This is a genomic window from Paenibacillus sp. GQ49 (assembly GCF_059759055.1).
The window spans coordinates 115,343-576,715 of sequence record NZ_JCAXEL010000001.1; the positions used below are offsets into that span (position 1 = coordinate 115,343).

The following is a 461,373-nucleotide window of genomic DNA, read 5'->3' on the forward strand; positions in this document are numbered from 1 at the left end:
GTTTACTCTTATATTGGGTGATCAGAACATAACCCATCATTTGATTGTTTTCAAGAATTACATAAGTTTTATACCGCGTATCCTTGTTCATCACAGAGGATTTAATCTGATCAAGATCTAATTCCTCCGTATGAAACGAAATCGTTGTATTCATTACATAATAGTTATAAATCTCTCTAATTTCAGGGAGGTGCTGTTCGGTTACCTCTTCAAAAGTCACAGTCGTCAAGTACGATCCATCCTCTTCAGTTCATTTTCTTCAAAATAATTTCGATGATTTCACTGGTCTCCAGATGATCGGTAATAATGCGAGTTTGAAATTGTTCATCCTTGAAAGCTTCAACACACTTTGGTGCTTGTTGATATTGCCAGCCTCCATATTCATCTCCGCGTTTAGCCAAACGATGATAAATTGTCTCTTCTTTAGCCGTAAGGCAAAAATGATAAATGTCCTGATCGATCTCTTTTAACCCGTTGTAAATGTAATGAAAGTTTTCCTCTTTATAGATGGTCATGGGGATAATTAAGTGTTTGTTGTATTTCTGCTTTACTTCTTTAGCCGTCTTTACGGTTAGGATTTTCCATAGATCGATATCTTGAAAATCATCCGTACGTTCCCTTTCCTCTCTACAATTCTCCGGAAGAAGTTTTCTGAGCATATAACCTATTTCTTCAGGATCGTAGATCATACTGTTTGCAATCAAAGGTTGAAGTGCTTCTGCTGCAGAAGTTTTTCCCGAACCAAACGCTCCATTAATCATGATGATCATTTGATGATTTCACTCCCATTCAATGAAATTTTTCAATAGAAACAATTCTTCTCATATACAATTTCATCCATTATAAATGTTTTCCTTCCACTTTTGTGTTACAAAATGGCCAAAAACATAATGAAATCCCATCGGGTCAACCCAACGGGATTTCATTATAGTGCATTATTTTTCAATCAACCTAAGCTTGTTAATGTATTTCCAAGTAATCGATATATATATCCCATGTCCCGTCATCGGCTGTTACAACCAACTCAATGACCTGATTTCCCGTCCCATGGCTGATATTATTCAGGGTATAAACCGCTGGAGCGCTTCCGCCAAAGTAAAAGGTTCCCTTCGTCTGTCCACCAATCTTCAAATCAACTCTAGCCATGTTGGCATTGTTTGAAGCTCCACGAAGTGAGAAATTATGAGTGCTCGTTGCAAAATTCTGAGTGTATTTAACCAAATCATTGTTGGCATAAAGGACCACACCATTGAAAGGAGAACTGATATTGCCGGTGTATTGTCCACCTTTGGTCATGTTCTCAGCTTCCACTTTTGTTCCGTTACTCGGGGGATTGGTAGTGCTATTATCGGGTGCGACTGCCCGACCGGTAGTTGATGAGATCATACCGGAGCAAAGGCCACGATTCTTCAAATTTTGTGCAATCTGCGGAATGGCCTGAAGTGTCGTCTGGTACTGATCATGCATTAAAATGACGTCACCACTTTTCATCGTGTTCACAGATGCTACAATCTGGGCTACGCTGGCACCATTCCAGTCTTGGGAATCTACGTTCCACAGTACTTCCTTCAGACCGTTTTGGCTCACAACGGATTTCAAGGTCGCATTTGTCGCACCATAAGGAGGTCTGAACAGTTTAGGTGAACTTCCGGTAATAGACTGGATCGTCTGTTGTGTCCGAGTAATCTCTGACGACATCTGAGAACTGTTCAATGTAGTCATGTTTGGATGTGTATAGGAATGATTGCCAATCCACATACCAGCTGCTACTTGTGCAGAAACCAGAGATTTATTATTTTGTGCATTTTGTCCAACATTGAACATCGTTGCCCGTAAGCCAGCCTGCTTCAACGCGTTAAGCATGTTTGTTGTATTTCCAGATGGGCCATCATCAAACGTCAGACCTACATAACCATTCGGACAACTTGCATCTGCAGCACGTGCATCGGGCACCGCCGGAATAGAAAACAAGGTACCGAAAAGTGCGAGAGATATTACCGCCTTTGCTAGCTTAACTTTGAACATAAAATTACCTCCTCATATTATATTCACAGCATACTACCTTCTACACTCCCTCTCTTTATCAAACTCTCCCCCCTCGAAAAAAAGCGCTTTCAAAAGTATGTAATCCGCTACGTCCTTTCTCATAGAGAAGAGCTTTTAGTTCAAGGTGAGTTCAGTATAAACGATAAGTTTATTTAAAGTAAATTGAATTTTATCCAAAATGTTCTATTTTTTCACGAATTCTAGAATCGCCTGTTGTACATCTCCCGTCTAGCACTCTCCTGTGTAAAAATGTCCTCCGGGGGCACCATGCGCTTCGGGAGTGTACGCCCTGCAATAATTTCTTTTGTAGCCTGCATAAGCTGGGGACCAAGCAGCGGGTTACATTCCACCACAGCGTTGATTTGCCCACTCGCCAGAATTTCAAGTGCTTTGCGGGAGCCGTCCACCGAGACAATGATAATGTCTTCTCCCGGCTTCAGCCCAACTTCTTCTATCGCTTGTATGGCGCCAAAAGCCATTTCATCATTATGGGCAAAAAGAACCTGCGGCCGTTTATCTTCCGGGACCTGAAGGAATTCTTTCATCACTTGTTTCCCATTGTCCTCCGTAAAATCGGCAGGAGCACTTTGTGAGACGATGATATCTGCTCTGGTTTCGAAAATGCTTCTAAAGCCCTCTCCACGCTGGATAGAGGGTGTAGAACCACTCGTGCCTTGCAGTTCGGCAATCCGTATCAAACCCGGATGATTTCGCATCCGATCCTGAATGTACTTTCCGGCTTTCACACCTTCCTCATAAAAGTCCGATCCAATCGTTGTCACAAAAAGTGAAGTGTCTTTGACATCAACTGACCGGTCTACGATGATCACGGGTATACCTGCATCCCTGGCCTCCTGAAGAATACCATCCCAGCCCGATTCCACGACCGGTGCAATGGCAATGACATCCACCTTTTGCCTGATGAACGACCGAACAGCCTCGAACTGTTTCGTCTGAGACTGCTCTGCATTTTTTATGACAAGGGAGATTCCCGATTCAGCCGCAGCATTCCGAATAGACGTGGAGTTTGCCAGACGCCAGGCACTCTCTCTGCCCAGTTGTGAAAAACCCAAGACAATCGGTTTCGTAGAGGTATCCCTTGCTACCGCTGATTCCATCCATTCCTCAACGGAGGGAAGAGTTTCTAAGTTGTTAGACGAGATGGGAGGAGGAACAGATTTAGACTCAGGGGTTGTGCAGCCAACAAGCAGCAGTAGAATGAACAAACACAACCCGTTCACATGTCTTCTCACTCACGCATCCCCCATCTCCATATTTCATTTAATTCGATCAACTTAATGCAATGATTTTGAGGATACTCGCCGCCCGCTAAGAAGTCGCTGGAACAAAATAAAAACAAACAGCATCAGGCCAATCACAATCTTGGTCCACCATGAGCTGAGCGTACCTTCGAAGCTAATTATAGTTTGGATAGCCCCCTGGATCAATACACCAATAAAGGTTCCCGCCACATATCCTACACCACCTGTTAACAAGGTGCCTCCTATTACAACAGCGGCAATGGTATCGAGTTCAAGACCCATGGCGTGTAATCCATAACCGGATAACATATAGAAGGTAAAGACAACACCGGCAAGCGCGGAACACAAACCGCTGAACGTGTACACCAGGATTTTGGTACGTGCAACCGGCAGTCCCATGAGCAACGCGGATTGCTCGCTTCCGCCGATGGCGTAAACGTTGCGCCCAAACCGGGTGTAATGTGCCAGGTAGATCGCGAGTAGTACAATGACCAGAGCAATAATCACATTAATGGAGACAAAGCTGCCCCCTGGCAGGGAAATCTTCGCCTGCGCAACCTGTGTGTAAAATGGATTCGTAATGGTAATGGTGTCGAGACTGATGACATAACACAGCCCCCGCGCCAAAAACATGCCTGCCAGTGTCACGATGAAAGGCTGAATTTTAAAATAGTGGATGATCGCCCCCATGACTGTGCCAAACAACGCACCCATGACAAGCACCATAGGTATGACGATCGCAGGCGACCATCCTTGCTTCTCGACCAGACTTGCGCTAATGATGGTCGTCAGCGCAATGACAGATCCTACCGACAGGTCGATTCCTCCCGATACAATCACAAAAGTCATGCCAATTGCCGTGATAATCAGAAATGCGTTATCAATGAGAAGATTAAGCAGTACCTGTGTGGAAAAGAACCCCGTATACCGGAAAGAGCCTATGGCAAACATCACGGCCAGCAAACCGAAGGTGACAAAGACCGGGAGATACTTACGATTAAGAAACATGGCGGTTAACCCCCTGTTCGGCTGGAAACTTCCGTTTTTTCCAACGGATCACCATGGAATTGCGGAATGAATCGGATTGAATCAAACAAACGGCCAGTACAACAAAGGCTTTGACAACCAGTGTAACTTCTGGCGGGACTCCAATCATATAGATCGTCGTTGTTAAGGTTTGGATAATGAGTGCTCCAACGACGGTACCCATTAGATAGAAACGACCACCATTGAGCGAAGTACCCCCGATGACTACAGCAAGAATGGCATCAAGTTCATACCACAGACCTGCGTTATTGCCATCCGCACTGGATACATTCGAGCTGAGAATAAGCCCGGCAATGCCGGCACACAGACCACAGAAGACATATACCGTGAGAATAACCGTTTTTGAACGAATACCTGCCAGTTGGCTCGCGTTTGCGTTACTTCCAACCGATTCGATAAACAGTCCCAGTGCCGTTTTTCTCGTCAACAATGAGGCAACTAGCAGCACAGTTAATACGATGAAGATGGAAAAAGGCAATGCTGCAAGCGAACCTGCACCGATATAGGCGTAGTTCGCGTTGGATACAGTAATAATCTGTCCACTCGTAATCAATTGCGCAATCCCACGTCCGGCTACCATCAGTATAAGCGTTGCAATAATGGGCTGGATTCGGGCAACCGAAACCAGCGCCCCGTTCCATATGCCCAAGATCAGTGAGAGACCTATAGATAATCCAAGTGCACCCAACACAAGCCAGAGCGAACTCTGATCCACTCCTCTGCTGATGCTCATACAAGCCACGGCACCGGAGATCGCTACAATAGAGCCCACGGACAAATCGATACCTCCGGTTGCAATCACCAGTGTCATGCCGATCGATACCAGAATTAAGGGCGCTCCAAAATTGAGAATATCAATCAAGCTGCCATACAGATTCCCTTCACGCATGACGAGGGAGAAGAAATCCGGAGAGTACAGCAAATTAAAGATTAAAAGTAAACCAAGCATACATAACGGCCAAAACAAATGATGTTTACGCATCTTGCCCGCCATCTCTTTAACCTCCTGCCATTGCTTTCATGATTTGCTGTTGATGGATCTGATGCCCGCTAAGTTCTTGCACTTTTTTGCGGTCCCGGATTACGGCAATCCGGTGGCTGACACGAATCACTTCTTCCAGCTCGGACGAAATGAACAGCACGGCCATGCCCTGCTTCGACAGAGAGAGCACCAGCTTCTGTATTTCAGTCTTGGCACCGATATCAATTCCACGCGTAGGTTCATCGAGAATCAACAGATCGGGGTTCATCAGCAACCACCGTGCAAGCAACACCTTTTGCTGATTACCGCCGCTCAGATTTTTAATTAAATGCTCCGGGTTTTTCGGATGGATATTTAACAGGTTGATGTACTTTTCGGCGATCTCATCCTGTTTCTTGCGTGAGATGGGTTTGGACCAGCCTCGTGTCGCTTGTAAAGCCAGAATAATGTTCTCCCGAATGGTCAAATCATCGATTATGCCTTCGGTTTTACGGTTCTCGGAGCAAAAAGCAATATTCTGATCAATTGCATGACGCGGCGACTTGACCGTACTTCCTGTATCTACAACGAGCAGCTTGCCTACATCTGAACGATCTGCACCAAAGAAAAGGCGAGCGATCTCGGTACGACCAGACCCCAATAACCCAGCCAAGCCCACGACTTCTCCTTTGCGAATGTCCAGATCAAATGGCTCAATTGCTCCTTTGCGTCCAAGTGCCTTAGCGGTAATTAACAGCTCTCCCGACTCCGCCTGGGCAGCATCCGCTTCCTTCGGAAGCTCCTCAAGCACCTCGAGTTCCTTGCCGATCATCTTGAGAACCAGTTCCATGCGTGGAAGTTCTGCGGCTATGTACTCTCCTTCCAATTCCCCGTTACGGAGCACCGTTAGACGATCCGACATTTCGTATACCTGATCAAGAAAATGAGTAACAAAAAGAATCGCGAGACCTTCACTCTTTAATTTGTGCATAATACGAAACAGTTGCTGAACCTCGTTTTTGTCCAGACTGGATGTGGGTTCATCCAATATGAGCACTTTTGCCGAGATGCTGAGTGCTCTTGCAATTGCAATCAGTTGTTGAATTGCGACCGAGTAGGTCTGTAAAGGAGCCTTAACGTCGATGGACAGATGTAATCTGTCTCGCAGAAGGTTCTCCGCATCTTTGTTCATTTGCTTCCAATTGATTTTGCCAAATCGCATCGGCTCACGCCCGATGAAAATATTCTCAGCAACCGTTAAGTTTGGACAGAGATTGACCTCTTGGTAAACGGTACTGATTCCCGCCTTTTGCGCTTCAAGCGGACCGGAGATCGAAAGATCCCGGTTATCCATCGTTACCGTTCCTTCGTCAATGGAATAAACGCCGGTCAGAACTTTAATAAGCGTGGACTTCCCTGCTCCGTTCTCACCCATCAAGGCATGAATCTCGCCCGGAAACAAGCGAAAGCTGACGCTGGATAGCGCTTTAACCCCGGGAAATTGTTTGGTGATGCCTGTCATTTGCAAAATGGGGGCTTGCTCGGCCATATAACCCTCTCCTTTGTTATGGAAAAAAGTCATTTAGCGACAGCCTGGTCGAAAAATGACTTTTCGGTGTTATACGAATCTGCTTTTAATATTCACGTGTTGGCAATGCTTCTTTGGCTTGCTCCGATGTGAAGGTCGTCTCATCCGTAACGATTCGGGGTTCGATGTCTTTCCCGTCCACTACCGATTGAACCGCTTCCATTAATTGAGGTCCTAACAACGGATTACATTCAACGATAAAGTTGATTTTGCCATCAGCAGCAGCCTGCATACCATCCTTCACGGCATCCACAGAGATAATGGTAATATCTACGCCTGGTTTCAGTCCTGCCGCTTCAATGGCCTGAATTGCACCAAGTGCCATATCGTCATTATGTGCATAGAGAACATCTATTTTTTTATGTGCTTTGAGGAAAGCTTGCATGACTTCTTTGCCTTTGGCACGTGTAAAGTCACCCGATTGTGAAGCAATCACTTTAAGCTTCGAATTGGAAGCAATCAATTCCATAAAGCCCTCTTGACGGTCATTCGCTGGTGCGGAGCCTGTTGTACCCTGCAGCTCAACGATATTGATTTCGTCTTGTGTGTCTTTGTATTGGTCACTAAGCCACTGACCTGCTTTGCGTCCTTCTTCTACAAAGTCGGAGCCAATAAAGGTTTTGTAGAGGGTTTTATCCGGGGAATCCACAGCACGGTCCGTCAAAATCACGGGAATGCCTGCATCCTTCGCTTCCTTCAATACGGTATCCCAACCGGATTCTACAACAGGGGAAAAAGCAATCACCGTCACCTTCTGTTGTATGAAGGATCGCAAAGCTTTAATTTGATTTTCCTGCTTCTGCTGCGCATCCGAAAATTTCAAATCATAACCCGCTTCTTTGGCTGAATCCTGAATCGACTTGGTATTCGCCGAGCGCCAGCCACTCTCCGCACCAACCTGCGAAAAACCAAGCGTAATTGTTTTGGCGCTGGCAGGTGTACTGCCATTCCCACTCGTTGAAGTTTCATTATCGGAGCCTGCTCCTCCATTGGTACTGCTACATGCCGTGCTGACCAGCATCACCATAGCCAATGTTATGGCAAGTCCCCACTTTTTTTTGGTTCGCATGTTGTGATCCTCCCTTTTTTCGTTTCACCTTGTGGTGTGATCACATTATAAAACGCTTTCATTTTAAGCTTATATGGAGTCTCATGCTTTTTTGATGTAATAATTTAGCAATTTCGAAAAACGAGATCTAAAAAGTGTAGTTTCTTTGTTTAATTGTGTAGTATTTAGCGAATCTCTTATATATTAGAAAATCATGTTATACTAATGGTACATTTTTGATCCCTTCAGATGGAGTGGAATACGTTGAAACTCATTCAGTGGATTGCTTCAAGCCTCAGGCTTAAATTACTCAGCATGTTTATCATCCTCAGTTCAGTACCACTGATCGTAGTTGGATTGATTTCTTACCACAAATCCTATACGGTCGTATCCAATCATAACAAGGCATCGACACAACTGGTTGCCGACCAGCTTGCCAGGAACATTGACATCTTGTTTGAGGATACGGAACGACTGCTCGAACTCGGCAAGAACCCGCAGGTGCTTCAATACTTATATTCTCAATCGGAGTCCTATCCGGAAGCCAAAGCCATCCTTCAGACATACAATCTTTACCGGGAAACCTACAAGTATGATAAGGTACTTAATATCTCGTTTGTGAATTTCTATGGAAAAGGCATAAGTGAACGAAAAGGCGTGTTCAAGCTGGAACGAAATCCGCTGCGTAACCCGTACTTCAAGTATCTGATACAGTATCCGGATGCCATTCTGCGCATCCCTCATTCTGCAGCCTATGCCGAATATAACAGGCTAGATGGGTTTGCTTACCCTAAACAGAATGCGCTTTCAATTATAACTACGGTCAAAGAGCGGATTACACATGAGGTCATCGGGTTCATAGTAATTGATTTAAATGATTCATTCATTGATGATTTTTTGACGAATACCCCCATTAAGGATTCCGGTTTTTTCTATATTAGTGATCAATACGGAAATACACTCTTCAGGCCGGATGCCACCCCGGCATCCATAACCATGATGGATCAGATCCGATCGGTCCCTTTACATCTACAGCACGACAGCTTTATCCTGTCTGCAGGATCCAAGCCCCAGTTTGTTGTATATAGCACCTCAAAACAGACCGGATGGAAAATGATCGGGGTAGCTCCTTATCAGGAAATCATTGCAGAGGCCAATAGCATTCGCCAATTGATCATCATTACGGTTTTGTTAAGTGCTTTCTTTGCGATATCGTTATATTTTTTCCTGAATAACCGACTGATTCTTCCCATCCGGATTCTGATGAACAAGATGCGTAAAGCTGCAAACGGTTACTTGGAAGCCAAAGTCACACCAAACGGCTCGGACGAAATTGCTGATCTGGGCAAAAGTTTCAATGTGATGCTAAATAAACTCAAAATGTTAATCGAAAAGAGCATTCGAGAGAATGAACAGGTGAAAATAGCTGAACTACGTACGCTGCAAGCTCAGATCAACCCTCATTTCCTGTATAACACGTTGGAGTCTATTTTATGGATGGCTGAAGCAGAGAAAAAAGAAAATGTAATCAAACTTGTGCAGGCCCTCTCGAAGTTCTTTCGTTTGAGTCTGAATAAAGGATTCGACTGGGTATCCATTCAAACCGAGCTTGAACATGCGCGGAGTTACTTGGTTATTCAACAGATGAGGTACCACGATATTCTCACCTACGAGATCAGCGTTGATCGTGAGCTTCAGGATTATCCCATTTTGAAAATGACGCTGCAGCCCTTGATTGAAAACGCGCTCTACCATGGGATCAAGAACAAACGCGGTCAAGGGCTAATATCCATACACGGATATGTAGAGGACAATAGCATCATTCTGACCGTACAGGATAACGGAATTGGCATGTCTGCGGATCGATTGGCACAATTACGTGAAGAGCTGGAGAAGCCGGCCGGTTCCCGTTCACCCCAAGATGACGAGCAGGAAGGCGGATTTGGTCTGCTCAATGTACATCACCGGATTCGGCTCTATTTCGGACCAGCTTATGGTGTTGAAATGGAAAGTACGTATATGGAAGGCAGCACATTTATGATTCGTATCCCCAAAAGCAAGGAGGTTAACCGTTGAAAAAGGTGATGATCGTGGATGACGAAATTGGAATTCGGGAGAATATAAGGAGTTGCATCGATTGGGAAAAGGAAGGTTTTCACTATTGCGGGGATGCACCCGACGGTGAGCTTGCGTTACCTTTAATTCACGAATGGGCTCCAGATATTCTGATTACGGATATCAAAATGCCATTTATGAACGGATTGGAACTGACCTCCATCGTTCGCACGCAACAACCTGACATCAAAATCATTATCATGAGCGGTCATGATGAATTCAGCTATGCCCAGGAGGCCATCCGACTTGGTGTGACCGAGTACTGTCTAAAGCCCATTAGCGCAGCAGAACTAATCCAAATGCTTCATAAGGTCAGCAAACAAATGGATGAAGAACATCAACGCATGACAAACCGGACGATCACCAAAGAAAAACTGCTGGCCGATCTGTGCGGAGGACTCATCGGTACAACCGATGCGATCGAATCAGCCAAACAACTCTCACTTCCTCTCTCGGCCAGGTATTATACAATTGTCATTATCGACATTCGATTAACAGATGAATCCCGGGACCCGGAATCACTGATGAAGAAGCTGTTTCCCATACTGGAGGAAACTCGTGATCCCCACGTCGAACTTCTTCCTTATATTCGAAGCCGGACCGAGTTAGTACTTCTGCTCAAGTATCACTCCGAAGATACCATATCCATATATCTGGAGCAGCTTCGCGGGCGGGTTCGTATGGAACTTGAGCATACATTCAAATGTAATATTATTCTGGGCATTGGCAGTCAACAGGAGCGGCTGCAAGGAATTCATGTCTCGTATCTGGAAGCGGAGGAGGATAAGTATATTACCCGGCTCACTCTTCAGAACAGAGCTTCTCTACGTGAAAATAACCTGGATGAGCAAACAACTCTTTTTCTCGACAGGAATTCGTTTCTTGAATTCCTCAAAATCGGCAGCCCCAATCAGCTTGACCATTTTGTGCAGGAGTTTGCCGCTCCATTACAGTCCTTCGACTGGAAGTCCTCCTCGTATGGCTTCTATCTGTTGAATGACCTTACGCTGGAGTCGTTCCGGCTCGCGAATCAGTTGTTCCGCATGAGTGACCATTCGGATGAGAACATTACTTCCCTGCAACAGACGATTCGGAAGATTACGTGCTGGGAGGATTGTACCCAATATCTGTGTTCCCTGCTTAACCTGTTATGGCAGAGAAGAGCAGCGTGCTCTGGAAAATACAGTGATGTCATTGATCAGGTGAAAGCCTATGTATCCCGTGAATACAATAACGAACAGGTCTCGTTGAAGATGATTTCTGCACACGTCAGAATCAGTCCAAGTCATCTAAGCAAGATTTTCAGTCAGGAAACTGGTCAAACGATAACGGAGTATTTAACCCAGATTCGAATCGGCAAAGCCAAGGAGCTGCTGAAAACAACCAACAACAAAACCTTTGAGATTGCTTACAAAGTTGGTTACAATGACTCTCACTATTTTTCTAATATATTCAAGAAAACAACAGGTTTTACGCCAAGAGAATACCGAACTCAAGGAACCGAGGAATCGCAGGCCAGACCATCAGATATGAGAAAAGAGCCAATGTATGAATAAAGCCAGATTTGCACTTTTACTTACACTAATCCTTCTGCTCCCGATGATCATTTCATCCGGTTCGGTACACATTCGCCCACAGCAGATGGCTGCAACACTTCCTGCGACTTCACCTGTAGAGAAATTTGCAGCGAGCAAAACTTTTGGTATTATCTATCCAATGACGTATCCAACCTATGAGATGATCACGAAGGATGCAACGGAGTATGCAGGGAAACACAATATTACATTAATTGTAAACGCACCTGATGAAGCCAATACCGAACAACAGATCCGTATCATGGAGAATATGATCAAACAGCATGTGGACGGGATAGCTATATCTCCCGTGGATGCTGCTGCACTTACACCCGTTATTGATGCAGCCCAAGCTGCAGGTATTCCTGTCATTACATTTGAGTCAGATGTCCCATCCAGTCATCGAATCGCTTATGTGGGCGCCGATAACTATCGCACTGGCCAGCAGTTCGCGATGACGACTACAAGACTTCTGCATAATCAAGGCATGATTCTTGTCGAGAATGGCTTGGAAGAGATGCAAGGTTTGCAGCAGCGGCTTAATGGATTCATTGATTATATCCGTAGTGAAACAGACATCGAAATCTTGGAAGTTCGTTATCATCAAGGGAATGAAGATCAAGCCATGTCCGATATGGAAAACATGATTCAAGCTCACCCTCACTTCAATGCGATTATCGGGCTCGATTTTGTTTCTGTCTCTGCCTCTACCCTGATCTGGAAAGCAAAAGGCCTTAACCGGCATTTAATCGCGTTCGGTGATAGCCCGACCAGTGAAAACGGGTTGCTTAACGGTCAATTGTCTGCCGTTATTTCACAGAATGAAGGAGTCTGGGGTGCCAAAATGATGGAGACCCTGTTACTTGCAAGCGACGGTGTGCCTGTGAAGGAATTTATTGATACGGGGATCATTGAAATAAACCAGGAAGGTAGTAATTAAGGGAGGTCCTACCGTCATTCTGATGACAGTAAGACCTCCCCTTTAAAATTTTCGTACACGTAGTTATTTCATCCGTTCATCGAAGTGTTTCTCAAGAAAGATGACTCTCAAGTATGATGATCCCTTTTGAGAAGTCATTTTTTCCATTCGTTTTCTAATATGCTCATTTCGATAAGATTCCAGAATGTATCTTCATATCTTCTCGCATCACGAATAAGCCCTTCTTGTACAAAGCCCGCTTTTTCATAACATCGGATGGCTGAGACATTAAAATCAAATACGCCCAGACTGATCCGGTGTAACTTCTCCTCTTCAAATCCAATTCGAAGTGCCTCATCGATCATTTGCTTCCCATAGCCTTTACCCTGATATGACTTGCCAAGAAGCACCTTACCGATACGCCCTGAACGATTATATCGATCGATACCGCCAAGAGCAATATGACCCACAATCTCCTGAGTCGATTCATCCATCACTTTATAAATAAACTTATTTGAAGTGTTCTTATCATTGGCACCATGCAAATAATCCGATAGCTGCTCTCTGGAAAGTGGATAGTGGAACTGAGGGCCGGCCCACTGGAGCAGAAATGCTTCATCCCCGCTCCATTCGATCAGTTGATCAAAATCTTCCGGTTCAAAGTATTGGAATGTAATCATGTGTATCCGCCCCTTCTTTTTTTATGTCATATCATAACCTATTTCAGTTCTCTTGTGTCGTCATAATTATGAGTTTCATCAAACGCTTTGTTTCTTATATTCAATTCACGAATGGAGTTCTGAACCCAATTCATTCTAGCTAATAAACAGATAACTCCACCTAAAATGCATATCGCGCCTATCCAATAATTCAGTACAAAATCTACTTGATAAGCACTAGAATCATAACTGCCAGCTGCTGCTGACTGGAATGCTGCATACCCCAGCTTGGGAATCACCTCTTCAATCATTTTCGAGATCGTAATAATCACAATTCCTAACATGATAAAGAGTAATGAGAAAATAATGTGTACATGCTTCAAAGACAAGCTACCTCCTTTACAATCCAAATCACGTGTGATTTTAGCACTACTTGCATCTTAGAAGCCGAACGACTTCGCCATCAATCAGCCCTTCACTTACTCTCTGAAAACCAAGGGATTCATACAGATTTCCGGCGATACCATTTTCCAGCCTGTGTCCAATCATGATGCGCTTGCAATTCACCGATTCTTTCATTAGATCAATCAACTTCCTAAGCGCTTCTCTTCCATAACCTCTGCCCTGATATTTTGTATCTACCATTAGAGCAAGAAGCCAATAGTTATCCTCATGATCCGCCTTATCCGAGTACACAGCAAAACCAACCAGAACCGAATCAAAATAGATGGCCATAGGTTGAAAGTCTTCCACTACTTTGGATTCAGCAATCCAATATATAACCGGAGCGGAAAAACTTTTTTTCTGTTCTTCAGTTACATCCAGTTGGGTGCATGCATACCAATTATCCACCGACACACTTTTTAATTGAATCATAAATTGAAACTCCTCCTAGTGAAAATTACACAGAGAAATCCCACGGAACCCTTCCTGGGTCCTCTGCGCTAGACAAAAACACCTCTGGCAACTTTATTTCTACTTTTCAGATTCGTATTGTTTCTCATATCACATCACTCCTTTCACGTTGTTGTGCAAACCTCTGGCAACTCCAATCACCTCATGCTAACCTTTGATCTCTAATAGTTCAGCAGTATGTTTCACAAGGTCCGCTATTTCATAAGATGCATTATCTGCTAATGCATCTTTAACTGCCTCAGTCCCTCTTGTCTTCCAGATCGAATATATCCATTTGGAAAAGCCATATGCATTCATGTGGTGACCACGTTCCTGTATCTGCATAAACAATCTCACACTTTCCTCATGCCTTTCGATATCCGTCAAAATACAGGCCAAATTGTTTAACGCAATGTTGATATCTCTCTGCGAATTTCTGGAGACATTAATATCCTCCCAGCTGCCGACCACTTCATCTTTTCTTGAAATCCGTAGTGCTCCATCATTCATTTCATCAATCCAGTCCATCGTTTCGTTTACAAGAGCTTCGACTCCCGCAAAATCCGCGGCATGATACAGATAGGCCAGACGCTGTTTGTTGTATGTAATCCGGGCAAAAAGAATATTGGACCATGTCTCATCTTCTTGTATGAGCTGGTTCATATTTTCAAGCACACTGTCCATTTCACTGTATCTTTCCAAAACCCAAAGCGAACCACCCAAAGCCCGATGGCTTTCGAATCGAGCACCTCGGTTGGTATCCAACTTCGGGGCATGGTCACAAGCATATTGGTACCAATCCATCCAATGATCAAAGTAGTTCCCCAGAGATAATGATAACGCTTGTGTCGAATCCGAAACGATCCAGTGTAACTGCTCCGGGGCGAGATTTTCTTTTCCCCATTCGAAGAATTCCCGGTGATTGGCATAAAGCGGTTCCGGCTCTCTTAACAAGGCATAACCATCGGAAACATTCCAGTAGACCCAGCCCTGTTCATTAACAGATAATGGTCTGGATTGTTCGTAGTTTTTCAGTAACTCAATCATACCCTGATGATCCCCTCGAACTACTAATTCCTGAAAAGAATGAACGATATTCATCCCCATCCTCCGTCCTTAATTAGTTTCGACCCAGCTATGTCAATGGCTTCGTGCCGCAAGCTGTAATGAAATTCATCATGGCATAGGCTTCCGGCGAATGATTTATCGCTTCAGAAGCTTGTTGCAGCTGAGCAAATTCCTCCGAACTGATCACACCTTTTTCAGCAAAATGTACAAAACGATTAAGATTAAACTGGTGCTTAAACCCTTCTATGCCTAACAGATCACTATGTTGAAGGACAGAATCAATGTCAACATCGATGTACCCGCTCTCAGTAAGGAGACGCGGCAGACTTCTACCAATTAAACGATTACCGCCGTGTTGTGCCACATAGTCCGAAATTTTCATTAATACCGTATGCAAAGCAGGAACATCAGGATTCACCGCTCCAAAAACGCCGTCATCCACATCAATAATGGCAAGACGGCCGCCAGGCTTCAGTACACGATATATCTCTTGTGCAGCTTCGTCAGGATTGTTCAAATGAAGAAAGATAAGTCTTGCCACGACAAAATCAAAAGAATCATAAGGCAGATCCATCTGGTAAATGGAAGACTCTACAAATTGTAATCGCTTGGAAGGAATATCTTTCAGCCGTTCTTTGGCTTTTGCTTGCAGTGAACGATCAATTTCAAGCGAGGTAAGCTCGCTGTCCGGCAGACTGTTCAATAGTTGCTCTGTAATGTAACCTGGTCCGCTTCCGACCTCCAATACACGCATTCCATTTTTCAAACCATACCACTCTAGATTTCGGAATTCTTTGGACCACCCCATGACCGCCTGCATCTTTAACCTCTCTAATTCCACTTGTAAACTTAACACTGCCGTTTCGATATTATATGTTGAACGCGGATCACTCATATATTCTCTCCTCTTTTTAAGTAGATTAATAAAAACATATATTCTTAGACCTTTTTCTTCCCTAGAAAAAAGCATCCTTATGATTCAATTGTTCCCCTGCTTGAGCTTCTGTAGAAACGGCTTCACAAACATGCAATTTTGTCATAGATAACTCGTCTCCTTATGGTTTGGATCATGACGTAATTGATCTATTTATAGCTCAAATTTTATATAACTCTTCTGGATTAACGAAAATTCCCCTATCTTTCTATTCTTGATTTTAGCATGAACAACCTTCTATATCTCAGAAGCAATAAGGATATATCGGATATATTGACAGCATACTGTCAATGAATTAAGATAAAAATATGAAATACAACCAAAATATAGAAGATCCACTAAGCAAGTTTTCCCTTCACATCTTTCACATTCATGGATTATTGATGCGTTCGGGGGATATCGTTACACGTTCACTCCATCAGAGCAGTGCCCGATGGCAGGTATTGGGTCGAATTGGACATGGTACACCGACAGTAGCCAAAATCGCCCGTGATATGGGGCTAGCCCGCCAAAGTGTACAGCGCATTGCAGATGTATTAACCGATGAAGGGCTCACTATGTACAAAGACCATCCGACAGACCGACGAACCAAGTTACTTGAATTAACGGCGAAAGGAGAAGAAGTGCTGGAAGCGATCTATACACAGTACGATGAATGGAACCAGTATATTATGGCTCACCTTGATCCGAAGCAATTATTAGATATAACGAATGCTCTCGGCCAAGTCGGGCAAATTTTAGAAAAGGAAATTACACAGTTTAGCGATAAGGTGAATGAGTAGAGAAGCTTAATCTAATCCAAAACAATGATTGGGGTGTTCTTATGAAAAGTATCTTCATTAAAACGCATGCTGTGGAAATCGTAGAGCGTATTGATAGACTCAGTGCAAATTCCAAGCCTGAATGGGGAAACATGCAGGTCCCTCAAATGCTGGCTCACTGCTCGGCATTTCAAGACATTCCCATGGGGAATGCTTTTCCACCTAGAGGATTGCTAGGAAGGCTCGTTGGAAGGTTCGCCAAACCGATGTTTTATAACGAAAAGCCATTACCGCATAATATGTCGACCATCCCAACAATTATTATAAAAGACAACAGAGAGTTTATCGTAGAGAAAGAGAAACTGAAACAAAAGATTACAACTTTCCAAAGTCTTGGTCCAAGAAAATGCTCCTCTCACCCCCATCCTTTTTTCGGAAGATTAACACCTGAGCAATGGGGTATAGGCATCTATAAACATTTAGATCATCATCTAAAGCAATTTGGAGTGTGATTCGTAAACGAACATTTTTTTTGGAAATTATGGATTATACTTGTTATTCATTGATGAACTTCCTTAGCAATGACTCAACTTCATTAACCCAGTCTCCTTCTTCGTCAGCCAGTAAAGTCTTCCAACCAAGTAGCTTAGCCGAATGTAAGTTTTTCTCTTGATCATCTATAAATAGAACCTCTTCTCCATCTGCCAGGAAGGTTTTGACCCGTTGGTATATTTCAATCTCAGGTTTGCATAAACCTACTTGATTAGAGATGGTTACACTTTTGGTAAATGAGCTTAAACAGCTCAGATTCGGCTCAATCCATTCCTTACAGTGATTGCTGAGTAGATGGATATCTGCGAACTCACTCCATCGCTCAAGGTATTGAGCGGCTGGTAAGGGAACAATTGAATTGTATAAGATGTCCTTCGCTCGGCTTATTGATAATTCGGGATACATCTCCTTCAACGATTGCCAGAACTCTTCTTCCCTCATCATTCCTGTCCAGAGCTTTCGTTTGATTCCTGCAAAATGTACTTTCAAAGATTCTGCCGATAGGTTGGTTTCCTCACTCATATCTTTCCAACACGTTAACGACATATTACTTAACAAAACCCCTGCGATATCTAAAACGATCTGTGGTCTGCCTTTCATTTTATCGACCCCCGAGTTCAACTAATACGACGTATAACAGGCCTTAAGTTACTTAAAAGCATCATGCGGAAGGACAGCATGCACACCCTTAACGCCATTCACAATTTAGGTGATACGCAGGTCAATTACCGCGCTTCCAAGTGCAATCGCTTCCACTCGATCTAGTCCGTACAACTCACCCATCTGCTTAATCCTTTACGCTTCAAGGTTGGCAAAATATTTCTTCAACGGTTCCATATGATGCTGGTCATGCCATATAAAATCTTTAAGGTATTGGGGAATATAAAATACGTTACCCTCTGCGTCCAAATACGTCTGATGAAGCTGTTCTTCCGCTAACCCTCGAATGTCATTCATAATTTTATGGCGGTACGTGATAGCCTTGTTTACGATTTCGGACGTCTCTGTGCGGTTACCAAATTCAATAGCTTTGCGATTAAACTCTTCAAAATTCATATGTTTCAACGTAACTGGCTGCTTCAGAGCAATCTTCTCAATCGCTTCCTTGTAAAAATATCGGTCCCATAACATGATATGAGTGACGATGGATTTTATCGTCCATTTCCCTTCTTCCATGCTGGAATTCCAGGTCTTCTCTTCAAGATGATTCATCGTCTTGACAAACAACGCCCATTCTTCAAAAGTTTGAAGCAAATGTTCAATCTCTTTAGTCATGATTACATTTCCCCCTTCTATCTTTTTTGAAATGATTCACTGCTCGATATGTTCTCTTCGGTTACGATTCATCCATCCCAAAGCATAATCAACCATCTCTCTTTGGGGTATCAGATAACTCACAGATTCCCCTACCATTCCTTCGGTAACAGCGTTAGTCTGGATCTTAAACTCATTAAAAATCAATTCAAAATCATCTGATTCATTGTTAATATCATTGTATGTAGTCCATTGCTCAAGTCCATCCACCAGCATTTTTACTCCCCAGACTTTTGGCTTAACAAATGAATTCTGCTGTTTATATTCCGCCAGGTGCAAGGAAGTGTTACTATTTGTAGGCGCACCAAGTAACAGAATGTATCCACTCAAATCATAGATTTTTCCTAACGGAGATTTCTCATTTAATGCATAATGCAAGTTGTGATCTTCCATTATCCGTTTGGCCTCTTTCCCCCAGGCAGCAAAAGACATGTGCGGATGTGAGCTTCGAAACACACCATCTTGCCTCCGAAACACCTCAGGAATGATGCCCATATACGAGGTTGGGGTTAGATCAGGATAATAAATAGGCATATTGTCTTTGATGAACTCAATTTCCGCTGAAGACAGGTTCGCGTCATGCTCTGAAGGTTCACAAAGATGTTCTGTTTGAGTGGGCATGACAATGGTTCCAATGGTTCCATTGATTCCAACGGCTTCTTCCAGAGCTAAAATAACACTTACCGGTCCACCTATGACCTTACCTATTGCTTTGAAGGAGGAATGAACGATTATCGTCATGCCCTCCCTTATCCCCATTGCCTTTAAATCATTAACTATACTTTTTCTTGTTTGTAACTCCATTGAATTCCTCATTTAATCCTCCAGACCAAAGCAGACAAAGTTGTTACTAGATATCGATTCCACTACAGCTTCGTAATATAATCTTTACATATTTTTCAATGGTTCATGATTGGTCTTGAACAGCGCTGCAATAATCTTCTCCGCACATTCTTCCGGTTTGTTCATACTTGTATCAATGGAATAGCTATAGTTGATGTGTTTAGCCATGATTTGATGCTGCTCATCCGATTGCTCTTCTCTTCGATCCCCACGTTCAATGTTCCGCTGACGACAGATATCAAGAGGACAATGCAGTTCCACAATATCCAGTGGATACCCTTCAAAAATCTGTTTGACTTGTTCATAATGCGGCGCGAGCTCCGGTCTTTCCACAAGAATGCCATCGATCAGAACATGCTTGCCATGTTCTGAAAATACTTTTGCCGTATGATACATCATTACAATCGCTTCACTCAGATACTTCCAGTAATCCGTCTGAAGATGTTTATCACCGATCGTATTTTCAAATAAATCATTAGCCACAACATAGAAAAACGGATCATCGTATGATTGCATCGCCTCTACAATTGAAGTTTTACCAGAGCTGGTTACACCGTTCAAAAATATAATTTTGCCTTTTTCCATGATAGTCATCTTCCTTGCTTAAGTATAATTTTATAAACGTAATACAGCATGTACTACGTGTGTTTCATTGATTTTTTGAGCAGCATGATCTGGCCAATATGATAGGCATTATGAATACATAGGTTTGATACAACTCCCCACCATGGCGCGTTGAAATAAGAAGGGATTTCACGGGTCAATTTATGTTCTTCACTATCTTCGAGTGCCCTGTTCCAATCACTAAAGACGGTTTTCAGTCTATGTAATGTCTTGCTCCACTCCACATCATTCAAGTTAGACGGATCTATGTCGAATGTATCCTCATTATTCACTGAATTCTGCCCGTCGACCTTTTCGGCAACATATCTCGCAAGCCACCTCTCATTCCAGAAGATAAGATGATTGACGAGCGCCCAAATGGAATGCTCTCCCTCATTCTTTACATAAGCGGCCTCCGCCGCATTGAGGTCTGTCAAAATATCATGAAGCGGTATAAACCAGCTCTTGTCATGATAACAGGCATTTAATTGGTCTATGAGAATAGTTTTGTAACTCATCGTTGCACCTCACTCAGATTAATATCATCATTTATCCGTTCATTGACTTCGCAATCTTTATCACAAGATCTTCTGACATATTTCCGCCAATGATCTCGTATTGTAGCGCCTTCCCATGCACATCCTCTTCGATCCATATCAATTGGGAAGTTTCGTTATTGAAAATATAAAATGCTTGTACACCACGTACGGCTGCTTGTTTAACCTTAGTACCATCATGATTAGGCAATGCGATCCGGCTCTTTGTTGTCCCGAAAATATTAAGTTTATAACCACCGTATTCTTTATACGTGATGCTGATGCCCACAACCTTCTTATTGGGCTTCAATTCTCGTATCACTACATTTCTGCCTGACCTGTTACTTTCTTCAATCATTTCATCGATTTCTTGCGAAGTTAAATTATCAAATCCATAAAATACATGAATGGCATCTATATCAGAATCAATCGGAAATTTCGGCTGCCATGGAGAGTAATGCCGTTGCAATAGCTCCAGACCATCTTCCCATGGAATGGCTGCATAATTGGTCTGTTGCGTGAATTGATTCTCTATAACATCTGCGGTGTATATCGCCTTCCCGTCACCAGGCTTTAAGTCAATGACTATCCGGTCAATCGCATTATCATTGCGTAAGGATTCAATTTGAATCTTTCCAAGCACATCTCCGCTTTTGTTTTTGATATCCATTGGTCTTTCACTCCTTTGTTTTCAAAAATACCTTTCTGATCTTCATACAATAGAAAGCTACGCCTAATTCGGTAAATGATAGCAGCTGACCAAGGCTTCTCATTAGAAATTCATTTCACAATCATGGTGTTCCCACACATCAAATAAGTTACCGTCCAGATCTTCTAACACAAAAAACTTCCCATACTGTCCCTCATCACTAACAGCCCCTACTTTCACATTCTCTGATGTTAAGTAGTCATGTAAAGAACCAAAGTCATCAGTGAAAAATGTAATGACCCATCTCTTTTTCTGATGCACTTCAAATGTCGCTCGTGTTTCATTGTCGCTTTGAATCAAGTCCAAAATTGGGCGATCACCCCGAAATAAACTCAAATATCCTTCGCGTTGGTGGCGAATGTTAAATCCAAAATGCTTTACAAACCAGGCAGCTGACACTTCCAAATCTTTCACTGGAATTACATTATATGCTATGCCTAGAATCCTTCCTTTCCCCATTATGTTACTTCCACACTTGAAATGTATAAAACCCTACCACCTCTGCGATGTTATACAAGATTTAATTTGAGCAATATGATGCTGCCCGTACCATACAAATCTTTGAATCGCGATATCCAATGAAATTGTACCTAACACTTCTGTTTGAATTGTTCGTCTAAATTGATCGGGATGTAAACCATGTAGCAACGTGAGAAATCGCTTGTGCAGTATCTCCATCAGCAAAATTGAATCTTCGATGGGCGTATTCCTGTAATCATGTAATGATGCCCATAAATCTTCTCGATATGAGCTTGCCACCGGTTCATCTTCAGTTAATGCTCTCTTAAATCTGATATAAGCGTTCATGTCATTATCCGCAAGGTGGTGCACAATCTGTGTGATTGTCCAACCGCCATCACGATAAGGAGTACAAAGTTGATCATCATTGAGATGTTCTGTAACCTCTCTTATGGTCTTTGTAATTCCGGGAATTTGATCAATGATGTGGATTCTGTCCTCATTAGAGAGTTTAAGATTTGGTTCAAAGTGTCCTATCGGAAAGCGTATTTTTTCATCCAAAGTGGCCACCTCTCCATTTCTCTACTATAGAACCAAATCATATCCAATATAACCCACAATGTTCCATTTGCGAAGTGTAAAAGCAAAAAAAGAAGCAACCTTTGTTCTCCGGCTGCTCCTTATATTAAACTACTCTCATATCTTTATTTTGATTAGAAAACTAGCGTAATTAAACCTGAGTTACGAAGGTACAATCATATAAAAAGCGTCCCTATCTTGGGTAGAATGGTGGTTTTCTAGAACATCACCAACCAAGAGAGGAGCAACTTTAAGGTACAATCTACCATAATGAATGACCTTATTCTGAAAATTCAATCAAAAAAGGATGGCTTTGCTCATCTAATGCATTATGAATTCTGTCATAGAAATTTCCCCATGTTATCATCTGCCCAGCTTCTTCTAAAGTAAAGTAGCCCACCTCTTCACTTTCATCACTGGTAGTTAAAGCTCCACCAATCGGTTTTCCAGTAAATATATTGTTGCATACGCCTCGCGTTATGTTCTGATACAATCCACAAAATTTAATTAATTCAATGTCAATCCCTGTTTCCTCTTTCACTTCTCGAACTGCTGCCTGCCTAATAGTCTCTCCTTCTTCAACACAACCTTGAGGCATTTCCCAACCTCTTCGACCTTTCATGAGTAAAATCTCATTATGTTCATTGAGAACGATTACACTTGCAGAAACGATAAATTTCATTCTAATTCCCCCTGTTAAATTTATTTTTTCAAAATATATCTTATCTTAGATAGTTCCTATCTTAGGTCCGCTTCAATCGTTCCTTCCAGACTAATAATATAATTAACTGCTTCTTCGAAATCACTTGCAATAAAATCCGCTTCTGTGTTTAACCATTTATGTCTGTATTTATTTAAAGCTTCATTCCCTGCTCCAGTCAAAACTAATATCTTTTTGCATCCAGCATGATGACCTGCTAAAATATCAGACCATCGATCCCCAATTACAATACATTTACTTAAATCTAAATTGTTTTTCTTAGCAGCGTCAAGTAACATTCCTGGGTTCGGTTTACGGCACTCACATCTCTCAGTATGTTGATGAGGACATATAAAAACATTATCAAAGCCAAATTCTATCATTTCTCTTACAAATTCTTCTTTTGTAGCTTCACCTCTTGAAATACCGGGCTGATTCGTAAATCCGTACAGTTTAATTCCAAGTATTTTTAACTTTTCCAGAGAATTTTTGGTGTATGGAAACAATTCAAATTCCCCCGGGTAAAGGACTTCATCTGAACCACCGATCGTTCCATCACGATCGATAAAAACTGCTTCTACATTGAACGCTCTCATAATTAACCTCCAATTATCGGATTTTGAATTAAGATTATCTCTTGGAAAACATCTAAGAATTGATTCTAAATCTAGCTAAAGTTTATCTTCGACTCACCGTTATTCCTCCCTGCTTCTAACATTAGCGATAATTTCACAAAACGTTCCCGTACTCACGACGTTCAGCGTTTTTAAATATGTATGCTGAAACGCTTCCATAAAATACACTTCCAGCAGACTATGGCTCCGTTAAGAGCCATAGCATGAATATAATGTTATACGGCGGAATCGATTCTCTGATTGACTAACTTATTATTTTCTTTTTTAACTTGGTTTCGGATCTTCTATATGCTCCAATAGATCTCCGGGCTGACATCCTAATGCCGTACATAATTTATCGATTACTTCTAACGATACATACTCATTCGTATTAAGTTTTGCCATCGTTGCCGATGAAATCCCCGTCATTTTCAATAAATCCTGCTTCTTAATTTCCCTGTCAATCAATAATTTTTGAAATGGTTTATAACTTATCATCTGGTATCCCTTCATATCCGAATTGAAGCTTTATATAGCGACCTTTTCAAAAACAAATCCATCTATAATCAATTCTCATCTGATCGGAATCTTTACTTCAATGCTATACCATATCTGAAATAAACATGGCTTTTGTGCCTTCTTCTGGCTTAAATCCAAATAATCCATAGAATTTTTCTGCACTATCATAGGATATAAGCACTTTTGTTTTGATATTAGAATATCGACTAAGCATTTGTTCCATCATTCTCTTTCCAATTCCTAATGATTGATATTCTTTGTGTACTAACATGTAATGAAAATATACTGTCATCACGCCGTCAGACAATGCATTTATTAAACCAACTAATTTGTTATCATCCCATGCAGTAATAACTGTATGCGAGTTGTTTATTGCTTGTCTAAGATCTTCTGGGAAATCTCCTGATTTCCAGTCCACCGAATGAAACAGTTCTTGAATTGCCTGTGTATCAATGTCTTTTATTTCTTTGAACATGATTGTCATAATATTGCTCCTATGGTTGTTGTTTTGATTGGAAGTATTGGACAACGTAGCTATATTCATAAACCCCACAGGGGATGTTTGCTGAAACTCTTCTCGAAATCCATCCGCAGTCCCAGGCTCCGAAGGAGCAATGCATGAATATTATGTTATAGGACGGAATCGTTTCTCAAATCGACCTTCACTATTTATTTTGCTCCTGGTACGTATTCAATCAAATCAGATAATTTACAATTAAATGTATCGCATAGCTTGAATAAGGTTTCCAGCTTTGTTGTTTCTATATTTGTTTCCCTATAGAGTTTATTGATCGAATTCCGGCTTAAGCCCGATTTAGCCATCAATTCTGTTATATCATCTATTCGATGTTCTGCCATGAGTTCTCGTATATTACATTTGATTATGTTCATCTTTTTCCCTCCATAATTCTATCTTCTGGAGTGTCATAGGGAGTACACTCAGCTTTCTGTGGAGACAGATGAATATTTTAAAACACTTCGTGATGCTTTGCCCGATAAACTTCAACATACAGTTTTTCTTTACGAAGACGCACAAATCTCACTCCAATCCATCCTAGAAAGAAGTATCTACATACAAGGTTTCAAAGATGCCCTACAACTATTTAGTGAATTGCAGAATTCTAGTATATAGAGGGTTATATGACCCTCTTTTTCTATTGTTTTTGATTCTGTTGTATAACGTCCTGCACGTTCACGAAAATACCCAGCCTTAGATAGCTCTTATCTTAGGCTGAGTCGTGTTTTCTGAGTGTTCTTCCATGATTATACATCTTACAACCAAAGGGTGGTATCCTTACAGCTTGAATACATTGTTATGTGCCGTTACTGCTTCGAAGCATCACCTAAAAACCTTTAATCCAGATTCCAACTCTATTTTTTACTTTGGTATAAAAACTTAATTTCACCATCTAACAAATATCGATACTCAAATAATTGCATTGTTCTTCCCCTAATTCTCTCCCGTATAACCATGCCTAGGCTTACCGATCCTTGTGTTCCAAGGTAACCATTATTGATAAATGTCTTCTCTACAAATTTTGATTCCCTTAAGTGATACTGTAACCATTCTTTCTGCGATTCAATTAGTGCTTTTCTTGGTTCTCTATCCAACTTAGAAAGCAGCTTTTTATATATTTGATTCATCTCTTTATCCCAAATCTCTGTATATTTGCTTTCCAACGCTCCCCATCCCAATGTTGTAATAATCTCTTTCGAATTTTGAAGTTTATTAAATTCCACTCCATAATCATGATCTATAGGATTTCGAAGCATTTCATCATAAAATTCTCCTTTCAATTCATAGTTCCCAATGCTCATGGATAACACTTCATTGTTAGAAGCATCTGATTGACCTTCAGTTATTTCTTTCGATTCTGTTCCATCACCTTTACTCACTACATCAGGAGGCAGTTCAGAATTCATTATTGATTTAGTTTCGTTGTTCAAGGTAGTCAATTGACTACTATTTTGGCAATATGAAAACACTATTGTAATAAAAACTAATAAGAGTATCTTACCTTTCATAAATTATCTCCTTTAATGGCACATAACGTTACTGTATCCACGATCCTCCCACCAACTTAAGAGACCAATAGGAGCTGTCAAGCTCCGAAGCGTGAATATAATGTTAGATGAAATCAGTTGCTTCTAGCGTTAACTCAAACCTTCTCTTACAATTTGCAATAGTTCTTCTTTGTGGTCTGGGTGACATGCAATTAAATAAGGTTCTTCTTTCATTCCATTAAACTTATTTCCTTCAAAATCTATAACAAGCCCCCCTGCTTCCTTAACCATTAAGATACCTGAATACAAGTCATCACCTTCAGAATTGTACAGAATAATTCCATCAATATCTCCTTTGGCCAACATACACCATTGAATCGTTGGAGCCCATAATCTTAACATTCGTTTAAATCTAATATCAATGTGTTGTCTTAGTTTTACTGCTTGTGGGTCGTTTTGTACTCTGTGACCTTGAATCCAACCTATATTTCCTTTGAAAATATTCGGGTTACTCTTAATTTGTATTTGTCGATTATTGTAGCTTGTCCCTTCACCAATAACAGATACAAATAAACGTTCTGTTAGAGGTTCATAGACCACTCCAAGCACAGGCTCTCTTTTGTACATTAAGGTAATTGATATCGCAAAAACAGGTAAACCAATCGTAAAATTATTAGTTCCATCTAAAGGATCAATTAACCATAACCAATCGTGCTTAGTTCCGATAAGCCCTGCCTCTTCACTGTGTATCTGATGATTTGGAAATACGTCTTGTATTTGTTTGATGATGATTTCTTCACAGATATGATCTACTTCAGTAACCACATCCCCAAATTCATCTTTAGATCTCAGTTCAACAAAGTTATCAAACTTCTGTTTAGAGATTAGACCTGCTTCGCGAATAATTCTTATTGCAATCTCTTTTGCGGTTTGAATAATCTTACGATCCATTACGCACCTCATATTGATATTGATTTTAACTGATTTCAGATAACGTTTTGTATTGGCGATGTCCCGACGGGATTTGGGGCTGGATGTGGTCACTCGCTTCTCAAGGTGATTACGTTCGTTAATATATTGTTAGCCAAATGAATTTCTGGAAGCAGCCATTGTATTTAAAGCGTTCTCAAAATAGCGATATACTTCATCTGCATTTCTCAAAAACTCTTCAACAAGTACATTGCTACTATCCAAGTAACAAGCATATAGATACTCAACTAAAGCGGAGTTAATCTCACAATAGTTTAATATGGCATTCTTCATCTTAATGATTTCATCTTCCCATACCCCTGTATCTTCTAAAACCAAAGAGTATAATGCACGAATTAATCTCTTAGAGTAACCTTTAATATATCTAGTTTTCATTGAGTGATCACTAACATTAGAAAGTGAACGATGTACACGATCTACTTCCTCCTTGGTATCTGTATTTAAGTCTAAAATGAATTCTGGAGAAATTATGATCGGGGGTACTTTTTCACCAATGTCCTCCCCATGTATACAAACACAAACGATCTTAATCCAAAAACCCCAATCATTCGGTCTACTTAATACATCATCAATCGAGCAAATGATCGTATCCATCTTAGTGACGAATGGATATTCTTCCAAAAGCCTGTCTTTAATCATTGACAATCTTTCGTAATCAATATCTTCGGGATTTGCACATACAATAGTAAAGTCTGCATCTGACTTAAAAGGTTGAGCTGTTCCTTTTGGAATCGAGCCACACATATAAATGCTATGAATCTTACCTTTAAATTCGTTAAGTATATGATCTATATACTTATCAACCAAATCCTTATATTCACTTTGTATTGTAATTCTATTTATAACTTTTTCTAATATCATATAGACTCCTCCTAAAATAAGAACTTCTTTCGGCTAACGTTGTTGTATTCCTGACGTTCAAGCAGCTTACCGTAGGGAACGAGTCAATAGACTTAGCTGATTGAATGTGTCGCCTTAATCAACTTCTCCGATATCCTTCTTGGCGACCGAGGAGCAAGTGCGACGGTGTATGAATGTACTGTTAGATAAAGTAACCTTGAGTTACCCACAAAATCTTTCTAGACTTACAGCAACACCGTTTTCATCATTATTAACGGTTATTTCATCAGCAATTTCCTTTAATTCCCTAATCGCATTCCCCATAGCAATAGAATATCCAGCCTTCTTAAAGAGGCCTACATCATTATGATCATCACCAAATACAATAACGGAATCCAATTCTACATTATATAATTCACAGAGTTTAGTAATTGCCATTTCCTTAGATGCCAGAAGAGGCATGATTTGTACTAATTTATTATTATCCGTAATTAGTATATTCACTCTACCCTCGAATTTTTCAAACAATCCAGAATTGTGATTATTGCCAGTCAGAAGTATCTTCGTGGCATCATATTGCTTTAATTCTTTTAAGGGTTTTACTATGGGGTTTGATTGTGTGTCCATTGAGCTAATATAATCAAGCTCTCTTAAACTAAACCACTCATCCTTCACTTCCATAGTTAGCTCAACTTGAGGGTCACACTTCAAACAGTAATCAAGAATTTCTGTAGTTACATTAGTAGGGATTGATTCATTAATTTCTATCTTGGTTTCCTTACATATCACTTGAGCTCCGTTGTAATATACAAAAGCCCCGATATCTACTAATCCTTGTGGAAGCAAACAATTAACCGCCCTGGGCGGTCGAGCTGTTGCAAATATTATTCTCATTCCTTTCTGATAACAAGATAAGACCGCATCTACGTTTCTCTTAGATACTTCTTTTTTTGAATTTAATAATGTTCCGTCCAAGTCAAGAACTACAGTTGAATACTTCAATGAATCAACTCCCAATATAAACTTCTTCGTTATTTTATCTACCGTTGTTGTATTCACGAACCCGAGAGACTTAATGGAGCGACTGGGTCGAAGACTTAGCCTCACAGGAGTTGTCTACTGGATACTACTTCCTCGAAACCCCACTGACAGACCAAGGGGCTTAGCCCCGCAGTGTGAATACGGTGTTGGCAAGATTTCAGGGCTTCTTCGAGCTACTTTCAATGAATTTACGACTTCCAATGTGCTTGGTTCATTAAGATTGAGATATATTCTTCATCTTTAAGCCTTGTCACCTTACAGTTCTCATTGCATTCAAATTCTACTATTCTCTCTTCAATTGTTTTACTAGTACTATCTTTAAATATGTCCTCTCGATCATAGTGAGGAAAAATAAGCTTGTCGGTTACACCTAATGCCTTAAAATCCGTTAAATCCATTGTATTCATCTGTGGAGTAAAGAAATCGACAATGTCAATATTTGGCCCCAGTAATAACGTTCCTGCACTTACTCCAACTATAATTACATTCTGTGCGGCCAGTGATTTAATAACTTCATCAGCACCACTTTTCTTCGCGTAATACAATAATGTAAATGGATTTCCACCATTTATATAAATAACATCTCTATGTAAGAGAATTTGCGGGTCATCAAATTCAATATCTACAAAATTGATATGCTGAAATCCCATGTCCTTAAACTCTTGCATTGCTCTTTGTGCATATCTATTAGTTTCTTTTCTAGGGGATGCAGTTGTAATAATTGAGACTTTTAATTGAGAAATATCTCCATCAATAAACTTCAGAAATTGATTTTTAATATCTTCAGTATAAAAACCACAAGAGGTTAGTAACAAGCTACTCATTGAAATCCCCGTCCTTAACTAATAGTTTATCTAATCTTTATAATTTAATTAATCATTCCCCTGATTTCTGCTAACGTTCCTTTATTCATGAACCTCAAAGGGGTTGTCTGCCGAAATTGCCTCATCGGAACCCTTCCAGCAGACCAAGGCTCCAACGGAGCCACAGCTTGAATATTTTGTTAAGTGAAGTTTCCTCTTCTCGAAAAACTATCAATTTCTTTACAATCGATTTTCTAAGTCATTTATTGTATTTAACCATATTGGGTATTCTTCTGATTCTTCCCATAGCTCTTTTAGTTCTGAATCTTTCTTAATTTTCTTAACTGCTCGTTTAGCTTTTGAAATGAGTTTTTTTCCTTTACCTTTATGTCTATTGATCCAGTCATATAGATCCTCTGTATTACTTTGATTATTCAAAATTTCTTTCCCAGGATTACCTTGTAATGCTACAAGGATCTCAATTGCGCCTAAAGCATTGGAAGCTAAATCTGACTCAATATAATCTTCTTCTAATACTTCTTCAATCGTCTCTTCAATTAAATCGATGTCATCAGAATCAAGTAAATCTGCCTTCCAATCTAATACATCATCGTTCTCGAAAATTCCAGTTCCCCATGCTCCCATCAATTAACCTCCAAAAAGTGTCATTATGTTTTAAAGCTCTTAGGGACATAACGTTCCTGTATTCATGAACCCCGAAGGGGGTGTCTGCTTAAATTCCTCTCCGAAATCCTTGCAGACCAAGGCTCCGTGAGGAGCCGCTACTTGAATATGATGATGTTATAGGATGTCAGCGTCTTCTTCGAAAATACTTACACAAATATTCCACTTCCCATGATGTTAAATATATTTTTTCAATTCAAGTAAATCATCAATAATATAATCTGCATGTTTAAGCTCCCATTCTTGGGCAAAGTCAAATCGACAACCAAAAGCCTTCAATCCATTGTTTTTTGCTGCATTGATATCAGAGATCCTGTCGCCAACTACAGCAGCATTGTTGATGTGATATTTCATAAGGATAGATCTGACTAAGTCATCCTTATTCTGAGTCTCTATTTGTTGGATGCTAAAGGTTTCTGTCACCCAATTATTTAACTTGTAACAGTTAACGATAGCATTGAGGTACTCGATTAGTCCATTACTTGCAATAAAAATTAAGCAACCTTCCTGTTTTAAAAAATCAAAAACTTCTTTGACATACGGATAAAGCGCACCTTTGCCATAATTAATATTTGCAATTAACTTCTCCAAGAAGATTTCGTCTACAATTCGTCTGATTTCATTTGAATGGTTCGGCAATAACGTTTCCCAAACTACTGGTAGAGGAACTCCCATAATTTCACGATATTTTTGAGTTGGAGTTTCACTCGACCATTCATTACGAGACCTCAAGACAGAAAACGTTTCTTCTAACGATAACTCTAAGATTTTGTTTGTTTGAAATAGTGTACCATCCATATCGAAAATAACCGCTTCCAGCATGATTTCACTCCTATTCAGAGTTTGAATAATTTATTTTGTATTTTTATACGCTGATTTACTATAACGTTACTGTATCCACGACACCCCACCGACTTAAGTCACGTTAGGGGCGAACGCGATGCGGTTAGTCGGTGCGGATGTGTCCGCCCGCCTGATTCCACTTTCCTGCCAATTCCCTCTGGGCTGACCCTGGGAGCGTCAGGCCCCAAAGCTTGGATATAATGTTATCTGACGTAAACCTCTACTGTGAATTAGCTATAATCTTCTTCGTTAAGTTAAACTCATGGCGGCATTCATAGTAATAACTTTTGTATTTATATCCCCCTGCTTTAAATACAGGCTTATGTTGATACCACACTACAATTAGCGTTCCTTCAAAAAGGATTCTACGAAGGATATAAACTATTCTGTTAAAGAGAACGTTTCTATTTTGAGCAAATTTATGAAGTGTTTCAGATTGAAACTGAACATGTTTCTCCTCATCACTTAAAATCTGATTACATAAATCGATTAATACTTCTGACTTTGTAGATTTTTGCAAAGCTTTATAGTACAACTTAGCAATGATCTCAGCGGTTAATAGAACAATGACTGATTGTTCTAAACTCGCATATCGACGTAATCTTCTAAATACATTGTCCACCCAATGTCTACGAAGGAGTGGGATTCCCTGTACCTTCATAAATCTGCCCAGATCTCTAGCGTGCCTTTGTTCTTCTTTAATGAACTCTATAAGCGCTTCATAGTAATCCTGATCTTGTGTCTGATGTACATATTCTTGTGCACGTTTAATTAGATATTTACCTTCAGAGTTTTCTCCTAATTGAAACTGTTGAAGTGACTTAATGATTATTTCTCTTTCATTAGTTGTTAATTTATAGTTGTCGTCCCAATGAATATATTTGAGATTTTGATTATTTCTTCGATAATATTGAACCCATTTCGAGAAAGTGATATTCATTATTTACTCCTAAAATGTAATAGTTTTATGTCAAATAACGTTGCGCATTTCTGACGTCCAAACGGCTTAAGGACCGGAGGTCCGGGTGGCTTTGCCACTTAGCCGGTTGGATGTGTCGCCTGATTCCACTTCTCCAAAATCCCTCTTGAAGACCGAGGAGCGTCAGCGACGAAGCAAAAATGCATTGTTATACGCTGCCCCTTCTTCTTCGATTCCACACCCTTATATGTCTTGTGTGTTTTATGTATTTAATATGTCTTTACGTGTTTTATCTTTTGATTCTATCTTTTGCTCCTATCAAATCCGTTTCCGCATAGGAAAGATCCCCTCATTTACTCTCGTACGCCTTCAACAGTATCAACCTTGGTATGTGTAGTAACTTCATCCAATGAACGCTAGCCTTATAAGAGGCTCGTGCTCCTCGGACCGGAGATTTGCCGATGGCTTTATTCAGATTCCTGCTCACGTTGGACACCCCTGCCTTAAGCTATGGCTTACTTCTACCCTCACCATTCGGGACTTAATCCTTGATATAGATTACATGTTGAACGCACAATCAAAATTTAAGAGAATTGTTGTCCTCCCTTTAATTCGCAATAGACAAATATGTATTAATGACATGCACAATACCAAAAAGTACTGTTGGTATAATAGCCAGATAATTTTGAAGCCAAATCTCAGCTAATATAAAATATACTACCGGGAGAACGGCCATCCCCAAAAAAATAATCGAGTTTGCGTTGCCTGTAAAATACAATATCCATAGCACATAATAAAAAATCAACATTATTGCCATACCAATTATATACGGACATCGCATTTCAGATGCTTGTTTTCTTACAACAAATATCAGAAGAAAGAAAAATATTGCCCTGACTTCCGTGCTCCAAAACATCTAAAATCAAATGGCTATTTGCATTGTTTCCTGATATATCTGACGCAGGAATTAAAAAATAAAATATATTTGGTATCATTGGCAATAAAAAGATTATCAGACCCTTCCATGAAAAACCAAAATGATAATTCATTTAATCCTCTCTTTCGCATAATAGAAATATTCTTTAGTTTGCACTTTATTATGAATCCGCTTCTCTGGTATTCCTCTTGATGACCAAGGAGCATAACTAACGAGTGGAAATTTATTGTTATATGGTACACCTTCTAATATTCCGTTCATCTGGTTTTCAACTGCTACGTTGTAAATGTATTCTTTCACCTATATTTATTATTTGTTATTAATTGGTTGCATGATTTAACATTCTTAAGGGGTTGCGTATAACGTTCCTGTATTCACGACCCAACGAATGTTGGGTGTCTGGCGAATGCCTGACCAAGGGCGTATGCCCGCAGCGTGAATATTATGTTATCAGATGTTGTAGACTTCATTGATGTACTTAATATGGTATTTGTATTTTCAATCCTTAATAATTTTTATTTTTCCGTCTTCTATTAGTCGTTTATAAGATCCGCTACTTTTGAATCCTTCTGGATTCTTTTTTACTTTATCAAGTATTTTATTAATTTGATTTTCATTCATTGCATTGAACATTTCTTTTCTTTGATTTTCCAAATAATGAATTTCACCGAAAACAGAACTATTGGTCATTTGAGGTAACTTTATCTTTCCCGGTTCAACTTTGACAAATGTATTCTTCCATCGTTCTTTAGGATGCTTCCTAAGAACCGTTACAATAATTATCCCAGTTAAATTCGAAAACACTGATATCGCCTGTGATTGATGATCTAATAAAGTGTAACCGAAAGCTGAACCGTGTATTAGAGAATACGGATTACTACTCGCTGTTTTATCATCAGCAGATTCAATTTTGTCGTAAAAGAAAATGTGGTTTTCTATTTGACCAATATCACGCTGTTTGCCTAGCAAGTAAGATCTCATTATCTCCTCTGATTTTTTCAAAACACTTAATTGTTTAGTATCTATTTTATTTTCATCATCCTCAGCTTTTTCAAATTCAATTATGTCGAGATATAAGCTTCTCCAATTAACAGACGTAATAAAATAATGAAGCCAGCCTTCATATGTTAATCCATTAAAGCCATTGTGCTTGAATGGATAGTAAACTTTATTAGCAAAATGTGTTTCATTTCTGCTAAATAGATCTTCGCATTCACCACATAATAATGGCTGTTTATCGCCATCTTGCTGTGGAACATTCGGATTCGAAAAAACTCTTAGTTTACCAGTAAAAGAGTCTTTTTTAAGATGTCTGAAAACAAATTTGGGAATAATATGACTTTCCTCAAGTTTGGATTTTTTACCACATAGAGCGCAATTATCTTCTCTTATTTCTTCAAACAATCCCATTAAGCACACCCCTCATCCTCGAAAGATCAATAACAAAAAGCTTTAATTTTTCCGACTTACAATTTCTGATAACGTTTCTGTATTCACGAACCCCGAAGGGGTTGTCTGCTGAATTCCCTCCTCGAAATGCATCCAGCAGACCAAGGCTCCGAAGGAGACGGCTTGAATATTATGTTATGTGACGTTGCAATCTTCTTAGGATTACTAAAAACAAATTGATTTGTCTTTCATGATCCGCCCAATTTCAAAAATGGCTGCAAATTCTATATTTATTACTGGTGATATGATTTGATGGTCTGAGCTCCTATAATAATTCATACCATCTGTATAGATATGATTAAAAATATTGCTAATATCCACAATACTTGTTGGTTGAATAGTACCGCTCCCTTGTATAATTCCAGCACTTATTGAATGGTTTCCACCACGCACCCATGCGATACCCATGGGTAACCAAAGTTCTACCAAATGGTTGTTATCTTGTCTCCATTCCTCTGCTATTCTTCCATGCCCAATATTCGTAATCGAATTTATAAGTCTGTCCCTTTGCCATGGCCATGGGAGAATCAAGTCCCTAGCTAATGTTATCTCTTTCTTCATATCCAATGTTGTAACTATCTCTCTAAAGGATTTACCTTCTTTTGTTATTGGATTTCTTGTATCAAATAAAACAGTTGTATAATCTAGCTTCTCTAGAGATGATTCTTCGTCACAATATAATAAGTTCATTAAATACTCTGTTTGGACCTTCCTACCTAATAATCTAATTACATCAATGATTGGGTGAGTCTCAGCAATAAAACGTTTATTCTTATACATAGTTGACTTATCTTCATATGAATTTATAACATCCTTAGCAAACTTGATTATTCTTTCAAAATCAGCCTTAGTATTTAGTACTTGATCTCCACTAGCATTTTCGTTAAATAGAAATTTAAATATAGATTTAATGATTCTTCACCTCACTATTGCAATGTCACATAACGTTCCTGTATTTATGAACCCGAAGGGGTTGTCTGCCGAAATGCCCCTCGGAAATCCATCCCGCAGACCCAGGCTCCGAAGGAGCCGCCGCATGAATATTGTGTTATACGACGGAGTCACTTCTTGAATCTGCCTTCACTATAGTTTTTAATCAGAAGCATACTTAATTAAATCAGTTTACAATTTCAATTGAATTCATTCATTCTTCCATAATAATAATTTTCTTATTTCTATGATCGACTTCAATTCTACATTGAGCATCCATATTTAAAACATGACCTTGCGAATCTTTAATAATAGATAAATATTTCCCCCAACGAAAGCTCACTATTTCTTGTACGTTTCCATTTGATAAATTTATGATTTTTCTCTCAATCAATGATTTCTCAGGAAAATTTATTTGATATTCTTCGAGGGGGTAAGGAAATTTAGAAGCCCTTACTGATCCACTGTAATCAACTTCATAATACGCTATAGCGCCATCTTCAAAAATATATTCTACATAGGCCAATTCTTTCGTTAGCATGTAGTTAATCGATGCTCCACTTTCAATTAGTATTTTATATTTTTTCCCGAATTCGAAGGATTCAGAATTTATACCTGTAACTATGTTTGGTTCAACTTTCTTTTCTTTTGTAGAAGCGTGATTATTTGCAACCATTCCAGTAATTAGTTTTTCTAAAAAAGATATTTTTTCTTTAAGTTCTACATGATTTCTTTCCGAGTCAGTTATGTGTTTTTTTTCACTCAATATTTTATCCAGCTTCCAATTCTTCTTTATTTCCAGTTGCAACATATCAATAAATTTTCTAACTCCTATAAGAAGTTCTGCTCTATCAATTCCTATTCCATTTAAAACAAAATCTTCTTCTCGAAGTTCCTTAGACCCGTAGAAGATACTTTGAATCAACAGCTCCCAGTTGTTCTCAACAGACAAAAAACTGCTCTCTTTAGTCCCATAGTCTTCAACGTATTTATCAAAAAAGTCAGCCGATGCCGTGTTAATAGCAATTATAAATAGTTGAATCACTTCTTCTTCTTCATGTTTAAAATATTTTTTTATTAACTTCTCCAAAAAATTATAAGCTCCATTTCCTAAAACACCAGTTAATATTCCTTCGATCATGTTATCTTCTCCTTCTTGTTTAAACAGCTTGAAGTGCTTAGCACCGGGTAATCAGACTTAATCATTTGGACGTGTCTTCTGTTCCACTTTTACTCCCCTTGACTATCAAGAGGCGAAAGCAACGAAGCAAGAATGTTTTGTTATACCAAAGACTGTGCTAAATTTAAATATCTAACTTTTTATTGCATTATAAACAATTACTCCTAGGCTACTAATAAAAGCTTCTTTTTTAAAGTCATCTGATGTGCTAATCCAAGTTAATCCTTTCATACCAACAAACCCAAATGATTTTAATCTTTCAATAGATGCTAAAAGCATATATTTATCAACTGAAGGAACAGCTATATTCTCAATTTCATCCGACTTTATAGTGAACAAATAATCAAGAACATCTAAATCAATAAGTTGCATCGAATCTAAACATTCTGAAAAATAGCAGAACGTTTCCCAATTGTATCTTTCTTGTATATGACCTATAAATAGCTTAGCAAACAAAACAGATCTTTGTTCAGTACGTAATCTATCAACTATTAATATAATTTGTTCTGTAACCTTGTAATTAAACTTATGATCAGTAGTAAGCTTATGTTTGAATTTTAAAAATTCATCTGTTGAATCTCTGGAATGAAATTCTCTCAAAAAGCATAGTACTTTCTTGGTGAAATGAAGTTGTTTTATAGAAATTCCTAACCTTCCCAAGGATACTATGCTCTTTACTATTGGGATTTCATTGGCAATACTATCACCTACTATTGAATCCAGGGCTATCTCACTGTAGTCAATAGTTAAATCCAAACTAGTATTTATCAATTCTTTAGAAATTGCTTCATTTAAAGATGCACCTTGTAATTCATTTTCAATCATTTTGAATTCTCCTTTCACAGTCTTTCGTATAATGTTTCTGTATTTTCGAACCTCACTAGAGGTTGCCTAATGAAATACTTCCTCGGAACCTTTCCGGCAGATTAAGGCCCCAGTGGAGACGCTGCTTAGATAGTATATTATACGACAGGATCTCTTCTCGATTCTAACATCACAAATTAGTTTTCTTTAGGTACATACTCAATCAAATCCGATAATTTGCAGTTAAATGTATCGCATAGCTTGAATAAAGTTTCCAACTTTGTTGTTTCTATATTCGTTTCCCTATATAACTTGTTAATTGAGTTCCGACTTAAGCCCGATCTCACCATCAATTCTGTTATATCATCTATTCGATGTTCTGCCATGAGTTCTCGTATATTACACTTAATTACGTTCATTTTTTCCCCTCCATAGTTCTATCTTATCGTTCACATTAGTAATCATCAACGAAAAGCGAAGTTTTAACTCTATAAAGTCAAATATTCACCTTGTAATTAACTTTTAGAGGTTATATAATAACTCTATAGAGTTAATTAAGGGAGGAATATTATATGGTTAATACATTAGAATCGCTTACAGAACCACTCATAAGAGTACGTCTAGAATTACTCTATACTGAACTTCTTGAATGTCATCCGGAATACAATCAGCTCTCTTCGGAGACAGATCAATACTTTAAAACACTTCGTGATGCTTTACCCGATCAACTTCAACACACGGTTTTTCTTTACGAAGACGCTCAAATTTCTCTTCAATCCATCTTAGAAAGAAGTATCTACATACAAGGCTTCAAAGACGCTCTACAACTCTATAGTGAATTGCAAAACTCTAGCATTTAGAGGATCATATGATCCTCTTTTCTATTCTTTTTGATTCTGTCGTATAACGTTCCTGTATTCATGAACCCCGAAGGGGTTGTCTGCTGAAATGCCTCTTCGAAATCCACCTCGCAGACCAAGGCTCCATAAGGAGCCACAGCGTGAATATTATGTTATATGTAGTAGGCCGCTTCTTCGAATACTCCTACAAATACTTCTTCTTAATTCCTGATTAAATAGTTTTGGCTTATTTGTTTCCATAGCTTTTAATAGTTCTTCTCCAAAAATACAAATTGATTTCTCCCATGGGTGACCTAAATACCCCCATGAAAAGTCCTTCTTAATAAAAAAGTAGTAGTCCCCATTGGGATATAAAGGGATAGGCCATTCATTCAGCTCATTCCTGGGGCTATCAAGCCGTGGGTTAAACCAATATGATTCATGTTGCCAATCGAGTACATACAAATATTCATCTTCATCAGAGCACTTAATCATAGCCTTTGTTATACATGTCTCTAAATCACTATATAACTTCTCGAAATTTGGTCCATATAGATGAGCAATATTATAAACAATAAAGGGACTAGGCGGAGTAAAACTTGGCCATTCTTCCTTATAAATACTGGGTTTGAAATTAAAGTTTTTACATACTCTCTCCCATAATTGATAGTTAAGAGAAGAATCGATCTTCATCCAGTTTTTCATAGAATCACCCTCATATATTATTGTTTTCCGGCCTATTGCATATAACGTTTCTGTATTCACGAACCCAAAAGGTTGTCTGTTGTAACGCCTCTTCGAAATCCAACCAACAGACCAAGACTCCGCAAGGAGGCGCAGCTTGAATATGTTGTTATCTGAGGTCAAGGCCATCTAAGAATTTTCCTACTAAATACTACTAACGCCTTAACTTTTCACATTAATTCACAATCAGTCAAAAGCAAGAAGTAACTCTCTAAGCCCTCTATTATAATCTTCTCTGAAATCAGCATATTTTTTTGTTTTTAACAATTCAGGTATGTTGCAATCCTCAATTAATATAGGAAGTATTTTAACTTTCCTTTCAGTAATCTCATCCCAATATTTTGTGTACCATTCTTGTTCAACCCATGCAGATTTGATTGAGTTCTTCGAGAGTAAGACAAGGACATAATCACATACTTGTAGAGCTTGAGAAATACTACCTGGAATTGATTCACCAATTTTTATGTGCCATTCATCTAGCCATGGACTATGCCCTGCTTCAGCTAAGTCCGTTGCTAATAATCTAGCAAGCGGCTTATCCATTGAAGAATGAGAAATAAACAAGGTCTTACCACTCTTATTATGTAAGAGTCTCGCATTGAAATATTTATCAGAAAATAAGGTTTCTATATAAATAAATTCCGTCAGTAAGTCTACCTTTATTTTTTCGTGGTTGGCTCTCCTCTTTGAGTAATTTATTTTCATCAATTCATTTTGAATGTCTCCCTGACGTTTATATAAATCTTCTGTATTAATTTCTCTGAGATATGATATTGGCATCTTGTATTCACTTGAATAAAGAGGATTTCCGAAACTAACAAACCCAATCGGCAAGCCATTTTCATCTAATTCAACATCATCAAAATACCCAATTCGTCCCTTAAATGTGCCTTCTGTTATGAACACAGGACAACCATAATAAAGCTCCATATTGTCGCTCCTTTTTTATTCGCCTTGATTTCAGATAACATCATATCTACGAACTTCGTAAACACCTCTCTTTTTAACGAATATCCGAACTACATATAATATAACCCATATTAATCCATCTGCGAAGTCACGAACGTACTCAAAAAAGCAGCCCCAATGTGAACTGCTCCATTCGTTAGAAATAACTAACATGTTGGATGCAAATTAACACTTGGGCTGCTCTTTTCCTCACTCAACAATAGAAGAATTACAGATAACCTATTGTGATCTTCCCTTGCTTTCTTCCCTTCACCTAAAACATTTACTTCGCTCCGCTACTCCACATCACGCGCTCGCTCATCGCTTTATGTTGTGCAATCAGACAAAGTTCTGCCGCTTTGAATGCATGTTCCTGTGTCATGGCGGTCTCAGTCCGGTCCAGACAATCGCGAATGAGTTGACCAAAGAACGGGTAACCGACCTTGCCTTTTACATTGTAACGGTACTCCCCTTCATGATTGACCAGGTACACCTGATCCCCCTGAGGTTCTCTTGCGATATCGATATACTTCCGCAGCTCGATATAACCGTCCGTTCCCAGAATAACTGTACGCCCATCGCCCCATGTGCCCAAACCATCCGGTGTAAACCAATCCACTCGGAAGTAACCGGAGGCTCCATTATCACCAATCAGAGAAGCTTCACCGAAGTCTTCCAGTTCCGGGAACTGTGGATGATTGAAGTTATGCACACGACTGAACCCTACCTCAGCGTCCGTACATGATGCAAACGTCAAAAATTGTTCGATCTGGTGACTCCCGATATCACAGAGAATACCGCCATACTGCTCATGCTTGAAGAACCAGTCGGGTCTTCCTCCAGCATTCAGGCGATGCGGGCCTGTACCCATAACTTGCACTACTTTGCCGATTGCCCCTTGTTCAATGAGCTGCCCCGCATAGATCGCACTTTCTACATGCAGTCGTTCACTGTAATACACCATGTACTTCTTGCCTGTTCGCTTCACTTCTTCTCGTGCAAGCTTTAATTGCTCCAGCGTGGTAAATGGGGCTTTGTCTGTAAAATAATCCTTGCCTGCGGCCAGAACTCTCATACCAAGCGGTGCACGATCTGAAGTGATCGCTGCACTTGCCACCAATAACACCTCATCGTCTGCAAGCACTTCTGCTTCCGATCCAGCAACTTGAGCCTGTGGGAACTGCTTCTGAAATGCCGCTACCTTCGCCGGGTCCGGATCATACACCCACTTGAGGGTAGCACCAGCCTCCAACAATGCCCCAACCATGCCGTAGATGTGCCCATGATCCAGCGCAACAGCAGCAATGGTGAATTCACCCGGACCACATACGACCTCTTTTGTAACACTTTTTGGTGCATAAAACATTCCGTCTTTAGCCATGTCATCCCATCCTTATTATAAAATGTTGATTACAATGAACTCGTCTTATATAACAAATCGTCTTCATTTAAACGTCTGACTCAAATCAGCAGGTTGACTGCCACTGAATGCCTTGTCTTTCTTTGTCGTTGAACCAGCAATGCGTTCCTGCAGATGCTCGTAGAACAGATCCTCATCGATCGGCAGATCGACCCAGTTATCCGTCCAGGTAGACAGCAGCATAGCGTTGGATAACGTCAATCCGTGTATACCATCCTCACCGGGAGCAATAAGTGGTGCACCTGTGCGAATCGCATCAACCCAGTTACGAATCAGACCCGGGTGACCCGTTTCCACACCTGTAATCGGGATTTCACATTTCCAGCATTCTGGCTGTCCAAAACCTCCGGTAAACCGCTGATTGAATTCAGGCTCAGATTCCCGAAGTCGCCAGAACGTAAGTTTTCCATCTTCGATAACGATTTTACCTCGGTCTCCGTTGACCTCGAATCGATTGGTACCCGGTGCTTCTCCAGTAGTCGTTACGAAGACACCCGTTGCTCCATTTTCATACTCCACATAAGCCGTTACATCATCTTCCACTTCAATGTTCCGATACTTGCCAAACGAACAGAAAGCACGCATTCGTACCGGCATCATGCCGATGGTCCACTGCCACAGATCCAGTTGATGCGGGTCCTGGTTAATCAGTACACCGCCACCTTCCCCTGCCCAAGTTGCCCGCCAGCCGCCGGAATCATAATAACTCTGGGATCGATACCAGTTCGTAATAATCCAGTTAGTACGCCGTACCTCGCCCAGTTCCCCTGAAGCAATCAAGTCTCTCAGCTTAATGTATAGTGGATTGGTCCGCTGGTTGTACATCATGGAAAAGACTTTGCCACTGGCTGCGGCCGCTTCATTCATCTTGCGTACCTGTTTCGTATATACACCGGCCGGCTTCTCGATCATGACATGCAAGCCATGCTGGAAAGCCTGAATGGCCTGTTCCGGATGATCATAGTGCGGCGTTGCAATAATGACCGCATCAATCGTACCCGAAGCCATCATCTGCTCTGCATCCTGCCAATAGGTGACCGTTGCCGGAAGGTGACTGGATACCCAGCTCTCCATCTCTCTTCTTACATCACATACGGCGACCAGCTCTGCACCGGGTACTTCTCCAGCCACCAACGTTCTGGCATGTGCTGCTCCCATGTTTCCTATACCAATCACCGCTACTCGTACGATACTCATGACTGCTCCCCCTCGTCCACACGACGCTCAATTTCGGCGAAAACGTCTGCAAAATGCTGTAACATCGCCTTGGATTCCAAGGCACCACTAAAGTCCTCAATTCCGTAGTATCCGTCATACCCAACGGCACGAAGATCCCGCACCATCTGTACCCAATCGACCATGCCTTCAGTCAGCGGCGTCCAGTGACATTTCCAGGCTGTATTCAGAGCCACTCCGTTGCTCTTCTCAGTCACATTAGCCTTTTGCGAATCTTTCCCTTCTGCTTCAAACCACCCGGCATTTTTTACATGTACATGAGCCAGATAAGGGCCCAGCAACTCAAGTCCCATTCGATGATTCTCATATCCTTCATGCACCATATTGCCTGGATCGTACAATACACCCACATGCTGCGGGTCGAGTGATTGCACAAGCCGATAGGCCAGCGATGCCGTCGGTGCAATCGTCTGGTGATGTGTCTCTACAATCGCCTTGATGTTGTACTGTTTGGCCAGATCTTGAACTTCACTCAGGTAATCAACGGCTTTACGATACAACTCAGGATAACTGGTCTTGCGATCATATCCAGGGACACCCACACGCATCATAGATGCTCCTAAACCAGCCGCAGCCTGAAACGCTTGCTTGGTGGCAGACAGATCTTCACAGTTCAGATACGGTACAAGTGCGATGGATTTTCTACCTTGCCCTAACGCTGCTTCACGAAAAACAGGAACCTGTTCCTCCCAGCGGCTCGGATCTACCGAGCATCGATTATTTCTCCAGTAAGAAGGCTCTTCAGACATAGCATCTTCAGGAATTCCACGGAATCTCCACTCAATTCCATCAATTCCCGCTGCTGCCGCAGCCGATGCCAGTTCTTCTGCATTCAGATCAGGGGTAGCCACCGTGAATACAGACAGTTTCATCATGATCCATCTCCTTATGTAAACGTATTCATTTTATGTCGTAAAGGCATTGTATCACTCCACTGAACGTCACCATAGGGGAAAACGCCAACAGATGAATGACAGATAACGAACAGAGCACATTCCCCATTCAGAGATAACTTCTCAAGAGAATGATGAGATCAGAAATCAAAAAAGACATCTCTGGAACAGATTTGAATTCTGCTCAAAGATGCCTTGTACAATAATCATATATATAAGATGAAATTTAAGGAGAAGGTTCCCTATCAGTTATCAAGTCGCCACTTCAGTAGCTGGTTCTGGTTCTTGTACTCGTCCAACTTGCAACCAGCGCTTATCTCTCTAATCCCGATCAAAGAACACATGTTCAGCCTGTATTTTCCCCTGATCTATTGTCATGATGCCAAATGAGTATTGTTTCTGAAAACGTCGATCCGTAGGCGACCCCGGATTAAATACCAGTGTGTTGTCCACGGTATGCATCACCGGGATGTGTGAGTGTCCGTAGATCACAGCATCCACATGCTGGCCTGTAAAGGTATGAATTGCATTCTGCTCCGTACCCTTTGATCCCAGATGACCGTGCACTAGCCCCAGACGAAGCCCTTCCACTTCAACAATACGGGAATATCCCAGTTTTTCAGCGATTTCGGACGGGTCTGTATTACCCGCTACCCCTTCAACTGGTGCATACTCACTAAGCAATGGGTACACACTCCAATCCGACCAGTCACCGGCATGAAGAATGAGATCGGCACTCGGCAATACATCCAGGAGCCTAGTCGGTAACTTCCGTGATTTACGTGAACAATGCGTGTCAGAAATGACTACAATTTTCATATAACAACCCACCTTTCCTTTAAGAGGTTGTTCAAAAAGTCCGCTTTTGATTACGAAGGATGCCTAACGGCATCGCAACATCGAATATGGAATTCAGCCGAAATAAGCATATGCTTACGAAGGTTGTTTCCTTAGGAAACATTGTAGTTGCTCACGTAGTTTCCTACGCTCCGCTACTCCATTTCTAACTTCATCCCATCTTCTCGGTACTGAAAACCACCCTTTTTGAACATGCACTTTAAGTCTTGTTGCAATCTATTCTGTCTGTGATGGAACAGCTTGCATCTGAGTACAGGAACGTTCCATATCTTCGAGTGTAATGGATGCAAAGAACTGCTCCACCTTCGCCTCGGCAACCTGATACAGATTGGTCAGCAAGCTGTCTATATGCAAGCCCACTTCACAATCCGGGTTACAATTGCCGTGAATCGGGAACAATGGACCTTCGTCCTTGGCAGCCTGATAGATCATGGCTAATGTGATTTCACTTGATGGCTTCGCTAAGTAAAAACCTCTTGTTCCAGGAGAGGAGTTCACCAAGCCCACCTTTTTCAGCCCGCCCAGAATACGTCTGACGACGACAGGGTTGGTATTCACGCTACCTGCAATGTGTGCAGACGTGATTCGTTCAGGCGCGCTGAGTGACAATAACAACAAACAATGCACACTGACCGAAAAATGAGTACTCATGATTAACCACCTTTATTTAATATAATCCAGGACATGCCGACCTTATTCAGAGAACAGATCCTTTTCGGGACGTGCTCTGATCTTGAGCTGTCGCACACTGTATTCCAGTTGTTTCACAATATCATCCAGTTGTTTGCGATCAATCTTGGTTGGATCTTCCACCGGTTTCGCGGACGACTTGAGATCACGGATCGTTAACTGCTGTTCTTGCCATTTGTCCATCAGATCTGCAATATTGGCATAGAAACGTTCGTAATCTTTGATGACTAGGTCAAGATAAGCATCTACCTCATCCGGATCATAACCACGAAGTTTATAATTAAATTGTTTTTCATGAATCGATAACGCATCTAGCTGCACACCCAATTGTTTGAACAATTGTCTCTGTTTATCCAATCTTCGTTTCATATGTTCATCCATATTGACAACCTCCATTATAAGCCAAGCCGTTGTTCTATTTCCTGGGAAGAACACACGGCAATTTCTCTCTCTATTTTTTATAACACATAATCCGTCAGATATAAAACGATACAGCCCTATTCCTCACGAAAATGATTGCTTTTCATCCAATTCGGGTAAAGACTCACTACACCCACAACGGGAAAGGAGCATGTCCTTATGAGTACATTAACTAAAGATCAACATCAAATACTGAAAAACGCCCTTTTGGAGCAACGTGAAAACTTGCAGCGTCATTTTGAATCCAGCATGGAAGACGGTGCTCCAGTCGAGTCGCTGAAAGATTCAACCGGTGAGCTGTCCTCCTACGATAATCATCCGGCAGATGCCGGTACGGAAACATTTGAACGCAGCCGTGATCTGGCGATTGACGATACATTAACAGACGAATTCAATCAAGTGAACGACGCATTGGAACGTATGGAGCAAGGTACATATGGAACCTGTGTAACGTGCGGCGAAGATATTCCCTTCGAACGACTTGAAGCTATCCCCTATACGGCTTACTGTATTGACGACACACCTAACCGGGAGATCAGCAACGATCGGCCCGTTGAAGAAGAAGTAATGACCATGCCTCCGAGTGGTGCTGGAGAAGGAAGACAGCAGCGGGCCGGCAAATTCGACAACGCAGATGCCTGGGAAGCGGTCGAAGAATATGGTACATCCAACTCCCCCGCAACCGCAGCCAAACGTGATGTGAAGAGCTACGATGAGAACATGTAACTTTGTTATGAACTGAAACGTTAAGCGTCAAAATTGATTGATTCCATAGACTGCTCCACCATTAGCCTTCCTTATCACGCATTAAAAAGCCGCCATTGGGCGGCTTTTTCTAGTTTTCTCCATAACAGTCTCTCACGTTTGCGGTTACTTGCTTCCATCAATAAGGCTGAACCCATGTATTCCATCCATTTATTCTTCCGACTCACTACCAGATGATGCAGATTCCTGCCGCTTAGACACAGATCGAGACGTTTTCGGAGTTGCTTTACCCTTATCAGACGTAGCTTTCTTTTTCTCTTTTGCATCTGTCTTAGAAGCAGGTATTTTCACTATAGGTTTAGAGAGAGCAGAGAATAACTGAAAGACCTCATGTTCCCCTTGTCGATTCTCTTTTGTAGTATAGGGTTCACAGAGTTTTATGATGTTTTTATACAGCTGCTCTACTTCCTCACGGGTTGCATACAGCGTGATGTCCGAGAGAAACATCCGATCTTCGTTTTCCGCCTGATGCATGAATCGCTGACGACTCTGTTCGAACATTTCATTTAATAATTTGAGCGTCTCGGACCGAAACACCTGTTTCAATGGAGAGTTTTCCTTGTCTTCATCTTCGTGACGGAGATGGATCTCTCCGGTGAATGGTTCATAATATTTGGCGATAATCCCATTAATCTCACGTGTAGAAACGATGGTCAGCAGACCAATTTTCTCCAGCTTTTTTACATGATAGTGCACTTTGGCTGGCACCTCACCCATCTGGTCGGCGATCTCTTTGACAGTGGATGGTCTGCCCTGCTTGTTAAACATATTCATAATCTGAATCCGATACGGATCGGAGTAGATTTTAATTTCTTCAATTGTTGAAAGAACCTTGTGCTCCATCCCTGTATCCTCATTTCCGGGGTACCTGTTGTCCATCGATATCTCTATTATAACGTTGCGTCAGGACTTCGGTCAAAACGAGCGAGAAATGACTTGATACAGAAAATTGGCTAATGATCACTTCTGAATATCTTCACAGAGCACTTCGAAAACTTTTGCTAAATAACAACATACCTGCTGACATGGCAAGCATAATACCGAAGACTATAAACAGAACAGGCATGGTCATCCAATCCGCAAGTGCTCCCGAAACCAGACTCCCAAGGGGTGCAACACTCAAGACGAGCATACTCTGAAGGGCATACACTCTACCCAGCATCTCCGAAGGGGTAACTTCCATAAGATAGGTGGCCAGCGGTGTTGTAGCCAGCGGAATCCCCATACCCATCAGTAGACAAAAGGCCGCTGCAACCGGCAGTTGGAAGGAAGTCATGTAAGCGGGTAGTGCCGTCATCGCATAACTGAGACCCAACATGACAATACCGCTGATGACCAGCACACTTTTACGATAATTTGCTCCCCTTTGTGTCAACCATACACCACTGAGCAACATACCTCCCACCATCAGCCCACTAAGCAGACTTAATCCCCCAGCGCCAGCATGTAGCGTTTCAATGACATAGGGTGTACGAAGAACATTAAACGGCATCAGGCAGAAATTAACGAAGGCAAACAGGATGGAGACAATTAACAATAAGGCATGTTTACGGAGAAAATGAAAAGCTTCCGCCATTTCGGAGAATATACTACTTTTGTCGGATGAAAGAGAATTCATTTCAGTTAATGTTTTATCTTCATTGTTAGCAGCTGTTAAGGCTTCAGGGTAGCCTACTCGGCTCATAATTAAAGCACTTAGCGCAAACAACCCCGCATCAATCAGGATCGTCCAGGCAATGCCTATTGTAGCAATAAGGGCACCCGCCACTGCAAGTCCTGCGAGTTCCGCCACTCTGGTTGCGGAAGAGGACATCGCATTACCCGAAAGCAGCATTGATTGGGGAAGCAATCGGGGGACACTGGACACTTCCGCAGGACTAGTGAAGCATTCCAGCAAAGAATTCAGAATTGTCATGACAAACAGATGCCAGACTTCAAGTTGGCCCAATCCAAACAGCAGAGCTGTAATACCCACCAACAACCCGCGACCGGTATTCGTAATCACAATCACTTTTTTGGGAGACATGCGATCAACCAAAGCCCCGGCGAACAGACCCAGAAGGATATTGGGCAAAAAATTCACCGCCAGCAACGTACCCATCAACACTTTCGAACCGGTTAGAATGTACACCATCCAACTGTAGGCAATCGAGTCAATCGAATCACCAAATCTGGATACAACTTTACTAAGCATAAATTGCATGTACGGTCTTACTCGTATTAACTCACCCATACCTTGCTTGCCAACTGCTGTGTTATCGCTCATCCCTTTTCACTCCTCAACGTTAAAATATTTTTCATGTTAATTTTATTTTAACGTAAGTTATGCAGAAATCAATACCTCCGTGAAAATAATTTTAACGACAAGTAAGCAAAGTAAAATCTCGCTCTATAACACAAAAAAACAGACCACAAGTGGTCTGCTCGGCTGGACGGATTGTATTTGAACTGGCCTTTATTTGCTGACTACTTCTCAACACGCAATTGAAATCCAGACTGTTCAGCCTGTACCTCCAACATCAAATCACGTAACCGGACTGCTTCATTCCCTAGTCGTTCTTCGCTGATTAGGTAGTTGGTCCATTTTAGCTCTAGTGGAAGTTCAATTGTACCCGTCAGGCAATCCCACAGAGCGTCGAGATTACCGCCATAAAAATCCGGCAGTTTCAGCTTATCCTTTAATTGTTGATGAAGTTCAGCGCTACTCGCAAAGTCTTCTCCATCCAGAATCACGGTATTCATGGCTGCTCCTTCCTCTATTTCAAACGTGTAAATGATGCATAGTGATCTGTCGTTTTGTAGATGAGTCCATCATTGGAGTACACAATCCGATCCGAATTCCGGAAGCCGGAAGTATAGTTGATATCCGCTTCGCGCCATGTACGTCCGCTGGCCGAAGGCAGAAGCCCCTCCCGATTGCCAAATGTGTCCCCACCGATGCTTTTCCCAGGAGCAACTACAGCCAAGTTTCCTTTTGACGCTACCCAGCCGAGTCCTGTTGCCTGTGATTTGGTAATAAAGTTACATGGCAACGTTCCGTTTGCACTCAAATAGTTTGCTACACCCGTAAACGTATTGATGACGGTACATGTTGCGGCAGATGCCTTTTGCTGTGCGACTGGAGTGAACTGTGAACCTGTGAGGAAACAAACGTTAACAACAATGCCAGTAATGCGGTGGATATCAACTTTTTCATCAATCCGGCCTCCCAATCCTTCAAAGTAGATGAACGTTGTCACGATATGCGTTCTGTAAGCTGTAACGGTCTAGTTGTATGTTCTGCTAGATTATAGTAAACAAGTCATCTCATGACTATTTATATCACATCATTTTGGTAGAAATATCAAATGAAGACGTTTACATTGTAAAATATTATAATAGTAACATTTTAAGACAGAAAAAAAGACTCTCATCCCTGAAGATGGAGTCTACTTTTCTAGTATGTTTAAACTGACCTAATCTAATCGATCAATTGCACACGTTGACGAGTTCGAGCCGATTCCAGGCACGCATCAATAACGCGCATGTTTTGAATGGTATTTTCCGGACTGAAAGGTAAGGCCTCTCCTTCAAGCACAGCCGTTGCAAACGTCTCCACCTGAAGCACATAGGAATTCGACACGGATACACGTTCCTCACGGCTGACCGAATCCGTGTGTACAATAATCTGAGGTGGAATATCACTGTTCTCCCAGCCAAACACTTTTGGCAGTTCAATCCGCCCTTCCGTCCCGAGAATCTCCATCTCCGCTCGACCTGAAGCCCACATACCACAGTCAAAAGTTAAAGCTACCGAATTCGGAAATTCTACCAGTCCCGACGCCATCATATCCACGCCATCATGCTCGTCCGAGAATAGAGCGTGAACTGTCACCGCTTCCGGTTCCTGTCCCAGATACATCCGGGCCGCCGAGATCGGATACACGCCAAGATCGAATAATGATCCGCCGCCCATCTCTCTTTTGAACCTTACATTTTCCTTGTCATCAGCGGTATTACAGGTAAAGTTACCATGGATGGCTCTGACAATGCCAATCTCTCCACTAGCTATAATCTCTTTCACACGTCTGTGCTTGGGATGATATCGATACATAATTGCTTCTGCAAAAAGAACACCATGCTGATGACATACCTCGATCATTTCTGCTGATTCATCTGCATTCAAGGCAGCTGGTTTCTCACACAACACGTGTTTGCCAGCCTGTGCAGCTTTAATGGTCCATTCTTTGTGCATATGGTTAGGTAAAGGAATGTAGACGGCTTCGATGTCCGGATCAGCGATGAGTTCTTCGTAACTGCCATAGGATCTGGCAATGCCGAGTTCTTCGGCAAGGGCTTCCGCTTTTTCCTTGCTGCGGCTGGCAATTGCCAAGACTTCACCACGTTCGGACTGCTGGATCGCCGGAATGACTGCATTTTTGGCAATGGTTGACGTACCGAGTACACCCCACTGTAACTGTTTATCCATGCTTATCTTCCTTTCGTACCGTAATTGTCCTCATCTGCCTTGTGTAACATGCCGAGACAACGATCCAGATCCGTTTTGACCTGTTTCTTGTATAACTCAGCTTTTTCCGCACCATCATCCGTGAAATGATATAAAACGATTTCCTGAAAATCGACCTTTGGATCATTGCCCTTCAGCTTCTTCGTGCGATAAAAAACACCTTGCTGTACCAATTCATGTAGTGCCCGATATACCTCGCTCTGGGGTGGTACATAACCGTAGTCTTTGAATTCCTGCTTCATCGCCTCCAGCATCTCGTAACCATACCCCCGGTGCTGTTCAACCATCGTAATCAGATACAGCTTAATAAATGCCCGCTGTGCAATCATAAAAGCCACGTTCATTCCCCTCCTGTCAGAACCTATATATCTAGTATTATAAAACTTATGTTCGTGTTCTGCCATCTTTCTCCGCTTTGCCTCCCTTTTATCTATCTTCAAGGAGGGCGAGCAAGAAATCGGGTGAATACGCGTTAATCTGAGGGAAGCACGGAAAAAGGTTTACTTTTGTGAATTTTTCATGTAATGAAATTTTAATTTTATTCAAAAGAATTAATTTCATAATACCTTTAGCTGCTTCAATCAAGGCTGGATATAGATCGAAACGGTTCAATTTGTCTATAACCAGTTACAGAAATTCATTTTTAGTGAGTTATGAAATTGATTCAAAAGTTTGTTTATTTCAGGGCTCAGGGAGTCGTGAGATCGAATTTTAATAATAAGAAAGACTGTGCACAAGCTGTAAAAGCTGTAAAAGCTGTAAAAGCTGTAATACCTGTGCTCCTGTATCTGTATCTTGTGTCCGTATACTCTACTCCCTTATACTCCTGTACAGCTGTGATTATCTATTACGAATTTTTCATATGTTGATGTTTTCATTTATTGCGGACAGATTTCGGTACGGCTCCCACAATCCATTTGCCCCAGCTTACACGCGAGATAAGCCATGTCACTACACAGGATAATGTAAGAGCCAACAACCAGGTGATGATCATTCGGACGACAGGGTTCCAACCCATAGCAACGTAAAACAACTCATCCGGAATGTAGCTATACCGCAGCATCAACATATGCATCAGATAACCGCCATACGATACACCACCAATCCATCCCAGCAATCGTGTAGCCCTGAGGTTGTGAAGTTTTCCGGCCAGCTGGTACATGACCATAATGGAAGCGATCAGAAAGAGTGCCATATCAGGGCGGATCAAGCTGACCGTGTAGAACGTAATTTTGATTCCCTCCGGCTTTTGAAACTCCAGCATTAATAAATAAGTAAACCGCAGACCCAGAACAATAAACACTGTCCAGTATATCCAGCGCAATCGATGAATCCATTCATTCCAGTGCTGGACGGATAACCCCGCTGCTGCACCAAGTACAAAATAAATAAAGAAATAAAGGAAATTACGGTCTGCATACGTTGTAAAAGCATCTGTCAGCACCGGGATATTCACCCGTTCCATGAACTTGGCGATGTTTCTTAATTGATCCGCAAGTACAAGATACACCACACCAGAAATCAATAATGCGATCAAGCGCCCCTTGGCCACATATCGGTTATATACATAACGAATGGCTCGCAAAAAGAGCGGAAATAACAGATAAAACTGAATCAACATAATGATGTACCAAAAGTGTGAAGTCGTTTTGCCCGTAAGCAACTTCAGGCCTAGGTCTGGGATGTCATTCCATCCAAATCCGGTCCAGCCCCGCGGTGCAAGTGTAAAATAAATGAGTGACCAGATCAGATAAGGCACAATGACGTCGGTTACTCTTTTTCTCATAAACTTGCCGTAATGCAGCTTGTCTCCCGTGTTATAAAACAGCACCATACCTGTTATGAATATGAATAAAGGAACTGCAAATTTGGAGAGCATCAGCAGTATGGCCAGTAACACGCCATCCTCCAGTCTCGTTTCCGGAACCAATGAGTAATGTGCGATGGAATGCTGGAGAACCACCGCTCCAAAGGCAATTCCCCTTAAGCTCTCTATTTCTGTAATTCGTTCTTTGCGAGGCATACATTCAGCCATCCTTTCTTGGTTTTACGATAAGAGATATAATGAAAATGAAGCCGTATATTTATTGAACGGAGTTGATTCACATTTCTTTAACAGACAAAGACGTAACCACTACCGATTCCAAATATGTCCAACAACATCTGGCTAACGAGCGAACTTTTCTGGCCTGGGTACGCACCGGTATTGCCATGGCGGGCATCGGCTTTCTTGCTGCCGGATTTGGTTTCAATTCGTCGGCGTATGATCAACTTGCACATATTGCGGCGATTATTACCGGTATCACTTCTCTGATTGGCGGTATATCCATCATTGTGTATTCTGCAGCAGCGTATCATCGGAAGCGTACACAAATCAATGAACAGACGTTTCAGGCATCAACCGGATTAATCCGGTTTCTTACCATGATGCTACTGGTGATTGGACTCGCTTTGGCTGTACTGTTATATGTATTGTTATTCCCTGCTTGACTGGGTAAAAACACCATCCGACATTATTGACACCGACCCATATGCAACACAGGGACAAAAGCCGGCTTCCCTTAAGGAAACCGGCTAATGACCATCTGGTGGATCATATATGTCATTCCATTTTGCAGATATTAAGTCATTGGGTTCTATTTCATATCAATCGAATTCGCGGCAAGATTACAGGAATGTATTGTTACCCAACCGCGCTGCCTTGGTTTGGGCTTCCAATCTGCGTTCTTCCACATCCAGATCCGGACGTTCGGCTGGCACATCTCCGCGATGAGCTCCTTCGGCTCTGTCTCGGTTAAGCTGGCTATTGCCACTGAACACATCATATACCTCGGAGTCCCGATCCGTAGAATCTACGAGCAGCAGGATTTTACCATTCTGTACATACTCCTCATACTGTTTAGCGTCCTCTTCCGGAATACCAAGACCCACAAGTCCACCCACCAATCCGCCAGCTCCTGCACCCACAGCTGCACCGGTAAATGCTGCTGCGATAGGCCCTGCGGCCAGAATCGGTCCTATACCGGGTATGGCTAGTGCACCGATACCTGCGAGCAGACCGGCCACGCCACCAAGTACACCACCTGTTGCTGCACCCGCAGCCACACCCTCAGGGGCTTTTGTACCTGTCTCTTCCCGAATTGCCTTCAGTTCATCCCGATCCTGTGTAACAACGGAGATTTCGTCTGAAGTAAATCCTTGTGCTTTCAGACCCTCGATAGCCTGTGATGCTTCACGTTCTGTATTAAACACACCTACGATTTTCTTCTGCATAGTGAATCCCTCCTCATATTATTGAGTGGTTCGCTATGTTATTACCCGCCTAAGTTTCTTTTAAACGTTTGCAAGTCAATATACTATGTGTTGATAGTAAAAAATTGCTGAAGTTCATTCCTTTTTATTCCTCGTCAAGGTGTGCCTTCAAACTCAGGTATGTGATACGTTGTCAGGCATGCTCTACGTTGAAGGACGTCGGCGTCCAAAACATCTTGAATTCTAGGCTGGCTGATCCTGGCGGATTGTCCCAGGCAATTTTCTAAGGAACCGAGGACGTCTTATTTAGCCTTCGGGTCTTCAGTTTATTGTGTAAGGAACATGAGACACGTTATTTACCAAAATCATCTGACAAACCCGCTGTAAACAGCTGGTTATTCAGATATAGCGTGTTTCAGATTCCTTAGATTACTGTGGGCGCTTCAAATCGCTGAATAAGACGTCACAAGTTCGTTAGCGCTCCGCTCCATGGTTCTGCTCCAGACACGTGTCGTTGATATCTGCCAAAACGAAATAATTCATCTATTTCCCCCGTGGTTTAGCCCGATTTGTGGCGTCCGCTTCAAGTGGATTTTCCGGCCAGTAATGCTTCGGATAACGACCTTTCAGATCTTTTTTGACGTCAAAGTACGTCTCTCGCCAGAAATTTGCCAAGTCTCGTGTAACCTGTACAGGTCGCTGAGCTGGCGATAACAAGTGGATGGTCAACGGGACTCGCCCACCCGCTATACGCGGTGTCTCCTGTTGTCCAAACATCTCCTGTAATCTTACCGCCAGAGCAGGGGCCTCTGGACGACTGTAGTCCACAGGAATACGTGAACCACTAGGCACCTGTATATGCGTCGGCGCTTCATCGTCCAGTTGTTGTCGTTGCGTCCAGCTCAGGCCACCAAGTAACACATCTTGCATCGACAATCTCTTGAGGTCTGCTGCCGAACGCATGCCTGTCAGATAAGGTGTCAGATGTTCTGCCAACTCTTCGGTCAGATCATCTTCGATCAGGTCAGGCCACTCAGGTAGATGGAGATGCAGGAACCGCAGCCTGTCCGCAAGTTGTCTGGATGTTTTGGTCCAGGGCAGACAATCCAGCCCTTCCATCCGTATCCCGTTTAACAGTGCTTCCAGCACCTGATCTTCAGGCGGCTGTGCAATACTGCTTTCTTTAATCACAAGGGCTCCAATCCGAAGTCTCTTATGTGCGCGCACGCTGCGGGTATTGGAATCCCAGGCCACTTGCACTTCATTGCGCAGCAAGTGCTGACCTGCCTGCAACAATGTCTGCTCCTGCAACGGCGCAGCCAGCAGGATGCGCGCATCTGCGCCCTGGTCGTCTGCCTCAGCTGCGACCAGATACGCTGAACGGCTCAGCGATTCTGTCGCTGCGAGCCGTACGCCGCGGCCGCTGCTCAGCAGATAGCGGCCGTCCTCCCGGCGTTGCCCGATCCGGTCCGGATAGGCGAAGGACAGCAGCAATCCGCAGCTGTCCTCATCCGGCCGCACCGGATCGGCCGCCGGGCCGAGCGCCGAGCGCAGCTGGCGGCTCTCCTGGAGCATGCGCCGCACGGCCGCGCCGTCTGCGACAGCCGCTGCCGCTTGCGGCATGCCGCTGCTGTCCGCGGTCAGCAGCGCCTCTACGCGCGGGCGGAGGTCCGTGCCCGCGCCTGCACTGCCACTGCTGCGAAGGCCGGCAGGCTCCTGCAGCAGTGCCGCCAGCATGCTGGCGTAGCTGGCCAGCCCAAGCTCCGCTGCGCGGAGCAACATGCTGGCCAGTCGCGGATGCACGCCAAGCGTGTTCATCCGCCGCCCGAAGGGCGTGATGCGGCCTGCGTCGTCCAGGCCGCCCAGCTGGCGCAGCAGCGCCTGTGCCTGGCCGTAGGCGGCGTCAGGCGGGGTGTCCAGCCATTGCAGCTCTGCTGGGGACTGGACACCCCAGACGGCAAGCTCCAGCGCCAGCGGCGCAAGATCCGCGGAGGTGATCTCCGGGCGTGCTGCCTCAGGCAGTCCCCCGTGAACCTCTTCGCTCCATAGCCGGTAACATACCCCCGGGGCAATTCGCCCTGCACGACCCCGCCGTTGATCGGCTGACGCCTTGGACACCGGCAGGGTGACAAGTCGGCTCATGCCCGTGCGCGGCGAAAATGCCGATGCTCGGCTCAGCCCCGCATCCACCACAATCTTGACTCCAGTTAGTGTAAGGCTGGATTCCGCAATCGAGGTGGACAACACAACTTTGCGCGAGCCCTCAGCCGCCGGGCGTATGGCCTCATCCTGTTGTTCCACCGGCATACTGCCATACAGGGAATGAACTTTCACATGTCCAGGAAGAGATCCACTTGATAACTCCCGCTCTGTACGGTGTATCTCTCTTGCCCCTGGAAGGAAAACAAGCACGTCCCCCTCCTGTTCGGCTAATGCCTTGGTCACCGTCTGAGCCGTAAATTGTTCCAGTGGCATAGCTGCCGGTCTTGGCACATATCGTGTTTCCACCGGAAACGTACGTCCCGGACAGTGAATTGATTTTGTACCTTCACCAAGCAACCCACAGACGGGAACAGGATCTAGGGTAGCCGACATGACCAGCAATTTCAGATCTGGACGTAACATCGCTCGGGATTCCAAGGCCAGAGCCAGACCTAAATCCCCATGTAGATGCCGCTCATGGAATTCATCAAATATAATCATTGCCGTGTCCTCAAGACCCTGATCCTGCTGCAACATCCGGGTCAATACCCCTTCCGTCACAACTTCAATGCGTGTCGCCTGACTCACCCGGGTATCCATGCGTACACGATATCCTACAGTCTGCCCCGCTTTTTCTCCAAGCGTAGCCGCCAGTCTCGATGCAGCTGAACGCGCGGCCAGCCTTCGGGGTTCCAGCATAATGATTTTCCGTCCCGCAACCCACGGCTCCTCCAGCAAAGCCAGCGGTACAACCGTCGTTTTTCCCGCTCCTGGCTCTGCAATTAACACACCTGTATCTTGATCCCGAAATAACTGTCTTAACTCAGGAATAACCTCTTGTATCGGTAACTCTATATGCATATAATCGCTCCTAATGAATGTACCCTACTGCTCTTCAGTATCTCTATTCGAATGTTAGCATTATAACAAAAAAAGCCGTTCCAGAGGAACGACTATCGCAGACACACCCTAAGACACGCCTTAGCAAAAATGAAATTTATCCAGAATACTCACTTAGCTGAGCAATGATTCGGCACCATCAATGACGATCTCTGCTCCAGTAATATGTCTGGATTCGGACGATGCGAGGAAGCTCACCAGATCGGCAACATGTTCCGGCTGACCCGGCCCATCCGCAAGCGGCTGTTGTCCTTCCGGGAACTCCATCGGAATGATGATCTGCTGTAGATCATCCGTTTTGACCGTACTTTGATCGATATTTGTCGCAATCGCTCCTGGGCAGATCACGTTCACACGTATCTTGAACTTCGCCAGCTCAAGCGCAGCCATCTTGGCAAAAGCAACCTGTCCTGCCTTGGACGTGCTGTATGCCGACATGCCAAAGCTTGAGAAGCGTTGATTGCCATTAATCGAACTCGTGATGATAATACTGCCGCCACCCCGTTTTTTCACGTGAGGCAATGCATATTTAATCGTGAAAAACGTACCATTCAGGTTGGTTGTAATAATCTGTTGCCAATCTTCAACCTGAATTTCCTCAATCGGTGCCGATACACCGTTAATGCCCGCATTGGCAAAAACAATATCCAAACCGCCGAATAACTCAACAGTTTCCAGTACCGCCTTTTCCACACGTGCCGGATCGGAAATGTCTACATCAAATGCTCTTGCCGCACCGGGGTGCAGCGCATTAATCTCTGCTTCCGTTTCCGAGATCCGATCATTCACCAGATCAAACAATGCAACATGTGCACCCTCTTTAGCCAGCTTGACCGCAGTGGCCTTCCCAATTCCGGAGCCTGCTCCGGTAATAATCGCAACCTTACCTTGGAACCGTGACTTGCCGTTATGTTGTGTCATTATCCATCCCACTCCTTCATTTTAGCAATTATGTAAGAATGTACGTTCAAGCTCAAAATCAATTCTTCACAAGATTACCCAAAAAGAGTGTCTTTTAAATCAACACCAACAAGTTTTTTCACCGTTGATCTACACCAACGTCACAGCAACTTCAGGATCGGTCCACAACTTTATAACTGGCACTCACCATTCCAGCTCAATGAAAGCGGCATCATCTTCAAGTCCACCCGTATGTGTAGCATCCAGCAGTACCTGAATGTGTTCATCCGGGACATAGGCTTGAATGGCATCCAGGTCGTTCAGTCCATCCGTATATAACTGGAGCCGCAGCGAATCACCTGCTGAACCTTTTGTCTCATAGATGTGCGGTTTACCTCCAACGGGGCCTTCGAGTGTAGACCAACGCTCATTTGTCTTGCAGTGAGTCTGAAATAATTCAGACTGTTCCTGGCCATTACGCCACAGACGAATGCGGGAATCTCCTTGCCACGCAAGCCACACCCGACTTTTGCGTCCGCCTCCGGTGAGCTCGATCCGCCCACACACATACATGGCCTGACTGCCCCGACTTCGCTTTTCCATCAACACTTCACGCAGCAACAAAGGGGAACTTTCCAGTGGCTGTAATTTCTCCAATTGCTCCGATGCGGGAAGGGTAAGATCATGGAGAAGACGCTCAACACCTTCTACCGTTGTGTGTTGCGTTGTTTCCAACCAATCCAGCAAAGCATTCCCTAGAAAACGCGCTGCAAAATCGCCCAGGTAACTCATACCTACGCCATCACACAAAACAAAATTGCAGATATTCCCTTTCATACGTACCGCAGCAAAGTCCTGTCCGGTATCTCCCTGATGTACGGTCTCGGCAGCTCTGCCATAACCATATCTGCACTTAAATGTGCCCTGATAGCGAGTTAGCGGCTGTTCCCCGGTCTGTACACTCACATAGCGAAAGTTGCCATGCCGTTGCTCGGCATGGCCCCCCTTATCTCCAGCAGACAATGTTGCCAAACGCATCGCTCTCATGATTCCCCTCCTATCTCACAGGCGTAGCAGCGGACATCTGGAACCCGATTGATACCAATTCTGCACATGTACCTGGCAGCATCATGAGTGCACCGGGTGCAAGCAAATAATCAGCTTCAACAAGCATTTCCCGATAACTTTCGGGCAGAACGGATGACATATTCCGCAGCTTCTCTCCATGCTCATCCTGTAGATTCGTTTCCGAAGAGATTCCCTTCCATCTTCTAGGCTCAGCAATTGGCCCTTCCAGCAGATGATCCGATATAAAAATGTTCTCCACCAGTACATTGCCGTCAGGTACACTCATACCCATAATTCTTTTTGCAATAGGCTCGGGATCTTCACCTGTGGCTACCCCATCCGTCATGTGGCATACAAGTGGCGCAGGACAATCCTGCATGTTTGGAATTTCTGCCTGTAGAATCTTTTCCGCCTGCAGGAAAGCCTTCGCAGAATCTGAAAACCGTCTCGGAGTCAGGTCAGGCAAAGAACCAACTGCAGCAATTTCGTCAATCCCTTTGATACCGTTCAACAAGTCATATACATCATCGCTGTAAGCCAATATCGCTATACGATAGCGAGGCGTCAGACGATTTCCCTTGGTAGACCGAAATACCATTTGGCGGATCGCGAGAGATAAGGCATCATAGACGACATCAATCCGTCGACGATTTTCCAGAACCATGTTCATGGAGGCGCTAATATCAATTAAATATATAATAAGTGCAGGTGTACGCTGTGATGCTTGAATCGTGTAGTTCATCTAGGGTGAGTCACCTCCATCGTTACGTTATTTATAAGTTGGGCAACGTGTAGCTATTATTGCTCAGGAATTTGTTAATGGCACTCATTCGAGCAGCCACTTTGCCGACACCTTTGAAATAGGAAGCATCGGTATTGTAGAGATTTTTGAAATCACGGGCATACGCTTCCGCATTTTCAATTTTTCTGCCTTTTTGCGCGTTATACGTCTTATTGTAATGAGCAATCAGCGTGACCACATTCTGGGCACGTTTTTTCTTCAGAGCTGCTTTCTGAGCAATCTCCTGTTGACGTTTAACTTCAGCTGCCGCTTTACGCTCCGCTTCCTGTTTTGCAAGCTTGGCATCATTCTCTTTTTTCCAGACCAGATAAGCTTCATATTTTGCCTGTTTATCGTACTTCTCCTGCTGCGCTCTCTTAGCGGCTTCTTTCTTCTGCTGCTCCTGCTTCACCAGATAGGCCTCATATTTCGCCTGTTTGTCGTACTTGGCCTGTAACGCCTTACGTTCTTCTTCTTTTTTCTTTGCTTCAGCTTCCTTCTGCTTGGCTTCAGCGAGCTTTTTCTTTTCCTCTGCGTCCAGTTTTGCAGCATCTGCGGCCTTTTGCTTCTCTTGTTCTTCCTGCTGTTTGAGCGCAGCTGCCTTTGCTGCTTCAGCCTCTTCTGCAGCTTTGATATCTGCCAGTCGTGTGGCTTCCTGCTGTTCTTTCTGTTTCACCTCTGCCTGATCGGCGAGTATTTTGACCGTTGGCACGCCACCTGCCAGCAATACAATAAGCACAGCGGAGGAAATCATGAACTTTTTGGATCTGTAGAATGGCACAGGTACAGGCTTGTCTGTGTCTTCTTTTGGATTAAGCTTTGCATCCAGTTCCTTGATTGCAGCCTCCACTTCCATCTGCATCGCGCTGTTATGAGGAATAAAATGATAAAGCGAGCGGTACACTTCCAGTGCTGCAGCCGGTTTATCTTCATCCTCCAGGGATCTTGCTTGCAGGAACAGACGGTTCACAACCGCTTCCTGATCTGGAGAGTGCGACGTTTGAGGACGATTACCGTCTTGCGTATTCACCGGTTCACTTAATGGTTCTGAGCTCTTTTTCAGATTCACATCAGCTTCGGACGGATTGGCAGCTTCTTCTTCCGAAGTCGCAGCAGCCGCCGCATTGGCCTGATCCACGTCTACCGCAGCCAATGCAACATACCACTCACCAAACGTCGGACAGCTGCTCAGATCGTGACTTTCCCAAGCTCGAATGAACAGATCTGACAGTTTGGAACCCCAACGCTTCTCAAGGGACTCCCGCATCGCATAATACCGTTCACTCACCGTTTGCATTTCATGCTGGTCAAAATAACTTTCGCCCCACGCCTTCTCTACAATCAGAGGGTCCGACCAACTTAACATTTCAGCAATGATAACAGCTCCGGCAAATCGGTCAGCATATGAACTCCACAAACCGCTGTGCACTGTTCGATGGGCTGCATAACCGGGTGACCCGGCAAGCAGGGCATCCGGACGATCCATTTTGGAACCGTACATCTGCTCGACATCCACAAGTTCTACCGCAGACGTCTTCCCCAGGTTCTCCACTTCGGAAAAAAACGGAATCATTACATTGGGAGCGGACATATCGCAATGAGCCAGTCCACGTTGTTCCATAGCCGAACCTGTTCCAGCAAGCGCTCTAGCCAGCTTCAGGCTCTCCTCAGCCGTCAACTGTCTCTGATCACTGATCACATCGAACCAGGTCTGACCTTGCACCCATGGCATCAACACCGCATATAACAGATCGGGATGTTTTCCAATGAGCGCTCCGTTTCTTTCCGGAGTGAGCACATCACGCTTGCATACCTGCAAACCTGGCAGTTCACTATAAGACTCCATATGTTCAGACTGATATACCATAGCCGGAATACGGAATTTAGGAAAAAATACTTTTAGTGCTTTAGCCCCATGAATGGAACCATTACGGGGTATCAACTGATAAACAATCCCCTGCCTTCCGGCTTGGGCATAAGCCAGACCCGGCGCTGCCGGATGTTGCCCAATCGTATAGGCAATGTCGTTAATCACCACTTCATCCCCGGGATTTGGTTGAAAAGACATGCTTATCCCTCTCTCTGTCCTAGTGTCATAGTTGCAACAAAAACCGGGTGTTGTGAAAACGCCCGGTTTTTGCTGTAGTTGTACATCTTCAGCTTGCTATCCACCTATAATTCAGGACGAATTCAGACTTCACATCGGCCTGATCTATGTAAAGCAGATTAACGAGCTTGGTCAGCTGTACGGAATTTGTTAGCAATAGCTGTAAGTTCAGCGCTGATGCTGTTCAGCGTTTGAACGAATGATTGCATTTGTTTGCTAGCTTCCTGGAACTCCTGGAAGAAGCGTTGCTTTGTCATACCTTCCCATTGTCCTTCCATGCTTGTGATGGATTGAGTCAATGTAGATACGATTTGCTGACTTTGCTCACCGCTTTGTTTAAATTGGTTGGAAACCTGATCAAGCTGCTCTGGGGTAACTAAAATACGTCCTGCCATTTGTAAATTCCTCCTTGGTTTGTGCAATTAAATTTTTAGCTTGTTCAAATTGTACTATACCAGGATCGATCGGACAAAAGCCGAAGGACCTAATCCTATTTACCCCATTTTCAGCACTTGAAACTTCTCCTAACAGCCTATTTACAAAAAAATTCACTTTCTGCTGTTACTTTCATTTACCCTGTTCAGGAAACAACAGGCTCGGTCCCTCTTCTTCCCCGAAAGGAAGGATCTGTGAATCTCCATGCTACAGGCTCAGGCTGCATAGCCTGCACCAGTGTAGCCGGGGAGCCATCAGGCGGAGCGGCATCCTGTACACGATATACGGCCGCCATTGCGGAAAGGGGATCGGATACTACAGCTACAGTTGCAGAATGTGCAGGCATGATTTCTCCTGTACGATTGTTCTGAAGAACATTCAGCATATTGACCGCATTACCATAGGCTGTGTTCACATGACTCAGCACGGAACGATACTCCATGTCTGCCTGCTGGAATAACAACGCTTTGCGTCCCAGCTGTACGCTTAAGTCCATTAATCGACGCAGCGCATCCTCGCCCAGTCGTTTACTGTGATTCCATTCATTCATCACCGCTGCGCGGGATTCAACCTCCCACTCCAGCGAATGAATCGCCTGATCCAACACTGTCATCTTTTGCTGTATTTGCTCCGCTGCATACTGAATCTGCTTGCTCAGTGCCCGAAGCACATCCGGTTCCACACGAATGCGCATTTACCATCACCTTTCCTCTTCCCCTGCAGGCTGTTTAAGCCAGTCCAGCAGCATCTCGTGAAACTGTTCTCTAGTCGTCAGTGCTGCAACAAGCCAATCATCTGAAGCCGCAGTGCTCATTCGGAACAACCAGTTGGAGACCGCACTTGCAGCAAATGCTGCTGACTGCGACTTCCACCCGTCTTCATTCCATACAAGCAACCTGAGCTCCCCGTCTGACTCCTTACCCACCAGACAGCGTGCCAGTGCAAGTGAGCCCTCAGGATCACTTGTCTCCTGTTCGAGTTCCGCTGCTACGGTCTGTACTCCGCTGTTTTCGAGCTCATTCATGACATCATAAAATTTTTTCTTGGAGCACATTAGGGCCGGTTTCTCCGCAGGAGAATGGCCGCTCCATTTCATCCGCTCTATCAGAACATCAATGGCTTCACGAACACTTCCCAGATCGCCGAGCCGGAACGAGTCCGGTACGTCGTCAACACGGGAAACTTCAACGACCCGCTCATCCGTGCAATGGATATAACTCTCATACGACTTTCCGTTGATCGTGTAGCGAATCCAACAAGCTCTATCGGACAATCCGGCAATGGCTACCCTGGAGAAAACGGTCGGTGTCATGATCAGCTCATCGGTATCCTGATCCCGAATCAGATATCCTTTGTCCAGCAGGGAGGTTTTGACACGCTCCCACTCCATCGCGATATCCTCCGCCATATAGCCGCGAAACGGATCTTCCACACCAAGCAGTCGGTCTGAACCGAGAATACCAGCCAGGAAAAAAAGTTCCTTTGTTTGCAACGTGACTACCTTTTGCTTAGAATCATGAACCGTCAACATTATGAGCCACCTCCCCTCAAACTACAACATGCCATCGGTCACGAATTTCAGAAATCCAATCAGTCATTTTCCAGCTGTCATCACATGGAACTGCACCTTTAACCCTGGAATATTTACGTTTTACATAATAACCTTGACCCGGAGGCAGTACCTTCAGCCCACCTGTACTACCTCCAGATTCGGAATAAGGTATACGGAAGAACGAGAGATCATTAGGGTCTAAAGTCCCGAACAGCATTCCGCTCTGGGAAGCCTTCACATCCGTTACCCAGTCAGAACCAAAGGTTGGGAAGTCTGCCGGAACCCCGGACAGAATCACGTGTACACCGCGATCCCTTCCTTGACGAACAATCGCTCCCAATTGATCTTTTACATTAAAATCGTTTAACTGCTTGGACAAGGTGTCCGCATCGTCGATGACAAGCACAAGTTCCGGTCCACCGGAAATCTCGCCTCTTTTCAGAACTTCATCGTACAACTGTTGAATCACAGGTGCAAGCTGTTCTTCTCGCGACACATGTCCACGGACATGGGGCAAACTGCTGATTTCCCCCAACCCACCTGAGCCATAACGCATATCTACTGTGTATATTTGCACATCTTCCGGAGAAGCATGATAAGCCAGTGATAACATCCATGTCAATAAAAAAGTCGTTTTGCCGCCTTCCATCGGACTCGTTACCATGAAATGCGGACCTTCACGCAGATTAAGCTCGAATGGTTCCAGATCATCCGTAAGCAGTCCCACAGGGACAGTTACAGACGATGTATCCCAAGCCTGACCATATGATCCTGTCCGAATGAGCAGATCTTTCAGTTTGATCTCTTCCGGAAGTGGAGCAATCTGCGGCGCTTCTTCCCCTGTCCAGCCTTGGCGAATCTCAGCAATCGTACGGCGCAGTGCAGATGAACGCTTGCCCTCATCTGCCCCGGAAGAAGGTAATGCCGCCTGGAACATTAATGGAGGAACTTGCCCTTTGACCAGACCTCTTCCTGGCGGGAGTTGGCTTGGTGCCTTGGAAGGTCTCCCCACGGCATAATAATAATCGCTTGGATCGGATAACTCAAATGAAACCGCATTGGGAATATTACTTCTGAATTTTTCAAATACATCTGTTACCCGATTCGCAGTAAGCACAAAGGTGATACCCAGACTTCCGCCTTCACGCAGGATCGTTTCCAGAAGTTCATTTTCTTCCGGATAGGCATTGCGGAATGAAAGATAACCATCGATAACGACCACAACCTGCGGGACTGCCGCGTGAGCTGAACGGCGGTACGCCGAAATCGTTTTAACACCCGCCTCCGAGATGATATCTTTGCGTTGTGCTGACAGCTTAAGAATATAGCGGAATAACCGCTTGATCCGGTCTTCCTCTTCAGCCATCATCACGCCACCGATCTGAGGTAGTGCTGCAAAGTCTTTCATCATACGGCCCATATCAATAATGTAACCATGCCAAGGTTCAGTTCTATGGGAACGGGCCAGAGACATAAGCAAGGTCTGAACAAATGTTGTTTTGCCCAGTCCTGGCATGCCGTACACGACCAGATGCCCTTGATCCACAGGCAATGCGAGCGGTTGTTGGCGCTGATTCGGGAGATCATCCAGCAAACCAACCAGTGGTTTCAGACCACTCGCTCCGCCATCAAGCAGCAAATCGCGATTCTCTTCTTCCTGCCAGTCCTGAAGACCTTCCCATTCCAGTGTATCTGGTAAAGGTGGCAACCATGGACCTGGCAAACGACGGATACCCGCATCCGCTGCAGACTGCGCAACATAATCAATAAATACCTGAAGCTGTTTCGGAACATCTTCCCCTTTGAGAACGGCTCTGCGCTCACCAGTTAACAGAGGTTCCCGCTTACCGTTCAGGCGCACTTCCATAACGGGCAATACCGTCGTTGAATCCTCCTGCTGGTTATAAGGTGCACCACTCCAGGCGAATTGCATTTCTTCAAACACTTCATCACTACCAACCTGGAAATATCCACGACCAGGCTTTGTAATCCAGGCAGCATTTGGAATCTTGATCATGTCCCTGCTATCTCCCTCACTCTGTACGCGAAGGCAGATCCGGAAGCGCGAATTACTCCATATTTTATCGTCCACAACACCAGCTGGCTTTTGGGTTGCCAGAATTAGATGAACCCCTAGTGTCCGGCCAATGGCCGCGATACTGATCAATTCATCCATGAACTCCGGCTGGTCCCGTTTCAATTGAGCAAACTCGTCAATGATAATAACCAGATGTGGCAGTGGCTGTTCATGCCTGGAACGCAGAATTTTGTAATATTCATCAATATGCTGGAGATTTCCCGCATCATTTAATATCTTTTGCCTTCTGACCAGTTCGGCACGAAGTGAGATATTCGCCCGCTCGATCAGATTCCCATCCAGATTGGTGATCGTCCCTACCACATGAGGCAGATCAACAAATGTGTTGGACATCCCGCCACCTTTATAGTCAATCAACATAAACGCCAGATCATGGGGATGGAATTCAGCAGCCAGTGAAGCTACGATGGACTGGATAACTTCACTTTTACCTGAACCAGTTGTACCTGCAATCAGACCATGGGGACCATGACCCTGACGTTCAATTTTGTCATGCAGGTTTATCGCTATTTTTTTGCCGCCAGCGCGTACACCCATTGGTACAGGCAGCGTATCAGGATATCTCGTCTGTCCCCACCTGGACACCACATCCAGATCTTCCACGCGTGATGTACTCAGCATATCGAATAACGGAAGCACTTGCGGGATATCCGAAGCAGATGACCGCTTCAACCGGATCGGTGACATATAACGGGAAAGCGCCTCTGCCATCTCTTTCGAGATCACATCAGGCTTGTACGTTTGTTGAATAACATCCGCATCTTCCGTTTTTTTGATATACACCCCTTTGCCTTTGGAGGCATCCATAATCAACTGACAATGCATCGGTAGAGACTCCTTGCGATTAGCCAGTATGATGGTGCATACATCAATGTCATGAGCCGACTCCAGCAGCAGCGGAAGCAACGGTTCTTCTTCAATCAATTGCGTATCGGAGAGAATCACAACGTAACACGGCGTTTGTACGCTTTTCTTGTAGCGGTCTTCCTTATTGTTACGGCGCCGGTTCAACACGGAAAACAAGCTGTCCGCCAATTGATGCGCACCGCTGTGCCTGTCGGCCATATAGCGTTGTCCCTGGTCTTCATCCCAGATATGGGGCATCCAGCGAAGCCAGTCCCATTCCTTGCTGTCCTTTTCTTCATAGAAAGCAGCAAGCTTCAGTTCATCCGGGGAATGGCGTACCGTCAGTTGTGAGATGATGACTCGCAGGGAAGCAAGCACTTCCTCCCGATCACCGACAAGTCCCATAACCTTCGATTGGAACAAAGGCAATGTAATGGAAGCATCCGGTACCGTCTGGAATTCAGCCGCAAGTTCATGGGCCGCTTCAATCAGCTCATCCTTCTCATAACCATCAATACGCGGAACCTGAAGTTTGATGCGGAATGGAATCTCTCCCGTACCAATGCGCACCTGAAGGAAATCATCATCCTCTGGTGAACGCTCCCACAAGGAACTGTTCCGGTTCTTCACCACTTGAAGACACACACCCGGATCACCATGAATTTCGTACAGACTCTTCACTTGCTCCGCCTGAGCTTCTTTCAGTTCTTCCCGGTGTTTGTCCAGTTGGGCAAGATACATTATTTTTCGTTCTTCCAATTTTTTGCGATATGATTTCTTGTTGCTCAGATACACGAAGAATGGAATGGTGTAAGAAGTAAGCATCATCATGACCGTCATCATCTGAAACATCATATAATTGCTGTTATTCATTTTGCCGGTCATATTGATATATACGTAGAAACCAATGCTGACCATGGTCATCATGATCGGCACAATAATGGATATCATGGAAAACGTGGGTTTGCTCGGTTCTGTTGGAGGCCTGAGTATTTCGAGTCTCTCTTCCTTGAGAACCGGTGTCATTCTTGGAGAACGCTGATATAACACATTCACGAAGAGAAGACCTCCTTTAGTTCGTTCAATAATGAATGTATACGTTCAAAAGCCCTATTCGTTGCTGTCCTGCTGAAACAATGAACGTCTTCCATATACAGGCGCTTCTTCCGAAGTTGTTGAAAAAGCCCGCTGGACACGTACGCAACTGCCTTGTCGCAGCCCTGTTTCCATTAACTGCTGTGCGTTCTGCGGAGAGAACCACAGACCTTCCGGAAACTTGGCTTCTAGGATGTACTGAATGCCGTCACCCGGTGCCTGTCCAAAAATGCGAACGCCGAGTAATGTCTTCAAATGTTCAATGGTACATTCGTCCGGAACATCGATGTCGAACCATTCTCCTTCCTCGCGGCCGGAATACACGGTTAGAATCATCCGAATCCCTCCCATGGTCTCATATGTAAATTGTCCTAATGTCAGATTAAATCAAAAAAAAGAGAATGAATCGTTATATCAACCCTATTTTCTTACATAAACACCCTGTTTGCAATGTACCACCTGTAATTTTGTTACATATGACCCACGTATATATTAAAATATCGTACATTTGACTCAGAACTTTCGTGGCAGTTATGCAATTAAATATTGCGAGGATACGAAAATCATCGTTTTTCGTTCCATTTAAATGGTAATTAAGTTACGATTTTCAGGACTTTTATTCCTTCGCTCACAATTGAATTGTGAACACTTTTCAAACATTACCCACCTTTATGTTTTCATAAGCTGATTTTAAGGTAATTTTAAGCATTGGAATTTAATATTAGCTGTATGAAATAACAACCGTGAGGTGATTTCAAGTGAGAACCCTAATAACCTTTCAAAACAAATCAATCCCTGTATATTTTAATCAAGAAAACAAACAACCTATGCAGAAGACATTAAGATTGCTTAGCAGTGCTCTTGAGCATAAAATTAGCAACGGTAAACGCGCCATTCAAAAATGTCTGCATTCTTTAATTAGTATTGAGATTGTTAATGGAGAAGCCATTCTCCACAGTCGAAGTGAAAACGACTCCCTTGCTTTATCGTTATATTAAAGGGAGTCAACCAAGACACATTCATTACAAGACATGAAAAAGGAAGCTGTCGTTATAGACAAGCTTCCTTTTTTTGAGTTGTATACACGTTAACAGCGGATCGCAATTATTATCAGCCATCACTCAGTGCATTTTGCTCAGGACATAGGCGGCATCATGTTCTTCCGCAATCTCGGCTTTACGAATACGAATGACAAACAGCCGAACCAAATTGGCACGTGTATGTTCTTCCTGACAGGTATTCAGTTTCCTCAGAATAAAGCGGTCAATGGACATGAATTTAAGCCCCTTTGCCATTGGATTTACGGATCGATTCTTCCGTGTATCCATAAATAACCAGATAGCGTCAGCCCCAAACAGCTTTTCCGCTCTTATATTAAGCCGTATTTTGCTGAGGTGTAAAATTGTACAAAAAGCCCGTCCCACCAAGCTGGAGACGGACTTTCGCATGATTTGTCGATCTTTTTGTAACCCACTCTAATCATTCATAAATGCCCCTGCTAATTTACTCTTTTTCGACTTATTTCACTCCCGGATATTCCCGATATTGGTGCTGAATGCTGATCCAACGCGTACGTGTAAACTTCTCAATGGCCCAATCCCCACCGAAACGTCCAATCCCTGAAGCTTTTTCACCGCCAAACATCACATGCGCTTCATCGTTCACAGACTGATCATTTACATGCACCATACCCGATTCAATGCGCTGGGCAACCTGATATCCTCGATTCAGATCTTTGGTGAATACGGAACCACTAAGTCCATAAGGAGTATCATTCGCCAAACGTACAGCTTCCTGCTCATCTTGAGCCTTCATAATCACTGCCACTGGGCCAAATAATTCCTGCTGCACGATATCTTGTTCAGGTTTAACATCGGCAAGTACAGTAGGAGACAGCACACTGCCTTTACTGGTCCCCCCGAGCAATAACCTTGCGCCTTCGGCCTTGGCTTTGTTCACAAGCTCCAGCAATCGTGTTACCTCTTTTTCCCGAATGAGAGGACCCACGAGTGTTTTGGCATCCGCCGGATCACCTGCCTGGACATTTTTCGTTTTGGCAACAAATGATTCGACAAATTGGTCGTAAATATCGGCATGCACAATGATACGATTCAGAGCCATGCAGATTTGTCCCTGATGCAGAAACTTGCCAAAGACCGCCGCTTCGGCAGCACGTTCAATGTCCGCATCTTCCAGCACAACCATGGCGTTGTTGCCGCCAAGTTCCAATGCCGTTTCTTTTAAATGTTCACCCGCCAGTTTACCGATCCCTTGTCCAACTTCTGTGGAACCCGTAAATGAAATTACTTTGGGAACCGGATGAGCGACAAAGTAATCCCCGATCTCGCTGCCACTTCCGGCAACGACATTTAGCACGCCCTCAGGCAGACCGGCCTGTTCGAACAAATCGGCAATAAGCCAGCCTGCCGTAATCGGAGTGTCCGATGCTGGTTTAATCACCATACCATTACCAAGAGCAATCGCTGGAGCTACAGATCGAAGGCATAGATGCAAAGGGAAGTTCCATGGCCCGATAACACCAATCACTCCCTTCGGCTCACGAACCACACGATTCTCTTTGCCAGGTGTGTTGGACGGGATGATCTCACCCTTCATGCGATAAGGAAAAGATGCTGCTTCATCCACAATCCGTTTAGCCGCTGCAAACTCCGCCTCCGATTTGATTCGGGTACTCCCGGATTCCGTGATCAACAGTTGTATGATTTCCTCTTTTCGCTCTGTCATCAGGGATGAAACTTTACGCAATACCTCTTCTTTCGCAGCAGGTAATGACTTCGCCCATTCAATCGAATTTTTCTGAGCTGACTCATAAGCCTTATCTATGTCTTTCTTATTGGAAGAGCGCCATGTGGCAATAACTTCTCCCGTATAAGGATTGATATTCTCCATTGTTTTCTCGCCGGAACCATCTACCCATTGGCCATTAATATATTGTTTCGTCCATGTTGTATGTTCGGTTTCCATTAAAGTCATCTGAATACGCCTCCTGATCAAGATTAAATGTCACACCTGCAAAACAGTGTAATACATCATTAACCTTGTTCAGAATTACGCAAACGTGCAGACCTGAATTAACTTTTCCATTCAAGCTTAAGGGAAACAATACATTCCACACTATTCTCTCACCATCTGCACGTCTTTCAACAGTCAGGCAGGCTCTCCTCTCCAAAGAGGCTCAAGTCTTCCCATCCGTAGCCAACTTCGATCAGATCTTGACCACCAATGCGGAGGGACTGTGTTTGGACTGGAGTGCCTCCCATCTTTTCATAGAAGCGGCAAGCTGAATTACGCTCCAAAGCCCATATGATCAAACGTTTCATATTATGGGTCTGCAGATGATGAACGACATGTGTCACCAGTTGTTGACCTATCCCCGTTTGTTGTACTTCCTTCAGCAAATATATAGCGTACAACTCTCCATCATAAGGTAATTTGCCTTCACGCTCCTTACCCCCACAAGCAAATCCGACAATGTTCCCATGATCCTGTTCAGCTACCACCAGGATCTGATCCTTTTCGCCAGAACGAATGGTCTTCTCCCACTGAGACAATCTTGATTCTATAGTCAAATGATCCAAAAAATCGTCAGGCACAATTCCCCGATATGTTGTTTTCCAACTCTCCGTATGTACATGGGCTATCCCCTGCGCATCCCCTTCACGCGCCCGCCTGATCAGCATAGCTATCACTCGCTTTCTCTCGTAACTGCCGTAGCTTTACCATATTATACGTTCTTCTTTCTATAATTCCAAATTGATCCATTTAAGCACCTCTTATAAAGTAAAATCCGGCCCTACGGCCGGATCGTTACCCTCGTGCCTACAGATACCTTGGAAGACAGATCCAGTACATCCGAGTTGTACATGCGTATACAACCATGGGAGACGGATTTGCCAATAGACCAAGGCTCATTGGTACCGTGTATGCCATAGTGGGGAGCAGACAGTCCCATCCAGAACACGCCAAATGGCCCACCTGGATTCGATTGTTTGTTAATAATAGTGAACTCTCCGCTTGGAGTCTGCGTGAGCATCTTGCCGGTGGCTACGGGATAGCCCTTAATCACCTGATTGCCATCCAGAAGATATAACATGTGGTCAGACAGATCTACAATAATCCTGTAATCTGGCATAATGACATCCCTCCTGACCTATCTTATGCAAGATACCGGATGATGCCCGCCTGATTTCAGGCTTCCTCCCACTCTTTCACACTACGGGAGTGCTTGGATTTGCGACTATTGGCCGGTTTGCTGGAAGCGGTACGCCTTCTGGATGCCACTTCTTCCTTGCGCTGCTGATATTGCAATTCCTTCTGCATTTTCAGATAATTATTCAGCCTTTTTTCATCCAATGAACCGTCCTGTATGGCCTCTTTCACTGCACATCCAGCTTCCCGTGTATGACTGCAATCCAGAAATCTGCACGTGGCGGCAAGTTCTTCAATTTCTCCAAACGCATGTGACAGCCCGTCATGGCCCTCATCCCAGAGATTAAGCTCGCGCATTCCTGGAGTATCGATCAATACGGCTCCCTGTGGAAGTACAAACATCTCCCGGTGTGTTGTCGTATGTCTCCCACGGCTGTCTCCCTCGCGGACGGATTGCGTAAGCTGCACATCCTCACCCATCATCCAGTTCACCAGCGTAGACTTGCCACTGCCAGAAGATCCTGTGAGCGCAACAGTCAGCCCTGGCTGCAAATATCGTTCCAGTAAGGATTTACCTTGACCCTCCACTGCAGATATCGCAAGCACTTCAACGCCTGGAGCAATTCCTTCTACACATCGGATCTGTTCTTCCACATTGCTGCACAGATCACTTTTGCTCAAGACAATGACCGGCCTTACGCCACCATTCCAAGCCATCATCACGTACCTTTCGAGTCGTCTAAGATTGAAATCATGATTAAGTGCAGCCACGATTAATAGTGTATCTACGTTTGCGGCGATTAATTGTTCCTTGGTCACCGGACCTGCCGCCTGTCTCGATACCCTGCTCCGACGGGGCACCAGATTGTGAATAATTGCTTCTTCACCTGCCTGACCTGTAATGGCCACCCAATCTCCAACCGCTGGTACCAAGCTGGTCTCCAGACTATCATGACGCATTCGGCCCGAAATTCTTCCCCAGCATTCGCCCTCTTCTGTAATCAAACGTTGCAGATGTCCATGGTCTGCGATAATTCTGGCTGGCTTTTTCTCCTGCTCTTCCATCCCTGTCTCTTGCCACAGTTCCTGCCACTTTGCAGACCAGCCGTACTTCTTAATATGGTTATCTAAAATAAAAATTCCTCCCAAAATAAGTTGTTTACTTCGTTCAAGCCGAGTGAACAATCATCTCCGGTTCAGATCAAAACAAAAAACCACGAGTAGAAATACACCCGTGGCAATAAGTAGTTAGCCGAATCAAAGATCATCCCTTCTTGTAGATCTACCGGATAAAATACTTAACCCTTCGATATAAACAATTCAGGAACACCCTTTTATCGGCAAACAAAAAAGCCACGGGTGCGTCACCCGTGGCTTCATCTGAGCATGCAATACTTCACGTTACAATGGATACTGCTATCCAGCCAACGCAAAATTACATGCTTTGATCCGTTCCGGAGACGCTGTTCATATTCAAATTAACGTATACTGCATTTAAGTTTGTCATAAACATTCGCCTCCCTTGTAGAATTATCCATTATGTTACACACTGAGCTTTACAGTTGTCAAGCCCAAACTATTTTTACCACCAGCCTACTCTATTTGACCTGATCCCAGCGTGTCCACATTTCCTTCGGATTCAATTCATAGATTTCCTCTTCCCGATACATGAACTGATGCATGATAAATTCCCGCCGAATCGTGGCAAAGTCTTCATGGTATTGCTTTATAAATGTATTGATTTCTTTCTCCGTATACTTCCGACCAAATTCAAGCTGCTCGACCAGATGACCAAGTACAATCAGTTTTTTCTTGTATTGAGCCGGAATCTGACGCAGTCGTCCATCTTTGGAGAAAAAATTTCTCATGACCGACGCTTTCAATGTTTCGTTCACATCACTCATATCTGCCACCTCCTCTCGCTCAAAGATAAAGTCAACCGAAGCCTGTGCATTCTCGCGGATAAACGAAGGATTGAGTGTGAAATACACTGTATTTTTCTCCCGTCGTTCCTTAATCAGCGCCGCCTCTCTCAGCTTGGATGCATGATGTGTCACGGTTGGCTGTGACAGATTCAGCCGCTCGGCCAGTGCCTGTCCGTGCAGTTCACCCTGTGCCAACAACAGTAGCATGCGAAGCCGGGTCGGGTCAGCCAACGCTTTATGATAAGCCACAATTTTCTCCAGCTGCATCATCGTTCATCTCGCTTTCGTTTAGATATATATCTAATTTGATATTAGTCTTTTCTTCTTTGCACGTCAACTCCTTTAGATTCAAGTAAGCTTGTCTAATTAAACTCCACGCTTGAACTGGCATTGGCTCGTTATTTACGGTAGGATTATATTGCTTGAAATAAGGAGGATTAAGAACATGGAAGATGTCATTATTATCGGCGGAGGCCCATGCGGTCTGTCTGCTGCCATTGAATGTGAGCGGCTGGGACTGTCCGCTGTGATCGTTGAGAAATACAATATCGTTCAATCTATTTATCTGTATCCAACCCATATGCAGTTTTTCAGCACAGCCCCGCTGCTTGAGATCGGAAACGTTCCGTTCAGCACACCTAATGATAAACCGTTTCGTTATGAAGCACTTGCCTATTATCGCAGGGTAGCCGAACATTTTGGTCTGCGTGTTCATAACTATGAGGAAGCCCGTGAAATTAAACGCAAGGATGATGGTACGTTTGAGGTACATACGCTCAATCGCCGCGGGGAAGCCATCGTACATGTTGGACGCAATGTAGTTGTAGCTACCGGTTATTTTGACCATCCTAACTATCTGGGCATCCCTGGAGAAGATAAAGATAAGGTAACCCACTACTTCCGGGAAGCCCACCCTTATACCCGTACACGTGTCGCCATTATTGGCGGAAGCAACTCAGCCGTGGATGCGGCCATGGAACTGGTTCGGGTCGGAGCACATATTGATATGGTTTATCGCGGCAGTGGTCTGTCCCAGCATATTAAACCATGGGTACGCCCGCTATTCGAGAGCATGGTGACAAAAGGTCATATCACACTCCACCTGGAATCACGCGTGAATGAAATACTCGATGATTCGATTCGTCTGATACACACGGATGGCTCCACTCGGGAACTGGATAATGACTTCGTACTGGCAATGACCGGTTTCCGTCCAGATCGTCAACTACTCACGTCGGTAGGTGTGGAGATGTCTGATGATATGGATAAACCTCTATATGATGCACAAACGATGGAAAGCAGCGTACCTGGTGTATATGTAGGTGGAGTCATCGCTTCGGGTCGTAATGCCAATGAAGTCTTTATTGAATCCGGGCGCTGGCATGGACGTTACATTGCGGAACATATCGTTAGCAAACAACGTGGACAGACTGAAGGGAAATGAAAACAATGGATATGACTTCCCTGCTGTTGCTCGTATTTGCAGCTCTCGGGATTATCAGCAGTAACACACCTGTGACCGTAGCGATGGTATTTCTGTTGTTGCTACGAGTCCTGAACCTGAACCAGGCATTTCCATGGCTTGAAAAATACGGACTTACACTGGGCATTATCATTCTGACCATTGGCGTGATGGCACCTCTTGCCAGTGGCAAGATGAGTCTGCAGACGATCGGCGAGTCTTTCCTGCACTGGAAATCACTGCTCGCCATTGGCGTAGGATTACTGGTGGCATATCTCGGAGGACGTGGCGCTACGTTGATGGGTACACAGCCAACTGTCGTTGCAGGGCTGTTAATCGGAACGGTACTTGGGGTTGCCCTATTCAAGGGTGTACCTGTGGGTCCATTGATTGCGGCGGGAATTTTATCATTGCTGCTGGGCAAATCCTGATTCAAGTTGTGAAGGTTGTGACCTGACATGCTATGCAGATTGGCTGTATTTCCCACCGTTGTGTGATATACTTCTATTCATGCAAATTATGTACACGAGTCTACAGCAGAATAATCCATATTGTGGTTATGCTGTTGCATAAACGTATAGATTCACTTTGCAACTATTAATGGCGCAGGAGGATTCAGGAACCATGTCACGTCAGTTTATTACAGAAGCCGTGATGGTGGCCATTTACGGTCAATTGTTAGCGCCGCCCGCGCCTGTTGAATATATTGTTCCTTATACCACCATCCTTGAGCTATATGAATTCCAGACCAGTCCTGATCCCATGATGGATAACCCGGCAGATGATCAGCATGTGAAATCCAAAATCAATGAAATGATTTCTTATTTTGAGGAACCGCTGAATAAGAAAAAAATAGAGCGTGCGTTACTTGTTCCATGGGCCAAAAGCCCCTCCATTTTATTTGGTGACCAAGTATCCATTGCCATTATCAATGCAATAGATACGGCACAGTACGGGGAGTATTTCGATCCCATTGAGACCGAACTGCTGCTGACATCTCAGCGCCTGAGTATCCCAATTCTCACCGATCAGGTTGAACTGATTGCACGCATCATTGAGTCTGAATCACCTGTACAGGTATTTGATATTGATGATTTTGATTTTGCGATGGATGATGAACCACTGGATCAGGTGTAATTCATGCTCTGAGCACGTGAATCGGATTTTTAAGAAAAATGACCTTGGCATCCACTTTATCGTGCATGCCAAGGTCATTTTTTTTGCGTCAACACTTATTTTATTCTGCATTATCCCGCGCTAACAGGATTCGGCTAATCTGATTCAGAGGTGGTAACGACTCCAAAGCAAAAAACTTCAGACCTGCATCACTATTTACACGCGACTCCACAAGGTCATCCTGAATGATCACTGTCCGGAACAGGGCAATGACATAATACTCTTCATCTCCGCTTGAATGCAAATACCGAAGGTCAGGCCCCGAATAGAGACCTTCCAGTGTCATGGTATCAGCAGTCCAACCTGTCTCTTCCCATAACTCCCGATGTGCAGCATCTTCAATAGCCTCACCCGGGCGCATCTCACCTGATGGCAACCGCCAGTGACCATGTTCAGCATGCTGAATCAGCAGTAATTCACCTTGTTCGTTCTCAGCCCGCACCGCCGCTTTTACAACAATATGAGAGCGTTTTGCGATATACTGGGCCAAATCTCGTGGTGGCAGATTCACTGCTTATCCCCTCCTCCTACTCGGAAGCCGGTGGCGACCTGTAATCCATCTATTGCTTAGCAGAATACTTCAAGTATTAGACTTCGGTATAACGGTATTCGATATCTTGACCTTCATCAACGATATCCACATGCAGTTGGTGCCCTTTCAGATACCAATAATCGTGATCTTCCATAAAGAATTGAATCCCCGACACTTCGGTTTGATCCGCAGGATGTCTTGGTTTCTCCACAGCGATACCTAACGAAAATCCAGGGTGAAGACCTCCACCAGAGCTATAACGGGCAAAAAAACGGATGCTGTCTCCCTCGTTCAAATTCAGTTCTTCCTTGTACCAGCGAGCAGCTTGATCGGATACATGTATGGTACTCATTTGGTGTCAGCTCCTTCTGTATATATATGTTCCATCATATCTCGACAGGGACTTGAATACAAACCCGAGAGAGCATATAAAGACAAATTAAGTTGTGAAAAATGTTTGACAGATTGTAAAAGCCGGTGTTAAGATGCAAACATACGAGGTCTACATTGTATTTATTTCCAAAAAAAGAAAGGGTGATTACGGTGTTTAACAAACATATGATTGGTCAATTGAGCACACAACTAAATACCGGAGCACACCCGAAATCATTATTCCGTTCATAAGTCGGCATGACAGGCGATCTTTCATTAGAACCTCTGTGATGTATACTCACAATCGAACTTATATATGGTGACGGCTCTGTTCTCTGAGCCATGCTGCCGTATGATTATATGAAGACATACCGCCTGCGTGCGGTATGTCTTTTTTTGTGGGTACATTTCGGCATTCATGAACGGAATTTGCATTTCTCGGACATCGAAAGGAAGGGATAACACTTGTTCTCTGTACTTAAAAACCTGGCCTGGTTCTTCCGGCTGGAACGCAAACGATACCTAACCGGTGTCATCTTGCTTATTCTGGTGGGCATTGCCGAACTGCTGCCTCCCCGTCTTCTTGGTAATGCCATCGACGAGATTGTGCGCGGTTCCATTACCGGCACCTCACTTACGCGTTATATTTTGCTTATTCTAGGAACGGTCATCATTATCTATCTGGTTACATACGTTTGGATGCACAAACTGTTTGGTGGTGCCAATCTGGTGGAACGGCTGCTTCGTTCACGCTTTATGGACCACTTGTTACGGATGACTCCTCCCTTTTTTGAGAAAAACAGAACAGGAGATCTGATGGCTCGGGCCACCAATGATCTTCGTTCCATTGCCACTACAGCAGGCTTCGGCATGCTGACCTTAACAGACTCTACAGCCTTTCTGGCCACCGTATTGTTCGCGATGGGTTTCCTGGTCAGTTGGAAACTGACCCTGGCGGCAATCCTGCCATTACCTTTTATCGCCATTGCCATGATGATCTATGGTAAAGCTGTACATCAACGTTACACCCTGGCACAGGATGCATTCGGAGATATGAACGACCAGGTGCTGGAATCCATCGCCGGGATTCGTGTCGTGCGTGCTTATGTGCAGGAACGTCTGGACGAGAAACGGTTCGCCGACGTGACCGAGGATGTGTATCGCAAAAATCTGGCTGTTGCCAGAATGGATGCCCTATTTGAACCCACCATCCGCCTCTTCGTTGGACTCAGTTATGTGATTGCACTTGCCTACGGCATATATCTTGTATTCCATAATGAAATTACCCTGGGGGATCTCGTATCGTTTAACATGTACCTGGGGATGATGATCTGGCCCATGTTTGCCATCGGTGAATTAATTAACCTGATGCAACGTGGTAGCGCTTCGCTTGATCGGGTCAACGAGACTTTATCGGTAGAACCTGCCGTACAAGATGTGGAGCAACCTGCTCACGTTACGAATCCGGAAGAAATTGCGATGCAGGATGTTACATTCCGTTACCCAAGTTCCACTGTCGACAATCTCAGTCATATCAGCTTTTCGCTGCGACGGGGTCAAACATTAGGTGTTGTGGGTCGTACGGGTAGCGGTAAGTCTACTTTGCTCAAACAACTGCTTCATGAATACCCTGCCGGTTCGGGCACATTAAGCATCTCGGGTCATCCAATTCAGGATATCGCCAAAGATGACTTGCACAGCTGGATTGGGTACGTACCACAGGAACAAGTTCTGTTCTCCAAATCAGTTCGTCAAAACATTCAATTTGGTCAACCTGGGGCCAGTGATGAAGTCATCATGGAAGCCATTCGTACCGCCGCTTTTGACGGGGATCTGGGAACCTTGTCCGATGGACTGGATACACTCGTTGGTGAAAAAGGAATCTCTCTGTCCGGTGGACAGAAACAGCGGGTATCGCTGGCGCGTGCCTTTATTGCCAATCCTGATATTCTGATCCTGGATGATGCCTTATCTGCTGTCGATGCACGTACTGAAGCCAAAATCATTGAAAATATACGCAACAAACGCTCGGGCAAAACCACGCTGATCTCGACTCATCGCCTGTCTGCTATTGAACATGCTGACCGAATCATCGTACTGGAGCACGGGAAAATTACGGAAGAAGGCACTCACCAGGAATTGTTAGCCATGAACGGCTGGTACCGTGAACAGTATGAACGGCAACAGGTCGAGTCCAATCTGTCCACGTAGGAGGTCAATTCATTGAAGTCTAATACAGGCAAAAGGCTGCTTGATTACGCCTTGAAAGCCAAAGGAACATTTATCGCTGCATTAATTATGCTTACTATTGGTGTTGCGGCCGAGCTTGCCGGGCCGTTCATCGCCAAATCCATGATCGACAATCACTTGCTCGCGATTGAGCAGCCTTTCTATGAGACGACAGCTTCAGATGAAGCCGCAGTCTACAACGGTAAGAACTACAAACGCGAAGGCTTGTTCGAACCGGATGAAAACAAAGGTTCCGAAGTGCGGGTATTACAAGCCGGCAGAAGTTTTTATTTTGTAAACGAACCGGTCAATGCACCTGATGGGGACCGCACATATGCGGATGGAACCCTCACAGTTACACGCGCAGGTGAAGTGACAGGCCAATATGCGGCAGTACCCCTGTCCGCTGGTGAACTGTTTGCTTTTTACAAACCAGAGATGCCCAGCATCTATCAATTAATTGTGTATTACATGATCTTCCTCGTGATCTCGGTCATTATGGAGTTTGGTAAAACATTCTGGCTGCAGTCCTCGGCCAACAAGGTCATTCAAAGACTGCGTAACGATGTGTACGCTCATATTCAGCGACTGCCAGTGCACTTTTTTGATAACCTGCCCGCAGGTAAAGTTGTATCTCGGGTCACAAACGACACAGAAGCCGTCAAGGATCTGTTCGTTGCTGTTCTTTCGAACTTTTTCTCAGGAATCATCACGATTACAGGTGTGTATGTCGCACTCTTCCTGCTTGATGTTCGCCTGGGTCTAATCTCATTATTCGTTGTGCCGATGCTCATTACATGGATTGTGCTCTATCGCAAATTCGCTACTCGCTACAACACGATCATTCGATCCCGACTGAGTGAAATCAATGCAATCATTAACGAATCCATTCAGGGGATGTCCATTATCCGCGTATTCCGCCATCAGAAACAAACCAAACAGGAATTCGAAAATCTGAATGATGACTATATGAAACACCAGAACAAAATGCTGAACCTGAATGCCTTCACCTCACACAACCTGGTTAACGTATTACGGAATATTGCCTTTGCGGTGGTCCTGTGGTACTTCGGTTCCAGTGTGCTGGATGGCACAAGTATTATCTCACTGGGTGTTCTATATGCCTTCGTTGATGTTCTGGGGCGCTTGTTCCAGCCAATCACCGGCATGGTGAATCAGCTCGCCAACTTGGACTCCTCCCTCGTATCTGCTGGTCGCGTCTTTGAGCTGATGGATGAAAAGGGAGAAGCTGTAACGGATGGCTCCATGCCAAGATACAAAGGGAATGTTGTCTTCGACGATGTATCCTTTGCCTATAAAAAGGATTATGTGCTTAACAATATCTCATTCAAAGCATCCCAAGGTCAGACGGTTGCTCTGGTCGGTCATACCGGTTCGGGTAAAAGCTCAATTATCAACCTGCTATTCCGGTTCTATGACCCGCAAAAAGGCAAGATCACGATTGACGGTCAGAATGTCAAAGATCTGCCTAAACAGTGGATTCGCGAACATATGGGGATTGTATTGCAGGACCCGTATCTGTTCACAGGCACCATTGCTTCCAACGTCAGTCTCGGCGATGAGAAGATCTCCCGTGAACGAATTGAACAGGCGCTGCGTGATGTAGGCGCTGAACGTATCCTGGCTCATCTGCCTCAAGGCTTTGACGAACCTGTCATCGAAAAAGGAAGCACATTGTCTGCTGGACAGCGTCAGTTGATCTCCTTTGCTCGTGCACTGGCGTTTGATCCTGCCATCCTCATTTTGGATGAAGCGACAGCCAATATTGATACGGAAACGGAAGCATTGATTCAGAACGCACTCGAAGTCCTCAAAAAAGGACGTACCACCTTCATCATTGCTCACCGTCTCTCCACCATTCGTTCAGCAGATCAGATTCTGGTTCTGCATCGTGGGCGTATCGTTGAGCAAGGTGCACATGATGAACTGATGGAGCTTAAAGGCCGCTATTATAAGATGTATCAGCTTCAGCAAGGTGCGCAAGCAGCGGGTGCAACCAGCGAGAATCCGTCGGGTGAGATCATTCCAACCTCAACCTCCTTTGCCGGAGGCAATGCATAACAGAGTAAAACAGAAAGCTCTTTAAGTAACCAATCAAAATGATGTACTCGACGGCAAAACAAAAACCGATCTACACAGCTACCTCAGGGTTTGCGGTGTAGATCGGTTTTTTATATTTTCATCGGGATTCAGGTTCTTATACTGTTTATTTCGTCCAGACAAAAAAACAATCCGCGTGCAACCTCATGGCTGCTGCGGATTGTCTATCCATCCTTTGATCGTATATCCCATGTACATCACGGTCTCTCTTGCGAGAAAAGGAAACTTGCTGCGCCAGGTTCGATACGCCGTTGTTCGTGTCGGAGAAGGTACGGCATCCATACCCAGTCCGGCAGCCAGCTTCATGGCCCGTTTCATATGTAACGGATCACTCACAATTGTATAGGTTTGATAACCGGCCTGTTCACCAATTGGAATTGAATTGACCAGATTCTCCTCGGTAATTCTGGATTTGGTCTCTATGCGAATATCCGAAGGATCTACTCCATGTGCGATGGCATACTTCTGACCCACTTCAGCTTCCGTATGTTCTCCATCACCACTTGATCCACCTGTGAAAAGCAGATTACGAACGGTACCCTGACGGTATAATTCAATCCCGTGTTCAATACGTTCGCGAAATACAGGTGAAGGGTTATCCCCCGCCACGGCTGCGCCCAGAATGATTGCAGCATCCGATATCCTGGATGAATCCTCATCCGTATATGCAGATATACGGATTGCAGTAACCACAGTCCACAAGATTCCAACCAATACTACAGCCAGAACCGTCTTTAATATCCAGCGTTTCGTTATCCGTTTGCTTGTCATTCATTCTCTTCCAAAGCCCTTGCCTGCATACTCTCGGTATGCATCCGCTCCAGCGTTTGCAGAGCTGCTGCGGATTCGGCATCCAGACCAAGCTCTGCAATCCATGCACCCGTATACTGCTGAAGACGGATCTCCAACTCCTGTGCACGGTCTTTGAAATCCTCCAATTCCTTAATCATACGTGATCGTCCTTCCGGACTGAATGTCTCGTGAATTCGTTCCTTGAAATAATGATGTACAATACGGTTACGTTGTTGCCATAACTCATTCAACTGGCGAGTCTCTTCCTCAGAGAATGTAAAATGATGGCGCACTTCGTGAATGAGCTGCCCCAGTGAACTGCTCATCTTTCGTTCGTACAGATCTTCCAGATCCTCTTCAGACACGGCTTTGCCCTGAGACATTTTCATTAATAAAATCAGATTGACCAGCTGCTGTTCAAGCGCCTGCCCGTAGTACACTGCCAATCCGTAATAGGCAAACAATTCCCTGGAGTGTTCGCTGTCCAGCATGTCACCATTCTGGATATCTGTATTTTGCATATGCGAGCGCCCCCTTCAACCGTACAATGTTAACCATTCCATGTCCCTCTATCCTAACCAAACCAAGAGCAACATTCAAGTTATCGGGAAGCGCGTCTTCTAACTCCGCAGATCTCTTCTTCCGGACAGCCACACATGGATGATTAGTAACCCTAATGCATAGAGCACAGTCCACATCGTAACCGAAACAAAAGAATCCATCTTCGATTCATCAAATAACATCATCTCACGAACCAGATAAAAGGCTGGTGGAAGAATGCGGCCAAGCCATTCTAACGATTCAGGCAAACGTTCACTTAAGGAACCTTGGATAAACGATAGTAATAATACAATAATGAGGGCAGGCATACTTCGACTAAGCAAGGGAATGTACGATTTTTGAAAAAATACACTAATGCCTAATCCCAGCAGTGATAACCCCAGATGTCCTAACCAAGTCATCATCCACTCCTCACCTGTGGGTTGTCTCTCGAACATTCCCGCGAACACGGGATACAGCACAGTGATTGCGGTGAGCATAAATTGCATTATCCAGGCACAGATGAGTTGACTTGTTACAACCTTACGCCTGCTTCCTGCATGAAGGACAAGTAATTGATACTGCTTTGCAGGTTCGGTATTCATCACCATTACTCCGAGCCAAGCAGCTGCCAGAAATAACAGCATAGCCGTGACACTGTAACTGTCCGCAATAGGGTTGGGTTTGTAGGAATAGATCAGCAGCATGGCGATGATATAAAAGATAACCGGTGCAAAATATTTCTGTGAGCGAATGTGATGCCTTAACAAATAGCAAGTCAGATAGATCATTCGGCTTCTCCCCCCGCATCATCCATGGAAGAGCTTAAGTCCACAGGATCTGTAACACATCCACGACTCGTATGTACAGCTGGATGTTGTCCTTCCAGCAGACTTTCCATATGTAATTGACTTTCTTCCTGTTGCACAGACACAACCGAACCTCCGGATGCCAGGATCATTCTGAGGACATCATCTGTTGATTGTTGAACCACTTTCCAATCCCACAACCAAGAATTGGATATCCCTGAGCTCGTATTACGAACTAAAGACAGTACTTCCGGTTGTTGTACAATAGATAGATCGTTAGCCAGATCCTCTCCAGCTTTCGTCAGACTTTGAATACGTACAACGGGTTCGCCAGCTTGAAGTATATCTTCACGACTCCAGTAGCGGAGCACGCCGCCTTTCTTCAACACAATCACCTTGTCTGCCAAACGTTCAATAAGCAACGGTTCATGACATGCTGTAACGATGGATGTCCCTTCATCCTTCCATTGCCCCAATAAGGATACAATGCCCTCTTGAGCTGGAATATCCAAGCCTGATAACGGTTCATCCAGCAGCAAAAGTCCACCCGGTCCAGGTAACAGGGCCTGAATCAAATTTACTTTTTGCAATGTGCCCTTGGATAATAAGGGTAACTTCTGATCTATCGCGGTATCGAGATATAAAAGTTCACTAAGTTCTCTAATCCGCCCACGCAGTACTTCGGGGCGAATGCCCCGAATCCGTCCCATGTCCCACAAGTACTCTCCTGAGGTAAATGGTAAACGTGGCAGGCCATCTACTGCATACCCATCAGAACCCTTCATTGTGCGCTGGATCGATCCTGTATCGGGTAACAAAATACCTGCCAACATACGTAGCAACGTGCTTTTGCCCGAACCGTTTCTTCCAACAAGTACAGCACATTCGCCCTGTTTCACTTCCAGAGTAATTTGATTCAGTACCTGAGTACTGCCTAATCGCTTGCTCACTTGTTGAAGCAACATACCTCGACCTAATGAGTCTGGTAAATCTTGATCGACTTTTTTGAAAAGTCCACGTGTACTCCATATCACCTGGGATCACATCCGCTCTGGAGCTTGCACACCTAGCAAATGTAAACTGTACGCGAGGCGTTCGGCAGTCCGTTTGGTCAATGCCACCCGGAAGGATCTTACATCAGATGACGCATCCGCAATCCGTTCGGCGTGATAGAAACGGTTGAATGCTTGAGCGACATCTATTGTATATTTGGCAATGACCGAAGGCTCATTCCGATGAATTGCTTTTTCCAAATACTCGGGATATTCACCAAGCAGTTTCAGCAATGCCCATGAGGTATCTCCGATAAGGGATGGAGTGGTTACTGTGTTATTCTCACCATCCGCAAGGTTGGGTTTAGTCAAAGGGTTTTCATTTTCCATACGGGTCGCCTCTTCTGCCTTGGCAAGCACACTTTGAATCCGAGCATGGGTGTATTGCACATAAGGTCCAGTCTCCCCTTCAAAACTCACCGCATCTTCCAGTGAGAAGTCCACATCGTTTAACCGATTATTACGCAGATCACCGAAGACAATGGCACCTACACCAACAGCCTCAGCCACCTTCTGAGGGTTCTCCAGATTCGGGTTTTTCTCCTGAATAATCTGCAAAGCACGAGCAACTGCCTCATCCAATACTTCCTGTAAGAAGACGACTTTACCACGACGGGTAGACATTTTCCGTCCCTCAAAACGCATTAAGCCAAACGGGATATGTTCACACTTCGCAAACCATTCATGACCCATCCGGGATAGGACCGCAAATACCTGCCGAAAATGTAACTTCTGCTCGCCTCCGACCACGTATAACAACCGATCTGCCTTCATCACCTCATGACGATAGACTGCCGTAGCTAAATCCCGAGTAGGATAGATTGTTGTTCCATCTTTTTTAATAATCAGGCACGGGGGCATGTTCTCGTCCTCCAAACGTACCACGAGTGCTCCATCACTCTCTTCAAGTAAACCTTTTGTCTTGAGTTCTTCAACCACCGCGCCCATCTTGTCATTGTAAAAGCTCTCCCCCAGCGTATGGTCGAACTGTACATTCAGGCGTTCATACATCCGGTTGAATTCCTTCATGCTCACTTCCACAAAGAACGCCCATAACCGCTGTGCTTCATCATCTCCCTGCTCCAGCTTGCGGAACCAATCCCGTGCCTCAATCTCCAGAGAAGGATCATTCTCCGCCTGATCGTGGAAACGCACATACAGCTCAAGAGACGTACGGATAGGGTCTGCCTGCAACGCTTCATCATTGCCCCACCGTTTATACGCTGCGATCTGCTTGCCAAACTGGGTTCCCCAGTCTCCCAGATGATTCACACTTACAGAGGTATAACCCGCTTCGTTATACAACCGATACAGTGCCGCACCGATTACAGTAGAACGCAAATGTCCAATTCCGAAGGGTTTTGCGATGTTAGGGGAAGACATATCAATCACAACACGTGAGCCTTCGCCAATCTGAAGCTTACCAAATGTGGCATCCCCCAGTTCTTTCAGCAGATTCGGCGCGAGCTTCTCCCGATTAAAACGGATATTTACATACGGCCCGGCGGGAGTCGCTTCAAGTCCTGCTGCCTGCAATCCCGTTGAGAGCTCGGTCGCAATGACTGCCGGTGCTTTCTTTAATGACTTCGCTAATACAAAACAAGGGAATGCTGCATCACCCATCTCCGCCTGTGGTGGGACTTCCAGTAATCTCAGAACCTCTTCTTCATTCAATCCCGTTAAAGGGGCAATATCGGCCGCAGCCTGCTTCATCAACATGTCAAACACTCCTTATCCATTCATTATTGGCTGAAAATAAACACAAAAAAGCTCTCGTCTCTAAATAAGAGACGAGAGCTGAATTAACAGTTCCCGCGGTACCACTCTAGGTGAACAGCTACTCTTAGTATACATCAACATGCATACCAACAGAACTCGTTCCGCTCGATGCGTATAACGGTCGCAATCCGGGTTACCCTCAGACAGATATGGCCTATCCCCAATCGGGATACGTACATCTTTTCGGATAACCATCTCACGGGTGCGTTTCACTCAGGTCATGTCATACCGGCTTCCACCTCTCCCGGCTCGCTGTCATGTATGGATCTGGCTACTCTCCCGATCATTGATATTCTTCGTTTCAATTCATTGCCATCATTATACATACCACGATCAGACTTGGCAACCTGCATTAAAAATCCCCTACTGAAAGGCAACACATAGGCACATCGTCTCAGATGCCTGTGTTCACTGCCTTCCCTTAGGGGACAACGGTCATTATCGGTTTTAATTATATATTCCAGTGAAATAATATTTACGCCACTGCTGCCATCAACCGGCAAGCTTCTGCACATCTGCGGCAAGCCTCTGCACATGCTTGGCAGTGATCATGGTGGTGTTTGCCACACTCTGCGGCGCAAGCTTCACAAGCTTTCACACACAATTCACATATTTCAGCAATGAAATCACTTCCACGTGTCATCGCTTGTGCAGCAAAACTGCAGATCTCCGCACATTCCCGATTCAAACGAATGCAATCACGCAACATCACCAGATCATATTCTTTCAGACTCGATATGTAACATACGTTGCAAGCATTCATGCACTCCAGGCAAGCATCGATACATTGTTGATATTGTTGTTGTGTCATTTAAAGTTACCTCCCAGGCAAAGTTTGCTAAGCTTCTTAATACCCAGTTCGGAGGAATCTTGAATCATCTAACCTACTTTATCGCTTCCAATTCCAGTAATTGGTCACGAATGACAGTTTGGTCAAAATGTTCACCTATAAACACAGCAACATTAGGGACATCTCCCTGAGGTGTAATCTTCATGTAATCCGATTCACGGTAAGCATACTGGAACCAGAAACGGCTCGCCGTGTCACTAAACGATAAAATGCCTTTTGCTCGATACACGTCCCGTGGCAAAGCAGATACAAATTGTTCAAATGATTCGCTGTTCACCGGATGACTGAAATAATGCGTATACACCATGACATGTTCGTGTGATGCATGAGGAGCGGAATGTTCGTGAGCGTGGGCATGGACATGGCTATGAGATGCGTCATTATTCGTATCATCGCCTTGGACTGTATGATCTGTATGTTCATGACCATGACTGCATCCATGTGTACCACAGGTTTCCGTATGCACATGATGCTCTTGGTGAGCCGGCTTGTCTGCTTCAGAAGCTGAATCACTCACGTGTACGTCTGCCCCGCTGCGAAGCAACAGATCCATCTCTACCTCACATTTGACCGTAGGAATTACAGGTGCGAAACCATTCCATTTTGCCAGGAGCTGTTCCAAGTCCTTCAGTTCCTGTGCACTCACCCGATCCGTTTTGTTCAAGAGAAGCACAGACGCACAACGAATCTGCTCCTGCATTAGTTTGAAGGTCTGCCCCTTCTGCTCCTGATACAGGCCAGACAGATGTGCTGCATCCACAACAGTAATGAGACTTTTCAGTTCCAGTCGCATGTAAAGTGAAGTCTCCGTTACCGCATCCAGAATCTCCATTGGATTTGCCGCACCAGTTGCTTCAATGATGATCACATCCGGGGATTCCTCTTGAACGAGGTCAGCAAGTTGCAATCCCAAGTCACCACGTACGGTACAACAGATGCATCCACCTAACATCTCTGTCATCGGAACGGTGGAATCCACAATCTGACCATCCAGATTGACTTCGCCTAACTCATTCATAACCACTGCGGGACGCAAACCCTGCTGTTGCCAATGTTCGATCAACTGAACAAGCAGTGTTGTTTTGCCACTCCCCAAAAAACCTGACAATATATATACAGGTATGGATTGTTCTTTTAAAATCGTTTCATTCATGCGTATACACCTCTCTATTGTCCTTCTTGTAACCTGATCTATCTATATCTAGCGAGTGTACACCATCCCGCATTCGTTGTGCAATAATGTTCAACTCTTTCCCAGTACATTGCCTGATTCTTACGGATGGTCTATGCTATGAGGACATGTTGATTGAAGGAGGAAGTTTCATGACTAATTCAGTGGAACAACATCGCCAGGAAGCCCCTGACACGGTATCGTGCATGATTGTTACGGTGTCGGACACACGCACTAAAGACACTGACACCAGTGGCCAGCTCATGCAACAGCTTCTGCATGAAGCGGGTTATCAGATCGTTGAATACATCATCACACCAGATGAAACGGAGAACATTCGAAGTATCCTGCAAGATGCAGCTGTTCGTGATGATATCGAAGCCGTGTTGCTTAGCGGCGGAACAGGGATTGCACCCCGAGATACAACCTACGAAGCGGTGTCTTCACTTCTCGACAAAGAACTTCCGGGCTTTGGTGAGATCTTCCGTTTTCTCAGTTACACCGAAGATATTGGTTCCGCTGCCATCCTGAGCAGAGCCGTCGCTGGAACGATTGGACGCACAGCAGTATTCTCCATGCCGGGTTCCAAAGGAGCCGTCAAATTGGCCATGGAAAAACTCATTCTGCCCGAGCTGCGGCATGTGATGCGTGAAATATATAAACCCGTCTGAAAGATCAGACGGGTTTTTCGGGTTTATTTTCAGCTGTAGGGTAACGTACGAAGGATATCTCGCTCTACTTACTTTAGTTGCCCCAGCACATGTTGGAACACCTGCAACACATCCTGTTCATACTTGTCCTTTTCCCCACCGGAAGCTGTATAAACGAGTGAGACGTATCCTTTGCTCCGAATGGTTGTCCGTCCAAGTGCATTCTCCAAGACAGCCTCATCACGATCCTCAGTATACATTTGTTCCATGCTGGCAGCCCGGGTTGTCGCATCACTGAAAATATGGACTTTCACGATGTGTCTGCCACTTCCATTCAACAAATACATATAAGAGATCCCACCATGGCCATCATCTTCAAACATATTATTCATCAGTTGAATGCCTTTTGCTTCAAAACTCTTACTGATCTCACTCACCAAATCACCGTTTAATCCGTGTCCTTGACTCTGTGCTCTCATATTTCCTTCATCTGTCGCTTCGCGGGTGTAGACCTTCCGCTCCTGCTCAATGGATGATGCCGAACAAGCCACCAGGGACCAGACACTTGTGATCAACACTCCACTTACAAGTACCGACTTCATTGTTCTTCGAACTATATTTCGCCCTTTTCTACCAAACCACATGCCAATCCTTCCTTTCCAGCCACGTGTACTGTGACCCAATCAGGTAGAATTAGCATGTCTAAGGACTTAGAATCTTATGCGGATGGCAGATCTGATATTGTATTGACCACCGTACGACCTACTGCACCACCTTGGAGTATCGTCTCCAGTGTATGAGGTAATTGGTCTAGAGAAATCTCCCGGATTCCCAGTTCCAGCGCACGCTCCGGTTTCCATTCTCCGCCGAGCAGTTTCCACAATCGTTCCCGACGTTCCATCGGACAATATACAGAGTCTATACCCATAAGCTGGATGCCACGCAAAATAAACGGAAGTACCGTGGATTCAAAAGCTGTGCCTCCGGTTAACCCGGATACCGCTACCGCACCTCCGTATTGAATCTGTTTCAATCGCTCCGCAAGAGCTGGTCCTCCTGTTGGATCAACAACTCCCGCCCATAGCTGTTTCCCCATGGCTCCTTTAGCTGGAGCATCAGCTTCTTCACGAGTAATAACCTCTGAGGCACCCAAGTTTCGGAGCAATGACTCCTCCTGATCTTTCTTGCCTGTACTGGCTGTTACTTCGAAGCCCAGTTTCGCCAGAATGGCAACTGCCATACTGCCAACGCCACCCGTTGCACCCGTAACCAGAACCTTGCCCATCTCCGGTGTCACTCCAGCCTGTAACAGCGCATCAACCGAAAGTGCAGCCGTAAATCCTGCAGTTCCAATTGCCATGGCTTCTTTCTCGCTGAGACCCGGTGGCAGAGGCACCAGCCATTCACTACGCAAACGAGCATACTCGCTGTACCCTCCGTAATGGGATACACCAGGTTCAAATCCTGTACTGATCACCCGATCTCCTGGTGCAAAACGTCCACTGACCGACTCCTCTACCGTTCCGGCCAGATCAATCCCCGGTACCATGGGGTATTCACGAACGACACCACCCTTCTCAAGGGTAGCGAGACCGTCTTTATAATTGACACTGGAATACTGCACCTGTACCGTTACATCTCCATTTGGCAGATCTTCCTTCTTCAATTGCTCTATAGCAGCTTTCACTCCGCCCTGTTCTTCTTTACGAACAACATATGCGTTAAAATGGTTTTTCATCGATAGCCACTCCTCTTTTAGAATTTTATATATTTTTCCATTAAGCACATGAATTGTTCGCATTCAGGCTTAACGGCTCCGTTTACCTAAGGAATTCTTCAAATATTGATGATCAAACTCTGTCTCTCCTGAGCGTCAACAGATAGATTAGTGGACCCACAATAGGGATGATGCCTGCCGCGCTCCAAGCTGCTGAACGTCGACTCACTTCATTATCCCTGTATATCGCAATCATGGAAAGTAAGGTCAGAAGTACAAAATCAATCGTCATGATATGTACAAAGGCAGATTGCTTGAAGGCTTCCATATATACATCCGGACGCCCCTGCGTCACAGCATAAAATGCTGTCCCCAGCGTCAACAGCAGAAGGACTACATGCGTCAGCTTGTTGGCAGCTACCCGTCCAATTCCCGACTCACGCTGACGACCAAAATGTAAGCTTCCGTAACCCGAAGCTCTATTTGCGGATGATGACCATGCATAATAGGGAAGCAGGGCAAAAGCCCCCAGTCCGAAAGAAAGGATAACAAAAGGCCAAGCCGGCACACGGCCACCGCGTTCTTTCGCAGATGTTCTTAACAGCATACAGGCATAAACTGCCGGGAAAATACCTAACCATGAAAACGCCGTAAGTAACCAAGGTTCTTTGCTTTGCATTGTAATCAGTTCTTTGAATATCGGATCACTTCCAGGTGACTGCCCCGGTGCCAACAACAATGCATAGGCAATAAAAGCGATCCAGACCAGTCCTAATATCCACCTCATGTCTGCACCTCCTCTTACTTTCATCCCCTACAGCTACGGGATTGAAACAATGCGATGCAGAATTTGGCGTCTCCTGCGCTTTCCCGAGAAATAATTACTGCTTTTCCCCTACAACCTCTTGAATTGGGAATGACTATTATCCAGTATAGCCTGCTACCTTGGCAGTCTGTCCATGAGATTTCTTACATCAATGGTCCATCTCATTCGGATCATATCAAAAAGGCATAAGCCAGTATCCCTCACTGGTTATGCCTCTCTGTAATTCTTATGTGTGAACTATTCCTCTGTGGATTTCACATGTTCCGCAATGAGCTTCTGCTTCATATTCCATGCAGCAGGGCTGATGTTCACACGGTAGATCTCCGGGTTGAGCTTCCGTTGGTATTCAGGCCAGAATAGGTTCATCTGTTCCCGGTGGTACGCCCGAATCTCATCCAGATTAGGCAGTTCATACACTTTACGTCCATTCACAAAGATTGGCTCCAACATATTCACCGCTTCGTAGCGGGTAACCGTCTTTTTCAGGTAAGGGTGTAGCGGGTTGAACAGCTTGAGCGGTCCGCCCTGTAGCGGCTGCTCTTCCTCTGGATAGCAGATATAATCTGCAATCGCTTTGCCATGTTTCGGATCAATGATCCGAAACACTTCCTTTTTACCAGGAGTGGACACCTTTTCAGGATTTGCAGATATTTTGATCGTAGGCAGCATGGCACCGTCCACTTCACGCTCCACCAGTTTGTACACTCCACCCAAAGATGGCTGGTCAGAAGCGGTAATCAACTGTGTACCAACACCCCATGTATCAATCCGTGCTCCTTGAGCCTTTAGGTTGAAAATCGTATTTTCATCCAAATCATTGGATGCAACAATTTTCACATAATCTAAGCCAGCCTCATCCAACATCTGACGTGCCTGAATCGACAAGTACGCAAGGTCACCACTGTCGAGACGAATGGCATTCATCTTTTTGCCTTGGCTCTCTAACTTCTTGGCTGTTTTGATGGCGTGAGGTACTCCACTGTTCAACGTGTCAAAGGTATCAACCAACAGTGTAACCTGATCAGGCAACACTTTGGCATACACGTCAAACGCCTCCTGTTCGCTCATAAAGCTCTGTACCCAGGAATGGGCATGAGTACCTGCTGTTGGGATTCCGAAGCGCTCTCCGGCCAGCATATTAGACGTTGCATCGAAACCTGCTACATACGAGGCACGTGCGCCCCAGATGGCAGCATCCGCTTCCTGCGCACGTCGGGTGCCGAATTCGAGCAACGTATCCTGCTGCGCTACCTGTTTGATTCGCGAAGCCTTGGTTGCAATCAACGTCTGATAATTCATGAAGTTAAGTATCGCCGTCTCCACCAATTGAGTCTCCATAATGGAGCCTTCTACCCGAATGAGCGGTTCGTCAGGGAAAACAATTGCACCCTCTTTCATGGAATGAATCGTCCCCTGAAATGAAAACTGGAGCAACTCTTCCAGAAAGACCGGATCGTAATTTTCCTCTTGTTTGGATAAAAATTTGATGTCGTCCATCGTGAACCGAAGCTGGCTGATATAGTTCACAATGCGTTCCAATCCGGCAAATACCGCATATCCGTTGCCAAAAGGAAGCTTACGGAAATAGGCTTCAAATACCGCCTTCCGCTTATGAGTACCATTCACCCAATGGGCGTACATCATATTGATCTGATATTTATCCGTATGTAAAGCCAGGCTAGTTGTCTGCATTTGTCTCATCCTCTCTGACTTCCGCTCGTGTCCCCAGATTTGATCTGTAAACACGGGTTAACATAAGGAGACTTATTCTTCATGATTCTGTTCATCCGTATTAAACAAACAAGTCTCCCGTAAAAAACTCTATACACCATTCACCACATTCATCCGGTTCCTAACAGTCAACCAACATGACTATGGAGTAAATTAAGCCAAGACTGTCTCGCTCGCCTTAACCACCGAAGCACCAAGGCTGGAACGAAAATGTCCAAGTGCCCACTCATGCCCTGCCGGATTAAAGCTGGCAACGGCATCTTCATATACCGTAATATGAAAACCTTTATTGTAAGCATCCACTGCGGTATGCAATATGCAAATATCCGTGCATACCCCAATCAGTGCAATATCCGTAATACCACGTGCACGCAGTCTGAGTTCCAGATCGGTCCCACAGAATGCACTATATCTCGTCTTATCCATCCACTGTATATCTGTTTTCCGTTCTTCCATCACTTGGGCAAGACGACCATATAACTGTCTTCCCTCCGTATTTCTGATGTTATGAGGTGGGAAAAGTACAGTCTCCGGGTGATACGGATCATTTTCTTCGTGCAGATCCACAGCCATGATTACCTCATGTTTGTTCTTACAATAGGCCTCGGTTACAGCTGCAATCGTCTCTTCAATCTCTACTGCCGGCTGACCTACAGGCAAAGAACCTGTTACAAAATCCTTCGTAAAATCAATGACAATCAGTGCTTTCATCGTCAACACTCCCTTAGCCCAGAAATGGTTGATCCTGATTCAATCAGATTGACACATCTACACCTTATTACGTATAGATGGAAAGTCGTGGTACGAGTTCTGTAAAACGATATAGTTGCGCCGGACGCTGCGAGTACTGGTTGGAACTCACCAGGTTCCCCTCTTCATCTCTTACTTCTTCCACAATGCCTTTACGGCTGCGGGTAGACGTAATCTTGCGAATGAAGTTTGGTTCTTCAAAATCCGGTACAACACTTTGAATAACCTGATATAATTCACTTAATGTAAAATCACGTGGCAGGAACTGACGAGCAATCGTCGTTTCCAGCATCTGCTGTTGGATACGTCGATAAGCATCTTCGATGATTGTTCTGTGATCAAAGGCCAGCTCCAGTTCTTGCAGCGCCTCCTGAATCGTGAACAATCCAACATCCTCAGCATCATCTGCTGCTTGGCGTTGATCCAGCATCCAATCTTCCACAAGCGCGAAAAATGCGTGAGAGATAATCCAGCCCCTCGGGTCACGACCCGGCTGACTGTATACATTCAAGTACTCCAGATGTCCACCGTCTACACCTGTCTCTTCCATCAGCTCACGCTTAGCTGCACCATAGATGGATTCATTTTCCTGACAAAATCCACCGGGTAATGCCCATCTGCCTGCAAAAGGCCAGCCTTTGCGCTTGATCAGCATCACTTTCAGTTCCCGAATGGGAAGTGTCTTCGTCACCGTCTTGCGCTCCCGCTTGGTCAAGGTGAACATAACGATATCCGCAGGAACACCATCGGGGGTACGATATTTTTTGGAACTATAAGCACGTGCTGCTTGTTCGTCGCTCTCTGCATTAAAGTGTTCGTAGTTTTCGCTCATGGGCACCACCGACTATTTCATTTTGATAATTTCATTATGACATAATAATATCTTTTGTCAACCGCAGGATTCGTGCGCTACGTTCTAGGGCGTGCTATGCGGAATGTCGCCGTAGCCATACATCCCAACGTGCCCGATGCATCACGAACCTCCGAATGAGTCGTAACACTGCGTCCTGCTTGATGCAGTACCGTAGCTGTCACCGTTAATTCCCCTTGTTTCATTGGTGCGAGAAAATGTACGTTCAGATTCGTTGTCACACAGCCGTCCACTTCCATTGCTGCTGTTGCAACCATACCCATCGCCTGATCCATCAGTGAAGTCAATACACCCCCATGAATAATCCCCATGGAGTTGGTATGATGTTCGCCTGCTGTCAACGCGATCTGTACTTCTTTGCCGTCTCCTTTAATATAACGACATCCGAGAAATCCCCAGAATCGTCCGTCTCCGTCTTCCACCATTTTGTCCAAAATACTCATTATTCATTTCTCCTTTATTCACTGTACGTATCAAGCTCTCTTGATGTCATGTGCCTTTATCATTAAAAATCAGCTGCGCCACACAAAATAACCCCACAGCGTGGAGCTTTGCTTGGAATTATATTCCGAGTACTTGGCGATAGCCACTCCACGTTAACGGTTATCTAATGTCAAAAAAGGCGCGGACAGCGTCCGCACCCTTCCGTCATTTAACCGCAACTGGTCGGAGGTGAATCCGTTCCAGCCTCCACGTTTACTTTTTCAGAAACCGTATCCCGGATTACAGAGATCACTAGTTGAAGCAAATAGTTGATGTCGCTCTGGCTCTGCTGGAATTCCGTAACCAATGGAATACTGTCCAGTTCGCTTTGCAGATCTTCAATTTCCTGTTCAATTTTGCTGACCATCTCCACATTTTTGAAGCTTTCAAAAGCAACGATCTCTTTTTGTTTTTTCTTGATCGTTGCAATCAACTGCTGGATGCGCTCATGATCCCGAATTTTGGTTTCAGCCTGTTGAAACTGTCTAACTTCCTCACTCGTTCCGAGCATATCAGCCAATTCTTTGGCTTTTCCCATAATGTCGTCGCGTATGACCAGATTGCGCGTATCGTAGGTTGGCATTCCATAATGGTTGTACTGCACTTCTTCCTGCGCCACTGAAATCGCTCCATTCTATGAGATGATATAAGATGAATATTCATGTTGCCCTAGCTCAGTTGACTGCTCAGTGACCGCTACGGTGTCGGATCGTTCTTTTGATCGCTGTTGTCTCCGAATTTTTTTCGATTGAACATATTCAAGGTGAAAATTCGGAGGCAAAGGCGAACGCTTCGCTTCTACAGAATCGATTCCGTCACCTTCGCTACGCTCGGCGTAACCCCACTAAGTGCAAAAAATCATTCATCTTATTGGTGTGTGTATTACTATTACTGATTGGCAGCTACCGGCTCAGAGAGCAGGTTGCCCCGAATATAAAAAGTCATCGGATCGGTGATTTCCACTTGTACAAAAGTACCGATCAATTCTTTGGGTCCTTCAAAATGCACCAGCTTGTTGCTGCGCGTACGTCCTGCCAGAACTTCGGAATTCCGTTTGCTCTCGCCTTCAACGAGCACTTCAACGATTTTGCCACGTTGCTGTTCATTGCTTCGGTGGCTGTATTCGTTGATCGTTTCGTTCAAGCGCTTCAAACGTTCCTTCTTCACTTCCATCGGTACGTTGTCTTCCATCACCGCAGCCGGTGTACCTTCCCGTGGGGAATAAATAAAGGTATAGGCAAAATCATACCCTACTTCACGGACAAGGGAAAGTGTATCTTCAAACTGTTCTTCCGTTTCCCCTGGAAAACCAACAATAATATCCGTTGTCAACACAACATCCGGAATGGCCTTTTTAATTTTGTCAGCCAGTTTCAGATAGTGTTCCCGGCTATACTTGCGGCTCATACGTTTGAGTACTTCCGAACTACCAGATTGCACCGGAAGATGAATGTGCTCCACCAGATTTCCGCCCTTGGCCAGCACTTCAATCAAGCGATCATCGAAGTCACGTGGGTGACTGGTTGTAAAACGTACCCGCGGAATATCAATTTGGCGAATGGCATCCATCAAGTCACCAAAACTGTAGTTCATGTCGGTGAAGTCCTTGCCGTACGCATTCACATTTTGACCAAGCAGCGTGATCTCCTTAAAGCCTTGTCGTGCCAAATCACGTACTTCGGCAATGACATCTTCCGGACGACGGCTGCGTTCTTTGCCCCGCGTGAACGGAACGATGCAATATGTACAGAACTTGTCGCAGCCATACATAATGTTCACCCAGCCGCGCATACCCTCACGTTTCTTCGGCAGGTTCTCAATAATGTCGCCTTCCTTGGACCACACCTCAACAACCATTTCTTTGCTGAACAGCGCTTCCTGGATTAGATGTGGCAGTCGATGCACATTATGTGTACCAAAGATCATATCCACAAAGCCATGCTTCTGCATGATTCGGTTGACGACGCCTTCTTCTTGGGACATACACCCGCATACGCCAAGTAACAATCCCGGACGTTCAAGTTTTAGCGTTTTCAGGTGACCCAGCTCACCAAATACTTTATCTTCCGCATTTTCTCGTATGGCACATGTATTGAGCAGAATAATATCAGCTTCTTTGCGATCCTCTGTAGCCTGATATCCCATAGACTCAAGCAGTCCTTTGATGGTCTCCGAGTCATGCTCGTTCATCTGACATCCATACGTATATACAATATAGTGTTTGCCTTTCCCTATGTTTTTCAGTTCATCGGGAACGGCATTTTCGTAAAGCACCTGGACGTCTTCCTTGCCCCGCTGTTTCTCCTGACGATGATTGGGTTCCGATTTGATGTTAATCTCACGGCCCCGAATTCTTATCTTTTTGCTGAATTCATCTTGCGAAATTACTTTGGCATCGGAGAAATCAAAATATTGGGAGTAATCCTTTTTTGAGTCTTTAGCCATTTCCTTCGGTCACTCCTTACAGCCTCTATTAATAAAAAATCGTTCATTCATCCCTGTTCCAGGTGAATTTCTTGCTTGGAACATTAAAAGAGCATTACAGCAAATTATAGCATGAATTGGGCTGTAGTTCCACATCCAAAGCGCATGTCCCTTCGTCTAATCCGAAACATGCCATGCTCAGAAGAACACTCAGAAAACACAAAAACCTGAGCCTTGCCATCAGGGCTGGAATTAACCGGCCCCTGTTGGCTGTGCTCAGGTTTATATGTTATTCAGATCGCCCCAATTGGCGGCTGAAGCTATTACATGTAATTAATCGATGATTTCAGCAGTGTCGCCATTACGAGCGCCAGCAGCGTTAGCTTCATCTGTATCAATATGCATGTCCAGTGCAAAAGAATCGGATACACGAGCCAGTACATTTTCCAGTACAAGACCGCGATCTCCAGCCAGACGAACTTTCAACATTTGTTTGTCCTCGATACCCCATTTAGCAGCATCAGAAGTATGGAAGTGAATGTGACGAGCAGCAACGATAACACCTTTATCAATCGTTACTTCGCCAGCAGGACCTTTAATTGTGATTCCTGGTGTACCTTCAATGCTTCCAGATTCACGTACAGGTGCTTTAACACCAATCGCAAATGAATCTGTCATGGAGATCTCCAGTTGCGTTTCAGGGCGAACAGGTCCAAGGATACGCACTTTATCAAACTGTCCTTTCGAACCAATTACCGCTACAGTTTCGTTAGCAGCGTATTGGCCAGGCTGGGACAGAGGTTTAAATTCAGTCAGTTCATAACCTTTGCCAAACAAAATTTCAACGTGCTCTTGGGATACATGAATGTGACGGGCAGATACGCCCACAGGTACTGTTTTACTCATTGTAAATTCACTCCTTGTTTATCTATGGCCTGTAGTCAGGCTCTTAACAATCCAATGGTATTATACCCCTTTTTGGAGTGAAATGAAAACGAACTGGTGAAAATTCATGAAATACACTTATTTCGCCATCATTCCCGTCCTTTATTTGGAAAACTAGTTTCAATTCAACCCATTCAACGCACACACCAGTTCACTATTTCATGGAATTCCCCTTTATCTGCATCTTCGGATTGCTCTCTGGCAAGTGTTCCCCCAGATAACTCATCGCATTCCCCCACAACCAGCCACGAACCAGATGTTCATCATAATGCTTGAGCAGGATTTCCTTCAGTCTCGGATAATGTCCTGAATGTTCAAGTCTCTGAATATACGTTGAGATCCCATCAAAATCGGACCCCATCATCAGGTGATGTTGCCCGCCCAGAGAGCAGATCTCCTCAATATGAGGCAGCAGATCTTCTATATGTACCTCACCCTCCTGCTTTACAAACCAGGGTACAAACGTCAGTCCAATCCGCCCTTCCCGGGCAATGATAGCCTGAATCTGATCATCTTTCAGATTACGCACATGGGGACATACGCTGTAACTGTTGGAGTGGGAGGCGATAAAAGGACGTTTACTCAAGTCAGCCAGTTCCCAGAACCCTTTCTCTGTCAGATGTGACACGTCAAGCAGCATTCCGATTTCATTACACTGGCGCACCAGTTCCTTCCCCTTCTCGGTCAGACCTGCTCCACGCTTCTCCATGACTCCGTCGGCCGCCCAATTGGCATAATTCCACGTTAGTCCAATAATTCGAACGCCCATCTGATAACATAACTCCAGATAGAACAGGTTGCCCTCCAGGCCATCCACACCCTCCAGTGTGATTAATCCCCACGGACCCTCTGTTTGCCCCACCTGAGCCACCTGTTCACGCCATAACAACGTCTGTGTGCCGGCAGGCCACTCCTGACTTCTCTCCACACGTCTACGATAAATCTCCAACTGCCCCATGACATGTTCAAACTTGCCTCTGCCAAGTACTTCGGGTAAATAGATGGCGAACGCCTGCAACCCTACATTCCCCTCTTTCAAACGTTGCAAGTTCACATCCAGTTGTGGAGCATTTTCAAATGAAAGGGCAGGCTGCATCAAAATTTTGCTCAGTGCATCACAGTGAAAATCAGCTACACGCCAATCAGACATGGACATCTTAAACCCTCCTCAATATGTGATTGCAAAAAAACGCAAAAAAACCTGTCTACATCGTAAACAGGTTCAATGCATACTGCATGTATTATCTGGGCTCCACAATCAGCTTAATGGCCGTTCGGTCCTCGCCGTCGATCACAATGTCTGTAAAAGCTGGAATACAAATCAGGTCAACTCCGCTTGGTGCTACAAATCCCCGGGCTATCGCTACCGCTTTAATGGCTTGGTTCAGTGCTCCCGCTCCAATTGCCTGCAGTTCAGCATTTCCACGTTCACGAAGAACCCCTGCAAGAGCGCCGGCTACAGAATTAGGATTGGACTTTGCTGAAACTTTTAATACATCCATGGTAAGTACCTCCCTGGGAATGTTGAAAGTTTGTTTCCACTTACTAGATGTTATTCGCGGGAGGCAAAAAAATTCCTTCTTTTTAGACGGGTTTCCCTGCAAATTGGGACAATACCCCTATTCCATGCGCCACTCATCCTCCGTCAGACGAATTTTTTCGATGCGTGTTGCCGCACCTGTGGCTTCATCAATTTCAACAAAAACACCATGGAAGTGCCATTTGCCATCATCTACAACGAAACGTACAGGCAGCTGAGTGTAGAACTTACGCAGCACGGCCTCACGCTCCATACCCAATATACCGTCACGAGGCCCTACCATGCCTGCATCCGTCAAGTAAGCTGTTCCTCCAGGCAAAATCCGATCATCATTACTCTGTACATGTGTATGTGTACCTACAACGAGAGACGCACGTCCATCCAGATGCCATCCCATGGCAATCTTTTCTGACGTCGCTTCAGCATGCATATCGACCAAAATACATTTATGGTCTTGGCGCAGCTCATCTACAATTTCATCAGCTACACGGAATGGACAATCCAGAGCAGGCAGGAACGTTCTTCCTTGAAGATTGACAATCGCTAGCTCTTTCCCTTCGCCTTTGACAACCGTGTACCCTCGTCCTGGTGTGCCTGGTGGAAAGTTCGCTGGACGAATCATGCGGGGCTCATCATCTATAAAATCAAAAATATCCTTATTGTCCCAAGTATGATTACCAAGTGTAATACCATGTACACCCCAGTTGAAAAACTCATTTGCGATTGCACCGGTAATGCCACGACCTGCTGCCGCATTTTCACCATTCACAATCACCACATGTGGCTTATACTTCGATTTCAGGTACGGTAAATTTTCCTTTAATGCCTTACGTCCCACGTTACCTACAATGTCACCAATAAACAAAACTTTCATTGATTACTGCCTCCTCAATTCCTGCAAAGTCCTCTTACTTCAAATGTTGAACCTTTGCAGGACTCTATCTCATGCTCCATGATGTGTAGTTGCCTTTTAACAGGCTATCAACAGGAAAAGTGGCCCACTACTGCGGCCACTTTTCCGTAATGCTCTATTTTGCGTATTCAACCGCACGGGTTTCCCGGATGACGGTGACTTTGATGTGACCCGGATAGTCGAGTTCATTCTCAATCATCTTCGTGATGTCACGGGCTAAGCGGAAGGCTTCAGCATCATCGATTTTCTCAGGCTGTACCATAACGCGAACTTCGCGTCCGGCCTGAATGGCGTACGATTTCTCGACACCTTCGAAGGATTCTGAGATTTCTTCCAGCTTCTCCAGTCGTTTGATATACGTTTCCAGCGTTTCGCGGCGTGCGCCTGGTCTTGCTGCGGAGAGCGCATCTGCTGCGCCAACCAACATGGCAATGACCGAAGTCGCTTCGCAATCTCCGTGATGGGACGCGATACTGTTGATTACAACCGGATGTTCTTTGTATTTCTTCGCCAGTTCCACGCCAATTTCGACGTGTGATCCTTCCACTTCGTGATCCAGCGCTTTACCGATGTCATGCAATAGACCTGCACGTCTTGCCAGAGTTACGTCTTCTCCGAGTTCGCCAGCCATCAGTCCAGCCAGATAAGCGACTTCCATCGAATGTTTCAAGACGTTCTGACCGTAACTTGTACGGAACTTCAACCGGCCCAAAATTTTGATCAGATCCGGATGCAGACCATGCACGCCCACTTCAAAGGTAGCTTGCTCACCGTATTCACGGATGCGCTCATCCACTTCTTTACGGGATTTCTCAACCATCTCTTCAATCCGTGCCGGGTGAATACGTCCATCAGCCACCAGTTTCTCCAGGGCAGTACGGGCGATCTCACGGCGAATCGGGTCAAAGCCCGACAGAATAACAGCTTCTGGCGTATCATCGATAATGAGGTCAATCCCTGTAAGGGTTTCAAGCGCACGGATGTTACGTCCTTCACGACCGATAATCCGGCCTTTCATTTCTTCATTTGGCAGGGTAACAACAGATACCGTTGTTTCCGCTACGTGGTCAGCCGCACAACGTTGGATGGCGAGTGTAATAATCTCGCGGGACTTTTTGTCCGCTTCTTCCTTCGCTTGTTGTTCAATGTCCTTGATCATTTGAGCCGTCTCATGACGAACTTCCTGTTCTACGTTGGACAGTATGATACTGCGTGCGTCTTCCATGGTGAGGTTGGATATACGTTCCAACTCTGTCACCTGGTTTTTGTAAATCATTTCGATCTGCTGCTGAGTCTCATCAATTCGTTTCTCTTTGTTAGCCACTTGCTCTTCTTTACGTTCGAGTGATTCCAATTTTTTATCCAGCGACTCTTCTTTTTGCAACAATCGTCTTTCTTGTCGTTGAATTTCATTCCGACGTTCACGAGTGTCTTTTTCAGCTTCAGCGCGAATGCGATGGATTTCATCCTTCGCCTCCAGCACCGTTTCTTTCTTCAGTGCTTCTGCCTCTTTCTTCGCGTTCTCCACGATTTGTACGGCAGCTTGTTCCGCACTAGAGATTTTAGCCTCTGCAAGAGATTTGCGAATAAAATATCCTACTCCGAACCCAATGAATAGCGCGGCTGCAACGAGAGCGATCGTGATTGCAATTTCCATACTGTTCACCTCCTCGTTGGTTCCTCCAAGGCATTCCTTGGGTCAATTTGCAGTTTTCAAACCTTACATATGTTTGGGAATAACGAATACTCACGGCGATCCCCCGCCGATTTTCATTTCACATGTACATGTTTCCACGTACTATTCACTGTTTCCAGCGAACCCATAATTAAGAATGGTATAAATCTTAAGAAACCGAAACCGCTTTTTTGGAAGGAAAAAGGGTTGTCCATTTCTTACAGACTCATGTCCATTTTAGTATTTGACGAAAGAAATTGTCAAGAGAATGCAGTATAGAGACTCTAGTCTGCTAATCCCATAACAACGCTTCGTCATCTTCAGGGTCCCCAGCCTCATCTTCTTCAATTAAACAATTCACGACCCGGCGCACCATATCCATTGAAAAACCACGTCTCATTAGGAAGGGAAGCGTTTTATTTTTCTTCTCTTTGACGTCCCCTTTGACCTGATTCCATTTTTTGCGTCCTGCACTCAAGGCAGTCTCAAATTCCGCATCTGTACTGATCCCTTCTAGTGCCTCAACAATGAGATCATTGGCAATGCCCTTTTGCCGCAGCTCTTGCCTTATCCACAGTTTTCCCTTCCGCTTGCCCTCCATACGCTGTCTTGTCCATTCCTTCGCAAATAGATCGTCATCCACCAGGTTCTCCCGCTCAAGCCGATCCAGCGCCTCTTCAATCAAAGGTGCAGCAAACTCCTTCTGACGAAGTTTCTGACTTAATTCATGGCGTGTGCGCGGTTTATGCTCCAAAAAACGCAGAGACTGTGCATACGTCCGCTGTCGCTCGTCAGCTACAATGATTTCCTCCAGATCCTTCTTCATAAACGTATTACCTTGAGTCATCCTGTATTTAATCATCACATCTTCAAGAACCGTAATGGAGTGGATGCCAAAAGTGATTCGATAACGAGCTTGCCTGCTCTTCGTTCGTTCTACACGTGTAATAATAAGTTCTTCGTTGTCCGGAAATTGGGATAGGCCGTCCTGTTCTGCTTCTTCATATAAATCCTCGTCATGTTGATCCATTCTGGTCTCCCCTTTCATAACATTTTCATTCTGACTACGCCAAGCACACCTTCACATAGACAAAGAACACCAATAACACAAAAGACCGGGAACTCTGCCCGGCCTTTACTCCACAGTTAGCGTGCTAACAGCCCCTGTCCATTGGGACAGGGGCTGTTAGACAGCACGAGTACTCCCACACTACAATCCATTATCCAGATTGATCCAAGCTCAATCAGATAAGTTTACGGAGTCCAGTGGGGAACACCCTCAGGATCCCTCCCTACAAGGAGGTTTCGAGAGATTACTCGTTGATTTCAAACAATTCTTGTTCTTCTGCTGCTTCTTTTTGTTGCTCTTCACTAGTTGGCGCAGGAACTGCAGTAACCAAGTTACTGGCTACACGAATTTTTTGTTCAATGATGTCAGCAATATCTTTATGCTCTTTCATGAACTGCTTTGCGTTCTCACGGCCTTGTCCTAAACGCTCGCCTTCGTAGGAGTACCATGCACCACTTTTATTAACGATGTCCAGCTCTGTACCAATGTCAATGATACTACCTTCTCTCGAGATACCCTCGCCATACATGATATCCACTTCCGCTTGTTTAAACGGAGGTGCCACTTTGTTTTTCACAACTTTAATACGAGTACGATTACCAATCATGTCATTGCCTGATTTGATACTCTCAATACGACGCACATCCAGACGTACTGTAGAATAAAACTTCAGAGCACGACCACCAGGTGTTGTTTCCGGGTTACCAAACATAACGCCGACTTTCTCACGAAGCTGGTTAATGAAGATTGCGATTGTTTTGGATTTGCTGATTGCACCAGACAGTTTACGCAGCGCCTGAGACATCAAACGCGCTTGCAAACCAACGTGTGAATCACCCATTTCGCCTTCAATCTCTGCTTTTGGAACCAATGCGGCTACAGAGTCAATAACGACGATATCTACTGCACCACTGCGAACAAGAGCTTCTGCAATTTCCAGCCCTTGCTCACCCGTATCTGGCTGAGACAGAAGCAATTCATCAATATTAACACCAAGTTTGCTTGCGTATTGTGGGTCAAGAGCATGCTCGGCATCGATAAATGCAGCTTGTCCACCCGCTCTTTGTACTTCAGCGATAGCATGCAATGCTACGGTTGTTTTACCAGAGGATTCAGGTCCATATATTTCAACAATACGGCCTTTAGGCAAGCCGCCTGTTCCTAATGCAATATCCAAAGCCAAGGAACCGCTGGGAATAATTTCCACATTCATATGAGTGGACTCACCCAGTTTCATGATGGATCCTTTACCAAATTGCTTCTCTATTTGACGGAGCGCCATATCAAGCGCGGCACGACGGTCTGACAATAAGCTCACACCCTTTACTGTTTATAAGATAATGATACCTTGTTTTAACACGTTTGCCAAGCTTTTTTTCGAACATACATTCGTTTTTTTTTGTAAAGGCCGAGGCGCCTCTTCCTCAAGGAAACTTTCCATTAAACAGAAAAAAGAACCGTAAACAAGGCTGTAAAGCCTAATTCTACGGTTCTTCCGTCTTCCTTAATTATACTTGCTTGGAACTGTAAATGCAATCGAAGCGATTAACTAATCAATCCATCGCCACAAGTTTTTGCCATAAGCGATAGAGAATCGCTTTGGCTGAACGAATGCGAACCGTCTCGCGATTACCATTAATACGCAGCTCATGAATTTCCGTCTCTTTTCCACGTTCAGCAAGAGCGATGAAGACAAGTCCGGGTGGTTTGCGTTCCGAATATCCCGGTCCAGCTACACCGGTAACAGCCAAGCCAAAATCAGCATCGCCAATCATGCGGATCTGCTCAGCAAGCACTTTTGCAACCTCAGGGCTTACCGCCCCAGGTGCATCTTCACCTTCCAGATAATCATGAGGCACATTCAGCAGCTTTTCTTTAATTTCATTGGAGTAACAAACAATTCCACCTTTGAGCATTGATGCACTTCCGGGTACAGAGGTCAGACTTTGCATGACAAGCCCTCCTGTACAGCTCTCAGCAGCGCTCAGCGTCAGCCCCATGTCAGACATCATGGTTACAATCGTGTACTCTATAGGCACATCCTCGTTCGCGTAGAGATGTTCTGTCAAACGCTCCCGAATCTGAACCTCCATCGCATCCAGCTTCAGCTTCGCCTCTCCCTCACTCGCAGCCTTTGTGGAGACACGTACCGTAACTTCGCCTTCACTCGCGTAAGGAGCAATCGTAGGGTCTGTCTGCGCGTCAATCAGATCCAGAAGTCGATCTTCCAGAGCAGATTCACCAATACCTGCGAATTTCAGCATTCGGGAATAGATCGGCATCTCTTCAGTGAGTACATGCTGGAACAGCCAAGGTTTGACTTCCTGTTCAAACATTGGAATCAACTCTTTAGGTGGTCCAGGCATCACAACATAATATTTGTCATTGTCAGAAATCGCATTTCCAGCCGCAAGGCCTGTTTCGTTGGCCAGAGGTGTTCCGCCATCAATAACGATCGCCTGACGTCGGTTATTCTCTGTCATGTCCACATTACGATCTCTGAAAAAGCTCTCAATTTTGTCCATTGCCATTCGATCTGTATGCAGTTTCCGGTTAAGAACAGCTGCGAGCGCATCCTTGGTCAGATCATCTTGGGTAGGTCCGATGCCACCGGAAAATAAAATAACGTCTGCACGGCTCTGCGCAATGCGAATAGCTTCACTAAGCCGGTTCAGGTTATCCCCAACCACCGTTTGGAAATATACATCGATCCCCATCGCAGCCAATTCACGGGATAGGTATCTGGCATTGGTATTGACGATTTGTCCAAGCAGTAGCTCTGTGCCAACTGCAATGATTTCTGCCTTCATTGAGCATCCTCCTGTACACTTGGTGAGTGATCAAAGGGCAATAGGATAATTTCCTATTGCCCCTGACCCAATGCTTCCTTCATGATTACCCATTTAAGAACAAACCATTATGCTTTTGTAAAATGAAGCAGGTTTTTGTTTTTGATAAAGTAATCGATACCCGACCAGATGGTAATAAGCGCTGCTGCCCATACCGCGATAATATCAACGTGAATACCCGTGTATGAAAACGGGAAATTGTTCAACAGCAACAGCACAATCGCCACAATCTGCACTACAGTCTTCAGCTTGCCCCAAGCACTGGCGGCAACAACCGAACCATCCAGCAATGCAATTTGACGCAAGCCGGTAACTGCAAATTCACGACTAATAATCACAACTGCAATCCAGGAATCCAGCTTGCCCATCTCCACAAGCGAGATCAAAACTGCAGTAACCAGCAGCTTGTCTGCGAGTGGATCGAGCAGTTTCCCCAGATTGGTAACCATGTTATTTTTCCGCGCAAGGTATCCGTCAATTCCATCTGTGCTTGCGGCGATGATAAAAATAACAGCAGCAATCAGTTGATTATACGGAAGCGAAAAGCTTCCAAGCTGCAACGGCTCTGGATAAAATGGAAAATCCACGAGCAGGAACACCATCAAAAAAGGGATTAAGCAAATTCGTGCAAGCGTAATCCGGTTGGGTAAATTCACAAGACGCCCTCCCTCATATCCTCCATTACTCCAAACAATCATCATAATCCCGTTATCATCATCCGGAACATGAAATGTACAAGTTTCAATGTCAATCCATATTAACATGATCCCACTATGTAGAAACGCAAAAAATAAAGTCAACCGCTCAAAAGCAAAACGCTTTAAACGTTCCGGTGACTTCCAGAAGATGTACTGCTTTTCACAAAGTCAGCAAACGATGAGGACTGGACTTGATGCTTGACTGCCAGCAATGCACACTTAGTATAATATACGCCCAATACCGTGTCAAAAAACACTTTTGCTACAAAAAGGCCATATTACTTGAAATTTGTATATTGCAAATCCAGAGGCAGGTTAGCACCATTTAGCAGCTGCATGACAGCTTGCAAATCATTTTTACTCTTACCAGTTACCCGGAGTTGGTCTCCCTGAATCTGACTCTTTACCTTCATCTTGGAATCCCGAATCAGGATATTGATTTTCTTGGCGATGTCCTGATCAATCCCCTGTTTAAAATTCAAACGCTGGCGGACTGTACCAGAAGACGCTGGCTCTACCTTTGCGTAATCGATGTTTTTCAATGGTAGACCACGCTTCGCCATTTTGGATTGCAGCACGTCAATAACAGCCTTGAGTTTGGTCTCATCATCAGATACGATCGTTAACGCATCCTTATCCAGTTTCAGGCTGCTCTTGCTGCCCTTGAAGTCATAACGAGTGCCAATTTCCTTCTCGGTTTGTGTAACGGCATTTGTCAGTTCTTGCAAGTCCATTTTGGACACGATATCAAATGAATTTTCTGAACTCAAACCAGTCACCCTTTCAGTTAATCGTATGTTCTGTAACATTATAGAGGATACCTTAAGCAAAAGTCTAATTTCAAGCTGCTTTACACAAAGAGAAAAAGCATTTTTGGCTTCCACTTGAAGTGGCTGCCAAAAATGCTTTGCTGGTCCATCCTCCAACTAGTAGCGGCTCCGGTTGGGCTGTCTGAACATATCGAGCACACCCAAAAGTACATGTGCAAGTCCAAAACCCAATATTCCGTAACCCCAAGCACTTGGAGTCAAGTAATAACCCAGGAGGCTGACAATGATCCCTAAACCTGTTACGATCCAGCTGACTGTCACAGCCATCCACCTCACTTCACCAAAAGTTAACTGCAAGTTAAGACACGATTATTGTCTCCTGCAGTTGACTGGGTTATTCGCTACCCGTGGTCCCCCCTGTAGCATCCGTTGATCCATTTTCAACACCTGTGGAAGAAGTAGTGCTACTACTGTCTTCACCAAGCTTCAAACGAATCCGATTGGTCGCCTTGCCATCCGTTACAACTTGCCCGCCAACCTCAATCGTGGTCGCTGCAGCGTAACCGGACTTAATATACATACCTGCACTATCCAACTCAAAGGTATAGCTGTCACCTTCGGCTGTGTTACCATACTCCAACTTCTCTCCACTGGAGTTTTCGCCTTTGTACACTTCAAGCCAGCTATTACCTGTTGCTTTGATCGTAACCGTTACAGGTTGCCCTGCACTACCGTTAACTTTAAAGTTCGTAATATTCCCTGATTTCCCATCTTCTGCAACAGTCACATTAGACGGTGAATTGTCAGTTGGTTCTTCCTCAGTTTCATCCGTTTGACCATCAGTTTGGCCATCAGTTTGACCGTCCGTCTGTCCTTCTGTGTCAGTACCGCCACCGTTACCGCCAGCGTCGCCTTCACCAGTACCGTCTGTACCTGAATCTGTCGCAGGCGGATTAGATGCCTGTCCGTTGTCGGCAGGTTGATCCGGTTTATCCTCAGGCTGTTGTTGACTGTCTGTGATTTTGACCTGATCAAGACCCGGATTATCTGATTCATCACCATTGTTATACACCACGTATACATACAACAGTACTACGATCAAAACAGGGAATGTCCACATCAACGCGACAGACATCCACCGATTACTACGCTCAACCGGACGGCTGGAACGCTTCTGAATAACCGGTTCCATCGTTGCTTCCGTCTCTTCTGCGGGTACGTCTTTTTTGTGTCCCTCCAGCAGCTCATCAGGGTTCAGTCCCACGGTCTCCGCATAGGTTTTGATGAAAGCACGCACATAGAAGCTGCCCGGCAGCACTTTGTAGTCTCCTGCTTCTATGGCCTCCAGATACCTCTTGCGAATTTTTGTCATTTCCTGTACATCGTCAAGACTCATCCCTTTTTGCAGCCGGGCCTCCCTTAACTGCTGACCCAGTTCAGACATGCCATCTCCTCCTTATGTTTATCTCTTGAGTTGTTGCTAATCTATTCCATGATTCCGTACGGTTCCTTACAATTCATCGGTGTAGCTAGCCGTAAACGTATCATAAATAATTTCTTCATTCGGATTGTTGCGAAGTTCAATAATAATATCAAAATCATTAAAATCATATTCGGATTCCTGAACAAAAATATCCGGATGTTCAATAACTTTGGTGCTAGGCATGGTCATAATATCCTGCAACAGGTTATAATGCCGCTCACTGGAGCGAATCGTGCTAACAATACCATCGATAATGAACACATTGTTTGGGTTCAATTCGTCCTCGGAGAGTTGGCTCCTTATGGTCTGACGAAGAAGTGTGGAGGAAACAAACGTCCATCGCTTCATTGCACATACGCTGCCCGCAATAATGGACTCCGTTTTGCCAACACGAGGCATTCCGCGCAAACCGATGACCTGATTGCCTTCCCTCTTAAATACTTCACCCAAAAAGTCCACAAGTAACCCAAGTTCATCTCGTGTGAAACGAAATGTCTTGCGATCATCCGAGTCACGGTCAATGTATCTGCCATGACGCACGGCCAGAATATCCACCAATTTAGGTTGACGCAAAGCCGAGACGGTGATGCTGTTTACTTTGCCAAGCATTTCACCAAGCAAACGGATCTTTTCATCATCATCCGATTCAAGCAGCATGCCTCGAGTTTTGCCTTCAACACCGTTAATGGTCAATATATTCACTTCAAGCATCCCCAGCATAGAGGCAATATCGCCTAACAAACCGGGTCTGTTCTTATGTATTTTATATTCCATGTACCATTGTTTAGATTCCATTTCAACACCCCGTAATGCATTATTCCACATTATTCGACATCAACAGAACGTGTCCACTGGACAACAATCTGAGACATCTTCTAAAAATGGGTCACGTTAATGATATATAAAATGAAAATGAATTACAAGAACAGCTCTGTAATCCGTTTGTAATCATTAGAGAAAAGCCCCCTTGCGGGAGCTCTTCATCTGTAATTTTATGCGTTTTGTTTGGCCAATTTGACCATCAGGGTCGCAATCGTACGACGCTCATCTGCATCGCCGACATCCCATAACTCTTTCAATGCCCGGTTGGAATGGTTCGCCGGATCGACTTTCTCATCAAGGAAGTCGCCGATTTCATACGCAAGTTTGTTGATGGTTTCTTCACTCATCCCCATCTTCTCTGCTTGCAGTACGCGGTCACCCAGGAACTTCTTCCATGTGTCAAAACTGGAGAGCACTGTTTTTTCTGTTGACATGATAAATCCTCCTTAGATGACGCATGAGATTTAAAATCAACAGTTGTAATATGTGCTTTCCAGGCATTTTATATACGAGCTTTTGAAAATAATCCGAAAGACGGCAGCTTCTCAGCAATGTTCACCTATTTCGTTCACAGCCAGTCGAGTTTTCTTGCTTTTTACGTTAACCAACCGCCATTTGGACTGATAATCTGCCCATTGATATAACCCGATTCAGGGAGGGCAAGAAAATAAACCAGTGATGAGATTTCATCAGGTTGAGCAAGTCTTCCTGCCGGAATTTCCTCTTCCAGCATCTTCAGTTCACTCTGATCCAGATGGTTCAGCATGGATGTCTGAACGGCGCCAGGAGCAACGGCATTTACGGTTACTCCGGAAGGTGCGAGTTCTTTCGCAAGCGCTTTGGTGAATGCATTCACCCCACCCTTGGTTGTGGAATACAGCACCTCACAAGAAGCACCAGACAGTCCCCAGATCGACGATACATTAATGATTCGGCCATACCTTTGGGAGATCATGTGAGGCATCATTTCCTGTGTACACATAAACGTGCCTTTGAGATTAATCGCCATCACTTCATCCCAAATCTCCTCTGTAACATCAGACAACATCCCATAGTGCGAGATTCCTGCATTGTTCACAAGGATATCTGGCATGAGATTATGCGACTCGAGCTTCTCACGCATGCGCTCAATCTGTTCCCGGCTGCGAAGATCCGCAGACACGGTCATGATTTTTCCACTGCCCTGCTCCATGCACCGTCTGGCGGCTTCATTCGCTGCTTCATGCGATTTCATATAGTGTATAACAACATTCATTCCCACTCTGGCGAAGCGTTCTGCGATAGCAGCTCCAATGCCACCGCTTGCACCAGTTACCAGTACAGTCATTTCCCCGATTGCCTTCAATTGTCCTGTTCCCCTCTCCATATCAAGGACTCACGACTAGCGATACAGCCAGTTGATCCCAGCGAATATGCTCTCTCAGTCTGAGATTTACATCTTCCAGTGTAATCGATTCATAGAGCGGGAGCATATTGAAAAAATCACCGCCACGGAATTGCTGACGTGTAAATTCATGCGCAATGTTCTCCGGAGAATTGAGCATACGCAAATATCCGCCTATTTTCTTTTTGCGTGCACGTTCAAAATCCGTAGAATCAAACCCTTTTTTTACAATGGCATCCACTTCTTCACGTATACGCGCGAGCAGTTGATCAGGGTCTTTTGTATCACCACCAATAGCTGAAAACGCATATTGCGGCGAACTGTTATACTCATGTCCAAAGCTGTCCGAGATCAGATCTTCATCGTAGAGCTTCTGAAATAATCGTGTGCTTGAGCCAAACAAAAGATCCATCATCAGTTGCGTTGTCATATCTCGCCGTAACAATTCTTCCCCGGTAAGTCCAACGTCCGTCTCCTTGAATCCAAACAGACATTTGGGCAGTGAAACAGCCAGTTTTGCTTCCCGTCTGGCTTCTCCTACCTGCTCGGGCTCCGGTTCGAAGAAACGTTGAATGCTCCCCTGTGGCTTATAACCCTTCTGCTCCTGGTTCGATCGAACCATATCAATAACTTCTTGTGGATCTACACCACCCACCACAAACAAGAGCATGTTACTCGGGTGATAGAAGGTGTTATAACACTCATACAACATCTCTTTGGTAATCGTACGGATGGATTCCACCGTTCCTGCTATATCGATATGCACCGGATGTTTCTGATACATGGCTTCGATCAATCCAAAATAAACACGCCAATCCGGATTATCAGCATACATGTCAATTTCCTGTCCGATGATACCTTTTTCCTTTTCCACATTTTGATCCGTGAAGTAAGGATTTTGCACAAAGTCGACTAATGTTTGTATATTTTCATTCACATGTTCGGTCGCTGAAAACAAATAAACCGTCTGATCAAAGCTCGTAAATGCGTTAGCTGAAGCACCATGAGATGCAAACGTCGCAAAAATATCACCCGTTGGTTCTTCGAACATTTTATGCTCCAGGAAATGAGCAATTCCATCCGGAACCTTCACTTCTTCCTGCCCTTTAACCTGAAAATGATTATCCACCGATCCATACTTGGTTGCAAACGTAGCATACGTTTTCTGGAACCCCGGTTTAGGCAAAATATAGACATGCAGTCCGTTATCCATTACTTCGTAATATAGTGTCTCCTGCAAATGCTCATACCGAATGCTCTCCACCGATTATTCCTCCTTCTCATCCCGCAAGAAATAAATCGTATCCAGACGGAATTGTTCTGCCGCCTCACGCACATCTTCCTTGCTAATATGTTCTACCTGAGCCAACAGTTCTTCAGCCGTTCTCTCTTTGCCGGACAACTGTCGATTGAAGTCATAAGCGATCATCTCAAAAGCAGAATCCTGCATTTCCTTAAGCAGGTTACGGATCATTGCTCTGGTCTGGGACATTTCCAGATCACTAATTGTACCGCTTTTCATTTCTTCCAGCTGCTGCTTGATGATGGTGACGGCCTTCTCATAATTAGGGATTTCAATCCCGGATTGAATCGTCGCAATACCCTTATGTCCGTCATATCGCGATGAAGCGTAATAGGCAAGACTTTCTTTTTCACGAACATTAACAAACAGCTTGGAATGAGGATAACCACCGAGAATCCCGTTGTACATTAGTGCTGCGGCATACTGAGGATCTCCATAAGTGATAGATGTACGGAGTCCCATATTGAGTTTTCCCTGACTCACATTCAGTCGCTCAACAACAGTCTCTACTTCCTTATCTCCTCGAACCGCTGCCTGTGTCTGGTAATCAGAGGAGGACGTTCGATCTACATTGAAATGACGCTGAACAAGGTTCTCGACCTCCTCCAGTGTCGTATCCCCTACCACGTACAGATCCATACTCGCCTGCTGCAGCCACTCCTGATAAGACGCAGTCAGTGTGTCAGGCTCAATTCCGGGCAGATCCTTCCGCTCACCCAGCGGGTGAAGACGGTACGGCTCGTTCTTGCACATTTCCTCGATACTGCGTTCAGCGGCATAGCGCATTTTATCATTCACGATGGACTCCAGCTTTTTACGAACAGTCTCTCGCTCCGCTTGTACATAAGACGTCCTGAAATGTCCATTCTCCTGTGCAGGTCGTGTAAGAACCTCTCCAAGGAAGGCAAATGAACGATCCAATAGCTGCTCATCCCCTCCAACAAAGGAATCATTAATGGTATCCATTCGGAACTGTACAATCTGGTAATCCCCGCGTTTATAAACGTCAAAACCAAAACCTGCTCCATACAGATGCTCCAATTGCTCACGAAATTGCGTTGTTTCCGGATAGGACTCCGTGCCGCGTCGCAGAACAAAAGGTGTCAGCGCTACTTTGGTTACTGTATCTTCTCGTAAGGGTACTCCTGCATATAGCGATATAGCAAACGTTTTAAAACGTTTAGTCGGAAGCACATGTATACGAAACTCTCTCTTGTTACCTCGTTCGAATCCTGATGTATTCAAATGTCAAAACCCCTTTACGGCGTCATTTGTCATGTATTCGTATTAAGCTAAACGTAACAACCATTTTAACCCATTCAAAAGGCAAGAAGCAACCGAAGTCACGCCTTCTGGTTGCTTCCAACATCATCACATACAAAAGATATGCTGTCCGATTGTTTTCACTTGTGGGCGGGTCCAGATCCATTTGGATGTTGCTGTCTTCGGGTTAAAATAATAGAGACATCCACCGGACGGATCCCATCCATTCAGGGCCTGCTCAACTGCCTTTTTGGCTTGTGCGTTTGGTTCCAGATAGATCTGTCCGTCCGCTACAGCCGTAAATGCACCTGGTTGAAAAATTACACCAGAAGGCGTACTTGGAAAGCTTGGTGAATTTACGCGATTCAAAATTACTGCTGCGACTGCGACTTGACCTTCAAACGGTTCACCCCGGGCTTCACCATATACAGCGTTAGCCATAATCTTGAGTTCATTCTCTGAGAGACCAAGGGCATTGGCAGATCCCATATTGTCTTGCTCTTTATCTGCCGTATTGTTGCTACCTCCACCCCCACCTGAGGATTCCTTGTGTAGCGGCGGCTCTGTTGGCGACCATTTGGTTGACGCATTGTACAGCTTGAGCTTGGTCTCAGCTCCAACCACACCATCTGCCTTCATGCCAAACTCGGATTGAAACCATTTGACGGATTTCAGCGTGCTGCTGCCAAAATTACTGTCGATTTTACCATTGTAAAATCCCAGGTACTTCAGACGCCCCTGAAGCTCATATACATCCTGACCGTAACTTCCATATTTCACTGTATTGCTGCTAAACGTAGGCAAGGCCTTTTCTTCTACCTGCGGTGTACGCTCGGCTGAACTTTCCGTTGCTGTATTCCCAGGAAGCAAATAACGAATTCCCAATGCGGATATCAGCAAAATAGCAGTGAAAAGCCATAGGTTCATTTTTCGCATCGACTGTGCTCTACCTTTCTCTTGTGGGATTAACAGAATCGCTAAGGTTATTATGACAAGCCTGCTTGTTTCCTATGCACCAAATCATCCGATCTTTGGAGTAGATGGCAAAACTTCAGTCTGCTGAGCAAGCAAAAAGCCCTCAACCAATACGGTTGAGGGCTTAAACGATTCGTTGTATCCATGTTACATGTTACACTACGAGCTTATTTTATTCTGCTGATACTGTTCAAGTGAAACCAGTACTTCCCTTGGTTTGCTGCCCTCGTAAGGACCGATTACACCCCGGGCTTCCATGGAGTCAATTAAACGCGCTGCACGTGTGTAACCAACCCGCATACGACGTTGCAACAAGGAAACTGAAGCTTGTTTTGCCTCCAAAATAATCTGTACAGCTTGCTCATATAACTCATCCTGTACTTCATCTGCTGCCTGAATGGAATCATCCACTTCAGGTACAATGGATTCATCATACTGGGCTTCACCTTGACCACGTACGTAGTTTACAATATTCTCGACTTCTTCATCGCTCATAAAGGCACCTTGTACACGAACCGGTTTTGATGCGCCCATAGGCATGAACAGCATGTCTCCACGGCCTAACAGTTTCTCAGCCCCACCCATGTCCAGAATCGTTCGGGAATCGACTTGGGAGGATACGCCGAAGGCAATCCGCGATGGAATGTTAGCCTTGATTACCCCGGTAATAACGTCAACAGAAGGACGTTGTGTGGCAATAATCAGATGGATTCCGGCTGCACGAGCCATCTGAGCGAGTCGTGCAATGGCATCCTCCACATCACCGGCTGCAACCATCATCAGATCTGCAAGCTCATCCACAATGACAACGATATAAGGCAGAACAGCCGCAGGATTATCCTTCATCAGATTATTGTAACCCTCGACGTTACGCGTGCCTGATTTGGAGAACAGTTCATATCGTTTCTCCATCTCAACCACAATCTTTTTGAGAGCAAGTGACGCTCGTTTAGGATCAGTTACTACTGGGGCCATCAGATGTGGAATTCCGTTATATACGTTCAACTCAACCATCTTGGGATCGACCATCAGGAACTTCACTTCATCCGGCTTGGCTTTGTACAATATGCTGGTAATAATTCCGTTAATACACACCGACTTACCGGAACCAGTAGCACCCGCAACCAGCAAATGGGGCATACGAGCCAAGTTACCAATGATTGTCTGTCCCGAGATATCTCGGCCAAATGCAATGGTCACTTTGGATTCTGCATCTTGGAACGTAGCCGTCTCCATTACCTCACGCATCGTTACAACCGATACCTCGCCATTAGGTACTTCGATACCAATAGCAGACTTTCCGGGAATCGGTGCTTCCATCCGTATATCCTTTGCCGCCAGAGCCAACGCGATATCATCAGTTAGGCTGACAATCCTGCTGACCTTAACACCAATATCAGGCTGAATTTCATACCTTGTAACGGCAGGGCCCCGGACCACTTCAAGCACTTTGGCGCGAACACCGAAGCTCTCCAGTGTAGCTTCCAGCTTGCGTGCTGTCTGCATATAATCCTTCTGGTCACCCGCCTTGCCCCCATTGTTTGGCTTGGCAAGGAGACGGAATGAAGGCAGCTTGTACGGCTTAGGAGGTGGCGGTGGTGATTTCACAGGTTGTGTGTCCTGCCCTTCAGGGGTTGGAGTATCTGTTCCCTGCATTGCATCATGAGGAACTTCTTCTCCACTCTGAATCTCATCCACAGCATTCATCCCGTTTGTACCCGCATCGGATGCAGACCACTCTGTCTCTACCAGTTCATCCGTTATTTTAATGGCATGCTCGCCCTGTTGTACTACGTTTGGATCGGCAAGATCATCCGGGAAAGGATAAGCATCGTCCAGATCATCTTCAATGCTTGCCTCTTCTGCTCTGACGTGCTCGAAAAAGTCTCGAATGATCGGTGCTGAGTTAGGTTTAGCCTGAACAGGAACACGTGATGAAGCTGATTTGTTCACTACGTCTTCAGTTGCATCCTGCCACGCCTCTAGATTGTGATCTTGTTCGGCGCGGTATACAATCTGTTCTGTTTCTGCCGATTCGACCTCATCCATTTCACGTCCTGATGTCGCCTGTTCCCGTTTAGCTCCCCATTTTCCGAAGAGTTGAAAGAATATTGGCGCTTTTCGTTTTGGCAGATGCTGTTCCTCTAATTCATCCTCATACTCGTCTTCGTCATCTTCAACTGGCACAGGCACCACTTTACGAGCGTTACCTTTTTTCCTTCCATCAGATGCTGAAGCAGAACGTGCAGAGGGCCTCGACTCCAGCTTTTTGTACATCGAACTCCCGGCATCCCAGATCTTGGTTCGGAATATTCGAATCAGATCCACATAAGATAGACTTGTAATCAGCATAAAACTGATGATAAACATGACAATCATGATGAGTCTCGCCCCAAGGCTGCCGAACAACCACAGGAAAAGAGCAAATTGCCCAGCTCCGAGATAACCACCGCTGATGTCCTTGTTAAGCATGGAGTCCCTCTCCCCTGGCGCAGCAGGTGTTAGCAACTCGGTTTGCATATCATTATGTACCTGCGTAATCACAGCACCAGGCTCAAGCGCACCAACCGGAATGAGCTTCTGGTGCATTGCAGAGACAGTACTCATCAAGGTTAAGGCAAAGACCAGCAATACCAGTCCTGTTTTGCGTGTGGTCCAGCCACTCGGCCATTTCCGGTGAATCATCACCATGAGACCATAATAAATACCAACAAGTGGAATCGCAAAATAAAACTTACCAAGCATCAGTCCGAACATCTTGGAAAGCGAACGTCCAACGGTGGCTTCACCCGATAATGCTATGACAGCAAGGGTAATAAGCACAATTCCGTAAATTTCATATTTTAAAACGCCGCTAAAACCAGCGCCCTTTTTTTTCCTCTTTTTTCTTCTGGCCAAAATCAGGTCACCCCCAGAAGAATATTATACCATACAAATATAATCCGTACATATGTTCTTTTTCTGCTCAATTTGTCTGAATTCGTCGCGTTATGCTGGTCCCAAGTTACCCGAAAGCGGGATGGTCGAACCGGGCATATTATCAGGATTCAGATAGGCTTCAAGTGGACAATCCAGCAAACGTACAATAACGGCTTCATTGTCATTAACAGGTCTCACCTGCATCAATAAACCATTCATCTTGATCTCCTTTGTATCTTCGCCCTCTTTCCACATTCCCGACCAGAGTTGTTCCGGGGGCATCACGGTATATAATGTCATTGGGTATAACCTCCTGCTTGCAGAGTCTGTCTCTTGTCTCCTATGAGCTGATTTAACTGAGCAATGGCTTGTCCAATTCCGCCTACCGCATCCATCAATCCATATTTCACTGCATCTGCGCTTCCTACAGCTGTACCAATATCCCGATTTAACTCACCGGTCTTAAACATCAGTTCTTTGAACATCTCTTCAGAGATATTCGAATGCGAAGTCACGAACCGAACAACCCTTTCCTGCATTTTCTCCATATACTCAAACGTCTGAGGTACACCAATGACAAGACCGTTCATCCGAATCGGATGGATCGTCATCGTTGCACTTCCGGCAATCAGGGAATATGTTGAAGCTACAGCAATCGGTACTCCAATGCTATGCCCGCCTCCAATGACCACAGTCACCGTAGGTTTGCTTAGAGAAGCAATCATCTCTGCAATGGCCAGACCCGCCTCTACATCTCCACCTACCGTGTTCAAAATGATCAGTATACCTTCAATGCGCTGATTCTGTTCCGCGGCCACCAGCTGTGGAATGATATGCTCATACTTTGTTGTTTTATTTTGTGGCGGCAAAATCAAATGCCCTTCGACCTGTCCAATAATGGTCATACAGAAAATATTCGATTCCCCTGCAGGCGACTGTGTCTGCCCAAATTGCTGAATAGTCTCTGTCACGGGAGAGATGGCCTTTTCCTCCTGTATCGGAATTTCCGGTGCTTCAACTTCCGGTTGATTGGATCTTGATGCCTGCTTGCCATTCATACGTTCATTCATTTCAATAATCCCCTTCTCCAGAAACATTTAATGTATTTCCTTAGTATGGGGATTTTTCCAACCGCCTTATACCCGCTACATCAAATTGCTTCACACATTGACCCTATTGCAGATCTTCCTGAAAACGCAAAAAAAGCCCCTTCTCTACGAGGAACCGTCCAATATTACTCGTAGAGAAGGGGCGACTGTGTGCCTGAATATATGTTTTTGTTTAGCCTATTTTAAACTTCCATAATGATTGGCAAAATCATCGGTCTACGACGAGTTTGCTCATACAGGAAGCGTCCCAATGCATCTTTAACATTCGTTTTGAGTGAAGCCCACTCGTTAACGTTCTCACTCATCAACTTCTGCAATGTGCTGCTAACGATCCGGTTGGCCTCATCCAGTAGTCCTTCCGATTCACGTACATACACAAATCCGCGAGAGATGATGTCAGGACCGGAAACAATTTTTCCATCCTGTTTGCTCAGTGTTACCACAACAACAAGGATACCATCTTGTGACAACAATTTGCGGTCACGAAGTACAATGTTACCCACATCGCCTACACCCAAGCCGTCGATCAACACATTACCTGCAGTAACTTTACCTGCTCTACGTGCTGCTCCACCTTGAATTTCAATCACTTCACCGATATCCGTGATGAAAATGTTCTCAGGTTCTACCCCTACAGATTCAGCAAGAACCGCGTGGCGACGCTGCATACGGAATTCACCGTGAATTGGCAAGAAGAATTTCGGTTTCATCAGGTTGAGCATCAGTTTCAGCTCTTCCTGGCTACCATGACCAGATACGTGGACGCCACTGTTAGCACCGCTGTAATGCACGTTAGCACCCAGACGGAACAGTTCATCAATTGTACGGCCTACATATTTTTCATTACCTGGAACTGGTGTTGCTGCGATAATAACGGTATCACCTGGCAGGATGTCCACTTTACGGTGTGTGGAACGAGCCATACGTGTCAGTGCTGACATTGGCTCTCCTTGACTTCCTGTGCAGAGAATTACGACACGATCAGCTGCCATCTTGCCTACTTCTTCAGGTTCAATGATCATGCCATCCGGAATCTCAAGATAACCCAGTTCTGAAGCAATACCAACCACATTCACCATGCTGCGTCCGATAACTGCAACTTTACGTCCAGTCACTTCTGCTGCATTGATCACCTGTTGGATACGGTGTACGTTGGAAGCAAATGTCGCTACAACAACACGTTGACTCGCTTTACGGAAGATATCTTCGAGAACGATACCCACATTTTTCTCCGATGGTGTGAATCCAGGTTTCTCAGCGTTTGTACTGTCGGACAACAGCGCTAACACGCCATTTGTTCCGATCTGTGCCATACGCTGAAGATCTGCATATTGACCATTGACTGGAGTATGGTCGAATTTGAAGTCACCTGTGTGAACAACTGCACCTTCCGGTGTTTCGACACATACACCAACAGAATCCGGAATACTATGGTTAGTAGCGAAGAACGATGCTTTCAGAACAGATCCAAGTTGGATCTCGGAATCAGCATCAATCAGAATACGTTTGGTTTCACCCAGCAAATTCGCTTCTTTCAACTTGTTTTCTACAAGTCCAAGCGTAAGTCTTGTTCCGTATACAGGAACATTCAGATGTTTGAGAACATATGGCAGACCACCAATGTGATCCTCATGTCCGTGAGTAAGGATAATTCCTCTTACTTTGTCACGGTTCTCAGTCAGGTAAGAAATGTCAGGGATGACAATATCAATACCAAGCATATCTTCTTCCGGGAATTTAAGACCAGCATCTACGACTACAATGTCGTTGGCGTATTGGATGACGTACATGTTTTTACCAATCTCGCCTACGCCGCCCAAAGCAAAAATCATCAGTTTATCGTTATTATTTTTCTTAGACAAATGAATCTAAACCTCCTATGGTAGTTGGACGTCGTACCTTATTATTTATTGTAAGTTAAGAAAAGTAGTCCATACATCACATACCCACCTATCGGGATGAATGCAAAAGAACACCTTTATTCACGATATTTGGAAGAAGTTCTTCGAAGTTATTCCCTTTGACCAACAAGTTGGATTTGAAATTCCCTCTTAGCCGTTCCTTCCTTTTTCACCGCAAAGCTACACCACGAAACGATGTCGCTTTCAATTTCAAAAAAATACCGCACCCAGTCACTTGACATCATTATACATGATTAAAAACAAAAAAAACAAGTCACTCTCTCGTTAACCTGTAGGTTTCCCTTTAGCATTCGAAAAGAAACCTCACATTACTCGTAAAAAAAAGAACCGCAGCCTCGACGAAGAGGAGCGGTTCTTTTGCTGATCTGAAGGATATTCCCATGATTAATAAAATAGTCCATATACAACCAAAATGATTACAAATTAAGCAAACCTTTGATATAAACCTGCTCCTCTTCCGTTGGCGGAATAAGGGGCAATCGTACAGAACCAACGTCTAGACCACGCAATGTCAGCGCATATTTCACCGCTACGGGGTTTGGTAGAGGCTGTGGACACTCAAACAGGCCTTTGAACACTGGGAACAACTGCTGATGAATCTGAGCAGCCTCAAGAGGTGCTCCGCCATAGAAGGCGTCAATCATTTTCTTCATTTCTGCCCCTACGACATGACTGGCCACACTGACAATTCCATGTGCTCCAACCGCAATCGCTGGTAAGCCTGAAGCATCATCACCGGAATAGACTCTGAAATTCTCTGGAGCACTTGCTGCAATCAGCGTAACCTGCTCCATAGACGCACATTCCTTCGTAGCGACGATATTAGGTATCTGTGCAAGACGAAGTGTTGTCGCTGCTGACAGGCTGGTTACAGTACGCCCAGGCACGTTGTAGAGCATAATTGGCAGCTTGGTGGAGCCTGCAATCGCTTCAAAATGTTTGAACAAACCTTCTTGGCTAGGTTTGTTGTAATACGGAACAACCAACAATATGCCATCCACTCCGGCACGTTCAGCTTCCTGTGTCAAATGGATGGAATGTGCCGTGTTATTGCTTCCCGTTCCGGCTATAATTTTGCACCGACCGGCCGCATGTTTCACTGCAAATTCGAATAATTGAACTTTCTCAGTATCACTAAGTGTTGGAGACTCCCCTGTTGTTCCAGAAACCACAAGCGTCTCCGACTTTTGATCTGCAATCAAATAGTCGATTAGACGTGCCGTTTCTTCCCAATGAATCTCTCCTTGTTCATTGAACGGAGTGACCATTGCTGTAATCAATCTTCCAAAGTCCAATTCGATTCCTCCTTCAAAACAGGTTTGGCTCCTCTAACTTCAGTTATTTACAAATGAAGTTCGAATGAGGCGTGAAGTGCCCTCAGGGCCTGAACCATATCTTCTTTTTTTACGAGTACCCAGATCGTTGTATTCGAATCTGCCGATTGCAGGATCTGAATGTCTGCCAGTGTCAAGGACTCCACGATTCGAGCCATAATTCCAGGTACACCATTAATGCCTCCGCCAATGACGGACACTTTGGCACAACCGGACAGGCTTTGTGGCTTGAGACCTATCTCCTGCAATACCTGTATGGCTTTCTCGGAATCACTGTCAAAAACCGTATAGACAACTCCCGAGGGGGTAACATTAATAAAATCAACGCTGATTGAATTCTCAGCCATGGTTTTGAACACTTTTAGTTGCAATCGATCTGCACCACCACCAGGCACATCCACCGTAATTTGCGTTACATTGCTCACGTAGGCGATGCCTGTTACATAACGGTCAACAATGCCTGTCTGCACATCCTGGAATCCTTCCGGATGCGTAACCAGCGTTCCTTCCGTGTCTGCAAAAGTAGATCTTACCCGCACTGGAATCTGGGATTGCATCGCAATCTCAACCGCACGTGGATGGATTACCTTGGCCCCGTGGTGGGCCATGTTACAGATCTCTGCATAACTCACAACAGTCAGTGGACGTGCATCCTCAACAATTCGCGGATCAGCGGTGAGTATCCCGTTCACATCTGTGTAGATATCCACCATTTCAGCACGTAATGCTGCACCGAGAGCTGTAGCAGACGTATCGCTTCCCCCACGACCCAGTGTCGTGAAGTCTCCGTTCTCTGTCTGCCCCTGGAATCCGGTTACAACAACGACACGGCCGAGCTGAAGCTGCTCCAACACACGAACAGGACGGACATCCAATATCCGGGCATTCCCGAAATTGTCGTCCGTCACAAAACCTGCTTGTGCACCGGTCAGCACTGTAGTTGGAATGCCTTCATGTTCGAGTAAACTGCTCAACGTTGTCGCCGATATGATTTCACCACAGCACAGCAGTAAATCCTTTTCGCGTGCGGATAGTGCGTTTCCGTTCTGTGCAGCCCAGTCCAGCAACGTATCGGTCGCATATGGCTCGCCGCGGCGGCCCATTGCAGACACAACGATGACCAGACTCAATCCTGCTTCAAGTTCACGTTTAACATGACGGAGCACATGCTCTCTCGCCTGAACAGTGGAGAGAGACGTGCCTCCGAATTTCTGTACCATGATACGCATCTTTATTCCTCCATTTGTGTACGCAAGAAGACTGGACACGGGTCAAATCAACAAATGGATCACTCTAGGGAGCGTTCTGATGCGATAATTTCAGCATTTTATACGAGGTCATGACGCATACATTCACAATAGACCCCTCCCGCTTGCTTAACCTGTACTGCCCGCAAGCAGGAATGCCTTATATACAGGAACGTGGACATAGTAGCTGTTCAATCCAGCATATCGTCCCCCATGATTTTCTTTGTCTCTCGAACCCCTTCATTTCTCCAAGCGCATAAACGTTGTCACCAAATCATTGTTCCATCAAGCCTGTGAAGAACGCTCCACAATCATCGGCTGCAACTGTTTGCCCTCAAGAGCACTCCAGCAAGCCTCTGGAATCAATTCCATTTTGGCGACTAACGAGTTTGGTTTTTTCATTGGATCGTCCTGCCCAAATGGCACAAAATACAAGTATTTGGCCACGAGCAATTTGGCGATATTCGCAGCATTCAAGCCCAGACCGTCATTCGTGGAAATCGCGAGCACTAGCGGACGCTGATTGCGCATCTGCGCTTTGGCGGCCATTAGCACTGGACTGTCGGTCATCGCATTAGCCAGCTTGCTTGTTGTATTCCCTGTGCATGGAGCAATCACCAGCACATCAAGCAGCTTGGAAGGCCCTAGTGGCTCCGCTTCAACAATTGTAGAAATGATATCATTACCTGTTATATCTTTCAACTGTTTTTGCCAATTTTGCGCCGTACCAAAGCGTGTATCCGTCGTCAGAACCGAATTCGAAATAATCGGAATGACGTTGGCACCTTCAGCTACGAAGCGGCTAATTACCGGCATAACCTCTTCAAACGTACAATGAGAACCCGTAATTGCATAACCTACCGTTTTTCCCTGCCAGTTCATGATTTAACCTCCCGTGCGTTCTGTTCTTCCAAAAGCAAACGGATCAACGCGTCGGCAATAATGCCGCCAGCCGTTTTGGGAGCAACAATGCCGGGGAGGCCAGGCGCAAGTAGCGCTTTGATACCGCGTTTGTCAGCATACCTGAAATCACAGCCGCCAGGAGCGGATGCGAGGTCGATAATGACAGCCTTTTGCGGCATTCTGGACAGGATTTGTGCTGTGATTATCATAGTCGGTATCGTATTAAAAAGCAAGTCAACTTCCCCGGTTTGAGCGGCCAAATCCGTTGTCATGAAAGGCTTCCAGCCCATTATTGTAGCGCGGGCAGCATCCTCTTCCCGCCTGATTCCCACCCGTACATTTGCTCCAAGTCCCTGCAATGTTTTGGCCATTGTGAATCCTGTTCGACCAATGCCCAGCACAATGCATTCCGAACCATGGATTGTGAAGTCCGTCTCCCGAATAGCTATGGCGATGGCTCCCTCAGCTGTTGGAATAGAGTTGTAAAGTGCAATATCATCACGATCAAGTACTTCAACAAGTCGCAGCCCATTTTCAAGACAAAGTTCGCGCAGGAACGGCTTTGCCATCCCTGTGAACACAATACAATGCTCCGGTAATGCTGCAATATGGTCCTTTTTCAAATAGATCGGTGTGTCACTGAATGAAGTACTTACTTTTCCCTGGTCATCGCAACCGACGACAGGCAGTACCAGTACATCTGCAGAAGCAAACACTTCATCCTCCAGTTCCTGGTGCTCGATCCCTGGAATGGAACGCTCTATTTTATCGAAACCCACCACACTTACCGTTGCATCCAGCTCAGCGCACTTTTGAATGACTTCAAGCTGCCGCGCATCTCCGCCCAGGACTACAATCCGGACTCCGGTCAGCATCGGGACGTCACTCCTTTCACCACATGTATGCCTTATCGTATGCAGGGGCCCACAGGGGGGTGAAAACAATAATTGCATTCCACCGTCCGTTTCTCAAATGTAAAAAAGAGCCGCCCCTTTCAGGGACGACTCTAAAGAATAGGTATATTTACGCTGCTTATTTCCCGGTATGACCAAATCCGCCTTCGCCACGTACCGTTTCCGAAAGTTCATTCACTTCCGTCAATTCAACTGCAGGCACGGTCTGGAAGACGATCTGTGCGATGCGCTCTCCCCGTACAATCGTGAACGGTTCCTGACCCAGATTAATCAACAGCACTTTAACTTCTCCGCGATAATCCGCATCAATGGTCCCCGGTGTGTTGAGGCAGGTAATTCCATGTTTGAAAGCCAGTCCGCTCCGAGGACGGATCTGTGCTTCCAATCCAGCTGGCATTGCCATTGCAAGTCCGGTAGGAATCAGCGTACGCTGACCCGGCTGCAATACAACATCTTCCTGAAGTGCAGCTACTACATCAAAGCCGGATGCCAGCTCCGACATTTTTTGAGGCAGTTTAATATCTTCATTGCCCGGCAGTTTCTGTATTTGAACGTAATGCAACAAAATCATCCCTTCTCAATCCAGCGATCGTTTTATCTGAAGCGCCAACCATAGCAAGTGCAAAAGGCTCAGCAAACATCAGATCAAGTACCGCGTTAATATCGTCCATGGTAACTTGCTCAATTTTGGTGATCATCTCATCCAGCGTATGGTGTCTTCCCAGCATGAGTTCGTTTTTACCCAGACGATTCATGCGACTGCCTGTGCTTTCCAAGCTCAGAATCAAGCTGCCCTTCAGCTGTTCTTTTCCTTTACGAAGTTCATCTTCGGACAAGCCGTTAACAGCCAAGTCTCGCAGAACCTCTTTGGTCAGATCGAGCACTTCTTTGGTCTGTTTTGGTGCTGTACCCGCATATATCGTGAAAAGTCCGCTGTCCGCATGAGAGCTATGATAGGAATACACGGAGTATGCAAGACCCCGTTTCTCACGAATTTCCTGGAACAGTCTGGAGCTCATGCCTCCACCAATGGCGTTATTCAGAACAACCATAGCGAATTGCAGCGGATCTCCGATTTTACAGCCCGGGAACGAAATACAGATATGATTCTGTTCCGTTTTCTTTTTATGAAAGAGCTGTCCGCTTTGGAAGGCTGGCATCGTGACTGCTTCCGTTACTCCATTTACATCAAAAGCACCAAAATGCTTCTCCATCAGATCGATTACACTGTCATCAATATTACCCGCGATACTAATGACCGTGTTCTCAATGGTGTAGTGCTCCTTCATATATGCACGCAGATGACTGGAATCCATCGCTTTGAGACGTTCTTCCGTACCCAGGATTGGGTATGCGAGTGGATGCTCACCATAGGCGGCCAAGGCCATCAGATCATGAACCATATCATCCGGCGTATCTTCATACATCGAGATTTCTTCCAGAATGACGTTTTTCTCCTTGATCAATTCACCATCATCCATTTTGGAGCGGAAAAACATATCAGACAATACATCAACCGCAATCGGCAAATGTTCATCCAACACTTTAGCATAATAACACGTGTATTCTTTGGAAGTGAACGCATTCACGTTACCGCCAATCGCATCGAACTGCTCCGCAATCGCCTTTGCATCATAACGATCTGTTCCTTTGAACAACATGTGTTCAATAAAATGTGATACTCCGTTACTTGCAGGTTGCTCATTGCGCGAACCTGTCTTGACCCATATTCCGAAAGACACAGAACGGCAGGTCGGTATCTGTTCCATGACAACTCTGAGGCCATTGCCCAGCTGAATTTTTTTCATGGTTGGCCCTCCTACATCTCTATAATTGCCTTGATCTCAACCTTGAAATTGAAATCGACATTTGGTTCCAACTTTTTGATATTAACAAAAAAACAACGTTCACTCAACCGCAGAGGTATTTACACGTTCCGAAGATAACGTCTCACTTACTGTTCCGAGCACCAGACCTTTGGCCCGTATGGATTGAATCATGCCCTTTAAAGCTCCCGAAGAAGCAGCTGTAGGGTGCATTAGAATTAACGTGCCTGCCTCGGTGTTTTTTGCAATTTTAGTAACAACGGCATCCGGGCTTGGCTTACGCCAATCCACAGTATCTACTGTCCATAACACGGTTTGCAGTCCCATGGATGAAGCAATGTCAACGGTCTTCTGATTAAAGTCACCGGAAGGCGGAGCAAACCAACGATTCTCTACACCCAGTGTTTTATGGAGCAGATCCTGGGTTTTGCTAATTTCCAGCTTGGCCCGTTCTGCGCTCAATCGACTCATATTAGGGTGAGAATACGCATGATTGGACATCTCATGCCCACGCTTCTGAATTTCTTTCGCCAGTTCAACGTTTTTGCTTAACCAACTTCCATCCAGAAAAAAAGTAGCCTTCACTTTCTCGGCATCGAGCGTATCCAGCATCGGTTTAATGTATTCGTTCCCCCAGGCCACATTAATCATAAATGAAACCATCGGTTTGTTTGCATTCCCCCGATAGATCGGATGTGCACCCAAATCCTTAAGCTGGATCTCCGGCTCAATCTGACGGTAGACATACGCTATTTTGGTATTCAACGTTCCACTCAGCGCCTTACGGTATGTCGCTTCCACATCAATCTCCATGCCATTATAACCAGGAATTGCTTTCCATACCCGATCTACTCTGGCATTCACCGGAGCAATTTTCGTTTCAGCCGCTTTATCCCGAATCGCAGACAACAGCGCATCTTCCCCAGTTGCTTCCTTAAACATGTCAAAAGCATTTTGCGTACCTGGCCCATCACGGATCTCCGTAATGTATGTACGTACACTGCCAACTTGTCCGATCAATATGACCGCAGTCACACCCGCCAGAACAGCCGCCAGCTTTTTGGATTGGTTTCCCACAGCTCCATCCTCCCGCCGTCTTTGTCCCCATCATATGAGGACAAGGGCAAAAATATGAATGCTGAGCCATGGTTTCATCCTTGATTTACGTATTTAAACGTTAAAAAAAGAGCCAGAAATTCACATTCTGTCTCTTCATTCAATCTATCCATTTATAACCTGTCGCTTCGGTATCCTAGGATTGAGCCGGGGCTTCAGCAGTCAAAACTGCTTTACGGGACAAGTTGATTCGACCTTGTGGGTCAATTTCCGTTACTTTTACCGTAATGGAATCACCGATAGCTACAACATCTTCCACTTTGGCAACACGTTCAGTTGACAGTTGCGAGATGTGTACCAGACCTTCTTTGTTCGGAAGTACTTCAACAAATGCACCGAATTTCTCTACGCGTTTTACTTTGCCGACATAAATCTCGCCGACCAATACTTCGCGCACAATACCTTCGATGATCGCTTTGGCTTTATCATTCATCTCCTGGTTGGAAGAAGCGATAAAGACACGTCCATCCTGTTCAATATCAATTTTAACACCGGTTTCTTCGATGATTTTATTGATAATTTTACCACCTGCACCGATAACATCACGGATTTTGTCCGGATTGATATGCATCGTTGTAATTTTAGGCGCATATTGTGATAACTGCTCACGTGGAGTTTTCAAAATTTCGTTCATTTTGCCCAAAATGTGCATACGACCTTCTTTGGCTTGCGCCAATGCATCAGACAAAATTTGACGATTAATACCAGCAATTTTAATGTCCATTTGAATTGCAGTTACACCTTCAGGTGTTCCAGCTACTTTAAAGTCCATGTCACCAAGGTGATCTTCCATACCTTGAATATCACTCAGAATGGATACATGATCTCCATCTTTGATCAGACCCATAGCTACACCCGCAACTGGAGCTTTGATTGGTACACCTGCATCCATCATAGCTAAAGTGCTGGCACAGATACTTGCCTGAGATGAGGAGCCGTTGGATTCCAGAACTTCAGATACCAAACGAATCGTGTATGGGAAATCCGTTTCGGAAGGGATCACTTTGGAAAGAGCGCGCTCACCCAGAGCACCATGTCCGATTTCGCGACGGCCTGGAGCACGTAATGGACGCGCTTCACCTACGCTGAATGGTGGGAAGTTATAGTGATGCATGAATCGTTTCGTTTCTTCAAGACTGATTCCGTCCAAAATCTGAACATCACCCAGTGCACCAAGTGTACAAACGCTAAGTGCTTGCGTTTGACCGCGCGTAAACAGTCCTGTACCATGTGCACGTGGAAGCAGAGATGTATCACATTCAATTGGGCGAATTTCAGCAAGTCCACGTCCATCCGGACGAACTTTATCATGCGTGATCAGACGGCGCACTTCTTCTTTGACGATATCGTGCAGAACTTCCTTCACGTCTTTGAACAATTCCGGACTTTCAATATATTTCTCTTCAAAGTGAGCAACGGTTTCGTCATTCACTAGATCGATTGCATCTTGACGAGCATGTTTCTCGGCGATTTTAACCGCTTCGACCAGACGAGCGCTGGCGAATTCACGCACACTGTTGTTAACTTCAGCATTAACGGTACGCAACTTAACAGCCATTTTTTCTTTTCCAGCAACTTGTACAAGTTGTTCGATTACAGCAATAATATTTTGGATCTCATCATGTCCAAACATGATTGCTTCGAGCATCACTTCTTCCGGCACTTCGTTTGCTTCGGCCTCAACCATCATGATGGCATCTTTGGTTCCTGCAACGACCAGTTCAATATCACTGACTTCAAGCTGTGCAATCGTTGGGTTAATGATGAATTCGCCATCAATACGTCCAACTTTCACGCCACCAATCGGTCCGCTGAATGGAACATCCGAAATGCTCAATGCTGCTGATGTACCAATCATTGCAGCGATTTGCGGTTCGCAATCCTGATCCACACTCATAACGATATTCAGAACTTGTACATCATTCCGGAAGCCTTCCGGGAACAATGGACGAATTGGACGGTCTGTCAGACGGCTTGAAAGAATCGCTTTCTCACTTGGTCTGCCTTCACGTTTAATAAATCCTCCCGGGATTTTACCTACGGCGTACAATCTTTCTTCATAGTTCACCGTTAATGGGAAAAAGTCCAGATCTTTCGGTTCACTTGATGCTGTCACGGTACACAATACCACGGTATCCCCGTATGTTACCTTAACGGCAGCATTAGCCTGCTTGGCCAAACGCCCGGTCTCAAGCGTAAGCTTTCTTCCACCAAGCTGCATTTCAACACGCTGTTCCATGAAACCCCTCCTTTTATTCGTTCCTAATTCAATGGATTCTGCATATTCACAGTATTTCCTGCTTGTCCTGCATTCATTAGCTATGTATGGAACTTTCAACATGCTAACCTGCACAACAAAAGCTCCTCACGGAGCCCCATCTACAAATATATGGCAACATGTTCATCTACAAAACAACCCGGCTGTAAGTTCCGCTTGTCCTTTTAGACAAAAGAATGACGGATAACAGCCAGGTTGATTTTGAAAACATGTACGATAATTAACGACGCAATCCGAGTTTTTCGATCAGTGCGCTGTAACGTTTAACATCTTTGTTTTTCACGTAAGCCAAAAGCTTACGACGTTGACCTACCATTTTCAAAAGTCCACGACGTGAGTGGTGGTCTTTCTTATGCGTACGCAAGTGGTTTGTCAAACTTGTGATGTTTTCCGTAAGGATAGCAACTTGCACCTCTGGAGATCCTGTATCGGACTCGTGAGTTTTGTGCTCGTCGATCAGTTGTTGTTTACGTTCTTGAGTCAATGCCATCCTGTTCACCTCCTTCAATATAATCGCCATTAGCCTCGTCACCGCCGGTGAGAGCAAGCAACCAAGCCAAGGTTAATGTTGTCTCATTCGACAACGTAGTACAGTATATCATAATTGCCTAGTTAAAGTAAATGTAAACATGCATTTAATCCTGAACCTTTAAGATAACAGGCGGCCGGCAGTTAATGCATCTTCACGAATCTGGCTAATCAATGCCTCAATGGAGTCAAACTTTCGTTCTGCACGAATATAGTGAACGAGCTCAACCTTTAGTTCCTGGTCATACAAGTGTCCATCAAAATCAAGCAGGTGCACTTCAAACGTAGGTTTCATCCCACTTTCGTGAAACGTAGGTTTCACACCAAGATTCATTACGCCATGCAGTTCCTGTTCGCCATACTGCACACGAACAGCGTAAACACCCTTCGACGGGGTAACGTAATGATCCGTGAGTTCAAGGTTGGCTGTAGGAAATCCAATCGTTCGTCCACGTTTCTCCCCGTGAATGACGGTTCCTCTGATGCTGTAAGGTCGGCCAAGCCAATGACTGGCCTCATCCATATCCCCACGCTTCAACAGGCCACGAATGAGAGAACTGCTCACTTTTTCACCATTTAACAAGAAAGGAGGAACGGTTTCCACCGTCATCTCTCCTTCTCCCAAAGTACGAAGAAGTTGTTCATCCCCGGCACCCTTGTGACCAAAACGGAAGTCAAAACCTACCACCGCTGTTCGTGTCTGAAGAGGAATCAACAGGTCGTGTACGAATTGTTGCGGCGTCAACCGTGAGAAATCTTCATTGAACTCAACCACATAGAGTACATCAACGCCCATTCCTGCCAAGATGTCTTCTTTATCTCTCAAGGGAGTTAAATAACCCTCGTAATCCCCTTTGCGCATAACTTCCTTCGGATGTGGATGAAAGGTCATGACCGCTGCCTGCATGCCCGTTTCCCGCGCAATGCGGACAGCTGATAAAATGACACTTGCATGTCCGAGATGCAGTCCGTCGAATTGACCAATCGCAAGCACTTGGGGCAGTGTGCTCAGCTCTGTCGAATGTAACGTCTGCGGATAGGTTAGCATTACGGTTTTCACAATCATTCACCTGCATTTCACTAGATAGGCCAAGCTTGAGCATCACCACAACTCCAAGCCCGAAACCTCTTTATTCCGGCAAAAAGACTTTAACTGCCCTTACCGTTGGTTTTAGTTCATCCCGTTCAAATATCCCCAGAAACGTACCATCCTGAGCATACAACCGTAATAAACCAGGTTGCTCTACAGGCGGTTCCAGAAGACGCGCAGACAGTTTCTGACCTTGAAGTGCTCCTTTGGCCTGTTCTTCTCCAACCTTGTGGGCCGGAATTGAAGCAATAGCCTCGTCAACAGGAATCAGCGCCTCCGCCAAAGTCCCGTCAGCCATGAGTTGTTCCACTTCTTCAATACGAAGACAACGATCTGCAGAGATACCTGCCGATATCGTACGCTCCAGTTGAACCATGGTTGATGGATATCCGAGTTGCCGACCAATGTCTACACACAATGTCCGAATATAAGTACCTTTTGAACATAAGGCCCGGAAGGATATATCGGTAGTCTCACCCTGAGTCTCAATCCTAGTAAGTTCGAGCTCATAGATTGTGACCTCACGGCTCTTACGCTCTACCGTCTTACCTTCACGAGCAAGCTCATAAAGACGTTTGCCGTCTACCTTTACCGCAGAATACATAGGTGGTACCTGTGAGATCGTGCCCAGAAACTGCTCAAGCACCTGTTGAACCTGTTCCTGTGTTACTTCCACAGTCGTCTCAGCCCGCTCGATGACTTCCCCTGTCATATCCTCTGTGTCAGTAGACAGTCCCAATCTGAGCGTAGCCAGATACTCCTTCGGAAGCTCCTGCATGTACTCCACCACACGTGTCGCCCGTCCAAGACAGAGCGGCAGAACGCCTGTAACTTGTGGGTCAAGTGTGCCCGTATGCCCAATGCGCTTCATTTTGAGAATGCGACGCATTTTGGCTACAACATCATGAGAAGTAAATCCCGCCGGTTTATATACCGGAAGTACACCTTCAAATGGCTTTACCATTGTGAATTCACCTGCTTCAGTACTTTTGCGACAATATCATCAAGTCTGCCTTCCAGACGACATCCGGCTGCGAGCACATGCCCGCCTCCGCCAAAGGTCTGTGCTAGTGCAGCAACATCAATCTTACCAGCTGAACGCAAAGAAACCTTGACTGCATTCTCGTTGATGACTTTGAAAAAGATACCAACCTCCACGCCCTGAATGTTGCGCGGATAGTTCACTACCCCTTCAAGATCTTCATTAGCTGCTCCACAAGCCACCATATCATCTGGTGTTATAACAACCCAGGCTATCTTTCCATCATCTGTCATCTGCAGGCTTGATAGTGCCTGATTCAAAATCCGAACTTGCGGAAGAGTCACCTGCTCCAACAAGGTCTGGGCGAGATAGGGTCCATCCACACCATATTCAAGCAGTCTGGAGGCCGTTGTCATTACATTTGGACTGGTATTGGCATAGCGGAAGCCGCCTGTATCCGTAAGCAATCCTGTATAAACTGCCGTCGCAACATCTTTATCCCATGTTACTTGGAACAGGTTAAGAAAATCGAACAAAATTTCAGCCGTTGCAGCAGCATCTGACTTAATGATGTTGACTGTACCATAAGCGTCATTTGTAGGGTGATGATCAATATTCAAAATAACAGCATCTTCTTCGAAATAATGACGTGTCAAACCTACTCTGGCAAAGTCTGCACAATCCACACAGATAACAGCTTTATATTTTCGCTGCGGTGGTTGTTCGGTCATGTTCACAATGTTGCCTGCTTCCCACAAAAATTGCATGCGCCCGGGGATTTCGCCTTCATTAATCATCGTGAATGTCTTACCCAGACATGACAGCAGCCAGCCCACCGTTACCGTCGAGCTGACTGCGTCACCGTCCGGCTGTACATGCGACACGACCAGGTAATCATCATGCTCCAGCAGAAATTGCTTTCCGGCTTGGAGCGCCTGTTCATAAGTGTGCATTGCCGTCTCCTCTATTCTGTTACTGGGATTCGTTCTTGTCGGAACCAATATCGCCAAGCAGCTTCTCAATTCGGCTGCCATAAGCGATGGATTCGTCAATCTTAAATATCAACTCGGGAACATGCCGGAACCGGATACGTTTGCCCAGCTCGGAACGCAAAAATCCATTTGCTTTTGCCAGAGCTTTGAGCGTGTTATCTTTTTGTTCCTGCTCACCGAAGACACTCAGATAAACTTTGGCTTGCGACAAGTCTCCTGTCACTTCGACTCCCGTTACCGTAATAAAGCCGATACGTGGATCTTTCAGTTCAGACTGGATGAGCAGACTGATTTCTTTCTTAATCTGCTCGCCCACTCTACCTGTACGAATCTTAGCCATCGTTGTTCACCTCATGCTTCCTTGCTTATCGTTGTACTGTCTCCATAATGAAGGCTTCGATAACGTCGCCCTCTTTGAGATCATTATATTTATCCAGTGTGATACCGCACTCGTAACCTTGGGCTACTTCTTTGGCATCATCTTTATAACGTTTCAGGGAATCCAGCTTACCTTCGTAAAGGACAATGCCATCACGAATCAGGCGTGCTTCCGCAGAACGTGTAATTTTACCCGAGGTAACCATACAACCAGCGATGGTACCCACTTTACTGATGGAGAACGTGCTCCGAACTTCAGCATGACCGATAACTTTTTCTTTGTAGATCGGATCAAGCATACCTTTCATCGCTTGTTCAATTTCTTCGATAACACTGTAGATTACGCGATGCAGACGAATGTCTACTTGCTCTTGATCTGCAGTTGCTTTCGCTTGGTTATCAGGACGAACGTTGAAACCAATCACGATGGCATTGGATGCTGCCGCCAAAATGATGTCGGACTCCGTGATTGCACCAGCGCCGCTATGAATGATTTTCACGCGTACACCTTCAACTTCGATCTTCGCAAGGGAACCTTTCAATGCTTCAACCGAACCTTGTACGTCACCTTTGATGATTACGTTCAGATCTTTGATCTCGCCATCTTTGATGTGTTGGAACAGATCATCCAACGTTACGCGAGTATGTGTACCCAGATCGGATTCACGTTGCGTAATCGCACGTTTGTCAGCGATGGAACGCGCTTTGCGCTCATCTTCAAACACCATGAATGGATCTCCCGCACCTGGAACTTCAGTCAAACCTGTGATTTCAACAGGTGTTGAAGGTCCAGCCTCTTTCAGACGACGACCTTTGTCATTGACCATCGCACGGACACGACCGAAGCAGTTACCTGCTACGAAAGCATCGCCGACTTTCAATGTACCGTGCTGTACGAGGATACGTGCAACTGGGCCACGTCCTTTATCCAGCTCGGCTTCAATCACTGTACCACGGGCACGTTTGTCCGGGTTCGCTTTGTATTCGTTCACTTCTGCAACCAGCAGAATCATTTCAAGCAGACCTTCCAGACCCATTCTTTGTTTCGCTGACACGTTAACAAAGATGGTATCTCCGCCCCACTCTTCAGGAACGAGTTCATAGCTAGTTAGTTCTTGTTTCACTTTGTCTGGATCAGCGCCCGGCTTGTCAATTTTATTGACAGCCACGATGATTGGTAGCCCAGCAGCTTTGGCATGGTTAATCGCCTCAATGGTCTGTGGCATAACACCGTCATCCGCAGCTACGACAATAATCGTCATATCCGTAACTTGTGCGCCCCGTGCACGCATCGCTGTAAATGCTTCGTGACCCGGAGTATCCAGGAACGTGATCTTTTTGTGGTTGATTTCAACTTGATATGCACCGATATGTTGCGTGATTCCGCCTGCTTCGCCATCGGATACATTCGTGGAACGAATAGCATCCAGCAAAGTAGTTTTACCATGGTCAACGTGACCCATGATCGTAACTACTGGTGGACGAGCTTGCAAGTCAGCAGCATCATCATTCTCTTCCAGTGTTTCGAAACGGTCATCTTCAAGCACAATCTTCACTTCAACCTCAACACCGAATTCACCTGAAAGCAGAAGGATCGTTTCGATATCAAGCTCTTGGTTGATTGTTGCCATAACGCCCATAGCGATGAGCTTTTTGATAACTTCGGAAGCATCCTTATGGAGCAACTTCGCTGTTTCACCAACAGTCATATCACCACGAACGATGATTTTCTTAGGTGTGTTATCAATTTTTTCACGTTGTTGGTACTGTTGTTGATTTCTGTTGCGGTTGTTCTTGCCACCACGGTTACCACGGAAGTTGCCGCCACGGTTGTCATCATAACGACGTCCACCGCCACCGCTGTTCGAACGGTTACCACTATTGTTGTTGCTGCCAGTAGTGCCACCTGGGCCGCTTCTACGTTGGCCTTGTCCTTGGCTCTGACCTTGGCCACCGCTACGGTTGCCAGCAGTACCTGTATTACCACCGCTGTTAGGTCCTGAAGTTCTTACCTGACCGCCACCGCTGTTATTCGGACGTTGACCCGATCCTTGCGGACGGGATGCAGTACTGCTTTGTCCACCTTGAGCTGGTCTTGGGCGGTTAGTTGATTGTCCTCCTTGGCTTGAGCCTTGGGAAGAGTTCGTTCTGTTGCGGCTGTCTTGGCCGCTGGGTCTTTGGGTGCCATTGTTATTGTTGGAATTTGGTCTATTGTTCATACCTACCTGCTTTTCCTGTTGTATTTTTGTTGGTACGGGACTACCGGATGGGTTACTGCTCTTCGGCGTGTTCACTCCGCCGGCCGGCTTGTTGCTGTCCACTGGTTTGTCACTGCGCACTGCCGAAGTAGCAACTGGTTTTGCATCGTTGCCTTGTTTCGAAGCAGCAGTGGATTTTATATCTTTAAAAAATTGTTCCACCTTACCGACTGAACCATTCTCCATGACACTCATATGATTGTTTACGGGAATTTCCAGTTTTTTAAGAATGGTTATAATTTCTTTACTACTCATATTAAGGGACTTCGCATATTCATAAACTCGCAATTTATCCTTGTTTTCCTGTTTACTCAATATACTCCACCTCCGACATTATACCGACTTGCTTGGAGATCATTTTTGCAAACCCTCGATCCGTTACTGCAAGAACAACACGCGTGTCTTTACCGATACTTGAACCCAGACTATCCCGGTCAAATCCGATTAACAGAGGAACCTTATAAGTTCCGCATTTATCGCGAAATTTCTTTTGTGTATTGGCTGAGGCGTCACCCGCAACAATAACCATTTTAGCTTCGGAAGAACGGATCGCTTTAAGTACAATTTCTTCACCTGTTACAAGTTTACCTGCACGCATAGAGAGTCCCAAATAAGACAGCGTTTTAATATTAGTCATGTTCACGCTCCTGTGCTGCTTTGAATTCATCCTCAACCGCGATGAAGTCAGCTGCTAATTGCTCGTAAATTTCAGGTGAGACTTTGCCTTTCAACGCCCGATCCAAAGCCCGGTTTTTGAGTGCGAGCTTAAAACAGGACTCTTTGCCGCATAAATAGGCACCACGTCCGGATTTTTTGCCAGTCAAATCGATCAGCACTTCATCCTCTGGCGTTTTAACAATGCGAATCAGCTGCTTTTTGGGCATCATTTCTTGGCATGCCACACATTTGCGCAGCGGCACTTTTTTTGGTTTCATACGTCAGCGCCCCCCGTACTTTACTTTAGTCGACGGAGACGGAATCCTGATGCATTTCAGAAGAAGAATCTTTTTCTCTGCCGAATTCCTGTTCCGCCTGGCTCTCGCTCTTAATGTCGATTTTCCAGCCGGTTAATTTGGCTGCCAATCTGGCATTTTGGCCTTTGATACCAATTGCGAGCGACAGTTGATAGTCCGGAACGATAACCCGAGCCATCTTTTCTTCCTCAAATACATGAACTTCCAATACTTTGGAAGGACTCAGTGCATTAGCAACATATTCGTCTACCTGATCGGAGAAACGAACGATGTCGATTTTTTCACCGCGCAGCTCACCCACAATGGTCTGCACGCGCATTCCCTTAGGACCTACACAAGATCCAACTGGATCAACTTCCTCGTTGCGGGAATGAACGGCAATCTTGGAGCGGAACCCTGCTTCGCGAGCGACGGAGCGAATTTCAACTACACCGTCAAAGATCTCAGGCACTTCCAGTTCAAAGAGACGTTTCAAGAGGCCCGGATGGGTACGGGACAAAATGATTTGCGGCCCTTTCGTCGTATTCTCGACCTTGGTGATATACGCCTTAATACGGTCACCATGAACAAACTTCTCGTTCGGCATCAATTCGGTCAGCGGTAAAGCCGCTTCGATTTTGCCCAGATCGATGTAGATATTGCGCAAATCCTGACGCTGCACCACTCCCGTAACGATATCTTCTTCCTTATCTACGAAAGCGTTGTAGATCAGGCCGCGTTCGGCTTCACGAATCCGCTGGGTCACTACCTGTTTGGCAGTTTGTGCCGCGATACGTCCGAAATCACGCGGCGTAACTTCAATCTCCGCAATATCTTCCAGCTGGAAGTGTGGGTTGATTTCTCGTGCAGCAGGCAATGAAATTTCGGTACGTGAATCCAGGACTTCTTCCACGATCAATTTACGGGCATACACTCGAATAACTCCCGTATTACGGTTCATGTCAACACGCACATTCTGGGCCGTGTTGAAATTCCGCTTGTAGCTGGAAATTAGTGCAGCCTCGATCGCTTCAAACAGCACATCCTTGCTGATCCCTTTTTCCCGTTCCAATTCATTCATTGCTTCAATAAAATCCATACTCATGAATGTTGATCCCCCTTTCAAACATGGCATCTCATACGTAAAACGGCGAAAGGCTCTGAACTCATGAGCACCTTGCCGTTATCGTGAGATGTGTCTTTTTCATTAATAAAGTGAACAAGGCACTTAAAACAAAATAGCTAGGCGCGCACTGGCAACCTTATCATAAGAAATGGCATGCTGTTTTTTGCCTGCTTCAATCACGAGTTCCTCGTCATCAAAGGAAAGCAGCTTGCCTTCAAATTCCTTCAATCCGTTCACCGGCTCGTAGGTTGTAACAAAAACATTTTTGCCTACAGCTTTGGTAACGTCCTCAGGTTTTTTCAGTGGACGCTCCGCACCGGGAGAAGACACTTCAAGGAAATAGATGGTTGGAATCGGATCGTTCTCATCCAGCTTGGCGCTCAGCTTTTCGCTGATCAAGACGCAATCGTCGATGTCGATGCCACCCTCTTTGTCGACATACACCCGTAAAAACCAGTTGCTGCCTTCTTTGACGTATTCGATGTCAACCAGCTCGAAGCCTTGTTCGTTCAAGTAGGGTTGGATCATTTCTTCCACGGTAGATTTAATGTTCGTTGTGCTCAAAACCAATAACCTCCAACTTAGGTTACACCAGCAAAAAAGCACTGGCAGATTATTCAATACCCAAGATTCTTGTATACCAAAGACTAAAGAGTGGGTTTCCCCACTCTTTAGAAATTCGTACTATCTCGTTCACTTCAAAAATTATAACATAGTCTGGTAATAGTGACAAGTAAGCGATGGTTCTGGCAGTTTACTTACTAATGAAGGAAAAATTACGTTCCGCCAGCAATCGCTATGTTTAGATCCAAATTCAATCCTAGAAAAGGGAAAGCTGATTGCTCTCTGGCAAGCCACGGAAACATCCCATATTGGACAGGAGTTCAACAATGGTCTTACTTGCTTTCGACTTCTGTTGGAAGTCCTCAACCGATAGAAACTCACCATGATCTCTTGCTGCAGCAATATTGCGAGCAGCATTATCCCCGATTCCTGCCAACGCCGAAAATGGAGGGATTAGTGATTTTCCGTCAACGATGAACTTTGTCGCTTCCGAACGGTATAAGTCAATGGATTTCAGCGAGAATCCGCGTGCTGCCATTTCCAGACCCATTTCCAGGACAGGTAACATGTTTTTCTCTTTTGGAGGTGCCTGGAAACCTAATTGCTCAATTTCCGTAATTTTGCGATAGATCGCGTCATATCCCTGACACATCAGTTCGATATCAATCTCATCCGCCCGAACGGTAAAGTAAGTTGCGTAATATTCAATCGGATGATACAGCTTGAAGAACGCCGTACGTACTGCCGAAATAACATAAGCGGCCGCGTGTGCCTTCGGGAACATGTACTGGATTTTGAGACACGAATCAATGTACCATTGAGGCACTTTACAATTCTTCATCTCGTCAATCCATTCCTGCGGCAGGCCCCGTCCCTTACGAACACTCTCGGTAATCTTAAATGCCAGACTTGCGTCCATTCCCGTTTTATAGATCAGGAATAACATGATATCATCCCGACAACCGATCACCGTTTTAATGTTACACGTTCCGTTCTTAATCAGATCCTGAGCGTTTCCAAGCCATACCCCTGTACCATGAGACAATCCGGAAATCTGCAGTAAATCGGCAAAAGACGTCGGCTGGGATTCGACAAGCATCTGACGTACAAACTTCGTTCCCATCTCTGGCACGCCAAACGTCGCGACTGGCGACCTAATCTGTTCCGGTGTAACACCCAGAGCGTCGGTTGAGTTAAACATGCTCATGACTTTGGGATCATTCATCGGAATGCTCGTTGGATCGACACCTGTCAAATCCTGCAACATCCGCATCATAGTTGGATCATCATGCCCCAGAATATCAAGTTTCAGCAAGTTTTCTTCAAAAGCATGATAATCAAAGTGTGTGGTTTTCCACTCCGCATTAACGTCGTCAGCTGGGAACTGAACAGGTGTAACGTCTTCGACCTCGATATAATCAGGTACCACGACAATACCGCCGGGATGCTGTCCAGTACTCCGTTTCACCCCAGTACATCCCGAAGCCAAACGATTCAATTCAGCTCCGCGCCATTTCTTGTGATGTTCTTCCTCATATTTCTTGGCAAAACCAAATGCTGTTTTCTCAGCCACCGTACCAATGGTCCCCGCACGGAAAACACTCTTCTCACTAAATAGTACTTTCGTATAGTTATGAGCATGAGGCTGATAATCACCAGAGAAGTTCAAGTCAATATCGGGAACTTTATCTCCTTTAAATCCAAGGAAGGTCTCAAACGGAATATCCTGGCCTTCTCCTTTAAGTGTGCCACCACAATCCGGACACTCTTTCTCTGGAAGGTCAAATCCACTCCGAACACTGCCGTCCAGGAACCACTCGCTGTGTTTGCATTCCGAATTCACACAAATATAATGAGCAGGTAGTGGATTAACCTCGGATATACCCAGGAATGTAGCAACAACAGAGGAGCCTACCGATCCCCGTGAACCTACGAGGTAACCATCCTGATTCGATTTTTTAACCAAGCGCTCTGAGATCAGATAGTTGGCAGAAAAACCGTATTTAATAATTGGAATGAGTTCTTTCTCTAATCGTGCCACGATTACTTCCGGTAATTCCTCGCCATAGATGGACTTGGCAGTTTCATAACAGGTATTACGGATTTCTTCGTCTGCACCTTCCAGAATCGGAGTAAACAGTTTGTCCGGGAATAACTTAATTTCCTCAAATCGATCAGACAACTCCACCGTATTTGTAACAACAACTTCGTAAGCTTTATCTTGGCCCAGGAACTGGAACTCTTCCAACATTTCCTCTGTCGTTCTAAAATGTGCATCCGGTTTACGCTGATCTTTCAGTGGACTAAAACCTGTAATTCCGTGAATGGTGATATCCCGATATAACTTGTCACGTGGTTCCAAATAGTGCACGTTACCTGTGGCTATGACCGGTTTATTCAGTTTTGCACCTATATCGATGACTTTACGGATCGCTGTTTTGATTTCTTCGGGTGTAGCCACCAATCCTTTATCCACCAAATGCATATACATGGTAAGTGGTTGGATCTCCAGTATGTCGTAGAACTCAGCGATCTCTTCCGCTTCTTCGAGCGATTTGTTAAGCACCGCTTCGAAAAATTCCCCTTTTTCACAGCCCGATATAATAACAAGGCCTTCACGCAAATTAATCAGTTTTGATTTGGGAATGCACGGTACCCGCTTGAAATGTTCCGTATGAGAGAGAGATACCAGCTTATATAGATTTTTCTTGCCGACATCATTCAATGCATAGATTCCACAATGGAAAGGTCTTGTATTCGACAAGTCGACACCTACATAATCATTCAAGCGATCGAGCCTCGTTAAACCTTTCATCTGAGCAGCATCATTTAATAATCCGATCAGTATACCCGCGAGTGCAACCGTATCATCTATGGCACGGTGATGACTTTCGAGTCCCACCTTATATTTATCCGCCATCGTATTCAGACGGTGGTTCTTATTTTTGGGAAATAACAATCGCGCCAGTTCCAATGTATCAAGGACCGGGTTAGGAAGCTCTGGCAATCCAATATGCTTCAGGGAAGCCTGGATAAAGCCCATGTCAAAACGTGCATTATGCGCAACAAGCACACCATCACCAGCAAACTGCACAAAATCACGGATAACAGGCTCCAGCTCAGGTGCGTCTTTTACCATGTCATCATTAATATTGGTCAACTGCTGAATGTTGTAGGGAATGCGTTCATGCGGATTCACAAATGTTGCAAACCGATCAATTTCCTTACCATCTTGCATCTTCACTGCTGCAATCTCAATGATTTTGTTCTGTGTTACCGACAAACCTGTGGTCTCGATATCAAATACGATGTATGTTGCTGTTTGGAGATCCAATGGCTGAGGAGCCATTACAACGGCAACAGAGTCATTCACGACATTGGCCTCAAGGCCGTAGATCATTTTAATTCCGTTTTTCTTCGCTGCCTTGGAAGCTTCGGGATATACCTGCACCCCACCATGATCACTGACAGCAATCGCCTTATGTCCCCACTCCGCTGCCATTTTCACGTATTTGTCGATTGAAGTTACAGCATCCATCGTACTCATCGTTGAGTGCAAATGGAACTCCACCCGTTTCTCTGGTGCATTATCTTTGCGAGACGGTGGTGCTTTAACTTCAACCAGGTCCGAAGGAATCATGGCGAGCTCAGGAATTTGCATAAACCGGTCATATTCTACACGACCACGCACTTTCACCCATTTACCGTTAGCCAGCAAACTGAGAATTTTCACATCCTCTTTTGTTTTGGCAAACATCTTCATTTGCATGGAATCCGTGAAGTCGGTCAGATAAAAGGTAAACAATGTATTTCCGTTTCGTAATTCTTTACGATCCAGTCCAAACACCGAACCTTGAAGCGTGACTTTCTTCTCTTCATCCTGAATTTCCTGCATGGGCACTGCAGGTTCCTTAATGTCATAACCCATTTGCAAACGCAGATCACCCTGCTCCTCATCCACCGGGATTTCTGTGTCCACTTCACTCATCATCTTCTCGATGACCTCAAGTTCCTCTACACGTTTTTGGGCCTGGAACTGTTCCATGGCCTCTTTATTACTTCCCACTTCACCCACTTGCATCTTGATGCGAAGAGGTAGATGAAAGTACTTATCATAGAATTTTGTAATAGCCTGATCAATCTGTTTCTTACGAGCCAATTCCATTGACGTTGCATCACTCATTGTCAGTTGTAGGAGATCCTCTTCACATTCAAAGGTTGTCCGGTTCATCCAACCATTTACAGATGGAATCTCACGGGTAACCCACTCCAGAAACAGATTCCAATATTCACTGACGATATCACCATTTTGTACTTGATCCGTGTATTTGAAGCCAAATGAAATTTTGGCAATATGGTTCATCTTCTCTTGAATATGCAGGCAAAATGTGCGATAGATTGGAGCGGGTACCAACGTATCCTTCGCAATCAGAATATTCCATTCCCGATTACTTCGATTGGTCTCTACTTGTTCAATCCATCCATCCAAAAAATAGGGCTCTAACAGACCAGCCGGAAGCTCTGCCTGTTTCATCAACAACTCAAACCGTTTTCTTTTCTCCTCGAATCCGCTCATCGTGTTCCTCCTTGTACCCCCTTAAAGCATGAAAAGCCCCTGCATTCAAAAATGTCACCGATCCGAACTCGCACCGACTCATTTTATCCGACAGAAGCTCTCCATTCATTACTCTTACAGTCCGTACGTGCCGTTATATAAATTGAACAAAAAGATATTTACACTTGCCACTCCGATAACAGAACAACCTTCCGATCGCTGTTATCCCCAGATTTTTTGATTCCCTTTTACAAAGGGGAAAATCCGGGGATAAAGGCGAACGCTCCGCTTCTTCAGCTTATTTCTGTTCTCTACGTTCTCATGTAAATGTTTAGTTCAATGTATATCGTCAAGTGATTCTGACTTAATACGCTCTTGCAAACACAACCGTGTGTTCTGCCTGTTCACCGCAAGCCAAGCACGTATGCTTTTCTTCCGCAGGCTGGAACGGAATGTTCCGGCTTGTTGCACCTGTAACTTCTCTTACTTTATCTTCGCAAGCTTCTGAACCGCACCATCCGGCCAGTGTAAACCCGCGTTTATTTTCCATCAGTTCTTTCATCTCATCGAGTGTATCCACGGAGTAGAAGTTATCCGACATAAATGTGCGAGCACGCTCTAACATATCTGCCTGAATCTGTGTCAGCATAGCCTGGATCTCTTCTACCAGGTTCGCTTGTTCTACCACTTTCTTCTCACCTGTGATCCGTGATACGAGTACACAAACGCCATTTTCCATATCACGTGGACCAATCTCCAGACGAATCGGAACACCTCGCATCTCGTATTCATTGAACTTCCAACCTGGGCGAACATCGCTGCGATCATCCATTTTCACACGAACTCCAGCTTTTTTCAACTCAGTGAACAACTCATCTGCACGCCCAACAACAGCATCACGCGTTTTCGGAGGTCCAATTGGAATCATGACCACTTGTGTTGGTGCCACTTTAGGAGGAAGTACGAGACCACGGTCATCTCCGTGAACCATAATTAATGCACCGATCAAACGTGTGCTTACTCCCCATGAAGTAGTGTAAGCCAGCTCCAGCACATTATTGCGGCTAAGATACTGGATTTCAAATGCTTTTGCAAAGTTCGTCCCCATATAGTGAGATGTCCCTGCTTGTACAGCACGTCCATCCTTCATCATGGCTTCGATCGAGTACGTATCCACCGCACCCGCAAACTTCTCGGACTTGGTTTTCTGACCCACAATTACAGGAATAGCTAAGTATTCCTCAACCACTTCACGATAAATCTCAAGCATTTTCATCGTTTCTTCACGTGCTTCTTCTTCTGTCTCATGCGCTGTATGACCTTCCTGCCACAGGAACTCACTTGTGCGAAGGAAAGGCAACGTTCTTTTTTCCCAACGAACTACGTTAGCCCACTGGTTGATCAGTACCGGAAGATCCCGATAAGACTGAATCCACTTGGAATACATGTGACCGATAATCGTTTCGGATGTAGGACGGATTGCCAGACGTTCTTCCAGCTTCTCTCCGCCAGCTTCCGTAACCCATGGTAATTCAGGGTTAAAACCTTCCACGTGCTCTTTTTCCTTTTGAAAGAAGCTCTCAGGAATGAACATCGGGAAGTAGGCATTGCGATGGCCCGTTTCCCGGAAACGACGATCCAACTCATCCTTAATATGTTCCCAGATTTCAAAGCCGTCTGGTTTGAACACAATACAACCGCGTACGGGTGCATAGTCCATGAGATCAGCTTTTTTGATAACATCAATGTACCAGCGTGAGAAATCCTCACCCTGTGGTGTGATTTCAGTCACAAACTGTTTATCATTTTCCTTTGACATAAGACTCCAGCGTCCTCCCATAACGACTATCTCTGAATGTCCAGAGCGTAGTCCAACCGTAATTATCCGTTAATTAAACGTAATATATCATTGTAAGTCACTGCCAGCATCAACACAAACAACATCGCAAACCCGATGAAATGCACCATGCCTTCGCGATTGGGATCAACAGGTCTGCCGCGCAGCGCTTCAATTCCCAAAAATACCAGACGACTGCCGTCCAGTGCAGGTATTGGTAGCAGGTTAAATATCCCAAGATATAGACTCAAAATCGCTGCCCATCTCGTTAACTGCTCAATCCCTTGTTTAGCAATTTGTCCTGTCACTTCAAATGTACGAACTGGACCACCAATATCATCCATGTTGAATTGATTGATCAGATGTTTGAAACCTTCAAATATTATTTTGGTTGTATCAACCATGGCCACGCCTGAGACTTTAAATGTCTCTACAAATCCAACAGATCGGGTTGGTAACGTAGGTACGATTCCCACTTTACCGCCCTCTTGTCCTTCTACAGCACGTGGAGTAATCGTTATATTAAACGTATCCGAACCCCGGCGCAGCGTCCATTCCATCGGCTTGTCTTTGGAATCGGCAATCATCGACACCATTTTTTGTGAATCCGTACCAATTGCAGTACCATTGATGGTTTCGATAATATCGCCCTTCTGCAGGTTCGCCTGATCGGCTGCCCCACCTTCAAGCACTTCACCAATTTGAAGATTTTTTGGATTTTCCACCGGAACTCCTGCCATCTGCGCATATACAGCAAACAGCACAAAGGCCAAGATAAAGTTCATGAGTGGGCCCGCAAAAATAGCTAATGCACGCTGTCCAACGGTTTTGCTGCCGAATTGACGATCTTTCGGTGCAATCTGCGTTTGTTTACCACGACTTACCAACATTGCTTGAGGATGAATACGATACTCCTGAATCTCACCATCTACATCCAGTTGAAGCTTCAGGGCGTTCTCCATATCAATGGAGATGACTTCACCACGTATTACATTTTTACGGTTATCCAACTGATCCAGATAGATCATCTTCACCTGGTCATCCGCTGATCTTACCGCGATGGTCTGTCCTTCCTGGATCTCAACCAGTTCCGGATCTTCCCCTGCCATTCGTGCATATCCACCAAAAGGCAACAAACGCAATGTAAACTGGGTCTCGTTTCTTTTATATGAGAACAATTTGGGACCAAAACCGATCGCAAACTCCCGTACAAGAATACCGGCGCGTTTGGCAAAATAATAATGCCCCCATTCATGAACCGTCACGATGACAAAGAACATGAGCACCGTTAGAAATACCACTTGTATGGTTTCCAATCCCTATCCATCCTCCTTCACGGCACATACCGCAGTCTGTCCCTCTAGATTATCATTATTCTCTGATGCCGCACAAGAGAATCACTTCTTCCAATTTGTTATGAAAAAAGAGATTACAGACTGGCCGCAAGCTTACGGCTCTCCTGATCACAACGCGCGATCTCCTGCAGATCAGGCTCGTCCACATTGTGGTGTGCTTCCAGCACAGAAGCAATAATATCTTCTATTTTAAGGAATGAAATCTCTTTACGCAAGAAACGGGCTACAGCAACCTCGTTGGCTGCATTAAACGCCGTTGTTGCGGTTCCTCCCATTTTACCACACTCATACGCCATTCTTAAACACGGGAACCGTTCCATATCCATCTCACGGAAATGTAATTTCCCAGCCTGAGCAAGAGACAGACGCTGTGCTGGTGATGGCAAGCGGTCAGGGTAAGTCAGTGCATATTGAATGGGAACTCGCATATCCGGATTCCCCAGTTGTGCGATGATGCTTGTGTCATCAAATTCCACATATGAATGAATAACACTCTCTGGGTGAAGCAATACATTAATCTGATCATATCGAAGACCAAATAACCAATGTGCCTCAATGACCTCAAGCCCTTTGTTAACCATCGTTGCCGAGTCTATCGTGATTTTGGAGCCCATTGACCAATTTGGATGTTTAAGTGCATCCTCTATAGTCACGTTCTTCAACTGTTCACGGGTAAGATCACGGAATGATCCGCCTGAAGCGGTGAGCGTGATGCCTGTCAGGCGTTCTCTGTTTTCACCATTCAAGCATTGGAATATCGCAGAGTGCTCACTATCAACGGGCAGTAAAGAGACTCCTTTGGCAGCCGCTCTTGTCGTAACGATATGCCCCGCTGTAACCAATGTCTCCTTGTTGGCCAGTCCGATCTGTTTGCCTGCGTCTATGGCAGCAAGCGTTGACTCCAATCCAACACTGCCCACCACCGCTGTAACAACCGTATGCGCATCGGTTCCTGCCGCAACTTCTACGAGTCCTTCATTGCCATAAAATAGTTGCGTTCCTGCTGGCAAATGTGGAGCTACCTTCTCCGCCAGTTCTTTAGACCCCACCGATACCTTCTTCGGTCGGTAACGTTTGGTTTGTTCGATCAGCAGGTCTGTATTGCCTCCGGCAGCCAGTCCCTCCACTTGAAAGAGTTCTGGATGCATGTCAACTACATCCAGTGTCTGGGTTCCAATGGAACCGGTTGACCCGAGAATCGCAATTTTTTTCATGCTGCACCTCATTTTTAATTATCCAATGCCTACGGCGAACAATGCTTTATCTCAGACACAAGTTCTTCTTTAGTAGGGCAATAGCATTAGTATATGTACGAATGGAAAAACAACAATCCAGCTGTCGCACCGATCAAGAATGCCTCCATGCCCTGGGAGAAGACTGCCTGAATCCTTGATATTATATACACGTTTGTATGCAGACTGGATCAAGTCACCCATCTGACCTACAACTGCACAGGCAATTCCGATCACAATCGCTCTCTGCCACGAAAGCAAACCATCTGATACTAATGCAAAAATAACAGAAGTAACAATTGCAATTACGATGCCACCCAGTGCACCCTCTATAGTCTTGTTTGGACTGATGGAAGGCCACAGTTTGTTTTTACCAATGAGTTTCCCCACAAAATAAGCTCCTGCATCACTGGCCCATATGGAGCCCAGCAACAGGAACGTCCAGAACAATCCATGATGCAGATGTCTGGATTCTGCAATGTAATAGAAACCGATCCCTATATACAACACGCCGAGGAAAAGCATGGCCACTGTATTCACGGGAACCTTATTTTTGGTGACAACCGAAGCTGTCATCAGTACAAGCATCACTATCCAGATGACCTGAAATATGGATAGCGGTCTTGCCTCCCAAAGCATTTCCCAAGGAAACACAATGGCAAAAACACCAGCATATCCAATCAGGGCTACACCTGAAAAAGGCATCACCCCGGTCATTTTAACAAATTCATAATAACCGATGAGAGCCATAAGCAATACCAAACCATGGTACCAGGGTCCGCCCAGCATGCAAAAACCCAAAAACAACACACCTGCTATGATTCCTGTCGTTAATCGCTGTTTCAACGGCTTCATCCTCCATCTATTTCAAACCGCCGTAACGCCTTGTTCTGCGCTGATATTCGGCTACTGCTTCAAGCAAATGCTTTTTGCCAAATTCGGGCCAGTATATATCCGTAAACCATAATTCACTATATGCAAGCTGCCAGAGCATAAAGTTGCTTAATCTCAACTCTCCGCTCGTCCGGATCAGCAGATCCGGATCGGGCATGTCAACCGTCAGCATATGTCTATCAATGAGTTCAGGTGTTATGTCTTCTGCCGATAGTTCCCCCGATTTCACCTGCAGAGCGATCTGTTTAACACAGTCCGTCATTTCACGACGACTTCCATAGTTCATTGCAAAGTTCAAAACGAGACCTGTATTATGTTCCGTAAGACGAATGGCTTCCCGCAAGGCATTAATTGTATGAGAAGGTAAATGTTCCTCTTGACCCATCATGCGAATGCGCACATTTTTTTCTATAAGTTCATCCAGCTCTATGGCTAGAAATTCTTGCGGAAGTCGCATCAGAAAATCCACTTCTTCTTTTGGACGCGTCCAGTTTTCTGTCGAAAAAGCGTACATCGTCAGATATTTGATGCCCAGTTCATCCGCCGCGATGGTCGCACGTTTGACCGCCTTCATGCCATTTTGGTGCCCGGCTATACGCGGGAGTCCCAAACGTTTGGCCCATCGTCCATTGCCGTCCATGATGATGGCGACGTGCTGCGGGATATTGTCCTCGGATATAGTCAGCGTTTCCTGCTTGTCAGCCCCATTCCACCACGACCGAACCCGTTTGATCATTCCTGTTCCTCCAAAATCCCTGAAGTTTCTTTATCTGAAGCTTGGAAAAAGAGACAAAACCCCACCGTATTGGAGGGGCTGCGCTTGTCTTACACTTCCATGATTTCTTTTTCTTTGGCAGCGAGTACCTTATCGACTTCAGCAATAAACTTGTCGGTCGATTTTTGGATATCGTCCTGATGTCTCCGGGATTCATCCTCGGAAATATCTGACTTTTCCATTTTCTTAATGTCATCATTCGCGTCACGGCGAATGTTACGAATCGCTACTTTACCTTCTTCACCGAACTTCTTCGTCAGCTTAACAAGTTCCGCTCTACGTTCTTCCGTCAATGCCGGAATAGACAAACGAATCATGCTACCATCATTGGCTGGAGTAAGACCCAGATCTGATTTCATGATGGCACGCTCGATGTCACCCATGGAGGATTTGTCCCAAGGCTGAATCATCAGTGTACGGGAATCCGGAGTACTGATATTAGCGAGTTGATTCAATGGCGTCATTGCTCCATAATACTCTACCTGGATTCGGTCCAGAAGAGCTGGAGTTGCACGGCCTGCACGCAAAGTAGCCAGGTCACGACGCAATGCTTGAATTGCTTTTTCCATACGCTCTTCGGCATGTTGTTTAACCGCTTGTGGCATTAATCTACACTCCCTTTAACGATTGTTCCGATACGTTCGCCCAGAACAACACGTTTGATGTTACCTTGTTCCGTAATGGCAAATACGATCAACGGGATGTTGTTGTCCTTACAAAGCGAGGATGCCGTCGAATCCATTACACCAAGGTCTTTGTTAAGAATATCCATGTAAGTCAACTGATCAAATTTCACAGCTGTACTGTCCTTAAACGGATCTGCTGAGTATACACCATCAACTTTATTTTTGGCCATCAAGATAACTTCTGCTTCAATCTCCGCTGCGCGCAGTGCTGCTGTTGTATCCGTGGAAAAGAACGGGTTACCTGTACCTGCTGCAAAAATAACGACCCGGCCTTTCTCCAGATGGCGAATAGCTCTACGACGAATATAAGGCTCTGCAATCTGTTGCATTGCAATAGATGTCTGTACACGCGTAGGCACTTCAATCTGTTCCAAAGCATCCTGCAGTGCCAGCGAGTTCATCACTGTCGCCAGCATACCCATATAATCGGCAGTTGCACGATCGATGCCTTTTTCGCTACCGGCAATTCCACGCCAGATGTTTCCGCCGCCACAAACAATAGCAACCTGTACACCAAGTGCAACAACCTCTTTTACCTGTTGGGCAATCGACGAGATCGTATCTGCATCAATACCGTAGCCGTTTTGACCGGAAAGAGACTCTCCGCTGACCTTTAAGACAACACGTTTAAATACTGGCTGTTCCAATTATTCACCCTCCACTTTGAATTGAACACGCTTGGTGTTCAACCAACAAAACTCCTCGCGCATGGCCTCCTGCTTAAAAAGAAAGGAACACAGTTGTGTTCCGCTCTTTTAGGAAAAACGTTTAACCGGTAAGGCACTGTTTTCCTGAGATATAAGGGAGTTTACGCTTCGAAGTTTCATCATTCTTATATCTTCGAAAATCAATTTAGCTCGCCGGTTTATAGAAACCGTCTTATTTGTTTACTTGGGACATTACTTCTTCTACGAAGTTGTCTACTTTTTTCTCAAGACCTTCACCCAGTTCATAACGAACGAAACGACGGATGGAGATGTTTTCCCCAATTTGGCTGATTTTTTCGTTCAGCAATTGAGAGATCGTTTTGTCTGGATCTTTAACAAAAGTTTGTTCCAGCAGGCAGTACTCTTCGTAGTATTTACCGATACGGCCTTCAACCATTTTTTCAATGATTTTCTCTGGTTTGCCTTCGTTAAGAGCTTGAGCTTTCAGAATTTCTTTTTCTTTTTCCAGCTCATCTGCAGGAACTTCTTCGCGTGTAACGAATTTAGGATTAGCTGCAGCGATTTGCATAGCTACATCTTTAACGAAATCCTTAAATTGATCCGTTTTACCAACGAAGTCAGTTTCACAGTTAACTTCAACCAAGACACCAATACGTCCACCAGCGTGAATGTAAGATTCTACAACGCCTTCAGTTGCTGCACGGCCTGCTTTGCTTGCTGCAGCAGAAAGACCTTTCTCACGCAACAATTCAGCTGCTTTTGTTACATCACCGTTTGCTTCTTCCAGTGCTTTTTTGCAATCGAGCATACCAGCGCCCGTTCTTTCGCGAAGTTCTTTTACTGCACTCGCATTAACTGCCATTATAAATTCCCTCCAACATTAAGTATTGTACGTACACTCTAAAAAAAGGGCAGTGAGAGGTTATCCACCTGCCAACCACCCTTTTCATTTAGTTTATAACATATGTTCGAATCTATTAAGCGGAAGTTTCTTCGCCTTGGTTAGCTTCGATTACTGCGTCAGCCATTTTACCTGTCAGCAATTTAACAGCGCGGATCGCGTCGTCATTACCTGGGATAACATAATCGATCTCGTCCGGATCGCAGTTAGTATCAACGATACCTACAATTGGGATACCCAATTTGCGAGCTTCCGCAACAGCGATACGCTCTTTGCGTGGATCGATGATGAACAGGGCGCTTGGCAGGCCTTTCATATTTTTAATACCGCCCAAGAATTTCTCCAGACGATCTTTTTCTTTGCGAAGCAAGATAACTTCTTTTTTAGGCAATACAGCGAATGTACCGTCTTCTTCCCAAGCTTCCAACTGTTTCAAACGATCAATACGTTTTTGAATTGTTTGGAAGTTAGTCAGGGTACCGCCAAGCCAGCGTTGGTTAATGTAGAATTGACCAGCACGTTCAGCTTCTTCTTTAACGGAATCTTGAGCTTGTTTCTTAGTACCCACGAAAAGAATTTTACCATTCTCTCCTGCGATTCCTTTAACGAAGTTGTAAGCCTCTTCGACTTTTTTCACCGTCTTTTGCAAGTCGATGATATAAATTCCGTTTCTTTCAGTGAAGATATAACGATCCATTTTTGGGTTCCAACGACGAGTCTGGTGACCGAAGTGTACCCCAGCTTCGAGAAGCTGCTTCATGGAGATTACTGCCATCTTCACACACCTCCTAATATGGTTTTTATTGTGTCCTCCGCCGGCATCATTTTTCGCCAAGACTCTCCATAAGGAAAGCACCCTCAACAAAATTAGCACATGCGTGTGTTTTAACACCGTTATCTAATATAGCATAACTGACTGTCCGATGCAACAGTTTTTGAAGCTAAAATCTACTTTTCGTTTTTTGCTAGTATCGAATCATTTTAAACTTGATATGTAACTCAGGCGCTAATTATTATCAAGCTTTGAAAATGCACCGTTTAATACGCAAAAACCGTCCAGTCCGAGCATGCTCAGTTTGACGGTTCTTTCGTAATTTTTGCGATAATGGATTTGAAACTTTCGCCTTTTTCAAGCGCATAGGTACCCACTTGGATTTTGGTATTGATTCGCTCAGCCTTGCCAGCCTTGATGAATGCTTGAGCATCATCTACGATTCCCGCGGTTTTCAGGTTTGCTGCAACGATCGCCAGACTATTGCCTGAACGTACTTTGAATGATACTGTTGCGCCTTTCGGATTGCTCGGCGTTACAGGTTCTGTTGTTTTCGGCTCAGTTATCTCTTTTTGCCCTTCAACTTCACTTGTAGCAGGCTCTTGTGGCTTCTCAGGCTCGGTAGGTGTTTCCGTAGAGGTTACTGTCTCAGGTGGTGTTGCTGTTTCCCCTTGCAACTCACTGCTTTCCTGCTTTTTCTTATCTACCCACTCCGCTTCTGTGTACAATTCCTCTTCAGAACCGACCACCTTCATATCCAGGCTTTTTGCGGCTGTTTCAAGTTGTTCTTTGGTTATATTGGCAGTCTGCTCGGAGTCCAGATTACTATCCGACAATGCATTTTGTCCAACTGTGGCCAGTTGAAGCAAAACCGCACCAATAATCATGCCGCTCCCCAGACCAATCCATAAGGATCGCTTGTCCATGACTTAGCTTTCCTCCCGTTCTGCCAGTTGCAGTATTAACTGTACCTCACCTCGCTGAATGCCTGTCTGCTTGGATATGACATCCATCGACTTACCTTCAGCATGTAGATTAAAGAGTTCTGCATATCGATCTTTAATCGATTCACGCCCAGGCAAAGATTCGACTTCACTGGTCTGTTGGTCTGCTTCTAACGCCTGCTGGGCCGCCTCTGCTTGTACACTTTTCACGAGCGCTTGTGCTTGCAAACCTTCGGAAGATTGTACGGATACATTACCAGAGTGTGGAGCAGGTGATGCGACAGGTTCATTCTTTTTGCTCTGTTCCAGCTGATCCAACCGCTGCTGTAATTCCTGAAGTTGCAATTGCATACGTTGATCGGCTGCTGTCGCTTCTCCCTTCATTTCAGCCACACGTTGAATAAGAGCATCATTATCATTTTCGATCTCGGTCATGTAGTGTTCAAGCGTAGATTCCATCTCCTGCACCAGTTGATGCCCAGGCTCTTGCACCTTGTTTTTCCGAGGCATAATACAAGCGTATGCGATGGCGCAGGCCCCTAATATGACAATAATGATCCATGGTGACAAATTGGGTTCTCTCCTTCTGATTCAACCATCGGTGCGCAAGACTCCATGTCCATAACAACCATTTATTATAAAGACAGATCTATGTGTTTTCCCTTGTACGGGTGCTCTGCAGGTTTGACAGTCTCTTGAGCCTGAGCAGACTCCTGTCCATCGGAACCACTCTGCTGATCCCCATCATGGTTATGACCATCACGCACCGAAGTCTGTGAAGTTTCGTCCATTGCTTCACTTCGTTGCCTTGCTTCATTTGCTTCTTTCGACGTTTGCTCTGCCAAAAGATTCTGATCCGTAATCGGTCGCTGCTGGGCTTCACTTTGATAACGTCCCGCTTCACTTGTTCGTGGTACCGCAATCTGCAACTCCACTGCTTTGAAACTCATACGCTCACCTCACGGTTTCGAATGGATTTCTTCCTGTGCCTGAATGCTGTACTTAAACGTATGGAACCATCGTAATATCACCATCGTGATAATAAAATGAAATTCGACTCACCGGATCTTTAATAAATTTCGTGTATCTGCCGATAACTATTTTAGAGCCTCCATAAATCATCTTCAGAATATCAACACGAGCCTTACTTGTATCTTCAAGTGCCTTTTCAATTTCAAAGATACGCATTTTCGTTTCTTCACTTATACGAAGAGCAGATTTCTGCGTAGCATTCAGCTTGATTCGCATCGACATCTTATCTGGAGTGAGTTGTCCAGCGGCAGCTAATTGATCCAGCAATGTCAAAGCTTTCTTCGTTTTATCCAAGGAATCCATCTGCTCTCTGACTTCCTTGCGCAAATCATTGAGTTCGTTACGCAGCTTTGGTAGCACACCAACTTCAATGGAAGTGACCGTGGACATGCTGTTGCCTACAACACGCGCTGAGACGTTCTGACCAGCCTGGATGGAGCCACCAACGATTAGACCTTTGGTGCCCGCACAGATGACACCATGACCAGCACGAATATTGGAATGCATAATACTTTGGGAAACCAGAACATCTTCACCGGCATCTACGTTACCTTCTTGAATGAAAGTACATTTAACATTATGGCCTGCTTGTACCAGTCCTTTGTTATAACCAATAATACCACCGGTAATTTCGATTGAGCCGCCTGCTTCCAGTTCAGCTCCTTCGACACCTCCGACGACACGAATGTCACCTGCTGCTTTGACTTTAAATCCGGTAAGTACATTGCCTCGTATGACAACTGTGCCTACAAAGTCAATATTACCGTTATTGTAGTCAACGTCACCGTTGACTTCATAGACCGGAAACACATTCAGTTTGTTACCGTCCGTTTTGGTAACCAGCCCATCCAGTGCAGCATACATCGCAGAACCATCCGGGTTAATCACAACGTTTTTCCCAACTTTAAACCGAGCTTCTTTTCCCGGACGATAAGGAATTTCCTCACCCGTTACTGCCCTGCCTGGTATGCCATCGCAAGGAGCGATCCGCTCTGCAATGATCTGACCACTACGGACATTGTTTAGCCGGGTCACTTCTTTGTAATCGACAGTTCCATCTTCCGATTCCAGGGGTCGTCGTTCATTCGTATCGTCCATTCCAACCAGAACCTTGATGAAGCCATCTGTTCCTTGAATGGGAGCGACACCTTCTGCAATCTTGTATTTATCTTTCAAATAGGTTTCAGGGTTGCTCACAAAAAGTAATAATGCCTCCCGCGATACACCTTGTTTGACGCCCTTGTTTGCCACAAATTGTTCAAGTTCATCGATCGTGCAGGCAAAGCCTTCTTCCTCTTTGGAAAATTCAAGGTAGGCTGTGCATTTGTCGTCCGATAAAACAATGTTTAAACATTGTTCCAAAGCAGTCCGCTGTGTCACCGCAATTCTTCCCCCTTTTAGACTTTCCACTCCCCAAACTCCAATGATATTACTTCTCTCTATTAATCTTTACGCATCAACAAATCTTTCTGTTTGTCCAACGTGCCGCGTAATCGTAATATTGCCTTGGAATGTAACTGGGATATACGAGACGGAGAAAGAGACATAACCTCAGCAATTTCACTAAGAGAAAGATCTTCGTAATACAAGAGTGAAACAACCGTTCTCTCTTTTACCGTCAACTTGTCAAGCCCTTGCACCAAAGCTTCCTTCAAATAAAACTCATTCACTTTATAATCCGGATTTTTGGCTTTCTCATCCACCATCAAGGACAGACGAGTCTCAGACTCTTCCTCACGAATGGGGTCCTCCAGCGAGCAAAGTGACATGACTGCCACTTCCTGAAGCATATGTTGAAAATCTTTAGTGGACACGTCCAGGTACTCGCTCATTTCCTCATCACTAACAGACCTCAGATAACTTTGTTCCAGCTGTTGGTAGGCGTCTTCAATTCGCTTGGCCTTCTCCCGCACAGAACGCGGAACCCAATCACCTTGACGCAGACCGTCAAGAATGGCTCCGCGGACCCTCCATGATGCATAAGTTTCAAATTGCAGACCACGTTCATAGTCGAACTTCTCCAATGCATCAATTAACCCCATAACGCCATTGCTCTCCAAGTCATCCTTGGGAACATTTTTAGGCAGACCGACAGCCAGTCGACCGGATACATAATTTACAATATGAAGATACTTTTCAATCAACGTTTTCTTGGCTTCAAGATCTCCATGTTCTTTCCACTTTTCCCACAGATCAGAATGGTTCAAATGTGAAGCTTTACGCTCGTTCAATTGCTTTCACCCTCCTTATTTGTCTGTCAGGTGACGAACGGCCTGCGCCAATTCCTCCGGATCCTTGGTCCGGACAAGTTTAGGCGGATCCAAAGGGGCGAATCCCGTTGGAGCTTTCGTCTCAGATGGCGGAAGATCGTCCCCAGATGAAGCGTTCTGTCCACTCTTGAGCAAATCATTCAGCTCTTGTCCATCGTCTTCGATTTTAATGTCCACCTGTGAACCTCTTTGATCTTGAGCATTTGGTGAATCATAACCATACCCATTTCCCTCGATCTGAGGGTTCAGCAGCAATCCCAATCCCCAGCGTAAACCATATGCAAGGACAAACCAGGCTACGAATCCGATCAATCCGCGAATTAAACTGGTCATCAGCACATTGCTGCTGTATGCTACAAAAAAAGTAAGAATAAACCCAACGATGCCTGCTCCAAGATTAATGCGGTAGTTTCCTATCATAGTCTTATAGTTCCTTTACACCCATTTGTACACTTCGAATAGTCAAAAGTCCAGTTTCACAGTCCATCTCAATCGTTCGTCCATAATTCCCACCCGTATCTTCTGCTAGAAGAGGGATATTGAGTTTTTGAAGCCACTCTCGACAAGAATCTGCATTCCTTGGTCCAATGCGCATTGTATCTCCAGCGCCAGCAAAGGCAAACATCTGAGAGCCCCCGGCCATTTTAGACACAATACGTGAGTGAGAAGCGCCTAGTTTTATCATCTTTTCCAAAAGCTCAGGCAACGCCGTATCCGCATATTTCGCAGTGTTCAGTTTCCCTTCACGGGCGATCTCTGAAGTAGGAAGCATGACATGCGCCATTCCAGCCAGCTTCAAATGTGGGTCATACATTGTTAATCCCACACACGAGCCCAAGCCTGTCGTACGGATTACACCAGGAAGATGAGCGATGTTTAAATCCGCCATACCGACTTTAACGACGCTTTTGTCCTCAATCATGGCTCAGTGGCACCCCTAGCGATTCAAATATCTTTGCAAAGGATGGTGGATCCGGAATGAGGAAAAACTGACCCTCAACTTGATCTTCACCTTCAAAGAAAGATGTGTCAATCAACAATGCAGCGTCACCCATCTCGCCAAATTGCAGCAAGCCATAACTTAGAATGGCACCTGCCATGTCGATGGCAAGTCCAGGAACAGTTGGATACATAGACAACTTCGTGAAATCTGCCAAAGAAGAAAGATAAGATCCCGCCAAAATATTTCCAATCTCGGAAAGCGCTGATTGTTCCATATCTGTAAAAGCCAGTCCTTCTTTCAGATCAAACCCGGCAAGTCTATTCAACAACATTTTAGCAGCCTCTGGTGTCATCATAAAGAAAAGATTTCCCGGTGCTTCGCCTTCTACACGAAGAAACACGGTAACCACGATGCGTTCATCTCCGCCCACTTTTTCGGCAACTTCTTCAAAAGGGAGCATTTGTACTGTAGGTACACCCATGTCAATCGGTCTGTTGAGGAGTTGAGACAACGCCGTTGCGGCGTTGCCTGCTCCAATGTTACCGACCTCTTTGAGCACATCCATCTGGAATACCTCAAATCGGTTGAACATCTCCACGGTACTAGCCCTCAACACTTTCCAGCTGTACAATCTCGCTTTTATTTAATACTTCGTTTAGGTTGAGCATAATCAACAAGCGTGAATCCTCCAATTTAGCAACACCTCGCAGGTATCTTGCTTTGACGCCACCAACCACTTCTGGTGGGCTATCGATTGCACTGCTCTTGATATCAATAACATCATTGGCAGAATCTACGATAAAGCCAACTTGCATGTCGTCTACACCTACGATAACAATACGAGTCTGATCCGTGTATTCCGTTTCCGGAAGGGAGAAACGACCGCGTAGATCAATGACCGGAATTACAACACCGCGTAGATTAATAACTCCTTTTACAAAGGAAAGTGTCTTGGGAACACGGGTAATTGGCATCATGCGCTCAATCGTCTGAACCTTATCTACCTCAATACCATACTCTTCGGAACCCAATTTAAAGACGATGACTTTCAACTCTTCTTCCATGTAAAAAACCTCCCTATTAAATGTAAGACTTAGCTCTATGCTTATTTAATAAATGCATTAGGATCAAGAATCAGGGCTACTTGTCCATCTCCGAGAATGGTTGCTCCAGAGATTCCTTCAATAGCAGGAAGATAGGTTCCCATTGATTTGAGAACAATCTCACTTTGTCCAATAAATTCTTCAACAGCTACGGCTGCAAGACGGTCGCCTTTGCGAATCACGACAATTTCTGTTTCCTGCTCATCAGCGTCATTGAAATCCGGTACGGAGAAAACTTCGCTCAAGGACAAATACGGAATCAGTGACTCACGGAACGTGATCATTTTATTGCCGTGAATATTACGAACTTGCTCACGTTGTACAATGGCCGTCTCTACAATGGAGGACAACGGAACAGCGTATTTCTCTGAACCAAGTCGTACAAGCATTGCAGCAATAATGGATAGAGTCAACGGAAGCTGAACAGAGAAGTTTGTGCCTTTGCCTGGAGTTGAATGAATGGTTACATTACCGCCAAGCGAAGTGATCTTCGATTTTACTACATCCAAGCCAACGCCCCGGCCAGAGATATCCGAGATAATATCAGCAGTACTAAAACCAGGTGCGAACAACAGTTGATTTACTTCATCGTCACTCATCTTGGCACCTTGTTCTTCGGTTACAACACCACGTTTGATCGCGGTTTTCAAAAGCTTGTCGCGATAGATACCTTTACCATCATCTTCAATCTCGATAAATACGTGATTTCCACTGTGGAAGGCACGCAGGTTTACTGTACCCATCTCTGGTTTACCTGCAGCTACACGCTCTGCAATGGATTCCACACCATGGTCAACCGCGTTACGCAGTAAATGCACAAGCGGATCACCAATCTCATCAATTACCGTACGATCCAGTTCCGTCTCAGCACCTGTAATCACCAGATCGATTTTTTTATCAAGTGTCTTAGCCAGATCACGGATCATACGCGGGAATCGATTAAATACGGTATCTACCGGAACCATCCGCAATTTCAGTACAATATTTTGCAAATCTGTGCTAACTCGACTTAAATGAGCTACTGTATCGGATAAATCATTGTTGCCTGTTTCACTGGCCAATTGCTCCAGACGTGAACGGTCGATCAACAATTCACTGAACAGGTTCATCAATACGTCAAGACGTTCAATATCCACACGAATGGTACGTGAAGGTGCAGCAGCTTGCTTCGGTGCAGCTGTTTTAGCTGGTGCCGTTGTGGTTTCTTCTTTGGGTACAGAATTCTTATCCGGCGAAGCAACCTCAGCTACAGCTGTTGGTGCGGGTGGCGCTTCAACTGTAGCTGCTACCTGATTGGCCATCTGCTGAAGAGTCTCCTGATCCAGTTGAATGAGCTTTGCACTTTCAATTTCAGAGATACTCATGATGCCTTCTTCCAGTTCGTGCGCCTCTTTAGTTGTTATGTAATACAACGAGAAACTGCGCTCAAACTTCTCCTGCTCAATATCCTGAACGGATGGGTAAGCCTTAACGACTTCACCTGAACGTTCCAGCATATCAAAGACCATATAAGCCCGTACACCTTTTAACTGGCTATGCTCGCTAACAAGCACATCCACGTAGAACACACGATGACCTTCGGCGATCGACTGATCCAGCACTGAATATTGGAATTCATCCAGCTCCACAGCCGAAGAGATTGAAGCGTTAGCCTTCTTGTTTGTTTCTGTAGCAGGTCCGTCTCCGTTTGTCATTTCACCATTTTCAATGGCCTGAAGTGAAGCTACGATTGCCGACACATCTGCTTTACCTTGTCCACCTTCGGTAATATCCTGAACCATGGTTTCCAAAGCGTCCAGACTCTTGAACATAGTATCAAAAATGTAATCCTGCATTTTCAACTTCTCATTACGAACCAGATCCAACACATTTTCCATTTTATGTGTCAGTGATGCCAAATCTTCAAAGCCCATAGTTGCTGCCATACCCTTCAAGGTATGAGCAGAGCGGAATATAACCTGAACTATGCCCAGGTCTTCCGGATTGCCTTCAAGTTGAAGCATGTTTTCGTTAAGCGATTGCAGATGATCATTAGACTCATCAATAAACATGGATAAATATTGGTTCATGTCCATTGTGAGGCACCTCCTCCGTGAGTTACACTCCGTTATTTCACTGCTTGAACAAGTTTAGACGCAATCTCCTGCAATGGCAGAAGATGACGAACGCATTGCAGCTCTACAGCAGAACGCGGCATACCATATACAACACATGTTTCTTCATTCTCGGCAAAGGTTGATGTAACTCCAGCTTCGTATAATCTCTTCATCATACGTGCTCCATCACTTCCCATTCCCGTGAGCAAAACAAGATGCCTTTGTAAAGATGTAAACGGCAGAAGTGACTCAAACATCGTATCCACTGAAGGTCTATGGCCATTCACTGGTTGATCTTCAGTCAACTTCACGATAAACTTCCCGTCTGCTGTTTTGTTAATTTTCACATGGAACCCGCCGGGTGCTATATAAGCGGTTCCTTTTTTCAGAACCATGCCCTCTTCAGCTTCAACCACATGCAGTGGACTGAATGTATTCAATCGTTGAGCCAGAGAACGTGTGAAATTGGGCGGCATATGCTGCACAATAATGACCGGTGCAGGCAAATCAGCAGGCAACTGCTCAAGCAATGTTTTGAGAGCCCTCGGTCCACCCGTAGAACAACCTATTGCCACAAGTTTGTTGAATGGTCCTTCCAGCCCCCCTCCACCTTTGGGGACAGGATTAGGCTTGATTACATCCTTGGCTTTTGCAGAGGCAGAAGTTGCCGCTATTTGATCAGCTGCTACTCTAGCTGCATTAGGTAGTCGAACTTCCTTTGGAGTCTGTACTGGATTAGCTGACCTCACTGCTTGTTCTGCCTTCGTCCCCAAATTACGCTCAGCCTTCGGCAAAGGCTCTGGTTTGTTCTCTACGCGACCTGGTTTTGAAGGTGACAATGGTTCAATTGGTTTCTTTGACTTGGCCTGAAAAGCTTCAGTCCGCTCTCGAAGAGAGCGTTGACTCGTCTGCACAGGTTCGATCGTTTTTTTCACAGGTTCCGCACGATCCCTAGCCGGCAGTTCTTTCTGCACTGGCTGAGTTGGGGGAGCAACTGCTCCTCGCAACATGTCTCTATTTTTCATGGATAACTCACGATCAGCTTTTCTTTTGATCTCATTCATCGCAGCACGCATGCGCTCAACCAAGGCTTTACCGACTTGAGCAATATCCTGGTCATGTGAAATAGATGGTTTGCGAATGAAGTCAAATGCCCCTGCTTCAAGCGCCATAATGGTTTCTTTCATACCTTGTTCATTGATACCAGAGAGCATAATCACAGGAACGAAAGATTCCTTCATAATTGATTTTAAAGCATCCAAACCATTCATTTCGGGCATCTCAACGTCCATTGTAATAATATCGGGTTTCAATTCTAGTGATTTTTGAATCGCTTCTCTACCGTTTGATGCCGTTGCCGTAACCTTGAATTCTGGATCCGCTTGGATCAAATCCGTAACAATCTTACGCATAAAAGCGGAATCATCGACAACCAATACTTGATACGCCGCCATGTTGTGTCACCCCTGTTTCCTTTATTCAGAAATCATGTTGTCCGTTTAAGCCACTTATTCATAAATCCCCTGATTCCTGTCAAGGTTCCGGATCCCGGAGTTGCAGGTACAGCCAGATAACGAAGAGCAAGTTTCTCTATATCTTTGGAGGCTTTGGCATTGGGATAAGCCAGACTATAGGGCATTTGCCTTTTAACCGCCTTGACTACCTGGGCGTCTTCTGAAATATACCCAAGCAGCGGAATATCCGTCTGCAAAAACCGCCTCGCCACTCCAGCTATTTTATCTGCCACCCGTTCCGCTTCTCGTTCGTCTTCCACCCGGTTAACGATCATCCGAAAGGGCGTAGCATTTTCCTGGCCGTGCATAACTTTGACTAAAGCATAAGCATCGGTTATTGAAGTCGGTTCAGGTGTAGTTATAATCAGGCATTCATCAGCAGCACCGATGAACTTCATATTCTCTCTGGAGAGTCCTGCCCCAGTGTCAAAGATGACATAATCCATTTCCTGGGCAATATCCTCGACTTGACTGGCGAAAAACTCCAGATCACGATCAGACAATGAGAACAACTCTTTCATGCCTGATCCCCCAGCAATGTAAGGCAAGCCACTGGCACCCAGTTGTATGATTTCCCTTATGGATTTATGTCGGTACAACAGGTGGTAAAGATTATAGGAAGAAGACGTACCCATAAGAACATCAATATTAGCCATTCCAATATCAGCATCAAATACAAGTACCTTTTGCCCCAAAGCCTGCAATGCCAAGGCAAAGTTCAGTGTAAAATTGGATTTACCAACACCTCCCTTACCACTGGCCACAGTAATGATTTTCGAGGATCGAATATCTCGCTCAATGCCTTCCAATTCCAATGGCGCGGAGACCATACTTCGAAGTGCAGCTGCCTGATCCTTCATTGTGACCATTCTCCCAGCAACTGTTTAGACAACAAATCTGCATCCGGCTTCAACAAATCGTCCGGAACATTTTGTCCATTTGCCACATATGCGAGCTTGAGTGGAAAACGGTGTAACAAGTTAAATAGCGGACCGCAGCTCCCAGTCTCATCCATTTTGGTGAAAATCACCTTATCCAGACCATATTTACTGAAATGTTCCGTGATCTGAACCATATCAGCACTTTTGGAAGTCATACTCATGACCAGAAAGGTTTCGCTATTCTCTACAGGAGCAAGCAAACTTTGCAGTTCCGAAACAAGTAATTCATTTCTGTAGTTTCTACCCGCTGTATCCATAAAGATCAAATCACAATTCTCTAATCGAGAAATGGCACGTTGTGTATCACCGGGCGATTGTACCACCTCAAGTGGAACATTCAGTATAGATGCATATGTTCTAAGCTGTTCTACCGCCGAGATCCGATACGTATCTGATGTAATGAATCCAACTTTACGCTGTTTTTTGAACATTTGTTCAGCAGCCAATTTTGCAATTGTCGTAGTTTTCCCTACACCGGTTGGTCCAGCTACATAGACGATTCGCGTGGTAGGAAGAATGCCTTCTTCAATACGTTGCTCCAAAAAGTGCATAACCTCAAGCTTCACTATTTGTTCTACATCCTGTTCTTTCAATCCATTCTCAGACCATTTTGCTTGAATTGAATCAAACCAGGATTCCCATACTTCAGGCCAAACATCTTGTTCTGTCAAACGTTCTCGGATCGTATGCAGTTCCTCTGGCACAGGGTCCGCAGAAGTACCTTGCTTTGAAAGCCTGGTCACCATCTGTTTAAGATCCTGCAATTCAGTCATCAACTTGTCCTGCTGCAGGTCTGAACCTGTTGGCTTCGGACCAGTTGTTGAACCCGAAAAATCCGCCCCTTGCGGTCGCGGTTTATGATCCATGCTCGAAGAACCAGAGCCGCTGTCTATGTCTGAACCGATATTACGCGATTCAAACACAGACGACGCAGCCGCAGATTGATCCTGTACACTTTGATCAGCTGCACTCATTGTCGCCGACTCATCAGAAGCCGCAACAAACGAACGAGCTGTTTGCCGATAAGCCTCAGGTACAAATGCACGAGGTACAGGTGTGAATTGATTTTGTACTGGCTTTGTTGTTTGCTTGTTTTCTTCCTTATCCACTGCAGCTACAACTTCGATCCGTTTTTTGCGAAACATTCCCATTACACCGCCCACCTTAATCTCTTTGGTGGACAGAATAACGGCATCACTTCCCAGGTCTTTGCGAATTTGAAGCATAGCTTCGGGCATGGTCTCAACAACGTATTGTTTTACTCTCATAAGTTCACCACCCCGATACTTTGAATTTCAACATTCGGCTCCAACTCGCTGTAGGAAAGCACAGGAATGTCCTGCATAGTACGTTCAATAACCTGACGCAGATACATCCGAATGGTTGGAGAAGTTAATACAACAGGTTGCTGACCTGATTGAATCAAACGGTTCACTTGTTCACTGAGCTTCTGATATACACTTTGTGTAGATACAGGGTCCAGCGCAAGATAACTGCCTTGATCCGATTGTTGCACACTTTCAGCAATTTTCTTCTCAAGACCAGGTCCAACCGTGATCACTCGAAGTGTCTCACCTTTTTGAGAGAACTGCTGAGTAATCTGACGTGAGAGGGATTGTCTGACGTATTCAGTCAGTACATCAGGATCCTTCGTATACGTACCATAGTCCGCCAGTGTCTCGAAGATGGTAACCATATCCCGAATAGATATTTTCTCACGCAATAACTTGGCAAGCACTTTCTGTACATCACCAATAGAAAGTAGCGATGGGATCAGTTCATCCACAAGGGCAGAATAGTTCTCTCTGAGATTATCCACAAGTGCTTTTGTCTCTTGTCTTCCAAGTAACTCATGCGCATGTTTCTTAATCAGTTCCGTCAGATGTGTAGCCACAACGGAAGGCGGATCAACGACCGTATATCCTGCAAGTTCCGCTCTGTCTTTGGTGACTTCATCAATCCACAGTGCTGGAAGTCCAAAAGCAGGCTCCGTCGTTTCAATACCTGTCACAGACTCCTCATCATAGCCAGGACTCATAGCAAGGTAATGATTCAACAACAGTTCTCCCCCGCCTACCACATTACCCTTGATTTTGATAACATACTCATTGGGTCTGAGCTGAATATTATCTCGAATCCGTATGACGGGAACGACCAACCCCAGTTCAAGAGCACACTGCCTCCGAATCATAATGATCCGATCCAATAAGTCCCCACCCTGCTGATTATCAGCAAGCGGGATTAAACCATAACCAAATTCAAACTCAATAGGGTCCACCTGAAGTAGGTTAATTACACTTTCAGGACTTCTAACCTCTTCAATCTGCTGTTCTTCTTCCAACTGTTCTTCCGCTACTTGTTTCAAATTCAGATTATTCTGCATACGCCACGCGGCATATGCCAACACACCTGCCAACGGAAGCGTTGTAATAACATGAATGGGTGTGAAGAACCCGAGCATGGCAATAACGAAAGCTACGATATAAATAAGTATTGGATATGTAAACAGTTGCCCCGTAATATCATCTGCCAAGTTTCCTTCGGATGACGCTCTGGTGACGATAAGTCCTGCTGCTGTAGAAATAAGCAGAGCAGGGATTTGGCTTACTAATCCATCTCCAATAGTCAATACAGAGTACGTTGCCATTGCATCTGCAAAAGCCATCCCATGCACAGTCATACCGATAATAAATCCACCAATGAGGTTGATCAAGAGGATGATAATACTTGCAATTGCGTCACCTTTTACGAATTTACTTGCTCCATCCATCGCTCCATAGAAATCGGCTTCACGTTCAATTTTGGAACGACGCTCACGAGCTTGTTGCTCGTTGATCAGACCCGCATTCAGATCCGCATCAATACTCATTTGTTTACCAGGCATCGCATCGAGGGTGAATCGAGCAGCAACTTCAGCTACGCGCTCAGACCCCTTTGTAATAACGATAAACTGAACAACAACGAGGATCAAAAACACGATAAATCCAATCGCAATTTGCCCTCCGGCAATCCAGCTACCAAAGGTAGCAACAACGGCTCCCGCATCCCCGCCACCAAGGATTAGCTTGGTTGTCGAAATGTTCAGTGCAAGTCGGAATAGAGTAGTGATTAGCAGCAAAGCTGGAAAAATAGAAAACTGCAACGCTTCTTTGCTGTTCATGGCAACAAGAAGTATCATCAGAGCAATTGAAATATTCACGACCAGCAACAAGTCCAACAGCCAGGGCGGGATCGGGAGAATCATCATCAACACAATGCCAATGATACCCGCAAGGACAGCTATATCTTTAATCTTCAATGAATGTACGGCCTCCGATCCCCTTTTATTTCGTTCTGCCCTTTAGTTTATATACATAAGCCAGCACTTCGGCTACCGCTTGAAACAAATCGGCCGGTATAGCGTCACCAATCTCGGCTCTCTGGAACAATGCTCGTGCTAACGGCTTGTTTTCCATCGTAATAACACCGTTTTCTTTGGCAATTTCCTTAATACGCAAGGCAACATAATCCTGACCTTTGGCAATAATCTGCGGTGCCTCCATCTCGGAACCTTCATACTTTAGCGCAACCGCGAAGTGGGTCGGGTTCGTGATGATTACATCCGCATTCGGCACTTCCTGCATCATACGCTGCATAGCCATACGACGCTGACGTTCCCGGATTTTACCTTTGATCAGCGGATCACCTTCCATTTTCTTGTACTCATCCTTAATGTCCTGCTTGGACATGCGAATCTTCTTCTCATGGTCATACTTCTGATACATGTAATCAAATATCGCAAGTATCATTAATGCCACTGCAATCTTGATACCAAGACTTAAAGTGATCGACGCAGCGAAATGTAAAATAGCATCCAATGAAAAATGAGAAAGTGAAGCAATATCTGACTGGTAGCCCTTAATTGTACTGTAAACGAGATAACCGATAATCGACATTTTCAAAATGGATTTAGCAAATTCCACTAATGAGCGGAGAGAGAATATATTTTTGAAACCTTTAATCGGGTCCAGTTTCTCAAGTTTTGGCTTCAAACCTTCCCCTACAAGAAGAAAACCAACTTGCATGTAGTTAACGATCAAAGCAACCAGGAACGCACCCAGCAAAATGGGAGCGATCAATAACAAAACTTCAATGCCATAGCGCATCATAAGCGCCATCACATTCTCTCCGGTGATATCCATACTCAATCGATTGATGAAGATATCTGTAAACAGACGAACTATACGTTCTTTATAAAAATTGCTGAATACCATCATGATCAAAAACACGATTAGGAGAATGGAGGCGCCAGATAGTTCAGCGCTTTTTACAACCTGTCCTTTTTTTCGTGTATCCTGTCTCTTTTTCGGGGTAGCTTTCTCCGTCTTCTCCCCTGAAAACAACTGGAGGTCGAGTTGAAGTTTCATCCGTGTCTTTTCCTCCGTTTCACTCAGCCGGGCCTTTGTCCAATGGTTCCAAGCAATTTTTCCATCGATCTGAATATCGCTTCGAACAATTGACTAAATACAAAGGAGAAACTGGGAACCAGCAAAAGCAAAATAGCAAGACCAACGAGTAACTTAAGCGGCAACCCAACTGCAAATACATTAAATTGAGGAGCAGTTTTGGCCAAAAAACCCAATCCAACATCCGTCAAAAACAACGCAACTACAATTGGAGCCGACATCTGAAAAGCCAGCATAAATGATTGACCTAAGGTCTGTATCAAAAATTCAGCAATACTTCCATCTGCCAACCGTAGGAAAAACATATTCGATAATGGTACCCACCGGTAACTGTAAACTATCGCATCCAGCAAATAATGGTGTCCATTCATCGTCAGAAACAGAAGCATTGCAAATGCATACTTCAAGTTACCCGTAAGTGGAGCTGAAGCACCTGTCATTGGATCATATACATTAGCCATACCAAAACCGATCTGTAGATCGATAAAGGTCCCCGCAGTCTGAACAGCCGTCATCAACAGATAAGCCACAAAACCTAAAAGCAGGCCAATTAAAATCTCTCTGATGATCAATAAGACATAGCTCAGGTCTGTGGGCACGGTCTGGTCTATTCCATAGATCAGATAGACAGATAATGTGACAAATGCAGAAATACCAATTTTAACTGAAGCCGGCACATTTCGCGCCGAAAAAACTGGTGCAGTTACAAAAAATGATGTGATTCGACAAAACATAAGCAGAGCGACAGGGAAACTTTGCAACAATGTCTCCATCTGCTAAAGCCTACCCTATGTATCTGTATAGATTATCGAGAATGTTAAACGTAAAATCGACCAAGATATTTAAGATCCAAGGTCCAAACAAAAGTACCGCCAGAAGTACGGCAACAATCTTGGGCACAAAAGCTAATGTTTGTTCCTGAATTTGAGTAGTTGCTTGAAAAATACTGATTGCAAGTCCTACAACCAGAGCTAGTATAAGCATGGGTGCGCTGGCCAGCAATGACGTGTATACCGCTTTCCCGGCCAGACCGATAATAAATTCCGAAGTCATGACCGTCCTCCTTTAACTTTCCGGATCAAGTGTTAAAACTCAGTAACAGTGACTTGACAACCAGGTACCACCCGTCCACAAGGACAAAGAGCAGTATTTTGAAAGGTAATGAGATCATGACCGGCGGAAGCATCATCATCCCCATTGCCATGAGTGTACTCGCGACAACAATGTCTATAACCAGAAACGGAATAAAAATCATAAACCCCATCTGGAATGCTGTCTTCAACTCACTGATAACATATGCCGGCACCATAACAGTAATTGGGATATCCTGATAGGTCTTTGGTTGTTCAGTCTGATTGTACTTCATAAACAGTAACAGATCTTTTTCTCTGGTGTGACTAAACATAAATTTCTTCATGGGATCCGCTGCTTTTTCAAGTGCCTCGGTTTGCGTAAGCTCTCCATGGAGATAGGGCTGAAGCGCTACCTGATTTATGGAAGACAATGTCGGCGACATAATGAAAAGTGTCAGAAATAGCGCCAAACCGACCAGCACCTGATTGGGTGGCATTTGTTGTGTACCCAAAGATGTACGTATAAAACCGAGCACAATCACAATCCGAGTAAAACTGGTCATCAGTACAAGCATCGCTGGAGCAATACTAAGCACCGTAATTAACAGAATGATGGACAGTGAACTCGTGCTTGGTGTCCCTCCATCACCGTTTCCAATCTGAATATCAATATTCGGAATGGGTTCGGCAAAGGCAACCGTTACAGATGCCAGACTGATAAGTCCTAATAAACAACACGCTAACCAAATCTTTTTCTTCATGAATCCCTCGACCGATCTGTAGTATTGTCTTTATCCAGGAGCTTTTCCATCTTCTCTTTACGGTTAGGCATCTGCCGAAGTTTGGATTCAAACATTTCGTGAAAAGAAGTTGTGTCCTCTAGTTCCATTTCCCGCGGCGGTTCTTCTCTACGGAAACGTTTTGTGAGCTTGGCAATGAGAGGTGAGAGATTCCCTTGTTGTGCAGCAGCATCTCTTTCGAAGGAATCAATGATTCTTTGCGCCTCTTCCAGATCTGAAACCTTATCTACCAACTGAATGTCTTCACCTACACCAAGCAGATATACACTTCCACCAATTTCAATAATTTGCAGCGACTTGTTTTGCCCCAGTCCAACCCCGCCCAGGGTACGAATTGTGCCGTGCCGGAACATTTGCTGATTCCGTTTGTTTAAGAACCGGATCAGATAAACAATAAGGGCCAGGATGACGGCCAGGACAACAATCACCCATACAAGCTGTAAATAATAATTGGTTCCCACGCCAGCTCCTCCTGGAATATCACCCTGAGCCATCATCATGTCTCTTAAACGCCCAGTGTCTTGCTGATCGCTTCGATAACCCGGTCAGATTGGAACGGTTTAACGATAAAGTCTTTGGCACCTGCTTGAATAGCGTCGATTACCATCGCTTGTTGACCCATCGCAGAGCACATAATCACTTTTGCGTTAGCATCAATCTTCTTGATTTCTTTCAAAGCTGCAATGCCGTCCATCTCAGGCATCGTGATATCCATTGTGATCAGATCCGGACGAAGCTCTTTAAATTTCTCAATTGCTTGTGAGCCATCCTGTGCCTCACCAACAACCTCATATCCATTTTTGGACAAAATGTCCCGGATCATCATTCTCATAAATGCAGCGTCGTCTACGACTAAAATTCGGTTTGCCATCTTGATTCAAGTCCTCCCTAAATTGTGCTTATTGTAATTTCTGAATTCGGTCCCATTGGCTAACGATATCTATAACACGAACACCAAAGTTTTCGTCAATAACGACAACTTCTCCCTTGGCGATCAGTTTGTTATTCACCAAAATATCGACAGGTTCCCCGGCTAACTTATCCAGTTCGACAATCGAACCCTGTGACAGTTCCAAAATATCTTTAATTTGCTTCTGGGTCCTTCCTAATTCTACGGTGACCTTAAGGGGAATGTCCATCAATAAATTCAAATTGTTTTCGTCTACCTGACCATACGCCCCATTTTGCAAATTGGCGAATTGAACTGGTTGTACGTTAACATTCCTATTTGGCATTCCACCGTAATGTTGAGGTGCACCATAAGGTTGCTGCGGTGGCATGCCATACGGCTGCTGTGGCGGCATTCCTTGAGGCATACCCATCGGGGCCTGTCCATATCCGTTATAGTCCTGAGCAGGCTGTTGTGGAGCCTGTGGAGCCTGTTGATGTTGAACGGGCGGCTGCTCCGCAACCGGTGGTGGCGTTGCTGGTACAGCTGCTGGCGCAGGTTCAGGTGTTGATGCCACTGGTGCGCTGGCAGTTGACTCCTGAGCGCCTCCAATCAGCATGTCTACCATGTTTTTGGCAAAATGCACTGGTAGCAACTGCATCAGATTGGAATCGATCAGATCCCCGATTAACAAGCGAAATGAAACTTGGATAAGGGTCTCATCTGCTGGAAGATTACTTACACCCTCTCCACTCTCCAGATTGAGAATATCGATTCCCGGAGGGGAAATATTCACAAAACGATTAAAAATCGTGGACATTGAGGTTGCAGAGGAACCCATCATCTGGTTCATCGCTTCCTGTACTGCACTAATATGGATTTCATTAAGTTCTTCATCGACCGGATTTCCTTCGCCACCCAGCATCAAATCAGCGATGACTTGAGCATCTCTCTTCTTGATAACAAGTGAGTTAATGCCTTCGAATCCATCCACATAATTCACATGAACGGCAACATGCGGCTTAGGAAAAGCTTCTTCAAACTGCGTTCGACTAATGATAGAAACTTTAGGTGTTGTAATATCTACTTTGAGGCCTAATAGCGTGGATAAGGCTGTTGCCGCGCTACCAAATGTAATGTTACCAATCTCCCCCAAGGCATCCTGCTCCAGCTCGGTCAAAAAATCATCAACCGTCTTTTCAGCGGGTTCCGAGCTGTTTATCGATTCCGATTGCCTGAGCAAAGCATCGATTTCTTCCTGGGATAAATAATCCTTACTCGTCAAATTCTTCAACTCCTTCGGTGACAATCTTGTCTATTTGCACAGCCACACGGTCTTTGATTGTCCCCGGACTGCCCATGTATTTCAGTTTGTCACCCACTTTAATGGAAAGTCCCTCATCAACCGGTTTGTTCAACGTAATGACATCACCAACCGACAGACCCAGAAATTCTGCAATTGAAATTCTCGATTCTCCCAATTCCGCAACGATGGGTAACTTGGCTTTGTTCACACGCTCTTTTAGAGCATCATACTCCTCCGGAGCTCTCGTTTTCTTCTCCGAAACAAACCACTGATGAGTTGACAACCGTGACATAATAGGTTCAAGAACGACATGCGGTATACATAGATTGATCATGCCTGTCGTGTCACCAATTTTGGTACTGAGCGAGATCAGAGCAATGGTCTCATTGGGAGATACAATCTGCATAAATTGCGGATTGGTCTCGAGCGCTTCCATCCTCGGGGTAATATCCAACACGGTCTTCCATGCTTCTTGCAAACTTTCAAACGCACGGCTGAATATTCGTTCCATGATGGTCGTTTCAATCTCCGTCATCGATGCAATCTTTGTTGGAGCACTTCCGGTTCCACCAAGAAGGCGATCCAACATCGCATATCCCACGTTTGGATGGACTTCCATCACCATTCGTCCCTGTAGTGGCTCCGCTTCAAAAATGTTCAATATCGTCATCTTAGGAATAGAACGGATAAACTCATCATAAGGCAACTGTTCGACCTGAACGACATTGATTTGAACGAACGTCCGCAGTTGGGCTGAAAAATAAGTGGTGAGAAAGCGTGCAAAGTTTTCGTGAATACGAGTCAAGCTTCTGATATGGTCTTTGGAAAAACGCACTGCCCGCTTAAAATCGTACGATCTGATTTTCTTCTGAGTTTCTTCCTTCTTCAATTCTTCTGCGTCCATTTCACCAGAAGAAAGGGCTGCTAATAGGGCGTCAATCTCATTTTGTGATAATACATCCACCATGTTCTCACCCCCTTACAGGTCTACAGCGTGTTCTGTTCATTACATTGGTGCTATAACAATGTCTGAAATACTAGTGCTTTTCAATTTCGGCTCAGGCAATGCCTCATTAATTAGTCCTGTCAGTTTCTCATTGAATTGTTTCATACCCTTGGCCGAACTCAGTTCCTCAGCCTTGGTGTCTGCAAGTGCCTGAATAATAATGGGCTTCACCGTAATGCTTTTAATTTTTTCAAAATCTTCTTTGGCTGTTTTGTCAGATAACTTGAAAGAAAAACTAACCATAATAATACGATCCGGATCAGCCAGATTCGTTTTAATCTGTGCAAGCTCTGACGATACCTCTACAATTTCATCCGCAGTCATTTTTTTTTCTTCAGCAGCTGCCGCCGTATGTGTGTCGTCCTTATTCCCGTTCTGTCCTTGCATAAATACAAACACAACCACCACAATGAGTGTTATCGCCAGCAACATTGTTGCAAGCCAGGGCATCATTTTTTTCATCAGGATTCCTCCGTTTGCTGCACTTTAATAGTGGCTGCCTGAACCCCGATTTCACGGTTGTAATCTTTAATCTTGGAAATAACGTCATCGGCTTTTTCAAGCACAATCAGTCTCTTTCCAGTTACCAGAGTAATATACGTGTCCGGTGTCTCTTCCACAATTTCAACCATCAGCGCATTTAACCACATGGGAGAACCATTTAACCGCGTAACCGAAATCATGCTAAGCCCCCTTGATCAGAGTGGGAGGAGCAAGCTCCCCCACGTTTTAAAAATTCATTAATCAGCTATTAACGTTTCAGGTTAACAACTTCCTGAAGTATTTCATCCGACGTTGTAATGATCCGGGAGTTTGCCTGGAATCCACGTTGAGCTACAATCATCTCAGTAAACTCTCCTGTCAGATCCACGTTAGACATCTCGAGCTGTCCAGCAATGATTGCTCCTGTTCCGTCCTCAGCACTGTTCGCTGTTAATGGTTCCAGCGCCCCATCCGGATTCGCGTTTGCTGTCATACGGTACAAGTTGCCCCCAATTTTCTCAAGGCCTTCTGGATTGACAACTTTACCTATTCCAAGCTGTGGACCTGCTTCGATGGTTCCGTCTGCCATGGTTTGGTTAATTGTTCCATCCTGACCTATCGTGAAGGAAACCACATCATCCGGTATCGTAATATTTCCACCACCGTTATCCAGAACAAACAATCCATCCGAAGTCAAAAGGTTACGTGCAGCATCCACATGGAAATCCCCTGCACGAGTCAGGTAAGGTATTTCCTGATCTTCACTCAAACGTACCAAGAAGAATCCATCTCCATTAATCCGAAGATCTGTTGGATTATTCGTTGTCATTGGGCTACCTGCCAGATGCAGCGTATCAATTGAACCTACCGTTACACCAAGACCGATTTGTTTCGCATTGACACCACCACTTGCATCGCCAGGGGCAGTTACCCCTGCCGTTGTTTGGCTCATAATATCTTTGAACATAACCCGGCTGCCTTTGAAGCCAACCGTGTTTACGTTCGCAATATTGTTACCAATTACGTCGAGTTTTGTTTGGAAACCCCGCATCCCGGAAACGCCTGAGTACATTGATTTTATCATTTTAAAAAATCCTCCCAGTCTTCATTTGGTTACCGCATCAGTCGGTCAGCGGCATTCCGGCTCCCGAGAAGGGCCAGCCGGTTAAGAAATGATTACGGCACTATCAATTTGAGTGAACACATTATCCTTCATGCTCTCACTATCCATAGCTGTAACCACAGTACGATTTTTGACATTGACGATAAAAGCCATATCCTGCATTAAAATCAATGACTCTTTGGCTCCTTTAGCAGCAGCTTTGTCCAAAGCAGAACCAATCTGTTCCATTTGCTCGGTCTTGAGTTCAATACCACGCTGTTCCAATCGTTTGGCAGCATGATTGCTCAATTTCAGAAGATTATCTTCCAGCACCTTTGCAAAAGGTTTTTCGGGTATAGCCGAAGCTTCTCCCGTTTTGGGTCTTTGAAGCATATTCGGTGTAATCGGGCCTGCGTATAATTGTCCAACCGTTATGCGATCACTCATATCGTTTTCCCGCTATCTTCCGTATCACCCGTTTCAGCGGATGATTCAACTTCCTGGCTCTCGTTCGTTTCAGGAGTTACATCCTGAACGTTCTGTGCTGGAGTTTGACTCTCTTCTGCCTGTTTTGGATAATTCACCTGAATGATCTCATCCAGCTTAATCTCGTCGTTGCCCACTTTTGCGTATTGAACGCTATCTCTTACAATGATGGAATCTACAATACCCTGACGAAGAGTTCCGTTATCATCTTTATTAGAAGAAAGCCAACTTACCTCCATGCCAATCATACCGGATACAGCACCGAGGGACTGGTTCAATGTTTTAAGCTGGGTAGAAATATTGACCAGTTGTTCCACTGAGCTGAACTGTGCCATTTGAGCGATAAATTCCTTATCCTCCATCGGCTGCATCGGGTCTTGATTTTGCAGCTGGGTAATCAGGATTTTTAGAAACTGATCTTTACCCAATTCTTTTGTTGCAGCACTTGTAGTTGCTTTATTGGCTGCCGAATAGTTCGGCCAGGTATTATTCGTTGAAACAATTTCATTAGCCATTTGCTCACCTCATTTCTGTTTAAGCCTTAGCACTAAACGTATCTCTCTGTAATTCGTTTCCTTCGACTTGCTCGCTACGCCAGTTACGCAATTCTTCTTGAATCCCTGCTGTAGCTATAGCATCATCCGATTGTTCTTCACGCTCACGCGAACGGCGTTGTTGCTGAGAGTTACTTCCCGGCTGACGGCCTCCGTCCTGATACATCTGTGATCCGATTGAACTGTTCTGTGTAACCTCAAGTCGTTCCACTTGAATTCCCTGGGCTTGAAGTGAAGAACGCAGCTGCGTCATTTGTTGTTCAAGCATGTCTTTAGCCATCGTGTGCTCAGTCATAAACCGTGCAACCAACTGCCCGTTCTGCAAGGTAATTTGAACATCCAACTTCCCTAGATGCTCAGGCCGAAGTGAGATAGTCGCCTCGGAAAATCCTTTTTGCTGGACAATATCCAGCTTGTTAACAACAAACTGTGTCATTTCTTTGGCAAACTGTGATGTTTGCATTACAGGTTCAGCCGGTTTTCCTGCTGTTGTACCTGATGAACGCAAGGACAGCTCTCCTGCAGTAATGATGGTTGAGTGTTCCACTTCTCCACCTGCATTTGAAGCAGATGTGGTAACAGCCTCATCTTTCACCTGGGTTCCAGAATTCGCCACTGCCGCAACAAGAACTTGTGGTACAACAGAATCCTGTTTGGATGATTGAAGCGAAGTATTTGGAGCGACTTGTGCAGACTGATCCTTAACTGCAGTCAATGTATCCAGTATGGATTTCAGTTCAGTCCATCCTTTGTTACTCGCGGTATCCACTCCAGCCTCTTGAAGCTGACTCTGCAGAGATTGTAACAAATGTTTGAATTCAGGAGCGTTCTTTGCAACGTTACTCTCTGGATCATTCATTCCTGCCACTAATTGTGTAAGCACATCTTGCAGAACAAAACGTACTGCTGCCGGATGCTGCGACAGTTCAATTGCGGGTACTGTATTTACGTTTTCCGCTCCGTTCGAAGACTCGTCGGAACCTTCTGTGTTAGTACCTGAAGGATTACTTAATTGTGTATACAGCTGTTGAATCAGAGTTTGCAAACCTGCAAGTAGAGATGGGTCATTTTCCAAAGCTTCGTCAAGTGAATCCAAGTCCGTGAACAACGAATTCAGTATAGCCGTGATTGATGCCGCTTCTCCTTCTTCACTTGTAGCAAAGGAAAACACCAACGGATTGGCAGTTAAGCTTCCAGTAGCGCTTGAACTATCACCTTCTGTATTTCCTCCAGATAACGATTGTGCAAGAGTTTGGAGAAATTCACCGCTGGCACCTGCAGCTGAACCTTTAGATTGTGCTCCGGTTGTCTGACCTGCTCCTGTTGCTTTTGCAGTTGCTGTGGATGCCATTTGATATACAATCGACATTTATTTTCACCTCCTCTCGGTTATACAGTGTAATCAGCTCTACTTGTTGCCCATTAATTTGTTCAAAATTTTTGCAGTTTCAACCGAGTCCTCTGAAGACATGTTCTCAAGCAATTGAGAGCGTGTTGCATCATCTACTGAATTCAGGATGGTCAATGTTTTGTCAGGACTTAACTTGTATGTTTCCAATAATAACTTGGCACCACTTGAAGCAGACATCGAAGCAAATGTTTGACTAAGCTGGTTTTTATCCAGGTTTTTGCTTGTGGTTGTGGATGCAGTTGAAGTTACTGCGGTTTCTTTCTTCAATCTGGATTGCAGCGCATCCAGTGCCAGATCCCCGGACGGTTTGGCATCCTTCATCATCATGGTGACATCCGCTGCTGTTTTCGGGTCCATCTTTTCAAGCACCTTGGTCCGAGCAGATGACTGCATGGCATTCAACAACAATACCATTTCCTCATTCGTCATATTTTGCAAAATCGGTGCAGCTTTGCTTGGACTCATGTCCGCATACATTTTAGCCAAATCTTTGATTTGCTTTTGATAATCGGATTCCGTTTCCGGCGTTGCTGCCGTAGCCGTTTCAGCAGCTTTCTCCGCATCATCCAACTTCTTCTGAAGATCTGTTGCTTTCTTCGCTTCAGTTGTTGTCGCTTCCTGTGCTGCCTTAAGCTCTGTTTCTTTTGCCGTAACTTGGGACTTCAGCTTTTCGATTGTCGCTTCAGCACTTTCAACCTGCTGCTCACTTTTCTCCAGCTTCTCTTTCTCAGGGTCCAGCACAGGATCAGGTACCCATTCCTTAACTACCGGGATCTTGTTGGCGAATTCGAACAAATTATTACGAATATCTACATTAAAAAGCGTAAGCAATACGCCCAGCAATACTACGGTGAATACAATCGGGATGGAAATCATGAGAAATTTTTCCCAGCCGCCTCCCGATTCTTTTTCCATGTCGCTATCGTCTTTAACAGCCATCGTTCATTCCTCCTTCACGAGACAACTTCGCGTCCGGCTCACATCAATTCGCGCGTCCGGCTTTGGCAGCGAAGCGTACAGTAGCCATCTCGTCCAGATCGTTCTGTTCCCGGAGGAGCATATCCTGCTGAAATTTGATCTTGGCCTTGTCTCTCGCTCCAAGCCATACTTTTTCATCAACCATCTTACCGTTCAGAAACGTCTGATTCCGCTGCACATTGACCTGAGCATGTTTAACATCATTGTTTTTACGTGAAATGCACTCGTCAAGATGATGTACATATCGCTGCATCTCCTGCAGACTGTTTACAGACGCTGTATTTTCCGTAGCAGATTGGATAATCCCGACCAGATTATTTCTATCGTTCAGAAGTTGTATCAGATGTTCTTCCTCCGTCTGAAGTTTACCGATCGCTGTGGATAACATCCACTCTGCCTGTGTTTTTTCATTACTCTTCAGGTCAACAACTTTCTGGAAATGATATCGAAATTTCATCGCTTAACCATTCATCTCCTTGCAAATTCAAGAATCAAACGTTCCTGCACTTCACTTAAGGTGACTTTCTCGTCGACTTTCTGCTTGGTAAAGTTCCATATACTATCAATCTGGTCTATGGATTCATCTATGGCTGCATTTGATCCCCGCTGGTAAGCTCCAATATTGATCAAATCCTCCGACTCTTTGTACACAGCCATCAAACGTTTCATATTATTAACGGCTTCCAACTGCTCTTCCGGAGCAATATCCTTCATAACACGACTTATGCTGGCTAACACATCGATCGCTGGAAAATGACCTTTATTCGCAATGGATCGGTTTAACACAATGTGGCCATCCAATATACCCCTCACCGCATCGGCGATCGGTTCGTTCATGTCATCCCCATCAACCAGAACGGTGTAAAAGGCTGTAATCGAACCGGTAGGTCCTGTACCCGCCCGTTCAAGAAGTTTGGGCAAACTCGCAAAAACCGATGGCGTATATCCTCTCATTGCCGGAGGTTCACCTACGGCCAGACCAACTTCCCTTTGTGCCATCGCATATCGGGTTACCGAATCCATCATGAGCATCACGTTCATTCCACGATCTCGGAAATACTCTGCAATAGTGGTAGCAATAACTGCTCCCTTAATCCGAATCAGGGCAGGCTGATCTGATGTTGCAACAATGACTACGGAACGTTCCAATCCTTCTGGACCCAGATCCCGTTCAATAAAGTCACGTACCTCACGTCCACGCTCACCTACAAGCGCGATGACATTGACATCCGCCGCTGTATTACGAGCGATCATGCCCATCAAAGTACTCTTACCAACACCAGAACCGGCAAAAATACCCACACGCTGTCCCTTACCTACGGTCAGCAATCCATCGATAGCCCTTACACCAACACCCATCGTTTCAAGTACACGTGGACGATCCATTGGATTGACCGGAGTATTGGAGGTAGAATACATCGGCATTCTGGATGGGAGAAGGGAACCGTCTAGCGGCTGCCCAAGTCCGTCCAGCACTTTACCGAGCAATTCGGAGCCTACCTGAACACCGAGTGGTTTACCCGTACCTACTACATCACAACCAGGACCGATGGATTGAAGTTCACCCAGTGGCATAAGCAGCACTTTGTTATCTCGAAACCCAACAACTTCGGCTTGAAGAGGCTTGGCCGATTTACCAGGATAGATATAACATACGTCACCGATACTTGCATCTGGCCCTTCTGACTCCACCATAAGACCAATGACCTGAGTAACTTTGCCGTTAATACGAACAGGATCGAATTGGCGCAAATGTTCCATATATCGCTGTGAACTAAGAACCTTCATGTTGATTTCTTCGCTCCTCATCCTCAAGTGCTATGCGGACCAGTTCTTTTTTAATCTCAGCAAGCTGTGTATCAATTCTCGCATCTACACTTCCGAACGAAGAACGAATGACACAACCCTTATCTTTGACCGTTGAATCAGGCAAAATCTGCAATTCTGCCTGAGAGTCAATAGACAGAGACAATTCTTCACGAGCTGCCTGTACAAATGTAAACTGATCAGGTGCCACACAGAGTGTGATCAAACCCTGTTCCCGTTTACGTGACAAACTCTGACGAATCAGTTCCAATGTATGATCGGGTTCAATGGTAAGTTGCTTATCAATGACTTTCTCAGCGATCCCGCAAGCAAGCTCCACGAGGAACGGTTCGGCTTCCTGAATGATCTGATCTTTAGCTACATAAGCTTCCTTGAGCACTTCCTGGGCTTCAATCATCATCTTTTCGATCTGCACCTGGAGATCCAGTTCAGCTTGTACTTTGCCTTCTTCAAAACCCTGTTGGAAACCTTGTGAACGTAGTGCTTCGGTCAGATGTTCATCCTGTTGTCGTTGTTCCTGCCACCAGCTGTCGATCTGTTCACGGGCTTCTTGAAGCATGCGCTCTGCCTCTTCTGAAGCTTCACGTACTTGCTTTTCTGCAAACTCCTTGGCATCTTCCAGCATCTCTGCGGTAAGACGTTGTGTTTCTTCGTCCACGCGTGCTTGAAGCGTTTCTGCTTCAGAACCTTCAGCACTATCACCGTATAATTCCGCTTCAGACTCCTCAGCACCACCATAATGATGATGATTTTCAAGTTTTTTGCGGTCATCAACGGGTACATACTGGAAAGACTTAATCAAATTAGACAATGATATCATCTCCTCCACCGCGTGCGATAATGATCTCACCGGCTTCTTCCAATCTGCGTATCGTTCCTACGATACGAGTCTGAGCTTCCTCAACATCACGCAATCGCACAGGTCCCATGAATTCCATCTCTTCTTTGAATGTCTCGGACATCCGTTTCGACATATTCCGGAACACGGCATCCCGAACTTCTTCGCTTGCCACTTTGAGTGCCAGCTGCAAATCTGCGTTATCGATATCCCGAATAATGCGCTGGATCGAACGATCATCCACATTGACGATATCTTCGAATACAAACATGCGTTTTTTGATTTCCTCTGCAAGCTCTGGATCCTGAATCTCGAGCGAGTCCAAAATGGTACGCTCTGTCCCCCGATCGACTCCGTTCAAAATCTGAACGATCGATTCGATACCACCCGCATTCGTGTAATCCTGCGTTACGGTAGAAGATAGTTTCTGTTCCAGAACCCGCTCCACTTGAGAGATAACTTCTGGCGAAGTACTATCCATAACAGCCACTCGGCGAGCGACATCTGCCTGTTTCTCTTGTGGCAAGGATGATAGAATCGCTGCTGCCTGTTCGAATTGCAGGTAAGACAGAACCAGGGCAATCGTTTGCGGGCTTTCATTCTGAATAAAGTTCAAAATTTGATTCGGATCTGCTTTGCGCGCAAAGTCAAATGGTCTAACTTGCAGCGTAGCTGTCAAACGATTAATGACTTCAAGTGCTTTTGATGAACCCAGAGCTTTCTCCAGGATTTCTCTCGCATAGTTGATACCGCCCTGAGAGATATATTCCTGCGCCAGACAGATCTGGTGAAACTCGGCCATGATCATGTCCTTTTCGGAAGAATCAACCTTGCGAACGTTGGCAATCTCCAACGTAAGTTGCTCAATCTCCTCATCACGCAGATGTTTGAAGATCTGAGCCGATACTTCCGGACCTAATGTAATCAACAAAATTGCTGCTTTTTGTCTGCCAGTCAAACCTTGACTGCTTGCCTTCGCCAATGCGTTCACCTCTATTCGTCAGCCAGCCATGTACGCAGCAGATTGACGAATTCGTCTGGCTTTTTCTTGGCCAAACTCTCCAATTGTTTGCGCACCTGACTTTCGTTCGTTACACTGTCCAGCGTAATGGACGGGAACTCTGTTGCTATTGGAAGAGGAATCTCTTCTTCTTCGACTTCGTTTTGTTTGCGGCGACGGCGTACTAACAAAATAACTACCGCTGCGATCAATGCCGCTATGAGTGCGCCTCCACCCCACATCATCGTTGAGGAAAGCTGGAAACCTGTATTGTCTGCAGAGGCAGTCTGGAATCCTTGTGACATGACTGAAACTTTCTTTGTCAGATCGGCGTCACTTATTACAGTGCCTGAGTCTGCCAGTGAAGCACGAACAATGTTAACCAAAATATTCTCAATTGCGTCCTGAACCGGTCCCTGTAATTCTGTTTCTCCATTCGGTGGTTCAACTGCAACGTTAATGGTTAAGTCTTTTACAGTATACGGACTGGAAATAATATCCTTGGCGATTCGATTAACATCGTAGTTTATAGTGCTTGATGATTCTTCGGAGGTAGAGTTACCAGTTGCATCAGATGATGGGTAACCCGGAACTTCCTCTTGTCCTGTGCCAGCAACACCACCTGTTGGATTGCTTGCGCCAGTGTAGCTCTTTTGAATCTCCTGCACACTGATCTCGATGCCTTTCATATTATCTACATCAACAGGTGTGACCAGATTTTCCTTACGTGTTTCTTTGTCAAAATTAAGCTTGGAGGCTACCAAAACATTAACCTTGTCTTCGCCTACAATCTGGGAAAGGAATTGCTTTACGTTATTACGGACATCGTTTTCAAACTTTTTCTGTAATGCCATGTTCTCTTGAACTTCGGAAGACAACCCGCCACTGCCACCTCGGGCAGTTGGAATCAATTCTGCTTCATCTGTGTTCGTAATTGTGATGTTCTCAACAGGCAGATTAGGAATTGCAGTCTTAACCAAGTTAAAGTAGCCATCTACCGCTGCCTGATTTGGGTGATAACCCGGTTTGAATTGGAGAGCTACCGATGCTGATGCTTTGTCTTGTTCCTCTAAACCAGCAAAAATGTTATCTTTCGGCATATTAACGAGTACTTTAGCATCCTGTATCCCTTGCATCCGCTGCAGTAACTGTTCAACTTCTCCGTTTATAGCGTTGTTGTACTTTACATCAAACTCTTTATCCGTCATCCCGATGGGGGATGATGACTCCTCAAATGACTTATACCCTAATGAACCATTCTGAATAATCCCTTGAGATCCAACATTGACCTTTGCGATTGCAACACTTGTACTCGGTACGGATATGGTCTTGCCATCTGAACTTAATTTGTATGGAATGCTAGATGAATCTAGATAACTGATCACGCCCGCTGAATCACTTGCATTCAAATCTGTAAAAGCAACTTCATATTCCGTCTTGGACAACTGCATCGTGAGCACAACTGCAGCCAAAATCAGAAACAGGAAGGTGGATATAAATAATACTTTTTGCTTTTTGCTAAAACTATTCCAATACTGGGATGCCTTATCCCTGTACTGGGCGATTCTCTCATTCACTCTGTCACCCCATCCGAAACTTTGCTTAGTCTGTCCTTACTCAACCCCCGCCGTTCATAGGTTGACGATCAGGAGCAGCATCGCAGCTGCTTTGTTGTAATGATCAGCGCTATTATCGAAGCGCAAGTAGGTAGTTTTATAACTGCGTTCGCATAACTTCCTGGTATGCTTCGACCACTTTGTTTCGGACTTGAGTTGTGAGTTGTAGGCTTAACAAGGCCTGTTCTGAAGCAATCATCACTTGATCCACATTTGCTTTGCCGACCAAAAATTGATTCGACATTTCATGCGATTGAGCCTCCTGTGCTGCAACGGACCCTAATGCATTTTGTAAGTATGTACCGAAGCTCTGAATGGTTTCGGCTGGTGTAGAAGGCTTACTTTCGGTTACACTCTTCATCTGTAGCGGTTGTATCCCCTGTGTGCTAAACATGTTGTTCTGAATCATTAATGTCCCTCCCCTTCATCCCTAGTTTGTATTTTTCTTATTTTCATTTCTAAGCAGATTATCTTCCAATCTCCAAAGCTTTGGAGATCATCGCTTTGGTTGAATTCAGTGCTGTTACGTTTGCTTCATAGGAACGCGAAGCAGAGATCATGTCGACCATTTCTTTCGCAATATCCACATTAGGCATAAATACATATCCTTCTGCATTGGCATCCGGATGAGAAGGGTCATACACAGGCTTCAAAGGTGACTGATCCTCGCGAATCTCCGTTACTCTCACGCCATCTCCTGAACCGCTACCTCTCATCTGATTTTGCAGCATCGTACCAAATGACGTTTTATTCGGCTCAAGCACAACCATTTTACGTTTGTAAGGGACCGCTTCACCATTGGATACGCTCGCGCGCGTCGTCTCTGCGTTGGCAATGTTGGAAGATATAACGTCCATCCGCAACCGCTGGGCTGTCAGAGCTGAGCTACTGATACTAAAACTATTACTAATGTTCAATTTAGGTTATCTCCCTTCCACGCCAACACGCATGATTTTAATTTGTTCGTTCACTTGCTGAATATAAGCGTTATAACGCAACTGATTCTCCGCCAGAAGACTCATTTCTCTGTCTATATCGACATTGTTTTCGTTGTTATTCATGGAGGTTGACTGGTCCATATTAACTACTGGCGTTGGTACGGAAGAGGAAGGACCTATGACAAAATGCCTTGCATCAGTTACTTTCCCCTTAAGAACAGGCATATCTCCATTCATTTGCCCTTGCAACATTTCTTCAAAAGAAACGTTCGAGCGCTTGAAATACGGGGTATCGGCGTTCGCGATGTTGTCAGCAATCGTTCGTTGTCTGATATTGGACGCATCGAGTGCACCTTGCAATCTTTTAAAGCTGATATCGTTTAAAAGATTCACAATCCCCCTCCTCTCTTTAGAAGTAATGGAAAAAGATTGAATCTTTTCCCTTGAAAATTCTTATGTTTTTTTCGACAAAAACATTCGTCTTTACACGGTTTTCTAGGACTTAAGTAGAATTAACTCTGATGTTGTCGTATAACATAAGTTTCTTCGAGTTTGGGATTTATTACAATAAGAAAAAAGCCCTATCTTTTCTGAAAGACAGGGCTTTTTGTGTATTTTCTGCAAATTATGAATTTTTTCGTAAATGTTCGGGCCCAAAACAAAAGTATGTTAATACTCTCCCTTATTGTTCTTAAACATTCTTAAAATAAAAAAAAACTTTCGAGGCTCAACATGAGCTTATAACGCCCGTAATTATGTATATTTCCGAATATTTCATAGTTGATAATGTTAGAAATTTTTGCCGTCATACTAAGGGTTTACGGACAGTATGATAGGTATACATACAAAGCTGTATATTAATCAATTGACAAGTTATCTTTCAAGAATGAAGAAAACTCGTCCTTCCTACACAACACTTTCTTAACAATTAAGTGGAGTCTATATATTTTAATTTTAAGAAAACAATTAGTGACTTCACACTTTTCTACAATTCATCATTTTGCGCATTTACGCAACATTTACCAATCTATCGACTAAACCGATGACCAGACTTGGAATAAGGAAAATCCTTTTAATGGGAATAATTGGGTATGGAAACGAAGAATAACTACCACTCCGATAGGTTTTAACTCTGTATACATGCGGCACAAGTCCTAGGTTTTGTCGATCCATATAACAACCCCACATCTTTTATCGGTTGTAACATCAAAATCCTTTAGATAGAAACAAAAATAAACGATATGCGTCAAGTAAGAGGGCCTTTATGAATCGCTAAAGGATTGCTACCCTTTGTCGATCTCGCAAATGCTCTCTACTCTCGTGCATACCGTTCATTTATAACATCATTTTAACAACTACATTGCTAGTTCCATGTTACAGGATATACTGACTCAAATCACGATCAAGCGCAATATCATTTAATTTCTCCCGGACATACTCTGGCGTGATCACCATACGTTCAAGTGTAAGCTCAGGTGCCTCAAAAGATAAATCCTCCAAAAGCTTTTCAAGAATCGTATGCAATCGACGAGCACCTATATTTTCTGTATTTTGATTGACGGATTCAGCCAATTTGGCAATCTCGCGAATAGACTCATCCGAGAACTCAATCTCAATATTCTCGGTGCGCAACAGATCCACATACTGTTTGGTCAGTGCATTTTGGGGTTCAGTCAGAATGGATACAAACTCCTCCAATGTTAGACTGCTTAGTTCCACACGAATTGGGAAGCGTCCCTGAAGCTCGGGAATCAGATCAGAGGGTTTAGCGACATGGAATGCGCCAGCTGCCATAAACAGAATATAATCCGTTTTGACAGGGCCATATTTCGTCATTACTGTAGAGCCCTCTACGATAGGCAGAATGTCACGTTGCACACCCTCACGGGATACATCGGGTCCACTACCGCGTCCTTGACTGGCAACCTTGTCGATTTCATCGATGAAAATGATACCTGTCTGCTCCGCCCGGCGAATGGACTCCTGGGTAACATCATCCATGTCGATCAATTTCCCTGCTTCTTCCTGAATCAACACTTTACGCGCTTCTTTAATAGCGAGTTTACGTTTTTTCGTACGACGAGGCAACAAGCTACCAAACATCTCCTGCATGTTCATGCCCATCTGATCATTACCTTGACCAGCAAACATGTCCATCATGTTAGGCGCAGTGTCTTCGACATCAATTTCAATGATGTCATCCTCCAACTTGCCAGATAACAGATCAAACTTGATCTTACGGCGGCGTTCGGCAACCCCAGTATCCGGTTCTGGTTCATCCTGTTCCTGAACGTTGTTGCCATTATTCCCAAAGATCATCTCAAAGGGATTACGCTGATTCTTGGACTTAGACTGTGAAGGAGCCAAAATATGTACAATTCGCTCATTGGCCGCTTCTTCAGCTTTGTCCTTCACTTTTTCAGTCCGCTCCAGCTTCACCATCCGCAGTGATGTCTCAATCAGATCACGCACCATCGATTCAACGTCACGTCCAACATAACCTACTTCAGTGAACTTGGTAGCTTCCACTTTCACAAATGGCGCACCTACCAGTTTAGCGAGGCGACGGGCGATCTCCGTTTTACCCACACCGGTAGGTCCAATCATCAAGATATTTTTAGGCACAATGTCGTCCTGGGTGTGCTCAGGCAAAAGGCTACGACGATAACGATTACGAAGGGCTACGGCTACCGATTTCTTAGCTTTCTTTTGACCTACAATATACTTGTCAAGCTCTGCAACAATCTGTCTCGGTGTTAACGCTTGAGTATTCATATTGCTTCCCTCCTACCAGTATGTTGAATTTATTTTACCTAACAAGGACAAAGAATCCCCTAGACGTCCTGGAGCAGATTACAGAATCATGCTCCACTACGGGAGATTTCTTTGGCTTATAACTCTTCTACAATAATATTACTGTTGGTATATACACATAGCTCTGAGGCAATCTGAAGTGATTCACGTGCAATATCCTTTGCTTCCAGGTTTACTGCATGACGTTTCAACGCACGCGCAGCAGATAAGGCAAAGTTTCCACCTGATCCGATAGCGATCACGTCATCATCCGGTTCAATAATCTCCCCGCCGCCTGAAATGAGCAGCATACCTGATTTGTCCATCACAATCAAGAGTGCCTCAAGCTTACGCAAGATCCGATCCTGACGCCAATCCTTGGCAAGCTCTACAGCAGCACGCTGCAAGTTACCATGGTGCTCCTCCAGCTTACCTTCGAATTTCTCAAACAGGGTGATCGCATCCGCCACAGAACCAGCAAAGCCAGCAACAACCTGTCCGCGGTACAAACGTCTTACCTTCTTGGCTGTATTCTTCATCACAACACTTTGGCCCATGGTCACCTGACCATCTCCTGCGATTGCAGCCTTACCATTATGACGAACAGCACAGATCGTTGTAGCATGAAATGACATATCCATGATATCAGCATCCTCCCACGAATAATTTATACGCGTTCCGGAACAGTTAGACCTTCTGCCTCAGCAAAACTCGTGATGCCATCCAGTGCACGCTGTGCAAGAGCTTCATTTTTTTCCTTTTTGTTACGAATCTTCGTTTCAAGCTTCGGCAACAAACCAAAGTTTGCGTTCATTGGTTGGAAGTGCTTGAAGTCAGCAGTTGTAATATACTGAGCCATACTGCCAAGTGTTGTTTCTACGGGCAATACCACCAGTTCCTGACCAAGTGCTGCTTTGGCTGCGTTCATGCCGGCAATAAGCCCTGATGCAGCAGATTCCACATATCCTTCTACACCCGTCATCTGACCTGCAAAGAACAAGTTAGGACGCTCTTTGAACTGATACGTCGGAAGAAGCAGTTTAGGAGAATTAATAAATGTATTACGGTGCATTACGCCATAACGAACGAACTCTGCATTTTCAAGTCCAGGAATAAGGGAAAAGACTCGTTTCTGTTCTCCCCATTTCAGATGCGTTTGGAAGCCAACCAAGTTATACAGGGTTCCAGCTGCATTATCCTGTCTAAGCTGAACAACCGCATGTGGCAACTCTCCTGTATGAGGGTTAACCAGACCTACCGGTTTCATTGGACCAAACAGAGCCGTCTGTTTTCCGCGTTTCATCATCACTTCGATTGGCATACAGCCTTCAAAGTAGATTTCTTTCTCAAACTCTTTTAATTGAGCAACTTCAGCAGTAATGAGAGCTTCATAGAAGACATCAAACTCTTCTTCTGTCATCGGACAGTTCAGATATGCCGCTTCACCCTTATCATAACGGGAAGCCAGATACACTTTATTCATATCAATTGAATCTTTTTCGATGATCGGTGCAGCTGCATCATAGAAGTAGAAATACTCTTCCCCCATTAGTGCCTTGATCTGCTCAGACAATGCCGGTGAAGTCAACGGACCCGTTGCCACAACAACGATGCCATCTTCCGGCAGGGAAGTGAGTTCTTCATTCACTACTTCGATGAGTGGATGCTGGTGCAACGTGGATGTAATCTCACCTGAAAATCCATCCCGGTCCACAGCAAGTGCCCCACCTGCAGGAACTGCATGTTTGTCTGCTGCTGACAATACAAGAGAATTGAGCATTCTCATTTCTTCTTTTAACACACCCACTGCATTGGTCAATCCATTCGCACGCAGCGAGTTGCTACATACCAGCTCTGCAAATTTATCCGTATGATGAGCTGGCGTTTTCACAACAGGTCTCATCTCGTATAATTTTACGCGTACGCCGCGACTTGCAATCTGCCAGGCCGCTTCTGTTCCTGCCAGCCCGGCACCAATAACGGTTACTTGTTGTTCATTTGTCAAAATCATTTACCCCCATAAAGCAATTTCATAATTCACTAAAATTGATTCGCATATATACTAATCCGCTGATTCGTCATCCGGTTCATCCACTGGCTCCTGATGATCACATGAAGTACACTGCAGTCGTGCTCCCTTTTTGTTCCGCTTCTCAATCATTAGCGATCCGCAACTTGGACATGGTTTGGCTGAAGGTCTGTCCCATGAGACAAAATCACATTCAGGATATTTGTCACAACCGTAGAAAATACGTCCTTTTTTGCTACGACGCTCAACAACATGACCTTCCTTACACTTCGGACAAGTCACGCCGATATCCTTGATAATCGGTTTGGTATTCCGGCAATCAGGGAAGCCAGAGCACGCAAGAAACTTGCCAAAACGTCCGAGTTTATAAACCAGCGGTTTGCCGCACTTCTCACAGATCTCATCCGATACTTCGTCTTCAATCTCGATTTCTTTCATTTCTTCTTCTGCAAACTCAAGGCGTTTCTCAAAAGATTCATAGAATTCTGCGAGTACTTTGACCCAATCCTCGGAACCTTCCTCCACATGGTCAAGATCACCTTCCATGTTTGCGGTAAACTCTACATTCAGGATTTCCGGGAAAAACTCTTCCATCTGTTCGATGACCAGTTCACCAAGCTCGGTTGGCATGAATTTCTTTTCCTCTATCGCAACATATCCGCGCTTCTGAATGGTCTCCAGTGTTGGCGCATATGTACTCGGACGCCCTATACCCAATTCCTCAAGCGTCTTAACCAACCTTGCCTCCGTATATCGGGGTGGCGGTTGTGTAAAATGCTGTTTTGGCTCAATCTCCTGCTTATCAAGCACATCTCCACTTTTCAACGGAGGCAGCAGACGATCTTCATCGGTTGTACCATCGTCGTTTCCTTCAACATATACCTTCATGAAACCTTGGAACCGCACCTTCGAACCTGCTGCACGGAAAATGGTGTCCCCCGCAGCAATATCTACAGAGAGTGTATCCAGGATAGCCGAAGACATCTGGCTCGCTACAAAACGTTCCCATACCAGTTTATACAACCGGAACTGATCGCGACTCATGAATGACTTGATTGAGTCAGGGTCACGCAGAATTGAAGTTGGACGAATTGCTTCATGCGCATCCTGAGCATTAGTTGCTTTTTTGGAATAGTTTCGTGGAGTCTCAGGTGCAAATGGCTCACCATACTTACCAACGATATATTCTTTGGCTTCTTCTTGTGCAGATGCTGCAATTCGTGTGGAGTCCGTACGCATATACGTGATGAGACCTACTGTGCCTTCTTTTCCAAGGTCTACACCTTCATATAGTTGTTGGGCGACCGACATCGTCTTGGAAGCTCTGAAATTCAATTTACGCGCTGCTTCCTGTTGCAAAGAACTCGTCGTAAACGGGGCGGAAGGGTTACGGCTCCGTTCTTTCTCTTTAACTTCCTTGATCGTAAAGTCGGCTCCTTCGATCTGTTTCAAGATCGCTTGCACTTCCGCTTCACTGCCCAGCTCTGTTTTGGCCCCGTTCAGTTTATGAAACTTGGCTTCAAACGGATTGCCGTCTGCTGTCAACTTGGCGGTAATGCTCCAGTATTCTTCCGGCTCAAAATCATCAATTTCATTTTCACGATCTAAAATGATTTTAACAGCCACGGACTGAACCCGGCCTGCAGACAAACCTTTTTTCACTTTCTTCCATAATAACGGACTAATTTTATATCCAACGAGTCGATCCAAAATACGTCTTGCCTGCTGCGCGTTAACCAAATCCATATTGATTTTCCGCGGCGTTTTGAACGCATCTTTGACCGCCTGTTTTGTAATTTCATTAAATACAACCCGGCAATCTGCCGTATCGTCCAGTTCAAGGGCATGGGCCAAATGCCATGCGATAGCCTCACCTTCGCGATCCGGGTCAGCTGCGAGATACACTTTTTTCACTTTCTTCCGTGCATCCTTCAGTTCTTTCAAAATTGAACCTTTGCCGCGGATCGTAATATATTTCGGATTAAAATCATTCTCTACCTCAACGCCGATCTGACTCTTTGGCAAATCGCGAACATGCCCCATCGAAGCTTTTACGATGAACTTGCTGCCTAAATATTTGCCTATCGTCTTCGCCTTTGAGGGCGACTCCACGATTACGAGTGCATCCGCCATAGGTCCATCCTCCTCTCAGTCATGAAACTGTTTCTGTAAGCTTATGCATAGTTAATAACTTCTGCTAATTATATATTTCCACGCACCACGTAGGTTGTAGCTTCGTCATACCCTCGCGTATTTAGTGCCTGGTAATTGGCTAATCTGCTTTTTTATGATTAAAGATAACAGAACTGAATGCAAATGTCCAAAATCCCAACCAAGCAGCTCAACCAGTTGATCCAATGATTGTTCTCCCTGTTCCAACAGATAAATCACGCGTTGTTCATCTGGAGAGAGCTTAACCTCAGCGAATATCCCTCGCCAGGAAGGCTCGGTTGTTTCGGTCGAACGTCCTCTATTGTAAGGAAGTTGTTCTGTATTTGGCAAGCCCAATCGATACTCTTCCAATACATCTGCTGCACAAGTGACCAATTTGGCCCCCTGACGGATAAGATTGTGTGCTCCTCGACTTTTCGGCGATGTAATAGGTCCAGGGACTGCAAATACATCTCTGCCTGCTTCAAGCGCAGCATCTGCTGTAATGAGTGAGCCACTTCGAATGTCAGCCTCAACAACCACTGTTCCCAGTGTCAGACCGGCAATGATTCGATTCCGTTCCGGAAATAATCCCTGCCGTGCTCTTGTACCTGGTGGATATTCCGACAAAAGCAGACCCGTCTCCGCGATTCGCTCAGCGAGGCTTGTATTTTCGGGTGGATATATATGATCAATCCCTGTTCCGAATACTGCAATCGTTTTTCCTTTGGCACGTAGTACTGCCTCATGACATACGCTATCTATACCGCGGGCAAGCCCGCTTACAATCGTCAGTCCTGCATTGCATAATTGCTCTGCCAGCTTTTCTCCAACTTTGCGCCCATACACGGTTGGCATACGAGTTCCCACCATGGCAATAGACGAATTGTGTAGCAAACTAACATCCCCTCGAGCATACATTACCCAGGGAGGCTGAACGGTTTCCTTCATTAATATGGGATAATTCTGATCCAGATAAGTAATAACCTCTATCCCCTGATTGTAAACGTGTTCTCTTTTACTCTCAATCCAGTCGATATTAAATTGGCTAGTCAAACGTGCAGCCTGATCTTTGCGCAAGCCTGCTGCGACCCAGTCGCTTTCCCCGTAATTCAATAGATCGGTTAATTCATGTTGTCCCAGAATCAGTTTCGAGATTGTTTTTTTACCAATACCCTCCATCTCATGTAACCCAAACAAGATCCATCGTTCTTCCATACCATAAACCTCCCAAAGCGGGAAGAGATCTTCCCTCATATTGTGTGTTAAGTGACTACGGAATGCAAGCGTTTACGCAGATGAGGGACAATTCCTCCTCCTTTTCCCGTAAAAAAACGCAAAAAAGCAACCCTTCGTCCTGTTTAAGGACAAAAGGTTGCTTACCTTTTCCGTAACCATAATAGTCGGTCTACCAGAAATAAATCATTTCCGAGCCGTTTCTTCTATTATAACGAAAAAGAATTAATGTGTCGTGCACAAATTCAAAATACCGCGTTCCTCAAGTACACTCACCAAAGTCGAACCCATCTCAGCAGGCGTTGGTGCTACTTTGATTCCACATGATTCCAACTTCGCAATTTTCTCTTTGGCTGTACCTTTACCGCCAGAGATAATAGCGCCAGCATGGCCCATCCGTTTGCCTGGAGGCGCCGTTACGCCACCGATAAAGCCAACAACTGGTTTGGTCATGTTTTCACGTACCCAATCTGCAGCATCCTCTTCAGCTGTACCACCAATCTCACCAATCATGATGACCGCATGAGTCTGTGGATCTTCATTGAACCGTTTGAGGATATCAATGAACTCGGAGCCTTTTACAGGGTCTCCCCCGATTCCTACAGCAGAGGATTGTCCAATGCCACGTGTCGTCAGTTGATGAACGGCTTCATAGGTAAGTGTTCCACTACGGGAAACAACGCCTACGTGCCCTGCCATATGGATATAACCAGGCATGATACCGATTTTACATTCTCCTGGTGTAATGACACCTGGACAGTTTGGTCCGATCAGGACGGTATTTTTGCCTTCCATGAAGCGGTCAACCTTGATCATGTCAAGAACCGGAATACCTTCTGTAATACAGATTACGAGGTCCAGCTCAGCATCAACAGCTTCCATAATGGAATCTGCTGCAAATGCAGGAGGAACGTAAATGACGCTCGCTGTTGCGCCTGTAGCTTCCTTCGCTTCCTGCACAGTGTTGAACACCGGCAGACTAGCTACTGTACCGTCTTCCAACGTGATATCCACATTAGTTCCGCCTTTACCCGGTGTAACTCCGCCTACCATCTGGGTTCCGTAGTCCAATGCGCCCTTCGTGTGGAACATTCCCGTTGAACCCGTAATGCCTTGCGTAATGACTTTTGTATTTTTATCGATCAAAATACTCACGTTGCTTCACATCCTTACGGTTATTTTTCAATTCCCGGACAGCTCCGGTACTAAGGAATGAACTTATTTTACGAGGGCAACAATTTTCTGTGCACCATCGGCCATGGAATCAGCAGGAACGATATTCAGGCCAGATTCACCCAGAATACGTTTGCCAAGCTCCACGTTAGTTCCTTCAAGACGAACAACCAGCGGTTTGGTCAGACCAAGTTGCTTCGCGGCTTCAACAACACCATTGGCAATAACATCACAGCGCATGATGCCACCGAAGATGTTAACAAAGATCCCAGCTACTTTGGCATCGGACAAAATGATCTTAAATGCTTCAGTCACCTTCTCCGTTGTTGCACCGCCCCCAACGTCAAGGAAGTTGGCCGGGTCTCCACCGTAGTATTTGATAATGTCCATCGTTGCCATCGCAAGTCCCGCACCATTGACCATACAGCCGATGTTGCCATCAAGTGCTATGTAGCTGAGGTCGTATTTGGAAGCTTCGATTTCTTTTTCATCCTCTTCATCCAGGTCACGCAGTTCCAAAATGTCTTTGTGACGGAACAGGGCGTTGGAGTCAAAGTTTAATTTCGCATCTAGCGCGATAACGTTTCCATCTCCGGTAACAACGAGAGGATTGATCTCGGCAATAGAGCAATCTTTTTCGACAAATGCAGTGTACAGCGCGAGCATGAACTTAACAGCTTTGTTCACCAGTTCATTCGGAATCTTAATGCTGTAAGCCAGTTTACGGGCCTGGAACACTTGCAATCCAATAGCAGGGTCAATAATTTCTTTGAAAATTTTCTCAGGTGTAGCTTCAGCTACTTCTTCAATCTCAGTACCGCCTTCTTCGGAAGCCATCATAACTACACGGCCTGTGGCACGGTCCACAACAACACCCACATAATACTCTTTGCGGATATCGCATCCTTCTTCAATCAAAAGACGTTTCACTTCTTTGCCTTCTGGTCCAGTCTGGTGTGTTACCAATACTTTGCCCAGAATTTCGGAAGCATAGGCACGAACTTCATCCGTACTCTTCGCCACTTTTACGCCGCCGGCTTTACCCCGGCCACCTGCGTGTATTTGCGCTTTAACAACAGTCACCGGACTGCCCAGTGCCTCTGCGGCCGCAACCGCTTCATCGACTGTATAAGCAACCTTTCCATTTGGAACGGTAACTCCATACTGTTTCAGTACTTCTTTTCCTTGATATTCATGGATATTCATTCTCGAATCCTCCTATCAACATGACTGCAACAAGGCGGGTTGGTAGACTAACAAAAGACAAATGTTGACTATTTTCACTTAAACCCAATTCATTGTAACACGTTTTTAAAACGCTTTCCTTAAAAAATTAATGGTTAATAGACAGTATTTTGATATGAGTATGATCCCATATTGTGAATGCTTGGGTATATATGGAAAAAACCTCAGCTAAAAGCTAAGGTTCCCTTGATCTAAAACTACATTTTATTTTTTGGCTGCGTTCGTGTTGGTTTGGTGAACTTTCTCCAGCAACCCTTTGAACTGACCCAGCAAAGCTTCAAACTCTGTACTGTTCAAACACGCATCTCCCTGAATGGATTCAGGGATGGACAATGCCTTGTTCCGCAGCTCACGGCCGGAGTCGGTTAATGTAATTAATACTTTTCGTTCATCCTGAGCAGAGCGTTCGCGATTAATAAGTCCTGCTGACTGCAAACGTTTGAGAAGTGGTGTCAACGTTCCCGAATCGAGATAGAGTGCCTCCCCGATCTCCTTAACCGTACATTCTTCACGTTCCCACAATACCATCAGAACCAGATACTGTGAATACGTTACGCCGAGCACCTCGAGATAAGGCTGGTACATCTTCGTAATTTCACGTGAACAAGCATATATGGCAAAGCATAATTGGTTATCCAGCTTCAAACTGTCAGTCTGCATATGTCTTTCTCACCTGCCTATTGTGCATTCTATTCCTTATAAAAAGGAACTGTAAATCTATCTTATCACAAATTAGAAAAAAAACAGAATAATTGAGCACAAATGATTTTACTATTCAATTTAATTATGATAAATTAGATTGTGTAAAATATAAGAACGAATAGATGACCCGTAAGTACATCTCATAATTCGATAAAAATATTACATAAGGTCCATGGAATACATTCGCGTTTTCTCGGGCCAAATTTGATAATCATAATGAAAGTTTAATACGTAACCATTTTCGCCAAAGCTATTTAATGATTTCCTTCCAAAAATAAAATTCAGGGATCAGGAAAGATGACTACAGCAATGAGAATGACAGGTTGACTCCATGATTCCTTTTATATAAAATGCTTAATAGAAGCTGAGGAAGCACCTTAATTCGTAAACTGGCCCGTATTATGCGGAGTCAAGAATCGAGTGAGGTGTTTCTTTGTCATGTACGGAAAATTGCACAGTGCGTGTTTGTACGGAATTGATGGTGTTCTGATTGAGGTGGAGACCGATTTATCCAATGGTCTGCCGCAGACATCCATCATCGGTTTACCGGATTCAGCCATTCGTGAGGCCGTTGAACGTGTCCGTGCAGCGATTAAAAACTGCGGATATCAGTATCCGTTACAGCGGATTACAATCAATCTGGCCCCCGCTGATCTGCGCAAGGAAGGATCTTCCTTTGATCTAGCCATTGCTATTGGTTTACTCATGACAAGCGGCCAGCTTGTACTTCCTCCCGAGGAACGGACACTAGTGGTTGGCGAACTGGCGTTGGACGGTTCGATCAGGTCCGTGCCCGGCATTTTATCCATGGTGGATCTGGCCAAACGACAAGGCTTTACTTCCGTGCTCCTGCCTTTGGATAACGTAGAGGAAGCTTCACTGATTCGAGGTATCCAGGTGTTTGGCATTCGTCATTTACAGGATATTGCTCCGGAAAACCCAGATCAACCCGCTAGTTCAGTGGGAATACCAAATCATTCGAATGCAGGACCAGTCGTGTTGAAAAATTATGCACACCTCGCTGCTCCTATAACGGATAAGACTCATAAGATGGCGGATAGGAAGCCGAGACAAACACCATTATTTGCAGATGACTATAGCGATGTTCTGGGGCAGCATCATGTAAAACGCGCGCTTATGATTGCTGCAGCAGGCATGCATAATATACTTCTCGTTGGACCGCCAGGCACGGGCAAAACGATGTTAATCAAACGTCTGCCCTCCATCCTTCCGCCTTTGTCAGAAGATGAAGCGTTGGAAGTCACCAAAGTATTAAGTGCTGCAGGCAAATTAAAAGAAGCGCCTCAAGGCCTGATTGCAGATAGACCTTTTCGCTCCCCTCACCACACGATATCCACCTCTGGTCTGATTGGAGGCGGTGGTATCCCAAAACCGGGTGAAGTGAGCCTTGCCCATCGGGGCATATTGTTTCTGGATGAATTACCTGAATTCCAGCGCCAAGTGCTGGAGGTATTAAGGCAGCCGTTAGAGGATCGCACAGTAACAATTAGTCGGGCACGGGCTGCTTTCACCTTTCCGGCCCAGTTTATGCTTGCATGTTCCATGAATCCCTGTCCCTGCGGATATTTGTCCGCTCATTCCGAGGAACAACGCTGCATATGTAGTCCAGCCCGTGTTGCCGCGTACCGAGCCAAAATTTCAGGACCACTGCTGGACCGCATTGATCTTCAGGTTGAGGTTCCTCCACCAGGCGAGTGGCGCAAGTCTGTTGCTTCCCCTTCCTCTGAAGAAATGCAGGCAAAGGTGATCCACGCTCATCAAATTCAGGCTACACGTTATGCTCAAAGTTCGGTCCGTTGGAATAGCCAGCTTTCCGGCACGCTTTTGCGACGTACAATCCAACTCCCCCAAGAGGCAGAGCAGCTGTTAGAGCAAACACTGCAAACGTTAAACCTGAGCATGCGTGCACATGATCGGATTATCAAGATGGCACAGACAATTGCCGATCTGGACCATGAAGGTGAAATTGTAACAGCTCATGTGGCTGAAGCCATTCAGTATCGCCAACTGGATCTTAATTTATTTTGAAGCTATTTTAGAAGCATATGGAGGAAAGAACAGGCCGGTTACCAAAAGGCAGTGAAATGGGCATGAACCTGTAGACAGCAGAGGAAGATCGAGAAGGATTTCTTATGCAGATTCTACAACGCGGATACGCCAACATGACAAAAAACGTACAAGCCCTTCTCTTCTGTGAAGAAAGGTACTTGTACGTAGATTCCCCTGTAAACGTAAAGGGATCTTATATAGCTAAGGTCTACAATAATTTATTATTCAAAAAGAGTGAGTTTGTCCTTAGCTGGTGTGCGTTCTTTGGCAGAAGGAATAACATCAGGATATCCCATATAAATCATGCCTATAATCTTCTCTCCCGCCTCTATGCCAAGCGGTTTGCGGAATTTGGGAGCGTACAAGAATGGCTTGGTCACCCAGAACGTTCCAACGTCTTCACTCCAGGCTGCAAGCATAAAGTTCTGAACCAATGCACTGACCGCAGCAAAGTCTTCGTCCCAGATATTCTGTCTTGGATCTTCTTCCAGCACGACAAGCATAACGGATGGAACTTGCATAATATTGGGTGAAAATTTGTTGTCTTCTCCCATTTCTGCATCAATAGCCTCGGCCAGTTTCTTCCGTCCATTTCCGGTGAACAACAAAAATCTCCAAGGTTCACGCAGTTTATGGTTAGGAGCCCAGACTGCGGTGTCCAGCAATTCTATAATCTGCTGTGTAGGAACAGCTTCTTTTTTAAATTTTTTCACCGTACGACGGTTTTGAATCGCGTTTCTGACTTCATTTGTTGTTTTCGTAGCTTTACTCATCGGCCGTACCTCCTGTTTATAAAATCATTTGCAACCGCAATAGTGATTCGCGGCCTTGTACATTCAATATAATTTCTTTATGACATAATAAAATACCAGTTTACCTTCTTGATTATACACCCATCTTATCACGAGATTCAAAGGGGCGGCAGAGGTCATTATCGTTAAGGTCATTACGAACAGAAAAGACGACTCTGAATCTTGATTCACCGCGAGGGATCTTCAAGTCAGAACCGTCTTTTATTCTCATGTTATTGATTCACATATCATATCAACGAGTAATCAATCGTCGTAACTCGCCCCTTCAAACGCGCCATTCCCTTCAAATGTGCCATTAACAAAATCCATTTTGTTGTACTTCTCCTGGTTACCTGCAACATCAGTACTGTAATACTCTACCACCTTGACATCGGGAGCATAAAACTTGACGGGTCCTTCATACGTATTCCATGCTCCCCCATTGATTCGATATTGCGTTGTTTTTACGCCCGAACCTTTGACTTCGTCCGTTGCCTGAAGTCTAAATGTAAATCCTTTGATGTATATTTTCCCGTTCACAGTATCTGTAATAGGAACTAATCTGTACTTGGTTACTGGAGGTGTAATATCTGCATCTTTCTTAAGTACGATATTAAATGTATTATGATCTCCTTTTACAAGAGTAACGCTCAGGCTCGTTTTTAAATATCCTACTGCTTCTCCCGTTATCGTTCTAGCCCCTGTTGGTACGCGCTTTATTAAATAGTTGCCTTGAGCATCTGTTGTTGCCGAACCTCCAGCATTAACTTTAGCCCCACTTACTGGATTGCCCGACTCATCTACAACTTTTCCCCGCACGTGTGCCGCCTCTGCCAAAACAACATCCATTCTCAAGGTTCCTCCCTCCCGGACACCCAAGCGATCCTGTTCATATAGCATATAATCATCGGCATCTACCCATATTGCAATGTTCGGATTATAGGCGTAATCAATTCCTGTAACCGCATATCGACCTTGCTGATCAGTTTTCACTATACGATCAAAGACACTTGTTACTTTTATACGAGCATCTGGAACAGGTCTGCCTGCCTGATCTTTGACTGTTCCTACAATCGTGGATGGCTCATAAATATGAAAATCAAGCTGTATTTGCTCTCCACCGGACAATCCGTAGGAGCTATAATGTCTGTACGTCACATAACCCTCTGCTTCAACTACAAAAGTAATGTCCGTATTGTCTTCAACGGACTCTATAATACGATAACGTCCATTCCCATCCGTCTTCACACTTTTCTCTGACGTATCCCCACGATAATTAAGCCAATACTTGACAGTAGCGTCCTTGACAGGTAATCCCTGACGATCAATAACTTTACCTGATACACTTGCCTGACTAGACGGATCGGCTGCATAAGAAACTCCGGAATACATGATTCCAAACAAAATGAAACATAAAGATAGTGTACTTAGTCGAATGATCCATTTGATACTTGTCTGCATCTTCTCACTACACCTCACCATTTATTTTATTGATCAAACATTCCTCTTTATCCTCTTAAATTAACTGACCATAAGTTCAAGCTTCCAGAATTCTCCGTCCCAAACATATTGCCAAATCCCCTGTCCACCGTTCATGGTCTCGCTCATATCCAGCACTTCCATCCGAGGGCACTCCCATACTTGTTTTACTGTGTTGTTCGAAGTATTCTGAAGCTCTTTCATACATCCCACCAACCTCTCTTTAAGTTTCAACTTTCTTAGTTTATTATAAATGATACATTTTGTATCTAAAAATTTTCTGAAATACAATGATTTTATTATTAGTGCTCTATCCTCTGTTTTGTGATTTCGTAGTTAAATCAAAAAAAGCCGCAGCTCCTGTATAAAGAGGAACTACGGCTTTAGTATATTAACTAATTTTATAACTAAAACGAATGCAAAGATAAGACATAATTAAACTTGTACTTCGAAATAACTGACCAACTCACATTAAAAAGATACAAATCGTATCAATTAAAGTGGCAATAACTTCGAGTGTAATTCTTAAAAAGCATTAATAATATGATTCACAGAGACAGTCTCTCCTGCTTGGTCAAGCATTACGGCAATTACATCAAAACGAATCTGAAGTTCCGTCTCTCCCGTCATTTGTAAATAAACGGATGCGGTTGAACGTACCTGCTGCATTTTACGCATATCAACCGATTCCTGAGGTGTACCGTACTGAGCGGCTCCACTTCTGCTTCTTACTTCTACAAAGACAATCAGGCCCTCGCAGGAAGCAATGATGTCAATCTCACCGCTACGGCAACGCCAGTTCTGTCTAATGATCCGATAATCGTTCTCTCGCAACCATTGACAGGCAGCCTCTTCACCTAATCGACCCTTCTGCTGTCGTGTAAGCTTCAATCCCGGCTCCTGGCCTGATCTATGTTCTACCATGACTCGTCTTCCTCACGTCCTGAGGCCATTCGATCTGCACGGTAGACATATGTTAGCACCTCTGCGACCAGTTGATACAGTTCAGCTGGAATCTGTTCATCCAGATCCAACTTGGAGAGCACCTCCACAAGTGCTGCATCCTCCTGAACAGCCACGCCGTTTTCTCTGGCTTTATCCAGAATGGCTTCTGCCACTTTGCCACGGCCCTTGGCTACAACAACAGGTGCTTCGCTCTCTCCAGGGACGTATTTTAGGGCAACCACCTTTTTGGAGAGCAGATCGGGTTGTGACGACTCGTCTTTCATACCTTCAAGTCCACCCCTTTGTATCGTTCAGGACTATAGTCCGAGGCCCTCGTTTTTCGTTCCGCTCCCGGTTCCTGGCCAGCAGGCCACGGTTCCGCCTTGAAGGTCAGCAGTTGATAGCCCAGCTTGTCCAATGCCTGATGGATCACCTCTCGTCCGCTCTCCAGAAGCGGTCCCATTCCTTCGCGATCATTTAATACACGCAGACTGACAATGTTATTAACCACATGGACATCTACCAGAGTAGGCCCAAGACTTTTCATGTCCAGATCAAACCATAGACGGCAGTTGGACGCATCCAGCTCTCCACGAGATCCACGACGTGATTGAATCTGAACAGACGCCGTTTCTTCCCCGTCCGGTCCAGTGATCGGAATAAACCAGTGCATCTGTGCAAATGTAGCACTGCGATCTGTCGTCAGCAATAACTGCTGACCTGTCAGATATTGCACGGCCTGTCCGGCGGCATCCTTAAGCGCCGCCGGTGCGCCTTCGCTGCTGGCAAGCTGCAGCAGCAAGCCCTTCAGCGTGTCCGCATTCGCCGGACTCGCCGCATCCCCCACGCGCGGCTGCGCTGCAGCGCCGTGAACAGCCTGCTGCTCGTGCTCCGCACCGAGCAGCTTCAGCACGCGCCCCACCCACGGGTCCCCCTCGTGGGTGACAGGCGCGTGCACTGCCGCAGCTCCCGCAGGTGCTGCGGCACTACCGCCAGCCGGCGTCGCATCAGCGCCGGCTGGCAACGGCTGCGGCACGCCTCCGGCAGCCGCAGCCGCTTGGCCGCCCTGCGATGCAGGGGCGGCCTGTGCTGCCGCACCAGGCTGTGCCGGTGCGGCAGTGGACGCGCTGCGCAGGGCGTCCAGCAGCGCCAGCAGCTTGGGCGCCAGCTGCGCTGCCGTAGGCGCTGCTGGCGCCGCCTGGCCTGCTGCGGACGGCGTCCCCGCAGCTGCAGGCGTTTCAGCGCGGCCGTCAGTCCGCCCGGCCGCGCCTGCTTCAGGCTGGCCTGCACTTGCACGGCCAGCCACAGATTCTGCTGCCGCCCCCGGTGTACCCGGGCGGCTCCCAGCTTGCCCCGCGTCAGCACCGCGCGGGCCCTCGCCAGGTATTCCGGTTCCAGACGGAATACCTGCCCCCCCTTTACCAGCCGTTTCAACGTTGCTGGCAACTGCCTTGGCCCCGGCTTCAGCATTTCCTGCACCTGCGCCGGTCTGCTGGTTTCCTTTCACCGCAGTACCTGCATCCTCTGCCCCGCCATCCGTCATGGATATAGATCCTGCCAATGCCGCTTGTCCTTGTTGCGTTGACAAAGCAGGTGTTCCGGTTACAGTCACCTGACGACCATTACCTGATGCAGCCAATCCTTCTTCCGTCTGTGCTGCATTTGGTACAGCAGGTGCACCAGCCATGACTGCTGGTTTCAACGTAGCAGATTGTTCTCCAGGCAATACCGGTTTACCTGTTGTTTGTGTCAGCATCGTTTCCAACTGATCAGCCAACCCGCTTAACAACTGGTGCAGAGGGGGGCCAAACACCGTCTGGTGTAGTCCTTTTACTGTTTCCGCCGTAACCGGAAGACCACGCTGAAAAGCAATCCCTGTCGCCTGCACCCATTCTTCCACAGGGACCTGTGCAGGTTTGGCAGTCATCATATTTTGAACCATAGCCACATTATCCTTTGTAAGCGGCAAACCGCTACGCTGCATGGCAATTAACAGTTCCCGGTTCCCTTTTGTATCCGGTAGTCCTACATCCTTAAGCAGATTGTTCAGCGAAGCTTGTGGCAGCTCAGCAAGTGTTCCGGACATAGGTTTCATTACCGTTATGCCATTTTCACCTGGAGGTTGCACTTGAAGCAACGTGGTCTCACCCGGACGGAGTGGAGTCTCCAACTTGGCCCGCACCTGCACACCTTGAATCTGCAGAACTGCTTCTCCTCCATCATCGGATACACTAACGACGGAGCCACGAACCACCTGACCTTCCTTTAATTCAAGCGGTTTGGCATTGCCGGGCTTACTGTCTCCCATTAACCCCTTTATCATGGAACCGATATTCAAATCTCTCCCCCTCCTTTCTTCAAACCTGTGTTAAAACAAAGATTGCTGCTCTCCAAGCAGGTTGCCCAGAAAACTGCGCCGATGCATCGGGGTTGCCCCCAATGCCATAATTTGCTCCCGATGAACTTTTGTTGCATATCCTTTATGTATCGACAAACCATATTCCGGATATAACGTATCCCATTCTTCCTTACATAGTCGATCTCGCGTTACCTTGGCAATAATAGATGCCGCTGCGATCGATTGACTATTAGCGTCACCTTTAATGATGGACAGTTGAGGTACATTCACATCCACCTTCTCGGCATCCACTAGCATATAATCAGGAGTTTCTCCCAATGCTTCAACCGCACGTTTCATCGCAAGTCTCGCAGCCTGCTTGATGTTAAGCCGATCAATTGTCTCTGCATCCGCGTACCCGATACCTACCGCCAGCGCTTTTTCCATAATGACGTCATATAATGCATCACGTTTTTTCTCCGTTAATTTCTTGGAGTCATTCACACCTTCCAGGATGAGATCCTTCGGTAAAATAACCGCCGCTGCGACAACATCCCCGAACAAACAGCCCCGTCCTACCTCATCAATACCAGCAATACGTTCAAATCCACTGTCCCAATACTCCCGCTCATAGAGCAGCAGGTCTCGAGGTTCACTGGTTTCTTTTTTCTTCTTTGGTCCCATCGGGGTATCCAGTAGATTCAACCCGATCTCTTCATTATTTTCAACCATAACGCTCATCTCCTCTACCCACGCTTTTTCAGCATACGTATCACTTACAACTTTTTATAATATAGACGTAGATCCTCTGTCTTTTGTTCTGTACAACCTGTCTCTCTCAGCAAAACTCTTCCTTGAGATTTACAATATAAAGATAGTGATGTCTTCATTTATCGGTATTTGATGGTTTAAATTGAATATATCAGACCTCGTCTAATTTAAATTGCGCCACCATTTATCATAGCACGATTTAGATGCACCTGATATATAGGTCAGCCAATTCCATAAAGCGTACTGTTCTTCAATCCTCTTCCATTTTATCGTTTTCGACGTATCTTCCAGCTCTACTTCCGCGTTTGTATACACAAAAAACGACCGCTCCCGGTAATCCGGTAACGGCCGCTTCTTTCGGCACTTGTATATATGAAATGAACAGATAAAGATAATGATCTTCATCGTGTAGAGTCCATTTTTTTAATAAGGAGCTTCCATAGAGAAACGTCCCATTTTACCCGCTCGCAGTTCACGCAGAAATGCTCGTGATGCCTTTTCCAGATCAATGCGTCCACCGCTTACAACACATCCACGGATACGGCCGACTTGTTCCATAATTGCAATAACACTGTCTGAATCATCTGCATCCTTGGAGAACTCCTGAAGTCCGTATCTCTCTTCCAAAGCATCCCAGTAATAACGCATCAGGTAACTGATTCCAAAAAAGGCGATATCCTCTGCATTCAAAATTTCCTCTTTGATCGCACCAGTTACGGCAAGACGATAACCTACATTTTGATCTTCGAACTTAGGCCAAAGAATACCTGGAGTATCCAATAACTCCATTTCTTTTCCTACCTTGATCCACTGTTGCCCCTTCGTCACACCAGGACGATCTCCTGTTAACGCAATACTCCGTCCAGCCAGTCGGTTAATCAGTGTTGATTTACCTACATTGGGAATCCCTACGATCAACCCGCGAACCGCACGAGGATTAATCCCTTTAGCAATTTGACGGTCAATTTTTTCTTTAAGAAGAAGCTTGGCCTGCACGGGAATATCTTTAACATTGGTTCCCGTCGAAGCATCTACAGGGAAAGCGGTAATTCCTTCTTTTTTGAAATATTCAATCCATTCTTGCGTCACTTTTGCATCTGCCAAATCCGATTTGTTCAACAAAATCATCCGGGGTTTATCCAGCAATATTTCGTCAATCATTGGATTACGGCTGGAGACAGGCAGACGGGCATCCAATAGTTCGATGACCACGTCGATGAGCTTTAACTTATCCTGAATCTGGCGTCTGGCTCGAGTCATATGACCTGGAAACCATTGTATCGTCAACTTGTCTTCACCTCATTATTTACTTCAATTTCAGTGGTTGATCCACTTGATCTCACCAATCGGCCAGAAAATCACATCTGCACGACCAATAATATCTTTTAACGAAACATAACCGATCATACGGCTGTCTGTACTATTTGGACGGTTATCTCCCATTACAAACACATGACCTGCCGGCACTTTGCCATCAGGGAACTGTTCATTCGGGAAATCCTTCACGTTATAGGTTCCACCATTTGCTTCAGCTGCATCAATGGCTCCTTGAATATACGTTTCATCAACCTTTTTACCGTTAACCATCACGGTATCGTCTTGAACCTCAACGGTATCACCTTCTACAGCAATAACACGTTTAATGAAATCTCGACCTTCGGATGGTACGTGGAAGACGATAACTTCACCGCGCTTCGGTTCTCTGATATCATATAAGATCTCGTTGACGATCACACGTTCACCCGTTTCAAAGTTCGGCTGCATGGACGGACCGTCCACAACAAACGGTTTGAAGAGCAACCACCGAATCAGAATGACGAGAACTAATGCGATAACAATGGCTTTAAGCCATTCAACAATTTCATTTTTGGCTTTTTTGGATCGGCTGTTTTTCTCTTCGGCAGGATTGCCCCGGTCATGTTGAACTTCTTGTTCCATTCAAGATCTTCCTCTCTTCACAGTACATGTTTATAGCAGTACACACATCCAGCATTCTGTATCGTTCCAATAACTCCATGGATGGATACAAAACATTCACATCAGTTATGTAATCTTTCACCAAGCATTACAGTACATTTAATCCACAATTCAAATGCCTTCAAGAGGTTGTTCAAAAAGTCCGCTTTTGATTACGAAGGATGCCTAGTGGCATCATCAGCTTCGTATATGGAATTCAGCCGAAATGTCCGTTGCTCACGTAGTTACCTACGCTCCGCTACTCCATTTCTAGCTTCATCCCATCTCCTCGGTACTGAAAACCGGTCTTTTTGAACACGCACTTCAATAACTGATTTTACAAGCCTCCCGGACTATTCCCGCATGCGTTGCCATACCATTTTACTCGGAAGTGTACCTCCGGTTCAACTTTTCCCGGACAAAAACGAAAAGGGCTTGTCTCCAAGCCCTTCCCGGTATCCGTTATATTAACGAATTTCTTTAATTCTCGCTGCTTTACCGCGTAGTTCACGAAGATAATAAAGCTTCGCACGACGAACTTTACCACGGCGAGCCACTTCGATTCTATCGATTTTTGGGGAATGAAGCGGGAAAGCTCTTTCCACACCTACACCGTAAGAAATTTTACGAACTGTAAAAGTCTCACTGATTCCACCACCACGGCGTTTAATCACAACACCTTCGAACAATTGGATACGCTCACGAGTTCCCTCGATTACCTTAACGTGCACTTTCAAAGTGTCACCAGGACGAAAACTCGGAATATCCTTACGAAGTTGTTCTTGTGTAATCGCTTGAACGATATTCATCTATGACTCCCTCCTTCCGTACAGGCGTTCATACTTCTTCCAGAGATCACCTTGTCTCCTTCATTATCCATAGAGGACCGCCGTATTCCACATAACAGATTTATTGTATCACGCAGCATATCAAAACACAAGAGAAATTAAACAGATGCCTATTGTTCAATCTACCGCTCTGAAACTCATCCATCACATGTTGACTTCATTTTAAAATACATTCTCTCATATGGTCCTTGAATCAACGCTCTCATCTGCAAGTCAACCTGATACAGGAAAAAATACTGTAACTTCCGGTGTAGAAATATCGTCTATGATATAACTTATTGACCACTTTCAAAGGAGAACCCTGAGACTTATGAAATATTGGAAAAAGATCACACTTGCCCTACTCGCCATGCTCACATGCTCCATTACACTATATGCATATGCCGTAACTCATCCAACGAATGCACTGTCACACAAAGCCTGCACATCCTGGGACATAGTCAAACGCAAAGCATTCGAGCTGTCACACACTGACTTTTCCAGCCCATCTGCGCTGGATCGTTCTACCTTCAGGGTTGAACAAGGTACCGCTACAGAAGTTCCTGTACTGATGTATCATTACATAGAACCCAAACTGAACAATCACGAGACAGGTAATAAATCCATCATTAATCTGGAGGACTTCGAGCAAAATATGAAATACCTGTATGATGAAGGCTACCGCACGATTACACTGGATCAGCTTGAACAATATGTTAGCGGGAAGATTTCCCTGCCACAAAAATCTATTGTGATTACATTTGATGATGGATACCAGAACAATTATACGTTAGCTTACCCTGTGCTTCAAAAATATAATTTTCACGCCTCATTGTTTGTCATTGGCAGCAAAATTCAAGATCAGCCTTCGGAATTTGACCCTGCCAAAAAAAGTTTCATCTCCAGACCAGAGATGCAGGCCGCAACTGACGTATTTGAATTTAACAGCCATACCTATAACTTGCATCACAAGGGATTTATGCGCTGTGGCAACAGCGTACCTGTCGGTCTGGACACCAGTCTTCTGGATGATGATATCCAGCATATGAAGCAAACCGGAATAGACACACCTTATCTGGCCTATCCTTTTGGTTATACCAGTACGCAGATGATCTACAAGTTACAACAACATGGATATCGCATGGCATTTACCGTAAAGTCTGGATTTGTGCATCCAGGAGATCATCCCATGAAGCTGCCTCGCTTGACGGTCACGACAGGTACTGATTTGGCGTCCTTGCTTCAATCCGAATCCAGTCCACAGAACGAATTACCTGCATCGGAGAATGACCAGTGAAACCTAGAGTTTAACTTCACCGCCTGGATACAGAGTCGAGCTATACAGCCTTTTGAGCTGAGGCTTGGCTCTTTTTGCGTCGGTAAGTGATAATGTCATCGGAGAGCTAGAATAAATCACTGCTTCCTCTGCGTCATAGATGATGATCTGTTCTTTCCCCGTCTGAACCAGGTCTGCATGCACCGCATATCCCTCTTTCGGGAATTCAGTAACCGTTTTCATATCTCCATCTACCAAAGAAGGCAACACATCTCCACCTCTGCGATACGCCAAAATATAATCGAGTCCCCCCTCATCCCAGTTACACACAGGCTCTATAATGGTTAACCAGCCCCGAGTCGTGCGGTTTTCTTTCCATATTTCTTTCCCAGCGCTATCCAGCATGAACATTCCATCTTTACCATGCTCATCCCCCCGGACAATCCGGTCCAGACCTGCAATCTGTAAACCTTCCATTCCAGAACAAAAATGGCCTAACGCAATATGCTGTGATTCAATCGAGTCTTCATAACGCCACTTCTCATTACCGTAGCGGTCCATCATGACCGTCACACTGCCACCGATAACAACCTCAACTTCCCCATCACCGTCAACGTCGCCAAACCATATACAGTCAGCATGATCATCGAGATTCTGACAAGACCATAATAACATCCTATCATGATCCAGCATGTCATATCCGGCCATCACTTCATCTTTCCCATCTCCATCGATGTCATATACCCATGGAAAATGTCCTGGATTCCCTTCATGCTTCCATAACAAATTAAAATCATGGTCGAGTGCCCATAACGTCTTATAGCGGTCTTTCAGTATAATGTCCATTCTATGCTGGTTACCCGTCAGGTTGGCGAGAATAATGCAGTCATGTGCTTCATCACCTGGCAGATCACGTGTTTCTTTGATCTCTCCGGTCCGGCCATCCAACACGAGAAATTGTTTGTCCATCACACACAATACTTCATTATTTCCATCTCCATCCCAATCTGCGATCTGAGCAGGATAGTCTGAACCCGGACTACCTGCATCGGGATCGGGAGTTCCGACCTGCCATAGTAATGTTCCTTCCAGATCAAATGCAGTCAAACAGCATACCTGATGCGGAACATACCGATCGTCTATGCCCCCATCTGCCTGTACCAGCAACATTTCAAGTCTACCGTCCCCATTAAGATCTCCCAAAAGCATTTTGCAGCGTTCTCCGGCTTGGCTAATATCTACTCTGGCGATTTCATAAGGCTGATGATTCATAACCTTCCTCCTCAGCTATCTTTATTATTCAATTCCAGCTGAGTTCACCATAAAGAAAACCCCTTTCTTTTACAACCCTATTTAGAATCATGCAAAAAAGTTCAAAGCTGCAAAAAAGTGCCTATGTAATTAAACGATTTAAACGAATGATTTTAAACCCACTCTAAAAACTCAAGGCGATTGCCAAAAGGATCATTTATATAGAAACGTCTTACACCCTCATCTGCTCTTGCTTCGTCATCTACAATATGAATTTGGTTATGAATGAGATGTTCACGCAACTGATCCAAATGTTGTACATGAAATGCCGGATGAGCTTTTGTGGCGGGAATAAAATCTTTTTTGTACTCCAATATGCACTTGGTGTCTGCCACACTCGAACCATACACCACCCCGTTTTCTCAGAATTTCAGGTTTAGGAATTTCCGTCCAGCCCAGTACTTTATTGAAAAAATGACGTGCCACCGCTTCACAACCTTCTGGTGCTGCGAGCTGAATATGATCAAGACCAATAATATTGTACATTCATACACCGCCTTTTGTCTCACTTAATGAAACTAAGTTTCATTAATTATACTTTTATTTTATAAAATATACCAGTAAAAATCCAGTATTCTTTTTAATGTACACAAAAAAAGCCAACCTGTGAGTATCAAGGTCGGCCTTTTGCAACTCTGGAAATTTAATATTTACGTGTTTATACGATTAACCTTACTCTGTGCCATTTTCACGGTTTGAGCGGATGTTTTTCAGCCAAACTCGCTCTTTATCCGTCAAATCGGCCGTTTCCAACATCTCCGGTCTGCGCTCCAGCGTACGAAGCAAAGATTGCTCTCTGCGCCACGCCTCAATGTTCAGATGGTGTCCTGACAACAGCATGTCCGGTACTTTCATCCCCCTAAACTCGGGTGGACGTGTGTAGTGTGGATATTCCAAAAGTCCAGTGCTGAAGGAATCCGTCACGGCACTTGTCTCATTGCCAAGCACACCGGGTATAAGACGCACGATGCTGTCAATCGCAACCATAGCAGGCAACTCCCCACCCGTGAGTACGTAATCACCAATGGATAGTTCATCCGTCACGAGAAATTCGCGGATGCGCTCATCGTAACCTTCATAATGTCCACATATAAAAATAAGATGTTCCTCCTGTACAAGTTCTTCTGCTTTTTTCTGTGTAAACGTCTCACCTTGCGGACACATTAGGATGATACGTGGAGCTTTCATCGATGCCGCAGCTTCTCCGCGTTGCTCCAGCACATCTTCAACAGCAGCAAAGATCGGATCTGGTTTCAGCACCATACCTCCGCCTCCGCCATAAGGGGCATCATCTACTGTATTATGTTTATTGGTCGCATAATTTCGGAAGTTGGTTGCACCAAGGGATACGAGACCCTTCGTTTGAGCTTTGCCCAGAATGCTTGCTCCAAATACACCGTCAAACATCTCCGGGAATAGCGTTAATACATCCACTTTCATGTTACAGCAGCCCTTCCATCAGGTGAATCTTCACTTGCTTCTGTTCGATGTCCACATCAAGTACTACATCATCAATAACGGGAATCAGCACTTCTTTGCCTGCTGGCGTTTTGACAACCCATACATCATTGGCACCCGGAGTCAAAATTTCAGAGATGGTTCCAAGCGTTTCACCCTCTTCAGTGATGACCGAACACCCAACGATTTGATGGAAGTAGTATTCACCTTCGTCCAGCTCAGCCAGGTTCTCTTTTAACACTTTGGCCATGCCGCCTTTAAACTTTTCTACTTCATTAATATTCCCGTACTCTTTCAGACGAAGAATATACATATTTTTATGCAAACGTGAAGACTCCACGTTAACCATGACGGGATGATTATCTGGTGTAAAGAAAAACAACTCTGCATTTTTCGCGAAACGCACTTCCGGGAAATCAGTTAAAGGCATGATTCTTACCTCACCGCGAATTCCATGCGTATTAACGATTTTACCTACATTCATAAATTCTGCCATATTTCCTCCTACGAAATTAAATCAGACTAAACTGCTACTTCGACTCTCGTATGGTCGTTCCGACGACGGTTCGTTCTTTCGATCGCTGTTACCCCCTCATTTTTCGAACTTAATTTAAAAGGTGAAAATGAGGTGATAAAGGCGAACGCTAACGCTTCTCCAGAATCGATCCCGTCCCCTACACTGCTCCGAAGTCACTCATACCCAAAAATATTTTAATTCAATATCTAATCCAACCTATTAAGTTCAGCATGCACGAAAAGGGGCTAGGACATGCATCCTAACCCCCTTTCGTATATCTTTAAGATATGATATCAACGGTAACCCGTTTATCCATCTTAACTGCTGCTGATGTGACGACCGTACGAAGTGATTTCGCGATTCGTCCCTGTTTACCAATTACCTTCCCGACATCGTCAGGATGAACGGTTAACTCATAAACGACAAGCCGGTCTTTCTCAACCGTCCGAACCGTCACATCTTCCGGATGATCGACTAAAGCCTTAGCAATTATGCTTACTAATTCTTCCATAGATGACCCTCCGAATCAGCACTTTATTTAGATAATTTAGACTCGTGGAACTTCTTCATCACGCCCGCTTTGCTAAGCAAGTTGCGGACAGTGTCAGATGCTTGTGCACCGTTTTGAAGCCATGCCAATGCTTTATCTTCATCGATCTTAACAACAGCCGGTTGTTCAACCGGGTTGTAGTAACCGATCTCCTCGATAAAACGACCGTCACGTGGGGAACGGGAATCCGATACCACTACGCGGTAGAAAGGAGCTTTGTGAGCACCCATACGTTTCAGACGAATACGAACTGCCATTTGAAAATTCACCTCCTTCAATGAAATCTGTATATGATCCAGCTTCGTTTAAATCAACGGAAAGGAAACTTCATTCCTTTTCCCATGCCTTTAAGCTGCTTCATCGCTTTATTTTTGCCGCCTTTAGGTCCCATCATATCCGAGAACTGTTTCATCATGCGGCGCATCTCATCAAATTGCTTGATCAGACGATTTACTTCAGCCAGAGATGTTCCGCTTCCGGTAGCAATACGCTTCCGGCGGCTATGGTTGATCATGTCCGGGTTACGTTTCTCTTCGGTCGTCATTGAGTAAACGATCGCTTCGATCCGGCCCATCTGTTTATCATCAACCTTCAGATCCTTAGCTTGTTTCATCTTGCCCATGCCGGGGATCATATCCATGATCTGATCGATTGGTCCCAGCTTTTTGACCTGATCCATCTGCTCCAGGAAATCTTCAAACGTGAATTCTGCATTACGCATCTTCCGTTCCATTTCCTTGGCTTTATCGGTATCAATGTTTAATTGTGCTTTCTCAATCAGAGATAACATATCACCCATACCGAGGATCCGTGAAGCCATACGTTCCGGGTGGAACGGCTCCAAAGCGTCAAGTTTCTCTCCAAGGGAAGCAAACTTGATTGGACAACCCGTAACTGCTTTGACGGAAAGCGCAGCACCACCACGAGTATCTCCATCCAGCTTTGTCAGGACAACCCCGGTCAGATTAAGCTGCTGGTTAAAGTGTTCTGCTACGTTAACCGCATCCTGACCTGTCATGCTGTCTACGACAAGCAGTACTTCATCCGGATTCACTACGCTGTGAATCTGGCGAAGTTCTTCCATCAGTTCTTCATCAACATGCAGACGTCCAGCTGTATCGATAATGACATAGTCATTACCGTTATCTTTGGCATGTTGGAGACCTTGACGTGCGATCTCAACAGGGCTTGTCTGATCTCCCAGTGTGAATACCGGCGCTTTGATCTGCTCGCCAAGTACTTGCAACTGTTTGATCGCTGCCGGACGATATATATCGCCAGCAACAAGCAATGGTCTACTGTTTTGCTTTTGCAGCATTTTAGCCAGTTTACCCGATGTGGTTGTTTTACCAGCACCCTGTAAACCAACCATCATCAGCACCGTAGGCGGTTTGTTCGCTTTAGCCAGTTTCGCTTGGCTTCCACCCATCAAATCCGTTAGTTCCTTGTTAACGATGTCGATGATGACCATTCCTGGCGTGAAGCTCTCCATCACTTCTTTGCCAACAGCCTTCTCTTTCACCTTGGCGATGAATTCCTTGACCACTTTGAAGTTTACATCCGCTTCGAGCAATGCCAGACGTACCTCGCGCATAGCCTCGGCTACATCTTCATCAGACACCTTGCCTTTGCCGCGCAGCTTGCTGAACACATTCTGTAATCGGGTCGTTAATCCTTCAAATGCCATGATCCCACCTCCTTAAGCTTTAATACTGTTTTCAAGACCGATACGTTCCGCTCAGCCAATTTTCATTCACTAAGCTGAGCAACGATATCGTGTATTTGTTTGTTGTTATCAATGGAGACGCCTGCGCGTTCCAATGCATTTTGCAAATCTTCAAGATTGCGATTACGCCGTTCATGCTTTTCCAGCAAGCCCAGCTTGCTTTCGTAATTTTCCAGCACTTGTTCGGCACGCTTGATATGCTCGTATACCGCCTGGCGGCTGATCTCAAACTCGGCTGCAATTTCACCAAGTGAGAAATCGTCATGAAAGTAATACTTTAGAAAAGTCTGCTGTTTCTCGGTAAGTAACAATTCATAAAAAGCAAACAGCAAGTTAATCCGGTTTGTCTTCTCAAGCCGATTTTCTTGACTCACATCGGGGCACTCCCTTCGTCAAGGAAAAACACTTTACACTCTTGCAACGTTCCTAATAATACCTAAAACAAATCAGGTTGTCAAGCAAAAATACTTGTCACAATAAAAACAGCCCTGATGATATGTTATTTCGATGTTTAACGGGTGGTTTATGCCCTTTTTCACAACAAGCAAATCCGATCTATATCTCTGCGATCCACCTCTATGTAAAAGAAAAAACGAATGCGTCTCAGTCCGTGGAGATGCATCCGTTTATGGTGTTCTAACGAAGTGGTGTCAGGTACAGCAGTACCATAAAGAAATGAAGAATACTGCCTGCTAGCACAAAGAGATGCCAAATCGCATGGTGGTAAGGAAATCCACGCCACATATAAAAAAGCGTACCCAGTGTGTACATCAGGCCTCCAGCTACCAGCAGCACAATTCCTCCTGTTGGAATGGCAGCCATAAGTGGTTGCCAGGCAATAACGATAAGCCAGCCCATCGCAATATAGAAAATCGTGGACATGAATAGAAACTTTTTCGTGAAAAACGCCTTAAAGATCACGCCGAATAATGCGACTCCCCAGATTATACCAAACAGGGTCCATCCAAGTGTACCGCGAACAGCAATAAACAAAAGCGGAGTGTACGATCCCGCAATAAACAAATAAATGGAAGAATGGTCGAAAATCTCAAATAAATCTTTCACTTTTCCATCTTTCCATGCATGCACGAGTGTAGAGCTTGTATAGAGCAGCAGCATGGTGATCCCGTAGATCGTGAAACTGACCACATGCCAGGCCGTGCCTTTCATACTTGAAAATACAATCAATATCACCAGTGCAGCTACACTGAGTGCAGCGCCGATTCCATGTGTCACCGCATTGGCGACTTCTTCACGGCGAGAATAGGTATACGTATTGGCCATTTTCAACCGTCCTTTCTAACCCTTTAACATTGCCTTCTTTATTCCTCTATTATACACGTATTTCCAGTGACATTACACGTGACACTTATCACGTATATCACTGGCAATACGGTTAACATTACTAATTCATCCTATTATTAATGATTCTAGGAATTAGCTTCCTCTTCTTCAGCACTTTCCGCTGGCTGTTCCTGAATCAATCCGGCGAACAAAGCATGCACAAATTGCTCCGAATCAAACTGCTGCAGATCATCAATTTTCTCACCCAGTCCTACGAGCTTCACAGGCAAGTCCAGCTCCTGACGGATCGCAACAACGATCCCCCCTTTGGCTGTTCCATCCAGTTTCGTCAGTACGAGGCCAGTTACACCGCTTTTCTCACCGAAAAGTTTGGCTTGGTTCAAAGCATTTTGACCTGTTGTTGCATCCAGTACCATCAGTACTTCATGCGGAGCATCCGGAATTTCACGCTGAATGACACGATAGATCTTGTTAAGCTCGTCCATCAGGTTCGATTTGTTTTGCAAACGACCTGCTGTATCACAGAGCAGAACATCCGCACCCCGTTGTTTCGCTGCCTGTACCGCATCATACATAACCGCTGCTGGATCAGAACCAGATTGCTGTTTGATAACATCGACACCGGCACGTTGTCCCCATACTTCCAGCTGTTCGATGGCTCCGGCACGGAACGTATCTCCAGCTGCCATGATGACTTTTTTACCTTGCTGTTTAAATCGATGTGCCAGCTTGCCAATCGTAGTTGTTTTACCAACACCATTAACACCAACGAACAAAATGACGGTAATGCCATCCGGGTTCATTTTCAGTTCATTATTCTGTTCACCGCGAAGAAGATCCGTCAGTTTCTCGGACAATACAGGCTGCAACTCAGCCGCGTCCTCGATTTTGCGTTTTTTCACCTCAACGCGCAGGTCTTCGATCAGATTCATGACTGTATTCACGCCAACGTCTGCTCCGATCAAAATCTCTTCCAGTTCTTCATAGAACTCTTCATCGATTTTTTTGCGGCGGATTACGAGATCCGACACTTTTTCCACTAACCCTTTACGTGTCTTTTCCAATCCATCCTTGAACTGTTTGGTGACCGACTCCGTTTTACTTGCAATGCTGTCTCTCAGCTTTTTAAAAAAACTCATAAAGCCCCTCCATCGTGTACATAATCTAAGCGCTTTTGCAAAAATGCTCAATCTGAATGATTTTCAATGATTACAATGAGTTCATTTGTCTCGCAGGTTTGGATCAGATCAGGCAATTACTGCTTCCTCATCTTCCAGTTTAACCGAAACAAGCTTGGATACTCCGCCCTCTTCCATTGTAACACCGTACAGCACATCTGCCTCTTCCATCGTACCTTTACGATGGGTAACAACGATGAACTGTGTCTGTTCGGAGAATTCACGCAAGTACTGGGCAAAACGTACGACGTTAGCTTCGTCCAGCGCCGCCTCTACTTCATCCAGCACGCAGAATGGTACAGGTTTGACATGCAGAATGGCAAATAACAAAGCCATCGCCGTCAATGCCCGCTCCCCACCGGATAACAGTTGCAGATTTTGCAGTTTCTTGCCTGGTGGCTGAGCCACGATATCTATTCCCGTTTCAAGCAAGCGCTCCGGGTCCATCAGAACAAGGTCAGCACGTCCCCCGCCAAACAGCTTGGTAAACACGGTACCGAACTCACGGCGGATGGCATCAAACGTGATTTTGAATCGCTTCGCCATCTCGTCTTCCATTTCCCGAATAACCTGATACAACGTTGTTTTGGCTTCCACCAGGTCATTCTTCTGTTCACTCAGGAACTCGTATCGCTCATTGACCCGCTGGAACTCCTCAATCGCTCCCAGGTTCACATCACCCAGGGCGGATATACTGCGCTTCAGCTTCTGTACCTCTGCCTGTGTATGCTCCACATCTTCCGGCACAGGATAACGCTCTTTGGCCAGTTCATAGCCCAGTTCGTATTCATCCGTCAGCTTTCGCAGTATATTTTCCAGCTCAACATCCAATCGGTTCACGGAAATTTCCGTCTGTCGCATCTGCTCTTCCACAGCTTTTAACTGCGTACGTTGTTCCTTTGTTTCGCTCTCGGCAAGCTCAAGCTTTTTCGACAACTCACTTCGGGCAGCTCGTTTGAAGTCCAGCTCCTGGGAAGCTTCCGCTTTTTTCAGCTTGTACTGGTTCAGATCTTCAATCTGCTTGACACTCTCGGTCTGTGTTTTCTTGAGATCTGCTTCCATCGAAGCCAGCAACGTGCGATTCTGACGAAGATCTTTCACCAGCGACTCCACTTCCCGCTCCAGACGTCGTAATTGTTCCCCATTGGAGAATCGCTCCTGATCAAGCTTGCCTTCGCGCACTTTCAATTCGGTGAGTTGGCTCTGCAATTCTTCCTTCGCGGATTCATTGGCTTTCCGAGCAAACTCAGCTGCATGAATGGCACGATGGGTCGCTTTTTCTTCCTCTTCAAGCTGCTCCAGCTTCTTCACAGCGACGATACGAGCCGTATCCAACTCTTTGATCTCTTCGGTGAAGCCACTCTTCTCCTGTCCGGCAACGGCAACCTGTTCAAGCACATGGCGAAGCTCATGCTCTACCTGTTTCATTTCCATCGAAGCCTGCTGTTCTGCATTTCGGGTATCATCACCGGACTGACGAAGTTCATCCAGTTTGTCCTGACACTGCTCCAGTTGAACTTTTACATCATCCACACTACGATGCAGTTTCACGATTTGATTTTCCGTATCCAAAATATCCTGGTCGAGCTGGTCCAGCTGCCGTTTCCGGCTGAGCAGACTCACATTTTTCTTGTGCTGGCTACCACCTGTCATGGAACCACCCGCATTGACCACGTCACCTTCAAGCGTCACAACCCGGAAACGATACTGGCAGCGAGCCGCAATTTTATTGGCAACCTCCAACGTTTCGGCAATAATAACATTACCTAACAGACTGCCAATGATTGAAGCGTACTTGGATTCAAATTGTACAAGATCAGCACCGATCCCCACAAACCCCTCCATACCTTCGATCATGGAACGTTCAGCCGCTCCAATGGCACGAGGACGAATGACATCCAAAGGCAGGAACGTTGCACGCCCCAACTGGCGTTGCTTCAGGAAAGCAATTGCCTGTCTGGAAACTGATTCATTTTCCATGACCACATGCTGCAAGGATGCTCCCATCGCTGTCTCTACGGCAAGTTCGATCTTCTCGGGAACTTTAACAAGTTCAGCTACAGCTCCATGAACACCGCTCAGCGTACCTTTACGCGAAGCCTTGAGAACCTCCTTGACACCCAGCATGAATCCGTCAAAGTCATCCTGCATCTCTTTCATCGTATCGCGGCGGGAAACTTGAGCTTCACGCTTCTGTTCCCATTTACGGACCGTACCCCGACTTTCTTCGAGCAGCTTCTGCAGCGACTGGAGTCGTTCACTTTCCGTAATATATCCACCACGTAGGTCACTGATTTCTTTGCCCAAACGAACAACTTTTTTCTCAATGTCCGCTTTGCGACTTTCCAGTGTCTCTTTCTGATCTTCCCATTTGCCTGATTCTTCAGCCGCGCGATTCATCCTGCGCTCTAGCGTTTCTTTCTGCTGATCCACATAACGAATTTCATTTCGTGTCTGAGCCATCTGATTCATCAGTTCCAGCAAATTGCCTTTGAGGCTTTCCTCTTGCTGTTGACTAATGCCACCTGTAACACCGATGAGTTTGGCTTCTTCCTGAGACAACTGATTTCTCACATCATTCAGTTCATGCTCAAGTTTGCCAAACTTCTCACGCAGTGCAAGCAGCTCGGTTTCCCGTTCGCGATGTCTCTCTTCACTGGCGGCAAGCGTTACTTTGAGCTGCTCCTGATTTGTTTGCAGATGGTGCGAGCGCTCCTTGAGCAATTCCCCGAGCCCTTCACTTTTCTCTGTCGCTTCACTGAATTGCAATAAAGCGGCTTGCAGTTGCTCTGTCTCTGTTTCCAGGATACGCAGCGCATTCCGATCATTTTCCAGCTTGGCATCATGCGTAGAGACAATCGCTGCCAGTCCAACCTCTTCCTGTTTTAGCGATTGCAGGCGCTCATTTGCCTTACTCCAGGACGCATGGATCTGTTCGATCTGGTACACATACATGGAAATTTCCTGTGATTTGAGCTGTGAACGAAGTTCCTTATAGTGGATCGCTTTCTCCGATTGTTCCTTTAGTGGTCCAATCTGATCTTCCAGTTCAGTCACCAGATCATGAATCCGCAGCAAATTCTGCTCTGTCTCATCCAATTTGCGCGTCGCATCCCGCTTGCGGGATTTATATTTAACGATACCCGAAGCTTCTTCAAAGATGCCTCTGCGATCCTCTGAACGGGTACTCAGAATCTCTTCGATTCGCCCCTGTCCAATAATCGAGTAGGCTTCCTTACCGATGCCGGTATCCATAAACAACTCCGTAATATCCTTCAAACGACAAGATTGCTTGTTAATAAAATATTCACTATCTCCGCTGCGATGTACACGACGAGTCACCGTCACTTCACCAAAATCCAATGCAAGTGCGTGATCCTCGTTATCAAGTGTTAGCGACACCTCACCGAAATTAACGGCCTTCCGTGCGTCACTGCCTGCAAAGATGATATCTTCCATCTTGCCACCACGCAACGACTTGGCACTCTGTTCCCCCAGAACCCAACGGATTCCGTCCGATATATTACTCTTGCCACTTCCGTTCGGACCTACAACAGCCGTAATGCCTCGAACGAATTCCATCTCCGTTTTGTCGGCGAATGACTTGAATCCACCCAATTCAATCCGTTTTAAAAACATAGGGTTTCTCGTCACCTCCTCTTGCAAATTTCAAGTATTGCATTCCAGCGCCTAAATAAATTGAACTAAAATAAAGTTCACTTATTTAGTTAACGATCAGGCAAACTCCCCCTGAACCTCTTTACAAAAAAAAGAGCAAAAAGCAGTCCGGCCGATTACTTCCGCCGGGGCGGACCCGCGGGCTGCTCTTTGCTCTTCGTTTGTCTATGCGCTATCGGTTAAGCTCCGGCTTCCGGAAGCTTCAGTCGATCAAGTGCTGCAGATGCAGCCTGTTGTTCCGCTTCCTTTTTGGAACGTCCTGTACCTCTGCCAAGCCGTTCTTGACCCATATGGACCTCCGAGACAAACTCACGTTCATGGGCAGGTCCCCGTTCCTCAACGATACGGTATTCCAAAGCTCCCATATTGTGATGCTGAGTAAGTTCCTGCAGTTCCGTTTTGTAATCACTCATTTGCAGCTTGCTGCCCAATACGATTAATGGGAAGACATGCTGATCAAGAAATGTCCGAACAGGCGCAAGCCCCTGATCCAGATACAATGCACCAATGAAAGATTCAAACACATCTGCCAGCAGAGCCGGCCGTGTCCGTCCTCCAGTTAGTTCCTCACCTTTACCAAGAAGTACATACTGCCCAAAACCCAACGCTTCAGCAAATTTGACGAGGGAAGGCTCACAGACAATGGATGCCCGCAGCTTAGTTAATTCACCTTCCGGACGGTTAGGATACAAATGATACAAGTATTCCGATACAGTCAGTTCCAGCACGGCATCGCCCAGAAACTCCAGACGCTCGTTGTCCTGATGCTGACTGAACCGGTGTTCGTTTACATAAGAAGCATGGGTAAACGCTTGTTTTAAAAGCTGCCTGTTGTCAAATTTGATTTGAAGTTTATGTTGTAACTGCTTCAGATCTTCACTCAAACGAACTAGCCCCTTATGCTTCAAATTTTTTGAGAATAATGGTGGCATTGTGACCGCCGAATCCAAATGAATTGGACATGGCAATATTAACTTTGGTTTGACGTGGAACATTTGGTACATAATCCAGATCACATTCCGGGTCCTGATTTTCCAGGTTAATCGTTGGAGCCAGTGTCTGATGTGTCAGTGACAATCCGCAGATAACCGCTTCTACACCACCAGCAGCGCCAAGCATGTGGCCCGTCATGGATTTAGTGGAACTCACAGCGAGCTTGTACGCATGATCACCAAACGCCTTTTTGATTGCAAGCGTTTCGGATCTGTCGCCTACAGGCGTCGAAGTTCCGTGTGCATTAATGTAGTCCACTTCTTCAGGCTCAATACCCGCATTACGAAGTGCCATCTTCATACAACGTGCTGCTCCGTCCGGATCTGGTTCTGTCATGTGATGTGCATCACCTGTCAGACCGTAACCGATCACTTCACCATAAATGCGTGCACCACGTTTTTGAGCATGCTCCAGGGATTCCAGGATCAGAACACCAGCGCCTTCGCCCATAACAAAACCATCACGTTCTGTATCAAAAGGACGGCTTGACTTAGCAGGATCATCATTACGTGTAGACATTGCGCGCATCGCACAGAACCCTGCAAGACCCGTTGGTCTGATTGTTGCTTCCGCACCACCACAGATCATGGCATCTGCATCACCATTGGCAATCAGCTTGAAGGAATCTCCGATGGAGTGTGTACCTGTTGCACAAGCCGTAACAACGTTAATGTTAGGACCTTTGGCACCAAGGGAAATGGACATTTGGCCTGAAGCCATGTTGGAGATCATCATGGGAATAAAGAATGGGCTTACCCGTTTTGGACCTTTTTGCAACAATGCATTATGTTGGTCCTCCCACGTACCCAATCCACCAATACCTGATCCGATGGATACACCGAAACGCTCTGCATCAATATTCTCGTTAATTTTCAGACCACTGTCTTCAACGGCTTTGAAGCCGGCTGCCACAGCGAACTGTACAAAACGGTCCATTTTGCGAGCATCCTTGCGATCCATATATTCTTCCGGGTTGAAATCCTTGATCTCGGCTGCAATCTGTGTCGTGTATTCACTAACATCAAACGCCTCAATCTGAGAAATTCCGGACTTTCCTGCCATTAAACTGCCCCAGAACGTTTCCAAATCTTTTCCGAGCGATGTCATTACGCCCATTCCGGTAATTACTACTCTTTGTTTCAAACCGAGTCACCTCTATATCGACTGCATTACGCAAGTATTTTGTGGGAATATCCGCAAACAGACATCTACTCAACCAAGATAGGCTTGCTTGAGTAGAGCTGCTTGCGGAATGAGAAAAACCAATGAATGATGAGAAGTCCCGCCTGTTCGAAAACATGTGCGGGACTAAAAATGACTTTAGGTATGAGATTGTATGTAGTTTACAACTTCACCTACGGTCGTGATTTTTTCTGCATCTTCATCAGAGATTTCCAAATCAAATTCATCTTCCAATTCCATGACCAATTCCACTACATCCAAAGAATCAGCACCCAAATCTTCTTTGAAAGATGCTTCAAGTGTAACTTCAGCTTCGTCTGCGCCCAAGCGGTCGACGACGATGCGTTTTACACGCTCCAATACATCGGACATCCGGTTCACCTCCTTCTTTGGTATTATACGAGAATCGCAGGCAAAATGCCATAGAAGACATATGCGGCTCCCGGCCGGGGAACCCGGCCTTTTTCCGGCATTTCGGATCGTCCAGCGCCTGTTCCCCGACTATTGTTCAAGTCCGGGAAGAATTACATGTACATGCCACCATCGACATGCAGCGTCTGCCCTGTCATATAAGATGAAGCCTGTGAAGCCAGGAAAGTGACTACACCGGCGATTTCATCCGGCTGACCCAAACGGGACAACGGAATACCACTTAGCATACCGTCCACCAGCTCCTGGGACAACTCTTTTGTCATATCTGTCTCAATGAAACCTGGTGCAACACAGTTAACTGTGATTCCACGAGAAGCCAGTTCACGAGCAGATGCCTTTGTCAGGCCAATGACTCCCGCTTTGGCAGCAACATAGTTTGCTTGTCCAGCATTACCGAGCACACCTACAACCGAGGAGATATTGATAATTCTTCCCGACCGTTGTTTCATCATTGGACGTGTAACCGCCTTAAGGCAGTTAAACACACCTTTGAGATTGGTTTCAATAACCTGATCGAATTCTTCCTCTTTCATACGCATGATCAGATTATCACGGGTGATACCGGCATTGTTCACCAGAATATCAACGTTTCCCCATGCTTCGAGTGTAGCTTTGACCATTTGTTCAGCTTCATCCATCAGGCCAACATTGGCTTGAAGTGTAATCGCCTTGACTCCTTTGGCACGAATCGCTTCCGCCACTTCCTCAGCTGCCGCTTGACTACCCGCATAATTCACGGCTACGTTCGCTCCAGCTTCTGCAAGTGCCAGTGCAATACTGCGCCCAATGCCCCGGGATGCCCCGGTAACGAGTGCATTTTTACCTTCTAATGGTTTAGACATAATCATTCCTCCTTTCCCCAAATCTATATCAGTTCAACCAAAGAATGTTTACACTTGCCACTCCGATGACAGAATAAACTTCCGATCGCTGTTATCCCCAGATTTTTTTGATTCCCTTTTCTAAAGGGAAAATCCGGTGATAAAGGCGAACGCTCCGCTTCTTCAGTTTTTTTCTGTCCTCTCCGTTCTCGTGTAAAAAGTTTAGTCTAACTCATATAACTCCTTCTAATTCACTTGCCGTTGCTTCGAGCGTTTCAAGACTGTTCACATTGTACAATTTTACGGTTTTATCTGTTTTTTTAATCAAACCGGTCAATACACTGCCAGATCCAATCTCGATGAACGTATCCACGCCTTGCTCAATAAGCCATGTCACACTGTCTTCCCATAATACAGGAGAATAGACCTGAGCTGTCAACAAATCCTGAACCTGTCCATCCTCTGCAGGTCTTGCAGTCACATTAGCGACTACAGGGACCGCTGCCGGTGAGAACGTAACGGTTTTCAGTTTCTCTGCCAGCTTCTCAGCTGCACCCTTCATCAATGAAGAGTGGAACGGACCACTTACTTCCAATGCAATGGCGCGTTTACCGCCTGCTTCCTTCACTCGTTCCGAGACAGCAGCTACGCCTTCTTTCACACCAGAAATGACGATTTGTCCCGGACAATTAATGTTGGCAAGTTCAACCGCATGACCACTTTCAGATACGTCACGGCAAAGCACCCCCAGCGCTTCCCGATCCGCACCGAGCACAGCAGCCATCGCTCCTTGTCCACCCGGTACTGCCTGTTCCATATACTGACCACGTGCCCGCACAGTGCTCACTGCGTCAGCAAACGTAAGAACGCCCGCTGCCACCAGTGCACTGTATTCTCCCAGGCTGTGTCCAGCCGTATAGTCAGGCTGAATTCCTTTTTCTTTGAAAGCTTCAAGCAAGGCAATACTTGCTGTCAACAGAGCCGGTTGTGTATTTGATGTCTGTTTCAACTCGGTCTCCGGTCCTTCAAATACAAGGTTGCTCAGCGAGAAACCCAATGTTTCATCTGCTGTGCGAAAAATTTCGGTTGCCGCAGGCACAGACTCATACGCGTCCTTAGCCATGCCTACAGCCTGTGATCCCTGTCCGGGAAATACAAATGCTATTTTACCCATCTCATTCATCTCCCAGATGTCTATTTTACCAAACGAGTACCGATGCACCCCATGTCAAACCGCCACCGAATCCAACCATCAGGACGGTATCTCCGGCTTTCATGCGACCTTCCTCCGCAGCTTCTACCAGAGCAAGCGGGATGGAAGCAGCCGATGTGTTTGCATACTTATCGACGTTGACTACAACCTTTTCTTCAGGAAGTTCAAGTCGTTGCATCGCAGATTGGATAATCCGAATATTCGCTTGGTGAGGAACAAACAGATCCACATCCGTACGCTCCATACCAGCCTTGCGTAATACCTCAATGGTAGCCGTCCCCATGACACGTACCGCAAACTTGAACACTTCACGACCGTTCATGTAGATGTAATGTTTTTTATTTTCAACGGTCTCTGCGGAAGCAGGCAGACGGGAACCGCCGCCTTCCATCTGAAGAAGACTACCGCCAGAACCTTCGGCACCGAGATCGAATGCTTTGAATCCGCGACCTTCCGGAACTTCACCAACAACTACCGCGCCTGCTCCATCACCAAAGAGGACACATGTGTTACGGTCTGTATAATCCGTAATACGAGACAAGCAGTCTGCACCAATAACAAGTGCATTGTTGTACATACCGCTTTGGATGAAGCTCGTAGCACTAGCCAAACCGTATACAAATCCGGAACAAGCAGCCGACAGATCAAATGCCGCGGCACCTTTTGCACCCAATTTGTCCTGCAAGATGCAGGCTGTCGATGGGAACGAAGAATCCGGGGTAATGGTTGCAACAATAATCAGGTCTAGATCACTTCCTGTCATGCCTGCAGATTCAAGGGCTTTAATAGCCGCTTCGTATGCCAGATCAGAAGTTGCCTGATCGGGTGCAGCGATGTGACGCTCTTTGATTCCTGTACGACTGACGATCCACTCGTCATTGGTATCGACCATTTTCTCCAGATCGCTATTTGTCAAAATTTTCTCAGGCACATATTTCCCTGTACCAATAACCCCTACTGGGCGCAAATTATTCATATCGTCACTCACTTCCCGCTAATTTCCTTAGATATGCTCTCTACCAGCTGATTCTGCACTGCAATCCGAGCCTGGCGCACAGCATTTTTGATGGCATTGCCATCAGCAGATCCATGACTTTTCACAACCAGTCTACTCAAACCAAGGAGTGGCGCTCCGCCATGCTCCGTATAATCCAGCTTTCGTTTCAATCCACGCAGCTCAGGCATCAGTACAGCCGCAGCCAGTTTACTTTTAAGAGAAGATGAAAATTGTTCCTTAAGCAAGGCGAAAATGGCACCTGCTGTGCCTTCAAGCGACTTCAGCAGGATATTCCCTGCAAAACCGTCACATACAAGCACATCGCAAGCACCAGTCAGCACATCACGTGCCTCAACATTACCGACAAACCGAATTGGGAGTTGTTCCAGTAAAGGATATGCATGTTTGGTTAACTCATTTCCCTTGCCTGGCTCTGTTCCTACATTGAGCAAGCCCACTCGTGGGGACTCAATGCCCTGTACTTTTTGCCTATACAAACTGCCCATCAGGCCATATTGTGCAAGGTGCTCCGGTTTGGCATCCATATTCGCTCCCAGATCCAGCGCAAGTACACCTACATCATCAATTGTTGGAATCATAGGCGCAAGCGCCGGACGTTCAATACCTTCCATGCGACCTACAACAAGCAATCCCGCTGTCATCAGCGCTCCGGTATTGCCCGCCGAGATCATCGCGTCCGCTTCGCCCTCTTTCAGCATGCGACCTGCGACCACCATGGAGGCATCCTTCTTGCGACGCACTGCTTTGACGGGTTCATCATCCGAGCCAATCACTTCGGAAGCGTGCCGGACCGTAAGATTGGCAGGTCTCACACCTGACTGACTCAAAAGAGGCTCCAGCTTGGCTTCATCGCCGATCAGGACGATCTGTGTATCCGCCCACTCCGTGGCTGCGGCAATCGCACCTTCTACCGTTGATGCAGGTGCATTGTCGCCTCCCATGGCATCAATGACGATTTTCATTCCAAATGACCTCCTTCTCCGCTGTCTTCTCCACCTGAATGGTAGATTACAAAGTTGCCTTGAAACACCATTTCTTCACCTACATAAGTGAATACTTCCACTTTGGCTTTGCCCTTTTGACCCGGAATCGATCTCACATAAGCCTTTGCAATACATTTCTCTCCCAAATGAACCGAACGGACAAAGCGAATGTCTGCTGATGCAGTCAACGCGATCTCGTCATTAATAATCGCTACAGCCAAGGAGTTGGCCTGTGCAAAGACATAGTGCCCACGTGCAATCCCTGTTCTGGAAAATACGTGTTCTTCCTTAATCTCAAACAGTGAAATCCCGCTTTTATCCAGTTGCAGATCCACAATATCACCGATAATCTCATGCAAGGGCAACGAGCGTACCTGATCATACGAGAGCTCTGCCATCAGTTTCATCCGCTCCCGAAGTTCGGGTATTCCAAGTTCCAGCCTGTCAAGACGAATCGTCTGAATACTCACCTTCAATTGGCGTGTAAGTTCCTGATCCGTCACAAACGGGTTCTCTTCTATCATTTTGGTTAACTGCTGTTGCCTCTGTCTCTTCGGTACACGTTCGATGCCTGACACCCCCCGCTGTATCGTTTACGGAACCGTCCCGTCCGGCCAGTTCAACCATTCTTTCCTGTTGCTTCTATAGTTGCATCCCTGGTCACCAGGGTCGTTCTCAAACGGATTATGGTTCATCTATATGTAACGTCAAATCTTAGAACCTGGTACTAAACTATAGTATATCTCATCCCGTGTCAAAAAGAAAGACTGGCCTAACAAAAACAATACACCCCTGTGAAGCACGGATTTCACGCCTGCCTACTCACTCTATAACTACCTCTAATCCAAAAAAAGTAGCACCTCATCGAAATGAAGTGCTACTTAATGTTCAACTATTATTGAGAGATGATCTCTCTTGCTTTGTACGTTCCGCACACTTTGCACACGTGGTGACTAAGTTTAAGTTCGCCACATTGTTCACATTTCACCATGCCCGGTACAGCCAATTTAAAGTGAGTGCGACGTTTGTCGCGACGCGTCTTGGACGTTCTCCGTTGAGGTACTGCCATTATTCCCACCTCCTTATCAAAATCAACCTTTGCAGGTAGTCTTAAAATGTTCGATTTTCAATCATGCTCATTTAAAAAAATCCTTGAGCCCTGCAAGCCGCGGATCGATAACCTGGTTATCACAACCGCAGTCACCTTCGTTCAGCTCATGGCCACACTTGGGGCATAACCCTTTGCATGTATCGCTGCATAGCGGTATAAACGGAAGATCCAGCAGAAAAGCTTCCTCGGCATAACCCTTCAGATCAACGCTATCTCCATCCACATAGAGCGTATCATCGTCTTCGTGTAAGTCCTCTGGCTGTTTTCCCTGCTTGAATTGCTCATGAAAATCAATATGAAAATGTTCATTGATCGGCTTGAGACAACGGGAGCACAACATGTCCACTCCTATGGTCAGCTTGCCATGAACATCCACAACGTCACCTTCTCTAAATTCTGCAGATAAATCCGCAGTCAGTGGGGTAACGGCTGTGATATCTTGTCGGTTAGAAACCAGTTCCTTGATATCCCACTGTTCGTTAAACTTCAGCGGGCCATCACTGGTAGCCACTTTGCGAAATGGCATTAACATTTCCATCACTCCAAACGAAACCAATTTCATAATTCGTATCAAACGTATCACGACAGTTATACAGGTCAAGCCTTCTTTTGTAAAGCAGCAAATCCTGACTGTATGTATTCTGACGCTTCATCGTTAAAAGTATTATGAAATTGACTTAACAAACAAAAATCATTATACCGATTTTTCAAGACGTTTGTCAACACTTTTAACTTTACACCCTTTTTAAAAACACTGACCACACAGCCATTTACTCCATCTGGTCTATTATAGACTCACTTCAAGATAAACTACAAGTCGTCATTTTAATTGTAGTTCCTTGCAAACACCGGTCACATTTCGTTAACGTTTAGTGTGATCTATATCACACAGACCTATTTGCTCCCTATCTATACTTACTATAAACCGAAGCACGATCAGCTCCATGACCGATTTATTATCCAACTATTTCATATCATATCGGGAGGGAAAATATATGTTAAGTGAGCACACGATTAGAGTCATTAAATCTACAGTCCCCGTACTTGAAGTCCACGGCGAAGCGATCACACGCCACTTCTACGAAACGATGTTCACAGCTCATCCGGAACTGCTGAATATTTTCAATCATGCAAATCAGAAACAGGGACGGCAGCAAGCCGCCCTCGCCAATATGGTGTACACCGCCGCCCTTCATATCGATAATCTGTCCTCCATCCTGCCTGCCGTCCGGCAAGTTGCACATAAACATCGCAGCCTGGGTATCGTTCCCGAGCAATATGCGATTGTCGGCACCTATCTGCTTCAAGCCATCAAAGATGTGCTTGGAGATGCGGCAACGGATGAAATTATCACCGCGTGGGGCGAAGCCTACAATGTCATTGCAAATGCCTTTATCGGGATCGAACAGGATATGTATACGGAAGCAGAAAACCAAACGGGTGGCTGGGAAGGGTTCCGGACATTCAAAGTTGCCAAGAAAGTGCAGGAAAGCGAAGTCATCACGTCCTTTTATCTCGTTCCAGACGATGGTAAGCCTATTGCCAGCTATGAACCAGGACAATACATCAGCATCAAAATTCAGCCAGAGGCACAGTCATTTACTCAGATTCGTCAGTATAGCCTTTCAGATGCCCCAGGTAAACCATACTATCGCATTTCCGTTAAGCGTGAGCGAGGTGTGTTAGAGCGCCCTGACGGAGTTATCTCGACGTATCTACATGATCACATTGAAGAAGGCAGTCAGGTGGAACTATCCGCTCCTGCTGGCGACTTCACGCTAAATGCAGAGGATAAACGTCCTGTTGTGCTGCTTAGTGGTGGTGTTGGCTTAACGCCCATGATCAGTATGTTAAATACGTTGGTTCATTTGAACGAAAACCGTGCAATTACATTTTTGCATGCAAGTCCTAATGGTCAATCTCACGCTTTCCGTGATCATGTGAACAGCCTGGTCGAAGGTAATCAGGGCGTTCAAGCTTATTATTGCTATACACAACCTGAGGATTCTGATCGTACGAACAATCACTTTCATAAGGAAGGTTATATGGATGCGGCCTGGCTTCGTCAAGTGATCGATGAACTGGATTCCATTTATTATCTGTGCGGACCCGTTTCGTTCATGCGGGCAGTGTATACGGAGCTTCTGGCGCTTGGTGTTGCAGCGGACAACATTCATTATGAATTTTTTGGGCCCAAAGCAAGTCTATCTCCCGCACCGGGAAGTGTCTAAACGTTGTGAAATGTGATTAGCCTAACTTCCTAATGTATAAGTGTATAGGTACGTGTCCTATCATGCTGATTTATCAAGGTGAAGAGGTCGTTCGCCGAATATCAAAATGTGTACTATACAATAGATTTGCAGGCACACAGTCTGACATCCGTTGATGTTGGATTTGTGCCTTTTTCTTGTCTTGATTGGTGCATGATTTGATCTAATACATGACATCCCCTATGATGGAATGGATGTTATACATACTCGGTTATCCAATCGAAAGGAGTACGTCTAATCATGAAAGCCGTAGGCGTCATTGTTGAATATAACCCCTTGCACAATGGGCATGTCTATCATTTGCAAGAAGCTCGGCGGCTAAGCGGCGCAGACGCCGTTGTTGCGGTCATGAGCGGCCCTTTTCTCCAGCGTGGCGAACCCGCCATCGTGGGTAAAAGGGCACGCACCGAGATGGCGCTGCACGCAGGCGCGGATCTCGTGCTTGAACTGCCGGTTGCGTACGCAGTCCAACCGGCCGAGTGGTTTGCCTTCGGTGCGGTCTCGCTGCTGCACCGCACCGGCATTGTGGACTCGCTCTGCTTTGGCAGCGAGTCCGGCGACCTGGACAGCCTGCAGCGCATTGCGCGCGTGCTGGCTGTGGAGCCCGCAGGGATGCGCGAGGACATCGCGCGCCGCCTGCGGGAAGGCGCCAGCTACCCCGCCGCGTACGCAGGCGCGGCGGCGGCACTGGCGCCCGGCGGCGTCGATGCTCACGACGCCGCTGCACTGCTGGAGCAGCCCAACAATTCGCTTGGGCTGCACTACCTGATCGCGCTGCAACGACTTGGCAGCGCGATCCAGCCCTTTACGGCGGCGCGTACCGGTGCCGCGTATCATGAGGCGACGCCCGGGCCGGGGGCGATCGCCAGTGCAACAGCCGTCCGCCGCCTCCTGATGGCGGACGGACCCGATGCCGCCGCACCATACGTGCCGGCGGCAACTCTTGCCATTCTGCATCACGAATGGCAGGAAGGGCGCGCTCCCATACACTGGGAGCGCTTTGCACAGCCGCTGTTGCACCTCGCGGCCACCCGCCGTGCCTCCGAGCTGGAACGCATCGCCGAAGTCACGGAAGGCCTGGAACACAGGCTGAGCCGTGCACTCGCTCAGCTCCCGGAGCCTTCAGTCGAAGCACTCCTGAATGCACTAAAGACCAAACGATACACACGCACCAAACTCCAGCGTATGCTCGCCCACCTGCTCCTGAATCACACCAAAGCCGAGTGTTCACCAGAGCAATTAGCTACCGGACCCGGATATCTCCGAGTCCTTGGATTTAATGCTCAAGGACAGAGCCTCCTTAAACAAATGAAGAAGACTGCATCGCTTCCTGTTGTACTGAAACCGTCGACGTTCACACACAATCAACTTGAACTGGATATACAAGCTCAGGTTGCGTATGGGCTCGCTTGCGAGCATAAGGACACACGCAAGATGTTCAGTGACTACTATGAGTCGCCAGTGAGACTGTAATCCGCTTTTGACCATAAGGCTTCATCTCTAACGAGCTTTTTTCCATCATCAAACAGATCATTGATATCCACTATTCGACACTCAACTATTCAATTTAAAAAAAATCCCCTTGCTGCACGCCACTCAGGCACCTCGCAACAAGGGGATTTCCTTATTAACTTCTGTTGATCTTCTCAAACCTCTTGATCACACTTCATTCCACTGTAATCAATTATTCGAATTCATCCGTACTTTATCCATCCCGTTCAACGTTGGCTCGATCTCTTCCCGCCCGATGATAACCTATGATTTCACGGACAAGGTTTTCAAATAAGCCAGCGCATCATCCACCGTGCTCACAGGCACAAGTTTCATTTTGGTGCCGATTTGTTCAGCCTTGGCTGCTGCTTCCTTATAGTTATCCTTAGGTACAAAGAAGATCTCCGCTTCTTTTCGATCAGCGGCTACAATCTTGTGTACTACACCACCAATGGCACCCACCACACCCTCCTTGGTAATGGTACCTGTACCCGCAATTCGATGCCCCTTGGTCAGATCTCCAGGTGTTAACTGGTTATAGATCTCCAACGTAAACATCAAGCCGGCAGACGGACCACCAACCTGAGTATCGGTAAAGGAGATCTGTTTGTCTGGCTCTTCAGCTTTCACCTTCTGAACCGTACCAATCATTACTCCGAGTCCCGGGCGGGTTTCACCTGTTTTATTGTCTTTTACCTGAATCAGTTTCACATCCCGGCTAATGGTCTCTCCACCACGTTCCAGTTGCATTTCAACCGTATCTCCGACCTTTTTATCTTTTAACTCGGCAGAAAGCACCGTATTATCCGGCGTAGCTGTTCCGTTCACTCCCAGAATGATATCTCCCGGAGCAATGTCTCCTTCCGGTTTTGGATTTTCAGACAGTCCAAATACAAAGATATGTTCAGGTACAATAGAGTAAGTCACACCAGCCTGCTCATATGCAGCCTCCATTGCGGAGGATTGTGAGTCACTCATGAACCACACCTGTTCGGCAGAGTATTCCGCTTCGCTTTTGCCGCGCAGTCGGTCTTCCTTTTTATCCACTTGAGCATTTTTATTGAACAGAGAGGTTCCTAGCAAAAACACATTGGCATATGTTGCCGACACGGTTGTCATCATGAACACACCGTGTTCTTCCTGGTCTCCACCCTTAACGGTTACCATTGGTTTTACTTCATCTGCACTGCCAGGCATATATATGATATACGGCGTTGGCATGTACACGGCAACATAGACGACCAGAGCCACCACGATCACAAAGATCGAAGCTCTGAATCCGCCAGATTTCCGAATCCGATTCATCGCATGAGCCTCCGTTCTTTGTATCTCTATATAAGCTGAACTCTACACTAATCAGCAATCGTAATTCCACCTTGTGAATACTTCCATTCGTCGGTTAGATTCACGCTCTTTGTAATGCAGATACTCAGCTCATCTTGTTTAATCATTTTTTTCAAGTCTAACACTCTGGTCCTTGTGCATACAATGGTACAGGCCGGATAGGCCGCTGTATACAATATCCTGTCCGGTCAAGGCCGAACCGCCCTTTGGGCGTCATTCGGCCGTCCATAACGATTCAGATGCCTAATCGAAGTTATCTGATATGAGGTGAAACGATGACATTACAGAGCGAGGTTAGAGATTCTGGCCCGTTGCGAACGATAATCCTAAGTACCGGCGCTTTAATGTTGGTCATTGCGGTAGTTGCTTCCCCCAAAGAAGCATTTGATGCCTCTATTCAAGGTCTGGATATATGGTGGAAAATCATCTTCCCTGCCATGCTCCCGTTCCTCATGTTATCCCAAATGCTCACTGCATTTGGCTTCACCCACGCGATCGGCGCCTTGCTCGGACCGTTAATGCAACGCTGGTTCAGACTTCCAGGCAACGCAGGTCTGGCGATTGCCGTAGGCATGTGCGGCGGATTTCCCGCAGGAGCAGATGCGGTATCCCGTTTATTTCAGGATAGACAAATTACCGCCAAGCAGGCGGTTGTCCTTGCGGCGGCATCTCATTTTGCCAATCCAATGATGATCATTTTGGTCGTCGGTGCTGCTTTTCTCCACCAGCCAGCGGCCGGATATTTTCTACTCGTGGTCCACTGGATCAGCGGCTGGATTGCTGCCATTCTTGCCACGCGTCTCCTGCCTGCACCGGGTAACCAGACAAACATGATTGGCTCAACAGCCGTACAAGCAGATAACAACTCTCTTGATTTTCAGCCTGCAAGTCCTGCAAGTTCCACAAGTCGCTCATCTGCACCCCACCACGCAACGTTCAAACGACGCAGTATATGGTCCGATATGATGATTTCAGCCAGAGAAGCCCATAGTCGTGATGGAAGAGGATTTGGCAAACTGCTCGGTGACACCGTATCCCAAGCTGTGCAGACCTTGATGATGACTGGAGGATACATGATCGGTTTTGCCGTGTTTATCCGGTTGGTCTCCCTTTATCTGACGCCCGGGTCCTCTGCTGCGCTGTGGCCAGCCTTCTTTGAGCTTCATCTGGGCACCTATCATTTGAGCCAGACTTCACTTACACCCATGCTGCTCATGTCTCTACTTGCAGCCGTTCTGGGATGGGGTGGTTTATGTTCCCATCTGCAAGTCTCTGCTGTCCTGAAAACAACTGGTCCGGGCAGCAAATCGATGTTGTACTTTGCTGGAGTTCGTCTGACTCATGGATTAATCGCCTTTTTCATCAGTCTGTTCCTATGGATGCCGTTCAGCCGTTATAGCTCAGAAGTCTGGACCACATTACAGACGAATGCAGAGCAGGACCTCACGACACCATTTGGTTGGCTACTCATACATAGTCCAGGTAACACATACACGATCAACACCATTTGGAGCATCTTCCCTGCTGCATGCATGGGACTTGCGTTACTTCTTGCAGTCATGGTTAGTCTATCAGGTCTTACTTTCTGGTTTAACCGCCGGTTTTCTCGCTGATTTTCTGACGGAGCGCAGCTTCCACTTCAGGTGAGACAAGATCTGTAACATCTCCATGATAATGAGCGATTTCTTTGACGATGCTGGAACTTAAATAGGAATACTTCGGATTTGTCATCATAAATATCGTTTCCGCATCCGGGTTCAACTTGCTATTGGTCGATGCCAATTGCAACTCGTATTCAAAATCAGTTACCGAGCGTATACCACGAACGATGACCTGAGCTTCCTTTTGCCGGACATAATTAGCTGTCAGATCGCGGAAACTATCCACCTCCACATTGGGTAGATGGCGGGTTACTTCCGTAATCAGTTCCTTGCGTTCCTCCACCGTAAACAGCGGATTTTTGCTCATATTGTTCAATACAGCCACAATGACGCGATCAAATTGCTTTGACGCTCTGGCGATAATATCCAGATGCCCCATCGTTACGGGATCAAAACTTCCAGGATATACGGCGATCCGTTCCTGTCGATGTATCATTTCAGTCATGAGGAGCCTCCTCTTCCGGTGTAATGGATTCTCCATCTTCAACTGCTTCAGACGCATAATAATAGATGGATACTGCCGTCTCCCCATACAAAGCCTTGCGCGTTTGTTCAAACGGGCCGAATTGCTCAGGGTAGTCATGTTTGGATTCATATTCAAGCACGATGGTTGCTTCAGGTTCCAAAAGCTCCAGTTCGTGCATGGTCAGCATTAACTCGTGCCCGTTCTTCATGCGATATGGAGGGTCTAGAAACACCAGATCAAAGGTTGTGCCTCGCTTGGCGAGTGCCTTCAATGCCCGACCTGCATCATTACGATATACGGCCGCCTGGTCTTCAAGCTTGGTAGCCTTCAGATTCATGCGGATAACTTCAATACTTTTTGATTCCAAATCAACAAAAACAGCCTTGTCCATGCCGCGGCTCAGCGCCTCAATACCGAGACCTCCACTGCCTGCAAACAGATCCAATGCTGTGCCGCCCTCAAAATAAGGACCAACCATGCTAAATAACGCTTCCTTCACCTTGTCGGTGGTCGGCCGCGTACCCGTGCCAGGAACAGCCTTCAGCGGCCTGCCTTTTGCACTCCCAGATACCACTCTCACTTGACGAGTCACCTTTTCTCTATGTAAGTTTATTGATACGACTATCGTACCACACTCGGGTTCAGTTTGAAAAATATGAGGTCTTCATTTCCCTTGGAAAATTGTTGACGAATTGTTGACGCATATGTATAAAAAGGAACAAATCGGGCGATTCTATAATTATCGACATCACAAGTGTCGTAGACAACCGCGGAGAAGACTTACGTTTCCCCATAAGCTCTTCGTCCGGTTTCTCCTCTCCCATGAAAAAGAAGCTCTCGAAAGAGGGCTTCTTTTTGTTGTTTATGTTTTTCATTTATTTTGTTAGTTATACTTTTCTTCAAATTCACTTATGTCGGCTTGCTCTTTGGTCTGCAACCATCCAATCTCCCTCAGCCACATGCCCATATCTGCTATAAATTGCTTGGCGTTTAGATGTTCAATCTTGTATTTCTGTATCTTTTCACTCAAAAAAGCATAAAACTCATGGCTTAACGCATACCGTTGTTTGCTTTTGCTTAATGTCTTATAACGATCCTCGCTGACCACCAGATCAAAATAGATGACATTCTCCTTCTTCACATGCCTGACCGTCGACTTCCTCTCATATTCTTCAGGAAGACACCTGAAAACAAAGAAGAGTTCAATATCGACTAGCTCATATTTGCTTTCTGCTTGATCAAACACAGACTGCAACTCATCCGAAAGATTGGCAACGTGCGTTAAACCTGAAGTATCCATTGATTTTCCAATAATCATAATTGAACTCCTCTCTGTTCATTTTCATCATTCATAATGCAACTAAAAAAGGTTGACTAGTGATGTAATCTCCGTCAACCTTTCCTATGTTCATCCTCCTTGTGCCTTGCCTCAACTTAGCAAGCTATACTAATTCAGCTCTCGATGTTTCCGATTGGAAAGTCGTAAATTGATCAATGGAATGATGAGTACAACAACCGGCAAGAGAAGATTCATCGAACCCGTCTTAATCATCATGAAGGTAATAAACAACACGGCGAGCCAAGTCATAATCTCCGTCATTTCATATTTGGTTAACGTCAGCTTGAGAGCTTTTCTGGAAATGAAACGAATCAAGAAATAAGCGATTAGACTATAGAACAGGATCATCACCAAGATGGCAACAAGGATTATAAAGTACATATCCACCATAAAAATCTCACCCGACCCTTATATCTTTTTCCTTAATTTTACCATATAAGCAATAGGATGTCATTCCAAATTCCGAAGCAGAGTTCCTTCAAAAGTAGCGATTTACGTTTTACTTCTCTTCAACAACAATCGTTGCATTATAGATCACAACACGTTTCCCATTGAGATCAAATAATACTTTATTGCCGTATTCCGTATCTTCCACGTCAATTTTGCCATCATAGGTCTGAATCAATTCACCGTTATTGCTGTACACTTTAACAACCCTCTCCAGGCCACCCGAGTTATTGGACCTCATCGTTTTGAGTGCACGTTCACCCGAAGCGGTATTGAAATACCATATGAAACATCCAACTATGATACCCAAGAAGACCAACACCGTCACCCATATACCTGTCTTTGCTTTTTTACTCATCTTGAACCCCCCTCTTATGTTTCCTGTCTCGTACATTACGAGGTTGGAGAGAGAACGGTTTCATACAAAGCCTCTCAAGCTGTTCGTTGACATAACAAAACAGAGGCCTCCAACGAGCGAAGACCTCTGTTCTTTATAGAATACATTCTTTATTCTGTACGATTCTTTTACTTACAGTGCTCGAATGACAAATTCAAATGTCAATTCGCCGTCTGAAGGGATCAGGTATTCCGGATGAACCGGAGCACCCCAGCTGTCATCACCGCCAACACCCATTTGTTTACCTGCTACAGTCACGACCGTATAGTGCACAGGTGGCAATTCGTACGCATGTTGTGCGTTCTCCAGCTCAAATGCCGTATATGGTGATACATTCAGCTCGACTGGAGTTCCAGATGCTTCAATTTTGAAGCCACGTCCCGCGTTGTCTGTCAATTTGGCCCAACGTACGCCTGTACGGTTGCCTGATTCCTGTGGTACCAGATATGGAGCCATGGTATCAGCTACCTTGCTGCCGTGGATACCGAGACGCGCGCCAAATGCGCGGTCTGCATAGTTTTCTTCGGGTCCCATCGCGAGCCATTCCACGTTTTCGAAGTCAGGTGATGTTCTGAAGGACAATGCATGAATTGGCAGGTTTGGCAATCCGGCTGTACCTTTGTACGTATTATGCACACGTACGCTTCCATCTGCATGAACGGTATATAACACTTTCACTTGTACATCCTCCGAAATGTTGAGCTTGTACGTGAACTCGATCCGGTATTGATCCGGTTTCTGTTCCGCTTTCCACTCTACAGAACGTGGCATCAGGCTCGCTGCATACCAGGCACCCAGTTCGAAGCCCATCGCCATACCTTTGTCATTATCCGTCATTGCACGCCAGAAGAGTGGTGCAGGTGGTACAGCAATCGTCTCACGACCAGACAATTTCAGGGAAACCAGTGTCCCAAACTGTTTGGAGAACAGCGCATGTGTCTTGCCGGCACGAACACCGATGTTAACATCACCTTCGATAACTTGTACATCACTTACAAGGTTCAAGTCGACTTCAACTGCATCATTCACCTGATCCTGGGTGAAAATAAACTGTCCAAATGCCACTTCTTCGCCTTTGTCAGCCCACAGTGTAGCTTCTTTTAACACAAATGCAGTGTTCACAGCATACTCGCCGCCCGCCAGAGCTTCTGCACCCAGCGGAAGTTTCACTACCGTCTCGCTTTGTGCATCCACGTTCACTTCCAATGTTCCACGCAACACTTCATGTCCCTCGCGCTCCAGGCTGTATACCAGTTCCAGCGCAGATGTATCTGCGAACAGATTACCGTTCACGATTTTAACACCTTCACGATCCGGGAACAGCTTGATGTTCTGGTAAAGGAATTTGACCTCCTGCATTTTCGCAGTTACTTTACGGTCAGCATGGACGATACCGTTGCCACAGAACGAATAGTCTGATGGACGATCACCAAAATCTCCGCCATAAGCGAGGAACTCTTTGCCGTAACGATCTTTTTTATAAATGGATTGGTCGATGTAATCCCAGATGAAACCACCTTGATACATCGGATATTTGTCTTCCAACTCCGTATATTTGTGCATACCACCAATGGAGTTACCCATGGCATGCATGTACTCACAGCTGATATACGGCTTGGTCGGGTTTGCATTCAGGAATTCCTCAATGTCTGCCGGTTTGGCATACATGCGAGACTCCATATCACTGGTCTCATCGAAACGGCGATCATGGAATACACCTTCGTAATGTACCAGACGTGTTGGATCAGCTGATTTGAAGTATTGGGATACTTTGTAGATGACTTCACCACCGTGTGATTCATTACCACAAGACCAGATCAGAATAGACGGATGGTTTTTGTCACGCTCCACCATGGATACAGCGCGGTCCATAACGATATCATGCCATTCCGGTTTGTCACCTGGAATAACCCATGAAGGCTCAACGGCGCCAAGCTTCTGCCAAGATCCGTGTGTCTCCAGATTCATCTCGTCAATAACATAGAGTCCGTATTCATCACACAGCTCATACCAGAGACTTTGGTTTGGATAGTGTGACGTACGTACGGCATTCATATTGTTTTGTTTGATGGTACGAACATCCCACAGCATGTCTTCCTTCGTAACCGCACGTCCACGACGCGGGTTGAACTCATGGCGATTCACACCTTTGAATACGATACGTTTACCGTTGATATGCATTACTTTGTCAATCATTTCGAATGTACGGAAACCAACGGCTTGAGGAACTACCTCAACCAGTGTACCCGCAGCATCATATACACGAATATAGAGACGGTACAAGTATGGAATCTCTGCGCTCCACAGGTTCACTGTACCAATGTCTTCACGAAGACTTACTTGCCCATCGTTAACTTTGGACTCAAACGTTTTAACGGTATTGCCTTCACGATCACGAAGTTCAGCCTCTACACGTGCTCCTGCAACCGCTTTTCCTTCCAGCTTCAGATCCACTTGCAACGTACCGTTGGTATAGGACTTGTCCAGATCTGTGCGCACATGAACATCACGTACGTGTGCAGCCGGGACCGTATACAGATACACATCTCTGAAAATGCCGGAGAAACGCCAGAAATCCTGATCTTCCAGCCAGCTGCCTGTGCTGCGTTGATACACCTCAACTGCGAGTTTGTTCTCTCCATCCTGAAGGAATGGTGTCAGGTCAAAATCAGATGGCGTGAAGCTGTCTTCCCCGTATCCTACGAATTGTCCGTTAAGCCATACATAAAATGCAGACTCTACACCTTGGAAAGAAATATATACCGGATTCGACTCCCAACCTGTCGGCAGGTGGAATGTGCGAATGTAACTTCCAACCGGATTTTTATCCTGTGGCAATGCCGGCGGACGAATGTCGTTCAAGCCATCCCAAGGATATTGTGTATTTACATATTGAATCTGTCCGTATCCTTGTAGCTGGATATGTCCAGGAACTTCAATATCATCCCAGCCTTCACTGGAAAAATCGGATGTATAGAAAAACTCAGAACGGCTGTCTGGACGAATTGCATAGTTGAATTTCCACGTACCATTCAGATCATAACGCATGGACATCGCGCCTGAACCTACAGCCTCGTCCATTGTTTGGTAGTAACGGTGATCGGAATAGGCATGAAGACGGTTCACCTCAAATACACTTACGTCCCCCAACCAGTTGATATCTGCCTTTGTTGCTTTCATCGGCTCTCTCTCCCTTTAAAACGTTATAGTTTGACTTATTCAAGGTTTACGCTGGATTTCCTTTTGCTTTACATAAACAAAAAAGACAGAGGTACGCCATAACAGCGCCCTCTCTTCTTTCCTGCACCCGTCATTTGCACGGATTATGCTGTTTTCATTACTTCACGGAACCTACCATACCTGCAACAAAATGTTTCTGCATGATGAAGAAAACGATTGCTGTAGGCAGTGTTGCAATCACGATTGCTGTCATGATAACTCCGTAATCCGGAGAATAACCAGCACCCAGATTTGAGATCAGCAGTGGAATCGTTTGTTGGTCAGGTGTTTGCAATACAATGAGTGGCCACAGATAGTTGTTCCAGCTACTCATGAATGTAATGATTGCTGCCGCTGCATATGTTGTTTTCATGGTTGGCATATAGATTTTCAGGAAGATCCCGAGTTCACTCAAACCATCAATACGTCCAGCTTCCAGCAAGTCTTTCGGGAACATTTTAGTGTTCTGACGGAAGAAAAAGATCAGGAACGCTGTTGCAATGGTTGGCAAGATCACTGCTGCCATGGTGTTAATACCGATAACCGGTGCAACTCCCGAGATTGTTGCAAACATACGATACAGTGGTACCATAATCGCCGCAAACGGGATCATCATGGATAACAACAGGATATTAAACACAATGTCACGAGACTTCGTGCGATATACCTCGAAGCCATAACCTGCCATGGAACCAATAAACAGTGCCAAGAGAGTGGAGACCACAGAGATAATCGCCGAGTTTCCGAGAGCCTGTACCAGATTCGTCGAATCAATCAGTTTGTTGAAGTTATCAATGAAAGCTGAACCCGGTAACAATCTGCCTTTGGTTACATCGACAGATGCATTCGTTGAACTGACCAGCATCCAGAAAAAAGGGAAAATGGATACAAAGGCGACGATGGATAGGAACACATACGTGAAAATCCGTTTTGCTTTAGCTTTAGCCATTTTTATTATCACCTGCCACTTTAAACTGGATGATGGACAATACAATAATCAAGATTACGATGGAGTACGACACTGTTGCTGCATAACCGAAGTCCGGTGAATATTTGAACGAAAGGTTGTAGATGTATTGTGAAATCGACATGGTCGCATTACCTGGACCACCTTTGGTAATATTCATGATCTCATCGAAGATTTGCAATGTACCAATCGTTGATGTGATGGACGTGAAGAGGATAATCGGTTTAAGCAAAGGTACTGTGATTTTGAAGAATTGTGTAAAAGCATTCGCTCCGTCAATTCTTGCAGCTTCATAGATCGATTGATCGATGTTTTGCAGGGATGACAGATAGAAAATCATGTTATATCCGGTCCAACGCCAAGTAACGGCGATTATGATCGTAATTTTAGCCCAGAACGGGTCTGTGATCCATTGAATTGGATCGCCAATAATGTGCAAGCCCATCAGGAATTGATTCACCATTCCATCTGGTGCGAACAAATATTTGAATACAACAGAGTACGCTACCAATGAAGTTACACAAGGCAAGAAAATCGCTGTACGGAAGAAGCTCCGGAAACGTAGTGTGCTGTCATTCAGCAATACGGAAATAAACAAACCAAGAATAATCATTACAGGCACTTGAATAATCAAGTAGATAAATGTATTCGATAATGCTGTACGGAATGTTGTATCAACTAACAATCTTTTGTAGTTAGAAAGGCCCGAAAATTCAAGATTGGCTCCTACACCAGACTTGAACGATAAGAGCAGCGCTTGAATCATCGGGTAGAAGTAAAATGCAACAATCCCGACAACAGCCAGCAAAACAAAAGCCCATCCAGTCAAATTATTTTTCTTTTGGAGACTGTCTCCTGTATTCATGGCTTTCACAGTATGGCTCCTCTCTCTCCATGGAACATGGGTAGAACCCACGGAGCCTCTCGCCATATCCGGTTCGACTTGCGCCGGACGTGGGAGACGGCTCCGATGTTTCCTAGGGTTCTATAAGTTACCTTGGGTATCTTAGTTTAATTGTGCTTCAGCTTGTTTTTGTGCATCAGCCAGAACGTCATCGATTGATTTACCGTTCAGGAATGCTTGCATTTCTACAACCAGAATATCTTCAATGGCATAAGTGTTGATACCATAGTTTACGCTTGGAATTTCTTTCGTCCAATTCGCAAAGTCTGTGAAGATTTTTTGTCCGCCGAAGTACTCGTCTTCTTTGGCATAAGCATCGCCATCAACTGCTGGTTTGTACGTACCAATTGCGCCGATGTTGTTCAACAGATCTTGATACAATTGTTTGTCAGAACCAAATGTTTTTGCTACAAAATCAGCTGCTTGATCTGCACCAGGAACGTTGTTCATAACATACCAAGAGCTACCACCCAGGTTGGATGCGTGAACAGAGTTTGGTTGACCAGCCATTTTCGGCATTGGAGCTACAGCCCATTTACCGGATTGGGAAGCTTCTTGACGTACAGATGGTGAGAACCAGTTACCTGTAGGAATTGTTGCTACGCTACCGTTATTGGCATTGGCAACGAATTGACTCCAGTCAGAGTGCAATTTAACAATGTTGGCATCCATCATCGCTTTGTATGTGATGAAAGCTTCTTTCAGTGCAGCGTTAGTAGCAATGTCAGGTGTTTTACCATCTTCTGCGGAATACCATTTACCTGCAGTTTGGATCATCATACGAATCAAACCAAGGTCATTCGGGTCAAGAGAAAGAAGCTCTTTACCTGTTTTAGCTTTTACGTCTTTACCAATTTGGATGTAGTCATCCCAAGTGATGTCTTGCAGGTCAGCTGCTTTGTAGCCAGCTTGCTCCAGCAGATCTGTTCTGTAGTACAAACCAGCAACGCCGGAGTCAAATGGTACTCCATATTGTTTGCCATCAAAAGCTGTTGGTCCGAGTTTGTAATCTGCAAAGTCGGAAGCCGTGATGTTGGAAGACAGATCTTTGAACGCATCAGGATATGCATTCAGGAAGCTTTGTGAACGATAGTCTTCAATCAGAACTACGTTTGGAAGACCGCTGGCAGTTCCGGAGTTAAGACCTGTGTTCAGTTTCTGGATGATATCAGCTTGAGCGTATTCAATGATGTTGATTTTCACATCAGGATTTGCTTTTTGATATGCTTCTTTTGCTGTTTCCATTGCAGCTACGTTAAAAGCTTTGTCCCAAGCCCAAACCGTAATTTCATTTGTTTTTTCGTCACCACCACTAGCGGAATTACCTCCGCCACCGGATGAACATGCGGACAACAGCAGTACTGTAACGAGCATCAATACCCACATTTTTTTCAAAACATTCAACTCCCCTTCGACCTCTTTGTGTGTAATTTGTTTGCGTTTTCTGAAAGCGGTTGCTTTCGATGTATTCATCTTATCATTCCCATATCTTCATTCGTTAGTAATAATTTTGTACGGATTTGTCATCTTATTGCCACAATGAAAACCTTTACAGAAACCGTTTGCATTAAATTTGGCTTTTTGTAATTTCTTTTGATTTTGTAATTTCTTGATCTTGAAATAGTACAAATATGTATTTTGCTTTACCTCTGACACGCGAAAATCCCCCGCCTCTGTAGAAAACAGAAGTGAGGGATCTCGATTTTAAGTGTATTTAATGGAATCGGGTTTCGATTCAACTCGTGATTAAAGGCAGTGTAACGGTGACTCTCGTTCCTTCCCCAACCGTACTCATAATGGTGACACCATAAGGTGAACCATATAATAACTCAATACGGTCATGCACGTTGCGAATACCGATACCACTGAATAGTTGACGATTGTTCTTTGGATTGGGTAGCGTTTCTCCCATGACAAGTCCTTCAATTCCATCCCCATTGTCCATAATCTCACAGATGAGTGATTCTCCCGCTCTGGAAACCATGACATGAATCGTACCCGTTTCTTTCTTGATGAATCCATGGAAAAATGCGTTCTCGATAAACGGCTGTATGACCAGCTTCGGTACATGGTAATGTGTACAATCCGGAGCGACGTAGAAAGCTGCTTTAATCCGGCCTCCATATCTGACGTGATTAATGAAGACATAATTTTTCAAATTCTCGACTTCTTGTTCCACTGTAACCGTCTGACTCACATCACTAATTGTATTCTGTAGCAATCCGATCAGCGCATTAATGGTCTCCGCTGCCCTGTCCTTGTTACCTTGTTGCACCAGAACTTTGACAGAAGCAAGTGTGTTGTACAAGAAGTGCGGATTAATCTGACTCTGTAAAGCTGCAAGTTCTGCGTTACGTTGTTCATGCTGGGTCTGCACTAACTGATCCACATAATCATGCAACTCATCAAGCATGTAATTGTAAGCATGACCCAGCTGCCTGCTCTCGTAGCTTCCACTCACTGGAATGTAGTTGTCCAGATCACTTTTCGTAATATTGGACATCTGCTTCACAAGTCTGCGCAGTGACTTGGTAATCTGGCTGGTGATGAGAAATACGAGAATAAGAGCCCCTACAACAATTGCTGCACAGATTAGGGCAACCGTCTTCATGTCGATGAGTTGACCCATCGCCAGATCCTTATCGACGACATTGACAATGTAAAACCGATAGAATGGTAAATACTCCGATAGAACAACGCTATCCTGTTCCATCACACGAGCATTGATGCTCCTCGGAGACGTTTTGTTCATTTCTCGGGCATAGGACAGCAAATCCAGCTGAGTTGTTCCGATCCAGTCTTCACGATTCGATGATACAATCTCACCTTTTTCATTCATAATGACCACATCATTGCCACGACTTGTAAAGCTGCTGTAAAATTGCCGGAATATGTCTTCTCTCATCGTGACATAGAGCGTACCGTATATCCGGCTGCGTGTTCGGTCCGTCAACGCTTTCGTCGCAGAGATCATCTGCTGACTTCCGACCGTTGCATCGTTTTGGTAATCATCAAAGATAAGACGACTCGGTGTCTCAGCGGCTTCCACCGTAATCGGTTCCTCTTTCAATTCATCCACTGACTTCTCAAGGTGAGCACGATTGGTGGAATAACTCCGCCCATTGATCCCGATAATCGTTATCCCTACTTCATACGATTCCGTTATCGATTGAACGCGGTCCATCGTTTCCCGCATATTATAGAAGGATTTGGCCATCGTGAGGGAATCGGCATCTCCTTCGGACAGGAATCCTCGAATCGCTCCACTCTGCGTCACATTATTGGATACGGCAGCAATGGCCTCATTAAAAGATTCAAAATTTGTTTTGATCTGATTAAGCACCTTGGAGTTTGTGATACTGAACGTCTCAGTAAACAGATTGGTTGACATGTGAATGGTCGTCCATAAGATGAGTACAGAAACGAGGACAATACTGACCACCATAACCAGAAACAACTTGGGAAATAATCCGAGACGAGATAATTGGTTCATCCATTTCTTCATGATCTTATCCTTCTGACTTTATGCCCAGAATTTGCGCCGGTATCGGCTTGGTGATAATCCGGTGAATTTTTTGAATACTTTGCAAAAGTAACTATGATCGGAATAACCTACCATACTGCTAATCTCAGAGATCGTTACATCATCGGATCGTAGCAGTTCCTCGGCTTTTTCAATCCGAATTTTATTTAAGTATTCATTAAATCCTTCTTTTTTGTGAGATGAGAAATAACTGGATAAATACGATGGATTAAAATGAAAGTGTTTGGCTACTTCAGCAAGCCCGAGCGGCTGATCAAAGTGCTCATGCATGTAATCCAGCAGCATCTTCATGTTGGGATCACTTCGTTTTCCACCCGCACCAACGGTGCACTCCTGAACTTCCGTCATGAATTGGTCAAGCACAGTCATGACTTCGTCCAGGCTTGAAGCCCCGTCCACATTTTTAAAATACGTATATTTGCTCTCTTCCAGCCCGGCAGACTGGACATCCATATCCGCGAGGGTAATGGTCACGTTAAAGATCAAGTTACCGAGAAATGATTTGATCTCAAACACATCGGCAATATAATCCCGTCCAAGTGTTTTTGCATGATCCTGTAAATACTCCCTTGCCGCTTCGACCCGGTTACGCTTCACATGCTGCAAAAACATATTCACATTAAACTGGTAACCTGCGGGATGCATTGGAGGCAGTTCACCATAGACCAGGATTGGTCGATCCTTATAATAGAAACGATATTCAATCAGCTTAATCAGGCGTTCCCGGTAAACAACACCCATCTGTTCAAATGAAGTAAAGCTTTCACTAAGCACCCAACCAGGACTGCCTTCTCCTGCTGCATTTTCACTGGCCAACTGTCTGATCCGTTCAAGCATCCATTCATCTCTCGCAGGATCGACATTAAGAAGCATCACAGGTAATGTACCCTCTGCGGGAACCATTGCACATTCTACTTCAGGCAGATCACTGCGGAGCTTGGACTCAATCTGCTCCTGATCCATCTTCAGTGGATTCCCTCCAGCACCCACGGGTTTATACACAAGCAAGCGAAAGGATTCATACGGAAAGGTATCTCGAATGATCGGCATTTCACTATCTTCATCCAATGTAAATCCGGACAGCATCTTCTCCATCAGTTGCCCAAGTCTCCAGCCATCATGCGACGGCTCGAACTGTAGCTCCGGAATTTTACCCGCTGTGCGTTGAAGGACTTGCAATAATTCATTTGTATCCAGCTTGGGTTTCAGTATATAATCGGCTGCCCCGTGCTGAAGCGTTGAACGTACATACTCGAATTCACTGAAGCTGCTAAGTACAATAACTTCAATCTGCGGATTACTGGCTTTTAGTGTACGGACAAACGTTTCGCCATCCATGACAGGCATGACAATATCGGTGATCACAATATCCGGTTTTAACAGGTTCACCTGCTGTAATCCTTCTTCACCGTTGGAAGCTTCACCCACAATGAGAAATCCTTCCGCTTCCCAGTTCATATGGTGCTTTATGCCCTGTCTTACCAGAAACTCATCGTCAACAATCAGCACCTTGCATAACCGGTTCATGATCGCGACCCCCTTGTCTAATCTTTCCTCTATATCTGTACAGGCTATACCAACTATTATATATCGGTTATAAACACTTTCCAGTGTTAGCGGTTACATTAATTTTAAATTAATTGTACATCTTTTTATATCCTAAAACGATCCTTTAAGCAATGGTAACTATCTATAGTTTACACTATATTTCGACAAAATAAGAAGCCCCGACTCGCCATTTGATCATCTGGCGAATCAGGACCCCTATTTCAATCCTTTATTTCGTTAAATCACTCACTTATGGTTCAATTCCCCATTGGAGACTTCCCGCGATATAACCGGTGACTTTGGTCCAATCCGTATAGGAAGTCTGACTACCTGCAAAAGAATAATCATCCGTTTGCGTATAGTTGGTCCAATTGTTCTTGGAGATGCGCGTATGGATTTCCGTGCTTTGTCCCGCATTCAGTGTTCCAGCCGAAGCTGTGAATCCAATCTCAAGCACGTGATCAGCACCTGTCCGTACCGGATTGAGTGCACTGAACGTGCCTGTTACATTCGCACTGCCAGCCGTCGCCCAGTCAGCGAAAAAGTTCTGAGGCTGTTCACCGTTTATCGTGTAATAATATCTGATTTTCACATCAGACAGATTCAAGGCTGTAGTACCCGTATTTGTCAGTTTGAATTTGGGACTAATTGAGCTGCCCGTCGCTGAAGTGTCGCTGTTAAACATCTCAATGCGTATGGTTCCAACAGGTGCAGCTGTCGTGTCTTTAATGAGCAGATTCAAGGTCGCAGGAGCACCTGCGCTGAATTGAAAGGTTAGCGTTGCTGCACCATTTGGCAGTGAAGCCAGGTAGTTTTTACTTAATACGACCTCATTGCCTGTCAACGTGTAATCTGTACCTGAAACCAGCGTTGCATTCCCGTTGCGAATGGATGCAAGTGTATTGCCGTTAAGTGTTAACGTGACTGGAATATTAACCTGATTGCCTGCTTTGCGATCAAACTCGGCTGTAACCGGTGTAATCGCAGAGTTGGTCACTGGAGTACCCCCGCCGTCTCCTCCGCCATTGTTACCTCCAACACGGTCAGCATACAAAATTCCGCGGCCATTGGTTCCGAGATATACTCTTCCATACAAACGCGGATCACCCGTAATTGTGGTTACACGAGCATACTGATGCTGATCATCATTGATACGAACCCAATTGGCACCACCGTCATCGGAGCGGAAGAATCCACGTGTTCCATCGATCTGTGCAACCGTGTATAACGCAACAACGTTTTGCCCAGGGGCCGCTTTACCAAATCCGATACTGTCTGCTTCCTCTACATTGGCAAGCTTCGTGAATGTCGCGCCTGAATCCGTGGAATGCCATAATCCGTAAGGACCTTTTTCCTCACTACCACCTGCAAACCAGAGTTCGCCTTCAACACCTGGAACGGCATCCAGATCGGCATTTCCTTCCATCGGAAGTCCAGTCGCAGATGATGCCGTGAAAGTAGCACCACCATTCACACTCACATAGATTTTACCCGCTGCAAATCCATAAAATTTGTTTGGATTGACACGATCCGAAATCACTTTTGCCTGTGCAGGTATGCCCGTACTTGCCGTCCAGGAATTGCCGCCAGTCGAATAATGTACGCCTTTATCTGACGTGCTCCATACGAGTCGGTTACCATTCGCAGAGATGGCTACGGTCCCCCCTCCGGTTGTGCCGGCAGGTTCTGCATTGGCCTTATACCACATAGTGCCTCCGTCACTGGACAAACCAATGGATTTTGCATTGGGATCAGCAGCATAATCTGCTTTACCTACGCGAACCATCGTATTTGGACTTAACTCTGCAAAATCCAGACTTTCTGTGGAAGGATAGTTCGGGCTCGTAAATATGGTAGCTGGAGCCTGGTCCAGATTGTTATGACGGAATCCGGAGACATCTCCCAATCCGCTTATCAAATGTGCACCACTTGGCGGGCTGACCAGATCCAGCACGGCAATCTCCTCAACCCCCTTCGCCATCACTGAAATATTGATTTTTTCATCATCATCCCAGTCTGTCAGGTTCTTCGTTCCATAGATCGTAGCACCCGTTCCATACATCATGCGATCCGAATCAAACGGATCAATCTCCAGATCACCGATCATCCAGCCCAGTTTTGGGGTTGTTTCGGGTGGGGCAGGATTGGTGCCAAATGTGAGCCATGGCGCTGCCGAAATATCCTGTGTATAACGTAACTTCCGATTCGGATATCCTTCAAATTCCCATATGCGTGTCCACGTCGCTCCGCCATCTGTACTGCGGAACAAGGTGGCATCCGGCCACCAGGAATTTAATGTCGCAACCATCAATGTACCGGGATTCTGTGCATCAACAGCCAATCCGCCATATCCAAAATAATTATCCGTGCTGCTGCTTGGAACAGGGCTGATGTTGGTCCAGACACCTGTAGACGTATTCAGTTTCCACACGTCACCTTTTGTCCCATCATAGGGTCCAACACCATCGCTATACGTAATATAGAGGCTTCCGTCTGAATCAAACACACCATGATGCGGAATATAACCTGTAGGTTGACCAGCAACAGCTGACCAGGTCAGGCCGCCATTTGTGCTGCGATATACGCTTTGATCTTTATCCGCAACACCCACATAGATTGTCTGGGTTGCTTGCCCTGCCGAACCTGTTGTTTTGTCAAATGTAATCCATGCCAGACCTACGATGTCACTGGTATATTCATTCGAAGGATCTTGCACATAATTTCCCGGATTCGGGAAGCTTGTGACTTCGTTCCAGGTCACACCGTAATCGGTACTTTTCCATAACCCATGACCACTTCGTGCACCGAAATACAGAATACTGTTATCATTTGGGTCCACGGTCAGGCGTTCTCCCATTGAACGTCCCGGCATGTTGCCGCCCACTTTGAACGGAAGTGTTGTGGTCTGCCATGTATCTCCCCGGTCCGTAGAGCGCAAGATGGAGCCATTATTTTGGTCCCACGAATTCGTATACGTCCCAACTGCCATATACACCCGATCGGGATCCACCGGGTCCGTAGCCAGTGCGTCCACACCATTCTTGTTCCAGTCATCCCAGCCGACAAAATCCGTTAAGGGTATCCACCTCTCGTCAGCCGCATTCCAGCGATAGGCACCCCCGATATCCGTACGGGCGTAGATCAGATCCTTTTCCGACTCGTTGAAAATAATGCCCGGTACAAACCCGCCTCCTGCACCCGTCACCACATTTTTCCACTCATAGGCTTCACTTGGTGCCGCCGCTGTCGTTCCAGCAAGTCCTCCCAGCGAAGCGGTTACTACAGCAACCGTCAGGCTCATCATTCGTAATTTCCCCATAAACGTTCTCATATCAACTTATCCTCCTCTTCTACTTCGTTACTGCATTTCGGTCTATCCCCGCTGTCTCATCGTGCTGATGATGGCGTGCCAGACGAATCAATGCATCCCTTGATACAAGAAGCCTCACCCCCTTCCAGCCATAGTGTTAAGCGCTTACATAATTGTTCTTGATTCGCGGTTATCTGGATAATACTTTCAATAAATAACATTCGCTGGCAATCTCCAAACCCCTCTGTCGAAATTCCGATTTTTGTAAAATATTTTCAGTGTTTAAAATTGTTTATACAACAAAAAAAAGATGCTGTTAGAACAGCACCTTTCGACATTTTATATAAGAGTAAAAAATGGAATCGTTTCTTTCCTGGCAAACCAGGCAGAGGTTCACTAAGGTTCACTACATAATTATTGCTGGCTACCATAAGCGTGAGTCTCCTGCCCTTTAACGCCCGGTCTGATGACAAAAAGCGAGCCCGCATCCGGTGTCTCTTTCAGACGTTCTTCCTTAATCCCTATACGTGCTGTTGTAACGTATAACTCTTCGAGATCCGGTCCACCAAAACAGCAGGATGTTACCTGATCTGCCGGCACCTCGATCTGTTGCAACAGTTCTGATGTATGCGGGTTCCAACGAGTGACTCTTCCTCCGCCCCAGTGCGCAACCCACAGCATGCCCTCACCATCAACCGTCATCCCATCCGGAAAACCGAATTCCTCCGGTATGTGAATGATACTTGTCCGATTTTGTATCGTACCTGCCGTCAGATCAAAATCAAACCGGTCAATAGAACGTGTCGGGGTATCAATGTAATACATGGTCTGCCGATCCGGACTCCAGCCCAGACCGTTGGATGTAGACACACCTTGTACCATTGTGCGAACGGGTTGCCCTTGCTCCAAACAATACAATGATCCGGCTTTGCTCTCATTATTCATGCTCATCGTGCCTGCCCAGAAGCGGCCCTTCGCATCACATTTTCCATCATTAAAACGATTGGTATCCTTATCTTGTTCAGGGTCTTCAATAGCCTGCAGCTCACCCGTAAGCAAGTGATACGTATGGAATCCACTGCGTAAAGCAACCACAACTTCGTCACCACGATAGGGAACAACAGCCCCGACATGTTCACCGACATCATAAGCCTGATCCTGCCCTGTATCTGGATCATACACATGCACCTTGAAGCTTTCAATATCTACCCACAACAATCGATTGTTCTCCGCATCCCAGCTTGGACCTTCCCCCAGTAATGCCGGGGTTTGTACTGCTACAGTTACGTCGCTCATGCCATCACGTCCTTATTCAGATTTGACGCCGCCTGACCATTCGAATCCGATGGCATCCAAGAATGCTTTGGACAGTACCATATGGCCCGTTGCATCCGGATGTACCCGGTCATAAGTCAGCACAGACGTATAGAAATGATCCCAAAATGGAGCAAATGCAGCCTGTGTATCCACATACACCGCATCATACTCACTCGCTACCCTGCGTACCGCTTCTCCGTAGATATCCATCGTTGCCCGCATCGGGTCTTCCGGATTAGCCTCAAGATAATAAGGTGTCATTAGTACCAGACCTTTCAGGTTCGGACGAACCGAAGCCACCAGTTCACGCAATGTGGATTCGTATTCTTCAAGAAACACATGTGAGTCTGTTGACAATGGGTTGTCGAACTGACGCCATACATCATTAATGCCAATCATGATCGTCAGCCAGTCCGGTTTAAGGTCCAGCACATCACGATCCCAGCGCTGTTTCAGATCACGAATCGTATTTCCACCATTACCCACATTTTGGACACGCAACATCAATTCCGGATAGATGGACCGCAAGAGGGCATAGACTTGCGCTACGTAACCATGTCCCAGACCGGAGCTACCTTCGCCTACTGGATGTTCCCGACCACAATCTGTAATCGAATCACCGATAAACAGAAGCTTGTCATTTTTTTGCAATTTCATCGTTATTTTCTCCTTCGCTCCAAGGCGCTAATATAAGAATAATTGATTAATCAGACCGTTAAGTTGTTATCCAATCAGTGATTACCAACCTTGATTCTTGAGCCATGTGAGACACAGATCTGACCATACCCGAACCGCGTGGTTGTCCTCAGCCAATCCAAGTCCATGTGAGCCTTTCTCAAAAACGTGCAAGTCATAGGGAATGCCATGCGCACCCAATGCAAGTGCGTAACGCAAGCTATTCTCTACAGGCACTGCCTGGTCATCGCTGGTATGCCAGATGAACGCTTCAGGAGCATCCGCTCTTACCTGCTGCTCCGCACTGAAAGCCTTGATCTGCTCGGCAGAGGCGTCCGACCCAAGCAAATTCTCACGGGAACCGGCATGTCCATAGAACTCCATCGTAATGACCGGATAACAGAGAATAACTCGGTCCGGGCGTGAACTTTGGCGTTCAATGAGGTCCTCATGATCCGGTTGTCCCTCGTCATACAGCGTTCCCAGTGTTGCTGTGAGATGTCCGCCTGCGGAGAAACCAAGCACTGCAATCTTGGCAGGGTTGATGCCATACTGCTCAGCATGCGCACGAACATAACGTATGGCACGCTGACCATCTGTTATAGGTGCAGGATGCTGGTGAGGCGCCACCCGATATTTCAGGACAAATGCACTTATACCTGCACGGTTCAACAATTCGGCTATTGGAGCACCTTCATGATCAGCCAAAAATCCATAGCCGCCACCTGGACATACAATGACAGCGCTCTCGGAACCGGGCTGAATAAATGGAATCAAATGTGGCATTTCGTCTTCATGGCCCTGGGCTGCATAAGGTGCAGCATGATCCCATAAGGGTATCGTTGTTGTCATCTTCAATCATCCTCTCCAAGTAGAACGGATACATGGGTCCGTTTAAACGTTTTCGAATCTCAGGAATCGATACCATCATAACGGTAATGACCCTAACGCATCAATACCTTCCTGACATCACTTTTTGATCATTTGGGTACATGTTAGTACAAATTACGGAACTGTTCAGGAGTCACCCCCTCAATCCTGCGAAAGGTTGCTACAAAATGGCTTGCATCCCGAAACCCTACCCTAACTGCCGTTTCCCTAATCGTGGGTCTGTCGTCTGCGGTCATGATTTCCTTGGCTTTGCGAATGCGTAGCAAAATGAAATAACTATAGGCTGTCATGCCAAAGGACTGCTTGAACAAGGTGTTCAGATGTCTGGATGAGATCCCCGTGACGTCAGCCATATGTTCGAGACCAATCTCGGGATTCGCATAATGCTGTTCCATGAATGCAATGAGCGGAGCGAGTCTCTCCACGGCATGTGAGATGGAAGAACGATTGCCGGTCATGCCATGTTTTTTGAGCAAAATCAGAAATCGGTATATATCCGCTGACGCCTCGAGTCCCGACAAATCCTGATCACTTCTGATCGAATCCAGCACTTCCTGGCCGTAATCATTGAACGGGCTGCTCTGCTCCCACTGATGGAACGCCGCTTCACCCAGACTAAGTGACTCCAAGATTGTCGGACACTGGGAACCGCCAAATGTAATATAGAATGTCTCCCACTCTCCTTGGGCGCGCACATATTCATGCGGTTCATTCGGTGGCAGCAAAATACCGGAAGCTTCCCCCAGTATGACCGTGGACCCGGCAAACTTGAATTCTCCGGCTCCCTTTACTGTCTGAAGCCAATGGTAACAGGGATACCCCACAGATCTGGACACCTTCTCCTGATTGCCGTTATAACCTAGGCTCTCAATATAAAGGGGTAACGGCTGATCACGTGATGTCATGAAATATCGTTGATGTCGGGGGGAGATAAACATGGGATGCCTCCTTGGGTATAAGCTGAAATAAACTTCCGTATTCTTATATGAGTCATTACTTTTATTATATTTTAAAAGTCATATGTATCATATAGTATAGGATTATTCTTATACAAGAGGTGAACACATTGATTAGTAACAAACTGCCCAAAATGTTCTACGGGGGCGATTACAACCCGGAACAGTGGGATCACGAAACCCACCTTGAAGACCTGCGCATGTTCCAATTGGCAGGCATTGATATTGCCACAATCAACGTATTTTCATGGGCACTGATTCAGCCTGATGAAGTTACATACCGTTTTGAAGAACTCGACCAACTGATTAATCGCTTACATGAAAACGGTGTCTATATATGCCTTGCAACAAGCACTGCTGCCCATCCGGCCTGGATGGCAAAGAAATATCCAGACGTGCTTCGTGTAGATGCCGATGGACGCAAACGCAAATTCGGTGGGCGCCATAATTCCTGTCCCAACAGCCCGACCTATCGCAAATACGCTGAGAAGATTGCGGATAAACTGGCCGAACGATACAAGGATCACCCCGCGGTTCTCGTATGGCACATCTCCAACGAATATGGCGGTGAGTGCTACTGTGACAACTGTGAAAAAGCTTTCCGCGTGTATCTGAAAGAACGCTATCAGACTATGGAACAGGTCAACAAAGCATGGAATACGAATTTCTGGGGGCATACCTTCTACGATTGGGACGAGATTGTATTACCAAGCAACCTGAGCGAACATTGGGGTAACAATAATTCAACGTTCCAGGGAATCTCGCTGGACTACTCTCGCTTCAACTCCGACAGCATGCTGGATTGTTATCTATTGGAATACAATGCGATCAAAAAACATATTCCAGACTCCGTTGTTACTACCAATCTGATGGGATTCTTCAAGCAATTGGACTATTTCAAATGGGCAAAATATTTGGATATCGTCTCCTGGGACAGTTATCCTGGTCTCGCAACACCCGTCAGCTTCACGGCAATGGCTCATGACCTTATGCGCGGACTGAAGGATGGTCAACCGTTCATGCTGATGGAGCAAACACCAAGTCAGCAGAACTGGCAGCCATATAACTCACTGAAACGTCCAGGTGTCATGCGTCTGTGGAGTTATCAATCTGTTGCGCACGGGGCCGATACCATTATGTTCTTCCAGCTTCGCCGCTCCATTGGTGCCTGTGAGAAGTATCACGGTGCAGTTATTGAGCATGCTGGGCATGAGAATACACGTGTATTCCGCGAAGTCGCTGAGCTGGGCAAGGAATTGCAGATCCTTGGAGATACCACGCTGGATGCATCTGTTGAATCCAAAGTAGCGATTGTGTTCGACTGGGATAACTGGTGGGCCATCGAAAAATCAAGCGGACCTACGGTTGCCCTGAACTATGTGGATCAGATCCATAAATACTACGCAGCCTTCTTCCGCCGCAACATACAGGTAGATATCATCAGTGTGGATACGGATATGAGCAAATACGACATTGTCCTTGCCCCTGTTCTTTACATGGTTAAACCAGGGTTTGCCGCCAAACTGGAGAAGTATGTTGAAGCAGGTGGAACATTCCTGACAACCTTCTTCAGCGGCATTGTCAACGAGAACGATCTCGTGACTACAGGTGGATATCCGGGAGAACTTCGTAAACTGCTCGGAATCTGGGTGGAAGAGATTGATGCCCTGCTGCCTGAGCAAAAGAACCGCATTGTCCTCAAAGAAACCTACGGTGATCTTCAAGGAGAGTATGGCTGCGGCATGCTGTGTGACCTGCTGCACAGTGAAGGAGCCGAAGTCATCGCGGAGTATGGAGACGACTTTTATAAAGGCATGCCTGTTGTGACACGTAATACCTTTGGCCAAGGTGAAGCCTGGTACGTTGCATCCGACCCGGATGAGCACTTCCTGGATGGTTTGCTGGGACAGCTTGCAGCAGCCAAGAACGTAGAATCCTTGCTTGAGACACCAGAAGGTGTTGAAGTAAGCGCACGAACCAAAGACGGCAAACCCTACCTGTTTGTCATGAACCATAACGCAACCACACAATCCTATGATCTGGGAACAGCTAAGGCACATGATCTGCTCACCAATCGTGAGCTTTCGGGAAGTGTTGAGATTGAAGCCCGTGGAGTGCAACTGCTCGAAATGAAATAAGCGATTTCGCTTATTTGGAATCATTCGGAATAATATAATGTGATAGAAATACCCGTGATACAAAGTGTCACATATTCATTCCTTTTATACTTGTTATTGTCTTCAGCGAGGATATTGGTATAGATTTCAGACCTTTATCGTCTTCTGTAAGCCAAAAGCTGCTACTTCCCGTATCCGTCTACACCGGATACGGGTTTTTGGCATGATCTGTGGTCTTTTTGATAGAAGGAAATATCAGTATGCAAAGCGAATTGGACGAGAAACACATTTTAACAAAGCCTGCCGGAACATGCTTGTGAATCCTGATGCTGATCCATTATAAAATAATGAACAGTTGAAAAATTGGTGACACTCATGATGTCACTTATTCGTTGTTACAATAGAAATATAACTACGACATCACTTTCCGGCGGCGCAGATCGAAACGGAGTGGCTGACATGAACAGAACAAATCGGCTTGCTGCCATTGTAATGGCATTACAGCATGGTCACGAAACGGCACACTCATTAGGTGAGAAATTTGAAGTTTCCCGTCGCACGATTCTTCGGGATATTCAATCCCTCTCCGAGATGAATGTGCCCATTATTGCCATTTCCGGTCCGGGAGGCGGTTTCAGTCTTATGGAGGGTTACGTATTACCCCCATTACAGCTGGACCCGGTAGAAGCAGCGACTCTCTTATTCGCTCTTGAAGGTCTAAGTCGCTACGCCGACACACCCTTTCATGAGAAACGCTGGACCCTGATGAACAAAGTTAAGGCTATCATTCCGGATGATATTATGTCGCGAATTGATCCCATGCTCAAACAACTGCATCATCATATTCCAGACCGCAATTACATTCTTCCTCATCTGGACGCACTGCTGGCATGTATACCCGAACACGGGTGGCTTAGTGTGCTGTATCGCTCCGCATCACGTCAGCGTTGGTTGCATATCTGTCCCACACGGGTATATGCTTCCTCTGGCTTCTGGTACTGTGAAGCATATTCCCTCGAACATGTTGAACAACGTCTGTTCCGGGTTGACCGAATTATCGAAGTCAAAGCGATCGAACCACAGGATGCACAGATGCTTAATGAACAGGCAGAGCAACTGCAGAGTAAGCCGATCCCTCCAGAACAGCCGCCAACCCTGGTTAAGGCACAACTGAGTTATCGGGGAATGATTGAAGCTGAACAGGACGAGCATATTGGTGAAAAGATGATTGAAATTGCCCCGGATCTCTGGGAATTATCATTCCTTTGTCCACCAGGGGAATGGGACTGGGCCGTACGATTCTTTTACCGATTAGGACGTGAAGCCGAAGTGATTGAACCTCTCCAACTTCGCAGTGAGATTCGTCAGCATGCCGAGGAAGTGAGCCGGAGATACCTTGCTTCAACCAAGTCGTAGCTTGACTACACACAAAAAGGAGCCTACTGATATCATGACATATGAAGCCGTTATAACGTACGAAGAAGCAGTACAGCGTATCCAGTCTATAGGGCTGCTGCCACTGGCACCACTATTTGCCGATTATCCTTCTCTGTCATCGCTAACCCCCAAAGAACATTGGCACAAGGATGATGAATTCGATCCTTGGTTATGGCGTTCACGCCTAGCTGAAGAGGGCATTGCTGCATATGGAAAATTTGTCAAAAAGAAAGCGCTTCTTGTCTCATCTGAATACTTCCCTTGGGTACACCGACTGCTTGCCGACTCCAGAACCATCAAGGAACAGTATGAAGCGGGTCTGCTCTCCCGTGAAGCTTTCAAACTCCATGCATTAGTTGCAGAACAAGAAGGCATCGATGGACGTGCCTTGCGATCACAAGCCGGTTTCGGGGCAAAAGAGGACAAAAAAACATTTGACCGTGGACTTCTGGACCTTCAGGGCTGTGCAGCCATTGTGATCAGTGGCACCAAAGAAAAAGAAGGGCTCGCAGAAGGCAAAGTCGCCTGGAACAGCTCCGCATACGAGACTGCTGGTCACTGGATGGAACGTCACGGCATTAAGCCATATGAAGGCAGCATAGAAGAGGCACGTGAACTATTGATTGTGCAACTACAACAACATGCTTCACCTGCAGCATTATCAAGAATCTCCAAAGCGCTTGGCATCCGTGGAATCTAAATAAAGCCAATCCCGGTTGTAGTGCAAATTTCAACCGGAATTGGCTGTGGTTCACCCTATAATGCAACCCAGACGATCAACAGCCCCCATCGACAATGGATTTAGAGAATTACGCCATCCTTGAATATGGCAATCTCCCGGAATCCATGTTGCTCACTGAGTGTGTGTGACCGTCCTGAAGCAATATCAATCAGCTGGCTGAACAGCTGCACTTTCACCTCATCCATCGTCTGCCCCTCCAACAGCTGGCCTGCGTTGAAGTCAATCCAGTGTTTTTTGCGATTTGCCAGATCGGATTGGGTCGCAATCTTGACTGTAGGTACCGGGCCTCCGAATGGAGTCCCCCGCCCTGTTGTGAAGAGCACAATATGTGCACCCGCCGCAGACAGTGCCGTTACAGATACCAGGTCATTACCCGGTGCTTCTACAATGTTCAGACCGGTTTGAGTTACACGTTTGCCATAACGTAGAACGTCAACTACGGAAGAACGTCCTCCCTTTTGCGTACATCCAAGTGACTTTTCCTCTAGCGTTGTGATGCCACCAGCCTTATTCCCAGGTGAAGGATTCTCATAGATGTTCTGGCCATGGTTCACAAAATATTGCTTGAAGCCGTTCACAAGGTCCACCAAATCGTGAAATACCTGCTCATTGGCAGCCCGGTTCATTAAGATCGTCTCCGCACCAAACATCTCCGGAACTTCCGTCAGAATAGCCGTACCCCCGGCAGCAACCAACATATCAGCAACTGCACCGACCAGCGGATTGGCTGTAATGCCGGATAAACCATCGGAACCGCCACACTTCAAACCAATTTTAAGTTTACTGAGCGGAAGCGGCTGCCGTTGTTCATGTTCAGCGATCTCCACAAGTTCTTCCATCAGTCGAAGCCCTTCCTCAAGCTCGTCATCCGTTTCCTGTGCTTTGAGAAACCGTACTTTACCGCGGTATTCCGGAGCAATACACTCACGGAATTCATCGACCTGATTGTTCTCACAGCCCAGACCGATGACGAGCACGCCTCCTGCATTCGGATGCTCCACCAAGGAGGCCAGCAACTGTTGTGTATACTTCAGATCATCACCAAGCTGTGAACACCCGAATGGATGCGGAAAGTGAAATACACCATCTACCCGGCTTCCAAACTGGGACTGACCCATACGTGCCAAAGCTTCACACACTTTATTGATACATCCAACCGTATTCACAATCCAGATCTCATTACGAATACCTGCGTCACCATTGGGGCGCAAATATCCATCAAAAGAGAGCAGATGTTCCGGAGGCATGTCCGTCTGAACCTGCGCGCCCGGCTGATACTCATATTCAAGTAATCCGTGCAGACCCGTCTTCAGGTTGTGACTATGAATCCAGCTTCCCTGCTCGATCTGCTCTTGGGCAATCCCGATGGAGAAACCATACTTCATCACATCATCACCCGGTGCCAGGGTATGCACAGCAATCTTATGCCCTTTGGGCACGTCATCCAGCAAGGTAAAAGAAACACCGTCTGGCAGGGTAATGCATTCTCCTTTGGCATAATCCCGAAGCGCTATAATGACATCATCCTGTGGTTGAATGGCAATCCAGTCATTGATTGTACTTGTTGTGTTCATTTCCCTTCACCTTCCAACAATCCGATTTCACGAACAAGTGCTGCACGCAGCCCTTCTCTTGCATCCAGATTTTCGCCCCAGATCAAGGTATCCGACAACACAGCCGCTACCCGGTTATCCAGTTGGTTCTGATCTCTGTTAAGCGTGTCATAACCGTCCCAGTGTGCAGCCAAAGTAGCCAGGACATCCGGGTCATCCCGCAGCAGAATGTCCTCTCCATTCAGTCGTTGTGCCTTGTAACCTTCTGGCGTATTTACCGGACGATAGAGACACAATAATCCAGCAAACCCTTGAATTAAACGTTCTGGCCAACTTCCCTGATTTTGCTCGTAAGACAAAAGTGTTGGCAGCACACGCACCTTGAATTTTCCGATCGTATTCAAAGCAATATCTTGCAATTTGTGATCAATATACGGGTTAAGGAACCGTTCGAACACTTCTTCTGCATACTGGTCCAGCTGATGATCGGGCATATCCAGAGCAGGGACGATCTCCTGATGCACAGCTTCCCTGATCCATGTGCCAAAATGTGGATCTTCCATCGTTTCTCTCACATGCTGCTTGCCTTGCAGAATACCTAGTGATGACATTAAGGTATGTGCCCCATTCAAAATACGAACCTTGCGTACCTGAAAAGGCTTCAGATCTTTCACCCAATGTACATTGAGACCTGCCTGCTTGAGAGGAAGTTTTTTGTCCAATGATTCATCACCCTGAATGGCCCAGAAATGATATGGCTCTGCCGTATTAATCAACTGGTCCTCATACCCCCAACGATTTGTCAGGGAATCGGCTTCCTCCTGGGTCGGCGCACCTGTGACAATTCGGTCTACCAGATTGTTCAAGAAGTGATTATGGTTCTCGATCCATGAGCGGAAGCCATCCGAATACCCATAATCCTCACTATGACGGAGGACACAACTGCGCAGCACATCACCATTGCCTTCAAGCAGCTCGCATGGCAGATGAATCAAACCTCTGGATGGATCACCATCAAATTTCAAATATCGCTGATGCAGGAAAACCGTTAATTTCCCCGGAAATGATTGGACGGGTTCACCCTCGATATAGTCCGCATACGTATATTTCAATCCTGATTCGGTTGTATTGGAAATAACGAACTCAAGTGAAGGCAGTTCCGCCAAGTTCAGAAAGGCATCCCATTCCTCATACGGATTGATACACTGTGAGAAAATGGAGATCAACTCTGTCCGCTCAACCGGCTTTCCTTGAGACAGCCCACGCGTAATCATCGTATATAATCCGTCCTGATCACGAATCTGCTCCAGCTTGGCTTTGCCTCCCGGTCGTGGTTGGGTAACAGCTACACTTCCATGGAATTTGCCTTGTCTGGCACTCTCATGAAGCATCCAGTCTGCAAATCCCCGCAAGAAATTACCTTCTCCAATCTGCAAAACCTTCACGGGACGCTCCATAATCTCCTTGCACTTGCGCTGACCATCGCTCCCCAGTAAATTCAGCTTCAACCTTGGCCGTTTTGTGCTTGCCGACATGGACACTCACCTCATCGATTATTTGTACTGTCGGAATGCAGTTCAAAGGCTCTGCACCCTTTTATTGTAAACGCTTTAAATTCATTGTATCATCAATAAAAGGAAATTAAATTGCTTATATTGCGGTAAATATACTCTCTCATGACCAGGTATAACATCTCGTTGAAGACAATCGTCTGGAAAGGAGTCTTTATGGAACGTTCACCTGTTCGTACGACTATTCAAGCAGAATCCGGTATTCCGTTCCGCCTGGTGTACAGCGATACCAAATCCCCTCAGAACGAGTTGCCAGATCACCTTCACGACTGGCATGAAATTATCTATGTATATCGTGGACAGGGAAGCATCTTTATTGATACGGGACTTGAGAATATGCAGGAAGGAGATCTGTTCATTATACCGGGCAGCACGGTTCATCGAGCCTTGCCGGATGCAGGCAATCCTGTCACATCTTCCGCATTGTTCTTCAGCCCGGGATTGCTGGCATCGACCGCCGGAGGTGCTGCTTCTTCCTTGCTAAGCCTGTTTGAACGTTGTCGTAAACAACGCGTGTATAAGAGGCATCTGAACACAGAGGAGCAATCACAGGTGGCCGCCCTCATTGATGATATTCAGGCCGAATTCCAGCTCGGTCATCATCTAAGCGCACATGCGGCCCTGTTAAGGCTGCAATTGTTGCTCATTTTCCTGGAACGTCTGGAAGCTGCAGGACCTGCGAATCCGGGTAAATCCGCTCCGGGTCCCTCATGGCTCTCTTCTACGATCTCTCATATTGACGATAACCTTCGGAATGGCCTTTCCCTCCCTGAACTGGCGCAGTACGCCTCTGTATCCCCTGCCCATTTCAGTCGTGCCTTCAAACGATACACGGGTATGACTCTAACGGATTATGCATTAGCGCGAAGGGTTATTATGGCGAAAGAGCATCTGCTGCAAGGGGATGAGACGATGGCAGCCGTTGCCGATGCTTGCGGGTTCGACAGCCTGCCCCACTTTTACCGTCAATTCAAAAAATTAACCGGTACAACACCCGCAGCATACCGCAGAACCATGAACAGTTCTCGTTAAAATAGAACCAGACTGGAACATAGGTGCCTGGGCCTAATCATATATATCCACATATTCTTCCATATGGAAGATGTGGTATGATAATCTGGATTATTACTTGTCGGAAACATTGCATTCCGTTGTCAGAGGAGCTTAGCATTCCATGTTATACGAATTAGATCGCAGGAATATCGGCATCTTCGCCCATGTGGATGCAGGGAAAACAACCACCACCGAGCATATGTTATACGAGAGTGGTGTCGTCCGCAGTCCGGGACGCGTGGATGACGGAACAACAGCCACAGACTCCTTGGACATTGAGAAAGAACGTGGCATATCCGTTCAGGCAGCCATGACCTCTCTGATCTGGAAGAACACCATCATTGACCTCATTGATACGCCTGGTCACATTGATTTTAGCTCCGAAGTAGAGCGAACGCTACGGGTAATGGATGGCGCTATTCTCATTCTGTCGGCAGTTGAAGGCATTCAGTCCCAGAGTGAAGCCATCTGGCATGCCCTTCGTTCACTCCGCATACCAACCATCATTTATATTAATAAAATGGATCGGATTGGCGCGTCTGCCCCAGCGGTAATGGAGCAGATTCGTTCCACCCTGTCCCCTTTCGCATGCGAAATCCAAGCGTATCAGCTCCATGAAGATTCATTTCATGGCATCGACTCCCTATGGAACCCGAATCAAGATTCTCTGTTAGATGGGACACCTTCCATTCCAGGTCTGGTCGAGATCCTTGCCGAGCTGGACGAAGAGGTGATGGAAGCCTACATCCAGGAAACTCCGTTATCGCAAAGGGATCTGAATGAAGCATTCCTGCGGTATGTGCATCAGGGTGAGATGTTCCCTGTGTGTTATGGCGCTTCCGGCAAAGGAATTGGCGTCACGGCATTGCTGGACGCAGTCCTTGCATTCCTGCCCCCACCTGCACAACCAGTGGATTCTCCCGTATCGGGTGTTGTATTCAAGATTGAACGTGATCGCACGATGGGACGCACGGCTTACGTCCGTATGTATGGTGGCAGCTTACACAATCGGGATACCATCCATAATTCGACGAGGGAGCTTGAAGAGAAAGTGACGCAGATTCGCCGTATGGATGGACGGAAATGGGCGGATACCGGTGCCGTTCACGCGGGGCAGATTGCTGCGCTGTATGGACTGAGTGACACACATGTGGGTGACATTATCGGCAATCCTGAAGGTGTACCTCCTCTGCCACAGTTGGCTGTGCCTTTGCTGACCGTACAAGTACATGGCAAGGACCCGGCACGTTACCCCGATCTTGTCGCAGCATTGCAAGAGTTGACGGATGAAGACCCCTTACTCGACCTGCAATGGTTGCCGGAGGAACGTGAACTGCATCTCAAGGTCATGGGAACCATTCAGCTTGAGATTTTATCCAGCCTGTTGCTAAGTCGTTTCGGATTGAATGTCGTGTTTGATCCACCATCCGTCATCTATAAGGAGACACCACGTACAGCCGGAGAAGGTTACATCGCCTATACGATGCCTAAGCCCTGCTGGGCCATCCTCCGCTTCAAGATTGAACCTTTGCCTCGCGGAAGCGGTCTGATCTATGCCTCAACCGTAAGGACAGATGATCTGCTGTTACGTTATCAGAATGAAGTTGAACGACGAATTCCGGAAGCCTTGTCTCAAGGTATGCTCGGTTGGGAAGTAACCGATCTGCGCATCACGCTGGTGGAAGGGGAACATCATGTCTGGCATACACATCCGCTGGATTTTGTTGTAGCCACGCCTATGGGAATCATGGATGGATTGTCGAGAACAGGTACCACGTTGCTGGAACCCCTTCTTCAGTTCCGGCTGACGGTCCCGGAGGAATACGGCGGTAAGGCCCTTAGCGATCTGGTACATATGCGGGCAACCTTCGAAGCCCCCGTCATTGGTAGTGGACGTTGTATTATTGAAGGAGTTATGCCTCTTGCCACCTCAATGGATTATCCGGTGAAACTGCGTTCCGAGACAAGCGGCCGCGGAGTGCTTACGACTTCGTTTGCCGGATACCAAGATTGTCCTGCGGATGTGAATCATACTCGCAAACGCAGAGGAGTTAACCCGCTGGATCAATCGAAATATATTTTAAGTGTACGAAACGCGATTACATCATAAATGGAGTTGAACCTGTGCTTATTAAATTTCTTATCTTTGGCCTTTTATGGCGGATTGTAGGTAATCCGTTCATTGCCATCCTCATTTTACTCGTTATACTGTATTTCCTGGATCGTCGTTACGTTGGGGTGTTCCCAAGCTTCACGAAACCTCTTAAACGTATGCGTAACATCTCCCGGCTTCGGCAACAGCTTGCCATGAGTCCCAATGAAGTTTCTTCCAAGCTGGAACTGGCTCGCCTGTTAATTGAGCGCAAGCGTTACAGTGAGGCACATGCGTTATTGCTTGAACTGGAGCGCCCATACGAACAATCAGCTGAGTACTGGGAGGCATTAGGGACAACTGAGCTTCATCTGGGTAACATCGAAAAAGGCGAACGTCATATTTTGCAAGCCCTCGAAATCAACCCCAGAGTCAAGTACGGACGCCCGTACCTAACCCTTGCTGGAGCCTTCAAAGATACGCATGAGGACAAAGCGCTGGATTATGTGCATCAGTTTCAGGAGATTCATTCCTCTTCCAGTGAAGCTTATTATCTGCTCGGCTCGGTTCACCGTTCCCTCGGACGCAATGCAGACGCGAAGCAGGCATACGAACAATCGTTGAACGTTTATCGTTCGTTACCCAAATACAAAAAACGTCAGGAGCGCCGCTGGGCTGTCCGCAGTTGGTTCCGCAAACGTGGATTGTAATGTCATCGGCTATACGCTGTAATCTTCATATATCACTTTTCTAACCAATAAAAGTGCACTGATCTCTGCCCTCGTATGAGCAGAAACAGTGCACTTTATTCTTAACAACGATATTTAATACACCAATATCTCATGCAGTCGTTCTTCATGAAGACGCATCCAGTCAATCCGCTGTTTAAGCTTCACAATCTGTTCCACAGCCACTTCCGGCTCATCTGTACCCTCAAACATCCGACTGATGAAATGCATGACCACATCCAGGCTGCGCAGCAAAATCAATCGGGGTATGGCCAGCAACTCTTTCGTTTCCAGGCTGACCTGTTCCCGAAATCCCCTGATCAGTCCCTCCTGTGCCTGCCACATCCAATCTTCACTCTTGTCCATGGTAAGGAGGTCAGACATCGGAACAGCCAGCTCCATTACCCGCAAATCCCATGTCGCAAATTCAAAATCCAAAATGGCACAGATTTCACCATCCTGCGGATCTGCCAATACATTTGAGGCATTTACGTCCCCATGAACCAATTGATGCGGCAACTGTTCCATTCCCTGCAGGGCTTCAAACAGATCTGGCAGCGCATCCCTCAGTTGCTTCAGCTCATGCGCACAGGCGACCAATTGCTCCGGCGGCGATGTGCATAGCTGTAATAATCGTGCTGGTGAACAGAGCGGATATGCATCCTGAATTCGATAGTACGGCGGATACACAGGTTCAAGTGTTATATCCAGCGTTGCCATAACAGAAGACAGGGCCCCCGCCGCTTTACCGAGCCCTATCAATTGATCTGGTATATGCCAGATGGGATTGACGCCTTCCCTATAATGAAACAAAGTCACAATTTTGGTATGACCTGTGAGGGTATCTTTTACAGGAAGGAATGTACCTCCCTCACCAGATAACCGCCTTACAGGTGAAGGTGTATCAAGCTTAAAGTTCGAACATTGAAGGGCTGCCAGCACCTCGTGTTCAAAGGTGATTTTCATCGGATCATTATGTGTTTCATATTGTCTCATGACGTAATTAGTCCCGTCTACATGGAGCATGTAAGTAGAATTATTCATCCCACCCTTTCCACGCTCGCCTTTCCAATCCGATGTGAAACCATATAAAGCCAACACTTCGGATATACGCTGCTGCTCTGAAGGATGGAGGGAACCGTAATCGATGTTTTGCACCAAAAATTAACCCCTTTATCTCACAAAATGGAACTGTCTTCTATTTATCTTAAAGGAAGTCCATCGCTCGGTCTAGTTCTGTTCCAAAGTGATCAAGAGAACGGATAATATCCCGTCCGATTAAGCTGCTCCGCAATGACACGATACCCTCTTGCATTGGGATGCACTCTATCCCAGAACAACAGTTCACGTTCACGACCTTCAAATCTGTCATACACCTGAGCACACGCATAGTTGCCTGATCCCGCTCCATTCAGAAACAAATTATATTGGCGCACCCAGTACGCAGCTTCCGTCGCTTGTGGGTACGGGTTGTACAATCCGATGGATCGGACCATATACTCATGGTTACCCTTTAACTGCCGAATGTGCCGCATGATCTGGGATACATTACTGCGGGTTTCTCCGAGCACCTGTGTCATTTTGCCGGCATTTGGAATGCCATTACTTGCTTTGAACGTACGAATCAGATCATTCCCGCCAATGGATATGGTAATGATATCCGCTTCACGGAGCGATTGCCGCACTCGGGGATGCGAAGAGATCATCTGCAACATTTCCCCCGACGTCAGTCCATTTACGCCCATATTTTCCATGGATACAAACGTACGAACATTCATTTCTGCCATTCGCCGATATAAAGGAACAAAGCCGGTGCCCAGCAACGCTCCTGTACCTACCGTTAATGAATCTCCTATAGCCACATATCGATATACCATCCCGTCGCCCCTCTCTGCTGTGATTTCTCTGAACAATAATGAACTGCTCTATATCTTATGATGAGTGGCAAGACAAGGCGCGGGATGGTGTCCTTAGGCATGCACCTTTCTTTTGCTGCACAAGACCACTGTTCTTCTGTAGAGGTAAAAAAAGAAAAAAGCCCTGCCGCATAACGCGGCAGAGCCAGATTCATTGCAATGATTGCAATGCATTACATGCCTATGGTCCGATCCGAATCAACGGAATCTGATTGTTCCTTGTTCCGGAATGGCCACCAGTTGGCCCGGCCAAACATCTTCACCATCACTGGGACGAAGAATGGCAGGAACAGCAGAGAGTACAAGATCAATCCGCTAAGGACGACTGTGGCAATCTGCATCATCGAGAGAACACCGGATGGATACATGGCAGCAAATGTACCGCTCAGAATGACCGCGGCAGATAGAATAACGGTTCCCATGTTCTTCATCGCGTACAACATGGCATCCTGTACTTTCATGCCTTTGTTCTCATTGAAACGGTCCATCAGGAAGATGCTATAATCCACACCGAGTGCAATCAGCATGACAAATCCGAAAAACGGAGTAACCCAGCTGATACCTGCGAATCCGAGGATATTAACAAAGATCACTTCGGTTAACGCCATCGATGTGAAATAAGCCAGTAATAAGGAAACGATCAGATACAATGGCATAATGACCGAGCGAAGCAGCACGACCAGAATAATGAATGTACCCGCCAGCATCAGCATTACAGTACGTGTATAGTCGTTATTCGAGATCTCCTGCAGATCTGCAAATGTACTCGTAACGCCACCTATGGCGATGTCTGCTTTTTCAAGCGTACTGCCTTGTACCGCACGATGTACTGCCGCCTCAATGTCAGGAACACGATCAATGGCTTCTGTTCCGTATGGATTTTCGGCGAAAATAACATCAATCGTCATTGTTTTTCGATCTTTGGACAGATACGTATCAAATACCTGTTTGAAGTCTTTGCTGTTCAGTGCTTCTTCAGGAACGTACCAGCCTGCCAAATCGGAATCTGGTGAATTTTGCAATTGCGTCAGGTAGTCCTGCGCTGAATCCAGACCCCCGGATACCTGTTTGATACCATCGACACTTTGATTCAATCCATCCGTCAGTTGTGTCAGCTGACCACTCAGATCCGAGAAGCCTTGCTGGATTTTCTCCTGTCCACCTTGAAGCTGACCAAGCCCGTTCTGGATGGAAGGTATCTCCTTAATGACTTTTCCTTGACCATCAGCAGCCTGTTTCAGACCTGTCTCAAGCTGACTGATTCCCGTTATAATCTGGCTTAGACCATCGGCAAGAGCCTTCTGTCCGGCTGCTGCGGAGGCAAAGCCTTCATTGGCCTGATTAATTCCAGCAGCGGCTTCTCCCAGCTTGGTCTTAATCTGACCCAAACCTTGAGCGAGCTGCGCTGTACCTGAACCTGTTTCACCTATCGTACCTTTGATACGCTGGTAGTCCGCATCCTGCTGCAATTCAGGATAACGCTCTTCGAGTGCTGTGAAGGATTCAGACAGACTGGTTAGAGCTGATGAAACCCCGTTCAGCTGTTGTTCCAGTTCGCGGGTTCCATCCCCCAATGCAGCGACCCCTGCTCCCGCCTGACGATAGGCTTCAAGCAACTGATTGTTCGCCTGTGCAAGTTGATCTGCACTTGTTTTGGCTTGCTGGAGCCCTGCTTTCAGATCCCCAGCACCTGCGGAACCATCTCGAATACCTTTTTCAATCTGCCCAAGTCCCTGACTGAGTTGCGTGATACCCGATTGCAACTGGGAGGTTCCTTTGGTAAGTTCACCTGCTCCATCAGCAGCTTCTTTTAACTGTGGTTCATTTTTACTTAGCTGACTGCTGGCTTCACTCAGGCCATCACGGATTTTGTCCAGACCCGTCTTGCCTTCACCCAGTCCATCCGATAATGTTCCCACTTGCTGTGTAACTTCAAAATCTTTAATCTCATCACCCGTAGGTCGTGTCATACTGCGAACACCAGCGACTCCGGCTACTTTCTCTACTTCCCGGCTAATTTTCTCGGCAACGGCCATATATTTCGCATTATCCATCGCTTCATCGTTCTGGATAACGATCTGACCCGGCAGCGATTCACCCGGACCAAAGCTGTCAGAGATAATGTTAAAAGCTTTTACGGAATCATATTTCTCGCCAATCTCATCGAGACTGTTGAACGACAGTTTGCCATCGTAGGTTGCCAGAAGAGGCACACAGACAGCTGCAACGATGAGCAGCGCAGCCCATGGACGTTTAAGTGAAAAGCGACCAGCTGCACCATAGATCTTGCTCTCTGCATGTTCAAGTGAACCCTTCGACGGCCAGAATAACTTCTTGCCCAACACCGCCATGAAGAATGGCACGATGGTCACCAAGGCAAGCATCATCACAGCAATACCTACAGCTACGGCAACCGCAGAGCGGTACAACATAAACTGGGCAAAGCCAATCGCAATGAATCCAACCAGCACAGCTAGTGCTGAGAAGAGTACCGTTTTACCGGCAGTACGGTAGGTCGCAATGATGGCATCCCACGTATTCTCATGATGAGCCAGTTCTTCCTTGAACCGACTGATCAGCAGGATGCAATAATCCGTACCAATCCCAAACATGACGGCGACCATGAAGATCTGTGTAAACGTGGATATCGGGAAGTCGAGCCCATCCACCAGGAATGCAACAATCTGTTGCGATACAATGTAACTGATCCCCACCGTCAGCAGCGGGACAAACGGAGCTACAAACGAACGGAACACCAGGAACAGAATAAGTAAAATAAAGACAACGGTAATATATTCCGATTTCTTAAGCCCCTCTTGTGAACTTTCAATGGTGTCTTCATCAATCAGACCTTTACCGGTTATGTAGTGCTCCACATTGACTGACTTCAATGCTTCATTCAGGTCTTCCCGCATTTCCTTGACCGTACGATCTCCCTGATCAATGGATAGCGATGTTAGAATCGTTTTGCCATCAGCTGAGATCATCTTCTCGGACAATTCAGGCTGAGAGAAAGGTTCCAGAATGGACAGAATGCCCAACTTCTCCTTGTCGGCCTCCAAGTTTTTAACGGCCTTCTCTGCTTCTTGTTTCCCCGTGGTACCCAGACCATCGGGATTATAGAATACAAGAGCAATCTGGCTGCCCTGCTGTTCCCCCTCTTGTGCTGCAGCTTCATTCAAAATCGCTGCTGCCTGTGTGGAAGAGTAACCCTCAGGAACTGAAAACTGTCCCTTTTCCCGAATCAGTTCACTCATGTTAGGGGCAGTAAACATCAATACGGCAGCTACAACTACCCATAACCCCATCAACCACCATCGTGCTTTCAATATCGTTCTCATTCGTTCTCCTGTCCTCCTTCATGCGATAACAAAGCTGCAAGCTTCTCAAAAGATTCAATGAAATTACGAACCTCTTCCGGCGTAAAATGAACCAGATAAGGCTCCAGAATCTGCTGTATTTCCTGTTCTGTCTCCCTGTACACCTGGCTTCCGGTCTCTGTCAGAGTCAAATATACGACCCGGCGGTCGCGTTCATCTCCGGCTCGATGGACCAGATCCCGATCCACCAGCTTGTTGACCAAAGCAGTAATACTGCTCTTGCCTATGCACAGAAGTTCTGCAAGATCAGAGGGCGTACAAGACTGCTTCTCATTAATGAGTCGAAGTGAACAGAACTGATCCATCGTCAAAATCTGCCCTACACGTTCACGTATCTGGGTATCAAACCGTTTGGTTACCAGGAAAGAAGCATCCAAATAGCGGTTAACCAAACTTCCAGCATCCGGTGTGTTCATTCATCATTCTCCTTTCGTAATATAGTTCACTTAACGAACTATTCTCATTTGAAACTATTCTATAATGAAACTATATTGAAAAGCAATACTTTGTTCCTGCTTTTTTTGATGAAAACGACAAAAAAACAGGACGTCCGACTCAGCTCATTGCCAAATCCAACATCCTGTAATGATTATAATCCATATATTCCTTAAAGTAATAAAAGGCCTCCGTGCTACTCTTCGTCTGTATCTTCCTCTTTTTCAAGCACACAACGGAATCGCTCCACACCTGGGAATAATTCACCCAGACTATATACCACGAACCCCGTATTCCGATAAAACTCGACGGCTTCCAGCTCGGTCTCAGCAATCAGTCTATCTGGATTGTATGTTGCCAACAGCTGTGAGATCATACCACGTCCATAATTTTTAAAGCGGTTTTCAGGCAAAACCGAGATATGATGAATGGTAACCTCACTTGTTCCTGTCTTCTCATATCCAATCAGACCGATCAATTGTCCCTCATCTTCGTAACCGCCCATTTGCAATTCGTCTTTCTCTACATATTGTTGCAACGCACGGTTCAAGTGATCCGGATCAGGAAAAACCGAGTAGGACAACAGCTCCTGTACTTCCGGCTCCTGTATGCGTGATTTCAGATTAATTAACACCTTGATTCCTCCTATACCTTGCTTGTTTCCGTTATCGTATTGTAGTCGTTAGCCTCTAAAAGTTCAAGTCGTGTGCCGATTCAACTCCGACAACGATCTCCCTTCAGACCACACATTAAGAGTGCCGGGTCCATGGTCAGGTCCCGGCAGAGAGTTTATTGCTTTTGTACAGCAAAACGAAGCAGTTCACAACGAAATTGTGTCGGTTCATCATACTTTTCCTCTTCAATCGTCTGTGTAACATGTTCCTGAAGCAGAATATTCCAGCCTTTGTAGGCATCCTCCAGTATAGCAATCGCCTCGGCTGTGGGCAGGTTCAGTTCAATTAATGGTTCAATCTCCTTGTCTGTATTGATTTCTTTTTCCTCCACATTGGTACTCATCGTAATACAATGAATGCCCCCTGTACGAGTTCCCTCTTGTAATCGTTCTATCGCTTCCATGAAGGCTTGCTTATTTGAGACATGTTCCAGACAAGAACATGCAGCAATATAATCAAAATAGTTTGGCTCCACAGCATAATGTTCAACATCTGCTTTCACTGCCTGCACGATATGATCAACCTGATATTCTTTCGCATACTTGCGAAGTCCGTCTACGGCCTCATCCAGCAAATCCACACCGATGACTTCACTGTTCGTTTTTGCAAGGCGCTGTGCAATCGGTATCGTATGCCTTCCCACTCCGCATCCCAGATCGAGGACACGCAATTCTTCCTTGTGAGCAAGTAGACGTTCCAGCATATCCATCACCATAGGCATGGGCCTCGACATCCAGGTACCGGAGGCGAATAATTCATTATTCTGATAGAAATTGGAATGATAACCTGCCTCTGCTTTTCGCGCAGCTTCAAATTGTTCGTTTCCCATCAAGATACCCCCATCGTTTAGTAAATGATTTGCATCTTCTACTTAATACCCAGATTGTCACAAAAAAATCAATTAAAAGCAGGCGACAGATTTTTCTTCATAAAGGATTTCAGTGCCGCCTCATATCCGGTGCGATCGACTTGAAACGCTGTGCCATGACCCGCACGGGGGACGGTCAGCAATTCCTTTTCGGTTGGGCAGGCTTCATACAACCTGTACACCATTTCCGTTGGTACAAACGTATCAGCCTCTCCGTGGATGAATAACACGGGAACGTTAACTTTGGCAAGCTGCTTGAGAGCCGAAGCCTCTCTAAAGGAATACCCTGCTTTCCACCGGGAGATCAGACTTGTGACAGGTATAAACGGAAATGCTGGAAGCTTGTATAATTGCTTTAACTGGAACGTTAGTTCTTCTTCCACAGATGTATACGCACAATCAGAGACAATCGCTTTAACCTGAATCGGCAGGACTTCACCACCTGTCATCAGTACGGTTGCTCCTCCCATGGATATGTCGTGCAATATGATTTCCCCTTGTGTACCCACTTTTTCAAGCACCCAGTTCGTCCATTGGACATAATCCTTACGATCTAACCAACCAAAACCGATGATATCACCTTCACTCTGTCCATGACCTCGATCATCTGGCATGAGTACGTTATAACCATGCTTTTCCGCATAAAACCGGGCGAATCCAGCCATTTCTCTGCCTCTCCCCGAATAACCATGTGCCAGAATAACCGTCTGATCCGACCCTTTATTGGAACCGAGCCATGTACCATACAGTTTTAATCCATCATGTGATTGAAGAGATATCTCTTCTGTAGGCTGAGCATCCAGCCACTTCAGGTCAGAAGCACTGCTAATGATTTCATTGTCCGGTTCAGGCATCAGATTTGGATTATCTACCAAAAACGTTTTTGCTGTACGGCGAATGGCCGTTTTGAAAAAATAAAGCCCTCCTGCCCACAGAAGAGCAAGAACGATCAGTACCAGTGCTGCAAGTACGTAGAATAACATGAACAAGCCCTACCCTCTTTCCTTATTAAGATATATTCAATCTTTACTTACTCGTTGCAGTGCTACACATGCTGCTTGATAGGCGGGTAACAAAGCATCCAGCAAAGGTTCTGCTTTCCGTGATTGACCTTCCTTCGCCAACTGCTCTATCCGGGCAAACAAAGTTGATAAATAACGAATCCCCAGGCTCAGACTCCCTGATTTCAGATCATGGGCTACCTCGGTTGCAGCAGCATGGTCACCGGACACAATATGTCTGCGCAGCGCCTCAATTTTGCCAGGTGTATCGGTACGATACATGTCCAACAACATACCAAGGAGTGTACGATCGCCATCGGTGTTTAATTCCGCAATCTCATGTACGATGCTCATATTTAGTACCTCGGTCGGTTCGGAGGATTGCTGCCACTTCTCGATCATCTTGCTCAGAATTTCCAGCGTGAAGGGTTTGCCAATAAAGTCATTCATCCCGGCTTCCTTACACTTGTCTTTCTCTCCCTGCATGACATTACCTGTCATTGCAATGATTGGTGTGGTATGGCGCATTTCATCCATTTCTATCGAGCGGATTTTGCGTGTTGCCTCCAAACCGTCCATCAATGGCATCATATAGTCCATGAGAATCAAACTGTATTTTTTGCTGAGAAAAGCAGCTATTGCCTCTTCCCCATTCACTACAGCGTCCACTTGGGTTATTCCCAGTTTCTTGAGCTGCAACATAACAAGCTGTCGGTTGATGACATTATCATCGGCCAGCAATACAGATACAGAAGGAGCTTCATCATCCATATCCTGCCCCTGTTGCTCTTGAGCGGAAGCAACAGACTGGTTAGCGGACTGGTTACCGTCTTTCTTACCAAGTGTAAGTTCGAACCAGAATGTTGATCCTTCACCCTCCTGACTGTCTACTCCAATCCGACCTTCCATCAGTGTAACGAGCGACCTGCAGATCGATAATCCAAGGCCAGTTCCTCCATACTCACTTGAGCGTCCTCGTTCAGTCTGCATGTAGGGTTGAAATAACTGGTTCTGATCTTCTTCCGAGATACCAATCCCCGTGTCTTCGACTTCAAAGCGGATCATTTGTGTAACTTCATCATCTTCCATAAGGGTGACTCGTATCCGCACCGTACCTTCTGATGTGAATTTGTTCGCATTCTGAATTAGATTGATCAGTATCTGTGTAATCCTCGTTGAATCCCCTTCAAGAAGAGTAGAGATTCTGGGGTCACAGTCTATCGATAACTGATTTCCGTTCTTTCTGACTTGGGGTTCGAGCAAACGAACAATATAGTTTATCGTCTCTTGCAGATCCACTTCTCCCAGTTCAAGTCGCATCTGACCCGCCTCAAGTTTGGACAGATCCAGAAGATCCTGAATCAGCTTAAGCAGCAGTTTGGCAGCATCCTGTATAACGGAAACGGAATTCTCCTGTTCTTCAGACAATGGAGACAGCTTCAGCATCTCAGCCATCCCCAATATGCCATTTAATGGCGTACGAAAATCATGACTGATGCCTGCAATAAATGCGATTTTTGAATCACCTGCATCTATTGCTTGCTGACGTGCAGCTTCAAGACTTTTATTGTTCTTCGCAAGCAGACGCTGGAGTGTCACCAGTTCATTATTCATATCCGAGAATTCCGAGAGTGTCCGTTCCTCTTGCTCTTTACTCCGGATCATCTGATCCGATAACTGCTCAATCGTTCTGCGTAGCCTCTGTATCTCTCCGCTCTCATTAGACATCACATCATCCCTCTCCTAATCCCTAACCATATCAAGATGATTACATGAAGCTGGCTGAGCCAGTAATTGTTCTGCAACCACTACCGCTTCATCGGCTCCTGGAGCATAACCGTCAGCTCCTATCGTTTTCCACAACTCCTGATCAATATTGAAGGGATATCCCCCAACCATAATCTTCACATGTGCCGTTGCCGGATGATGACGGATCAGATGAATCAACTCTTTTGCCAGATGAAGGTGATACGTCATCGTAACTGAAATCGCAACAACCTCGCCCTGATGCAGCTCAATAGCCTCTATTACACTTCCATTGGGAATATTGGCTCCCAGATAATGGGTATCCCAACCTTCCATCTCGAACACATCTGTGAGCATTCGCAGTCCGATCTCATGTTGCTCACTGCCTACACAGGTAGCCACTAGTTTTTTATCCTGACCCGTATGATTCAACCAGCGGGAATAAAGACGTGACATAAATGACTGGGTCGCTGCCGTACAAAAGTGTTCTTGCCCGACACTGATACGATGGCATTGCCACAATCGTCCAATTTCATATTGGGTGGGCTGAAAGATATATCGATAAATATCTCGAATCGTCACCCCAGCTTCTAACTGGGCTTCAATGATCTCGAACGCTTCTTTCCGTTTATTCTCCAGTAAACACTGCAAGTATGATTGCGCGGCATCTCCATATGGCATGGATTCGTTGATGTAACCCGCCTGTGACTCCAGGTGTGTTGTTCTATATATTCCCATCTCCAGATACTCGAGCAGAAGTGCCTTTGACGGATGGTCAAATTCTTCTTCCAATGTCTCTTTGATCAGATTGAGATTAATCGCCAGGTCTTCTGGTGATACCTTATAACCCTCAAGTAAAACTTTCAGCCAGGCAATATAATGAGTAAACAGACCTGGACTCTGTACGAGCGCACTTTCTGCCAAATAGTTCAAGCTATACTCCGAATCCTGTTTGGTTCGCATTTTTCCATTCTCGCCAAATCGCTCAAGTAAATCAGGCTGTCTGAGATACTGTTTCTCCGTTATTTTATCAGCTAAGTTCGCAGATTCTTGGAGCAATCGTTCTCCTACTTCTTGATGACTGATAGATGCACCTCTCCTCTACCCGCATCACATCTCCATCATCATTCATGACTAATCCAGAATAAGATCGATGTTAGTTAACTTGCAATCGGGATAGGTTCTTCTACTTGATCATGAATGTATAGAACAATCTTCCTATATTATGGAGGGCCTTGCAAGTCAGTCAGCCAGTATATGTCTGTACTTTCCGAGATCCACAAAAAAACTGACCTGCGTTATGAACGCAAGTCAGTTTTCCCTTCTGCCGCCAATCCCAGCTTCTTCAACATCTTAATCGCATCCACTTTCTCGGAAGGGTCAAGTCCTTCCAAAGCATCAATGATGACTTGATGGTGTTGAGGAAATATCTGTGTGAACAATTCTCTTCCTTCCTCGGTTAACTCAGCGTAAATGACACGCCGATCTTCCTTGGATGGTCGACGAAACAGCAGATTTTTATTTTGTAACTTATCTACAACATACGTAATATTACCACTGGACATTAACACCTTTTCACCAATCTTTTGCAATGCCTGCGGTCCCTTATGATATAACAAATCAAGCACACCAAATTCTGTCGTATTCAGTCCGTGACTCTGGATGTCCCGATTGGAACGTGAGGTCACAGAATTGTAGGCCCGAACAAGAACCACGAATAATTGTAAAGACAGTTCCCGGTTGTCCTCCGTGTTCAGCATTTCAATAATCCTCCATCAGTTGTTTACATTTCGGCTCGTATGGGGGGCCAGCTTCTGCTCCCACTCCTCACGGAGCATCCCCATACGAATTGAATCATAGTACTGCCCGCGAACGATACGACACTTCCGCATTCGCCCCTCCACCTGTAATCCGGCTTTCACAGCCGCACGCATCATTCGTTCATTACCAGACCAAGTAGTCAATCCAACCCGAACCAAAGGCAGCTGTTCAAACAAATGACTTGACCACATGACAAGTGAGCGTGTGCCAACCCCGCGTCCCCACTGGACAGATCTGTATATTACAATCCCCATTTCCAGCCACATGGATAACTCATCTTCTATGTAATAGCTGATTGTACCCACAATTTGTCTGTCGGATTCAATGATACGGATTGATACGGGTCTGGAATCGTCTGGATCTACGTCCATACGTTTGAGCATACCTTGTTCAAAACTTTCAAAACTTTCGTGTTTAAGTGGGTAATAGGGTGCATCCCATTGCTTCCATTCAGGTACGTCATCACTGTAGATCAATTCGTAGAGTTCTTTCAGATCCTGTTTCTCCACACACCTGAGTACAAGTTCACCATCAACGATTGGCAGTTCTTTCATACGATGAAAAGCACCCTCTTCCTTATTAAGAACGATGAAGCTCTTCGATACTTCCGTCCGCATTGGCAAGAATGACTGTACTAGCCATATCCACAAATAGTCCGTTATCAACAACACCTGGTAACATGTTCAATTGAACATTAAGATCGGCAGCGTGATCAATCGCCTCCAAGTGGCAATCTGCTATCAGGTTTCCGTTGTCTGTCAGATAACGTTGCTGTCCATCCATCCGCCACTGTGGTTGACACCCCAATTTTTCGAGCGCCTGGAAGGTCCACTCAGAAGCAAATGGAACCACCTCAACTGGAAGCGGGAATTTCCCCAACTTTTGCACGGCTTTGCTGCCATCCGCCACAATAATTAATTTGTCACTATTGGCTGCCACGATTTTCTCACGCAAAAGAGCCCCGCCCCCCCCTTTAATCAGGTTAAATTCGGGATCTACTTCATCAGCGCCATCAATGGTCAGATCCAGACGTCCAATCTGGTCAAATGGGACGATGGGAATCCCCCATTCACGGGCAAGTTTGTCCGAAGCCTCTGAAGTGGCAACCGCTTGAATGTTCAATCCATCACGTACCCGCTCACCGATCCGGCAGATGGCATAATAAGCTGTTGAACCTGTACCCAATCCAACCTTCATTCCATCTTCAACATATTCTGCCGCACGCTCTGCTGCTATCTGTTTAAGATTCATCTATAAACCCCCGCTGCTCATAATTTGAGAAATGCATATGTAGTTATTATAGATAAAACCGCTTCCGATGTATATCCGTGCCTTCTGTTGCATCTTTGCCAACATATTTTTGTTTGGTTGAAGGATGTATTTTTACCCACCATGTTATAGAATACAGAATGAAGCTAAAAAATGGGAAATTTAAAAATAAACAGTTCTAAATACCTATAAACCATCTGATATGTCCATAAATACGTAAAATATTAAAAAAAATTTAACGATACTATTCAATTTAACGACATTTTATACGACATATTAATTATAGATGTGTTTTAATAATTAGACACCTATGGTTCATACGGTACATAAGTCTCTACGAAAGCGACTGATAAACCAAGACCATGGTCGCATAAATTTCCTTTGGAGGGGATCACGGAATGATCTAGTTCACTGTACCAATGCAACCCTAAAGTTTCTTAATTTAAAGAAGATCAGGAGTGGAATTTAGTGAAATCATTAAGTTGGAAAAGCATGTCGTTTTTCTCCAAAAATTTGTTACTCTCATTTACTAATATCGTTATCATCGGGGTAGCACTTATCGCAAGCAGTTACTATTTTCAAAAAACAGTTCTTGTTGATCAACTGCATGGACAGGTGGAGCAAATTACCAAGAAGTGGGCTGAAGATATCAATCCTGCCGAGGTACAAGCTGCAATTACAGAAGGTAGCTATGATGGAGCAACACAAACGAAATTACGATCGTATTTCGATGAAATGCAAGAATATTATCCTAACATTGCACAAGCCTACATCTTCGGTGTTGAGCTCGGTGGCGATAACAAGAGATTAACTTCCCTTGTAGCGATGCCGACCAACCTAAGAGAGGCTTTTCAAAGTGAGAACGTAAATATTGGTGACATGTATGAGCAGCCGGTCGTTGTAGCCAATGCACTGAAAGAAATGCTTAATACGGATCGCCCAACATTTACAACATTTTATTCCGATGATTTCGGAACATGGACAACCATTGCATATCCAATCAAAGACAGCAACGGAAAGATTTTCTCATATTTTGCCGTTGATGCAGATGCATCAGCCGTACCTGCGGGACTAAACTCCTTGCTCAAAAACGGAATTATCATCCTTGTGGCCTTCTTGCTGTTATTCCTGATTATCCAATACCTTGTAGTTAAAAACACACTTTCCCCTATCCGTCACTTGATCAAAGGAATTGATGACGTCAGTCGGGGTAATTTGAATGTCAACATTCCGACAGGCAAAGACGATCTGGGACTCGTTAACGAGAAGTTCAACACCATGGTTCGCAAAATCAACGATACTATCGTAAAAGTGCAAATCACATCACAAGAAGTAAATCAGTCTGCCAAAGAGCTATATGAAGTTTCCGAGCGCAACAGTGAGAATGCAGATTCCATTAATAATAATGTGACTCAAATTACTTCCAACATTCGTTCACAGGAACAGGCAACCCGGGATAGTGCACGTGCCATGTCCGAGATGGCTACCGTAATCCAGACGATTGCCAGCAGCTCCGCAAGTGTAGCAGATGAAGCCTATGAAATGGAACGTCGTTCGCAACAAGGTAACAGTGTTGTCCGTCAGGTATCTGAACAGATGAATCTGATTACGGAATCGGTTAAAAATACCGCTTCTGCCATTGAGGTTCTGGAGAGCCGTTCACAGGAAATCGGCGATATTCTCAATATCATCTCGGGAATCTCCAGCCAGACCAACTTGCTTGCTCTTAATGCATCCATTGAAGCAGCTCGTGTTGGTGAAGAAGGAAGAGGATTTGCAGTTGTTGCAGGTGAAGTACGCAAACTTGCCGAGCAGTCTGAACAAGCAACCAGCCAGGTTGGCGTATTGATCCAAGAGATTCAAGCTGGAATTAAACAAGCTGTACGTGCTATGGAACAAGGTACGTCCGAAGTAGATACAGGGCTCAGCGTAGCCGATCAAACAGGACAACTGTTCGAAGATATTTTAGAAGCAGCGAAAAAAGTATCTAATCAGATTCAGGAAGTATCAAGCGCGACGGAAGAAATCTCTGCGGGTACGGAGGAAATGACCGCTACAGCAGACGACTTGTCTTCAAGCGTAAGTAAGACAGCAGACAGCAGTGAACAGATTTCCTCATCTGTTGATGAGCAAAAAGCATCTTTGATTACACTGGTAGACTCCTCCACACGCCTTAACAGCATGTCTGAGGAACTCCAAGAATTGATCTCTCATTTCAATGTAAGCAAACAATAATTCAAATCCACAAACATTCGGTTTGAACCAAGGAGGAATAACTGAAGTGATTGAAAACCAACCATCTTCTTCCCATTCCATGGAATCTAGCTTGCCAGTTCTGCAGATTCCACTGGATTTTGGGCGACGTCAACAATCATTCTCTTATGAGTCTGCTCAAATCACATTACATGCTTCTCTGAGCCGTGAACTTAAACAGAAGTATGGAGAACAGATGGTGTACCCGGTACTCCTCTCAGCTTATGCAGCCTTGTTATTCCGTTTGTCAGCTGAACAGGAACTTGCCATAGGTATACTTTCCCCAGATCAGGCAGCTTCCTATCTTTCATTGCAGATTCAGGGTAAATTGACCTTCAGCCAACTATGTCATCAGGTGTCAGAGCAGCTCAAGATTGAATACACGTTGCAAAACGGTGGATACCCTGAAACGTTTTTTATGCTGAATAGTGTGCAGTTGCCTCAAGCTCCTCAAATATTAAACTGGAACGTTCGAGATGATCAGAACATGCTCATCCTCGATCTGTTCTATGATAGTTCACTGTTGAAAGAGTCTACCGTGCTGAGATATGCAGAATATTATCAGACTCTTCTACTCGCCCTAGTGCGTGACGGTGAAAAAGCAATCGGTACGGTAGATATTCTTTCCGCCTCAGATCGATTGCTTTACCGTGAAATGAACGATACTTCTGTTCTCGAACCAGAGAACCAAACGGTTCATGGCTGGTTCGAAGCAACGGCAGCGGCATATCCGGATTCACCGGCGATAACATCGCCATCCAAAAGTTATACGTACAGGGAATTGAATGAACGAGCTAATCAGGTTGCACGTGTTCTGTTATCCAATGGATTGCAGAAAGGTGAATTTGTCAGTATCTTTATGGATCGAAGTCTGGAGACGATCATCTCTCTGCTTGGTATTCTGAAAGCAGGTGGTGCATATGTTCCGATCGACCCTGAGCATCCACAAGAACGTAACAGTTATATCGTGGAAGATACGGCGTCCTCATTCGTGCTGACAACGGAGGCTTCTTATGCCCAAGCTTCCAGCTTGTTCTCCAGTATAGCTACGGTCCGTCAGGTTCTCGCTGTGGATGGTCGTTTGGCCGGATTTGCAGCAAGTAATCCCAATCTGGATATTCAGCCAGATGATCTTGCGTATATTATCTACACGTCAGGGTCGACCGGTAAACCCAAAGGTGCACTGATTGCCCACCGGGGTGTAACCAATCTTGGAAGTGTGGTTCAGCGTGATTGTGACATTCAACCAGGTGATGTATTAACCCAGTTTGCTACATACAGCTTTGATGCATCCGTGTGGGATACCATTGGCGCCTTGTTCTATGGAGCAGAATTATATCTGTTGTCTGCGGAAGAACGTGTATCCGTTGAAGAATTCGCAAGTGCAATTGAACGGACAGGAACAACCATCATTACGATACTGCCTACGATTTTCTTCAATCAGCTTGCTTCCTACTTATCCGATGAAGGTTTCCACAAGCTGGCCAAAGTCAGAATCATTACTGTAGCCGGAGAAGCATTGTATGGTGAACAGGTTCGTGCCTTCCAGCGCAAATTTGGAAACCAGATTGATATTGTTAATGTGTACGGACCTACCGAATGTACAGTAGCCACAGCTACTCACCGCATCAGTGAGCAGGTTCCCGAACATGTGGTGAACATCCCTATCGGTAAACCGATTCATAACTACAAAGTATACATTGTAAATGAAGAACAACAGCTCTGTCCGGCAGGTGTACCTGGTGAGGTATATATCGCTACCCCTGCACTGGCCAGAGGTTATCTGAATCAGCCAGAACGTACAGAGCAAGCATTCATTGAGAACCCGTTTGCGATAGGTGAGAAAATCTACAAATCTGGCGATATTGCCAAATTGCTGGATACCGGGTTGCTGGAATATGTTGGTCGCAGTGACTCTCAGCTAAAAATTCGTGGTCACCGGATTGAGATTGGGGAGATTGAAGATCACTTTGCACGGCTTGATCAGATCCAGAACGTTGCCGTCATTCCGAAGAAAGAATCCGACGGACAAAATATGCTGGTTGGTTACTTTACATCGAAAGATGGCAGTACCCTCTCTGTTTCGGACATCAAGGCAGAACTGACGGAGAAACTCCCTTCTTATTTTGTACCGAAGTGGATCTGTCAGCTGGATGAAATGCCGATTGCACCGACTGGGAAAATCAATCGCAAAGCGATGGTATCCCTGCCTCATGTGGAAAGACATGAAGATCGTCCTGACCGGGTCATGCCTGAGACGGAGACGGAATCCATTATCCTGGACGCATGGAAAGAAATCCTTCAGCATGATGACTTCGGTGTCGAAGACAGCTTCTTCAATATCGGTGGTGATTCACTCCGGGTCATTCATGTACTGGTCATTCTGAAGCCACATTATCCGCAACTGAAAATTGCCGACTTCTTTGCCGAGAAAACAGTCCGCGCTCTCGCTCGTCGTGTGGAAGTATTGTCTCTCAGTGCAGCAGAAATTACGGATTCAGTGGTGACCGACGGTATGATCACACAATTATCCGAACACCCTGTGGAGCTAACTTCCCAGTTGGGGTATCCGCTCATTCGTGAACCTGAGCATGTGTTACTGACCGGAGCAACAGGTTATCTGGGCTCTCATGTGCTGCAACAGTTAATTATGAATTCCAGTACACGAATTTACACCCTTGTTCGTCGACCATCCAATGGAATAACTGCAATGGAACGTTTGACTAACGTACTGGAAGGTTATTTCGGCAAACAACTGACTGACCAGCTCTCCACTCGCGTGGAGATTATTGAAGGGGATCTCGAACAACCTAATCTAGGTCTTTCCGCTGAACAAACGGCTTATGTTCAGAATCGAATTGACCGTGTTATCCACTGCGCTGCAGACGTACGTCATTTCGGAGATGCCGATCAGTTCGCCAAAACAAACGTGGAAGGAACGGTCGCATTGCTAGACTTGATTCGCAGCAAACCAGGTGCTTCCTTCCACCATGTATCCACGATGGGTATTCCGGAAGATCTGGCACTCAGCGGACAATGGGAATCTTCCCTGCAATATGATCGGTTCCCGGCTGACTTGCATGTGGACAACCTGTATTCGGACAGCAAGCTTGAAGCCGAGAAAGTGCTCATGATTGCCGCTGAGCAAGGAGTACCTGTCAGCATCTATCGTGCAGGTAACCTCACTTGCCACTCCGAAACTGGACGCTTCCAGTCCAATATTGACAGCAACGCCTTCTATCGTATGATCAAAGCGATGTTATTGCTTGGCAAGGCTCCTGCGGCTGACTGGATGGTTGATTTCACACCGATTAACTATGCAAGTGAAGCTATCGTTCATCTGGCCTTACGTCAGGATACCGCCGGTCGTGTATTCCACATCTGTAATCCGGAGCCCATCCGTTATGATGAGCTGATCCGTTCTGTAAATCGGGCTGGTTACGAAGTCGAGACGCTACCATTCGCGGATTACACACGTTGGTTGTTCGATGCGAGCATCAGCAAAGAGCCGGAAGCTCTTCAGTTGGCTATTGCACAGCTTGAAGGCGACGGTGCGAAGGATTCAGCATATGTCTATGCTTGCCCTGTCACAACGGCTTATGTGGAACCTGCCGGAATCTCATGTGCAAAAACAGATGATCGCTTCATCTCCGCCATGTTGGACTACGCCGTTCAGATTGGATATTTCCCGTCTGCAATCCGGCACCATAACGGCACTTCTACAGCAATGGAGTAAGTTCACACTATCACGAAGTAAAGAAGCCATCTATCGTCATTCACTGACGATAGATGGCTTCTTTACTTCGCATTTTTGGGTCATTCTTTTAGACCCATCGGATAATTGCAATAATGGCAAGATGCGCAGGATAGAAATAGCGCCACACCCAACGTGGCCCCTTCATACGGAATCCCGCTTGATAATACTGAGCAATAGCAATGCCGACGGTTGCGAGCACACTATACATTTGCACAGAGCTGTTATGCAGCAGAAGATATAGTGCATTTAACAAGACATGTGCCACGACAAGTACAGGACCCTGGAAATAACGGAATAACAGGACCAATACCAACCCGTACATCCCGTAATCCATTTGGCTAATTTCCATGAACCACCCTGCTCCAATTACAATTGGAATCCCCAATAGGCGGGATGGCAATTTATCAATAACGAATAATACCAACAGGGCTGACCACAATGTCCATACCACGTTCAGAGAATAATGATTAAACGCAGCCATGAACGGCACCTGTGATATGATTGCAATCCAGAAAAGACGCCATATGTATTTTTGTACGTCTCGTGTATGTTTATAACCGATATATACTGCAAATGCATAGATTGGAAAAGCGATACGACCTATGATCCTCAATTCTATAATATGTGGAAAAAAGACAGCTCCTATATGATCAATTAACATCGTGATCATGGCAATCCACTGCATCATGTTGCGACTCCCCTCCCTTTGCTGCCGACGACACGAATGTGCCATTCATTCATATAGTGCGCCTTTTTGAGCATCCTTTTATACATTAAGTTCATAATACATGAATTTGGTATCCTGTGCATATCCTTCGGATTCATATAAAGCTTGCGCTTGCTTGTTACTTAACTCAGTTGAGAGTGATATACGAAGAACCCCTCGCTCAGATGCCAATTGCTTGGCTGCTTGCAAGAGCTTCCTCGCAATGCCTTGCTGACGATAATCCGGATGCACATATAGATCATTAAGCACCCAGACAGGCCCCATCGATACCGAACTGAAACTGGGATACAGCTGAACGAATCCGGTGCAATTCAGGCCATTCGAGAGTGACATAACTTTACTTTTATCTGTCCCATGATCACTTTCCGCATCTGATTCTGCTACCAAAATCACCGATTCATGGCGTTCCATTCGTTCTCTAATATACTGACGTGCTGCCTCAATGTCAGCATTTTGGTTGTAGAACATCCTGTACTCATTGAACAATTGTCCCACTTCGTTACAATCTGGAAGACCCGCTTGTCTGATTCGGTGCTGCATTTCACTCAACTCCTCTGGGATGGAGACCATCGTCTCATCGTTTGTATTTCTTCAATTGTAAAACAGTCCCCCTCCCTTTCCCCATTCATCATCTGTATCAAAGTTTGTAGTATCCTGAGCAGTGAGCTGACATTCGTTCATGCGCGCTTCCAGATTACATCTTGCTTATCTAGTCCATGCCAGTTCTGTACGTTTTGTTATACTGGCTCCGCAATGGTAAAAATAAAAAGGCGACCAGAGCATCCACTGCTCCGTCGCCGTAATTATTCAGTTCGATTCAGCATTCTGCTGTTCCTGACCAGGATCAGCATCGGGGAAAATGACACCTTTCTTCAAAATCAGATTGGCATATTGCGCTCGCTCGCCAGTTGCAACAATCACATAGGCATTCGAAGCACGTTTATAAAAATCAAATCGCTCTTCATGATCAAAAGCATCCGTTATACCTTCATATTCTTCAATTAACCGGCGATAGTCTTCCCATATGATCGGGATCACCTGGTCTCCTTCCACAACCTGCATGACAGCAGCGGGACGCTCAGCATAGGTATCCAGTGGATATAATTGCAGGATGGCATCCAGCAGTTCCACGACTCCCAGTGCATCACAGCGTACCAGTCGCTTGGCATGACTGGCTGCGGGGAAATTGCCATCCGCCAGAACCAACTCGTCTCCATGGCCCATTTCGGACATGATTTTGAGTAACTCTGGAGGTAGTATTGCGGGTATATTCTTTAGCATGCACAGCTCTCCTTGGTCATCTCCAACATTAGTTAGAGCAAATTGGTTTTCTACATTTTTCAAGCAATCTAGACATCGATTCCATAAAAGCGGTTTCATCACTATTCTAACAGTATTTTCAGATCATTGCACAGCGCACCCGTACGTTCAATATGAGAATATTTCATTTTGACAAAAATACTTGTTTAACATATAGTTGTTATAACAAGTAATTGATTGGGACATTTCATTATGGAAGCGAGGTCTAGCAATCACATGGACTATACACTGAAACAATCTGTTGGATTCATGCTGGGTTTCACACATCGTAAAGCTGTAGCTTTACTTGCAACGCGATTCAAACCTTATGATATTACGACAGAGCAATTTTCTGTTCTCTTTAATGTTGACCGCGGAGAAGGTGTGAATCAGAAGGAGCTCGCTGCACGTGTCTTCAAAGACCAACCCACCACTGCGCGGATTATTGATCTGCTTGAGAAAAAAGGCTGGGTAGAACGCCGGACCAGTGAACAGGATCGCAGAGCCTATCTGTTATATCTCACCCCAGAAGGCAAAGCGCTAATCGATATCCTCGTTCCGATTGAAAGAGAAATGAATAAAGAACTTGCTGAAGGTATACCCGAAGACCAGATGGAAGCATTTAAACATACTCTTTCCCTCATTAACCGCAACTTGTAATGAATCACAACTCAGGGGGAATACATCATCATGAAAGAACAATCTACACAAGTTAGACTATGGACCACCGATTTTATTCTGCTGATGCTGTGCAACTTCTTGTTGTTCTTGCAACTGCACATGATCGTCTCTCCGCTTCCGTCCTACGTTCAGGAGCGATTTCACGCCAATGCATTTGAAGTAAGTTTATTCACCTGTCTGTTTGCACTAAGTGCCATTGCAGCCCGTCTCTATTCCGCGAAAGCACTGGAGAAGGGCCTTCGTAACGCCATGATCTATATAGGCCTGTCCGTAGCCCTGCTGGCAACGCTCGGCTATTATTTTGCTGCCGGTATAGCCGTGCTCTTGTTGCTGAGAATGTTGTTTGGTATCGGGTTTGGTATGAGCAGTACCGCTTTTCCAACGATGGCCTCGGACATTGTGCCCGTCAAACGAATGGGTGAAGGTATGGGTTACTTTGGTCTATCGACTAGCCTGGCTATGTCTATGGGGCCAATTATTGGGGTCACTCTGCTACAGGGTGCTGGATTTGTAACCCTCATGTTATGTACTGCGGGTGTCCTCGCTGTGATCTATCCACTGAGTTATTCGCTGACACGCAAAAAAGCAGTCAGAACCGATAACAGTACAACCATCATGCCACAAGCCACAACAAGCGCTTCAGGGTCCAACCCAAAACAGAAGACACCTTTCAACCGTAAGCTGATTCTGCCCAGTGTGCTGAATTGCCTGTTATCCATCACCTATGGTGGACTTGTAGGATTCATCGTTCTGTATGGCAAGGAAGCCAATCTGGCCAATCCTGCGCTGTTCTTTTTGTTCAATGCACTCGCCGTGTTATTGGTTAGACCCTTTGCAGGACGGATCTATGACAATAAGGGTCCAAAAGCCCTGCTCATTCCAGGGGCTATATTTATTGCGGTTGGCCTCATTCTGCTCTCGTATGCAACCTCCATGTCTACCTTGTTCATTGCTGCCTTTATCTACGGGATTGGCTATGGTTCCATGCAGTCGTCTCTGCAGACCTGGATGATTCAAGTTGTATCTCCATCTCAGCGGGGTATGGCTAATGGTATGTTTTTGAACTCGCTGGATCTGGGTATCGCAACCGGTGCCCTTCTTCTTGGCGCCATTGCGGCCATAACCAGTTATACCGATATGTATCGATATTCCGTGATGTTTATGATTCTGTTCTTGCTTATCTATCTGATTCAGGGAAAACGAAGCGGCAGCTTCTCCATTGAACCTCATGCTCTGCTCGCTCATACGCATATACCTGCAACAAATACAGGTCAGCCCAAGGATTCCGAACATAATACGCAAGATCCCAGAAATAAGAAATAAACCCGTCAATGGGAGTGACACGATTACGAGGTTTATTCTTATGATTAAGAAAACGCGTTTACACCGAGGATGTATACTTTCTCAGGCGTAAACGCGTTTTTTATGTGTCCATGGTGTTCAATTAAAGATAAGAATGAATTGTTGGCAATAACATCCATCTAGAGTGGACTTTTCTTGCGCCGTATAGGAGCATAACCTCGACTCGTCTCAATCCGATCGATATGCCGTTCATCCTGTTTATGTCCACTTCCTGAAGTAGGTTGGTCTCCCTTATCGGGTTTGACCGCAAATAAGGTGAGCAATGCCCCTACAGCTCCAGATGCGGCGAGCACACCAAAAAGCCAAAAATGTTGTGTGCCAATCAACAGAGATACAACAGGAGGACCAAGCGATACACCGATGAATCGCATGCTGCTGAACAAACCCGTAATCGTACCACGCTGTTTCTTGTCTACTCCCTCAGTAATAAGGGCATCCAGACACGGTAAAGTTGCTCCTATTCCCGCACTTCCTAATGTGAACAATCCCACCACAACGAAGATATTATCGAAAATTCCAATAACACCCAGCGAAACGGTTACAAGAACAAGTCCTGCGAATCCGAGCCATTTCATGCGAGGCTTACTCTTTCCAATCCACTTTCCTCCGAAAAAGGAAAAAAGACATAAGGCTGCCAACGGAATCGCAAGTACAAGGCCTTTTACGACCCCTTTCATGGCGAACTCGCTCTCCAACGTCTCGGATAGATAATAAAGCACACCAAAAAGAATAAACATGCAAATTCCACCAATTGCAAACAAGGCGTACAACCATCGTCCTTTTTCTTTCAATACATCCCGAATGGAAGCCACAAATTCCGTAAAGGTGGGGGGCTTTTCTTTTTTCTTGGGTGTTTTCACTAGGAAAATAACTAGAATCAACGAAATCACACATAATACAGGAATAGCCACAAATGGTAAAAACCACAGCCAAACAGCTAGTGCTGCACCCAAAATCGGACTTAACACTTTACCAAACGTATTTGAGGTTTCAATGATTCCCAAGCTTTTGCTAACCTGATCTTCATCATTGAACATGTCCCCAACCAATGGAATGACAATAGGGAATGCGCCGGCGGCTCCAACCCCCTGCAATAACCTGCCACCCAAAATAGCCCAGTAAGCTACATTTCCATCCAGAATCCATGCAGCCACACCAGATACAGCACCCCCGACAGCTGCAATGATAAGGCTGGGAATAATGACTGCTTTTCTGCCAAAACGATCAGACAAATACCCTGCGAGTGGAATAAGCAGAATGGCAACTACAGCGTAGACTGTAATAAGCATACTGACCTTGAATGCAGATACCTTCAACTCACGTTCAATCTGTGGCAGGATCGGTATTAGCATGGAGTTACCCAAGGTCATAATTAAAGGGATGGAAGCAAGTGCGACGAGGTCCCACTTTTTATCATTCATACCACAACCACCTTTACAGGTTCTACACACAACAGCATTATTGTGCTTGTTTCGGAGGTTGATTATTCAGGACATGCTACAACTACAACAATCTAAAGTGCCGTAACGCTGCTCCACCTTTGAAAATAATATACAGCTCATTCACCTTATGTGTCGCCTCAAGCGAACAGTGGACTGTTGTCCACTTGATATCTTTCCCATTCACACTGCCTCCAGGTCCAGAAACTTCACATACACCGAGCAGTTCGCCCTCCAGTCCTCCGGAACGAATCTCCAGACTGCCCTCTTCCCCAAAAGCTGCCACTCTGGCTTCAAATCCTTGTACTTCTTGAACAGCATTATGGTTGAAAGCGATCCAGGACGATTGCTCCTCTCGATATAAGGGTTCCTCTGGAGTGATTGCCCGAACTGCCGAACGTCCTTCCAGACATTCATCCAGTAGAACACCTGCACAAGCATCGTAATTCTCGGCAAAGGTAAGCAAATAAAGCGGACGATCCGGAATCGTCTCACCTTCAATTTTAATATCAGCCGACTGACGTATATCTGCGGAAGAACGCCCTGCCAGGATGGCCCAGGTTGCTGTCTCCAGGCAGTATCGATCTCGGGTAACATCCCATAGCGCCAGCTTTTGAACAGGAACCTCGAAACTTATCGTAACACGTGTCCCTGCTTTGACATGAACACGGCGGAAAGCAAGCAGTTGCTTCTGAGCGCGTTTCACTCGCGAGGTATGTGCAGTTCCATAGATCTGTACGACTTCATCACTGTCAAGTTCACCTGTATTGTGTATCTCCACTTCAATCTTCAATTGATCTGTGGTGGTGGATTCCTCTGTAGCACTGCGACTTACACGAATCGCTTCGTATTCGAATTCCGAATACGTCAGGCCATGACCAAATGCATATTGAACCGGTCCTTCATGATACATATAGGTCATGCCATTCTGAATGATGTCATAATCCATCATGTCAGGAAGCTGTGATTCATCTTCATACCATGTCATGTTCAATCTGCCTGCCGGGGCATAATGACCTAACAGCACATCTGCAAGCGCGTTCCCCAATTCCTGACCAGCATGTGTCATATAAACGATTGCGCGGGCAATACCTTTTAACTCCTGCAAGGCAAATGGATAACTGCCCATAATGACAACCACTGTATTGGGATTGGCTTCACACACGGCTTTGACAAGCTCGACCTGACTCGACGGAAGCAGCAAACTTGGGCGGTCAATTTCTTCTTTGCCGTTGATATGTGGGCTGTTTCCAACAACAACGACAGATGCCTGACTGCTACGTGCAGCTTCTACAGCTTGTTGTATTCCGCTTGTCACAATATCAATATTGAATGCAGAAGGTATCTGTGTATTGCCTGGTGATTGACTTGCGTGTCCATAGTCACCAATATCATTCGGATTTGTACCTGTAGCTGTAGTCTGTTCTCCTTGTGGCCGGAGTGGAGATACAGCAGACTGTCCCTGATATTCGCTCAGCCCAACAGGAATACCGTTCCACGTCCGCAAGGTGTTACTTCCATCCGTTAGAGGATCTATGCGAACAACTTCCTTCACGAACCAGCCACCAATCTCCGGTGCATTTGCCTGATAGATACCTTGCTCGGTTAAGCTAACGTATCGATTATTGTTCACACTTCTCAGCGTATGACTTCCCCAACCCCAATCCTGATGTACAAATTCGGCGGCTGTAGGTGCACTGGCTTCCGGTACAGCGACGAGTGTACCTTGCGCACCAAGAGTTACAACTTGTCCGTCTGTTGTCTTCAGCTGAATACGGTCATTCCCATCTGCATACGTTATGTCTGATTGAGGTAGTCGATTACGCAGTCCATCGAGAACGGATACACGATAAGGCAGTGTGCCACTGTACCAATCGGTATAGACAACATCCGCAAGTGGTCCAATCACACTGATTTTCTGCAACACTTCTGGCTGCAACGGAAGTAATCCATCATTTTGGAGCAAAACAATGGATTCAGCAGCGACACGATAACTGAGTTTGGCGTGCTCCGGTGCACATAATACCGACTCGGGAATAGACGCATATGGATTTTGCCCCGACTGATCGAGTTGTCCAAGTCGCATCCGCACACCAAAGATGTTACGAATCGCTCGGTCCAAATCAGTGACCTCCAACAGATTCCGGTCAAGAGCCTCCTCCAGAGCAGATACAACAAGATCAACTTCATCTGTAAGACAATCCACTCCTGCCTTCAACGCACCTGCTGCTGACTCGGCATGGCTGGTATGATAACCATGATAATTCACCGTCTGTGACAGGTCTCCACCATCACATACAATGAAACCTGGCATCGCCCACTCACCCTTAACCACATCATTCACATATGGACTTTCAATGGCAGGTGTACCATTGATGGAATTGTAAGCTGTCATCATGGACAAGGCTCCGCCTTCCACAAATGGCGTTTCAAATGCTTTTAGATAGTATTCCCGCAAATTGCGAGGGTCGATGCTGGATGAACAATTTAGCCGATCTTTCTCATTATTATTGGCAAAAAAGTGTTTCAATGTCGCGACCATTTTAAGATAAAAAGGATCATTTCCCTGCATGCCTTTAACGAGTGCTGCCGACATTTCTCCCGTGAGGACCGGGTCCTCACCATACCCTTCTTCTGTTCTACCCCAACGTGGGTCACGTTCCAAGTCAACCGTTGGTGCCCACAATGTTAACCCGTGAACTTCAGGATCACGGTGATGGTATGCCCTCGCTTCATCGCCAATAACGGAACCAATCTCCTGCATAAGTCTCGTATTCCAGGTACTCGATAGACCGAGAGGTTGCGGAAACACCGTCGCCTCCCCTTTCCATGCAACCCCGTGGGCAGCCTCGCCCCCAACGTTGTAGGCTGGAATGCCCAGTCTTGGTACAGCTGCTTCGCGTGTAGGAATTAGTCTGATCTTCTCCTCCGTTGTCAATCGTGCAATCAGGTCATCCAAACGTTCCTCAAGTGAACGTGACGGGTCCCACATCGGGTATTGATGATACTCCTTCATCCTGCATTCCTCCTACGAGTTAGTTGTATTCCAGTTGCCTCCATTGCTCCAGTAAATCCAGCGTACGCTGGCGATACTTCTGACCATCTTCAGGTTGATTAACCTGATGTTCATGAACATAGGCATTAAAATACGAAGACAGTATTCGGTAGGCAAGCCTGCGTGCCTGTCCTTCAACAGATGAGTCCAGAGGACGATCATATCCTTCATAAAAAGCCGCTGATTCTGACGACAATAGGGCTTCAAACTCCCTGTCGGCAAACATGGAACGATCTCCGTCAATGATTGCCGCAATGTTTAGCTCACCTTGTTTCTCATGAACAAGTACATTCGCTTCCCACAGGTCATTATGAACGAGTACCGGACGGGACACTTGATCAAATAAGTCTTTATTTTTGATGAAAATAGCAGCGATCTCTTCTCCCACACCTGACATATAATTGGCTTGTGCCGCTTTAAGTGCCGTTTCTTCTGCAAAAGAGTGCAGCACCTCGGACCAATGATCCGAGCCTTTAATCGTCCCATCCCCCTGCGGCCAGCCAAACGATGTACCCTCGATCTGATGCATGATGGCGGTATACTCGCCAAGCTGATGATACAATCGCTCTTTGTCTATGTCTGAAATTGATGCGTGGTCCAGCTGCTTACTCGGGATAAACGCCATAAACATGTACGTTCTTGGAATGATGGACCCGCTGTCATCACAGGCGATAATGTTGGGAGCAGGAATGCCTGCCTTGCGGTAATATTCATATACAATCGGTTCAGCCGCCATCATCGTGCGTTCGAACGAAAATAGTGGATCACTCGCAGAACCAGCCGCCATCTCTCCCCGCTCTGGAGCCAATCGTAAAATCACATCCGTATAGGATGTATGTTCAAGGTGAATCCGATAGGTTGTATTAAAAAGTCCACCTTGCAGAAGACCAAACTCCTTCACTTTGGTACCGCTTCCAAAATGAATTTCTACCAGTTGATGCAGCATCTCTGCTGATATCGTACAGTGCAAACCCGAATTCATTGTACTCATTTCATTCAATCTCCTATCATCGTAGACAAACAGACGGCACCTTTCGGCACCGTCCTTTTCTTTTACTATATCATTTTACAGTTGGATTGTAAGCGCGCTTGCGCCTGTTGCTGCTGTAACAACAACACCATTTGCACCAGACACTTGGGAACCACCTTCAACGCTGGATACACTCTCAATGCCGCGAAGCACCAAGCTCCATGGTTTGCCCGCACCTTCAGCACGAACATCCAGCACTGATCCATTACGTGTAACGTTAACTGTCAGCTCCTGTTCAGCCGCTTGGTTCACAACGACAGCTTGAGCCGTTTGACCGTCAGCCAGTTCGAACAAGTGCAAGGACACATCATTCGCAAAGTCATAATCCGGTTTGCTATCCACCGCACCGACAGCGATCAAGCTGTTTGGCTTAACCATCATTGGCAGTGTTTTGAAGTCATGGTTTTCACTGATCCAGCGTCCACCTTGTACTTTCGCTCCTGTCAGATAGTTCGTCCAAGTTCCTTCAGGCAGGTAATAACGAACATCACCCTCCTTATTGAAGATTGGAGCCACCAGAATCGAGTCACCAAACATATATTGCGTATCCAGGCTGTATGTTGTTGGGTCCTCTGGGAAGTCCAGCAGCATAGCGCGCATCATCGGAATCCCTTTTACCGTTGACTCCACCGCAGAATTGTACAGGTACGGCATCAGGCTGATTTTGAGTTTGGTAAAGTCACGAACAACGTCCACGGATTCCTCGTCAAACAACCAAGGCACACGATACGAAGTGCTTCCGTGCAGGCGACTGTGTGAAGATAACAGTCCGAATTGTACCCAGCGTTTGTATACGTCAGGGCTCGCTGTGCTTTCAAAACCACTGATATCATGGCTCCAGAATCCGAAACCGGAAAGTCCCAGTGAGAGGCCACCGCGAAGTGATTCAGCCATGGATTCATACGTGGAAGAGCAGTCACCGCCCCAGTGAACCGGGAACTGTTGACCACCTGCTGTTGCAGAGCGTGCAAACAGGGCAGCTTCGTTTTTGCCAATCTTCTCTTCGAGCAATTCAAATACAGCTTTGTTATAGAGCTGTGTATAATAGTTGTGCATTTTAACCGGATCAGAACCATCGAAGTACACAACATCTGTCGGAATTCTTTCACCGAAGTCGGTCTTGAAGGAATCTACACCTTGATCCAGCAGGACTTCCAGCTTGCTCTTATACCAGTTCACAGCATCCGGATTTGTGAAGTCAACCAGAGCCATACCTGCTTGCCACATATCCCATTGCCATACGCTGCCATCCGCTGTTTTCACCAGATAACCGTTCTCCATACCTTCATCGAACAAGTAGGACTTTTCTGCAATATATGGATTGATCCAAGCACAGATTTTAAGACCCTTCTCTTTCAGACGTGCAAGCATGCCTTCCGGATCCGGGAACATCGCTTCATCCCATACAAAATCAGACCATTGGTATTCCTTCATCCAGAAGCAGTCAAAATGGAATACAGACAGCGGAAGATCACGTTCAGCCATGCCATCTACGAAATGGTTAACCGTTGCTTCGTCATAATCCGTTGTGAATGATGTTGTCAGCCACAGACCAAAAGTCCATGCCGGTGGAAGCGCTGGTTTACCTGTTAATTTCGTATAATTATCAAGTACATCCTTAGGATTTTCACCGCCGATAATGAAGTACTCCAATGTCTCGCCCTCTACGCTGAACTGAACTTTAGATACATTCTCGGATGCAATCTCATACGATACGCGTTCAGGATGGTTTACAAATACGCCATATCCTTTATTGGACAGGTAGAACGGAATGTTCTTATAAGACTGCTCACTGCTTGTACCGCCGTCCTCATTCCAGGTATCTACGATTTGGCCATTCTTAACAAACGGCGTGAAGCGCTCACCGAGTCCGTAAACGTATTCACCAATACCGAGATCAAGCTGCTCGCGGAAGTATGCTTCCTTGCTTGGACCTGTAATATAACCAGCAGCTCTTTGACCGCTACCTGTAATCCGTTTTCCTCCATACAGGAAGCTAATGTCCCAACCATTTGTTTTGTCGATTTGAACTTCCAGATTGCCGCTTTTCAAAACAGCACCTTGTTCATTTTTTGAGATCTCAACGTTGGCTTCTTGTGTGTTAAGCTCAAATATAGGCCCTTTTTTCACGCCACCTTTATGGTGATTCAGAGTTACACGAATAACGTTAGGCATTGGTGAGCTGTACGTTGCTTTCAGCAATGTACCGTTCAACGTGTCGCCTTTGGAACGAATATATTTAGTTGCCGCATATACGGTCACAGAATTGTCTTTTGGCACAATATCACGAATGTCAGTCGGGTTTTGAATCTGGTACCCTTCACGAGTCATCCAGAATCCATCAGTAAATTTCATGTTTTCTTTCCCCCTTTGGTTATATTATAATAATATTGATATTAATCACGGAATTCTTCTCTTATTTTGACCAAATATATCACGATTTTGATAATAAACATCCGATTCTTAAACATCATCACCAATCTATGGAAACGATTACATTAATAATGATACAAAAGGAGAATCTGATATGGAACGTGAACGATTACGGGAAGACCGGATTCACGGCAATGCCATGTATCCCGTCAGTGTGTACCCGGATATTCAACAACTGAACGGGGATAGCATCCTCGATTGCCACTGGCATGATGAGATGGAGTTCACCATGGTGACCCAGGGCTGCGCCGTCTTTCAGATTGATATGAACACCGTTGAGGTACAGGCTGGAGAAGCCATTTTCATCAATCGAGGTGAGATTCATGCGGGGTATCTGAAGGGCGATGTTCCCTGCGTATTCTCTTCCATTGTATTTAATCCCGAGCTACTTGGCAGCCGTAACTTCGATACGGTCCAAGAGAAATTCATCGGTCCACTGGTACGAAAAACGGTGATTCCCCCAAGTCATATCAAGGCAGATGAGGATTGGGGACAAGAAATTCTGGATCTCCTGAAACGTATATTTGCAGATCATGCTAGCCGAACCGAAACGTGTGAAATGTCAACGAAAGCTTACCTTTACCTCATATTTGCCCGAATGTTCGAACATATGAGACCTGCTCCGCTCAAAGGCACCGTAGCTACAGGGAGTCATGACAAGGTAGAGCGCCTGAAATCCGTACTCGGGTATATCCACAAGCGTTATCCTGAACCATTGAAGCTGAAAGAACTGGCCGATGAAGCCAATATGAGTGAAGGACACTTCTGCCGTTTCTTCAAACAAATGGTGCAGAAAACACCTGTTGATTACATTAACTATTACCGTGTTCAACAGGCCTGCGTTCAGCTTGAGAATACGGATCACAAAATTGTTGATATCGCCATGGATGTGGGTTTTGAGCATCTAAGCTACTTCATCACTACATTTAAAAAGCATAAAGCCACCACACCTTCACAGTATCGCAAAATGTTCTATGAGAACGTAGGAATGGAGTCTGCCCTAGTTCAGGTGTAAAAATAAGAAGGTGCTCACAGCTATTCAGCTGCAAACACCTTCTTTATATTCTTTATCAACTTTCCAGCCAACGAGTAAGATAACGCTCTGATCTGAGCCACACTGACTCAGTTAAACTCATCTCATTCGCTCTATCAGTCTTACGCTTTGAAGCTTAACATTGGCCTCACTTTTTCAGTGTCTTCCATGAAGTGTACTCATGTACGGAGAAACCGTTAAAGGACGCATGTACTGAAGCCATTTTTTCGACCAATTTTAATTGTGCTTCCATATAAGCAGATCCCTCTTCATAAAAAGTAATGAAGTCGCCTTCCTTACTTTGCTTTGTTTCCACGGCGATTGAGATCGTCTTGCCAAGCAGAGCTGCTTCTGCAAGTTCATCCTTCGCTACACTATAGATTGCAGCAGCTGTATCGCGGTAAGCCATAATGGTGATGGAATCAAACTTGCGAATCATCCAACTGCTTACGGCCATCGTGGAACCCGGAATTTTGTAGTTATCCAGCCAGAAAGGCAGATCAGCCGCTACCGGCATTTTCATCCGTGATGCTCGCTCAACAATATACTCCACATTGCCTTGCCACTGCGTAATTACACTGGCTTGATTGATTTTCCATTGTGGGTGCACATGTGGCTCAATATCCAGATGAATACCAGCAAATTTCTCATTGGACAACGCCTGCGCCTGATATGCCTCGATCCAGTCCAGGAAAGATGCAATCTGCTCCCGACTTTCCGTCAGCCCCCAGGCTGATCTTCCATCCATGACGTCAACCGCAATGTTCTTGGCTCTCGCCTGGCGGATAAAACTTTTATACTCAGGAATCTTTATATCCCGGTTCATCTGCAGATAGATCGTATTGATCTTGTTCGCTGTAGCGTAATTTAACACCTCTTGAGGATTACTTCGGATCTGGGTGGTATCCCATACCCATGTCGCTCTCACCGGTGCATCAAGTTTTCCATGAATCGTTGCATAACTGTCAACTGAACCATCCGCAATGGCTTTGGAAGAACAGGCTGTACTCGCACACAGGATCAAACAACTCAGTAATACGATAAAACGGTAACCCATTTTGCTTTTCATATTTGTACACTCCCTCTGAAGTTATCAGCTCTGACGTGCAAATCTGGATGAAATTGTGTCGTTTCATATTCATTTAATGGATATTTATTAGGTACGACGAATTTGGATTGCTTCTATATGCAATATCATCTTTAAGACTCACTACGAAAGAATCATATAACTATATTTCGGGAATTCGTAGTTCTGTATGTATAGTTCAAAAGTCGCAATTATTCACTATTTTCTAAATTCACCCTTATTCCAGCATGACTTCAGTCATTATTGCCATATGAACACCAAGCTCCAGAAGACCTAGAAAGCGTTTTCTCTCAAAACACACCAAAAAACCGCCCTAAGGCGGCTTTATATGGAATCCTATTTAATGATGTCTAGTCGACATTTCCGTTCATTCATTACCCGATAGAGTTACCGGTGTACCGTCCACCACTTCATCGAAAAGGGACACCAGTTCTATGCCTTCTGCCGAGATCCGCACAAGACCCTTGTCGGACAAACGTAATTCTGGAATCACAACCAGCGCCAATAACGAAAGCGTCATGAACGCATTATTCAACGTACATCCTGCGGACTGTAAAGCTTCACTGACTGCTTCCGATTGGGCTGCAACGACTTCAAATGGCTCGGTTGACATCAAACCTGCAATCCGCAGCGGGAATTCGGTTACCCCTGCTGCCGTTACCACGGCCACCCCGCCCTGCATACGAATGACGCGATTACCGGCTTCAGCCATTAGCGCATCATCATTACCAATAATCAACAGGTTGTGACTATCATGAGCAACCGTCATCGCAATCGCTGCAGGTGATGTGAAGCCAATGCCTCCAACAAGCGCAACCGCCCGATTCCCGGTTTGTTTGTGACGCTCCAGTACCGCAATTTTGCATACTTCCCCTGAAGTTGAAACCACAACCTTGCCATTCTCTACGGTAACAGGCAGGTGTTTCTCCTTTGTATCTACATGGTTCTCTGTCACATGAATGATTTTGGCACCAATCGTACCCTCTGTAATGGGTGCAGCAAGTTCCAGATCTTCTGGCTGAATATTAGCTTCTAACTTCACCGTGTTCAGCGCTTCTTCCGGGTACGTGAAGCTGTCCCAAACCGCCGTCATTTTCCCGTTCTCGGCCACTACTTGCCCGGCAGCAATCGTCATGCCCACACGTACATCCGCCAATCGGCCGTCCAGTAGAATAATATCGGCTATATTGCCCGGAATCACCGCACCAATGTCGCGCGCAACACCAAAGCGCTCAGCCGTATTAATGGTGGCCATCTGGAAAGCCGTGACCGGCTTCACACCTTGGGAGATTGCGAGACGAACAACAAAGTCCATATGTCCTTCTTTGAGCAGGGATTCGGAGCTTCGGTCATCGGTCACCAGCATCATCCGGCGTGTATCCAGTCCAAGCTCGGTACAAGCTTTGATTGTCTCAGCCACATCATGCCATGCCGAACCTTGGCGCATCTTCGCGTACATCCCGAGTCGCAGACGTTCAACCACATCTTCTTTGGTCACACACTCATGATCCCCTGTAACACCACTCGCTGCATACGCTGGCAGACGCCAGTCATCTGCTGCCCATGTGAAATGACCATCTGCCACTTTACCTGCCCGGAGCGTTGCCTGTATCTCACCAATCATCGTCTCATCCCCATAAACCACCCCAGGGAAGTTCATCACTTCACCAAGGCCAATCATGTCCGGCCCCCAGGAAAGAGCCTCAGCTACCTCTTCAGGCCCGATATAAGCACCTGTGGTCTCCAGTCCTGGATGAGTGGAAGGCACACAGGAAGCCACCTGCATATAAGCAGCCATCGGTGTGGTCCGCGCTTCATCCAGCATCAGTCTCAGACCTTTGAGACCAAGCACGTTAGAGATCTCATGTGGGTCAAAGAAACCTCCGGTCGTGCCTGAAGGCAATACCGCTCTCGCAAACTCGGTTACTTTCATCTGTGTACTTTCAATATGGCAGTGTCCATCCAGCAGACCAGGAGCGATATACTTACCGTTTGCTTCAATAATCCGGGTATGTTCTCCGATGGTGTGGCTTACATCTTTACCGACATAAGCGATTCGAGCTCCCTGTACAGCTATGGACATCTCAGGCAAAATCTCACCCGATATCACGTTGACCAGCGTACCTCCCCGAATGACCAAAGTCGCTGGCAAATCTCCCCGTGCTGTAGCGACCAGATCAGGTACACAATCGGCCATAAGTGGCCGTTCAAATGATGGTTTGTTCATTTTGTTGCCTCCTTTAATAAACGATCCAAAAAAATATATTGTTACGATTATATGAGTCCGGACCTCATGTGTAAAGAAAAATCACATCCTTTGTCCTTAAATACAAATTATCAAGTCATTTTTATCCACGGGACCCAATCCTTACGAATTCACGTTAGGTATTTTTATCAATACGATCACCTATATGGCTGTAACCTCATCACATATAATTCCCTCGCTAAGCTAGCTTCTTCCCGATATATGTATCATATACAGAAAAACTCCCGTTCCATTGAACGGAAGCCTTCTTCATGCATATGATGAAGTGTTATGTCAGTCCACTTGCGCAGCAGACACCTTGCCAAGATCATACCATTCTTCCGACTGGGCGGTAATGAACGGACTCGGTGTGCCCACGCAGTATACGTGCAGTAGATGCATCGCTCGTGTGCAAGCCGTGTAGAACAACTTGCGTTCATGCTCCTGGGCATACTGCTCCGCAGAGCCGTCATAGATCAGGACAGCATCGAACTCCACACCTTTGGCCAGATACGCCGGGATGACATGAACACCCTGCTCAAAGGCCAGCGTCGTTTTCTTGATTAACTTCGGTGCTGTGGGCAGTGCCTTGCTCAATGCAGCATGGACGTCTCTGCTCTCTTCGGCGGTCTTGCAGATGACTGCAACCGATTCGTACCCTTCCTTAATCAAATGCTTCAGGTCTGTCGTGATGACGTTTATATGACGCTCGGAATCAGAAGAAACGATCACTTTAGGTTTCTCACCGCTGCGGTTAAATGGAATAATCTCTTCCCCACCAGGCACCATGCCACGTGTAAACTCCACGATCTCCCGGGTAGATCGATAACTTCTGGTCAGCTCAATGACTTCCGTGTTGTCTGGTCCGTACAGGTTAGTCAAGGGTCCTGTTCCACTAAGTACTGAAGAGTGGGCATAGATTGCCTGATTAAAGTCACCAAGTGCTGTTATTTTCGCCCGTGGGAACAATCTCTTCATAAATGCCAACTGAAACGCAGAATAATCCTGGGCTTCATCAATAATGACATGACGAATATTCGAGTTAATATGGAATCCAAGCATAAGCTCACGCAAGTACAAGTATGGCGTAATATCTTCATATGCCAACTCCTGAAGCTTCAATCTGCGTAAAGTCATCTTACAGATTTCATCCCATTGAGCAGGCAGCGCTTCGTTATCCAGCAATCGCTCCATCTGAGCCTGATCATTGAATAGATGTGCATATAATTGTCTTATATCAACGAATCGTAATGACTTAATCCATTTCCGCAACGGTTTGAGTCGGTCACTGACCACCATACGTGCCAGAATCCCTCTTTCCTGCTCAAAGTCATTAAACGTATGGGTCGTTCCTTTTTGCTTGCGCTTCAACCGTTGATACGCACGTTGCAGATCCTCCGGCTCCATCAGATCAAGCTGCTGATCAACCCAAGGCGCATCCAGTTCACCTTTACCAAAGGCAGACAGTTCTTTCAGCATCCAGTCCCGTAACATCTCCAGTCGACTCACCAGCTTAACGGATGACTCAAAACTGTAGAATTTCTCAGCCATAGCCTCTGACGTGACAATCGCTCGGCCTTGGAAGCGAACCGGCTTGAATTTCATGCCACCTGACAACATGCTTTCCTTATAACGTGTAATGACTTTCAGGAAAGATTCGGATGACTTGAAGCGAATGCTGGACATGCGCACATCGTAATCGGGATCTTCCGTCCCCGTAAGTACATATTCGAGTTGAATAAACGGATCTTCCAGTTGATATTCACGACCCAAACGGCGCTCCAGATACTCCTGGAAGGTCGTTTGCAACATGTTTTCCTCCCCAAGCTCAGGCAGTACCGTGGAGACATAACTGTTGAACATTGGATTCGGTGAAAAAAGAACCATCTGATCCGCTTGCAGATGCTCGCGGTATTTATAGAGAAGATATGCCACACGCTGGAGCGCCGCGGATGTTTTTCCACTGCCGGCTGCGCCTTGCACAATGAGCATGCGTGTCCGGTCATTACGGATAATCCGGTTCTGCTCCTTCTGAATGGTCGCTACAATACTCTTCATCTGTGCATCCGAAGTACGACTGAGCACGGCCTGCAACAGCTCATCACCAATCGTAACCCCCGTGTCAAACATCAAACGGATACGTCCGTCCCGAATGACAAACTGCCGCTTCAACTCTATATCACCGCTGATCTCCCCACTGGGTGTATGATACGTGATTGGACCCGGTGCTCCGTCATAATACAGGTTGGAGATTGGCGCACGCCAGTCGTAGACCAGAAAAGATTCTTCCTTCTCATCCAGCAATGATGCAATGCCGAGATAAATGCGTTCTGCATTTGGATATCCATCTTCCTTAAAATCAATGCGTCCAAAATACGGTGAATGATGCAGTCGTTTCATTTTGTCCAACGCAGCCGCTGTATTGAGATGACTGCGCTCCCGATCGGACAGTACCTGTGACTGCTGCCGCATACTGGTTGAAGTTTCCCCTACATCATCCGCTTCACTAAAGTTCATTGTGACTTCATCCCAGAAGTCTTTTCTCATGCCAACCACTTCGTCACGGAAGGAACCAACTTCATCTTCCAGCGTTGTGATCTTGCGTTCAATCTGATCGGTCACGGTGTTGACCCGTTGTTGTTCCTCATTCCATTGCTGATCTGTACTCATATGTTAATAGCCCCTCTTTCCCCGGATTGTGTCCTCAAAATCCCATTTGACAAGCCCGAAAAGGCAATGGTATAATTATTAGAAAGTAAACATTTTAATTATATGTTAATTAGTTCTAATTTTCTGAAAACCATTTTTTATTGTACCAGTGACAACGTCCCGATGCAAGCGGAGGCGTTTTTTGTTGTTTTCTTCTTCATTATTACCCAATCACCGGGTCCTCATCTGACTTAGCTTCTCCTGCCTACTTTCGTAATTCTTCAATTGTCTCTTTCCAGCGTGTAATTGCTCCAAGTTCATCTTTTAATTGAAAGGTTATTCCTGAAGTGATGTCCGCATATGGCGCGTGATCCACACGAACATGGAGCACTTGTGCTTCAAAACGATCCCTCGGATGAACAGCTCCCTTCATCTCAGGCAGCCGTTCTACTTCTATACGGATATGCAGCAATCGATGTCCTTGAACCGCAATCAAGGTAGCCTTGCCTGTTTTGCTCATGTTCATACTGGTCTGTGTACCTGGCCATAAAGCAAGTCTAAGCTGATGCGGATTTATCGCAATCACTTCCCCCATACTAATCATCGCCTGATGCGGCCACTGATCCTCGGATACGGTCAGCAGTTGCATGGCTTCATGCTGTTTATGCGCCAGATTTGTCCCACTCAACCATTCCATTAGTTCAGCGTCCAATTCCTCTATAATCATGTCTCTATCCCTCAGTTTCGTTAATATTCATTCATGCCCTTCAGCCGTATGTATGACAAAACAACCCGGACACGATTGTCCGGGCAATGTTGTAACTACATTGTATATGATCGCCAAGCAGGAGCGCAATTCGTTATCAAGGCCACTTAAGCCAATTCAAAATTTTGTCCTGTGATTCTTTGTCTTCACTGGCGCTATGCACATGTTCGGCAAGTCGATTCAGACGTTCCAACTGATATCCATAATCATAAATGGCAGCAGCCACGATGGACAATCGTAACATCCCTTCCTTGTCGATATCAAACTGGGTGATCGCCTGCTCCATGAAACGGTCATTATCCAATACAAACTGTGCGGCCTCTTCCCCATTAGGCTTCAGCTTATCCTCGAACTTGAGCAGTGCATGCTCATGGAATTTGATAACCAGTTCAAGATGTGAGTCAAAAAACTGATCCATGTCCGTTGTCCGCGGTGCCTGGAAATAGTGGCGTTCCACCGAATCCAGCACCTCATACCCTTTTTGCAGACTCAGCAGCATTTGTTTGTAGACCACCATCTGACGAGTTTCGCTGAATTTCGAACGTTTCATCTTTTTCTGTTCCTCTTCGAACAAGTTATACTTGTCGGACAAAGACTTAATGGAACCGCCCAGGTTGCTTTTCTCCTCCCGGAATACAACTTCCTTGATCTCGTCCGAGATCGAAGTTCGCAGAAGCAACGACATACCGCTGAATACACTATGGATCTGCTTCACGAACTGAACCTTCGGTTTCGGCGGAAATACCGTAATGTTGATGAGAAACGCCGATACAATACCAACCAGTGTCAACAGAAAACGATTGAGTGCAAAATGCCAGTCACCCGAGGCTTCCATAATGGATACAACCGTGACCAGTGTCAGGCCAACCGTCTCACCCATATTCAATTTAAGACAGATCATGATGACAAGTACAATAATTAATCCAACGGCGATTGGCTCATTGGACAACACCATGCCCCCCACCAGGGCGACAATAGCTCCCAGCGTGGTCGTTTGCAATTGATCCAGGAAGTATTTCCAGGAACGATAGATCGAAGGCTGCATGGCGAATATAGCCGCGATTGCGGCAGGCACGGGAGATTGCGGGTTCAAGAACAGGCTGCTTAGGTACAAGGCAAGCGTGACCGCGATCCCCGTCTTAAGTACACGTGCACCAAACGACATGGTGGTGACCCCTCCTCTTTACCGAACCTGAAATTTTACATTTGATAATCATGTTCATTATTACCCCATATTTCTTTTTTTGCCTGAATTCATTCAGGAGAACGATTTATTGTACCATGTAAGGTCTTCCGTTGCCATGTCATAAGTCAGTGGTAATGTGAAATTGATTTCTTTATGTATGTTAATACACATTATTAACCCAAAAAGAAGCAAATCTTCAAAATGGATTTTCGCCACTTCAAAGATTCGCCTCTGTTACTTATGATACCTCTGTGGAATACTCATGCTTATTATGCCTGCCTAACGGTCCGTGCCCTCCCATTCTCTTTTGAACTGGTCCACGAACTGCACCATATAATCATGACGCTGTTCCGCCAGCTCCCTGCCATAGGAGGTATTCATCAGATCCTTGAGCTTGAACAACTTCTCGTAAAAGTGATTTATCGTTGTGCTGCGCCCATTGCGATATTCCTCACGGGTCATCTGCTCCCGTGGGGGAAGGGACGGATCGTACATCTCGCGCCCCCTGGCTCCTGAAAAGGCAAAGGTTCGCGCAATCCCAATCGCGCCCAATGCATCCAGTCGATCCGCATCCTGTACAACCTGTGCTTCAAGCGAGCTGACCGCAGGACGCTGTCCTCCCGCATATGAGATGGTACTAATAATACCTACAACCTTATTACGTATATCCGGGTCAAGAGGCTGGGTATCCAACCAGTCATTCAGTTTGGCCATCCCGGCTTCCAAGCTCTCATTCAGCTTCTCATCCGGTACATCATGTAATAATGCAGCCAGCTCACAGACAAATGGATCTGCACCCATGCGGTGAGCGAGTTCAACCGCAAGTGCCGTTACCCGTTCAATGTGCGGCCAGTCATGACCATCACTATGCCTGGATGAGTCCCCTTGAACAAAGGATCGCGCGGCGCGCAGCACAGCCTCTCCTGCCGTTATTCCATCTATGTTATGCATGTGCCCTGATTCTTGCAGATTCCCGCCAGGTTGAAGAGGGTTCTCTGACATCTTACGATTCCCCGCCTTCACGGGCCTGTTCACGAGGAATACGCCGAGCTACACCCGTCTTAACAGCTGCTTCAATCACGCGACTGCGCATCGATTTGACCACTTTATCATTGAACACACTCGGAATAATGTAATAACGTGTACGCTCTTCGTCCGTAATGGCCGAAGCAATCGCTTGCGCGGCTGCCAGCTTCATTTCTTCATTAATTTCGGTGGCTCGGCAATCCAGAACTGCCCTGAAGATACCCGGGAAACATAACACGTTGTTGATCTGATTCGGATAATCGGATCGTCCTGTTGCCATTACAGCCACAATGTCTTCCACCAAGGCAGGCATAATCTCAGGCACCGGGTTTGCCATTGCAAACACGATTGGATCTTCTGCCATGGTCTCTACATCTTCGCGAGTTAACAGATTCCCGCGGGATAGGCCAATGAACACATCGGCTCCACGAATGACATCACGCAGCGAGCCAGTCTCCAGTTCGGGATTAGTACGAGCTGCATAATCACTCCAGACTTCATTCTCATAGGTTTGTGTTCGTACAATTGCACCCTCACGATCGACACCTATAAGCCGGCTGGCCCCCGCGGACAATAATATGTTGCTGCATGCTACACCTGCTGCACCGATGCCACAGACCACAATCTTCACATCTTCAATGGACTTGCCCACCAGTTTGAGCGCATTGATCAGACCAGCATATAACACAACCGCTGTGCCATGCTGGTCATCATGAAATACAGGAATGTCCAATTCGTCATTCAGACGACGTTCAATTTCGAAACAACGCGGTGACGAGATATCCTCCAGATTAATGCCGCCAAAACCAGGTGATATCGCTTTCACAGTACGTATGATTTCCTCGGTATCCTGTGTGTCCAGGCAGATTGGGAAAGCATCCACACCTGCAAATTGTTTGAATAACATCGCTTTACCTTCCATGACAGGCATCGCTGCACGAGGCCCAATATTACCAAGCCCAAGCACTGCACTGCCATCAGATATGACGGCCACTGTATTCCGTTTAATTGTCAATGAGAAGGCTTTGCCGGGTTCTTCTGAAATGGCTGAACACACACGAGCCACATCCGGAGTGTACACACGTGACAGATCTTCCCGGTTTTGAATCGGGGTCTTTGGTGTTACTTCGATCTTACCGCCCAGATGAAGCAGGAACGTCCGATCCGATACGTTAATAATGGACACACCTTTGAGCTGGCGCACCCCTTCTATAATTTTACTGTTATCTTGTGCATCTGTAACGGCGACCGTCAAGTCGCGCACGCTTACATCCTGATTGGTGGAAATCACGTCGATGGCAATGATGTCTCCCCCAGCTTCCGAGATGGCCGAAGCCACTTCGCCAAACTTGATATCCTTAGTTGTCATTTCCAGTCGAATAATAATGCTGTTACCATCCAGATTCCTTTGATTCATTTCCATTCCTCCCAGACTGAAAGTCTTGAGTTACATGTTACGTGTTTGTCTTCGCTACGCGGACACGTTTATCCTTTATCTTGTCCAGAAAAAGTCATTCAACAGCCAAATGCATAAAATAAAAAAGATGCCCTGAACACCAATGCAGGCGTTTCAGGGCAATCTCTTCTTAATAATAACTTCATTTATTTAGTAATATATAGAACCTATATTATTTCCGGGCAGCCGGTCTGCGCAGAACACAAATGTCATATGGCTTCAAGCTGAGACTTGCTTCCACAGCATCACCACTGAGCAGATCGGTATAGGACTGTCCATCTAGTTCAACCAGCTTCTCATCTGGTGTGTAGTTCTGTACAAACACATAGTCAGCTGTACCATCTGTACGCGTATGTGCCGTTGTTCCGGCAGGCAGCTCGGTTTCAAGTCCACGCTCAATGTTCAGGTCAGCCATTAGTTTCGCATAGAAATCATCATAGAATGGTGCTTTCAGACGTGTCGCTACGTAAAATGCTTTTCCTGAACCCAACTGGTTAACCGTCAATGCCGGACGTCCGGCATAAAAGTCAGAACGGTACGTAGCCAGGGACTTCGCGCCTTCCAGATGAATCAGATCACACAGTTCAATTGCATCATACGCTGTATTGAGCTGAAGCTCATTGCCCTTCTCCGGAATGATTCCGTTCAGATCACGATCATGCAGTCCGTCAATTTCCTCGGACCAGATGCCAAGTGTCTTACGCAGCGGGCCTGGGAATCCACCCAGGAAACACAGATCGTTTTCGTTAACAATACCAGACCAGTAAGTTGCTACAAACGTACCACCTTGTTCTACAAACTTCTCAATGCGTTCCCCGACACCTTCACGTACCAGATAGAGCATTGGCGCAATCAGCAACTTATACTTGGACAGATCTGCATCCATATCAATAACGTCTACAGCGACTCCCTTTTTCCAAAACGCTTCGTAATGCTCTTCCACGGTCTGCTCATACTTCACACCGATATTACGCGGACCCTGGGAATCATTAACGGCCCAGCGGTTTTCCCAATCAAATATGATTGCAACTTCTGCCGGAACCGCTGTTCCTACAATAGCTTCCATGCCTTCAAGAGCCGTTCCTACGTCGGTGACATCTTGGAACACTCGAGTGTGTTCCGTTCCTACGTGGTCTACCACCGCACCATGAAGTTTCTCACTGGACCCCCGGCTTTTTCTCCACTGGAAGTACTGTACACTATCGGAACCGTGTGCCACAGCCTGGAGAGAAGAGAGCAGATGCATGCCAGGTTTTTTCAGCTTGCTGACATCTTGCCAATTCGTAGAACTTGGAGTACTCTCCATCAGCAAGAACGGCTGACCGCCTTTGATGGAACGAACGATATCATGCATCATTGCGATCCGGGATGCCTGTTTCGCGTCGTCATCTGCATCATGCCAAGTCGGATAACTGTCCCAAGAGAGGAAATCCAGAATATCAGCGAACTTCCAATAGTTCAGACCGCCATAGAATTCCATCAGGTTTGTTGTGACTGGCAGATCAGGATTCTGAGCTTTCAATGGTTTTGTTTCATGCACGATAAAATCAGCTGTCTGATCCGTAACGAAACGGCGCCAATCCAGATTCATTGCGTGTACCTGTGTCTCACCGTGTGGAGCCGGAGATTCCACTTGACTCCAGTCTGTAACCGTATGGCTCCAGAATGTGGTCCACCACGAATGATTCAGTTCATCGAGTGTTTTATACTTCTTCTGAACCCAACCACGGAATGCTTCCTGACAATAATCACAATGACAGTCTCCGCCGAACTCGTTCGAGATATGCCAGCCGATTACAGCCGGATGATCCGAATAACGTTCTGCCAGTTTTGTGTTAATCGCAGTAACCTTCTCACGGTATACCGGGGAAGTATAACAATGGTTGTGACGGAAACCATGCAGATTGCGGACACGCTTCTCGGATACACGGAGCACTTCCGGGTACTTCGCGGACATCCAAGCAGGTCTAGCACCACTTGGTGTAGCGAGGAATGCATAGATGCCATTAGCTGCAAAACGATCCAACACCTGATCCAGCCATTCAAACGTGTATACGCCCTCTTCAGGCTCAAGGGATACCCACGAGAAGATACCAATGGACATCACGTTACACTTGGCAAGCTTCATCAAGCGAATATCTTCTTCCAGAACTTCAGGATAGCGGAGCCATTGCTCCGGGTTATAGTCTGCGCCATGCAACATGTGCGGGGCTTTGGAACTTACAGGTGGAAATTTGTATGTCATAAGGACAACTCCCTTGCATTAATTACTGTTTTTTTTAGTTTATATACGATAACAACGACTTCACAGAACGATACGTATTACGCTAGATTATACGTATGTCACGACATCTGATTCTTCAACAGTAGCAAGTGCTGTAAACGATTCCAACTTGCGACCTTTAAAATCAAACATGGTGAGGTTGCCCCAGTTATTTGGATGACCGACGGACCATTCTTCTTTACTTGGTATCCAGGCAGGTTCCCAATAATAGAATCCGTGCCCCAAACCACCAGGAACTTCGCGAATAATCTGCAATAGATCCTTTAGATATTTGGTCTGTCCCTCTACACTTGCAGGGTATCCTGGTAACAACATATCTTCCTGATTCAAAATCCATTCAATGCCTTCCGGCTGTTCCAGCGTCCATGGATAAGCGGTTTCAACTACATTGATCGGTTTGCCATAACGCTCGGCCAGATCATGCAGATTGTCACGTAACGCATCAAGTGTGCCATGCCACCAAGGATAATACGAGAGACCAATGATATCAAACTCCACACCCAGTGCTTCAAATCGATCGTAAAACTTGCGGCTCTCGGCGTTATCTCCACCACGATCAATATGTATCATAATCTGAATATCCGCGTCAACGGATTTGACCGCAGCAATTCCGTACTTCACAAGGCCTGCAAAACGCTCCCACTGTTCATCCGTATCATGCTCTTCTCCACTAACACGTCCCTCATTCCATAACATGCCTGGTGTAATCTCGTTGCCCACCTGCACCATGTCCGGAAGCGCATCGTGTTCCTTCAACGTTCTCAGAACGTCAGCCGTATACATACATACCGCACGTTGAAGCTCTTCATAGGACAGATTCTCCCATGCTTTCGGCTTCCATTGATTGGCTGGATCAGCCCAGCGATCAGAATAATGGAAATCAAGCAAAAATTTCAATCCCTGTTCCTTGATCCGTTTGGCTACCTCCACCGTCCGTTCCAGATTGCAGAATCCACCAACAGGATCATTCCAGATTCGAAGTCGTATCGCGTTAGCGTCATTAATCTTCAGGATGGACAGCAAGTCTTGTTCCTTGCCATCCACATCACTATAACTCCCGCCATGTTGTTCGATTTCATCCATAAAGGACACATCCATTCCCAGAATGAATGTCTTTTCCGTCAAGTTGCTCACTGTATCAACCTCCATTAATTTGGGGTACAGGCTCAGCCTTTAACTGAGCCCAACGTCATACCTTTAACAAAGAAACGTTGCAGGAAAGGATACACAATCAAGATTGGTGCACTTCCGATGAAGATCTGAGCTGCCCTTACCGTAGTTTGAGAGAGAGCTTCCATTTCTTTTGGATTCATGCTCATGCTACTCATATCACGTCCAATAATGACCGTTTGCATAAATGTAGCAAGTGGATAATCCTTGGCGTTATTCATGTAGAGTAATCCATCAAACCAGGAATTCCAGTGGAACACCATACTGAACAATGCAATTGTTGCAATGGACGGCATCGAAATGGGAAGGAAGATCCTGAACAATGTTCTGAAATGGTTAGCTCCATCCATCAGCGCCGCTTCCTCCAGCTCTTTTGGAATACCGCGGAAGAAGTTCAGCATCAGAATGACAAGGAATGTGTTAACTGCCCCAGGGAGTACCAGTACCCAGAAGGAATCCATCAACCCGATCTTCTGGATAACCATGTAAAACGGCACCAGTCCCCCGTTGAAAATCATACTGAATACAAAAATCCAGGAGTAGATCGTTCTGCCTTTGAATTCACTATTCTCTTTGGACAACGGATACGCTGCCAGGAACGTAATCAGCAAGGTAATAGCTGTACCAATCACTGTACGTAGAAGTGAAATCCAGAGCGAGTTCAAGAAAATTGGATTGTTCATCGTCTTTTTGTATGCCTCAAGTGAAAAACCTACGGGCCAGAGATTGACCAGATTGGCGTCGGCAGCAGCCTTTGTACTAAAGGATACTGCCAGTACATGAATCATTGGTACGATACACATAATGGCGACCAAAATCAGAAAGCAGGTATTGACTATATTAAACACGCGATAAGGCAATGATTTATGATACATCGTGGTCCCTTCTTTCTCTGTTCATTCGTTTAGAATATGCGATATCCAGCGTATTTTTTGGCTAAGCTGTACGATACAAGGATCAAGATCATACTAATAACCGATTTGAACAATCCGATCGCGGTTGCAAAGCCCATCTCACCATTCTGCATTGCGGAACGATATACAAATGTATCAATGATGTCACCCGTTTGATATACGAGCGGGTTATACAAGTTGAATATCTGGTCAAATCCGGCATTCAGTACGTTACCAAGCGCCAGTGTTCCTACAACCATCAGCATCGGCACAAGCGAAGGAATTGTAATGTGCAGTGTCTGTTTCCAGCGTCCTGCTCCGTCAATCTCCGCTGCTTCGTACAATGCTGGATTAATTCCGGCAAGGGCAGCCAGAAAGACAATCATGTTATAGCCAAATTCTTTCCACACATCTGTCAGAATGACCGTAGATCGGAACCAACTGTTGTCTCCCAGGAAGAAATATGGCCCGAGTCCAAAGGTTCCCAGCACCCGGTTAACCAAGCCGCCTGTTGACAACAGATCTATCAAAATCCCGCCCAGAATGACCCAGGACAAGAAGTGAGGTAAATAGACGAGTGTTTGAATCGTTCGCTGTACAGCCATCTTGCGAACCTCATTCAAAAGAATGGCAAAAACAAATGGAACAAATAAATTAAAAATCAGTTTAAGTACAGCAATAATCAATGTGTTCCAGATGACCTGTAAGCTGTCTTCACGTTCAAACAGATATCTAAAGTTGTCCAGCCCAACCCATTCAGAACCGCTAATCCCAAGCCATGGCTTGTAGTTCTGGAACGCCATAATGATTCCGCCCATAGGCACATAACTGAAGATAATCAGAAAGATAATGGCTGGCAACAGCATAACGTGGAATGGCCAAGTGCGTTTCAAAGTTCTCATGATTGCTCCCCCTGTATTTCTTCCTACTCAAGTACTCCCTGAGTGGCTTATAATGCGATTATATCAACCTTTTACGGGGTCCAAACAGCACATAAAAGCAATATAAATGGCACAAATTCAACCACTTTGCCTCAGCTTGAATAAACAAAAAAAAGCACCCAGACGTTAGTCGTCTGGGCGCTGCTTGTAACTATTTTTTCACACTGTCATACCATTCGTTAACCTCTTGTGTAATTTGGTCACCGCCGCCCGATTTCCACGTTTGTACAAAGGTATCAAACGCATCAACCGGATTTTTGCCATAGATAATTTCGTTAAATGCTTGATTCTCGATTTTGTTCAGATAGTCAAGCTTGGATTTCATTGTCTTTGTTGTCGGACCTGTGAACATGTTTTTGAAGGAAATTTCTTCTTGGCTCAGCAAGACTTTCGCTGCTGCTGGAGTTTCTTTACCGTAGTTGACAGCAACATCTTTTTCAAGCTTGGTTTCAGGCTCTTTGCCATTGGCCAAATTCATCAGAGCTTTCATCTGTGCATCTGGAATACGAGCACCGTCACGAACAAGCAAATAACGTACAACGTTCACATATCCGCCTTCGATCTCGTCAATCGGCATTTGTTTTCCATTTGCATCCAGTTGATAATCATAGCCTGCAAACAGACCGTTATCATAAGGGCTACCTGGTGCCGGGTCTGCATAATTGTCGAACAGGTAGTTCTGATACGTAAAGAATGCTTCTGGGTGTGCCATATCTTTTTTGATCAACGTAACACCATTAACGAACTGTGTTCCGTGACGCATCGCTTTTCCTTCAGGACCGGTAGGAATTTCAATCGGTTTCCACACGGCACTCGGTACATTTTTCACTGTATCGAGAAGTGGCCATCCACTCATCCAGTAAGGTCCTGGAATAATACCGGCAGTTCCTGCAACTGCTGGCTCTGCTGTTTTGTTCTCATCCCATAGAGCTGCTTCCTGCGGGATATATCCTTTTTTGAGCCATTCGCTCAATTTGGTCAAACCTTGTTTCATACCCGGATTGATGGAGCCATACTCCAGCTTGCCGTCTTCCCCCAGATTCCACTGGAACGGCAATGTTCCATATGCTCCGAAGATCCAAGATGGGTCTCCCATCCATGTATTCATGGAAGTTTTGAAACCAATGCTGAGCGGAGTGACTTTATCAGGAGCCAAGCCGTCAGGGTTTTTATTTTTAAATGCTTCCATAACAGCTTCCAGTTCGTCGATGGTTTTTGGTGCCTTCATGTTCAGCTTATCCAGCCAATCCTGACGAATCCACAATAGATAATCGTTGTTGTAGGCATAGTCCAGAACAGGGATACCCATTCTTTTGCCATCACGACTATATTGGTTCCATACGTTTGGATCTTGTTCAATTGCTTTTTTCCATGTATCCGAAGCATACTTATCGAACAGTGGCCCTACTTCTTGATACATTCCAGAATCAATCAGATCCTGAGCAAGCAGATTATCACCCACGTTTACAATATCAGGCATTTCCTGTCCTGATGACATCGCAAGACGAAGCTTGGTTGCAAATGCTCCGTTTGTGTCTGTTACTGACCACAACGATTTGATTTCAATACCGAATTGATCTTTGGCCCACTTGGTTGCCACGTTATTTTCCATGGATTCGCCATTTTTGAATTTCAGCTCTGGATCAATTCCCCAAGCTGTTGTAATCGTAACTGGCGGATCGTATTTCTCTTTGTATTCGTTTTCAGTCCCTGTTGTGTTTGAAGCTGCATTATCTCCGCCTCCACTGCCTCCTGAACATCCTGCAAGAACGACAGTCAGACACAGCGTTGTAGCGAGAAGCGACAAGAATCTCTTTTTCGTTGATTGCGCTCTCATGTTGTTCCCCCTTAAATCGTTTTGGTTACCCTTTCATTATAGGCTGACCAGGCCTTTGAGCCTATGATACGAAATCAAGATTTCTGCACCTTTGCCAACCTATATTCTGGAATGTTGTTGTAATTATGCCTGATCCCGAAATTCATTTGGTGTCATACCATAATGTTTTTTGAACATTTTGCTGAAATATTGCGGATTTTGATAACCAAGTTCACTCGTAATCTCGTATATTTTTTTGTTGCTATTCTTAAGCAGATACAGAGCACGTTCCATGCGCATACGAATCATGTAGTCCCCAAGACCTTCCCCTGTCTCTGCCTTGTAAATTTTCGATAGATATACGGGGTGTAAATATACCTTGTCCGCGATCATCTTCACCGACAGATCCTGTCCTGTATCTCTTGTTACCAGCTCCTGAACCTGCTTGATTACATGCCTGCGGCTCTGCACACCTTCCTGATCGGACAACTCTTCCTGAAGCTTCGCCAGCATCTCGGTTGCCCAGCGCCGCAGCTTCTCGGGTGATTGAATCAACTGGTGAGCAAGGAGCAGATCGAATCCCGCATGATCAATCTCATGCACCAGATGCCCCTGTTTATGGGCGATATACATAAATGCATTAGTTACCGACAGGTACATCTCATACACATGTTCTCTGGACAATCGAACCTTTTCTGCCTCGTCAAAGACCGTGTTCAGCTTACGCGCTGCCGCTTCCCATTGCTTGGTCTCAAGCAATTGCGGAAGTACAGGTGGTTTGTACAGCTCTTCGAGCGCCTGCGTCGCATCATTCTCCGGTCTTTTGCTGAGCGCCTGATCCATGTCCATATATATAATCTTGTGTTCTTCCGGTCCTGAAAGGACAAGCGAACCCAGACTTTTCCGATAAGCTGCTGTCAACTCATTAAAGGGAAATGACGGTGTAACTACCATGGACAGATCTCCCTGTAAATATCGAATGACATGCTCACGGAAAGTTTCAGCTGAGATTCTCAACGTCTCCAAGTCCATCTGCGGAGCTTCGATCTGATCTTGATTCTGCAAGAACATAACCAGACACTCATGGGGGCCGCGACCAAACCACACGTTAAATTGCTCTCCAAGTACTTCCTCTGCAATATTACCTACCGCAAAATCCATCAGATCCAGAGACTGCTGGTCCATTGATGAGAAACGTCCTGTAAGGCGAATCAGCATCATCACAGCCGATTGTTCCGGATCAATATGAATCTCATATTGTTGCAGTTGTTCCCGAAGTGCCCGCGCCGTGATCTCACGCCCCAACAGCAGATCATGCATGAGATTCTCCCGTAAAATTTTATAGTCAGACTTCCGACTGTATAAAAGCCGGTGATATTTATCAAATTCATCCCACTCATCGCGAAGAGACGCAATGGCTGCCGACACCGAACCCATAAACTCATCATCGTTTACGGGTTTCAGGATATAATCCGCTGCCTGCAATTGAATGGCTTTTTTAGCATAATCAAAATCACTGTGACCCGTTAGTAAAATACAGCGAATATGAGACCAGCGCTTGCTTACCTCTGCAATGAGATCGAGTCCGGACATGCCAGGCATGCGAATATCCGTAACTACGATGTCTACTGCATTTTCCTCCATAATCTCCAACGCTTCCTTACCGGATGCGGCACGCAGCACGGTCGTTACTCCAAGCTCTCCCCAGGGGATCGTAAGTTCCAGACTTTCTGTTACATATGTCTCATCATCTACCAGTAATATATCAATCAAGTGATTCACTCCCTATTTCGTTCATTCTGCCAATGGATTCCATCGTTCATCATGCGTTACATATTCCAGGTGCTTATCCTTCATTCTCCAGAAGAAACTCCTGCTCGGCAGGCCAAGACAGCGTAACGCGTAATCCACCAAGTTCCGATTCCGTTACATCCAGCCCAGCCTGCTCCCCATATCGAAGCTGGAGTCTCTGATTCACATTCCACAGGCCACAGCCCATCTCCTGATCCATCGTTCCCCTGAGCTTACTCAGAAGCGCCTCACGTGCCTCCTGCGTCATGCCTTGCCCATCATCTTCTACCACAAGAACCATGACACCGTCCTGTTTTTCCCCGGATACTCTTATTTCTCCGGCTTCCGCGTCCGCTTCGATACCGTGAATCACCGCATTCTCCACCAGTGGTTGCACGATGAGTGGAGGAACCTCCTGTCTTAACATCTCATCGGACAGATAAATCTTGTAGTGAATGCGGTCCATACGCATCCGTTGGATCTCCAGATAACAGCTGACAAATTCAATCTCTTCTGTCAACGGTACCACGTCCCGCTCCTGTCTAGTCGTATACCGATAATATCGCGATAGATTATGCGACATCGCTACAACAGCGTCCATACGCTTCAGCTTCGCCATACTTGTAATGAAGGAGAAACAATTATAGAAAAAGTGCGGGTTAATCTGCGATTGCAGCTGCTTCAACCGGGCTTCACGCACATGAATCTGTTCCAGATAAACGTGTTCAAATAACTGCTGGATCTGCTCCACCATCAAGTTGAAACGTTCGGACAGGAAACTGAATTCATTGCGGCCTTTTGGCTTAATCCTCACTGAATAATCTTCCTGCTTCAACCGCTGGAACCCACGAATGAGTTGTTTCACTGGTACCTGTACCTGAACATAGAACAAATACGCCACACCAAAACTCATTAACAACAAACAAATCATGGAAGAATAGAACAGCATATTCGATTGATGAATGGGCTTCAGAATATCTGATAGCGGCATGTAGTCCACCAAATACCAGCCTGTTGTACTGGATTTCACGGTGTTAACCATGTAAGGCTCGTCCCCGATCACTACTGTACGATTATCAACGTCCTGAAGTTTGTGGGCGGACAGTTCTTCCATCAACTGATTCGTTAATGAACGATCTGAAGTCCGATTATAGATAACCCCCGATTCTTCACGGAAATAGAAGGGGTCATGCCTGCCATCGTCCTTGAATTTGTCCAGCATATCCCGAATGTTATCACTATCAAACTCCAGTTTAATAATCGTTTCCGCATTATTAGCTGGGTCCTTAATACCGTATGGAGATACCGTAATCCAGCTAAACATGAACCGATCATCTTCCCCATCCTGAATTTTGCGTACATCCCAGCCGGAAATGATATTTTCCCTTAGCGCTTCTTTATCGTAAGAACGTGCGTCCCTTTCGGAAACCACCCTTCCCAGCGAAGGAGAATACAGATATAACTTTGTAGCCCAATTGGATGAACTTTCCTGAATACTCAGCTTATTCTGAATACGTTTGACCAGGTTGATCGCATCCAGATCAAAGTAGTTACTGTCCGCATAGATTCGCCGGAAGCTGCCGATATCAGGATCATGTATGAGCAGATTCGGCCATGAGGATAACAGTTCGATGTGTGTGTTCACTTGATTTTGGAAAAATTCAAGCTGGTTACTATTTGATCGATTCAACTCATCTCTGAGAACAGCTGTTGTTTTGTGATTGGAGTACCAGTACAAAAGCACTACAGGAATCAGCATAATCAGAATAAGAATGACCATTTTGGAAAACAGGTTTGTCCGATATGACATCTTTTCATCTCACCTTGTCTAAATTTGTCGTGACATTAATTGTAATGATGTAAGCGCTAAAGACAAACTATTTTTTTGAGGCAAACCGATTCATTATCTAGCGTAAGCGTTACCAATTCAAGGGGGAAGGAGATAAAACCAACATTTCTGCACTAATTGCAACTTCCACGCACAAAAAGAGCCAGCGATTAGCCAGCTCTCTCTAATTTCAGTATATGCCTTGATCCTTCTATTCTACTCAAACCTTATTCCACTTCTGTTTATGTAATTATTCTTTTTTACTATAAAAATATCAACTATGGAATATCATAATCAAATACCGTATTCGCTCCATCCACGCCTACATCCAGCACAATATCCATAAGTTTTCCATTGACGAACAGAGGGGATTCCGCTTTCCCGTAAAACTCCAACTTGCCTGTAAACGTTCCATGGGGTTCAATCTCAACATGTACCGGCCTTAACTGGACAGACTGCAAGGCTTCCAACAGTGGATCGTCCTTAAACTTATAACTGCGTGCGAGATCAGGCAATAACACGGCGGATACCGAATCTCTGCCGTAATTTTTGAGTGTAAGGTCACAGGTGGCTCGGGTCTCACCCGTTTTCAGCACGTTAAAGGTACAAGAGCTTGCATTCTGTACATAGGATACCGCATTAATGCCTGTAGCTCCCCACTTGGCTATATACATGAATTTATCCGTCATGTACGAATAACTGAGAATGATAGCGATAACTACGATCCATAACCCTTTTGCAAGACCGGGGAATGATTTCCCGATTTCTTTGCGTGTAAGGTAAAAGCCGCAAGCGAAGATCCCCATCCCCAGGAAAAGTGTGATATGTACACCACTTAAATATGATGTAGTATACGGTGATATACCTATTGCTGACAGCATGGTATCTCCAACAGAAAAACCAAGATGATGGTTAAATGTAAAGATGATAGCAAATAGCAATAAAGCCCCTGAGAACACAAGTCTGATTCTCGACACACGAACACCCCCTAATCAACCACCTTATTGTATCATATTTTTCCTATTTATGATTAACAATCCAAATCCAAAAAACAACAATAAAAAGAACGTCTTCGGCTGTTCACCGAAAACGTCCTCCATTTTCACCGCTGACAAGAGCTTGTAATAACACAGGTCTCTCTGTCATGGCTGACGATCATTTATTGCTTAGACAAGAATGCATCAAGTTGTTCCTGTTTGGCTGCAATAATTTTATCAATTCCCGCTGCTTTCAATTTCTCCAGATATTTCGGAATCATCTCATTTGGATCAACGGCGCCCGATGTCATACCCGGCTTGAACTGTTTGTTCACGTTGTTGACCGCCGCAATTTCATTTTTGACAGATTGGCTGTTGAACGTAAAGCCCAGTGCTGGCGACTTCACACCTTTGGCGTTAAACTCTTTGAACTTCTCCCATTTCTGTGGATCTTCATTATCCCAGAGGAAGTTCAGGAATTGGTTACCCAGTTGCCATTGTGCACCTGGATTGTAGGTACGACTGTTGGCATCTACGCCATCAGGGAGAGCAATGATATTATCCTGTCCGTCTTTTTTCACATAATGTGTACCTTCAATTCCGAAGTTCAGCAAGTTGTTAATTTCCTTGTCGGAATGCAGCAGGTTAATGACCTGCATTGCTTTCTCCGGTTGCTCTGAAGAACGGGAGATCGCGAGCATCGCTCCAGATGCATCACCCGTCGTGATTGTCGGCTGTGTCATCTCAATCTGAGTGAGTGGGAAACCCACATACCCTTCTTCTTCTTTATCCTTGCCTGGCTTCATGCCATCTGTCCAGAGAAACGCTTTTCCAGCCTTCGCCTGGTCTTTCGGGAACACATTGGACGTAGCAGCATCACTGTTGATATATCCCGCTTGATACCACTTGCGAGCGAGTTCAGCCGCTTCTTTGAATTCAGGGGTCTCCACTTCATTCAGCACCGTTGTTCCGCCTGCTGTTTTGGAGATGACTCCAGGTACGGAAGCATCACCGAGATAATCCCAATCCAGATTCTCTAACAGCCCGTTACCATTGGTATTGGACATATAGAATGGTGTGATGGCTGGCTCGTTTTCCTTGATTGTTTTGAGAAGAGGCTCCAGATCAGCCCAAGTTTTTACAGCTGTCAGGTCCAGCTTATACTTGTCAGCCAGATCTTTACGTACCAACACACCACGTGTGGCCGCGAGTTCCTTATTCGTAGGAACGCCGTAATTCACGCCGTCCACCTGGGAACCTTCCAGAAAGGCAGGGTCCAGGTTTTTCTTAATATCCTGACCATGTGCATCAAGCAGATCATTCAAGGGCAAGAATGCGCCTTTAGCTACATTCACCGTGTAGTTCTGCCAAGCTGCTGTGAAGATAATGTCTGATTTTTCACCTGAGGAAATCATGAGATTCAGCTTGTTATCCCACTGTCCCCAGTCAATCGCATTGATCTTAAGCGTGGCTCCGATCTTTGGTTCCATCTTTTTGTTAATCTCGGCTTCTACCAGAGCGACATCCTTCTGTGGTGTCCCTGGGTAGAACAGTGTCACTTCATAGGGTTTGCCCCCACCTTCACTTGCTCCTCCGCCTTCTGCGCCAGGTGTTGTTGTTCCACCCTTGTCTGATGAGCAAGCTGCCAGCACCAGGCTCAGCGCCATAACCGTTGCCATCATGCGTGACCATACCTTTAATGATCTAACCAATTGAACCCCTCCTGTCATGTGTTGAACCATACAACCGAATTCCCCAATTCACAAATAAATCGATAACTACTTCTGTATATGCCCTTTCAGTCCATCTTCATTTACCTTGCCCACTCCGCTAACCGGTTCAGAGTTATCCCTTCACAGCGCCAACCGTAAGACCTTTGATGAAATAACGCTGGAAGAACGGATATGCCAGTACAATTGGACCAATACCGACCACAGCCATCGCCATTTGCAGAGTTTTGTTAGGCAGATTCAGCAATCCACCCTGCGACGAAATCTGTGAAGAGACGTTGGAGTTGGTTGTTAAATATTGAATATCGAGCAGCGTCCGGTACATAAGGTACTGAAGGCTGATCGTCCGGTTATCTGATATAAAAATCATGCTAAGGTACCAGTCATTCCAGTAATTCAATGTACTGAACAACGCGACGGTTGCCATTACGGGAAGAGAGAGCGGAAGCACGATACGTGCAAACGTTCTCAATTCTCCCGCACCATCAATCCGAGCCGATTCCAGAATAGACACCGGAATGGAGTTCGCGAAGAATGTACGCATGACCAGTACAAAGAATGGGGATAGCAGTAGCGGCATAATGAGTGCCAGTAGGGAGTTTTTCAGATCCAATACGTTGACATAGACCAGGTACCAAGGTACCAGACCCCCATTGAACAACATCGTGAAGAAGATGAAAAAGGCAAACCAGCCCCGGTAAGGCAGATCTCTCCGTGAGAGCGGATACGCATACAATGCGGTCAGCGCAACACTTGTAATGGTACCTACAACGGTAACGATAAAGGATATACCATACGAGTGAATGATCTGATCCATATCTCTGAACAGAAACTCATAAGCCGTCAGGCTGAATTTCTCTGGAATAAGCTTATATCCATTGGCAATTACTGTTGTCTCGTCCGAAAATGAGATGGCGAAGACAAGTAGGATCGGCACGATACAGGCAATGGCATAGAATAGAAACATCGCATGAATAACGGATGCGGAACGCTTCGATACGGCTAGTGGATCACGTGATTTCACAGCTGACTTGCCTCCTCTCAAAATAATGCATTATCTTTATCTATTCGCCTTACGATGGTATTGGATACAAGAACCAGCACAAATCCAACGATTGCTTGGTATAGACCGGCTGCTGATGACATCCCGATATCTCCACCGATAAGGAACGTACGATATACGTAGGTATCCAGTACATTCGTTACAGGGAACAGCGCTCCTGATTCCAGTGGAACCTGGTAGAACAGACTGAAGTCTGCATAGAATATACGGCCAATTTGCAATAACGTCATAATGACGATTAATGGGACGAGAAACGGAATGGTAATGAAGCGTATCTGATGCCATTTGGTTGCTCCATCAAGCACAGCTGCTTCATAATATTCTTCATCGATACCCACGACAGCTGCCAGATAGATGACCGCATAATAACCAATATTTTTCCATGTGTTCACCAGTGGCAAAATATACGGCCAATACTTCGGCTCTGAATACCAGTCGATCGGCTGACCGCCGAACATCTGCAGAATCGTTGAGTTCATGAAGCCTGAATCCTTGCCCAGGAAAGCCAGTACCAGATAACTGACCACAATCATGGACAGGAAATACGGTAATAACATAAGTGATTGATATAACTTGGACATTGCCTTGTTTTTCACTTCATTGAGCAGAATAGCAAGCCCGACACCTACAAAGAGATTCAGTGCAATGAACACCGTGTTATACGCGAGTGTATTTCGGGTAATTTCCCATGCATCACTGGTTGAGAACAAATATTTGAAATTGTCCCATCCACTCCATGGGCTACCCCAAATACCATCAGCATAGTTTACATTTTTGAATGCGATCAGAACGCCGAACATCGGCATATAGTTGTTCACCAGCAGAAACAGGACACCTGGCAAGAACATGAGATACAGCACCTTGAATTTGCCAAGATTGTGCCACACCGACTTGCGCTTTCGGACTGTTTCTCCCGGTATTTCCGATATTCGTACTCCCTTACCCGCCTGGGGTTGTGTCTTCATAACTTGTTCTCCCTCACTCCTCTTGAATTCTTCCTCAGGATGAAGCTCCGTTGCGGCTCCTGTGGTTCAAGTATACGGCGGGGCGAATGAGACCTCTATCTGCTGTGGTGACCTGTTGACTTATCAAATTATGACTTTAGTACCAAAAAAAACAAAAGACGCAGCATGCTGCGCCCAGATTTAAACGGTACGTGACTGTTTTCGAAACTCCTGTGGCGTTATACCCGTGCACTTTTTGAACATTTTGGTGAAATGCGAGTAATTATAGTACCCCACCTTGCCAGCGATATCCGTCACCTTCACGGTGGACTGGGACAACAATGTCTTCGCTTTGGCTACTCTGCCCTGCAGGATAAACTCAGATAGGGACATCCCCTTCTCTTTCCGAAACAGACGTGATAGATAAGCGGGATTGAATCCGGCAAAAGCTGCAAGTTCCTCTCGCATAAGTTCTTCACCAATATGAGTTTCAATATAAACGCACAACTGATCCACAATGGTCATGGGGCTATGATCGTCCGGGTACAACACCGGGATAACACGATCAATCAGATCCGACGTCCATTGCTTCAACTGCGGCAACGACCTTGTCACCATACTCTCTTCCGGCTCCCGTTCACCCGGGTAAAGACTGCGTATTGACACGTTTTTCTGATGAAGCAACGGATATACCACATGCAGCATGGCATGATAGTAGAGATGCAGCATTTCAGGAGACAAACCCTCCTGTGCAGCAAGCAACTCAAAAATCTCATCCACACGTTCTCGCAAATCCCCTACTTTACCCGTCTCAAAAAGAATAGATAATTCCGAAAACCATGGAATAGGCAAAAAGCGATCTTCCTGATCTCTTCCCCGCTCATCATAGACAAATACTTCTTCAAGCTCCTTAATATTGCGCCGTTCCATATCCATCAGCTCATTTAACATGCCTTGCAGCTCAGTTACAGCAACCGGGGCACCAACATAACAGGACAACCGACAGTAGAAATACGTACCACATTCCTGAATATACCCCTGACAACGTTGTGCCACTTCGCTCGCACTCGGAATGATGCCATCTTGCTCATAAGCAAGCACAATATTTAATCCACTTTGATCCTGAAACACCTCACCGGGCTTGTCGTCAAGCAGCATCTCTTTGGCTGCATTACGAAGGGCATATTCCAATACCTCTTCGTCACGCAAATCAAAGTCACGCACCCATTCCTCTACCGAGATCACAATGGGTAACACACGAGCCTTCGGATCAATCTCGGCACCATACAGTTCTGCGAGCTCTTGCAACCGTTGTTCGGTTAACGTGATACGCTGAGAGATGGCATCTTTCCAGAAGCGTTCCGTCAGTAGCGGTTTATGGGTTTTCCAGCGTTTGTATACGGTCTCATAAACTTTGTTGGTACGGGTACGCTGCTCCCCATCCTTGATCTTCTCCACCGCCTGGGTTACTACCTTAATCAATTGATCCGCTGAAGCAGGCTTCAACACATAATCAAAGCTGCTTAGCTTAATGGCTGTCTGAGCATAATCGAATAAAGCGTGCCCTGTCAGGAAAATGGTCAGTATGCCTGGATCATGCTTTAACACCCAACTTTGCAGGTCAAGCCCTGTTTCACCAGGCATCTCGATATCACAGATCATGATATCAATAGTATTAGCCTTTAAAATCTTTCTTGCCTCTTCGGCATCACCAGCACTGTATACCTGGTCAATGCCTGCTGCTTGCCAATCGACTCCTTCCACCATTGCTTGTAATGCATACACTTCATCATCCACAATCAACAGGTTCCGCATAGGCTCCCCCTTCTTCCTCTTCAGTCTGAGCGGGTAAATCAATGATGACTTTGGCGCCATGATCCACCTCATTGCCAAACTGCAAACTGGCTTGATCACCATACTTCACTAAAAGCCGATGAGCCACGTTCCATATACCGATATGCTGTCCACTCGGGTCTTCAGCGTATTGTCCATGTTGCAGACGCCCCAACAATTCCTCATCAAATCCGACGCCATTGTCCACAATCATCAGTTGAAGCACCGTCCCATCTACCTGACCGGACGACTTCTGACCGAGGCGCGCCACGATCCGAATGACAAATGCTTGTGTCCGGCGCTGAAATCCATGAATAATGGCATTCTCCACAAAAGGCTGAATGGTTAATGGCGGAATCACATAATGTCCCAGATTCGGTTCGATATCCAGTTCAAAATCGAATCTGCTTGGAAACCTTAGCTTTTGAATTTCCAAGTAATGACGAATGTGCTCCAGCTCTTCATCCAGACGAATAATACGTTTGCCTGCACGCAGACTGAATCGAAAATAATCGGCCAGATGACCCGCCATCTGCTGTACCAACTCATGTTTTTGCAAGGAAGCCAGACTATGAATAATATTGAGTGAATTCAGGTAAAAGTGAGGATTGATCTGCATCTGCAGTTGTTTAAACTCTGCCTCCCGCGTCCGCAACTGTTCCTCATACACATCAATCTTCAGATGCCTGATCTCACTGGTCATTTGATTGAAACTTCGTGTCATAAATTCAAGCTCCGAAGAAGATGGCGGGTCCAGCTTCACATCGAGATCTCCACGGCTGACCCTTCTCATGCCTCGGATTAACGCATTCATCGGGCGGAATAACAGATGCCGCAAAAAGATCAGTGCAGTAACCAGAATTACTGCCGCACCAATGGGAAGCAGACGAATGATCTGCTGGAAAAACGGGAGGTTACGCATCATGTCTTCCTCAGGCAGCAGCACGATATAATTCATCTCGGACATGGCCGAGGCAATACCCAACATCAAATATTGACGTGCTTCTCCCTTGTTCACAACTTCAGAGATCACCTGATACGGATTCTTCAGGCCGGTAAGATGCGCTGCAGCCAGCTGAATCTGTGCAGTATTTAATGTGGAATCCGATAGTGCCCCACCATCTGTTCCAACAATGACTGCGCCTCCCCGATCTCCAGATTCAGTGAATTGTTGTGTATGATTCAGTGCATTCATATCGACAAGTGCACCTGCATAGAACTGCTGGTTGATTCGCACTGTTTTCACCAGTGCATTCCACGTCCCGCCACGCACGATGCTCCATTCCGGCTTCTGGATATCCCCTTCCAATTGTTGCATCTGGACTGGCATACTCTCCTGCACAACCGACTTTTTGACATCATAATTGCCTGAAGTGGCGAGCAGCAGATCATCATTCACGGCATCATATAGAAAAAAAGAATCGATTAGATTATAAAAACCGATATCTGTCATGAATTTGTTCATAATCCGTTGCTTTGCAATGATATAATCGCCGCTGCCGTATTTCAGAAAAAACAGAGAGATAATATCCGGGTCCCGCTCGCCCAGACTATATAAATACCGATTCGTCTCCTGTAAAACACGTTCATTCTGCTCCACACTCTTGGCGAGATGATTCATATTGGTGAGGGATACTTTGTCACGTACAACTTTCATGGCGTAGACGTTGTTGTAATAAAGCAGCATGAATAATGGCAGCATGATCAATGTAAGACCCACTATAAATTTAAAACGAAGTGAACGGATAAAGCTCATGGATTATGGATTCCCGCCCTTTTAGAGGTAGTTCAAAAAGTCCACTGTACTGAAACCAGACTTATTGAACACACACTTTATTTCAACATAGTTTTTTTCTATTTTCTTCCTTATGATGGCATGTTTATTGTAATCACCCCTGCTTGCCACTGTCTATGGGGTCCCGTGACCTTCACATATCAATTCTGGTGACTTCCATCCGCTCCAATTTCAAGAGTAACAAGCTTCATGTAGTAATAAATTCTCCAGTTGTAAAAAAAATCCTTCATTTATAGCTCAGATGCTTCTCCCTAAAAATAAATGCTGCGGCAAGCCCCGGACTCCACGAACGCCCGATCTTGACATGCATACGATATATCACTCCTTGGGTTAGTCACCAGGATGTAGGGAGGCCTGTTCGATGAACATTCAACTCACTGCGTTACACTATGTCTATCTGGCATTTATCGTCTTGATTATTGCGGTAATGATCCGGCGCAGGGATACTACCATCATCTGTGTCGCGGGTATTATGACCATTGGACTTCTGGCAACCGAAACCTTAAGCGGGTCAGTTGCTGGGATCTTCAGCAGTTTTATCTATGCAACAAAAGAATTGTTAAGTACGATCTTTATCATCTCGATTATTGTGGCGATGAGCCGTGTTCTGATCAGAACCGGCATTAATGAGGTCATGGTAACACCTGTCACCCGGTTTATCCGTTCTCCTCAGGTCGCGTATTGGGGTATCGGATTGATCATGATGGTAGTATCGCTATTTTTCTGGCCATCGCCAGCCGTAGCACTCGTTGGTGCAGTACTGCTTCCTGTAGCCGTGCGTGTAGGTCTTCCTCCGATTGGAGCTGCCATTGCCATGAACCTGTTTGGACATGGGATTGCGCTGTCGGGAGATTACATTATTCAGGGGGCTCCCAAACTTACGGCCGATGCAGCCGGTATACCGGTTACTTCCGTCATGACGGCCAGCATACCTCTGGTCATTGTCATGGGCACCGTATCTACACTTACAGCCTTCTGGATGCTGCGCAAAGAGATGAAATCAGGCTCACCTGCTCATTCCCCAAACGTTACATCAGGTACCGCGAGCACGGAACCTTCTTCTTCATCAGAGGCTGTGTCCACCTCCCTACCCACTGATCAGCCTGTTGAACGTCAAGCCATGTCACTCCGTTTACAAAAAGCATTCGCTCTGCTTATCCCTCTGTTATTCGCAGTTGATGTGATTCTGATGTTTGTATTGAAATTGCAAGGCGGCGACGCAACAGCTCTGATTGGCGGAACCGCTGTGGTTATACTGATCGCCGTTACCCTTGCCGCACACCGACATGCGGGACCAGAGGAAACGACCAATTATTTAATAGAAGGATTTCAGTTTGGTTTCAAGGTGTTTGGACCGGTTATTCCCATAGCCGCATTTTTTTATCTGGGAGATGCTGCGATTACGGAGTTGTTCATCAACCCTCTTCCTGAAGGTTCACACGGGATTGTGAATGATCTCGGGGTTGCACTTGCTGGGCTGGTGCCATTAAATGATACGGTGGGCGCCATTACAATGACGGTGACCGGAGCAGTGACCGGAATGGATGGTTCGGGGTTCTCTGGGATATCCCTGGTTGGCTCGATTGCGTCCATGTTTGCAGGATCGGCAGATTCCGCACCTGTGCTGACAGCACTCGGTCAGGTTGCAGCCATATGGGTAGGTGGCGGAACCTTGATTCCATGGGCATTGATTCCTGCTGCTGCAATCTGCGGCGTCAATCCTTTTGAACTTGCAAGACGCAACCTGAAGCCTGTACTGCTGGGACTTACGGTAACAACAATTGTAGCCATCTTTCTAATCTGACCAAAGGTTATTTACACTGACACTACGATGACAGAAGCACCTTCCAATCGCTGTTATTCCCAGATTTTTTTGATCCCCTTTCCCAAGGGGAAATACGGTAATAAGCATATGCTTCCGATGTAGCTTTCTTTCAGAAAGCTCTTAGGCGAACACTTCGCTTTTTCAGGTTTTTTCTGTCCTCTCCGTTATCGTGTAAATAATTAGTTCATCTCAAATAGACATTTTAAAAAGACGTGCGTGAACGTGCCCAGTTCCAGAGATCTTCACGTTTCATCTCTGCCAGATGCAGCATGTCCACATAGGGATCTCCCTGTAATCCAAGTACAGAAGCAAAAGCAGGCTCCGTCTTCCACCCTGCCTGTTTCAGTCTGCGGATCTCACGGTGTCCCGCGTCTCCCCACACTTGCAGCAATCTCCACTCTACGATCATATGTAGGTATGCATTCTGCCTGTAAACTGGCACGGATTGGGCAAAAATCTCCACAGGCCAATGTCCCACTTGCAAATTACAAGTCACATAAGGACGTTGGTCTTGAAGATCCCCACCACGTACACATTGAAACTCAGCAACGGCTCCGATTCGATTGTGTATCTCGGCTTCAAACACATCCAGATCCTCTGCATAACACAGCAGATCCAGATCACTGCCCGGAATATCAATATCAATTGGCACCGTTCCTGCTGGATATGGGTGATAGTCAGCTAATATATCAAGTAATCCACTGCTCTGTAACACATGATAGGCGTCCTGCTGACGTGTATTACCCGATGCCAGATGTGCCATTACTTCTGCGGTAGTACTCATCTCCCCGCCTTGGACCACAGTTAGTTCGAGCCTCCTGTAATGAACTGTTTCACACGTCCCACTTGACCACTCGTTAGTCGTACTTTGATTCCGTGTGGATGTGTAGGTGACTTGGTTAACAGATCCTTCACAATGCCACGTGTCAGCTTACCTGTAGCTTGATCCTGCTTCAGCACAATGTCCACTTCCAGACCTGGCTTAATATTTACACGTTGTTGTCCATTCATTATGTTCACTCTCCTCTATGTCGTAATTCATACCATGTATACTATATAACCCTTAAACTCAAAGCTCCATCTATTGTAGACGTTTTGGTTTCAAAACAAAAGGGACACGGCAATAACCCCCTACGCCTGATTCCATGGTTGATATGAAGACCAAGATAAAGAAACCGCAGGTCTCTTTATCTGAGACCTACGGTTTCTAATTGGATTGGTCATGTTCAGGGCTGCACATGCTTCAAAATAGACGAAGGCGAAGTTCCATCCTTCGTAGCTTCGCGTGCCTTCACAGCAAGCAGCTCAGACACCGTCACGAATCGATATCCCTGCTGCTGTAACTTCGGTAGGATTGTTTTAAGTGCAGCTACCGTATGGGACTTGCCTTCCACCTTATCGTGGAAGAGTACAATATCCCCATTGCGCGCGTTATTCAGTACTTTTTTAACAATGGCCGATACACCTGGAGAAGCCCAGTCCCGTGTATCCTGATGCCAAGACCAGAGTACAATGGTATACCCTTTTTGTTTGGCAGCCTGGATGACCATGTCATTGTAATAGCCGCCCGGTGGTCTGAACAACAGGGGACGCTCCGCGCCAGCTTTAATAATGGAACTTTCCGCTTCGTTCATATCCTTCATGTACTTGTCCGCACTAGTTGATCGAACTGCATACGTGTGCGCATACGTATGGTTGGCGATTTCATGCCCTTCGAGCTGTTCCTGCTTAATCAGTTCAGGAAATTTATCTGCCCATTTGCCAAGTACAAAAAAAGTTCCTTTAGCATGATACTGCTGTAACAAAGCCAGGATCTGCGGAGTCTGAATCGGATCTGGCCCATCATCAAAGGTAAGGGCGATGAGTTTATCCTGTGTGGGAACTTCCCACACAATCTCTCCTCGTTCCTCATAATACTGACGGTTCTTCTGTACAGGCTTTGCATAGGCAGAACTGCTACCTAGCAAAATAATTAGCGTGAACATTCCGATGACTCGGGCTGCCTTCAGGTTCATGTGGTGTCCTCACTTTGTCTTCATACATAAACTCCCTGTTAGCATTTCCCGATTCACCCGAACTCATTAACGAAAGATCTGATCCACGACTGCAATTTCCTCCGCAGTTAATTCTACATTTAATGTTTGCAGATTGTTAATGACCTGCTCCGGTCGCTTAGCACCCGGAATCAATGCATCAATAGAAGGCTGAGTCAGGTACCAGGCCAGAACCAGATGAGCGACCTCAACATCCTTGGATTGTGCTATGCTGCGCAGTTGCTCAACTTTATCCAGATTTTCAATAAAAGCTTCACCTGTGAACAGCGGGTTCTTTGCCCGTCCATCCTGAAAGGTTGTATCACGATTATATTTCCCGCCCAGCAGTCCCGCTGCCAGAGGGAAGTAAGGAACAAAAGAAATGTTATGTTCAGCCGTATACGGCAACAGCTCTTTCTCCGCATCTCTTTTGAACAGATTATATTCAGATTGCAGTACGTCTACATGCCCGTCCTTGTTGGCTTCACGCAACTGATCAATGGAGAAATTAGATACGCCAATGGCACGAATTTTGCCAGCGTCTTTTAATTGTTTTAACGCATCTACCGCTTCATCCTTAGGCGTATGTTCATCCGGAAAGTGGATGTAGAACAGATCAATGTAATCGGTTTGCAGACGTTTCAACGCCTCATCCACGGCTGTTTTCAGAAAAGCAGGTGAGTTATCTATGACAATTTTGCCATCCACTAATTTATGAGCTGCCTTGGTTGCAATGATGGTATTCTGCCGCTGACCGGTTTCCTTCAATACTTCACCGATCAGTCGTTCGGAATGCTCAGGTCCATAGATGTATGCCGTATCCACAAAGTTAATACCTTGTTTCAAAGCTGTACGAACCACTTCCTTACCCGTCTCATCATTCAGCATGTCCGGATAGATATTATGTCCGCCTACTGCATTCGCACCCAGTCCAATGGGATTCACGATCAGATCCGTCTTGCCCAACCGGATTTGTTGTTCTGCCATGTCTCATCTCTCCTTCACTGATCGATATAAGTACATTTCTGTAATGATGCGTGTTTCTTGTTACATATTATATCAAACCATTTAGCATATTTAAAATATCGGGTTTATCGGATTAGGTATTTTTCAGCGCAGTCGCTTCAACGTCGTTAATAAAACGGCGCAGTTTGGCAGCCACATCACGTGTGATTTCGCCGTTTTCATACAGTTGCTGAACCGTATTGCGCTGTTCCTGAATGGCCACCATCTGCAACTCCAGCTTCTCCTGATTAAACGGATCTTCCGTTTTACCCTGGTTCCAGGTGCGCAATTTGGCAATTACACGCTCATACTTGGCAATGACCGACAGTGCGACAACTCGATTCCCATCGTTCATATGGGCACGAATGGCCTTAATGGCTGCTTCAGAGGTACGTAACTTCACCTGACGGAACAGTTCTGCATTTTCAAGCATGAATGGTTGGTTCGGCTTCTCGGACCGGTTGGTGAACAGATGTCCTAACACACGCCCGATCTCGCTGATAGAAGTCATGAACTGAGTATTTGTGCGATTCGCCAGCATCATTTCCTTGCGATCCAGCCAGCTGTCACATTTGAAGGCCGCATCAGAAGCAATTGCATTTTCGTCCAGCATTACTTCAACTTCTTTACGCTCCGCCCGGGTGGCAATCAGGTTAATAGCCGTTTCTTGTTTCTGAATATCTTTGCGTTTATCGGCGGTAAGCTGACCTGCGGCCTGCCTGATGTATTTAGACAGATCTGAGACGACCGCGAGTGCCGCAGCTTTGTTCTCATCGTTCATTTCGGATTTGACAGCTCGTATGGCCGCATTCAGCATAATGTCATGCGCTTTTCGTTCTGACTTCTGCGGTGTTTCTTCTGTGGATTTCCCATCGTCTTTGGCCAGAACTGGAAGAAACACGCTCGCCGCAATCAGAGAGAAGAGGATAACTCCTGCCGCGAGGAAAATAATCAAATCCCGTTCAGGGAAAGGTGATCCATCCTGAAGCACATAAGGAATGGAGAACGCACCCGCCAATGTTACTGCCCCCCGCACCCCAGAGAGGGAAATGATCGTTATATCCTTGAATCTAGGTCTGCCAATTGAAGATTTGGTACGCAGCAATTCATTCCCTTGCCAGAACAGATAGATCCAGAGAAAGCGCAGAACCAGCAGTAACACCGAGATCAAGCCCACGTATCCCAACACCTGCAGATTATTAAACGAAACGTTTTCAAAAATGGTGCTCAGCACATCCGGGACCTGTACACCGAGAATAACAAACACCAGACCATTTAGTATAAATAAAATGACTGACCAAGTGCTCGCAGATACCACCTGCATTTTCAACTGAACCGATTCAGCGCGGTCACGCTCAATGGCGTGGATAATACCGCCTGCCACTACCGCAAGAATACCTGATACCCCAATTTCTTCACTCACCAGATAGATGATAAATGGCGTCAGGATTTGCAGCAACATGTGAATGGTCACATCCTCCATGCCCAGTCTACGGATCCATACCCCGAGCCTGATTAACAAAAAAGATAACAATGCCCCAACAAGAAGTCCGCCAATCGCAATCAGAATAAAACTGAAGGTTGCCTGCGCCAGGGAAAACACACCTGTTACCGTGGCTGCAATCGCGAATTTAAAGGCCACGAGGCCAGATGCATCATTCATTAATGCTTCACCTTCAAGAAGCCTATGTATGCCTTTGGGCAAATGTACCCGCCCTGCCATGGCGCCAACGGCCACAGCGTCTGTCGGAGACAGTATGGCTGCAAGAGCAAAAGCAGCAGGTAACGGAATCGAAGGAATCAGCCAGTGAATGGCATATCCCGCCACGACCACCGTCACGAATACAAGCCCTAGTGCAAGCAGAAGTATCGGTGCACGCAGATTCCATAATTCATTCCTTGGCGTTCGCTTACCATCGTTGTATAACAAAGGTGCGATGAACAGTACAAAGAACAATTCCGGATTCAACGGCAGGTGAACACCTGCGGGAAGCAAAGCTATAGCTACACCAAGCACGATTTGAATGAGCGGAATGGGAATAAAGGGTACAAACCGGTTTAAAATATTGGATAAACCAATCAGTACCAGTAACACAAGTACGGCAATAAATATTTCCATGATGACATTCCCTTTCCGCTATAGAAGTGGTGAAACCTTTGTTGTATAGGTTTATTTTAACATAATCCAGTCTTTGTTATAAAAATGTTGTCATATTCATATGCCCATTTAACTGGTCACAAACTAGTCAATATAATTTGAACTATTCATTTACACGATAACGGAGAGGACAGAAAAAACCTGAAAAAGCAAAGCGTTCGCCTTTATCACCGGATTTTCCCCTTTGGAAAAGGGAATCAAAAAAAATCAGGGGATAACAGCGATTGGAAGGTTATTCTGTCATCGTAGTGTCAGTGTAAATAATCTTTAGTTAACTTATATAGATTGAAGAATTCTGATGGATTCTGTATATAAGATGTTACAATATGCTCAGGACAATACCCGTTTGGAAAGGAACTTACATCTATGGCATTTGGAATTAAACGACAGGAGCTTGCTGCGTGGAAGGAACAAGTGGCTCGTGGTGAAATTGCGTACCTCACTCATTTCTGGATTGACAACCGATTCCCCGGTATCACCAGTGTCACCAAAGTTGGCTGTGCAGATCTGGAACGTCTCGAACGTTGGTGCAACGATCATGGTCTGGACCCGCGATACATTCATCGGCGGCAGCCCTTTCCTCACTTTGACCTGATGGGCAGCAAACAAAAAGAAGTTTTGATCCAGGAAGGCTTAACGGATCATGTGGTTCGCTTTCATTTGTAATCAACTCAAAAACGCCAGTCTTCAAGGTTCATCCCTCCGCAATTAGGGACGAACTCATGAGGACTGACGTCTTCAAGGATCAAGTCATATCTGGACTATCGGTGGATCTGCTCAAACGACTTCATGTTCTCCAGCAGTTTCAGTTCAATTTTCTTCAGCATGCCAAACATCTGCTGTTGCTCCTCTTCGGAAAGTGCTTGCAACAATTCCCACGTCATTCGGCCGCGATTCGCATTAAGTGTCTTGGCAAGCTGCGCGCCTTCATCCGTTAAGGACAGCCACACAATTCTCCGGTCTTCTTCACTGCGCACCCGCTGGATCAACCCTTCCGTCTCCAGTTGATTCAGTACAATGGTGGTTGCGCCGGAAGACAAACTGAGTTGTCTAGCCACATCAACCGCCATGCAGCGTTTTTCACGTAAAATCATGCCCAATATATGACTTTTTGTCGGATTCAGTTTACAGTTGGTTTCGGTCTTCTGCTGCTGATCCAATACTTTGTTTTTATATCTGAAGAAGGCCTCCAACAATTGATCTACGTTTGCCAATTGAGAGTTTCGCTCCGTATCCGGGCTCATAAACGTTCCTCCTGCCTTTCATCATAACCTACCTTATATTGTAACATATTTACACTATGATGTTTGTGAAAAATGCGCTTGTATCCGACACCCTATCGTTGACTGCAAGACTCTTGTTTTATTTTGGGTTTCACCCTATTGCATTATGGCAACGGGTTTGATTATAATAACCTATATCTTTAAAGTTACTTTTAGTTACTTAATGATTTTAATAAATCTGTTGTTATAAAGTAAATAAAGCGTCACCATTATAATGCAAGGGACTTATGCACATGAATCAGAATACACAATCACAACTCAAAACGGACGTTTGCATCGTCGGCGCGGGACCTGGCGGTGCTTTGCTTTCTTATTTACTGAATCAAAAAGGAATCTCCACGATGCTCATTGAGCGGCAGCCCCACCTGCACAAGTCGTTTCGCGGGGAGTTGCTTAATGTGGACGGCGAAGCCATCTTAAATAAACACGGCATCTATTCCCTCATTCAGGAACGCGGAGCGCTGCTCTTGGAGCAGATTCAGTATTGGGAAAATGGGCAGATTATTCATACGGTACTACCGGGTAATGAAGAATCTCATGTCGGGATTCATGTACCCCAAAATCATCTCCTGGAAGCCATCGTATCACACGCTCAGCAGCACAGTTCATATGAACAAGTACTATTCAATACGATTATGACCGGTTTGTTACGAGACAAGAACGGCCAGGTCGTTGGTATTAACATTCGGCAGAAAGGTGTTCCTGCCTCCATTGAAGCATCTGTAATTGTGGGTGCTGATGGCAGATACTCTGCTGTACGCAAACATTCCGGTATGACCCCGGAGATTCGCAAGCATGGGTATGATCTGCTCTGGGCGCGCATACCGGCACCTTTAGGTTGGGAACCCGCTGTTCGAATGGCCAGCATGGATGGTCAACAGCTCGCACTGTTCTCACAGTTCGGCGGTTATGTTCAGATTGGATGGAACATTCCCGAAGGAGCTTACTCCAAGCTGCGAGAGCAGCCGATTTCTCCTTTTGTAGATAAACTTGTATCTGCTTTTCCTTGCCTGTCTGATTCTGTAGCTGCCAACATTCAGAGCTGGAGTGATTTTGTTCTGTTATCTGTCGAAAGCAGCTATTGCCCGTCGTGGGCACAGGACAATGTTGTACTCATCGGTGATGCCGCTCATACCATGACACCAACCGGTGCGTTTGGACTTAATGCCGCGCTCGAAGATGCGGATGTGCTCTCCGAATTACTTGTCCAAATGGCTGCAGATCAATTCAGTTCCACTGCACAACTTCAGGAACTTCAGACGATTCGCGGTGCAAAGGTACAGCAGCAACTTGCACGACAAGTGGAGATGGAATCCTCTTTCCAACAACGTTATGAATCCTTTCTCTAAACCCAGTTAATACGGATTAAATGCCTATATGCCCAAACAGCCGATCATTTCCTCATAGAGAAGAATCGGCTGTTTGGTTTGTTGGTTTATCTTTTTTATGTAATTCCGTATCTTCATTTTCGTTTGCGTGGAGCAAACGTGTCTTCTCTGGGTGCTTCTTGTACAGTATCAACGTCCTGCGGATAGGATGAGATGTTACCTTTTTCATATACTGCTTTCTCCAGATTGCTTAAGCGGCGCAATACTTGTTTGCTTTTACGAACGATATATACAATACCAATAATCAGCAGGATCAACATCAGAATGAATATAACCATCTCCGGGTAAAAGACAAATGACATGAATCCACCTCCTTTGAAAACGATTTCTCTATATCATTCTAACCTTAATGATTCAAGATGTGAACCCGATTGGAAGTTTCGCTTGTGGAATAAGGACTAAACCACCTGACACAACGACGGGAACTCACCCTGCTGCAAAAGTAAAAAAGGTGGCATCCCTGCTCAGGATTACCACCTTGAACCTCGAATAAGATTCGAAGTCTATTATTATTTTATCCTTCCCTGCCGTTCATGGCACTAACTCGAAGTTCTGTCAGTGGCAGAGACGTTTGCTCTGGGTGACGTAGTCTCACTGTTCGGCTCTCACCGGGGAGCAGATCGAAATAATTGTCACTGAATCGGACACGCCCAAGGGGAAGCTCCAGCTTCACCAATCGTGCAATCGCTCCACTGGCCGTAACCGTTACAGACTGCTCCTCTTCGTTCACATGTACGCTCAATTGCGACTCTGGCAACGTCACATCCTTGGGATCACGCAAGAAGTATCGATTGCTCGGTGCCGCAAACCCTTCGGATACCAACTCAACCATTAATTCCTCCGCACGTCTGCCCTTTAACACCTCTACTTCAGTTAATTCAGCAATACACCGTGAGGATTGGGATGTTACCTCAACAGCATGTGAGCTGGAGTAGATCTTCTCTCCATTCAATGCATAGACATTGAGTCGAAGCTCCCCCTTCAAGACGTCACGTGTATCGTTCACAACCCACAACGCAAGCGGCTCCCCCGGCTCATGCTCCAGTGACAACAGGACAGGATGAAAGAATATTTTCCCATAATAAAAGGATGCCTTCGGCAGCAGTTCATAATCAATCATGGACCAACTTGTCCCTGGCCAACTATCATTCAATTGCCACACAAGCGCACCACTGTTACGGTGATTAATACGTCGGAAATGTTCAATTCCATAGCGCAATCCTTCTGCTTGAGTCAGCATGGAATAGTTCATGTATTCCTCTATATTTTGCGGAATCCCTGTATAACCCTCCATTAGCAAAATGCCTTTCTGGTGATTGGTATCCTTGTTACGATAGGCCATCTCCGGACTGCCCCAGTAAAACTGCCCTGCAGGCATATTTTTCTCCAGCGTATAACGGTTGGCCGAGGCATGCATACCAAATTCACTGCTGAACAACGCATGATCGTTTTTGTAATTTTTGAACGTTACACCTTCAATACTGTAGTCCAGCAGCGGCGGCTCTCCATGCCTCCTTGGATAGACCGAACCATGCCATACCTGCCAGTTGTGACGATCCCCCACATCCGGGTCATTCGCATCCTGACCGTTGCTGTCCCCGAACGGCGAAGAAGGCCAGTACGGACGAGACAGATCCAATCGCTCCAGCACTTCAGGGATCAGCTCATGATAGATAAGTTCACCGTAGAACGGGCTGGTAATATCTCCACTCGCCGACTTCATATCATAGAGCCAGTCAATCTCGTTATTCCCACACCAGATGGCAAGCGAGGCATGGTTACGCAGGCGCAAGACATTATTTTCTACCTCTTGCCGCACATTATCCATGAAATCACGATTGAAATCCGGGAACAATGCGTTCGCGAATGCAAAATCCTGCCACACCAGCACCCCTTGCCGATCACACTCATCGTAGAAGACATCCTTCTCATATATACCACCAGCCCAGACACGCAGCATGTTCATATGACATTCCACCGAAAGCTCCACAAGCTCACGATACCGGGAGTTTGGGATGGCACCAATCAGATGATCAGCCGGAATCCAGTTGGCACCCTTGGCGTATACTTTGACTCCGTTCAGAATAAAAGTAAATGCATCCTCACCCTGTTCATTGTGAAGAACCAGCTCAATTGTTCGTAACCCATAAGGCTCGTTATAACGATCCACCTCAACGCCATCTGCGTACAATGTAACCTCCAGTGTGTACAGGTATGGCTCACCCAGATCATGAGTCCACCATAACTGAGGTGACGTAACGTTTAATGTGGTGTCTGCCTTCCCACCTTCTAGAGGTAGTTCAGTGGCACATGCCACTTCGTGTCCGCTCCGATCCAACAGACGAATATTACAGGTCGCAACCAAAGCCTGCTCACGTTTCTGTCTGCTACGGTAAGACAAGACCGACTTCACATCTGCCGTGACATGTAATACAGCAAGCTCTGTACTGACTGATTCCGTTCGGGCATACACACTTTCCAGCTTGGCGATTGTTCGTTTTTCCAGCCGTACAGCGCCCCAGATCCCCACGGTAACCATGCGTGGCCCCCAGTCCCAGCCAAAGTTCATCGCTGCTTTGCGCAACCATGGTCGTTCCTTCGTATACGAGGACCAGTCGAAGGTTTCTTTGTCCCGGTGATGCAGGTGAAGCGGATCAAACTTGACAGCAATCGCATTCCAGCCGCTGCGTACCAGAGACGTCACATTAAACGTATGTGACATAAGCATATTGGCCGTTTTCCCAACTTCATGGCCATTGACATATACCGTTGCAAACGTATCCAATCCTTCGAACACCAATTCAAAGTGCTCCTCGGTCTCTGCATCTTTCACCAGATTGAAGGTTGTGCGGTACCACCATTCCTTTTGCTCAATCCAGCGACTTTTGGCATCATTATGTCCGTAATAGGGCGGATCAATGATACTGCGTTCAACCAGTGCAGCGTGTACATCGCCAGGCACTTCAGCCCCAATCCAGAAACGGTCATCCAGTGCAGCAGCTGCCACATCCATTGCCCGCTTCTCTCCAACTTCAAAATGCTGTATCTTCCATTGTCCCGATAAATCCTGACTTGAACTATGGGTCTTCATCAGTATGCCCTCACTCTCCAATATCTCTGAGTAATACCATATCGAAAACGTTTGCAGAAATGCAAGACATGTTTCCCAATCTCCTCATTTCTAACTTCCCGAAGGCTTAAACGACATTGCCTCCTCGCGATATTCACTCGGGGTTTTGCCCGTATGTTTTTTGAACAGCCTGCTAAAATATTTTACGTCCTCGTAACCGCTGATGGCAGCGACTTCACTGACCTTCGCTGGAGACACCGCGAGCATATCCATCGCTCTTCGTATACGCATATCGGTGACAAAATCTCCGAAGGTCACACCCATTTCTTTTTTAAACAGTTCACTGAGGTGACCCGGATGCAAATGAACATGTCCAGCTACCTGCTGCAGATTAATATCCTGCGCCAATGAAGATTCAATATAACCGATAGCCCTCTGCACATGGGCAGCCTGTCCCTGACCCATTCGGCTATGATAGACATGCATCAGACCATACAGATGATGGAACAGCATATCCCCGAGGTCACCAGCTTCAGCATCCGGTTCCGGCAACCAGGGCTCGAGCCTTGCGGGTTCTTCATGCCCTGTGGCTCGCATTGTGCGAGTCAGCCAGCGATGACCTGCAATGACGGCTGAGTGCAAACAAGCACTGAACGATTCTGGTGTGACCTCCGGTTCCGTAACAAGATTAGCCACAAGTTCCCGCGTCCATGTCGTTAACGTGACTGAATCATTATCCAGCAATATTGTACCAAGTCTGGTCTCCTCTTCGTGCGTAAGTACAGTTTTACCGCCTTGGCGATCCTGAACGTGCTCATAATGCCATACTTTGTAATTTATCAAACCCCGATATCGGAATGCAGCTGAAGCAGTTCTGTAGCTTTCGTGCAGATCTGCATATCCACGCACAGGCAGACCTACGGCTGTGCGCAGGGTGCACTTCAGTAATTGCTCCACCCGACGTAATGCACTCTCCAGCCTGAACGTAGTTTCATGTTCCACAGGCGGCCATGAAACTACACAAATAATTTGCTGTTTCTCTACATGAGCAATGGCACCAGGTAACATATCCTCCAGAGTATTCTGCACCGCAAATCGTAATAGCGCATCCGAGGATCGATCCCAACCCTCCGCTCGAAGAATAATGACTTGTCTGAGAATCTGTTCATCATCAAGGCCACCAACCCCTGCCTCTTTTCCAGCATCAGATCGCAAGAATGAAGGAAAATAGCCCGAAGCGGTGTCACCATCAATGATCCATCCAGCAAATAACCGCTCCCGATTCTCCCGCATAAGCTGGCCCTCTCTGGACTTCTCTGCCCAACGTTCCGTGATTCGCTGTTTGGCCTGTAATACGGTTTTGATGATCTCTTCCGGCTTGCTTGTTTTGAGCAGATAATCTGTAACGCCTTGGCGAATCGCCTGTTGCGCATAAGAAAAGTCATCGTATCCGGACAAAATAATGACCTCCAGCTCAGGTAGCAATTGCAGACCCTCTTCTGCCAGTTCCAGCCCTGATCTGCCTGTCATCCGAATATCCGTCATCAGGATATGTGGACGTTCCTCAGCCATGCGTGTTAACGCCTCCTCTGCCGAGGCAGCAGGTTGAAGAAGTTCAATTCCGAGGTCATGCCAAGCGATAACGCTGGCAAGCCCTGTACGGATAATCACTTCATCATCAACAATTAATAGTCTCATGGCGAACCCTCCAAGATTGGAATGGAAAACGAAATCCGGGTACCTCCCCCAACCCTGCTGTCTACTTCAAGCTGTGCATCCGCTCCATAATGGAGCAGCAGTCTCTCATTTACATTGCAGAGCCCATAACCGCCTTGGTTTAGCTGTTTTTCCGGCTGTTTTCCCTTCCATTCCCTAATACTTATCCTTAATTGCTCCAGTCTGTCCGGCTCCATGCCAACACCATCATCCAGCACCAGCACATTCATCTGTTCATTATCCGGGTCCTTACGAATCATTATGGTGATGGTGCCTACGCCTGCTTTGGGCTGAATGCCATGAATCATGGCGTTCTCAACGAGCGGTTGCAGCAATAGCTTCAGCATCACTCGCTTCTCAAGCGCTGGATCTACGATATAATGCAACACAAATTGATCAGGGAAACGAATCGACTGCACACGCACATAATGGCGAATATGAGCAATCTCCTGTTCCACAGGGCAGTAATCCTGACCATTATTCAAGCTGATACGCAGAAAATCACTCAGGCCCTCAACCATATCCGCGATCCGCTTCTCTTCAGACATCAAGGCAATCCAATGAATTGAAGAGAGCGTGTTATATAGGAAGTGCGGGTTAATCTGTGCCTGAAGCACTCGAAGATCCGCTTCTTTTTTGCGAGCTTCACCTCGAATAACCTCTTCCTTCAATAACTGAATATGTGCACCGAGCAGATTGTAACTCTCCCCAAGCCTGCCAATCTCGTCATCACTTTCAGATCGAAACAAAGGAAGCGGGCGTTCCGGATCAATTCGGGACAGATGCCGGGTAAGCACACGAAGCGGCCTCGTCACACGCCGCACCGTAAACCAGACCAAGCCAGCACTGATCACAGCAGACATGGCAACGGCGCAGCCAGTTAGAATAAGAATGTACCGATTCTCCGACTTGTACTGGTCATAAGGAACCGTTCCAACCAACGTCCACCCCGTCAATTCTTCCGGATAATAGAGCAACGTCCGTTTATCGTCACCACTGCCATACGTGGTGGTTCCGCTACCACCATCCTGAATTAACGTCGAAATCCCTGGTTCGACACCTTCCAGCTTAAGTCCAAGCCGGGATTTGTCCATCGAAGACAGAATCTCTCCAGAACTGCCAATGAGCTCCAGTCTGCCTTGCCCTCTGCCTAATCCCAGAGCGGCCCATCCCTTTGATATGGCCTTCTCATCCAGACTAATGGCTAACCAGCCGATGGGTCGATAATCATGGATACTGCGAATCGGCCGAACCAATGTGATCACATTTTGAATACCCGCGTAATTCTGCACCGGGTATACTCCAGTCCATTGTTTGACTGCTGCTTCACCACTGGGAACAGAGGGATACGAAAGGTTCGATTCATTGGATTCATACCAGGTAGCGGTTGACAATGTAGCATCAAAACGTCCCGGATATATGGCGATGTTGGCGATATATTTCTTGGAAGCAGCCAGATTGGTCATCCTGCCCAGAATATCCACCCGGTCCAGCTCATGATCTTCATTGTGGCTAAGATACTGCTGGATGTCCCGTTCTCCAATCAGGAAAATGGAGAGATTCTCGGCATCCTGCAGCATATAACGAAGATTTGCTTCTACCTGTTTCAGCATATCCATGCCGGACAGCTTTGTTTTTTGCTCTGTGATGCGGGAAGAGATCAGAAAGGCGAACAGGCCCAAGGCCAGCAATGGCACAATCATTGAAGCCGTCACGACGACCGATAGCTTCCTTTGTAACGAAGATGTGAGCCAGCGTGCCAAACGTTTCTCCTCCTCTGGATGCGCTTTCGCTTACCCTTTAACAGCTCCTGCGGTCATGCCTTTCATAACCTGTTCCTGGAATATAAGATACAGAATAATGGTTGGAATGACCGACAGGGTCATGGCAGCAAGCGTTAATCCGTAATCCGTCTGATATCCATCCGCAAAGTTCGCAATGGCCAGCGGTAACGTTTTCAATCCGGTTTTGTTGATGAATACAAGCGCAAATGAAAAGTCATTCCACGCATGCAGGAAACTCAGGATCGTAACCGTAGACAACGCAGGTACGGACATGGGTAACATGATCCGGGTAAACAGCCCCCAAAGTCCTGTTCCATCAATAAAAGCTGCCTCTTCAATATCACGTGGAACACTTGTCAGATAAGCAGTAAGCACAAAAATAGCCGTAGGCAATGCAAAAGCCGTGTAAGGTAATATTAAGGCCCAGTACGTATTCAGCAGGGACATCTGTTTCATTAAAATAAATAAGGGGACAAGTGTACTATGGATCGGAATGAGCATACCAACAACAAAGAAGGTCATGATTAACCCTTTCCAGCGAAACTGGAAACGAGCCAGGATGAATGAAGCCAGCGCTGCAATAAACAGCGTCAGAATAAGTGATCCCACCGATACGATTAGTGAATTGCCAAAAGCGGTCCCCAGCCTGGAGCTTTCCCATGCATTGCTGAAATTGGCAACATTCCAGTTTTCCGGCAGTCCAAAGGGCCGGCTATAGAAATCTTCATTTGTTTTGAATGCACTAATCACGAGCCAGTAGAACGGATACAATGTTAAAATACCATAGACCGTTAGCAGCGTCCAAACAATTCCGCTACGTAGGCGACGAATCGGATGACCCGAGCTGCTTCGTGGTGATGGCATGGATACAGGTGTCACGCGCATGATAGCCCCTCCTCTCTATTGATTCTCTTTTCGTTTGCGACTGGTTAGCCACTGGCTTGTTCCGATCAGCAGCAGGGAGATCAGTACGATGGTTGTTGAGATCGCACTACCAAAACCATATCGATATGTTGTAAAGGTTGAATTGTACATATACGTTGCAAGCAGTTCCGTCGCATGTGCCGGACCCCCTTTGGTCATGATGTAGACCAGATCGAATGATTTCAGACTACCCGAAATACATAGAATGATTGCAACCTGAACCGTACCCCAGATTATGGGCAAAGAGACCGATACCAGCTTCCGGATTCCTGAAGCACCGTCTATTTTGGCAGCATCATGAATCTCGCCTGGAATATTCTGCAACGCCGAGATGAAGATAATTAGATACAACCCAACAAAGCTCCAGAGCAGCGGTGGTACCAATGAGAAAATGGCAATCTTGTCATCGGAAAGCCATTGCAGCTTCCAACTTTCCAGCCCCAGAGCGTCCAGCAGAAAGTTCAATATCCCGATCTGCGGATGATAGATATACTGCCAGATCATACCGATAACGACAGTGGATAACACCATCGGCAGAAATACGGCTGAGCGCAGAAACCGCTGTAATGGATTACTTTTGTGTAAGATGACCGCCAACATCAGCGCTAACGGAATTTGTCCAAAGACCGATGCCAACACAAAGATAACGTTATTTTTCAGTGCCCGCCAAAATACAGGATCATGCCAGATCTCTACGTAATTATCCATACCAATATATTTGGATGCGCCGATGCCGGACCAGTTGAAGAAACCGTAGTATGCCGACCATACGACCGGTACAAATACAAACAATGCATAAATGATGACTGCCGGGGCCAGCCCCAGCATAATAAAACGCCGACTTCGCAGTGCGTTCATCTGTTCGCTTCCTCTCCTTGAATGAATGCCTTTCTCAACTTGCAACTGACTATCTCGTCCAGACTCAAAACCCCTCCCCTGCCGGGAAGGGGTTCTAACGAATGATTACTGACTAACTGCATTGGCTTGAGCCGCCTGAATTTTGGCTGCGATGTCTTCCGCCTTGCCGCCCATAAGCAACTCTTGCAACGCATTATTAATAACCTCAACCGTTGCCGATCCCAGCTTGGAATCGTATACTGGCGTGATCTTCACTTCCTGCATTAGATCATATAATTCTACGAACAATGGATGTGCTTTGGTTTTGTCCAGATCAATCTTGTAACTCACCAATGTGCTGCTATCCAATGTGGCCTTCTGACCATCAGGTCCTGCCAGCGCGTAGAACAGCTCCATCGCTGCCTCTTTTTGTGCGCCGCTCAGCTTTTTACTTACACCCAACCCGGTTCCCACAACACCGGATGTTGTTCTTGGTTCACCCTGACCTCCGTCCACTGGAGGAAGAATCGTAATATGGGTGTTGTTCAACACCTCTTCAGGTGCATTGTTCACCAGATTTGCCAAGGCCCATCCGCCGTTCATGACCATCGCTGCCTTACCTTGGAAATAAAGCTGCATCATCTGTGTCTCATCGATACTGTTGAATCCATCCTGGAATGCCTGGGTGTTGCCAAGCTCCTGCATCTTGTTCAAGGCTTCAATAAATTGCGGATCGGTAAAACTTGCACCATCTTGTGCTGCCGCTTTCAGGAACCAGTCTGTACCGGTAATCCGATCAGCCAGTGTACTGAATATCGTTGATTGAGCTACCCAGTTGGCCTTGTTGCCAAGTGCCATGGGGATAACTTTATTTTGATTAAAAGTAGCAATCGCTTGTTCCAGTTCCGCCCAGGTCTCAGGCACTTTTACGTTGTACTGCTTGAAAAGAGCTTCATTGTAATAGATGAATGAACTTGGCGCCAGATTCATCGGCACGGAGTAGATATTCCCGTCCACAGTGTATCCGTCCAGTGCATTCGGGATAAAGTTATCTTTCCACTCCGGCTTTGCGTCCAGCTCTGCATTAATGGGCTGTAACAGATCCCCTTTGACAAATTCCTTAGTCATGGCATCCGGCCACATCACGAACAGGTCTGGCATCTCGTTGGCAGCGGCCACCGTACGAAGCCGGGTTTTGAGACCATCTGTTGGCAGGCCTTCATCCACAACTTCAATATCTGGATGCGCCGCGCGAAAATCTTCAATAATTTTGCGCATCGCAACTGCCTTTGCATCCTGTCCGGTCCAGTTGTGCCAGAGTGTGACGGTTACTTTGTCATTGCCGCTGCCTCCTTCTGAAGTGTCCCCGCCAGCACAGCCAGCCAGAATAATGGAGAACAATGTTATTGCCAGGAAACCTGAAAGCCATTTTTTCAACATCTCTATAATCCCCCTCGGCGATTTGAATACACTTATTGTAAATGGTAACGCTATCATACCGTAAGGTGACGATCCACGGATGCAGGGGTGAAAAATATCGGTTCCCCTGTTTGGAATTTACTTTGCTGACTTATTGTTCATAACATATAAAAAGAGCCCTCACAATGAGAGCTCTTTCTTGTTGCAGCCGTCGGCTGCTTCACCCCAGGCTATATATAATGAATGAGTGCTAAATCGTATTAAATATGGATTGCGTATTATTGGATACTGTTTTTCACCAGTTCTGCAAAAGCTTCGGACCCTTGCGTAGTGAGATGTACGCCATCTTTTTCAAAATATTCGTCATGTCCCTCACTTGCACTGTTCCAGTCAATCAACGAGACATTGCTGTATTTGGATGCTGCCTCATTCAACGCCCTGTTCACCGTTCGTTCCCATGGACGAGGTACGCGCACAGTAACCAGATATACCCGATCCTCATCCTTCAGATAATCAAGCACAGCATTCAAGTTTTTGGAGTTAAAGGAACCATTCGTCCCGAGCTCCAGCACCACTTTGCTGCCCATTTGGTTGTTTTGCTTCAGACCTTCCAATACATCGCCTGCCTGCCACATCTGACGACCAACATGTCCGTCCACATACACTCCCGATATACTTTGCTCCAGATACGGTTTTGCATCCAAAATCACCGAATCTCCAATAACGGTATAATGAACCTTTCCATCCTCGGCAGGAGGAGCCGTTTCTTCATTGTCCTGAGATGAATCAGGTGCATCATCCGCATGATCCGTATTATCGGATTGATTCGCTCCAGCGTCATCTGGTGTATCATTCTCGTTAGTCACGGAGTCATCAGTCGGCTTATCTTCAGACTGACCGTCCTTGCCAGCATTCACTGAATTGTCTTGTTCGTCAGGTTTTGAATCTGGAGCAGACTCTCCTGTTGGCTTCTCATTTTTCCCCGGATCATCTTTCGTTCCTGCTTCCGGTTTATGGGTATGAGCATCGTTCTTTTGGCCAGAGCCTGACGTTCCTGTAATAGCCGGCAACACATCCTGTCCCTGTTCCTCCGCTACGGAATTCTCTCCATTTAATGTGTTGGACATCGATACCGAATGGGAATCGGAGTTCGCTGCATGGGAGACCATCATCTGAGATACCGTATAGGACAACAGCAGAATCGTCATCAACAGACCTGCCCTCTTCCACCATACGTTACGTATACCGATTGATGACCGCCCTCTTCCCCATAATCGGGACCAAGAATCACGGAATCCATTGTACCGAATCGGATTTTCAATATATTTAAGGGACAATGAGGCCAGTACAACCGTTGCAGCAACCTGTAAAATGATGCGTACAGGATGTGCTCCTCCCGTATCCACCGCGGGATTGGTTAAAATAATGACTGGATAATGCCACAGATATAATCCGTAGGATCGCTCTCCGATCCAGCGTAATGGCTTCGCACCAATGATACGTGCCAGGAAAGACGATGGGTGAGCCAACACCGCTACCAGCAACGTTGTTGCGATAGCCTGAAGCACCATGCCCCCTTGATACAGAAACGGATCATATTCACTGCTGTTCAGCATCATGTAGATTAACAAAGCAAGCGCAGCAAGTCCCGACACATCGAGCACAAGCCGGTTCATGCCAGACAGAGAGTTCGATAGCTTGCGACTAGGCCACACCACGGCAAGAGCAGCACCAGCAAGCAGTGCAAATGCCCGCGTGTCTGTTCCATAATATACACGGCTCGGGTCCAAATCCGGATTATACATGATGGCCATTGCGCCAGCAGATAATTCCGCTGCGACGACAATGAAAACGACCAGCCATCCCTTTCTTTTGAACACTACAATTGCTGCGATCAGTAGAAGAGGCCATATAAGATAAAATTGCTCTTCCACAGCCAGCGACCAGAAATGTCCAAACGGTGATGGAGGGCCAAAACTTTCGAAATAGGAAACGTTGTGAAAGATATACCACCAATTGCTTATGTATAATACACCCGAAACGATATCACCACGAAGTGCAGCAAGCCGGGATGGGTCTGTACAGGCCAACCAGATCATCACCACAGCTGTCATGGTCAGCATGCCTGGAAGCAAACGCCTTACCCGTCTTACCCAGAAATCACCGAGTGAAATGCGTCCATGTTCCTGCCACTGTGACACGAGAATATCTGTAATCAAATATCCCGAGAGAACAAAGAATATACCTACACCGAGCAGTCCGCCCGGAATAAAATCCAAATTCAGATGATACGCGATTACCGCAAGTACAGCGATGGCTCGCAAGCCGTCAAGTCCGTTCATATGTCTCTTACGATTTAACGATTGTGACATGCATGCCCCTCCTTGTTACTGTGAGTCAACAACATCGGTGTTGGGGGCATAAAGGAACTCCTGATCGTTCTGGTTGTCATTAACATACGTATTGCACCTTCCATCTTTCATTTACAGCATAAGAAAAGCTTCTGTTCGAAGCACTATCCGATGATGCGACATTCTGTGTGAATTCTATAATCTTAAAGAAGACGAGTTGCCTGTCCATTAAGTTTAATTATTAAAATATTCTTTATATTCATTCGTGAGTTCACGTTTAGCATTATACGCCCGAAATAAGCCTCATACTTTACAGGAATAGTTACAAACGATTAAACCGATGTAACCTTTCCTGCCAGCTCATATAGCTGTAAAATCATACTCTAATTTTGTCGTTAAATATAGTACTTTTCATCGAGTGGCTAAAATTACCTGTCTCACTTGCGCAAACCAGCATACCCACGCACACATCGATTGAAACAATTGAATTCATAACAAAAGGCTGCCGACTTGCTCAGCAGCCAATATCCATTATAAACCTATGTCAGACCGGATTGAAAGTTTTGCTCATAATTGCTTCTTCTTGCCTAGGACCCTAGAGGTGGAACGGGTGAATCTTTTCTTCTGTCCTCGCATCCATGATCCGGTATGCTGAACGCCCTGTGTACATTGGGATTTGCAACTTCTCCAGATCAACCATTCCATTCTCCAGAAAGTACTTCTGATCCTGATATCGCTGCAACACTTCGCCTGCAATCCATTCATGGTCACCATATGTCGTAATATCCATAACCTTGCATTCATAAGCAAAATAAGCGTCTGTCAACATGGGTACACTTACCTTGATTCCTTCCTCATACGGAATGCCGAATCTTGTGAATTTATCCGTATCTCTCCCACTGAACGTTCCTGCAGCTTGAATCCACTCTGATCGATGACCTGGCAGGAAATGAACACCGAATACGCCACTCTTCTCAATGAGTTCATAGGAGTATGTTTCCTTACGAAGCGAGATGCCATATACGCCTGGTGATGATCCGATGTATGTATGCCATCCGGACGCCATCATATTCTGGACTCCCTCATGACGTGAAGTCACCACCGCTACCATTCCAGGATAAGAATAAAATATGGGTTCTTCTATCGGCTGACGCATCTAATCCCCTCTCTTCTTCGTTATAAAGACAACTTTAATTATAATGGAATGAAACAGGTTGAAACAGCGTTTTGCAGACAATTTCGCTATAAGCGTCACATTCAGTATCATGTTATACTGAGATGGATCAATTTCTAAAAATACGATACTGGGAATGTGATAGGATATGGTCAAATCAGTCAAATATACCTCCTAAATAAAAGACAATATTCAAATTTAGGAGGTTATAACTTATGTTTAATTCAATCGTGTTAGATCAGTGGGATCGAAAGCCATACTTTGACCACTACTTGAATCAGGTCAGATGTACCTACAGCATAACTGCTAATCTGGATATCACTCTATTGATCAACGAACTGAAGCTTAAAGGATTGAAGTTCTATCCGGCTCTTATTCATATGATCTCTACGGTCGTCAATGCACACAGGGAATTTCGAACTTGTTTTGACGCCGAGGGGAGATTGGGCTATTGGGACGAAATGTCTCCGAGTTATACGATTTTTCATGAGGACAACAAAAGTTTCTCAACGATCTGGACGGCATTCCATGAAGATTTCGAGACGTTCCACATTCGTTATCTGGAAGATATGAAGAATTACAAAGATCACAAACAATTTGTTGCCAAACCCAATGAACCGCCAAATACTTTTCCCGTTTCCAGTATTCCTTGGGTGAACTTTACGGGATTTAATCTGAATATTTACAATGAGGGAACCTACTTGTTGCCTATTTTCACGATGGGGAAATATGTACAACAGAACGATAAAGTATATCTTCCCTTATCCGTTCAGTTACATCACGCCGTGTGCGACGGCTACCATGCTGGTGTTGTATTTAATGAATTGCAGTCACTTGCAGATCGATGCCAGGATTGGTGTTAGTTAGCTAAATGACAAAAAGGCACTCCTGACTTCATGATGGAGTCAGGAATGCCTTTCTTTTGCTCTTTTTTTCAAAAGATATTTAATTGCACTTACTGTACCCGCAGTTGCTGCATGTTTTGCATCCTTCCACATTCATCAGGGATGCCGAGCCGCATGAAGGACATAAATCTCTCGATTCGGTAAAGGTTTTCTGATCCTCCACTTTTGGATACGTGCTCTCCACTTGACTCTGTTCTTGTAATGCTCCAGTTTTGTTCTCCTGCACATCGCTCTGTACATGACTTTCCAATGCTTTGGCGACTGCATCAGCAATCGATTCAACCCTATTGGCTCCGAAACCAATCGCTCCCGAACCACCGATTCCCTTGAGATGTTTGATCAACAGTTCCACCTTGTGCCCATGATCTCCGTATCGAAGGAACAGAGAGCATACTCGACCGAGTGCCTCAGCCATGGCAAACACATCCGATCCCGCTTTGCCCACGTTCAGGAAGATCTCACCCGGGGTTCCCTCCAGATCATTGATCGTAATGTAAGCCATACCAAATGGCGTATTGATTTTGTATGTCGCACCGCGCAGTACTTGAGGACGGCTTCTGTATTGTTTATCCAGTACTGTAGAAGAGGACGGGGCTTGATCAGAAGAATGCGTTCTAACACCAACCTGGCTATTGGAAGTTCCATCACTTGCCTGTACTTCAGCATTATTCGGGTTTTCTATAGCAGATACGACTGTCTTCTCTTCAGCTTCCGCCGTGTTCTGATCTTCACCTTGAGTCTCTTCCTTCTTCGACGTGGACAACACCTGCACATCCCTGCTGCCATCACGGTATATCGTTACTCCCTTGCAGCCAAGATCGAAGGCTAGTTCATATAATTCTGCTGTATCTTCCACTGTGAAATCAGCCGGACAGTTAGCCGTCTTGGAGATTGAACTATCCACCCATTGCTGAATCGTTGCCTGCACCCGTATGTGATTCTCAGCCGACAAATCCATCGCCGTCACATAATAGTCTGGTAAAGCTTCACCCGGATGTTCATCCAGCCAGTCTTGTGCAATCGGTACGAACTGTTCATCATAACCTAGACGGCTTTGACGGAAATACTTGAAGGCGAAATACGGCTCAATACCTGTTGATGTGCCCACCATCGTACCTGTACTTCCCGTTGGCGCTTGTGTGATCAGTGTGACATTTCGAATGCCCTGTTTACGGATGGCCTCTCCCACTTCAGGGTACGTCGCAACCATGTTTTTCATGAATCCACTCTGTAAATACGGTTCAGCTTCGAAAGCTGGAAAAGCTCCCTTCTCTGCTGCAATCTCTGCCGATGCCAGATAGGCCTCCTTCGCCATGAATCCATACAGTTTATCCAGAAAAACAAGAGATTCAGGACTGCCGTATCGAATACGCAGCTTAATCATCAGCTCTGCCAGTCCCATTGTGCCAAGCCCAACCCGGCGTTCACGCTGCTGATTCAGTCTATTTTCCTCAAAATGATATGGTGTTGCATCGATAACATTGTCCAAAAATCTAGTCGAGATGCGAGTGGTTTCCGCCAGTTCATCCCATGCCACATCATGATTTGTTTCATTGTAGAATTTGGACAGATTAATGGCAGACAGATTACATACACCCCAGCCAGGCAGGCCTTGTTCCCCGCACGGATTAGTACAGATAATCGGATTGAAGTACCAGCTGTTGGACATCTGGTTATAGTACTCCATGAATACCACACCAGGCTCTGCCGATTTCCAGGCTGATTCAATAATGGTATGCCAGATTTCGCGAGCCTTCAGTGTACGATAGTGCACCACCGAATGACCTGCGGCTTTCCACTGCTGCATATCCCCGTTCCACTCGGTATCATAGTCTGGATCGTTTGTATCGGGGAAAACCAAGTCCCAATCACCGTCCTGCTTGACAGCCTCCATAAATGCGTTGCTCACACATACAGACAGATTGGCATTGGTCACCTGCCCCATCGTTTGTTTCACGGTAATAAAATCAAGCACATCCGGATGCCAGTCATTCATCATCAGCATGAGCGCACCCCGGCGGCTCCCACCCTGTTCAATCAGTCCAGTCGTATAACTGAACAATCCTCCCCACGATACGGAACCGCTGGATGATCCGTTGACACCTTTCACCACCGCTCGGCGAGGACGCAAAGAGGACAAATTAATGCCAACACCTCCCCCACGTGCCATAATCTCCGTCATCTCGGTCAAAGTCTTCATGATGCCACCCCGACTGTCTTGCGGAGACGGAATGACATAACAATTGAAAAGTGTTAACTCATCGCTTGCCCCCGCACCGGCAGCAATGCGGCCTCCGGGTACTAACTTCCAATCTTCCAGCACAGAGCGGAACTTGGATTCCCACGTTGCCCGCTGCTCGGCTGTGGATTCGACAGAAGCCATCGCTTTGGCAAGACGGTCCCACATCTCTTCCGGTGTTTTTTCTATGTTGAGTGTCAATTTCTCCACGTTTGTCTCGATGATCTCTCCGCTTCGAGTCCTTACCTGTACAAGCTGACCCTGACGTTCTATGATTTCGCCCACTTCCTTGGTTGGGAACTTCGGATCATCCTTCGTTAATACCAATACCACATCTCCAACCTTGGCATGATTCGAATCAGCGTCCTTCCAGGCGTATCGGTCCAGAAATATTTTTTCGCTAAGTCCTTCTAATTGGTACGATCGTTGGTTCGATTTCATCGCTACATTCAACCTCCCCGGTATAAAGCTCCATTTTCACTATAAGAGTAAATTATGACGATACACCACATATAGTGATATAAATCCAGTATAATACACCATATATTGATTTTCCATATGACTTTTATCACAGACCTTATTTTATAGACTCCCCTGCTCGGACAATCTTCTTCACACACCCTCATACGCATGAATACGATATCTGTGAATTTTTTTGGGACAGAAAAAAAATGTGCCTTTACTAAATTTCTGGGTTCAATATAAGTTAAACTAATCATTTGCACGTCAACGGAGAGGACAGAAAAAACCTGAAAAAGCGAAGCGTTCGCCTTTATCCCCGGGTTTTCCCCCTTTGGACAAGGGAATCAAAAAAATCTGGGGATAACAGCGATTGGAAGGTTATTCTGTCATCGGAGTGACAAGTGTAAATATTCCTTATTTGAACCCACATAGTTATGAACTGACTCTCATTCGTCCATACTATTACCTACGAATAAAACGTCATCACGTATGGCAGGGGAGGAAACACCATGAACCGGAAAAACCCGCACCACACGAATCAACCTGTAGCCGAGCTGCCCGTTCCGTTGGAATTTGATCGAAGCTGGATTAATCAATTGGAATCACGACTGGATAAAGGAGGTCCTTGGGGGGATTATCGACTCTTCCAACTCGGCATTCAAGCCGAAGAGACCAACCTGATTCCCAATTTTGACGAGATCCAATGTCTCAAGCATCTACAAGGTCTCACTCCACTCCCTCACCAGATGGACACTGCACGCAGAGTATTATTTGAAATGTCAGGCCGGGCCATTCTCGCCGATGAGGTGGGTCTGGGCAAAACCATTGAAGCCGGTCTCATTCTGAAAGAATATATGGTTCGAGGTCTTGTATCCAAGGTACTCATTCTCGTGCCAGCCTCTCTTGTGTTGCAATGGGTACGGGAGTTGAATTCAAAATTTGGCATCCCTGCTATTGCCCAGAAAAAGGCCTATTCCTGGCAGAATGAAGTGGTTGTTGCTTCCATGGATACAGCCAAACGTGACCCGCATAAAGATATGCTGCTGAATACTGATTACGACATGATTATTATTGACGAGGCTCATAAACTCAAAAACAAGAAAACAACCAACTATCAATTCATGCTGAAATTGCGCAAAAAGTATTGCCTGCTGCTCACAGCTACACCTGTGCAGAACGATATGAGTGAATTGTTCAATCTGATCAACCTACTGAAGCCCGGTCAACTAGGTCGTCAGGGTGACTTTGCGGCCAACTTTGTTGTAGACAAACGGGTTCCGAAAAATCAGGAACAGCTTAAAAACGAGTTATCCAAAGTCATGATTCGTAACCGTCGCGGCGAAGGCCCTGTTCAATTTACCAAACGGAACGTCTCCAACGTGAATCTGCAACTATCGCCCGAAGAACAAGCGCTTTATGATGGCGTGACTTCCTTTGTCAAAGACCAGTACCAGGAAGCTGGCGGCAATCTGAGCAGCATGCTCTCCCTTGTTACATTGCAGCGTGAAGTGTGCAGCAGTCGGGATGCTGTATTTGTGACGCTGGTTAATCTGTCGAAGAAACTTCCGCTAGACTCTCCCCTTCGGGACAAGATTTGGGAACTCGTTGCCCATATTAAAGCGATCAAGGAAAATACCAAAGCCGAGAAAACAATGGAACTGATTCGGAACATGAATGAAAAAGTAATTATCTTCACCGAATACCGGGCCACGCAGGAGTATCTGCTAAACTATTTCCGCAACAATGGGCTTACGGCTGTACCCTATCGGGGTGGTATGAATCGTGGCAAAAAGGACTGGATGATGGATCTCTTCCGCGGGCGTGTGCAGGCCATGATTGCAACCGAAGCGGGTGGTGAGGGCATTAATCTGCAATTTTGCCATCATATGATCAACTTTGATCTGCCTTGGAACCCTATGCGGGTAGAGCAGCGGATCGGCCGGGTACACCGGCTTGGGCAGCAAAATGACGTGAACATCTTCAATTTATCTACGACTGGAACCATTGAGGAACATATTCTGAGTCTGCTGCATGAGAAGATCAATATGTTTGAAATGGTGATCGGCGGGCTGGATGTCATTCTCGAACGGCTGGAGAAAAAGGAGTCTATTGAGAAAAGTTTGTACAAAATCATATTGGAATCACAAACTGATGAAGATATTCGCCGTAAAATGGACTCACTTGGACAATCGCTGAACTCCATTCAACGTGAGGTTGCCGATGAAGGCCCTGCCGTATCCGGGTTGTTAGATCTTCGCAAAGGAGGTAGCTAACTCATGACCATGTCTCCCCATGAAGTGCAGGCTTATGTTCTCACCTATCTGGAAGCACTCGATTGTCAGATTATGGAGCGTTCCCCTGCCCATGTTACAGTCAAACTCTCACCTGAGGCGGACAAAGCGTTGACCAATCGCCCCTATTATTGGGGGTTCGTGGAACGAACCGGAGCACCCGCTGAGACGATGTCCTTTACATTTATATTTGATCCTGACAGGTATCAGCAGGCCATTGAAGCAGCAGAAGCCAAAGCTGCGCAAGCATCACCTCCTGTTGTGCCTAACCCTGCTGGAACGAATGGCTTAACCAACGGCAGTCCTCAAGACGAGCCAGCAAAAGAAACTATTCTAGGCCGTTACTTCGGTATTACGCCATCCCTGCCACAGCTGGGGCCAGGACGAATATTACGTGAAGAAGTGGTGTACGGCAGTCGCAGACTCCAGCAGATTTTCGGCGCTGCCCGTGAAGGCGGTGCCTTCGTGAACCTGTTCGAACAGGCTGCCAAACGGCAATTGCGGGCTACAGCGCCAGCCGTATATGAGCCTTGGCTTGGTGTGTGTTTCAAGGTGGAATTCGCCTGTGATTTGAAACGGGAGGAATTACACTTTCTCGGCATCTCCCTTCGCTCGGGTGAAATTATAGAAAAATTCGGCACCAAGCTAAACCGACGTGATCTTAGTCCGAGACTTGCGGAGAACATGCATGTACAGACAGCTAAAGTTTCGTTATTTGATGCCGGAGCTGCTTTGGAATCTCATTTGACGAACCGCTTGCTGGAACTCGATTATAGCTGGGCCGAGAAAGCCCAAGAGCGGCTTGATCTGGAGCTGGACGTGTTGGACACCTACTATGAAGCGGTACTCCGAGAAGATACGCCTGAGGTAGAATCATCAGGTAAGATAACCTCGGAGAAGGAAAATGTCCATTCTAACCGCACGCCACCTGTACCACTGAAAAAAGTTCTGGATATCACTAACGCTAAACCCATTGGAGCAGATGTAGAACTGGCGGCAGAAGCCGCAGTACCGATCGACTCCGAGACAGATGCCGAAGAAGAGAAAGCAAAACAGGCAGTAATAGATCGTGAAGCTATGAAATTGCAGTATGAGACACGCCGTACCGAGATGATCTGGCAATATGAACCCAAAGTGAAAGTGACTGCCATTAGCAGCGGCATGTTTCACTTAAGATAGACGAAGACACTACTTTTCCTGCAAATGCTGGCAAAAGTAGTGTTTATTCATGATCGGCTGCCCGACAGGTTGCGGCAACCTTTGCATAGCCTGTCCCCTAGAATGAAACTAGGACCCGCTCAGGTAACGGATAAATGAAAAGTAGGTGTAAATTTGAAACGATTCTTTCATACGTGTTGGAACAACGCTCGGAAAACAACCTGTATAACCTTGGGCTTGCTCAGTTGTCTTGCCCTATTCTCTTTTTGGTCGATAGCCAATGCAGAGGAACAAGAAACGTCTTCACTAGCTCCCGCTGCTGTACAACGGTTTGCAGAGCAACAAGCTGTTGCACTTGGCTCAGTTGATACCGAAGCGCATTGGAAGAACGCTGACCTGGACTTTTACCCTCTGGGTCCGGGTACACATAGCTGGCTCGTGCAAGCTGAGTTTGAAGGAAAACCTATCGGATATATGATTATTACGGCCACAGAGCAGGGTCAGATGATGCTTAGTGAATATGGTCATGGAGAAGAGTCACCATACAACAATGAACTTCTTGGACAAGCCTTGGATCGGCAACATGTTAACCTTGAGGCATTACTTGCTGGCGGAGGAGAGCTTCATCTTGGTTATACTCTTCCCCTGCTGGCTTATTGGAAAGTGGAACAACCTAACCATCCTGCACTTTATATTGATGCTACGAACGGAGATGTACTGCCCTCAGAGTTCCTGAACCTGCTGGAGGCTGATTCCAAACAGACCTCTGTCAGCATAACTGATTTATCCACAACGCCATCTTTATCAGTCGACCCACTTCATCTCCGACCCGTCTTCAATCCGACTGACAATCTGTTGTGGATTACCTCCAAGCCTGTTGATGCCGACCGGGCAAAAGATGTGATACAACACGGGGAGAAGCAAAAGATTGTTTTCTCAGCTGGTGATCGTAACGTTGTATACGGCGGTCCTCTACCTGTTAGCGGTTATCAGCTGTGGCATACAGATCAGGTAGCAGAGTCTATTCTATATGTAGCGCTAGGTGGAAAATCATCCATTCAACGCTTTGTCCCTTTGAGCACATTGCAGCAAGATGGCCATTTTTACATCTTGAAGCCCTGACCATCAGCTAACTCTACAGATCATTCAGATAACGTTAAAACTATAAACATCCACAACAAATAAGACGCCTTCCCATGAATTAAAGGGATTGCGTCTTTTGGTTTTACATTAGGGCGTGTCTTCAAACTCGCTGAGTCAAGTTGGTAAGCGATCGTTACCCTTTGCCCGAAGAACTTCGTTTATGAGACTGTGTATCGAATTCTTTTTCCTTTTTCCCCACCCACAGGGATACAGCGAAAGGGATCATACCAAACCACTTCATCGCCCACGGCTCTTTCCTTTTGGTGCGACCTTTCCGCTCATCCTTCGGCGTATCGATATAATGAACAACACGCTGCGTAATGTATTTTACCAACTCATCACTTTTGGCCATAATTCTGCCTCCTTCGCTCCTGCACATTTGCGGAGCTTACGATATCTATTGTGTGCAGGATGTGGACTGGTTAAACATTTTTTTATTGAAAGAAGTATGAAAACCCTCAGAATGCACAGTCTAATGCCAAAGGTATCCATCGAGTCATTAATCTGCATTCGATACCTATTTCATGAAGGAGTGTGTATTCCCATGTATAAGCTGCTGACCGCTTCGGTAGCCTTGCTAATCAGCTTCCATTGCCTTCTCATGCTGCCCCATGTGGCTTATGGAAAAGCAGCCCCGTCCCAGAACAGTCCATCCATGCTGCCAGTGACCGATGGAGATGCTTATCGCTCAAGTCATCATGCCTTTGCAGCACCGGTTATCCTGCTCGATGTAGGCCATGGCGGTATTGACGGTGGTACGTCAGCCCAAGGTGTGCTGGAAAAAGATATCAACCTGGCCATTAGCCAAAAGGTCTATCTGCTGCTTCGCAGCAAAGGTTATGCCGTTATCATCAATCGACTTGGTGATTATGCACTTAGTGATGAGAACCGCTGGCTGAACAGCCGCTCCCGTCATACCAGAGATCTTGCCCAACGTAAAAGCCTTAGCGAAGAAGTAAGTACAGATATCGTGGTCAGCATTCATGCGAACTGGAGTCCCCGATCGAATGTACACGGCCCGGTGGTACTACACCAGAAAGAAGGAAGGAGTTATTTGCTGGCCCAATCCATTCAGGATGCCATGAACAAGTTGTACGGAACAGAGCACGGGGTCGTATGGGGCAAGCCCTTTTATTTATTGAATTACGTGAAACAACCTGCCGTTATCGTCGAAACCGGATTTTTGAGCAATGCGACAGATCGAGCCAGAATGAATGATCCCGCTGAGCAAAAACGAATCGCCCAGTCCATTGCCAATGGCATTATTTATTACCTGTCGGTAGTGTAGGAGCAGAATGCCATTGCCACACATCTCGAACCAGATCACCAATTCCTACAAATTGAACCTGATTTTGCAGACGGGAGACGGATTCCCGAATTACTGCGGATGTGTTCATCCCCGAATGACCGACATGACCAATGACAACACAGATATCCTTATCGATCGCACGCTGAGCAGCCAGATCCATTTGCTTGCGAATATGTTGCTTGGAGTTTTGATCATCCAGAAAAATGTCATTACCTACAGGTGGCATATTTTTGGATACGGCCAGTTCCCCCACCACGGAGCGAAAGTTCGTACGGCTGTCTACAAAGAAGAGGCCCCGCTCCTTGCATACATCGAGCACAATGGACATGATGCGTTTATCGGAAGTGATTTTGGAACCCATATGATTGTTCATGCCAATGGCGTGGGGCACATCATCAATTGCTTTCTCCACACGTGAGCGGACTTCTTCATCTGTTAGATTGGATGTGATTGCACCCGGGCCCAGCCACTCGGGTTTCCCCTTCTTGGGCTCCATCGGCATGTGTACAATGACGTCCATGCCTTTCTCATGTGCAGCTATCGCATCTTTCTTCGTTGTTGTCAAAAAAGGCATGACCGCTACCGTTAGTTTAACTGGCATCGCCAGGATCTCTGCCGTACCCTTCATGTCATTACCAACATCATCAATGATAATCGCTAACCGTTTGTGATTCGATGTGGACTCTGAAGCTGCGGCTGTTGGCCCTCCTACTGATATGCCCGCGTAAATCACAATCAAAAATGCCATGATACCTGCAATGAATCGATGAATCTTTCTCTTTACCTTCATCATGATTCCCTCCCCGTAACTTCTGTGATCTCATTGTTTGATAATGAAGGGAGGAATATGTAAGCCAAAGCCTTCCTTAATAACAACATCCCCGCCATTGGAGACCTCTATCTCAAGCGAAGATCTCCATCATTCCCGTTTTCTCCTTAAGCATTCAGACAAGAACTGTCATTGAACAGTTAGAAAATAGAGATTAATTAGAAAAAATACTGTAATTTGTCAGGTTTTCAGTTTAGGAATTATTTAGTAGAATCAACAAATGTAAGAGGTTATGTGCTTCATTTCATTCCTATGATTTATGGAAGGAGGTTTTGAAAGGGTTTACATAAAATAAATGCCAGACAATCCGCTATTCTTGTTTGTTATCCCTGGTCGCGGTTTCTCTATGTAACATTTACTATTATCGAGGAGGATGAAAGTAGTGAAATTCAAACTAAAAAAGACGATTAATGTTCTTTTGGCCTGTTTAACAGCCCTGCCTTTGATGTTAACCCCGACAAATGTGTCAGCAGCCAGCGATGCCAACATTAATTTGTCCTCAGAAAAACAGCTGATCAAAGGCTTTGGGGGCATTAACCTTCCTGCCTGGATTGGTGATCTGACTCCCGCTCAACGTGAAACTGCTTTTGGTAATGATCAGAATCAGTTAGGCTTCTCAATTCTCAGGATCTACGTTGATCCAGATTCTAATAACTGGTACCGTGAAGTTGCCACAGCCAAACGAGCTATCGAAAAGGGTGCTATTGTATTCGCATCCCCATGGAATCCTCCAAGCAGCATGGTTGAAACGTTTAACCGCAATGGGGACACCAATGCCAAACGTCTGAAATATGACAAATATGCCGCCTATGCGCAACATCTGAACGACTTTGTAACCTACATGAAAAATAACGGCGTAGATCTGTATGCCATTTCTGTGCAAAATGAACCCGATTATGCTCATGACTGGACCTGGTGGACTCCACAAGAGATCCTTCGATTCATGAAAGAAAATGCCGGGTCCATTCAAGGTACCAAAGTCATGGCGCCTGAATCCTTCCAATACTTAAAGAACATATCCGACCCAATTCTGAATGATCCGCAGGCACTTGCCAACATGGACATTCTGGGAGCACATACGTATGGAACCCAGATTTCGAATTTTGCCTACCCTCTCTTTAAGCAAAAAGGAGCCGGTAAAGAACTGTGGATGACTGAGGTGTATGTTCCAAACAGTGATAACAATTCAGCAGACCGCTGGCCTGAAGCATTAGACGTTTCCTATCACATGCACAATGCCATGGTAGAAGGTGATTTCCAGGCCTATGTGTGGTGGTACATCCGCAGACAGTATGGTCCGATGAAAGAGGATGGTACCATAAGCAAACGCGGGTATAATATGGCTCATTTCTCTAAATTCGTGCGTCCAGGCTATCTGCGAGTCGATGCAACGAAAAATCCGGATACGAATACCTTTGTCTCTGCCTACAAAGGTGATAACAAAGTCGTCGTCGTGGCGATTAACCGTGGAACTTCGGCTACAAGCCAAAAATTCGTTCTACAGAACGGTAATGCCTCCACAGTATCCTCATGGATCACGGACAGCAGTCGAAACCTGGCAAGCGGATCCCCGCTTACCGTATCCAATGGAGCCTTCACGGCACAGCTCCCGCCTCAGAGCGTAACAACGTTTGTTGCCAACGTTACTGGCGGAAACAGCGGCGGGAATACAGGCAGTGGTACTACGTATGAAGCCGAGACCGGAACGTCACTTACGGAAGCTGCCATTGAAACAATCTACCCCGGTTACACTGGCTCCGGGTATGTTAACTTCAATGCGATGACTGGTTCAGCCATTCAATGGAACGGCATTAATAACACTATAACAGGTACCAAAAACGTAAAGTTTCGTTATGCGCTGGAAAGCGGCACTCGGAACCTCGACATTTTTGTTAACGGAACCAAAGTCATTAGCAACGAGCCTTTTCCGGCTACGGGAAGCTGGTCCACTTGGGTTGAAAAAACAATACAGGTCCCCATGAACACGGGGACCAATACATTGAAAGTGGTTACCACCGGATCGGAAGGACCGAATATTGACAGCGTTAATGTTACCGCAGCACAATAAACGTTCCGTATGGCTGATGGAAGACCCTTTGCTGTACGTGCAGCTAAGCACTAACCTCATCGATACTCGAGTCTAAAGTTAGTGTTATATCAAAAAATGCAAAAAAAAGACTCCTTGAGCGTTAGCTTATGGAGTCTTTTTTTAGATGCGGTCGAGAGGACTCGAACCTCCACGGGGGGTTAGCCCACACGGACCTGAACCGTGCGCGTCTGCCAATTCCGCCACGACCGCATATTGTATCTCCGAGATCAATATCGGCGACAAGAAATAATATATCATGCGGAATCTATCATGTCAACACTGAAAATAATAACAATAAAGCCCGAAACAGACGTCCATGTCGATTCGGGCTTTACCTTTAACTACAAATTACAGCTTGGAAGGCCAGTTGCCATACCATGCATAACCGCCTCTTCTTTCTTTATCAATATCACTTAATTTGTATTTAACTACCCCATCACGACCAATAAAGATTGGTTTATCCGTTCCGATCTCATAGAAGCGTGCCCAAATTGGTGCAGCTTTGGAATCAGCGATAATTTTACTGTCTCCATTAGCTCTTTCATACTTGTAACCCGTAATTTTCACTTTGTTAAACCAAGCCTCCGCTCCTTTAATGGATGCGGTAATTTTAGCGTTAGCAGGTCTGGTTTTCAGAAATTTAACAATCGTTACACTCTCTCCAGCTGTCAGCGATGGCACTTCGTAGATTCTTGCGCTCGCTGGTTTAAGAGAGCTGGAATCATGTTGTTGTCCCCATGCTGTCAGCTTACCACCTGAAACGACCTGTGTATTCAGAATCGCCTCCACACCTTTGGCAACTGAATTTTTACTGCGGTTAGCAAGTGTGCTGTCGATAAACGAGAAATCACCTTTGCGTGCTGCTACTTCATCCAGCATGATCATTACATTAATCATGGCATCATCATTGTAGGTAATGTGCTTGTGATATCCGGAGCTTTGGTAGACTTGTGGCCATCCGCCGTTTGAATACTGCATGTTGATCAAAAAGTTAATGCCTTTGATTGCAGCTGTGGAGTAACGCGGATCATTCGTCTTTTTAAATTCCTTCGCCAATCTTCTAATTTCTGAGTATGTAGCCTTGTTGTCAATCGTTGACTTCGCCCATTCTCCACTGGTTTGTTTATAATCTTTTCTCCAACCTCCATCTGGCAGCTGGTTCTTCAAAACATCGGAAATACTTGCTGTTGTACCTGATGCATCGGCAGCAGATACGGTTGCTACAGGGAGAACTGCCATTCCAACGGCTGAGAATACCATGGTAAATGCTAGAACAAAAGTAACTATTTTTTTTGCTTTCAAAGATAACACTCTCCTATGTTTGTTTTAATAAATCTTCTACTTCTACTTTACCTATGATACGTGTCCCTAAACCTCCTTTTTTTGTATTTATCGCATAATAAAATCAATTTTAATCCAATATGTGGATTGGATAATCAGATAATATGCAAAAAATCGATTTTTGTCAATATATGCAACTTAATGAATATAATATCTTAAATTCTACATAACGGAATAGTTCTTTTAACTCATGACAAACCTATTCATTTATCCAAAATCACCTTCAACGAATCAATAATGACGTTTTTGTCATGAATGATACCCAAACTTGATGCCCTCTTTCATATAAAAACCGTAATTCCGATAACATTGGGGTACTACGAAGGGTTTTAAATGGGTTTGACAATTACGCATTTATGCAATATAGTTTCAAATAGTTACAAAAACTTAATTATTCATTGCCGAGTTTCATGTTTGAAAACGGGGGAACCATTTTGGGTGAATTATTCTTATACATAGGAAATATAGGGAACCTTCTACCGAACCCTTAGCTAACTCCGTAGGCATCGAAGGGAGAACATTGATTTTGAAAAAACTGATTATCTCCATTTTTGGAGCAGCTGTATTATTTACATCCGGGGCAACAAGCACAGAGGCAAGCAGTATCAACTCCGTAGTGAACAACATGACAGGTATTCCTTACAAATGGGGTGGCACAACTGTAGCCGGCTTCGACTGTTCTGGTTTTATGAGATATCTTTTCAACAAATACAGCATTGAACTGCCACGTACTTCTCAGCAGCAAGCCAAAGCAGGTACTCCGGTATCCAAGAGCAATGTTCGGACAGGTGATCTGGTGTTCTTTAATACAACAGGCAAAGGCATTTCACATACAGGTGTATATATCGGCGGCGGACAATTCGCTCATGCCTCCAGCAGTAAAGGTGTAAGCATCACGAAGTTATCGAATCCATACTTCAATGACCGCTATGTAACAGCACGTCGGGTAACTGGACAGTTTATGTATAATAAAATGTTGGGTAAAATGTAATTCACATGCAAAAAGGCATCGGTTATTAACCGGATGCCTTTTTTGTGCTTATAAATGTATGTTGCATTGCTTACTAATGAAGCGCCTTCTGCACTCGCATCGCACCCTGAGACAGGGCATGTCCTCCTCCAACAGCTCCGGCCACGGCTACAGTCTCCATAATCTCCTGATCTGTTGCTCCCTTGGCACGGGCTTCTTCTACATGGTAGAAGGTACATACCTCATTGTTTGCAAACAATCCAATCCCAAGGGCAATTAACTGTTTTGTCTTCGCATCAATCACGCCAGGTTGGAAACATTCTCCGGTAAACTCATGATACGACTTCACCACACCTGGCAGTACATCGCTTAATGCTCCAATCTGATCCTTGTAGGCATGAACTTTATCATTCATCAATGTCATGGCTTGTAGCACACCCTCTCGGCTATAGTTACAGATCTTCCTCACTGTACCTATCTTCTCTCCCGAGTGAGCCAATTATGCCAAGAAATCATGGTAATTCCAAACATTTAACGCTCATGGCTCTGCCATAATTATGAGCTGTTACTCACTAAGTGGACTCTGGCGCGGCTCGCTGAACAGCTGATATCTGTAACTGCGATCCAGCTTAACGACACGTCGATTCTGACGACGGATAAGCACCTGCTCGCCATCCCAGGCAACAACAATCCCGGTTACATCGTTAGATTCCAGCTCGTCCCGTACGACTCTTACTTTCTCACCTGACAGACGCAGAGCGTCCAGTTCTGTATCACTGATCATCTTCATGGCTCCTATATTCCAAATTTATTTACAAAAAGAGACCTAAATGAAATGTCATTTAGGTCTCACGTGACTGTATTGGACTGTCATGTCATTCGAAATTATGTCCCGACTGAAAGTTACCGCTGCGCGTGCTCTTTGCTGTCGTTCTTCTCGAACCAAAAATCAAGCACTTTGGCGGACATCACACGTTCTTCAAGGTACTCCACTTGATGCGGTGTAAATTGTTCTTTCCAAGAGAAGGACAACTCCTCGCACAAGCCTACAATCGTCAGTAATTCTGACCAGGCAACATAGCGTTTGTACCAGAAAAATTGAGGATGTTCAATCATATAGGGATAAAGGTCATCGAATTCCGTATGTTTACAATCCAGGGCACGTTCAAAATGAACTTTCGATTCCGCCAGCTTATCATTAAAAAATTGTTCTGTTGCCGGTTGGTTCCCCATGGTGTTGCCTCCTCTCCCTAACATAACCCCATTATAAATGAAATCGGCGGTCATGCAAAGGCATAGTTCAAAAAATAGGCCCTATTCCTTTAAAATGTCACATTTCGTTATCGTCAAATTGTACCGTACCATCATTCAGGGAACGAATGCGTACCAAGGCTTCCACCGGAATACCCTGTTCACGAATCGTGCGTGCCCCTGCCTGAAAACTTTTCTCGACCACAACGCCGAATCCGACGAGTTCCGCACCGGAACGCTCGATAATTTTGATGACGCCACGAGCGGCATCTCCATTGGCAATGATATCATCAATGAACAAAATACGGTCATTCTCATGAATGAACTCGCGGGATACCATAATGTCAGTTACAATTCCTTTGGTAAAGGACGGTACACGTTCACAGTAAGCATCAGGATCAGCCAGAAGTGTTTTTTTGCGACGGGCGAATACAAGGGGCACCCCAAGTTCATAGGCTGCGGCAAACGCAACCGGAATCCCTGAGGATTCTACCGTGATTACTCGAGTTACTCCACTTTCACGAAAACGGGCAGCAAACTCACGTCCCATCTCCATCGTTAATGCAGGATCAATCTGGTGGTTCAACAGACCATCCAGCTTTAATACTTGATCCGAGATAACCACACCTTCTTGTAATATTCGTTGTTTCAATAATTCCATGATTTGACCTCCCAAGCCTATCCTATGAGGTAAAAGTATCATATATCTATCCATAAGTTCAAGCGAAATTGCCTGCGTGCTGTCCTTGGGATGCATTTCAAGCCTAAGCTCATTATCGATTGTCATGACTTTCGTGGGTCAAGCATACCTTGTACCATGGTACCCGCATGTCCAAACTATACAGGGGCCTGAGAGGGGAAACACATGAAACAGGCATTTCGGGTGCTGCAGATCGCATTTACATACATCGGAACGGTTGTCGGAGCCGGCTTCGCTACAGGGCAGGAAATTTTGCAGTTTTTTACCCAGTATGGCAAATGGGCCACCATCACCATAGGCTTATCAACCATGCTCTTTGTCTGGTTAGGTACCAAAATGATGCTGATCGCTCACGATACCGGGTCCCGTTCTTATGAGGATCTGAACAAACATTTATTCGGCCACAAGGCGGGCAAATGGATTACCTGGGTGACCCTTCTCATTCTCATTGGCGTGAACAGTGTCATGCTTGCCGGAGCAGGTTCCGTTTTTGTCGAACATCTGGGTTTGCATTATCAGACAGGTCTGATCGTCACACTTGTAGGGTCATATCTGCTTCTGGGTCGAGGCATTCAGGCCATCCTACAAATGAATAGCATTGTCGTGCCCATGATGCTCCTGTTGTCTCTGCTCATGATCACCAGTACCATCCATCATCCAGGTGCTTCCCGATTCATCACACTGACGACAGATTCAAACCCTATTCAAGTGTGGCTGTCTCCACTGTTGTATACTTCATTCAATCTGGTGTTGGCTCAAGCTGTTCTTGTGCCTGTAGGTAACCAGATTCGTAGTCGGAATGTGCTGAAGTGGGGTGGAGTATTGGGTGGAATTGGCGTAGGTTTCATGCTGATGGCAGCTCATTTTGCCATGTCAGCCCAGATGCCCGGCATCATTCAATTCGAAATCCCGATGGGCAGCATTGCCTTTCAACTTGGATGGGCAGTGCAATCTGTATATGTATCCCTTATTTTCATGGAAATATTCAGTACCTTTGTAGCCGATATCTATGGAATGACCTTGCAACTGAGACAACATATACGTGTCCATCCCCGTTTCATTACATTAACCATTATGCTGTTGTGTTACTCACTCAGCCAGTTTGGATTCAGTTCCCTGCTATCCATCCTTTACCCCATCTTTGGAAGTATGGCATTAATCTGGGCTGCCAAATTGGTACTGAACCGCTGGGGCGCCTTTCGTAGACGCAACAATATATAAATCTCACGGTCCATGTACTTCATGAATATGAGCATCCATTTGTCTCATAACCACAAGTCACCGCGGGTACCTTCCCTTAAACATGACAAAAAGCCGCTGTTTATCACAGCGGCTCGCACTTTTTGCTCTACGTTTTAGGCTTTGCCAGGAAACTGTAGATACATCTTTTTTAACTCATTGACCGATCTGCCAAGCGAGTAATGTGTTTTGGCTTTTTCACACGCCGAACGGGCAAGTTCATAACGATAAGCCGGGTCCAGCATCACCTTTTCAAGCGCTTCAGCCAATGCAGAAGGATCTTCTGCCGGTACAAGCAACCCATTGCTACCGTTCTCGATCTGTTCAGGTATACCCCCTACATCCGTACCCACAAGGGCAAGACAACTCAGCGCCGCTTCAGCGAAGACGGAACCAAATGCTTCTGCCCGTGAGGGAAGTACAAAAATATCAAAGAATGGCATGAATTCCTCAGGGTGCAGTGTATAACCATAGAAAATGGTCTCATTATAAATCCCCAGTCGCTGCGCCAATTCTTCCAGATCAGGACGAATCGGTCCATCTCCAATAATATGTAACACATAATCATGACCTCGGCCCTTCAGTTCCGCACAAGCTTTGAAAAGAATATCCAACCCTTTTGCTGGAACAAGCCGACATACCGTAACCAGCTGTGGTATCGCATTATCATGAGGAATCGGCTTAAACCGCTTCTCATCAAATCCATTGGGAATCACACCGATGACATCAGGTTCCTTCACGTAGGGAGCCAGATAACGACGGAACGAATCCGACACCGTCAAGAGGCGCTCTGCCTGGTGTTCGAGCTCACCATATATCGCAAGCAGGAATCGATGCTCCGGTCCATCCGTTTCAATGCGTCCATTAAGGATTAGTTCTCGTTCATAACTGGAGTGTATCGTCTGAATGAGGGGTGTATCCGGGAAAACCGTTTTCATCGCAAGTCCTGCAATTGGGTGGTGGGCATGGATCAGATCATAGGGCTTCTGAATACGCAGTTTGGTCCACCATAGATAATCACGATATGTTTGAATATATTTTTGGACAACAGGACTATCCTGATACTCCGTCCAATCAAACGTTTCGAACTGAACTTCCTCTCTGCCCTTGTTACGAATTCGCTTTGGCAACGAGAACAGATCCATTTCCCACCTCGGGGTTGTAAATCTCTCTTGCATATACGGAATCATAGAGGATACACCTCCGGGCTGCTCCGGAGGAAAGAAAAGCGCCTGCAGCAATCTCACCGTTAGTTTCCCCCTTTCTAACTTACGTACTGCTCTACTATCCATTATGACATAGGGAAGCCGGAACATCTATATTACGATAACTCGTATATACAACATATTCATGAAACGTTCCCCTCAGAAGTAAAAGCTTTAATCCAGCAGTCCATCGCTTGCGTTGTCGTCAACATATTCAATGGATAACCAGAATTTCAGCTCCATAGCTCCACGGGTTTCTCATATGTACTGTAACCATCGGTCTCTCCCAAAAAAGTATACCCGTTCCGCGCGTAAAAGGCGTTCAACGTAGCATTGCTCGCTCCGCAATCTAACCGAACAGTATGTTTGCCTTCAAAATGTATGCCGCTGCTGGACCATTGCAAAATGGACCGTCCCAGACCGCTCTGAGCATATTTTCTTCGAATCGCTAGCCGATGCAGATAAATTGCACCATCCTCGGCATGAGCTTTTGAACCCCAAAGATGAATATCCCAAGGGCTTGGCTGAACCAAAAGGATGACCATCCCCGCTACGTCCGCTCCTTTTTTAAATACAAACACATCCCCACGCCGAATCGCACCTGCCGTATCATGTGAATCTTCACCTTTAAGCAAAGCGTTCCATTGGGAAGAACCTTGGCTCTGTAACCATTCGGCAGTCTCCACCAGCAGCGACATCACATCCTCCGTATCTTCCGGCTTCGCCTGAACCGCTTGAAAACCATCGTTAATATATTCGCTACTGATCCTGAATGAGTGCATCATTGTTCTCCTCCGCTTCCTGATCTCTGTTAAACTAATGGTACTATACCGGGAAATGGATTTTTCGTCAAAATGAGCATAAAAAAAGGTAAAAGGCGGTTGCCCTTTACCCATCTATTTTGGCTTCATCAATAATCTGATTTCGATACAACATCGTCAGGTGCAAGGTGTCAAACTCCATTTCCTTGTCCAACTCCTGCATCAACACTTCAACCAGGCTCTTTCGCTGCATGCTGGTACCAGGAACCTCGTAATCAATGTATCCCGTCAGATCGGAATGAGAAGTGTCTATTGTTGCTGTTCCCACAGGCAATCCACCTCGTTCCTGAAGAAAAAGTTCGTATACCCGGAACTCCCGATCCTTACGCTTCAGCATGACATAACATGTTTCTTCAGCAGCTTCCAGCTCATCCAGATCCGATTCATCGGTATCCTCAAAATCCTCGGAGAAATCGCGATGTACCCACTCTAACGTCTCGAGTTCGTTGCCCTGATGCCACATGCGGATCGTAATCGTATCGATGATATCTTCATCCAGCTCTCTGACCAGCAACTCTGATGCAGCTTCCAATTGATTCTCTTCCGGCTCGTCATACCAGTGTATTTCCCCTTGTACATCAGCGCCATATTGTTTTAAGGAAGCTTCTGCAAGTTCCTGCCCTTCGACATCATTGAATATATACGTCGATATGCTGCGTCCTGCGCTTACCATTTCCATCTCCAGAACCTGATCCCGATCTTCATATGTAAACGATTCGGCTTGTGAAACAGGAATTACCTTATTTCCACTGCTGCCTATATCGTCATAGCTGCCTTCGTCATGATTCATATCATCAGACGGCCACACGGTCTCTGACTCAGGCTTATGCAGAACCGAATGTAATGAGCCACAACTAACCAGCACTTCATAATATGCAGCTTCCAACGCATCTGCAAGAGATCGGACATAGGCATGCACTTTTTCCACGATACGTTGCTCTGTGTCATCTGGCAGAGACTCCTGTTCGATCTGAAGACTACCTGATAAACGATCTCCTTCTCTGTACACAAGGAAAAGTGAGCCTGCAAATTGTCCATTGACCATCACGTCCTGTACTTCTCCACCTGATGTCCGCAGGTCTGCAACCAATTCCACATCATAATTCATCACGCGTCCTCCTCCATTCCTAACGTTATTCTCTTAGGATGCCCCTAAAGACGGTAGATTATGAGGGAAGCGTGCATTTCAAAAATAAGATGTAGGTTAGGATGTAGGTTAGATGGATAACACATATTTTTGGATTGCGTGTGCCACACCCTGCTCGTTATTGGAGAGTGTAACCTCGTCCGCAGCAGCTTTCACCTCGTCCGGTGAGTTATCCATGGCAATGCCTTTGCCCGCAAAGGTCAGCATCGTAATATCATTGAAGTAGTTGCCAATCGCCATGATCTCCGAGGGCATGATTCCCTTCGATTCGGCAAGTCTTTTAAGCGCAGCGCCTTTGGACGCTTCGGGATGCATCAGATCAATAAAAAAGTCACCACTCCGTGTCATATAATAAGGCAGATTCCAGGTAGACCATTCCTGAAGTACTGCATCCATCTGTTCAATCGGACCAAATGCAGTGAATTTCGCCAGCGGTTCTGTCATGTCAACCCACCTCGGTAACTTCAGTGGCTCTGCCATAAAGTTGTAATACATCTCACGCACCTGCAAACCCAAACCTTCCGGTTGATCCACATACAGACCAAATGCTGTATTGATGTCAAAATGCACTCCATTGGTTCGGCAGTAGGATATGATTGGCTCCAGCCCTTGTCCATCTAATGCAAAATGATGAACCACCTCACGGGTATCGACTTGCGCGGTAACGGCGCCGTTATGCGTAATCACATATCCATCCAGTCCCATCTGCTCCATAAAAGGAATCGTGTTGGCAGGACCTCTACCTGAACACAGGACAATCTCTGCTCCCTGACGGGAAGCTTGGATCAAGGTCTCCTGAGTCCATTCGGTAAGTTCATGATGATCATTCAGCAGTGTTCCATCTACATCAAGTGCAATTAATTTATAGGTCATTCTGGCTTCATCCTCATCTGTTAGTAGTCGCACCCACCCAAACCCTCCCTTCCGAGGGAGGGCCCCAGAGGGCTCTGCCCTCTGGACTCCCGTCTTGCTCACCGCTGGTAGGTCGGGGTCTTGCTATGTCACGGTTGTCGTAGGAACGCTTGTTACTGGGCACACCGCTGTCAGCGGCGGTCCCGCCCAAGCTTAACCGGGACCATTACGGGCAGGGTTTCGCTTTCTGCCCGGCTCCCTGCTTCACTTCGTGAAGGACGGGAGCTTTCTCGCCTTCGGCGGTTTGTATCGGGGCTACGCTTCCCTCCACAACTCCCTGCTCCGCTTCGCGAAGGACGGGAGCTTTACTTCCGCAGAAGGCTCAACTCATCTGCGGTTAGTTCACGATAGCTTCCGATCGCAAGATCGGAAGCTAGTTCCAGCTCACCCATGGCCACGCGTTTCAGATAGACCACACGCTTGCCTACCGCCTGAAACATACGTTTCACCTGGTGAAACTTCCCTTCGTGAATAATAAGCGAGATCGACGAGATTGTGCCTTCTTCCGTTTCTTCCTGACCAAGTATAGTCAATTCGGCCGGCAGCGTCTCGTACCCGTCATCCAATTGAACGCCCTCTTTGAAACGTTGCACATCTGCTTCATCCACGTTACCCAGTACACAGGCTTCATAGGTTTTGGGCACATGCTTGCGTGGAGATAACAGATCATGGGCAAGTGGACCGTCATTCGTGAGAATGAGCAGTCCCTCCGTATCCTTATCCAGTCGTCCCACAGGAAAAGGATTGAACACCCGATCCTCTTTGCGCAGCAGATCCAGTACCGTCTTATCTCTGTTATCCTCGGTAGCAGACACGACACCCGGAGGTTTATGCAACATCAGATAGATCATCTCCCGATACACAATCCGCTCCCCATCAGCTTCAATGACGTTGACCTCGGGATTCACCTGTACACCACTGTCTTTCACCGCTTTGCCGTCCACATGGATTCTGCCTTGTTTCACCATCTTTTTGAGTTCACTTCGTGTCCCCACACCCATATGGCTTAATATTTTGTCCAGACGCAGCGTTTGTTTGCCTTTTCCACTCATACCGATGTCCACCTCCAGCCTGCCGGATATTCATTCTTCAGTACACCATCCAGCCATTTCCCCCAGCCAGCGGCATAACCATCTACACATACAAGAACGTACCCTTTGGCAAACGTATCCGCCTTGAGCACCACTCGTTCTTCTTCAATATTTAACGTTTCACCCTTGAGGTATCTCACGGCTTCGCCATCAGCGGATGACAGATTTACGCTACGCCTTGCTTCAGATGCATTCAGAGCACACGCAAGCGGGTGGGACGGAACAAATCGCCCATTCTTGATCTTGCCCATAAACCAGCCTGGACGAATGACTTTCAGTCCCTCCAACCGAGCGGCACCAACCGATGATTGATACACACGATCTCCGTAACATACCGTCTCTCCAGTTAACTCAATCTCCAATTGTTCTTTCATAAACTGACTGTAGATCGCAACCGGATCAATACTTGCCGAATCAGCTCCGCGTCCATGACCCCGTTCCGATTTACGTCCACCGTGATCTTTACCTTTTTTGCCCTGTTTACCCGAATTCTTGCCGCCACCAGCCTGTCTGTCATGGGACTCTCGGGATTCGATTCGCAATAAACGTTCCTTTTTACGATCAGCCTTGGTTATAGCAATTGAAGAAGCAGCAATAGAGTGATCCTTGTTCCCCTCTACTTCAATCCTGGACACATCCACGACCTGCCCATACTCCATTGCTCCTTCTTTAACTACTCCAGGTTGATCTGTTTCTACTTCTTGCCCTGCACGATGCTGCAACACAGCGACATAATGTCCTTCCCCTTCCAAAAGGTGAGGCCACAATCTTGCGGTGCCACGCGTTTGATCCAGTACAGCTTCCGTCTCTTCCGCCTTCTCCGGCATCATCTGACGTACCCATTCCGGACGTCCTGGAGCAAATCCTGTCTCTTCAGGAATGTTCATGACTACGAAATCCCGGTTTACATTCAGGAACTCCGCAATCATCGCTTCGTTTTCCTCCGGCGCAAAGGTACAAGTCGAGTACACGATGGTTCCTCCCGGGGCCAGCAATCGTGCCGCAGTCTCCAAGATATCCCGCTGCATGAGCACACATTTTTCCACCGAATGATGTTCCCACGATTTCACCATGTCTTCATCCTTGCGGAACATACCTTCACCTGAACAAGGCGCATCGATTAATACTTTGTCAAAATAATGAGGAAATGCATTCGCGATCCGCTCGGGCGACTCATTCAAAACAACGGCGTTCCGCACCCCGTACAACTCCACGTTTTTGGCCAGCGCTTTTGTGCGTTCAGCATGGATATCGTTCGTGACAAGCACACCCTTGCCTTGCAGCTTTGCAGCAATCTGAGTCGTTTTCCCTCCCGGAGCAGCACACAGATCAAGCACACGATCGCCAGGCTCCACCTGCAATAATTCAACGGGTGCCATAGCACTTGGTTCCTGTATATAATACAGGCCTGCATGATAATAAGAATGCAGCCCCGGTTTAACACCGTGAGGTACATAGAATCCTGTCTCACACCACGGAATAGGTCTTAGATCAAACGGAGCAATCTCATCGAATTGTTCCATCGATATTTTTAGCGTATTCACTCTCAGCCCCGCATGTGGAGACTGTTCATAAGATTTCATAAATTGTTCAAACTCATCGCCCAGCAAACTTTTCATTCGCTCAGCAAATATAAAAGGTAACTTTACACCCATATTCCCACTCATCCTGTCTTGGTAAGATTGCAATATCGTTTTATTTTATCATATCCAAGCTTTGCTTTCCTATCATATCGTATCTATTCCACTACAGCGTGTAATGTAGTATAATGGCAAGTAGATTGATTCCTGAGCAAAAATTCGGGTGTTTATGTATATTATTCCAACCTTTATTTTTGCCCAAACTAAATTTCGATATGATCGATGGGGGATGTCCAATGAAATCCAAGAAGAAAAAGAAAAGTGCTGCGATCCTTATATTCCTGGGTATTTTAATCATTATGATTGCAGCACTGGTTGTCGTAGACCAGCAATCCAAGAAACAGATGGATTCAGTGGAAAATGCTTATGGCATCGCTGCATCCAAGCTTAATCCAGCTACACGGGAGCTACTTAGTGATCCCAACTATCAACAAATTATTGTTCCCACTGATCTCAAAGCCAAAATCGATAACAAAGACAGCTTTTTTGTTTATTTCTTTGCTTCCGACTGCTCGCATTGCCGCGCCACAACACCTCAGTTGATGCCACTGGTTGACAGTGAAGGTATTGAGCTTCCGCAGTTCAATCTGCGTGAATTCGAAGCAGGATGGACCGATTACAATATCGAGTTCACACCTACACTCGTCTATTATGAGGCTGGTGTCGAGAAAGACCGTATGGTTGGCGGACTGCAAGAGAATGGTAGTGACCAGGGCTACACGCTGGATGATTACAAACAATTTTTCCAAAAATATAAAGGCAGCGCTACTCCTTCGGCAAGCTAACTGATAGATCCGTTTCCACAAGTATCTACAATCAGGCACTTGTATCACCAGACACTGTTCTGTTGAAGGACAGGCTGTGCCACCTGCAATAATCTGAATATGACGCAACATTCAAAAACACCCCGATCGTTCCCTTTACAGGGATCGTCGGGGTGTTTCATAACCATGGAACTTCATATCCATGGGATGCTCATTTGAATGTTAGCGTGATTACGGTTCAACTTTTACTCTGATCCATCGCCTTCATCTTCTCTTCATATATTCGCCCTCTGGTAGGACTCCGGCGCTGCGGAATATTAGGTTTTAGCTCAAGCGATCTTCTAGATATCTCTTGTTCTAAGACCTCATCAACAATTCGTATGGACAAATCCCTATAAGTCACAGACTGAGCGTCAGGCTCAGACAGTTGCTTCACGATTGCCTTTACTTCCTGTACCAAAATCCCAAGCTCAATGCCCAGAGTCGTAGCAGGATAAGGTTCCAGAAGATCAAGTGAGCTCTGTAACATCATCGTTCCTCCGCGGAGATTGCCATTCCTGAAGTGGTATAAACCAACTGCAATTTGCAACAACCCTTTATAGAGAGAATTCCGGTTACGTTCAAGCCACAATTCTTCCAGCACCTCATGACACTCGAAATAATCCTGATCCCGATTGAAGTAGATTAAGTAGTCAACGTACAGTGGCTCATAGATGCTCATCCGGGTTTTCGCCCTTTCTGGCGTTGTTCAGAAGTTTCTTCACGTCATCCAGCAAGTCTTTGAGCCCTTCCATATCATGCCGTTCCCAGTAATCGTTAAATCGCTTCTGTGCTTCAATTGCTTCACTGACAAGATGGTAGAAGTATAATTGATGAATGATATTCAATGTTCTTGACACGATATTGGAATCATCCTCAAATGCCTTCTGCGCCTCCAAAATCTGTAGACGAATTGCAGACATCTCGTTGTCCAGTATAAACGCGGCCTCAGCCGTTTTTTTCAACCTGGTTCTCATCTCATCAGGTAACCCTTCCCGAAACTTGTAACTCAGCGAATGTTCAATGGTAGCCCAGAAGTTCATGGCAAGCGTCCGGATCTGTATCTCGGCCAAAACTTTCTTTTGTCCCAGAGCCGTCTGAACGGGATACTCAATAATCATATGGAAGCTGCGATAGCCGCTCTCTTTGAAATTCGTAATGTAATCTTTCTCAATGAGTACCGTGAGATCCTTGCGGCCTCGAATATACTCGGCAACCCGACGGATATCATCCACGAACTGGCACATAATGCGGATACCTGCAATATCCTCAATGCCTGTTTCCACGTCATCAAGCGACACATTCAGTCGTCTGGATTTCTCCAGAATACTGGATATTTTTTTGACACGACCGGTAACGAATTCAATCGGGGCATACTCTTCCCGTTTTTTCAGCTCCGCCCGCATTGTCTTAAACTTGACTTTCAATTCCTCTACCGCTTGTTCATAAGGAAGTAAAAATGTACCCCAGTCTCTACCGTCCATGCTTATGCCTCCTGTCTCTATAGCGTCCCCTGTTCTATTCCATTATACATGATGTTTGGTGGGGGGAAGAGTCCCGAACCATTTTACGCTCTTCCATGCTTCTGTATCTTCATTCCGGGGATCCACATTCCTTCTTAACGATGCTCCGCACCAACCGCTTCAGAGATATGACGATAACCGTCCTTGCGTAGTAACTCACGCAGTCCGGCATGAATACGCCGATTCACCTCAGGTCCTTCGTAGATCAATGCTGTATATATTTCGACCAGACTTGCTCCGGCTTTAATTTTCTCGTATGCATCCTCACTTGTGAAAATACCACCTGAACCGATGATCGGAAGTTTGCCTTCGGTCTGACGATAGATCTGGCGAATAATCTCCGTTGAACGCTCACGCAGAGGTTTACCGCTCAGACCGCCAGTTTCCTTTGCATGTTGGTGGGAAAGTCCTGTACGACTGATGGTTGTGTTCGTTGCAATAATGCCAGCAACACCGCTGTCTGCAATTGTGCGAACCATATATTCAAGTTCCTGATCATTCACATCCGGTGCGATCTTCACCAGAACGGATTTGGTCGCTCCGCCCGCTCGTGCATGCTGCACGTTCATCTCGTTCATAACCGCAGCGAGCAGTTCCTTCAATTCATTCCCATGTTGCAGATTACGCAAATCCGGTGTATTTGGTGAACTAATATTAACCACGAACAGATCAGCATAATCGTATAGTGCCTGAATGCACTTCGAATAGTCCAGGTGAGCTTCCTCATTAGACGTTGCCTTATTCTTGCCGATGTTAACAGCCACTGGAATTCGCCGATCCTGTAGACGTGCCAATTCACCTGCCATGGCTTCCGCACCAAGATTGTTGAAGCCCATTCGGTTCACCAACGCCTCATCTGGAGGCAAACGGAACAGCCGTGGTTGATCGTTACCTGGTTGTGCAAGTGGTGTCACGGTTCCCACTTCCATGAATCCAAATCCGATGGAAGAAAAGCCCGTTACGGCCTGCCCGTTTTTGTCCAGACCCGCAGCCAGACCAACAGGTGTAGGGAAATGACACCCAAACATGTCAACAGCCAGATCAGACGTTTCACGAACGCCGTACATCACACGCAGTCCGGAAGGAACCGGACGGATGCTACCCACGCCACTAAGGCCGCCAATAATCAGATGATGGGCCTGTTCAGGGTCCATTTTGAACAACAAAGGTTTAGCAAGACTTCTGTATAACAAATCACTCACTCCGTTCTGGTCCGGTACGCCAAAAAGCCGTTGTCCGTCTTTTCATATGTAAAAAAACACTCTACTCACAAGTTTATCTGTTTCTTATTAAAAAGGAAAGTAGTTTGCGCATAGACAGCACAAATCGAATAATACAAAATGCTCACAAGAAATCCACCCGCCCACTGGTAATGACGAGTTGAATTCTTTACAATGAGAGCATGGTTACTCTACACCAGTTCTATTCCAAATAAGGAGGAATAACTCATGGCTCCCAAACGTAAACCACCTGCATTACAGCAAAAGAAAGAAGAAGTGAATCGCAAAGCCATTGCATGGACTGCAGCCAGTGTAGGCGGCTTGATCATCATCATTGGTGCTCTTATCATTATTGCCAACATGTAGATGATTCAGGCTGAATCCATCTGATTCTACATATCAAGCAGATCAATTCAGCCAGTGATACGTTTTGTTCGGATTATTTTGCTTTGGAACAAGTGTATGCTGATAACGCTGCTTTGCTTCTGGAACAAGCGTCAGATCTGGCAGTACATCTTCTCCAATGCGTACCGGAGTGCCTTGCGGAGCAAGAGCAAATAACTCTTCTACATCTCCTGTACGCATTCTCACACATCCAAGGGACTCATCCAGTCCGATACTGTCCGGCTCGTTGGTCCCATGGATGGCATAATTCGTATTCGAGAGCTGCATACCTCTGCTTCCAAACTCACCGTTCGAGCGTCCATTCGGATTGACCACTTTATCCGTGATGACAAATGAACCCTCCGGTGTTCGATCACCGCCAAGTCCCACATCATACATACGAACAATGGTATCCCCACTGATTAATGCAAGTTTATGTTTATCCTTATCAATGACAATCTCCAGCGGTTCCTGCAAAAAAGGCTGACCTCCCAGCGTATCTGCAAAAGCGGCATTTTTGCCTTGAGACGAATTCAAAGATGTTGAACCGTTCTCTTTACCATTTGAATCGCTCTTTCCTTCTTGTGCCTTTCCTTGATGCAGAGCTAACAGCTTCGGAAACATCTCGGTCATCCCTTGCGCAGTCTCTCCCAGAATATTGTTCGGAAATGGCTGGGCCAATTGCGTTACACTCTTGGGCCAAACATCATTTTTTTTGCGATAGGCCACGATTGCACTTGATAAGGATGCTGCGGCTTCCTGCTTGGCGGTCCACGCCAAGGCCATCTTTTTGATTTTCGGTGTAACTTCAGGAGGTTCACAGTTGCATTGCTTGGCATCATAACTCTGTGCAGTTAATTTACCGCTTGTATTGGTTTGTACTATGTATTTCACAGGCATATTTCGTTTCCATAAAGACCAGTCATCCGAGGTTTGCATCCCCAGTACAGCAGAGGTCTCTACTTTTGGACCAGACCCGGACCAGGCAGCTGCGAGCGCAGCCTCGCCATGATTACCTCCACCAAATGCCGCAGCAGTGAACACATTGCTTGGCGCAATGGATGCAGTTCCAACCTGTTTATCCGCTTCTACAGGCGCTTCGATGTCATCTGTGGATTCCAGTGCTGCTGACAGTGCGTCGGCCGCTTCACGACTGAAACCCGGAGCGTCCGCAGGTGGCAGACCTGCCAGCACAAGCAGCATGAGCAACGTAAGCCACATTTTGCGTCTACGTTGTTTTTTCTCTTTTTGCTCAGACATTTCCACCAGTTTATCCTGATAGTCTACCCAGATGTCCGCAGGAGCTTTACTGCGTTCAAATGCCTCATAAACCTCGCCCGCTTGCTGAAAGCAATAGTTGGCTTTGGCCTCCTGTCCTTCGCCCAAATACTCCTTTCCAAGCAAGTACCAGGCCATTTTATTGTCGGGATGTTTCTTAACATATGTTCTTAGATGAGTATTTTGCATCCGATCCTCCACTATTTCGCCTTTTTCCGTATATCATTATATATCGGCATAACCAGGCGTTGAATCCATAGGACTTGAGTACCCGGTGGAACAAAGGGGGTTCGACAATGCTCGTCCTTGATCCATAGTCAGATAATCACAGTTAAATGAATGCAAAAAAAGCACCTTCCTTTGTCGTTAAGACAAAAGAAAGTGCTCTATGTTCATGTGAGAAATACTTAGCCTTCTTTATTGAAAGGCTCGTCCGCTACTTTGATTGAATCTGTAGGGCAGCCATCGCATGCATCCTGCATATCGTCAAACAAGTCGTCTGGAATAGCTTTGACACCATGGTTAGCATCGCCGTCAAAGATAACTTCAGCCAAACCTTCATCATCATAATCGTAGATGTCTGGAGCTGTTGCTCCACAAGCGCCACATGCGATGCATGTGTCTTTTTCAACCCAAGTATATTTACTCATTTACATTCTCTCCTCCTAAAATTCAAAACGTACAGTGTTTTTATCTAGAAACATATTAATACAAAGTAAGGATAATTACAAACATTTTGCAACCACAAGTCTCTATTATCCCTTATTTAATCAAGACTTTGCAAGTTATCTTTTTGCAGGGAAGTACCGCGCACTTTATGATTACGAAGCAGCACGGAAGGATCGTCTCCAAGCATGCCTGCGGTCACAACAGCATTCTCACCAAATTTATCACGTAACTGATCCATAATCCGAATCAGATTGTCCTTCTTGGGCTTCTGCTCATATTCGAACAAGTCCATCTGCACAGCGGATTCTTCTCTTGGAATCAGGTTCTGAAGTGTCACACCCAGCATGCGTACAGGCTTGCCACTACCCCAATGCTTCTCAAATAGTTTACAGGCCTCACGGTAAATGACCGTTGCATCCTCCGTAGGAACTTCCATTAGACGTGATCGGGTGATTGTCTTCATATCCGGTGTCCGGATTGTAATCTGAATACCCTGACTGAACATTTCGTGCTTGCGCAACCTTCTGGCTACCTGGTCACTTATATTGAGGAACACCCGATGAATCTCATTCATATCCGATACATCCGCCGGTAAAGTGGTTGTATGCCCAATGGATTTATTGGCCTCACGTTCCGCGTGAACTGCGGAATGGTTAATGCCATTCGCGGAATTTTTGAGCCATGCTCCATTAACTCCGAATAGTTCGGTCAACATGTTCTCATCCGACTTGGCCAATTGACCAATCGTTTCAATGCCCAGTTTTTTCAGCTTTTCAGCCGTTTTTTTGCCAATGCCAAACATCTCGTTACATGGTCTGTGCCAAAGAATCCGGGGTACGTCCCTCATGCGTAAAATGGAGATACCATTCGGTTTTTTCAGATCCGAAGCCATTTTCGCCAATAATTTGTTGGGTGCAATGCCAATGGAACATGGCAGCCCCAATTCATCCTTGATTCTACGCTGAATGCTCTCCGCAATCTCCATTGGATTCCCGAATTGCCTTGAACCTGTAATATCAAGATAACATTCATCAATGGATGTCGCCTCAAGTTGAGGCGTATAACTATACGCAATCTGCATGAACGCTCTTGAATATTGACGATATAAATGAAAATCAGGACGAATCACAATGAGATCAGGGCACTTTTTCATGGCTTGGTGCACAACCATACCTGTTGAGATGCCTCGATTACGAGCGGCATATGAGCAGGTTACAATTACACCCTTTCGCAGTTCACTGCTGCCTGCAACGGCCGTTGCTTTTCCTCTATATAAATCTGGTTCCTCGGCTTCATGTACAGAGCAGTAGAAAGCATTCATATCGACATGCAGAATCACCCGTCCGGCTGCTGGGTAATATTGATCCACATTTGCTGGAGGATTGCCGTCTGAAGACATCATGAACCCCCGCCCTTTCATGCACACTAATTAATGAAAACTAAATTACTTTCTTCTATAGTATATCAAACCTGTTATGTTAATTCAGTCACGAGCATTTATTTTCTGCGAGATCTGATCAGAGACCGAATAATTAACCATCCTACACTCACAAAAAATATCAAAGTGATCAGGGAAATAACCGTATTTTCCCATACAAAACTCAAAATCACCCCTCCATTTATTCCATATATTCCAATTAAAACTCAATAATAAATTATAACATACATCCGGATTATGATTAACATCCTTCTTTTTGCTCTAAAATCCGATAATTGTTACATGAAACTGCGATTTCTATGTAGCATTTGGCTATAATGGTGCTATAATAATTAATTATACAAATTGACGACTTTAGGACAAATCAGCGCATGGAGTTTAACACAGTGTAGCGTTGCCGAATCGAAGGATTCGTCCACTAACGTACTTAACAGCTTTTCCCAACTTACAATCCAAACTTTTAAAAGAGCGCTTTATCTCAAAGGAGGATCTTCATGTCAAAGGCCATTTCCATCTTCGATACGACTTTACGTGACGGCACACAAGGAGAGGGTGTCAGCTTATCGGCAGACGACAAACTCAAAATTGCCAAGAAGCTTGATGACCTGGGTGTCCATTATATTGAAGGCGGAATTCCCGGCAGCAATACCAAGGACATTGAGTTTTTCAAAAGAGTCAAGGAATTAAACCTGAACGCAAAGGTTGTTGCTTTTGGCAGTACCCGCCGAAAAGGCAGTGTTGCTAGTGAAGACGCCAACCTGAAGCGCATGATCGAATCTGGTGCTCAGGCTGCAACCTTGGTCGGTAAATCATGGGACTTCCATGTGCATACCGCTTTGCAGACTACTTTGGAAGAAAATTTGTCCATGATCTATGATTCCATCTCCTATCTGAAACAGAATGGTATGGAAGTGATCTTTGATGCAGAACACTTCTTTGACGGATTCAAACATAACCCGGAGTATGCTCAAGCGGTCTTGACCAAGGCCCACGAAGCTGGAGCGGACTGGCTCGTTATGTGTGATACCAACGGCGGGACGATGCCAAACGAGGTGCACGAGATCGTATCCACACTGCATAGAAGCCTGCCTCATGCACATCTCGGCATCCATACACATAATGATTGTGAACTGGCTGTGGCCAACACACTCAGCGCTGTACAAGCCGGAGCCCGTCAGGTGCAAGGAACGATGAATGGTTATGGAGAGCGTTGCGGTAACGCCAATCTCGCATCCATTATCCCGAACCTGCAACTGAAACTTGGCTATGAATGTGTTACTGATGATTCCATGAGACAACTTACAAACGTGGCTCGTTATGTTAGCGAGATTGCCAATGTGAATATGCCGATTAATCAGCCTTATGTTGGCAATGCTGCTTTTGCTCACAAAGGTGGAATTCACGTCTCTGCCATCCTGCGGGATTCACGTACCTATGAACACATCGTGCCTGAACTGGTTGGTAACAAACAACGTGTGCTGGTGTCTGAACTTGCCGGACAAAGTAACATTGTATCCAAAGCACAGGAACTGGGGCTTGAGTTCGATCCAAGCAGCGCCAATTCACGTCAGATTATTGAGAAAATCAAAGACCTGGAACATCAGGGTTACCAGTTCGAAGGCGCAGATGCTTCGCTTGAATTGTTAATTCGTGAAGCGAACGGTGACATGAAAGAATTGTTCACGTTTGAATCATTCAAAATGCTTGTGGAGAAAACGGCGGGTAAATCCGTTGTATCTGAAGCTTTTGTCAAAGTGAATATCGCTGGAACAAGCGCTTATACCGCTGCTGAGGGCAATGGTCCGGTTAACGCACTCGATAACGCCCTTCGGAAAGCGCTGGTGCAATACTTCCCTTCCCTTGCCAACATGCATCTGTCAGACTACAAAGTGCGTGTTCTGGATGAGAAGGATGCTACAGCTGCCAAAGTTCGTGTATTGATCGAATCCAAAAATACGGAAAACACATGGAACACTGTTGGTGTATCCGAGAACGTAATTGAAGCAAGTTGGGAAGCGCTCGTTCACAGTTTCCGCTATGCTTTGCTTCAAGAAAAATTACAGGATGAGCCGGGCACACTCCCTATTCCTGCTCATGGGATAAGCAACCACTAAAGTGCATGTTCAAAAAAGCGTTTTTTGAACAACCTGTTAACGCTTATTTCCCGGAAAATATAAAGAAGCCTCTGTACCCATGATTCATGGATGCAAAGGCTTCTTTGTTTACATGAAAATTAATTTGCAATTAACTTTTTAATCTTACGTTCCAACTCTTTCTCAGGCAATATGCCCAGAACAATCTCCTGTATAACTCCTCTGGAGTCAATCAGAACATTCGTTGGAAAAGCCACCCCATTGTATTGAGCATACACTGTCCCCTTCTCATCCAAGGGAATAGGGAATGTCAGTTGGTACTCATCCACAAAAGCTTTGGCATCCTTGAGTTTATCGTAGGATGTTACATTAACACCATAGAGGTCAAGCTTATCCTTGTATTTCGCAGCCATTCTGTTCAGCTCTGGTGCTTCTTGCTTACACGGCTCACACCAGGATGCCCAGAAACTGACGAACGTGGCCTTATCTTTGGCACCGCCCACACTATACGTCTTCCCATCCATTGCTGTCAGAGAAAAAGCAGGCGCCAGAAGACCCGCACGTGGTCCCGTCTCTGTAGGCATCGGTTCTTCCTGCTTAAAGACGGCTGCAATGCCGTCACCCGCATTCTGGGCCAGTGCAATACCAACCAGCAAGACAACACCAAGGAGTATGTATATGTTTCGTTTCATAACCCGCCACCCTTTTATATAATTAGCATATTGAAACTGAAACCGTAATTTCTGCACATGCTAAGTGTTTATCACGCTCTATGACAGTTCACCAGAACATGATTCCCAAATGTTCTCTTTATTATTGTACCCTTTTCCTTTAAAATTTTACAATCCGCATCACAGAAAATAAAATGAAAAAGGACTCCTGCCTAAGCAGGAGCCAAAGAGAGAGGGGTGAATACAAATGGCAGCACTTCACAGGCAGCAAAACGTCTTCTACATCCCATCTTCCGTAGAACAAGAGATGTCAAAGCACATGTTCCTTTCGCTGCCGCAAGAAGCCTGCGGGGTTATGCTGGGTGAAACCGCAGCGGGCGGTATACGAATCAGTCGGTTTCAGCCCATTCGTAACGTAGCACCTGACCCGCTGCACCATTTTACTCTAGACGATGCCGAATGGATTCGGTGCGTATTCTCCGAACCTAAGCTCATTGGCATCTTCCATTCTCATCCGCATACAAGGCCTGTTCCTTCCCTAGAGGACATGCAAGCTCTTCCTGCCTTCGCCGGTTTGCTCCAAATGTACCTCATCGGCTCACCTGACCTAACAAGCGGGTTGCTATCTCATATGCATCTGAACGGTTATCTGATTGAATCCTCGATGGAATCGCAGGATCCGGCACACCGCGTTGTACCTTCATACAATCTGCTTCCCGTTCCGTTATGCGTGACTTAGCTGGGTATACAGATCACCCAAGGTTTCCACATTTTTATGAGTCATGTCCTCCAAGTAGCAAGACCATAACTGCGCAGTCATTTTCGAATCTTCCAGTGCATGGTGACGCCCATAGATCGGAATCCCTCTGGATTCCAGCAATTCATCCAGACCATACCCCGGCCTGCTTGGTTCAAGCCAGCGGGCCAACATCATCGTATCAATTAAACGATGTGTCAGTCTTACTTTTGAAGTCCGCCACAGAGCAGCATTCAGAAAGGCTCGGTCATGCGCACTTGCGTGTGCAATCAGAACATTTCCACCTACAAAAGACATGAAATCATGCAGTCCCTCCAGCAAAGTTGGTGCGTCCAACGTCATCTCCTGTGTAATACCTGTAAGTTCAGTAATATGTTCCGGAACCGCAGTCTTGGACTGCACCACCGTATAGAACTGCTCCCCTTCCACTACCACACCACCATGTATACGGACCGCACCAAATGAGATAATCTCATCCCCATGCTGGGGCGAAAAACCCGTCGTTTCCAGGTCAAATACAACTGCGTCCAGCTCATTTAGAGGTGTATGCAGAACCTCAGGTCTGCGCTGTTCTCTCATCATCGAGCGGATAAACGCCATGTGTTGCGCCGTAGGGGCTCCCATAATGGAAGCGATGGCGGAAGGAACCCCTCCCTGACGCAGCGAATTCCAGAATCCTGTATTGCCCCTTGCCGGCTCTCTCATGGACGTCTCCTTTCTGCAAAACGCAACTGTCTTTGCAGAGCTCGATGCACTCGTCGTACCAATCCGAGCGTATCCCTGAGCTCATAATGAATCTGTTTTTGTTTCATCTGTTTCTCATCCAGGAACCCACTACTATGTTGCAATTCCCCTTGGATGACAACCGGTGTACTTCTGCGAAATTTCAATGCGGCTAAGAAGGCCCGCTGGCATGCATCCAGTAATGTAAATGGAACAGCTTCAAGTGAAGTCAATCTCTCCATTCTTTTTAACGTAGATGACTCCTTGATCCCATGTTGCAAAGCCAAATAACGGGCACTGTTCACCAGCGGAATGTACAAACCATACTTGACATCAAATCCGCCTGCATGTTCACCAAATCGTTCTGTGACCACACGTCCAAGTACATTTAATGTAGCTTTATGTTTAACCGTATTGCGAAGAACTGCATCCGAAAGTTCAGGAACCAGTCTGAACTGTTCATAAAAACTCGTGATCCATTCCTCCGCCAGACTCTGCTCACCTGCAACAAAACGCATGTCTGAAGCAATAATCAGATTACGAACGGGCTCCCAATTCAGATCCGAGCTCCAATCTGCTAATTGTTGCTTCCATGACGCCAGTGTTTTTCTCCAGAGTGGCTCAGAGCACATGACTTTGCCTTCGCATTTGGCGTAACCAAGCTCTTCCAACATATCCGTCATTCGCTGTCCGAGCTGAGCAAAATATTCCTCTTTACCTTCATGCGGAGTATCGCTAATGATCATGCCATTATCCTGATCACTCCATAGTGTTGCTTCTTCCCTGCCGGAACTGCCAAATACGATAAAGGCATAGGGGACGGGAGGGTGGCCGAAGCCTTCCTCAACCATCCCCTGAATGCATAACTCTACTGCTTTCCGTGCAATCCGGTCATGCAGTTCATTTACCGTTTGGTACCACTCGATCGGCGACAAGGAAGCGGACAACAATTCCTGGAGCTCGTTCTGTAATATCACACGTGCCTGGCGCAGCTCTTGAGAAGACACCGCACCATCGATTCCCTGATAAGACCAGGAATAGTTTGTATACGAGATGGGTTCCATCATGTCCAGCCTCCTTGAAGCATGATTCAGCATCATTCACCTCAGGAGCTGAACGTACCACCATTGGATTTAGAATCTGCATTTTTCATTTGTTCAGGGTATCCGTAAGTACCGTGCTCACTGATATCCAGACCCATTGTTTCTTCTTCTTCAGTAACGCGGATGCCCATGATTGCTTTCATACCGCCCAGAATAATGAAGGACATTACCAGTACGAAGGCAAAAGCACCTGCCAGACCGAGAAGCTGTACGCCCAATTGGTGGAATCCACCGCCATAGAACAGACCCGCTTGACCTACACCGGCATTCTCGGCAAGTTCAGGAGTAGCGAACAAACCCGTGGAGATCGCACCCCACATTCCAGCAATACCATGCACGGAGAAAGCGTAGATTGGATCGTCAATTCCTTTACGATCGAAGTACTGTGCTGTGAAGAATGTGATGATACCCGCCAGAGCACCGATAACCAGCGCTGCCCAAGGTTCAACGAATGCACATGCTCCTGTAATCGCAACGAGTGCCGCAAGCACACCGTTTAACATGCTAGGAATATCAGACTTACCAAGTACTGCCCATGAGATCAACAGCGCAGCAACACCACCGGCTGCAGCAGCTACGTTAGTAGTTAATGCAACATAACCGAAGAATCCATCTCCCATGGCAGACAATGTACTACCTGGGTTGAATCCGAACCAACCGATCCAGAGGATGATAACCCCGAGTACGGAATACACTTGGTTGTGACCTGGAATGATGTTAGGTTTGCCGTCTTTGTTATATTTACCAATACGTGGTTTCAACAAGATGGTCGCTACCAATGCTGCAGTTGCACCAGTCAAGTGAACAACTGTCGATCCCGCAAAGTCTTGCATACCCAGCTCAGCCAACCAGCCGCCGCCCCATACCCAGTGAGCAACAACCGGATACATGATAATGGTATACAGTGTACCGAAAACAATATATACGCTCATCTTTGCACGTTCAGCCATACCACCGCAGGCAATGGCCAGAGATACCGCCGCAAAGGCGAGGTGGAATACGAATTTAATGGTCAGCGGAACATCCGAGAAAGCCAGTGATTCAAAGGAAGCCGCCATACTGTCTCCACTTAGGAAGAATCCGGTAGTTCCAAAAAATCCATTACCATTACCAAAGCCTAGACCAAAACCCAGTCCCCAGAAGGCAATAACTGAAATCCCCAATGTCAGGATGGTCTTACCCGCAATGTGTCCTGCATTCTTCATCCGTGTTGAACCCGCTTCGAGTAAAGCAAATCCCCCTTGCATCAAGAACACGAGTACCACAGCCAGAAACGTAAAGGCTGAGTTCAAACCACTTTGAAGTTCAATGTTAGTCGGACCCTCCGCAGCCGCAAATGCGCTGACCGGAAAAGCGAACAAAGTAAGCATTACTAACACGGAAACCAACCATTTCTTTCTCATATACCCCACTCCCTCTTATGTTAAGTTTCTTCACATAACGTGAAACTCTTAATGTCATTATAAGCAGAAGAGAGGAAAGTTGACAAGAGTATTTTCATCAAAACTGAAAATTATTTCTGGGAATAAAGTCATACGTCTTTTTCTTGCACTTAAGTACATAATCACATTCTATGAGCACATAGATATAGAAATGCAGTATGGTGATTGCCAAAGCATAACGTTTGACTGTACGGTTAAAGATCATGTATCATACTCATTAGTAAGAAAAATTGGGCGTAGTCTAGAAATTCACAAGTGGAAACTACAATTCCCTACATTTGAACTTGCAAGCGAGGTGAATATCATTGGGGATATGAAACTTTTTCGGATTGGCGAACTTGCCAAGACCGCTGGTGTTAGTGAACGGACGATTGATTATTACACAAAGCTTGGACTAATCTCTCCCGAAGAACGTACACAAAAAAATTATCGTCTCTATAGTAATGAAACTTTAACGAGGCTTGAACGTATTGTACAGATGAAACAAGAGAAGTATAGTCTCGACGAGATTAAGCAATCTCTTGAGAAGTGGCGTCTGGTTAGTACAGAAGAACAGGTTGCCAGCAAATTGACAACATTGGAGCTTCATGTACAACAACTTGAGCGAGAGGTTAACGAGCTCAAACCGCTACTTGGAGAGATGAAACCTGTACAAGCACGTAAAATGATGGCAGGACTCCTCACCAAAAGTGCCGGTACAATGGAGGCACTAAAAATCTTGCTTGAGAACACCATGATGTAGCTTATTCTTAGAAAGCGGAGGAATGAATATGAGTTTTAATAACGGTATGTTCGTATTGATCATTATCGCCTTTTTGCTCTCTTTATGGGCGCAATTTCGCGTTAAAGGTACGTTTAGACGTTGGTCGGAGGTACCGAACCAGAACGGAATGACTGGTTACGATGCCGCTCGCCAGATGCTTGATGCTAACGGTCTGCATGATGTTCCAATTGAACCTGTACGCGGCACGCTCTCTGATCACTACGATCCGATCAATCGGGTTGTACGTTTATCAGAACCAGTATATTATGAAAACTCAATCTCAGCTGTTTCGGTAGCGTGTCACGAAGTTGGCCACGCCATTCAGCATAAAGAAAGTTATCCGATGCTGGCACTGCGTCACCGGATCTTCCCCATTGTGAACTTTGCATCCGGATTAGCTCCATTCCTGTTGATTGCAGGATTCATCTTCAATGCCATGAACCTTGTAGGTATCGGTATCATCTTCTTCTCCGTAACTGTAGCATTCCAACTCATCACTTTACCGGTTGAGTTCAATGCAAGTAATCGCGCTAGAGAGATTATGGTATCCGAAGGGTACATCCGTAATGAAGAAGAAAAAGGTGTTGCAAAGGTTCTGAATGCCGCAGCCTTGACTTACGTTGCTGCCGCGTTGATCTCACTGCTTGAGTTGATTCGTTACATCGGAATCTTCAACAGCCGCGATTAATTGGGTACCTAATAAAACAAAAAACAATACCCCACCGTTAATCGGATGGGGTATTGTTTTGTTGTAAACCGAAATAATCAAGCAAGAATGAACGAAAGGACTGAGCAACCAGCGGCAGTTTATCATGAGCACGATGAATTAACCCGATAGTTCGCGTTACTTTTGGATGAGAGATAGCCACATGTGCCGGTTGCAAAGGGTTCGTCTGGAATAACGCCATCTCAGGCAGCAGACTGACCCCCATGCCCGCAGCGACCAATCCGCGGATGGTGTCGGTCTCTTCCCCTTCAAAAGCAATCTTGGGTGTAAAACCAGCTTCCAGACAGGCATGCCACACAATAGGACGAAGAGAATAACCTTTGCTGAACAATACAAATTTATCATCCTTGAGCTGTTCAAGCGCAATTGTCTCTTCACCAGCTAACGGGTGATTAGGAGGAAGGATCGCATGTAATTCTTCCGTGAGTACAATATCGCCATCTACTTGATCATGCTTCTCTGGAAAAGGAGAAATGAATGCCAAGTCTACCTCTCCGGATAACACATCACGAATCAGCGTAGGGAACATCCCCTGCTTGAATCTGAATTTCACGTTGGGGTAGCGCTGACGGAAAGCAGCCACCACGGAAGGAATGAGATGAATCCCCAGGCTATGCGGAAACCCAATTCGAATCTCTCCATGCTCCGGGTCCAGAAACTCATGAACTTCCCCAACTGCCTTGTCCAAATCTTTTAATATACCTTCAATTCGTTTGCAAAAAAGCTGCCCCACTGCAGTCAACTGCAGGTTTCGTCCCTTTTGCATAAAAAGGTCCACGCCCAGTTCTTCTTCCAGCTGATGAATCTGACGACTCACCGCCGACTGTGCCACATGCAACTCTTCAGCAGCCTGTGTTACATGTTCCTTCTGTGCCACTTTCAAAAAGTAATGCAACTGTCTTAATTCCACTCGCCTGATCGCTCCAATCTGTTATACCCTACTTATCCTTGATTGCATTCCATCTTGAGAACGTTCTGACTACCGCTTTAAGCTGCGGGGTTTCCACAATCTAATCAACAGTCCGTAAATAAAGAATCCACCCAACAATCCCCCAAGGTGTGCCATCCAATTGATGCCCGACATGGCGAAGGAGAATATGATTCCGAACAAAAGCAACGTGTACATCGTTTTGCGCGAAGCCTCGTCCATCATTGTTCGCTGGAACAGTGCTACATACAGGAATGCACCATAGACGGCATAGATCGCTCCTGAAGCCCCTACCGAGATGGTAATACTCCCAACCGAGTTGTACCACGCAACAGCAAGAATATTACCCAATACACCGCCACCCAGGTACAATACACCATACCTTACCGACCCAAGCAACCGCTCCATCGGTGGTGCAAATACGATTAACGCAAAGCTGTTAAACAATAAATGACTGAAGCCCGCATGCAGGAACATGGATGTAATGTAACGCCACCATTCATGTGCGAACAGTTCATGATTCGTAAGTGCCCCGAATTTCAGCAGCACCATATTGTTCGTTGATCCACCGTTCACCGTTAACACAATAAACATGACTACATTGGCAATTAAAAAAAGCGACGTCAAAGGGAAATACTTCAAATAAACTTTCCAGTTCTCATAGCGAATAAATATCATAAATTTCTTCTTTCACTCCACCCTGTTCAGATCGGACTTACATCTCTGATCCATCGTAATGGTACATGCCCGAATTGGACAATGCCTTTCATAAAAGATTATAATGGATTTTGGCACGGATCACCAATTTATAAGGAGGAACATTATTATGACACAAGAACGTACAGGCGCAGCCACATTTAAAGGCAACCCTATTACATTGATCGGACCCGAACTGAAAGTGGGCGATCAAGCACCTGATTTTACACTGAGCAAGAACCTGGTTGAGGATGCTTCCCTGAAAGACTTCGCAGGCAAAATCAAATTAATCAGCGTTGTTCCTTCCCTGGATACTGGCGTATGCGATGCGCAAACTCGTCGTTTCAACGTGGAAGCTGGAGAACTCGGAGACAATGTTGTTGTCTTGACAGTAAGCGTTGACCTTCCGTTTGCTCAGGCTCGTTGGTGTGGAGCAGCTGGTGTTGACCGCGTAGTTACATTGTCAGACTACAAAACACGTTCTTTCGGTGAAGACTACGGCGTTCTGATCAAAGAATTCCAACTCGACATGCGCTCCATTTTTGTTTTGGATGCCGAAGACCGGATTACATATGTGGAGTATTTGCCTGAAATGACAGACTCCCCTAACTTCGAACAAGCGATTGCTGCTGTAAAAGCTTTGCTGTAGAAGTTATCATACGTTCAGAACAAAAGCGAGGAAGGTTAACCTTCACTCGCTTTTTGTTATTTATCATCTATTTCAATCATTTGCTTTATACTTGCTTAGCTTTTTATCCAGTACAGAGAATAAGTTCATAATCGTGCGATAATTGGAGCCCAAGTCTCCAAGTGAACCACGTGAAGCTGAATACATATCCACCGCACTGCGAACAGGACTTACTGAGATAATGGAAACTGTAATATCCATCGTCCGTCCAAAGGTAGTCCGCTTCTCCAGAATAACTTCTCCAACAGAAGGTACTTCATGCAGCACTTTATAACCCGGAATCTTTTTGAGTGTCGAAGAGACCTCTTCCCAGGCTCTGTCTTTGGATAAGTTATAATACCGTGTTTTTAATTTGGGATCCTTGGCTCGATCGCTGGTCCCCTCCATGCTGCGGATGATACCGACGAGCGTTCTCTTTAAGGTCAAGACCCTTCCTCCTTTGATTGTAACCGTTCCATTTATGTATCTTAGTGTAACATTGTTCAAGTAGTAACAAAAGGGCAAGCATCATATTTACCATAAAACCAATCAAAAACATTCATCACAACTTAAAAACACCCTGAAATTCCTTTTGTAGAGGAAAAGTCAGGGTGCTGTACATGAAGATTTAGGAACCCGCCTATGCCGTCCGGCTACATTGTCTTATGAACCTGCTTGGCAGGTGGGTGACCGCAAAAATGCTTTTTGAAGTCCCCATGTCGTATAGACAGGGCTTTTCAGCAACATTCTGTGTTGATCTCCCGAAGACATCATCATTGGTTCAAAACAACGAATAACCGAAACGTACATCGCAGGATGTACAATTATTATATCCCTAACTGTGTAAAAAGTAAATGGCGATCCATCATGTTTTATTTTTGCAATGTAATGTTTTTGTCGTCTGATGGCTCAGATGTTTCACCATTCTCTGCTGATTGTTCAGCCAGCGCAGCAGCTTCCTCTTCTTCCTTCTTGAGTTGCATCTTCTCCATCTGCTCCTGCATCTTGTTGAAGGTTGCGTAGAAGTTAAAGAAAGCGAACCAAGCAATGATGCTGATAATGAAGAAAACGAACAAGACCGGATAACGGAAACCGATGTAGAACAGCAATCCACTTCCCAGCAATGTGGAAAATACACGGAATGGTCTGATCAGCGTAAGCAATACCGCGTTTTTGATAATGAGTCCGATGGACATATGATAGTGAACAACCATCGAGAAAAAGTTAAAGAGTGATACAAATAACAAGAGAAGCAGTACTAACATGATGATTCCCACGAGCTGCATATTGCGGAACTGCGTCATGTACACTGTATAATCCAGATACATAATCGCGAACAGCAGTGTGTAAAAAATGCCCCCAATTAAACTTTGCTTGTAGTTTTCCTTGTAACCTACAAAGAAAGTACGGAAGATCGGTACATCCGTATCGCCCATATTCCATTTACGAACAACCGTAAACAGCGCCGAAGTCGCCGGGAACAGTGTAAGCGGTGCCACAATAGCTATAGCCCAGTTCATTTGCAATGATTCATTTGCGAGGTTCTGCTGCATCACGAGCAGTTTCATAATCAAGAAAAACAAGAACGGAGACGAACAAATAGCCCACAACAGATTGGTTGCGGCCAGTCTCGTAATCCACTCTGTAAGCCGGTAGATCCCACCCATAGCTCCTTTAAATTCCAAACATTTCTCCTCCTCTGCAGCCTTGCGAATTACCTGAAGTCTAATATTAATATACCTTATTATAGATAGGAAAAGCCAGTACTTCCCGAAAAGAGATCGTCATTATCCCTAGCTAGCGTCTCTGGCCGCTTCTGGCAGTGAAATAAAATGATGCAGTAATTTTGAAAATAAAAAATGGAGCAGTTGCCCGCTCCATTTTCCAGATCATACGTTTATATTACTCGAAAGAAGAATCTTTCGCTGGACGACGTCCTTCGTTACTGCTTGGACGCGGTTTGCGGTCACGGTTGTAACCACCTTCTCTGCTTCCACCGCCAGTGCTGCTGCCGCTGTTACGATCACGGTTGTAACCGCCACGTCCGCTGCCACTGCTGTTGCGATCGCGGTTGTAACCACCACCACTGCCGCCGCTACCACTTGTGCGGTTACCGCTGTAACCCGATGGTTTACGTCCGCCAGAGCGAACATCCGGTTTACGACGTTTTGCACGGATTGGATCTTCAGGAGTCAGATCAACTTGAGCATCTTTCTTGTCACCTGTCAGGAGCTTCAGTGCAGCCGACAACAGTTGAACAGAATCATATTGCTCAAGCATTTGAATCGCAATACCTTTGTATTCGTTCAGTTCGCCTGATTGTACGATTTCCAGCAAGCGTTCTGCTGTCAAACGTTGTTTACCTTCAACCGCTTCTGCCATTGTTGGCAGTGGTTTACGTGGAATACGGTGACGTGTTACACGCTCGATGAAGTGCAAGTGATCAATCTCACGCGGTGTAACGAAGGACCAAGCAGCACCCTCTTTACCCGCACGACCTGTACGACCGATACGGTGAACATAACTCTCCGGATCTTGCGGAAGGTCAAAGTTAACAACGTGAGTTACGCCAGATACGTCGAGACCACGTGCAGCCACGTCTGTTGCAACGAGTACGTCAATGCTGCCGTCACGGAACTTACGCATTACCGCATCACGTTGATTCTGGGACAAGTCACCATGAAGACCGTCTGCAGAATATCCACGTTTTTGCAAAGCTTCAGCCAATTCGTCAACACGACGTTTTGTACGTCCGAATACGATCGCCAGTTCAGGAGATTCCATATCCAACAAACGGCTCAATGCTTCGAATTTTTGACGCTCAGGTACTTCGATATAGGATTGGTCAATCAATGGTGCACTAACATGTTTCGGAATCACAGAAATGTGTTCAGGATTGTTCAAGAATTGTTGTGCCAATTTTTGAATGTTAGGAGGCATTGTTGCTGAGAACAGCATGGTTTGGCGCTCGTCTGGAACTTGTTTCAGGATGGATTGGATATCCTCCATGAAACCCATGTCGAGCATTTCATCTGCTTCATCCAGTACAACAGTTTGTACATCATCTAGTTTGATTGTTTTGCGGTTGATGTGGTCAAGGAGACGTCCAGGTGTACCAATGATGATTTGTGGTTTTCTTTTCAGTGCACGGATTTGACGCACGATATCTTGTCCGCCGTAGATTGGCAGGGAGCGAAGACCTTTGAAGCGAGTAAGTTTTTCGATCTCTTCAGCAACTTGAATTGCAAGTTCACGTGTAGGTGCCATAATAAGGGCGCGGATTTTCTCGTCACTTTTTGAGATTTTGCTGATCAACGGAATACCGAATGCAGCTGTTTTACCCGTACCTGTTTGAGCTTGACCAATCAAATCTCTGCCTTCGAGTGCCAAAGGAATCGCTTTGGATTGGATCGGTGTTGCTTCTTCAAACCCGAGCTCAGTGATGGCTTGCAGCACCAGTGGTTCAAGATTGAAATCTGTAAAGTTTAAATTTGTCAAAATTATTCATGCTCCTTTTATATGGTGGACATGGTGGACAATCCACTTTGTTGTCTGTATTCTTAAGTAGCGTTAATATTTATAGGGTATCCCAACGGGACGAATTATTTTCACTAACGAATATAATTCCATGAATGGGTCCCCAACATAAGACTAAAACTACATACATGTGTTTGAAACATTTCAAAATTTTATTGCTCCATTTAGGAAAAGTTTCCTACTCAAGAATATCCACAAATTATTATATCACAAAACAATTCAAGATTACCAGCAATCTGGTTTTAAATATAAATGAGGTGATTAAATTGCCCAAAATAATTTGGCACTCTTTAGTGATCATTTTGGGTGCTGCAGCTATTGCCTGCGGCTTTAACTGGTTTTTGGTCCCCCATCAGCTTTTAAGCGGCGGGGTATCCGGTATTTCAATGCTTCTGGGTTATTTTACAACGTTGAATCTTAGTATAATGTATTTTGTTCTTAACATTCCCCTGCTCATTGCAGGTTGGTTTATTCTTGGACGACGCTTCATTACATTAAGTATTCTTTCGGTAGTAGCCACTTCCTGGTTCATTGCGCTTCTGCCTGTTTTTGCTGTGGCTACAGACCCTTTACTTAGTTCTGTATTTGGCGGTGTGCTTATTGGAATGGGCACAGGCGTTTCCTTCCGAGTCGGCGGCTCCACAGGAGGACTCGACATTGTTGGGTCCATTTTCACGCGTAAACGAGACTTTCCGATTGGTACAGTCATGGCCGGCATGAATGGTTCGATCATTATGCTTGCCGGTTACCTGAGTGACAATTGGAATACAGCCTTGGCTTCCATGGTATCCATTTATATTACAGGCAAAGTGCTTGATCTGATCCATATCAGTCACGTCAAAGTAACACTGTACATCATTACTAACGAAACCGAAGCCATGTTAAAAAAATTACTTGTTCGGCCTCGTGGAGTTACCAAAATTAAGACTCAGGGAGCATACACGGATATTGAAAAGGACATGCTCATGACCGTAACCACCCGCTACGAGTTGGTTGAAATTAAACGTATTATCAAGGAGACTGATCCAAACGCTTTTGTTAACATTGTGGAAACGGTTGGTGTTATGGGCTCATTCCGCAGAAGTTGAGACACCTGTACGGTTAACAATTCACAACATTGTGGTATAATAACGGTGTACGGCTCCTAAATATGTTGTATAGCAGGTTCAACCCTTCAATTTCACAGGCCATATGCTTTCCCGAATCGCGCCGAATGACTTACCATTTTGGAATTCGAGTAGGAAAGGGTGATTATTGTGGATATGGAAACGGTAAAACTGTTTGAGATCGTCAACAGATGGTGCCCGGAAATGCTCCCTTTCTTGAAACCGAATGAACTCGACTCACTGATTGTCCTCCGGGATGGGCTGGGCATCCTGGAACAGGGAGACGCAATGGAAATCATTCAGTACAGTATTTGTGAGCATCAAAATGAGATTTACATTCAATAATTTTTTTCAGATTGATCACGCCGCTTCTTGCAGGGGATTTCCTCAGCAGGAAGCGGTTTTCATTTTTCCCATGTGTTTCATTACTTGATTAATATGGTTAAAAGCCCAGAGGCTTTAATGTATAATTCATACATGGAATGCACACATAAGGGAGTGGAAATGAATGAACATGTTTTGGGCTTTACTGGCTATGGCCTTTGGAGGCTTTGGTGTTGCTCCGGCAGTGGCAGATCAGGGAAATCCTCAATTCCAATCGTTAACCAACAGTTTTAACACCGCAATTATCCAATCTCAAAAAGAACAGGTTGTTATCGATGCCGATAATCCACCTGCTAAAACCGACCCACAACCTGATGCCCCCGTGGTCAAAGGTATCTATGTAACGGCATACAGTGCCGGCGGCGCACGCATGAAAGAATTGCTGGAGCTGACAGACAGTACAGAACTGAATGCCATGGTCATTGATATCAAAGACGATCTTGGATACATAACTTATCCCACAGAAAACAAAGCGCTTCAGAAAATGGGTAAATCCCAACCCTTTATTCGGGATATCGATGCCTTGATGAAACGATTGCAAAAACATGAGGTCTACCCGATTGCACGTGTCGTAGTATTCAAAGACACCATTCTTGCGAAGAAGAATCCGGAGCTTTCTTTCCGCAACAAGGATGGATCGGTTTGGGCAAATGGCAAAGGCGACAGCTTCGTGAATCCGTACAGCAAGGAAGTATGGGACTATAATATCGAAATCGCCAAGGAAGCGGCCAAGCTTGGATTCAAAGAGATTCAATTTGACTACGTTCGTTTCCCGGAAGGTTTCGAAACTCGTGCTGATGTACTCAAATACACCAAATCTGACAAGTCCCGGGTCGATGTTGTAGCTGAATTCGTGCAATATGCACGCAAAGAGCTGGCACCATTAGGTGTGCGTGTCTCGGTTGATATTTTCGGTTATGCAGCTTCCGTACCTGCGGCTGAAGGCATTGGACAGGATTTTGTTAAAATATCCGAAAATGTGGACGTGATCTCACCGATGGTATACCCTAGTCACTATTCAACTGGCTGGTATGGGGTCAAGGACCCTGATAAAGATCCTTACACAACCATCAAGGGTTCAATGGAAGATACACACAAGAAACTGGACCCTACCAAAGAGCTCAAACCTGTCATTCGTCCGTGGATTCAGGACTTCACAGCAAGCTGGCTGGGCAGTGGACATTATATCAAGTATGGCAAGAAACAAGTGGAAGACCAGATTAGAGCGATGAAAGACATGGATGTGCATGAATATCTGCTCTGGAATGCCTCCAACCGTTATACATCAGGTGTACAATATAAATAATCCGCACTCTTTCATTCTTCTTATTTCATCCAACCTCGTTCTGCTTGAAGCGGAGCGAGGTTTTTTGGTGTTCATTTTTCTCGGTGCGCCTCTCCTCTGTATCTGTCCCTATCCAAAACGGACAAAATCCACTACAATGTATAGCTGTCCAGACATGACACTTGGATGACATCTCTTTAGAATAGCGAGGCACTGCCAGTGAACATGAACACAACAAGTTTTTCCCAAAAAGTGAAGCAATTCCTGATTATATTTTTGCCCATCTTCACCACTCAAATCGCCCTCTCTGCCATGTCGTTCTTTGACACCAATATGTCAGGCAAGTTTTCTCCGGCCGACCTTGCAGGAGTTGCGATTGGCACAAGTCTGTGGATGCCCGTTCAAACTGGACTAAGCGGGATTCTAATCGGTATTACACCTGTTGTTTCCCATCTGCTGGGTTCCAAACGTAATGATCAGATCGGGTATAACGTCATCCAGGCGCTGTATCTTGGAATTGCGGTCAGTCTCGTCGTAATCGGAGCCGGGGCGTTGTTACTTGGCCCTATACTAAACGGAATGCCTTTGGAACCTCGGGTTGCCCAAGTTGCCTTCTATTTTTTGTGCGCACTTGCTTTTGGCATTATCCCACTCTTCGGATATACGGTGCTGCGCAGCTTCATGGATGCACTTGGCCAGACACGGACTACGATGTTCATTACGTTGGTCTCCCTGCCCGTTAACATCTTACTGAATTATCTGCTGATATTCGGCCGCTGGGGTTTCCCCCAATTGGGCGGTGTTGGTGCCGGTGTGGCTACAGCATGTACATACTGGCTGATCTTTCTTATTAGTCTCTTTTTTGTCCATCAGGTCGAACCATTCGCCCAATACGGCATTTTCCGTCAGTGGACGCGTGTTTCCTTGGCCAAGTGGAAAGAGTTACTCAAAATCGGGGTACCCATCGGATTCGCGACTTTTTTCGAAACGTCCATCTTTGCTGCTGTGACTTTAATGATGAGCCGTTTCGATACCACAACAATTGCTGCCCACCAAGCGGCGCTGAATTTCGCTTCTACGCTCTACATGTTACCTGTGAGCATATGTATGGCTCTTACCATCCTTGTGGGCTTCGAGGCAGGTGCCGGGCGTCTGAGAGACGCCAAACAATACAGCCTGCTTGGAATAGGTGGGGCCATTGGGCTATCACTGCTGACAGCCATCGTGTTGATTGTGTTCGGTGAACAGATTGCAGGCGTGTATTCAAACGATCGAGAGGTCATTGCACTTACGCAGCATTTCCTTATCTACGCCATCTTCTTTCAGATCTCGGATGCAATTGCCACACCGACTCAAGGAGCATTGCGTGGCTACAAAGATGTTAATCCGGCTTTGATCATTACGTTTGTAGCATATTGGATCATTGGTCTGCCTGTAGGTTACCTAACAGCTACGTATACTTCACTCGGCGCCTTTGGATACTGGATCGGCCTCATTGCCGGTCTTGCTGTAGGAGCAACAGCGCTTCTCTGGAGACTCTTCCTGGTACAAAAACAAGCGGCACTCCGTAACGCGTAACATCGGAACACTCACTTACTTTGGAAAACAACAAAAAGAGCACAATCCTCGTCAATGCGGGATTGTGCTCTTTGTTTTTAAATCAAATTATTGGGACAAACGTTGTGCAAGCTGGTACGTTTCCATATCGAAATCTTTTTTTGTGTTAACCACTTTATCAATATCTGTCAGGGTAAGTTCACCCTTGATAATGCCACAACCTTTGTCTGTCTCGCCTGCAATCAGACTGCGAACAGCGAAGTCGCCCAGACGGCTTGCCAGGTTACGGTCGAAAGGTGTTGGCGTACCCCCACGCTGAATGTGACCCAGAACGGTTACACGTGGCTCATACGTTGGGCAACGTTCCATCAATTCTTTTGCTACATCTTCACCCTTGCCCACGCCTTCAGCAACGATAATAATACTGTGACGTTTGCCATGTGCAAAGTTAGCTTTCATCCGTTCTGCTACTTCGTCCATGTCAAACGGAACTTCCGGTACAAGAATCGTCTCAGCGCCTGAGGCAAGTCCGGCATGCAGAGCGATATCTCCACAGTGGCGACCCATAACTTCAACGATGGAAGAACGTTCGTGTGAAGACATCGTATCACGTAATTTGTTTACGGCATCAACTACTATGCTTACAGCTGTATCAAATCCGATGGTATAGTCGGTGAATGAAACATCGTTATCAATCGTTCCTGGCAGACCCATGGTGTTAATGCCCAGCTTGCTCAGTTTGTTTGCTCCGTTGTAAGAACCATCCCCACCGATAACAACCAGACCATCAATGCCACGCGCACGTAGAATGTCCGCACCTTTTTGCTGACCTTCAGCGGTATAGAACTCCTTGCAACGTGCTGATTGAAGAACCGTTCCCCCACGTTGGATGATATCCCCTACACTCCGCAAATCCATTGGGAAAATGTCATTATTCAAAAGACCCTGGTATCCACGTTGAACTCCATATACTTCGAGACCGTGAAACAGTCCGCTGCGAACAACCGCACGAACAGCCGCGTTCATCCCCTGTGAATCACCACCGCTCGTTAATACTGCGATTTTCTTTACTGCTGTCATGATGTTTCTTCCTCCTCTAGTTTCACTTCAGGCTCCGCAATATCACACCTGACTTACATATTTTTTCGTATCCAGCGACTGAAAATGAAGAAAAATATTCTTGTGATCGGACTATTTTTCAGCAGACGTTTGGATACGACGCGAACTTCCTGTTGTTCGCTGACTTTGGGATCAGACAGGTAAATGGCTATCAGTCCTTCGATGATCATCCGGTGAAAGGAGCTTCCCGGAATCTTCTGTACATCACTGCGTGCCATCTCGACAATAAAAGCAATTCGGTCCAGCATTGTCTCCACATTCTCATAATAGTTGCAGAAGTTGAGATCTCCCCCGATGCGGTCCTCATCCTGATCAATTAAATAATCAAGCATAATGTGCAGTGCGCATACATGTGGGAAATAGGCCGTGTGGATCGAGGCCGCTTGCTCTTCAGTCAACTGATCGTCACTCGCAGCCAGAAACAGCATGAAAACGCCCAGTGTAGAGCCAGTCGCAGCAGCAAATTCGTTCCAACGAAACTGAGGTGTGCGATGACGATGCTCCGACCACCATTCGAGCAGTGCCGTTTCTCTCAGTTCCGGCTTGATATGCTTATATACCTGCAGGTCCGTGTATAGGCCTGCCAGATCCTGAATTTGGGGCTTGGCGGACGTATAGCCTGGTAACTGACGGGTCAGTTCCTGACATGTGGTCACCAGATTCCGCAGATATCCACCATCATCCTGCTCCTCACGGAGGGCATAATAATTGACGGGAATTGCTTCGGGATCTACCGCATCAAGCATGGATTGATGGAGAAGACGAAAGTCATCCGGGTCCATCGAGGTGCTGCGGTCGCACAGATTGTCCAAATAATCACTAATAGTTTGATAAGAAACGATCAGCGGAATCAGAATGTGTCTGTTGGGCAAATCAGCTAAAGCGTAGACGGTTCCGCCTTCACAGTGAAACTGTTTATCCTTCAGACTGGCAAGTGCCTGTGTACGCAATTCCTCATTCGGAATCGCCTCAGCTTGAGCACGCCATCCATTCAGTGCCTTCCGTGTTTCCGGAATGGTGTATTTGTACACCCCTCTCATCAATGCCAGCGGTCCACGCGGATATTGATGACGTTTTCGATTTGATTGGCTCAAAATAAATGTGCCTCCACTTGGTTGAATACGTATTAGAGCGATTTTTAACCATTCCTATTATAATATGATCCCCTTAATTGTACAAATGATCTACCGCATATTCCGCATAAAAAATCGCATCGGCGTTCAAAGCTTTGTGATATACTATCCATATTTCATCCATCAAAGGAGTCGTTGACATGTCGTCAAGTGAATCACTTTCGTGGAGACGGTTATTTTCTTTTTTTGTGCCACTCGGCATTTCCGCCTCTCTCGTCACCATTTCTCACGTCATCATAAACAGCACATTAGCACGTTCCGCTCATCCCGAGACGGTTATTGCCAGCTATGCCATCGCCGGTAGCTTGTTAACCCTCACGGAACGCCCCTCCACCCTGCTGCGGCAAACCTGTTCCGCACTGGTTCGCGATCGCCTTTCCTTTCAGGCCCTCACGTTTGTGACCAAAATATTTCTTGCCTGTGTGCTTCTCATTGGGTTTCTCATCGTATACTCTCCCGTTGGTACCGGGGTGTTCAAATACCTGTTTGGTGTAAGTCCGGATCTGCTGACCAAAGTCATCGACGTATATGAAATTCTCATGTATGTGAGCATCTTTTCAGTGATCCGCAACATCTATCAGGGGATCATCATTACGAATAACCGCACCAAGTGGTTAACCATTGGGATGGTATTCCGTTTAGCTGGAATGTACGGCCTTTCCCTCTATTTCATATACACAGACAGCATTGACAGTGGACGTGTAGGCGCTATCATTTTTGCTGCTGGCATGATGATTGAAGCGCTCGTCAGCTTTCTGGAGGGAAACAGCATCAAGCGCAAAATGCCAGCCAAGCTTGAGGATCATCCCGTCGAGAGCAAGGGAGACGTATTTCGCTTTTATAAGCCGCTGCTGTTATCCAGCTTTGTAGCGCTGTTCATAGGACCGGTTATTAACATCGTACTGGGCAAAACGACCGGGATCGCACTAGCCATTTCATCCTTTGCCATAGCAAGCAGTCTGATGCAGTTGATGCTAAGCTTCTTTACATACATCCATCAGATCGTGCTGAATTTCTACCTTGTGGACGCCAAACTGGTACGAAAATTCGCACTTGTCACCGGATTTATTCCGTTTGCAATGATGGTGTCGATTGCCTATACCCCCTTGGGACCATGGGTACTCGAAAATGTCATGAGCGTTCAGGGCGAACTGTTGAGACAAAGTCTGTGGACACTGCGTGCGTTTGTCTTATTTCCGCTGATCTTCCCTTTTCTGGATTTCAGCAATGGCCTTATTCTGCTTCGCGGTCAGACAAAAACGATGTTTCGTTCGCAAACGGCGAATGCAATCTGCACGGTAATTGTGCTGCTTATACTGGTTAGTATTTTCCCAGCGTGGAACGGCATGATTGGAGCTGTAGCCCAATCCCTTGGCCTGCTCGCCGAACTTGTCATTGTCTGGCTTGTCATCCGGCGCACGAAGCAAGAACCTACGATGTTCGTGCCGAAATCCCGTAAATCAACATCTCTGAAAGGGTAATAAAATCATTGAATTGTTATCAGGATTGGAGTCTCTCATCATGAAATTAAGTCACAACGCCCGCCCGGACCAGAACTGGCTGCGGGCTCTCATGTTCACCATCTTTGGTTCCACCATCCTGGTGGTATCCTACTTCCAGCTTTACTTCAGTCATCTGGGCTTCAGTCGGGCTGAGATTGGATATCTCTACGGAATTGGCCCCCTCATCTCCGTGTTCTCCAATATGTTCTGGAGCATGGCCAGCGACCGCTACCAAACAGTACGCAAAGTGATGATCATTCTGCTTGGTGGTCAATTGATCACAGGGATCATGCTTGCCAACGCAACAACTTTTGGACAGGTATTTGTACTCGTGACCTTGTTTTACTTTTTCTATTATCCGGTCTATCCCCTCTCCGATACGATGGCTATTACAACCGCCAGCAAGTATGGTCGAAATTTCACTTCCATTCGAGTCTTCGGATCGATCGGTTATGCGTTCTTTGCATTAAGTATAGGGTATTTCCTTGGATCTTTCGGTCCAGGATGGACGATATGGCTTTGCGTCGGTCTTGCTGCCACTACATTATTGATCAGTTTTCAATTGAAGGATCAACCTTCAGGGAATAGTAGCAAAATGGACTTATCGGGGTTATGGGCTATTCTGAAGCGCAGAGATGTGCTCACCTTTTTTGGCTGTGTATTTTTGCTTGCCATGGGACATCGGATGAACGAAGCCTTTCTTACCATCACGCTAAAAGAGCTGGGTGCCAGCGAGGGGCTGATCGGTTGGTCTTTGCTGATCTCATCCGTAAGTGAAATCCCCATATTTCTACTGCTCAGCAAGTATGGAAACCGTTATAAAGAGCTGCCGCTAATTGCTTTTGCTGCACTGATGTATACGGTTCGTTTGCTTCTTATGTCCATATCCGATACACCAGCAGCTGTCGTTGCGATTCAGACGATGCACAGTGTTACCTTTGGTATTTTCTACGTTACGGCGGTCCGCTACATCATCCGCCTAGTTCCAGACGGCTACAGAGCTACGGGTATGGCTTTGTTCACCATTGTCTGGTCCAGTGCTTCGGGACTTCTTAGTGGAACGTTGGGCGGACTGCTGCTGGAACATGCAGGCAGACAAACCTTCTATCTCACCGCTATGGCTTTCTCCCTGGCTGCATTGATCGGTTTCGGATTGAAGTTATGGTCCAGCATGACCAATCGTGTCTCCTGAACACACAGGGAAGCATACTCCATATTCAACCGATATTTACACTGAAAATTTTAGAATCAAAAAAAGCACAGCCTCCCATAGGGGACTGTGCTTAGGTTCTAATATTCAGCTATAAATTTATAATATATAAGAAGTCCGTTAGCCGGATAAATTCTTACAGTTTGTTTACGTTAGCTGCTTGAGGACCACGGTTTCCATCAGTGATTTCGAATTCTACCGCTTGACCTTCTTCCAATGTTTTGAAGCCATCTCCTTGGATTGCGGAGAAATGTACGAATACGTCCTCGCCGCCTTCAACTGAAATAAAGCCATAGCCTTTTTCTGCGTTAAACCATTTAACTGTACCTTTCAAATGAAAAACCTCCTAAAAATATCGCCATCTATGGCGAATACCCTTATTATACTGTATGGGCTTCCATTTTGCAATTTATCTTTCCATAAATGTCGAAAAAATTTGCTTTGGATCGTAGGGTACGGTATCATTTTACCAAAACCGTTAGTTTGGAGACTACCTATGATAAAAAAACATGAAATATACAAAACAGACAAGTGGAATATGATGACCGTAGAAGTTCAAGGCAAATATCTCGTACTGCGAGAAATTTCGGAAGAGTGGGGCGAAGAATGCCATACTTTCCTTAGCCGTCCTGCATTAATGCACTGGGCTGAACGCCGTTTCCCAAAAGCAGATTTTGAGAACCGTGAGGATGAATGGCGTCAATTGATGGCTGCCTTCAAAGGGGTCTAACCCATGCAGCTTGACTCAAGCAATGTCGTCATCTTTATTATCCTTGCCTTCTCCCTTGGTATTGTGCTTATTCTGGGACGCAATTCCATCCCGGATCGACTGAGACGGGGAATGGCGCTTATTGCTACCCTGCTCATTTGTTTCGCCTTTTTCCTGATCGTTTATTTTCTGTATAACATGGGAGCCTAATCACGGGGACCCAGATGCTCAAATATTTCAACGTGCCTAAGGTCATACTATACGAGATTATTCGTATCGTAAGGAGGAAGGCCGTTGAAATACCAGAAATCGCTATCTGTTATCCTGGTACTTAGTCTGATTCCTTCGTCTCTCTCCGCACAGGCAAGCGAGACGAAGGCAGCTTCGTCCATACATTCATCAGATCATCAAAGGAGGATTTCCATGAGTCAATTATTGAAACGTTCCGAGGTGCCGGCTGAACATAGCTGGAAACTGGAAGATTTATTTGCCGATCAGAAAGCCTGGGATCAAGAATATGAAGAAGTATCGTCTTTGACCAAGAAGGCCTCCGAATTCCAAGGCAAACTAAATCAACCCGATGTACTCAAATCTTGCTTCGAATTTGAAGATGAGATCAGCCTCAAAATAGAACGCCTCTTTGTGTACGCACGTATGCATCAAGATGAAGACACAGCGAATCCTACATATCAAAACCTGTCCCAAAAAGCCCAGAAATTAGGCGTACGGGTTGGTGAAGCACTTTCTTTTGTCACACCGGAGATTCTTTCCCTGCCAGATGACCAGTTGGACGCATTTATTGCAAACGAAAAACTCTCTGCTTATACATTTACGCTGGAAGAGATGAAACGCGAAAAAGCCCACGTTCTTAGCCAAGCAGAAGAGGCTTTGCTTGCACAGGTAGGCAACCTTTCACAAGCACCACAGACAATCTTCAGCATGCTGAATAACGCGGATCTCAAGTTCCCCCGAATCAAGGATGAACATGGTAACGAAGTTGAACTGACTCACGGCAGCTACATTCAGTTCCTGGAGAACCCTAATCGTGAAGTTCGCGAACGTGCCTTCAAAGCGGTATACGAAACCTATGCCAAACAGAAGAACACAATTGCGGCTGCCTTGAATGCAAATGTAACCAAAAATATGTTCTATGCTAATGTTCGGAAGTACCCTTCCGTGATGGAAATGTCCCTATATGGAGATAACATCCCAACGGATGTGTATACCAATCTGGTAGACACCATCCACGAGAGCCTTCCGTTATTGCATCGTTATATGGACTTACGCAAAAAGTTGCTGGGTGTAGATCAATTGCACATGTATGATCTGTTCGCTCCACTCGTAGACGAATACAAAATGGATATTACCTATGAGGAAGCGAAACAAACAGTCAAAGATGGTCTGAAACCACTCGGCAAGGACTATGCTGACGCATTGCAGACTGGATATGATAACCGCTGGATCGATATATATGAGAATGAAAATAAACGTTCAGGCGCATATGCCTGGGGCGCTTACGGCACTCACCCGTATGTCTTGTTGAATCACAAAGATAACCTGAACAGCATGTTCACACTCGCACATGAAATGGGTCACGCTCTGCATTCACATTACTCGGATACAACACTTCCGTATCGTGATGCACAGTACACAATCTTCCTGGCTGAGGTTGCATCCACAACCAACGAAGCGTTGCTGATGGATTATCTGCTTAACAAATCAACAGATCCAAAGGAAAAATTGTATCTGTTGACCTATTATGCCGACCAATTCCGTACAACGGTATTCCGTCAGACCATGTTTGCTGAATTCGAGAAAATCATTCATGAACGTGCGGAACAAGGTGACGCATTAACACCACAATTGTTATCCGAGATCTATTATGATCTGAACGTTAAATATCACGGAAAAGGCATGGCTGTTGACAAAGAAATTGAAATGGAATGGGCTCGTATTCCCCACTTCTATAACAGCTTCTACGTTTACAAATATGCTACAGGCTTCTCCGCAGCAACAAGCTTTTCCAAGCAAATCCTGGAAGAAGGCCAACCGGCTGTTGACCGTTATCTCGGCTTCCTGAAGAGCGGTGGCAGTGATTACTCCATCAACATTCTGAAAAAAGCAGGTGTGGATATGTCTACACCACAGCCAATTCGTGAAGCTATGAGTGTGTTCAAGGAATTGATTGAACAGATGGAGCAGCTAACCAAATAAGGTTGTCTTCCCATGTGACCTGCATCCCTTGCCCGTTTGGGCAGGGGATTTTATCATCATTGCAAGATGCAACATACCCGAATATGGGTAATGCATATCTAGTTCTCAATTGTTCAACAAGGAGGCAACACCATGAAAATGCAATGGGCACTCATAGCAGGTCTTGTTTTTGCACTGCTCACGGGAATCTTTGCGGTCATTAATGTGGATTCCGTACAAGTCAACCTGTTATTTAACACGGTACAAATCCCGCTGATCTTGCTCATTCTCGGCTGTACCCTGATCGGTGGAATTATTGTAGGGTCATATGGCATTTATCGCCAATACAGACTGCAACGTGAAAATAAACAACTGAAATTGCGTGTATCTGAATTGGAAAGTTCCGCGACAAGCGAATCCATCGATTCTTTCAAATCGATGGATTCGCTTGACTCAAATAAATCCGACAGCCTATTGGAGAATGATTCGATCCAGAGTCAGCGCAAAGGAAACCCTACGGGAACACTGTAACCAATCAGAGACAGCCTGCTGGCGAGTCAGGAATGGTAGTATCACATTCTCTCCCCCAGACAGGCTGTATTTTGTTTCACACCATACCCACGATCCGAGGAGGAAATTACACAATGAGTTTTACAATTGATGAATCTTACGTTCTGTCTTTCCTGAAAAAATTGCTGGATACACCAAGCCCAAGTGGTTACACACATCATATAATCGAGATGATCCGGAAGGAAGCAGCAGCACTGGGCATCGCCTGTGAGCTGAATAACAAGGGCGGTGCGGTGCTTACATTGCCCGGACAGGATTCGTCCAAGACAATCGCTTTAAGCGCCCACGTGGATACGCTCGGGGCCATGGTACGCTCGGTTACATCCTATGGAACATTGAAGCTTACCTCTGTCGGTGGATTTTCCATGCAAAGTATCGAAAACGAATATTGCTGCATCCATACTCGGGATGGAAAGACATACACAGGCACCATTCTCTCCCTTCATCCGTCTGTCCACGTCTATCCGGATGCACGCACATTTGAACGGACTGAGAGCCATATGGAAGTTCGAATCGATGAAGTTGTCTCCTCCAAGGAAGATGTGTTGAAACTCGGGATCTCTGTCGGCGACTTTATCTCCTTTGATGCTCGCGCAGTCATCACGCCCAGTGGTTATATCAAATCACGTCATCTGGACGACAAAGCCAGCGTGGCTGCTCTCTTCGGCATTCTTGAGTCTGCACATCGTGAAGGCTGGAAACCATTACATAATGTCTCTCTGCTTATCTCGAACTATGAAGAAGTTGGACATGGCGCATCATATATCCCTGCGGAAATCAGTGAAATGATCGCGGTAGACATGGGAGCCATGGGGGATGACCTGAGCTGTAAAGAAACCGACGTTTCCATATGTGCCAAAGATTCTTCTGGCCCGTATGACTACGATATGACCAGTCGTCTCATTGAACTGGCCAAACAAGATGGAATGGATTACGTCGTGGATATTTATCCCCACTATGGCTCAGATGGCAGTGCAGCATTACGCGGAGGAAACAATATCCGTGCAGCACTGATCGGTCCTGGAGTTCACGCATCTCATTCCATGGAGCGTACGCATAAGGATGCTGTCCTGAATACGGCACGATTGCTCGCAGCCTACATTACAACAAAGTAAAACAGAATCATTGATCGACGAAATTATAATGGATAACATCCACATGTTCGTCTAAGCAGAAGGCCCCTTCCAAGCACAGCTATTCGGTGTGCTTGGAAGGGGCCTTTGTTGTCATATCTTTTAATCTGCCTGTTCCACATATGCATGATATTTACGATCCAATATCTCTAACTCTGCCTTATGGTCACGCATTTCATTTCTTAACACATGCATGGTTTTCTGAACCGCGCTCAGTCCATCCTTCACCTGACGTTCGGCTTTGCGAATTTTGTCCTGAACCATCCAATCTACGAAGAGGTTATCGAAGAAATAGTCTGCGAATGAAAGCAGACCTCCCAGATGCAGATCCGCGTGTACTGCCATCTCTACATCCTCCAATTCCTTCTGGAAACGTCGTAGACGCTTACCTGCATCCATGATGGCGACCTGAGCGTCATCCATTCGTCCTCGCTTGATATGCGTGGAGATGACCCCACCGCCCATCATGTCATATACACCCCAATTACCTGCCGAAGCCAAAGCCTTCTCCGCACGTTCAAGAGCATCAACCAGATACTCCCCCTCCCGGAAAGCTTCATCCAGTTCCTGTAGCTCGCTCGCCAGATGTTCTCGATTCTCAGCCATCTGTTGCAATTCCGTATCCTGGTCCAGCAGTCGACCTTCCTTCTTCCCCCACAGCGCGTTGTAATCGCCTTGCCAGTACTGATACTGCCGCCCGCCCTCCAACTCCTGCTCCACATGAATTCGTTGCTCCTGTACGTCTTGTAACATGCGACAAGCGGTGTCGTATGCAGCCTTGCTCTCCATGAGTTCCAGCTCTTCCTTCTCCAGACGTTCTGTCTTCTTGCCAATCATTTGATAGAAAAATGCTGACAATGTCATACTGTTCAGTCGATCAACGTCCTTCTGCTCCTTCTGAAGATGCTCCAGACGACGTTTTACCTTTGCTTCCCATTCAGTTTCCTCCGTTTGAAGCTTCTCCAGACGTTTGGTCCATTTCTCGTAAATTCTCCCCTTTTCCTTGAGCACTGCCAACTGTTGATTAATTTCCTTATACATAAGTGTGGTGTTCTCTCCCTTCTATGGAATTCTTTACTTATAAAACGTAATGAACATACAGAACGTTTCACTTTAATACGCAAATTCACAGACAAAAAAATCGCCCTTTTCTCCAATGCGACCTAAAGTCACTATAGAAGAAAGGGCGATGTTTAGTTATAAATCAAGACTTGCTCTGTTCAATCTGTTCTGCAAGTTCATTCAGAACGGTCCAGCGTTCCATCAATTCATCCAGATGACGTTCAGCCTCAACCTGCTCCGCCATCAACTCCTGCAGACGGGCAGAATCACTAAATGACTCTTCCATCTCTTTGTTAATCCGGACAAGATTGGCTTCAGCCTTCTCAATATTTTCATCAATCTGGTCGTATTCACGTTGCTCCTTGAAGCTGAATTTCAACTTCGGTTTGGCCGCTGACACAGCAGGCGTCGGTTTCTCCGATGACTGCTTCACCTTCGCCGCTCCTGTGTCACTCTCTTGATTAGCTCCGGGTGCATTTTTCAGCATCCATTCCGCATATTCACTGTAGTCGCCGACGTGTACACGTACAGCACCGTTGCCCTCAAAAGACAGCACTTTATCCACAGTACGATCAAGGAAATAGCGATCATGGGATACCACAAAAACAACACCCGGAAAATCATCCAGATAGTCTTCAAGTACAGCGAGTGTCTGGATGTCCAGATCATTCGTCGGCTCATCCAGCAGCAATACATTCGGAGCAGCCATTAGCACACGCAGCAGATACAGGCGACGCTTCTCTCCACCAGACAGACGCGAGATTGGCGTCCATTGGGATGCAGGGGTAAACAGGAACCGCTCCAGCATCTGGGATGCTGTAATCAGAGAGCCATCCGCTGTTTTCACATTCTCGGCCACTTCCTTGATGTACTCAATCACACGAAGGGATTCATCCATCTCCTGATGTTCCTGTGTGAAGTAGCCCAGATTGACCGTAGGACCAACGTCAACCACGCCTGCATCGGGTTCCAACTTGCCAGATATCATCTGTAACAACGTGGACTTACCACTACCATTCGGCCCGACAATCCCTACCCGATCTCCAGGCACAGCAATATAACTCAGATCTTCGATCAGCTTGCGACCATCGACGGATTTGGAAAGATGCTCGATCTCCAGAATTTTTTTCCCCAGACGAGTAGATCCAACCGATACTTCCAATAAACCCGAGCGCTGGACTCCTTGTTGGTCTTTAAGTTGTTCGAAGCGATCAATTCTCGCTTTCTGTTTCGTTGTCCGTGCCTTGGCACCACGACGAATCCATGCAAGCTCCGTCCGAAGCAAGTTCTTACGCTTCTGTTCGGAAGAGGCTTCCCGTTCTTCACGCTCCGCTTTCAGTTCCAGAAAGCGTGTATAGTTGGCTTCATATCGGAACAAACGACCATGATCTAATTCGAGCATGACATTCGCCACACGATCCAGGAAATACCGATCATGCGTAATCATAAGCAGTGCGCCGCGGCGCTTCTGCAAGTACTGCTCGAGCCATACTACCGAGTCATTATCAATATGGTTCGTTGGCTCATCCAGAATGAGTAGTTCACAAGGATGAATCAGCGCAGCCGCTAGCGCTACCCTTTTGCGTTGTCCACCCGACAATGTGCCCATCAGTGCATCGAATTGACGAATACCCAGTTTGGACAAAATGCTCTTCGCTTCACTCTCCATCTGCCAGAGCTGAAGCTGCTCCATTTGCTGATTCAAACGTAATAATCGCTCTTGCAACGCTGGATCGGACGAATTCAGCTCCAATAATTCCATCGTTTCCGTATATTCACGCACGGTTTTCATTTCCATGCTGTCACCTTCGAATACTTGTTGCAGTACTGTATTATCCGGATTGAAGTCCGGATTTTGTGCCAGGAACTGAATACGTACGTCATTACCGATCGAGATCTGTCCCGCATCTGCAGGTTCCATACCAGAAATTACACGCAAAAACGTGGATTTTCCGGTTCCATTTACCCCAACGACACCAATCTTGTCCTGATCAGCCATGCCAAATGAAGCGTCCTTGAACAATATTTTCTCGCCATAACTTTTTGCAATTTGTTCTACCGTCATTATGTTCATTGCTCGTACCCACTTCTCTGTAAAATAAAATTCAATATTACGTACATCCGCGCACTTACTTTAAACTTGTAAAAAAGAACGGCATCCGTCCAGAAACAATGCTGCTGCAAAAGCAATTCGTTTGTTCAGATGTTCCTCATTAAACTCCGGATTTAACATGATATCCATCTTCAGCCGGTCCAGAATTCCAATGTAGGCTTCAGCAAGCAATACTGGTTCAGGTACACTTGCACTCTCCAGTACCTCACGCACCATACTCATGTATTGATTCATGAATGCCTTCATGAATTTCATCAGATCCGGATCATTATTGGGTGCCATAAAAAAGAGCTTGGTATGATTGCGGCGCTCATAATAATACGTAAGGTGGGTCTTGGCTATTGCTCCAAGTTTATCACCTGTGTTCTCATTCGAGTTCAAAGCATATTCAAGACGGCTGATAAAGCTGTTACAGTCCCGCTTGGATACTGCGATAAATAATTGTTCCTTGCTTTTGAAATATAAATAAATGGTGCCTTTTGCGATGCCGGCTTCGTCTGCAATATCAGACATTTTGGTCTCATAAAAACCTTTCGAGCCAAAAATACCATAGGCCGCATCCAAAATAGCCTCCGATTTGTCTCCCTGTACAGTGTTCAAATGTTACTCCCTCCTACAACGCCAAAATGTTACCTAAACCAATCGCCACACATCCGCCGATCACTGAGCTAAGCACGTTCACCAGGTCGTTACTCATCCATGCCCAGCCACGAGCCCGAACCGTTGGATGCCCACAATGTTCATGTACCTCAACTTCACGGCCACACACAGTACAACGATACATCATCTGCACCGTTGCGCCCAGATAGGAATCGGCAAAAGCCCCTGCCAACCCGCCTGCAAGACCGACAAAAGTTAAGCTAAACAGACCAAGCCCTTCTATCCCGGCGATCCAGGAAAACAAGAATGCTCCCGCACCAATCAGAGCCCCGCCTACGGCTGCAGCCACGGTGCCAAGAAGTGAGACACCTCCTGAAGCACCAGGAGTAAGTACCTTCCACGTTAGAACAGAGCGCGGCGGCTTGCGACTGAGACTCCCAATTTCGGTTGCCCATGTATCCGATGTAACGGTAGCCATTACACCAATGAAAGCATACAACCATGCCGGATGTGGAAATATCCAGTATCCCAGACATAGGAACATACCCATTCCACCATTAGCCATCACTTGTCCGGCATCCCGATTTCCTGACTTGGCATAGGATTTCTCCAGCTCCTGCTTCCGATCTTTACGAAACCTGGACAGCAACGTTGAAGTAATGAAAAACAACAATAACGTGCCAAACCAGAACAGGTTACCCGCTCCGTAATATATCGTTCCCATCATGATGGCTGCCAGGCAGCCAGACAGGGTTAGCGACTTTTTCGCATAGGCAGCACCTGCCACCATAGAAGCGCATACGGCGCCAATAATCCAATCCATAATGTCTCCTGCATGCAGCATATGTACAGCCCGCATGACGTTTATTGTATTTTTGAAATTCAATTATACCACGGTTTGATCCCAATGCCGAAACTCCTTACGCCAGCACACAAAAAACCTGTTTTGGCCTCGTGTAGAAGTGCCAAAACAGGTTTTCGATCAAACGTTAAAATATGATTCTTCAAAATGCTCGGAAATCCTAAATTTCTTTTTCACAGACGAACTTCCTTTGCATTCATCTCGCTGATAGGTTGAAATTACTTATCCTGTTTTAAGTTTCACTTCAGGTTTCCCGTTTACACTATTCTCAGATCGAAACATCAACAACTACATCTACGACAAGCTACGATTCAGTTCGTACTCAACTACAGAAATGAGGATTATCCATATGAACATGAAAAGAGTCATTATTATAGGCACAATGATTGTCACCATGTCCTTTGCCGGAACAGCATGGGGCCAATCCGCCATCTCTCCCATACCTACTGCTAAATGGTCCATCGTTGACTTGGACACTCGTGAGGGAAGCAGTGATGAGCTGCTCGACGCTCTGAATCAGGCTTCAGAAGTGGATCTGTACCAGGAACTGTACAACGGCAAATCACTGAGGACGATTACGGAAGAAAACAACGGGAATTGGGATGAGGTCATTGCTATACAAGTAAGACAGCTCAGAGAGCAGCTAGATGAACGACTCGCAAGTGGAAGTATCAGCTCGGAGCAACATGCTGCACAACAAGCTGAACTGGAAGAGTTGGTCACACAGAGCGCAAATACAGCGTACAGCTTGGCCTAAATTAGTAGCGTATCCGTACGATGAAGATATAAACATATATCCACGATAACACAGCAAAAAGGAGCGTATTCACGCCCCTTTCTTGTACCCTATTCATCTCAAGCAGGTATGATGTGTAATCCTTACTGTGCTGCCCCAATCGTGCAGGCACCCAAGGATTCGCCGTCCCATGCCAGTTCGAGCACATCTCCTGCTTGTGTTGGTCCAACACCTTCGGGTGTTCCTGTAAAAATGACATCGCCCGGCCCCAGGCCGTAATGGTGACCTACATAATCCACAATATCCTGTAAACTGAAGATCATGTTACAAATGTTACCACGCTGGACTTCCTCACCATTTTTGGTCAATGTAAAGTCTTTCTCCAGTAATGCTGCCGCACCCGGGAATGCCTGAAATGCAGTAACCGGAGCGGAATTTCTGAACCCTTTGGCCGCTGTCCACGGGTGGCCCTTTTTCTTAATCACGGTCTGTACGTCACGTAACGTAAAATCAATACCAAACGCATACGCATCCACCAGCTCATCTACCGCCATACCTGGTTCATAACTTCGGCCGATTTGCACGACCAATTCAGCTTCATAGTGAACTTCACCCTTGGTAGCAGGCAATTCAAGCGTTTCACCATTCAGCGCCACGACTGCATGAGAAGGTTTCATAAAGATCATTGGCTCATCCGGAACCGCGTTACCCAATTCTTCCGCATGAAGTTTATAATTGCGTCCTACACAGTATACATTGCGAATGTTAGTCAACATGGGTATATTACCACCTTTATCGGATTCATTAGTGCATATAGGAAAGTTAGGGTCTGAAAAACCGGCTACTCGTCTCCTGAAAGGCCAGCTCCCATACGTCAGGACGGTTCGTACATAACATGAGTTCTGGATCAACTGCCGCCAGTTTCTTCATAATGGTCTTGTCATCCACTGTCCAAGCCATCACCCGAATGCCTGCACTCCGCATCTCGTTCATTAAGGATTTGTCTACATTGGTATAACCAATCGAGAGGAATGTACAATTCATCTTCCGCAGGGCGGTTAACAGATCACCTGGTCGTGCATCGATAATCAGCCCCGTCTGGATTTCCGGTGCAAGTTTCTTCACTTCGATCAGAGCAGCGGGTTCAAATGAAGTAATCACAACATCATTTTGCATATGTCTTTTTCTCACTTCATGTATAACAGCCGCAGGCAGACCCGGGTACATGTCTCCTTGCGTTTTCAGTTCAATGTTCAAACGCACTCTACCGCACGAGCGATCTAACAATTCACTTAGCGCCGGAATCCGTTCGCCTTTGTAAGACTTGTTTTTCCATGATCCGGCATCCAGACGTTGCAGATCAGCCCAATCGGTTTCCCGAACCAGGCCCTTGCCATTTGTCGTGCGATCCACTGTAAAATCATGAATGACCACTGGCACACCATCACGCGACAACTGCACATCCAGCTCCATCCACTGAACTTCAGGCCGTTCCATGGCCATCAGGAATGCAGCCATCGTATTCTCTGGTGCAATAGAAGAAAATCCACGGTGCGCTACACAAAGGTTGTTCATTCGATTCCCTCCTCAAAAAGGTTTTTAATTAGGTGAAGCGACCCCATTCCCATCATATCGAATACCCGGGGAGAGCTTTGCCATCTGTTCCAACAGCAGTTTGTTCGCCTCATCGATCATCGGAATAGCCTGACCAAGCCCGGCCTCATAAGGGATAACTTTCATGCTGCAAGCTGCATCTTGACTACAGCGAGCCTGAAATACCGCCGTTTTCCAAGTCTCTTCGGTTGTTGATCTGGAGAAAATGAAATTTCCCGTACTGTATGCAATCCACTTCCCCTTATAGTACTCCAACCCTTGCAACACATGAGGATGGCCACCTATGACCAGATCAGCGCCAGCATCTACAAACTCATGAGCCAATCGGGTCTGGTCACTATTCGGAGTACTTACACGTTCCTCTCCCCAATGTGCAACCACGATTACCAGATCAGCCTTCTTACGGGCCTCCTGGATCGCTTTGACCGCTCCTGTGGAATCATAGGCTTCAGCCACGCCAGCCCGATTGCCCTCAGCCTTCCAACTCGTTTCCGGTACAACGCGGGAGAACCCAAGCAATGCAATCTTCATGCCTTTACGTTCCAGATACGCTGGTGCATAGGCTTCATCCCTGTTCATGCCGGCCCCAGTGTGAGCTATGCCATATTCCTTGAGATAGGTTAACGTATCTACCAAACCCTCAACACCCTGATCCAGAATATGATTGTTAGCCAAATTGACAGCATCAAAACCCGCAGAGGCCATTGCCGCCAATGCTTTAGGCGAAGATTTGTATACATACGTTTTGTCAGCTGCACCAGTACCACCTTGGGTTATCGGAGTCTCCAAGTTGCCGATGGTAAGATCATCATCCTTGAATAATCTGCCGAGTTTAGCAAAGGGATAATCATAACCGTTCTTATCCAGCAGTTCAGCAACTTTGCCCGAAAATTGAATATCGCCGACAAAATTAATAGTGACATCCTTCGCTGAATTGGAAGGTTTCGACGTCTCGGACTCCTGATTCACACCTGCATTTCCCTTGGTGCCGGACGGTGTCGAATCTGTAGCAGGTTTTTTCGTTCCGGATTCGGCTTTCCCATTATTGGTATTGCCTGAAGTATCAGGTTTCGCTACGCCGGATGGCTCACCTGCATCTGCTGTTGTTTCTTCATCCGTCGTTTCAGGTTCTTCTTCCGGAGTCTCATCAGACTCCTCCGAGTCTGGAGAACTTACTTGATCCCCGCCTTTGGCATCGTCTCCAATAGAAGGCTGATCCTGATCAACAATTTGCTGCTTCACCGGCTGGTCTGCCTGTTGCTGACGTGTGTTAATCACATAAAAAATGCCCACCAGACCAATTGTCATGATCAATAAAAGATTAATTGTCCAGATGATTCTATCGCGGGTACGCTTTCTTTTTTTTCTCTCTACACTTCGATCTGATCTTGGGGGATACATAAGCAACTCCTCTTCTTCACAGCCATACATACCATTATATCAGGCATATTCTGGATTTCCATCATTCATTGGAACTGCATCGATTGAAAGGGTATTAACTCGGTTAGCTTCAAGATCTTCATATAAAAAAAGCCATCTCTCCAGTAGATAATTCTACGGTTGAGACAGCTCTCTTGCTGTACTTAATCTGCTGCAAGCTCTTGTGTAGCCTGGACAGACATTTCCTTCGCTTGTCTGATGCAATCAGGCAAGCCTACGCCCTCATAACCTGCACCTGCAATGTACACACCCGGTAACTTGCTCCCAAGCTCCTCACGAAGGGAGGCAATATGTTGGAGGTGTCCCACCGGATACTGCGGCATGGATTTACGAAGCCTAGTAATCTCAGAGAAGATCGGCACTGCTTCGATACCCATCGTCTCTCTCAGATCCTTGAGAACCAGATCCGTCAGCGCTTCATCCGGAAGCTCTACGTTCTGTTCGTCACCGGATCGACCAACATAACAGCGGAGCAGTACTTTATCATCCGGGCTGGTATGCAGCCATTTCGTCGATGTCCACGTGCAAGCCGTAATATTACGACCCTCTTTCCGCGGAACAAGGAAACCCGATCCGTCAAATACATGCTCCACCTCTTTTTTCTCAAAAGCAAGCACTACATTGGCTACAGACACATAGTTAATCGCATCCAGTGCCGCTGTGTCCACGTGAGGCTTCAACAGCTCCGACGCGACATATGTTGGCACAGTAACCACTACATCATCGGCTTCAAGCATTTCCCCATTACCCAGTTCAACACGGTATCTGGTCTGCGCTCCATCAAGACGTTGCAGCGACTTCACCGCAGTGTTCAGACGTTGATCTACATCCTGCAACTCATGGACAAGTGCATGAACAAGGCTCTGAAGTCCTTGGCGAAAGTTCAAAAAAGCGCTCCGTTTTGTTCCGGTATGCGTCTCAGCCGGTTTGCGACCCGTCATCATCCCCCGGATCAAGCTGCCGTAATCGCGCTCTACTTCTCCGAACTGCGGGAAGGTAGCCTGGAGGCTCAATCGCCGCATATCACCTGCATAGATTCCTGCAAGCAGTGGTTCCGTCAAGTTCTCCAGCACTTCAGCTCCAAGACGGCGTTCAATCATATAACCGAGCGATTCATCCTCTGTTGTACGACGCGGCGGGATGACAAAATCCATTAACGCCCGCAGTTTGCCTGCCGGAGAGACCAGACCACTTCTCAAGAATGGTCTTAGTTCTGTCGGGATACCGAGAACAAGTCCTGCTGGCATAGGATGAAGCTTGCCACGCTGCATGATATACGTTTTCTTCGACTCCGGATTCTGACTGACCAATTCATGATCAATCTCCAATTCTTTGGCAAGGTCAATCATTGCTGTTTTGCGAGCCAGGAAAGAATCGGGCCCTTTTTCAATCACAAATCCATCCCGGTGCAGTGTCTCAATCATGCCTCCCATGGACGAGCTTTTCTCGACCAAAGTAATCACAGGTTCAACTCCTGCTTCCCGGTAATGCTTGCGGATATAAAATGCCGCGCTGAGGCCGGTAAGGCCACCGCCGACAACAACAACACGGCGTTTCTTATCACCCATTACTCATCCGACCCTTGCTGCCATTGGCTTATAATAACGTCGCTCAGCGTCTCCATGTACAGAGGATCGCTATTGAGAGAGTCAATACGCATCAGGCGCATGTCGATCTCTTTGGCAATCGATTTGGCCTCAATATCGAGATCATAGAGCACTTCAAGATGATCCGAGACAAACCCGATTGGTGCCACAAGTACATCCTCTACCTGTTCACGAGAAAGCTCCTGTAACGTATCCAGAATATCCGGTCCAAGCCAAGGCTCAGCTGTTCGTCCGGCACTCTGCCACGTAAATTGCCAATTGGTTATGCCTACACGTGAGGCAATCACTTCCGAAGTCTCCAGCAATTGTTGCGGGTATGGATCACCCATCTCCACAATACGTGCCGGCAGACTGTGTGCACTAAACAACACCTTCACATCTCCGCGTTTTGCTCCAGCTTCTTCGAACGCATCCAACTTGGCACTGACACGTGTGGAAAACGCCTGAATTAACTTCGGATGCAGATGATAACTCTCAATAAAGGACATATGAACGCCCAGCTCTTCTGCTTTTTCACGCGCACGTTTGATATAACTGCCTACACTCATCGTTGAGAAATGAGGAGCCAGCACAATACCAATGGCTGTCTGAATTCCATCTTTCGCCATCTGTTCCACGCCATCCTCAATAAACGGATAGGCATGCTTCAGTCCTTGATAACAACGGAATTCCACATCAGTGCCACGCCCATCGCGGTTTAATGTCTCCTGAAGAGCCTTGACCTGATTGTCCGTGTTCTCCCGAAGTGGAAACACACCGCCAACAATGGCTTCATAACGGTCCGTCAGTTCCTTCAATTGCTCCGGTTCAGGCGGACGTCCTCTGCGGATATGTGTGTAGTACGCTTCAACACTCTCCATATTTTCCGGTGTGCCATACGACATCACCAGTACACCTACAGTATTAGTCATTGGTTACCGTCACCCCAGTCTTCATTGCTTCGGCAGAATATTCGTGAATATACGCCGTTAGTTCTCTGAGCTTCTCTAGCGATGCTTCAGGAAATAATCCGTGTCCCAGGTTGAAAATATACCCCGGCTCCTTGATTCCTTCGTCAATAATCACTTTGGCTTGCTCTTTAATCAGTTCCATCGGGGCAGTCAGCACATATGGGTCTAGGTTACCCTGTACTGCAAACTTGCCACCAAGACGTTGACGCCCTTCCGAAATGGATACTCTCCAGTCCAATCCAATCACATTGGCTTGCAGATTATGCAGCGTTGGCAACAACTCACCGGATGCAACACCAGGGAAATAAATCTTCGGTACATTCAAATCCGATAATTCGGTAAAGATACGGGTAATCGTAGGCAACACATATGTTCTGAAGTCTTTGGGAGAAAGTGCTCCAACCCAGCTGTCAAACAACTGGAATGCCTTACCGCCATTCGCAATATGCGCACGGATATATGTAATTACCATATCACCAAGCTTCTGCATCAGCTTGTGCCATACTTCAGGTTCGCTGTACATCATCGTTTTGGTGCGGATGTAACCTTTCGAAGGTTGTCCTTCGATCAGATAACTCGCAATCGTGAAAGGTGCGCCCGCAAACGTAATCAGAGGCACGTCAAGCTCCTTATCCAGAATTCGAATGGTTTCCAGAATATGTGACAGATCTCCTTCTACGTCGATGGGGCGCAGCCGATCCACATCTGCAGCTGAACGAATAGGATTATCGATTACCGGTCCAATATTTTTTACAATGTCAAAATCAATGCCCAATGAGGCAACCGGATTCATAATATCGGAATACAAAATAGCCGCATCTACACCAAGTTTGCGTACCGGCATGAGTGTAACTTCAGCCGCCAGCTCGGGTTGTTTGCAGATTTCTAGCAAGGAGTACTTTTCTTTAATTTTGCGATATTCAGGATCGTAACGCCCAGCTTGACGCATGTACCATACCGGAACACGGTCTACCTGTTGTTTGAAACTTGCCCGAATCAGTCGATCATTATAGCTCATGTAAGAAGCCTCCAATAGTTTTTGGACTCATAATTACCATTATGCCCTTTTTAAACAGCCGTAACAACCACATGCAGATGCGTTCTACGTGACAATACTATGACATTCCTTACACCCATCCCTCATATGCCAATTATGTTATAATGAAAGAATGGTGTTTTTTTGAGAATTACAGAAATATCTTTGAAAGGAAGTGAAAGCACTTTGAAAACGTGGAAAGTAAACCTCATTGTGCTTTGGTTCGGACAATTTTTGGTCAATTCGGGCATGACCATGATTACCCCATTTTTGTCTCTTTATCTCGCAAGAGATCTGGGCGTTGTTGGCGAACATGAAATTGGCATTTGGGCGGGATTTATTTTTGCAGCCAATTTCCTCACCTCATTTTTGTTCCAACCACTCTGGGGCAAGTTATCGGACAAGTATGGCCGTAAAGTTATGCTGCTGCGTTCGGGATTCGGGATGGCCATCGTAATTGCCCTTATGGGTCTGGCACAGAACCCTTGGCAGCTTCTCTTATTGCGTTTGCTTAACGGTACCATCTCCGGTTTCAATCCCGCAGCTGTTGCGCTGATATCGGGTACCACTCCGAAAGACCGCATGGGTTTTGCCATGGGAATCAGTCAGTCCGGGCAGGTTGCCGGTACCATCCTGGGTCCACTCATTGGTGGCTTGTTAGCGGATGCGGTAGGCTTCCGCCCCATTTTCTACATTACAGGTGGACTGATCTTTGTTGCTTCCATGCTCGCCATGTTCCTGGTGAGAGAGAAGTTTGACCGTCAAGAAGCAGCCAAGCTACCGGCACAATCCGTATTGTCCGGTCTGAAGGAATTGAACAAGTCACCTCAACTGCCCGCACTGTTTGCTGTGACGTTTCTGTTGCAGTTTGCAATGATTAGCCCCATGTCACTCTTGCCGCTGTATGTGCAAAAATTGCATGCTTCGGATGTAAACGTGGCCTTCTGGGCAGGACTTGTCGGTGCAGTTACGGGACTATCCAATATGGCGATGTCTCCGATTCTCGGGAAGCTGAGTGACCGGATTGGTCCTCACAAGGTGCTGACGTTCTCCCTCATAGGAACAGGACTCATGCTTATCCCTCAGGCATTTGTTCAGACCGTGTGGCAGCTCATTCTTGTTCGTTTCATGATGGGTGTGTTCATGGGTGGCCTGCTTCCAAGCGTTAATGCCCTGATCCGTTCCTATACATCCGATAGCATGATCAGCCGTGCATTCAGTTTTAATACAAGTACTCTTGCGCTGGGCAACATGCTTGGAGCGATCATTGGAGGCTTTATGGCAGGATTCATCGGGATCGAAGGTCTGTTTATCGTCTCTGGCGGACTGCTGCTAATTAATATGGTTTGGGTCCGATTCAAATTGTATAACAAACCTGCTTCTATTCGGGAGTCCTGATTCCCTATCCATTTCTTAATTAATACATCTTACTTTTTTATTTGAAAAAGCCGCTTCCAGCGCCTAATTGGCCTGAGAGCGGCTTTGTCATTCATATGCCATTTATTTAATTATTTATTTATTAGATTGAATTGTATCGGATAATGTTTCACACCATATACAAAAGCACTTTGTATCGGTTGCAGAGCCGTTCCCGGCACAAGTTGAATGTTTCCCATGTGCTGAAGCAAGGTATGAAGGACTACCCTTGCCTCCAAACGAGCGAGTGGTGCACCCAAACAAAAATGAATGCCAAAACCAAAGCCCATATGCCGGTTCGGCTTGCGATCAGAGATGAAATCATCCGGGTTTTCAAATTGGGCACTGTCCCGATTGGCGGCTCCAACCCAGGAAATCACCTGCTCTCCAGCTTGAATCATCTGACCATTCAACTCTACAGTTTCCTTGGCGACCCGCCCAATCGCGACAATTGGGGGATAATATCTCAGCGTCTCTTCAATCGCAGAAGTAATCCGTTCAGGATGTTCGCGCAACTCCTGTTGTAGCTCAGGTTGTTCAGACAGAATACGAACCGCATTGGTAATCAGGTTGGTTGTTGTTTCATTACCGGCAGCAAGTAAGAGAATACAGAAGCCTACCACTTCATCTGAAGTCAATTTCTGACCATCAATCTCCGCAGCAAGCAGTAATGAGAACAGATCATCCTTTGGCTGCAACCGACGTTCTTCCATAATGCCAGTGAAATAGATATGCAACTCCTGCATATTTCTTTTTTTCTCCTCCAATAACTCCTGGAAGGCCTGCTCACTATCATCGCGTGCGCCTTTCACCAACACATCAGACCAGTCTTTGAACTTTTGACGATCCGCCGCAGGGACTCCGATCAATTCCGCAATGACAATGACGGGCAATGGTGTTGCAAGGTCATCAATAAGTTCCATATGTCCTTCTGACAGGTGTGGAGCAATTAACTCATCTGTGATCTCCTGAATACGCGGAGCCAATGCTTCAATTGCCTTGGGTGTAAACGCCTGATTCACCAGATCACGTAGCTGTTTGTGTTTGGGAGGGTCTGTCGTCAACATGCTCGTATTGGCACGATCACGTGCAGAAGAGAATAGTTTCGGATTTTTCAGAACGTACTTCACATCTTCATAACCAAAAACATCCCAACATTCTCGATGCTCATCATAGCGGACTGGAGTGTTATCACGAAGTTCTGCATACACCTTGAAGGGAGATAACCTCTCTTCCAAAGTCTCCAGTTCCCGAATCGGAATGTAATTTGCATACTTTCTCGGTGCCTGTTTCATCGTTTCTCCTCCAATCAATATTATATATTTATTTACATATGTTGATCACCCCTATTATAAACATAATCTGTAACGAAACCAATCTTTAGACCGTAATTGAGCCCCATTACCTAATATGCGTTACTATCATCCTCTCATTCTGTTACCTACTTCTGATATGAGTCCCAATTCGACATTCTTTTATTAAAATGCTTCATTTTATCAGGACAAAAGACTCATTATGTAATGTTAACTAACATTATAAGGGCTTATTTTCCTTTCAAAATACTAAAACCGCTTCTTTTCTATCTCTAATCAAAATGAATAATATTTCATAATTCCTTATAAACAATCATTTTACTCTCATTATCTACAAATGTAACCGATTACTCTCCCATTATTCATCCTTGTAATATTACTTAACATAAAATACAATCATTTTGAAATGGTATACATATTCTTCTTAACAAACTTAACATCACACTTACTTGAAGGAGAGTGCTATTCATGAGTAAAACATCCAATCTTCGTCCCTGGGCCGTATGGAGCACCGCAGCTTTAACAGCACTAACTATCTCGTTGTCCCCCTTTGGAACCTACGCTGCGCACGCAGCTACAGTAGAGGTGAAAGGTACAACAGGTGCTGTTCAGACAGCAACCACCACCCCAGCTCGCAATACTTCCATTCCCGCAATACCAGACTCTTCCAAGCAATCTGCACTACCTAATGTATTGGTAATCGGAACTGGCGGAACGATTGCCGGTCAATCCGAGGATGCCACCAGCTTCCAAAATTACAAGGCAGGTACACTTCCGATTGGAGAGATGGTAGACGCTTTACCGGATAAACAGAAGATTGCTGATGTTAGCACGCTCCAATTCGGAAACTCAGGTTCAGGTTCCTATAGCATGGCCGATCTCTATGACTTGTCGCAGACGGTAGACAAAGCTCTGGCAATGTACGACAGTGTTGTCGTTACCACGGGCACAGATACAATGGAGGAAATCGCTTATTTCCTCGATATGACTGTTCAGAGTGACAAACCGGTCGTGATCACAGGCTCCATGCGTCCATGGACCGTCATCGGCTCTGACGCTCAAGCCAATCTGTACAACGCCATCAAACTTGCAGGCAGTGGTCGTACCACTTCATTTGGCACAGTACTCATGTTGAATGACACAATCCAGCTTGCTCGCGGTGTAACCAAGACAAATGATTATCGGACAGATACGTTTGAAACACCGATGCTCGGCGCTGTAGGATATATAGATGAAGAGAACATTCGAATCTACCGTGCTCCTGCACGTGCCTTGAAACCAGAAGGCACAGCAAAGCCCGTATTTGATCTAAGTAAAATCACAAAGGCAGATCTGGCCAAAGTAGAAATTGCGATCTCGTATCAAGAAGCTGGCGGCGGAGCCATTGAAGGATTCGTGAGCAGCGGTGCCAAAGGAATCGTGACCTCCGGTACCGGAGCTGGCGGTATCTCCAGAGCTATGGGACAAGCTCGTACCAAAGCCATTGAAGAAGGTGTCATCTTTGTGACCACCACTCGGACGGGTTCGGGAAGTGTATACGGCGGCGGCAAAGGCATTATTGCAGGCGACAATCTGAGTCCACAACAAGCTCGTGTATTATTGATGCTGGGCCTGTCCTTCAGTGATGATTTTGACACCATCAAAAAATGGTTTGAAACGTACGGAACACCTGAAGTATAAATAGAATTACTATAACGATATCTGTAAACACAAAGAAAGAGACGACACATTTCCTGTCATTCAAAATGTTGTCATCTCTTTCTTTGTGTGTTTTCAGAAAACTCCGTACAGAATCACGATCCCTCTCACAAACATAAAAGCGTGAGATCGTGTTTCATCGGAGTTTTATCTTTAGGAAATATCCACTTTTACTTCACCCAGGCAAGTACCAGCCCATCATAATCGGGCAACATGGTCGTCACCAGACGCGGGTCACTTGCCATCTGTTCATTGAAACGACGAACAGCAAGCACGGCCGGGCCCTGCTTGTCCGGATTCAGTGTACGACCACGCAGGAAACAATTATCACCTACAATAACAGCACCTGGCCGGGCCAGCTTAATGGCATAGTCAAGATATACCGGATAATTTTCCTTGTCTGCGTCAATAAAGAAAAAATCGAATGTGCGACCTTCCTGCTCCAATTGCTCCAGGCTGTCTGCCGCCGGGCCAATGCGGTACTCCACCTTTTCGCCAAAACCGCCTTCTTCCAGATGACCACGCGCCATTGCCGCATATTCCTCTTTTAGTTCCAGCGAAGTCAGGGTTCCATTCTCACGCAAACCACGCGCAATGCAGATCCCACTGTAACCGCCCAGCACGCCGATTTCGAGCGCAGCTTCTGCTTTGGATGTCTTGGCTAGAAACGTGAGCAGTCGTCCATACGCCGCAGCAACAGAAACTTCCGGCATACCGTTCGAACGGATAGCCTCTTTCACTTTCAGCAAAAGCTCATCCTCTTGAAATAATTGATTTACATATTCATCAGGGGTCAGATTCACCACTAAAATCCTCCTTGGACACTTGGACTGCTTTCCATATGGATGCCAATGTTCTATAATAAATGTTTGTTATCAACACAGGCGGTTGACTGATGCATCACTTCGAAAGAGGAGTGCATACGTTCACCGCATTTCTCATTGTAAGTTTTTTCACGGAAAGCGGCAAGGCCGCACCGTCACTATACAGCAGAGAGAAGGATATCCTTCTCCAGCTTGAAATGGAGTTGAAATGAATCACATGGCTCAATTGCAATTGATTGCAACCTCGGCGATGGGACTCGAGGCTGTTGTTGCCCGGGAACTGAAGCAACTGGGGTATGAAGATGTTACGATCGACAACGGCCGGGTTTTCTTCACAGGAGATTATATTGATATTTGCCGTTGTAATCTGTGGCTGAGAAGTTCAGATCGCGTATTGGTGAAAATGGGTGAATTCCCTGCCACGACTTTCGACGAATTGTTTGAAGGCACCAAAGCACTGCCTTGGGAAGAGTGGATTCCAGCCGACGGCGAATTCCCTGTAGAGGGTCGTTCTCAAAAATCCCAGTTAAGCAGTGTGCCTGCATCACAAGGGATCGTGAAAAAAGCAATCGTAGAGAAACTGAAGCTGACTTATGACACAGAGTGGTTCCCAGAGGATGGGTCTCGTTATGTGATTGAGGTCATTCTGCTGAACGATCGCGCCCTGCTTACTTTAGATACAACGGGACCAGGTCTGCATAAACGGGGTTATCGTAAACTCGTCACCGAAGCGCCACTGAAAGAAACACTTGCTGCCGCTCTTATTCAGCTCAGCCGCTGGAATGTATCCCGTCCATTCTATGACCCGTGCTGTGGATCAGGCACAATGCTGATCGAAGCCGCTATGATCGGCTGGAACATTGCACCAGGACTTCGTCGGACCTTCAACTCTGAGGACTGGGCTGTCATTCCTGAAGAATTATGGGAACAGGCGCGCGAAGAAGCATTTGATGCTGTACGTGACGATGTCCCGTTACAGATTTCAGGTAGCGATATTGATCCGGAAGCGATTGAAGTTGCTATGGCAGCGATCAAAAGTGCTGGCTTCGCCAAAGATATTGAAGTCAGCGTCCTGCCCGCTCATCGCGCAAGACCACAGGGTGAATATGGTGTTATCATCACCAATCCCCCATATGGTGAACGTTTGAGTGAAGAAAAAGAAGTTCAGAAGTTGCTTCGCTCATTAGGGCGCAGTTACCTCGACATGCCAACATGGTCCTTTTTCGCAATCACATCGACCAAAGCTTTCGAGGAGTATTTCGGTCATAAGGCAGACAAACGTCGCAAGTTGTTCAACGGACGAATTGAAACCCAGTACTATCAGTATTTGGGCCCACTGCCCCCACGAAATAAAGCACCACAATCTTCATAATTGTTTCGAATCTAAAGTGCTCCTGCCATCCATGGCCGGAGCGCTTTTTTTGTGCGCTTTTCTGGTCATATGAATTCACCAACTTCGGTCTTCGCTTCCGCAGAAATCAATTCTCCCTGAGGCATAGTTGAAAACACATGAGGCCACGCTATAATGGATGGAGCCCTATTTTACATTCCGATAACAAAACAACAAAAGCAAGGGGGACATACATATGGTTGTCACTCGGCCTACGCGCAGCTCCATGCCACGCGGGCTTCTAAATCATCCATTAACGTTATATCTTATTTTTCTTGTGCTCATGCTGCTCAAACTCATGTGGCTCCATCACAATCTTCACGCTTATAACATTACGATGGGACTGCTGGATAAAGTCATTGCCATTGGATCTTTACTACTCTTGTCCTTCTGGGCCTGGTTGCTGCCACGTAGAGGCATGATCGTGTCTCTCGCGGTGCTTAACCTGCTGCTTACCGGACTAATCTATGCCGATATGGTGTATTATCGTTATTTCCAGGATTTCTTGACCATCCCGGTATTGTTGCAGGCGAGACAAGTTGACGCATTGGGTGACAGCATCGCTACATTGATCTACACAAGTGATCTCTGGTTCTTTGCCGACTGGCTTGTCGTCATTCCGTTCGCAGCTATCGTACTGTTCAGCAGACGTTACCGTTCGAAGCACCCCAGTACATCTGTTACGGGTTACGGGAGTTATTCACATAACGATCGCAAGGCACGATTGCGCCGCCGTCTCACGGCTGGCAGCATTGCCCTTGTGCTGGGACTTAGCCTCGCCGTCGGCCCGATTTATTTTTACAGTAAAACATGGGCCAAAGGCCTGTTCGATAACAACTGGTGGAATGTATCCATGTACAATGTGACCGGACTGCTCGCTTTTCACGGTTATGATCTGTACAACTATGCCAAAGACCACATCGGCTCCGGGCCGCAGGCTGAACCCGCTGATGTTGAGCAAGCAAAGGCATTCTTCGCTGAAAGGCAAGGAACTGCCCCGCAGAATGATGCCTTGTTTGGCAAATATAAAGACAGCAATGTGATCATTGTCCAGGGTGAGGCTTTTATGAACTTCATGATTGGCCAAAGCATTGGCGGTCAGGAGATAACACCGCATTTTAATGAACTGATGAAGGAAAGCCAGTATTATAGTCACTTTTATCACCAGACAGGTCAGGGCAGAACGTCAGATGCCGATTTTGGCGCAAACATATCACTGCATCCACTTCCGGTTGGATCAGCGTTTGTACGATATGCAGACCATACGTATGATTCCCTTCCTTCCATCCTGAAGGATAACGGTTATAACACCAATGTATTTCACGCTTATGAGAGTGGCTTCTGGAATCGGTATACGATGTATCAGAACATGAAGTACGACAAGTTTTATAGTAAAAATGATTTTGCACAGGATGACCCGCTTGGCTGGTCCCTGTCTGATGAATCCTTTTTCCGGCAATCCGTTGAGAAAATGAGTAGTGAGGTGACCGAACCGTTCTATTCCTTCCTAATCACTCTTACCAGTCACCATCCGTATGCCTTGCCAAAAGAGAAGCAGCAACTGGATGTAGGCGAGTTCCAGGGGACCATGTTCGGTAACTATCTGCAATCCGTTCATTACGTGGATTCGGCACTGGGCAAGATGGTCGAGGATCTGAAAAATCGGGGCTTATGGGAGAATACCATCTTTATGTTCTACGGGGATCACGACAACTCGATTAAGGAACAATCACAATACGAGCAATTTCTGGGACGTTCATTGAACGAACTCGATATGGCACAGATCATGAACGAGGTACCTCTACTCGTGCATTTACCGGACGGAGCAGCTGCTGGAACCATCGACGAACCTTCGGGACAATTGGACATCACGCCATCCGTATTGCATCTGCTCGGCGTGTCTGACCAGTCCTATTATCATATGGGTAACGACGTATATGATAGGTCTGAACGTACGGTTGTGCTGCGTAATGGCGCATTCTCGGATGGTTCTGTATTCTACATTCCAGCGGATGACTATATCTATGAGAATGGCGCTTGTTATGACCTGTCCACACGTGACAAAACAGATATTAACGCCTGCCGCGCCGGTCATGATGAAGCAGCCAAGCGATTACATGTCTCGGACACCGTGATAACCTATGATTTGATTCAGCGCTTTCGAGAGGAAGACAGTGCAGCAGCAACATCGCAATGAGCAATATCGTAATGACAAACTAAACAAATACACGAAATGAATTGAATTTGTATTTGAATTTAAAAAGGGGAACTTGCATTACATGACATTACACACTGAACCACTTAATATGGAACAGAAATTGTTCGATGCAGCCGCAGAATTTGTGAAGCAACGTTATCCTCAGGGATGGGGTGGCGCAGGTGCCGTCTATACTGAAGCCGGTTCCCTGCTGATTAGCGTAGCTCCAGAGGTCATCAACGATGCCACGCATCTGTGCATGGAAACAGGAGCTTATCTGGAAGCCCACAAATTGAACGAACGTGTCACCCACTCCCTCTGTATCGCTCGTGATGACGAGCATTCAGAATTTAAGGTCCTTACACCTTGCGGAGTATGCCAGGAACGATTATTTTACTGGGGCGAAGAAGTCAAAGCTGCCGTATACGACCCTTCTGGTCAACTGGTCTTCAAGAGACTGGATGAGATCCAACCGTACCATTGGTCCAAGGCATATCGGGATAAAAAGTAATCTCCTTGCGAATTATAGAAAGTGGCTTTATAATTGTAACTATATCAGTTTCAACTATATGGATGATGGAGGTTTTCACATAATGAATATTGAGATATGGTCTGATTTTCTGTGCCCATTCTGTTATATCGGCAAACGCCGCCTGGAGAATGTACTACAACAGTTTCCACACCGTGATGAAGTGAAGCTGCAATTCAAAAGCTTCGAGCTTGATCCAAACGCTGCATTGAACCCAGGCAAAACCAATTCGGAATATCTGGCTGCCAAATATAATATGAGCGTGGAACAGGCCAAAGGTATGAATGCCCAGATGAATGCCAATGCTCGTACGGCAGGACTGGAATACAATATTGATGCCATGATTCCTACAAACTCCTTCTCAGCTCACCGCTTGACACACTGGGCAGATACACAAGGCAAAGCGCTTGAACTGAGTGAACGGATATTCCAGGCTGTGTTTATTGAAGGTAAACACTCCGGCGACCCTGAAGTGTTGGCTCAGTTAGCAGAGGAAGTCGGCTTGGATCGAGATACAGCTACGGCAGTGCTGTCCAGTGATCAATTCACCGACAATGTCCGTGCTGACCAAGCAGAAGGCGAGCAACTTGGTATCCGCGGTGTACCGTTCTTTGTATTCGACCGCAAGTTCGCTGTATCGGGCGCTCAGCCTGACGAGGTCTTCCTGGATGCCATTCAAAAAGCATGGGACGACCGTTCCCCTTTCACCATGGTTGAATCCAACACAACAGAAACAGACGCCAGTGGCATCTGCACAGATGACGGATGCGAAGTCCCGAAAAAAAATTAAGCCAATTCACACAAAAAAAGCAGCAGGATCAGGGAGTATCCCCTGATCCTGCTGCTTTTTTATATACTACAAACGACTCTAGCTTATTGTATATATTTGTGTTTGATGAACAGTTACTGTGGAGGGGACGGAATCGATTCTGAAGAAGCGAAGCGTTCGCCTTTGTCTCCGAATTTTATCCTCTGAAAAGAGGAATCAAAAAAAATTTGGAGACAACAGCGATCGAAAGAACGATCCGTAACCGGAACCTCCCCTAACTAATCATCAAACACTTATATTCAATTAGCGTCTACCCACTTAATCCCAGAACAGTTGATCCGGATGTGGACCCGTCCGCTTATCCGAATCCAGTGCATCAATCTGTCTCAACTCATCCGGTGTCAATTCAAAGTCAAAGATGTCCGCATTCTCACGAATACGTTCTGGAGTTACCGACTTCGGAATCGTCACAATCTGATTCTGAATGTCCCAGCGCAGAATGATCTGTGCTGGCGTTTTCCCATATTTCTGGGCCAGCGCCTTGAGCGTGGACTCTTGGTTCAGCTTGCCTTTCATGATCGGGCTCCAAGCCTCCAGTTGAATTCCCTGCGCCCCGCAGAAATCCTGCAGTTCCTGCTGGATCAGACCTGGATGCAGCTCTACCTGATTTACCGCAGGCACCGTTCCGCCCTCATCTATGATATCTTGCAAATGATGTACTTGAAAGTTACTCACACCAATCGCACGAATGCTTCCTTCGCTATATAGACGTTCGAATGCTCTCCACGTCTCCTTATACTGGTCTCTGCCAGGCCAGTGAATTAAATAAAGATCAATCACATTCAGTCCAAGTGCCTTCTGACTGGCTTCAAATGCTCTTAACGTTGAATCAAACCCCTGATCCTCATTCCAGAGCTTGGTCGTCACAAACAGTTCGTTACGGGCAACACCACTGCTTGCAATAGCTTGTCCCACTTCTTCTTCATTGCCATAGATGGACGCGGTATCAATACTCCGATATCCAACCTCCAAAGCGGTCTCAACCGCCTGTTGCACTTCCTTACCTTTTGCTTTATATGTTCCAAATCCTAGCCATGGCATCGTTACTCCGTTGTTCAGAATTGTACAATCTGTAATATGTTTTGTCATTCTGTACCTCCCGTATGAAATTTTGCCTGCTCTTGTTCTATTAACCTTCTCACAGAATTTTAAGCGACCATTCGACATACTGTCGGAGTAAACCCATGTATCGAGAGTCTTTGCAAAAGAGATGAAAAACCCGCAAAGCATTGCTGCCCTGCGGGTTCTGATGTGACAGGAACGTTATAAATTCCCTTGACCGTGCTGACTCTGGATTGAATTCAATCTTCTCTTCTCCTCGATGAACATTTCCTCTGCCAACTCAACACCTTGCCCTCCGAGTGAAAGCTCTGCTTGACGCATCGCTTTCTCCGTGTGTGCCAGACGTCGTTCCGCCTGTACAATGGTCTGTGCCGTCGGATGAGACATGGCCTGAGATACAGCATAATGAAGCTTGTTCACCGCATTTTGCGCCTGAGATACGGTGGTATCGGCTTGCAAACTGGAATCATAACGCTTCGGCATGAGTATTCCTCCTTGGGATTATCATGTTCCTGTTACCCCTTTAGGATGGATAACACAAGCCTTCCTTATTCTTCTTTTGTATTTTTATCGTAACTTTAGTTTATTTGGCTACGTTTATTAGATAATCACGTGAGTCGGGAGGAAATCATTTGAAGAAAATAGTATTGACACTCTGCATGTTGCCCTTGCTCATTTGGATACAAGGCTGCGCTCCTGCAACATACGAGATAGAAGGATATACAGCGTCATCCATGAACCCAGAAATTCCTGTTCCAACCAATGCAAAACTTCTTGAGAACATAACTTATTCCGATGATCCCAACCTTAAAAAAGGGGCTAAGTACGAACTGAAACATATTGGGGGTGAGCAAGGACTATACCCGCCAATGGATTATTTTCAGAAGTTAGCGGATACTGGTTGGGTAGAATTGGAGGAAAAACGACTGGGTAATGTACATTTTCTGAAAAAGGATACTACCGTCATTGCCATTGAAATTCAAGAAAACACCTTCCAAATTACTGAAATGATAGAGGATGCCGCATTTTAAAACATCCTTTCACTGCTACCCAAACGCAAAAAGGAGAGGCACGTAGCCCCTCCGTTCTGATGTGTGGACAGCTTTCTCCACTCACCTTGTTATATCCTTTTATTTCACAAACTTTGCGACTTTGGCGAGTACTTCTTCTTCTGTCGGCGCACTGATGTACCGACCATTGATAAAGACAAATGCACGTTTCGCGCAAGGACCGCAATAGGATTTGCACCCAATCTTGATCTCCGTGTCTGGAGCCATTTTTTGCAACTTGGGTACAATCGATTTCAGTCGGACATGATTACACTTTTCGCATACACGGATATCGTTAGCCATGAGTTCCCCTTCTTCGCGCCCTTAGTGGTCGCCGTGATTACCTTGGGACGGATTCGTAATAACAAATCCCTCTTCCGGGAAGTAGAGGTAGTCAATTTTAACACCGTTCAACAAAGGCTGATCATTCGCGAGAATGACATCAATCTCTTTATCGGTAGATACAACTGTATCATTTTCTTTAGGTGTGTCGAGATCAAGCCCGTAGTGAGCATGGTCACCATGTGCATGTGTGATGACAACGCGCAGTTTTTTTCCTTCGTTCTCCGGCTTGTCCAATTCAAGCTTCAATACTTTAGCAGCATTACGCGTAATTTTGCAGTTCATTCTCTTCATCTCCTATATTGTAATTGCTGGTTTCAACAATTTCAGCATTCTTAAACTACAGCATCTATTGTAAAGAAAGTTACCGCTCTTCGCAATAACATTGATGCGAAATCAATGTTAAACCTATCCATTGGGCCACAAATTATGAAGGTGCCCCCTCCTGAAGCACAGGATATTTACGTTCTGCCCGGCTTACAAACCAGTTCATCAGAATCAAAGTGACCCCGATATCATCGATGGGCATAAACGGCATTACGTCAGGAAGTACCCAGTACAGCAGCGCTGGAATAATAAACAACAGCTTTTCTCCCAAAGGAATCTGCGGAGCCCGGAGCAGCCGGGGGAGCCTTTTGAAAACTTGTGTCCATCGTTTGAACGACAGCAGTCTTCTCCACTTCATCTGAATCCCTCCGTAACATTATATATGTCGCCGAAACGGCACATCCATCATTACCCGTTCCAAAACCATTCAGAACGAATGACGTAACATGCCATTATAAAAAATAATAAAAACGGAACGTCGCTCATGGCGTCCGTTCCTGTTATACGAATGATCTACTGTTAAGTTTCACACCATCATAATTCGGGGTCTTGCCTCATTGTCCATTAGATAAAAGTTCAGCCAGCAACATTCCCACTTCTATACAGATATCATCAAACTGTTCTACGGGAAGCGGATTAACACCCAATCCAACTTCTACCGTGAAGCCCGGTCTACCGAAATCTTGAATAAACCAGTCCTTGTATCCGGCATCACTACCACCGAGCTTCACCGCCTTGTAGCCGGAAGCTTTGGCTAGTCTACGTGACAGCGGTCCACTCTCTCTAGGTTCAAGATCACGGTAGTTCCAATAGATCTCCTGTCCCTGACTATGCAGGGATACAACCGCATCAAATGTGTGTTGCTGCGTCCACTGCGCAAGCGCTTGTGCCTCCGGTTCTGTCAATGGCGCTAACCCTGCATAATCCCTGGGGCCAGGTGAGGTCACACCTCTTCTCGCTGCTTCTTCATCCCAATGGGCTGGAAATTGATCATTCAGATCCACCCCTCTGATGTTGGCCTTCCAATGGGTGAAATGTGATCTGCCGGCATTCCAGGCTAACAACCGCTGTGCATGTGGATGCTGATTGACCACACCTTCCTGAACCAGTTCGACCCCGTCCGGATTAACCATCGGCACGGCCCAGAGTGTCGTCTCTTGCATCCAGCGTTCTGTCTGGTATTGATGCCATGTCCTATGCGCACTATACGCCTCGGCATACTCTTCGATAAACTTCATCAAAACTGCTGTTGTCAACCACTCATTAGCATGAACGGAAGCGTTAACATGGATATGTCTCGCCCCTTTCCCAATACGCAAATAAGGCAGCGACTTCCCCATGACACTTGTTCCAATGGACCCTGTTTCAATAAACGGATATTGATTCTCCAACTTGTCTATATCCCTGATTAATTCTCGATAACCATACTCTCCCTGAATCTTTACAATAGTTTTTCCATTCGAAGCCGGAATATGAATACAGCGACCAACCCAGTCGGTTACATTGGTGATTTCGGGATTGGCCTGGCGCAACAAGCCTTCGTCCAGACCAAATCTGCCTGCAATCTCCCCTACACTTTCTCCAGGCGGTACAGCGTATCTGCGACCTGTGCCGGGGACAATACGCAGCATCTGACCGGCCAGCAAGTATGGCTGGGAAGCCACTTCCGGGTTCAGTGCAGCAAGAAACTCTTTGGTCATGTGATGTGCTGACGCAATTCGCGGCAATGTATCTCCCCGCTGAACAATAATCCACTGCAGATCCATGTTGTTCTCCTTTCCACAGGAAAAGACAGGTCTCCTGTCCAGTTCTGACCAATCTCGTGTCTGTAACATATGTATGCAGGTCAGGTTGTCCGTCATGTGACATGAATCATGTTTATCTCCGGTTAATGCATAATGACGACAAAAAATCCCGGAACTTCACAGTTCCGGGATAGTTCACAACCAAAATACATTAATTAAAAGTCTTATTCATGCATAATTTGAGTATAACTATGATAATTGCGTTACCTGCCAGACAACAGGGGTCTTGGAGATCTGCTCCCCCAACCATCGACGGGTGATATTCTGGAACATTCTCGGGTCACCCGTGCAGAAAAATTGATGCACTGGAGTCTCATCCCCACTGGCCAGCTTTCGTTTGTCATATAAAATCGTACTGATTTCACGTGCCGTTTCATCTGCTGAACTGATTAACTTCACTTCCTGTCCCATAACTTCCTGAATCGTGTCCATGAGAAAAGGATAATGCGTACAACCCAGAATAAGACAATCGATTGGCTGTTGTTTGATCTCGCCCAATGATTGTTCCACCGTATGTGTCGTGTGCTCGGAACGAAATTCACCTTGTTCCACCAACGGCACCAGCGCCGGACAAGCCTGACTGACCACATCAATATAGGGGGACAACTGTTTGAGTGCCGATGTATAAGCCCCACTACCTATGGTACCCGTGGTACCAATCACACCAATACGTCCTGTACGTGTCGCTGTGATTGCGGCCCGCGCACCCGGATGTATAACACCAATGACTGGCACATTCACCTTGGCACGGATATACTCCAACGCAGCTGCTGTTGCTGTATTACAGGCGATAACGATAACCTTCGGATCGAATTGGATCAAGAAATCAACGATTTGTTCCGTAAATTGTTTTACTTGTTCGGACGAACGGGGTCCGTACGGTGTCCGGGCAGTATCCCCAAAATAAATGATCTTTTCCCGCGGGAGCTGACGCATCACTTCCTTTGCGACGGTCAATCCCCCCACACCGGAGTCTAATATAGCGATTGCTTGCTGCACGAACACACCGCTTCCTTCTTCATTGAATTGGTTCTCAAAACGATTGTTTCTCAGAGCTTTCTTCCTACCGTATGAACATTCCGGCAAAAAGGTACCTACATCTTACCCGATTTCATCGCGGGGTTCAAATTAAATCCACGCGCTACGTCAACTATGTGTGGACACGCAACAAAGCAGGCTCTCCTCTAAAATAGAGGAAAGCCTGCTTATCAAGCTTTGCTTAGTTGTCGTCCTTGGACTCATCCGAAGGAAGCTTTGCTACGATATCAATTCCGGGTTCATCCACTGTTTTATCGATATCGTCATTATCAACAATGGCTGCCGATATGCGAATTTCTTTCCCTTCAGCGCAATTGCGCCAGGATTGAATATCCTGAATCACGACATCTGCGGTCTCTTTAACTTTGGATACGATCTGCGAACTTTGTTCTCCCACGATACCAGCCAGTTCCTGACCTTTCTCCGATACCTGACGAGCACCTTCTGTAATATCCTGACGAAGTTCACGTCCCGATTTCGGCGCCAGCAATAATGCCGTTACTGAACCAACCACGGAGCCAATAAGAGCTCCCCACAACAAACTTTTGTTAGAATCCTTCACGTCACATCTCTCCCTTTACTATTGTTTAAGTACCGGACTAGAAGCAACGGTCTGTCGCTCAGCCATCCGGGCGAATGCCTACTCTGTTGATGCATTATAAGCAGCACAGGCTTGACTTGACACTCCAGATGTTAAAAATAATCTGAACGCCCTTTTTGAATGGATGCAAATGACTTGGCTTAAACTCCGTTCTGACGAGCCGGCTCGAGATTAGACGCGGCATGCTCATCCCCCGGGTCCAAATCAATCACATATCGTCCAGGTGCAATCAATGCTGCCTGATGTTCACAACGCCAGCGACGTCCACCTGAAGAACCCAGCGTCTGTCCATCTTGCAGAACATCCCCCTGATCAAATATGTAATACGCTGCACCCAGTAAGGTCTGAGCTACCGTATCCGGATCAAGACCGACGAAGTGACACTGGACATCAGGTACACCCAGCGCAGATAATCCCACGGTATCCATGACCAACCCGCGCTGTTCCTCTGTACCTCCGGCTTGATACATTCGAACGTTCATCGCTGCATACAGATGTTCCTCACGTTCCTGAGCTTGCGTATATGCTTCCGGTTCAACCAGCTTGTCACTGCCATACCAATACAGCGCATCACAGGTCAAACTCTCCATGATTGCCAGTACAGTCTTCTGAAACAGCTCCAGGCGTTGCTTACGAGGCATGGCAGCCGTGAACATATCATGTATCCGGATGGAGTACCGCGAAGCTTCTACAACCTGTCCCACTTCCGGCCAATGCCATGCTTGTTGCAGAGCACCGCCAAAGCGAGCACGATCTGCGATTTCATTCACAGGAAGCATGCAAGTCTGAGCAGGGATATCCCCTTCCTGGAAGGATACCTTGTGGTCCAGATGATAGAAGACAAGCATCTCATGCTTTTGCCCTCCGCTCTCTTGTTTCACATCCAGTCGGACTTGTCCTGTATGACGGATCATAGCTTCCTGCAAACGCAGGCGATCCACCTCTGGACGTTCCCGGAACAAGAGTTCCACCATATACACCGGATGGAATCCGGAAGGTGTTTCATTCGTTTCGTTGCTTTCAGTATTTACTTCATTGAATTCTTTTGATTCATTTGTCATGCGATTTCCCTCATTCCTTACGCTGTCCCTCGGCCTGTGCCGTATTGAAAGGACCAAGTTCTTTTTCCACGTAGGCGCTAACCTGAGTAGTAAAATGTTCAAGTATACTCGGCAACTCTACGCTAAGTGGATGGAGCTCAGACCGCTCCCAAGTGTAATAATCCTGCACCAGTGGTTTGCGTAACGTGACAAGCTGACGCAATATCTCATAGGTCGGATTATCAAAAACCTTTTCTTCATAATTAATCTGAATAATATCATCATAACTGCTCGCATCTCTCATGATGAAGCCGTCGATCAGGTAACTTCCCACATCGGTAACAATCTCGATCGCCAGGTGAAGACAACGTTCCTGTACCATACCCAGCATGAGACTGCCGTCCCAAGCTTCTGCTGCCCCGCGAAGCCCTTCAGCTACTTCCGGTACAGCAGCAAGCCGGCGGGCAATCTGTTCTCTGTTCACATAATACATTCGTTCACTTCCCGTTCAGTGAGTTATCGGTTCCGTTTCCCTCTTCGCTTAAGCCAGAATATCATCACAGGACAAGCGATTAGAAACACAACAAAAATATATAGAAATTCCATAACGTCTCTTAAATCGCTCATGCAGAGTCCCCTTTATCTCAACGTAGTTTGAATGACAGATCAGATTTCGTAGTCCACTGCAATTGACTGTTCTCTGACTTCATTCATGTACTTGATAACTTCCTGATGAAGCGGGTGTACCTGATACGCCTGGAGATCTTCCAGTGACGCAAACTCCGCTGTGAGTGAAATGTCGAACGATCTCTCCGAGCGAAGCACATCAATCCCGATTTCAAGTGAAACCAGGACATCAATTTTACCTTCCAGATTGCGAAGCACCTGAGCTGCAGCTTCAATACTTTCTGCTGAGCGATCTTTCATTTTAAACAGGACAATATGTTTTATCATCTGGGCAAGCACCTCATTTAATATAATAGTAGAAATGAATGAATTTTCATGTATCCAAAATATATCATAACGCTCTCTATTACGAAAGGATACTTGGAAACGTTCTCTTGATAAGAAAAACTAATCCGAACCGTTTCCTTTTGATTCGGATTTATTTTGCGATCCATCCTCCGTCTGTTTCGCGGAGTCATCCTGCAAAGTTTGTCCTGTTTCAGCCTGCTGCTTGATGATGTCCGGGGTTTGCTGCGGTTTGGACCATTCACGATTCGTCAGATACTCCTGATCCTCCTGTTTCTTCAACACTGCAATGGCCTGTCTGAGCTTTGCAGGCAATGGAAGACCGATTTTGGCATAATTCTCAGTAATCGAAATGAGTTCATTCACCAGATAGAAATAAATAGCTCCGCCTTTAATAAAATCGGTTCCCATGATCAGATCAATTCGATGAGCAAGCAAAACAACGGTCAGCATGAGCCCTTTGCGAGCAATCCCCCAGAATCCAATGTTGCTATTTAACCCGGCACCTGTTCTTACCGCCGCTGCCAAACCTGTTATATAATCCACAGCCATCGCGACCGCGAGCAGGCTCAGCAATTGATCCCATCCGCCAAAAGCAAACGTAACAAATGCTCCCGAGATGGCAGCAAAGGTATTCACAGATAGATGCACGTCCCTCACCTCTCCCTTACACTTGAGTATCATACAATATATGTAAAAGTAAGAGATTTGACAGGTCACATGTCATGCTGAACACGCGGATTTATCATTTCAGATTTGTGCACATCCTCTTCGCAGCAGGGGAGCGAAAATCACATGCTTTTGGGGAATTCAGGGAAATAAACCGCATCATATCAACAAAAAACAGATAAAAGTTCTTTAGACCTAATAATAAGTAATTAGAACTATATTATTTTTATTCCTGCCGAATTTCTCCCCTCATTTTTAGTGAAACATTGTAATCTAGGAATATACTAGGATGTGAATTGCGCATGGTCTAGTTCGTAGTTCCCTCTTTATTATGAATTGACGCATTGACGCATTTGTAACCGGTAATCCCGGCACTTGAAAGTACCCCGTTGTTTATTGTAGTATTTGGTTAAAAAAAATCGGAGGAAATATGCCTAATCAACCAGAACAACATTCCATCCAGGCGTGGTCTCTGATCAACCGTAAATACTTGGGAAAAGGCGTCCGTGTTAAACGATTCCGAAAACCGACACGCTGTCAAATCCGCAATCGTGTTCTTCTTGCCGTGCTGATGGCCAATGATATCAAGTTGTCCCAGCTTGCTGAAGACCTCTCCATCTCTTCACGCAGTGTCAGTGCGTGGGTATATGAAGGACGGATACCCGGCAGTACCAATTTGGACAAGACTTGCCAATTACTCGGCTACCCGCGTCATATTCTCTTCAATGAAGAAGTTGTGCGTAATAGCCCTGTCATATGTCAACCCGAGTCATCTCGCTTCATGAAGCGTACGGTGACCCGTTCTCCGGTTAGTAACCGTATTTTGACAGGCTTGTGTATGGTCCATGATCTGTCGGTGACAGATGTCAGCCACTGGATCGGGGTTCATCCCGGCACTTTCCGCAAATGGCTGCATCAGGGAACACTGCCTTCTGCTGCGTTTCAGGAACAAGCGGAGCAATTTTTCCGTATCCCGAAAACTATTTTGTTCGCAGATGTCATCTTGAAAGATCGTCGCAACAACTAAATAAGCGAACAGCCAAAAGGCTCTGATCTTCCCCAAAGGGAGGCCAGAGCCTTTTTAAAATGAAATGCATGCTCTCTCTCGGACTTGAAGCACTGTTCTGGCTATTCCATCAGAAATGTCAGATAACCTACCCTGTTTTGCCTTTTGATCCCAAGGAGAGCCATCAGAGCCCGCTACAAGCTAAGTTTATACATTTCATCATGACCATTCTCTCTAAAAGGTTATCCTAACCTCGTGTTTAATACTTCATTGATATATCTCAATCCGGTATATCGAGGACGAAGCGTATGCGCTGTGTTGAACGCATGTTCCACCATCTCCGGAGTTACACCGAGTTGCTCAGTAGTCACAGGGCCACCTACTTGTTCCAACCATGCGATGAGCTGAGAAGCCTCCGGCAGTTGGTCATATATCCCAAATACCGGTTCACCCGATGTCTTTGCAAGCTCTTTATATTTCACCGTAAGCAACGCACAAGCTACGCCAACTTTGGCACCATGCAAAACCGGTCTTTCTCCCGCTTGCATCAGATCCATCTCCAAGATGTGAGACAGATGATGCTCACCTCCGGATGCCGGACGAGAATGGTCAATGATCAGCATGGAGATACCGGAAACAATTAATGCGTCCATTAATACAGCTACTCCCTCTGCTCGCCCCTCCGCAATCGCTTGTACATGATCTATGCAGGTCTTCAGCGCTTCTTCAGTCATCCGATAAGCAACTGGACAGAATGGTTCTCCGCCCAGTTCACGAGAAACAATCCAGTCTGCAAGCGAAGTATATTTACCAAGCATATCTCCGAATCCGGCAGCTGTCATCACTTGGGGGGCTTGCTCCAGAATATCCAGATCGGCAAAGATAACCTCCGGCGGAACAGCCTGAAATGTTTGTTTGATGCCGCTTACAATTAAGGGTGCACCCGCAGAGGTAAACCCATCCACTGAAGCCGCTGTCGGTATCGACAGAAAGGGCTTGTTCATTTTGGAACAAACAAATCTCACCAGATCATGAATGGTACCTGAACCCACCGCAATTACAGCCTGACTTTCGAGTCTCACACCCAACATGACCTGTACAATAGCTGCTTCATCCGCAATAATATCACCCGTACGATTCTCCGGTAGAGTGATCTCATCCACATGCATTCCCGCTTCGCGAATACTACTCAGCACATCAGATCCAGCGGCCCGAAACGTATGTCGATCATAAACAACCGTCACCTGACGATATCCTTGCTCAGATAAATAACCCGGTAACCTCTGAATGGCCCCAGGTTCCAGATGAATCAGCATATCCACCATCCGGTGTTGATGACCGCAAGCACACTGCTGTGCTTCCTCATTCCATGCTGCAATTCGTTCGTTCATATTCATTCGCTCTTACCCTCCCATATGAGATATCATGCATAATTAACGGGTTAAAACCACAAGATAAAAAAGGAAATAAAATGTGATGATTTTCCTGATCACACTTTACTGCCTGTACCCAATATTTGCAAATCCATATCTCACATTTCCAAGTAGGTGAAGCAATGAAATTAACGAAAGAATTAGGAATTTCGCTCGGATTTCTGGCCGGAACCACCTTTGGCAGCGGTATCGCTTTTTTGTTCCGTCTCCAGTCGGTTGAAGTGATGGCCAGTGTTACGCTATTTGGTATTGCAGGAGCCATAGCCGGGATCATCATGGCAGTCATTCTACGCCAGCGGCAACATTAGCATCGATAAGCATGCCGGTAGCAAAATGTAGGCTGCACACAAATGATCCAAAAAATAAAGAAAGGTTCGTGAATTGCCCTAGAGCAACTCACGAACCTTTCTTTGGTTAGATGCGGTCGAGAGGACTCGAACCTCCACGGGGGGTTAGCCCACACGGACCTGAACCGTGCGCGTCTGCCAATTCCGCCACGACCGCATAATATGTATCTCCTCATCCATCGATGAAAAGCGTTCCGGTGAAGCAATTCCTTGTTTTACCGTAATTCAGAGTATACATGCTCCAAAATAAAAATGCAACTTCTTTTTTATTCATTCAAGCATAGGACATATGTCCTTTTTTATCATCATCAAACCCCCTATCGTAGCATTAAACAAATATATCATGCATACGAATGCAAAATTGAAGGAGAGATCCACTTTGAAAACAACCCATCTGTGCTTTATCGGTGCCGGGTTTCATGCATCCACGAATATATATCCTTCTGTTGTTGAAGCCGGAGCGCATATCCAGGCCATTGCCACACGCAGTATGGAACGCTCTGAAGCAGCTCTGCTGCGATTTGGCAGCAACGGACAAGCGTATGACAATGCTCAGCTTATGTTGCAGCAGGAAATCTGTGATGGAGTCGTTGTGGTCGCCCAGCCTGTAGATCAGACCGCTCTTGTTCTCGAATGCATTCGGGCTGGCAAGAATGTATACGTGGATAAGCCACTCGGATGGAACGCAGCGGAAGCCGCCACTGTAGCAGAAGCTGCCGAGCAGGCTGGTGTCGTTGTCATGGTCGGTTTTATGAAACGTTATGCCCCCATATACATGAAGTTGAAGGAGCTAATTGATAGTGGTTCGCTAGGTAAGGTACGTTCATTCCAGATGAAATTTGCTGTAGACAGTACCCCATTTTGCAAGGATGAGGAACAGTTCATGAAGCTCGCTGCCATTCATATGGTCGATCTGATGCGTTACTTATTCGGAGAAGTAATACGAGTTACAGGCACAACCGTGAAGGATGGGGAACACATTAACCAAAGCATTTCCCTTGTATTTGAGAATAACGTAGTAGGCAGCGCTTATTTTACCGGCATGAGCGCTTGGTCACGGGAGAGTGAAAGTGTACTCGTCACCTTCGACAACGGATTTGCGTCAGCTGAAGAGATCAACACACTTACTGTTCATCAATCCCGAAGCTCGACCAACCTTCCCTGGAAATCTCTTGAGGAGCAAGATACTGTATATACACCTTCCAGTTCTCCCATGTCCGGAGCTTATCGTGACCTTTACTTGCGAGGGTTTGTTGGTGAAATGGTGCACTTTATCGCGTGTTGCCAGAATCAGACCGTCCCACATTCCAGCGCCAAAGATAATATTGCAACGATGGCTCTATGTGACACCATTCTATCGTCACTGAAGTAGCGTATATACGCTCATCATCATATTTTATACATTCAGAGAAGAGCCTGAAACCGGGGCTCTTTTTTATCTTATAGACATCAACCCGTCTGCCTTTGCCTAGAATTAGGGTTTATAATCTGAATAATAAGTGATATGCTCTTTCATGTACTATACGTACTTTATGTAATGTAACCACCCAAATAGATACTATAGAAAATCACCGTAAAGTGGAGGTGTACTTATAATGAAAAAGGACGCAACCAAGCTATGTCCCGCGCCATACGGCTGTTCCGTGGAAGTTACCCTTAGTGTGATCGGAGGCAAGTGGAAAGGTGCCATTCTGTATCATTTATTCTCTGGTCCTTTGAGATTTAACGAGATCCGAAAATTGTTTCCTGACATCACCCAGCGTATGCTCACCCTGCAACTTCGAGAGTTGGAAGGCAGCGGAATTGTTCATCGTGAAATATACCCCCAGATCCCACCTAAAGTGGAGTATTCCCTCACACCATTTGGTGAAACGTTACGGCCGATTATCTTCAGCATGCGAGATTGGGGAGAAACGTATACGAATGAGGTTCTGGCCAGATCCTCACAAGAGGTATAAAACAAAAAGAAGCTGTCCCTTATTCCTAGGGAACAGCTTCTTTGTTTGCTTATTTAATAACCGTTTGGATCGTAACCGTTCGGTTACGCCCTTCTTCCTTCGCCTGATACAATGCATTGTCCGCCAAGTGAAACAGTTCTGTGGATGTTGTGGAGTGCTTCGGATATTCAGCAATTCCAGCCGAGATGGTGACGGAACGATCTATAGGCAATACGCTTTCTTCGACCGTTATTCGGATACGTTCAGCAATCTCAAAAGCCACGTTAGACTCTGAATTTCTTAACAAGACTACAAATTCCTCTCCACCAAACCGGGCACAGACATCTTCTGGTCGAACAGACAATTGAATGGTATTGGCAATGTGTTTCAAGACTTCATCCCCAGCATGATGCCCGAATGTATCATTAATGGACTTGAAGCGGTCGATATCCAGAACAATAATGGAGAACGGCACATCATCCTGAATCCATTCCTGGATGACTTCTTCGAAGGTTCTGCGATTGTTCATGCCTGTTAAAACATCGGTTCTGGCATCATAGACAAGCTGGTTTGTCTGCTTCCTAAAGTTCGCCAATGCGCCAACAACCGTTCTTGTGAGAAGGTCTGCCTCTCTATTCCAGTGAGGTTTCATCACCGGTAGATCCACTTGTCCCTTATCGACCTGATTCACCAAATCAGCAAGCATAGCAAAAGGACTGGCCAGCTTGCGTGCAACCCGAACCACAATAAGGGTCAGGATCAGGAAAGGCACTGAAGTGTACAGCAACAACATACGGATATGATGATTCAGCTGATCGTACACCGTTTGGGTTGGAGACACGATTACGACGCCCCAATCTGTTGATGGAACTTTGTAATAACCTGCAAGCGAATCTACACCTGCCAGGTTTTTGTATTGTTCTTTACCCTTCTCGTTTACTAACAGCTTTTGTACCACTTCATTTTCACTAACATTTTCACCAATTCGGTTGGTGTTTGGGTGAAATAATAAAGTGCCCTTCTTATCCACAATAAAAAAGTAGGAACCATTACTTGTCTTGAGCTGACTGCCAAAGGACAGGCTCAATATATTATTTTCCTGTAAAAAGATATTTCCACCAATCGTTCCTTGGTACTCCCCTGTCAAATCAAAGATCGGTTCACTGACAAATACAATTCTGCGTTTGGTTCTGGGTGTCTGGTACGCTTCGGAGATATACGAAGTCCTCAAACTAACCGCTTCTTTTGCTGCCTTGGAACTAACATGTTGACCTACGCTAGCCTGTGAGTAAGGCGAGGTAGACCTGACTACTCCCGCTTTATCTACCAAAGAAACGGAATTGAAAAAATTACTGCTATTGCGAACCAAATCCAATGTAGAATTCAACTCTTTTGTATTGGAGTGATCCATATCCGGGAAATATTGGGCTGCATATTTCAAGCTCTCCTGCATGGAATAAAAAAGCGAATCGAGCGTTTGGCTCATTTGCACAGCGCTTGCATAGTTTAAGGACAGGGTGTTATCAATGAGTGACTGTTTCTGAGATGTGTAAGATGAGATGACCATGAGGGTCAATGTCATTATAACTGAAATAGTGACCAACCCGCCGAGTAAAGCCGTGAGGCTGATCTTCTTGATGTTCTTTATTTTTTTTCGTAATCTAGATCTCTTGATCTGTGCAATCATCGTTTACTTCCCCCGGATTTTCATGAAAAGGCATATTCCTTCTATCTTATACAAAAGTTGTTAAGATCAAATAAAGAGTTTGAGAAATCTTAACAATTACATCGTAAGATTGACGATTTAATGACATTTTACTTTCCCTGGAAGAATCACTGCTCAGGATCGCCCTAACCTACAATGATATATCCTTCTTCTGGCTCTTGTTCAACAAACCCTGCCATCTGACGAACCTGAAATTCGATCGGGTGATGACTCCCCATTAAAATGCGATTTTGAACTTCATCCGCTGTTTCTGTAGGTAATGCAAATGCACGTGTATAGGCAAACTGTGCCTGAAGTGTCGTATAGATTGCATTGACAAGCCGATCGTTGCCCGCACGCCCGAACACATTAAGGATCACAGCTCCGTCCGAGTCCAGCTTATCCTTGACCATGGCAAAAAAATCACTGGATATAAACTGCTCCGGTGTACCCGTTGCCGTAAAGGCATCAATAATAATATAATCATATGTCGCAGCGGGTTCCTGGCCTAATAATTCACGACCATCCCCAATGAGCACAGGACTTCCCTCATATCCAAAAAAGGTTTGGCTCAACTCCACGACCTCTGCGTCAAGCTCAGCCACTTTTACCTGACGATCAGACAAGTAAGTTGGCAATGTGCCAATACCATGTCCCACCACAAATACGGTATCAAACTCAGGATCATTCCGTTCCATTAGATGCACCATCGCTCTCGGATACTCCAGCACCATCCGATTAGGCTCATCCAGATCCATGGCTCCCTGCACAGCTGCGTTGGAGAATTCTAATACACGAAACTGGCCCTTCTCTCCATAAAGCTTTTTGGTATCATATACCGTCAGCTCATGCTGTTCACTTTTATTCCGATACAGAACTCTCACTCACCGTTCTCCCTTCAATCTCTTACACCTATTCGACATATACCTTCATTCTATTACACGGGATGACAACATACCACCCTATACTTGAAAGATCGTGGTACAACAAAAAGACCGTTCCGACTCAACCGGAAACGGCCTTTTGATGAATCATTTAACACTTCTAAGACCCTATGGCCTCATGCAAAGCCTGGACATATGCTACACCCAGATTAGAGAGGGAAGTACTCTTGTGGCTTATCCACCCTACATTAATCGATTCCTCACATTCCAGCGGTACAGGAATGATCTCGTTTCCGTTCAGATCAGCGCTAAGTACGCCCGTAGAGATCGTATAACCATTCAGACCAATCAACAGGTTAAACAATGTTGCGCGGTCATTAACCTGTATGCTTTTGGGGTGAGATAACGTACTCAGGATCTCTTCGGAAAAATGAAAAGAATTGTACTCTCCCTGGTCAAATGACAAGTACGGATAATCCTGCAATTGCTCGATTGCAACCGACTCCTGCTTCGCCAGCGGGTTCTTCACACTGATAAAGATATGGGGCTTGGCTGTGAACAAACTCGTGAAAACCAATCCCGCATCTTTTAACAATTTGTTAATCACCTTGGCATTGAACTCATTCAAATACAGGATGCCAATTTCACTGCGCAGGCTTTTCACGTCCTGAATAATCTCGTAGGTCTTGGTCTCCCGAAGTGCCAGCTCGTATTCATCCTGACCATACTGCTGTACCAGACGAACAAAGGCATTCACTGCAAACGCATAATGCTGCGTCGATACGGAGAAGTGCTGCGGGGATGGCTTGGCGTTCAGATAACGATTCTCCAGCAATTCAGCTTGTTCTACCACCTGACGTGCATAACTCAGAAACTCAACGCCTTCTTTAGACAGAGATATTCCCTTATTGGTACGTTCAAAAATAGTAATTCGCAACTCCTGCTCCAGATCCCGAATGGCATTCGAAAGGCTGGGTTGCGAGATAAACAACCTTTTGGCTGCTTCATTCATGGAACCGCGCGTGGCAACTTCGATCACATATTTTAGTTGTTGTAATGTCACTGCACTATTCCTCTTTTCGTATCAATTGAACCTATTATATACCAAAAGAGGATCAGACCTTAAGCCATGCTTGCCGTCGGTCTCACTACAATCTCATTTACGTCCACCTCTGCCGGCTGGCTAATGGCAAACAAGATACTTTGCGCAATCGCCGAAGCGGGAATGGATATGCGCCGATACTCTTTCATGAGATCACGTGCTTCTTCATCAGAAATCGTATCCGCGAGTTCCGATTCCGTCACGCCCGGTGATACAAGGGTTACACGGATATCTCCGCCTACTTCCTGTCGCAACCCCTCCGATATGGCGCGGACCGCGTATTTGGTTGCACAATACACCGCTGCCGTTGGTGACACGGCATAGGCTCCAATAGAGGCAATATTAATAAACTGGCCGAAACCCTGCTTTTTCATAACAGGTAGTCCAGCCGCAATACCATGCAGAACACCACGAATGTTAACATCTATCATGCGATTCCACTCATCTACTTTTAACGATTCAAGGGGAGATAGCGGCATGACTCCAGCGTTATTTAAAATGACATCGACACGTCCATAGCGAGTTTGAGCGAGGTCAACGATGGTTTGCATCTCTTCCAATCTGGTAACATCCAGTGAATGATACTCCACCGATCCGCCTTCCAAACGAATGGAGGAGGCCAACGCCGCCAAACGTTCCATACGTCTAGCTCCAATAACTACATGCGCTCCATGCTGTGCAAGCAATCGAGCTGTTGACTCACCAATTCCACTACTTGCACCGGTAATCACAACAACTTTCCCTTTTACATTGGACATATTATATCGCTCCTTATTTGGTTGTTATTGTACATTTTCTCTATACAACACCATGCCTGCATGATACAAAACGCCGTCCCTGAAGTCTCCATCCGCTGTAAATCCCGTATCATCCATGTAATCTATATGTTTCCCATGAACAACATAGCGACCCTGATATGCACTTTGCCGATCTCCTCTCGCTTCATCATATCTACCGCAAGGAAGGAGTTCGTGTCTGATATATCCATCCTTCGTGACCCACATCCCCACATACGGGTGTTTTGGTTCTTGTGGGTCGCCCATTGAATTACGTTCCATTGTCTCTCACTCCTCTCTGCTTCAAAAGATTCCGTTGCTTATCTCCATTATGTAGAGGATCAGTCGTTGTACGATAGAAAAATCCCGCAGTATTCTTGCCTATTCCTCCAGCGCGTTTTAAAATAAAAGTAATAGTGATTTATAAGGGGGCTGCAATTCATGCTTATCAAAACAAATGAAACGGATACGGGCATCACAGAGCAGCAGCAACAATTGGCTCAACTTATTAAGCATTTCACCCCAAATGACGGGATACATCCAACAGCAATACCATCACTTGCCTTAATCCGTGCCTCCGAGATCTCACAACCCATATATTCCGTTTATCAGCCTTCCCTCTGCATTGTCGCCCAAGGTTCCAAATTAGTTATACTCGGCCGCGAGAGTTACACCTACGATCTGTCACAATATTTGGTAGCTTCCGTAAACTTGCCTATTTCAGGGCAGGTTGTACAGGCTACAACCGAACATCCCTATCTATGTATTCGACTGGATTTTGATTCAGGGCAGATTTTCGATCTGATTCAGGATACGCCTTCTACACAACCCAAACCTGACCATTCAACACAAAGAGGATTGTTTGTTAGCTCAACCAAACCATCCCTTCTTGAAGCCATGATCCGATTGGTTCGGCTGCTGGACACACCTGAAGACATTCCCGTCCTTGCCCCTATGTTTATCCGCGAGATTCTATATCGTATTATTCAGGATGAACATGGACATTCCATCAAGCAGTTTGCTATTCAGGACAGTCATGCACAGCACATCGCCGAGGTGATCGAAGTCATCCAATCCAATTACGCCAAGCCACTTCGGATTGAGCAACTTGCTGCCATGATCAACATGAGTTCTTCCTCATTACATCATCATTTCAAAGCCATTACCGCCATGAGCCCTTTGCAATTCCAGAAACAAATTCGATTGCATGAAGCCCGGCGAATGCTGCTTGCAGGTTCAACCGATGCCGCCAACGCTGCGTTCCAGGTTGGCTATGAAAGTCCGTCTCAATTCAGCCGGGAGTATGCCCGCATGTATGGTCTCCCTCCCAAAAGCGATATCAAACGACTTCGTCATACACTCGATATTAAATACTAGAAACAGCAAAAAGACCCGCGTCATCATGACGTGGGTTTTCGAATTCAAATAGGCAGCAGCGCCATCAAGAGAATAGGTTCTGTTTTTCAAAAACAGACAACTGCTTCTCCCCGGTAATAGGACATTCATCAGGATACATACTTCGTTTCTCCAACTTCTCATCGATAAAATCAACCACCTGCTGTAGCGAAGCAATCTGTGCTTCAACTTTCTTCCGGTGATTCACCAGCATCTCCCGTTCATCCGGGAAATCGGCGAGATCTGAATCCATGGACATTTGTAAATAAGGCTTCATTTCCTCCAGAGACATTCCTGTTTTTTTCAGGCAAGTGATCAACTTCATCGTATGAATATCCTCCGAGCGATATACCCGATGGCGATTGGCCTTGCGTTCCGCTCGGGGAAGCAGCCCAATCTTCTCATAATAACGAATTGTATCTTCTGATAATCCGGCCTGTTCTGACGTTTCTTTGATGGAGAACACTTCATTCTCACTCATCATATGGGCCTCCTCCACATTCATTTCTCTCCATATTACAACTTGGAGCTGACTCCAAGTCAAGCATGATCCATTCCATCCCAACACCCCTTGACTTGGAGTCGACTCCAAGTTATAGAATGAGCGCAGCATACAGATTCGTTCTGTAATCCCACTCTTCTGGAGGTATATATGAATATACAAAATCAACTTCGCACCGCTCTCATCACAGGGTCAACGTCAGGAATTGGTCTTGAACTGACACGCAAGTTACTGGCTGAAGGATGGCAGGTAATCGGTCTCAACCGTTCTGCTTTCCCTTCCGAGGATACCGATATTCAGAACGCCTTACGTTCAGGCCAGCTCCGCCCCGTTCAGGCTAATCTGACCAACTACGACAGCCTGAGAACTGCACTGGATCAGATTAAATCCGATACCGATTCGATCGATGTCTTGTTTAACAATGCCGGAGGCAGCGCTGCCGAACTTCGTTTCTCTGATCAGGGGCATGAACTACACTTTGAACTTCAGACGGTAGTCCCTTACATCATCTACATGGAATTCGTTGAGCTATTGCTCAAAGGACAGATGAAAACAGTTATTAATACTTCCACCACCTCGTTTAATATGGTCAGACAATTTGATCTGAACATCCTGGAACGTCCAGCCGAATTCAAAAAGCTTTTTGGTCCTTATGCCACCTCGAAGCTCGGCTTATCCCTATGGACACGCGAGGTTGCCAAGTCTGCCAGTGCGGATGGCATACAATTACTAAGCGTAGATCCCGGTGGAAATAATACGCTTAGGGGCAACAAAACATCCGGCCTGCCCTTCTATATCAAACCTATCATGAAATGGTTCTTTCCTCATCCAAGCCATGGCGCTTCATTGCTCTACAGTGCGGCTTTATCCCCCACCAGATATGAATCCGATGCGTTCCTGGTTAAAAATAAAGCGACAGCACTTCGTTTCACAGAGCAGGGCCCTGCCGTTCTCCACCGGGTAAACGAGATTTATGAGCAACGTTTTCGTACAATGTAGTCTGGAATAAAGACGTGACCGCATGCGGTCACGTCTTTATTGTCGTTTGTCCCTCATATTATCCAGGCCCTGATTCATAGGTGTAAACATAACGATACCATGTCGCGTGTGACATGGTACTGAATCTGGAGGGATCACTTCATGACCAAAGGACAGCAACCAAACGAAAAACCATTTATCATCCCGCAACCCATTCGCAGTGATGGCGCAGGAGGACCTGATCTGGGACCCAGAGACGTCATGAGAGATATACAAAACCCCGATATGCTCGTACCTCCGGCAACCGATAACGGGTTATTGCCCAATCTGAGAATGTCTTTTTCCGATACCCATATGCAATTGAACCATGGGGGTTGGTCACGTGAAATCACCGTACGGGATCTCCCTATTGCCACTACACTGGCGGGTGTGAACATGAGCCTGACACCGGGAGGTGTAAGGGAATTGCACTGGCATCAACAATCCGAGTGGGCCTATATGATCTGGGGAACGGCAAGAATCACTTCGGTAGATCAGAACGGACGTAATTTTATTGCGGATGTCGGGCCTGGCGATCTCTGGTTTTTCCCCAAAGGTCTACCCCATTCCATTCAGGGGCTGGAGGAAGGTTGTGAATTTCTGCTTGTGTTTGATGACGGGTCCTTCTCCGATCTGAATACGTTATCCATATCCGATTGGTTTGCCCATACCCCACCAGAGGTACTGTCTGTCAATTTCGGCGTGCCCGAATCCGCTTTTCAGTCAATGCCGAAGGAACAGGTCTACATTTTCCAAGATAACGTCCCGGGTTCCATCGAGAGCCAGGAAGTTCAGTCGCCATATGGCACCGTTCCTCTCACATTCAAACACCGATTGCTGGCCCAGGAACCACTCATTACCCCCGGCGGAAGCGTGCGGATCGTAGACTCCACCAACTTCCCCATCTCAACTACCGTTGCAGCCGCACTCGTTGAGATCCGACCTGGCGCCATGCGTGAACTGCATTGGCATCCCAATGCAGATGAATGGCAATACTATCTGACAGGACAAGGTAGAATGACTGTCTTTGGAGGCAATGGCATTGCTCGCACATTTGACTATCGGGCTGGAGATGTCGGATATGTTCCTGTCGCCATGGGACACTATATACAGAATACCGGCACAGACACTTTATGGTTTTTGGAAATATTCCGAAGTGATCGATTCGAGGATGTATCGCTGAATCAGTGGATGGCGTTAACCCCGCGGGATTTGGTCCGTGATAATCTTAATGCACCACCTGAGTTGCTTGATGCGTTGCGTAAAGTAAAATGGCCCGTCGTTTAAATTAGTATGTATATCTATCATTTATGCTGAAAAGGGGTAATTGTCAGAGAATCCCACTATATAAGGAGGAATATGAAAGATGAGAGCCGTTACGTTTCAGGGAATCAAGGACATTCAAGTCAAAGAGGTTGAAGATCCCAAACTGCAACAGAAGGATGACATTATCGTTCGTATAACTTCCACAGCTATATGTGGATCCGATTTGCATATTTATCAGGGAGCCTTGCCTGCTGCCAAAGATTACGTTATCGGTCATGAACCGATGGGCATAGTAGAAGAAGTAGGTCCGGAAGTGACACGTGTGAAGAAGGGGGACCGTGTGGTCCTGCCTTTTAACATCGCTTGTGGTGAATGCTTCTATTGCAATCATGACATGGAGAGCCAGTGCGATCATTCCAATGGCAATCCGGATATTCATACAGGGGGTTATTTTGGGTTCACCGAACGCTACGGAAATCACCCCGGAGGTCAGGCAGAATTATTGCGTGTTCCCTACGGGAACTTCACTCCGTTTGTGATTCCGGAATCCTGTGAACTGGAAGATGAAGCCCTATTGTTCCTGTCCGATGTTCTTCCAACCGCTTACTGGAGCGTCGAGAATGCAGGAGTTAAACCGGGAGATACAGTCACTGTACTCGGAAGTGGTCCAATTGGGCTGATGACACAGAAGTTCGCCTGGATGAAAGGTGCCAAACGCGTTATTGCTGTGGATCGCCTGCCCTATCGACTGGAGAAAGCCAAACGTTTGAACGATGCAGAGATCTTTAATTTCGAAGATTACGATGATATGGGTGAGCACATTCGCGAGATTACACAAGGCGGAACCGATGTTGTTATCGACTGTGTAGGTATGGATGGTAAAAAGAACATGCTGGAAGAAATCGGGCAGAAGCTGAAACTTCATGGCGGTTCACTGAGTGCGATTGAAATCGGCATGAAAGCGATCCGCAAATTCGGTACACTCCAACTTACGGGTGTATATGGCTCTTCCTACAACATGTTTCCTTTAGGCAATTTGTTCGAACGTAATATCAACCTCAAAATGGGACAAGCTCCTGTTATACATTACATGCCTGAATTGTTCCGCAAAATAACTGCTGGTGAATTTGATCCAACGGAGATCATCTCCCATCGGATTTCATTGGAGAATGCAAGCGATGCGTATCGCATTTTCAACGATCATGAAGACGAATGTACCAAAGTTATACTAAAACCCTGAACCGTCGCTTTGACTATAAATATGCAGAATAAAACAAGCAGAACTACCTGTTCAAGGTACTCTGCTTGTTTTATTTTATCGACATTCATCCTGTTACCGTTGCATAAACTGCTCAGCTAAATGGTCCTTTACCTAATCAGATATGAGTCGGTTTAATCGCTTGGATATACACACTTTCTCCTTGGAAGCTGTCGAGCTTCCCGTTCTTGGTCACTTCAAAATTGAAAAAATTTCTAATGATGGACGGTGCACTCAACATGCTTGCCTCAAGCTCACCTCTCTCCCGTTCCGGCAGTGCTGTACGGTTACACCATTCTTCAAACTTAAAACGTTTCTGGAAGGAAACCATCGTTTCCATTCGGAAGCCGGCATACTCCAGCATATGAATCCATTCCGTCTTGCGCCATGCTCGAACATGGCTTGCATCCCGGCACTTCTCCACTTCATTGTAAAACTGGTCATTCTCATCACGTTCAGGTGCCACGTTGTCAATGAATAACAACCTTCCACCGGGCTTCATGACTCGTAATGCCTCATGAACAAAGGAAGAAACGTCCGGAAAATGGTGGGCAGCAATTCGGCAGGTCACTAGGTCAAAGACATCATCATCGAATGGCAGCTTCTCTGCATCCCCGGCTACAAAATCTACATTACCGTGTCCATTCCCCTGGATAAATCGTTCAGCTACCTGAAGCATTTCCTCCGTTAGATCGAGGGCTGTCACCCGCTGAACAAGTGGAGCCAGAGCGTTGGCGACATGCCCTCCCCCTGTGGCGATATCCAGCACGTTCATATCCGGAGTGGCTTGAGATGAAGCCACGAGCAACGCGAGATCTTCACCTTTAGCATGCCCCGCACTCGTCACGTATTTACCGGCATTTTTCGCAAACTGCTTCTGCACCTTACTTTTGATTACATCAGACATTCCAATTCCTCCTGCATAAGTTTCACTAGACGAAACATAGTTTCAAAATATAATTATATTTAGTTTACCACACATGAATGTAAAAGCTAAATAAGCATTTTACACAAATCCGGAGGCAACTTTCCACTACCTAACAAAAAAGCTGAAATAAAAAAACATCCCCCAAGTGAATTTCACCCAGGAGATGTTTCTTATATCTGTTACTTCACAAGTGTTGGTGACTTCTTCCACAGTCCCAGAATCAGACCGGAGATCACAGAACCAATTGCAACAGCGAGCAGGAACAATAATGCGTGGTTCGCCAGCGCTGCAACAAAGATCCCGCCGTGCGGAGCTGGTACATTAATGCTCCACAGTTGTGTCAATCCGCCAGCAACAGCGGAACCCAGAATACAAGAAGTCAACACACGCAATGGATCAGCCGCAGCAAATGGAATTGCACCTTCTGTAATGAAAGAGAATCCAAGTACATAGTTAGTCAGGCCTGATTTGCGTTCTTGCTCTGTAAATTTGGATTTGAAGAACGTTGTTGCAAGTGCAATCGCCAGAGGAGGCACCATACCGCCTGCCATAACCGCTGCCATCCATGCACCGTCTGTGTTACCACTGGATGTGAATACCCCAATGGCGAAGGTGTAAGCCGCTTTGTTGAACGGTCCACCCATATCGATGGACATCATACCGCCAAGCAGCAAGCCCAACAATACCGCATTACCTGTACCCAGATTACCCAGTGCATCTACAAGCCATGTGTTCAGGGAACCAAAGATTGGATCAAAGACATAGAAACTGATGGCACCTACGAGCAGCAAACCAAATACCGGATACAGCAAGATTGGTTTCAAGCCATCAATCGCTTTTGGCAATCCTTTGAACAACTTACGTAGACCAATAACTACATAACCCGCCAGGAAACCGGCAGCCAAACCACCAAGGAAACCGGCGTTTGAGTTAACCGCCATCAATCCACCGACCATACCAGGCATCAGGGCCGGGCGATCACCAATGCTCATCGCGATAAATCCGGCAAGTACCGGAATCAGGAAGTGGAACGCACCTGTTCCGCCACCGATCGTTTGAAGCAGTTGCACAAGCGGATTCTCAGGGCTAGCGAGCTGTTCGAACAAGAAGGAGATTGCTAGCAGGATACCGCCACCTACAACGAATGGTAGCATATGCGAGATACCGTTCATCAGATCTTTATAGATTTTGCTACCTACACTGATTTTGCCAGTGCTTGCGCCCTCTTCTTTGGCATTTCCGCCTTGGCTGCGATAGATCGGCGCGTCACCGTTAACGGCTTTGCGAATCAGCTCTTCGGATTTACGAATTCCATCACTCACCGGTCTTTGCAATACCGGTTTGCCATCGAAACGTGCCATCTCCACATTTTTGTCTGCAGCAACGATAACCCCTTTAGCACGAGCGATCTCATCAGCTGTGAGAACATTCTGCGCTCCTTCGGAACCGTTGGTCTCTACGCGAATATTAATGCCCATTTCTTGAGCTTTCTTTTTAAGTGCATCTTCAGCCATAAACGTATGCGCTATACCGGTTGGACAGGCTGTAACCGCGACAACAAAATCTTCTGAATTGGCATTACCTACAATCACACCAGAAGTATTCTGTTGCTGACCAGTAGTAGAAGTGGATGCGGCATTTGCTGCTTTTTCAGCTTTTGCTTTTTCTTTGGCTGCTTCCTTCTCCGCTGCTTCTGCCTGTTTGGCATCAAACAATGCACTAACTTCGGCAGGTGTATCTGTACTCATCAATTGTGAGATGAAATCGCTATCAATCAACAACCTGGAAAGAGCTGCAAGCGTACGCAGATGGGTATTACCTGCGCCTTCTGGAGCCGCAATCATGAAGAACACATGAGCTGGCTGATCATCCAACGCTTCAAAATCAAGCCCTTTTCTACTCTTGGCAAATACAACCGTTGGTTCGTTCACTGCTGTTGTTTTGGCATGTGGCATCGCAATTCCGCCACCGATCCCCGTGCTGGATTCTGCTTCTCTTTTGTAGATCATTTCCTTGAACAGGACCGGATCATTAATTCGTCCGCTTCGGTTCAGGCTTGCAATCAGTTCATCAATAGCCTCATCTTTGGTTGTGGCTTGCAGGTCCATGATCATCGTTTCCTGGATCATCAAGTCTGTTATTCTCATCTTGGTACACTCCCTTAAGTTCAGTCGGCCCGCATAGGCAGGCCTCACTACATTACAATTACAATGAAGACCTTTTATATGGCCGTTAGACTAAATCGTCGTAATGGTTACTTGATTACGCAATTCATCAATTAATTCACGTGTTGCCAGATCATCCGAGAACGCAGTTGCGCTTCCAGATGCAACCCCTGTGCGGAAAGCTTCCAGCAAATCTCCGCTCTGTACATAGGTACCTACGAATCCGCCAATCATGGAGTCACCGGCACCAACCGAGTTTTTCACAGTGCCTTTTGGCACATTCGCATGATGAACTTCCGCTTTGGTAATGAATAGTGCACCCTCGCCTGCCATGGAGATCAACACATGTTTGGCACCGGCTTCCAGCAACTTACGCCCGTATAACACCAGTTCCTCGCGTGTATCAATCGTTACACCGAACAGTTCAGC

General features: G+C 45.7%; 430 protein-coding genes, 2 tRNA genes, 1 other RNA gene, 2 pseudogenes and 1 riboswitch (2 of these 436 only partly in view). Of the genes and pseudogenes, 77 read left to right on the top strand and 358 right to left on the bottom strand.

Annotation, left to right across the window (positions count from 1 at the left end; all coding sequences use genetic code 11):
* From AC6CIF_RS00540 to AC6CIF_RS00575, 8 genes are all read right to left on the bottom strand, one after another.
* Positions 1-220, bottom strand: the beginning of a protein-coding gene (locus AC6CIF_RS00540; RefSeq protein WP_498198164.1) for a GNAT family N-acetyltransferase. 266 nt of this gene lie to the left of the window's left edge; 220 of the gene's 486 nt are visible here — the first part of the coding sequence; its start codon is at positions 218-220; the stop codon falls past the left edge of the window.
* A gap of 25 nt (positions 221-245) precedes the next feature.
* Complete coding sequence (locus tag AC6CIF_RS00545) at positions 246-770, bottom strand: AAA family ATPase (RefSeq protein ID WP_498197315.1); 525 nt, start codon at positions 768-770, stop codon at positions 246-248.
* A gap of 190 nt (positions 771-960) precedes the next feature.
* A complete protein-coding gene (locus AC6CIF_RS00550) occupies positions 961-2,025 on the bottom strand; it encodes a polysaccharide deacetylase family protein (RefSeq protein WP_498197316.1) in 1,065 nt (354 codons plus the stop codon).
* 221 nt (positions 2,026-2,246) lie between these two features.
* Positions 2,247-3,299 (bottom strand): ABC transporter substrate-binding protein, encoded by a 1,053-nt coding sequence (locus AC6CIF_RS00555; RefSeq protein WP_498197318.1) that lies wholly within the window; start codon positions 3,297-3,299, stop codon positions 2,247-2,249.
* 42 nt (positions 3,300-3,341) lie between these two features.
* Positions 3,342-4,316 (bottom strand): galactofuranose ABC transporter, permease protein YjfF, encoded by a 975-nt coding sequence (yjfF, locus tag AC6CIF_RS00560; protein WP_017689006.1) that lies wholly within the window; start codon positions 4,314-4,316, stop codon positions 3,342-3,344.
* The gene (locus AC6CIF_RS00565; protein ID WP_083657362.1) at positions 4,306-5,349 is read right to left on the bottom strand and encodes an ABC transporter permease; all 1,044 of its coding nucleotides are present in this window, start codon (positions 5,347-5,349) and stop codon (positions 4,306-4,308) included. Before AC6CIF_RS00565 ends, yjfF begins: the two co-directional genes overlap by 11 nt.
* A gap of 4 nt (positions 5,350-5,353) precedes the next feature.
* Positions 5,354-6,865 carry a sugar ABC transporter ATP-binding protein gene (locus AC6CIF_RS00570; RefSeq protein ID WP_498197321.1) on the bottom strand — a complete coding sequence of 504 codons (1,512 nt, stop codon included), beginning with the start codon at positions 6,863-6,865 and terminating at the stop codon, positions 5,354-5,356.
* 85 nt (positions 6,866-6,950) lie between these two features.
* Positions 6,951-7,973: an ABC transporter substrate-binding protein gene (locus tag AC6CIF_RS00575; protein ID WP_017689009.1), complete on the bottom strand. Its 1,023-nt coding sequence runs from the start codon at positions 7,971-7,973 to the stop codon at positions 6,951-6,953.
* Positions 7,974-8,216: 243 nt separating this feature from the next.
* Between AC6CIF_RS00575 and AC6CIF_RS00580 the strand changes: the two genes are divergently transcribed.
* Genes AC6CIF_RS00580 through AC6CIF_RS00590 form a run of 3 tightly spaced genes read left to right on the top strand, consistent with a single transcriptional unit; the run spans position 8,217 to position 12,581 of the window.
* On the top strand, positions 8,217-10,028 hold the full coding sequence (locus AC6CIF_RS00580; RefSeq protein WP_498197323.1) for a cache domain-containing sensor histidine kinase: 1,812 nt from the start codon (positions 8,217-8,219) through the stop codon (positions 10,026-10,028).
* Between the two features lie 5 nt (positions 10,029-10,033).
* A complete protein-coding gene (locus tag AC6CIF_RS00585) occupies positions 10,034-11,623 on the top strand; it encodes a response regulator (protein ID WP_498198165.1) in 1,590 nt (529 codons plus the stop codon).
* Positions 11,616-12,581 (top strand): sugar ABC transporter substrate-binding protein, encoded by a 966-nt coding sequence (locus AC6CIF_RS00590; RefSeq protein ID WP_498197325.1) that lies wholly within the window; start codon positions 11,616-11,618, stop codon positions 12,579-12,581. The genes AC6CIF_RS00585 and AC6CIF_RS00590 overlap by 8 nt, the downstream gene beginning before the upstream one ends.
* Before the next feature lie 134 nt (positions 12,582-12,715).
* On the opposite strand, the gene AC6CIF_RS00595 is transcribed toward AC6CIF_RS00590, so the two are convergent.
* The 5 genes from AC6CIF_RS00595 to AC6CIF_RS00615 all read right to left on the bottom strand — a co-directional run bounded on the left by AC6CIF_RS00595 (position 12,716) and on the right by AC6CIF_RS00615 (position 16,076).
* Positions 12,716-13,240 (bottom strand): GNAT family N-acetyltransferase, encoded by a 525-nt coding sequence (locus AC6CIF_RS00595; protein ID WP_498197327.1) that lies wholly within the window; start codon positions 13,238-13,240, stop codon positions 12,716-12,718.
* Between the two features lie 38 nt (positions 13,241-13,278).
* Positions 13,279-13,602 (bottom strand): hypothetical protein, encoded by a 324-nt coding sequence (locus AC6CIF_RS00600; RefSeq protein WP_340029820.1) that lies wholly within the window; start codon positions 13,600-13,602, stop codon positions 13,279-13,281.
* 46 nt (positions 13,603-13,648) lie between these two features.
* Positions 13,649-14,095: a GNAT family N-acetyltransferase gene (locus AC6CIF_RS00605; protein WP_498197329.1), complete on the bottom strand. Its 447-nt coding sequence runs from the start codon at positions 14,093-14,095 to the stop codon at positions 13,649-13,651.
* Positions 14,096-14,281: 186 nt separating this feature from the next.
* Positions 14,282-15,214 carry a hypothetical protein gene (locus AC6CIF_RS00610; protein ID WP_498197331.1) on the bottom strand — a complete coding sequence of 311 codons (933 nt, stop codon included), beginning with the start codon at positions 15,212-15,214 and terminating at the stop codon, positions 14,282-14,284.
* Positions 15,215-15,248: 34 nt separating this feature from the next.
* Positions 15,249-16,076 (bottom strand): methyltransferase domain-containing protein, encoded by an 828-nt coding sequence (locus AC6CIF_RS00615; RefSeq protein WP_498197333.1) that lies wholly within the window; start codon positions 16,074-16,076, stop codon positions 15,249-15,251.
* A gap of 347 nt (positions 16,077-16,423) precedes the next feature.
* Between AC6CIF_RS00615 and AC6CIF_RS00620 the strand changes: the two genes are divergently transcribed.
* Together AC6CIF_RS00620 and AC6CIF_RS00625 are read left to right on the top strand one after the other, a co-directional pair.
* Positions 16,424-16,897, top strand: coding sequence for a MarR family winged helix-turn-helix transcriptional regulator (locus AC6CIF_RS00620; RefSeq protein ID WP_076216291.1), 474 nt, complete (start codon positions 16,424-16,426; stop codon positions 16,895-16,897).
* A 41-nt stretch (positions 16,898-16,938) separates the two neighbouring features.
* Positions 16,939-17,388: a DUF1569 domain-containing protein gene (locus tag AC6CIF_RS00625; protein WP_498197335.1), complete on the top strand. Its 450-nt coding sequence runs from the start codon at positions 16,939-16,941 to the stop codon at positions 17,386-17,388.
* Between the two features lie 43 nt (positions 17,389-17,431).
* Here the strand turns inward: AC6CIF_RS00625 and AC6CIF_RS00630 are convergent, their stop codons facing one another.
* The 13 genes from AC6CIF_RS00630 to AC6CIF_RS00690 form a co-directional block, all read right to left on the bottom strand.
* Entirely contained in the window at positions 17,432-18,028 is a 597-nt protein-coding gene (locus AC6CIF_RS00630; protein WP_498197337.1) for an HAD-IA family hydrolase, read from the bottom strand.
* 195 nt (positions 18,029-18,223) lie between these two features.
* On the bottom strand, positions 18,224-18,703 hold the full coding sequence (locus AC6CIF_RS00635) for a DinB family protein (protein WP_498197339.1): 480 nt from the start codon (positions 18,701-18,703) through the stop codon (positions 18,224-18,226).
* A 36-nt stretch (positions 18,704-18,739) separates the two neighbouring features.
* On the bottom strand, positions 18,740-19,546 hold the full coding sequence (locus AC6CIF_RS00640) for an AAC(3) family N-acetyltransferase (protein WP_498197340.1): 807 nt from the start codon (positions 19,544-19,546) through the stop codon (positions 18,740-18,742).
* Between the two features lie 84 nt (positions 19,547-19,630).
* Positions 19,631-20,170: a phosphotransferase-like protein gene (locus AC6CIF_RS00645; RefSeq protein ID WP_498197342.1), complete on the bottom strand. Its 540-nt coding sequence runs from the start codon at positions 20,168-20,170 to the stop codon at positions 19,631-19,633.
* A 53-nt stretch (positions 20,171-20,223) separates the two neighbouring features.
* Positions 20,224-20,706, bottom strand: coding sequence for a DinB family protein (locus tag AC6CIF_RS00650; protein WP_498197344.1), 483 nt, complete (start codon positions 20,704-20,706; stop codon positions 20,224-20,226).
* A gap of 31 nt (positions 20,707-20,737) precedes the next feature.
* Entirely contained in the window at positions 20,738-21,394 is a 657-nt protein-coding gene (locus AC6CIF_RS00655; protein ID WP_498197346.1) for a DUF4367 domain-containing protein, read from the bottom strand.
* A gap of 102 nt (positions 21,395-21,496) precedes the next feature.
* Positions 21,497-21,892, bottom strand: coding sequence for a VOC family protein (locus AC6CIF_RS00660; RefSeq protein ID WP_498197348.1), 396 nt, complete (start codon positions 21,890-21,892; stop codon positions 21,497-21,499).
* Positions 21,893-21,925: 33 nt separating this feature from the next.
* The gene (locus AC6CIF_RS00665; RefSeq protein WP_498197350.1) at positions 21,926-22,453 is read right to left on the bottom strand and encodes a YfiT family bacillithiol transferase; all 528 of its coding nucleotides are present in this window, start codon (positions 22,451-22,453) and stop codon (positions 21,926-21,928) included.
* A 298-nt stretch (positions 22,454-22,751) separates the two neighbouring features.
* Complete coding sequence (locus AC6CIF_RS00670; protein WP_498197352.1) at positions 22,752-23,153, bottom strand: NUDIX hydrolase; 402 nt, start codon at positions 23,151-23,153, stop codon at positions 22,752-22,754.
* 56 nt (positions 23,154-23,209) lie between these two features.
* Entirely contained in the window at positions 23,210-23,767 is a 558-nt protein-coding gene (locus AC6CIF_RS00675) for an HAD-IIIA family hydrolase (protein WP_498197354.1), read from the bottom strand.
* A 303-nt stretch (positions 23,768-24,070) separates the two neighbouring features.
* Complete coding sequence (locus AC6CIF_RS00680; RefSeq protein WP_498197355.1) at positions 24,071-24,283, bottom strand: helix-turn-helix domain-containing protein; 213 nt, start codon at positions 24,281-24,283, stop codon at positions 24,071-24,073.
* A gap of 103 nt (positions 24,284-24,386) precedes the next feature.
* Positions 24,387-24,788: a GNAT family N-acetyltransferase gene (locus AC6CIF_RS00685; RefSeq protein ID WP_498197357.1), complete on the bottom strand. Its 402-nt coding sequence runs from the start codon at positions 24,786-24,788 to the stop codon at positions 24,387-24,389.
* A gap of 185 nt (positions 24,789-24,973) precedes the next feature.
* A complete protein-coding gene (locus AC6CIF_RS00690; RefSeq protein ID WP_174806439.1) occupies positions 24,974-25,195 on the bottom strand; it encodes a helix-turn-helix domain-containing protein in 222 nt (73 codons plus the stop codon).
* Between the two features lie 25 nt (positions 25,196-25,220).
* Between AC6CIF_RS00690 and AC6CIF_RS00695 the strand changes: the two genes are divergently transcribed.
* Entirely contained in the window at positions 25,221-25,436 is a 216-nt protein-coding gene (locus AC6CIF_RS00695; protein ID WP_498198167.1) for a hypothetical protein, read from the top strand.
* Between the two features lie 239 nt (positions 25,437-25,675).
* On the opposite strand, the gene AC6CIF_RS00700 is transcribed toward AC6CIF_RS00695, so the two are convergent.
* The 13 genes from AC6CIF_RS00700 to AC6CIF_RS00760 all read right to left on the bottom strand — a co-directional run bounded on the left by AC6CIF_RS00700 (position 25,676) and on the right by AC6CIF_RS00760 (position 38,147).
* The gene (locus AC6CIF_RS00700) at positions 25,676-26,329 is read right to left on the bottom strand and encodes a lysozyme inhibitor LprI family protein (RefSeq protein WP_498197359.1); all 654 of its coding nucleotides are present in this window, start codon (positions 26,327-26,329) and stop codon (positions 25,676-25,678) included.
* A gap of 129 nt (positions 26,330-26,458) precedes the next feature.
* On the bottom strand, positions 26,459-27,259 hold the full coding sequence (locus tag AC6CIF_RS00705; RefSeq protein WP_498197361.1) for an inositol monophosphatase family protein: 801 nt from the start codon (positions 27,257-27,259) through the stop codon (positions 26,459-26,461).
* A 129-nt stretch (positions 27,260-27,388) separates the two neighbouring features.
* Positions 27,389-28,159 (bottom strand): nucleotidyltransferase domain-containing protein, encoded by a 771-nt coding sequence (locus tag AC6CIF_RS00710; RefSeq protein ID WP_498197363.1) that lies wholly within the window; start codon positions 28,157-28,159, stop codon positions 27,389-27,391.
* Positions 28,160-28,360: 201 nt separating this feature from the next.
* Complete coding sequence (locus AC6CIF_RS00715; protein ID WP_498197365.1) at positions 28,361-29,140, bottom strand: Cof-type HAD-IIB family hydrolase; 780 nt, start codon at positions 29,138-29,140, stop codon at positions 28,361-28,363.
* A gap of 227 nt (positions 29,141-29,367) precedes the next feature.
* Positions 29,368-30,003 carry a Type 1 glutamine amidotransferase-like domain-containing protein gene (locus tag AC6CIF_RS00720; RefSeq protein ID WP_498197366.1) on the bottom strand — a complete coding sequence of 212 codons (636 nt, stop codon included), beginning with the start codon at positions 30,001-30,003 and terminating at the stop codon, positions 29,368-29,370.
* 219 nt (positions 30,004-30,222) lie between these two features.
* Positions 30,223-30,627 carry a DUF4259 domain-containing protein gene (locus AC6CIF_RS00725; RefSeq protein ID WP_076318565.1) on the bottom strand — a complete coding sequence of 135 codons (405 nt, stop codon included), beginning with the start codon at positions 30,625-30,627 and terminating at the stop codon, positions 30,223-30,225.
* A gap of 216 nt (positions 30,628-30,843) precedes the next feature.
* Positions 30,844-31,488 (bottom strand): HAD hydrolase-like protein, encoded by a 645-nt coding sequence (locus AC6CIF_RS00730; RefSeq protein ID WP_498197368.1) that lies wholly within the window; start codon positions 31,486-31,488, stop codon positions 30,844-30,846.
* A 241-nt stretch (positions 31,489-31,729) separates the two neighbouring features.
* A complete protein-coding gene (locus tag AC6CIF_RS00735) occupies positions 31,730-32,449 on the bottom strand; it encodes a ferritin-like domain-containing protein (RefSeq protein WP_498197370.1) in 720 nt (239 codons plus the stop codon).
* Positions 32,450-33,863: 1,414 nt separating this feature from the next.
* Positions 33,864-34,775, bottom strand: coding sequence for a hypothetical protein (locus AC6CIF_RS00740; RefSeq protein ID WP_498197371.1), 912 nt, complete (start codon positions 34,773-34,775; stop codon positions 33,864-33,866).
* Positions 34,776-34,979: 204 nt separating this feature from the next.
* Positions 34,980-35,729 (bottom strand): DUF6710 family protein, encoded by a 750-nt coding sequence (locus tag AC6CIF_RS00745; protein WP_498198169.1) that lies wholly within the window; start codon positions 35,727-35,729, stop codon positions 34,980-34,982.
* Positions 35,730-35,958: 229 nt separating this feature from the next.
* Positions 35,959-36,885, bottom strand: coding sequence for a hypothetical protein (locus AC6CIF_RS00750; RefSeq protein ID WP_498197373.1), 927 nt, complete (start codon positions 36,883-36,885; stop codon positions 35,959-35,961).
* Between the two features lie 171 nt (positions 36,886-37,056).
* Positions 37,057-37,749 carry a hypothetical protein gene (locus tag AC6CIF_RS00755; RefSeq protein WP_498197375.1) on the bottom strand — a complete coding sequence of 231 codons (693 nt, stop codon included), beginning with the start codon at positions 37,747-37,749 and terminating at the stop codon, positions 37,057-37,059.
* A gap of 176 nt (positions 37,750-37,925) precedes the next feature.
* A complete protein-coding gene (locus tag AC6CIF_RS00760) occupies positions 37,926-38,147 on the bottom strand; it encodes a helix-turn-helix domain-containing protein (protein WP_014282638.1) in 222 nt (73 codons plus the stop codon).
* A gap of 153 nt (positions 38,148-38,300) precedes the next feature.
* Here AC6CIF_RS00760 and AC6CIF_RS00765 point away from each other — a divergent pair, with 153 nt between their 5' ends.
* Complete coding sequence (locus AC6CIF_RS00765) at positions 38,301-38,588, top strand: DUF6809 family protein (protein ID WP_498197377.1); 288 nt, start codon at positions 38,301-38,303, stop codon at positions 38,586-38,588.
* A gap of 147 nt (positions 38,589-38,735) precedes the next feature.
* Here the strand turns inward: AC6CIF_RS00765 and AC6CIF_RS00770 are convergent, their stop codons facing one another.
* From AC6CIF_RS00770 to AC6CIF_RS00805, 8 genes are all read right to left on the bottom strand, one after another.
* Positions 38,736-39,272: a DUF2716 domain-containing protein gene (locus AC6CIF_RS00770; protein WP_498197379.1), complete on the bottom strand. Its 537-nt coding sequence runs from the start codon at positions 39,270-39,272 to the stop codon at positions 38,736-38,738.
* 225 nt (positions 39,273-39,497) lie between these two features.
* Positions 39,498-40,241, bottom strand: a complete 744-nt coding sequence (locus tag AC6CIF_RS00775; protein ID WP_498197380.1) for a toll/interleukin-1 receptor domain-containing protein — start codon at positions 40,239-40,241, stop codon at positions 39,498-39,500.
* A gap of 301 nt (positions 40,242-40,542) precedes the next feature.
* A complete protein-coding gene (locus AC6CIF_RS00780; protein WP_498197382.1) occupies positions 40,543-41,640 on the bottom strand; it encodes a Gfo/Idh/MocA family protein in 1,098 nt (365 codons plus the stop codon).
* Between the two features lie 63 nt (positions 41,641-41,703).
* Complete coding sequence (locus tag AC6CIF_RS00785; protein ID WP_076330735.1) at positions 41,704-42,876, bottom strand: Gfo/Idh/MocA family protein; 1,173 nt, start codon at positions 42,874-42,876, stop codon at positions 41,704-41,706.
* Positions 42,873-43,787, bottom strand: a complete 915-nt coding sequence (locus AC6CIF_RS00790; protein ID WP_498198171.1) for a sugar phosphate isomerase/epimerase family protein — start codon at positions 43,785-43,787, stop codon at positions 42,873-42,875. Before AC6CIF_RS00790 ends, AC6CIF_RS00785 begins: the two co-directional genes overlap by 4 nt.
* A 342-nt stretch (positions 43,788-44,129) precedes the next feature.
* Positions 44,130-44,627, bottom strand: coding sequence for a metallophosphoesterase family protein (locus AC6CIF_RS00795; RefSeq protein WP_498197384.1), 498 nt, complete (start codon positions 44,625-44,627; stop codon positions 44,130-44,132).
* Between the two features lie 255 nt (positions 44,628-44,882).
* Positions 44,883-45,317: an Rrf2 family transcriptional regulator gene (locus AC6CIF_RS00800; RefSeq protein ID WP_036670452.1), complete on the bottom strand. Its 435-nt coding sequence runs from the start codon at positions 45,315-45,317 to the stop codon at positions 44,883-44,885.
* A gap of 42 nt (positions 45,318-45,359) precedes the next feature.
* Positions 45,360-45,737 (bottom strand): DivIVA domain-containing protein, encoded by a 378-nt coding sequence (locus tag AC6CIF_RS00805; protein WP_017689054.1) that lies wholly within the window; start codon positions 45,735-45,737, stop codon positions 45,360-45,362.
* A 198-nt stretch (positions 45,738-45,935) separates the two neighbouring features.
* On the opposite strand from AC6CIF_RS00805, the gene AC6CIF_RS00810 reads away from it, so the two are divergent.
* Positions 45,936-46,502 (top strand): TraR/DksA C4-type zinc finger protein, encoded by a 567-nt coding sequence (locus tag AC6CIF_RS00810; protein ID WP_498197386.1) that lies wholly within the window; start codon positions 45,936-45,938, stop codon positions 46,500-46,502.
* 189 nt (positions 46,503-46,691) lie between these two features.
* Here AC6CIF_RS00810 and AC6CIF_RS00815 read toward each other — a convergent pair whose 3' ends face one another.
* From AC6CIF_RS00815 to AC6CIF_RS00845, 7 genes are all read right to left on the bottom strand, one after another.
* Positions 46,692-47,384 (bottom strand): ArsR/SmtB family transcription factor, encoded by a 693-nt coding sequence (locus AC6CIF_RS00815; protein WP_101313449.1) that lies wholly within the window; start codon positions 47,382-47,384, stop codon positions 46,692-46,694.
* Positions 47,385-47,517: 133 nt separating this feature from the next.
* Positions 47,518-48,807 carry an MFS transporter gene (locus AC6CIF_RS00820; protein ID WP_498197388.1) on the bottom strand — a complete coding sequence of 430 codons (1,290 nt, stop codon included), beginning with the start codon at positions 48,805-48,807 and terminating at the stop codon, positions 47,518-47,520.
* A 200-nt stretch (positions 48,808-49,007) separates the two neighbouring features.
* Positions 49,008-49,283: a barstar family protein gene (locus tag AC6CIF_RS00825; protein WP_498197389.1), complete on the bottom strand. Its 276-nt coding sequence runs from the start codon at positions 49,281-49,283 to the stop codon at positions 49,008-49,010.
* Between the two features lie 14 nt (positions 49,284-49,297).
* Positions 49,298-49,780 carry a ribonuclease gene (locus tag AC6CIF_RS00830; protein WP_498197390.1) on the bottom strand — a complete coding sequence of 161 codons (483 nt, stop codon included), beginning with the start codon at positions 49,778-49,780 and terminating at the stop codon, positions 49,298-49,300.
* Positions 49,781-50,001: 221 nt separating this feature from the next.
* On the bottom strand, positions 50,002-51,009 hold the full coding sequence (locus tag AC6CIF_RS00835; protein WP_498197391.1) for a Gfo/Idh/MocA family protein: 1,008 nt from the start codon (positions 51,007-51,009) through the stop codon (positions 50,002-50,004).
* Between the two features lie 2 nt (positions 51,010-51,011).
* The gene (locus AC6CIF_RS00840) at positions 51,012-51,386 is read right to left on the bottom strand and encodes a replication termination protein (RefSeq protein WP_105598241.1); all 375 of its coding nucleotides are present in this window, start codon (positions 51,384-51,386) and stop codon (positions 51,012-51,014) included.
* A gap of 536 nt (positions 51,387-51,922) precedes the next feature.
* A complete protein-coding gene (locus AC6CIF_RS00845) occupies positions 51,923-53,071 on the bottom strand; it encodes an acyltransferase (RefSeq protein ID WP_498197392.1) in 1,149 nt (382 codons plus the stop codon).
* A 74-nt stretch (positions 53,072-53,145) separates the two neighbouring features.
* Here AC6CIF_RS00845 and AC6CIF_RS00850 point away from each other — a divergent pair, with 74 nt between their 5' ends.
* Positions 53,146-53,538 (top strand): YidH family protein, encoded by a 393-nt coding sequence (locus AC6CIF_RS00850; RefSeq protein ID WP_243391412.1) that lies wholly within the window; start codon positions 53,146-53,148, stop codon positions 53,536-53,538.
* A 177-nt stretch (positions 53,539-53,715) separates the two neighbouring features.
* On the opposite strand, the gene AC6CIF_RS00855 is transcribed toward AC6CIF_RS00850, so the two are convergent.
* The 11 genes from AC6CIF_RS00855 to AC6CIF_RS00905 all read right to left on the bottom strand — a co-directional run bounded on the left by AC6CIF_RS00855 (position 53,716) and on the right by AC6CIF_RS00905 (position 68,620).
* Positions 53,716-54,321: a general stress protein gene (locus AC6CIF_RS00855; protein ID WP_498197393.1), complete on the bottom strand. Its 606-nt coding sequence runs from the start codon at positions 54,319-54,321 to the stop codon at positions 53,716-53,718.
* A 522-nt stretch (positions 54,322-54,843) separates the two neighbouring features.
* Positions 54,844-57,363: an ATP-dependent helicase HrpB gene (gene hrpB / locus AC6CIF_RS00860; RefSeq protein WP_498197394.1), complete on the bottom strand. Its 2,520-nt coding sequence runs from the start codon at positions 57,361-57,363 to the stop codon at positions 54,844-54,846.
* 153 nt (positions 57,364-57,516) lie between these two features.
* Positions 57,517-58,323: an SDR family oxidoreductase gene (locus AC6CIF_RS00865; RefSeq protein ID WP_017689067.1), complete on the bottom strand. Its 807-nt coding sequence runs from the start codon at positions 58,321-58,323 to the stop codon at positions 57,517-57,519.
* A gap of 183 nt (positions 58,324-58,506) precedes the next feature.
* The gene (locus AC6CIF_RS00870) at positions 58,507-59,349 is read right to left on the bottom strand and encodes a hypothetical protein (protein ID WP_076208839.1); all 843 of its coding nucleotides are present in this window, start codon (positions 59,347-59,349) and stop codon (positions 58,507-58,509) included.
* A gap of 10 nt (positions 59,350-59,359) precedes the next feature.
* Positions 59,360-60,112 carry a vWA domain-containing protein gene (locus AC6CIF_RS00875; protein ID WP_017689069.1) on the bottom strand — a complete coding sequence of 251 codons (753 nt, stop codon included), beginning with the start codon at positions 60,110-60,112 and terminating at the stop codon, positions 59,360-59,362.
* 31 nt (positions 60,113-60,143) lie between these two features.
* Positions 60,144-62,219 carry a hypothetical protein gene (locus tag AC6CIF_RS00880; RefSeq protein ID WP_498197397.1) on the bottom strand — a complete coding sequence of 692 codons (2,076 nt, stop codon included), beginning with the start codon at positions 62,217-62,219 and terminating at the stop codon, positions 60,144-60,146.
* Between the two features lie 158 nt (positions 62,220-62,377).
* Entirely contained in the window at positions 62,378-62,653 is a 276-nt protein-coding gene (locus tag AC6CIF_RS00885) for a WXG100 family type VII secretion target (RefSeq protein ID WP_017689071.1), read from the bottom strand.
* A gap of 185 nt (positions 62,654-62,838) precedes the next feature.
* The gene (locus tag AC6CIF_RS00890) at positions 62,839-63,387 is read right to left on the bottom strand and encodes a WXG100 family type VII secretion target (protein ID WP_017689072.1); all 549 of its coding nucleotides are present in this window, start codon (positions 63,385-63,387) and stop codon (positions 62,839-62,841) included.
* 6 nt (positions 63,388-63,393) lie between these two features.
* On the bottom strand, positions 63,394-64,224 hold the full coding sequence (locus AC6CIF_RS00895; RefSeq protein WP_498197400.1) for a hypothetical protein: 831 nt from the start codon (positions 64,222-64,224) through the stop codon (positions 63,394-63,396).
* A gap of 16 nt (positions 64,225-64,240) precedes the next feature.
* Positions 64,241-68,245, bottom strand: coding sequence for a type VII secretion protein EssC (gene essC / locus AC6CIF_RS00900; RefSeq protein ID WP_498197402.1), 4,005 nt, complete (start codon positions 68,243-68,245; stop codon positions 64,241-64,243).
* Between the two features lie 54 nt (positions 68,246-68,299).
* Positions 68,300-68,620 (bottom strand): hypothetical protein, encoded by a 321-nt coding sequence (locus tag AC6CIF_RS00905; protein ID WP_074094613.1) that lies wholly within the window; start codon positions 68,618-68,620, stop codon positions 68,300-68,302.
* Positions 68,621-69,042: 422 nt separating this feature from the next.
* Here AC6CIF_RS00905 and AC6CIF_RS00910 point away from each other — a divergent pair, with 422 nt between their 5' ends.
* Positions 69,043-69,282, top strand: a complete 240-nt coding sequence (locus tag AC6CIF_RS00910) for a hypothetical protein (RefSeq protein WP_074094612.1) — start codon at positions 69,043-69,045, stop codon at positions 69,280-69,282.
* Between the two features lie 123 nt (positions 69,283-69,405).
* Here the strand turns inward: AC6CIF_RS00910 and AC6CIF_RS00915 are convergent, their stop codons facing one another.
* The 6 genes from AC6CIF_RS00915 to AC6CIF_RS00940 form a co-directional block, all read right to left on the bottom strand.
* A complete protein-coding gene (locus tag AC6CIF_RS00915) occupies positions 69,406-69,558 on the bottom strand; it encodes a hypothetical protein (RefSeq protein WP_282321824.1) in 153 nt (50 codons plus the stop codon).
* A gap of 244 nt (positions 69,559-69,802) precedes the next feature.
* Positions 69,803-71,278 (bottom strand): aldehyde dehydrogenase family protein, encoded by a 1,476-nt coding sequence (locus AC6CIF_RS00920; protein ID WP_498197405.1) that lies wholly within the window; start codon positions 71,276-71,278, stop codon positions 69,803-69,805.
* A gap of 167 nt (positions 71,279-71,445) precedes the next feature.
* Complete coding sequence (locus AC6CIF_RS00925) at positions 71,446-71,985, bottom strand: GNAT family N-acetyltransferase (protein WP_498198172.1); 540 nt, start codon at positions 71,983-71,985, stop codon at positions 71,446-71,448.
* Between the two features lie 113 nt (positions 71,986-72,098).
* Positions 72,099-72,437: a L,D-transpeptidase gene (locus tag AC6CIF_RS00930; RefSeq protein WP_076208844.1), complete on the bottom strand. Its 339-nt coding sequence runs from the start codon at positions 72,435-72,437 to the stop codon at positions 72,099-72,101.
* A 56-nt stretch (positions 72,438-72,493) separates the two neighbouring features.
* Positions 72,494-73,519 (bottom strand): ribosome small subunit-dependent GTPase A, encoded by a 1,026-nt coding sequence (gene rsgA, locus AC6CIF_RS00935; protein ID WP_498198174.1) that lies wholly within the window; start codon positions 73,517-73,519, stop codon positions 72,494-72,496.
* A 533-nt stretch (positions 73,520-74,052) separates the two neighbouring features.
* On the bottom strand, positions 74,053-74,646 hold the full coding sequence (locus AC6CIF_RS00940) for a DUF2087 domain-containing protein (protein ID WP_026081135.1): 594 nt from the start codon (positions 74,644-74,646) through the stop codon (positions 74,053-74,055).
* A 178-nt stretch (positions 74,647-74,824) separates the two neighbouring features.
* On the opposite strand from AC6CIF_RS00940, the gene AC6CIF_RS00945 reads away from it, so the two are divergent.
* From AC6CIF_RS00945 to AC6CIF_RS00955, 3 genes are all read left to right on the top strand, one after another.
* Positions 74,825-75,823, top strand: a complete 999-nt coding sequence (locus AC6CIF_RS00945) for a YpdA family putative bacillithiol disulfide reductase (RefSeq protein ID WP_076249782.1) — start codon at positions 74,825-74,827, stop codon at positions 75,821-75,823.
* Between the two features lie 5 nt (positions 75,824-75,828).
* Complete coding sequence (locus tag AC6CIF_RS00950; protein ID WP_036609212.1) at positions 75,829-76,272, top strand: DUF441 domain-containing protein; 444 nt, start codon at positions 75,829-75,831, stop codon at positions 76,270-76,272.
* Positions 76,273-76,465: 193 nt separating this feature from the next.
* On the top strand, positions 76,466-76,978 hold the full coding sequence (locus tag AC6CIF_RS00955) for a hypothetical protein (RefSeq protein ID WP_036609214.1): 513 nt from the start codon (positions 76,466-76,468) through the stop codon (positions 76,976-76,978).
* Positions 76,979-77,078: 100 nt separating this feature from the next.
* Here the strand turns inward: AC6CIF_RS00955 and AC6CIF_RS00960 are convergent, their stop codons facing one another.
* Both AC6CIF_RS00960 and AC6CIF_RS00965 read right to left on the bottom strand, forming a co-directional pair.
* Positions 77,079-77,528 carry an NUDIX domain-containing protein gene (locus AC6CIF_RS00960; RefSeq protein ID WP_498197409.1) on the bottom strand — a complete coding sequence of 150 codons (450 nt, stop codon included), beginning with the start codon at positions 77,526-77,528 and terminating at the stop codon, positions 77,079-77,081.
* A gap of 76 nt (positions 77,529-77,604) precedes the next feature.
* Positions 77,605-77,901: a HesB/YadR/YfhF family protein gene (locus AC6CIF_RS00965; RefSeq protein ID WP_036609218.1), complete on the bottom strand. Its 297-nt coding sequence runs from the start codon at positions 77,899-77,901 to the stop codon at positions 77,605-77,607.
* A 485-nt stretch (positions 77,902-78,386) separates the two neighbouring features.
* On the opposite strand from AC6CIF_RS00965, the gene AC6CIF_RS00970 reads away from it, so the two are divergent.
* Positions 78,387-80,132, top strand: a complete 1,746-nt coding sequence (locus AC6CIF_RS00970) for an ABC transporter ATP-binding protein (RefSeq protein ID WP_036609220.1) — start codon at positions 78,387-78,389, stop codon at positions 80,130-80,132.
* Between the two features lie 12 nt (positions 80,133-80,144).
* Positions 80,145-82,232 (top strand): ABC transporter ATP-binding protein, encoded by a 2,088-nt coding sequence (locus AC6CIF_RS00975; protein WP_498197411.1) that lies wholly within the window; start codon positions 80,145-80,147, stop codon positions 82,230-82,232.
* A gap of 183 nt (positions 82,233-82,415) precedes the next feature.
* On the opposite strand, the gene AC6CIF_RS00980 is transcribed toward AC6CIF_RS00975, so the two are convergent.
* The 8 genes from AC6CIF_RS00980 to AC6CIF_RS01015 all read right to left on the bottom strand — a co-directional run bounded on the left by AC6CIF_RS00980 (position 82,416) and on the right by AC6CIF_RS01015 (position 89,246).
* A complete protein-coding gene (locus AC6CIF_RS00980; RefSeq protein ID WP_498197413.1) occupies positions 82,416-83,042 on the bottom strand; it encodes a YdcF family protein in 627 nt (208 codons plus the stop codon).
* A complete protein-coding gene (locus AC6CIF_RS00985) occupies positions 83,039-83,584 on the bottom strand; it encodes a hypothetical protein (RefSeq protein WP_340020029.1) in 546 nt (181 codons plus the stop codon). The genes AC6CIF_RS00980 and AC6CIF_RS00985 overlap by 4 nt, the downstream gene beginning before the upstream one ends.
* 99 nt (positions 83,585-83,683) lie before the next feature.
* Positions 83,684-84,394 (bottom strand): hypothetical protein, encoded by a 711-nt coding sequence (locus AC6CIF_RS00990; RefSeq protein WP_498197416.1) that lies wholly within the window; start codon positions 84,392-84,394, stop codon positions 83,684-83,686.
* Positions 84,391-85,446 (bottom strand): ATP-binding cassette domain-containing protein, encoded by a 1,056-nt coding sequence (locus AC6CIF_RS00995; protein WP_498197418.1) that lies wholly within the window; start codon positions 85,444-85,446, stop codon positions 84,391-84,393. The genes AC6CIF_RS00990 and AC6CIF_RS00995 overlap by 4 nt, the downstream gene beginning before the upstream one ends.
* Before the next feature lie 6 nt (positions 85,447-85,452).
* Positions 85,453-87,183 carry an arginine--tRNA ligase gene (gene argS, locus AC6CIF_RS01000; protein ID WP_498197420.1) on the bottom strand — a complete coding sequence of 577 codons (1,731 nt, stop codon included), beginning with the start codon at positions 87,181-87,183 and terminating at the stop codon, positions 85,453-85,455.
* Positions 87,184-87,461: 278 nt separating this feature from the next.
* Entirely contained in the window at positions 87,462-87,596 is a 135-nt protein-coding gene (locus AC6CIF_RS01005; protein WP_256704105.1) for a hypothetical protein, read from the bottom strand.
* 122 nt (positions 87,597-87,718) lie between these two features.
* Positions 87,719-88,054, bottom strand: coding sequence for a four-helix bundle copper-binding protein (locus AC6CIF_RS01010; RefSeq protein WP_498197423.1), 336 nt, complete (start codon positions 88,052-88,054; stop codon positions 87,719-87,721).
* Positions 88,055-88,127: 73 nt separating this feature from the next.
* Positions 88,128-89,246: a CobW family GTP-binding protein gene (locus AC6CIF_RS01015; protein WP_498197425.1), complete on the bottom strand. Its 1,119-nt coding sequence runs from the start codon at positions 89,244-89,246 to the stop codon at positions 88,128-88,130.
* Between the two features lie 170 nt (positions 89,247-89,416).
* On the opposite strand from AC6CIF_RS01015, the gene AC6CIF_RS01020 reads away from it, so the two are divergent.
* Complete coding sequence (locus AC6CIF_RS01020) at positions 89,417-89,935, top strand: MogA/MoaB family molybdenum cofactor biosynthesis protein (RefSeq protein ID WP_498197427.1); 519 nt, start codon at positions 89,417-89,419, stop codon at positions 89,933-89,935.
* Positions 89,936-90,003: 68 nt separating this feature from the next.
* Here the strand turns inward: AC6CIF_RS01020 and AC6CIF_RS01025 are convergent, their stop codons facing one another.
* From AC6CIF_RS01025 to AC6CIF_RS01540, 104 genes are all read right to left on the bottom strand, one after another.
* Positions 90,004-90,558, bottom strand: coding sequence for a hypothetical protein (locus AC6CIF_RS01025; RefSeq protein WP_498197429.1), 555 nt, complete (start codon positions 90,556-90,558; stop codon positions 90,004-90,006).
* Positions 90,559-90,632: 74 nt separating this feature from the next.
* On the bottom strand, positions 90,633-91,652 hold the full coding sequence (locus AC6CIF_RS01030; RefSeq protein WP_498197430.1) for an acrylyl-CoA reductase family protein: 1,020 nt from the start codon (positions 91,650-91,652) through the stop codon (positions 90,633-90,635).
* A gap of 112 nt (positions 91,653-91,764) precedes the next feature.
* Positions 91,765-92,418, bottom strand: coding sequence for a hypothetical protein (locus AC6CIF_RS01035; protein ID WP_498197432.1), 654 nt, complete (start codon positions 92,416-92,418; stop codon positions 91,765-91,767).
* 276 nt (positions 92,419-92,694) lie between these two features.
* Positions 92,695-94,149: a nicotinate phosphoribosyltransferase gene (locus tag AC6CIF_RS01040; RefSeq protein WP_036609243.1), complete on the bottom strand. Its 1,455-nt coding sequence runs from the start codon at positions 94,147-94,149 to the stop codon at positions 92,695-92,697.
* A gap of 192 nt (positions 94,150-94,341) precedes the next feature.
* The gene (locus tag AC6CIF_RS01045) at positions 94,342-94,899 is read right to left on the bottom strand and encodes a cysteine hydrolase family protein (RefSeq protein ID WP_036609245.1); all 558 of its coding nucleotides are present in this window, start codon (positions 94,897-94,899) and stop codon (positions 94,342-94,344) included.
* A 67-nt stretch (positions 94,900-94,966) separates the two neighbouring features.
* Positions 94,967-95,770: an NUDIX domain-containing protein gene (locus AC6CIF_RS01050; protein WP_433752853.1), complete on the bottom strand. Its 804-nt coding sequence runs from the start codon at positions 95,768-95,770 to the stop codon at positions 94,967-94,969.
* A gap of 77 nt (positions 95,771-95,847) precedes the next feature.
* Positions 95,848-96,252, bottom strand: coding sequence for a PaaI family thioesterase (locus tag AC6CIF_RS01055; RefSeq protein ID WP_498197435.1), 405 nt, complete (start codon positions 96,250-96,252; stop codon positions 95,848-95,850).
* Between the two features lie 209 nt (positions 96,253-96,461).
* On the bottom strand, positions 96,462-96,875 hold the full coding sequence (locus AC6CIF_RS01060) for a YlbF/YmcA family competence regulator (RefSeq protein WP_197997748.1): 414 nt from the start codon (positions 96,873-96,875) through the stop codon (positions 96,462-96,464).
* A gap of 305 nt (positions 96,876-97,180) precedes the next feature.
* Positions 97,181-98,737 (bottom strand): tRNA (N6-isopentenyl adenosine(37)-C2)-methylthiotransferase MiaB, encoded by a 1,557-nt coding sequence (gene miaB, locus AC6CIF_RS01065; protein WP_498197437.1) that lies wholly within the window; start codon positions 98,735-98,737, stop codon positions 97,181-97,183.
* A 312-nt stretch (positions 98,738-99,049) separates the two neighbouring features.
* Positions 99,050-99,622, bottom strand: coding sequence for a phosphate propanoyltransferase (pduL, locus tag AC6CIF_RS01070; RefSeq protein WP_498197438.1), 573 nt, complete (start codon positions 99,620-99,622; stop codon positions 99,050-99,052).
* A 193-nt stretch (positions 99,623-99,815) separates the two neighbouring features.
* A complete protein-coding gene (locus AC6CIF_RS01075; RefSeq protein WP_498197440.1) occupies positions 99,816-100,817 on the bottom strand; it encodes a dipeptidase in 1,002 nt (333 codons plus the stop codon).
* A gap of 85 nt (positions 100,818-100,902) precedes the next feature.
* On the bottom strand, positions 100,903-101,163 hold the full coding sequence (locus AC6CIF_RS01080) for a stage V sporulation protein S (protein ID WP_007430104.1): 261 nt from the start codon (positions 101,161-101,163) through the stop codon (positions 100,903-100,905).
* A 117-nt stretch (positions 101,164-101,280) separates the two neighbouring features.
* The gene (locus AC6CIF_RS01085) at positions 101,281-102,075 is read right to left on the bottom strand and encodes a TIGR00282 family metallophosphoesterase (protein ID WP_036609256.1); all 795 of its coding nucleotides are present in this window, start codon (positions 102,073-102,075) and stop codon (positions 101,281-101,283) included.
* A 154-nt stretch (positions 102,076-102,229) separates the two neighbouring features.
* The gene (gene rny, locus AC6CIF_RS01090; RefSeq protein ID WP_036670418.1) at positions 102,230-103,771 is read right to left on the bottom strand and encodes a ribonuclease Y; all 1,542 of its coding nucleotides are present in this window, start codon (positions 103,769-103,771) and stop codon (positions 102,230-102,232) included.
* Positions 103,772-104,081: 310 nt separating this feature from the next.
* Positions 104,082-104,819 (bottom strand): regulatory protein RecX, encoded by a 738-nt coding sequence (locus AC6CIF_RS01095; protein ID WP_076208863.1) that lies wholly within the window; start codon positions 104,817-104,819, stop codon positions 104,082-104,084.
* 283 nt (positions 104,820-105,102) lie between these two features.
* A complete protein-coding gene (gene recA / locus AC6CIF_RS01100) occupies positions 105,103-106,167 on the bottom strand; it encodes a recombinase RecA (protein ID WP_036609261.1) in 1,065 nt (354 codons plus the stop codon).
* A 244-nt stretch (positions 106,168-106,411) separates the two neighbouring features.
* Positions 106,412-107,668, bottom strand: coding sequence for a competence/damage-inducible protein A (locus tag AC6CIF_RS01105; protein ID WP_036670416.1), 1,257 nt, complete (start codon positions 107,666-107,668; stop codon positions 106,412-106,414).
* Positions 107,669-107,775: 107 nt separating this feature from the next.
* Positions 107,776-108,363 carry a CDP-diacylglycerol--glycerol-3-phosphate 3-phosphatidyltransferase gene (gene pgsA / locus AC6CIF_RS01110; RefSeq protein WP_076209484.1) on the bottom strand — a complete coding sequence of 196 codons (588 nt, stop codon included), beginning with the start codon at positions 108,361-108,363 and terminating at the stop codon, positions 107,776-107,778.
* 320 nt (positions 108,364-108,683) lie between these two features.
* Positions 108,684-109,175, bottom strand: a complete 492-nt coding sequence (locus AC6CIF_RS01115; protein ID WP_017689115.1) for a YajQ family cyclic di-GMP-binding protein — start codon at positions 109,173-109,175, stop codon at positions 108,684-108,686.
* A 156-nt stretch (positions 109,176-109,331) separates the two neighbouring features.
* Positions 109,332-109,496, bottom strand: coding sequence for a hypothetical protein (locus AC6CIF_RS01120; protein ID WP_167350848.1), 165 nt, complete (start codon positions 109,494-109,496; stop codon positions 109,332-109,334).
* Positions 109,497-109,569: 73 nt separating this feature from the next.
* Entirely contained in the window at positions 109,570-110,619 is a 1,050-nt protein-coding gene (locus AC6CIF_RS01125; protein WP_498197447.1) for a helix-turn-helix domain-containing protein, read from the bottom strand.
* A 66-nt stretch (positions 110,620-110,685) separates the two neighbouring features.
* Positions 110,686-111,453: a DUF3388 domain-containing protein gene (locus AC6CIF_RS01130; RefSeq protein WP_053783847.1), complete on the bottom strand. Its 768-nt coding sequence runs from the start codon at positions 111,451-111,453 to the stop codon at positions 110,686-110,688.
* A 197-nt stretch (positions 111,454-111,650) separates the two neighbouring features.
* Positions 111,651-111,914, bottom strand: coding sequence for a DUF3243 domain-containing protein (locus AC6CIF_RS01135; protein ID WP_076208865.1), 264 nt, complete (start codon positions 111,912-111,914; stop codon positions 111,651-111,653).
* Between the two features lie 161 nt (positions 111,915-112,075).
* On the bottom strand, positions 112,076-112,846 hold the full coding sequence (gene ymfI, locus AC6CIF_RS01140) for an elongation factor P 5-aminopentanone reductase (RefSeq protein WP_026081137.1): 771 nt from the start codon (positions 112,844-112,846) through the stop codon (positions 112,076-112,078).
* Position 112,847: 1 nt separating this feature from the next.
* On the bottom strand, positions 112,848-114,128 hold the full coding sequence (gene yfmH, locus AC6CIF_RS01145) for an EF-P 5-aminopentanol modification-associated protein YfmH (protein ID WP_498197449.1): 1,281 nt from the start codon (positions 114,126-114,128) through the stop codon (positions 112,848-112,850).
* Positions 114,129-114,131: 3 nt separating this feature from the next.
* Positions 114,132-115,412, bottom strand: a complete 1,281-nt coding sequence (yfmF, locus tag AC6CIF_RS01150) for an EF-P 5-aminopentanol modification-associated protein YfmF (protein WP_498197450.1) — start codon at positions 115,410-115,412, stop codon at positions 114,132-114,134.
* Positions 115,413-115,538: 126 nt separating this feature from the next.
* On the bottom strand, positions 115,539-116,366 hold the full coding sequence (gene sleB, locus AC6CIF_RS01155; RefSeq protein ID WP_047842506.1) for a spore cortex-lytic enzyme: 828 nt from the start codon (positions 116,364-116,366) through the stop codon (positions 115,539-115,541).
* Between the two features lie 198 nt (positions 116,367-116,564).
* Positions 116,565-119,303, bottom strand: coding sequence for an FtsK/SpoIIIE family DNA translocase (locus AC6CIF_RS01160; RefSeq protein ID WP_498197452.1), 2,739 nt, complete (start codon positions 119,301-119,303; stop codon positions 116,565-116,567).
* A 90-nt stretch (positions 119,304-119,393) separates the two neighbouring features.
* Positions 119,394-119,624 carry a YlzJ-like family protein gene (locus tag AC6CIF_RS01165; RefSeq protein WP_498197454.1) on the bottom strand — a complete coding sequence of 77 codons (231 nt, stop codon included), beginning with the start codon at positions 119,622-119,624 and terminating at the stop codon, positions 119,394-119,396.
* Positions 119,621-120,394, bottom strand: a complete 774-nt coding sequence (locus tag AC6CIF_RS01170) for a ClpP family protease (protein WP_315936301.1) — start codon at positions 120,392-120,394, stop codon at positions 119,621-119,623. The genes AC6CIF_RS01165 and AC6CIF_RS01170 overlap by 4 nt, the downstream gene beginning before the upstream one ends.
* 221 nt (positions 120,395-120,615) lie before the next feature.
* Positions 120,616-122,295, bottom strand: coding sequence for a ribonuclease J (locus AC6CIF_RS01175; RefSeq protein WP_076208870.1), 1,680 nt, complete (start codon positions 122,293-122,295; stop codon positions 120,616-120,618).
* A 476-nt stretch (positions 122,296-122,771) separates the two neighbouring features.
* Positions 122,772-123,650: a 4-hydroxy-tetrahydrodipicolinate synthase gene (gene dapA / locus AC6CIF_RS01180; RefSeq protein WP_221824148.1), complete on the bottom strand. Its 879-nt coding sequence runs from the start codon at positions 123,648-123,650 to the stop codon at positions 122,772-122,774.
* 47 nt (positions 123,651-123,697) lie between these two features.
* Positions 123,698-124,918: an aspartate kinase gene (dapG, locus tag AC6CIF_RS01185; RefSeq protein WP_036670402.1), complete on the bottom strand. Its 1,221-nt coding sequence runs from the start codon at positions 124,916-124,918 to the stop codon at positions 123,698-123,700.
* A gap of 303 nt (positions 124,919-125,221) precedes the next feature.
* Complete coding sequence (locus AC6CIF_RS01190) at positions 125,222-125,818, bottom strand: dipicolinate synthase subunit B (protein WP_076208872.1); 597 nt, start codon at positions 125,816-125,818, stop codon at positions 125,222-125,224.
* Complete coding sequence (dpsA, locus tag AC6CIF_RS01195; RefSeq protein ID WP_498197457.1) at positions 125,815-126,714, bottom strand: dipicolinate synthase subunit DpsA; 900 nt, start codon at positions 126,712-126,714, stop codon at positions 125,815-125,817. Before dpsA ends, AC6CIF_RS01190 begins: the two co-directional genes overlap by 4 nt.
* 157 nt (positions 126,715-126,871) lie before the next feature.
* A complete protein-coding gene (dut, locus tag AC6CIF_RS01200) occupies positions 126,872-127,318 on the bottom strand; it encodes a dUTP diphosphatase (RefSeq protein ID WP_017689132.1) in 447 nt (148 codons plus the stop codon).
* Positions 127,278-128,561 carry a M16 family metallopeptidase gene (locus AC6CIF_RS01205; protein ID WP_062833834.1) on the bottom strand — a complete coding sequence of 428 codons (1,284 nt, stop codon included), beginning with the start codon at positions 128,559-128,561 and terminating at the stop codon, positions 127,278-127,280. Before AC6CIF_RS01205 ends, dut begins: the two co-directional genes overlap by 41 nt.
* Positions 128,562-128,660: 99 nt before the next feature.
* Entirely contained in the window at positions 128,661-129,656 is a 996-nt protein-coding gene (locus AC6CIF_RS01210) for a polysaccharide deacetylase family protein (protein WP_498197460.1), read from the bottom strand.
* Positions 129,657-129,831: 175 nt separating this feature from the next.
* Positions 129,832-131,934, bottom strand: a complete 2,103-nt coding sequence (pnp, locus tag AC6CIF_RS01215; protein ID WP_498197462.1) for a polyribonucleotide nucleotidyltransferase — start codon at positions 131,932-131,934, stop codon at positions 129,832-129,834.
* A gap of 259 nt (positions 131,935-132,193) precedes the next feature.
* Positions 132,194-132,463: a 30S ribosomal protein S15 gene (gene rpsO, locus AC6CIF_RS01220; RefSeq protein ID WP_036609297.1), complete on the bottom strand. Its 270-nt coding sequence runs from the start codon at positions 132,461-132,463 to the stop codon at positions 132,194-132,196.
* 159 nt (positions 132,464-132,622) lie between these two features.
* Positions 132,623-133,561, bottom strand: a complete 939-nt coding sequence (locus tag AC6CIF_RS01225; RefSeq protein WP_498197464.1) for a bifunctional riboflavin kinase/FAD synthetase — start codon at positions 133,559-133,561, stop codon at positions 132,623-132,625.
* Positions 133,562-133,631: 70 nt separating this feature from the next.
* Positions 133,632-134,555: a tRNA pseudouridine(55) synthase TruB gene (truB, locus tag AC6CIF_RS01230; protein ID WP_498197466.1), complete on the bottom strand. Its 924-nt coding sequence runs from the start codon at positions 134,553-134,555 to the stop codon at positions 133,632-133,634.
* Positions 134,549-135,526: a DHH family phosphoesterase gene (locus tag AC6CIF_RS01235; protein ID WP_498197468.1), complete on the bottom strand. Its 978-nt coding sequence runs from the start codon at positions 135,524-135,526 to the stop codon at positions 134,549-134,551. Before AC6CIF_RS01235 ends, truB begins: the two co-directional genes overlap by 7 nt.
* A 19-nt stretch (positions 135,527-135,545) precedes the next feature.
* Positions 135,546-135,905, bottom strand: a complete 360-nt coding sequence (gene rbfA / locus AC6CIF_RS01240; protein ID WP_017689140.1) for a 30S ribosome-binding factor RbfA — start codon at positions 135,903-135,905, stop codon at positions 135,546-135,548.
* Positions 135,906-135,930: 25 nt separating this feature from the next.
* The gene (gene infB / locus AC6CIF_RS01245; RefSeq protein ID WP_498197469.1) at positions 135,931-138,516 is read right to left on the bottom strand and encodes a translation initiation factor IF-2; all 2,586 of its coding nucleotides are present in this window, start codon (positions 138,514-138,516) and stop codon (positions 135,931-135,933) included.
* Positions 138,509-138,838 carry a L7Ae/L30e/S12e/Gadd45 family ribosomal protein gene (locus AC6CIF_RS01250; protein WP_017689142.1) on the bottom strand — a complete coding sequence of 110 codons (330 nt, stop codon included), beginning with the start codon at positions 138,836-138,838 and terminating at the stop codon, positions 138,509-138,511. Before AC6CIF_RS01250 ends, infB begins: the two co-directional genes overlap by 8 nt.
* Entirely contained in the window at positions 138,831-139,136 is a 306-nt protein-coding gene (gene rnpM, locus AC6CIF_RS01255; protein WP_017689143.1) for an RNase P modulator RnpM, read from the bottom strand. Before rnpM ends, AC6CIF_RS01250 begins: the two co-directional genes overlap by 8 nt.
* Before the next feature lie 25 nt (positions 139,137-139,161).
* On the bottom strand, positions 139,162-140,259 hold the full coding sequence (gene nusA, locus AC6CIF_RS01260) for a transcription termination factor NusA (RefSeq protein ID WP_062833827.1): 1,098 nt from the start codon (positions 140,257-140,259) through the stop codon (positions 139,162-139,164).
* A gap of 123 nt (positions 140,260-140,382) precedes the next feature.
* The gene (gene rimP / locus AC6CIF_RS01265) at positions 140,383-140,844 is read right to left on the bottom strand and encodes a ribosome maturation factor RimP (protein WP_047842499.1); all 462 of its coding nucleotides are present in this window, start codon (positions 140,842-140,844) and stop codon (positions 140,383-140,385) included.
* 256 nt (positions 140,845-141,100) lie between these two features.
* A complete protein-coding gene (locus AC6CIF_RS01270; protein WP_498197472.1) occupies positions 141,101-145,420 on the bottom strand; it encodes a PolC-type DNA polymerase III in 4,320 nt (1,439 codons plus the stop codon).
* 343 nt (positions 145,421-145,763) lie between these two features.
* Positions 145,764-147,218, bottom strand: a complete 1,455-nt coding sequence (gene proS, locus AC6CIF_RS01275; protein ID WP_498197473.1) for a proline--tRNA ligase — start codon at positions 147,216-147,218, stop codon at positions 145,764-145,766.
* A gap of 62 nt (positions 147,219-147,280) precedes the next feature.
* Entirely contained in the window at positions 147,281-148,552 is a 1,272-nt protein-coding gene (gene rseP, locus AC6CIF_RS01280; protein ID WP_076208880.1) for an RIP metalloprotease RseP, read from the bottom strand.
* Between the two features lie 113 nt (positions 148,553-148,665).
* A complete protein-coding gene (locus AC6CIF_RS01285) occupies positions 148,666-149,805 on the bottom strand; it encodes a 1-deoxy-D-xylulose-5-phosphate reductoisomerase (protein WP_076208881.1) in 1,140 nt (379 codons plus the stop codon).
* Positions 149,806-149,874: 69 nt separating this feature from the next.
* On the bottom strand, positions 149,875-150,669 hold the full coding sequence (locus AC6CIF_RS01290; RefSeq protein WP_498197475.1) for a phosphatidate cytidylyltransferase: 795 nt from the start codon (positions 150,667-150,669) through the stop codon (positions 149,875-149,877).
* A gap of 16 nt (positions 150,670-150,685) precedes the next feature.
* Positions 150,686-151,453 (bottom strand): undecaprenyl pyrophosphate synthase, encoded by a 768-nt coding sequence (gene uppS, locus AC6CIF_RS01295; protein WP_017689151.1) that lies wholly within the window; start codon positions 151,451-151,453, stop codon positions 150,686-150,688.
* Between the two features lie 89 nt (positions 151,454-151,542).
* Positions 151,543-152,097: a ribosome recycling factor gene (gene frr, locus AC6CIF_RS01300; protein ID WP_017689152.1), complete on the bottom strand. Its 555-nt coding sequence runs from the start codon at positions 152,095-152,097 to the stop codon at positions 151,543-151,545.
* The gene (pyrH, locus tag AC6CIF_RS01305) at positions 152,097-152,825 is read right to left on the bottom strand and encodes a UMP kinase (RefSeq protein ID WP_076208883.1); all 729 of its coding nucleotides are present in this window, start codon (positions 152,823-152,825) and stop codon (positions 152,097-152,099) included. The genes frr and pyrH overlap by 1 nt, the downstream gene beginning before the upstream one ends.
* A 232-nt stretch (positions 152,826-153,057) precedes the next feature.
* Positions 153,058-153,708, bottom strand: coding sequence for a translation elongation factor Ts (gene tsf / locus AC6CIF_RS01310; protein WP_036609326.1), 651 nt, complete (start codon positions 153,706-153,708; stop codon positions 153,058-153,060).
* Positions 153,709-153,823: 115 nt separating this feature from the next.
* Entirely contained in the window at positions 153,824-154,522 is a 699-nt protein-coding gene (gene rpsB / locus AC6CIF_RS01315) for a 30S ribosomal protein S2 (RefSeq protein WP_017689155.1), read from the bottom strand.
* Between the two features lie 296 nt (positions 154,523-154,818).
* Positions 154,819-155,445: a hypothetical protein gene (locus AC6CIF_RS01320; protein ID WP_498197478.1), complete on the bottom strand. Its 627-nt coding sequence runs from the start codon at positions 155,443-155,445 to the stop codon at positions 154,819-154,821.
* 3 nt (positions 155,446-155,448) lie between these two features.
* Positions 155,449-156,033 carry a hypothetical protein gene (locus AC6CIF_RS01325; RefSeq protein WP_498197479.1) on the bottom strand — a complete coding sequence of 195 codons (585 nt, stop codon included), beginning with the start codon at positions 156,031-156,033 and terminating at the stop codon, positions 155,449-155,451.
* A gap of 65 nt (positions 156,034-156,098) precedes the next feature.
* Positions 156,099-156,413 (bottom strand): hypothetical protein, encoded by a 315-nt coding sequence (locus AC6CIF_RS01330; RefSeq protein ID WP_076208886.1) that lies wholly within the window; start codon positions 156,411-156,413, stop codon positions 156,099-156,101.
* Between the two features lie 52 nt (positions 156,414-156,465).
* The gene (locus AC6CIF_RS01335) at positions 156,466-157,875 is read right to left on the bottom strand and encodes a flagellar assembly protein A (protein WP_498197481.1); all 1,410 of its coding nucleotides are present in this window, start codon (positions 157,873-157,875) and stop codon (positions 156,466-156,468) included.
* A 62-nt stretch (positions 157,876-157,937) separates the two neighbouring features.
* Entirely contained in the window at positions 157,938-158,726 is a 789-nt protein-coding gene (locus tag AC6CIF_RS01340; protein ID WP_017689160.1) for a FliA/WhiG family RNA polymerase sigma factor, read from the bottom strand.
* A 15-nt stretch (positions 158,727-158,741) separates the two neighbouring features.
* Positions 158,742-159,185 (bottom strand): hypothetical protein, encoded by a 444-nt coding sequence (locus AC6CIF_RS01345; protein WP_076208888.1) that lies wholly within the window; start codon positions 159,183-159,185, stop codon positions 158,742-158,744.
* A 4-nt stretch (positions 159,186-159,189) separates the two neighbouring features.
* Entirely contained in the window at positions 159,190-159,687 is a 498-nt protein-coding gene (locus AC6CIF_RS01350; RefSeq protein WP_017689162.1) for a chemotaxis protein CheD, read from the bottom strand.
* Positions 159,680-160,300, bottom strand: a complete 621-nt coding sequence (locus AC6CIF_RS01355; RefSeq protein WP_091034987.1) for a chemotaxis protein CheC — start codon at positions 160,298-160,300, stop codon at positions 159,680-159,682. The genes AC6CIF_RS01350 and AC6CIF_RS01355 overlap by 8 nt, the downstream gene beginning before the upstream one ends.
* A gap of 10 nt (positions 160,301-160,310) precedes the next feature.
* On the bottom strand, positions 160,311-160,772 hold the full coding sequence (locus AC6CIF_RS01360) for a chemotaxis protein CheW (protein ID WP_036609340.1): 462 nt from the start codon (positions 160,770-160,772) through the stop codon (positions 160,311-160,313).
* A 41-nt stretch (positions 160,773-160,813) separates the two neighbouring features.
* Complete coding sequence (locus AC6CIF_RS01365) at positions 160,814-162,886, bottom strand: chemotaxis protein CheW (protein WP_498197484.1); 2,073 nt, start codon at positions 162,884-162,886, stop codon at positions 160,814-160,816.
* Positions 162,887-162,918: 32 nt separating this feature from the next.
* The gene (locus AC6CIF_RS01370; protein WP_076208890.1) at positions 162,919-164,361 is read right to left on the bottom strand and encodes a chemotaxis protein CheB; all 1,443 of its coding nucleotides are present in this window, start codon (positions 164,359-164,361) and stop codon (positions 162,919-162,921) included.
* Positions 164,362-164,393: 32 nt separating this feature from the next.
* On the bottom strand, positions 164,394-165,281 hold the full coding sequence (locus AC6CIF_RS01375) for a MinD/ParA family protein (protein WP_076208891.1): 888 nt from the start codon (positions 165,279-165,281) through the stop codon (positions 164,394-164,396).
* Entirely contained in the window at positions 165,278-166,630 is a 1,353-nt protein-coding gene (flhF, locus tag AC6CIF_RS01380) for a flagellar biosynthesis GTPase FlhF (protein WP_498197487.1), read from the bottom strand. The genes AC6CIF_RS01375 and flhF overlap by 4 nt, the downstream gene beginning before the upstream one ends.
* Positions 166,627-168,660, bottom strand: coding sequence for a flagellar biosynthesis protein FlhA (gene flhA / locus AC6CIF_RS01385; protein ID WP_076208893.1), 2,034 nt, complete (start codon positions 168,658-168,660; stop codon positions 166,627-166,629). Before flhA ends, flhF begins: the two co-directional genes overlap by 4 nt.
* A gap of 25 nt (positions 168,661-168,685) precedes the next feature.
* On the bottom strand, positions 168,686-169,768 hold the full coding sequence (gene flhB / locus AC6CIF_RS01390) for a flagellar biosynthesis protein FlhB (RefSeq protein ID WP_181155343.1): 1,083 nt from the start codon (positions 169,766-169,768) through the stop codon (positions 168,686-168,688).
* Positions 169,769-169,791: 23 nt separating this feature from the next.
* On the bottom strand, positions 169,792-170,580 hold the full coding sequence (fliR, locus tag AC6CIF_RS01395) for a flagellar biosynthetic protein FliR (protein ID WP_076208895.1): 789 nt from the start codon (positions 170,578-170,580) through the stop codon (positions 169,792-169,794).
* Positions 170,581-170,590: 10 nt separating this feature from the next.
* A complete protein-coding gene (gene fliQ, locus AC6CIF_RS01400; protein WP_047842485.1) occupies positions 170,591-170,860 on the bottom strand; it encodes a flagellar biosynthesis protein FliQ in 270 nt (89 codons plus the stop codon).
* A 25-nt stretch (positions 170,861-170,885) separates the two neighbouring features.
* Positions 170,886-171,641, bottom strand: a complete 756-nt coding sequence (gene fliP, locus AC6CIF_RS01405) for a flagellar type III secretion system pore protein FliP (RefSeq protein WP_498197489.1) — start codon at positions 171,639-171,641, stop codon at positions 170,886-170,888.
* Entirely contained in the window at positions 171,638-172,174 is a 537-nt protein-coding gene (locus tag AC6CIF_RS01410; RefSeq protein ID WP_143760270.1) for a flagellar biosynthetic protein FliO, read from the bottom strand. The genes fliP and AC6CIF_RS01410 overlap by 4 nt, the downstream gene beginning before the upstream one ends.
* 11 nt (positions 172,175-172,185) lie before the next feature.
* Positions 172,186-172,551: a response regulator gene (locus tag AC6CIF_RS01415; protein ID WP_017689175.1), complete on the bottom strand. Its 366-nt coding sequence runs from the start codon at positions 172,549-172,551 to the stop codon at positions 172,186-172,188.
* 28 nt (positions 172,552-172,579) lie between these two features.
* Positions 172,580-173,854, bottom strand: coding sequence for a flagellar motor switch phosphatase FliY (gene fliY / locus AC6CIF_RS01420; protein WP_150367668.1), 1,275 nt, complete (start codon positions 173,852-173,854; stop codon positions 172,580-172,582).
* Positions 173,844-174,842 (bottom strand): flagellar motor switch protein FliM, encoded by a 999-nt coding sequence (gene fliM / locus AC6CIF_RS01425; protein ID WP_017689177.1) that lies wholly within the window; start codon positions 174,840-174,842, stop codon positions 173,844-173,846. The genes fliY and fliM overlap by 11 nt, the downstream gene beginning before the upstream one ends.
* Before the next feature lie 39 nt (positions 174,843-174,881).
* On the bottom strand, positions 174,882-175,343 hold the full coding sequence (locus AC6CIF_RS01430) for a flagellar basal body-associated FliL family protein (RefSeq protein WP_498197492.1): 462 nt from the start codon (positions 175,341-175,343) through the stop codon (positions 174,882-174,884).
* A complete protein-coding gene (locus AC6CIF_RS01435; RefSeq protein ID WP_076208897.1) occupies positions 175,343-175,564 on the bottom strand; it encodes a flagellar FlbD family protein in 222 nt (73 codons plus the stop codon). The genes AC6CIF_RS01430 and AC6CIF_RS01435 overlap by 1 nt, the downstream gene beginning before the upstream one ends.
* 68 nt (positions 175,565-175,632) lie before the next feature.
* Positions 175,633-176,448, bottom strand: a complete 816-nt coding sequence (gene flgG / locus AC6CIF_RS01440; protein ID WP_047842482.1) for a flagellar basal body rod protein FlgG — start codon at positions 176,446-176,448, stop codon at positions 175,633-175,635.
* 81 nt (positions 176,449-176,529) lie between these two features.
* Entirely contained in the window at positions 176,530-176,913 is a 384-nt protein-coding gene (locus AC6CIF_RS01445; RefSeq protein ID WP_047842481.1) for a TIGR02530 family flagellar biosynthesis protein, read from the bottom strand.
* Positions 176,910-177,467 (bottom strand): flagellar hook capping FlgD N-terminal domain-containing protein, encoded by a 558-nt coding sequence (locus AC6CIF_RS01450; protein ID WP_498197495.1) that lies wholly within the window; start codon positions 177,465-177,467, stop codon positions 176,910-176,912. The genes AC6CIF_RS01445 and AC6CIF_RS01450 overlap by 4 nt, the downstream gene beginning before the upstream one ends.
* A gap of 19 nt (positions 177,468-177,486) precedes the next feature.
* Positions 177,487-178,875: a flagellar hook-length control protein FliK gene (locus AC6CIF_RS01455; RefSeq protein WP_498197497.1), complete on the bottom strand. Its 1,389-nt coding sequence runs from the start codon at positions 178,873-178,875 to the stop codon at positions 177,487-177,489.
* 39 nt (positions 178,876-178,914) lie between these two features.
* The gene (locus tag AC6CIF_RS01460) at positions 178,915-179,856 is read right to left on the bottom strand and encodes a MotE family protein (RefSeq protein ID WP_498197498.1); all 942 of its coding nucleotides are present in this window, start codon (positions 179,854-179,856) and stop codon (positions 178,915-178,917) included.
* A gap of 43 nt (positions 179,857-179,899) precedes the next feature.
* A complete protein-coding gene (gene fliJ / locus AC6CIF_RS01465; RefSeq protein ID WP_076208901.1) occupies positions 179,900-180,352 on the bottom strand; it encodes a flagellar export protein FliJ in 453 nt (150 codons plus the stop codon).
* Between the two features lie 11 nt (positions 180,353-180,363).
* The gene (gene fliI / locus AC6CIF_RS01470; RefSeq protein ID WP_036609365.1) at positions 180,364-181,683 is read right to left on the bottom strand and encodes a flagellar protein export ATPase FliI; all 1,320 of its coding nucleotides are present in this window, start codon (positions 181,681-181,683) and stop codon (positions 180,364-180,366) included.
* Positions 181,670-182,533: a FliH/SctL family protein gene (locus AC6CIF_RS01475; protein WP_498197500.1), complete on the bottom strand. Its 864-nt coding sequence runs from the start codon at positions 182,531-182,533 to the stop codon at positions 181,670-181,672. Before AC6CIF_RS01475 ends, fliI begins: the two co-directional genes overlap by 14 nt.
* Complete coding sequence (gene fliG / locus AC6CIF_RS01480; RefSeq protein ID WP_047842476.1) at positions 182,526-183,542, bottom strand: flagellar motor switch protein FliG; 1,017 nt, start codon at positions 183,540-183,542, stop codon at positions 182,526-182,528. Before fliG ends, AC6CIF_RS01475 begins: the two co-directional genes overlap by 8 nt.
* Positions 183,543-183,553: 11 nt before the next feature.
* On the bottom strand, positions 183,554-185,137 hold the full coding sequence (fliF, locus tag AC6CIF_RS01485) for a flagellar basal-body MS-ring/collar protein FliF (protein ID WP_036609370.1): 1,584 nt from the start codon (positions 185,135-185,137) through the stop codon (positions 183,554-183,556).
* Positions 185,138-185,273: 136 nt separating this feature from the next.
* Positions 185,274-185,585 carry a flagellar hook-basal body complex protein FliE gene (fliE, locus tag AC6CIF_RS01490; RefSeq protein ID WP_498197502.1) on the bottom strand — a complete coding sequence of 104 codons (312 nt, stop codon included), beginning with the start codon at positions 185,583-185,585 and terminating at the stop codon, positions 185,274-185,276.
* A 58-nt stretch (positions 185,586-185,643) separates the two neighbouring features.
* Positions 185,644-186,093, bottom strand: a complete 450-nt coding sequence (gene flgC / locus AC6CIF_RS01495) for a flagellar basal body rod protein FlgC (RefSeq protein ID WP_017689191.1) — start codon at positions 186,091-186,093, stop codon at positions 185,644-185,646.
* Positions 186,094-186,099: 6 nt separating this feature from the next.
* Positions 186,100-186,507 carry a flagellar basal body rod protein FlgB gene (gene flgB, locus AC6CIF_RS01500; RefSeq protein WP_076208905.1) on the bottom strand — a complete coding sequence of 136 codons (408 nt, stop codon included), beginning with the start codon at positions 186,505-186,507 and terminating at the stop codon, positions 186,100-186,102.
* A 981-nt stretch (positions 186,508-187,488) separates the two neighbouring features.
* Positions 187,489-188,889, bottom strand: coding sequence for an ATP-dependent protease ATPase subunit HslU (gene hslU / locus AC6CIF_RS01505; RefSeq protein ID WP_498197505.1), 1,401 nt, complete (start codon positions 188,887-188,889; stop codon positions 187,489-187,491).
* Positions 188,890-189,005: 116 nt separating this feature from the next.
* Complete coding sequence (gene hslV / locus AC6CIF_RS01510) at positions 189,006-189,548, bottom strand: ATP-dependent protease subunit HslV (protein ID WP_076208907.1); 543 nt, start codon at positions 189,546-189,548, stop codon at positions 189,006-189,008.
* Between the two features lie 26 nt (positions 189,549-189,574).
* Complete coding sequence (gene trmFO, locus AC6CIF_RS01515; protein ID WP_372238347.1) at positions 189,575-190,918, bottom strand: FADH(2)-oxidizing methylenetetrahydrofolate--tRNA-(uracil(54)-C(5))-methyltransferase TrmFO; 1,344 nt, start codon at positions 190,916-190,918, stop codon at positions 189,575-189,577.
* Between the two features lie 51 nt (positions 190,919-190,969).
* Positions 190,970-193,069 carry a type I DNA topoisomerase gene (gene topA, locus AC6CIF_RS01520; RefSeq protein ID WP_076208909.1) on the bottom strand — a complete coding sequence of 700 codons (2,100 nt, stop codon included), beginning with the start codon at positions 193,067-193,069 and terminating at the stop codon, positions 190,970-190,972.
* Between the two features lie 105 nt (positions 193,070-193,174).
* Entirely contained in the window at positions 193,175-194,305 is a 1,131-nt protein-coding gene (gene dprA, locus AC6CIF_RS01525; RefSeq protein WP_498197508.1) for a DNA-processing protein DprA, read from the bottom strand.
* Between the two features lie 243 nt (positions 194,306-194,548).
* Positions 194,549-195,478 carry a succinate--CoA ligase subunit alpha gene (gene sucD / locus AC6CIF_RS01530; protein WP_036609382.1) on the bottom strand — a complete coding sequence of 310 codons (930 nt, stop codon included), beginning with the start codon at positions 195,476-195,478 and terminating at the stop codon, positions 194,549-194,551.
* A gap of 63 nt (positions 195,479-195,541) precedes the next feature.
* On the bottom strand, positions 195,542-196,702 hold the full coding sequence (sucC, locus tag AC6CIF_RS01535) for an ADP-forming succinate--CoA ligase subunit beta (protein WP_036609384.1): 1,161 nt from the start codon (positions 196,700-196,702) through the stop codon (positions 195,542-195,544).
* A 243-nt stretch (positions 196,703-196,945) separates the two neighbouring features.
* Positions 196,946-197,401: a MarR family winged helix-turn-helix transcriptional regulator gene (locus AC6CIF_RS01540; RefSeq protein ID WP_076208912.1), complete on the bottom strand. Its 456-nt coding sequence runs from the start codon at positions 197,399-197,401 to the stop codon at positions 196,946-196,948.
* Positions 197,402-197,881: 480 nt separating this feature from the next.
* Here AC6CIF_RS01540 and AC6CIF_RS01545 point away from each other — a divergent pair, with 480 nt between their 5' ends.
* Positions 197,882-199,492 carry a YifB family Mg chelatase-like AAA ATPase gene (locus AC6CIF_RS01545; protein ID WP_498197511.1) on the top strand — a complete coding sequence of 537 codons (1,611 nt, stop codon included), beginning with the start codon at positions 197,882-197,884 and terminating at the stop codon, positions 199,490-199,492.
* Between the two features lie 242 nt (positions 199,493-199,734).
* Here AC6CIF_RS01545 and AC6CIF_RS01550 read toward each other — a convergent pair whose 3' ends face one another.
* The 10 genes from AC6CIF_RS01550 to rplS form a co-directional block, all read right to left on the bottom strand.
* A complete protein-coding gene (locus AC6CIF_RS01550) occupies positions 199,735-200,286 on the bottom strand; it encodes a nitroreductase family protein (RefSeq protein WP_498197513.1) in 552 nt (183 codons plus the stop codon).
* Positions 200,287-200,568: 282 nt separating this feature from the next.
* Positions 200,569-201,765: a carboxypeptidase-like regulatory domain-containing protein gene (locus tag AC6CIF_RS01555; protein WP_498197514.1), complete on the bottom strand. Its 1,197-nt coding sequence runs from the start codon at positions 201,763-201,765 to the stop codon at positions 200,569-200,571.
* A gap of 60 nt (positions 201,766-201,825) precedes the next feature.
* A complete protein-coding gene (locus tag AC6CIF_RS01560; RefSeq protein WP_498197516.1) occupies positions 201,826-201,987 on the bottom strand; it encodes a paeninodin family lasso peptide in 162 nt (53 codons plus the stop codon).
* Between the two features lie 321 nt (positions 201,988-202,308).
* Positions 202,309-202,707, bottom strand: coding sequence for a YraN family protein (locus tag AC6CIF_RS01565; protein ID WP_498197517.1), 399 nt, complete (start codon positions 202,705-202,707; stop codon positions 202,309-202,311).
* Entirely contained in the window at positions 202,701-203,012 is a 312-nt protein-coding gene (locus tag AC6CIF_RS01570) for an EscU/YscU/HrcU family type III secretion system export apparatus switch protein (RefSeq protein WP_498197519.1), read from the bottom strand. Before AC6CIF_RS01570 ends, AC6CIF_RS01565 begins: the two co-directional genes overlap by 7 nt.
* Positions 203,009-205,066 carry a TP0910 N-terminal domain-containing protein gene (locus AC6CIF_RS01575; protein WP_498197521.1) on the bottom strand — a complete coding sequence of 686 codons (2,058 nt, stop codon included), beginning with the start codon at positions 205,064-205,066 and terminating at the stop codon, positions 203,009-203,011. Before AC6CIF_RS01575 ends, AC6CIF_RS01570 begins: the two co-directional genes overlap by 4 nt.
* A gap of 30 nt (positions 205,067-205,096) precedes the next feature.
* Entirely contained in the window at positions 205,097-205,750 is a 654-nt protein-coding gene (rnhB, locus tag AC6CIF_RS01580) for a ribonuclease HII (protein ID WP_498198176.1), read from the bottom strand.
* Between the two features lie 510 nt (positions 205,751-206,260).
* Positions 206,261-207,124: a ribosome biogenesis GTPase YlqF gene (gene ylqF / locus AC6CIF_RS01585; RefSeq protein ID WP_036670353.1), complete on the bottom strand. Its 864-nt coding sequence runs from the start codon at positions 207,122-207,124 to the stop codon at positions 206,261-206,263.
* Positions 207,125-207,154: 30 nt separating this feature from the next.
* Entirely contained in the window at positions 207,155-207,775 is a 621-nt protein-coding gene (gene lepB / locus AC6CIF_RS01590) for a signal peptidase I (protein WP_017689211.1), read from the bottom strand.
* Positions 207,776-208,260: 485 nt separating this feature from the next.
* Positions 208,261-208,602 carry a 50S ribosomal protein L19 gene (rplS, locus tag AC6CIF_RS01595; protein WP_024630190.1) on the bottom strand — a complete coding sequence of 114 codons (342 nt, stop codon included), beginning with the start codon at positions 208,600-208,602 and terminating at the stop codon, positions 208,261-208,263.
* 349 nt (positions 208,603-208,951) lie between these two features.
* Here rplS and AC6CIF_RS01600 point away from each other — a divergent pair, with 349 nt between their 5' ends.
* Positions 208,952-209,917 (top strand): polysaccharide deacetylase family protein, encoded by a 966-nt coding sequence (locus tag AC6CIF_RS01600; RefSeq protein WP_498197524.1) that lies wholly within the window; start codon positions 208,952-208,954, stop codon positions 209,915-209,917.
* A 3-nt stretch (positions 209,918-209,920) separates the two neighbouring features.
* Here the strand turns inward: AC6CIF_RS01600 and AC6CIF_RS01605 are convergent, their stop codons facing one another.
* The 21 genes and pseudogenes from AC6CIF_RS01605 to AC6CIF_RS01705 form a co-directional block, all read right to left on the bottom strand.
* Positions 209,921-211,168, bottom strand: a complete 1,248-nt coding sequence (locus AC6CIF_RS01605) for a hypothetical protein (RefSeq protein ID WP_498197526.1) — start codon at positions 211,166-211,168, stop codon at positions 209,921-209,923.
* A gap of 152 nt (positions 211,169-211,320) precedes the next feature.
* Positions 211,321-211,693 (bottom strand): annotated as a pseudogene (locus AC6CIF_RS01610) (VOC family protein).
* Positions 211,694-211,879: 186 nt separating this feature from the next.
* On the bottom strand, positions 211,880-212,647 hold the full coding sequence (trmD, locus tag AC6CIF_RS01615) for a tRNA (guanosine(37)-N1)-methyltransferase TrmD (RefSeq protein WP_498197528.1): 768 nt from the start codon (positions 212,645-212,647) through the stop codon (positions 211,880-211,882).
* A 1-nt stretch (position 212,648) separates the two neighbouring features.
* Positions 212,649-213,161, bottom strand: a complete 513-nt coding sequence (gene rimM, locus AC6CIF_RS01620) for a ribosome maturation factor RimM (protein ID WP_091031941.1) — start codon at positions 213,159-213,161, stop codon at positions 212,649-212,651.
* Positions 213,162-213,462: 301 nt separating this feature from the next.
* A complete protein-coding gene (locus tag AC6CIF_RS01625; RefSeq protein WP_017689218.1) occupies positions 213,463-213,693 on the bottom strand; it encodes a KH domain-containing protein in 231 nt (76 codons plus the stop codon).
* A 23-nt stretch (positions 213,694-213,716) separates the two neighbouring features.
* Entirely contained in the window at positions 213,717-213,989 is a 273-nt protein-coding gene (gene rpsP, locus AC6CIF_RS01630) for a 30S ribosomal protein S16 (protein ID WP_017689219.1), read from the bottom strand.
* 53 nt (positions 213,990-214,042) lie between these two features.
* Positions 214,043-215,419: a signal recognition particle protein gene (ffh, locus tag AC6CIF_RS01635; protein WP_062833767.1), complete on the bottom strand. Its 1,377-nt coding sequence runs from the start codon at positions 215,417-215,419 to the stop codon at positions 214,043-214,045.
* 62 nt (positions 215,420-215,481) lie between these two features.
* Entirely contained in the window at positions 215,482-215,832 is a 351-nt protein-coding gene (ylxM, locus tag AC6CIF_RS01640) for a YlxM family DNA-binding protein (protein WP_017689221.1), read from the bottom strand.
* 262 nt (positions 215,833-216,094) lie between these two features.
* Positions 216,095-216,742 carry a PAQR family membrane homeostasis protein TrhA gene (gene trhA / locus AC6CIF_RS01645; protein ID WP_498197531.1) on the bottom strand — a complete coding sequence of 216 codons (648 nt, stop codon included), beginning with the start codon at positions 216,740-216,742 and terminating at the stop codon, positions 216,095-216,097.
* A gap of 146 nt (positions 216,743-216,888) precedes the next feature.
* Positions 216,889-217,902 carry a signal recognition particle-docking protein FtsY gene (ftsY, locus tag AC6CIF_RS01650; protein ID WP_076208925.1) on the bottom strand — a complete coding sequence of 338 codons (1,014 nt, stop codon included), beginning with the start codon at positions 217,900-217,902 and terminating at the stop codon, positions 216,889-216,891.
* A gap of 108 nt (positions 217,903-218,010) precedes the next feature.
* On the bottom strand, positions 218,011-221,580 hold the full coding sequence (gene smc / locus AC6CIF_RS01655; RefSeq protein ID WP_237175980.1) for a chromosome segregation protein SMC: 3,570 nt from the start codon (positions 221,578-221,580) through the stop codon (positions 218,011-218,013).
* Positions 221,581-221,798: 218 nt separating this feature from the next.
* Positions 221,799-222,503 carry a ribonuclease III gene (gene rnc / locus AC6CIF_RS01660; RefSeq protein WP_036670338.1) on the bottom strand — a complete coding sequence of 235 codons (705 nt, stop codon included), beginning with the start codon at positions 222,501-222,503 and terminating at the stop codon, positions 221,799-221,801.
* A gap of 13 nt (positions 222,504-222,516) precedes the next feature.
* Positions 222,517-223,755, bottom strand: a complete 1,239-nt coding sequence (gene fabF, locus AC6CIF_RS01665) for a beta-ketoacyl-ACP synthase II (protein WP_062833763.1) — start codon at positions 223,753-223,755, stop codon at positions 222,517-222,519.
* A 177-nt stretch (positions 223,756-223,932) separates the two neighbouring features.
* Positions 223,933-224,166, bottom strand: coding sequence for an acyl carrier protein (gene acpP, locus AC6CIF_RS01670; protein ID WP_024630176.1), 234 nt, complete (start codon positions 224,164-224,166; stop codon positions 223,933-223,935).
* Between the two features lie 152 nt (positions 224,167-224,318).
* The gene (gene fabG, locus AC6CIF_RS01675) at positions 224,319-225,068 is read right to left on the bottom strand and encodes a 3-oxoacyl-[acyl-carrier-protein] reductase (RefSeq protein WP_017689228.1); all 750 of its coding nucleotides are present in this window, start codon (positions 225,066-225,068) and stop codon (positions 224,319-224,321) included.
* 211 nt (positions 225,069-225,279) lie between these two features.
* Positions 225,280-226,221 (bottom strand): ACP S-malonyltransferase, encoded by a 942-nt coding sequence (fabD, locus tag AC6CIF_RS01680; protein ID WP_237175981.1) that lies wholly within the window; start codon positions 226,219-226,221, stop codon positions 225,280-225,282.
* A gap of 25 nt (positions 226,222-226,246) precedes the next feature.
* On the bottom strand, positions 226,247-227,236 hold the full coding sequence (locus tag AC6CIF_RS01685) for a beta-ketoacyl-ACP synthase III (protein WP_076209487.1): 990 nt from the start codon (positions 227,234-227,236) through the stop codon (positions 226,247-226,249).
* An 8-nt stretch (positions 227,237-227,244) separates the two neighbouring features.
* A complete protein-coding gene (gene plsX, locus AC6CIF_RS01690) occupies positions 227,245-228,240 on the bottom strand; it encodes a phosphate acyltransferase PlsX (protein WP_017689231.1) in 996 nt (331 codons plus the stop codon).
* Positions 228,237-228,785 carry a transcription factor FapR gene (fapR, locus tag AC6CIF_RS01695; protein ID WP_047842457.1) on the bottom strand — a complete coding sequence of 183 codons (549 nt, stop codon included), beginning with the start codon at positions 228,783-228,785 and terminating at the stop codon, positions 228,237-228,239. Before fapR ends, plsX begins: the two co-directional genes overlap by 4 nt.
* A 371-nt stretch (positions 228,786-229,156) precedes the next feature.
* Positions 229,157-229,330: a 50S ribosomal protein L32 gene (gene rpmF, locus AC6CIF_RS01700; RefSeq protein WP_017689233.1), complete on the bottom strand. Its 174-nt coding sequence runs from the start codon at positions 229,328-229,330 to the stop codon at positions 229,157-229,159.
* Positions 229,331-229,397: 67 nt separating this feature from the next.
* A complete protein-coding gene (locus AC6CIF_RS01705) occupies positions 229,398-229,904 on the bottom strand; it encodes a YceD family protein (RefSeq protein WP_076208929.1) in 507 nt (168 codons plus the stop codon).
* A 463-nt stretch (positions 229,905-230,367) separates the two neighbouring features.
* Here AC6CIF_RS01705 and hmpA point away from each other — a divergent pair, with 463 nt between their 5' ends.
* Positions 230,368-231,603 carry an NO-inducible flavohemoprotein gene (gene hmpA / locus AC6CIF_RS01710; protein ID WP_498197536.1) on the top strand — a complete coding sequence of 412 codons (1,236 nt, stop codon included), beginning with the start codon at positions 230,368-230,370 and terminating at the stop codon, positions 231,601-231,603.
* A 279-nt stretch (positions 231,604-231,882) separates the two neighbouring features.
* Positions 231,883-233,115 (top strand): nucleotidyltransferase, encoded by a 1,233-nt coding sequence (locus tag AC6CIF_RS01715; RefSeq protein ID WP_498197538.1) that lies wholly within the window; start codon positions 231,883-231,885, stop codon positions 233,113-233,115.
* Between the two features lie 282 nt (positions 233,116-233,397).
* Here AC6CIF_RS01715 and AC6CIF_RS01720 read toward each other — a convergent pair whose 3' ends face one another.
* Positions 233,398-234,438, bottom strand: coding sequence for a SepM family pheromone-processing serine protease (locus tag AC6CIF_RS01720; RefSeq protein WP_498197539.1), 1,041 nt, complete (start codon positions 234,436-234,438; stop codon positions 233,398-233,400).
* Between the two features lie 314 nt (positions 234,439-234,752).
* On the opposite strand from AC6CIF_RS01720, the gene AC6CIF_RS01725 reads away from it, so the two are divergent.
* Complete coding sequence (locus AC6CIF_RS01725; protein ID WP_498197541.1) at positions 234,753-236,090, top strand: nucleoside recognition domain-containing protein; 1,338 nt, start codon at positions 234,753-234,755, stop codon at positions 236,088-236,090.
* Here AC6CIF_RS01725 and coaD read toward each other — a convergent pair.
* From coaD to AC6CIF_RS01805, 16 genes are all read right to left on the bottom strand, one after another.
* Positions 236,068-236,574 carry a pantetheine-phosphate adenylyltransferase gene (gene coaD / locus AC6CIF_RS01730; protein WP_085981453.1) on the bottom strand — a complete coding sequence of 169 codons (507 nt, stop codon included), beginning with the start codon at positions 236,572-236,574 and terminating at the stop codon, positions 236,068-236,070. The two genes, AC6CIF_RS01725 and coaD, sit on opposite strands and share 23 nt — an antisense overlap.
* A gap of 1 nt (position 236,575) precedes the next feature.
* Positions 236,576-237,184, bottom strand: coding sequence for a 16S rRNA (guanine(966)-N(2))-methyltransferase RsmD (gene rsmD / locus AC6CIF_RS01735; RefSeq protein WP_237175987.1), 609 nt, complete (start codon positions 237,182-237,184; stop codon positions 236,576-236,578).
* A 303-nt stretch (positions 237,185-237,487) separates the two neighbouring features.
* Positions 237,488-237,922, bottom strand: coding sequence for an Imm44 family immunity protein (locus AC6CIF_RS01740; protein ID WP_498197543.1), 435 nt, complete (start codon positions 237,920-237,922; stop codon positions 237,488-237,490).
* Between the two features lie 129 nt (positions 237,923-238,051).
* Positions 238,052-238,333 carry a hypothetical protein gene (locus AC6CIF_RS01745; RefSeq protein WP_498197545.1) on the bottom strand — a complete coding sequence of 94 codons (282 nt, stop codon included), beginning with the start codon at positions 238,331-238,333 and terminating at the stop codon, positions 238,052-238,054.
* Between the two features lie 109 nt (positions 238,334-238,442).
* A complete protein-coding gene (locus tag AC6CIF_RS01750) occupies positions 238,443-238,748 on the bottom strand; it encodes a hypothetical protein (protein WP_017689244.1) in 306 nt (101 codons plus the stop codon).
* Between the two features lie 171 nt (positions 238,749-238,919).
* Positions 238,920-241,967 carry a beta-galactosidase, LacZ type gene (lacZ, locus tag AC6CIF_RS01755; RefSeq protein ID WP_498197547.1) on the bottom strand — a complete coding sequence of 1,016 codons (3,048 nt, stop codon included), beginning with the start codon at positions 241,965-241,967 and terminating at the stop codon, positions 238,920-238,922.
* Positions 241,968-242,124: 157 nt separating this feature from the next.
* On the bottom strand, positions 242,125-242,955 hold the full coding sequence (locus tag AC6CIF_RS01760) for a carbohydrate ABC transporter permease (RefSeq protein WP_036609483.1): 831 nt from the start codon (positions 242,953-242,955) through the stop codon (positions 242,125-242,127).
* Positions 242,948-243,838: a carbohydrate ABC transporter permease gene (locus tag AC6CIF_RS01765; protein WP_036610887.1), complete on the bottom strand. Its 891-nt coding sequence runs from the start codon at positions 243,836-243,838 to the stop codon at positions 242,948-242,950. Before AC6CIF_RS01765 ends, AC6CIF_RS01760 begins: the two co-directional genes overlap by 8 nt.
* A 141-nt stretch (positions 243,839-243,979) precedes the next feature.
* Positions 243,980-245,263 (bottom strand): extracellular solute-binding protein, encoded by a 1,284-nt coding sequence (locus AC6CIF_RS01770; protein ID WP_372238354.1) that lies wholly within the window; start codon positions 245,261-245,263, stop codon positions 243,980-243,982.
* Positions 245,264-245,612: 349 nt separating this feature from the next.
* Positions 245,613-247,382, bottom strand: a complete 1,770-nt coding sequence (locus AC6CIF_RS01775; protein ID WP_237175991.1) for a cache domain-containing sensor histidine kinase — start codon at positions 247,380-247,382, stop codon at positions 245,613-245,615.
* Between the two features lie 18 nt (positions 247,383-247,400).
* Positions 247,401-248,948, bottom strand: a complete 1,548-nt coding sequence (locus AC6CIF_RS01780) for a response regulator transcription factor (RefSeq protein ID WP_237175992.1) — start codon at positions 248,946-248,948, stop codon at positions 247,401-247,403.
* A 271-nt stretch (positions 248,949-249,219) separates the two neighbouring features.
* Positions 249,220-252,300 carry a cellulose binding domain-containing protein gene (locus AC6CIF_RS01785; protein WP_423804594.1) on the bottom strand — a complete coding sequence of 1,027 codons (3,081 nt, stop codon included), beginning with the start codon at positions 252,298-252,300 and terminating at the stop codon, positions 249,220-249,222.
* A 393-nt stretch (positions 252,301-252,693) separates the two neighbouring features.
* Positions 252,694-253,575, bottom strand: coding sequence for an SMP-30/gluconolactonase/LRE family protein (locus tag AC6CIF_RS01790; RefSeq protein WP_498197551.1), 882 nt, complete (start codon positions 253,573-253,575; stop codon positions 252,694-252,696).
* A 12-nt stretch (positions 253,576-253,587) separates the two neighbouring features.
* Positions 253,588-254,253: an SGNH/GDSL hydrolase family protein gene (locus AC6CIF_RS01795; RefSeq protein ID WP_047842445.1), complete on the bottom strand. Its 666-nt coding sequence runs from the start codon at positions 254,251-254,253 to the stop codon at positions 253,588-253,590.
* 81 nt (positions 254,254-254,334) lie between these two features.
* Complete coding sequence (locus AC6CIF_RS01800) at positions 254,335-255,123, bottom strand: alpha/beta hydrolase (protein ID WP_498197553.1); 789 nt, start codon at positions 255,121-255,123, stop codon at positions 254,335-254,337.
* 143 nt (positions 255,124-255,266) lie between these two features.
* Complete coding sequence (locus AC6CIF_RS01805; protein WP_498197555.1) at positions 255,267-256,100, bottom strand: AraC family ligand binding domain-containing protein; 834 nt, start codon at positions 256,098-256,100, stop codon at positions 255,267-255,269.
* A 128-nt stretch (positions 256,101-256,228) separates the two neighbouring features.
* Here AC6CIF_RS01805 and AC6CIF_RS01810 point away from each other — a divergent pair, with 128 nt between their 5' ends.
* The 3 genes from AC6CIF_RS01810 to AC6CIF_RS01820 all read left to right on the top strand — a co-directional run bounded on the left by AC6CIF_RS01810 (position 256,229) and on the right by AC6CIF_RS01820 (position 260,372).
* The gene (locus tag AC6CIF_RS01810; protein ID WP_498197557.1) at positions 256,229-258,256 is read left to right on the top strand and encodes a beta-galactosidase; all 2,028 of its coding nucleotides are present in this window, start codon (positions 256,229-256,231) and stop codon (positions 258,254-258,256) included.
* Positions 258,257-258,694: 438 nt separating this feature from the next.
* The gene (locus tag AC6CIF_RS01815; protein WP_498197559.1) at positions 258,695-259,651 is read left to right on the top strand and encodes a helix-turn-helix transcriptional regulator; all 957 of its coding nucleotides are present in this window, start codon (positions 258,695-258,697) and stop codon (positions 259,649-259,651) included.
* A 34-nt stretch (positions 259,652-259,685) separates the two neighbouring features.
* Complete coding sequence (locus tag AC6CIF_RS01820; protein WP_498197561.1) at positions 259,686-260,372, top strand: AlkZ-related protein; 687 nt, start codon at positions 259,686-259,688, stop codon at positions 260,370-260,372.
* Between the two features lie 101 nt (positions 260,373-260,473).
* On the opposite strand, the gene AC6CIF_RS01825 is transcribed toward AC6CIF_RS01820, so the two are convergent.
* Together AC6CIF_RS01825 and AC6CIF_RS01830 are read right to left on the bottom strand one after the other, a co-directional pair.
* Positions 260,474-261,988: a UxaA family hydrolase gene (locus AC6CIF_RS01825; protein ID WP_498197563.1), complete on the bottom strand. Its 1,515-nt coding sequence runs from the start codon at positions 261,986-261,988 to the stop codon at positions 260,474-260,476.
* Complete coding sequence (locus AC6CIF_RS01830; protein WP_498197564.1) at positions 261,985-263,502, bottom strand: tagaturonate reductase; 1,518 nt, start codon at positions 263,500-263,502, stop codon at positions 261,985-261,987. The genes AC6CIF_RS01825 and AC6CIF_RS01830 overlap by 4 nt, the downstream gene beginning before the upstream one ends.
* Before the next feature lie 192 nt (positions 263,503-263,694).
* On the opposite strand from AC6CIF_RS01830, the gene AC6CIF_RS01835 reads away from it, so the two are divergent.
* The 3 genes from AC6CIF_RS01835 to AC6CIF_RS01845 all read left to right on the top strand — a co-directional run bounded on the left by AC6CIF_RS01835 (position 263,695) and on the right by AC6CIF_RS01845 (position 267,393).
* The gene (locus AC6CIF_RS01835) at positions 263,695-264,570 is read left to right on the top strand and encodes a helix-turn-helix domain-containing protein (protein ID WP_498197565.1); all 876 of its coding nucleotides are present in this window, start codon (positions 263,695-263,697) and stop codon (positions 264,568-264,570) included.
* A 142-nt stretch (positions 264,571-264,712) separates the two neighbouring features.
* Positions 264,713-266,701 carry a GTP-binding protein gene (locus AC6CIF_RS01840; protein ID WP_498197566.1) on the top strand — a complete coding sequence of 663 codons (1,989 nt, stop codon included), beginning with the start codon at positions 264,713-264,715 and terminating at the stop codon, positions 266,699-266,701.
* Positions 266,702-266,715: 14 nt separating this feature from the next.
* Positions 266,716-267,393, top strand: coding sequence for a tetratricopeptide repeat protein (locus tag AC6CIF_RS01845; protein WP_026081149.1), 678 nt, complete (start codon positions 266,716-266,718; stop codon positions 267,391-267,393).
* A gap of 114 nt (positions 267,394-267,507) precedes the next feature.
* Here the strand turns inward: AC6CIF_RS01845 and AC6CIF_RS01850 are convergent, their stop codons facing one another.
* The 12 genes from AC6CIF_RS01850 to rpiA all read right to left on the bottom strand — a co-directional run bounded on the left by AC6CIF_RS01850 (position 267,508) and on the right by rpiA (position 280,503).
* Positions 267,508-268,569 (bottom strand): phosphotransferase, encoded by a 1,062-nt coding sequence (locus AC6CIF_RS01850; RefSeq protein ID WP_498197567.1) that lies wholly within the window; start codon positions 268,567-268,569, stop codon positions 267,508-267,510.
* Between the two features lie 92 nt (positions 268,570-268,661).
* The gene (locus tag AC6CIF_RS01855) at positions 268,662-269,288 is read right to left on the bottom strand and encodes an SGNH/GDSL hydrolase family protein (RefSeq protein ID WP_498197568.1); all 627 of its coding nucleotides are present in this window, start codon (positions 269,286-269,288) and stop codon (positions 268,662-268,664) included.
* Positions 269,289-269,500: 212 nt separating this feature from the next.
* Positions 269,501-272,668 (bottom strand): MMPL family transporter, encoded by a 3,168-nt coding sequence (locus tag AC6CIF_RS01860; protein ID WP_498197569.1) that lies wholly within the window; start codon positions 272,666-272,668, stop codon positions 269,501-269,503.
* Positions 272,665-273,123 (bottom strand): MarR family winged helix-turn-helix transcriptional regulator, encoded by a 459-nt coding sequence (locus AC6CIF_RS01865; protein ID WP_433752683.1) that lies wholly within the window; start codon positions 273,121-273,123, stop codon positions 272,665-272,667. Before AC6CIF_RS01865 ends, AC6CIF_RS01860 begins: the two co-directional genes overlap by 4 nt.
* Before the next feature lie 215 nt (positions 273,124-273,338).
* The gene (locus tag AC6CIF_RS01870; RefSeq protein ID WP_498197570.1) at positions 273,339-273,776 is read right to left on the bottom strand and encodes a GNAT family N-acetyltransferase; all 438 of its coding nucleotides are present in this window, start codon (positions 273,774-273,776) and stop codon (positions 273,339-273,341) included.
* Between the two features lie 155 nt (positions 273,777-273,931).
* Complete coding sequence (locus AC6CIF_RS01875; RefSeq protein WP_498197572.1) at positions 273,932-274,645, bottom strand: class I SAM-dependent methyltransferase; 714 nt, start codon at positions 274,643-274,645, stop codon at positions 273,932-273,934.
* Between the two features lie 68 nt (positions 274,646-274,713).
* Positions 274,714-275,667 carry an alpha/beta hydrolase gene (locus AC6CIF_RS01880; protein WP_498198179.1) on the bottom strand — a complete coding sequence of 318 codons (954 nt, stop codon included), beginning with the start codon at positions 275,665-275,667 and terminating at the stop codon, positions 274,714-274,716.
* Between the two features lie 36 nt (positions 275,668-275,703).
* Positions 275,704-277,413: an ATP-binding protein gene (locus tag AC6CIF_RS01885; RefSeq protein ID WP_498198181.1), complete on the bottom strand. Its 1,710-nt coding sequence runs from the start codon at positions 277,411-277,413 to the stop codon at positions 275,704-275,706.
* A 15-nt stretch (positions 277,414-277,428) separates the two neighbouring features.
* A complete protein-coding gene (locus AC6CIF_RS01890) occupies positions 277,429-278,490 on the bottom strand; it encodes a cobalamin B12-binding domain-containing protein (RefSeq protein ID WP_498197574.1) in 1,062 nt (353 codons plus the stop codon).
* Between the two features lie 239 nt (positions 278,491-278,729).
* Positions 278,730-279,191, bottom strand: a complete 462-nt coding sequence (locus AC6CIF_RS01895) for a MarR family winged helix-turn-helix transcriptional regulator (protein WP_017689273.1) — start codon at positions 279,189-279,191, stop codon at positions 278,730-278,732.
* A 15-nt stretch (positions 279,192-279,206) separates the two neighbouring features.
* The gene (locus tag AC6CIF_RS01900; protein WP_498197576.1) at positions 279,207-279,806 is read right to left on the bottom strand and encodes a GNAT family N-acetyltransferase; all 600 of its coding nucleotides are present in this window, start codon (positions 279,804-279,806) and stop codon (positions 279,207-279,209) included.
* Positions 279,807-279,831: 25 nt separating this feature from the next.
* The gene (gene rpiA, locus AC6CIF_RS01905) at positions 279,832-280,503 is read right to left on the bottom strand and encodes a ribose-5-phosphate isomerase RpiA (protein WP_047842431.1); all 672 of its coding nucleotides are present in this window, start codon (positions 280,501-280,503) and stop codon (positions 279,832-279,834) included.
* A gap of 510 nt (positions 280,504-281,013) precedes the next feature.
* Between rpiA and AC6CIF_RS01910 the strand changes: the two genes are divergently transcribed.
* Together AC6CIF_RS01910 and AC6CIF_RS01915 are read left to right on the top strand one after the other, a co-directional pair.
* Complete coding sequence (locus tag AC6CIF_RS01910) at positions 281,014-282,756, top strand: methyl-accepting chemotaxis protein (protein WP_498198183.1); 1,743 nt, start codon at positions 281,014-281,016, stop codon at positions 282,754-282,756.
* A 79-nt stretch (positions 282,757-282,835) separates the two neighbouring features.
* The gene (locus AC6CIF_RS01915; protein ID WP_498198185.1) at positions 282,836-286,510 is read left to right on the top strand and encodes a non-ribosomal peptide synthetase family protein; all 3,675 of its coding nucleotides are present in this window, start codon (positions 282,836-282,838) and stop codon (positions 286,508-286,510) included.
* A gap of 88 nt (positions 286,511-286,598) precedes the next feature.
* On the opposite strand, the gene AC6CIF_RS01920 is transcribed toward AC6CIF_RS01915, so the two are convergent.
* The 3 genes from AC6CIF_RS01920 to AC6CIF_RS01930 form a co-directional block, all read right to left on the bottom strand.
* Entirely contained in the window at positions 286,599-287,219 is a 621-nt protein-coding gene (locus AC6CIF_RS01920; RefSeq protein ID WP_498197578.1) for a TraX family protein, read from the bottom strand.
* 78 nt (positions 287,220-287,297) lie between these two features.
* Positions 287,298-287,798, bottom strand: coding sequence for a GNAT family N-acetyltransferase (locus tag AC6CIF_RS01925; protein ID WP_498197580.1), 501 nt, complete (start codon positions 287,796-287,798; stop codon positions 287,298-287,300).
* A 267-nt stretch (positions 287,799-288,065) separates the two neighbouring features.
* Positions 288,066-288,539 (bottom strand): RbsD/FucU family protein, encoded by a 474-nt coding sequence (locus AC6CIF_RS01930; protein ID WP_405132000.1) that lies wholly within the window; start codon positions 288,537-288,539, stop codon positions 288,066-288,068.
* A gap of 255 nt (positions 288,540-288,794) precedes the next feature.
* Here AC6CIF_RS01930 and AC6CIF_RS01935 point away from each other — a divergent pair, with 255 nt between their 5' ends.
* Positions 288,795-289,217, top strand: a complete 423-nt coding sequence (locus tag AC6CIF_RS01935; RefSeq protein WP_498197582.1) for a MarR family winged helix-turn-helix transcriptional regulator — start codon at positions 288,795-288,797, stop codon at positions 289,215-289,217.
* A gap of 30 nt (positions 289,218-289,247) precedes the next feature.
* Positions 289,248-290,561, top strand: coding sequence for an MFS transporter (locus AC6CIF_RS01940; protein WP_498197584.1), 1,314 nt, complete (start codon positions 289,248-289,250; stop codon positions 290,559-290,561).
* Positions 290,562-290,719: 158 nt separating this feature from the next.
* Here the strand turns inward: AC6CIF_RS01940 and bcbE are convergent, their stop codons facing one another.
* The 4 genes from bcbE to yicI all read right to left on the bottom strand — a co-directional run bounded on the left by bcbE (position 290,720) and on the right by yicI (position 298,479).
* Entirely contained in the window at positions 290,720-292,021 is a 1,302-nt protein-coding gene (bcbE, locus tag AC6CIF_RS01945) for a bacillibactin exporter BcbE (protein WP_076208965.1), read from the bottom strand.
* Positions 292,022-292,103: 82 nt separating this feature from the next.
* Positions 292,104-295,055, bottom strand: a complete 2,952-nt coding sequence (locus AC6CIF_RS01950) for a glycoside hydrolase family 3 C-terminal domain-containing protein (RefSeq protein WP_498197586.1) — start codon at positions 295,053-295,055, stop codon at positions 292,104-292,106.
* Positions 295,056-295,074: 19 nt separating this feature from the next.
* Positions 295,075-296,085: a phosphotransferase family protein gene (locus tag AC6CIF_RS01955; RefSeq protein WP_498197588.1), complete on the bottom strand. Its 1,011-nt coding sequence runs from the start codon at positions 296,083-296,085 to the stop codon at positions 295,075-295,077.
* Positions 296,086-296,160: 75 nt separating this feature from the next.
* A complete protein-coding gene (gene yicI / locus AC6CIF_RS01960; RefSeq protein ID WP_498197590.1) occupies positions 296,161-298,479 on the bottom strand; it encodes an alpha-xylosidase in 2,319 nt (772 codons plus the stop codon).
* Positions 298,480-298,651: 172 nt separating this feature from the next.
* Between yicI and AC6CIF_RS01965 the strand changes: the two genes are divergently transcribed.
* Positions 298,652-299,572, top strand: coding sequence for an AraC family transcriptional regulator (locus tag AC6CIF_RS01965; RefSeq protein WP_498197591.1), 921 nt, complete (start codon positions 298,652-298,654; stop codon positions 299,570-299,572).
* Between the two features lie 166 nt (positions 299,573-299,738).
* Here AC6CIF_RS01965 and AC6CIF_RS01970 read toward each other — a convergent pair whose 3' ends face one another.
* The 20 genes from AC6CIF_RS01970 to AC6CIF_RS02065 all read right to left on the bottom strand — a co-directional run bounded on the left by AC6CIF_RS01970 (position 299,739) and on the right by AC6CIF_RS02065 (position 329,031).
* A complete protein-coding gene (locus tag AC6CIF_RS01970) occupies positions 299,739-300,659 on the bottom strand; it encodes a hypothetical protein (RefSeq protein WP_498197593.1) in 921 nt (306 codons plus the stop codon).
* Between the two features lie 385 nt (positions 300,660-301,044).
* A complete protein-coding gene (locus AC6CIF_RS01975; protein ID WP_498197594.1) occupies positions 301,045-302,904 on the bottom strand; it encodes an adenine deaminase in 1,860 nt (619 codons plus the stop codon).
* A 312-nt stretch (positions 302,905-303,216) separates the two neighbouring features.
* Positions 303,217-305,592, bottom strand: coding sequence for an RNA polymerase recycling motor HelD (gene helD / locus AC6CIF_RS01980; RefSeq protein ID WP_498197595.1), 2,376 nt, complete (start codon positions 305,590-305,592; stop codon positions 303,217-303,219).
* 244 nt (positions 305,593-305,836) lie between these two features.
* Positions 305,837-306,298, bottom strand: a complete 462-nt coding sequence (locus AC6CIF_RS01985) for a pyridoxamine 5'-phosphate oxidase family protein (RefSeq protein ID WP_498197596.1) — start codon at positions 306,296-306,298, stop codon at positions 305,837-305,839.
* A gap of 136 nt (positions 306,299-306,434) precedes the next feature.
* Positions 306,435-307,502, bottom strand: coding sequence for an FUSC family protein (locus AC6CIF_RS01990; RefSeq protein WP_498197598.1), 1,068 nt, complete (start codon positions 307,500-307,502; stop codon positions 306,435-306,437).
* Between the two features lie 300 nt (positions 307,503-307,802).
* Positions 307,803-308,525, bottom strand: a complete 723-nt coding sequence (locus tag AC6CIF_RS01995; protein ID WP_498197600.1) for an HD domain-containing protein — start codon at positions 308,523-308,525, stop codon at positions 307,803-307,805.
* Position 308,526: 1 nt separating this feature from the next.
* A complete protein-coding gene (locus AC6CIF_RS02000) occupies positions 308,527-309,966 on the bottom strand; it encodes an NAD-dependent malic enzyme (protein WP_498197601.1) in 1,440 nt (479 codons plus the stop codon).
* A 211-nt stretch (positions 309,967-310,177) separates the two neighbouring features.
* A complete protein-coding gene (locus AC6CIF_RS02005) occupies positions 310,178-312,250 on the bottom strand; it encodes a beta-galactosidase (RefSeq protein ID WP_498197603.1) in 2,073 nt (690 codons plus the stop codon).
* Between the two features lie 87 nt (positions 312,251-312,337).
* Complete coding sequence (locus AC6CIF_RS02010; RefSeq protein ID WP_498197605.1) at positions 312,338-313,423, bottom strand: glycoside hydrolase family 53 protein; 1,086 nt, start codon at positions 313,421-313,423, stop codon at positions 312,338-312,340.
* Between the two features lie 32 nt (positions 313,424-313,455).
* Positions 313,456-314,334: a carbohydrate ABC transporter permease gene (locus AC6CIF_RS02015; RefSeq protein ID WP_036670224.1), complete on the bottom strand. Its 879-nt coding sequence runs from the start codon at positions 314,332-314,334 to the stop codon at positions 313,456-313,458.
* A 29-nt stretch (positions 314,335-314,363) separates the two neighbouring features.
* The gene (locus AC6CIF_RS02020) at positions 314,364-315,254 is read right to left on the bottom strand and encodes an ABC transporter permease (protein WP_017689297.1); all 891 of its coding nucleotides are present in this window, start codon (positions 315,252-315,254) and stop codon (positions 314,364-314,366) included.
* Positions 315,255-315,444: 190 nt separating this feature from the next.
* Complete coding sequence (locus tag AC6CIF_RS02025) at positions 315,445-317,130, bottom strand: extracellular solute-binding protein (RefSeq protein WP_498197607.1); 1,686 nt, start codon at positions 317,128-317,130, stop codon at positions 315,445-315,447.
* Between the two features lie 123 nt (positions 317,131-317,253).
* Positions 317,254-318,882: a response regulator gene (locus AC6CIF_RS02030; protein WP_498197609.1), complete on the bottom strand. Its 1,629-nt coding sequence runs from the start codon at positions 318,880-318,882 to the stop codon at positions 317,254-317,256.
* Positions 318,883-318,955: 73 nt separating this feature from the next.
* Positions 318,956-320,710 (bottom strand): sensor histidine kinase, encoded by a 1,755-nt coding sequence (locus AC6CIF_RS02035; RefSeq protein ID WP_498197611.1) that lies wholly within the window; start codon positions 320,708-320,710, stop codon positions 318,956-318,958.
* A gap of 296 nt (positions 320,711-321,006) precedes the next feature.
* Positions 321,007-321,705 carry a hypothetical protein gene (locus tag AC6CIF_RS02040; RefSeq protein ID WP_498197612.1) on the bottom strand — a complete coding sequence of 233 codons (699 nt, stop codon included), beginning with the start codon at positions 321,703-321,705 and terminating at the stop codon, positions 321,007-321,009.
* 182 nt (positions 321,706-321,887) lie between these two features.
* Positions 321,888-323,417, bottom strand: coding sequence for an ABC transporter substrate-binding protein (locus AC6CIF_RS02045; RefSeq protein ID WP_036609560.1), 1,530 nt, complete (start codon positions 323,415-323,417; stop codon positions 321,888-321,890).
* A gap of 133 nt (positions 323,418-323,550) precedes the next feature.
* Positions 323,551-324,459, bottom strand: a complete 909-nt coding sequence (locus AC6CIF_RS02050; RefSeq protein WP_017689303.1) for a carbohydrate ABC transporter permease — start codon at positions 324,457-324,459, stop codon at positions 323,551-323,553.
* A 17-nt stretch (positions 324,460-324,476) separates the two neighbouring features.
* Positions 324,477-325,463, bottom strand: a complete 987-nt coding sequence (locus AC6CIF_RS02055; RefSeq protein WP_076208980.1) for an ABC transporter permease — start codon at positions 325,461-325,463, stop codon at positions 324,477-324,479.
* A gap of 180 nt (positions 325,464-325,643) precedes the next feature.
* Complete coding sequence (locus AC6CIF_RS02060) at positions 325,644-327,257, bottom strand: response regulator transcription factor (protein WP_498197614.1); 1,614 nt, start codon at positions 327,255-327,257, stop codon at positions 325,644-325,646.
* On the bottom strand, positions 327,232-329,031 hold the full coding sequence (locus AC6CIF_RS02065; RefSeq protein ID WP_498197616.1) for a sensor histidine kinase: 1,800 nt from the start codon (positions 329,029-329,031) through the stop codon (positions 327,232-327,234). Before AC6CIF_RS02065 ends, AC6CIF_RS02060 begins: the two co-directional genes overlap by 26 nt.
* Before the next feature lie 400 nt (positions 329,032-329,431).
* Here AC6CIF_RS02065 and AC6CIF_RS02070 point away from each other — a divergent pair, with 400 nt between their 5' ends.
* Positions 329,432-330,874: a hypothetical protein gene (locus tag AC6CIF_RS02070; RefSeq protein ID WP_498197618.1), complete on the top strand. Its 1,443-nt coding sequence runs from the start codon at positions 329,432-329,434 to the stop codon at positions 330,872-330,874.
* A gap of 223 nt (positions 330,875-331,097) precedes the next feature.
* On the opposite strand, the gene AC6CIF_RS02075 is transcribed toward AC6CIF_RS02070, so the two are convergent.
* From AC6CIF_RS02075 to AC6CIF_RS02095, 5 genes are all read right to left on the bottom strand, one after another.
* Positions 331,098-331,679, bottom strand: a complete 582-nt coding sequence (locus tag AC6CIF_RS02075) for a DUF4269 domain-containing protein (protein WP_498197620.1) — start codon at positions 331,677-331,679, stop codon at positions 331,098-331,100.
* A 20-nt stretch (positions 331,680-331,699) separates the two neighbouring features.
* Positions 331,700-331,906 carry a YwbE family protein gene (locus tag AC6CIF_RS02080; protein ID WP_498197622.1) on the bottom strand — a complete coding sequence of 69 codons (207 nt, stop codon included), beginning with the start codon at positions 331,904-331,906 and terminating at the stop codon, positions 331,700-331,702.
* A gap of 215 nt (positions 331,907-332,121) precedes the next feature.
* Positions 332,122-332,910 (bottom strand): polysaccharide deacetylase family protein, encoded by a 789-nt coding sequence (locus AC6CIF_RS02085; RefSeq protein ID WP_498197624.1) that lies wholly within the window; start codon positions 332,908-332,910, stop codon positions 332,122-332,124.
* A 66-nt stretch (positions 332,911-332,976) separates the two neighbouring features.
* Positions 332,977-333,915, bottom strand: coding sequence for an aldo/keto reductase (locus AC6CIF_RS02090; RefSeq protein WP_498197626.1), 939 nt, complete (start codon positions 333,913-333,915; stop codon positions 332,977-332,979).
* Between the two features lie 112 nt (positions 333,916-334,027).
* The gene (locus tag AC6CIF_RS02095) at positions 334,028-336,052 is read right to left on the bottom strand and encodes a Na+/H+ antiporter (protein WP_498197627.1); all 2,025 of its coding nucleotides are present in this window, start codon (positions 336,050-336,052) and stop codon (positions 334,028-334,030) included.
* A 405-nt stretch (positions 336,053-336,457) separates the two neighbouring features.
* Here AC6CIF_RS02095 and AC6CIF_RS02100 point away from each other — a divergent pair, with 405 nt between their 5' ends.
* Entirely contained in the window at positions 336,458-336,757 is a 300-nt protein-coding gene (locus tag AC6CIF_RS02100; RefSeq protein WP_091032117.1) for a hypothetical protein, read from the top strand.
* Positions 336,758-336,852: 95 nt separating this feature from the next.
* On the opposite strand, the gene AC6CIF_RS02105 is transcribed toward AC6CIF_RS02100, so the two are convergent.
* Entirely contained in the window at positions 336,853-337,335 is a 483-nt protein-coding gene (locus AC6CIF_RS02105) for a MarR family winged helix-turn-helix transcriptional regulator (RefSeq protein WP_036609579.1), read from the bottom strand.
* Positions 337,336-337,607: 272 nt separating this feature from the next.
* On the opposite strand from AC6CIF_RS02105, the gene AC6CIF_RS02110 reads away from it, so the two are divergent.
* On the top strand, positions 337,608-338,723 hold the full coding sequence (locus tag AC6CIF_RS02110; RefSeq protein WP_253507337.1) for an FAD-dependent monooxygenase: 1,116 nt from the start codon (positions 337,608-337,610) through the stop codon (positions 338,721-338,723).
* Between the two features lie 113 nt (positions 338,724-338,836).
* Here the strand turns inward: AC6CIF_RS02110 and AC6CIF_RS02115 are convergent, their stop codons facing one another.
* From AC6CIF_RS02115 to AC6CIF_RS02155, 9 genes are all read right to left on the bottom strand, one after another.
* Positions 338,837-339,064 (bottom strand): hypothetical protein, encoded by a 228-nt coding sequence (locus AC6CIF_RS02115; RefSeq protein ID WP_498197630.1) that lies wholly within the window; start codon positions 339,062-339,064, stop codon positions 338,837-338,839.
* A 212-nt stretch (positions 339,065-339,276) separates the two neighbouring features.
* Complete coding sequence (locus tag AC6CIF_RS02120; RefSeq protein ID WP_498197632.1) at positions 339,277-341,853, bottom strand: beta-mannosidase; 2,577 nt, start codon at positions 341,851-341,853, stop codon at positions 339,277-339,279.
* Between the two features lie 90 nt (positions 341,854-341,943).
* Entirely contained in the window at positions 341,944-343,530 is a 1,587-nt protein-coding gene (locus AC6CIF_RS02125) for a helix-turn-helix domain-containing protein (RefSeq protein ID WP_498197633.1), read from the bottom strand.
* Positions 343,527-345,311 carry a cache domain-containing sensor histidine kinase gene (locus AC6CIF_RS02130; RefSeq protein WP_498197635.1) on the bottom strand — a complete coding sequence of 595 codons (1,785 nt, stop codon included), beginning with the start codon at positions 345,309-345,311 and terminating at the stop codon, positions 343,527-343,529. Before AC6CIF_RS02130 ends, AC6CIF_RS02125 begins: the two co-directional genes overlap by 4 nt.
* 30 nt (positions 345,312-345,341) lie before the next feature.
* The gene (locus AC6CIF_RS02135) at positions 345,342-346,196 is read right to left on the bottom strand and encodes a carbohydrate ABC transporter permease (RefSeq protein ID WP_164783106.1); all 855 of its coding nucleotides are present in this window, start codon (positions 346,194-346,196) and stop codon (positions 345,342-345,344) included.
* Between the two features lie 36 nt (positions 346,197-346,232).
* Positions 346,233-347,114, bottom strand: a complete 882-nt coding sequence (locus AC6CIF_RS02140) for a carbohydrate ABC transporter permease (protein ID WP_036609591.1) — start codon at positions 347,112-347,114, stop codon at positions 346,233-346,235.
* A gap of 105 nt (positions 347,115-347,219) precedes the next feature.
* Entirely contained in the window at positions 347,220-348,533 is a 1,314-nt protein-coding gene (locus tag AC6CIF_RS02145) for an extracellular solute-binding protein (protein ID WP_498197637.1), read from the bottom strand.
* Between the two features lie 257 nt (positions 348,534-348,790).
* Positions 348,791-350,884, bottom strand: coding sequence for an acyltransferase family protein (locus AC6CIF_RS02150; RefSeq protein WP_498197639.1), 2,094 nt, complete (start codon positions 350,882-350,884; stop codon positions 348,791-348,793).
* 574 nt (positions 350,885-351,458) lie between these two features.
* Entirely contained in the window at positions 351,459-352,019 is a 561-nt protein-coding gene (locus AC6CIF_RS02155; protein WP_498197640.1) for a flavin reductase family protein, read from the bottom strand.
* 233 nt (positions 352,020-352,252) lie between these two features.
* On the opposite strand from AC6CIF_RS02155, the gene catA reads away from it, so the two are divergent.
* On the top strand, positions 352,253-352,900 hold the full coding sequence (catA, locus tag AC6CIF_RS02160; protein ID WP_340903547.1) for a type A chloramphenicol O-acetyltransferase: 648 nt from the start codon (positions 352,253-352,255) through the stop codon (positions 352,898-352,900).
* An 82-nt stretch (positions 352,901-352,982) separates the two neighbouring features.
* Here catA and AC6CIF_RS02165 read toward each other — a convergent pair whose 3' ends face one another.
* Entirely contained in the window at positions 352,983-355,622 is a 2,640-nt protein-coding gene (locus AC6CIF_RS02165; protein WP_498197642.1) for an adenosylcobalamin-dependent ribonucleoside-diphosphate reductase, read from the bottom strand.
* Positions 355,623-356,152: 530 nt separating this feature from the next.
* Here AC6CIF_RS02165 and AC6CIF_RS02170 point away from each other — a divergent pair.
* The 3 genes from AC6CIF_RS02170 (at position 356,153) to AC6CIF_RS02180 (ending at position 360,214) form a co-directional block, all read left to right on the top strand.
* On the top strand, positions 356,153-357,916 hold the full coding sequence (locus AC6CIF_RS02170) for a DEAD/DEAH box helicase (protein WP_498197644.1): 1,764 nt from the start codon (positions 356,153-356,155) through the stop codon (positions 357,914-357,916).
* 3 nt (positions 357,917-357,919) lie between these two features.
* A complete protein-coding gene (locus AC6CIF_RS02175) occupies positions 357,920-359,113 on the top strand; it encodes a YqhG family protein (RefSeq protein ID WP_498197646.1) in 1,194 nt (397 codons plus the stop codon).
* 153 nt (positions 359,114-359,266) lie between these two features.
* Entirely contained in the window at positions 359,267-360,214 is a 948-nt protein-coding gene (locus AC6CIF_RS02180; RefSeq protein WP_498197648.1) for a hypothetical protein, read from the top strand.
* 154 nt (positions 360,215-360,368) lie between these two features.
* Here the strand turns inward: AC6CIF_RS02180 and AC6CIF_RS02185 are convergent, their stop codons facing one another.
* A complete protein-coding gene (locus AC6CIF_RS02185) occupies positions 360,369-360,587 on the bottom strand; it encodes a YqzE family protein (RefSeq protein ID WP_036609606.1) in 219 nt (72 codons plus the stop codon).
* A gap of 192 nt (positions 360,588-360,779) precedes the next feature.
* On the opposite strand from AC6CIF_RS02185, the gene AC6CIF_RS02190 reads away from it, so the two are divergent.
* Positions 360,780-361,523 (top strand): N-acetylmuramoyl-L-alanine amidase family protein, encoded by a 744-nt coding sequence (locus AC6CIF_RS02190; RefSeq protein ID WP_498197651.1) that lies wholly within the window; start codon positions 360,780-360,782, stop codon positions 361,521-361,523.
* Here AC6CIF_RS02190 and AC6CIF_RS02195 read toward each other — a convergent pair.
* Positions 361,498-362,337: a divergent polysaccharide deacetylase family protein gene (locus AC6CIF_RS02195; RefSeq protein WP_498197653.1), complete on the bottom strand. Its 840-nt coding sequence runs from the start codon at positions 362,335-362,337 to the stop codon at positions 361,498-361,500. The two genes, AC6CIF_RS02190 and AC6CIF_RS02195, sit on opposite strands and share 26 nt — an antisense overlap.
* Positions 362,338-362,746: 409 nt before the next feature.
* On the opposite strand from AC6CIF_RS02195, the gene xynC reads away from it, so the two are divergent.
* On the top strand, positions 362,747-364,441 hold the full coding sequence (gene xynC, locus AC6CIF_RS02200) for a glucuronoarabinoxylan endo-1,4-beta-xylanase XynC (RefSeq protein ID WP_498197655.1): 1,695 nt from the start codon (positions 362,747-362,749) through the stop codon (positions 364,439-364,441).
* Between the two features lie 146 nt (positions 364,442-364,587).
* On the opposite strand, the gene AC6CIF_RS02205 is transcribed toward xynC, so the two are convergent.
* Both AC6CIF_RS02205 and pelA read right to left on the bottom strand, forming a co-directional pair.
* Positions 364,588-364,672 (bottom strand) — tRNA-Leu (locus tag AC6CIF_RS02205).
* 138 nt (positions 364,673-364,810) lie between these two features.
* Complete coding sequence (pelA, locus tag AC6CIF_RS02210; protein WP_498197656.1) at positions 364,811-365,764, bottom strand: pectate lyase; 954 nt, start codon at positions 365,762-365,764, stop codon at positions 364,811-364,813.
* A gap of 428 nt (positions 365,765-366,192) precedes the next feature.
* A riboswitch (cyclic di-AMP (ydaO/yuaA leader) is annotated at positions 366,193-366,324 on the top strand.
* Positions 366,325-366,329: 5 nt separating this feature from the next.
* On the opposite strand from pelA, the gene AC6CIF_RS02215 reads away from it, so the two are divergent.
* Complete coding sequence (locus AC6CIF_RS02215) at positions 366,330-366,794, top strand: C40 family peptidase (RefSeq protein ID WP_498197657.1); 465 nt, start codon at positions 366,330-366,332, stop codon at positions 366,792-366,794.
* Positions 366,795-366,867: 73 nt separating this feature from the next.
* Here the strand turns inward: AC6CIF_RS02215 and AC6CIF_RS02220 are convergent, their stop codons facing one another.
* The 4 genes from AC6CIF_RS02220 to AC6CIF_RS02235 all read right to left on the bottom strand — a co-directional run bounded on the left by AC6CIF_RS02220 (position 366,868) and on the right by AC6CIF_RS02235 (position 368,685).
* Complete coding sequence (locus AC6CIF_RS02220) at positions 366,868-367,197, bottom strand: carboxymuconolactone decarboxylase family protein (RefSeq protein ID WP_017689352.1); 330 nt, start codon at positions 367,195-367,197, stop codon at positions 366,868-366,870.
* Positions 367,198-367,338: 141 nt separating this feature from the next.
* On the bottom strand, positions 367,339-367,557 hold the full coding sequence (locus AC6CIF_RS02225) for a hypothetical protein (protein ID WP_056700334.1): 219 nt from the start codon (positions 367,555-367,557) through the stop codon (positions 367,339-367,341).
* Positions 367,558-367,676: 119 nt separating this feature from the next.
* Entirely contained in the window at positions 367,677-368,006 is a 330-nt protein-coding gene (locus AC6CIF_RS02230) for a hypothetical protein (protein WP_036609615.1), read from the bottom strand.
* A gap of 97 nt (positions 368,007-368,103) precedes the next feature.
* Positions 368,104-368,685 (bottom strand): xanthine phosphoribosyltransferase, encoded by a 582-nt coding sequence (locus AC6CIF_RS02235; RefSeq protein ID WP_036609617.1) that lies wholly within the window; start codon positions 368,683-368,685, stop codon positions 368,104-368,106.
* 204 nt (positions 368,686-368,889) lie between these two features.
* Here AC6CIF_RS02235 and AC6CIF_RS02240 point away from each other — a divergent pair, with 204 nt between their 5' ends.
* Complete coding sequence (locus tag AC6CIF_RS02240; protein WP_237176053.1) at positions 368,890-369,945, top strand: YkvI family membrane protein; 1,056 nt, start codon at positions 368,890-368,892, stop codon at positions 369,943-369,945.
* Positions 369,946-370,079: 134 nt separating this feature from the next.
* Here the strand turns inward: AC6CIF_RS02240 and AC6CIF_RS02245 are convergent, their stop codons facing one another.
* From AC6CIF_RS02245 to AC6CIF_RS02270, 6 genes are all read right to left on the bottom strand, one after another.
* On the bottom strand, positions 370,080-371,210 hold the full coding sequence (locus AC6CIF_RS02245) for a glycosyltransferase family 4 protein (protein ID WP_498197659.1): 1,131 nt from the start codon (positions 371,208-371,210) through the stop codon (positions 370,080-370,082).
* Positions 371,211-371,401: 191 nt separating this feature from the next.
* Complete coding sequence (locus tag AC6CIF_RS02250) at positions 371,402-371,950, bottom strand: GNAT family N-acetyltransferase (RefSeq protein WP_498198187.1); 549 nt, start codon at positions 371,948-371,950, stop codon at positions 371,402-371,404.
* Between the two features lie 106 nt (positions 371,951-372,056).
* Entirely contained in the window at positions 372,057-373,097 is a 1,041-nt protein-coding gene (locus tag AC6CIF_RS02255) for a hypothetical protein (RefSeq protein ID WP_498197660.1), read from the bottom strand.
* Positions 373,098-373,205: 108 nt separating this feature from the next.
* Positions 373,206-374,009 (bottom strand): Cof-type HAD-IIB family hydrolase, encoded by an 804-nt coding sequence (locus AC6CIF_RS02260; protein WP_498198189.1) that lies wholly within the window; start codon positions 374,007-374,009, stop codon positions 373,206-373,208.
* 344 nt (positions 374,010-374,353) lie between these two features.
* Complete coding sequence (locus tag AC6CIF_RS02265; RefSeq protein WP_498197661.1) at positions 374,354-375,100, bottom strand: pseudouridine synthase; 747 nt, start codon at positions 375,098-375,100, stop codon at positions 374,354-374,356.
* On the bottom strand, positions 375,097-376,794 hold the full coding sequence (locus tag AC6CIF_RS02270; protein ID WP_498197662.1) for an RsmB/NOP family class I SAM-dependent RNA methyltransferase: 1,698 nt from the start codon (positions 376,792-376,794) through the stop codon (positions 375,097-375,099). The genes AC6CIF_RS02265 and AC6CIF_RS02270 overlap by 4 nt, the downstream gene beginning before the upstream one ends.
* A gap of 221 nt (positions 376,795-377,015) precedes the next feature.
* Between AC6CIF_RS02270 and AC6CIF_RS02275 the strand changes: the two genes are divergently transcribed.
* The gene (locus AC6CIF_RS02275; RefSeq protein ID WP_036670155.1) at positions 377,016-377,564 is read left to right on the top strand and encodes a thioredoxin family protein; all 549 of its coding nucleotides are present in this window, start codon (positions 377,016-377,018) and stop codon (positions 377,562-377,564) included.
* Between the two features lie 217 nt (positions 377,565-377,781).
* On the opposite strand, the gene AC6CIF_RS02280 is transcribed toward AC6CIF_RS02275, so the two are convergent.
* From AC6CIF_RS02280 to AC6CIF_RS02290, 3 genes are all read right to left on the bottom strand, one after another.
* Positions 377,782-378,264, bottom strand: coding sequence for a DUF309 domain-containing protein (locus tag AC6CIF_RS02280; RefSeq protein WP_498197664.1), 483 nt, complete (start codon positions 378,262-378,264; stop codon positions 377,782-377,784).
* On the bottom strand, positions 378,251-379,066 hold the full coding sequence (gene yjbM, locus AC6CIF_RS02285; protein WP_036609636.1) for a GTP diphosphokinase: 816 nt from the start codon (positions 379,064-379,066) through the stop codon (positions 378,251-378,253). The genes AC6CIF_RS02280 and yjbM overlap by 14 nt, the downstream gene beginning before the upstream one ends.
* Before the next feature lie 134 nt (positions 379,067-379,200).
* Positions 379,201-380,298, bottom strand: a complete 1,098-nt coding sequence (locus AC6CIF_RS02290; protein WP_076209015.1) for a quinone-dependent dihydroorotate dehydrogenase — start codon at positions 380,296-380,298, stop codon at positions 379,201-379,203.
* A gap of 255 nt (positions 380,299-380,553) precedes the next feature.
* Here AC6CIF_RS02290 and AC6CIF_RS02295 point away from each other — a divergent pair, with 255 nt between their 5' ends.
* Complete coding sequence (locus AC6CIF_RS02295; protein ID WP_017689367.1) at positions 380,554-380,691, top strand: hypothetical protein; 138 nt, start codon at positions 380,554-380,556, stop codon at positions 380,689-380,691.
* 42 nt (positions 380,692-380,733) lie between these two features.
* On the opposite strand, the gene AC6CIF_RS02300 is transcribed toward AC6CIF_RS02295, so the two are convergent.
* From AC6CIF_RS02300 to AC6CIF_RS02310, 3 genes are all read right to left on the bottom strand, one after another.
* Positions 380,734-382,176, bottom strand: a complete 1,443-nt coding sequence (locus AC6CIF_RS02300; protein ID WP_498197667.1) for a L,D-transpeptidase — start codon at positions 382,174-382,176, stop codon at positions 380,734-380,736.
* Between the two features lie 218 nt (positions 382,177-382,394).
* A complete protein-coding gene (locus AC6CIF_RS02305; RefSeq protein WP_017689369.1) occupies positions 382,395-382,637 on the bottom strand; it encodes a ferredoxin in 243 nt (80 codons plus the stop codon).
* A 116-nt stretch (positions 382,638-382,753) separates the two neighbouring features.
* The gene (locus AC6CIF_RS02310; protein WP_100529310.1) at positions 382,754-384,055 is read right to left on the bottom strand and encodes a DNA polymerase IV; all 1,302 of its coding nucleotides are present in this window, start codon (positions 384,053-384,055) and stop codon (positions 382,754-382,756) included.
* A gap of 533 nt (positions 384,056-384,588) precedes the next feature.
* On the opposite strand from AC6CIF_RS02310, the gene cimA reads away from it, so the two are divergent.
* Positions 384,589-386,208, top strand: coding sequence for a citramalate synthase (gene cimA / locus AC6CIF_RS02315; RefSeq protein WP_498197669.1), 1,620 nt, complete (start codon positions 384,589-384,591; stop codon positions 386,206-386,208).
* Positions 386,209-386,327: 119 nt separating this feature from the next.
* Here cimA and AC6CIF_RS02320 read toward each other — a convergent pair whose 3' ends face one another.
* Positions 386,328-386,879: a TlpA family protein disulfide reductase gene (locus AC6CIF_RS02320; protein WP_307413881.1), complete on the bottom strand. Its 552-nt coding sequence runs from the start codon at positions 386,877-386,879 to the stop codon at positions 386,328-386,330.
* A gap of 226 nt (positions 386,880-387,105) precedes the next feature.
* Here AC6CIF_RS02320 and AC6CIF_RS02325 point away from each other — a divergent pair, with 226 nt between their 5' ends.
* Positions 387,106-387,597 (top strand): M67 family metallopeptidase, encoded by a 492-nt coding sequence (locus tag AC6CIF_RS02325; protein WP_498197671.1) that lies wholly within the window; start codon positions 387,106-387,108, stop codon positions 387,595-387,597.
* Here the strand turns inward: AC6CIF_RS02325 and AC6CIF_RS02330 are convergent.
* The 3 genes from AC6CIF_RS02330 to AC6CIF_RS02340 are packed head-to-tail and all read right to left on the bottom strand — an operon-like array spanning position 387,583 to position 390,844.
* Positions 387,583-388,320 (bottom strand): exonuclease domain-containing protein, encoded by a 738-nt coding sequence (locus AC6CIF_RS02330; protein ID WP_498197672.1) that lies wholly within the window; start codon positions 388,318-388,320, stop codon positions 387,583-387,585. The two genes, AC6CIF_RS02325 and AC6CIF_RS02330, sit on opposite strands and share 15 nt — an antisense overlap.
* The gene (locus tag AC6CIF_RS02335; protein WP_498198191.1) at positions 388,317-389,402 is read right to left on the bottom strand and encodes a DUF294 nucleotidyltransferase-like domain-containing protein; all 1,086 of its coding nucleotides are present in this window, start codon (positions 389,400-389,402) and stop codon (positions 388,317-388,319) included. Before AC6CIF_RS02335 ends, AC6CIF_RS02330 begins: the two co-directional genes overlap by 4 nt.
* Positions 389,403-389,443: 41 nt before the next feature.
* Positions 389,444-390,844 carry an ammonium transporter gene (locus tag AC6CIF_RS02340; protein ID WP_076209021.1) on the bottom strand — a complete coding sequence of 467 codons (1,401 nt, stop codon included), beginning with the start codon at positions 390,842-390,844 and terminating at the stop codon, positions 389,444-389,446.
* Positions 390,845-391,196: 352 nt separating this feature from the next.
* Between AC6CIF_RS02340 and AC6CIF_RS02345 the strand changes: the two genes are divergently transcribed.
* Both AC6CIF_RS02345 and AC6CIF_RS02350 read left to right on the top strand, forming a co-directional pair.
* On the top strand, positions 391,197-391,625 hold the full coding sequence (locus AC6CIF_RS02345; protein WP_076209500.1) for a MerR family transcriptional regulator: 429 nt from the start codon (positions 391,197-391,199) through the stop codon (positions 391,623-391,625).
* A gap of 28 nt (positions 391,626-391,653) precedes the next feature.
* Positions 391,654-392,334 (top strand): zinc metallopeptidase, encoded by a 681-nt coding sequence (locus AC6CIF_RS02350; RefSeq protein WP_036609646.1) that lies wholly within the window; start codon positions 391,654-391,656, stop codon positions 392,332-392,334.
* Between the two features lie 37 nt (positions 392,335-392,371).
* On the opposite strand, the gene gltC is transcribed toward AC6CIF_RS02350, so the two are convergent.
* Together gltC and AC6CIF_RS02360 are read right to left on the bottom strand one after the other, a co-directional pair.
* Positions 392,372-393,283: a glutamate biosynthesis transcriptional regulator GltC gene (gene gltC / locus AC6CIF_RS02355; RefSeq protein ID WP_036609648.1), complete on the bottom strand. Its 912-nt coding sequence runs from the start codon at positions 393,281-393,283 to the stop codon at positions 392,372-392,374.
* A gap of 69 nt (positions 393,284-393,352) precedes the next feature.
* Positions 393,353-393,979 (bottom strand): rhomboid family intramembrane serine protease, encoded by a 627-nt coding sequence (locus AC6CIF_RS02360; RefSeq protein ID WP_498197674.1) that lies wholly within the window; start codon positions 393,977-393,979, stop codon positions 393,353-393,355.
* Between the two features lie 148 nt (positions 393,980-394,127).
* On the opposite strand from AC6CIF_RS02360, the gene tpx reads away from it, so the two are divergent.
* Complete coding sequence (gene tpx, locus AC6CIF_RS02365) at positions 394,128-394,646, top strand: thiol peroxidase (protein WP_036609653.1); 519 nt, start codon at positions 394,128-394,130, stop codon at positions 394,644-394,646.
* 72 nt (positions 394,647-394,718) lie between these two features.
* On the opposite strand, the gene AC6CIF_RS02370 is transcribed toward tpx, so the two are convergent.
* From AC6CIF_RS02370 to cshA, 4 genes are all read right to left on the bottom strand, one after another.
* Positions 394,719-395,111 carry a DUF1499 domain-containing protein gene (locus AC6CIF_RS02370; RefSeq protein WP_017689382.1) on the bottom strand — a complete coding sequence of 131 codons (393 nt, stop codon included), beginning with the start codon at positions 395,109-395,111 and terminating at the stop codon, positions 394,719-394,721.
* A gap of 182 nt (positions 395,112-395,293) precedes the next feature.
* Positions 395,294-395,485: non-coding RNA, 6S RNA (ssrS, locus tag AC6CIF_RS02375), on the bottom strand.
* Between the two features lie 51 nt (positions 395,486-395,536).
* On the bottom strand, positions 395,537-396,349 hold the full coding sequence (locus AC6CIF_RS02380; RefSeq protein WP_017689383.1) for a YesL family protein: 813 nt from the start codon (positions 396,347-396,349) through the stop codon (positions 395,537-395,539).
* A 217-nt stretch (positions 396,350-396,566) separates the two neighbouring features.
* The gene (cshA, locus tag AC6CIF_RS02385; protein WP_047842381.1) at positions 396,567-398,162 is read right to left on the bottom strand and encodes a degradosome RNA helicase CshA; all 1,596 of its coding nucleotides are present in this window, start codon (positions 398,160-398,162) and stop codon (positions 396,567-396,569) included.
* A 305-nt stretch (positions 398,163-398,467) separates the two neighbouring features.
* Here cshA and AC6CIF_RS02390 point away from each other — a divergent pair, with 305 nt between their 5' ends.
* The 4 genes from AC6CIF_RS02390 to AC6CIF_RS02405 all read left to right on the top strand — a co-directional run bounded on the left by AC6CIF_RS02390 (position 398,468) and on the right by AC6CIF_RS02405 (position 402,554).
* Positions 398,468-399,289: a YitT family protein gene (locus AC6CIF_RS02390; RefSeq protein ID WP_498197676.1), complete on the top strand. Its 822-nt coding sequence runs from the start codon at positions 398,468-398,470 to the stop codon at positions 399,287-399,289.
* A 174-nt stretch (positions 399,290-399,463) separates the two neighbouring features.
* Positions 399,464-399,652, top strand: coding sequence for a hypothetical protein (locus AC6CIF_RS02395; protein ID WP_029880762.1), 189 nt, complete (start codon positions 399,464-399,466; stop codon positions 399,650-399,652).
* Positions 399,653-399,815: 163 nt separating this feature from the next.
* Complete coding sequence (locus AC6CIF_RS02400) at positions 399,816-400,997, top strand: putative glycoside hydrolase (protein ID WP_498197679.1); 1,182 nt, start codon at positions 399,816-399,818, stop codon at positions 400,995-400,997.
* A 204-nt stretch (positions 400,998-401,201) separates the two neighbouring features.
* The gene (locus AC6CIF_RS02405) at positions 401,202-402,554 is read left to right on the top strand and encodes an MATE family efflux transporter (protein ID WP_498198193.1); all 1,353 of its coding nucleotides are present in this window, start codon (positions 401,202-401,204) and stop codon (positions 402,552-402,554) included.
* A gap of 87 nt (positions 402,555-402,641) precedes the next feature.
* Here AC6CIF_RS02405 and pfkA read toward each other — a convergent pair whose 3' ends face one another.
* Complete coding sequence (pfkA, locus tag AC6CIF_RS02410; protein ID WP_498197681.1) at positions 402,642-403,613, bottom strand: 6-phosphofructokinase; 972 nt, start codon at positions 403,611-403,613, stop codon at positions 402,642-402,644.
* A 53-nt stretch (positions 403,614-403,666) separates the two neighbouring features.
* Complete coding sequence (locus AC6CIF_RS02415; protein WP_017689390.1) at positions 403,667-404,746, bottom strand: tetraprenyl-beta-curcumene synthase family protein; 1,080 nt, start codon at positions 404,744-404,746, stop codon at positions 403,667-403,669.
* A 179-nt stretch (positions 404,747-404,925) separates the two neighbouring features.
* Between AC6CIF_RS02415 and AC6CIF_RS02420 the strand changes: the two genes are divergently transcribed.
* Entirely contained in the window at positions 404,926-406,266 is a 1,341-nt protein-coding gene (locus AC6CIF_RS02420) for a polysaccharide biosynthesis protein (protein ID WP_498197682.1), read from the top strand.
* A 40-nt stretch (positions 406,267-406,306) separates the two neighbouring features.
* The gene (locus AC6CIF_RS02425; protein WP_498197684.1) at positions 406,307-407,479 is read left to right on the top strand and encodes an MFS transporter; all 1,173 of its coding nucleotides are present in this window, start codon (positions 406,307-406,309) and stop codon (positions 407,477-407,479) included.
* Positions 407,480-407,633: 154 nt separating this feature from the next.
* On the opposite strand, the gene AC6CIF_RS02430 is transcribed toward AC6CIF_RS02425, so the two are convergent.
* Positions 407,634-407,831 (bottom strand): cold shock domain-containing protein, encoded by a 198-nt coding sequence (locus AC6CIF_RS02430; protein WP_017689394.1) that lies wholly within the window; start codon positions 407,829-407,831, stop codon positions 407,634-407,636.
* 162 nt (positions 407,832-407,993) lie between these two features.
* Between AC6CIF_RS02430 and AC6CIF_RS02435 the strand changes: the two genes are divergently transcribed.
* From AC6CIF_RS02435 to AC6CIF_RS02455, 5 genes are all read left to right on the top strand, one after another.
* Complete coding sequence (locus tag AC6CIF_RS02435; RefSeq protein ID WP_017689395.1) at positions 407,994-408,227, top strand: hypothetical protein; 234 nt, start codon at positions 407,994-407,996, stop codon at positions 408,225-408,227.
* Positions 408,228-408,230: 3 nt separating this feature from the next.
* Positions 408,231-408,416 (top strand): hypothetical protein, encoded by a 186-nt coding sequence (locus AC6CIF_RS02440; RefSeq protein ID WP_036609669.1) that lies wholly within the window; start codon positions 408,231-408,233, stop codon positions 408,414-408,416.
* 213 nt (positions 408,417-408,629) lie between these two features.
* Positions 408,630-410,420, top strand: a complete 1,791-nt coding sequence (pepF, locus tag AC6CIF_RS02445) for an oligoendopeptidase F (protein WP_221823351.1) — start codon at positions 408,630-408,632, stop codon at positions 410,418-410,420.
* 132 nt (positions 410,421-410,552) lie between these two features.
* Positions 410,553-410,930 carry a LapA family protein gene (locus tag AC6CIF_RS02450; protein WP_498197688.1) on the top strand — a complete coding sequence of 126 codons (378 nt, stop codon included), beginning with the start codon at positions 410,553-410,555 and terminating at the stop codon, positions 410,928-410,930.
* A gap of 113 nt (positions 410,931-411,043) precedes the next feature.
* Positions 411,044-412,084: a M42 family metallopeptidase gene (locus tag AC6CIF_RS02455; protein ID WP_498197690.1), complete on the top strand. Its 1,041-nt coding sequence runs from the start codon at positions 411,044-411,046 to the stop codon at positions 412,082-412,084.
* Positions 412,085-412,204: 120 nt separating this feature from the next.
* Here AC6CIF_RS02455 and AC6CIF_RS02460 read toward each other — a convergent pair whose 3' ends face one another.
* The 4 genes from AC6CIF_RS02460 to AC6CIF_RS02475 form a co-directional block, all read right to left on the bottom strand.
* Positions 412,205-413,143 (bottom strand): hypothetical protein, encoded by a 939-nt coding sequence (locus tag AC6CIF_RS02460; RefSeq protein WP_498197692.1) that lies wholly within the window; start codon positions 413,141-413,143, stop codon positions 412,205-412,207.
* A 163-nt stretch (positions 413,144-413,306) separates the two neighbouring features.
* A complete protein-coding gene (locus AC6CIF_RS02465; RefSeq protein ID WP_498197694.1) occupies positions 413,307-415,238 on the bottom strand; it encodes an ABC-F family ATP-binding cassette domain-containing protein in 1,932 nt (643 codons plus the stop codon).
* 60 nt (positions 415,239-415,298) lie between these two features.
* Entirely contained in the window at positions 415,299-415,877 is a 579-nt protein-coding gene (locus AC6CIF_RS02470) for a TetR/AcrR family transcriptional regulator (RefSeq protein WP_498197696.1), read from the bottom strand.
* Positions 415,878-415,890: 13 nt separating this feature from the next.
* A complete protein-coding gene (locus AC6CIF_RS02475; RefSeq protein WP_498197698.1) occupies positions 415,891-416,700 on the bottom strand; it encodes a DUF92 domain-containing protein in 810 nt (269 codons plus the stop codon).
* 388 nt (positions 416,701-417,088) lie between these two features.
* Here AC6CIF_RS02475 and AC6CIF_RS02480 point away from each other — a divergent pair, with 388 nt between their 5' ends.
* Positions 417,089-417,496 (top strand): hypothetical protein, encoded by a 408-nt coding sequence (locus tag AC6CIF_RS02480; protein ID WP_498197700.1) that lies wholly within the window; start codon positions 417,089-417,091, stop codon positions 417,494-417,496.
* Between the two features lie 122 nt (positions 417,497-417,618).
* Here AC6CIF_RS02480 and AC6CIF_RS02485 read toward each other — a convergent pair whose 3' ends face one another.
* From AC6CIF_RS02485 to hemE, 6 genes are all read right to left on the bottom strand, one after another.
* Positions 417,619-418,251, bottom strand: coding sequence for a fumarylacetoacetate hydrolase family protein (locus AC6CIF_RS02485; protein WP_498197702.1), 633 nt, complete (start codon positions 418,249-418,251; stop codon positions 417,619-417,621).
* A gap of 46 nt (positions 418,252-418,297) precedes the next feature.
* Complete coding sequence (locus tag AC6CIF_RS02490; protein WP_498197703.1) at positions 418,298-419,050, bottom strand: glycerophosphodiester phosphodiesterase; 753 nt, start codon at positions 419,048-419,050, stop codon at positions 418,298-418,300.
* 24 nt (positions 419,051-419,074) lie between these two features.
* The gene (locus AC6CIF_RS02495; RefSeq protein ID WP_498197705.1) at positions 419,075-420,490 is read right to left on the bottom strand and encodes a CapA family protein; all 1,416 of its coding nucleotides are present in this window, start codon (positions 420,488-420,490) and stop codon (positions 419,075-419,077) included.
* Positions 420,491-420,672: 182 nt separating this feature from the next.
* Entirely contained in the window at positions 420,673-422,097 is a 1,425-nt protein-coding gene (hemY, locus tag AC6CIF_RS02500; RefSeq protein WP_498197706.1) for a protoporphyrinogen oxidase, read from the bottom strand.
* Complete coding sequence (hemH, locus tag AC6CIF_RS02505) at positions 422,097-423,047, bottom strand: ferrochelatase (RefSeq protein ID WP_498197708.1); 951 nt, start codon at positions 423,045-423,047, stop codon at positions 422,097-422,099. The genes hemY and hemH overlap by 1 nt, the downstream gene beginning before the upstream one ends.
* Positions 423,040-424,104 carry a uroporphyrinogen decarboxylase gene (gene hemE / locus AC6CIF_RS02510; RefSeq protein WP_498197710.1) on the bottom strand — a complete coding sequence of 355 codons (1,065 nt, stop codon included), beginning with the start codon at positions 424,102-424,104 and terminating at the stop codon, positions 423,040-423,042. The genes hemH and hemE overlap by 8 nt, the downstream gene beginning before the upstream one ends.
* A gap of 204 nt (positions 424,105-424,308) precedes the next feature.
* On the opposite strand from hemE, the gene AC6CIF_RS02515 reads away from it, so the two are divergent.
* On the top strand, positions 424,309-425,520 hold the full coding sequence (locus AC6CIF_RS02515; protein ID WP_076209040.1) for an MFS transporter: 1,212 nt from the start codon (positions 424,309-424,311) through the stop codon (positions 425,518-425,520).
* A 110-nt stretch (positions 425,521-425,630) separates the two neighbouring features.
* Here the strand turns inward: AC6CIF_RS02515 and AC6CIF_RS02520 are convergent, their stop codons facing one another.
* Complete coding sequence (locus tag AC6CIF_RS02520; RefSeq protein WP_498197712.1) at positions 425,631-426,833, bottom strand: cytochrome P450; 1,203 nt, start codon at positions 426,831-426,833, stop codon at positions 425,631-425,633.
* A 486-nt stretch (positions 426,834-427,319) separates the two neighbouring features.
* Between AC6CIF_RS02520 and AC6CIF_RS02525 the strand changes: the two genes are divergently transcribed.
* Positions 427,320-428,531, top strand: a complete 1,212-nt coding sequence (locus tag AC6CIF_RS02525; RefSeq protein ID WP_498197714.1) for an asparaginase — start codon at positions 427,320-427,322, stop codon at positions 428,529-428,531.
* A 188-nt stretch (positions 428,532-428,719) separates the two neighbouring features.
* Here the strand turns inward: AC6CIF_RS02525 and AC6CIF_RS02530 are convergent, their stop codons facing one another.
* On the bottom strand, positions 428,720-429,352 hold the full coding sequence (locus AC6CIF_RS02530) for an O-methyltransferase (protein WP_036670998.1): 633 nt from the start codon (positions 429,350-429,352) through the stop codon (positions 428,720-428,722).
* A gap of 238 nt (positions 429,353-429,590) precedes the next feature.
* On the opposite strand from AC6CIF_RS02530, the gene AC6CIF_RS02535 reads away from it, so the two are divergent.
* The 4 genes from AC6CIF_RS02535 (at position 429,591) to AC6CIF_RS02550 (ending at position 434,279) form a co-directional block, all read left to right on the top strand.
* Entirely contained in the window at positions 429,591-430,745 is a 1,155-nt protein-coding gene (locus tag AC6CIF_RS02535; protein ID WP_074094429.1) for a THUMP domain-containing class I SAM-dependent RNA methyltransferase, read from the top strand.
* A 214-nt stretch (positions 430,746-430,959) separates the two neighbouring features.
* Entirely contained in the window at positions 430,960-432,960 is a 2,001-nt protein-coding gene (locus tag AC6CIF_RS02540; RefSeq protein ID WP_498197717.1) for an LTA synthase family protein, read from the top strand.
* An 82-nt stretch (positions 432,961-433,042) separates the two neighbouring features.
* On the top strand, positions 433,043-433,471 hold the full coding sequence (locus AC6CIF_RS02545; RefSeq protein WP_091032279.1) for a cytidine deaminase: 429 nt from the start codon (positions 433,043-433,045) through the stop codon (positions 433,469-433,471).
* A gap of 82 nt (positions 433,472-433,553) precedes the next feature.
* Complete coding sequence (locus tag AC6CIF_RS02550; protein WP_498197719.1) at positions 433,554-434,279, top strand: DsbA family oxidoreductase; 726 nt, start codon at positions 433,554-433,556, stop codon at positions 434,277-434,279.
* 297 nt (positions 434,280-434,576) lie between these two features.
* Here the strand turns inward: AC6CIF_RS02550 and AC6CIF_RS02555 are convergent, their stop codons facing one another.
* Together AC6CIF_RS02555 and AC6CIF_RS02560 are read right to left on the bottom strand one after the other, a co-directional pair.
* On the bottom strand, positions 434,577-435,407 hold the full coding sequence (locus tag AC6CIF_RS02555; RefSeq protein WP_036670089.1) for an aldo/keto reductase: 831 nt from the start codon (positions 435,405-435,407) through the stop codon (positions 434,577-434,579).
* Between the two features lie 174 nt (positions 435,408-435,581).
* Complete coding sequence (locus tag AC6CIF_RS02560) at positions 435,582-435,863, bottom strand: hypothetical protein (protein WP_498197720.1); 282 nt, start codon at positions 435,861-435,863, stop codon at positions 435,582-435,584.
* Between the two features lie 149 nt (positions 435,864-436,012).
* Here AC6CIF_RS02560 and AC6CIF_RS02565 point away from each other — a divergent pair, with 149 nt between their 5' ends.
* Positions 436,013-436,411 carry a hypothetical protein gene (locus AC6CIF_RS02565; RefSeq protein ID WP_498197722.1) on the top strand — a complete coding sequence of 133 codons (399 nt, stop codon included), beginning with the start codon at positions 436,013-436,015 and terminating at the stop codon, positions 436,409-436,411.
* A 99-nt stretch (positions 436,412-436,510) separates the two neighbouring features.
* Here AC6CIF_RS02565 and AC6CIF_RS02570 read toward each other — a convergent pair whose 3' ends face one another.
* The 10 genes and pseudogenes from AC6CIF_RS02570 to AC6CIF_RS02615 all read right to left on the bottom strand — a co-directional run.
* Entirely contained in the window at positions 436,511-436,732 is a 222-nt protein-coding gene (locus AC6CIF_RS02570) for a YuzB family protein (RefSeq protein WP_017689421.1), read from the bottom strand.
* A 21-nt stretch (positions 436,733-436,753) separates the two neighbouring features.
* Entirely contained in the window at positions 436,754-437,056 is a 303-nt protein-coding gene (locus AC6CIF_RS02575) for a heme biosynthesis protein HemY (protein WP_036670085.1), read from the bottom strand.
* A 142-nt stretch (positions 437,057-437,198) separates the two neighbouring features.
* Positions 437,199-437,456, bottom strand: coding sequence for a hypothetical protein (locus AC6CIF_RS02580; protein WP_017689423.1), 258 nt, complete (start codon positions 437,454-437,456; stop codon positions 437,199-437,201).
* Positions 437,457-437,652: 196 nt separating this feature from the next.
* Positions 437,653-438,864 carry a M14 family metallopeptidase gene (locus tag AC6CIF_RS02585; RefSeq protein WP_498197724.1) on the bottom strand — a complete coding sequence of 404 codons (1,212 nt, stop codon included), beginning with the start codon at positions 438,862-438,864 and terminating at the stop codon, positions 437,653-437,655.
* Positions 438,865-439,092: 228 nt separating this feature from the next.
* A complete protein-coding gene (racE, locus tag AC6CIF_RS02590) occupies positions 439,093-439,902 on the bottom strand; it encodes a glutamate racemase (RefSeq protein ID WP_076209504.1) in 810 nt (269 codons plus the stop codon).
* A 220-nt stretch (positions 439,903-440,122) separates the two neighbouring features.
* The gene (locus AC6CIF_RS02595) at positions 440,123-440,503 is read right to left on the bottom strand and encodes a YtxH domain-containing protein (RefSeq protein WP_076209049.1); all 381 of its coding nucleotides are present in this window, start codon (positions 440,501-440,503) and stop codon (positions 440,123-440,125) included.
* Positions 440,504-440,682: 179 nt separating this feature from the next.
* The gene (locus AC6CIF_RS02600; protein ID WP_498197726.1) at positions 440,683-441,603 is read right to left on the bottom strand and encodes a DUF4261 domain-containing protein; all 921 of its coding nucleotides are present in this window, start codon (positions 441,601-441,603) and stop codon (positions 440,683-440,685) included.
* A gap of 10 nt (positions 441,604-441,613) precedes the next feature.
* Positions 441,614-442,075, bottom strand: a complete 462-nt coding sequence (locus AC6CIF_RS02605) for a DUF86 domain-containing protein (protein ID WP_076318399.1) — start codon at positions 442,073-442,075, stop codon at positions 441,614-441,616.
* A gap of 173 nt (positions 442,076-442,248) precedes the next feature.
* Positions 442,249-442,536 carry a Dabb family protein gene (locus AC6CIF_RS02610; protein ID WP_017689429.1) on the bottom strand — a complete coding sequence of 96 codons (288 nt, stop codon included), beginning with the start codon at positions 442,534-442,536 and terminating at the stop codon, positions 442,249-442,251.
* 285 nt (positions 442,537-442,821) lie between these two features.
* Positions 442,822-443,238, bottom strand: a pseudogene (locus tag AC6CIF_RS02615) (phage holin family protein); the annotation flags it as partial.
* Positions 443,239-443,653: 415 nt separating this feature from the next.
* Here AC6CIF_RS02615 and AC6CIF_RS02620 point away from each other — a divergent pair.
* The gene (locus tag AC6CIF_RS02620) at positions 443,654-444,250 is read left to right on the top strand and encodes a helix-turn-helix domain-containing protein (protein WP_017689431.1); all 597 of its coding nucleotides are present in this window, start codon (positions 443,654-443,656) and stop codon (positions 444,248-444,250) included.
* Positions 444,251-444,471: 221 nt separating this feature from the next.
* On the opposite strand, the gene AC6CIF_RS02625 is transcribed toward AC6CIF_RS02620, so the two are convergent.
* Complete coding sequence (locus tag AC6CIF_RS02625) at positions 444,472-445,626, bottom strand: sn-glycerol-1-phosphate dehydrogenase (RefSeq protein ID WP_498197728.1); 1,155 nt, start codon at positions 445,624-445,626, stop codon at positions 444,472-444,474.
* A 158-nt stretch (positions 445,627-445,784) separates the two neighbouring features.
* Here AC6CIF_RS02625 and AC6CIF_RS02630 point away from each other — a divergent pair, with 158 nt between their 5' ends.
* Positions 445,785-445,970, top strand: a complete 186-nt coding sequence (locus tag AC6CIF_RS02630) for a hypothetical protein (RefSeq protein ID WP_498197729.1) — start codon at positions 445,785-445,787, stop codon at positions 445,968-445,970.
* A gap of 111 nt (positions 445,971-446,081) precedes the next feature.
* Here AC6CIF_RS02630 and AC6CIF_RS02635 read toward each other — a convergent pair.
* A tRNA-Leu gene (locus AC6CIF_RS02635) sits at positions 446,082-446,166 on the bottom strand.
* 222 nt (positions 446,167-446,388) lie between these two features.
* On the opposite strand from AC6CIF_RS02635, the gene AC6CIF_RS02640 reads away from it, so the two are divergent.
* Together AC6CIF_RS02640 and AC6CIF_RS02645 are read left to right on the top strand one after the other, a co-directional pair.
* Complete coding sequence (locus AC6CIF_RS02640) at positions 446,389-447,381, top strand: Gfo/Idh/MocA family protein (protein WP_498197731.1); 993 nt, start codon at positions 446,389-446,391, stop codon at positions 447,379-447,381.
* Between the two features lie 223 nt (positions 447,382-447,604).
* The gene (locus AC6CIF_RS02645) at positions 447,605-447,967 is read left to right on the top strand and encodes a winged helix-turn-helix transcriptional regulator (RefSeq protein WP_017689435.1); all 363 of its coding nucleotides are present in this window, start codon (positions 447,605-447,607) and stop codon (positions 447,965-447,967) included.
* Between the two features lie 49 nt (positions 447,968-448,016).
* On the opposite strand, the gene AC6CIF_RS02650 is transcribed toward AC6CIF_RS02645, so the two are convergent.
* The 5 genes from AC6CIF_RS02650 to AC6CIF_RS02670 all read right to left on the bottom strand — a co-directional run bounded on the left by AC6CIF_RS02650 (position 448,017) and on the right by AC6CIF_RS02670 (position 452,695).
* Entirely contained in the window at positions 448,017-449,633 is a 1,617-nt protein-coding gene (locus tag AC6CIF_RS02650) for a sensor domain-containing diguanylate cyclase (protein WP_498197732.1), read from the bottom strand.
* A 164-nt stretch (positions 449,634-449,797) separates the two neighbouring features.
* On the bottom strand, positions 449,798-450,535 hold the full coding sequence (locus AC6CIF_RS02655; protein WP_498197733.1) for a spermidine synthase: 738 nt from the start codon (positions 450,533-450,535) through the stop codon (positions 449,798-449,800).
* A gap of 160 nt (positions 450,536-450,695) precedes the next feature.
* Positions 450,696-451,598 (bottom strand): LysR family transcriptional regulator, encoded by a 903-nt coding sequence (locus AC6CIF_RS02660; protein WP_076209057.1) that lies wholly within the window; start codon positions 451,596-451,598, stop codon positions 450,696-450,698.
* 59 nt (positions 451,599-451,657) lie between these two features.
* On the bottom strand, positions 451,658-452,395 hold the full coding sequence (locus tag AC6CIF_RS02665; protein WP_076209058.1) for an SDR family oxidoreductase: 738 nt from the start codon (positions 452,393-452,395) through the stop codon (positions 451,658-451,660).
* A 24-nt stretch (positions 452,396-452,419) separates the two neighbouring features.
* Positions 452,420-452,695: an Atu4866 domain-containing protein gene (locus AC6CIF_RS02670; protein ID WP_498197735.1), complete on the bottom strand. Its 276-nt coding sequence runs from the start codon at positions 452,693-452,695 to the stop codon at positions 452,420-452,422.
* 159 nt (positions 452,696-452,854) lie between these two features.
* Between AC6CIF_RS02670 and AC6CIF_RS02675 the strand changes: the two genes are divergently transcribed.
* Positions 452,855-453,790 (top strand): AraC family transcriptional regulator, encoded by a 936-nt coding sequence (locus tag AC6CIF_RS02675; protein WP_498197737.1) that lies wholly within the window; start codon positions 452,855-452,857, stop codon positions 453,788-453,790.
* Positions 453,791-453,854: 64 nt separating this feature from the next.
* On the opposite strand, the gene AC6CIF_RS02680 is transcribed toward AC6CIF_RS02675, so the two are convergent.
* Positions 453,855-454,292: a MerR family transcriptional regulator gene (locus tag AC6CIF_RS02680; RefSeq protein WP_076209507.1), complete on the bottom strand. Its 438-nt coding sequence runs from the start codon at positions 454,290-454,292 to the stop codon at positions 453,855-453,857.
* A 168-nt stretch (positions 454,293-454,460) separates the two neighbouring features.
* On the opposite strand from AC6CIF_RS02680, the gene AC6CIF_RS02685 reads away from it, so the two are divergent.
* The 3 genes from AC6CIF_RS02685 (at position 454,461) to AC6CIF_RS02695 (ending at position 457,833) form a co-directional block, all read left to right on the top strand.
* Positions 454,461-455,309: an SDR family NAD(P)-dependent oxidoreductase gene (locus AC6CIF_RS02685; protein WP_498197739.1), complete on the top strand. Its 849-nt coding sequence runs from the start codon at positions 454,461-454,463 to the stop codon at positions 455,307-455,309.
* 141 nt (positions 455,310-455,450) lie between these two features.
* Complete coding sequence (locus tag AC6CIF_RS02690) at positions 455,451-456,614, top strand: oxalate decarboxylase family bicupin (protein WP_498197741.1); 1,164 nt, start codon at positions 455,451-455,453, stop codon at positions 456,612-456,614.
* A 79-nt stretch (positions 456,615-456,693) separates the two neighbouring features.
* Positions 456,694-457,833: a zinc-dependent alcohol dehydrogenase gene (locus AC6CIF_RS02695; protein WP_076209062.1), complete on the top strand. Its 1,140-nt coding sequence runs from the start codon at positions 456,694-456,696 to the stop codon at positions 457,831-457,833.
* Positions 457,834-457,969: 136 nt separating this feature from the next.
* On the opposite strand, the gene AC6CIF_RS02700 is transcribed toward AC6CIF_RS02695, so the two are convergent.
* The 3 genes from AC6CIF_RS02700 to pfkB form a co-directional block, all read right to left on the bottom strand.
* Entirely contained in the window at positions 457,970-458,758 is a 789-nt protein-coding gene (locus AC6CIF_RS02700; protein WP_498197743.1) for a class I SAM-dependent methyltransferase, read from the bottom strand.
* A gap of 200 nt (positions 458,759-458,958) precedes the next feature.
* Positions 458,959-460,926, bottom strand: coding sequence for a PTS fructose transporter subunit IIABC (locus tag AC6CIF_RS02705; RefSeq protein ID WP_498197745.1), 1,968 nt, complete (start codon positions 460,924-460,926; stop codon positions 458,959-458,961).
* Positions 460,927-461,016: 90 nt separating this feature from the next.
* Positions 461,017-461,373, bottom strand: partial view of a 1-phosphofructokinase gene (gene pfkB / locus AC6CIF_RS02710; protein WP_339300441.1) — the 3' portion only. Its footprint extends 555 nt past the window's final position; only the last 357 of its 912 coding nucleotides appear in the window; its start codon lies beyond the right edge, outside the window; its stop codon occupies positions 461,017-461,019.

Coding starts and splice junctions, on each gene's coding strand:
- AC6CIF_RS01050 (WP_433752853.1), bottom strand. CDS start 95,770: ATGAGCGAAAACTACGAACACTTTAATGCAGAGAGCGACGAACAAGCA.
- AC6CIF_RS00635 (WP_498197339.1), bottom strand. CDS start 18,703: ATGACTAAAGAGATTGAACATTTGCTTCAAACTTTTGAAGAATGGGCG.
- fliE (WP_498197502.1), bottom strand. CDS start 185,585: ATGATTCAGAACAACATGTTTAGCACACAGGGGATACAACCGCTACAG.
- AC6CIF_RS01045 (WP_036609245.1), bottom strand. CDS start 94,899: ATGAAAGCACTGATTGTCATTGATTTTACGAAGGATTTTGTAACAGGT.
- AC6CIF_RS00940 (WP_026081135.1), bottom strand. CDS start 74,646: ATGCAGCTGGAGAAAATTGTGGCTTATCATAAAGCGTTGGCTGACCCG.
- AC6CIF_RS02535 (WP_074094429.1), top strand. CDS start 429,591: ATGGCTCAATTGCAATTGATTGCAACCTCGGCGATGGGACTCGAGGCT.
- ffh (WP_062833767.1), bottom strand. CDS start 215,419: ATGGCATTTGAAGGATTAACGACCCGATTACAGAATGTGTTCAGCAAG.
- yjbM (WP_036609636.1), bottom strand. CDS start 379,066: ATGGACGGTAGAGACTGGGGTACATTTTTACTTCCTTATGAACAAGCG.
- coaD (WP_085981453.1), bottom strand. CDS start 236,574: ATGATACATCGACAGGAACGGATCGCCGTATATCCTGGAAGTTTTGAT.
- AC6CIF_RS00920 (WP_498197405.1), bottom strand. CDS start 71,278: ATGACTTTAATGGAAACCGAACATACAACATGGACGAAACAATATATT.
- AC6CIF_RS00985 (WP_340020029.1), bottom strand. CDS start 83,584: ATGCAAAATACAGATATCCAGAATGGTGACATGCTGGACAGCGAACAC.
- flhB (WP_181155343.1), bottom strand. CDS start 169,768: ATGAAACTTCAACTCGACCTCCAGTTGTTTTCAGGGGAGAAGACGGAG.
- AC6CIF_RS01740 (WP_498197543.1), bottom strand. CDS start 237,922: ATGATTATTGGAAAATCAATGGATACTTCAGGTTTAACGCACGTTGCC.
- AC6CIF_RS01835 (WP_498197565.1), top strand. CDS start 263,695: ATGGAACGTTCACCTGTTCGTACGACTATTCAAGCAGAATCCGGTATT.
- AC6CIF_RS02575 (WP_036670085.1), bottom strand. CDS start 437,056: ATGAACTGCAAAATTACGCGTAATGCTGCTAAAGTATTGAAGCTTGAA.
- fliQ (WP_047842485.1), bottom strand. CDS start 170,860: ATGACTTCGGAATTTATTATCGGTCTGGCCGGGAAAGCGGTATACACG.
- AC6CIF_RS02405 (WP_498198193.1), top strand. CDS start 401,202: ATGAACACAACAAGTTTTTCCCAAAAAGTGAAGCAATTCCTGATTATA.
- AC6CIF_RS01985 (WP_498197596.1), bottom strand. CDS start 306,298: ATGATTATAGAGGAATTGGACGCTGAACTAATGGAATGGTTGAGTGGG.
- AC6CIF_RS01840 (WP_498197566.1), top strand. CDS start 264,713: ATGTTATACGAATTAGATCGCAGGAATATCGGCATCTTCGCCCATGTG.
- rpsP (WP_017689219.1), bottom strand. CDS start 213,989: ATGGCAGTTCGTATTCGTCTGAAACGTATGGGTGCTCACAAAGCTCCT.
- AC6CIF_RS02135 (WP_164783106.1), bottom strand. CDS start 346,196: ATGCCATCACCACGAAGCAGCTCGGGTCATCCGATTCGTCGCCTACGT.
- fliR (WP_076208895.1), bottom strand. CDS start 170,580: ATGGAGACATTGTTGCAAAGTTTCCCTGTCGCTCTGCTTATGTTTTGT.
- AC6CIF_RS01560 (WP_498197516.1), bottom strand. CDS start 201,987: ATGAAAGAGCTTCAGAATACTTCGAACAACACAGTAAAACAAGTATGG.
- fabG (WP_017689228.1), bottom strand. CDS start 225,068: ATGTCTAAACCATTAGAAGGTAAAAATGCACTCGTTACCGGGGCATCC.
- AC6CIF_RS02075 (WP_498197620.1), bottom strand. CDS start 331,679: ATGAGTACTACCGCAGAAGTAATGGCACATCTGGCATCGGGTAATACA.
- AC6CIF_RS02665 (WP_076209058.1), bottom strand. CDS start 452,395: ATGTCCAATGTAAAAGGGAAAGTTGTTGTGATTACCGGTGCAAGTAGT.
- hmpA (WP_498197536.1), top strand. CDS start 230,368: ATGTTAAGTGAGCACACGATTAGAGTCATTAAATCTACAGTCCCCGTA.
- fliI (WP_036609365.1), bottom strand. CDS start 181,683: ATGAAGGTTCTTAGTTCACAGCGATATATGGAACATTTGCGCCAATTC.
- rpsO (WP_036609297.1), bottom strand. CDS start 132,463: ATGGCATTGACTCAAGAACGTAAACAACAACTGATCGACGAGCACAAA.
- rpmF (WP_017689233.1), bottom strand. CDS start 229,330: ATGGCAGTACCTCAACGGAGAACGTCCAAGACGCGTCGCGACAAACGT.
- hslV (WP_076208907.1), bottom strand. CDS start 189,548: ATGGATATGTCATTTCATGCTACAACGATCTGTGCTGTTCGTCATAAT.
- pduL (WP_498197438.1), bottom strand. CDS start 99,622: ATGAGTAAAACAGTACCTGTGGGCGTATCTGCCCGTCACATTCATGTA.
- AC6CIF_RS01360 (WP_036609340.1), bottom strand. CDS start 160,772: ATGGAAGAAGAGTTGAAAGTCATCGTCTTTAAATTGGGTTCCGAAGAG.
- hemH (WP_498197708.1), bottom strand. CDS start 423,047: ATGACTAATACTGTAGGTGTACTGGTGATGTCGTATGGCACACCGGAA.
- AC6CIF_RS00815 (WP_101313449.1), bottom strand. CDS start 47,384: ATGGAGCACAAGGTTCTTTCAACAATTGAAGAAATTAAAATCTACTCC.
- rbfA (WP_017689140.1), bottom strand. CDS start 135,905: ATGGCTAAGATTCGTACAGGTAGAGTGGGCGAGCAGATTAAGAAAGAA.
- AC6CIF_RS02330 (WP_498197672.1), bottom strand. CDS start 388,320: ATGAGAGAGCCGGCAAGGGGCAATACAGGATTCTGGAATTCGCTGCGT.
- AC6CIF_RS02440 (WP_036609669.1), top strand. CDS start 408,231: ATGCAGCTTGACTCAAGCAATGTCGTCATCTTTATTATCCTTGCCTTC.
- AC6CIF_RS02675 (WP_498197737.1), top strand. CDS start 452,855: ATGCTTATCAAAACAAATGAAACGGATACGGGCATCACAGAGCAGCAG.
- catA (WP_340903547.1), top strand. CDS start 352,253: ATGTTTAATTCAATCGTGTTAGATCAGTGGGATCGAAAGCCATACTTT.
- AC6CIF_RS02460 (WP_498197692.1), bottom strand. CDS start 413,143: ATGTATAAGGAAATTAATCAACAGTTGGCAGTGCTCAAGGAAAAGGGG.
- fliM (WP_017689177.1), bottom strand. CDS start 174,842: ATGGTGGATGTATTATCACAAAATGAGATTGACGCCCTATTAGCAGCC.
- AC6CIF_RS02475 (WP_498197698.1), bottom strand. CDS start 416,700: ATGGATTGGATTATTGGCGCCGTATGCGCTTCTATGGTGGCAGGTGCT.
- nusA (WP_062833827.1), bottom strand. CDS start 140,259: ATGAGTATGGATTTTATTGAAGCAATGAATGAATTGGAACGGGAAAAA.
- flgG (WP_047842482.1), bottom strand. CDS start 176,448: ATGATAAAATCAATGTACTCAGGCGTTTCCGGGATGCGGGGTTTCCAA.
- AC6CIF_RS00805 (WP_017689054.1), bottom strand. CDS start 45,737: ATGGATGAACATATGAAACGAAGATTGGATAAACAGAGACAATTGTTC.
- AC6CIF_RS02110 (WP_253507337.1), top strand. CDS start 337,608: ATGAATCAGAATACACAATCACAACTCAAAACGGACGTTTGCATCGTC.
- AC6CIF_RS01075 (WP_498197440.1), bottom strand. CDS start 100,817: ATGTCCATGTCTGATTGGCGTGTAGCTGATTTTCACTGTGATGCACTG.
- AC6CIF_RS01430 (WP_498197492.1), bottom strand. CDS start 175,343: ATGAAAAAAATGATGCCCTGGCTTGCAACAATGTTGCTGGCGATAACA.
- AC6CIF_RS01365 (WP_498197484.1), bottom strand. CDS start 162,886: ATGGACATGAACCAATATTTATCCATGTTTATTGATGAGTCTAATGAT.
- AC6CIF_RS01765 (WP_036610887.1), bottom strand. CDS start 243,838: ATGAATACAGGAGACAGTCTCCAAAAGAAAAATAATTTGACTGGATGG.
- AC6CIF_RS01250 (WP_017689142.1), bottom strand. CDS start 138,838: ATGACTAATATTAAAACGCTGTCTTATTTGGGACTCTCTATGCGTGCA.
- hrpB (WP_498197394.1), bottom strand. CDS start 57,363: ATGCATATAGAGTTACCGATACAAGAGGTTATTCCTGAGTTAAGACAG.
- AC6CIF_RS00565 (WP_083657362.1), bottom strand. CDS start 5,349: ATGGCGGGCAAGATGCGTAAACATCATTTGTTTTGGCCGTTATGTATG.
- AC6CIF_RS02125 (WP_498197633.1), bottom strand. CDS start 343,530: ATGAGACTATTAATTGTTGATGATGAAGTGATTATCCGTACAGGGCTT.
- AC6CIF_RS02295 (WP_017689367.1), top strand. CDS start 380,554: ATGGCTCCCAAACGTAAACCACCTGCATTACAGCAAAAGAAAGAAGAA.
- AC6CIF_RS01605 (WP_498197526.1), bottom strand. CDS start 211,168: ATGAATCATCAGCCTTATGAAATCGCCAGAGTAGATATTAGCCAAGCC.
- AC6CIF_RS01900 (WP_498197576.1), bottom strand. CDS start 279,806: ATGAAAGAACTGCCAATCGTTGATGGTGAACTTGTACTCAGGTGTGTG.
- AC6CIF_RS01270 (WP_498197472.1), bottom strand. CDS start 145,420: ATGAGCGGATTCGAGGAGAAAAGAAAACGGTTTGAGTTGTTGATGAAA.
- rnpM (WP_017689143.1), bottom strand. CDS start 139,136: ATGAAACCAAAAAAAGTGCCGCTGCGCAAATGTGTGGCATGCCAAGAA.
- hslU (WP_498197505.1), bottom strand. CDS start 188,889: ATGAATACTCAAGCGTTAACACCGAGACAGATTGTTGCAGAGCTTGAC.
- topA (WP_076208909.1), bottom strand. CDS start 193,069: ATGGCGGATGCACTCGTAATCGTGGAGTCGCCCTCAAAGGCGAAGACG.
- AC6CIF_RS00750 (WP_498197373.1), bottom strand. CDS start 36,885: ATGATCGAAGGAATATTAACTGGTGTTTTAGGAAATGGAGCTTATAAT.
- AC6CIF_RS00820 (WP_498197388.1), bottom strand. CDS start 48,807: ATGAGCGATAACACAGCAGTTGGCAAGCAAGGTATGGGTGAGTTAATA.
- AC6CIF_RS01030 (WP_498197430.1), bottom strand. CDS start 91,652: ATGAAAAACCATTTTAACGCATATGTTGTTCGTAAAGAAGAACAGGGC.
- AC6CIF_RS02420 (WP_498197682.1), top strand. CDS start 404,926: ATGTCGTCAAGTGAATCACTTTCGTGGAGACGGTTATTTTCTTTTTTT.
- rpiA (WP_047842431.1), bottom strand. CDS start 280,503: ATGAATCTTAAACAGATAGCAGCAGAGCGTGCGGCAGAATATGTTGAA.
- AC6CIF_RS02145 (WP_498197637.1), bottom strand. CDS start 348,533: ATGTTGAAAAAATGGCTTTCAGGTTTCCTGGCAATAACATTGTTCTCC.
- AC6CIF_RS01355 (WP_091034987.1), bottom strand. CDS start 160,300: ATGTTCAACCGATTTGAGGTATTCCAGATGGATGTGCTCAAAGAGGTC.
- AC6CIF_RS01080 (WP_007430104.1), bottom strand. CDS start 101,163: ATGGATGTATTAAAAGTTTCAGCAAAGTCCAATCCTAATTCTGTAGCC.
- helD (WP_498197595.1), bottom strand. CDS start 305,592: ATGAGTACAGATCAGCAATGGAATGAGGAACAACAACGGGTCAACACC.
- AC6CIF_RS00945 (WP_076249782.1), top strand. CDS start 74,825: ATGGAAGATGTCATTATTATCGGCGGAGGCCCATGCGGTCTGTCTGCT.
- AC6CIF_RS00835 (WP_498197391.1), bottom strand. CDS start 51,009: ATGGATAAACAGTTACAGTGGGGTGTACTCGGTACGTCAACCATTGCC.
- AC6CIF_RS00880 (WP_498197397.1), bottom strand. CDS start 62,219: ATGTCTTTTCAACCAAATCCCGGGGATGAAGTGGTGATTAACGACATT.
- AC6CIF_RS01135 (WP_076208865.1), bottom strand. CDS start 111,914: ATGTCAACAGAAAAAACAGTGCTCTCCAGTTTTGACACATGGAAGAAG.
- AC6CIF_RS02120 (WP_498197632.1), bottom strand. CDS start 341,853: ATGAAGACCCATAGTTCAAGTCAGGATTTATCGGGACAATGGAAGATA.
- AC6CIF_RS02095 (WP_498197627.1), bottom strand. CDS start 336,052: ATGGAAATATTTATTGCCGTACTTGTGTTACTGGTACTGATTGGTTTA.
- AC6CIF_RS01725 (WP_498197541.1), top strand. CDS start 234,753: ATGACATTACAGAGCGAGGTTAGAGATTCTGGCCCGTTGCGAACGATA.
- AC6CIF_RS02645 (WP_017689435.1), top strand. CDS start 447,605: ATGAAAAAGGACGCAACCAAGCTATGTCCCGCGCCATACGGCTGTTCC.
- AC6CIF_RS01025 (WP_498197429.1), bottom strand. CDS start 90,558: ATGTGGTTTGGTAGAAAAGGGCGAAATATAGTTCGAAGAACAATGAAG.
- AC6CIF_RS00605 (WP_498197329.1), bottom strand. CDS start 14,095: ATGATTCAATTAAAAAGTGTGTCGGTGGATAATTGGTATGCATGCACC.
- AC6CIF_RS02525 (WP_498197714.1), top strand. CDS start 427,320: ATGAGTAAAACATCCAATCTTCGTCCCTGGGCCGTATGGAGCACCGCA.
- AC6CIF_RS01550 (WP_498197513.1), bottom strand. CDS start 200,286: ATGAGTAAAGCTACGAAAACAACAAATGAAGTCAGAAACGCGATTCAA.
- AC6CIF_RS02000 (WP_498197601.1), bottom strand. CDS start 309,966: ATGAATCAAAGGAATCTGGATGGTAACAGCATTATTATTCGACTGGAA.
- AC6CIF_RS01860 (WP_498197569.1), bottom strand. CDS start 272,668: ATGAGAACGATATTGAAAGCACGATGGTGGTTGATGGGGTTATGGGTA.
- tpx (WP_036609653.1), top strand. CDS start 394,128: ATGACACAAGAACGTACAGGCGCAGCCACATTTAAAGGCAACCCTATT.
- rplS (WP_024630190.1), bottom strand. CDS start 208,602: ATGAATATCGTTCAAGCGATTACACAAGAACAACTTCGTAAGGATATT.
- AC6CIF_RS01995 (WP_498197600.1), bottom strand. CDS start 308,525: ATGTCAGAGAACCCTCTTCAACCTGGCGGGAATCTGCAAGAATCAGGG.
- AC6CIF_RS01060 (WP_197997748.1), bottom strand. CDS start 96,875: ATGCCAACCTACGATACGCGCAATCTGGTCATACGCGACGACATTATG.
- trmD (WP_498197528.1), bottom strand. CDS start 212,647: ATGAAAGTGGATGTATTAACGCTATTCCCGGAGATGTTTGACGGTGTA.
- AC6CIF_RS00790 (WP_498198171.1), bottom strand. CDS start 43,787: ATGAAACTGTCTGTATTCACGGTGGCTACCCCTGATCTGAATGCAGAA.
- AC6CIF_RS01540 (WP_076208912.1), bottom strand. CDS start 197,401: ATGCAGACTGACAGTTTGAAGCTGGATAACCAATTATGCTTTGCCATA.
- AC6CIF_RS00725 (WP_076318565.1), bottom strand. CDS start 30,627: ATGGGAGCATGGGGAACTGGAATTTTCGAGAACGATGATGTATTAGAT.
- AC6CIF_RS02335 (WP_498198191.1), bottom strand. CDS start 389,402: ATGGAACCCATCTCGTATACAAACTATTCCTGGTCTTATCAGGGAATC.
- AC6CIF_RS01965 (WP_498197591.1), top strand. CDS start 298,652: ATGGAACGTGAACGATTACGGGAAGACCGGATTCACGGCAATGCCATG.
- AC6CIF_RS00825 (WP_498197389.1), bottom strand. CDS start 49,283: ATGAATACCGTGATTCTGGATGGAGAAGACTTTGCGAGTAGCGCTGAA.
- AC6CIF_RS01830 (WP_498197564.1), bottom strand. CDS start 263,502: ATGTCGGCAAGCACAAAACGGCCAAGGTTGAAGCTGAATTTACTGGGG.
- AC6CIF_RS01875 (WP_498197572.1), bottom strand. CDS start 274,645: ATGGGAAACGAACAATTTGAAGCTGCGCGAAAAGCAGAGGCAGGTTAT.
- AC6CIF_RS02105 (WP_036609579.1), bottom strand. CDS start 337,335: ATGAGCCCGGATACGGAGCGAAACTCTCAATTGGCAAACGTAGATCAA.
- AC6CIF_RS02555 (WP_036670089.1), bottom strand. CDS start 435,407: ATGACAAAACATATTACAGATTGTACAATTCTGAACAACGGAGTAACG.
- AC6CIF_RS01780 (WP_237175992.1), bottom strand. CDS start 248,948: ATGAACCGGTTATGCAAGGTGCTGATTGTTGACGATGAGTTTCTGGTA.
- AC6CIF_RS01460 (WP_498197498.1), bottom strand. CDS start 179,856: ATGGCTGTTAAAGACGATAGCGACATGGAAAAAGAATCGGGAGGCGGC.
- AC6CIF_RS02280 (WP_498197664.1), bottom strand. CDS start 378,264: ATGAGCATCTATGAGCCACTGTACGTTGACTACTTAATCTACTTCAAT.
- lacZ (WP_498197547.1), bottom strand. CDS start 241,967: ATGAAAGCAACAAAGGCAGATATCAACTGGTTGGGGGACGTAAGTGTA.
- AC6CIF_RS02320 (WP_307413881.1), bottom strand. CDS start 386,879: ATGAAACGAAACATATACATACTCCTTGGTGTTGTCTTGCTGGTTGGT.
- AC6CIF_RS00730 (WP_498197368.1), bottom strand. CDS start 31,488: ATGCTGGAAGCGGTTATTTTCGATATGGATGGTACACTATTTCAAACA.
- AC6CIF_RS01855 (WP_498197568.1), bottom strand. CDS start 269,288: ATGGTATATCGATATGTGGCTATAGGAGATTCATTAACGGTAGGTACA.
- AC6CIF_RS02300 (WP_498197667.1), bottom strand. CDS start 382,176: ATGCAAAATACTCATCTAAGAACATATGTTAAGAAACATCCCGACAAT.
- AC6CIF_RS00890 (WP_017689072.1), bottom strand. CDS start 63,387: ATGCGCATTCGTGTGGAACCGGATGTGCTTCGGGCACTGAGCAAGCAG.
- acpP (WP_024630176.1), bottom strand. CDS start 224,166: ATGTCCGATGTATTGGAGCGTGTAAAACGCATCGTCGTCGACCGCTTG.
- AC6CIF_RS00980 (WP_498197413.1), bottom strand. CDS start 83,042: ATGACAAGCAAACGGATAACGAAACGCTGGATATTAAAGACGGTTCTG.
- fabD (WP_237175981.1), bottom strand. CDS start 226,221: ATGGGTAAAATAGCATTTGTATTTCCCGGACAGGGATCACAGGCTGTA.
- AC6CIF_RS02165 (WP_498197642.1), bottom strand. CDS start 355,622: ATGAAATCGAACCAACGATCGTACCAATTAGAAGGACTTAGCGAAAAA.
- trmFO (WP_372238347.1), bottom strand. CDS start 190,918: ATGATTTTGACAAATGAACAACAAGTAACCGTTATTGGTGCCGGGCTG.
- AC6CIF_RS02230 (WP_036609615.1), bottom strand. CDS start 368,006: ATGGGGAACCAACCGGCAACAGAACAATTTTTTAATGATAAGCTGGCG.
- AC6CIF_RS01805 (WP_498197555.1), bottom strand. CDS start 256,100: ATGTTTATCTCCCCCCGACATCAACGATATTTCATGACATCACGTGAT.
- AC6CIF_RS02055 (WP_076208980.1), bottom strand. CDS start 325,463: ATGAAGACACAACCCCAGGCGGGTAAGGGAGTACGAATATCGGAAATA.
- AC6CIF_RS01915 (WP_498198185.1), top strand. CDS start 282,836: ATGGAATCTAGCTTGCCAGTTCTGCAGATTCCACTGGATTTTGGGCGA.
- sucC (WP_036609384.1), bottom strand. CDS start 196,702: ATGAATATCCATGAATATCAAGGAAAAGAAGTACTGAAACAGTATGGA.
- AC6CIF_RS02015 (WP_036670224.1), bottom strand. CDS start 314,334: ATGTATCATAAATCATTGCCTTATCGCGTGTTTAATATAGTCAATACC.
- AC6CIF_RS00595 (WP_498197327.1), bottom strand. CDS start 13,240: ATGATTACATTCCAATACTTTGAACCGGAAGATTTTGATCAACTGATC.
- AC6CIF_RS00690 (WP_174806439.1), bottom strand. CDS start 25,195: ATGAACATAATCAAATGTAATATACGAGAACTCATGGCAGAACATCGA.
- AC6CIF_RS02490 (WP_498197703.1), bottom strand. CDS start 419,050: ATGAACAACCTTTGTGTAGCGCACCGTGGATTTTCTTCTATTGCACCA.
- AC6CIF_RS02005 (WP_498197603.1), bottom strand. CDS start 312,250: ATGACATACAAATTTCCACCTGTAAGTTCCAAAGCCCCGCACATGTTG.
- AC6CIF_RS00955 (WP_036609214.1), top strand. CDS start 76,466: ATGTCACGTCAGTTTATTACAGAAGCCGTGATGGTGGCCATTTACGGT.
- AC6CIF_RS01455 (WP_498197497.1), bottom strand. CDS start 178,875: ATGTCGATTGTATATCAAATGGCATCCACAGCAACTGCAAAAGCAACA.
- AC6CIF_RS02485 (WP_498197702.1), bottom strand. CDS start 418,251: ATGTTGACTAACATTCGCAATGTATACTGTGTAGGACGCAATTATAAA.
- AC6CIF_RS02605 (WP_076318399.1), bottom strand. CDS start 442,075: ATGTATTATGTGAACAGAGAACAGATTGCCCGCCGGCTTGCTGCTGTA.
- AC6CIF_RS01685 (WP_076209487.1), bottom strand. CDS start 227,236: ATGAATAATTTGCGCCCAGTAGGGGTTATTGGTACAGGGAAATATGTG.
- AC6CIF_RS01815 (WP_498197559.1), top strand. CDS start 258,695: ATGAACAGAACAAATCGGCTTGCTGCCATTGTAATGGCATTACAGCAT.
- AC6CIF_RS01190 (WP_076208872.1), bottom strand. CDS start 125,818: ATGAACTGGCAGGGAAAAACGGTAGGTTATGCAATTACGGGTTCTCAT.
- AC6CIF_RS00655 (WP_498197346.1), bottom strand. CDS start 21,394: ATGGATATCAAAAACAAAAGCGGAGATGTGCTTGGAAAGATTCAAATT.
- AC6CIF_RS01880 (WP_498198179.1), bottom strand. CDS start 275,667: ATGTTATTCTACGTACTTGCAGCACTGGTACTGATCGTTCTTGCTCTT.
- AC6CIF_RS02400 (WP_498197679.1), top strand. CDS start 399,816: ATGAACATGTTTTGGGCTTTACTGGCTATGGCCTTTGGAGGCTTTGGT.
- AC6CIF_RS01600 (WP_498197524.1), top strand. CDS start 208,952: ATGAAATATTGGAAAAAGATCACACTTGCCCTACTCGCCATGCTCACA.
- AC6CIF_RS00645 (WP_498197342.1), bottom strand. CDS start 20,170: ATGGAAAAAGGCAAAATTATATTTTTGAACGGTGTAACCAGCTCTGGT.
- AC6CIF_RS01375 (WP_076208891.1), bottom strand. CDS start 165,281: ATGAAGGATCAGGCAGCTGCACTTCGAAGTATGGTCTCCGCGCCATTG.
- AC6CIF_RS02310 (WP_100529310.1), bottom strand. CDS start 384,055: ATGTCTTCAGACGGCAATCCTCCAGCAAATGTGGATCAATATTACCCA.
- AC6CIF_RS02090 (WP_498197626.1), bottom strand. CDS start 333,915: ATGGCAGAACAACAAATCCGGTTGGGCAAGACGGATCTGATCGTGAAT.
- AC6CIF_RS01975 (WP_498197594.1), bottom strand. CDS start 302,904: ATGAACAAACCATCATTTGAACGGCCACTTATGGCCGATTGTGTACCT.
- fliP (WP_498197489.1), bottom strand. CDS start 171,641: ATGAAGAAAAAGATTTGGTTAGCGTGTTGTTTATTAGGACTTATCAGT.
- AC6CIF_RS01775 (WP_237175991.1), bottom strand. CDS start 247,382: ATGAAGAAATGGATGAACCAATTATCTCGTCTCGGATTATTTCCCAAG.
- AC6CIF_RS00780 (WP_498197382.1), bottom strand. CDS start 41,640: ATGGCTAAAGACGGAATGTTTTATGCACCAAAAAGTGTTACAAAAGAG.
- AC6CIF_RS02020 (WP_017689297.1), bottom strand. CDS start 315,254: ATGAGAACTTTGAAACGCACTTGGCCATTCCACGTTATGCTGTTGCCA.
- AC6CIF_RS02275 (WP_036670155.1), top strand. CDS start 377,016: ATGAAATCCAAGAAGAAAAAGAAAAGTGCTGCGATCCTTATATTCCTG.
- AC6CIF_RS02175 (WP_498197646.1), top strand. CDS start 357,920: ATGACCATGTCTCCCCATGAAGTGCAGGCTTATGTTCTCACCTATCTG.
- AC6CIF_RS00800 (WP_036670452.1), bottom strand. CDS start 45,317: ATGAGTACTCATTTTTCGGTCAGTGTGCATTGTTTGTTGTTATTGTCA.
- AC6CIF_RS02545 (WP_091032279.1), top strand. CDS start 433,043: ATGACATTACACACTGAACCACTTAATATGGAACAGAAATTGTTCGAT.
- AC6CIF_RS01865 (WP_433752683.1), bottom strand. CDS start 273,123: ATGAACACACCGGATGCTGGAAGTTTGGTTAACCGCTATTTGGATGCT.
- AC6CIF_RS01095 (WP_076208863.1), bottom strand. CDS start 104,819: ATGGATCAACATGACGAGGATTTATATGAAGAAGCAGAACAGGACGGC.
- rimM (WP_091031941.1), bottom strand. CDS start 213,161: ATGGCAGAATTTATGAATGTAGGTAAAATCGTTAATACGCATGGAATT.
- AC6CIF_RS02025 (WP_498197607.1), bottom strand. CDS start 317,130: ATGAGAGCGCAATCAACGAAAAAGAGATTCTTGTCGCTTCTCGCTACA.
- rnhB (WP_498198176.1), bottom strand. CDS start 205,750: ATGGGACCAAAGAAGAAAAAAGAAACCAGTGAACCTCGAGACCTGCTG.
- AC6CIF_RS01790 (WP_498197551.1), bottom strand. CDS start 253,575: ATGAGCGACGTAACTGTAGCAGTACAAACCCCGGCATTACTGGGGGAA.
- AC6CIF_RS00610 (WP_498197331.1), bottom strand. CDS start 15,214: ATGAATATCGTTCATTCTTTTCAGGAATTAGTAGTTCGAGGGGATCAT.
- AC6CIF_RS01005 (WP_256704105.1), bottom strand. CDS start 87,596: ATGCAGGTTGCCAAGTCTGATCGTGGTATGTATAATGATGGCAATGAA.
- AC6CIF_RS02685 (WP_498197739.1), top strand. CDS start 454,461: ATGAATATACAAAATCAACTTCGCACCGCTCTCATCACAGGGTCAACG.
- AC6CIF_RS01125 (WP_498197447.1), bottom strand. CDS start 110,619: ATGTCTGAACTGGGTCAGCAGTTAAGGGAGGCCCGGCTGCAAAAAGGG.
- AC6CIF_RS00630 (WP_498197337.1), bottom strand. CDS start 18,028: ATGAAAGGCAGACCACAGATCGTTTTAGATATCGCAGGGGTTTTGTTA.
- AC6CIF_RS01705 (WP_076208929.1), bottom strand. CDS start 229,904: ATGTTAATGCCATTTCGCAAAGTGGCTACCAGTGATGGCCCGCTGAAG.
- AC6CIF_RS00735 (WP_498197370.1), bottom strand. CDS start 32,449: ATGAATATCACTTTCTCGAAATGGGTTCAATATTATCGAAGAAATAAT.
- AC6CIF_RS00870 (WP_076208839.1), bottom strand. CDS start 59,349: ATGAGAGCGATGCGTTTGGCAACATTGTCTGCTGGAGATAAGGGGGGC.
- AC6CIF_RS02340 (WP_076209021.1), bottom strand. CDS start 390,844: ATGAGAAAGAAATGGTTGGTTTCCGTGTTAGTAATGCTTACTTTGTTC.
- AC6CIF_RS01020 (WP_498197427.1), top strand. CDS start 89,417: ATGACTAATTCAGTGGAACAACATCGCCAGGAAGCCCCTGACACGGTA.
- AC6CIF_RS02625 (WP_498197728.1), bottom strand. CDS start 445,626: ATGAATATGAACGAACGAATTGCAGCATGGAATGAGGAAGCACAGCAG.
- AC6CIF_RS02480 (WP_498197700.1), top strand. CDS start 417,089: ATGAACATGAAAAGAGTCATTATTATAGGCACAATGATTGTCACCATG.
- AC6CIF_RS01350 (WP_017689162.1), bottom strand. CDS start 159,687: ATGATTGAGGACAAAAGCGTCGTTAAAGTCGGTATGGCGGATTTAAAC.
- lepB (WP_017689211.1), bottom strand. CDS start 207,775: ATGGAACAAGAAGTTCAACATGACCGGGGCAATCCTGCCGAAGAGAAA.
- AC6CIF_RS02580 (WP_017689423.1), bottom strand. CDS start 437,456: ATGAAGTGGAGAAGACTGCTGTCGTTCAAACGATGGACACAAGTTTTC.
- AC6CIF_RS00925 (WP_498198172.1), bottom strand. CDS start 71,985: ATGCTGATCAGGCGGGCGCGTGAAGGGGATGCGCAGGGGATAGCCCAT.
- AC6CIF_RS01825 (WP_498197563.1), bottom strand. CDS start 261,988: ATGAACACAACAAGTACAATCAATGACTGGATTGCCATTCAACCACAG.
- AC6CIF_RS01785 (WP_423804594.1), bottom strand. CDS start 252,300: ATGAGAACGTTTATGGGGAAATTACGAATGATGAGCCTGACGGTTGCT.
- AC6CIF_RS01885 (WP_498198181.1), bottom strand. CDS start 277,413: ATGTCTAATGAGAGCGGAGAGATACAGAGGCTACGCAGAACGATTGAG.
- AC6CIF_RS00885 (WP_017689071.1), bottom strand. CDS start 62,653: ATGGCAGGACGTATTTTAGTTACCCCAGAGCAGCTTGATCAGGTTTCC.
- AC6CIF_RS02250 (WP_498198187.1), bottom strand. CDS start 371,950: ATGCACTCATTCAGGATCAGTAGCGAATATATTAACGATGGTTTTCAA.
- miaB (WP_498197437.1), bottom strand. CDS start 98,737: ATGGCTAAAGACTCAAAAAAGGATTACTCCCAATATTTTGATTTCTCC.
- AC6CIF_RS00965 (WP_036609218.1), bottom strand. CDS start 77,901: ATGAGTACCATACATGTATCCGATCAAGCTGCTCGCTGGTACAAGGAA.
- AC6CIF_RS00905 (WP_074094613.1), bottom strand. CDS start 68,620: ATGATTCTAACCGTGTATTCCGGCCGCGAGGAAGGAGAATGGTTCGAC.
- xynC (WP_498197655.1), top strand. CDS start 362,747: ATGAAAGTAGTGAAATTCAAACTAAAAAAGACGATTAATGTTCTTTTG.
- AC6CIF_RS00710 (WP_498197363.1), bottom strand. CDS start 28,159: ATGATATTAGAAAAAGTTATAAATAGAATTACAATACAAAGTGAATAT.
- AC6CIF_RS00570 (WP_498197321.1), bottom strand. CDS start 6,865: ATGGCCGAGCAAGCCCCCATTTTGCAAATGACAGGCATCACCAAACAA.
- cimA (WP_498197669.1), top strand. CDS start 384,589: ATGTCAAAGGCCATTTCCATCTTCGATACGACTTTACGTGACGGCACA.
- AC6CIF_RS02610 (WP_017689429.1), bottom strand. CDS start 442,536: ATGATAAAACATATTGTCCTGTTTAAAATGAAAGATCGCTCAGCAGAA.
- AC6CIF_RS00620 (WP_076216291.1), top strand. CDS start 16,424: ATGAAATACAACCAAAATATAGAAGATCCACTAAGCAAGTTTTCCCTT.
- AC6CIF_RS00615 (WP_498197333.1), bottom strand. CDS start 16,076: ATGAGTGATCCGCGTTCAACATATAATATCGAAACGGCAGTGTTAAGT.
- AC6CIF_RS02520 (WP_498197712.1), bottom strand. CDS start 426,833: ATGAAACAGGCACCGAGAAAGTATGCAAATTACATTCCGATTCGGGAA.
- AC6CIF_RS02150 (WP_498197639.1), bottom strand. CDS start 350,884: ATGTCACAATCGTTAAATCGTAAGAGACATATGAACGGACTTGACGGC.
- AC6CIF_RS00765 (WP_498197377.1), top strand. CDS start 38,301: ATGGTTAATACATTAGAATCGCTTACAGAACCACTCATAAGAGTACGT.
- AC6CIF_RS00930 (WP_076208844.1), bottom strand. CDS start 72,437: ATGCCAGATTACAGGATTATTGTAGATCTGTCTGACCACATGTTATAT.
- truB (WP_498197466.1), bottom strand. CDS start 134,555: ATGGTAAAGCCATTTGAAGGTGTACTTCCGGTATATAAACCGGCGGGA.
- AC6CIF_RS00700 (WP_498197359.1), bottom strand. CDS start 26,329: ATGAAAGGTAAGATACTCTTATTAGTTTTTATTACAATAGTGTTTTCA.
- fliJ (WP_076208901.1), bottom strand. CDS start 180,352: ATGAAATTTCGATATCATTTCCAGAAAGTTGTTGACCTGAAGAGTAAT.
- AC6CIF_RS02700 (WP_498197743.1), bottom strand. CDS start 458,758: ATGTCTGATGTAATCAAAAGTAAGGTGCAGAAGCAGTTTGCGAAAAAT.
- AC6CIF_RS00740 (WP_498197371.1), bottom strand. CDS start 34,775: ATGGGATTGTTTGAAGAAATAAGAGAAGATAATTGCGCTCTATGTGGT.
- AC6CIF_RS02305 (WP_017689369.1), bottom strand. CDS start 382,637: ATGAGTAAATATACTTGGGTTGAAAAAGACACATGCATCGCATGTGGC.
- AC6CIF_RS01105 (WP_036670416.1), bottom strand. CDS start 107,668: ATGAAGGCAGAAATCATTGCAGTTGGCACAGAGCTACTGCTTGGACAA.
- frr (WP_017689152.1), bottom strand. CDS start 152,097: ATGCCACAAGCGGTTAAACAACATGCCGAAGAGCGTATGGAAAAAGCA.
- AC6CIF_RS01940 (WP_498197584.1), top strand. CDS start 289,248: ATGAAAGAACAATCTACACAAGTTAGACTATGGACCACCGATTTTATT.
- AC6CIF_RS01130 (WP_053783847.1), bottom strand. CDS start 111,453: ATGGAATCTAAACAATGGTACATGGAATATAAAATACATAAGAACAGA.
- AC6CIF_RS00575 (WP_017689009.1), bottom strand. CDS start 7,973: ATGCGAACCAAAAAAAAGTGGGGACTTGCCATAACATTGGCTATGGTG.
- dprA (WP_498197508.1), bottom strand. CDS start 194,305: ATGGAAGAACGATGGATCTTGTTTGGGTTACATGAGATGGAGGGTATT.
- AC6CIF_RS01285 (WP_076208881.1), bottom strand. CDS start 149,805: ATGAAAAAAATTGCGATTCTCGGGTCAACCGGTTCCATTGGAACCCAG.
- AC6CIF_RS02255 (WP_498197660.1), bottom strand. CDS start 373,097: ATGAATTATGATGTGGAATTGGTTGCAGACCTGCGGACATCAGGTGGA.
- AC6CIF_RS01235 (WP_498197468.1), bottom strand. CDS start 135,526: ATGCACACTTATGAACAGGCGCTCCAAGCCGGAAAGCAATTTCTGCTG.
- fapR (WP_047842457.1), bottom strand. CDS start 228,785: ATGATAGAAGAGAACCCGTTTGTGACGGATCAGGAACTTACACGCCAA.
- uppS (WP_017689151.1), bottom strand. CDS start 151,453: ATGATCAAACGGGTTCGGTCGTGGTGGAATGGGGCTGACAAGCAGGAA.
- AC6CIF_RS01820 (WP_498197561.1), top strand. CDS start 259,686: ATGACATATGAAGCCGTTATAACGTACGAAGAAGCAGTACAGCGTATC.
- AC6CIF_RS00625 (WP_498197335.1), top strand. CDS start 16,939: ATGAAAAGTATCTTCATTAAAACGCATGCTGTGGAAATCGTAGAGCGT.
- smc (WP_237175980.1), bottom strand. CDS start 221,580: ATGTTTTTAAAACGGATTGAATTGGGTGGATTCAAGTCATTCGCCGAC.
- AC6CIF_RS01800 (WP_498197553.1), bottom strand. CDS start 255,123: ATGACAACAACGATACCCTTATGGGATCATGCTGCACCTTATGCAGCC.
- AC6CIF_RS02425 (WP_498197684.1), top strand. CDS start 406,307: ATGAAATTAAGTCACAACGCCCGCCCGGACCAGAACTGGCTGCGGGCT.
- AC6CIF_RS01010 (WP_498197423.1), bottom strand. CDS start 88,054: ATGACACAACAACAATATCAACAATGTATCGATGCTTGCCTGGAGTGC.
- AC6CIF_RS01085 (WP_036609256.1), bottom strand. CDS start 102,075: ATGAAAGTTTTGTTTATTGGTGACATTGTAGGTAACGTGGGACGTAAG.
- trhA (WP_498197531.1), bottom strand. CDS start 216,742: ATGGCCAATACGTATACCTATTCTCGCCGTGAAGAAGTCGCCAATGCG.
- AC6CIF_RS00950 (WP_036609212.1), top strand. CDS start 75,829: ATGGATATGACTTCCCTGCTGTTGCTCGTATTTGCAGCTCTCGGGATT.
- AC6CIF_RS02690 (WP_498197741.1), top strand. CDS start 455,451: ATGACCAAAGGACAGCAACCAAACGAAAAACCATTTATCATCCCGCAA.
- AC6CIF_RS02560 (WP_498197720.1), bottom strand. CDS start 435,863: ATGCCGAAGCGTTATGATTCCAGTTTGCAAGCCGATACCACCGTATCT.
- ftsY (WP_076208925.1), bottom strand. CDS start 217,902: ATGAGTTTTTTTAAAAAGCTGAGAGACAGCATTGCAAGTAAAACGGAG.
- AC6CIF_RS02260 (WP_498198189.1), bottom strand. CDS start 374,009: ATGACCTATAAATTAATTGCACTTGATGTAGATGGAACACTGCTGAAT.
- pnp (WP_498197462.1), bottom strand. CDS start 131,934: ATGGAACAGCGTGTTGAAATGCAGCTTGGTGGAAGAAAGCTTACGCTT.
- AC6CIF_RS00895 (WP_498197400.1), bottom strand. CDS start 64,224: ATGTTGACGGTTCATGATTCTAAGCAAAAGGTAGTCACGTTGCAAACA.
- AC6CIF_RS02695 (WP_076209062.1), top strand. CDS start 456,694: ATGAGAGCCGTTACGTTTCAGGGAATCAAGGACATTCAAGTCAAAGAG.
- AC6CIF_RS01040 (WP_036609243.1), bottom strand. CDS start 94,149: ATGCAGACAACTAGCCTGGCTTTACATACGGATAAATATCAGATCAAT.
- argS (WP_498197420.1), bottom strand. CDS start 87,183: ATGTTGATGAAGCAGGCTGCGGCCGATATTGCCCCTTTAACGGGATTG.
- AC6CIF_RS01895 (WP_017689273.1), bottom strand. CDS start 279,191: ATGCTGAACACGGAGGACAACCGGGAACTGTCTTTACAATTATTCGTG.
- bcbE (WP_076208965.1), bottom strand. CDS start 292,021: ATGAATGATAAAAAGTGGGACCTCGTCGCACTTGCTTCCATCCCTTTA.
- AC6CIF_RS02325 (WP_498197671.1), top strand. CDS start 387,106: ATGGCAGCACTTCACAGGCAGCAAAACGTCTTCTACATCCCATCTTCC.
- AC6CIF_RS00675 (WP_498197354.1), bottom strand. CDS start 23,767: ATGAGAGCGTTCAATGTAGAAGCAGTTTTTATCGATCGTGATGGAACG.
- AC6CIF_RS02070 (WP_498197618.1), top strand. CDS start 329,432: ATGAACATTCAACTCACTGCGTTACACTATGTCTATCTGGCATTTATC.
- AC6CIF_RS01910 (WP_498198183.1), top strand. CDS start 281,014: ATGTCGTTTTTCTCCAAAAATTTGTTACTCTCATTTACTAATATCGTT.
- AC6CIF_RS02550 (WP_498197719.1), top strand. CDS start 433,554: ATGAATATTGAGATATGGTCTGATTTTCTGTGCCCATTCTGTTATATC.
- AC6CIF_RS00875 (WP_017689069.1), bottom strand. CDS start 60,112: ATGAACTACACGATTCAAGCATCACAGCGTACACCTGCACTTATTATA.
- AC6CIF_RS02570 (WP_017689421.1), bottom strand. CDS start 436,732: ATGGCTAACGATATCCGTGTATGCGAAAAGTGTAATCATGTCCGACTG.
- AC6CIF_RS01165 (WP_498197454.1), bottom strand. CDS start 119,624: ATGACATTATATACCGTGATGCCCCCGGAACAACTCTGGTCGGGAATG.
- dpsA (WP_498197457.1), bottom strand. CDS start 126,714: ATGCTGACCGGAGTCCGGATTGTAGTCCTGGGCGGAGATGCGCGGCAG.
- AC6CIF_RS02705 (WP_498197745.1), bottom strand. CDS start 460,926: ATGAGAATAACAGACTTGATGATCCAGGAAACGATGATCATGGACCTG.
- AC6CIF_RS02060 (WP_498197614.1), bottom strand. CDS start 327,257: ATGCGGAACCTGTTGATTGTGGATGATGAAGTGTATGCATTACAAGCA.
- AC6CIF_RS02235 (WP_036609617.1), bottom strand. CDS start 368,685: ATGGAATTATTGAAACAACGAATATTACAAGAAGGTGTGGTTATCTCG.
- AC6CIF_RS01445 (WP_047842481.1), bottom strand. CDS start 176,913: ATGAGTGATCGCATAACGGTTGGACAATTATACGCAGGCCCGATTACA.
- AC6CIF_RS02350 (WP_036609646.1), top strand. CDS start 391,654: ATGAGTTTTAATAACGGTATGTTCGTATTGATCATTATCGCCTTTTTG.
- AC6CIF_RS01760 (WP_036609483.1), bottom strand. CDS start 242,955: ATGGCTAAAGCTAAAGCAAAACGGATTTTCACGTATGTGTTCCTATCC.
- rny (WP_036670418.1), bottom strand. CDS start 103,771: ATGGAAATTGCAATCACGATCGCTCTCGTTGCAGCCGCGCTATTCATT.
- AC6CIF_RS01625 (WP_017689218.1), bottom strand. CDS start 213,693: ATGGAAGAATTAGTAAGCATAATTGCTAAGGCTTTAGTCGATCATCCG.
- AC6CIF_RS02650 (WP_498197732.1), bottom strand. CDS start 449,633: ATGATTGCACAGATCAAGAGATCTAGATTACGAAAAAAAATAAAGAAC.
- AC6CIF_RS00685 (WP_498197357.1), bottom strand. CDS start 24,788: ATGACAATCATGTTCAAAGAAATAAAAGACATTGATACACAGGCAATT.
- AC6CIF_RS01320 (WP_498197478.1), bottom strand. CDS start 155,445: ATGGACAAGCGATCCTTATGGATTGGTCTGGGGAGCGGCATGATTATT.
- AC6CIF_RS02140 (WP_036609591.1), bottom strand. CDS start 347,114: ATGAACGCACTGCGAAGTCGGCGTTTTATTATGCTGGGGCTGGCCCCG.
- AC6CIF_RS01745 (WP_498197545.1), bottom strand. CDS start 238,333: ATGGTGGATATGTACTTTATAATCCTTGTTGCCATCTTGGTGATGATC.
- AC6CIF_RS01205 (WP_062833834.1), bottom strand. CDS start 128,561: ATGAAAAAAATTCAGCTGGGCAATGGCCTCAGAGTTGTCATGGAACAG.
- AC6CIF_RS01720 (WP_498197539.1), bottom strand. CDS start 234,438: ATGAATCGGATTCGGAAATCTGGCGGATTCAGAGCTTCGATCTTTGTG.
- AC6CIF_RS02085 (WP_498197624.1), bottom strand. CDS start 332,910: ATGAACCTGAAGGCAGCCCGAGTCATCGGAATGTTCACGCTAATTATT.
- AC6CIF_RS02620 (WP_017689431.1), top strand. CDS start 443,654: ATGCCTAATCAACCAGAACAACATTCCATCCAGGCGTGGTCTCTGATC.
- AC6CIF_RS00845 (WP_498197392.1), bottom strand. CDS start 53,071: ATGCCTCGCAAAGAACGAATTACAGAAATAGAGAGCTTAAGGGGAATT.
- AC6CIF_RS00855 (WP_498197393.1), bottom strand. CDS start 54,321: ATGCAGAAGAAAATCGTAGGTGTGTTTAATACAGAACGTGAAGCATCA.
- AC6CIF_RS02540 (WP_498197717.1), top strand. CDS start 430,960: ATGGTTGTCACTCGGCCTACGCGCAGCTCCATGCCACGCGGGCTTCTA.
- AC6CIF_RS00775 (WP_498197380.1), bottom strand. CDS start 40,241: ATGGAGCTTTATTATGGTTGTCCTGTGTTCATAACAGAAGGCACATTT.
- AC6CIF_RS01415 (WP_017689175.1), bottom strand. CDS start 172,551: ATGGCAAACCGAATTTTAGTCGTAGACGACGCTGCATTTATGAGAATG.
- AC6CIF_RS01935 (WP_498197582.1), top strand. CDS start 288,795: ATGGACTATACACTGAAACAATCTGTTGGATTCATGCTGGGTTTCACA.
- AC6CIF_RS00785 (WP_076330735.1), bottom strand. CDS start 42,876: ATGAGTATCGTACGAGTAGCGGTGATTGGTATAGGAAACATGGGAGCA.
- dapG (WP_036670402.1), bottom strand. CDS start 124,918: ATGCGTATCATGGTACAGAAATTCGGAGGCACGTCTCTCTCCACTGTT.
- AC6CIF_RS01570 (WP_498197519.1), bottom strand. CDS start 203,012: ATGAAAGACGAGTCGTCACAACCCGATCTGCTCTCCAAAAAGGTGGTT.
- rsgA (WP_498198174.1), bottom strand. CDS start 73,519: ATGGAAGAGCAGGAGAAAAAGCCAGCCAGAATTATCGCAGACCATGGA.
- AC6CIF_RS02240 (WP_237176053.1), top strand. CDS start 368,890: ATGAAACAGGCATTTCGGGTGCTGCAGATCGCATTTACATACATCGGA.
- AC6CIF_RS00670 (WP_498197352.1), bottom strand. CDS start 23,153: ATGAAATTTATCGTTTCTGCAAGTGTAATCGTTCTCAATGAACATAAT.
- AC6CIF_RS00865 (WP_017689067.1), bottom strand. CDS start 58,323: ATGACACAACATAACGGCAAGTCACGGTTCCAAGGTAAGGTTGCGATT.
- AC6CIF_RS01435 (WP_076208897.1), bottom strand. CDS start 175,564: ATGATTTCGGTTACGCGGTTAAATGGTTCTCCCATGTGGTTAAATGCG.
- AC6CIF_RS02225 (WP_056700334.1), bottom strand. CDS start 367,557: ATGATCAGTGATACAGAACTGGACGCTCTGCGTCTGTCAGGTGAGAAA.
- AC6CIF_RS01990 (WP_498197598.1), bottom strand. CDS start 307,502: ATGTCGTTTGGTGCACGTGTACTTAAGACGGGGATCGCGGTCACGCTT.
- AC6CIF_RS01930 (WP_405132000.1), bottom strand. CDS start 288,539: ATGCTAAAGAATATACCCGCAATACTACCTCCAGAGTTACTCAAAATC.
- AC6CIF_RS01015 (WP_498197425.1), bottom strand. CDS start 89,246: ATGAATGAAACGATTTTAAAAGAACAATCCATACCTGTATATATATTG.
- AC6CIF_RS00550 (WP_498197316.1), bottom strand. CDS start 2,025: ATGTTCAAAGTTAAGCTAGCAAAGGCGGTAATATCTCTCGCACTTTTC.
- AC6CIF_RS01565 (WP_498197517.1), bottom strand. CDS start 202,707: ATGGTAGAACATAGATCAGGCCAGGAGCCGGGATTGAAGCTTACACGA.
- AC6CIF_RS02435 (WP_017689395.1), top strand. CDS start 407,994: ATGATAAAAAAACATGAAATATACAAAACAGACAAGTGGAATATGATG.
- AC6CIF_RS01035 (WP_498197432.1), bottom strand. CDS start 92,418: ATGAGGTGGATATTAGGACTGGTCTGGATCGCTTTTATTGCCTATGCA.
- AC6CIF_RS02220 (WP_017689352.1), bottom strand. CDS start 367,197: ATGACATTGATGAATGATAAAGTTCATGCCTACAAGGATCAGATTGGA.
- AC6CIF_RS02395 (WP_029880762.1), top strand. CDS start 399,464: ATGGAAACGGTAAAACTGTTTGAGATCGTCAACAGATGGTGCCCGGAA.
- AC6CIF_RS01410 (WP_143760270.1), bottom strand. CDS start 172,174: ATGGCTCAGGGTGATATTCCAGGAGGAGCTGGCGTGGGAACCAATTAT.
- AC6CIF_RS02495 (WP_498197705.1), bottom strand. CDS start 420,490: ATGTATCCCCCAAGATCAGATCGAAGTGTAGAGAGAAAAAAAAGAAAG.
- AC6CIF_RS00705 (WP_498197361.1), bottom strand. CDS start 27,259: ATGGATCGTAAGATTATTCAAACCGCAAAAGAGATTGCAATAAGAATT.
- rpsB (WP_017689155.1), bottom strand. CDS start 154,522: ATGGCAGTAATCTCCATGAAGCAGCTTCTCGAAGCTGGGGTACACTTC.
- AC6CIF_RS02600 (WP_498197726.1), bottom strand. CDS start 441,603: ATGACAAATGAATCAAAAGAATTCAATGAAGTAAATACTGAAAGCAAC.
- AC6CIF_RS02455 (WP_498197690.1), top strand. CDS start 411,044: ATGAGTTTTACAATTGATGAATCTTACGTTCTGTCTTTCCTGAAAAAA.
- AC6CIF_RS02670 (WP_498197735.1), bottom strand. CDS start 452,695: ATGGAACGTAATTCAATGGGCGACCCACAAGAACCAAAACACCCGTAT.
- AC6CIF_RS00640 (WP_498197340.1), bottom strand. CDS start 19,546: ATGGAGTTACAAACAAGAAAAAGTATAGTTAATGATTTAAAGGCAATG.
- AC6CIF_RS02065 (WP_498197616.1), bottom strand. CDS start 329,031: ATGAGCTTTATCCGTTCACTTCGTTTTAAATTTATAGTGGGTCTTACA.
- AC6CIF_RS01555 (WP_498197514.1), bottom strand. CDS start 201,765: ATGCAGACAAGTATCAAATGGATCATTCGACTAAGTACACTATCTTTA.
- AC6CIF_RS02195 (WP_498197653.1), bottom strand. CDS start 362,337: ATGATGAAGGTAAAGAGAAAGATTCATCGATTCATTGCAGGTATCATG.
- AC6CIF_RS01770 (WP_372238354.1), bottom strand. CDS start 245,263: ATGTGGGTATTGATGCTCGTTACAGTACTGCTGTTGTCCGCATGTTCA.
- AC6CIF_RS00770 (WP_498197379.1), bottom strand. CDS start 39,272: ATGAAAAACTGGATGAAGATCGATTCTTCTCTTAACTATCAATTATGG.
- AC6CIF_RS01920 (WP_498197578.1), bottom strand. CDS start 287,219: ATGATGCAGTGGATTGCCATGATCACGATGTTAATTGATCATATAGGA.
- AC6CIF_RS02265 (WP_498197661.1), bottom strand. CDS start 375,100: ATGAGTGGAAAAGGCAAACAAACGCTGCGTCTGGACAAAATATTAAGC.
- AC6CIF_RS01545 (WP_498197511.1), top strand. CDS start 197,882: ATGTACGGAAAATTGCACAGTGCGTGTTTGTACGGAATTGATGGTGTT.
- AC6CIF_RS02585 (WP_498197724.1), bottom strand. CDS start 438,864: ATGGATCTGCAGTGGATTATTGTTCAGCGGGGAGATACATTGCCGCGA.
- plsX (WP_017689231.1), bottom strand. CDS start 228,240: ATGAAAATCGTCATTGATGCCATGGGAGGCGACAATGCACCTGCATCA.
- AC6CIF_RS01795 (WP_047842445.1), bottom strand. CDS start 254,253: ATGAAATTGCAAAAAAATGACAAGCTTCTGTTTATCGGTGATTCGATT.
- AC6CIF_RS02170 (WP_498197644.1), top strand. CDS start 356,153: ATGAACCGGAAAAACCCGCACCACACGAATCAACCTGTAGCCGAGCTG.
- AC6CIF_RS01450 (WP_498197495.1), bottom strand. CDS start 177,467: ATGGCTAATGAAATTGTTTCAACGAATAATACCTGGCCGAACTATTCG.
- AC6CIF_RS00680 (WP_498197355.1), bottom strand. CDS start 24,283: ATGATAAGTTATAAACCATTTCAAAAATTATTGATTGACAGGGAAATT.
- AC6CIF_RS01370 (WP_076208890.1), bottom strand. CDS start 164,361: ATGGCGGCGTATCAAGTATTGGTTGTCGATGATTCCGCTTTTATGCGT.
- tsf (WP_036609326.1), bottom strand. CDS start 153,708: ATGGCAGTTAATGCGAGTGCAGTAAAAGAACTTCGCGAAAGAACGGGC.
- AC6CIF_RS01950 (WP_498197586.1), bottom strand. CDS start 295,055: ATGAAGGAGTATCATCAATACCCGATGTGGGACCCGTCACGTTCACTT.
- AC6CIF_RS02100 (WP_091032117.1), top strand. CDS start 336,458: ATGGCATTTGGAATTAAACGACAGGAGCTTGCTGCGTGGAAGGAACAA.
- proS (WP_498197473.1), bottom strand. CDS start 147,218: ATGTCAAAGGAAAATGATAAACAGTTTGTGACTGAAATCACACCACAG.
- AC6CIF_RS02630 (WP_498197729.1), top strand. CDS start 445,785: ATGAAATTAACGAAAGAATTAGGAATTTCGCTCGGATTTCTGGCCGGA.
- AC6CIF_RS02360 (WP_498197674.1), bottom strand. CDS start 393,979: ATGATATTTATTCGCTATGAGAACTGGAAAGTTTATTTGAAGTATTTC.
- pfkA (WP_498197681.1), bottom strand. CDS start 403,613: ATGACAGCAGTAAAGAAAATCGCAGTATTAACGAGCGGTGGTGATTCA.
- AC6CIF_RS01170 (WP_315936301.1), bottom strand. CDS start 120,394: ATGAATGAACGTATGAATGGCAAGCAGGCATCAAGATCCAATCAACCG.
- AC6CIF_RS02185 (WP_036609606.1), bottom strand. CDS start 360,587: ATGGCCAAAAGTGATGAGTTGGTAAAATACATTACGCAGCGTGTTGTT.
- AC6CIF_RS00810 (WP_498197386.1), top strand. CDS start 45,936: ATGAGTACATTAACTAAAGATCAACATCAAATACTGAAAAACGCCCTT.
- hemE (WP_498197710.1), bottom strand. CDS start 424,104: ATGAGCTATAATGATCGACTGATTCGGGCAAGTTTCAAACAACAGGTA.
- AC6CIF_RS00990 (WP_498197416.1), bottom strand. CDS start 84,394: ATGATCTATCTGACTTGCTATTTGTTAAGGCATCACATTCGCTCACAG.
- AC6CIF_RS01055 (WP_498197435.1), bottom strand. CDS start 96,252: ATGAGTATTTTGGACAAAATGGTGGAAGACGGAGACGGACGATTCTGG.
- AC6CIF_RS01750 (WP_017689244.1), bottom strand. CDS start 238,748: ATGAGTAAAAAAGCAAAGACAGGTATATGGGTGACGGTGTTGGTCTTC.
- pepF (WP_221823351.1), top strand. CDS start 408,630: ATGAGTCAATTATTGAAACGTTCCGAGGTGCCGGCTGAACATAGCTGG.
- AC6CIF_RS01970 (WP_498197593.1), bottom strand. CDS start 300,659: ATGAAAAGCAAAATGGGTTACCGTTTTATCGTATTACTGAGTTGTTTG.
- AC6CIF_RS02155 (WP_498197640.1), bottom strand. CDS start 352,019: ATGCGTCAGCCGATAGAAGAACCCATATTTTATTCTTATCCTGGAATG.
- AC6CIF_RS02115 (WP_498197630.1), bottom strand. CDS start 339,064: ATGTCATTTGTCTTTTACCCGGAGATGGTTATATTCATTCTGATGTTG.
- AC6CIF_RS01330 (WP_076208886.1), bottom strand. CDS start 156,413: ATGAGTTTCAAAGCAGTGGAGTTGCAGATTGCGGTACCACGAACAAGT.
- AC6CIF_RS00755 (WP_498197375.1), bottom strand. CDS start 37,749: ATGATTGAAAATGAATTACAAGGTGCATCTTTAAATGAAGCAATTTCT.
- AC6CIF_RS01955 (WP_498197588.1), bottom strand. CDS start 296,085: ATGAGTACAATGAATTCGGGTTTGCACTGTACGATATCAGCAGAGATG.
- AC6CIF_RS00650 (WP_498197344.1), bottom strand. CDS start 20,706: ATGAGTTACAAAACTATTCTCATAGACCAATTAAATGCCTGTTATCAT.
- AC6CIF_RS01925 (WP_498197580.1), bottom strand. CDS start 287,798: ATGCAGCACCGAATCAGACAAGCGGGTCTTCCAGATTGTAACGAAGTG.
- yjfF (WP_017689006.1), bottom strand. CDS start 4,316: ATGTTTCTTAATCGTAAGTATCTCCCGGTCTTTGTCACCTTCGGTTTG.
- yicI (WP_498197590.1), bottom strand. CDS start 298,479: ATGAAATTTACTGATGGATTCTGGATGACTCGTGAAGGGTACCAGATT.
- AC6CIF_RS02035 (WP_498197611.1), bottom strand. CDS start 320,710: ATGTCATATCGGACAAACCTGTTTTCCAAAATGGTCATTCTTATTCTG.
- AC6CIF_RS00590 (WP_498197325.1), top strand. CDS start 11,616: ATGAATAAAGCCAGATTTGCACTTTTACTTACACTAATCCTTCTGCTC.
- AC6CIF_RS02080 (WP_498197622.1), bottom strand. CDS start 331,906: ATGAATGGACAACAACGTGTAAATATTAAGCCAGGTCTGGAAGTGGAC.
- sleB (WP_047842506.1), bottom strand. CDS start 116,366: ATGCGAAAAATGAACCTATGGCTTTTCACTGCTATTTTGCTGATATCC.
- hemY (WP_498197706.1), bottom strand. CDS start 422,097: ATGGGTGATAAGAAACGCCGTGTTGTTGTTGTCGGCGGTGGCCTTACC.
- AC6CIF_RS02680 (WP_076209507.1), bottom strand. CDS start 454,292: ATGATGAGTGAGAATGAAGTGTTCTCCATCAAAGAAACGTCAGAACAG.
- AC6CIF_RS02270 (WP_498197662.1), bottom strand. CDS start 376,794: ATGGGTGTAAAGTTACCTTTTATATTTGCTGAGCGAATGAAAAGTTTG.
- AC6CIF_RS01345 (WP_076208888.1), bottom strand. CDS start 159,185: ATGATAGGAAACTACCGCATTAATCTTGGAGCAGGCATCGTTGGGTTT.
- AC6CIF_RS00660 (WP_498197348.1), bottom strand. CDS start 21,892: ATGGGGAAAGGAAGGATTCTAGGCATAGCATATAATGTAATTCCAGTG.
- AC6CIF_RS02345 (WP_076209500.1), top strand. CDS start 391,197: ATGAAACTTTTTCGGATTGGCGAACTTGCCAAGACCGCTGGTGTTAGT.
- ymfI (WP_026081137.1), bottom strand. CDS start 112,846: ATGGAGAGGGGAACAGGACAATTGAAGGCAATCGGGGAAATGACTGTA.
- AC6CIF_RS00915 (WP_282321824.1), bottom strand. CDS start 69,558: ATGTCCATTGACCGCTTTATTCTGAGGAAACTGAATACCTGTCAGGAA.
- AC6CIF_RS00795 (WP_498197384.1), bottom strand. CDS start 44,627: ATGAAAATTGTAGTCATTTCTGACACGCATTGTTCACGTAAATCACGG.
- AC6CIF_RS01715 (WP_498197538.1), top strand. CDS start 231,883: ATGAAAGCCGTAGGCGTCATTGTTGAATATAACCCCTTGCACAATGGG.
- flhF (WP_498197487.1), bottom strand. CDS start 166,630: ATGAGAGTAAAACAATACGTTGTTGAGACCATGCCCGAAGCTATGCTT.
- AC6CIF_RS02190 (WP_498197651.1), top strand. CDS start 360,780: ATGTATAAGCTGCTGACCGCTTCGGTAGCCTTGCTAATCAGCTTCCAT.
- AC6CIF_RS00760 (WP_014282638.1), bottom strand. CDS start 38,147: ATGAACGTAATTAAGTGTAATATACGAGAACTCATGGCAGAACATCGA.
- AC6CIF_RS02450 (WP_498197688.1), top strand. CDS start 410,553: ATGAAAATGCAATGGGCACTCATAGCAGGTCTTGTTTTTGCACTGCTC.
- AC6CIF_RS00545 (WP_498197315.1), bottom strand. CDS start 770: ATGATCATCATGATTAATGGAGCGTTTGGTTCGGGAAAAACTTCTGCA.
- AC6CIF_RS00720 (WP_498197366.1), bottom strand. CDS start 30,003: ATGAGTAGCTTGTTACTAACCTCTTGTGGTTTTTATACTGAAGATATT.
- AC6CIF_RS02465 (WP_498197694.1), bottom strand. CDS start 415,238: ATGAACATAATGACGGTAGAACAAATTGCAAAAAGTTATGGCGAGAAA.